This is a genomic window from Rosistilla ulvae (assembly GCF_007741475.1).
Taxonomy (GTDB): domain Bacteria; phylum Planctomycetota; class Planctomycetia; order Pirellulales; family Pirellulaceae; genus Rosistilla; species Rosistilla ulvae.
In genome coordinates this window covers 3,403,141-3,864,513 of sequence record NZ_CP036261.1, presented here as the reverse complement: position 1 = coordinate 3,864,513, position 461,373 = coordinate 3,403,141, and the positions used below count along the sequence as shown (strand labels likewise).

The following is a 461,373-nucleotide window of genomic DNA, read 5'->3' as shown; positions in this document are numbered from 1 at the left end:
CGCCGGTCGCGGCGGCAGGAACTTCAACGAAACCTAACGTCGTCGCTCAACACCCTGGCAGCCGCTGGCCGCTTTCGTAGAAAGGGTTAAAGGAAACGAGGCAGTTGCAGCTGCGACGAATCCAGACGTTAACCAGCGTTCCGTTGGTTTGGGGCACCCGCTGGGCGATGGTCTGCAGCGGGCTGTGCTGGAGAAAGCTATAGAACGCTCCGACCATCAAGCGATGATCGGAGCGATTGGCTGGCGTAGCGAGCCCTGAATCCTCTCAGATTTAAGAACTGTCGTGGGGCTGCAAAAAGAAGCCCCAACGCGCTGCCCAAGCTATTTTTCTTCCGACGTCGAGTCGTCAGCCTTTGAGTCGTCAGCCTTTGAGTCGTCAGCCTTTGAGTCGTCAGCCTTTGAGTCGTCAGCCTTTGAGTCGTCAGCCTTTGAGTCGTCAGCCTTTGAGTCGTCAGCCTTTGAGTCGTCAGCTTTCTTGTCGTCAGCTTTCTTGTCGTCAGCTTTCTTGTCGTCAGCTTTCTTGTCGTCAGCTTTCTTGTCGTCAGCTTTCTTGTCGTCAGCTTTCTTGTTGTCAGCTTTCTTGTCGTCAGCTTTCTTGTCGTCAGCTTTCTTGTCGTCGGCTTTCTTGTCGTCGGCTTTCTTGTCGTCGGCTTTCTTGTCGTCGGCTTTCTTGTCGTCGGCTTTCTTGTCGTCGGCTTTCTTGTCGTCGGCTTTCTTGTCAGCCGACTCCTTCTCCGCCGGAGTCTCTTTCATCTCAGGCTTTTCAGCTGGCGGATCTTTGGGTTCTTCCGCTGCTGGTTTCTCCTTGTCTGCCTCGGCTTGTGTCGCTTTGGCTTTCGCTTCGGCTTGTTTTTCTTTCCAAGCGGCGAAGCGACGGGAGTATTCGTCGGCGTCTTCGTTGTCTTCGTTTTGCATTTCGACAAAGACAGTCAACGGGAAGTCCTCCGGCAGATCCTCTTCGTCGAGCATCCGAGCGTACCGCCGAATCGAACTCATCAGATCCATAGCGCTTTCGTCGCTCACCAGAAGAGGATGGTCTTCGTAGACGCTAGACCAAGCGTCCCAGGCGAGATCGAATTTCTCGATCGCTTTGTCGAGTTCGGCTTCGTCGAGCAATTCGTTTGCCTCCATGACAAAACGCCGCGCATCGATCGTGCGATCGTCCTGTTCAGCGATGCAACGTCCTTCCCAGTAGGGATAGTTCGTTTGCCGTCGATAGGCATCGACCTTTTTGGCATAACGGTCGGCAGTCGCGTATTCTTCAGCCAATCGAAGCCCGGTCAGCTGTTTGCTCTTTTCCAGCTCCAACGCGACTTCTTTCATCGACGCCGCCAGTTTGGCGGTATTCTCAAAGACCATCCGGAATTGTTCGGGAGTCTTTTCTTCATCGGGGGTGTTAAAGGCATCTTGAACCTCTTGGCTCAATTTCCCAAAACGCTGTTTGCGAATCTCCTCGCGGCGGTTGCCGGTCAGTTCATCGAATTGGCGTTCGATATCAGCCACTCGCAACCGGGACGTTTCGACCGATCCGAGTTTGATCGTGAAGCCTTCGGTGGTTTCGATATCGCGTTGGCCAAACGAATCCCAGTCCTTGTTGGCAGCCTGCCACGCGAACTTGGCTGATTCATCCAAGGTTCCTTCGTCTTCGATCGCATCGGCGAAACGGATCCGCCACTTCGGCCCGATGTCGTAGAACGTCAACGGACTCTTGTTGATCAACGGGACGCCGCTGTCGACCAGGTCGTACCCGCGGTACAACCACAGCCGGCCGACGAGCCAGTTGTCCGGTTTGCCATCGGGCCCGCGAGCATCGGGACCATTGATTCCGATTCCATCATTGAGGATCTTCTCGTGGAAGGCTTCATCGTTGCGGAACAGTTCGCGGAACTGGGTCTTCTCGTCGGACATGCCGATCTTCTGACCGTAGAACCAACCGGTGAACCAAACCAGCCGCGGTTCGCGGCGATTCAACTTGACACCCCGCGTCAAGAAATCGGTTCCCTGTTTGACCCATTTGTAACGTTGGCGGTAATCGTCGAATTCGACCGACACGTTGTACGAAAGGTTATGCGCCTGATACTCCCACACCTTTTCAAAGTGTGGTTGCAGCAGCGCGATCTGGTTCAGCGTGGCACTCAAACGGTCCCATTCCTGGTAGCGTTGGTAATCGTGCGACTTCTGCCACAACACGGTCGCGGCAACCCCGCGCATTCCGAGTGTCGCCAGTTTCATCGATTCACTGGCCGGATCGATCTCACCCAAGTCGGCAACGGACAAATTTAATTCGTCCTGCAACCGAGCGAGACTGCCACCACCACCGCCGGTCGTGCTGCCAGTGGCAGGTTGACCCAACAGGTACAGGGGCAGCAGCATCACCACGATGATGCCTAGGTAGATCATTTTCCGACGCCAAGCAGCATTGCGGTTCACGCTGCGATCTCCCGTGTTTTAAGGAAGAAGTATGCAATAATGCAGGTCATAATTAGATAACACAAGGTCGTTGCGACATGCCTGGCCAACAGGCCGCCGAGCACATCAAATCCACTCGCCACAAATTCCGCGGTCTGCATCATTTTGGGCAAGTTGGGGAGTGCCGTGGCGATCAAGTCCAAGCAGTACATGATCACTCCGTCGACACCTTGAATGATCATCTTGGGGGCGGATTCGACGTCCAATTCGGTCGTGAATGCATCTTGTCGCAACAATCGGACGACCGATTCGATCGGACCGCCACCCATGTTCCGTCCCACCACTTGATTATAGCGAGCTTCGTAGATACTTTCCGCTGAGAAGCCGAGAACGACGCAGATGAACGTGGCCAGCATCGCCACCGAACCGTTCAGGAAGGTACTGAACATCACGCCAAAGCTGATGATCAAAACCATCTGCAACCAGATGCTGATAAAGCCTTTGGCGAGGTTCCAAGCGAACGAATTTTCCGCCGGCTTGAGGTACAGATCGCTTTGCGTCATGCCCAAGTACTGGCCTGGATCGATACAGCGGACGACGATCTTGACCTGCCCGTTTTCATCGACCAGATCTTCGTACAGATTCAGGGTACCGGTCTCGGTGACGTTGGTCCCTTCCATTTCCAGCGGGATGAATTGATCGTCGACCTGGAACTCTTTAACTTCAAACCGGAACGGATTGCTCTCGATCGGTTTGGTCGGATGTTGAACTGTCAGCGTTCCTTGAACGCCCGTGATAATATCCCCCTTCAGCGACCGGAAGGCTCGCAGCGTGAACTCGATCGGAATTCCTTCGGGATACTCCGCCGGGGTGACGTTGGAGAACGTGTATTCGGCGCGACTCAACGACGCCCCTTCGACATAACCGTGTTCGATGCGGCGAGCTTGCGTGCCGCCGGTGTTGACCAAGCGAGACAGGCCCGCCGATCCGTAACCACCCTTGCGGTCTTCATATCCAACGTTGATCCCTTTGTCAGCGTGCCGTCCCGAACGGTCGAAGAACTGCATTTCACCATAGACAGGGACACGAGCGCGAAGCATGCCTTGAGCGCTGCCGACCTGAATCGTATCGCCATCGCGGAAGACCGCGTGTTGGTGACCTCGCTGCGTATCGGTCGCACCATAACCATCCGAATCGAGGGTGAAGGAGTGCCGGTGCCCTCGCAGGTCGGTTGTTTGCCCGACGACGGTGTCATCGGAAAGGACCGTTGTCGTCTCGATTTCATGGGTGTGATCGAGGTCGCCGGTGACAAAGAAGTAACTGGCGATCGCCATCGGCACGATCATCAGCGTACCGACGCCGACGAATCCGAAGACGCGCCCCAGGATGATCTCCGTGGTGCGAACCGGTTTGGTGACGATCGTGTAGATCGTTTTATTTTTGATGTCGTTCGGCAAGCTGGCGGTACTGATGAACAGCGCCAACATCAGCAACAGATAATTGGTCGACGTCAGTACAAAACTGATGTACAGCCGCGCCGGATCGTCGCTTTTGGGATCCAGATACCAACCGGCAAACATCAACAGGACGATAAACAATCCGACGACAAACAAGACCTTGCGTCGAATCGCTTCTTTGAAGGCGAGACGGGCGAGTGCATAGATCCGCCGCGGCGAGGTGCCAGGGGCATCTTCGCGAACGAATTCGCGAACGATCCGCGCGACGCTGTAAAAACCTTCGCTTGGTCCATAGCGGGCAGCGGCGATCAAATAACCGACCACCAACCCGGCGATGATCGCCAGCACGATCAGCGCGATCCCTTGCAACAGAGCGCTTTCCAGGAAAGCCCCCGGCCGCAACAACCACTCGGTAAATGACCAGAAGTCTTCCGGCTGAAGCGTCATTATTTGTCTCCCTCCTGCAAATCACGCTCCGAGACGCGTCGCATTCCAGGACGCTCGTCGCTTTCGCGAACGATCTGCAAGAACAGCTCTTCCATCGTGGCGGTCGGATTATCCATGTAATCGGTGGTGCCGCCGTTGCGATCGATCACCGCTTGGATCTCTTGCTTGGCTGCATCGGAGAGCCCGCGGGCATGGATCTCGGTGACGTCTTTAACCTTCAGCAGTTCATCGACGCGGCCCAATTCCTTGAGTTCACCCTGGTGCAGGATCGCCACGCGGTCGCAAACGTCTTGCACGTCGGCCAATTGATGGCTGCACAACAGGATCGTTTTGCCCTCGTCGCGAAGCCGCAGGATCAGGTCCTTCATCTCGCGAGTACCGATCGGATCCAAACCGGTGGTTGGTTCGTCCAACAGGATCAGGTCGGGATCGTTGACCAATGCTTGAGCCAGGCCAACGCGGCGGGTCATACCTTTGGAGTATTCGCGCAGTTGGCGATGGCGAGCTTTATCGAGGCCGACCATCTTGATCAATTCGTCGACTCGGGCCGCTCGCTGGGAGGCGGACAGATCGAACAAACGACCGTAGAAGTCGAGCGTCTCTTCGGCGTTGAGGAACTTGTAAAGATAGGACTCTTCGGGTAGATATCCGATCCGTTCGTTCTTTTTTGTTTCGGTGGCGTCTTGATCGAAGACCAGCACGCGGCCGCTGGTCGGGAACAGCAGTCCCAAGATCAGCTTGATCGTCGTCGACTTGCCGCTACCGTTGGGGCCCAGCAGACCAAAGATCTCGCCTTGCTTGACCTCAATGTCCAATGGCTTGAGCGCTTGGACCTTTTTGCGTCCCCAGAAGTCACGATAGACTTTGCTGAGGCTTCGTGTTTCAATAACAACGCTGGAGGAATCCGATTTTGCATTCGAATCCTCAGTGCCATCGGCGACGGCTGTCGAGTCGATATCCACTTGAGTCTTTCAGATTCTGTATGGGAAAACGAAGTAAAACAGAGCTAAAATGCGTGTTCACGGACCGCATGGACGAGCCGAGAACGGGTTCAATACGTGAAAACAGGACTGGCGGTTCATTCATCGCTAACGAACTTCCAGGATTAGGAACCTTCGCAAGTGACGCAGCACGATACAAACATGCCCGACGACCAACAAGCACTCTCTCAGCCCGGACGGTCGTACGCCCAGTCGTTGGACTATTTATATGGTCGGATCAATTACGAACGGCTCAGCAAACCCTCCCCGCAGCACCCGATGAAGCTGGCGCGGATGCAGGCGTTGTTGGCCGAAATGGGCGATCCGCAAGCGAGTCTGAAGATCGTGCATATCGGGGGTACCAAGGGGAAGGGGAGCACCGCGTCGATGGTCGCCGCGATCGCCACCCAGGCCGGGCTGCGATGTGGCCTCTACACGTCGCCCCATCTGGAGTCGTTGGAGGAGCGATTTCGCGTCGATGGGGAACCGGCGACACAACAGCAGATGGTTTCGTTGATCGATTGCGTCCGTACGGCCGCCGATGCGATCCGGCATCGGGGCGAAGGGGATGCCACATTTTTTGAACTGACCACGGCGGTCGCGATCGAACACTTTCGCCGCTCGGGTTGTGAAGTCGCCGTGTTGGAGGTTGGATTGGGGGGGCGTCTGGACAGCACAAACGTCTGTTCTCCGGAGGTCACTGCGATCACCAGCATCGGATTGGATCATCAAAATCTGTTGGGCGATACGGTCCAACAGATCGCCACGGAAAAAGCGGGGATCATCAAACCGGGCGTCCCCGTGGTCAGCGGTGTGTTGAACCCCGACGCCGCCGAGGTGATACGTCGGATCGCCGCTCAACGGCAGGCTCCCTTGCTGCAGCTCGATCGCGATTTCAGCGTCCGTCGCGATCCGCCATCGGCCAGCGCGGCGTTGGCCTGTTTCGATTTCCAACCGAGTCCAACCGCTCCGCTGCCCCTTCGCCAGCACGCCGCTTGCCCGCTGGCGATGGCTGGTTTGCATCAGGCCCACAATGCGGCCGTGGCGTTAGCGATCGCCGATTGTTGGAATCTGAACGCTCCCGAGTCGCTACAGTTTCCCGAGTCCGCATGTCGCCAAGCGTTGGCCACCGTCAGTGTTCCGGGCAGAATTGAATTCTTCCCCGGCAAGCCGATTGTCATTCTGGATACCGCGCACAACCGCGATTCGGTAGAAGCGCTGGCTGCTGTCTTGGCCGAGCGGTTTGAGTCGCAAAATGTCGTCGCGGTGTTTGGCACCAGCCACGACAAAGACGTTCGCGAGATGTTGCCTATCTTGGCGCGAAACGTCAAACAGATCGTGCTGACTCGGTATCGAACCAACCCACGCTGGTATCCGCCTCAAGATTTGGCGGCGATCGCTTCGGAAGTGGTTGGCCAGAGTTGGGAAGTGGTCGAGAATTCGCACGATGCTTTGCAAGTTGCCCGCCATCGCGCTGGTGATGCGGGCGTCGTCGTGATCTGCGGCTCCTTTTTCCTGGCCGCCGAGTTGCGCCGATCGCTTGTCGACAACGACTGATCCGGCAATCCAACGCAAACGTCTTTTAACCACCAAGCCCTTCGTGCAAAGATAATAAAGATGCCTTTTAAGTTTCAAACCGGGATCGTGCTTGGCGGTGTGACCGTTGCGCTCGCCCTGACGAATCCAACGAAAGAAGATCACGTGCGGAAGCTGGCCGCCGAAACGCTCGCGCCCTATTCCGCGGAAGGAAGCGATAGCTCGCTGGTACGAATCGGTACTGCGTTTGCCGAATCGTTCAGCGATTCGGTCGTCGATTATCACAACTACCTGTTGTTTTCGACGACCACGCGAGCCGGCAGCGACGAACGGTTGACGCTCGGCTTCTTCCGTTTTGTTCACGTTGAAAAGCGTAGCGATTAAGAGGCGACGGTTCGTCGGCGGAACGAGACGTGGAAGGCCGCTGCGCTTGATTCCCGGGAACCGCTGCTGAGCCGGTGGGGAATGCAGTCTGCGATGGGAGATCACATCGTTTGGTTCACGCCCCAGCGGCACCAATGCCTTCTGTCGGTCGATGGCGAGCGAGGGGATCGTGTGGCCGGCTGCGAGCTCAACCCGCTTCGAGCGCCGAGGGGCCCACGTTACGCAACCGCAGTCGTTCCAGTTGGCGCGATGTGGCTCGTAGGACCTTGATTTCCAGCGGCCCCAATTCGATCGCTTCATCTTGTCGAGGCATGTAGCCGGCGTGGTGCAGCACGTAACCGGCGATCGTTTCGTAATCGTCCGATTCGGCTAATTGCCAACCCAGTCGTTCGTTGACCTCGTCGACCATCATCCGGCCCGACATATCGGCCGTCTGTTCGTCGACGATATGGAAATCGGTCTGCTCTTCATCGTCCGATTCGTCGACGATCTCACCGACGATTTCTTCCAAGGAGTCCTCGATCGTGACGACGCCGGAAAACTGATGTCGTTCGTCCAGCACGATCGCCATGTGGCTGCGGCTGTGCAGGAATTCTTGCAACAGTTCGTCGACCCGTTTGGAGGCGGGAACGGTCCACGTTCGCCGCAGCAGTTTTTCCAAGGGGACGTTGGGATCTTTCAGAATGCTCAATTCCGACAACAGGTCTTTGACGTACAACACGCCGACGACGTTGTCCAGGTTCTCGCGATAGACCGGCAGACGGGTCCGTCCGGATTCGACGACGACCTTCAAAATCTCCGGCCATGGCGTATCGATTTCGATCGCATCGACATCGCTGCGCGGGGTCATGATGTGCGACACGCTGTCGTCGTGCATGTCCATCACCCCTTGGATCATCTCGCGAACTCCCGGCCCAAAGTGGCCATCGCGAGTGCCCGCGGTGATGATCGTGCGGATCTCGTCTTCGAGCAGTTCTTCCTCTTCGGATTCATCCTCCTCCTGCCCCGACAACCGCCTGGCGAACCATTCGATCACCGCGCCGGGGATCGAAAGCGGTTGCATCACGTACGCCAAACCGTTCCAGAAAGGCCAGGTTTGGTAAAGGACTGGCGCCGATGCAAAACGGGTCACCGCCGCGGGCAACCACAGATGCGTGAACATCACCAGCACACTGGCAACAACGATCCAAGAGACCAACTTGCCGCCATCGATTCCATCTGCGGAACCGCTGGGCGCGATCACGGCGATCGTTCCACAGGAGAGGAACAGCACGTTGCCGATGATCCGTAGATAGAGAGCGCCACGGGTGGCGTCTTCTTGTCGATCTAGCACGTCGCCGAAACGATTGCGACGGCCCTGCAGTCGGCAATACGCTTCCAGCGATCGGCCGATAAAGCGATTTAGTAATTCGGCGCCTAGACCGCCGGTTGTCCCCATTACAAATCCGATGACCGCGATTGCCACGATCAACTGAAGTTCTAACATTTCTCGCTCGGGTTAGAGTTCGCCGGAAGACCGTGTCGCTGAGCTCCTTCGATGCCCAGTCGAGACAGGATCTCACGCTCTTCGTCACGCATCGCCTGACGACCTTCGTCGGTACTGTCTTCCATCCCCATCAGATGCAGCATCCCATGCACTGCGTAAAGCAACAGTTCCGATTCGGGTTGCCAATCGAATTCCACCGCTTCGCGACTGGCGTAATCGGCGCATAAAATCAACTCGCCACTGATCGCGTCGTCCGATTCCTCGTAGACAAAACTCAAGCAATCGGTCGTGTAATCGTGCTGCAAAAACTTCTGGTTCAATCGCTGCATGTTTTCGTCATCGACGACACCAATGCTGATCTCGCCGCGGACGATTCCATAGGTGTCGGCAACCAAGCGGACAGCGTTTTCCAACGCGGCGCTGTCGATGAACGACGCCGTGTGTTGGATGTTGATTTCGATCTTCAAGTCATCGTCTTGGTCGTTCACTGTTGGCGGCTCCCGCGATCCAGGACATCGTCGACTTCCATGTTCTTCAAGCTCTCTGCGTATTCGGGAATAGGTGTTTGATTCAACGTTTGAACTGTCGCTGCAGTTCCGCACTCGTTCGGCCGCGAGATCACGCCGTCTGTTGGCCTGGGTATTTGACGCGAGCATGATAGATCGCCGTCAGCGATTTGACCAAGCTCTGTTTGACGCGATCGAGTTGTTTCAGCGTCAGCCCCGATTCGTCGAATTGGCCATCGGTCAGTCGCTTCATGGCGATCTGTTCGACCAAGCTCTTGATGCGGGCAGGCGTCGGATCGACAAGCGTCCGGCTGGCGCTCTCCACACCGTCGGACAACATCAAGACCGCCGCTTCCAACGATCGCGGTTTTGGCCCCGGGTAACGGAAGTCCTTGTCGGAAACCTCTTCCTTGTTCGGACTCTCCTCGCTTCGTTCCTTCGCTTCGCGGTAGAAGTACTCGACAAGCGTCGTCCCGTGATGCTGCAGGATGAAATCGATCATCGGTTCGGGCAGATGATGCGAACGGGCCAGGTCGGCACCGTCTTTCACATGCGCGATGATGACCAACGTGCTCATCGCCGGTTGCAGCGAATCGTGTTGGTTGGGGCCGCCCCCTTGATTCTCGATGAAATAATCGGGCTTGAAAATCTTACCGATGTCGTGGAAATAGGCTCCCACGCGAACCAGCAGTCCGTTGCCACCGATCGCGTCGGCAGCCGCTTCGGCGATCGAGGCGACATTGATCGAGTGGTTGTAGGTACCCGGAGCCCGCTGTGCCAGTTGACGCAGCAGCGGATGGCTGGCGTCGCCCAATTCCAGCAGGCTCAAATCGGTCTGGACGCGGAAAATCTTTTCGACAAACGGAAGCAAACCGGTCATCAACATGCTGGCGACCAGCACCAACGTTCCCGACCAAACCGAGCCCTTGGACAATTCGACCATCAACGCCCCTAGCCCCAGCGATTGATAGATCCCTTCGGTCACGTTGGTTGGTTCGCCCGAACCCAATGATTGACCGGCGACGACGCCAACGCCGATCACGGTGGCCGCAGTGACCAACGCCGCGCCGGCGCCAATCGTGATCAATCGCGTTCGCGTGCGGATTCGTCCCAACAAGAGGATGCAGCTGAGCGTGGCGGCCGACAGGACGACCAGATCGGGCAGGTCTTGCCCGATCAGCAGCGTAACCGCCAGTGCGACGGCGGCCATCACCAGCAGCGCCAATTCGCGACCGTAAGCGACCGTGGCCGTGATCGCTCCGATCACCAATGGGATCACTTCGGCCTGCCATTTATCAGCCGATGCATACCAACAGGCGGCGATCACCATAACGACCAAAGAGAGCAGCCGGGTCAGTTTGCCGACATCGGTGATCAACACCGGGTCGTGGACAAAATAGATGTACGATCCGCACAGCAGATAGAGCGCACCGAGCATGCCGGCATAAGCGATTAAACGCATCACGCCATCGGTGAGCGATCGCGAGCCTTGCAATGCATTCCATTCGGATTGCAGAAGATCCAGTTGTTGTTTACCCAGCGGTTTGCCCGCCGGGGCGATCGACGTGCGGCCAGGGTAATAGGTCGTCAAAACATCCGGGACCGCATCGGCCGCCATTTTGCGTGCTTCTTCGCTGCGTGCTTCGTCGTAATCCAAGGTGACGGGCAAGCGATCGGCCAGCCAGTCGCCAACGATCTTGGCCGCTCGCGGCGATTTTTCGAACTCGAACTGCAGCTTGAACTCTTCGATAATTCGCTGCTTCAAATCGAGCGATGCCTGCGCGATCCGGACCCTATCGACCGGGACCAATTGAATGTCCGAAGCTTGGTTCTCGGGATAAACGCGAATCGAACTGGCGTCTCCCTCCTCGTGCTCCAGGCTCCGCAACAGGCCGGTTTCATAAAACGGGAACATCGCCAAGCGAATCGCTTTATCTAACTTCTGAAGTTCTTTGTCTTCGGCAAACGTCGCTTTAATCGCAGCAAATGTCGCCGGGGCGGTTTCATCGGGACCTGCGGTCTCGTCCCCTTTGAAGAATTGCGCCCAGGCTTCGCGGGCCGAATCGCTCAATTGATCGAACGACGGCGCTTCGAGGACCAGAAATAATTGGTCCTTCAGCTTTTCGCGCAGCTGCGTCAACGGCAGGCTGCGGTTGCTGTAAAACGCGATCACGCTGCGACGCTTGAGATCCTTGGCCGATTGCGTTTTTGCCAGATCGGGAACGTCAAATTGGACTCGCGCGTACATGTCGCGTGGCGGGATGTACCCGGTGCGATAGGCAAACGGAACTCGCCAGCATTGGCAAACGGTCAAGATGATCAAAGCGGCGATCAGCGCAAGGGCAAATCGCACCCAAACATGGCTTTGACGCACCAGGGCGATGAATCGTTGGAACTTGCCCGGAGGCAATTGCAACGAGGCGACGCGCTCGCTGCGCGTTCGATTTTGTGTTGCGGAACTCATCGTATTAGCCGACAGGACGCGTGGACCGACCGAATCGACGGTCCACGGGGTTCGTGTTCCAGACGGTTCGGCAGAAATCGAGTCTCAGGTTTCGGCTATCCCTTGTCTTCCTCGTAGGCGTTGACAATTTCCTGCACCAAGCGGTGCCGCACAATATCGCTAACTTCCAACTTTGCTAATCCAATTCCCTTGACGTTGCGGAGTCGGCGGATCGCATCGATTAGACCGCTTTGAACGCCACGCGGCAGGTCGATCTGCGTGGAATCGCCCGAAACGACCATCTTGCTGCGTTCGCCCAACCGGGTCAGGAACATCTTCATCTGCGGGACGGTCGTGTTCTGCGCTTCATCCAGAATGATAAAGGCATCGTTTAACGTCCGACCCCGCATATAAGCCAATGGAATGACTTCGATCACGTCCTGCTCCATCAGCGTTCGGGAGTGGTCGTAATCGACCATCTCGCCCAACGCGTCCAACAGAGGACGTAGGTACGGGTTAAGCTTAGCTCGCAAATCGCCCGGCAGAAAGCCGAGGCTCTCTCCCGCTTCGACCGCTGGCCGGACCAAGACGATCTTTCGCACCTCTTCGGCCTTGAGCGCTTCGACGGCCATTGCCACGGCAAGATAGGTTTTCCCCGTTCCGGCCGGTCCAATGCAGAAGCTGAGATCGTGTTTACGGATCGCCGCGACGTACCGGCCTTGCCCTTCGGTGCGCGGCTTGATGCGTCGACCGGCGTGGCGGATCTGGATTTCACTGCCGCTACGCAATTTGCCCGGTCGGGTCGATCCACCGTCGACATCGGCCAAAACGGCGTCGAGATCGTCTTGGCTCAAAACGCCATTGCGGACCAATAGATCGCGCAGGTGTTCGAGCACCAACGTCGCCCGCCGGACATCGTCCTGCGGACCGGTGACGCGAATCTGCCCATCGCGATGCGTGATCGAAACGTCAAACCGTTCTCGCAGGATACGCACGTTCTGATCGCGCGGACCAAACAACGAAAGGATTTGATTCGGTTGTGAAATCGATAGTGTCGCTTCAGTCATTCATCACCTACTGCCCCCACCCTCACGATCCGAAGCGGTCGCGATTCGTGTGTTGGGGCGTGTCGCTTGAGCAGGTCAAGTATAGATTACTTTTGCCATAAACCAACCGTCCATGGCAGTGCTCTCGCGTTGGAAAAGTTAAAGAGGAAATAGCGTGCCAAATCGCATAATTCTGCGTGACGAGGCCTTCGTTTAATGCCGGCTTGGTGCCGCAATTGCCCGTTTTTACGTAGTTTTCCGCATCGTTGCAGCTTTCGAGAGATTGTGGGAACTGACTCGGCATGCGGGGCATCGCGGCCGTGAGAGAACGGGGTTGGATGGCCCCCCCTGCTTGCATCGACACTTCGTCGGGAATCGGATGCCGTCGCGGCAGTCGATTGCTGGCCCAAGACTTGCTTGCCGCAAATTCAGATCGCGCACATGCGTTTGCACCCGGGAATGAAGAGAACGTAATGGCTTTTAGGTTCAGGGCAAATCGGGGGGCAATTCGATCGATCCGCTGGGATCCCCTTGCGTTTGGTTTCGCTAGAAGCCGCGAGCGATCGCTGCGGCGGCAGTTTCGCCGGACCGCAAAAAACGCTTGCCCCTGTTTTTCGCTTCGCCTGTGCTCCCAAACGAGAAAGCGTAGTGGTTATGCTAGGGGCCGGAAACCCCTTAGTAACGTCGTTGAAGCAGCCCCTAGACCTGCCATACTCCCCCTCGGATCGGTCCCGTCAATCTATGAATATCAACCGCAATTCCATCCCGTTTTTCGTCCAGCCGCTTTTGGCTGCAATCTTGGCAGTCGCTGCCGCCGCCCAGTCGATCGTCCCCGACGGGTGGGATCCTGCCTTAGCGGGCGATGTCGTGATGGAACGCTTGGTAAAAGTTACCGCTCCGCAGGTTCGCGGATCGCACGACGCGGAAATGGTCTTGGTTGGGGATCGAGCCTATATCGTTGCGGAATGCAACGACGACCGCTCGGGGGAGAGTGCGGCTTGGCCGCAGATCTACAGCGCGATGTCGATCGTCGATCTGAAAACCATGGCGGTCGAAATGGTCGTTCCGTTTGCTCGTGGTGAGCAGGTCTTTGCGAACGAGACGTTGCCGGTGGGAGCTTGTTTTGTGCCGCGGATCGTTCAGCGGGATGCCCAGACGCTGCGCTGCTTTTTCGCAAGCGAATCGCCTGGCAAACGACAGTCGCAAACTTGGTACCGCGATTTCGACATCGCGTCGCAAAAATTTGCCGACACGATCCATCGCGTGAAGTTAAAAACGGCCGCGGGGCTCTTCGATATGCAGCCCCAGCATCTGCATGCTTCGGCGGTTGCCAACGGCTTCGAGAAAAGGGCCAAAGATGCGGGACTGTATCTGTTCGATGCGTTCAAGAAATTTGATGGGAAGACCTACGTTGCGATCAACAATTACATGGCCGGTCAGTTGGCGTTAACGACGGTAAACGACGATTTCGATACGTTCGAAATCGTTGGGCACTACCACGAACCCCAGTCGATGCAGTTGAGCGAATCGGCGGTCAATCGGCTTCCCGATGGCAGCTGGATGGCGATCTGTCGGCACGATGGTGGCAATCGCAATTACAAATTCACGACCAGCGTCGATGGCCAGACGTGGACGGTGGCGAAGGAACTGCCGCACGTTTCCAATGGGACCAATTCCAAGCCGACCTTCGATAAATTTGGCGACACCTATTATCTGGGATGGCAGGAAGCGACGCGGATCGGCGGGGCGAATCGCAGCGTTTTTAACATCGACGTTTCGCGGGATGGTAAGACGTGGCGGCGCAAGTACCGCTTTGAGACTCCCAAGTCATTCCAGTACCCCGCGTTTCACGAGCACGATGGAACGATCTGGTTGTGCGTGACACAGGGGGATTCGTCCGCCAGTCGCAAGGAACGGATCATGTTTGGTGCGTTGGAAAAGACGGGGCAGTTCGCTTCGCAAGCGGGCCTGTCGCGGAAGCCGATCGCGATCCCAGCGGAACAGCCGGCCGTGATGAAGGTTGGCGTGAAGCTGTTTACCGATCGGGACTACACATTGATCGAAGCTCCCGAGTTTCTGCTCGGTCGCGACTTCCTGCGGACCAGCATCGAAGGGTATGAAGTCCAATGCAAGGCACCGGGGGAACTGTTCGTGATGACGCTCAGCAAACCGCATGGGGCAAATCGCAGCGACGATTTGAAACGCCAAGGTTTTGAGAAGCTGCCGACGCCGGAGTTTCAGCTGTTTTCGGGCGATCTGAATCGCGTCTTCGCGTGGCGAAAGGAAGTGAATCCAGGAGATCGTGTGAAGCTGAAGAAGCTTGCGTTGATGGTTGTCGGCGAAAAGACCAAGGTCGAACGCGTCAAACCGAAAACGGAAGGGGCTGCCGAGGCGGCGGCTCGGATCAAACGGATGGAAGCGGTCGCCGATCTGGCGCTTGTTCCCCCGACGCTCAACACCTCACCGCTTCCCGAATACGGATACGACCGGCTCGATTATGGGATGACGATTGGAATCGAGCGGACGCCCGGGGGCCGATTGTGGGCATGTTGGGTTGCCGGTGGCGACAGTCCCGAAGCCTATTTCGTTTTGGCATCCAGCGACGACGACGGACAGACATGGTCCGATCCACGGTTTGTCCTCGATTCGCACGATCCCAAACTGCCGATGGATCGCAGTATTCTGGTCGGCAATCTATGGACCGATCCGCTGGGGCGATTGTGGATGATCTTCGATCAATCGATGCATATGTACGACGGCCGGGCGGGTGTCTGGGCGATCGTTTGCGATAACCCCGACGGCGACCAGCCCCAGTGGTCCCAACCGCGACGAATCTGGCACGGCGTCACGTTGAACAAACCGACCGTCTTGTCCGATGGTTCGTGGATGCTGCCAATTTCGTTGGACCAACGCCCCGGGTTTGGGCCCTTCAAAGGATGCTTCGCCGAACTCGAACCGCTCCGCGGCGCGAACGTCTTCGTCTCCCAAGACCAAGGGGCCAGTTGGCAGCGGCGTGGGGCAGCCCGTTTCCCGAACCCCGATTGGCACGAACATATGATTGTCGAGCGGAAAGATGGTTCGCTGTGGATGTTGGCGCGGACAGCCAAGGGAATCATGCAGACGACCTCGACCGATGGCGGACGCACTTGGGCGACGCCATCCAAGCCGCCGGGGATCGCTCAACCCAACGCCCGCTTCCATGTTCGCCGCTTGGCGTCGGGGAAGATCCTGTTGGTAAAACATGGCGACCGGATCGACACGCACAACGGTCGCGTGCAATTGAGCGCCTGGCTTTCCGACGACGAGGGCCTTTCGTGGCAGGGAGGGCTTGTGTTGGATGAGCGAAAAGGAATCTCGTATCCCGATGGTTTTCAAGCTCCCGACGGTACGATCTACATTTCGTACGACCGCAACCGTGCGACCGATGGCGAGATCCTGATGGCTCGATTCACCGAAGCGGATATCTTGGCGAAGAAGTTTGTCGGTCCCAAGTCGCAACCGAAGATGTTGATCAGCCGACCGCTGGGACTGCAGAAAAAGAAGTAGGTGCGGTGCAGCGGCCTGGCGTTGTTTCGCTGGTTCCCACGGCGATTGCCCACGATTGCCGCGCGACCTGAGTCACGCGATCGTGGATCGGTAGGCCGCTTTGCCGACGCTGCGGCCATCTCTCTTATTCGGTCAACAACACGGGGAGATTGTTGGCGATCTCTTCAAAGACATCCTTGAGCGCTGTGCCGTCTTCGGCGTGGTAATGCGATCCACCGCCGATCGCCGCGACTTTCTGCATCCGTGTTTTATCGGCCCCCGAACCAAACGTGACGGTATGAATCGTCAAGTTGTAAGTCGCCACCAGCGAGGTCGCCACGGTGACCGGGTCGATTCCATAGTTGTGCATGCCATCGGTCATCACGACCATCGTCTTGGCCGCATAGGGACGCGCCGATGAATGGGTCAACGTCTGGATCCCCTTTTCCATCCCCTTGCCAATCGCTGTGCTGCCGCTGGGGTACAGATCATCCAACGTATCGCGGACCTCGTCGTAATCACCGTCCAGATAGAGATCCAACGTGGCGTTGCTCGAATAACTGGAGACCGATACATGTTCTTCGGGATGGGTTTCGTCCAAGACGTTTAAGAATCCATCGACTGCAGCGACCAGCGAATTCCATGGTGTCTGAGGATAGGGCCCAAGTTCGTAGTATTCTTCCCAAGCCCATTTCTCGTATTCATCCGAAGAGACACCATAGGAGTAATAGTAGTTTCCGCGGCTTTTATAGAGATAGCCGGCGGTGACGGCCGCCGACATCGTCGACGAGTTGTAGGGTGATTTTCCCGATGGCCAGGTGATCGTCAGGTAGTCCATCGAACCGGATCGATCGAGGACCAAGGAGATGTCCCGGTCGACCTGCATCGCAACCGATGTCTGGGTTGGGTTGAAAGTGTCGGTTGTCAAAAACTTGGGGAACAATGTCTGGATCGATCCACCTAGCGATCCCGAATCGCGGCGCCCCACGACGCGCACTGCGTTGGCACGGGCGCTGCCGCTGGAGACCGATGAGGTCGAGACTTTCTGGAATTCGAAACGGGAGTAGTTCCCGTCGTTGCTGGTCATCCCGAATTCGATTTCGTTGTCTCCATCGCCGGTTCGTAATTGCAATGATTCGCCCGCGACTTGGTTTTTCGCCGCAGTCGCTTTGGCGGCGGCCTTGGCGTCGTCGACGTTTTGCAATTCACTGAACGTTCGCCCCGCCGACCGCGTCGCCGCGTCGGTTGCGATAAACAGTTCGGTTCGGGTCAGTTGCATGTAGGATGCATTGATCGCCAACGCCGCCAGGATGAACAATACCGGAAGCATGATCGCGACTAAGACGACGATAGAACCTTTGCGACGATTCGCAGAAGTTCGTAGGGGCCGATCGATGCGCATGATGGGTGCCTTTTAGAAACGACAGATGAGTAGGAAGGGGATGGTGAGGCGGGGATAGCGGAAAAGTTAGAGCGAAGGTTTGTCGAGGTTGTAGGTTTCAATTTTCTTCTTGAGGACGTCCTGGACCGATCCCTCGGGGATATCGGAAAACTGTTTTAATTCCTCTTCCATCTGCTCCGTCTTCTTGTGCCAGGCCGAGCGGGCGGCTCCCGGTGTGGAGGCCTCTTGATGCTGTGCTTTTTTGCGTTCCAGTTTTTCGATCAGTTCGCGGTCGATCTCGTTGGCGCTCGCGAGCAACGCATCGCGTTCCCGGTCGCTTTTCTTTTTGCTAGGAGAATAGGTAACCGTGGAGGTCGCTGCCGGCGAAAGCGCCGGGTCGGTGTCCGACGTCAATTGCGTGAACTTCTGAGCCACGAATACGGAGTAGCTGACGATGCAGACCACCAAAACAACGCCCAAAATGCGGCGGTTGCGTTTCGCTGCGGCTTGGTTTGGTGGGGATTTCGTCTTCGGTTGTTTCATCATCTCGGTTCGCTTGGCTGAGGGCGGCGCTCTTTGCCGCATCTCGTGTTCGGGGGATTTCAAAGCTTCGCCATTCGAACCATAGCTTTATTTTTGGCTAGAGGCTTTGCGAAATCGTGACGAAGTCGTCCGTCCCAAGGCATGATGAGGGGCTGAAGTTCCGGTTGCGACAGGCACAACGTCGCGCACCCATCGATCAAATGGGGGACCGCGGCGCGCAGCGCCACAAGCCGTTGGACGACCGGCGATCAGAATGGAGCAAGTGGCTCGTTTGCCAGTCTCGTTTGCCGCGGCGAACCGGCCGGAAATTAAGAGGAGGGCTTCGGGCGGGTTTTCGATTTTTCCAAGATCTCCGCGGCGATCTCGTCGAAGGGCCGTTGTTCGTTCAGCTCGATGAACTCGACCTCCGACATCGACCGCAGCCAGGTTTCCTGTCGGCGGGCCAATTGCCGCGTGTGCGCTTTGACTTGTTCGATCGTTTCGCGAAGATCGGTTTTCCCATCCAATAGATCGAAGACCTCTTTGTAGCCAACGGCTTGCATCGCGGTGCGGCTGATCGACGGGAAATCGCGACGGATCGCCGTGACTTCGTCGACCAGACCGTCGGCAAACATTTGGTCGACACGGGTATCGATCCGTTGATGCAACACATTGCGTGGCCAATGCAACGCGTAGACGTTGGCTTGGTCGGCCGAATGCGCCGCTTCGAATTGCACTTGCCGATGGCTGATCGGTTGCCCGGTCAATTTGGCGACTTCCAACGCGCGGATCATCCGCCGGGTATCGTTGGGATGCAATTGATGCGCCGACAGCGGATCGACCTGTTCCAAGCGTTTCCGTAGCGCGTCGACACCATGTTCGTGCAATTCGGCTTCGATCGATTTGCGGAACTCCCAGTCGGCGGGCGGGCCGGCATCAAAACCGCGCAGGCAGGCTTTGAGATAAAGCGGGGTCCCGCCGACAAACAATGGCAGCTTGCCGCGCGCGGCGATTTTGTCGACCGCGGCGTGAGCTGCCTCGAGGTACTGAGCTGCGCTAAACTCGGCATCTGGATCGACTTGGTCCAACAGATGGTGGGGTGTCTGCTGTTGTTGAGCGGCCGATGGTTTGGCGGTCCCCAAATCCATCCGACGGTAGACGGTCATCGAATCGAGCGAGAGGATCTCGAGGTCCATTTGCTGGGCCAGCGAGTCCGCCACTGTCGATTTTCCAGATGCGGTTGGCCCGGTCAGAAACCAGGCGCGTTGGGTCAGTGCGGGGAAGGTGGTCGGTACGCCCATCGGTGGGGTGGTTCGGTTCCATTAAGATTGTGACAAAATATCGCGTCAGCGAATGCGGCCTTGATCGTAAACCGTGCAGCGGCGAGCGACCAGACGGTTCAAAGATCAAAGCCTGCATTTGCGGGGCGGTTCGCGGATCGGAAAACCGCCGGGGGGCTGGTTGGCAGCGTCATGCCCCCTGCCAAAAAACGCCCGAATGGTCGATATTGCTACCTTCGTATCGATTGCTCGCTTATCACCGTGGGCATTCCCCGATCGCCTCCCTCGATACCCGCTGGCAAACCTAAAGATGAGCGAAGCACTGACGATTTTGAGCCGTTTGATGGAAACGATCCAGGATCGGGCCCAAAAACGGCCCGAGGGTTCATATACGACCAAGTTAATCGAGGGTGGAGCAGCGCGGATCGGCAAGAAAGTGATCGAAGAGGCGGCGGAAGTCGTTGAAGCGGCAGCCGAAAGCGGCGAAGAAGGCAAACAGCATTTCACCTACGAAGTCGGCGACTTGCTTTATCATGTGATGGTCATGATGGCCTGGCGGGGCGTGACGTTGGACGATGTCGCGGCCGAATTGGGCCGTCGCGAGGGGATCGGCGGGCTAGTCGAAAAGGCTCAGCGAACGCAGACCAACGACGAGACAACGTAATTAACGGCTCTTGCCGGAAACCGATTAACGGTTCCGCGGAACTCTTGAATTAGAGTGGGACCGACGAACCACTAACTTTATCGCTGCTGTTCGTTTCCCGTTGGCCAACAACGCGGGACCGAATGGACAAAGCGAACCCCCATTTTTTAAGCGACTAGCGACGAGAACGATCCATGGGCACTAACAACAATCTGCGAATCGGGATCCCCAGCAAAGGGCGACTGAGCGATCTGGCGGGCGATCTTTTGAAACAAGCGGGGCTGCGTTTCCGCCGCCAAAACCGCAGCCTGTTCGCGCGGGTCAGCGATCTGCCGGTCGACCTGATCTTTCTGCGAACCGACGATATCCCAACGTTGTGCGCCGAAGGGGCGATCGACATGGGAATCACCGGCAGCGATTTGGTCGACGAAGCGGGGGCGGATGTCTCGGTGCGGATGCCGTTGGGCGTCGGTCGCTGCCGATTGGCGATCTGTGTCCCCGAGGACTCGCCCGCCGAAAGCGGCAAAGATCTCGCCGGGGCGCGCATCGCAACCAGTTTCCCGACGATCTCCGCCAACCACTTGGCAAAGGTTGGCGTCACGCCACATTTGGTCAATCTGTCGGGATCGGTCGAGGTGATGATCTCGCTGGGGATTGCCGATGCGATCGTCGACTTGGTCGAAACCGGCAGCACCCTGGCGGCCAACAAGCTGCGGATTCTCGAAGAGATCGACACCTACGAAACCGTCTTGATTCAGAACGGCAAGTGCCGCGACAGCGTGACGGCGGAACGGATTGTTCGTCGATTGGAAGGGGTTGTCATCGCACGCGATTTCTCGTTGCTGGAATACAATATTCCTCGCTCGGCGCTCGCAGCGGCGGAGAAAATTGCCCCCGGTTTCAATTCGCCGACGATCAACCCCTTGGAAGATCAAGAGTGGTGCGCCGTTCGGGTGATGGTCAAACGCAGCGAAGTGATCGATGCGATGGAACAGCTCGAATCGTTGGGCGCATCGGCGATCATGGAAACCGAAATCACCAATTGCCGGCTGTAACCGATTCGGTGTACACCGTGGCTCACGAACCATAAACCAGCCCGTTTGCAACGGGTTGGAAATCTCGCGCGCTCCCGTTGGCAACCCCTTGCCATCCGGGGGGGCAACAAGCGATCGCAAGCATTGAAGTTTGCGATTTTGCTTGCCTACCCAATGAATATGTTTTAGGAGAATTTCATTTTGGCTAGCCCTTCACGAAGCGGCGTTTTCGATGCGGCGTCGGACTCTCGTTTGGAACAATTTTGCGAAAGTATCAGCTTCGACCGCCGGTTGTACGAAGTCGACATCGAAGGTTCTTCGGCGCACGCAGAGATGCTTGCCATCCAAGGTTTGATCTCGGGCAAAGAATGCGATCAGATCCTCGAAGCTTTGGCGGCGATCCGTGGCGAACTGGATGACAACACGCTGCCGATGCGAACGGAATTGGAAGACGTTCACATGCACGTCGAACAAGCGTTGATCGACCGCTTGGGCGATGTTGGTCGCAAGCTGCACACGGCGCGCAGCCGCAACGATCAAGTTTCGACCGACTTCCGGTTGTGGATTCGCGGCCAATTGGATTTGGTCGACGAATTGCTGGCCGATTTGCAACGCGCCTTCTTGGGACGCTGCGAAGCCGATTTTGATGTGATCATGCCGGCGTACACGCACCTGCAACGAGCCCAGCCGGTTTTGGCGAGCCATTACTGGTTGGCGTACATCGAAAAACTGGCACGCGATCGGCAACGAATCGCCGATTGTCGCAGCCGCGTGAACATCTGCAGCCTGGGAGTCGCAGCCGTCGCCGGGACGTCGATGGATATCGATCGCAAGTTGACAGCCGAAAAATTGGGCTTCGACGATGTCACCCGCAACAGCTTGGACACCTCCAGCGATCGCGACTTTGTCGTCGAAGCGGCGTTTGTGCTGACGATGGTCGCGCAACACTTGAGCGGTTGGTCGGAGGAATGGATCTTGTGGAGCACCGAGGAGTTTGGGTTCCTGAAGATTCCGCACGCCTTCTGCACCGGCAGCAGCATCATGCCGCAGAAGGTCAATCCCGATGTGCTGGAATTAACCCGTGGCAAGACCGCGCGCGTCGTCGGCAATCTGCAGACGCTGTTGGTTTTGATCAAAGGCTTGCCGTTGGCGTACAACCGCGACCTGCAAGAGGACAAACCGCCGTTGTTCGATTCGTTCGACACCGTGATCGCGTGTCTGCAGTTGGCGATTCCGATCGTCTCGGGCAGCACGTTGCAGCGCGATCGGATCGCATCGCGACTTGAGCATGGGTATTTGGACGCCACGACGCTGATGGAATACCTGATGAAGAAGGGCTTGCCACAGCGGACCGCTCATCACTTGGTCGGTTCGTTGGTGGGCGAGGCGATGAAACGCAAGATCCCGCTCTCCGAAATGCCGTTGGATGTGATGCAAGAAGCAGGCGTCTCGGTCGACAATTCCATCTTCGATGTGCTTGGAACCGCCAATGCGGTGCGAGCCTATGTTAGCTTTGGATCGTCGGCGCCCGAACAAGTCCGCCAGCAGATGGCGTACTGGGGCGCGCTGCTTTCCTAGCGGCGGTTGGATCCGATCGGGCAGCCCCTAAACTGGCTTGCCGTGTTCTCTCACTCGTACTCCATTTGGGAGTGCGAGTCGTCCGGTGGCAACGAACGGGCCGATTATTTCGCCACGTTGGGTGGGGGCAAAAAAGAGAGCAAGAATCTGCGAAAAAAGAGACTAGAATACAGGCATATCTTTCCACCCAAGGTCTGCCTTGTCATGAAGCCTCATTGTCTTATCGTCGCGATCGCCTGGATAGCCGCTGCTCCGCTGGCGGTTCGCGCCCAAGATCCCTTCGCTGCGCCAGCGGGCGGAGCCGATCCGTTTGGCGGTGCCGCGGCGATGCCCGCCGGGAACGCTCCGTTTGGTGAGCCCGCAGCGCCAGCGGCCGGTCAGGCTGCGACCGAGGTCGAAGCGTTGCCCGATCCGTTGGTCCTCGAACTGCAGCGTTATTCACGCGGGAACAATGAGAAATTGGCGTTGGCGATTCGTAGCGCCGTCCAAATCGCCGACTGGGATCAGGTCGCTGCGTTTCTAGACCTGTTGTCCGCCAAGAAGCTTTCGGATGCGGAATCGGCAACGATCGCGAGCACGATTCGATCGAACTATCTGCTGAGAATTCAACAGTATCCGGAGTTGAGCGATGCCCAACGCGACGCGATTGGCAAAGTGATCGCCGGGGCGCAGAAATATGCCGAAGATCGGCAGCGGATTCGCCGCGAGATTGCTCGCTTGGACAGCGCCAGCGAAGGGGAGCGTTTGGACGCGATCGCCAATCTGCGTAACGGCGGTTTGGCGTCGGTGGCGGAACTTGCCGCAGCCTATGTCGCCGATAAACCTGTCGCTTCGCGGACGCAATTGCTCGACATGTTGCGCCGCTTTGAAGACCAGGGGGGCGTCGCGATGCGTCAATTTGCTTTGCACGGGAAACCGTCGACGCGAGCTCGCGCGGTGCAGGCTTTGCTTGATTTGGATCTCGCCGGATCGATGCCCGATTTTGTGGCGGCCTATCATGCGACCGAGGCCAGCGGGGAAGAGCGCGATGTAGCCCGCAAGGCCTTCGCCGCCGCTGGACTGCGCGGCATACCGAGCGTGGAGGAAGCGGAGATCTATCTTGGCAGCCGAGTCGATCGGGCAGCGGATTGGGCCAGTCGAGCAGCAAACGACGGCGCGGTGCAACGCGTTTGGAAATTGGAGGACGACCAACAGACGTTGCAATGGTTGGAAGTTCCACGACGCTTGGCGTTGGCCAGCGCAGCGGCTGACGCAGCGACGCGATACCGCCGCGTGCAGGGATCGGCGGCGGAAACTCGCATCACGGGAGAGATTGCCGATCTGACGTATCGCATCATGCAAAACGCCGACTTTGGTTCGGCGGACGACTTTGCCGCTCGGTATGGCGAATCGGGGCCGGACGAAGCGCAAATGACTCTGTTGCAACGTGCTCTTGCAGCGGCAATCGAGCGTCGCAATGAGTACGCGTCGATCGCAGCGATCCGGTTGCTGAAGCAGACTGCAGCGAAGGGCTTGCTGCTCTCAAACGGGGCGACGCCGACTGGGTTGGTCGAAGCGGCGATGCATTCGACGCCGCGAGTTCGCTACGAAGCGGCGATTGCGGCTTCGGAGATCGATTATCGCCAAGGCTATTCGGGCAGCAGCGAACTGTTGCATCGCTGGTTGGAGATGTCGGCGTTGCAGCGACGTCCGACCGCGCTGATCTTGGAGGCGCGGCGACATTTAACCCGCGATAAACTCAGCTGGCTCGAATCGCTTGGCTACGACGTGGAGATTGTTTCATCGGTCGCAAGTTTGTTGCGACGGATCGATGCTGGCGGTGACATTCAGTTGGTGGTCTGCAGCAGCCAGCCGTACGATCGGCCTATCATCGAGACGGTCGATCTGATCCGAAGGCGTCCGTTGGGAGGTGAGGTGCCGATCTTGATCTACTGCCAACTGGGCAAAACGCTCTGGGACGAGGACCTTCGCGAACCAATTTTGGATCGTTCGAAAAAAATTATTGTCGATGTTGCCGGCTCTGAATCGGCGCTCGCTGCGGCGGAGGAACCGAACGAAACGGGGCTCCCTCGCGTCCGTCGAACCGAGATTCGTCTGGACACATCGCGTGGGGAACGGTTTCGCCAAATACGAGCTAAGCATGCGGTTCGGGAGGAGCGAAACCGAGTTGCCCAAAATCTGGGCACTCGCTGGCCCGCTCCAGTAGCAGTAGTGGAGGATATTACCTCGCCGCAGGGATTAGCTCTGATGATTCGCGACTTGACACAAAGTTTACCAATGCCCGCGTTGACCGCAGAGGAACGGCGGCGGTACACCGACGCGGCGATGGTGTCGCTGGCCAAAGTCGCCAGCCCCGACGAACCCCATAATCCGTACGATTTTCGCTCGCATGAGCAAGAACTTACCAGCGCAATCCAGGCAGGGGGCTTCAGTACGGCGGGATTGTCGTTATTGTCAACGCTGGGAACGCCGAGTTCGCAGCTGACGCTGGCGAATCTGGTCGATTCAGTGGCCCTACCTTTGAAGATCCGCCAATCGGCTGCTGAGGCATTCAGGTTGTCGGTCGAAAGGTTTGGCACTCGCATCGATCGGCAATCGGTCGCCCGCCAGTACGAACGCTACAACGCAGCGGCCGACGATTCGGACCGCGCTGCATTAGGAGTCATTTTGGATGCGATGGAACAGCGAGCCAATGCAACATCTCGCTGAGCTTCGCTGTTAACCGATTTCCACTCTAGGCCCACCTGCTGCCCAGGTTGGCACAAAGAATGTCATCTTTTGGAATCTCACTCAGCGGGGAAGATGGATCGCCGCTGCCCGAGCTGATCGGTACATCGCCTGCGATGCAGGAGGTGTATCGGATCACGCGCCGTGTTGCGCAAAGCAAGGCTTCGGTTTTGTTGCTGGGCGAGACTGGGACCGGCAAGGAATTGATCGCTACGGCGATCCATCGCTTGAGCCGACGAGCCAACGGCCCATTTGTCCGCGTCAACTGTGGGGCGCTCAGCGAAAGCCTGTTGGAGAGCGAGCTGTTCGGACACGTTCGCGGATCGTTTACCGGTGCGGTCAACAATCGGACCGGGCGTTTCGAAGCGGCTCACAGCGGCACGATCTTCCTGGACGAGATCAACAGCACGACGCTCGAACTGCAAGTCAAGCTGTTGCGGGTGCTGCAGGAACGCGAATTCGAACGCGTCGGTGATACGCAAACGATCTCGGTCGATACACGCGTGATCGCGGCCAGTAACCGCGAATTGGCCAACGAAGTCAGCGAAGAGCGTTTTCGCGAGGATCTCTACTGGCGGCTGAATGTCGTACCTATCGAGATCCCGCCGCTCCGCGATCGACGCGAAGACATCCCCGCGCTGGTCGCTCACTTCCTGAACATCTACAGCGAAGCAAACGATCGTTATGTGACACACATTCAGCCCGAATCGATCGAAGCGATGCAGAGCTACCATTGGCCCGGAAACGTTCGCGAGTTGCAGAACTACGTCGAGCGCGCCGTCGTGATGGCCGAAGGGGATGAATTGACGGTGGAACTGTTGCCTGCGGAGATTACCGGGCTACGCAACGGCGGACCGCGACGGACATCGTTTGGGCCGGCCGATCTCGATTCGATGACCGTTGATGTCGTCGAACAGGGGCTCAGCGAATTGGCCGACGACAAGACGAACCTGCATTCGAAGATCGTCGATCGCGTCGAACGCGAACTGATCAACCAAGTGCTACAGGCCTGCGGCGGCGTCCAAAAACAAGCGGCTGCCCAATTGGGAATCAATCGCAATACGCTGCACAAGAAGATCAAAGACTATCAACTGACCAAAGACGACGATAGCGATAACAACAGCTGATCGCTGTCGTCTGTCGGATAGTTCGTTGCCGTTGGCATCGGTTCACCGCGGCGCGATCTGCCCCGCGATGCGGCACCTGTTGCATGCCTGGGGTGGTTCAGACAACAACCGCTTGGTCGACATCGTGTTGCTGCGAACTGGACTTGGCATTTCGGTCGCGGATCGACAACCGCATCGTCACGGCCCACCGTCCGTCGTTTTCGCAGTTGATGATCCAGTGAGGCATCACGCAGACGCTTTGATGCACCAACTCAAAGCCCCCTTCGCTTTGGCTGACCGATTCGACGGGGAAGGCCCACAATCCACTGGGGCGATCGATCGAAAGTCCGACATCGACTCCCAGCCATTCGTCGGTCAACTGGATTCCGGAGGCGGAATGCAGGTCGAGTCGCTTTCCCAATTGTCCCAGGCGTTCACCTTGCAGATCGCTGAAATAGCGGTCGTCGGCTCCCGATGGCAGGCCGGCGAAATTGAGTTCGATGGCAAAGTGCAAGGGACGGTCTAGTGGCAGGTCTTCCAACAGGTAAGCGATCTCCAATTCATCGCTTCCGCCGGCCAGCGTGACAGCTTTAGTGATCGACAGCGGAATTCCCCAGGCGTTGCCGTCGCGACGCATTTGAACCTGGATTCGATTGGCCGCGCGGCGGAGTTTCGCTTCGTATGGCAGGTCGACGAAGTCGCCACGTTCGATCGCATCCCCTTTGCTGACCGCGTCGATCGTTGCGTCTTCGTCTAGAAAGTGATCCATCAGCGACTTCCGCGGATAGCGGTCGTACTGCAGCATCTGGTCCAAACCCTCCTGCTTGAAGATCACCCGATCATGGATGCTGGCGACCGCGTCGCCATCGACGCTGGGACCGGCCAGGACCTTGCGGTGATACGATTCGGGCTGACGTTGCATCGTTGCCAACAGATTGTGGGCTGTCGATCGCATGTCCAATTCGTACATCCGCCCGCCGCGGGCTGGCGCCATCCAAGCGACCATCTTGTCGCTGGACAGCCGCACCTCTTGGTCGCCATCAAAATCGTAATCTTCGACGGTTGCTTCGACCCACGCCGCAGATCCGTAACGCTGCTGATTCAAGATGTTGTCGGCGGTGAGCAAATGGTGGTAGACCGCGTTGCGGAGATGCGGGAGGTAGATCCCGCCAAACGCACCATGCCAGTACGAGCAATTGCATTGGCCACGGTAGAGATGGTCTTGAGCCGATCGCCACGCGTCGACGTCGATTTCTCCCTCCGTGTCGGCCAATCGTCGGCTGACCGAAAGCATTCGTGAATACATCTCGTTCGCTTCGGGATACTTCACCTTGAAGTTCCGCCAGAAACCGCCGCGAACAAAGGGTTGAATCGCTTGCCAACGCTCGTGATCGTTCTGCAATGCATGTGTTGCGTCTTCGAATTGCACCTGTTGCGCCACGGGCAGCGACCATTCGGTCATCTCGCGGTAACTGCAATCGGGCAGGTAGATCTTGCCTTTCGACGGCGTGCTATCGATAGCTTGCGCCAGCGTATTGGTCGCCAACCAATCGCGATTGTCGGTCAACGCTTCGAAGAAACGCTGCAGCCAGCCGTCGCCGTAGACGTGCTGTTGCGTGTCGGGCCATGTGCCAAATTTTTCGCCGTCGTCGCCGAAGACGAAGACGCTGCCGGGCTGATGTTGCGAGACGCCGCGGATGTAATCGATCGTCTGGTCGACGGGGGCAAACGGGATCAGATAGCGAAGTTGTTCGCTGCCGGGGAAGACCCGCAACAAACGGCCATCCTCTTCGGTGACAAAATATCCGGTCAATTGTTCCTTGGGGAGTCCGGCGGCGTGGAAGTGGAAATCATCCAGCACGGTGTAGCCGATTCCCGCATCGGCGAGGTCGCTGGCAAAGTGCGATTCCCAAACGCGCTCGGGAGTCCACATGCCGGCAACTTTTGTCCCCAGGTGCTCGTGGATCCATTGCGAGTAGGCGCGGATCTGTCCAATCCGGTCTCGACTGGGCAGCATCGAGAGGATCGGTTCGTATAACGGTCCGCCGATGATTTCGACACGCCCCTGTTGGACGAGTGTCCGCACGCGGTCGAGATACTCCGGATGTCGTTCGGCCAACCACAGCATCAACGGACCGCTGGTGTGCAGCGAGATCCTCAGTTGGTCGAACGGTTCGAAGACCTCGAGGAACGGGAGATAGCTGTCTTGGTAGGCTTGCTCGAAAACACCGTCGAAGTTTCCGATCGGTTGATGGTTGTGAAGGACCAAGCAGAGTTGAGCGGTGGGCGTCATTGGATTCTTACTAACGTTAGAAGTTGAGTGTCGCAGACGTTCCAAGGAATTCGTTATGACAGCTATGCCAAGTTTGTCGAGCGCCTTATCTCTTCGCTTATCGGCAAAGACGACCCGATCCGACAATCTTTCTACTGGCGATTGGACTGTAACCACGAGCGATCGGTGGAATTCACGCCGTGCTGCCTATTCGCCTCTGTTCACTTTTGCCAAAACATAAGAACTAGGCCTGGTGGCGGAATGCGGCCTCTCGCCGAATGCTGGGCAAAACTTTATATTGTCGGTCGAGAAAATGGCAATGCATGCGTCGCGACGGTGTGGGGTTGGGTTGAATTTTACAGTGCTGATCACTGGCGTTTGTGGTTTTGTGGGGGCGTCGGTCGCCCGAACGCTACTGGATATCGAGCCTTCGCTCCAAATCAAGGGGATCGATAACCTTGCGCGAACAGGCAGCGCGCTGAATTGGCAGCCTTTGCAATCGCGTGGCGTCCGGCTATTTCATGGAGACCTACGCGTCGCGAGCGATCTTGCCGCGGTCGGGCCTTGCGACTGGGTGATCGATGCGGCAGCGTTACCTTCGGTCGTTGCCGGTGTCGATGGCCGCAACAGTGGTCGCCAAGTCGTCGAAACCAACCTGATGGGCACGCTAAATTTGCTGGAGCATTGTGCGAGCCATCGCAGCGGGCTGATCCTGCTGAGCACGAGCCGAGTCTATTCGATCGCGGAACTGAAACGCTTGCCATTGGAAATCGACGATAACGCGTTTCACCTGGAACCGAACGTCTCCATCGCTGGGGCGTCCACTGAGGGGATTTCGGAAGCGTTTTCGACGCAGGCACCCATCTCTTTGTACGGCGCCACAAAGCTAGCCTCCGAAACGATGGCTTTGGAATACGGATTGGCCTATCGATTCCCCGTTTGGATCAACCGCTGCGGCGTGCTTGCCGGCGCCGGTCAATTCGGACGAATCGATCAAGGGATTTTTGCATTTTGGATCAACTCGCACCTCCGGCGCAAACCGCTGAAGTACATCGGCTTTGGCGGCCAGGGAACGCAGGTCCGCGACTGCCTTCATCCCCAAGACCTCGCTCGATTGCTTTATCTGCAAATGACCGAAGGTGTGAGGCCGGATCGCTCTCCCGTGATGAATGTCGGTGGCGGAATCGAATCCGCGATCTCGCTTCGCCAGCTAACGCAGTGGTGCGATGATCGATTTGGCCCTCACACGATCGAGGCATCCGACGAGACTCGCCCCTTTGATCTCCCCTGGATCGTGTTGGATTCGAGTCGCGCTAAGGACCAATGGGATTGGCAGCCTCAAGTCTCCGTTTCGCAAATCCTTGATGAAATCGCCGCGCATGCGACCGCCAACTCAAACTGGTTGGAGAGTTCGACTTGAATTCGCTTCGCAACACGTTCGACAAGATCTCCGTCGGATCGGCGAACCAATCGGCTTGCGCGCGACGCCTCTGGTTGATCCCGGTATTATTATTTGTCGCACTCCGCCTGCCTGCGTTGATCCATATGCCCGGTGGACACGATGAACATTGGTTTGCCGCTCCCGGGTATACGGTTTGGCAGGAAGGGATTCCGCGGCTCCCCTATCTTCCAACACGGAACCGCGACACGTTTTTTGAGAATGCCGATCGCTGCCTGTTCACGCTGCCACCGGCATTGTTTTATGTGCAGGCTCCGTTCTTCGCAATCTTTCCCGCGGGGTATCCCACCGCGAGAATTCCGTTGTTTCTCGCCGCTTTGGCAACGATTGCCTTGACGTTTGGTTTGTGCAAGCGATTGGGCACCTCGGATGCCGCTGCATTGTTGGCAGCAACGTTGATGGCGATCGGTCGACCGTTGATGTTTACCGGCTTGGTGGTCCGCCCCGATTTGCTGTGCGCCGTTTGTGGCTGGCTGTGCATCCTGATGTTGATTCGATTCTTCGCCGACGGACGGTTATCGAAACTCTCGATCAGCGGACTGTTCTGCGGCTTGGGCGCGCTGTTTCATCCGTTTGCGTTGGTCTTTGCCATCCAAGCGGGAGTCGCGATTGTGGCGGTGCGAGCGTCGATTTTGGAAAAGGCGAAGCGGGCGATTGTGTTCGGGCTATCGACCTGCGGTGTCCTGATGTTGTGGGCACCGTTGATCGCGATGTACCCCTACGAATTCAAGAGTCAGTTTTTTTCGAATGTCGTCGATCGCGCGGGGCCGGGGCTCGGCAGCCGAATGTTGTTCCCATGGGATTCGCTGCGACATCACGCCGTGTTGCTGTTTGAGTTCGCTGGTTTGTGGCAATGCTTGCTCTTGGCAACAGCGCTGATCGCCGGTTCCGTCGTGATCCTCTACACAAAACCACGTCGCTTTGCCATCGGGTATCTCGCCTTGTGTTGGTCGAGTGTTTATTTGACCGCTGTTGTTGCGGGGATCCATCCGACCAAAGGCTATTGGGTCTATCCCGCTTTTTGGATCATGGGAGCCTTGGCGATTGCTGTCGATTGGTTGGCGGGCAGATCGCCAGTTGGCAGCGATCCCCAGCAGGCAAGCGATCGCGAGGTCGCTGGATGCTCTCGGCGCAAGATCGTCTACTTGGGCAGTGCGCTGTTGATGCTGGGGCTCTCGCTTCCCGGCGCCGGCTTGAGGTCGTCGTATCTCTATTTACGATATTGGGGCGACCCGAAGTATCACGCGCAGACATTTATTGCCCAGGTCTTAGACGATCTGCCAATGGAGGGCGTATATATGGCGGATTTGTCATATGTCTTCGATGTGTATTTGAGTGGCCGTGAAACGCTGCTCTGCCAAGATCGGGAGCTGTTTTGGGGAGACCGAACAATCGACTATTCCGCGATCTTACTCGCATGGGAAGGACTCGATGAGAACTGGAGCGAACAATATGGCGCGGTGCTCGACAAATCGTATGGCACACGTGAAATCCCTCAAAGCTGCTTCTTAGAAGTTTACCGTCCTCGAGTGTTGCTAAATGATTGAGCCACGTCCGCAATTAACGCTTGTGCTGCCAGCGCACAACGAAGCGGCCAATATCGGGCCATGCATCGACGATTTGATGGAATGCCTTGTCGACCGGAACCAGATTCGAACCGAGCTGATCGTCGTCAACGACAACAGCCATGACGCGACGGAGGCGGAAGTGTTGCAACGGGCGGCGCGATGGCCGGGCGTGCGGTTGATTCGCCGCACACCTCCGGCAGGCTTTGGCCGCGCGGTGCGGACCGGATTGAACTATGCCCAGGGCGATGTGGTCATCATCTACATGGCAGACCGATCCGATCATCCCGGAGACGCATTGATGTACTACCAGACCATCCAGTCGGGATACGATTGCGCCTTCGGATCGCGTTTTATTGCCGGTGCCCGCGTCAACCGCTATCCACGCGTGAAACTTGTTGTCAACCGAATCGTAAACAATACGATCCGGTGGATGTTCTGGACCGATTTGAACGACCTGACCAACGCATTCAAAGCCTACCGACGCGACGTCATTGCGACCTGCGGTCCTTACAAATCGTGCCACTTCAATATCACGTTGGAGATGTCGTTGAGTGCGTTGATCGGCGGCTACCGCATCGCCGAAGTGCCGATTCGCTGGGAGGGACGCACGTGGGGCGCGACCAATTTGCGGATGCGACAGATGGGCCGGCGCTACCTTTGCACCCTGTTGATGCTGTTTTTTCAGCGTGTTCTGATGTCCGACGACGTTCGATCCGAACGGACTGGCGAAATCGCTAGCGGAGAAGAAGTCTTCCCCGTCAGCGCCACGCGCTACTGATCGATTGCTGGCGGCGTTTGCACGATCGACGCACATCAATGTTCTACAGCGTCGCGGCTCGACCCGACGCGGTCGTTTGACCAAGAGTGAGGCTGTGGTATTCGACGGCTTAAAATGTCAGAATGCTTACATGAATGAATCCAACTTGATTGAAACAACCGACGAAACGTTTGAACTGGATGTCTTGGAGCGGAGTCGGTCCGTCCCGGTGGTGGTCGATTTCTGGGCCGATTGGTGTCAGCCATGCCGAGCGCTTGCGCCGCTGTTAGAACAGATGGCTGAAGAGTTTGCCGGCCGCGTGATGGTTGCCAAAGCAAATACGGATCAATGCCAGCAGGCGGCCACGGAGTTTGGTGTCTCTGGAATCCCCGCGCTCTTCGGTGTCATCGACGGTGCGATCATCGATGGGTTGCAAGGGGCGGTCAGCGAGACTGTGTTGCGAATGTTCTTTCGCCGGATCGTTGCCGCCGACGAGTTCCAAGCTGCCAAGCGGATGGAGGATTCCGATCCCGCAGCCGCACTGAAGATCTACCAACAAATGCTCGACGACGATCCCGAGGACCTGCCGGCGAAGATCGGCGTTGGTCGCGCATCCCTTGCGTCGGGAGATGTCGCGGCGGCGACGAAAATATTGGAAGAACTGGAGTCACGCGGATTTCTCGACCCCGATGCCGAACAACTGAAGTCGCGGCTGACGTTGGCCGCTGAGGTTCCTGCGGGCGATCTTCAGGAACTGCAGCAACAATTGGTTGCCGACCCTGGCAATGTGTCTTTGAAGATCGAAGTCGCCCGCAAGCAGGCGGCGGCGGGCAATTTTCAAACCGCGTTGGATCTGGCTTTGGAAGTCGTCGAAAGCACCAAGGGGGACGAACGCGATCACGCTCGGCTGCTGATGATCGACATCTTCCGCTCGCTCCCCGACGATTCGCCGCTGACGGGCGAATACCGCCGAAAGCTTGCGTCCGCACTTTATTAGTCGATCGATCGCCCCGAATTCGCAGTGTGCGACACGGTGCGAGCGACTTGCAGCGGCGGATTCAAACGCGAGGAACTTGCCTGGTTGGATTGGCTTTTTGCTCCGCTGCGGGCTAAAATCTTGCGAAACGAAAATCAACCCTTCCCCACCGACCCTTCGGAGTCTTTCAAAATGCGACGTTTTGCTTTCCTCGGAATTTTTACCCTCAGTCAATTGTTGGTTAGTGCGAACAGCTACGCCGAGACTGTCGAAGCGTTTGGCGGCGCGATCAAAATGGAAACCCCTGCAGCTTGGAAGGCGGTTCAACCTCGTTCGCGAATCGTAGAGAGGGAATACTCGATCAGCAAAGAAGGTGTCGAGGCGCCGGCGCGGTTGACAATGATGGCTGCTGGTGGCGATATCACGGCCAATATCGATCGTTGGATCGGGCAGTTCACCGCTCCGGGGGGTGGATCGGCCAAGGCGACTTCCAAGATCGAAAAGCTGGACGTTGAAGGGAACGAAGTTCATTTGGTGGAACTGCAAGGCACGTTCAAAGAATCGATGGGGGGCGGCCCGTTTGCTCCTGGAAAGACAGTCAAACGCGAAGACTACGGAATGCTGGGGGCGATTGTCGTCAACGATGGTCGCAAGTATTTCATTAAACTGACAGGTCCAAAAGCGATCGTCGACGAAAACAAGGATGCCTTCAAGGCGATGCTCAAGGGCATTAAGTAGATATCGCGGGCTGGGTGGCAGACTTTGTTTGCTCGTACCCAACGCCGCTTGGGAACAAGAATCGCAATCGGGGGTCGGCAAAGCGACGATAGATTGCACGACCTCGATAAAACATCGCTCGGCGGGGGCATTTCGCCGAGCGATTTTCATAGGTACGCTGGAGCGGGGTTTAGCGATTGCGACGATTGGGTAGTTCTCGCTCCCTTGAAACCTTCCGATCCGCTGCCGCTTGGCTCGGCGAAATGGTGCAGCCCAAAGTATGCTTCACCAACTTGAAAATATCCTCGCGACCTGCGTCTCACGTCCGATATCGGCGAACCTATGAATATCCATTCCTTTCTTGAACATCACGGTATCAGCCGCAATCCCTTCGCTGAAGAGGATGCACAAACCGATCCGGTTTTCAAAGAGTTTTGCATTTCCAGCGCCTATCATCCTGTCTGGGATAAGGTCTATGGAGATCCATCGGAACCAAGCACGGCGATCGTGTTTGGAGCCAAGGGGGCTGGCAAGACCGCGATCGGATTGCAGATCGATAGGCATCTGGATCGCTACAATCGCCAGCACTTGAACAACCGCACATTTGTCATCCGCTACGACGACTTCAATCCCTTCTTGGACCATTTCCAGGAACGGTTGCCCCGGCGTTTGGCCAAGAAGCCTGAAAAGACCCTCGACGCCTGGCGGTTGTGGGATCATATCGATGCGATCTTGTGCCTTGGCGTCACGCGATTAGTCGACCGCGTGTTGGATCAGAACAACGCCAACGATTCGGTGGCAACCGAAGTCCGCGACGAAGACCTCCGAAAATTGGAACGCCATCAAGCCCGCGACCTGCTGCTGCTGGCCCTTGCCTACGATCAATCGACTGGCGAATCCTTCCCCGAGCGTTGGAATGGGCTGCGGAAGAAGTTGGGTTACCGCAATTGGGCTGTCCGCTGGGATTTCTGGCTGGCGATTGCCGCGTTGGTTGTCGCCGTGGTTCTGAGTGGTTGGTTGGCATATACCGACCGGCTCAGCCCAGCATTTTCGGCTGCGTTGTTTCTGTTGATCAGTTTCGCCGGTGCCGCGCACTACAAGTTGCGTTGGCTGCGGTGCTGGTGGATGGCCCGTGGGATTCGGAAACACATGCGTGTTGGTAAACGCGATACCCATGCACTGCACAAGACATTGCTGTCGATTCCTTTCAGCGAACTTGCCAGTCAACCGCTGCCGCGATTCGATCGCACCGATGACCGTTATGAATTGCTCAGTAAATTCCAGTCGCTGTTGGCTCGACTCGGATTCTCCGGCGTGATCGTGCTGATCGATCGTGTCGACGAACCGCATCTGATGGGCGGCAAGCCGGAATTGATGCGTCGCTTCGTCTGGCCGCTGTTGGACAACAAGCTGCTGAAGCATTCGGGCGTTGGGCTGAAGCTGCTGTTGCCGCAGGAATTACATCGCGACGTCGAACGCGAAACACGAGAGTTCCACGAACGGGCACGGCTGGATAAACAGAACCTGATCCCCAGCTTCCATTGGACCGGCGAAGCGCTCTACGACCTCGCACAGTCGCGCTTGATGGCGTGTGCGGCGGAGGGGCAATCGCCTGAACCACGCAATCTGTTCGACGACAATATCTCGTACGAACGGCTGTTAGCCGCGATGCAATCGTTGCGCGTCCCACGGCATCTGTTCCGCTTCCTCTATCGCGTGTTGGTTGAACACTGCAACAAATACACCGATTCGGATCCACACTACAAAATCGACGCCAACACCTTCGAAACGACGCTCGCGGTCTACATGAAAGACCTCGAGAGCACCGGCGGTTAAGAAGGAACGGCGATAACGGAATCCGCCCGTTGCGGAACTCGTCAAGAGTTTCGAATTCCGTGGATCTAACGTCTCCACGCCCCGGCTACCATCTGCAATCCCTGCGGGATTTGGTGCGCATCTATTCTATCCGCGAAGCCGCTCCAAAAGGTAGCCGGTGGTTTGAGCGCAGCGAATACCACCGGTAACCGATTCGCGATATCGAACGCCGCCCCCGACGGGGACGCATATCGAACTGCGCTCCCTGCGGGAGCGATTGCGCGCGTACGTCGTGTTCCGGAGGTTCGCCGCTGCGCGTCGACCTCCGGCTACCATCTTCGATCCCTTCGAGATCTGGCGTGCGCGTAGGAACCTAAATTCCGGAGGTGCGCCGCTGCGCGGCGACCTCCGGCAACCATCTTCGATCCCTGCGGGATGCGGCGCTATTTGCCGTAGATAACGCCTTGGAACAGGTGGAACGTTCCTTTGCCATCGAGGCCGATGCGGACGTATTTTGCTCGCGTGCCGGCGGGCAGATCGATCGAATACGTTCCGGCTGGTTTCTCCGCGGCCCAGACCTTTTGATAGTCCTTGCCGTCGGTGGAGGTCCAAACGGTCAAGCCTTCGGCTCGCTTGTGGAACTCACTCTCCAAGCGGTTCTTCAATTCGATGTGCCGAACCTCCGATTCCTCGGCCAACCGAATCGTCAGCGCTGGATTATCGGCATCGTGCTGCGAATGAAAACTGAAATCCCAGCTCGCTCGCTTCAAAGGATTGAGGAATAGGTGGACATCGTTGTTCCAATCGCGATTGCCAAACGCGTCGCCCAATTTAACTTCGGCATCGCGCGAGATCTCTTTAAACTCACCGTGAGTTCGCATCGGCGGCGGGTTCTTTTCGGTGCTGCGAATCCACCCATCGTCGCTCTTGGAAAATGCAACCGCTTTCTGATTTTGCAAGTAAGCGATCAGGTCGAGGAATTCGACAGGAGCGATCGTTTTCACTAAGCCCTCCGGCATCGAACTCGCCTTCATCGGCTTGCGGATGTCGATGTCATCCTTCAACACGTCGATCTGCTTGCCATTGGCGATTCCCAACGACAACGTCTCGTCGTCCTCGCTCAGGATGAAGCCGTTGTGCGTTGCACCGTCGATCGTCAGGACCATCACCGTTTCGTATCCCTTGGAGATCTCCTCGTTGGGCATGATGATCGAGCTGATGATCTGTTCTAGGTTGAACCGACGGCCGATGTCACTCAGATCGGGACCAAATTTCTTGCCGACATCGCCAACCATGTGACATGCCGAACAGACGCGTTTGAAGACCTCGACGCCACGGCCGGCATGGCCGCCTTTCAGCTTCGCCAGTTGGCGGATCGCGTTCTTGCGGTCCTTTTCCGAAGCGTCGACATCGTCGGCGACTTCCAACGGCAGAACCGCGGCGCCACCGGGACCGTTGAGTTTACGGAAGCGATCGAAATGCTTGGCAGCGGCTTCGGAGCTGTTTGCCAAAAAGCCTTCGTTCCCTTCACCCGACTTCCATGCAGGTTCCAACGCATGCAGCGTATGTTCCAGCGTGTAATCGAGCCAATAGTCCATCGGTTGGTCGACAGCCTTCAGTGCCAATTCGGTCGCTTCGACGCTGCCCAGGAAGCTCAACCCGCGGACGGCTTCCAAGCGAACACGCGGGTTCGGATCGGTAACGCCCTTGGCTAGATAGTCCTTCGCGTTCGGAATCCGCTCCATCTCGTTGGTGATCGTGTGGATCGCCGCGGCGCGAGCGCGATATTCATCGGTTGCTAGGATCTTGTCCAACAGATCGGTATCGACGTCGCGGAAGCTCTCTTGGATCCACATCGCTTCGCACAACTGTTTGGGATCGTCCACGCCATCGATCCACTTGTCGATCGCCGCGTAGACCTCTTCCTTCTCGTGATCGCGAATTTCGCGACGGACCCGATAGCGAGTTCGCAATTCATACGTCTTCAGTTGTTCCAGCAATTCGTCGATCGATTTGCCAGCTTGCGTGATCGGTTCCAACAGCGGTTTGTTCTCATAAACCAAACGGAAGATGCGGCCGTGTTGGTGATCGCGATTCGGGTCGCGCTGCGAATATTGCATGTGACCGATCAGTGCGTTGCACCAGTCGCCAAACCACAGCGCACCGTCGGGGCCAATCTTCGGATCGACAGGTCGGAAGACCATGTCGGTCGACGACAGAAGGTCTTCGACGCGTTCTCCTTCGAAACCGGCTCCGACCGCTTCGTCGCGAACGTTAAAGCGAGGCATGCCGTGCATGTTGATCACACAGGCATAGATGAACTGGCCTTGAACGTCGTCGGGGAATTGACGCGACCACAGGAATTCGTTGCCGACCGCGGGACGCATCCCTTGGTTGTCGAAGACCGGATTCATCGTCCGGCGCGTGTTGACTTCCAATCCGGAAAGTGGACTCACCCAGTGCTGTTTGGCGTTGGTACCGTCGCCGACGATCCCGTTGCCCCATTCGTCAAAGACGAGACACCATGGGTTGCCGTAACCAGGCGTGCGGTAGTGGCTGAACTTCAGCGAGTGCAGGTCGAAGATGTAGCCACCGCTGGTTCCCTTGTTGCGGAACGGACCCCATGGGGTTTCGAGCGTCGTCGACAGCGCGACGCCTTCGAGCATGTGCAACAAACCGCCGTGAGAGAACTCCCACGCGCCCATTGTATGGTGCGTGTCGTCGGTCGCGATGCCATCGATGATCGGCGTGACTTCGTCGGCACGGTCATCGCCATCGGTATCCTTCAGGAACAAAATCCGCGGTTCGTCGACGACCAACACGCCACCGTTCCAGAATTCGAAGCCGGTTGGGCAGATCAGTTTGTCGTAGAACGGCGTGCACTTATCCGCTTTGCCATCGCCATCGGTATCCTCGAAGATCAGCAAGCGATCGCTGGGCTTCGCCGAACCGGGCTGCCACTGGGGATAGTTGGCCATGCAGGAGACCCACAGTCGTCCGCGGCTATCGAAGGCGATCTGATTCGGGTTGGCCAGTTCGGGGAACTCGCGTTCGGAGGCGAACAGTTCGACCTTAAACCCTTCGGGAACCGTCATCATCTCGATCGATTCTTCGGGCGATGGGTATTTGATTTCCTCGGGTTCACGCATTTTGCGGAAGTTTTCGTCCCGAGTGCCGAACATCGTTTCGGGCGTATAGACTTCGCCGGTTTTCGAATCATCGGGCTGATCGGCAACCGGTCGCCCGGCGGCCAGGTCCCAGACGTATTGGTCGCGGACTGCAACGATGTTGCGGATCTTGCGATATTCGGTCGGGAAGGTTTCGGTATCCCAGGTGCGGCGTCCACCATAGACATACCAGCCGTTGAGCATCCGATAGTCTTGCAAGTGGTACCACGATTTGTCGTTCACCCATTTGCGAACCTCTTGGAACTTGCTGGCGTCGACGCCCAGCGGGTGCTCGCCGTCGAACAGGCTCGCGTCGAGCAATTCGCCCATCAAGCGATCGCCCTGTTCGTTCAGGTGCACGCCGTTGATCGTGAATTGATTGCCCGCAGTCTTGGCAAATTCTTCGCTCGTTTTGGTGTGCAGATCGACGAAGCGGTGTCCGTCGGCGGCAGCCATTTTGGCGATCGCAGCGGTATAAGCCGCCAGATTCTTGTTCTCTTCGACACCATCGGGCTGCAATGGATTTCCGGTCGCTTCGAAGCCAACCGGGCTGACCAATACAAACGTCGGTTGCTTGCCATCTTTGGCAAACTTCGTCTTCATCGTTTCGATGTAATTGCGGTAATCGGCGATGAAACGCTCGATCGCGGCAGGTTCGCGGCCTTGGAAAGACTCGTTGAATCCGAAAAAGCAGAGAAACATGTCGGGGGCAAAAACAACCAACGGGTCGTCGATCGTCGTGTAGCTGCCGGGACGTTGTTGATTGGCGACTTCATCGGCGGGCCAACCGAAGTTGCGGAAGATGAGTTCTTTTTCGGGGAATCGCGTTTGCAGCAGCGCCTCGAAATTGCCGTATTGGTTCATCCCTTCAGCCAGCGCGTTGCCGACCACGGCGATCCGTTGCCCCTTCTTCAGTGGGAGCGATCCGGCATTGTCAGCCGCGGCGGCGACGGGCTTGGTCGGACGGAAATCCCAAGCGGGACTGCCCTTGGGATCGGGCATCGCTGGCGATTTGCCGAGCGCAAAATCACTCGGTTGCAGGTCGGCGTTCTTCCAGTAATCCTTCTCGCGAATGAATCCGTAGAAACTGGGATAGAAAGGATCGACGTACGCCACGTCGGCTTGTTTAGGGACTTCGTTTCCGGTCAGGAAATACGCCGCGTTGACAAGCATCCGGCGGAGATCTTCATCGACCAGATCGACTGCTGCGCCGGCGGTGGTGCAGAACGATTTACCTTCGGTTCCATTAGGACCTTCGTAGGTGTGCAACCAGGCAAACGGTTGCATTGGATCGTTCTTCTCTCCCTCAACATTAGGCGATTTGGGATCGAGCGATTCGGTCACGGCGCCACGCATCAGAATTTGGTCGGCGTCGGTCAGGTGAATGACTCCATAGACATCGCTGGGAGCGAAGATCTCTTCGACCGAATTCAGGATTGGGTGATCGGCGGACGACGCTTCGGGCACGCCGCGGGCGCCTTGCGATTTGTGTTTGCCGTGGTGGCTAACCCACTGTTCGCCAAGGATCTTGCGTCCCCATTCGGCAAAGCTGATCTTGTCGCCGAAGCTCCCTTTGCCGTTGAAGGCATGCGTGGCGGTGCGGATGCCGATCACAGGCTTGCCGGCGTTCATGAACGCGGTCAGGTGGGCGGCTTCTTCCGGACGCGGCGCGCGAAAGCGGGTACCGATAATCATCAGGTCGGCGGTATCGAGTGCCGCCAGTCCGGTTAGGCCAGCAGAATTATTGGGATCGATGTAGCTGCCGTCGTCGGACAACGAGAAGACGACGGTGCACTTGAAGCCATGCTTTTGGCTCAAGATCTTCCCCAACATCGGCATCGATTCTTCGCTGCGATACTCCTCGTCCCCAGCGACCAAAACGATCTCGCCGACCTGTTTGCCGACGGCATCGAAGACCAATGTCGGTTCGTCACCGGAAACCCCCGAGCAGATGCTGGCAACCAGCAGTGCGGGTGCCATAAGCCATGGGAACCGAGGGCTCCATGCGGAGAGTGACTTCATATAGGTAACCTTTGTCGTTGTGGGGGGCTTTGGGGAGAAAGTCCGCCTAGTGTTCAATCTAGGGGTGGTTTGCGCGGCGGACGCGAATCCGAGTCATCTGCGCAGCAGGCGTGCGCAAATCGGAACCGTTTGGATTTTGATTATACATGCCTCCCTGAATGTTTGAAGCAACCGGGGGCTCAAACCTCCTCTTCGGGTGTCAAATATGCGGGCTGTAGGCGTTGCCAGCGTGTGGCATCGGGACAATTTTTTTTGTCGTTGGCCATCCCCTCTGTTGCCGCGCTATATACTGGGCCCCTGGGCTGTACGAAATGGATTGCGAAACACAGCGCTCTTCTCTCCTCCGGCAGCCTCTCCTCTGACGCCTGGTGAAACCCGATATGAATCGCACACGCTGCTGTTTCTCGTTACTCTCGGTTTTTCTGCTCGCCCTGTTGTTCGTGCAACCGGCGGTTTTGAACGCTCAAACTGCCAAACAGCGTGCCAAAGCACTCAACGCGGCTCGTAAGAAAGCTGCCGCGGAGAAAGCCAAACCGCCAAAGATCGTGTTGCCAATCGATAAGGCACCGCGTACCCAGGTGACTGTGGCTCCTGTCGATCCGGCGCGGAAGCATCGGATGAAAACCGTTGCTTTGCAAATCGATCAAATCGTTGTCGAACATCTACGTTCCAAAGGAGCCAGAGCGAATCCGCCGGTCTCCGACGAAGTCTTTCTGCGTCGGATCTATTTGGACATCACCGGCACGATTCCTACGCTGGAACAAGCCGAGGCGTTTTTGAAGTCAACGGCACCCGACAAACGGTCGGCGTTGATCGACGAACTGCTGAACTCACCCGGCTATGCCAGCCATCATTACAACTACTGGGCCGACGTCTTGCGGATCGTCGACAAGCCCGACGGCAATAACTATCTGCGTCCCTACGGGGAGTGGATCAAACAGTCTTTGCGAGACAACACGCACTGGAACGTGATGGTTCGGGAGATGTTAACCGCCGAGGGGAAGGTCTGGGAGAATCCGGCGGCAGGTTACAAGTTGCGCGACGATGGGATGCCGTTGGACAATCTGAACAACACCATTCGCATCTTCTTGGGAACGCGGATCGGATGCGCCCAGTGTCACGATCATCCGTTCGACCGCTGGACGCAGCGAGAGTTCTACGAATTGGCGGCCTTCGAAGGGGGAGTTCGCACGCGAAAATACGATCGCGAATTGACGATGGCTCAAAAACAGGCGACGCAAAGTTCGGATCGCCGATTGATTGGCCAAGTTAATCGGTTGGTGAATCTGAATCGCAAGGAGGTGATCGAGACGGAGGCGAAGTTGCGCTTCCCACACGATTACGCCTACGACGATGCGAAGCCGAAGCAGTTGGTCGAACCGAACGTTATCTTCGGATCGATGCCTCGCATGGACGGTAATTCGACGCGACGCGAGGCTTTCGCCGCGTGGTTGACCGCCAACGATAACCCGCGATTTGCGTTGACGATTGCGAATCGGATGTGGCAGCGCGTGATTGGCGTTGGCTTGATCGATCCTGTCGATGACATCACCGAAGACACTTTCCCATCGATTCCCAAGTTGATGGACCTGTTGGTGTCGGAGATGAAGCGACTCGATTACGACCTCAAAGAGTTTCTTCGCATGCTCTATAACACGCACATCTACCAACGCCAAGCGACGGCGGTCGACCCCGAGGATCCAACCGCTGAGTATTTGGTAACGGGCCCGGTGATGCGACGGATGTCGGCCGAACAGGTGTGGGATTCGATGCTGACGTTGACGTTGGAAGATCCCGATTCATTGATCCGACACAACGATGAAAGCTACTGCGACGCAATTGCATTGCCCCCCGCCGTCACCGCGGCTCAATTGGTTTCGACCTACCCCCGGATGATCGAATACAGCCGCGAGGAACGGGCGACCGATCGGATGATGGAATACAAGCGAATCGTGCTGCGTCGAGCGTCGGAGTTGCCGCAACCGGTTCCCGCCGATCATTTTTTGCGTCAGTTTGGACAGAGCGATCGAAACATCATCGGTAACAATTCGACAGAAGGAACGGTCCCTCAATTGTTGACGATGTTCAATGGTCCAGTGACGCACATGATGTTGGAACCGGGGTCGCTGTTGGTCGACAAGGTGACGAGCCGCGATTCGTTAAACGATCGGATCGAGACAATTTTTCTGAGTATCTTAAGCCGGTATCCGACCGAGGATCAGAGCCGCTTGGCCAAGCAGATCGTTGTCGAATACAAGATTCCCGGGTACGGCGATATCATCTGGTCGCTGCTGAACACGCGCGAGTTCGTTTTCATCCAATAGGCGGTGGTTGGCGTCTGCGTCAGGGATTATCCGCGTTTCCGAGGTGCGTGAAGCCAGCGTTTTTGCAGCTGGCCGCGGCGACGGTTTGCATCCATCGGAGTGGCTGATTTTGTCGTCGGGATAAGTTTTATGGTCCATCGCGGTCCGTCGATCGGTTAGCTCTTGATAAGCCAGACGTATCCAAACTCGATTCCGGTTTCGTTGTTTCTCTCATCCCAACACAGAAAGTCTGCTCATGTTGCTGCGTTCATTGATTGCGTCGCTTTGTGCCACGGTGTGCGTTTCGTTCAGCGGTTCGGTGATGGCGGAAGAGACCGCGACGTTGATCTTCGAAGACGATTTCCAGAGAAACGAGTCGCAGGAACAGACCGATGAGGTTGGCAACGGTTGGAAGACCAACAGCAAAGCGCGAGCCGGTGGCAACAAACAGGTCGATCTTCGCGATGGGGCGATGTATATCTACATCCACGAGACGGCCGACCATGGCGTCTCGGTCGTTCAGCCGGCTGAGTTTCGCGACGGCCGCGTCGAGGTGAAGTTTATGCTCGAGGACGATAAGGATTCGTTGGGGGTAAACTTTGCCGATCTGAAGTTCAAAGAGGTTTGGGCTGGCCACCTTTGCAAAGTCGATATCGGGACGAAAGCGGTAGCGATCACCGATCTAAAAACTGGCCTGATGGATCTGAAGATTCGCACGCAACGCAGATCCGGTACGCTGCCCGCCGATCAGCAGAAGATGCTTAAGTCGAAGACAAAACGGGTCGCCAATGCGCTGGAGACGGGGAAGTGGTATCACGCCGTGGCGACGATCGTTGGCGACACGTTAAGCGTTTCGATCGATGGCAAACAGATCGTTTCGTTTTCATCCGCCGGGATCGCTCACCCGACCAAGAGGATGCTGCGTCTATCGGTGAAGCGAAACGTTGTCGTCGACGACCTTAAAATCTATTCGCTTGCCGACGCAAAGAAGTAAAGGTTGAATGTGATTCTTTGATTCTCTTCGATGCAGTCCGCGGCACACGCTAGCGTCTGATTTTCCCAGCCGCCTCGAGCGAGCGTTCTACCGCTGAATCGAGGCTGGCACGCGTCAACCTTCTCGCTCGCGACGACCATTCCGCTGAACGACGGTGATGCGCTGTCGCGAATCGGCCGCCAAGTTCCCTCCCACCAGACTCTCCTGGGGAAGTTGCTTCCACCGTTGGAATGTTAGCAATACGTTTCAGCGGTACCTTCGTTTTTCGGAGTGGATGGTTCGAACTGCGGCAGAGTCCAAGACGTCGCTGCGTTGGTGGATGCGAAGCTGGGTGTTCTGTCGTCGATCGGGTAAAGCTTTGGTTGGCGTGTTGTGCGTGTGCCTGGAAATTTTTTAATGTGAACAATTGTATCGTTGCGGAGAGGTGGCAACGTTGGCGATGTGGTTTGAAAGCATTGGGCGGCCTTCGGCGAATTCCGCAGCAAGGAGCTCGATCAACGGGCATCGGCCCTCGTGCACTCGGTCTTGGCTATCGAGGATATCGCCCCTGTAGGCATCGATGGGGCGCGGGGAGAGTTGCGACACCACTCGTTTTTTCCAATGGAAGCACGCGGTAATTCGCGTGTTGTGGTGGCAGCATGTTCTTTGATGTATCGACACCAAATCGCTGCACTTCTCTTCTCTCTGTTCACCTTGTCCCGGAGTCCCCTCGTCATGTGTTCGTCCAGATCCTATTGGCGGATCGTCATCCACGTCATCCTGCTTTTGTGCCTCTTGCCCAGCTTGTCCAATGCACAACAAGCTGTTTCTTATGAGCAACTGCTCAACAAAGTCAAAGCGGGCGTGGACGATGCCACGCTGATTCGGCAGATCGAAGAATCGCCGATCGTCTATATCGTCGATCTCCAGCAGATCGAAGAGCTTCGCAAAGCGGGGGCGTCGGATGCTGTGATCGCCGCATTCCAGCAGGATCGTGTTCGATCGAAGGATGTGATCACCGACTTCATTCTGATCTTCGATTGCAGCAACAGCATGAACGAACCGGCCCAGAACGGGCAATCGAAAATGCAAGTCGCGAAGACGACGGTTGCCGAATTGATCGATATGATTCCAATCGGCATGCCGACTTCGATGATCGTCTATGGACACAACGTCGAAGAAAAATGCGAAGCGGTAAAGATCGGCCGTCCTCTGACGCCGTTGAGCGGGCCCGATAAAGCGGAGTTGCGACAGTTTGTGATGGGGCTACAACCCGCCGGTTGGACTCCGATCGCAAAGTCCTTGCGGGTGGCCGGCGAGGTGCTCGACAGCAAAATGGACGCCTACACCGGAATCGTTTTGATCAGCGATGGCAAGGAGACGTGTGGTGGCGATCCTGCATCGGAAGCTCGAATTTTGGCAGCGCGGCACAATATCGAATTTCATGTCGTCGGTTTCGATGTCGATGATGACACACGCCGTCAACTAGAGAACATCGCTCGGTTGGGGGGGGGGAAGTATCAAGGTGCAAGTTCCCCCGAGGATCTCAAAGGGGCGCTGAAATCGGTCACCGATCAGATCAACGAAGCCCAACAACGTCTCAAGGATCTCGCCAAACAAAAGGAAGCGGAGCTTGCAGCCCAGCGGGCCCGCGCGGCCGAGTTGGACAAACAGCTTGCCGATCGCGAGCGTCAACGCCAGGAGGCCCAAGCGTTGGCCGATCGGATGGCAAGCGAAAAGGACCTCGCCAACGAGAAGCTTCAAGATATGGAGCGTTCGCTGGCCGACCGCATGAAGGAGATCGGGGATCTTAACAAGGCAGCGGATGCTGCTGCGGCGGCGCTCAAATCGGCGAAGAAGACGCACGACGATCTGCAAGCTGAGCACGAAAAGGCCCTTGCCGATGCTGGCCAAAAGCAGGACGCGCTCCGTGAAAAGCTCGACGATCGGATGAAAGAAATCGCTGCTTTGAACAAAGCGGCCGATGCCACCGCCGCGGCGCTCGATGCCGCCAAGAAGCAACAGCGGGATCTGCAAGCTGAACACGCCAAGGCGCTAGCCGAAGCGGAAAAGCAGAAGGATGCGCTGCGAGACAAAGCGGCCGATACCGCCAAACAGTTGGCTGAGTCGATGAAAAACGCAAAGGATTTAGCGGACCAGAACGCAAGGCTGGCGGACAAACAACGGGCGGCCGAAGCGGATCGCGATCGGATTGCCGCGTTGCTTGATGCCGAGCGAAAGAAGGGAGTTGCGTTGGCGTCCGATCTCGCCAAATCGGCGCACGATTTGGCTGCGTTGCAGCGTGCGGCGGACCGCGCCGCTCGCCAGGCCGCCGATCAATTGGCCGCTGCAGAGCGAATGAAAAAGTCGTTGACGGATCAGTTGGATCGAGCCAATGAAAACGCCAAAAACGATGCGAAACGCCTCGCGACGATGCGAGATGCGGCGAACGATCGCGCCGACGCACTGGCAGCGGAACTTGCCGAACAGGGGCGGCGGTACGACCGTGAACTGAGCGATGCGGAGGGGCGGCTCAATGAATTGGCTTCGATGAAGGCAGACGTCGAACGCCAATTGGCCGACCTGTTGGCCCAGCAGGAACATGCCAAGAACCGGCCCTACAATTTGGCCTCGATCGATCGTGGTGGTCGTGTCGTCGATGCGCCGAGCCAGTTGGACGATCGGCAACATGGCGTGCAAAATTTGTTGCGAGATGGCGGCATCTACCGAGTTCCCGGACGCAATCCGGTGTCGGTGGTGCTCGCGTTTGAGAACGATCAGATCGCCGACATCAGCCAGCTGAGGATCAATCCCGCCGGCGGTCCCGACTCAAAAAATTGGGTCCGCAACGTTCGCGTTGAGTATTCGACGACCTACAGCTTTACCGATTTTCAGCCGATGTTGTCGGTCGAACTCGCCCCGCAGGACCAGTGGATCGAATTCGATCTTCAGCCTCTGGTCGAAGCACGCTACTTGCGTATTACGCTGCTGGAGAACTTTGGCGGCGATGCGATGGAGTGCGGGCGAATCGAAGTGGTTGGGAAGATCTCCGAAAGCGAACGCGACTATCCGATGGAGCTGACCAATTTTGCCAGCTCGCAAAACGGTGGCTCGGTCTCGACCAAACCGAATGCCCACGATGAATACCATTGGGGCGCGTTGCATTTGATCGATGGCTCGCCGGGGCGCAGCTGGTCCAGCCCGATCGGCACGACGACTGAAAACGCGACGATTCGCTTGGCCGCGTCGACGAAGATCCAGTTCATCACAGTGAATCCGTACTCTCCGAGCGATTCGATCAATTGGGCCACGCGTGCTGCGATCTCCGTCGCCAACAGCGGCGGTTCGTTCTACGACGTCGGAACGATCGACCTGACAGCCGTTGGACAAGAGCATGTGTTGCGGTTGAACGAAGCGGTCGATGCGTCGTTGGTGCGCGTGGAATTGACCAGCTCGCAGGACGCCAGCGCCGTCGAATGTAGCGAAGTGAAAGTCTACGGCCCCACATCGCCGGAAACCGAAGTCCGAATCGATGAAGTGAGTTTGATCGACTGAAACGGATCCGCGATTCTTGACCTCGGGCCGCAGGCGTTGTCTGCTGCCCGTGACCTTCTACCCTTTCGACTCGTTTGTTGCGCGTCGATCGATCGCTCTCCAACTCCTCCGCGTTTTTCGTGCCTTTCGTAGATTCCTCCCAGTGCCGTTTGTAGAGTGCGGCGCTTCCGCAGGCGATTGGATCAACACGAAAAACGCGGGGAGCGTGGAGCCCTGCGTCGATCGCCTCCACCGGACAACCAGCGTTCCTGCAGCAGCATCTGGCGGTGCTGCCTCGTAGCCCTTCTAATGGTCCCGGTTCGTTGCATCGTCGATGGATGCGACACTTCAAATCGCGGTCGTGAAAGGGAAATTATATGCCAGGAATATCGTGGCCTCTCGTTCGGTTGATCACCGTCGGTTTGTTGGGGTTGGTTTGTCGGACGTCCGCGATGGGCGAAGACCGATTGCAGGCCTGGCTTCCGGTTGCGAAGGCGTATGGCGTGGCGGTCGATGGAGAGCCGCTAACATCAGTCCAGTCCCCAGCGTTTCTCGATCCAAGCACAAATGTTTCGCGGGTGTTGTTGATCGCATCTCCCTCGTTGGCCCCTTCCTATTTTGATCAAGCGGATGCTGCCGGATTTGCCGCGGGGCTGCGGCTTCGCGATCGGGCGATCTGGCTCGTGTCCGCGCCCGATGGGATTGCCGATGCAAACGCAGAGGCATTGCAACAGCCCATCGATGGCAAGGCCTACGCTGGCAAGCGCGTTGCGACACAGTATCTCTGGCGATCGATTGGATTAGCCGCTCCGGACGTCGTTGTGGTGGTCAAACCCGGATCGGAGAACCGCTGGGTTTTGCAGCCTCAGACCGGCTCGTTCGCCGATGCCTTGCGACGTTCCTCGGTGGCTGGAATCGGCTCGGTCGCGGCGGTCGAATTCATCGCGACCCCGGAGATTTCGCTGCTCGATGTGATCGATCAGCTGGGAGATCAGACCATCCCCGCGGTCGAGAAGTCGGCTCAGGTGGAGCTGGTGCAGCGACGCGAGCGATCGGCGAAGGGCGTCGCAACGGTTCTAAGCAAACGCTACGGCAACGCGCTCGATTCGGTGAACTATCAGCAGGCGTTGGCTCTGATCGGTCGCTTGCAATTGGGCGATCGGACCGGCGATGCGACACAGTTAGCTGCGGTTCAACGAATCGCGGAACCGTACGCTGCTGGCGCCAAATCGGCACTGGGGGACAAACCGAACGGTGGCGTCTTCGCCGGGCACTTGTTGTTCGCCGAACTGGCGAATCGGACGCAAGACCCGCGTTATGTTGCACTGGTTCGTGCGGCAGCCGAACATGCTTTCACGGCCGACGGTCAGATGCGCGACGCGATGCCAACGCACAGCGAGATGAGCGACGCAGTCTTCATGGGAACGCCGATCCTTGTCGCGGCGGGAAACCTGACGGGCGAGCAACGCTACTTTGATATGGCGATCCGGCATCTGCGGTTCATGCTGGAATTGAATCTCCGCGACGATGGTTTGCATCAACACTCGCCGCTCGATCCCGCGGGGACCGCGTGGGGGCGAGGGAACGGTTTTCCTGCTTTGGGAATGGCGTTGTCGTTGTCCTGGTTGCCCGAAAACAGTCTCTATCGCGAAGAAATGTTGACAGCGTTTCGCTCGCATTTGGCTGCGATGAGAAAGTATCAAGATCGGTCGGGGATGTGGCACCAGGTGGTCGACCGCCCGGAAAGCTATCCCGAATTTACGGTGACTTGCATGACCACGATGGCGATCGCGCGCGGGTTGCGGATGGGCTGGCTCGATCCGGAGATCTACGTTCCCGTCGTGCAGCGGGCTTGGCCGGCGATCCAGTCCCGGATCGCCAGCGACGCCCAATTGATCGATGTCTGCACCGGGACGGGAAAACAAAAAAGCCTTCGCGACTACTTCGACCGGACCGCGATTCGCGGCCACGACACGCGTGGCGGCGCGATGGCGATACTGGTTGCGACCGAGATCGCTCTGGGGCAACGGGAGGGGAAATTGAAGCTCGATTGAGCGTCGCTAAGATCGCGATCGCGTCTCGATGACGCAGCGAACTAACGAGCGACTCCGCGACGCAGCGTGCGAACTTGATCTTGAATCATGATCGGCAGTTTGGCACCGAGCAGATTTTTGCCGCGGAACCAAGCTTTTGGTTCGTAGAAGACCATGTGCGCTTCGAAGAACAGCACGTCGGGCAATTCCACCAACGGCGTCGCTTTGGTGTAGATCCCCATTCCCAGATAAGGTGTCTTATCTTCGGGTTTGTCCAACGGTGCCCAGCTGCTTTGCTGACGGTTTTCTGGATCGGCAGCGACGACGATCGACCCGGCGTAAACCGAGGCGTCGGTTTTCGTATCGTTGCTGCGGAGGACCATCGATAGGCTGATCCGTTTCAACAATTCCGGTTCGTGGGCGTAGCTATATTTGTCATCGCCGACCACTCCGAGATCCTCTCCCTCTCCTTCGCCATTCTTGTTTTCTGCAAACAGCTTGGTGAGAAGGTTTTCATCGTTCAACGTTTCCAGCGACGTGTGAACCGTGAAAAAATAGCTGTACGTACGGAATACGCCGCCATCGACCGATTTCTTGACCGCGCGAGGGATATCGATCGGGGAATTAATTCCCTTTTTGGTGAAGTCTTCAAAGCGACGCCCTAGGCTGGCGATGACCTTTCGCTGTTGTTCCGCGTCCATGCCGTCTTGCATCACCACTTCGGGCCAGGCTTGGGTTTGACCGTCGACATTCGTAATAGGTTGGGCGAGGATCGCCAGCGGAGGTTGGGAGGCTGGCGAGTCCGCAAAGGCGATCGGTGGGACGCATAGTAGGGCGGCAAGGATCGCGCAAGGTGCGGTGAAGCGAATCGAGCTTAGGTTGTTCATCGTTGGGTCGTACCAGAATCGGAGGCAGCGGCCCGGTCGTAATTTGGGCGCATCGAGGTCGAGATTTGATTGAACCATCCGTGCAGCGATTGGGCTTCTGCGGCCGAGAGTGTGGGCCGCGCGAGAACACGCGTAGCATCGGCTGGAATGTTCATCGTAACCTGACCCGGTGGGATGTTGGTAGAACAAAACGCCGTGTCCGATGGGATCCCCAGAAAATTGTATTTGCTGTAATCGACGTGCAGCTGGGGAGCGAAAACGAGCGATTTGGGGAGCCAGTGGATGCTGCCGACCGCCGCGGTGCTGACACCTGTCGCGTCGGCATCCATCAGCCAGCAGAAGGTATCGAGTTGGCCGGTTTGCGGTTGAAGAACCAATGCGTAGCGAAGAGGCAACAATCGGTTTTCGTTTTTCCATCGAAAGGCACCGATCGTGTCGACGACAAAGAAGTGTCGGCTGATTGTTTTGTATTGAACTTGCGTTTGTTTGGCATCGAACTCTTTCAGCACCATCCGCGCGAAAAAGCCGAGATCGGCCCCCAGTTGTTGCTGCGTATCGGAGCTGATAATCATGTCTCGGCCACGAACCGAAGTCCCCGCACCGGTAGCAATTTCGGTCAGTTGCCACGATCCATCGGCGGTCTGTTGTGTCCGCGCGGCCAACGCGGTGAACATGAGGCTGGCTAATTGCGAGTCCCGTTCGGGAATCTTGTCGACATCGCCACTAGCCACCTTTGGGAAGCTCTTGACAATCAGATGCGTCCAACCTTCCGGCGGTCCGTTGTCGACGAGCGTACCGGGGCGCAGCACCGAGATCGGCCGCGCGGCGACGTCGTACGGTTGAGCCAACGCGAGGGCTGGCAGTAAAGTGAGGGTAAAGCTGAGCCAAGTCAGAAATCGCTTATCCATTTGCTTTTGCTCTGATATCCGTAAGTAGGGTGAAACCATCGGCTTTTTGCCAGAGTTGCGCCCGTGCACGCCGACCGAGAAGGCTGTGCGACGCTGGAATTATAGCCGCCTACCCGTCAAAACGACCACAGCGAATTGAGACCTTCATGACCAACACGTTGGGAAATCTTGAACCCGCGGTCCTTTCGGACATCCGCAGCGCTCCCGGCGACCCGTTGATGCGGATCCGCGGCGCGCGGGTCCACAATCTGAAGAACGTCGATATCGATTTGCGACGCGATCAATTGATCGTCCTGACCGGGGTCAGTGGCAGCGGGAAGAGTTCGCTCGCCTTTGATACGATCTATGCCGAGGGGCAGCGTCAATACATCGAGAGTCTTTCGACCTACGCTCGGCAATTCCTCGACCAACTGCCGCGTCCCGATTGCGACCACATCGACGGCTTGGAACCGACGTTGTGTATCGATCAGAAATCGGGAGCTAGCAATCCTCGCAGTACCGTCGCCACCGTCACCGAGGTCTACGATTACCTGCGTCTGTTGATGGCCCGCGTCGGCGCTCCCCACTGCTATCATTGTGGGGCTGCGATTCTTCAGCAGACCAGCGAACAGATCCTCGCTTCGCTGATGAACCTGGCCGAAGAGACGCGTTTGATCGTGTTGGCACCGATGGTTCGCGGCCGCAAAGGGGCGCATGAGGATGTGTTCCAGGAGATCCGCAAAGCCGGATTGGTGCGAGCTCGCGTCGACGGCACGATGTACGACATCGAATCGCTCCCGAAACTTTCGCCGCGGAAGAACCACACGATCGAAGCGGTCGTCGATCGGTTGGTCGTTCGCGAAGGGATCGAGTCGCGGTTGGGAGAGTCGATCAAAACGGCGCTCAAGTTGAGCGACGGGTTGCTGATTGCGTTCTTTGAACTGCCCGATGCCGACGACTGGGACGAACGCCTGCTCAGTTCGCGGTACGCGTGTCCGCAGTGCGATATCAGTTACGAGGAACTGGAGCCGCGAACGTTCAGTTTCAACAGCCCCTACGGTGCCTGTCCCGACTGCGATGGCTTGGGACGTTTGGAAGCTTATGATCCCGATCTGCTAATCCCCGACTGGACGCAGCCTGCCGAAGTCGCGGCGATGCTCCCTTGGAAGGGAACTTCGGCGGCGGTTCGCAAGCGGATTCACGGCACGCTGGAACCGCTGGTTCTCGATGGTGGCGGCCAATGGGACCAACCGCTCGATCAATTGTCGGCCAAGGGGCGGTCGACGCTGACGGCGACGATCGTCGAGATGTTGAACGTCGAATGGGAAAAGAAGCTGACCGAGGCGCGACGCGAACAACTGACCAATTGGATCGGGGCGGTCGAGTGTTCGACGTGTGGCGGATCGCGATTGCGGCGCGAAGCGCTCAGCGTCACCTTAGCCGATCGACATATCGGCCAGATCGTTGCGATGCCTGCGACCGAAGCGACTGTGTTTTTTGCCGCCTTGCAGGCCGAATGCGATCAATCGCTGCAAGATGATTCGGCGTACGACATCGAATCCGAAGCCACTGCCGACGCAAGCGTGGTTCGCGAACGTGCGCCGCGACGTGTCAAAGTCGGCGGAAAATTGTCCCCTTCGCAGCGCGAGATCGCGCGTCCGATCCTTGTCGAGATCAACAAGCGACTCCGTTTTCTGGCTCAGGTTGGCGTCGGATATCTCACCTTGGGCCGCAGCGCCGATACGCTCAGCGGCGGCGAACTGCAACGCGTTCGTTTGGCGACCAGCATCGGTAGCGGACTTGTCGGCGTCTGCTACATCCTCGACGAACCATCGATCGGCTTGCATCAACGCGATAACGATCGCTTGATCGTCGCGCTCCGCGACTTGCAGCGGCAAGGGAACACGGTGCTGGTTGTCGAACACGATGAATCGATGATGCGAGCTGCCGATTGGTTGATCGACATGGGCCCCGGCGCGGGACACCAAGGCGGCGAGATCCTGTTCGCGGGCGAACCTTCATCGATCACGGCGATCACTGAAGACCAGATGGAAACGCCGGACGACGACAGCGATTTGCCATCGCGATCGGTAACCGCCGACTATCTGTCGGGGCGGCGATCGATCCCGGTTCCCGAGTCGCGGCGCAAAGCCGACAAAAATCAGATGCTAACTCTCGCCGGCGCGAACACTCACAACTTGCAGAACGTGACCGCAAGGTTCCCGTTGGGCTGTCTGATCGGAGTGGCAGGAGTCAGCGGCAGCGGGAAGAGTTCGATCGTCAACGATACGCTCTATCCCGCCTTGGCTCGCACCCTCGGTCTTCAATCGCCTAAACCGGGGCCGTTTGAATCGCTGACCGGTGCCGAGGGGATCGACAAATTGATCCGAATCGATCAGGCCCCGATCGGCCGCACACCGCGCAGCTGTCCAGCGACCTATACCGGCGCGTTGGATCTGATTCGCAAAGTGTTTGCCGAAACCCGCGACGCCAAACAACGCGGCTTTGCCGCCAACCGGTTCAGCTTTAATGCCAAGCCGGGGCGCTGCGACCAGTGCATGGGACAGGGACAAGAAAAGATCGAGATGAACTTTTTGGCCGATCTCTACGTTCGCTGCTCCGTCTGTGGCGGAAAGCGGTTTAATCGCCAGACGCTGGCGGTGCGGTTCAAAGGCGCTTCGATCGCCGATGTGTTGGAGATGACGATCGACGACGCGGCGGAATTTTTCAAGAACTTCGTCAAGATCGATCGGATTCTCGAGAGCATGCGGAGCGTTGGCTTGGGCTATCTGCGGCTCGGTCAACCGTCGACAACGCTCAGCGGCGGCGAGGCCCAGCGAATCAAACTGGCGACCGAGTTGGCGCGGCAGGAAACCGGCAACACGTTGTATCTGTTGGACGAACCGACGACGGGGCTGCACTTCGACGACGTCCGTCGCTTGATCGACGTCCTGCAATCGCTGGTCGAAAAGGGGAACACCGTGATCGTGATCGAACACAATCTGGACGTGATCAAGTGTTGCGATTGGATCGTTGAGATGGGCCCCGAGGGGGGCGCTGGCGGCGGCCGCTTGTTGGCCGAAGGAACGCCCGAAAACGTAGTCGCCGGTCCGCAAACGCCAACCAGTGGCTACCTGCAAGAATTGCTCGACGCGGCGGTTTCCTGATCGCTCGCCCCGCGAACGGTTACGCCGTGGTGAGCATACCTTTGCGTTCGTCGTAGATCACCACGCCGTCGCAATAGACGGTAAATCGCACGATCTGCAGCAGGTGATTGAACTTCATCTCGATCCGGCCGGGCTTCGCGGTTCCAGCGACTTCCGCCGGCCAGACGAAATCGATGCGGGGATGGATCCTCAGCCAACTGATCCGGTGCCAGACGCAGATCTGGCCGACGTAGACCCGTTGTCGAAAGTACTTGCCGTCGTAATCGAGTTGAGCCTGAAAGGGTTCGGCGAACGTGATAGTTCGATGCAGCAGGCCGCGAGCGACACGCGTGTCTCGGTGCATCAACAGTCCGGGACTCTCTTCGATCGGCGGCGGTGAAGCGTATGGATTGAGATCGTTCATCCAGTTTCCCAAACGCTTCGAGAATCGGGCCTCTGAAGTGGACTACGCAGGTCGTATTGTATTTTTTCGTTTAACCGCGAGCCCATCGGGCCGCGCGGCCCTGAAAAACGCGGGGCGATGCCCGCGCGGTTAAACTAGAAAACTTCCTGCTTGCTGCTTAGCCTGCGGCGACGGTTGCTTCTTCGCGTGCTTTGAATAACAAGTCGATCCACGGACCGACGTAGAAACCGTTGTCGTGGAAGGTTCGTCCGCTGACCAGGTTGCCATCGATCACGCAGGCCTCGTTGACAAACGTGCCACCGCAGACTTCGAGGTCGAACTTGCACTTCGGCACCGTCGCCATCTTGCGTCCGCGAACGCAATCGGCGTAGGCGGGGATCTCGACCCCATGGCAAACGCTGGCGATCGGTTTGCCCGCTTCGAAAAAGTGCTTTGTGACGCGGATGAGATCTTCATCGTAGCGGATGTATTCGGGAGCCCGGCCGCCGGAGAACATGATCCCCGCGTATTCTTCCTCTTTGATTTCCGAAAACGCGACGTCGGCGTTGATCGTGTAGCCTTCCCATTCCTTGGTGATCGTCCAGCCCGGCTTCACTTCGTGCATCACCATTTGATACAGGCGTTTTTCGGGAGCGGCCACAACGGGTTGAAAGCCAGCCTCCTGAAGTCGGTAGTAGGGGTACATCGTGTCGAGCGTCTCGGATGCGTCGCCGATGATGATCAGAACTTTGGGTTTATCGGAGGGGGCGTTTGTCATCGATTCTTCCTGAACCTGGTGGCTCGGTGCGCTGAAACTCGCCAGCATCCGGCGAGGGTAAGTTTCGGGGCATTGTAGCACACCGCTTGGGACCACTGGAATTGGTGCCCCATATAGAACCGACGTCCGGTTCGATCCATAATCTCAGTCGCGGAAACCGACGCCTCCCCCACCCCCGATGAAATCCCCAAGGAAGAAATTGTCATGGATTATCGATACGAAGAGATCGCGAAGATGCTGGACCATTCGCTGTTGCAGCCCTTCTTGAAGACCGAAACGCTGGAGGCGGGGATTTCGTTGGCGCTGGCGTACGATGTGGCTAGCGTTTGCATCCTGCCGTATTACGTGCGGCGCTGCGCCGACCGGTTGGCAGGGAGCACGGTTCAAACGAGCACGACGATCGGGTTCCCACACGGCGGGCACACGACAGCGATCAAAGCCGCCGAAGCACAACAAGCGATCGACGACGGATGCCAGGAATTGGACATGGTCGTGAACATCTCGAAGGTTCTCAGCGGCGACTGGGACTACGTCACTCGCGATATCAAGGCCGTCATCGATGTGGCTCACGCCGCCGGTCAGAAGGTGAAGGTGATCTTCGAGAACTGCTACCTCGACGAGGATCAGAAGTCGCGGCTGTGCGCGATCTGCAGCGAACTTGGGGCGGATTGGGTCAAGACCTCGACCGGCTACGGGACCGGTGGCGCGACGTTGGAGGACCTGCAATTGATGCGAGAGAAATCGGCCGCTGAGGTGCAAGTCAAAGCAGCTGGCGGAGTCCGCGATCTCGACCGCTTGCTGGAAGTCCGCGACTTGGGAGTCACCCGCGTCGGTGCCAGCGCCACGCAGACGATCCTGGATGAGTGCCGACGACGATTGAAACTGGAGCCCATTGATTTTGATGAGTTGAAGAACACGTCGAGTTATTGATTCGCGACGCTAACCGGTTGGTTGCAGAGCGGTCACACCGAACGCTCGCGGACCAACATCCTTCGTTCTACATCGTCGCTATCGCGACAAGCCAGATGATCGGCGTGGAACCGGGAAGGCTGCGGTCGCTTTCGGCCGCGTCTGTGGAGGCTGTATTGCAACTATATTTTGCGGAAGCTGGTGAACGGCTGTGTATTTTTCAGTATGCCATGGTAAACTACGGTTGCGTGCGGGGGCACGCTGTTGGAATGGCTGGTAGCAGCTAATTCGATAGGCAATCGCGGGAAACGATTGGACCTGCGACGGATTCGGGTGACGTGTCGCCGTCCGTTGATTGCCCTCGCTCGAAACGCTGTCGATTCTCTTTCGATAGCTAATTCGATGGCATGATGTTTGCGGGCAAGGAAGTCGTCTCAGGCTTGGGAGGATTGAAAATGCCAGTTGTTGAACGAAACGCAGTCGATTTTTATGGCGGTCCGATGGATGGTCATTTTTCTGTGTTTCTAGAGTCGCTGAAACCTTTTGTTGTTTTCAAAAGCGGTGGGCACCGCCATGGAATGGGATTGTTGGGGATGTTTCGCCGACTGTTAGGCCGGCAATCCATAGAACAGCCGCCGTTTCTGGCGGTCTACGAATTGCAGATCGACGGTGACAAACGGTGGTACAAGCATGTGCGATCGATAAAAGCGACCGGGATCGATTTCGATCCTTTGCGAATCCACGCAGTGCTTGCGACCGAAGACCGACTGCAACGCCGGTCGGCTCTGATCGACGCCCACTCTTAGACGCGTGCTTTGGGTTGAACGTTTGGCAGCGTGCGCGATGTTTTTCGTGCGCGGCGAATTGGATCGTATCGACCTGTCCCTTGCAACGTTTGTTCGGCGGCAACCGAAGGCGAAGATCGGGATTAAATCACGGATGCATCGAATCCGTGCGGTACGGATCGGTCTGGATGTTCGGAACAGCCGACCTGGGCAATATCAGGGCGCTCCGGTGCCGCAACGGTGGGCGTCTAAAACGCTGGGGGGATGACGATGCGAGGTCGCCGACGGTTAACCCAAGCGCAGGCCGCGTGGCAAGGCTTCGCCAAAGACTTGTTCCTGTTCCTCGTCGCTGAACCGTCCGCCGTCGGAAACGATCGAAACGAGGTGTTCCGACACGCCATCGCTGGCAAGCGCATCGAGGACTTCTTCACGCGTCGTCGGGTCGATTTCGCGATATCGATCGTCGACTCGGCGACTCAATTGCACGAGGGCTAACTGTTCGACCGGGCCGCGGGAGCGAAGGTTCAGCAGCGCTGCGATCCAGGGTTGGATCGCCTCGGCGGAGACAACGGTATTGAGCGGACCGTAAAACGGTTGGCGGGCACCAAGCCGTCCCAGCGCCCAGACCATCGCATCGCGAGGCGCTCGCATGCTGTTGCGGTTCATCAGATCGATGATGATGTTTCCCAGGTCGATCTTGTTTCGCACGCTCAACAATTCCAGCGACCCCAGCAGGCGCCAAACCTCCACCGCTTCCTCGGGTTTTAAGGGAGCGGCATTGCCGATGGGGCGGCCGTTGGATTTTCGATGCATGCCGCGGATCGCAGCGATCCAACCCTCGGCGATCGCCGCCTGTTGGCCACTGCTTAAACCGCCGGCGATGCGACGCCACAAGATGAGACTTTCGGATTGGATGCTGCCGCCACTGTGGGCCAGTTTCCCATGCAGCGTCCTCCAAGTTTGAGCGACGCGCCAATCGTCGACGGCTAAACCGTATCCGGGACGCAGCGAAAAGCCGAGCAAATTCAACCAACGCGCTTCGTGGGCGGGGCTCTTGTGTCGCCCCGATTCGAAATCCATCAACGCTTCCCAGATCCGACGCAGCAGCGACATCGGCCATGCGTTCCGGGAACTTCCCATTATCTCGGCCAAGTGCTTGACGATGCGTGCCGGCTTGGCGGTTCCTGGTTCGCTGAAGACCTCCGCGATCGCGTGCCGACACAGCGACCAAGTCTCTTCGTCGACGAACCCTTCCGATTCCCCGACCGCCAGGTGCTGTTGGGTGTCGGTTTGCGTGGTCGATCGAACATCGAATTGCAGTTTCCAGCTGCGTTGGCTACCGATCTCGTGACACGACAAATCGATCGTGCCGATCTCTGTCAGCCCGATTCGCAGGCGGACCGATACCTCCCCCGTTTCGCTACGGTTTTTCGAACGCAACACGGTTCGAACCGGCGGCAGCGAACTCATTTGTTCGACATCCAATGGCAGCACTTGCCCGAGTTGATCGGCCAAGCGAATGCTCGAAACATAGAGCGGGAATTCGACGGGTTGGGAGATCGTCAGCTGAAACGATTGGTCGAGTTCGAACGTTTCCCCCGGCTGCGCCCCACCGGGAACCAGGCAGACGACTCGGGGTTCTCCGCTGCCAGCGTCGGCATCGACGCCGATGTAATAACTGCGGGCGAGCGACGCGGCTATCTTGACCCCTTCGCCGCGACGAACCATGCCGTAGTACGCCGCTCCGCGCGCGACGGCCAAATCGAGGCGGTCGTTATCGAGGACTGTCGGGGTGTTCTCCAACCAATGTTCCAGCCGTTGTAGCACTTCGCTGCGGAGGACTGGCGACGCGAAGAAGCCGCCGTTGAAGAGGACGACGTCGGGCAGGCCGTCTCCATCGTCGTCGCGGTGCGCCGTCAGGAACGCGCTCAGATAGCGAGAGATCGCGGAGTCGGTGGCGTATGGCAAACCGAACTCTTGGAACCCCGATGCGTGTTGTGTCGGCGCATCGCTTAGTTCGCACTCGGGAAGGAAACCTTCGACCAGCAACGCGCGGACTTCGTCTTGCGTTACATCGGTCTGCAAGCTGCTGGCGATCAGACGCGAACCGCCCGATGGCAGGCTGATCGAGACCTGCTGCGATGCCGCTTCGCCCAACAATTGTTCCTTTGCGGCGCGGCTGGCCGACAGCAGCAGATCCCATTGCCGCGGCGGCAGCCTTTTTCCCGGCGTCAGTTTTTGTTCGAGGTGTTTGGCGAGGGCGAGGTCGAGATTGTCGCCACCCAAAATCAGGTGTTCGCCGACGGCAACGCGATGGAATTGAATCTGATCGGGCTCGGTCCGGCTGGCCCGGACGCGGATCAAGGTAAAGTCGCTGGTGCCGCCACCGATGTCGCAGACCAGAATCGTCTGACCCACATCGACGCGCTGCTGCCAGTCGTCTTGATGTTTGTAGACCCAGGCGTAGAAGGCGGCTTGAGGTTCTTCGATCAAAACGATCCGAGGCAGATTCGCTTGTCGCGCCGCGCGAACCGTCAGCTCGCGGGCGACCTCGTCAAACGAAGCGGGCAAGGTGATCACGATGTCCTGATCGGCGAGCGGTGCATCGGGGAATTGGGCGTCCCACGCATCGCGGATATGAGCCAGATATTGGCTGCTCGCTTCGACTGGCGACATCCGTTGAACATCATCGACGGCATGCCAAGGCAACAGAGGCGCCGTGCGGTCCACTCCGGTGTGACACAGCCATGACTTTGCCGACGCGATGCCACGACCTGCGGTTTGAGCCCCTTCTTCGCGTGCCATCACGCCGACGCAGTGGTCGGGATCGTGGCGATGCCACGGCAGGCGAAGCGTTTCGCCGCTGGCCTGGCCGGCTGCGGGTTGATAGTGGAAGGAAGGAAGCGTATCGCGAGATTCGACTTGCCCCGCAGCGACCAATTGAGGAATCGACAACACTCGGATCTGCCAAGGGGATTCTTCGGTGTCGATATAGGTGACGGCGCAATTGGTCGTCCCCAGATCGATACCAACAACAAACCGACTGGGCAATCGATCGACCAACGGATCGAAACTCGCTTCTGCCTCCGACACGATAGCTATTCACTCTTGGGGATGGGATGCAACAAGGGGCGTTGGGCTCCGGAAATCTTCTGCGACTATTGTACCGTTGTCGCTGAGGATCGCGAAGCTGACGCGAATCGAGTTGGGTAGCATACGAAAACAGCCCATCGATTGGTTCGATGGGCTGTTCGTATTCTTGTTTAATAAGCGGTTGTGACCGCGTCTTCTGATTCGACATCGAGCCTAGATCAGCTGGCGTCGTCGTCGTCATCCAAAGCCAAAGGAATCACGATCGCAGCAGCAATGACGGCGGTCCAAACCAAGGGGCTTTTCAGCAGACGGAGCAACAAGCCTTCCCCACCACCACGTTGACCGCGATAGGTGTTGGTGTCGGTGACGTCGATCACTCCCTTGACGCTATCCTTGGGTGCGTTGTCGGCGTTCCAGACGCGGAACGTTCGCAGGCCGGCGAAGCTGGCGACTTGGTAGACGCCGGGGTTCAATCCTTGGACCGAATATTCGCCGCGTTCGTTGGTCTTTACGGTCGTGACGTGTTCGGTTTGTTGGCCGATGACCACGGTCGCACCTTGGACCGGTTGGCCGGCAACGTCGACGATCGAACCGTTCAAGTTGCCGGCTTGATCCAACGCTAGGTCTTGGATGCCGCGGTAGACTTTGACGCCTTCGACGACGGTGAATTGCGGTTGAGCTGCGAAGACAGCTTGTTGCATGCAAACGGCAGCGCACAACAGGGCGGCAATGGCACGTTTGGCTCGGATGGACTGAAACATCGATCGCTCTCCAATTGGATATCTGGTGGGTCCGTTCCAGCGGGAGAGACTCCCGACTCAGAATGATTGTAACAGTTGTAGTGATCGTCCGAATTGCACCAATGTTTTAGTCCTTTTGGTTTTTTTGTGCGGTTTTTATGGATTGATGGTTTAGTGCATTCGCCAGACAACGCCATTTGCCTGGTCGCATGTCTTTTGGCTCACCGGTCGCTATAATTTCGATTCCAATAAAGCATCGTTTACGATGGACGCCCTCGCCGCTGGCATTCAGCGATCTAGCATCGCGCAGTGGTAAATTCGCGGGCCTGTCTTCTGTTACTCAAATCCCCAAGGATCCCAACACCATGCGCTGCATTTTTGCTGCATCCCTTGCTCTGCTGTTCGCCTCATCGCCTCTGGCCGCCGACCAACCAACGACTCTTCCGGCCGAATCGGGCGAGATGACTTCGATCTTTAACGGCAAAGATCTCACCGGCTGGGATGGCGATCCACGGCTGTGGTCGGTCAAAGATGGCGTGATCCATGGCGAAACGACAGCGGAAAACGTCGCCAAAGGAAATACGTTTTTGATCTGGCAGGACGGAAAAACCAAGGACTTCGAATTGCGTTTGTCCTTCCGTTGCAATGCGACGAACAACTCGGGAGTCCAATATCGCTCGCGTCACATCACCGAGGGCAAACCCCGTAACGCTTGGGTGATGCGTGGATACCAACACGAGATCCGCAACGAAGAGAACCTGCCCAACGTTTCCGGTTTCATCTACGACGAAGGTGGGAAGCGCGGCCGCATCTGCCTGGTCGGCGAAAAGGCGACTTGGGGCAAAGATGGCAAGAAGGTCGAAGGAAAGTTGATCGACGCGGCGGAATACAAAGAGCTGTTCAATGTCGGGGAGTGGAACGAGGTTGCGATCATCGCCAAGGGGAATCACCTGCGTCATTATATGAATGGGCGTCTGGTCCTCGATTTCACCGACGCCACGCCCGAACTGGCTCTGCTGGATGGAATGCTTGCATTGCAGTTGCATGCTGGCAAACCGATGTGGGTCGAGTTCAAAGATATTCGCATTCGCGAACTTAAGTAGTCCCCACCAGCCCCTCGGGGGAGCGACGCGCGTTTTGAATCGCTCGTTCCCCTTTGCTTTCTCGCCACTTTTCCGGTCAGGGACTTGCCCTCGACCGCGTTGCGTGTGACAAATTAGGCCAGTTAGTTGTGTTATGCAGCCTGGGTGAAATGTGGTGGTGAGGACGTATGGGTCGCTCTAAGGATATCGTGTCGAAAATTCGTGGCCTCTCCAACCGTCGGGGCCGCGATAGCAAACGCCGCGAAAAACAAAGCAGCCGCTTTCGGCCGCGTTTCGAACAGCTCGAATCGCGGCGTCTGCTGGCCGTCGCGACCGACTTGGCCAACATCTCGGGGATCGTCTACGACGATGTCGACGGCAACGGGCTGAGTGCTGGCGAGGAGATCGCCGGCGCGACGGTGAACGTTTACCGCGACAACGGCAACGGAATCTTCGAGCCAGGCGCCGGGGACGGTTCGCCCGTGGCGACCGACATCAGCGATGCCAGCGGTCGCTACACGCTGACCGGGCTGACGGCAGGCAGCTATTTTGTGCAACAGCCAGCCCAGACGATCGGCGGCAATTCGCTGAGCCAGCAGGTCAGTCCAGCGCTCACGATCACCGCAGCTCAAGCCGAAGGGGTTTTGGTTCGCACGATCGATTCGTTTGATGGAACGACCGATCTGGTCAGCGACACCGCCAACGACGGCGTCCGCGTCGCGTCCAGTTTGGCTGATGGTGCGGCGTTGGGTGGCGAACGCGATATCTTCGTCAACAAGACCTCGGTCAACGGTTTGGTTCGGATCTCGGTCAACGATCCGTTGCAGCCCGGGATCCTTTCGTTCGACAGCTTTGCTTCGGGCGATGGTCAGTGGAACGTCTCTTGGGATGGAATCGATGGAGACGCGTTGACGCTGGACGACACCGGCCTCGGTGGCGTCGATCTGACTTCAGCCGGTACCGCCGCCGGTTTTCGATTGCAGATTGGTGCCGATAACCTTGGCGGAACGGCGATCGTGCGCGTCTACAGCGACGATGGCAACGGAGCGACGACGTCGCGATCGAGCCAGACGACGCTGGTGATTCCCGACACGGGCGGTTCGGCAACCAGCACCGAATACATCCCATTCAGCGCGTTCATCGGAACCGCGGATTTCACGCAGGTCGGTGCGATCGAACTGGATATCACCGGGGTACCGAACATCAACGGGACGGCGGAACTTGTCGGCGCGATCGGTCCGACGACGATCACGCAGGACTTCGACAATTTCGAACAAGCCGATCTCAGTTTGACGAAGGTCTCCAACACGGCGGCTCCCGTCGTCGGTCAGACCGTTTCGTTTACCGTCTCGGTCACCAACACCGGTCCCAACACGGCGACCGGTGTGGAAGTGCTCGACCAATTGCCGACGGGGATCACGTTTGGCAGCGCCACTCCATCGCAGGGAAGCTACAACAACGCGACGGGGATCTGGACCGTTGGCAGCATCACCAACGGCGCGACCGCGACGCTGCAGATCAGCGGTACGCTGGCAACCGCTGGCGATAAGACCAATACGGCGGAGATCATCGCGGCGGATCAGACCGATCCCGACAGCACTCCGGGGAACGGTCTACCCAGCGAAGACGATCAAGCGAGCGTGACGATCGCCCCGCAATTGATCGATCTGTCGCTGTTGAAAGCTGTCGACAACGCGTCGCCGAACGTTGGCGAAGAGGTCACGTTTACGCTGACGATCAACAACGCCGGCCCCAGTACCGCCACGGGCGTTGCCGTGACCGATGCACTTCCGGGCGGATTGACCTTCGTTTCGGCGAGCCCTTCGCAAGGGAACTTCAGCAGCACCGGCGGTCTATGGACTGTCGGGGATTTGGCCAGCGGCGGAACGGCGACGTTGAACCTGACAGCTCGCGTTATCTCTGCCGGCACGAAGACGAATTCGGCGCAAGTGACTGCGGCCGGGCAAGCTGATATCGACAGCACGCCCAACAACAACGATCCGACCGAAGACGATCAAGCCTCGGTCGCGGTGACTCCGCAAGTTGCCGATCTTTCGTTGACGAAGGTCGCCGATTCGACGTCTCCCAATGTCAGCCAAAACGTCGTCTATACCATCACCCTGAACAACGCTGGCCCGAGCGCCGCGACTGGTGTTCAAGTCACCGATCTGCTCCCCTCGGGAATCGCCTTTGTTTCGGCTCAACCGAGCATCGGTACCTACGACAGCAACAGCGGACTGTGGACCGTTGGTTCGATCGGCAGCAACAACAATCAGACGTTGATCTTGATCGGCCGCGTCGATTCGGTCGGGGCGAAAACAAACGTTGCCGAAGTGATCGCGTCGGACCAGTTCGACAGCGATTCGACTCCCGGTAATGGAGCGACGACCGAAGACGATCGAGCCGAGGTGACGGTGACTCCGCAAACCGCCGACCTCTCGCTCGCGAAGACCGTTAACGATGCGACGCCAAACGTCGGCGAGAACGTGACGTTTACGCTGACCGTTTCCAACAGTGGCCCCAACCAAGCGACCGGCGTTCGCGTTCTGGATGAATTGCCGGCCGGAATGACCTTTGTCTCCTCCTCGGGCAGCCAAGGTGTTTACGACAGCGGGACCGGCGTTTGGAACGTCGGCACGATCTCCAATGGCGGAACGGCAACTCTGCGGATCGTCGCCACGGCAGGCAACGCGGGCTTGAATGCAAACTCCGCAGAGATCATCGCGTCGGATCAATTGGATCCCGACTCGACACCGGGCAATAGCGTCGCTGGCGAGGACGATACCGCGGAGGTGACGTTCACCGCCGAGATCGTCGACCTGTCGCTGGCCAAGACCGTCAACACGGCGCAACCAAACCTTGGCGAAAACGTCACGTTTACGATCACCGTTAACAACGCGGGGCCCGACGCGGCGACCAACGTCGTCGTTGTCGATCGCTTGCCGACGGGGCTGACTTTCGTCTCGGCAACGCCCAGCCAGGGAACGTTTAATACAACGACGCGACAATGGTCGATCCCCACCGTGCCTGCCTTTGGTTCGGTCACGATGACGCTGGTCGCCCGCGTCAACGCTGCGACGACATTGACTAACACGGTTGAGATCCTCGATGCCGACCAACCCGACATCGATTCGACTCCCGGCAACAACGTCCCTAGCGAAGACGATCAAGCTGTCGCGTCGATCACGACCCGGCAAGCGGATCTCTCGCTGACGAAGACCGTCGACAACGCCAATCCGAACGTCGGCGATAACGTCACATTTACGATCGACATCAACAATGACGGGCCCGATGCGGCGACTGGTGTCGCGGTTCTCGATACGCTGCCGACGGGGATGACCTTCGTTTCTGCCAACGCCACCCTGGGTACCTTCGATTCGGCCAGTCGCACCTGGTCGGTTGGGACCGTTCCCAATAACTCGGGCGCCCAATTGGAGATCGTCGCCCGCGTCGATACTCGCGGAATCAAGACCAACACGGCGCAGGTGAGTGCGTCGGAGGTGGCCGATCCCGATTCGACCCCCGGCAATAACTTGACGGCCGAAGACGATCAAGCCAGCGTTTCGCTGACGCCTCAATTGGTCGACCTCGCGTTGACGAAAGGCGTCGACGCGGCACAGCCCAACATCGGCGATAACGTCGTCTACAACTTGGCGATCACCAACACGGGAACCGACACCGCGACGGGCGTTGCGGTGACTGACACGTTGCCGGTCGGAGTGACTTTCATTTCGGCGATCGCCAGTCTTGGGAACTATGACGACGCGACCGGCGTATGGAACGTCGGATCGGTCGCCCGCGGATCGACGCCAACGTTGGAGATTACGGTCCGCGTCGACACGCCCGATACAAAGACCAACGTAGCGGAGATCACCGCGACAGATCAATTGGATGTCGATTCGACGCCTGGCAACGGGATCACGACCGAAGACGATTACGCCACTGTCGACATCACGCCTCTTTCGGCTGACCTTTCGTTGACCAAGACCGTCGACGATCCGAAGCCCAACGTCGGCGAGAACGTGACGTTCACGATCACGGTTACGAACTCGGGACCCGACGCAGCGACAGGGATTTTGGTCGAAGACCAGTTGCCACCGGATGTCGTCTTCGTCTCGGCGACGGCATCGCGCGGCAGCTACAACGAACTGACAGGGATCTGGGATTTGGGGGCGTTGGGAAACACGGGGACTGCGACCTTGCAGATCGTGGCCAACGGAACCAATGTGATCGAGAAGGTCAATCAAGCGGAGATCGTTGCCTCGGACACTCGCGATCCGGATTCGACTCCCGGCAATAATGACAGCAGCGAAGACGATCAGGCTTCGGTTTCGATCGAGCCGCAGGAGATCGATCTGTCGTTGACAAAGACGATCGACAACAATGCACCCAACCGGGGCGAAAACGTTGTCTACACCTTGGTTGTCACCAACGATGGTCCCTCCGACGCGACGGGTATCGAAATCACCGACCGATTGCCGGAAGGGATGACGTTTGTTTCCGCCGCCGTCGCTCAGGGAGCTTTCAACGCTTCGACGGGTGTATGGACGACGGGCAGCCTGGCTCAAGGCGATTCGGCGACGTTGCGGTTGACGGCGACCGTCAATACGACGGGAACGGTTCTCAACACGGCGGAGATCACCGCCGCGGATCAACCCGATACCGACTCGACGCCGGGTAACAATAACATCACCGAAGACGACTTCTCCAGTGCCATCTTCGTCACCCCGGTCGCCGACTTGGGATTAACCAAGATCGTTGCCGATTCGACGCCGCTGGCCAGCGAAGACGTTGTCTTTACGATCACCGTCGTCAATAACGGCCCCGACGATGCGACCGGCGTCGTCGTTCGCGACCTGTTGCCACCGGGATTGCTGTTCCAATCTTCGACCGAAACGCAGGGAACCTACGATTCGAACACGGGGTTGTGGAACGTCGGTGGGATTCCCAATACGGGAACCGCCACGATGACGATTCGGGCTCGGATCAACAGCGCCGATCCAAGCACCAACACGGCGGAGATCGTTGCGGTAGCGCAGTTCGACCCCGATTCGACTCCCGACAACGGGATCGTTGGGGAAGACGATCAAGCGAGCGTGACGGTGACTCCCGAAGTGAGCGACCTCTCGGTTACCGCAGCGGTTGACAACCCGACACCGGAACTGGGGGACAGCGTCGTGACGACGTTCACCGTCAGCAATGCCGGACCCGATGTGGCGACAAACGTCGTCCTTTCACTGCCGATTCCACCAGGTTTCACCTTCGTGAGAGCGGATGTCAGCCAAGGGACCTTCGATGCCGCGACGGGGCTTTGGACACTGGGGACACTGATCGTTGGCGAAACCCGCACGATTCGAATTACCGAACGGGTCGATGCGTTTGGCATTCGACCGCATAACATCGAAGTGCAATCGGTCGACCAAATCGATCCCGACAGCACGCCCGGGAACATGTCGTTGGTCGAAGACGATTATGCCAGCGTGATGATCCAGGCTCCACGCAACCTTTCGAAGCGATTGTTCCTATCGCGCTGAGCGGCGGTGCCGTTGTGCTGACAAATCTTCCGCCTGAATGTGTATTTAGTTGCCGCAGAAAGGGTGTAGTGCTAGGATATGCGACAGTACGCCGGAGTGGCGTCGCGTATTAAATATTGCTGCGACGCCATTTCCGTTCTTTTCTAGCATTTTATTGTGGAAGGAAGACGGCAATGAGATCGAGGCGAATTGGTTTTACGTTGGTCGAGCTGTTGGTCGTGATTGCGATCATCGGGATCTTAGTTGGTTTGTTGTTACCCGCGGTGCAAGCGGCTCGCGAAGCTGCACGACGCATGCAATGCAGCAACAACTTCAAACAGATCGGGTTGGCATTCCATAACTACCACGACACCTTTAAGAGCTTTCCCGCAGCTTGGTACATTCATGGCATGACTCCTCCATTCAACATCCAAGGGGGGAATATGGGGCTGCTGCCGTTTATGGAACAGCAAGCACTGTACGACCGGTACGACAGCCGGGTTTCACCGACGAATGAGGGGGGGACGATCGGACAACAAAACGTTTCGGTAATCGCTACGCCTTTGGCTGGTTTTGTCTGTCCTTCGAGCCCAGGCGGAATTGACCGCGTCTATGACGCCAATATTGACGCCACTACGGCTGCGGCTTTTTTGCCCGGTCTAGGAGCGATCAGTTATCGCGCGGCTCCGTCGGATTATTGTGTGACCGGTGGGGTCAAAGGAATCTTCGCAAAGATAGCCTACAGCAACAACGAAGGTAGCGCGAGGGAAGGGGCATTAATGCAGGTCAATCCATTTGAAACAGCAACGACTCGTTTTTCATCGATCCTCGACGGCACCAGCAACACCTTTTTGATGGGCGAACGGACCGGCGGAAAGGAAATCTATACGGGGCGAAAAATCCTTGCCCTCCCCGCGCCGATAGGAGACACAAATGGTGGTGGTTGGGGCGATCCATTAAACGGCGAAAATTGGTTGGAAGGGTCGGTCCGTGGCGCAACCACTTTTCCGATGCCTCAAGGAGGATGCCCAATCAATTGCACCAATCTTCGCAGCCAAGGGTTTCACGCTTTTCATCCAGGCGGAGCGATGTTCCTGATGGCTGATGGATCGGTCCAGTTCAATTCCGAAACGATCGATGCGTATACCTTCGCCGCTCGAATCACACGCGCGAAAGGAGAGGTGGCGCCGTAACGCCCGATAGCCATGCATTTTCACTTTTTAACACGTTTCGCAGCCGTGATCGTTGTCATCGCGGCTTGCGGTTGTGGCCAACAACCACGTGCCGGTGAAGTGCCGGTATTCCCAATCACGGGGACCGTCACGGTCGATGGCAAGCCGGTGGAGAACATTCAAATCGCGTTGCATTCGAACGGCACCGAGGAATCGGCGAAGCAACTCTATCCGCAAGGCTTCACCGACGCTCAGGGGCAAATCAAAGTCTCGACCTATGCCGCTGGTGACGGTGCCCCGGCGGGAGACTATCGAGTCACGTTCGTGCTGAAGGATTATAACGCATTGGCACGATCGTTTACCGGCCCCAACAAAATCGATGCAAGCTATGCCGCCCCGGAAACCAGTCCGGTGACGATCACGATTGGTCCCGACCAGCCGAACGACCTGGGCCAGTTGGAACTACCATCGAACTGAACTGTCCGAGTCAGCCTCCTCCGTTTCGCGGCGGAACCAAGGACAAACGCCTGGCCGCGCGGCCAGGCTGGCGAATCAATCGAGTTGATTGATATGAAACGGAATTTTTCCTAAGCTTCGATTTTCCGTTTTTCGACAATAGATCCACGTCTTGCCATCGTCGGAGAATTGGATGTCGGTGACTGGGGCCTGCCCGTCGCCGGCGACCACAAATCCCAAGTTCCGCAGGTCTCGCGCATTCCAAATACCGATCGATCCGTCGCTGCCACCCGTCAAAAGATTCCTGCCGTCGGGAGTAATTGCCAGTGCAGTGACTTCAAAATTTTGGGCCGCGGAACCGGCCGGTGAGTTCCACCGCGCACTGGTTTCGATCATGCCCCCATTCGAATCGTGTTTGCGGATTCGATTGTCGAGGGCAGCAGAGTAGATGATCCCCTCTTCGGGCGCGTAACACGCGGTGACAAACTTGGCCATGCCCCTGCCGACCAACGTCGCATCGGATCCTCCAAGAATGAACTCACCGATCGAGTCGCCAAACATCAAACAACGCTGGTCATCCAACAGCGTGATCGCTTGATGGCGCAACGCAACCACTTGCCCCGCCAGGCGTGTCAATTCACCGGTAGCGTGAGGCAACGCATAAAATCCAACATGGTATCCATTGGCCGTCGAGAAGACCAAACGATCCCCGTTTGGCGCAAATCGAATCCCTTTGGCACAGTTATCGCGCTGGTCTTCGTAGTCCGGATTCGTAACGCGATAGCTGGCCGTAGGATCGTGCAAATCGATTACCAACAAATCACCACCCACCGTACCAACACCCAACCACCGCCCATCGTGTGAAACTTGCAGGCAACGCGGTTCCGCATCGAAGGCAAGAGCTGCCGAGGCCTTCGGGACGACGCTGGTCACGGCATGGCTCACCGTATCAATCGCCAAGACGGCCCCGCCGCTGCAGCCCACGAAGGCCGTTTGACCATCGGGAGCCAGCGCCGCGCAACGCGTTTCAAATTGGAGTTCGATCGCGGGTGGGGGAGCGTTTTCAAACGAACTGAGAGCTAGCGATCCGTCTTCGCCACCACTGAAGATCCGTCCCTGGGAATCGATGGCAATTTCGGTGACGTATCCAGCGTGCAGGATCGCGGCATCCCCTGCAGGCCAACGCGACCGCGTCTCTTTCGCATCGCTCCCACCACTCGGCAACTCGCGGAGATCCCATTTTAAGATCGCGCCATTTTGAGTCCCCGCCACCACTCTCTGACCGTCGGGAGAAATCGCGACGCAGGTCGCAATTCCTGAATTGTGCAGTAATTCAATCTCGGAATGCTTGGCATCCGCTAGATCGACGACGGCAACCCCGTGCCAACCCGAAAAGCAAGCCGCCAACTTCGCCCCCGATTCGGCCCACGCCCAGCGATTAACGTAGCGTTTGGTCTTCACTTCGGCGGATTTCTTGTTGTTTTTTAAATCCGTCCACCGAACTTGCGTGCTTTCCTTCAAGACCAGCAGTTCGTGTCCATCGTTGGAAAAAGCAAGTTCGTGGTTGCGGCGGGTCGAACGGACCGATTGCACCAAGTTCCCCGATTCCACGTCGACCACTTGAACCGATTGGTAGCGACATCCCACCGCCAACAGCCTGCCATCGTTTGAAAACGCCAGAGATTCGACGGTTGTTGGTAGATCGGGAATCATGTCCGGAACCGCGCGTTCGCCCAGCGAAATGAATTCGACTTGATTGAGTGCTTTCAACCAATCGCCGTCTTGGGCGATCTGGTTCCCCACGGCGAGCAATTGCCCGTCGGGCGAGATCGCGACGGCAAACCGCCGCGTCCCGTCGCGTTGTGCGATCTCATGTTCGATCTGACCGTCCGATCTGCGGTAGATCCGAATCGGCCCCTCTTCGTCGGCGACCAAAAATCGGAACGAATCGGGGAACATCGCGATTTGCCGGATAGGAGTCGAAGCACTTGGCAACCGGGTCCAGTTCTCGCGCGCTTGGGTTTGCAGGATGTTCAGATCGATCCCCGTGGGGAGAATCCCTGCGGCGTACTTTTCGATCGATTCGGAGATCTCCAACGCGCCAACGAGGTTGTTGTGAGACAATGCGTCGTAGGCATGCCGCAGATCGGAGACATAAGCCGTCTCGACCGCTTGCCGTTCGGTCACTTTTGCCAAATCGCGTTGCTCACGAAATTGCTTTCGCGCCTTTACCGCGCGATGTTCGCTGGCAATGACCTCGCCAAACGCCAGTTCCAGCTGCGATTGGTGTTCGTTTAAACGTCGATTGCTGTGCCCCAAGATCACCGTTCCGGCGACCAACAACAGGATGATGGTCGCCAACAAACCCGATTCCAACGGAGAACGTCGGATCGCGACCCATGTCCTTTCGGCTAACGATCGCGGTCGCGCCTCGACCATTAAGCCCCGTTGGTAACGGTACAGGTCATCGCGCAAATCGCTGGCGGTCGCGTAGCGGTTGGCAGGGTCTTTGGCCAAGCACTTCAGACAGATCGCTTCCAAATCGGGCGAGAGCGATGGGACAAACTTGCGCGGCGGAATCGGAGGTTCAACGCAAATCGAATGGAACAGCTCGATCGCTTTGTCTCCCTGATGCGGCAGCTTCCCTGTCAGCATCCGATACAACACGATCCCAATCGCAAAGATGTCGCACGCTTTGCCATGCCATTGTTCGTTCTGAAGCACCTGTTCGGGCGCCATGAATAACAATGTTCCGACGAGACGGTAGGACTTCACGAGACCGGAGTCGGCAAAAATGTCGCGGACCAATCCAAAGTCGGTCAAGCGAGGAGTCAATTTCAAGCGTCCATCGGTCCCTACCGATTCGGAGATCATGATGTTGCCGGGCTTGATGTCGCGATGGACCAACCCGCAATCGTGAACGTGGATGATCGCTTCGGTCAGCTCAAAACAGGTCCCACATGCCATCTGAGCATCGATCGGACCTGGGTGCGCCGTCAACCACTCGGCCAATGTCGACCCCAGGCAGAGTTCCGAAACTAAGTAGACCGCATCGGCATCCTGGAAGACTTCATATAGTGGGACCAGATTGGGATGACTCAAGCGAGCCGCGGCGCGGGCTTCGTGCATTCGCGAGTCGTCTTCAACGTTCGCTACCTTGACGCGTCGACGAATCGATTTCAGCGCCACATCCCTCAGCAGCACATCATCGTGTGCTTGATAGACTGTCGAGAATCCCCCGACACCGATGATGCCGTCGACCTTAAAGCGTCCGATCCGTTCGGGCGGCTCGAAATCGTCCTGTTCTTCGCCTTCGCCGTTCGAGATGGTCGTAGCGGTGTCCTGCGTTTGCTGGAACAGCGTGAGGACCGATTCCAGTCGCGACCTGTCCAGCTTGACGTCTCGACCAGCAGCTCCGGGCGTGTTATCGGAGAAACGTTGTTGGAACAGCTGGGCTTGGCGCGCAATGTCGTTGGCGAAATCAGCGTCGTTTGTCGCCGAGTTCTTGCCCGCGTCCATCGATATCTCCTCTCCTGTTTGACCAGATCAACCGGGTGAATAAGGGCGAGCCACCACAATGTACCTTAGCCGTTCATGTTAGATGCTATACAGCGGAAACGGAACAGTCATTGGGACGATGGTCCTGAATGACCGATGGATTGGGCCGGAAAATCGTTGGAAATGGCGGATTGAGACACGGTGGTACGCAATGTGCATCGAGAGTACTATCGGCTCGTCCTCCCAGTGCGGGTGTGTCTGGCGTGCCCGTAGTGGTGGGCTGGGTCGTGGCTGACTTTTCGAAACGCACTGGGGCCAGTGGGCATTGGGCGTCCGAATCGGCAAGGTTTAAGGATGGCTGTGAGCCGACGCGGCGCAGGTCGGCGCGGCAACGTCAGGATTGTATGCTGTCATCGAGTGATGGCGCTGGCCTACATACGCGACAGTTTAATTGGTAGGGGCGTTAGGTTACGCGTGTTACAGAAACCGAGGGATCGATTCACGCTTCGAACTCGCCGCGCGAGGGGGCTTGGGAGCGATTCTGTACCGTGTACCGATCGCACAAATACGCAGGGGACCGGACGGCGCCGCATCGAAAACGCGTTGGCATTTGACCGCGGTGCTCGTTCGCAAAGAGGAATCTAAAATGAATGATGAGCAGACATCTTGGTTCGCCGGCGCGCTCAATCGCCTGTCGGGGGACGTCGAGCTTTTGATTTCCATGGCGGAGATTGTATCCGAGGACGCTCCGGAAATCGTTGCAGAGTTGGAGGCCCAGTTGGAAGCTGGCGCGGTCGACCCGATCGTTTCGGCGGCGCACAAACTGAAAGGGATGTGTAGCACGTTCGAAACAGGTCCTCCGGTTTCGCAGTTGGAGGATCTGCTTCACGCCGCGCGGCGCGAGCAGGTCGATGAGGCGCGAGCGATCTATTCTCGCTGTGCCCCCAACCTGCAAGCCCTTCTAATTCGCGTCAAAGAACTGAGTTCGGCGACCTGAAATCGCCGTGATCGCGTCGACGCTTTCCCCATTGGTTCAATGCGTTCCGCATGCGGGGCTATCGGGCTACGGTTTCAACTTCCATCCAACCAACACGCCCAATCCGAAGCACCAGAACGCGGCGATGTCCGGTTTGTCGTGGGCATAGTCTTTAGCGAGACTGAACAAGTCCTTGGCGGGTTGCCCAACGTAGTAGGATGCACACTCCTGCGTCGCGTCGGCTGCCGAATGAGCGACGCGGTTGGCCGTCTGCCGGGCGGCTTCGTTTGTTGTTTGGTTGCGAGTGTTTTGCGATTCTTGTATCGATGGAGACATTCGATTCACCTTTCGTTGTAGAGAGCACTTTGGAATGGATGCGATCCGTTCGCATCGGGGTTGCACGATGGATTGCGATCCGGAAACGACTCGGCCCGCAATTGATTTCTAGGGGATGTTTCGGGACGGATCAGGACGGCTTTGAGCCATTTCAAATTCTCGATGAATTCAGACTTGGTCTCTTGTAGCGCGGCGGTTGCCGTCGCCGTTGCTCGACTCGCAGCCCAAAGCAATCCCGCGACGACGACAAAGCTTGCTGCGGCAACGGATGCCAGGGACGCTCCTGGGGTCCAACCAGCCAGTTCGTGGACCAGGAAGCTGCAGCCGATCATCGATGTTGTCAGCGCCGAACCGCCCAACGCGATACTTATCACGGTCAGCTGCATCGCGCGGGTCGCTTTGCGTCGCGCCTCTTGGCTATCGACCGACAGCAATTGGAACTGCAATTCGCACAGCTCCAACAGATCGCGTGCGACGCGGCTGAAGCCGGAGTGGTTGTTCATCGTCATGGTTCGATTTCGTTTCAACGGTTGTTTGTGATTTGGCCCGATGCACTCCCGCTGGAGCGACGCAACACTTCGCTGGGCCTTCTATTGGACGTCTCTCCGCTTGATCCACCATCCCGTGGCAATCCCAATCGCGGTGGCGGTCGCGATGGCAAGCAATGGGTAGCGTCCGATCGTTTTGTTGATGTGGTTGCCCACGCTTGGCGGTTGATCCGAAAGCAATCCTTCTTCGGCTAACGATTGATGGGCGATATCCCAGGCTTGCTGCCGCGATGGTCGGTCGGAACTGGATTTGAATCGATTGTTGGCTGGCGCGATCATGATGGTACGTTGGGGGTGGAAGGTGAATTTCAGTTTGCCCGTTGAAACGGAGTCGCCGGGGACATGAAGGCCTGCGACAACCGCCGCGTTGCCAGAGTCATTCCCGATCGCAGGGCGAGCGTGAACAACGCACCCGCGACACCTCCCACCAGACTCTTCCGTGGCGGGGCTGGTTGGGCCTGTACGGCGCCCGGATTTGGGTGAGTCACCGTATGCCGTACTCGCTTGGCTGGAACCAACGCGTAGCCGGCGACCGATGCCACTGCCAGGAACGGCCACGGATTCTTCCGCATGTGGTATCGCCAGTCGGTCAGCTCTTGCGCCTGAGCTCGAGCAGCGTCGACGTCGCGCGGCAGCGCATTGCGGATCAGTTGCATCTGATGCCTGATGGCCGCCGATTGTTTCCGGGTTGCGAGTGTGTTTGCCACTGGATTGAGTCCTGATTTCTGCACTAGCTGTCGTGTACGAGGCTCCCGCAGCGGGATCGACCTATCGAACGCCTTACGCTGCGGCGTACGCACCGCAGCGGAATCGATGGGGGGAGCGGGGGGATCTACGGTGCGGGGCGACGTTTAACGACGCCCTTTGATGAAGAAGACCGCACCGGCCGCAATACCCAGCCCAAACGCAATCGCCAGCGATTCCGCGGGTCGGGTGCGAACCGTGTGTGCCAAACGGTCCGTGTAATCGCCTCCCAGATCGGCCGCGCGGCGGTAGTTCTCCTTCACGTACTCTCCCGCTTCGGCTGCATACTGGCCGGCGACATCGGCATATTGTTGAGCTGCGTCGCTCACTTGCTGGCCGATGCGGTTGCTTTCATTGACTGCGTTGGAGAGGAAGTCCTCCACTTCGCGCCGCGTCGCTCCTGTCTTTTGTTGGACGACACCGACTAATTGTTCTGCCGATCCCTGGACACGGCTCAAGTCGTCGTCGGTCAATTGCCCCCAATGTTCTTGCAGGCGACCCTTAACCTCGTTCCATTGTCCTTTCAATTCTTCGCGCGTGATCATTTCTACAACTCCGTTGATGGTTAGGTGTTTGTGTTTCGGGCGGCTGGTTGATTGCCGCTGTTAGGAAGATGAATGCACTTCGTATGCCAATCGTGAAATCGAAGGGAATTTGCCGTCGACAGCGTCTCCGTTGATTGAACATCTACCGGATTGGACGCCTGCCGATCATGTCGATCGGATCGGGGGGGCAAGTTGCGGTCGCCGCAATGCCGGACACCCGGTGGCGCATGAAAACTGTCGCGACCCAAGTTGATGGCTCGCGGCAGTTCGGGTTGTCGATAGCGGGGACGTCGGCATCGCACCGACGCGTGGGTCCCCGTCGGCGCGGTTAACGGTCTCGGTCGCCGCCCACGTTGATGTCGACCCCATTACGATCGACGTTCACGTCGACGCCACCGCGGGATTTTCGATCGCGGCGATTGATCTGATATCGTTTTTCGATATCGCGAATAAAGTTCTTGTCAGCAAAGTTGGGCCAGTGATCTTGGTCGAATCCGACCGCCCCTTCCATCTGCTTTTGGGTGACGTTCAGGACGAAAACGAGGTCGCCCTTATCGTCGGGATCGTCCGGATTTTGTTGAACCTGGAATGCGTCAAATGGGACTGCAAACAATTTGTCGCCGAGGCCAAGAAACCCGCCGTAGGTGACGGCTGCGTATTTGATTTCTCCGGTTGTTGTATCGAGGACGATGTCGTTGATTTCCCCGACATCCTCGCCGCGATCATTCTGGATATCCATGCCGATCAACTGACTAACGCGGATGTTGGCTCCGGTCAGCTTCTCGTCCAGTTGTCCAAGATGTTTTCTTTTGGTCTGCGAATCGTCCGCCGAGGCACTCAGTAGTCCAACAGACGATACGATCGCAATGGCTGCTGCGATGTTGATGAGACGTTTCATTGTGTTCTCCTACGATTGGAATTTGTTGAAAATCGTGACTGCAACGCTTGAGTCTGCACGCACTCAAACGCCTTGTTGATCTAACAGTTACAGGAGCCTTCGAATTCTCGCACCTGCTTCTCCGCTTCTTCTTTCGCGATCCCGTACCGTTCTTGGACGGTGCCAACAAGCTCGTCTCGCTTGCCATGGATTCGATCCAAGTCGTCGTCGGTTAGGTCGCCCCATTTCTGTCGGGCTTGGCCTTTAACTTGTTTCCACTTGCCTTCGATTTGATCCCAGTTCATCGAACGATTCCTTTGTCTGCGTTTTCTGTGAAACAGTTGCGAATTACCGACACAGTTGTTCGCCCCGCTGTTTCGATGTTGCTTTGGTTGCTGTGAGTCGTTTCGCGACCACGGTTGGGACTAACGCACAGAACGTGCCAAATGTTGAGCTCGAACACAACAACTTGATCACCGTCGGCGCCGCAAGTTGGAAAACGGTTGACTGCTTCGATGCTGGGTGACTTCTTGGATCGGCGTGGCGTCGGTCGGCGGGTCGAAAGCGTGGACGGTGTGGTTTGCAAACGCGCATCGCGGTTGATCGATCACCGATCAATACGTCGGTGAAAATTCGATCGCCTTGCAGTCCGTGCAGCGATCAAGCCTTTGGCCCATGGTTTGCGTCGCTACTCGAAGTCGTACGGAAAACGATCCACGAAAGTGGAGCCAACTCCATATTGCGGATGTGGAGATCACTCCCAGCAACGACGCATTCAAGCCCCGAACTTCGAGGACAAATCAATGGCGACAACAACTGAACCAATCGACGTGAGCCCGCAACTGAGCCGAGTCGAAACCGAGGTCCGACAGAGCGAGGATCTGATCGATATCCCAATCGGGCTGCCCCGCGAAGATCGTGAGAAGACCGTCTATCAATTGAATCAACTGTTGGCTGACAGCATCATGTTGAAAGACATGTATAAGAAGCATCACTGGCAGGTGGCGGGCCCAACCTTTTATCAGATCCATCTGCTGTTGGATCGACACTACGGGGAACAGGTGGAGATCGTCGACACGGTTGCCGAACGCATCCAGGTGCTCGGCGGCGCGGCCCGTGGAATGCCAGCTGACGTGGCGGAGAAATCGCAGATCGCCCACCCGCCGCGGGGGCGCGAGGCGTTGACCGATCAACTGACCCGGCTTCTGCAAGCGCATGAGACGATCTGCACCTACTGCCGCTTCATCGCCAAGGCGATTGGCGAGCGAGGTGATCTAGGGACCGAGGACATGGTCGTCGGGGACGTGTTGCGAGTCAACGAGTTTCAAGCTTGGTTCATCGCGGAGCACCTCGCACCGGTTCCGCTGGAAAACAGCTAATCGCATTCCACGCGTCGAAGTATCCCCTTTTTGCAAACTCAGGAGAAGTACGATGAGCAGTTCCACACACGATTCGACCCACCGGTCTAAAACCCCAGCGAAGCAGAAGCCTCACGATCCGCCGTTCGACAAGAAGTCGCCGGGGGCTGTGTTCCTGGTCCCGGCACTCACGTTCATGGTCGTGCTGGTGCTGGGAGTCGCAGTATTCGCGCTGTTCCGCGCATGGTAGTCGTAGTGGGCCGGGGGCCTGCAAGATACCGTTCGTCGGCGAGCGGTATGCCCTGCCTGTATCGAGCACTATTAGGCAAGAGACTACTGCGTCATTCGTCATCTCCATCGCTGCTGCGATGGTTTACAATCCGCCGGGCATTCCCGGGGCGACGCCAAATTGCTTCAGCATGGGCCCCATCTGCAAGACGACTTGGAAGATGACCGCGTCGAATGATTGTTGATCTTGCGCTGCGAGCAATCCGTCGACAACGGTTCCAATTTGGGCCGCCTTGGCGTTCGACTCCTCCCCAAAGAACGATTCGAACTGCTGGCCGGTCGCTTGCAGGTTGTTGGTCCAGTCGTCTGCGACGCTATCGGAGATCCAACGCTGCTCCACTTTCGTCCAGGTGCTGTTGTGGTCAACCGCCGGATCCTTGACGGTTCCGTGAGAGTCGTCGGTCTGTTCGATTTGCATTCGTTCGATGTTGGGTGCGACGGGGGACATACCTCGGGTCGCCTCCAACAGCTTCCGCATCGGGCCGGCCAGTTCGGGCGATAGCTCCGCGATGAGAGTCGCCAATTCGGTCTGGCTGACCTTTTCGTGCGAGAGCTGCCCCTGCTGCATGATGGTCGCCAATTGGTCGACCAATGGTGAGAGACCATCTCGAACGGAGTCCTTCATCGGTGCCGGGAATGAGGCAAGCATCGAACTGCCCATCAGCAGCGATTGCTTTTCTTGAAGGACTCGAGCTACTTTCGCCAGTAGATCGATGCGCGCATCCCACTGCGAGGCCGGGATCTTTCCAGTTAGATCGGTGCGCATCTGATCGATGTCGCGTTGGTAACTGGCTGGTAACGCGTCCCAATAGACGCGAAGATGGCCACTGGACGACTGGTCTAATAGATGCGAGATGGTCGACTTCAGATCCATCGCGTCGGCCATCGGTTGATATTCAACGACCGGCGGCAGCGATGTTGCGGTCCCTTCCGCTGCCGGAACTGCGGCTGCAGCCATCTGCGCTGCATCGGCGGCTTGTTGCAGGTCGGCGACCCGTTGGCTTCGTCGCGCGTCAACCTCTTCGCTCAACTTCTGCAGTCGAATGCGACTTTCAGCATTCATGTTCAACAACGTAATCGCAGCGCGGCGTCCGTCGGCGCGTTCGAAGATCGCCGCCTTGCCCCACATCCCGCGGAACGTGGCTTCAAATTGCTGCCCGTTGAGCGTGGTCCATGTTTCGGCGTGCGCGGTCAACCCGCTGGTGACCAGGATTCCAATCAGTGCACATCGAAGGGTGATCATACTTGGTTCTCGAAAATCGATATTCAGAGGGGGGACTTCCAACAGCGTCGCGCGGCGATATCCGCCGGTCGACGCGTTCTGTTAACGGGCAGATCTTATCCGCCATCGGTCGACCGCTCGCGTCACGGGAACGCACGACGCCAGTACGACTGTCGTTGCAATAAACGCATTGGACGCGAGATGATAATTTTACTTACACTCGCCTCATGCATCACCCGTTCGGATGGCGATTTGATTCGTATTGTAGGATAATGTGCATCGATCGGTGCTGTCGATGTTGCTTTCCCTACGCTGGCAACGGATGGCGCGATCGAGCGCTCGCAGTGGCCTGTAAAGGTGAGGTGTCCACGTGCAGCGTCTAATACAGGCAGTTCAGTGAGGATCCAAGGCGTGAACAAGACCATCGAAGTCCCCCCAACACTGGATGAAATCGAGGAACTCCGGAGTGCGGCGTACAACGCGACGCTGATTCAACGGATCGATATCCACGAAGATCTGGCCCTGTTTCGCGTCAAGCCTGATTCCGAAGTTGTCCCGTTTCAGGCGGGGCAGTACCTGACGCTTGGGTTGGGATATTGGGAGCCACGTGTCGAACCATCGCAAGAGGAACTACTGGCGCCAAAACAATTCCGCAAAGTGGTCAAGCGGGCCTATTCGATATCCTGCCCGATGTTGGATACCTACGAGCAATTGGCACCGTGCAGCCAATTGGAATATTACGAGTTCTATGTCACGCTGGTCCGCCGCGCCGATCATCCCCCCGCGCTCACGCCGCGATTGTTCCAGATGCGCGAAGGGGATCGGATCTTTGCGTCGCCACGCATCGTGGGGACGTACGTGCTGAAAGAGGTCGCCCCCGATGACGACGTTATCTTTTTTGCGACCGGGACGGGAGAAGCTCCCCACAACGCAATGAGTGCCGAATTATTGAGCCGTGGTCATCGCGGACGAATCGTTTCGGCAACCTGCGTTCGGTTGCGTCGCGACCTGGGGTATATCGCCGCGCAAACGCGGTTGTCGGCAAAGTATGCGAACTATCAATACTTGCATTTCACGACGCGTGAAGCGGAAAATATGAATCCCGGGCTTCCCGGATACGTCGGTAAACAACATCTTCAACAGGTTGTCGAATCGGGGATCTTCGAGGCGGCGGCGGGATTGAAGCTGGATCCGCAGCGAACGCATATCTTTTTGTGCGGCAATCCCGCGATGATCGGGTATCAACCCCCCGGGGCTCCGGCATTGTCCTCGCCAGGAATGTTGCAGGTTCTGCAGCAGCGCGGGTTTCGCGAACACGGAAGTGACGGCCCGGGGCAGATTCGATTCGAGAAATATTGGTAGCCGCGATGGAATCCGAACCCGAAAGTCCGAACGAAACACAACGTCACGCGACCCGCCCACCGTTTCAGATCAGCATCCGCACGATGTTGCTGATCACGGTGGTCTTCAGTGTGATGTCGGCGGGGTTGTACCACGCCTCGCGAATCCCGACCGTCGACGCAGAACTGGCGTCGATGTTTCAACGCGCCGGGACCGCGCCAAGTTCCGACCGTTCGTTGCAGATCGTCTTCATCATGTTCACCTATTCAATGCCATTGATGATGGCCGGGCTGTTGGCGAGCATGTCGACGGTCTGGAAGTGGTGGCATCGGAATCGATAGTCGATTCGCTCGGTTCGCGGCGACCTGCCGATGTTAGGACGCTTTCTTTAGCCGAGGCTTGCGTTTGCCAGCCGGTTTCTTTCGCATCCGCGCCGCAGGATCATCGTCGGTCACCTGGTAGAGCGTCCTCAAACGCTGTAGTTCGTTCTGCATTTGCGCTTGCACTTCGGCGTAGTCCGCGTCGCCATAAACGCTGTGCAACTCGCGGGGATCTTTTTCGAGATCGAATAGCTCCCAGTCATCGATCGCTTGGCCTTGATAGGCATAGAAATGGATCAGCTTGTACTTGCCATTGGTGACGCCGTAGTGCCTCGCAACATTGTGGGAACCAGGGTTCTCGTAATATTGATAGTAGAACGACTGGCGCCAGTCATCGGGTGTTTGTCCTTGCAACAGTGGAGTCAGGCTGCGGCCTTGCATGTCGGCGGGAATTTCGACCCCCGCGACGTCGAGAAAGGTCTCGGCAAAATCGAGGTTGGAGACGATATCATCGTTGGTCGTTCCTGCTTTCACCTTTCCAGGCCAGCGGACTAACAGCGGAGTCTTCAGCGACTCCTCGTACATCCAACGCTTGTCGTACCAGCCGTGCTCGCCGAGATACCAACCCTGATCGGAGGAATAGATCACGATCGTGTTGTCGGCCAATCCGGATTCGTCCAAATAATCGAGCACCTCCCCGACGCCATCATCGACGCTTTTCACGCACCGCAGGTAATCCTTGACGTAGCGTTGATATTTCCATCGAATCAGATCTTCGGGACTCATGGCTTGACGAGCTTTTTGAAAAGCTTCGTTTTTGGGACCGTAGGCTGCGTCCCAGACTTTTCGCTGTTCGGCGTTCATCGTTCCGTAGCCCGACAACTTCAAATCGTTGTCGGTCAGATGGTCTTTGATCGTCATGGTCTGGCGGGATGCCGAAGCCGTGCGTCCCGCGTAGTCATCCCATAGCGTTTCGGGTTCGGGGATCGTGACGTCATCCAACCAGTTCAGATATTTTGGCGCGGGCATCCAATTGCGATGCGGCGCCTTGTGTTGGTACATCAACATGAAAGGTTTTTCCGTGTCGCGGGCATCTTTCAACCATGCGAGTGTCTTCTCTGTGATGATCTCGGTGGTGTATCCGGTGTGCCGCCGTGTCACCGGCCGATTGTTTTCACCAGCGGTGATCATCGGTGGATTGTAATATGGCCCCTGCCCTTTCAAGACGTCGTAATAATCGTAGCCTTGCGGTGTCGATTCGAGATGCCATTTACCAACGATCGCCGTTTGGTATCCCGCCTTGCGCAACATCTTGGGGAAGGTCGGTTGGTTTCCATTAAACGCGAACCCGTTTTGCAAGAAGCCGTTGATGTGGCTGTATTTACCCGTTTGAATGACTGCGCGACTGGGACCGCAGATCGAATTGGTGACGTAACAGCGGTTGAACCGCATCCCTTCGTTGGCGATGCGGTCGAGGTTGGGGGTCGTGATCCGCGTCGGATCATAAGCGCTGAGCGCTTGTTCGCAATGATCATCGGTGAAGATGAATAGGATGTTGGGGCGATCGGCGGCGGACAGTCCCGTGCTCAGGAAGAGTGTTGCCAACAGTAGGGTGACGCGTCTCATGGGATTTCCTGTGGATACTAGAGTTCGGTATGGAGTGTGTCTTCGACGATGCAGGCGGCGCCTCAGATCAATGGCGGACCTTCAGCAGGATCGGCCAGGTGGTAGGGTTCCCCTTGACCGTTGCTCGCAGATGAAACAAGCGATCCGTTTCGGGGACCCAGGGAGCGGCGGTGATGAAGAACTCGCGATCGTTCTGCCCGGCCGGAATCATAAGCCCGTTGAGGCCGATGTTATCGACATAGACCCCGTGCGGCAAATTACGCCCCGAGTCGGCTTTGCCAAAATTGATCAACCCGGTGAAGTCGCCCCGTTCGGCTACCAATCTGGCGGTGATTGTCTGGCCAGGTTGGATCACGAGTTCAAACGGTTGCCGGAAGTCGCGTTCGACCGACTTGGAAACGGAGGCGGCGACTGAATCCTTGGCGTCTGGACTTTCGCTACGCTCGTCCACTGCGGCGTCTGGGGTTTGTGAATGCCAAGCGATCGGTGCATTTTGGTCGATGGGCATCAGGTGGATCAGCAACGAATCGTTTTTGTCGATCTCCAATTTCCCCAAGTCGCCAATCGGCTGGCGGATCTCGGTTCCGGAAATCGTGGCCGATGCGACTAACCGAACCGGAGGTTGCTCTTTCGCGGGGGATTGCGCCGTCGACAGCGCGGTGATCGTTCCGATCGCTTCGGATTGACCCGCTTGAATCGACAACGGCATCGAAGCGATAAATCCCGCGGGAAGGTTTTCGATGTCGATCTGGATCGGACCGTCAAAACCATCGTGACGGATTGCACGCACTTTGAATTCGCCGCCGGCACCCGGCCGAATCTTCAAGTCTTTGGAGACAATCGAAACTTCAAACCTGGGATTCGGGCGGCGGATTGTCAATTCGTATCTGTATTCGTCGCCACCGAAGTGTCTCGCATCGCGAACTCGGATCCAATACTCTCCATCGCTGGGGGCGGTGAAATCGAGTCGCGAATCGCTGCCAGCCCGTCGTTGTGGATCGTCGTCGTTTTCGTAATGAAGCGTGAATACGGGCAATCCGTTGGGCAACGGTTCCGCTTCTGGAGGGAGCGGTTTGACGATGTACGCCGGTTCGCCCAAAGCGTGGGAGATGGCGGTGCTGCCGAAGTAGGTGGTCCGGTTTCCGAAGCCAGGATAAACCTCAAACCCCGAGTCTGGACCGCGCGGGTAGAGCCACAAACGGACGACTTCGCCGCCACTGTAAAGGTACTCGTTCAGTTCCATCTCTTGCCAATTGTGCAAGCGAAAGTCGCCGGTCTGCGTGCTGTTTTTTCCGCGGAAGGTGAAGTAGCTGTCGCGGACGGCTTGCAGTTGCACGCGAGGGACCGATTCGCCCTTTGCGTTCAAAATTTCGACGTACGAATCGAGAGCCGAGGGTTTGGGAAGGGCCGAGACTTCGATCTGCAGCATGTCTCCCGCAGCGGCTTGAATTTTGAATAGGTCGGTTTCGCCGCGGCCGTCGGCGGACAATTGGATGACCCCCGATGCGACCGCAGGCCACTGGATCGGTTGCGCTTGTTTCAACGAATCGTTCGGTTCGACTTCGGATAGTTTCGTCGGCGACTTACCCGGGGCTGGCATCGTTGCAGCTGTCGGTTCTTCGGAGTTGGCATCATCGGCCGCGGGGGCCGCTTTGAGATCGGATGGGATTTTGAAGCGATGCAGCTGGCCATCGGGCGTCGATGCCAATACCGTGGTGCCGCCGTCGATGAATCGCAGGCCGGAGGCGGGAGATTCGAGCGATGGGAATTGGTGAAGCAGTCGATATTCGCTGCGGTCCCACAACTTGACCGATCCGTCTTCGGCTGCTGTCGCTAGGTAGTTTGCGGTCGGGCTGATCGCGATCGCAACAATGGGGCGTTCATGAGCAAAGCGAGCGATCGCCAGCGGGCTGATCTTCGTCTCGGTTGGACTGGCGAGATTCCAGACCCGAATGCGGTTGTCGGCGCCCGCACCAACCACCTGTTGGCCATCGGGGGAGAAGAGGACGCAATACTGTTCGGCCAACGGTTGACCCAACGTATCGAGCCGCTTGCCCGTTGCGACGTTCCAAAGCTTAATCGTCTGGTCGCCGCTGGCGGTCGCTAGAACCTTGCCCGAAGGATCGAAGCGAACCGCGTGGATTGGGCCGTTATGACCGGTTAGTGACCGCGTCGGTTGGTCCTTTCCCCGTTGCCAAATCCGGACGACTTGATCGTATCCGCCGGCGACGATCGTTTGGTTGTCGGGCGTGATATCGACGGCATAGATCGTGTCTTTGGGGGTCTCCCAACGGTCGGTGAACTTCGCTTCTTGAAGATCCCACAATCCAACCTGTCCCGAGATGCCGGCTACTCCGCTGGCGACCAGCAAGTGTTTTTCATCGGGCGAGAATCGGACCGCGTTGACTTTCCCAGGCAGGTCTTCGATGCGATGCATCACTTGTTCGGTTTTGGCGTCGACCACATCGACGCGACCGAATTTGGCCAATGCCAACAAGTTTTTTCCCGGGGCGAAATCGATACCGTAGATCCGCTTGTCGCTCCCCGCGACGGCATCCATCTTGGGAACCGTGGTTTCCATCGGCGGATCGGTTGGCGCGGCCGCTCCTTGGTCGATCCAATCCCGAATGATCTCTAGCTCCTGTTCGGTCGGCTGTGGCTCGCTGTTGGGCGGCATCCTGGGTTCCGCGTTGCCAAGCATCAGTGCCAACAATTGGCTGGCCGCGGAATCACCCGCAACGATGAAGGGCGCATCGCCGGCGACCGCGGGGAAAAGATCCCACTGATCGAGTTGGACTTCACCCGAAGCATCGTTTGCGTTGTGGCAGCCGACGCAATAGTCGTTCAGGATCGGTTCGACGTCACGCGTGAACTCGACAGCTTCGGCCGCCATTATCGCGGTGCTTGGTATCGACAAACAGAAGAGAAGCAGGGCAACAACCGGTCTCATCTGGGGAGAACTCCTGGGGGGATGCAATCGGGCGGGATGGGGCGAAGAGCAGACGGTCGTCTACGAACGGGTGGGAACGCTGGGGATCGTTAACGACGCCCAGCGAGGGATGGGGGGCATCCGATGCGGCTACGGCAGCAAGCCCATCGAGACCATCCATTCCTGGCAGCGCTGAGGCCATTGAGAAACGGGGTTCTTCGAGGGTCGCATTCCGTAGCCGTGGCCCCCTTTGTGATACACATGCAATTCGCAGGGAACGTTGTTTTGTTTCATTGCGATCAGCAACAATGCTGCACCGATGGCGCGATCGGCGTCGTCGTACGAGATTGCGGTAAAGGTCGGTGGCGTTTCCGAATCGACAGCGACCAACGGATCGAGTTGCGATTTGTTCTTGGTGTCGACAAGATATGCCGGGTAGATCGGGATCATGAAATCGGGGCGTGGGCTTAACTTGTCCGCTTCATCGATTGGATCATAGGTCGTATCGCGGAAATGGGTCCCGGCCATCACGGTCAAATGTCCGCCGGCAGAAAAGCCCAACATGCCGATTCGATCGGGGTTGATATTCCATTGATCCGCTTTGGAGCGGACCAAGCGGACGGCGCGTTGGGCGTCTTTCAGTGGGATCTCATGCGGTGCGTCGGTGTCGCGACGGGGGACGCGATACTTCAACAGAATCGCGGTCACGCCGATCGAGTTCAACCATTCGCAGATCTCCGTCCCTTCGTGGTTGTAGGCCAAGATGTTGTAGCCGCCGCCGGGACAAACGATCACTGCGGTTCCAGTCGACGCGGGTTCAGGGGCCCGATAGAGGGTTAAAACGGGCGTGGCGATGTCGGTCAGGCGAATGATGGGCCGTTCTTCTTGAGGGCGGTTGGGCAATTGGCGTTCGGGGCCAATATCCTTGGTTTCGCCAGGGGCGTCTTGAGGCCACAATCGAATCGACGGTTCGGGTTCGGAGGCCGACAATATCGAAGCGTTGCAAATCAAGAACCCACACCCTAGCAGCCAAGCCAACAACTTCATTACGGCAATCTCCAAATTGCGTTTGAGAACATCTTCAACACGGGAAAACACTATCGTAACCGTGCCGTGAACCGGTTGACAGCGGATTTCGTTCCAACCGGGTCAATCGTACGAAGAATTGCTTTCCACATGGAGCGTCGGCAGCTTTGCCAACAGTACGTTTAGCGAACTTGTACCTCGTCACACTGGTCCTGACAGGCGTTGTGATTCGCAGCACATTCGACAGAAAAGATCCAATCGGCAGGATTGTTGCAGTCGGCGACGTTGCCGAGCCTGTCTTGGTGTGAAAAGCATGGATTCGGCTGCCAATCACAATTCGTAACCAACAATTGTTGCAGGCAACGATGGATCATGTATCTCCGTATAGTTTGGCATTCATGAGCACGGCAACGATTTCAACACAGCGACCACCCGCAGCGGCCCCCGCGTCCAATCCCGGAAACGGGTCGCGACCGACGGGGAATCCCGGCGCGGGGGGACAGACACGCGCTCCGCGGATCATGATCGTGGATGATGTGGAGGTCAACATCCTCACGGTCCAAGGCTATTTGAAGAAGGTTGGTTACCGAGATTTTGTCACGACCAGCAATCCGCACGACGCGCTGAAATTGATTCATGAAGCCAATCCAGACGTCGTCCTTTTGGATATTCAGATGCCGGAAATTAGCGGCTTGGATATCCTGCGCGTGATGGGGGCCGATCCCGTCTTGCAGCATTTGCCGGTATTGGTGTTAACCGCCGATCAAGATCCGGTCACCAAACAGCGGGCGCTCGATCTGGGGGCGAATGACTTTCTGCAAAAGCCGATCGATCCACACGATCTCGTGCCGCGGGTTCGCAACGCGCTTGTGCTCAAAGCGCACCACGATCAACTGTCGCGGCAAGCAACTTGGTTGGAACAACAGGTCAAGGCGCGGACTGCGGCATTATTGGCATCGCAGCAGCAATTGATTCTCAGTTTGGCTCGCGCGGCAGAGCATCGCGACAACGACACGGCAAATCATGTGATTCGCGTCGGTCGATATGCCGGAGTCATCGCTCGAAAGATGGGCTATATGACCAAGAGGATTCCGATGTTGGAACTGGCCGCCCAATTGCACGACGTCGGCAAGATCGGCATTCCCGATGCGATCTTGTTGAAACCGGGGGCGTTGGAGCCAGACGAATACGAGCTGATGAAAAATCATTGCACGTTTGGTCGCAAGATCATCGCGCCGATTTCCGGCAAAGATCTCGAGGTGCTGCGGACGCATGCCACCCTTGGCAATCAGATCCTCAAAGACCCCTGTTCGCCGCTGTTGAAACTGGCCGCGAAGATCGCCCAATGCCACCACGAACGTTGGGACGGCAAGGGGTATCCGCTAGGACTCGCGGGCAACGATATTCCGGTCGAAGCCCGGATTGTTTCGATCGCCGATGTCTACGACGCACTTTCCAGCAAACGACCCTATAAAGAGCCGTTCCCGCGTGAAAAGTGTTTCGACATCATCCGCGAAGGTCGAGGCACCCAGTTCGATCCGCAATTAGTCGACGCGTTCTTCAGTTGTTCCGAAGAGATCATTCAGATCCAATTGGAACTGATGGACGACTGATTCGACGAACTACTCGTTTCCAGGAACCCACAGCTTGCTTCCGTCGCCCGAAGGTTGCGGAGGCGTGGGGCTGTCGGGAGTCCAGATTCCCGCACCGCCCGCCGCCGCTGGCGGTTCACTGCCGACGTTCATTGGTGCGGCAGGTCCAGGAGCGTTGCGTGGCGAACCATCGGGATTGATGATGCCGAGTTCGACCAGCATCTGTTGTAATTGTCCCATCACTGCGGCGTCGTCGCTGAAGTCGCGGATGATCTCCTGCAGCGTCGCTTGGAAACCGTTGCTGTCGCCGGCTTGAATCCGTCGCAAGCACTCGTTCAGCAGCATCGGAGCATAAGAGACGTTGTTGGCTTTGGCCCAGGTTTTCGCTTCCTCCAACAGCTCCATCGCCTTGGTCTCGTCGCTGGTCACATCGACCAATGACAGATAGGCGTGCGGTTTGATCTGAGCTTCGTCTTCGCCGAGATCGATCGCAAGCAGACGTTGGGCTGTGGCCCGAATCACGGGGGTGCAATGGAAATTGCGTGCCCGATCCAACAGGATGAACAACTGTTGCTTGGATACCGACTCGGCATCGACACGGTACAGGGTGTCGACTGGCAGGGTGTAGAGTTGATCGTCGTTGGTGATTGCGATTGCGGGAAGTTCGGGGACTTTCAACTCCGTGCGAAGCCGTGCCAGAACGCTGGGATCATCGTACATCACATCGTACGATTCGATCACGCGAGCGATCGCGGTTCGTTGCAATGTGAACGCGTCGTCGTCGACGGTTTCGCCGATCGGTTTGTCCGAGAACAACGGCAGTGGGGTTGCCAGAACACGCCCGACAAATTCGCGATTGGCAACTTGAGTTTGCAGTTTGCGAGCTTCCGCCTGAGTGCCCGATACTCGCATGATCGGCATGTTGGCGTTCGCGGCGCTCATCAGCGGAATCGTCTCTTCGGTAGCTTGAGGTTCCCCGGTGACGCCGCCCAAGCTGGTGAAGAATTTGATCGCTTCATCGCGTTCGCTTTGACAAACGGTCAACAGTTCCAGACGCGCGGGGCGATCGGTTTGTTTGCCGAACAGCAGCGCGTTGGTCAAAACCATCGGGGCATCTTCTACCTCGGGCAGTTTGTCGAGGTCGCCCAGTTCGCGATCGAGCAATTGGAAGCCCGAGCGGGGTGGGACGTCGTTGTCGTCGCTGTTTCCGGCCATCCGCAGGACTTCAGCAGGCAATTGAACGACCCGAGCATGGGCGATCAGTTCCTGTTCCAACAGGTCCAGGTCTTCGATTTCCCAGGTGTAGTTTGCACACGGGGTCGAGATTTGGGGTTGATCGGGAGTCAACAAAACCGACAGGGCCAGGTCGCGAGCTCGTTGTTCGATGTCGATCGTTTCGATCTCGCTCAGCTTCCGCAGGATTTGCGATTGGCGCGGGGCATCGCCTCGCCAGATCGCACAAACCAACAGCCCACGCAAGACACCTTCCTCTTGTGGATTGCTGCGTGCGAGCGATTCAAACTTGGATTCGGCCAACAAGATCTGGTTGGCACGCAGCAGAACGGAAGCTTCGTCGTAGCGTTCCCGAACCGCCGGTGTCTTTGGTTTGACCTCCAGCGTCGGGACGTCTTTCAGCATGTTGCTGATTTCACGCGACCGATTGACTTGTTCGATCGCCATCGATGCTAGGCGTTGGTTTTCGTAACCTTGCGCGGTAAGTGCCAAGCCTGCGAAACATCGCGACGACAGCAGATTGCCGGCTTGCGCGAATGACAGCGACAGCACCGAAGCGACGTCCAGAACAAAGGTGTCGACGCCGCTGGACGATTCCGACAGGGCTTGCAACAACGACTCCGCCGCCGCTTGCGTTTCCCCACGCACACCCCGGTAGGCCGCTTGTTGTGTCAACGCCAACGGATTGCTCGGTTGCAGCCGAATGAAACGCTCGGCGTTTTCTGCCAACGCCTCGTCCTCTTTCAGTTCCAACAACAGACGACCGCGGATCGCCAAGCACCACGCCGCGTCGGGATGTTCTTCGAGAACTTGATTCAGACGATCCAATGCGGCGACCATCTGGCCTCCACTCATCATCTTCAGCACCCGCTCCATCTCGTGGATCGAGTCTTTGCATTTGCAAAACTTAATCTTCTTGCCACTGCCACATGGGCAAACGCTGTATTGGTCGACAGACATGGGCGTGGAAGCCTCCGGTGCTGATGAAGCGGACTAGCCGATTTGCCAATCCGATCGGTTTGGGCCAGATCGAGGTCCGGCGAAGTGGGTTTATCGATTGCGATCGACCTCCGCTGGTTCAAACGGAAGTCAGTGGTCGATCGTACGGGCGATATGGTAACAAAGATCGCCGTCGCTGACGACGGGATGGGGGGCGGTGCAAGCCGAAGCTGACGGTAGTAATCCCGACCGCAACAGTCGCCCGCTGCCGGTGGCGATCGATCTTTGGGGGGGCTACGCTCCACGCGGTGTTTTGCAGCTGGCTGGCTGCCTGGCGCCGCTGCGATCGGATATAACATGCGCGTCGCTGATCGGTTTGCTTTTAACTCTTCCGGGAGATTGTCGCGTGTCCAAATTGCTCTATATCGAATCTTCGCCGCGGAAAGCGCGGTCCAAGTCGATCAAGGTTGCCAATGCGTTTGTCGAGAATTACAAGGCGACCCATCCTGGCGACGAAGTGGTGACGATCGATCTGTGGAAAATGACGCTCCCCGAGTTCGATGGGTACACGATCGATGCGAAATACCAGGTGATGCATGGGCAGGGGCACGATGCTGAACAAGCGGCGGCGTGGAAGACGGTCGTCGATGTGATCGAGGAATTCAAGTCGGCCGACAAATACCTCTTTAGCCTGCCGATGTGGAATTTTGGCATTCCCTACAAATTGAAGCACTACATCGACGTGATCGCGCAACCGGGGCAGACCTTCAGCTTTTCGCCCGAAACCGGGTACAGCGGGTTGGTCACCGGAAAACCCGTTGCCGTCGTCTATGCGCGTGGGGGTGCCTACGGCAGCGATCAGACGAAGGGAATGGATTTCCAAATGACGTACATGCAATTGTTGCTGGGGTTCATCGGCTTCACCGAAATCCAGTCGGTGGTTGTGGAACCAACGCTGGCCTCTGCCGAGGACGTTGCCAAAACTGAAGCGGCTGCGGTCGAGCAAGCCGAACAATTGGCTGCGTCGTTCTAACCGGCTTCGCGTCGCGAGCGATCCTTTCGCAAGCTGGGGAGTTTCCCATTTCCAATCGCAACGACATGCCCGCATCCCCGTCGCATCGTTTCCCGCTGCATTCCCTTTCGATTGGGGCTGCGGCGAATCTTGCGTGCACGTTGGAGGCGACCGCGCCGAAGGCGGGTAACGTCTATCCGGGGCAAGAGTTTGCCGATTTAGGATTCGCCGATTTCTTGGCCGCCGCGTCGGTCTGCGGTTCCGTTTTCGAACACGCCGCCGACCGCAGCGTCGGGGAATTGGTCCTGCAGTGCGTTGGTGAAAGCCGTCAAGTGACACGCTCCAACGCGAACCTGGGGATCGTTTTGCTGCTGGCGCCGTTGGCCAAAGCTGCCGCGGCGATGGGGGAATCGGCGAATCGAAGCGCCCTGCGTTTGGAGCTCTCCCGTCAGTTAGCAGGTCTGACGCCGACCGATGGTCGCTTGGTTTTTCAGGCGATCCGAGAATCTCCGGCGGGTGGACTGGGAGACGCGACAACGCACGACGTCCGCGCGACCGAGTCCGACGTCGATCTGTTGGAAGCGATGCGTTTGGGGCAGGATCGCGACAAGATTGCCGAACAGTACAGCACCGATTTTCGCTTTCTGTTCGACGTGGTGGTCCCTTGTTTAGATAGCGCGATCAGCGACCAGGGGGATCTGTTGCGCGGCATCTCCCATGCTCAGATCGCGATGTTGTCCTCGCACGTCGACACGTTGATTCAACGAAAATGTGGCGACGCGATCGCAAAAGAAACGCGTCGACGGGCCCGTGTCGTTGCCGATCTGGGCCGTTGGGATGTGGGATCGGCAGAGTGGATCGAACTGGATCGCTGGCTTCGCGGCGATGCAAACCGCCGCAACCCAGGAACCACCGCCGACTTGATCGCGGCGGGGTTGTTCGTGTTGATCCGCACCGACGCGGCGGGCACTAAGCCTTCCGCGATTGCAGGTCCTTGATCGCTTGTTCGACCGCTGTCCGCTGCTGCTTCAACTCGCCCAAACTCTGCCGCTCTTTTTGCACGACTTCGGCTGGGGCTCGATCGACAAAGCTCTCGTTGGCCAGTTTGTTCTGCTTGCCAGAGATCTGTTTGATCAGATTCTCCAACAGCTTGCCGTTGCGTTCCAGTTCCGCATCGACATCGATGAACTTCTCGAGATCGACATAGACGTCGACATCGATCTGCGGCAGTGCGACGTGAGCCGAAGTGGCGGGGGCCGTTTGGTCGGGGCCCAACCCGGTTGCATCGGCATGCGCCAACGCAGCGAAGTAGGTCGTCATCGGCTGCAACAGTTCGGCGGTTGCGGGCGAGCAGCGAACGGCGAACGGGACGGTGTCGCGGGTGATTCCTTGGCGACTGCGGATCTCGCGGATCGCTCCCAACACGGTTTGGAAGATCGCAAATCGCTCTTCGATCACCGGGTCGATCTGCGAGGTGTCGGCGATGGGCCATTGGGCCAGCATCAACCATTGGGCGGCCGGTTGAGGTTCGCCCAGCCCTCGCGTCGGCGCGATTTGTCCCAGATGTTGCCAGATCGATTCGGTGACGAACGGCATGATCGGATGCAGCAATCGCAACAGCGTATCCAACGTATGCGCGAGAACTTGTTTCGTCGGCCCCGATTGCTCGGGATCGTTCAAACGCGGCTTGGCCATTTCGACGTAGAAGCTGCAGAATTCATCCCAGGCGAAATCGTACAACGCGCGTGCGGCGTCGGCGTAGTGGTAGTGTTCCAACGCATCGGTTACCTGCTTGGTTACCGATGCCAAACGGCTGAGGATCCAACGGTCCTCGGTCTCCAATGTGCTCACGTCCAACGGCGTGGTCGGTGTCGATTCCAGGTTCAACATCGCAAACCGGGCTGCGTTCCACAATTTGTTTGTGAAGTTTCTCGCCTGTTCAAAACGCTCGCTGACGACGGCGGCTTTGGGCAACGCGATGTCCGCTTCCGCTTCGGCCCACTGCGTCGAGAACTCTTTTTTACAGTGCTTGCAGGCAATCCGCGGCAGCTGTCGGTTCTTTTTGGTTTGGTCGTTCAGTTTTTCGCAGTGCGGGCACTCGAACTGGACGGGCATCCGCACGTCTTGGGTTTCAGCAGCGATCCACGCCAAGCCAAAGCGGAGCGAATCGGGGCCAAATTTATCGATCACGTCGTTCGGATCGACACCGTTCCCCTTCGATTTGGACATCGTTTCGCCGTTGCCATCCATGATTTTTGGATGGATGAAAACTTCGCGGAACGGAATCTCTCCGACGTTGTTCAGTCCCATCAAGACCATCCGGGCAACCCACAGCGTGATGATGTCGCGGCTGGTGATCAGCGTACTGGTCGGATAGAAGTATTTCAGTTCCTCGGTTTGTTCTGGCCAACCGAGGGTCGAATGAGGCCATAGGGCGCTGCTGAACCAGGTATCCAAAACGTCGGGGTCCTGGACCAGGCCGATCTCTTCGACTTGTTTTTCGATCGCGGCGTTTTCGGATTTGATGCAGGCATGAACCGAGTGATCTTCGGCGACGTTGTGTACCAATTGCCCATCGTTTGCCGCGGCGATGGCGTCCAGTTTTTCGGACATCGCTGACGCTTCGGCGGCGGTCGAACAGATCGTCGACCAGATCGGAATTCGATGGCCCCACCACAATTGGCGACTGACGGGCCAATCCCGTTTTTCACCCAACCAATCGAGATAACCCTTGCGGTAACGAGGTGGGAAGATCTGCACGCGTTCATCCGAAACGGCATCCATCGCCGATTGGGCCAACGTATCCATCTTCACGAACCATTGATCGGCCAGGTAGGGTTCGATCGCGGTTTTGCTGCGGTCGCTGAGTCCGAGTTCGATCTCACGATCTTCGATCTTGACCATCAGGCCTGCCTCTTCCAGATCGGCAACGACCTTCGTGCGGGCTTGCTTGATCGTCAGTCCTTCGTAGGGACCGGCTTCCGAATTCATCGTGCCATCGGAATTCAGAATGTTGATCATCGGCAGATCTTGCCGCAGACCGACTTCATAATCGTTGGGGTCGTGGGCCGGCGTGATCTTCACGCAACCGCTGCCCAGTTCGGGCTTGGCCCACAGGTCGGCGACCAACGGGATCTCGCGACCTAATAACGGCAGTCGGAGCTTACGGCCGTCCAACGCCATATCTCGCAATTGAATCAACATCGGCAGATGCGATTGGCGACGCTTGGCGATCGCTTTCAACTGGGCTTCGATTTCGGGGCGTTCCTTATCGCTGGCCGCCGCCAATTTCTCTTGCAGTTCCGCTTCGACCTTGTCCAATTGTTGTTCGGGGTCGGGATGGACGGCAACTGCGGTGTCTCCCAGCATCGTCTCGGGCCGCGTCGTGGCGATTGTCACGCTGGTCGGCTCGCCCGGTTTGGGATCGATGACGGGATATTGATAATGCCAGAAATGCCCCTGCTTCGTTTCGTGGAATACTTCGTCATCGCTGACGGCGGTTTGCAGGAAGGTGTCCCAGTTGACGAGCTTCTTGCCCCGGTGGATCAATTGTTTTCCAAACAGATCGAAGAACGTGGCCCGCACTGCCGCGGCGCAGGTGTCGTCCAGTGTGAACCGCGTCCGCCGCCAATCGCAACTGCACCCCATCCGCTTCAGTTGCCCGAGAATGCGAGTCTCGTATTGGTCTTTCCACTTCCAGATTCTCGCGACCAATTCCTCGCGGCCCAGGTCGTGGCGAGTTTTGTTTTCCAGTTCCTTCAAGCGACGCTCGACGACCGCTTGCGTGGCGATACCGGCGTGATCGGTTCCGGGCATCCAGAGCGCTGCATAGCCCTGCATGCGGCGCATCCGAACCAACACGTCTTGCAGCGTGTTGTTGAGCCCGTGCCCCAGGTGCAATGCACCGGTCACGTTGGGTGGCGGAATCACGATCGCAAACGGTTTCTTGTTGGGATCGGGCTCGGCGTCAAAGCAGCCAGCTTGTTGCCACGCGTCGTAAATCGTTTGACAAGCTTCGGTATGGTCGAAACGGTTTGGCAGCTCGTGAGTCATTGTTCGGAAGTGGAGTGAGATGGACTGGGGATTGGAAACGGATCGGAACACACCGGCGTCCGACGATCATTCACGCAGCGGTGTTATTTCGCTGCCTCATCGGCCAGGTGCAGTTTGTATTCAACCGCATCGACCAGTGCTAACCAGCTAGCTTCAATCAGGTTCTCGCTGACACCAATCGTTCCCCAACGGTTCTTGCCGTCGGTGCTTTCGATGTTTACGCGGATGTGCGCGGCGGTTCCTTCGTCGCAATTGACGACGCGAACCTTGTAATCGACAAGATGCATTTCTTCGAGCATCGGGTAATCGATTTGCAATGCCTTGCGCAATGCGGTGTCCATGGCGTTGATCGGGCCATGCCCTTCGGCCGCTTCGAATCGGACGTCGTCACCGACCGAAAGTTTGATGATCGCTTCGGCAAACGCGACATGTGTCAAGGCATCGCGATCGCCGGCAACACAGCGATATTTGATCGGTTGGAAATGCGGATTGTATTGCTCGGCACACCGTTTGACCAATAGGTTGAACGATCCATCGGCGGTCTCAAACTGGTAGCCCAAATTCTCCAAGCGGACGACTTCGGCCAAGATCTTGTCCATCAAAGCGCGATCGGCGTCGATGTTGTGCTTGCTGGTTAACGCGGCGATGTTGCTGCGACCGCTCAGTTCGCTGACAAGAATCCGTCGCTCGTTGCCGACCGATTCGGGATCGATGTGTTCGTAAGTGCTGGTCGCTTTGGCGATCGCATGAACGTGCATTCCGCCTTTGTGAGCAAACGCGCTTTGGCCCACAAAGGGTTGGTTGTTGCGGAGCTGCATGTTGGCCGTTTCGTAGACAAATCGGCTGAGTTCGGTCAGGTGCTGCATCTGGTCTCCGCCGAGCACCTCGTAGCCTCGCTTGAGTTGCAGGTTGGCCATCACCGAGATCAGATCGGCGTTGCCACAGCGCTCGCCGATGCCGTTGATCGTCCCTTGCACTTGGTTAGCGCCGGCGTCGACAGCAACCAAGGTGTTGGCAACGGCCAGTTCGCAGTCGTTGTGGCAGTGGATGCCGACTTGGACGTCGTAGTCTTTGACAGCTTCGATCGCGGCGCGAACGATTTCGCTGACCTCTTCGGGCATGCTGCCGCCATTGGTATCGCACAACACGATCCACCCCGCGCCAGCCGAAGCGGCGGCTTGGATCGTTTGAGCGGCATAAGCAGGATTCGCTTTCCAGCCATCGAAGAAGTGTTCGGCGTCGTAGATCACATCGCCACACTTCTTCAAAAACGCGGCGCTGTCGCCGATCATTTCTAAGTTTTCTTCCAGCGAAACGTTCAGCACCTCGGTGGCGTGAAAGTCGGAGGTTTTCCCGACAAACGTGTAGACCGGCGTTTGGGCTTTTGCCAGCGCGATCATTCCCGGATCGTCAGCCGCCTTGATTCCACGACGGCGTGTCATTCCAAAGGCGCAGACTTTCGACGATCCGAGGTCGAGGTTGCGGACTTGTTGGAAGAATGCGACGTCCTTTTCGTTCGACAGCGGATAACCACCTTCGATGAATTCCACACCCAATTCGGCCAACCGCTGGGCAATCAGCAGTTTGTCCTGTAACGAGAAGCTAACGCCTTCGCCTTGCGTGCCATCACGCAGTGTGGTGTCGTAGGTTTTGATCGATCGCATGGAATTAGGTCAGATGATGGGTTGTCGATAGAATACAAAAAAAACCCCAAAGGCCGGAAGCCTTAGGGGTTTGTTAACGTTTGCTTTCAAAACACAATCCCGCTCGGCTCGGCGTCAGGTCGACGGAGCAATAATAATGACAGCGAAGTCAATAATCGAAACGGTCGGCATTGTGGTGAATTCTATGGAGTTTGTGCTGTGGATCGTGAGGGTAACGTTGATTTCAGCGAGTGTCAATGGGATCCGGGTTCCGCCCTGTGAGGTGCGTAGTCCGCTGCTGCCATCGGGACGCTGCGTCGATATAATAAGGATTGCCAGCTGGGACCGGAGAGCCGCCCAGGGACTGCGTCCGACGAAATCGTGGGTGAGGCCAGCTTGCACCTAGTTCCATTTTACGTCCTCGTCGATCCGTTCGATGGGACCGTCGCCAACCCGTACGTCGGACCTCCTTGTGAATCTACGCTCTGTCGCTCGCTGGTCGGTCTGTTGGGTAGCGGCAGCTGTGCAGATGTCCGTCTTGCCAAATGTGTTGGTGGCCGATGACTTCGGCGATCAACTGAAGTCGGTCTGCCGCGTCGTCGGGACTCAGTTGCCGTTGCGCGTGGTGGCCCAACGGGTTCGCGAAACGCATGGGGTGAATATCTGGCTCGATCGCCGCGTCGATCCGACGACCATCGTCTCGCTGTCGGCCGCGGCCGGTTCGTTGGAAGCGACCCTGCAGGCGATCGGGACGAAATCAGATCTCGAAATCGGATTTTGCGATCCTATCGTGATCGTTGCGCCGCGGGGCAAGGCGATCGATGCGGCAACACGGATCTTGGCGCTGCGGGCTCGATTGCGCAGCGCCAGCGGCGCCGCATCGACGCGGTTGTTGGAAGATCATGACCTCGCTTGGGATCGCTTGACCACGCCGGCGGAGATCGCCCAACAGATCGGCCAGTTATGGCAGACATCCGTGGCGGCCGAATCGCTTCCGCACGATCTCTGGGATCGGAAGCATTTGAATTCGATCGATGTGGTCGATGCCTTGGTGCTACTTGCGGCGGGATTCGATTTGAGTCCAAGCTATGATCCGCAGCAGTCCTTATTTCGGTTTCATCCGATTGAAGAAAGCGTTGCCGCCGCGTTAGATTATCCGGCCGCCAAGGTCTCCGCGACGATGGTGCGCGAACTTCGGAAGATCGACCCCAACGTTAAGTTGGCAAGAAAAGGGGGGCTGGTTCGGGTCACTGGCAATGCGGCAGTCCATCATCGAATCCGTCACCGCGATGGCGCGGGGGCTGCCAAGCCGAACGGTGGCTTGGCGGGAATCGATCCTCGGATGCGACGGTTTACGTTGCGGATCCCCGGTATGAAACCGGCAGCTTCCATTTTGCAGGCGGTTTGCAACGCCAGTGGTTTGGCGCTAGAAACGTCCGACGCCAGTCCCGACGCGTTGCAGACGCCCGTTGGTTTGGAAGTCGAGGACCAATTGGTGACCGAGATCATCGAATCGATCTGCGTTCAGGCTGGACTGGCCGTTCGATTCGATTCGACCACGGCGGTTGTTAGCGATCGCCAGTAAACGAAACTTCATTCACAGCAACCCAAGATCTAGACACATGCTCTCTGTCGAAGCGAAGAAGACTCGAATTGGTTGGATTGGCACCGGCGTGATGGGCCGCAGCATGTGCGGCCATTTGATCGATGCTGGATTTCCGATGACCGTCTATAACCGATCGCCGGAAAAGGCAGAGGCGTTGGTTGCCAAAGGAGCAACGCTGGCCAGCAGTCCCAAAGAGGTTGCTCAGCAGAGCGATCTGATCTTCACGATCGTCGGCTTCCCCAGCGACCTGCGACAAGTCACCTTTGGCTCGGAGGGGACTTTGGAGAACGCCGCGGCTGGAAGCGTTTTAATCGACATGACGACCAGCCAACCGTCGTTGGCCGTCGAAATCTATCGAGAGGCACAGGAACGAGGCGTCCACAGCGTCGATGCGCCGGTCAGCGGTGGCGATATCGGGGCCCTTGAGGCGCGGTTGTCGATTATGATTGGCGGCGACAAAGCGGTTGTCGATGCGCTGGAACCGTGCTGGCAAGCGATGGGGAAGACGATCGTCTACCAAGGGCCTGCCGGATCGGGGCAGCACACCAAGATGGTCAACCAAACGTTGATCGCCACGGGGATGATCGGCGTTTGCGAAGCGCTGTTATATGGCTACAAAGCGGGTTTGGATTTGCCGACGGTTTTGAAATCGGTCGGTTCTGGGGCAGCGGGCAGTTGGTCGTTAACGAATCTTGGGCCCAAGATCATCGACAACGATTTCGACCCAGGTTTTTTCGTCGAACACTTTATCAAAGACATGGGCATCGTACTGGACGAATCGCATCGCATGGGGCTCGCGATGCCTGGCTTGGCGCTGGGGAAACAGATGTACGAGGCGCTCAAGGCACAAGGGCACGGTCGCGATGGGACCCAGGCGTTGATCGCGGCGTTGGCACAACTGTCAGGGATCGATTGGGCGAATCGATAGACATCCGAACCGCCGCTGGCCACCGGTCAGTCGAAGACGAGGGGCGTCTTCGACCGATGCTTGGGTGACTTCGACAGCCGTAGCTTAGCCGATCGTGCGTTTCATGTTGGCCAGGATTTCGGTTAACCGTTCCTTGCCACCGCCGCCAACCTCCGCGGCACACCAACCTTCGTAACCGATTTCGTTCAGCGCGGCTTTGACATCTTTCCAATCGACATCCCCTTCACCAATTTTTGTGAACCGGTTGTCCGCGCGCGAGAAGCCTTTGGAGTCGAGTTTGACGATTCGTTTGCCAAGCGTGCGAATCCAATCGCCGGTGTTTCCGTATTTCCAGTGGTTGCCGATGTCGAATTGCATTCCGACGTGAGGCGAGTTGAATTCGTCGACGTATTTAACAAACTTGTCGGCGGTTTGATTGGAATCGCCGTCGTGATCGTACAGGAATTGATTCCATACGTTTTCGATCGCGATCGTCATGTTCAACTCTTTAGCCAACGGGATGGCTTTGGAAATGTTCTCGATCGAGCGTTCCCAAATCTCGCTCTCGGGCCCATCTTCCCCTTTGCCGACAACCAGCAGCACGGTATCACCGCCAACCGCTTTGGTGTCGCGAAGTGCGATTTGAAGATTTTCCAATGCTTTGGCCCGCGTTGCGGCGTCGGGGCTGGTGTGCCGAATCGACCAGTGTCCGGCGCAAACGGTGCCGTCGACGACCAGGCCTGTCGCCTTGATCGCGGCTTTGGTCTCTTCGACGTCCATTCCGGGAGAGTTCATTTCGATGCCGTCGAAACCAACCTCTTTGACGACTCGGAACCGCTCTTCCAAAGAGGCACCGTCGATCTTGACCATCCCGATCTTCAGCGTGTTGAGGATCTTCGATGTCGATTGCCAGGCAAATGCCGATGGGGCAACCATCGTGGCAGCTGCAACGGGGGGAATGGTACGCAATAGATCGCGGCGAGAAAGGGCTGGAAGTCGACTCATGGTGGGAGATCCTCGGTGGACGTGGATTGATAGGAAGGAGATCGGAAAGGACGCCGTTGCGCCCCGATCGAGCCCTCACATGATACTCATAATTGCGGCCTCCAGACAGCGACAAATCGGTAAGCCGACCATCGACAGGGTGGTTGCGTTTCGGCTGACCGGAACGCTCCAAATCCAACTGTCGCGCGTGCAATTGCAAAGAATCGAAAGGGATCCGACCGCCTGGATGCTTGTGTTCGTTCGTCCAGTGGGCAGAAAGCCCCAGAAAGGGTTGCCTTTTGCGGTTTTCCGATAGTTGGTGCGGAGGAGCGGCCCTAATATGGGTGTAATGGCACACATGTGCCTCTTGTTCTTCTTATTTGTTCCAAATTGGTCGGGAGTTCGTTGGATGAAAACAACAAAACGTGGGTTTACCCTGGTGGAATTGTTGGTGGTTATTGCGATCATCGGAATCTTGGTCGGGCTGCTGTTACCTGCAGTACAAGCGGCGCGGGAAGCGGCGCGGCGGATGCAGTGTTCCAACAATTTGAAACAGACGGCGTTGTCGATGCACAATTATCACGACACGTACAAGACATTTCCTCAGGGAGCGATCGTTAAGTTCGGCGGCGCTTCGCTGTCGAGCAACTTCTATGTCAATGCGTTTGCATCGACGCTACCCTTTATCGAACAGGGAGCTTTGCAAGATCTGTATAACTTTGATGTTCCCTGGGAGCAGCAAACGCCCGCGGTCGCTCGGACTGTCATCTCGACCTATTTCTGTCCTTCGAATGCAGGGGAAGATGTTGTATCCGATACGGCAATTGGCGCCGTTTTGGCCAGTTTTGGCGCGACGGTGGGCGACACGTTTGGGGTCTCGACCTATCGGTTGTCCAAAGGTGCCCACGGCGAATGGTCGAACAAGCCCAATGGATATGGCAGCGCGAAGGGAATGTTTGACCTAGGGCTGAAAACGAGTTTCCGCGACATCATCGATGGAACAAGTAATACGTTCTGCATCGGTGAAGGGGCATCCGGAGGACGACGCGTGCTGTGTGCAGGGGTTGATTGTGATGAGTCAGGGACGGTCGAAACTGTCAGTGCGACTGGATGGATGATTCCGCAACCGATCCCCGATGCGGCCGGTTTGATTCGCAACAGTAACTTTGCTGGCACTGTCGAACCGCTGAACAAAAATCCGACCACGTCGACGAATCTCGCCGAGGCAGACTTTGGTAACGCGGCGCCTGGTGGCGGAGATACCGTTGGCAACTTCGGCAGCTATCATCCCGGTGGTGCCAACTTTGCACTGGCCGATGGCTCGGTTCGGTTCGTCGGTGAAACTGTCGATATGGTGATTTATCGTGCCGTCTCGACCGTTGCCGGTGGCGAAGCCGTTTCCTTGCCATAGGCATTCGATTGAATGAAAAGTAAATCCTCCGGCCAATGGTTTGCACAGTATGAGGTCTGTCATCGCAACCCAATCAACGAACGGATCCATTGGGTTTGTGTTCCGTTGATCGCCGCATCCTTTCTGGGGTTGCTGTGGGATCTTCCCTTCCCACAGTTGCCCTGGAGTTGGATCAACTGGAGCGTCGTCGTCATGCTGGCCTCGCTGGTTTTTTACGTCCGGTTATCGTTCCGGTTAGCTGTCGGGATGGCGATCTGTTTTGTTTTGCTGTGGGCCGCGATGGTTGCCTATCATGCGAACTTCGATACTCCGATTTGGCTGCCTTCGTTGGTGGTCTTTGTTGTCGCTTGGATCGGCCAGTTCATCGGCCATCGTATCGAGGGTAAGAAGCCCGCGTTTTTTGAAGATCTCCAATTTCTCTTGATCGGTCCTGCGTGGGTGCTCAACGCGCTGTATCGACGCTTGGGGCTTTAGCGACCTCACCGGGTAGCACCTTCCACATCCATTTCTCTCTACAGTGCATCTGTATGGCAATTGATTCAGTGTCAAAACGCCAACCACACGATATCGCGGCGCTCGACGCGGCGGTGATCGAACTTCGATCGGGGGCGGAGCGATTAAAAGTGCTTCCGTTGTTGGACTGTTGCGAATTGGTCGATGCATGCGCCGCGGCGGTGGTGCAACATGCCGATGAATGGATTCGCGTCAGTTGTGAAGCGAAGCAAATCGCTGTAGATCGCCCCGTTGCGTCCGAAGAGATCCTCGCCGGACCAGGGACTTTGTTGCGGTACTTGCGATTGGTCGCTGCCGCGTTTCGCGACTTGCATCAGACCGGTACGCGTCGTCTGCCAGGATCGTTGCGGACGAATTCGTTGGGACGATTGTGTGTGCCGATCTTGCCAGTCGGTTCGCTGTACGATCGATTGATATTTCAAGGGCTGCAGGCGGAGACTTGGCTGCAGCCGCACGTCGACGAGGCTTCGATGTTTTGTGACGTTTGGCAAACGCGGCGCGATCGTCCGGCGCGAGTCGCAGGGGTGTTAGGGGCGGGGAACGTCAGCGCGATTCCAGCGACCGATGCCTTGCACAAGATCTTCTACGAATTCGAAGCGGTACTGTTGAAGCTGAATCCGGTCAACGAATATTTGATGCCGGTTTTCATGAAGATTTTCCAACCGTTGATCGACGCGGATCTGTTGCGGATCGTTCGTGGCGATCGCGAGCTGGGGACTGCCATGGTCCAGCATGACGGGATCGATACGCTTCATTTGACCGGTTCTCATTTGACGCATGATGCCATCGTTTGGGGGACCGATCCGCAGCAGAGAGCGCAGCGCCAGCGAGACAACTCGCCGTTGGTGACCAAAACGATCACGAGCGAACTGGGGAACGTGACGCCTTGGGTGATCGTGCCGGGCGAGTATTCGCGGCGTCAGCTGAAATCTCAGGCGGAACACTTGGTCGCTTCGATCGTTGCCAATGCGTCGTACAATTGTGTTGCGACCAAATTGATTGTGACGTCGCGCGGTTGGTCGCAGCGAGAAGAGTTCTTGGACTTGGTCGATTCTCTGTTGGCTGATGTACCCCCTCGCTACGCCTATTACCCAGGTTCCCGAGAGCGATTCGAGCGCGCTGCCGGTTTCATGCCCAGCGGCGATGAGGAAAGTTTGCCGTGGACGTTGATCCGCGATGCGCGCCCCGATCGGACGCCTCATCTGTTTGAGGAGGAGTCGTTTGTGTGCGTCTGCGCCGAGACGCAATTGGATGAAGCCGCACCGGATCGGTTTCTCGAGCAGGCGGTCGATTTTGTCAACGATCGGGTCTTTGGAACGCTGTGCTGCACGCTGACGCTTCCCGATGCGTGGCGGAAGCAGCATCGCACCCAGTTGGAACGTGCTATCGATCGGCTGCGCTACGGTTCGGTTTGTCTAAACCAATGGTCGGGAATCGTCTATGGCTTGATGACGCCTGCATGGGGAGGTCACCACAGCGGAACTCTCGCGGCACCGGCCAGCGGCCTTGGGCACGTTCACAATACGTTTGGGCTGGCCGGAATCGATAAGACGGTGTTGTTTGGTCCGTTGAGCAGTTCGCCCAAACCGGTTTGGTTTCCGAGTCATCGGACCGCGGATCGGTTGGGCCGCAGCTTGATCCGGTTCTACGAAAAAGCAGGCCCGATGCGGCTGCCTGCGATAATCTATCATGCGCTGCGTGGATAACGCGGGCAGGACAACGACATTCGAACTGAAGACTTCCGCATTTCAAAACTCTTAATCTAGTGAGCCGCGACAATGATACGAGTGACTCTGATTCTTTTGTCTCTGGGAACGCTGGCGTCGATCGGTTGTCGCGATCATTCGCCGATGGCCGACAGCGGTGCGGAGGTTTCAACGATCGCGGACGCTGCTGAAAGCGTGTCGCCCGACGCGACCGCAACGATTTCCGAAAGTATTACCAGCGTGATCATGCCGGGGCCCGAGGCGCAGGCTCAAGCCCAGGAGGCGTTGATCACGGCGGAGCCCGGGGACGTGATCGAGTTTGCGGCGGGTACGTTCGAATTTGTCGGTACGCTTTCGCTAGACGGAATCGCGGGAATCACGATCCGCGGCCAGGGGATCGACGACACGATTTTGAACTTTACCGGACAGCGGAAGGGATCGGGGGGCGAAGGGCTGATGGTGAAAGCCGACCGATTTACGATCGAGGACTTGACGATTCAAAACACTCCCGGCGATGCGATTAAAATCAGCGATTCGAACGAGGTCACGATCCGCCGAATCCGAACCTGGTGGAGCGAAGGCCCCAGCGAGCAGAACGGAGCTTACGGGATCTATCCGGTGATGTGTTCGAATGTCTTAATCGAGCACTGTGTTGCCGAATGCGCATCGGATGCTGGAATCTACGTCGGCCAAACCCGGCAGACGATCGTCCGCCACAATCGTGCGATGCGGAACGTGGCCGGAATCGAAATCGAAAACACGATTGGGGCCGACGTTTACGAGAACGAAGCGACCAACAATACCGGCGGGATCTTGGTCTTTTCACTCCCCGGTCTGCAGCTGAAGAATGGCAGCCACACCCGAGTCTTCAAGAACCGACTGTTTGACAATAACCATCCGAACTTCGCTCACGAGGGGGCGATGGTGGCAACGGTTCCCGCCGGGACCGGTTTGATGATCATGGCCAATGATCACGTCGAAGTCTTTGAAAACGACATTCACGGGAACAAAACAGCCAACTGTGCTGTCGTCAGCTTTTTGGCGACGCAGCGGAAGTTCGACGATCCGCAATACGATCCGTATCCCGAAGCGATTCACATCCACGACAATCGGATGTCCGACGGTGGCAAAGACCCACAGGGGGTGTTCGGTGACATTTACAAGCAAGCTGGAAAATTGCCGATGCCCGACATTGTGGTCGATGGGGTTTTGGATCCGGCCAAGTTGGTCGATGGGAAGTTGCCCGATACGCTTGCCTGGGGAATCGTTAACAATGGGGATGCGACCTTCGTGAACCTGGGGCTGGCAGCGATGTTGCAGGGGAAGGGGGCGGAGATCAGCGACGACAGCGGTGACTATGCCGCCGCGCGAGATCCGTTGGCGGCGATCGTGCTTTCTGGAGTCGAATGAAGATGACCGCCACGGCGAAGCAGAATTCTTCTCTTCAAAAACTTGCGTTTACCGCAACGCTTGCTGCAGTGCTGGTCTTCGGTTTGTTGGGCTGTCGCCAGTCGGTGCCGGTTGGGGATGCGACAGGTGATGGTTCTTCAACATCTGAATCGATCGTCGCGGTCGATGCCGATCCCGTTCCAACGAACGAGTCGCGACGGACGCGGCGGGCGAAGTATTTGCCGCGGCTTTCGCAGTACGCATTGTTCGACGGCGCGTTGGCCAATTTGGAACCTGCCGCTGGCGTGCTGCCGTATGATGTCAACACGCCGCTCTTCTCCGACTATGCGGCCAAACATCGCGTGGTCCGTCTGCCGGATGGGGTTACGGTGGCGTATCAACCAACCGACGTGTTCGATTTTCCGGTGGGAACGGTGCTCGCAAAGACGTTCTATTATCCGCATGACATGACGCAACCGGGACAGGGGCGTCGACTGATCGAGACGCGGATCATGTTGCACCAGCCGACCGGTTGGATCGGTTTGCCTTATCTTTGGAACGACGAACAGACCGATGCGATGCTGTCGTTGACCGGCGGGGCGGTCGAAGTCAAATGGAAACATCGCGATGGCCGTGATCGTCGCAACACGCATTTGGTGCCGAATTTCAACGACTGCAAACGTTGCCATGAGAATCAAAAGTTCGAGCCGATCGGTCCCACCGCTGGTAACTTGAATCGCGATTTCGATTACACCGACGGGCGGGAGAACCAATTGCGGCGATGGGCCGAGATTGGTCTGCTGACTGGATTGCCCGACTCCACGCAGGTGCCGCGGTTTGCGGTTTGGAACGACGAAGCAACGGGCGATTTGAATGCCCGCGCCCGGGCATGGTTGGATGTGAATTGTGCGCATTGCCACAGCCCGATCGGGCCGGCTCGCAATTCGGGACTGCACCTGCATGTCGGTGTGGCGGAACCGTATCGCTTGGGCGTCTATAAAACGCCGGTTGCGGCGGGGCGTGGTACGGGGGGACGATTGTACGACATCGTTCCTGGCCACCCGGACGCTTCGATTTTGATGCATCGGTTGGAGACGGATCACGTCGGCGAAATGATGCCAGAAATCGGCCGATCGTTAGTCGATGAAGAGGGGGTAGAATTGATTCGCCAGTGGATCGAAGCGATGGAACCAGCGGCGGTTCCGGCCACGTCGCCGGGGTCGGCAGGGATTTAGATCGACGAGCAGACGCTTGGGGTCAGGCAAACAGTTCGCCGACCGATTTGCCTTTGCCATCTTCAGTGACATAAAACGGACGGCCTTCGACATCGAAACCGGTCTGTGGACTGATTCCCATCGCGGTCATGATCGTGGCGTGCAGGTCTTCGATCGTGACCGGGTTTTCAATCGCCATCAATGGTCGTTCCGGCGCGGTGGCTCCGTACAGGAAACCTTGTTTCATGCCGCCGCCAAACATTAAGACGCTCGAACCGCCCGTGAAGTGTCGGTGCAACCCATAGTGTTTCATCTCGCTGAGCACGTCGACTTTGGCGGTCGCTTGATCGTTGGCGTTGGAACCGGGTTGGCCTTCCATCAATGCATCGCGACTGAATTCGGATGCCAGGATGACAAGCGTGCGGTCCAACAGCCCACGCTGCTGCAGGTCGGTGATCAATTGGGCGACGGGGCGATCGATTTCGCGATGCATTCGTTCGACGGTTGCGTGTCCATCGTTGTGCGTGTCCCAGTGCAAGAAGGGGACGTATTCGGTGGTCACTTCGACGAACCGAGCCCCCGATTCGACCAAGCGTCGCGCCAACAGGCATCCTTGTCCAAAACGGCCGGTGTTGTAGCGGTCGAAACTTTCTTTGGGCTCCAAGGTGATGTCGAATGCTTTACGATCGTCGCTGCTGAGCAAGCGGTAGGCGGAATCGAACGACCGCAACATCGACTGCTGTTGGTAGTCGCTCATCAGTTCGCGATTGGGGTTGCTGTCGACCAAGCGGCGAAACAAGCGGTTGCGATCGGCAAACCGTTGCGAACGCATTCCCTTGGGTGGTCGGACCGAGATCGCGGCCTGGTCTGGGTAGGGGAGGTTCATCGGCCCAAACTCCGAGCCGAAGAAGCCAGCGGTGGTGAAGGCCTTCAGTTCTTCGCTCTCGCCGACCCCTTCGAGACGTTGTCCGATGTTGATAAAGGCCGGCATGACTTCGTTCCGCGGTCCCAACACGCGCGACATCCAGGCACCGATGTGAGGTGCCGCGACGGTTTGCGGCGGGACGTATCCGGTGTGCCAATGGTATTGATGACGCGAATGCAGGATGCTGCCAAGGTCGGGTTGGACGTGTGAACGGATCAACGTTCCCCGGTCGATCACGCCGGCAATGTGTTCCAGCCCCTCGCAGATCTTGATCTGATCGACGGCGGTATCGATCGCTGGAAAGGTGCTAAGCATGTCGGCCACGGCGAGGCCGGGTTCGTACGGAAGGTAACGTTTGGGATCGAAGGTGTCGGGGGCCGCCATGCCACCTCCCATCCAAAGCAAGATGCAGGCATCGGCGGTGGGGCGTGGATGTTCCATGTCGCCGCCGGTTTCAGCGGACAAGGGGCGAGGTGCGGTGGCGGCCAACGCGGCGGTGCTGGCAGCGGACAACTGACGCAAGAAATCACGTCGGGCGATCGATCGAGGAACGGTGGGATCGTCGAAGAGATTCATAATCGGATGCGTTGGCAGGGATGGGATTTCGGATGCGTTGGGGGACGAAGCGGTTCGCCCCAATCAATCTTCGGGCTGTTCGTCGTTGGCGGCCGACGGCGTCTGCGGGCCGACGTAAAATTTGGTTAGATCGAGTCCTTGACGCTGTTCTTCCTCCATGATCTTGAGTCGTGTTTCCAATCGCTCCATCCGCCGCATCAATTGGGGAACGAGGTCGACGTTGGGATCGGCCGCTTTGGCTTTGGGGACTTGGGGGTATCCGAGATGGCGTTGCATCGCGGCGAACAGGAACAGTGGATCTTTGCGGTGGTTGGCCATCGCCATCCGCCCCTCGTGTTCGCCGAATAGCGTGGGGAGTTTTGGTTCGAACTGAGGTCCCTCGATCGCTCGTTTTCGATTGACGTATTCCTCGCTGCGTAGAAAGATCATGTCGGCCAGGTCGACCAAGCCGATCTGATGGCGAACCTCCAACAGCCAATGGCTCCAGTGGGCGTCGTAGATCGGGTCTTCGCTCATCGCCTTGAGCCCTTGATCGTATCGCAGTCGGTTTCGGCAGAGGGTTTCAAATTGGTACAGAAAACAACCCTGACGACTCGGTTCGCGGCTGCGATATTCGGCGTCGTGTTGCAACACTTGGACAGCGATCTGCATCCCAAATCGACCGCTGGCGTATTCGGCTTCGTCGACCAGGAAGGTTTGGAACGGGGTGAAGTAATGTTTCATGCGACGCATCGCCGGCCCCATCGCACCACCATGCAGCAGTTCGGTCAGCAGGAAATCGACTGCCATCGGCAGTTTGGTGCTGGTCAGCAGTTCGTATTTGACTTGCTTCAGCAGGTCTTGCATCGCCAAGCGTTCTCCCATCCGCTCGCTGAGGATGCGGAAGAAGTAAGCTTGTTCGACGAGTTCTTCTTTGGGTAACACAAACGTGTTCCTTTAACGGGGGCGAGCAACGGGTGGGCGACCCAATTCCTATGTTAACCGGTTTAGACGCGCCAACGTAGCCAACCTGTGGATCTTTCGACGCCGGTGGGACCTTTCCCCGTCGTGGTCTGGACGGGGGCTCATGGCGGACCTAAAACTTCGGGTTTGCAGTCTTTTTCAGGTGATCGGACGATTGAGTAGTACTAACCGGCCGAAACGAACGATTGGCATGACGTCGCTGGTCTGCTTGGTGATCGCCAACATGATTGGGGCCGGAGTCTATACGACCAGCGGGTATTCCTTGCAAGCGTTGGGGACCCCGACGCGCGTGCTGGCGATGTGGGCGGTCGCGGCGGTGATCGCGATTGCGGGAGCGATCTGTTACGGCGGCCTGTCGCGACAATTGGTCCGCTCTGGCGGTGAGTATCTGTTCCTGTCGCGGGCGGTCCATCCGTTGGCCGGGTTCATGGCGGGTTGGATTTCGTTGCTGGCAGGGTTTACCGGCGCGATCGCTTTCGCGGCGACAACTTTTGTGAACTACTTGCCCGAACAATTGGGGGCCGACGAGCCGCGCGAGAAGATCATGGCGGCGGTCGGTTTGATCGCCCTCGCGGCACTGCTGCACTTGTTCCAGACCGGCCCGGGGACGATCGGCCAAAACATTTTGGTGGGGATTAAGTTGCTGGCGATCGTGGGCTTCATCGCGATCGGTATCGCGGCGGTCGAATTGCCTGCGGCGGTTGAGGCGACCGATGCCGCAGCGGCGGCGGGGCCCAGTTTCTCCACCTACGCAAACCAATTGATGTGGATCTCTTTCAGTTTCGCCGGCTTCAATGCATCGATCTATGTCGCGGGGGAAGCTCGCTTGGGGAAGCAGACCGTTCGCCGATCGATGTTGTTCGCCGCCGTCGGCGTCTCGGTGATCTATTTGTTGTTGAACACCGTTTTCTTGTTTACCGCCCCGCTGTCGGAAATCGTCGGCCGCGGAGATCTTGCCGCGGTAGTCGGGGACTATCTTGGCGGTGAGACGCTTGGGATGGCGGTTCAGTTATTGGTGGCGCTATCGTTGGCGACCAGCGTCTCGGCGATGTTGCAAGCTGGCCCGCGGGTGTATGTGAAGATGGCCGAAGATGGAATGTTGCCGCGGTGGTTCATTCCCAGCGATGGTGTGCCGCGGACGGCGATCTTATTGCAAGCCTATTTGGCGACCTTGTTGGTCTGCGCGGCGACCGTCCAGGATTTGTTGGACTACACAAGTTTTCTGCTGTCCGTCAGCGCCGCGTCGACCGTATTGTGCCTGTTGTTGCCCAGGTTTCGCGGTCAGCCGGGGCAGCGACCAACGATCATGTGGCCGGTTCTGCCCGCCGTTTTCGGACTCATGACGCTCGGAATCGCGATCGTTGGGTGTCTGTATCGCTACCAACAGAGTCCGACCAGCCTGATGTTGAGTCTTGCGGTGGTCGGATCAGGAATCGGAGTTTACTGGTTTCGCCCGGATCGTGTTGGACCGCGGTAGCCCTGTTTTCTGTTGCGTAATTGAATTAGTTTTACTGATTCGCTCCACTCCGCCGACTCACTCCCACCGGTAGCACTGAATCGATGAGCCCTCTGGAAATTTTCTCGGCTGTCTTTGGCCTGTTTGCGTTGGCAATGGTCTTCGGTAGCTTGTTCACGTGGTCGCTGGGACTGCGTCGGCTGTGGCAGGGGGGCGAGTTCTTGCCGCTGGAACGGCGCACGCCGGTGGGCTGGGGGGTCGATGGCGTGATCGTCTCCTTGGGGCTTGTTGTTCTGTTGGCCAATGCCGCCAGCTTTATCGCCCAACGGGGCGGTTGGTTGGAATTGCCCGAGGATCCGCAGAAGACGCCGATCTCGTTGTCGGATATGTCGACGTTGTTGACCCTTGAAGGAGGTTCGCGAGTCCTTGCTTGTGGTCTGGTGATCTTATGGTTGGTGGCCCTGTATCGGTCGAGCGCCTTGGATCTTGGGTTCGCCCTGCGTTGGTCGCACCTAACCGCGGGCTTGGTCGGAGTGGTCGCGTTGTTGCCCCCGATCTATCTGTTGCAGGCGTTGTTGACGCTGTGGTGGGTCGAATACGAACACCCGGTCTTGGAATTGCTGCAAGAATCGGGAGACCCGATCTATCTGTTGCCGATGGCGATGGTCGCGGTCGTTGTCGCACCCTTGACCGAAGAGTTTTTGTTTCGCGTCGTCCTGCAAGGCTGGTTGGAAAGCAAGGGGATGAAGGATGCATCGCCGGCTGGGGATAGCTCTGGCCATGTTGGAATGGATGCCGGTGCAAGTACTTACGATGGCGGTGCGCCGTCGGGAGAAGGGCTGGCTGGCGATGGGGAGAGATCGACAGCACCCGACCGGACCGTCCCATATTGGCCGATTCTGGTCAGCAGCCTGTTTTTTGCATTGGCCCATCTTGGCCATGGCCCTGCTCCGGTAACGCTTTTCTTCCTCGCTTTGGGGCTCGGATACCTCTATCGCCAGACGCATAGCATTTGGCCATCGTTGATGGTTCATTTTTGTTTGAACGCTATCACGATGATCGTCGCGGCGGTCAGCATGATGCTGGGGGAAGGATTGTAGCGTTGCGGCGTCTGCAGCGGTGCGATCTGAACCCAATGCGACATGTGGGGGGGCTTCGGGCTAATGGCGGCTGGATTTCCTTAATCTGTTTTTCATCATTGTTTTTGAACTCTAAGGGCGATGTCTTCCGTAAGGTGGCTTGTCTACGGCACGGCAGTTGCATTGCCTAAGGCCGGAACGGAAATGGGATTGGCGAGGTTGCCAACCCTGATAGCCACAAGTTCGATTTTGCACGGGAAAACAGAGCAATGAGCAATGCAACGGGACAATGGGACGCGGATTGGAACAACGTCGACATCTTGCAAATGCCAAAAAACTGGGCACGCTGGATCGAAACGTCGCCAACAATCCTAGCACTGTTGGCGATTTGGATCGGGCTGGTATCGGCTTATGACATTTATCTGACAATTAAGTTTGCCGATTCGTTGGCCTACCTGGAACAGAACCCGGTCGCCCGCGGGATCTTGAATCTCGATTCGATCCATGGGATGGGGGTCGAGCACTTGGCTCGGTTCATCGGGATGAAGTGTGGTGGTACGGTGTTGTCGATCGGAGCGCTCTTCATGATCAGTCATTGGAAGCACCATCTCGCCAACCTGGCTGCCGGTGGAGTTGCGTTGGTACAGTTGGGCGTGCTGGCGTTCCTCAGCTTTGCCAACTGATCGTCCACCGAATTGAAAAGAAGACCTACCTAAATCGATCCCACCTTGCGTATCGATCCCGCCTTACGATCCTTTCATGAAGTCCTACGGACATGTCGGCAACCGTTTTCGTTGGAGCTTTCTACGCTTCCGAGGAATCGTTTGCTAGAATGTTTTCACATCACCCGTGAAATACAGACGCATGACATTCGATGGGGTTTCACCTTGCAGACTATCGTTAACTCGCGACGTTTCCTAACACTGTTCTGCCTGTTGGTCGCTTGCCAATTGCCCACATGGGCTCAACCGTCCAGCAAATCGACGGCACCGGCAGCCGGGATGGGGATCATGGTTGGCGAACTGACCAGTACGGCCGCCCATGTTCAAGTTCGGTTGACGGTTGGGGAGAATTTGGTCGAACGCGATTTGCCAGGAGCCGCTGGAACCGTTAGTTTCCGGTTGTTCAAAGAGGGAAATGATCAGGTCGTTGCCAAGCAGATTCTCAAGGCCAGTGAGCACCGCGACTTTATCGCCCGAGCGACCTTCAAATCGTTGCAGCCCGGGACTCGATACCGCTGCGAGACGACAATCACTTCGGGGACGGACGTCGGCAAGCCGGGACCGGTTGCACGGTTCAAGACATTGCCGGCGGTCGACGCGACTGCGGAGGTTCGGTTTGTCGTTGTGACGGGGATGAACTACGCCAAGTTTCATGGCGACCAACGAATCGATTTGAAGCAGCACCGGGTCGAAAACAACACCAATCTTCCGGCCCCCTATGCTGGTGTCGACAAACCGTTGGGCTATCCGGCGTTGGCGTCGATCTTGAAGCTGCGGCCCGACTTTTTTATTGGAACCGGCGATAACGTCTATTACGACACGCCGGACAAGCCCCGCGCCAAAACTGTCACCGAACTGCGGCAGAAGTGGCACGAACAGTTTATCCAGCCACGGTTTCGGGATCTGTTTGGCGAGGTCCCTACTTACTGGATGATCGACGATCACGATTTCCGGAAAGACGATTGTGATAATTCGGGAAACTACAGTCCCACGCCGGTTCTTGGCCGCCGGTTGATGTTGGAACAATTGCCCGTCGCCCAAGCGGACGATTCCGATGCCAAGACGTATCGCACGTTCCGGATCGGAAAGGATCTGCAGATCTGGCTTACGGAAAACCGGATGTATCGCAGCGACAATTCGATGCCCGATGGTCCCGAGAAAACGATCTGGGGTGCGGAGCAAAAAGCTTGGTTGATGAAGTCGTTGGAAGCGAGCGATGCAACGTTTAAGTTGTTGATCTCGCCGACTCCGATGGTCGGCCCCGATGATAAACGCAAGACCGACAATCACGCCAACATCGGTGGCTTTCGGACCGAACGGGACCAGTTTTTTGCCTGGTTGAAGACCAAACGGATCGACAACGGAAACTTCTTTGTCGTTTGCGGCGACCGGCATTGGCAATATCACGCGATCGATCCCTCTGGCATCGAAGAGTTCTCTTGCGGCGCGTTGGTCGATGCCAATTCGCGGCTCGGCCGGAAGGCGGGCGATCCCGCATCGACCGATCCCGAGGGTTTGATCCAACAGCCCTATTTGCAAGATCCGCGATCGGGAGGTTTCTTGGAAGTGACACTTTCGCCGGCCGGCGATTCGCAGCCCGCGACGCTGCGATTTATCTGGCGCGATGAACAGGGCGTCGTCTTGCACGAAACCGATAAACCGGCCAAATGATTTCCAAATTCCGCGACGCGGGGTTCGCGCAGCCGCTGCAACATATCAGCGGACTGCAACTTGCCCGCGCGCCGCGGGGGAGGTTAACGGTTCAGCGAACCTCGGTGCGAAGTTCGCTGGGCGATCGGCCAATCGGTTGGCCGCCGGACTGGCTTAGAAGTCGTCGAGCTCTTCGCTCATCCCTTCCAACTTTGACAGCGCTTGGGTTTGGATCTGTCGGATCCGCTCGCGGGACAGCGACATTGCCGAGCTGACTTGGGTCAGCGTTCGTGGGATGCCATCTTTGATCCCGAACCGCAATTCGACGATCCGCCGTTCACGCGGTTCCAAGCGGCCCAGCATCGACAGCACCATCGGGCGCAGGTTCTCTTGCTCCTGCAGATAGGCGGGATCGGATGTCTCCGAAGCTTCGGGCAGGGTTTCGGCCAACGTCAACCGGTCGTCGTCCAAACGATCGTCGATGGAAACCGTTTCCCGCAGCGCTCCCAACGCCCGCTTGGTCGATTCAAACGACATCCCCGCATCCCGCGCGATCTCGTGTGGGTCGGGATCGCGGCGATGCTGGCGGTAGAATTGCTCTTGGGTTTGACGGACCTGTTTGACTCCCGAGAACGCGGCTTGAGGTACCCGGACCAGCCGGCCTTGGACCGCCACCGCACGGCTGATCGCTTGCCGAATCCACCATGTCGCGTAGGTGCTGAAGCGGAAGCCGCGATCGGGATCAAATTTGTCGATAGCCTTCATCAACACCGCGTTCCCTTCTTGAACCAAGTCGAGAAAGCCGAGTCCGCGGCCGCGGTATTGTTTGGCGATCGGGATCACCAGGCGTAGATGGTGACTGACGAAGTCCTGCTTCAACGCAGTCAGGTGACCGCGTAGATCGTCGGCCCGGTTGGAAATTCGATCCAGTTGACGCGATGTGGACTGACAGTCGGTCGCATCGAACACCGCTTCCAAGATGTGGACGCGGACCGGCAGGTCGTTCAATAGGTTGCGGACCGAATGTCGGCGTCGGCGGAGCCGTGCGAGGGCCGATTGTCGTCTGGCCTGACTGCAGCGGCGGGCGGCGACCAGTTTCCGATCGACGGTATCTTCATGGTCGATCCGCAGCAACGATTCGATGACATGCGGGATCGCTTTGCGCAAAAACTTGATCCTGGGCAGATCGTTTGGGGCAACCTCGATCACGGTGTCGATCCGCACGTCGCGGGCGTCAACGGTTGTCAAAGCGTCGATGATTCCAGGCAATATCCGACGGTGCATCAACAAGCAGTGGCGGTAGACGGTGCCGGTCTTTTTGATCCGCTTTGTCGCGGCGATTTCTTCGGCTGAGGTCAATAGACGGGTTTTCGAGACGTCGGCGAAATATTCTTCGAGGCCTTCGTTGTCGTTGCTCGAAGTGGATCGACTTAGTGTGCGGGACTGGCTGCCCCAGCGATGAGACGACGATTGATTGGCAAAGCGGACCATGGGGCTCTTCTCCGGGTTGGTTGGTGCATTCAAGCGGTGATGCGGTGATTAGTCGTTTGGCAAATCGTCGCAACGGCGGTTGGCTGGGTGAACCATTGCCGTTGCGACGTGCCTCAAAAGAGCGCTCGAAAGTCGAGCGCGAGGGGGTGGGCGACGGGGACGATTACGTTCCCGACTTCAAGATCAGGTAACGCGAACCTTTGTCCGATTTGACCAACAGCAGCAAGGCGTCGGACAGATCGTGGTCCTCGGTCAATGCTTTGAACTGTTCGACCGAATCGACGGGTTTGCGTTCGACTTGCGTAATCACGTTTCCTGGTTCGAGTCCGGCGCGGTCCGCAACGCTCCCTTCCACAACGTTAGTAACGACGACGCCTTGGTGGACATCCTTGAGTCCCAGTTTGCGGGCCAGGTCTGCGTTCAGGTCGCTGACTTCCATCCCCAGCGATTCGACTTTCGAAGCCGCGGCGGAGTCACCGTTGCTGGCCAACTTGGCATCGGGTTGGACTTCGCATACCGCTTCGATCGTCATCTTCTTGCCGTCACGCATGATCTCGATCGCTTGCTTCGCACCGGGATCACTTTGTTCGACCACGTTTTGTAAACCGCGTGGGTCGTGCACTTCGCGGCCGCTGAAGCTGAGGATCACATCGCCTTGCTTGAGTCCCGCCTTTTCGGCCGGTGAAGCGGTGACGACATCGGTAACCAACACGCCGTGATTGGATTGGACGCCAAACGAGGCGGCCAATTCGTGGCTTACTTTTTGGATGGCAACACCCAACATCGCTCGGCGAACGACGCCGTCTTTGATTAATTGATCGCTGACCCATTTGGCTTCATCGATGGGGATTGCAAAGCCAACGCCGTTGTTGCCACCGCTGCGCGAGGAGATCGCGGTGTTGATTCCGATCACTTCGCCGGCCAGATTGACCAACGGTCCACCGCTGTTTCCAGGGTTGATCGCCGCATCGGTTTGCAGGAAGTTTTCACGCGCTGTGATTCCAATCCCACGGCTTTTGGCGCTGATGATACCCGCGGTCACGGTCCCTTCGAGACCAAACGGTTGACCTAAGGCCAGCACCCAGTCGCCGATCTCCATCCGATCGCTAACTCCCAATCGAGCGGCAACCAGTCCGGTAGCACCATCGATTTTCAGGACGGCAAGATCGGTCTTCGGATCGGTTTTCACTTCCGACGCCTTGAATTCTCGCCCGTCGGCCAATTTGACCATCACGTTGGTGGCATCGGCGACGACGTGGTTGTTCGTCAGGATCAAGCCCGACGAATCGATGACCACACCCGATCCGATCCCGGTCCGCGTGGATGAGTCCGCCGAAGGTTTGTGATGCGGTTTCATTTGAGGTTGGCCGCGGAACATCTCGCCGAAGGGAGATCCTTCGCCGAAGAAACGCTTCATCATCTCATCGTCCATCGGCCGGCCTTGCTGCGGCGATGAATTGGCGACCTCGGTTTCCGAGGTGATCGTGACGACTGCCGGAGCGACGACACGAGCTGTCTCGCGGAACGCTTCGCTCAATGAATTCGCGTTGGCGACCGCTGCTGTCACCCGCGGCTGGTTGGATTCGGCTTGTAAGTGCACTGCCGCTGTCGATCCAATCATCGCGGTGATCGCGAGCCCTACGATCCATGGGGCCCGTCGTTTATCAAATTTTGTCAGACTCATTTAGGTGCTCCTAAAGTTCGCCACCGGGAAGGCGGCCTAAAAAATCAAAGTATCCACGCTGCCGTGGTGCGGCTCGATATCACCACTCCCTGAGTGATGCGATCCGTTGGTGTGTCCTAAACGCACGGTTTGTGCCAAACGGGATGAACGGCCCTCTTCACCTGGCTCAAGAAGCGTCGATGCGATCGGAATGTCAACGATTTGCAGTGCGAAAAGAAAATTGCAAGATGCGCCCGAGGGAGGCAAAGCGGCTCTCCGAGGCGTTGATGGGACGGGGCATGACGCAGCGCTGGGGCATCTTGCCCCAATCGGTTTGGGCGGACCGGGGGGCGTCTTTGGCGGTGAAGGCTCGTTTACCAAGGGGCCTTAAAATGGTGATCGGAGGACTTGAAAAGCGGGGGGAGGTTGACTCTACTATTGGGATTGAGTCTCAGTTGCAGCTACCAAGCAAGCCCGGGGCGACGAGCTACGGCCGTTGTTTTCCCTTCGCCAGCCAGGAACGCGTCAACGTCTCGCACGACTGACACACCGAACTGAAAAGGGAATCTTCCGATGCGCACGCGGTCTATCCGTCCCGCCTTTACGCTTGTTGAATTGCTTGTTGTCATCGCCATCATCGGCATTTTGGTCGGTCTTTTGCTGCCGGCGGTTCAGGCGGCTCGCGAAGCGGCTCGCAGGATGCAGTGCACCAACAACGTCCGCCAAATCGGTTTGGCTTGCCACAACTATCATTCCACGATACGGCGGATGCCTCCGGGGCGATTGGTCTACGCCGGGACCAATTCGGCTGGTGCTCCCACGACGGTCGTGACGGGGTTTTTGGCGATGCTGCTGCCCTATATGGAAGGATCGAATCTCCACGACATCTACGATCAAAACTACGGCTTTGACGATGTGGTGAATCAAACGGCGGTCAATATGGAAGTACCGGCGTTCACATGCCCGTCGACTCCCGGCGATCGAACGATGCCGATCTACGCGGGATGGAACATGGGGTGGACGACCGATCCCGCAGCGCTCGATCCGAACTTGACAGCGTTTGAAACGTCCTATCAGGGAGTCCGTGGGATCCATCGTTTGCAGGGGGATCCACTGGTCTCCGCCTTCGATTCGGCGGCGGGAATCTTGAATGAGACGGGCAGTCGGTTTGCGGACATCACCGACGGAACCAGCAATACCATGCTGTTGTTTGAAATGACTGGCAAACCAACCCATTGGTTGCTTGGAAAACAACAGCCTTCGGTAACCAATGCCCAGTTCTACGCTTATGGACCTTGGGCTGGAAACAACGGCATCGGAATCTACAACTGGAGCGACGACGGATTGAGCAAAGGTTGCGATACCTGCACCAAATACATCAACGTCGACAATACGTCTTCCCCTTATGGATTCCATCCCGGTGTGATCGTGATCGTTTTGGCGGATGGTTCGACCCGAACGCTTGCCGAAACTGTCGATTCGGAGATCTTCGTCGACCTGTGTCGCAAGCAGGATGGCAACGTTCTGGGCGATTATTGATCACCGTTCGACAGACGATTCAGCAGGCTCGACTTGACGTTAAAACAATAGTTGTCTTGACAACTGTTGTTGAGCGGTTCATGATGCGTCGATGGCATCTCCCGCAAAATCTCCGACGGCGCAACAAGCTCGCTTCGATTCGCCCGAGCAGGAAGTGTTTCTGCATCTTTGGCGAACCTACGACTGCTTAAAAGCTGTCGAGGAACAATTGTTTGCTCAGCACGATCTTTCGGCTCAGCAATACAACGCGCTCCGTTTGCTGCAACAAGTGGCGCCGGACGGGATGCAGACGATGGAACTGGGGCGGCGTTTGATTTCGCGTGCTCCCGATACCACGCGGATGCTCGACCGATTGCAGAAGCGCGGTCTGATTCAACGGACGCGGCGGGTGGAGAATCGCCGGGTCGTCGAGATCGGGTTGACCGAACAGGGGCATGCACTTTTGGCGTCGATGGCCGATGCGGTTCTTGAAATGCATCGGCAACAATTGGGGCACCTCGATTCGGCACAGCGACACCAGTTGATCGATCTGCTTAAATCGGCCCGACGTCCGCATGAAGATGCTAGTTGTGACTGGTTGGAAGACGGTTCCTGAATCGCGGCAGGGGCGTGTTTCACGCTTCTGACGCCTTGCAAAGGGTGAGCTGATGTCGCGTCGATCGCTTTCGAAAATGTGGCCCTTCGGTTTGTGGCTGCTTGTCTTCTACTGCATTTGGTTGGGGCTGGTCGTCTGGGGCGACGAATGGGAATCGATTCGAGCGCACTGGGGGATTGCTTTGGCGATGGCATTGGGATCGTACGTCGCTGGTTCGACTCCCATGGGAGGCGGGACGGTAGGGTTTCCAGTGCTGGTGTTGTTGTTCGACATGCCTGGTTCGCTGGGGCGGAATTTTGGCCTCGCAGTGCAATCGATTGGCATGGTCTCGGCCGGCGTCTACATTCTCGCCGCGCGGCGGCCGATCGATTGGGGGTTGTTAAAGCCGGCAATGCTCGGATCTTTGATTGGGATGCCGTTGGGGGCGACGGTGATCGCTCCGTATGTTCCCGATCTGTGGGTTAAGTTAACCTTTGCCGTCGTTTGGTGCAGCTTTGGGATCATGCATCTGATCAAGCTTCGCGAGTTGGTCGAGACTGAAGGCGTCAGCGATCTTTGGCGCGATTGGGATCGCTGGATCGGTTTGGCGGTAGGACTGACCGGCGGAATCGTCGCCTCTTTAACCGGCGTGGGGATCGACATGTTGATCTACGCAACGCTGGTGTTGCTGTACCGGGCCGACCTGAAGATTGCGATTCCGACCTCGGTTGTGATCATGGCCTTCACATCGGTTGTGGGGATCGGCTGGAATGTCTTCCTGTCGCGTTTGAATCCCAGTTTTTACTACATGGATCCCGAGGTCTACGCGAACTGGCTGGCGGCAGCTCCCGTGGTCGCGTTGGGAGCCCCGTTTGGCGCGTTGATCGTTAATCTGATCTCGCGGACTCCTACCTTGCTGGCCGTCTCGATGCTCTGCATTCTGCAATTCGTCTGGACGATCGTCCAAGAGGGAGTGACCGGGATGGCACTAGCCGCTTCGATCGCGGCGGTGTTGGCAGTCAACGGTCTGTTCCATTTGCTGTATCAATGTGGCAACGACCGTCCGATTCTCGAAGACCTTCATCTCGAAGTGCCAACGGCCGAGGTGCCGATGGAATGGGCCGATGCCGAAGATTAGGTAGCGCTTCAAGATTCCAAAAGCGACGTGCAATGCGAGATGGGCTCGCATTGCGGTTAGAGTGCCAGACGACAAAGTTGCCGAAAGGCCGATCTAACGCGTCGGCATCAGCAACCACCGGGTTGCCGCCTCGCCCTGTTCGCCCATCGAAACCGACTTCATCGGCGTGGTGTCAAACGACCGCCGGTTCTTCCACTTCTGGGGAGCCAGCTGCGTATCCCGCGTCAGGTAACCGTTGTTGCTGCCCCAGGCATTTTGCAACGTCACGCTTCCGTCGGGCTGGAGTGCGACGAACCACATCTGGCTGAGCCAGTCGGGCTGGAAGTTCGCCAGATAGACCGCCGGTCCTGGTTGCCACTGTTGACCGTCGAAGCTGCCAGCACGCGACAGATATCCCGTTTCGCTATTCCACATGCATCGGACCCGTACCAGGCCCGATGCGACAGGTTCCAGAGACCATTTAGCGCTAGAGTAAGCGAGCGAGTTGTCGTCGTCATCGATCAGTTCGACTTGGTCGGTTGCCGAGACACCTCCTTGTCCATCGCTTCGGGCGGCTCGCGAAAGAAGTCCCGAGCCGGGCTCCAGCAGACTGTTGATGCGGTAGGTGCCTACAAATTCGGTGAGCGCCTCCTGAACGCCGTAGTAGGCGGCTTTGGCGACGATCGGGTTCTCGCGTCCACCGGAAAACATCGTCGGAAACGTGAACTGGCCCTGCGAGATGAATTCGATGTCGATCATGGATGGATGTAGCCAAGATCGCTCGTCGGCAAAGTCCCAGAAAAATAGGGCCTCACAAGCCGGTTGTTCCAATGCGACGCGTGTGATCTGTTTGAAGGCGTTCCGTTGACGCTGCACCTCGCCTTCGTTGGGCTGGTCGGAAGCGTTGTTGCGACGTGTTGCCGGGAGATCGAATTCGGTGATGAAGATCCGAAATCCGGCATCTGCAAAACGTTGGAAGTTGGTTTCAATCGCGGCGATGTCTGGAGTCGATGTCGTGTCCAAAAAGTGCAGCTGAAGTCCGACGCCGTCGATCGGCACGCCTCGGTCGCGGAGTTTGATCATATAGGCGAGCAAGCGATCGGCTTTGTCGCGTCCATCGACGATCGAGTAGTCGTTGATAATCCGTAGTGCGTTGGGATCGGCAGCGGCTGCCCAGTGGAACGCTTTGTCAACGTATTCGGGACCGATCGCCTGGTATTCGCGGAGGTCGGTTCGCAGGCCGTCGGCATCCATCGGTCCGCCGTCATCGGCCATGACTTCGTTGACGACATCCCATACCCAAACGTGCCCCGCGCGGCTGGCGGCCATCGCGGTGACGAACTGTTCTAGCGTCGGTTCCAATTGATCGTCGGGAAGGGCAACGTACCAGGCTAGATTCTGGTTGGCCAACGGATAGACCAACGCATGTCCATGCACCGGAAGGTTGTTGACGGTCGCCCAATCGACGGCTTGGGTCCACGGTTGCAAAGCTGGCCCCCCCGCGGGGTCGGGCCAAGCGCCGTAGGCCATGTAGGTTGTCAACGTCGTCGCGTTGAATTCGCGGATCGCGGTGTCGACGTACGTGGGGGCAAAGCTGTCGTCGTCGTATGCGTGCAAGACGCCGCCGATCGCAAATCCGGGGGGCGTCCGATCTTTCAAACGATCGCCATCGGGGACTGTTTGCGCAACACCGCCCGACGCAATCGAGAGGAACTGAAACACGAGGAGCACGCGGGCGAGCCAATCGATCTTTTTCATCGTCCATCACCTGCTGTTCGATTGCCGATGTGACAAGAGACACCGGTTCAATCTATTGTTGGAACATCAGGTGGGCAATGGTTGCAACGCGGTTGTCGACAGTTTCGACTGAAATCGATCCTCTGTCAGGTGGTGTCGCTGTCCCGCGTTGTGAATAACCCTTCTTTGTTGGCTAGTTTTCCTCTTCACCATTCGCGTTTCTTTCCGGTGGGAGATCGACGTTCTCCGTTTCGGGACGCTCGGGGGGCGTTGGGAGAACTTTGACGGTCGGCCGTCGCTTCCGCCGTGTCCGTTCGGGAATCATGCTCCGCATGTGATCGAGTTTTCCAAAGCACAACAAGCGGTCGTTCGGTTCCAGCGAACGCTTCAGCCTCGGGTTGGGGATCACGGTGGTTCCGCGATAGAGGGTGAGGACATTGATGTCGATCTCGGGAAGTCCCGATTCATCGATCGTCTTGCCGACGTATTCGGATCCCTCGGGAATGAAGATCTCTGTGACGCCGTAGCCGCGGCTGACGGTTAGGCGTTGGCGGAGGTCGATCTCTGGGAAATCGACTTGAGCGGCCATGTAGTCGATGATTGCGCCGGCGACATCCAATTGGGTGCAGGATTCGATTCCTTCGAGTCCTGGCGAGGAATTGACCTCCATCACCTGCGGTCCATCGTTCCCTTCGAGCATATCGACTCCCGCGACGCGGAGGCCCATGATTTGGGCGGCCCGTATGGCAACTTGGCAATAGGTCTCATCGAGTTCGACCGGTTCGGTTCGGCCACCACGGTGGACGTTGCTGCGGAATTCGGAACCTTGGGCAACGCGTCGCATCGCCGCAACGACCTGGTCGCCGACGACAAACGCGCGGATATCGCGTCCCTTGCTCTCGGCGACGAATTTTTGGACCAAGACGTTTTGGCGGGTGCTGTGCAGCGTTTCGATGATCGCTTCGGCAACTTTCACGTTGTCGGCCAAGATCACACCGACGCCTTGCGTTCCCTCCAACAATTTGATGATCACCGGGGCGCCGCCGATGCGTTCGATCGCGGGTAAGACATCCTTGCGATCGCGGACGAAGGTCGTTTGGGGGATCCCGATCTGATGGCGGCTGAGGATCTGCAAGCTGCGCAGTTTATCGCGTGAGTTGGAGATGCCGTTGGATGTATTGGCACAAAAGACATCCATCTGTTCGAACTGGCGAACGACAGCGGTACCGAAATAGGTGATCGACGATCCGATCCGCGGTAGGACGGCATCGTAGTGGCTCAACCGCTTGCTGCGGAAATAGAGTTCGGGGACGCCTTGTTCGACGTCGATGGCGAACTTCAGCGTATTGAGCACTTTGACCGAATGGCCACGCGCGACAGCCGATTCTCGCAGACGACGAGTGCTGTAGCAGCCGAGGCTGCACGAAAGGATGGCAAGTTTCATGAGGAACCTAATGCGTTTTGGGCGAAGAGTAAAGTTTTGTGTACGCGCGGTCAGGGACGAAGGCTAATTGGATGGGCGACGACGTTTGGGTTTGCCGCCGTAATAAGACTTTCCCGCATCGACCAACATCCGGCCGCGAAACGCTTCGCGTCCCAACAACATCCGAAATCCCATCGAGGTGCGGTTGGCGAGGGTCAGTTCGATCGGCCAGGATTGGCCAAGAATAGCAACGTTGGTCAGGATCACCGGGCGCGACGAAGCTTTGCCGCTGCTGCTGCGGACATGGCGATATTCCAACAATTGGGCGGCGACTTCGACAAACCGTTCCTTGCGTTGGGCTGGCAAGACTTTGAATTGCAGGAAGGTCACGCCGTCGCGTTCTTCTTCGACGATATCGATCGCATGCAAGCTGCTGGATCGGGCACCGGTATCGACCTTTGCTTTGATTCGGCCGATCCCCAGTTCGGGAAGCCCCACCCATTCACGCCATCCAATCACGGGGTGTTGCAGCGTTTCATCTGTCATATGCATCCTGCCTGGTTAAGATCCGCTCAATGGTTTCGCACAGTCGAACGCTGTCATTGGCGATCGACTGTCCCAAGTTATCAAATCAGAAACCGCATCTGGTCAAAACGCAACCGCCAAGGTACGGTAAGCCGAGCAAATTCGATACATTTTTTTGGACCTTCACCGAGCGTTGTTTGTATGCGAGTGTTATCCGGAATCCAACCGACTGGCCGCTTCCATTGGGGCAACTTTTTTGGCGCGATTCGTCAATACATCGATCTGCAGCACTCGCACGAAGGGTTCTACTTTATCGCCGACCTGCACGCGCTGACCACGGTACGCGACCCGCAGGTGCTGCGGCAGAACGTGCGCGACGCGGCGTTGGATCTGTTGGCGCTGGGACTCGATCCGGCGAAAGCGACGCTGTTTGTTCAGTCGCATGTTCCCGAGGTCTCCGAGCTGTCGTGGTTGCTGATGACCGGAACGCCGATGGGGCTGTTGGAACGCTGCCACGCCTACAAGGAAAAGAAGGAGCGGGGAATCAAGTCCGATGCCGGACTGTTTACCTATCCGGTCCTGATGGCGGCCGACATTTTGGCCTACGACGCTGATCTGGTTCCCGTTGGTGCCGATCAAATCCAGCATGTCGAGGTCTGTCGCGATCTGGCTGGCAGCTTTAATCATGCCTTCGGCGAGACGTTTGTACTTCCCAAAGCCAAAGTGTTGGAGGAAGCGGCGAAGGTTCCCGGCACCGATGGGCAGAAAATGAGCAAGAGCTACGATAACACGTTGCCATTGTTCGGTGATACCAAAGCGATCCGCAAGCAGATCATGCGGATCACCACCGACAGTCGCCCGATGGAGGAGCCTAAAGACCCCGAGGGGGATCATCTGTTCGACCTGCTGCGTTTGGTCGGCAGCCAATCCGATATCGATGCGATGGCGGAAACCTATCGCCGCGGTGGCTTTGGTTATGGCGAAGTCAAGAAAGCGGTTGCTGCGGCCAGCGAGGAGTTCTTCGCGGCCGCTCGCCAACGACGTGCCGAACTGGAACACGACGTCGACTATGTCGACCAAGTGCTTCGTCAGGGCGCGGAAAAGGCACGTGCCAAAGCGGCCGACGTGTTGGCCCGCACTCAGCGCGCCTGTGGCTTGCGTTAACCTTCCTCGACTTCAGAACCAATCTGAGCCCCATCCATGAATGTCATCGGCATCGGTACCGATATCGTCGAATGCTTGCGAATCGAGAAGATGATCGAAAAGCATGGCGAGTTGTTTCTGACGCGTGTCTACACGCCCGGCGAGATCGAATACTGCAGCGTCCGTAAAGCCGCGACGGAGCATTACGCCGGCCGTTGGGCGGCGAAGGAAGCCGTGCTGAAGGCGCTTGGCACGGGATGGTCGCGTGGAATCCATTGGACCGATATCGAGGTCCGCAACGAAGAGGGGGGCAAGCCCCGGATCGCGTTGGCTGGTGAAGCCCGTAATTTGTGCGAGGAGTTACGGTTGCACGAAATCCAAATCTCCATCTCTCATTGTCGTTCTCACGCGACAGCGTTCGCGATCGCTGTCGGCGTCTAATCTCTCCGCTGCGGTGAAGCTTGCCGAAGCGTGGCGGCCGCCGAATCTTGAAACGCCAAGCTGCGGCCCGGACGCCGCAGAAGCCCACCCGCGAAAATGGCTACCAAAAGATAGCCTGAATCGCCGCGCCCTTGTTATTCGATGCGTCCTGGCACCGCAAACGGTCGATCCTGCGCGGCCGTTTTGCCGCGATTAATGCCCCCGACGCACCACAAAAAAACCCCATTTGGGTAGATAAACTCAGTGTATTGGGTCGCTTAATCGGAAAAGTTTACCGAAAGTGGCGGTTGGAGCGCGTTCGAATATCGCAATTCCTCTGGTGGGCCTGATTGGTGGGATTATGCCGGTCGATACAGATTTACAACAAAGCAGCTGCCGATCGAAACAATCGGCCGCAGCCTAAACAATGCAATGAACCGGTTTTGGGTGGCGGTCCAAGGCTGATCTGGCCAAAGTCTACTGGAGACGAATCAATGTTACGAATTATTGTTCCCCTGGCGTTGGCATCGTTATTGCCAAACGCAATCCTTCACGCTCAGACCCCGTTCCAATCCATCGCACAAGTTGGCTACGCGGCCAAGTGTGATTGTGGCGAAGCGGTCTGCGGATGCGAAGATTCTTGTAGCGAAGCGGCCTGTGGTATCTCCGATCCGGCGGCCGATTGCGATTCAATGTGCGACGACGGATGTGACAGCATGGGGGGCGGCCTGGGCTGTTTTGACACGAGCAAAAAGGGCTGCGGTTTGTTCTCGAACTGTGGCGACGATCCGCTATCGTTGTTTGGTTGCACCCCGTGCGGGCTGACCGTTTCGGGATGGGCACAAATTGGTTACCACAGCAAAGGGAGCGACTTCCGCTTCAACAGCTTTCCCAACAACGTGCAATTGCAACAGGCATGGCTCTCGATCGACAAAGCGATCGACACTTCCGAAGGCTTCGATGTCGGCGGTCACATCGATTACATCTACGGTACCGACGGACCCGACACGCAAGCGTTTGGAACCGACAACGGGCACTGGGATCAATCGTTCGATAACGGCGGAAACTACGGGTCGGCGATTCCGCAAGCTTATGTTGAAATGGGCTACGGAGACCTCTCCGTCAAGGTCGGTCACTTCTACACGATCATCGGTTGGGAAGTCGTAACCGCGCCTGACAACTTCTTCTACAGTCACGCGTACACGATGTACAACAGCGAACCGTTTACCCACACCGGAGCGTTGGCGACCTTGGCTGTTGGTGACAACGCTTCGGTCTTCGGCGGCTACACCCTCGGATGGGACAGCGGATACGAAGATAACGGCGACAACTTCATTGGCGGTATCAGTTCGGCATTGTGCGACGATATCACAGCTACTTACGCAACCGTCTTTGGTCGTTTCGTCGAAAGAACGCAGGAACGCGGTTACATGCACAGCCTTGTTTTCGACGTCACGGTGACAGAAAACTTGCAGTACATTCTTCAATCGGACGTGTTGGCCACCGAAAACGCCAGCGGCGCTGCCGAACGCGAATCGATCGGGGTCAACCAATACTGGATCTACTCCATCAACGATTGCTTGTCGGCGGGGGCTCGTTTCGAATGGTGGAACAACCTGGACAGCGCAACCGGCAACCGGGCCGATGTATATGACCTGACCTTGGGTTGCAATGTCACACCACATTCGAACGTGATCGTTCGTCCTGAAATCCGTTGGGACTGGGATCCCGATCAATTGGGCGTCAATCAAAACGATGACAAAAATCAAACCACCTTTGGTATCGATACGATCGTCTTGTTCTAAGACAATCGACTTCGGCGAGGTCTGATCGATTTAACGTGGAACCCAGAGTGCGAACATCGCACTTTGGGTTCTTGCTGTTACTGGCCGCAGCGTCCTACAGAGTCCACAGGCATCGTTCATCAAAACTTAGTCTGCAGCGAACAGAACTTCGACTCCCGCGCTCTCAAACGCTTCCAGTGCTTCAGCTGTGTCGGGGTGGCGATTGGTAACGATCACATCGATCTCATTCAATCGGGCGATGTGACACATCGAATGCTTACCGATCTTCGTGTGATCGGCCAATACGATCACTCGATCCGCGTTGGCGATCATCAATCGCTCGCTTTCGACGACATGTTCGTTGTCGTTGTACAAGCCGGAAAGGTTGATCCCGCTGACCGAAAGGATCGTCCACTGGGCGTAGTACTGCGCAATCGACGCCTGCGCACTGGGACCGACCAACAGCCCCGTGCCGGGAAATAAGAACCCGCCTGTTAAAAACAGTTCATGCATCGATCGACTGGCCGAATTGGACTCCATCGCCGCGGCTAACCGAAGCGAATTGGTGATCACGCGCAGAGGGATCGCTGGTAGGCAGGTCCCCAGTTGCAGCGTCGTCGTGCCGCCATCGACAAACACCACGCTGCCAGGGGCAAGCATCGTCACCGCTTCGCGGGCGATCGCCAGCTTGGCATCGCGCTGTCGGACCTCGCGAATCGCTAACGGCATCGTTTGGTCGCTCTGGAGAACCTGGACGCCGCCACGGACGCGACGGACCAAGTTGGCTTCTGCCATCTCGGCAAAATCGCGGCGCACCGTGGCGACGCTCGCGCCAAATCGTGCCACCGCTTCCTCGACCGTTAATGTTCCCGTCTCGGACAACACCTTCATGATTTCTTCGTGTCGATTCGTTTTCACAGGAGGCCCTTTCAGATCGGAAATGAACCGTTGTGATCACTATGGGCTCGCTGCGTGATTGCGATGAGCTTTTGTCGTGATTGCAATTCGATTGATGGTGAGCGTTGATTGATCACTATTGATCGGTTTGATAGGCTTTGTCAAGCATCCGCCCACGGATTCAAGCTTGCCTTGGGGATCGACTGTTCGAACCCGCGTGGATTCTACGAATGGAAACGGTGCGGTAATTAGAACCTACGCTGCCTGGAGACTCACCGAAGATGGCTGTTGAATTGCGGTTGGGCGTTAAGTCCGACATGATCGAATATCGTTACTCACACCAGTGGCTGTTTCGCCTGCTGGCCGAGGAAGGCGTTCGCTACGTTCAGTTGGGATCCCAGTTTGAAACCTATCAACTGCCCGATGAATATTTTCACGACCTTCGTAAACAGGCCGACGATGCGGGAGTGGTGATCGATAGTACGTTCACAACTCACCGCGAACTGGGAGGCTTTTTGCGCAGCGAACCAGGTTTTGAACAGGTTGCTCGAAAAAGCTACGAACGCTACATCGAGGTCGGCGGGATCTTGGGGGCGACCAGCGTTGGCAGTAATCCCGGTGCGGTGCTACGAGATCAGATGGGTACCAAGCAGGCGGGGGTGAAGCGTTACATTCGCCACATGAAGGAATTGATGCATCATGCGCATGAGCACGGCCTGAAGTGGTTGACGGTCGAACCGATGAGCTGTCTGGCGGAACCACCGACGCTGCCCGAAGAGATCGCTGCGATGGGACAGGAGTTGACCGAATACCACAACGCCAATCCAGACAACACCGTACAGGTGGGCTATTGCACGGACATCGCCCATGGTTATGCCGATCGCAATGGCAAGACGATCTTCGATCAGTACGATCTGTTCGAAGCGTGCGTGCCGTGGATGTATGAGGTGCATCTGAAAAATACCGACAGCATGTTCAATTCGACGTTCGGGTTTACACAGGCCGATCGGGACAAGGGGATCATCGATGTTCCTCGTTTCCGGCAACTGTTGGTGGACGCTTCGGATCGCTTGCCCGTAGCGACTTTAGCCGGCTATTTGGAGATCGGTGGCCCCAAGTTGGGACGCGATTACAGCGATCACCAATTGGAGGCCTCGCTGCGGGAATCGCTGCAATATTTGCAAACTGCGTTCATGCAACAGACGGCCACCGGACCTGCACCGCCCCGCGCGATCGCGACGGATAAATCACCGGTGATGATTTCGCCATCGATGATGTGCGTCGATCCTTTGAACTTTGAATCGGCATTGCGGCGGGTCGAAGCGCTGGGCGTCGATATGCTGCACATCGATATCATGGATGGACACTTTGTTCCCAACGCACCGATGGGGCTGGGGATTCTGGAGGCGTTGGGGCCGAAGACGGCGCTGCCGATCGACGTCCATCTGATGGTCGCAAACAACGACTTCTTTGTCGAGTTGTTGGCACCGATGCGAGTCGACCAGGTTTCGGTTCATGTCGAATCGTGCACGCATTTGGACCGGACGCTGGCCCGGATTCGGGAGATTGGTGCGAAAGTGGGTGTTGCGATCAATCCCGCGACTCCCTTGTCGGCGATCGAGTACGTTTTGGAACGGATCGATTATGTGTTGGTGATGACGGTCAATCCGGGCTACGCAGGGCAGAAGATGACGCCGGCATCGATTCGCAAGATCGCCGATTGTCGCAAGATGTTGGACGATCGTGGGTATGGCGAGATTCCGATCCAGGTCGATGGGAACGTTAGTTTCGAGAACATCCCCGCGATGGTTCGCGCCGGCGGTGTGAATCTGGTTGCGGGGACCAGCAGCATCTTCCACCGCGACGCGCCGTGGAGCGAAAACGTGGAGAAAATGAAACAGACGATCGCCGCGGGTTTGGCAGCCGATTGCCAGTAGTCGCGTAAACCATCCAGATGGAGACAAGCTAGATGACAAAAGATTTAATGGACGCGATCGTACTGCATGGTGTTTCGGACTTGCGGTTCGAACAGGTCCCGGTTCCCGAGGTCCCGGCGGGCAAGCTGCGGGTGCGGATCGGTTTCTGCGGTGTTTGTGGCAGCGACATACCTCGCTGCTTCAGCAAAGGGACCTACAACTTTCCAACGATCTGCGGTCACGAGTTCGCTGGCACCGTGGAAGCTTGCGGCGAGGGCGTCTCCGAATTTTCCGTTGGCGATCGCGTCGCCGTCTTTCCGCTGATTTGGAACGACGACCACCCGGCCTGCGAAGTCGGTAAATACGCTCAAAGCGACGGATACGATTATTTGGGCAGTCGCAGCGACGGCGCGTTCAGTGAATATGTGATCGCTCCGCAACGGAACCTGATCAAAGTGCCCGACAACGTGTCGTTGGAAGAAGCCGCCATGACCGAACCGGCGGCGGTGGCATTGCACGCAGTTCGTCGGGCTCAGCTGCGTTTGGGGGACAGCGTGGCGATCTTCGGTTTGGGACCGATCGGATTGATGGTCGCTCAATGGGCGCGGGGAATGGGGGCGTCGCAGATCGCTTTGTTCGACATCCTGCCCGAAAAATTGGAGCTTGCTCGGCGACTTGGGTTCGAGCATGTGTTCGACAGCCGCGACGAATCGCCCGCCCTGGTTGCCGAACGTTTGACGGGAGGCCGCGGTGTGCACGTTGCGATCGAAAGTGCGGGAGTCCCGCCGACGATGACCGCTGCGATGCAAGCGACGCGGCGTTCCGGACGCTGCGTTTTATTGGGCAATCCGGCGGCCGATGTCACGCTTCCGGCCGCCTTGATTTCGCAATGCATGCGAAGAGAGATCGACATCTTGGGGACATGGAACAGCGATTTCAGCGTCTTTGGCGACGACGATGATTGGCGTACGGTGCTCGATGCGATGAGCAGCGGCGTGTTGAACCTGAAACCATTGATCACCCATCGCGTGCCGTTGTCGCAAGGCATCGCGGCGTTGGAAATGATTCGGGATCAGAGTGAATTTTACGCCAAGGTGCTACTTCATCCGTCGCAGGGACCCGACGCGGCGGACAAATAAGACTCACGATCCTTCTACAACAAAGAATGTCGCAACGATGCAAAACTCGATTTACTATCTCGACAAACCCGGTGGCACGTTTTCGCTCGCTCAAGAAACGATTGGCGAACCTGGACCCGGCGAAGTTCGGCTCCGCACCAGCAAGACGTCGGTCTGCCAGTCGGATGTGGTGATCTACAACGTCGGGTTGCCGCGGATCTTGTCTTGGCCCGCGATTCTGCTGCACGAAGTCGCCTGTATCGTCGACGCGGTGGGGCCGGGAGTCGACAAGTTTGCCCCCGGCGATCTGGTCGGACTCGGATGTGATATTCCGTGTGGCGATACCGATTGCATTTACTGCGGTAAGGCTGGGACGGGGGATTGGACCAGTTGTCCCAATACGCAGGCAACAGGACACGAGTTCCCTGGGTTTGCGCGATCCCACGCGATTCTACCGAAGTGGTTTGTCGACGACGGACCGATCGTCAAGTTTCCGGCCGGGTTCAACCCGAATCATGCGTGCCAATTGGAACCACTGGCCTGTTGTCTCGAAGGGATGACCCGGGTCAACAACTGCATTGAGAATCGGATTGTTGTGTTGATTGGTGCCGGGTCGCAAAGCACTTACGCGTTGCAGTGTGCCCAGGCGATGAACGCCAAGAAGATCATTTTGATCAATCGTGGCAAAGAGCGGTTGGAACGCGTGTTGGCCGATTTCGGCGACGATCGGGTCGTGGGAGTTCGCTGGGACGAAAACGTCGTACAGACGACGTTGGCGCATTGTAAACCGTACAACGAACCTCACTTTGTGATGGTTAATGCGCCGGTACGCGAAGCGTATGATTTGGCGCCGAAGTTGATGGGATACGGAACCGTTTTGGACGGACACGCCGGGGTGAAAGGGGCGGATGGCAAACCGCGGATCGCTCATGAGGTCGATCTCAATAATGACATCCATTACCGGTTGCAGTGCTACCAAGCGACACATGGCAGCAGCATGCACGGGATTCGTCTGGCCCATAAATTCCTTTCCGAAGGCTTGCTGCCAAAGATCGATCTCATGACCAACGCGACCGAAGTCTTTGGACAGGACCAGATCCCCGCCGCCATCTCCCGAGCGGCAGACAAAGATAGCCTGAAGGTGATCATCGATTGGGATCGTTGATCGCGGGCTCGAATTCGGTCCGGGGATTTTTGACCGCAGACGATATGGCTGCGGTTGTCGCCGGTTTGGAGGGGCCGGCGGTCAGCTTGGGGACTGCCAGCGAAGGCTGTTTTGGTTACACTGCCGGGATGAACAAACGACTTACCAAAATCTGTAAATATCTGAGCTTCATTCTGAGACATCATCCCGAAGCGATCGGCGTTCAGTTGGAGGCTTACGGTTGGCTCGAGATCGACACGTTGCTGAAGAATGCTAATGCCGCCGGGAAATCGATCACGCGCGAGCAAGTGCTGCAAGTGGTGGAATTGGATGAAGAACAGGCTTTCGCAATCAGCGAAGATGGCTCGCGAATCCGCGCCGTCCGTGGACATTCGAATTAGACTGGCTTGAGGTACGCTTCATCCATTAGGAATTCAATTCTCGTGTTCACCGTTTCCCTTTTTCGTCGTCCTCTGCCTCTGGCGAGCTTGTGTCTGATTTGTGCTGCCACGACGGTGTTGGCAGAGGAAGCCATCTTTCTCGGCCAACCAAAATTGCTTCAGGAGCATGGTGCCGGAGAGGGGCCGGTCTGGCATCCCCAGTTGGGCCTACTGACCAGTGGCGAAGGAAACATCAATCGCCGTGATCTATCGGGTTTGACGTCGGTCTATCGCCGCGATGCGGGGTCCAACGGTTTGCTGTTCGATCGCCAAGGGCGGTTGATCGTGTGCGAAAACCGTCGGCGTCGCGTGATCCGGATCGAGCCCGATGGCAGCGTGACGGTGCTGGCCGATTCGTACGATGGACAAAAATTCAATCAGCCCAACGATCTGACGATCGATTCCAAGAATCGGATCTATTTTTCGGACCCTCAATACGGCGACCGCAGCGGTATGCAAATGCGGGATCCCGAGGGGCGTGAGATCGAAGGGATCTACCGCATCGATCCGGACGGACAGGTCGATCGGATCATCGCGCATGAGGTCGATCGACCCAACGGGCTGATTGTGACGGCGGACGACAGGTTTCTGTTTGTCGCCGACAACAACAATGCACTCGGTGGAGCGAGGAAGCTGTGGCGGTTTGAGCTTCGCAGCGACGGAACGCCTGACCTTGCCAGCCAGACATTGATTCATGATTGGAAGACGACGCGCGGTCCCGATGGCATGAAGCTGGATCAGAGTGGTCGGTTGTACGTTGCCGCAGGGCTGAATCAACCTCATCTGCCACAGGAGACCGCTGATCCGCCGACGGCCGGTATCTATGTCTTTTCGGCGACTGGCACGCAGATCGGTTTTGTCGCGATTCCACGCGATGAAACGACCAATTGCGCCTTTGGTGGCGAGGATGCCAAGACCTTGTTTGTCACCGCCGGTGGCACGCTGTGGAGCATCCCGACGGCCGTGCCGGGCTACCGAATCCGCTAGTCCGTGGTGACCTGGGGTTTGCAGCAATCGCTCCAAGGACAACACTAAGAACGACAGAATCGTCCCTAGGCCGTCGTCTCTGTGCCCGGTCCGATCGTTATCGTTTTCATTCCTTCGTTTCCACGACCCCTCGAATAATCTTATGCCTATCCAGTGGTTCCCCGGGCACATGCATCAAGCGCGGCAGGAAATGCAGGCGATCCTTCCCAAGGTCGACTTGGTGATAGAGGTCCTCGATGCGCGGATTCCGTATTCCAGCGAAAATCCGTTGTTGGCGGAACTGCGTGGCCAAAAGCCGTGTTTGAAAGTGTTGGCGAAGAGCGATCTCGCTGACGAATCGATGACCAACGATTGGCTGAATTATTTCGAACAGACGGCGGAAGTTCGAGCCCATTCGGTCACCACCGAAGATGTGCCGACGATTCGCAAGCTGAAACAGATTGCAACCCGGATGTTGCCGCATCGCCGAGGAAACAAGATCAACGCCATGATCGTCGGGATTCCGAATGTTGGTAAATCGACGATCATCAATGTTTTGGCGGGGCGGAAAATTGCCAAAACGGGAAATACACCCGCGGTGACCAAGCAGCAACAACGGGTCACCATCGGAGATGGGTTCGCCCTCTTGGATACTCCCGGGATGTTGTGGCCCAACGTCCATAATGTGAACAGCGGATATCGGTTGGCGCTGTTGGGATCGGTCAAAGAGACCGCGATGGACTACGGCGAAGTTGGCTTCTTCGCGGCGAAGTTCATGAGTGCACAATATCCCGACCGGTTGGCGGACCGCTACAACTTGGAATCGATACCCGAGACGGAACTGGCAATCATCGAAGCGATCGGTCGCAAGCGAGGTTGTCTTGGCAAGATGAATCTCGTCGATCTCGATCGAGCATCGCGGATCTTGGTGACCGAGGTTCGCTCGGGCGGCCTGGGGCTGCTGACCCTCGAAACGCCTGAGATGATGGAAGTTGAAAAAGAGCAAACTGCCGCAGCGATCTTGGCCAAAGCGGAAGCGACCAAAGCGAAAGACGCGCTTCGTAAGAAGCGGTTTCGCGACAAACAGCGAGCTCAACGCAAGTCGCGCGAAATGGATTGAATCGGTCGGTAGCGAATTTGGGAATCGCCGGGCGTCGTCCTGGGCGTGGCTGCAGATCGTTCAAGAATTGATCGGTTGCCGGCCGATTGTTGCCCAGCAAGCTGGCCGAAACGTCAATTTGCCGCGTAAAAGCATGCGTTATCTGGTGTTGGCATGGGATGTGCGAATAGTGACGGGCGCGTCACATTTCACATTCGTCTCCGCAAATGGAAGTCGACACCATGCAAGTTCTCAGCGCCCCAACTGCAACACGTCGTCCAATCTCGAGCTTGATCGAAGCGTCCCGTCGCGAGATCGCCACGGGTTGGAGTTCGGAAGAACGCGCCCAGCGGAAAGCAGAAGCCGAGCAGAAGTTCGCTCGGTTGAGCGAACTTCTTTTCGCAGCGAAGAAGGTGCTTTGATCCGTGCTCTCGCTATCTGCAGCGATTGCTGATCCCGCGAACCACTGGCAGCCCAATCGATAGGTTGGGTACGAAATGACTGACGATGGCATCGATAGGGATTCTATCGACAGCCGCCGGTTCGGCCACCGCGCCCTGTTCACCCAAGCGGGTGAAATCGACAGCCCGATTCGACGCGGAGATCTTCACCGTGGGCTTCACTAGGAAGCATTAGAGGCTTGACCAGGCTTTGCGTCGCGGTAACGTTGGATCAAGGTGTTGGTGGAACTGTCGTGCTGCAACGGTTGTGAACTGCCGCTGGCCAATTCGGGCACGATCTTTTTCGCCAGCACCTTGCCCAGTTCCACGCCCCATTGGTCGAAGGAGTTGATGTTCCAGATCGTACCTTGCACAAACACCTTGTGCTCGTACAACGCGATCAACTTGCCAAACGATTCGGGGGTCAAGCGGTCGATCAGGATCGTGTTAGTCGGGTGGTTACCGGCAAAAATTCGGTGGGGCACCTGGTGATCGTCGACCCCATCGGCGCGAACTTCGGCTTCGGTCTTCCCCATCGCCAACGCTTCGGTTTGCGCGAAGAAGTTCGCCATCAAGAGATCGTGATGGTTGCCCAGCGGATTGAGTGTTTCGCAGAACCCGATGAAGTCGCAGGGAATCAATTTGGTCCCCTGGTGGATCAATTGGTAAAAGGCGTGTTGGCCGTTGGTTCCCGGAGCGCCCCAAATGATCGGACCGGTTTGGCAATCGACCGGGTTGCCATCGAGGTCGGTCTGTTTGCCGTTGCTCTCCATATCAAGCTGCTGCAGGTAGGCGGTCAGTTTGCCGAGATAGTGATCGTATGGCAGGATCGCAACCGATTGAGCGTCGAAGAAGTTGTTGTACCAGATCCCCAACAACGCCAGCAGGACGGGCAGGTTCTGTTCGAAAGGTGCGGTTTGGAAATGGCGGTCCATGGCATGCATGCCCGCCAACATCTCGCGAAACTGATCGGGGCCAATCGACAGCATCAGCGAAAGCCCGATCGCCGAATCAAACGAATAACGGCCACCGACCCAATCCCAAAAACCAAACATGTTGGCGGTATCGATGCCAAACGCTGCCACTTGTTCCGCGTTGGTCGAAACCGCGACAAAGTGTTTGGCGATCGCCGCTTCATCGACCAAGCCAGCCAGGCACCAGTCTCGCGCGGAGTGTGCGTTGGTCAAGGTTTCTTGCGTCGTAAAGGTTTTCGAAGCGACGATGAACAGGGTTTCGGCGGGATCGAGATCCTGGATCGCTTCGGATAAATCGGTGCCGTCGATATTCGATACGAAACGGAATTGTAGATCTCGTTGGCTGTAGTGCCGCAATGCTTCGTAGGCCATCACCGGGCCGAGATCCGATCCGCCGATGCCGATGTTCACGATCGTGCGAATCGATTTGCCGGTATGTCCCTTCCATTGGCCACTGCGAACGCGATCGCAGTACGCCGCCATCTTATCGAGCACGGCGTGGACTTCGGGAACGACGTCCTCACCATCGACGACGATCGATTGATCCTTGGCCGCTCGCAGCGCAACATGCAGCACCGCGCGCTGTTCGGTGGCGTTGATTTTATCGCCTCGGAACATCGCGTCGATTCGATCCCGCAGCCCCGATTGTTCGGCCAGGTCCAACAACAGCTTCAGCGTTTGGTCGGTGATCCGGTTTTTCGAATAATCGAGATAGATGCCAAGCGCTTCGGCGGTCAATCGTTGGCCGCGATCGCCGTCGGCTTGGAACAGCGAACGCATGTGTGTATCACGAATTTCCGCGTGGTGCGTCTGCAGTGCGTTCCAGGCAGGACTGGCGGTCAATGTTGGATTCGGGCTTGTCATGCTACCGTTCTTATTTTTCTTGGGGGTGAAAACGCTTCGTCAGCCACGCAGCAAGTGGTCGTTGTTCCTAGGAATCCGCGCCGCCATGATAGCGGGGCGACGATCGAGGCGTCCCTGCCACGCGATCTCCGCGGCGGAATCTCGAACGATCATTCTACCGCCTGTTTTCGATCCGCCAAACCGCCCCAAAGGGGACCATTCTTGCGATTCTGATTTTCTATTTTGTATTAGTCGCCGACATCGTGAATCGACTCACTCTCCGTTGTCTGCGTCGTTCCACAATCGGATCACCGGATCGGTTCGGTCGTGGTGATAGCCAAGGATGCTGAGCGTCGCGGGATCGAGATAAAACCGGCCGGCAAAGCGTGGATCCAAGCCGATCCAGCAAGTGGCCAGGATGTTCAGAAAATGGCCGTGAGAAAAGAGCAGCACGTTGCCATCGATCGCGCGGATCCGTTGAATCACGCGGTGGGCGCGATCGGCCACTTCGGCCAAGGTCTCGCCGGCGGGACAACCGTCGTCAAAAAGATTCCAATCGGGGCGTTGCTGACGAATCTCGCGGGTTGTCTTCCCTTCGTACGCGCCGTAGTTCCATTCGACAAGATCGGGGTCGTCGACAGCAAGATCCGCGTATCCGGCGATCCGACATGTCGCCGTTGCGCGGCGCAGTGGGCTGGTGAAGACCGCGTCGGGGGCGAGATCCTCGATTTGTTGACCGAGTCGCCGCGCATCGCGGACGCCACGCTCGGTGAGCTCGATATCGGTCCGTCCTGTGTGCTGGCCGCTTCGTGACCACTCCGTTTCGCCGTGACGCGCAACAAATATTTGGGGAAGCGGATGAGAGGCGAAACGTCGCATGTGTAGCCTTTGGTTGCTTGGGAATTGAGGCGGGGGGGCAGCTTCAAGGCCCTTATTCAGCCGTTGTGCCCAACTTCTTGGACAACGCAAGATCCCAGATAACCTCGGGCGTTTCAATCGAAAGGAATGCCGAGTATCCGCACTGGTGGGAACAAGTTACAAATTTTTCTTGTCCCTCCCTGTCCACCCCCAACGCTTAGATAGATGACATAAAAAGTGGCGGTTTGCGTTTGCAACAGCAACTCTGTCGGTGAGGTTCTTGAGCGAACGCGTGATTCGTTCGGTTGGGACCGACTGACAACCTTTTCAGCAAAGCTGCCACGACATACCCGTTCGACGTGATTGCCGTTGCGAAATAGAGCATCGGTGGCAGGCGAAATCGCCGAGCATGGGTGTGCGGCCCCTTATACACAGACCGGAACCGATGATCACACTTCGTAAGTCGAATGAACGTGGCCACGCCGATTTAGGCCGACTGAAATCGTATCACACGTTTTCCTTTGCATCCTACCACGACCAGAACCACATGGGATTTCGGGCGTTGCGTGTGATGAACGAAGACCGCGTTGCCGCCGGTCAAGGATTTGGCCGTCATGCGCACGCCAATATGGAAATTTTGTCCTACGTTCTCGACGGGACACTGGAATTGAAGGACTGGATGGACAGTGGGGATGTGTTGCAAACGGGGGAACTGCAACGCATCAGCGCTGGAACGGGCATCACGCACAGCGAAATCAATCCATCGCCCTACGAACCGGCTCATTTTTATCAGTTTTGGTTGCTGCCCAAATGCCGCGACGTCCGGCCCAGCAGCGAACGAAGGCGGTTCGAAGAGAACGAACTGCGAAATTCGTTTCGGTTGGTTGCATCCCCCGATGGTCAAAATGGTTCGATCTCGATCCAACAAGACGCACGCATCTATCTATCGAAGATGGAGGAAGGTTCTTCGATAAGTTTTGAACTGTGTCGCGGTCGGTACGCATGGCTGCAGGTGTTGCGTGGTTCGGTGACGCTCAACGCAACAGCGTTGGATACGGGGACGGGGGCCGCGATTCAGGACGAAGTCAACCTGCAGATCGATGCTACCGAAAACGCAGAAATCATGTTGTTCGATCTTGCCTAAGAGGCAATCCTGAATGGTGCTGAAGGAACCCGATGACGGACCAATCCCACATCAAGAAACTGTTGGAAGAGATTTTGGAATCGAATCGGGATCCGGTCGTTGTGTGTGCCGGTCGTCCCGATTTGTTGCCGGAGTTGCATCGCCGTTTGCAAGAGGTGCGTCGCACCGAACGTCAGGTGGAGCGGTTGTTTCCGGAGTGGAATCGAAGGCCTATGAATCGCAACAATTTTCCAACAGCTTTTGCACGCGTGGGCGAAGTGGATCGTTTTGGGGCAACAGCTGAAGGCAGTTGAGCAACGCGCGTTCCCCTTGTTCGTTGTGCTGCATTTCTAGCAGTGTTTCGCCAAGCGCCCCGTATGCCGCGCCGTAACGCGGATCGATCTGAATCGCTTGTCGAAACGATTCCACCGCTCGCTGCAGCTCTCCAGTTCCTCGAAGCGCCAATCCGAGTTGGTAGCGTCCAAACGCATCGTTGGCATCGACTTCAATCGCCTCTTGAAATTGGTCGATCGCTTCTCGAGGTTTACCTGTGGTCGCGAGAGTTTGCCCGAGGTTGTAGTGCGCCAGGACAAATTTTGGATTGATCTGTAACGCAGATTGGAAGAATTCGACCGCCTCGTCGGTGCGCCCGAGTTTTGCGAGCGCCATACCCAGGTTGTTGTGAGCGGGGGAGGCATGCGGTCGAACCGCCAACGCCGCTTGGTAATAGCGTATCGCTTCGGACGGTTCGCGTTCGGACAGTTCGTCGGCGAGAGCAAAGTTGGCTAGGAAGTCGTTGGTGTGCGCCCGTTGCACTTGTTTGCGGAAGGCGACCGCATCGAGCCCCGCTTCGTCGCAACGGTCTCCCAAAACGCACAGCAATTGGACCGACAAATTCGCTTCAAGGGCCTGTTGGGACAGATCCGAAAGCACCGCCGCATCCAACCATTTCTCCGGATCGCGAATTCGGTTGCGCAAGCCTGTCGAATCGGGATCGGCGGCCCGAGCGACGGCCAAGACCCAATTGCGACGATCGCCGGCGTTCGCGCAAACGGCCCAATCGTCGAGGGCTGCGATCAGCGGAAGCTTTGCCTCGGATCCCTTCACGCGGTTGGCAACGCCGGTTGGATCGTCATGCACACTGCCCATGCCCAATTCTTCAAAGATCGCTTCGTAGCGTTGATCGGCAACCGCTTGGTTGTGTGCCCGGTCGTATCGGCCATCGATAACAGCGAACCGATTCAGTGACAATGAAGCCAGTTCTTCGATAAAATCGAGATTGGTAATCGCTTGGTCGATCCGCTGCCGCAAATCGACGTGCCCTCCGTCCCCCAGTTTTCCTAACAGTGCGAGACTTTCGGCATACCTACCTTGGCGTCCCAGTTCGAGTCCCGATTCCAATCGAGCGGTCAGCCGCGCCTTCTCGGCTCGGCTGCCGGATGCCAACGCGAGTTCTCGCGTTCCGTATGCGGCCAGCAGGCCAAACAGGGCGACGGCGGTGACGATCAAAGCGGCGGTCGATGGACTCCGCCGAACCCAACGCCACCCCCGAGCGGTGCGGCTGATCGGCCGCGCTGCGATCGGTTCATATCGCAAGAAACGCTGCAGGTCGTCGGCCAGATCGGCGGCCGATAGATAGCGTTGGTGCGGTTCCTTCTCCAGGCACTTCAGGCAGATGGTTTCCAGGTCGCGAGGAACATTGTGGTTGGAGTTCGATGGGGGGATCGGATCTTCGGAGATCAGCCGGCGTTCGGTTTCGATGATCGATTCATCGCGAAACGGTGGCTGGCCGGTTAACATCTCATACAACAGTGTCCCCAAGGCATAGATGTCGACAGCGGGGCCAACGAACTCGCCCGTCGCCTGTTCGGGAGCCATGTAGCTGGGGGTCCCCATGCGGGCACCGGTGAGAGTCAGATCCGCTTCGCCATCGAAGCGTCTCGCCAAACCAAAATCGCTGATCTTGGGCGTTTGGTCGTCTGTCAACAAGATGTTGGCGGGCTTGAGATCGCGGTGCACGATGCCCCCCTCATGCGCCGCTTGTACAGCGCGCGATAACACCGCTGCCGTTTCAGCCGCCTCGCGTACCGACACCGGGTTGGCCGCCAGTTTTTGAGACAGCGTCCCCCCTTCGACCAATTCCATCGTGTAAAACGGCCGGCCTGCGACCTCCCCCACGTCGTAGATTTGGACGATATGAGGGTGCCGCAAACCTGCGATCGCTTCCGCTTCACGGGCAAACCGCAACCGTTCCACATCGGTCGCATAAGACCCGGCCAGCAGCGTTTTGATCGCCACGGTGCGATTCAGTTGAAGATGCCGCGCATGGTAGACGACTCCCATTCCGCCGTGCCCAAGCACCGAATCGACATCGTAGCCGGGGATCTCCGGTAAAGCGGCGTTCTGCACAGCCGTGCGCGCATCGACCAAATGAGCCGGCGTTACCGACGGGGGAAACAATTGATCGATTTGAGATTCGACGCTGCGGATTTTTTGAAACCGGCTGCGAACTTCGCGAATCAATTCGGGATGGTCCGCACAGACCTCTTCGACCGAACGGTGGGATTCGAGCAGTTCTTCCAGCAGTTCGTCGATGGGAGATTCGTTACTCATGGCTTCAGCTTTCGCGTCGCAACGCGGAATGATCGGCGCAAAACGGGAAACGTTCGCGGCACCGATCAACCTTCGTTGGGGGAGGAGGCCGTTGGATTCAAATCGCCCAAAGATTCGGTCAGCAAGATCACGCCGCGGTTCAACCGTCGTTGGATCGTCTTGGGGGAAACGTCCAACAGGTCGGCCGCTTCGGTATGCGACATCCCTTGGATACGTACCAGTCCAAACACCTCCCGTTCGGGATCTGGCAAATTTTCGATCGCCGCCAACATCCGCACCGCATTGGGACTCAACTGAGATCCGCTCGGTTCGGGCGCGGGGACCACGGCACCGTCCAACGCTTGGTTTTTAGGATGATTATCCAACCGTCGCGCTAGGTCGTTCAATTCCCAACGCATGTGTTGGTTCGCGAGCCCAAAAAATTGCCGCACGTTGGTGGGGCGTATCTCCTGCATCGCTTTGATCAACCGATCGACCACCGCGCTGAGCATCTCTTCGGACTGCAGGTTCAATGGCGGCTGCATCAACCGCGGATAACTGCGGACCAGCAATGTTTCGCACAGCAGGTGCAAGCGACCGACCGAACGCGCGATCAACGCTCGGATGATCGGTTCGGCGGGAGTGTCACCGTCCAGATTTGCCAACTCGCCGAGATACCGCTGAACATCGAGAGTGGTTGGGTCGTTATCCATGGCGGCTTCACTTCTTACAGGAGCCCTGTGACGCGGTGTTCTTAAGGTTGCTCGGTTGGCTGTTGGCCCCGCACTTGTAGTGCTTATTCTGCCTCACGTTTGTTGCCTTGACTAGTCAGGCAACAGGGAAGTCAGGGCAAATCACTGTTTGACTTTAGGCATGATTGGTAACCCGTCGCTGAAGCGAGGCACTGCGTGAGTTATTCGCTTAAGCGTCGGGTTACCATTTTCTCTGCCGTTCCAGTTTAAAAAAACAAGTTGCCCCTTACCGGGAAGTGTTTCCGAAGACGCATTTCTGCGCCGCCCTGACAGAGTGGAAACAACGTGACATGGCACCGTATGCTTCGGCCGAACGATGGGCCGGCGTTCTCGGGGGGCGAGGTACTCGGTGCGGGCGCCGCGTCCCCGTGGCGGAGACGCGAGGCAACGATCGACAAGCAAAACCGGGGCGTCCAACGCATGACACTTCGCGATCGACTTTGCCGATCGGATTATGGCGTCGGTTTGGCGTTTGGGGAACTACCGTTGCCACAGTATCAAATTCAGCTCCAACGGAATCGCAACTCCTTCGTGAACCGGCAAGACCCGTGCGGTGTAGTCGTTTGCGTCGTCGCTTGACGGAACGCCGCCGCGATAGATCGCCCAACGCGTACCATCATCGTCGTCCCGCGTTGCTTGCGGCTGCATTGCGACGCGGCGAGGTTCGGGGCCATCGGTCGGTTCGGCGTACAGTTCCACCTGCACGAAACTTGGATCGAGTCCATCGAGATAGACCTCGACTTCGAATTGGTGTTCGCTGTTATCGGATCGGCAATCGACGCGACCGAAACGCAACGAGCTCCACTTTTCTTTCACGGATGTTTCCCAGTTGACGATGCTGGTTGCGAGTTGACCGTTATACGCGACGCGTTCGCGATACACCTGGGCCGCCGGTAGATAATGTTGTTGGGTGTACTGACGAACGGTGCGGATCGCAGAATATTCGGGCGTCAACGTCGCCATGCTATTCCGCATCCGCTGAAGCCAGGCCGTTGGAATCCCTTGTTCGTCGCGGGCATAGAATTCGGGGATGACTTCGTTTTCAAGCAGCTCGTACAATTGTTCGGCTTCGGCAGCATCCCATGCGGGATCGTCACCATGTTCGCGCCCGTCCCCCAACGCCCAGCCCAATTCCGGCTTGTAGGCTTCCACCCACCAACCATCGAGTTCCGAAAGATTGATGCCTCCGTTGACCAACACCTTCATCCCGCTGGTGCCGCTGGCTTCCCAAGGACGCCGCGGAGTATTGATCCAAACATCGACACCTTGAACCAAGCGTTCGGTCATCAACATGTCGTAATCGCATAAGAAGATGACGTGCTTCCGCGCCGTCGGATGACGAATGAATTGAACCCATTGGCGAAGCAACTCCTGCCCCGCGGTGTCCGCCGGGTGCGCTTTTCCAGCCAGGATCAGCTGCACCGGTCGTTCGGGATCACTCAACAGACGCAGCAATCGATCGGGATCGTGCAGCAACAGATTGGGGCGTTTGTAGGTTGCAAACCGGCGTGCGAAACCGAGTGTTAACGCGTGCGGATCGAACAAATGTTTCGCTGCTTCGACGTCGGAAGCATCGGCCCGTGCGACCGCGAGATCGCGAGAAAGTCGCTGTCTCGCAAATTCGACCAGCGACTTGCTCGATTCAATTCGGAATTGCCACAGCGTTGGATCGCTGACTTTTCGAATCTCTTCCGACAGCGAATCGCACGGCTTTCGCCAACGATCCTTGCCACAGATCTCGGTCCACAATCGATCCGCAGCGGCCGAGTCCCAGCTGGGCATGTGGACTCCGTTGGTTACATGCCCGACGGGAATTTCAGCTTCGGGCCACTGTGGGAACAACGGTTCGAAGATCCGTCGGCTGACGGTGCCATGCAGGCGACTGACGCCATTGATCGCACCGCTACCACGGATCGCCAAGTAGGCCATGTTAAACATCTCGTCGTCGCCCGTTCCCTGACGTCCCAGTGCCAGCAAATCATCGACCTCGATCCCCAACATTTTCGTTGCGTAAGGACCTAAGTACTGTCGGATCAATTCGGGGGAGAAGCGATCGAACCCAGCGGTTACCGCTGTGTGCGTTGTGAACAGATTGCCAGCGCGCGTCGCGGCGAGGGCGACTTCGAACGAATGCCCGGTCGCTTTCATAAAACTGCGGGCGCGCTCCAAGACTGCAAACGCAGCGTGTCCTTCGTTCAAGTGGCAGACTTCCGGAGCGATGTCGAGCGCTTCGAGCAATCGCCATCCGCCGATTCCGAGGACCAGTTCCTGTTTAAGACGCAGTTCGGCATCGCCGCCATAAAGTTCGCTGGTAATGCTGCGATGTGCCGGATAGTTTGCCGCGTCGTTGCTGTCCAGCAAATACAATTTCACGCCGCCGACCTGAGCTTGCCAGGCGCGTAGCCAAACCGAATATCCAGGCAATGCGATTTCCAACCGCAACCATTCTCCATCGGCGCGTCGCAGCGGAGTGATCGGTAATTGGCCCGGATCGTTGTACGGGAACAACGCCTGTTGCATCCCATCGCCATCGATGGTTTGACGGAAGTAGCCCTGTTGATACAGCAGCCCCACACCGACGACCGGAACTCCCAGATCGCTGACCGCCTTCAATTGATCCCCCGCGACATTCCCAAGCCCGCCGGAGTAGATCGGCAGGGCTTCGCTGAGCATGAACTCCATGCTGAAATAGGCCGCGCGGGTGAGTGGCGAGTCGGGATGCTCCTGTTGGAACCAAGTCGATTCTTCTTGAGCTTGTCGCCGCGCTTCGATCAATGCGTCCAAGGTCTCGCGGAAAGCGGGCCGGTTTAACTGCTCTTCGATGCGTCGCCGCGAAACCGTTTGCAAAACAACCCACGGATTGTGCGTTGATTCCCACAGCTCGCGATCCAGATCTCGCCAGATGGTATCGGTTGCGTGGTTCCATGTCGAACGCAGGTCCAGCGCCAGATCGGTTAACGCATCCCACCCGTCGATGTCAGTGGGCTGGGGATTGCAATTTGGATGGCCGCTTTGAAAGGATGGGTTCATGCTGATAGGTCCTGGTGACGCGATTGTCGAAAGCAAAGTTTGTCGCAACGTTTCGCCCCGAGTTCTCGCGTGTCATTGCTGACGCCGGGGGGGATTTCGCTGTCCGCTCGGTTACCGGAAATCATAGCGACAGGTCGGTTGTGCAACATCGGTACGCCGCCCGATTGCGTCGGGAATGTCGTCCATCGGAAAGGAGACGCGTCAGCTTCCTTGAGGAGCGACTATTCTTTGCGTCAGACATTTGTGCGACACGGGGAGTAGCAGAAGACCGCCGCCGCATGTCGGACTACGGGCGCGGCGGCGATCTACAACTGCGGTGAGTTCCGGTCGATCCTTTCGATACTAAAATCGATTCCTTCGGTGATTTGCGTTGGCAACGGATGCGTTGCCGGATGCAGAGCGTGCGCTAGGATTTCGAGGCTGTCGATTAAACGAGGCCCGGGGCGACTGAAGTAGGCTGATCCGTCGACGATATAGACGCGGTCGTTCCGCACACAACGCAGGCGGTCCCAGCCACGATACGATTTCAGGATCGGTAGATCTTGCTTTGCGCGTTCCACGTCGAAACCGCAACATGCCACGATCATGACCTCGGGATCCGCGTCGACAATCGTTTCCCACGGCGTTGTCACCGATCGCGCTGCCGGGACGCCGATCGCTTCGTCGCCCCCAGCGATCGCTACCAATTCGGGATTCCAGTGTCCGGCGCTGAAGGGTGGATCGATCCATTCCAGCAGCATCACGCTGGGGCGACGGCCGATCGATCGTGACCGCTGGGCGACGGTGTCGATACGCCGCTGCAGCGATTCCCGAGAACGCTCGCCTTGCGACACACATCCCGCTGCTTCGGCGACTTGCCCGATACTGTCCAAGACATCGGACAGGCAGGTTGGTTCCAGATTCAGCACTCGCGGCGCGTATGGCAGCGAACAGGCCGCCGCGCTGACTTCGCGTTGGGAGACAGCGCAAACATCGCACAGCGTTTGGGTCACGATCAGATCGGGAGCCAACGATTCCAGAACTGGCATGTTCAGTGAATAGAGGGCGTGCTCGGTCTTCAATCGCTCGCGAACCAACGCGTCGATCTCGCGACTGCTGGCCTCCTCGGGGATCAGCGTGTGGGTGACTTTCGGCAGCCCGGTCACCATCGCCGGGGAATCGCACTCATGCGTGACGCCGACTAATTGGTCGCCAAGTCCCAGACCACAGATGATCTCGGTCGCGCTGGGAAGCAGGGAAACGATGCGCATTGCAGATTTCTGAAGCGGAGTGAAGGGATGATACGGCCGCCGGATCGAGGGGGGCGGTCTCTGGCAGACGCTGTCCGTCGATTGGGCAGCATACCGTAGAACACCGGTTGCCGCTGCCACCGCGTCACAACACCCTAGACGCTGGCGGTTGGGTGAATTGTGCAGTATTTGGAAACTTCTATAATTTTCTGCGTGACAAATGCCTTCGCATCCAGCCAGGGGAATCTAGGGAGAGAGCCGATGGCGAATCAAATCGAGTCCGATGCAACGATCGACCTGTTTCGCTGCGCGGTCGACGGCGATCGCGCGAGCCTTGATCGGCTGCTCGCTAGCTATTCGGGCTATCTGAATGTGCTCTCACGGATGCACTTGGATCGCCGGATTCAGCACCGGGTTAGCCCGTCGGATGTGGTTCAGGAGACCCTGCTGGAGGTGCATCGGGATTTTCCCAATTTCCGTGGGGAACGGATCGAAGAATTCACCGGTTGGTTGCGTCGCGTGCTGGTCCATAACATCGCCGCCGCCGTCGAGACCCATCTGGTCGCGGCGAAGCGAAGCGTTCGAGCCGAACAGGTGCTCGAAAGCTTATCCGCTTCGGTCGATCAATCGCATCAACGCTTGGCGTCGTTGGCTGCCGATCAACAGCGGTCCCCAGCATCGGAAGCGGACCATCAAGAATCGCTCTCCGAATTGGCGGCAGCCTTGGAGCGGTTGCCGCCGGACTATCGGACCGTGATCGTTTTGCGACACATCGATGGTCTCCCATTTAGCGACGTGGCCGATCGAATGCAGCGGTCGGCCGGCGCGGTTCGGATGTTGTGGCTGCGGGCGATCGAGCATCTTCGCATAGCAATGGATCAGCAAGTATGAAGACTCAGGAACGGATCGACGACCAACAACTGCAAATTGCGGAGCTGTTGGACGACTACGCCTGCCGTTTGGAACGCGGAGATGAAACCGGGGCCGAACAGCTGTTGGAAGCCCATCCGGAACTGAACGGTTCTTGGGGGATGCATTTGGATAGCTTGCGGGCGTTGTGCCGGGCGACCCGCGATCCCGAGCCCGCCACGCAAGATCGGCTCGACGAGGTGGCTGTCGATGGGGCGACGCTGGGGGATTACCGCCTGGGACGCGAAATCGGTCGGGGTGGGATGGGAGTCGTCTATGAAGCGACTCAGTTGTCGTTGCGCCGCAATGTGGCGTTGAAAGTTCTTCCCTTTGCCGCGGTGTTGGACAGCCAACAGGTGGCGCGGTTTCGAAACGAAGCCCAAGCGGCGGCATCGCTGCACCATCCCCATATCGTTCCCGTTTTTGCTGTCGGCTGCGAGCGCGGCGTCCATTATTACAGCATGCAATTGATCGACGGCCAGTCGCTGGAACAGGTGTTCGAGGAATCGAGGGCGTCTCAGCCAGCACATTCCAGCGGTGGCGGTGCCCCATGTCGAGTCGACAGTCCCCAAAACCAAACGACGCTCGACGCGCCGTTGCCCGCGAGCATTCCACGTCGGCTTGCGGCATCGGTACGCTCGAAGCCGCCGGTTCCTTTTGCGGATCGGTCGACCCAGGCGGCAGCTGGCGATCGGACGCAGGAAGGTACGACGGGGTGCGATCCCGACGAGATCCAACGGACCGTCGAGCTGATGATCTGCGTTGCCGACGCGCTCGATTTCGCGCATCGCGAGGGAGTCGTTCACCGAGATGTGAAGCCTTCGAATCTATTGATCGATTCGGCGGGAAAGGTTTGGGTGGCTGATTTTGGGTTGGCCCGAGTCCGCGGTCTGGGCAACTTGACCGCCGAGGGAAAGGTGATGGGGACGGCACGGTATATGAGTCCCGAGCAGATCGCTGGGCGGCAACAGGAGATCGATCACCGGACCGACATCTATTCGCTTGGGATCACTTTGTATGAATTGTTGATCAAACGGCCCGCCTTTGAATCCCAAGACCGTGAAACTTTGTTTCATGCGATTCAGCATTCCGGCCCCGCGCCGCTTCGGCGGATGAATCCCGCCGTCGCGCTCGATTTGGAGACGATCGTGCTCAAAGCGATCGCCAAACGAAAGGACGATCGATATGCGACGGCCGGTGAGATGGGAGAAGATTTGCGTCGCTTCTTGGAGGGGAAACCGACTTTGGCGCGACGTCCGACGCGCGTCGAGTTGGCGTTTCGCTGGGCCGTCCGCCGGCAACGGCTCGTCGCTGCGATCTTTTGTGTTTTGATGCTCTCTATCGCCGGGCTGACAACGGCGACGCTGCTGATCTCCCAACAGAGTCGCTTGAAAGATCAAGCCACGGCCCGCGCCCATCTGCATTTGGATCAAGCCCATGCGTTGGTCGATCGCTTCGGCGGAATGATGTCGCAGCGCTTGGCTGATTTGCCCGGTGGAGAATCGCTTCGCATCGACGTGCTGCACGAAGCCGAACGCTATTACTTGGATTTTCTTCAGTACGCCGATCACGATCCCTCGCTTCACTCCGAACTGGCGAAAGTTCGGTTTCGCCTGGCCGCGACGTATCGACAGTTAGGGGATGTTCAAGCGGCCGAAACAAAATACCAGGAATCGATCGCGGCCTACGAGTCACTTTGCGAGCATTGGCAAGGGAGCGACGAGGACCAAGCCGATATGGCGCTCGGGTTTCACAATCTGGCGGCGTTACAGAAGCATCAGGGACGCTTCCGCGATGCGTTGGCCAACTATCGAACGGCCAGCGAATTGCAAGAGCCATTGGTTCACCAGCCCGCGGCTCCGTCGCGGTATTTGGTCGAATGGTCGATGACGCAGAACAATCTCGCTCTGTTGTTATGGCAATCGGGTGACGACTCGCCGGTGGCGCCGCGACTTCAGCGGGTGCAGCGTCTGCTGAACAAGGCGTTGGAGACCGACCCCGACGATGTGTCGCTGCGACAGCAGATTGTCGAGTGTCGCAATTCTTTGGTGGCGACTACGATGGAAACGGATCTCTCCCAGGCGGAGTCGCTGTTGCGGGCGAACCTCGCCGATCTGCAATCACTCGCCGCCTTGGTTGCTGCTGACGATAGCAAACGGGTGGAGGTCAAGGGCTGCTTTGCCGGGCAATCGATCTCTTGTCAGATAGCCGTTTCGGAAAACAATTTGGCGACGGTGTTGGGGCGTCAGGGAAGCCGTGGCGAAGCCTTGGAAGTGATCCGCGAACTGATCCACAGATTGACATCCGAGATCGAAAACGATCCGATGGATCGGGCCTGCGAAGAACAACTGGCGATTGCGGAGAACAATCTCGGCCAATTGATTTGGAGCGGTGCCAGGAGGGGCGATGAGGTGAGCGAGAGAGATGCTAGCGGTGAGGCAGCGGCGATCGTAGCGTTCAAGGCGGCGGAAGAACACCTGCGGTCTCAAACCAACCGATGCCGGAAGACTCCTGAGCCCTTGAGCCGGTTAGCTGCAGTGCTGCATAATCTGGGAACGGTCGACCAATCTCGCGGTCGAACCGCAGCGGCGATCGACTATTTGACCGAAGCGTTGGAGTTGCAAGCACAGGCGGTTAAACAGGCCCCGTTTCACCAGGGATATCGAAAACACTTAGAACAACACCGCGAACTGCTCGATCGAATTCTGAGTCAGTTGAAGGAATCGCGATCCCCCGAAGGTCGATCGCTCGCCGACGCGAGCGATGGTCGTTTGGGCGGCGGAAACTAGCAAGGAGTAGGCTGGATGTCCTATTGGAGAACGACAAAGATTAAGCGTCCCCCGAATCAGCGTGTGCGCCCGCTCAGAGGTATCGAGCGACTGGAATCGCGGAACTTGCTGGCTGGGATGATCAATGTTTGCGAGACGTTGCTGGAAGCACCGCCACAGAAACGAGCGGTTGTCGAGGTCGACGTGCAGCGGTCTGTTGCGCCGCGAAGTGCGCGACAGCTTGCCGAAATCGAATTGGCGACGGAAGAGCTTGCAGACGCGGGAAGGGCTGATTCCCGTGATACCGACCATGCGATTTGGGGCTGCGGGTGCGATTGGATCGATGAGGCGAAAGTCGAGCCGCCAAAGGTTGGTCAGCAGCCATGTTGTTGCGACGATGATGAACCTCTCGATGAAGGTTCCGACGAATTGGACGTTGCCAATCCGATGCACCCCGAATCGAATTCTTTCTCTCCGGCGGACGATCAGCACCCAAGCCTCGACTTGCCGCGAATCGTTTCAACAAACGAACGCGGGCTCTTTTCAATCTTCGCCATTCCCACCTCGGTTCCGGAGCTGGAGGCTCCGATTGCGTTAACGCCCGGCTCGACACCCGTCGCACGAAGTGCTGTCGCGTATCGGTATTTCAGCGATTCGACGAAATCGTCGGCAACGTCGGGGGGGACGCTGAAATCGGAGGCGTTGGCCAACTACGCGACGCAGGAGTCGTTTGTAGCGTTCACGCTTTTGGATCTTGACGACGTCCATCCGCCTGCTCCGGTACGAAACCTCGCAGCCGAATCGGCTGAAGAGTCCGCTACCAAACTTGTCGTCGCACCTGCGTCAACCGCTGTGACGCGCGACAGCACTGCGGGCAAACTCGACTGCGATGCGGTCCTGGCAGCCCAACGCGCGATCGACTTGGCGAACGCCACTCTTCGCGACGCCGATGTGGCGGTCGGCGCTTCGGATGCGTGTGGTTGTGTCAGTGCCAACGACGCGGGGAATCAGGCATCGTCGGAGACCGTTGGGACGATCTGCGCATCGCAGGATGCGACGCCAGGTTCGGATCGCAATTCGATGGACGCCTTCTGCGGTAAGTTGAAACTGGGCGTGGTCAGTGTCGTTTCGATCTTGTTTTCGATTCGCTCGATTTCCAGCGATGGCGATCGCAAGGGGAACGTTGGGGATGCGGTTCGCAGTCGTTCGTCGGGCCAAGGTCTAAGAACGCCGAAAGCTCGCCGCGCCGATCGGATCGCCGATTGTCAAATTTTCGGTCGGGAATGACTTACGCACGGCGGCGTTTGGGGTGAACCGATTCGTTGCGGCTGCAACGTCATGCGGTTGAAGCTCGATTCGAAGCGGCCATGCTTGCTCCTGCAATCACAGACGTTCGAACACTTTTCTCCAGTCTCCTTCATTTGCGGTGGCGATTCGTTCAAGCGGGTGGGGTGGTGGCTTGAGTTGGATCGTTGCGCTGTCTAAGCTATTCAAGTCGTATGACTCTTGTTGCCAATGGGCAGTTGGGGCGCCGCGCAAATTTCGGCTCGCGGAATGCCAAATTTTTGATGACGGTTCATCGAACCGGCGTTGGCGGTAACAAGGTTTGGAGTTGTGAGAATGATATCAACGCCGTTGTCCGCGCTGGATTGCTGTGCCTGTTGAACTCGGTCGCCCCGTCGGTGGAACTTTCCGTTCATGAATGATCGCTCCGATTCGCTCGATGGAGAGGCGTTGCGCAACTCGCCCAGTCGGGTCGAAGCCTTTTGTCAAGAACTCCGGCAAAACGCGTCGCATTCCATCGCAACCAACATGTCGTGTGACGGTTCTCACCTGGCCGCGGTGGTTCGGTTGTTCGATCGGACGCTCGACGCGTCGTCGACGAAGACGATCAATTCGACCGATATCGACTTCGAACTGGATCCCCCCGAGCGTATCGGACGGTTCACGATTCATGGAATCATTGGGGCGGGTGGTTTCGGAACGGTCTACAAGGCCCAGGATGATCTGTTGCACCGCGATGTTGCAATCAAATCGATTCGCCGTCGCAAATCGAAAGCCAATGCCAGCGAGGACGAACGATTATTGGAAGCGCGGGCCGCAGCGAGGTTGAGTCATCCGTTCTTGGTGCCGTTGTACGAGGTGTTTCAAGACGAGGATTCGGTCTATCTGGTCTCGGAATTTTGTCAGGGTCCGACGCTGGCAAAATGGTTGACTGAACATCCCGGTCCCGTGCCGCCCCAGACCGCGTTTGAATTGTTGGTGCGGTTGACCGATGCGATCCTGCATGTCCATGAACGTGGATTGGTCCATCGCGACATAAAGCCGAGCAACATCTTGTTGGAAGAAGCGGCATCGACATCGGGATCGGCTACGTGGACTCCTCGATTGACCGACTTTGGTTTGGTCCGCGATCTGTTCGACGAATCCGAGTTCGACTCCCAAGTGCGTCTGATCGGGACTTTGTTATACATGTCCCCCGAACAATTGCTCGACACCGAACTTGCCCACGGCGAACCGTGTGACATCTTCGCGATAGGGGTCGTGATGTATCGCGTTTTGACCGGGGAATTGCCTCATCAAGGATCCGATGGGCTGCAATTGATCACGTCGATCTGTGTGAAGCAGCCCCGACGGCCGCGTGAACTGGTCCGTTCAATTCCTCGCGATTTAGATGCGATCTGTATGCGCTGCCTGGCCAAAGAGCCGGCCCAACGTTACGCGTCGGCAGCGGATTTGAAAGACGACCTGATCCGCTGGGAACAGGGACGAATGGTGAAAGCGCGGCCTCAATCACGGGCCGAACGGACGTGGCATGCGGTGAAGCGTTCGCCGATCGAATCGGGGCTGTTGGCTGTGATCGCGTTGCTTGTCGTCGCAAGCCTGCTCGCCTTGGCTCACAGCAATCGCAAGTTGGCCGCCGAACGCAGTTCGTTGCAGGTGGCGTTGACCGATGTTCAATTGAGCGAACGTCGAGCGGTCGCCGCGGAACAGGATGCTAGTGCGCACCAGGCGGAAGCTGAAGCGAGTCGGACGGCCGCCGTGAAAACGGCGTATTTATCCGATCTTCGCCAAGCCTATACCGCGTGGGCAAAAAACGACCGCGCCAAAGCGTTAAATATCGCAGGCCGAGTGGAAGATTACGCAACGGGAGTGGTGCCGATCGGGTTCGATCTAAAACTGTTGAAGTCCAGAGCTCTTCACGGATGGCATCAGTGTGCCGCGTATTCGTCGATGATTAGTGAGGTTGTTCTGCTTCCCAGCCAAGATGCCGCAGCGGTTGCTGATATCGACGGGACGATTCGCATTCTGGATTTGGAATCTGGAGAGGTTCTGCGCGAGTTCGCCCCCGTTGTAGGGACACGCATGTTTGCCTTGGCCGTTTCCCCCGATGGAAACACGCTCGCCGTGGGACGCCAGGTAGCGACCGACTCAAATTGGCTTGATAATTTGAACGAGGTTCACTTTATTGCCCTAGGGGACCATGCCACACCAGAAACTATCAAGGACCTACCCACGACGGTCGAATCGCTCGCGTTTTCCCCCGACGGCAAATGGTTGGCGGTTGGTTGTCGGTATGAACCGATCCCGATCTATGATCTCGCAACCGGCGAGGTCATCGAAACGGTCGAAGCACCGCGTCGCAACGAATTTATCACATTTTTTCCCGATGCCACGCGGTTGTTGACGCTCAAGGATCAGTTCACGCCGGTCGTTGCCAGTCTGCTTCCTCAGACGCCTGATCTCGTCGTGCCGACAGATTTTCTTATCGAAACCATGTCTCTTTCCGCTGATGGTCGATGGTTGGTCTGCGCGTTCGCTCACGAGACGTTTCTGCGGCGATTTGATCTTGAATCGGAGGATCTGAGTGCGGTTGAACTACGGCAATCGTATGGTCACGCAGAGGCTGTTGCTGTTTCCCCCGATGGTCAACGCATTGTTGCCGGGATGCGGAATGGCGGTATCGTCGGCTGGGACTTGTCGGATCCTGCCAAAGCCGGCCGAGGTGCCGATGAGGAGACAGAGCTTCCGTTTTGGAATTATTCCCATTTGCAAATCCTTCTCAATGGAGAGGTCTCCCAACTCGCGCTCGATGCCGAGGGACGCATCATCAGCGGTGGTGAGGACGGTTCGGTAGCGATCAGTTCGCTCGATCCCGTGCCCGATTCACCGCAAATCGTGAAAGGGAAAACACCGAATGCCGTGCTTGCTGTGGATGGGCGTCAGGCATTCATCGCGAATGCGTCCATTGGAAGAGTACAACGTATCGATACCAGCTCGTTCAACGTGATAGAGGCAGTTGCGGATATCCCTGATTTCAGCGTTCAAACCATGGAAATCTCTCCCGATGGCAGGTGGTTGGCGTACGGTGATCTCCATGGCAACACCTATCTGAACGCACGTGATTCATCCATCTTAAATATGACGCATGTGGCGCCTCCTCATGAGGGGTTCACGCCGCCCGTCGTCAGCGTGGGCTTCAACGCCAGCGGTGATCAGTTCTTTTCACTAACGCGCGGGGGAAATTGGCTGATCCTATTTGATATGGTCTCAACCACTGGATTGAATGGCAGCGCGTACGGGGTTGAGGTTGATCGGCAAGAGTTCCCGGTGGCCAACCGGTTCGCCACGCTGCTTGGTGACAATAAGATTTTGTTGTTTGGAGAGTTTGTCAGTACCTTTGACTTCGTCACGCGCGAGACGAAGGTTATCGATCGAGTGAACACCAGCGCAGCAGGCGGGATGTGCAACGATTTTTTGCGAAAGATAGTCTACATCGCGTCGCAAGATAGTCGGATTCGCAGCTACGATTGGGAGGGCCGGATGGTCGCCGCCAGCGACCGTTGGGATTCGCAACAACCAAGTGTTTCCGGTTTAGAGCCGAGTTGTATCACCCTGACTCCCGATCGCAGGAGTTTGTTGACTGGCGGCATCGATGGCTCGATAGCGATCTGGAATGTCGAGGACTTGCAGTTTGTTGGGACCGTTCGCGCTGCCGATGAGCAAGGGGCCATTTCCCATATCGGAGTCTCGGAGGACGGCAAGGTTTGGAGCTACCATCAGCGCGATACAGATGGCAAATTTCCGCAGCGTGGGTTACAGATCATGCGAATCCAGTAGAATACGCAATCGCCTTGAGTCTGCAGCCGTTTGCAATTTAGGGCTGTCGATGGGTGATCACAAAAAGGCACGGCTTTTATGTTTGCCAAACCACAACAAGAACATCTTTGGCTCGATCGATTGGTCGGCAATTGGGCTTTCGAACACCATTGCGAAATGCCCGATGGAACCAAGTCGGCGACCGAGGGGAAGATGGTCTGCCGGTCGCTCAGCGGCATGTGGTTGATTTGTGAAAGCAGCGGGATCTCCGACGACGGCCAGCCTTGGTCGTCGATCATGACGCTTGGGTTTGATGTCAAACAAAACCGCTACGTCGGTAGCTTTATCGGGTCGATGATGTCCAACCTCTGGCTCTATCAAGGCGACCTCGACGACGCGGGGAAACGTCTGCCTCTGCAAAGCATCGGACCCACATTTGCCGGAACGGGAACTTGCAAGTATCGCGATACGATCGAGATCATCGACGCCGATAATTGGCTGTTTACAAGCGAGTTGCAGAACGAAGCCGGGGAGTGGGTAAAGTTCATGGATGGACCCCACCGCCGCGCTTGAGATCCGTGTTTGGTAATCCGCGATTGGCAGACGCCTGCGCGGATCAATTAGCTCCTCTTTAAGCTCGCTACGCCCTGATCGCGATCCCCGCCGGCGCTATCTGCGTTGCGGATCAACGCCCCCGACAGCCGTTCGGCGACTCGACGTAGAAACAAAAAGAGCCATCGTCGCAATGATGGGGCGATGGCTCGGTCAATTCGTTTTCAACGGATCAATATTCAGCGCTGCAAAGTGGCTGAAACAGATCTCGCCTATTTTTTGGCGGCTTCAAAACGGTAGATGCATTCGCCGCGAGCGCTTTGGGTCAGGTAGTAGACTTCGCCGTTGGCATCTTCGCCAAAGGCCAACACGGGGACATCGCCGCCAAAGATCTGCAAGTTCTTGCGAACGCGGCCGGCTTGTTGATCGTAGTCCAAGGCCCAGACACACCCGGTGACGTAGTCGGCGTACAGATACTTGCCTTCCAATTCGGGCAATCGATCGCTGCGGTAGACGCGGCCGCCGGTGATCGAACGACCGACGCGGTGGTCGTATTCCCAGATCGGACCGATCGGTGGATTCGGCGATTCAACAGCGGTGTTGCCAAACGGGTAGGAACCTTCACGCATGCTCCAGCCGTAATTGCCACCCTTGGTGATCAGATCGACCTCTTCCCACAATTCCTGGCCGACGTCGCCGCACCACAGGTCGCCGGTCTTCGAATCGAAAGCGATTCGCCACGGGTTCCGCAATCCGTAAGCGTAGATCTCGCCGTGGGCACCCTTGTGTTGAACAAATGGGTTGTCGGCGGGAATGCCATACTTGCGATCGCCATCGGTCTTGTCGACGTCGATCCGCAAGATCTTGCCTAGGATTTTGCTTAGGTCCTGCCCTGCGGCGTACGGGTCGTTGCGGTAACCGCCGTCCCCTAATCCGATGTAGAGATACCCGTCGGGGCCAAATTCCATGCTGCCACCGTTGTGGTTCTGGAACGGTTGATCGATCTCCATGATCACCGTCTCGGAGTCGGCTGCGGCTCGGTTGGGATCGTCCTCCGAAACCGTGATCCGCGAGATCACCGACTTCTTTTCGGTTGGATGGGTGTAATAGATGTAGACGTGACCGTTGTTCTTGAAATCGGGATGCGGGGCGAGTCCCAGCAGTCCCTCTTCGTTGGCTCCTGGACTCTTCCAATCCTTGACCTTGCCGCGGCGATCGTAGAACAGCTTCGCTTCTTTAACGTCCGCGCGATTTTCGAAGATCCAGATCCCACCCTGTTGCGAAATCGCAAACAAGCGACCGCTTCCATCACCGGCGTCGGCGAGTTCGATGATCCGCATGGGACGCAGATTGCCCGCTTCATCGACAGCTTCCCAGTCTTCCCACTTCAGTTCCGGGAAGGCCAATGCCGATTCGAGGGCCAATGTTCCGTCGATCGGTTGGGGAACCGCCCCGCTGTCGCTCAGTTCACGAATTTTGACGTTTCGATAGGAGACCAAATTCCCGTGATCTTGCAGGCAGATGTGCCCCGATCCGGCGCTGCCAAACGTCTCGTAGGGAGCGAACTTGCTGGCCGCGACCCGCTTGTTCCAGTCGGCGCTGCCGAGTTTGAAGGTGTAATACCGGACGCCATTCATGACGACTTCGCAATTGTCCTCTGCGATCCGAATGTACAATTGATTCCATTGGCCAGCCGGACGGGTGGAGTCGATTTTTTCGGTTTGGTCCTTTGCCCAGCTCGGAGGTGTTGGCTTGTAAAGCTGATACAACCAACCAGCTTTTTGCGGATCGTGGCCATCGACGTTGTCCTGAACTTGAATCTCGGGACCACTCTTCCACGGCGTGTTGTTATCTTCGGTGACGTGGAACATCACACCGCTGTTTCCGCCTGGGCTGATGTTGTATTCCAGCGACAGCTCAAACGCTTTGTATTTCTTGTCGGTGATGATGTCGCCGGCCCCTTTGCCTTCGCGGACCATCGCGCCGTCGACAATCTTCCAACCGTCGGAGAGACCATCCTTTTTGAAGTTGCGCCAGCCATCGAACGATTTGCCGTCGAACAGCAGCTTCCATCCGCTGCGGCTCTCCGAATCGGTCAATTGATTTAAAGGAACTTCGGCCTGGGCAATTCCGGAAATCAGAAACAGCACCGCCAGCAAGTTGCGAACGTTTGTCACAGTCATGGGCTTCTTGTATTAAGAGTTAAGCGTGAATCGAGACGGGACGGAGTGACCGGAGGATTCAAATCGGTATCGCATGAAGCCTCCGGAATAGCCGCGATTATGATGGATCGGGTCGTTTGAAGCTACCGTCGCACGCGACAAAGCCGGGCTCCGGCGGCGCGTTCCGCAGGCCGGCTGGGTTGGACACGATCGTTCCTCGGGCGATCCGCCTGACGTGATGAGGCATACCAGCCGCTCGGTGGCTCGATTCGACGGAATCGTCGATACGCGCGAGGTTGTTTGTCAGGGCAAATCACTGTTTCAAATCGATGTATCAGCCGGCACACGCTTGCAGCTTGTCGGTTTAGTCACAACGAGCTTCGTTACATTAGCCGTTTGGGCGTTAGCCTCGGTTTAGTGGCAGCGGAACCGAGGCTAACGCCCAATCGGCTGATTGAGCCGACGTTCCGCTAGCGTCTGGCTCCCTTGGACAACGCCTCGCTAATGCGTGCCGGCTAATTTGCCTATATGCACAAACAGTGACTAGCCCCGAAGTTGTTTCCTGGATCGTTCGCAACACACCGCCGAAGTCGCTATATTGGCTGCCGCTCACCTTCCCATTCGCGGGCAGGCCTCGAGGCATGGGCTTCGCATCACACCAACGCCCGCAGCTCTCAATCATGCATAGGAACAACGACAACATGACGATCTATCGCAACCGGTTTTTTGTTCTCGCCACCGCGATGACGCTTGCCTGCTTGGCGACCACGCTACAGGCCGAAGTGAAGCTCGCGTCGATCTTCAGCGATTCGATGGTCTTGCAACGCGATCTCCCCGCGCCGGTATGGGGCTGGGCCGATCCGGGGGAACAGGTCACCGTCACGCTGGGCGGTCAGACTCAAAAGACGAAAGCGGATGCCGATGGGCGTTGGCAAGTGAGTCTGTTGGACCTGAAGGCCAGTGCGGAAGGACAAACGCTTGTCGTCGAGGGGACCAACACGATTAAGCTTGACGATGTGCTGATTGGCGAGGTCTGGATCTGCTCGGGCCAATCGAACATGGAATGGCCACTCAGCAGAGCGACCAATGGAGCTGAAGAAGTGGCGGCAGCCGACCACCCGCAAATTCGATTGTTCAACGTTCCCGGTCACACCACGTCGCCGGTTGGGAAAGATTCCTGTCCCGGCCAATGGAAGGTTTGCCACCCCGGTTCGGCCGGTGGTTTTTCAGCGGTGGGGTATTTCTTTGGCCGCCGTCTGCAAAACGAATTGAACGTTCCGGTCGGCTTGGTGGGAACCAATTGGGGCGGAACGCGAATCGAGCCATGGGTTTCCCCGGAAGGTTTCCATAAGGTTCCCGAATTGAAGTCGATCGCCGATCAAGTCGACGCGTATACGGCGGAGACCAAAGTGGGCGCCAGTTCCCCGTCGGCAATCTACAACGCGATGGTCCATCCGTTGGTTCCGTTTTCGATGCGTGGTGCGATTTGGTACCAAGGTGAATCGAACGGTGGCGAAGGTGAATCGTATTATCATAAGACGCGAGCACTGGTTTCCAGTTGGCGTGAGCTGTTCAACCCAAACCTTGGGTTCTACTGGGTCCAGTTGGCGAACTTCAAGCAACCGACAGAGGATCCTGCGGGAGGAGACGGTTGGGCGAAGCTGCGCGAAGCGCAAACCAAGGCGCTCGACATCGACCACACCGGGATGGCTGTGATCACGGACATCGGTGAAGCAAACGACATTCACCCGAAGAACAAGCAGGACGTCGGCGATCGTCTGGCCCAATGGGCGCTGCACCAAACCTACGACAAGCAGCAGATCGTACCGGCGGGCCCGTTGTTCAAGAGCCAGAAAATCGAAGGGGATTCGATCCGCTTGAGCTTTAATCACGTTGGCGGTGGTTTGATCGTCGGTCAAAAGAACGGTCTCGATCCGACTCAGGAGGTTAAAGAGGGCAAACTGGAGCGTTTTGCGATTGCTGGCGCCGACAAAAAATGGCACTGGGCGGATGCGACGATCGATGGCGACACCGTGGTGGTAAAGTCACCGGATGTTGCCAATCCCGTCGCCGTCCGATACGCCTATACGATGAACCCCGTGGGGGCGAACCTTTATAACAAAGAAGGGATCCCAGCATCCCCATTCCGCACCGACACTTGGTAGTTGCGGCAGGGGGGCCGATCGCATTTCGGACCGCCGTCGGAAGCTTGGTATCGCGGCTTTCGGTGGCTCCTGAACGGCGCCCGGTTTCGGGAATGGTCGCCGGGGGTATATACTCACGGCAACGAGCGTCTGCGGCAACTCGGGGGTCCAGCTTATGCGTTGGTCCTCGGGAGAAGTGAGCACATGCGATCGTCGGCGTCTTTGCCGACACATGTGACGCGGGCCACCCAACGGGAGATCGAGCATCGCCAAAAACCAAAACACCTTCGCCAAGCGTCAACGTGAGATGGACAAAAAGATGAAGGCCGAGGCCAAACGGGCTCGCCGAATCGCCGCCAAGGATGCTCCTCCGGTGGTCTACGACACGGATCCTGAAGACGAAGATGCGTCGGTGTCGGATGACGATGCTGCGAACGAAGACCCTATCGATGCCGTTGAAAGTTAATCCGCTGGCTTTCGCAAACGCTCTGGTGCATGTCATACCCCAACTCAGAATTTGACGACAAAGCGTTTGCTGATTCTTCGACCAACGGCTTCGGTCGATTGGTCGACCACGCATGGATTGTCGCCGCGGTCATTCTTCTGATCACTGGTTTTGCAACCATTGGTTACGTCGACCCGACGCTTCTGGTTCCGCCAGCCGAAGAGACGTCGGTCGATCACTCGACCACATCCGAAGCGGCTGGTCGCAAGCAACGGGCGACGCCCAACGTCCGAATCGCCCAACTGGCGGGATTCGATTTGGTCCTGTTGGTCCATTCCGGCGACCTGTTTACCCCCTCATCCGCCGCGGCGCTGCGGCATGTCGTGTCGCGGCTCGAAGCTTTGCCTCAAGTCGATAGCGTTCATTGGATGGATCGCGCTCCGCCGTTGAACATCTTTGGGTTGCGAGAACCGGTCTTCCCCAAAGCGACAGCTTCGGAATCTCGATTCGACGCGGCCAAAGCCAAGGCCTTGGGCAATCCGATGATCGGTGGGTTCTTGCTTTCCGGCGACGCCAAGTCGACGTTGGTCAATGTAAACATCGATTGGTTGTTTGTTCGCAACGATGAGGACTGCACGACGGCGATCCGCGAGGCAGCTGAACAAGCCGCTAGCGAGATCCAGGGGAACGATTTGACGTTTCAAATGACAGGTCGTGTGCCGTTGGAGCTGTCGCTACGAAAACGAAATCGATCCGACGAACGGACCTACCAGATCATCGCCAATGTATTCACGATGATCATGGCGATCATCCTGTTTCGCGGCGTGATCGCTGTCCTGATCGTCGCCCTCGCACCAGGGCTGGGCGTCTATTGGACGCTTGGCCTGCTGAACTACTTCGACCTGCAAGACAATCCTTTTAACCATGTCGTTCTGCCGATCTTGATCAGCCTTGTCGGCTTCACCGACGGCGTTCACATGATGGTCCAGATCCGCGCCAACCGCGCGGCGGGGATGCCGCCGCGAGCGGCAACGCGGCGGGCGCTTTCCGAAGTTGGACTGGCCTGCGGATTGACCTCACTGACCACTGCGATCGGCTTTGGTTCGCTCAGCCTGGCACATCATCGCATCGTCCAGGAGTTTGGATGGTGCTGCGTGTTGGGAGTGGTCGTCACGTTCATCGCCGTGGTCACGGTGATCCCGTTGTTGTGTATGACACCACTGGGGCTGCGCGTTCAATCGGGGCACAGCCGCGGTTGGGTCGATCGCAACTTTGGCCGCGCTCAATGGATCGTCGATTCCGTGATCCGCAACCATCGCCGGTTTGCGATCGGCGGCATGTTGGGGCTGGCGGTGATGGTTGGGATCAGCAGTCTGTTGCGCCCCGATGAACGTCGCAACAGCGCTTTGCCAAGCACCGGTGAAGAGCTGGAAGCCTTGCGGGCGATGGATCAGAATTTTGGAGGCCTGGAAACGGCGAAGGTGGAGGTCGAATGGACCGACGCGATCGGTTCCGACTCTCCCGAGGTGTTGCAGGTGATGCAGCAGGTCGACGCGGCGTTGCAAGCCGAACCCCAGCTTGGGTTTCCGATTTCGATTGCGACATTGGTCGCAGCGATGCCTGGTGAAGGGGATGCCGCCGATCGTGCCAGCTTGATCGAATTGCTGCCGCCGCCATTGAAGCGAGCCTTTTTTACTCCGGAACAGGGCACGGCGATGGCGATGTTTCGCGTCCAGGATTTGGGGATTGCTAAATACGGACCGGTCTTCGAACGCGTGGATGAGAAGCTTCAACAGATTGCGGCACAGCACCCCTATTTCACAATCAAATTGGCGGGGGATGCGGTTTGGCGCTGGCAGAATCTCTATCAAATTGTCGTCGATCTGGCGCTCAGTTTGGGAACGGCGATCGTGATCATCTTCATCGTCCTTTCGATCGTCTATCGTTCGATACGGATCGGATTGATTTCGATTGTTCCCAACGTCTTTCCGTTGGCCGCGACCGGAACTCTGCTGGTCTTCGCCGGGCAATCTTTGGAGATCGTCAGCGTTTGCGCCTTCACCGTTTGTCTGGGGATCGCCGTCGACGACACGATCCATTTCCTGACCCGGTATAACGAGGAACGGAAAAAGACGGACGACAAAGCCGAAGCGATTCGGCGATCGTTTGTCGCCGTTGGAACTGCGTTGATCATCACGACGATCGTCTTGGTCGCGGGGTTTGTCACCGCGCTATCGAGCGATACCCGCGACCATCAGATCTTTGCCACGATGGGGATTCTGACGATCACATCCGCCCTGTTCGCCGACCTGATCTTCCTGCCGGCGCTGCTGACGATGTTCCCGGGACGCAAACGCTAGCGCTTCGCGAAGTCGAATCGCCGTCGGTTGATGTCTGCGAGCCTCGGCGCCGGTCGGGTGGTCGGTGTGACGCACAAGTCCCCGTGCGGTTCGATTTGAAGTTGGTTAAGTTGCGGATTCATCGGCAGCGATCGCGCGGCCGACGCGGTACAATCGATTGGCGAATTCGCTGTTACCTCTTTGAAACACTATTGGATCTCGATGAATAATGAGCGTTCTGCAAATTCGCTGTCCTGGATGCCAGGCTGTGTTGCGAATTCCAGCAACTGCCGCGGGCTCCAAAGTTCGCTGCAGCCAATGCAAAAAGATACTTGCGATCCCGGCCCGCTCCCCTGCTTCGGAGAGCAAAAAGAGCAGCGGGCAGAATCCTGCCGCGTCGGCCGCGCCTGCGCCCCACGTCGGCGATGACCCCTTTGGCGGATTGGATGATTTCAACGCGGGAGCTCCATTTTCTGCTGCGGCCCCCTACTCTCCTCCGCCAACGAACAATCCATCCGCCCCCTCGTTTCAACCCACGCAAACAAAGCAGGCCGGCGGCGATGCATCTGCCGCGATTGCCACGAAACCCAAGTGGTTAATTCCCGGGCTCGTCTGCGGCGCGTTGGTCCTTGTCGGAATGGTCGGCGCAACCGTCTTGGGCTACTTCGCCTTTACTCGTTCTGTCGATGTGGCAGTGGCCGAGCAACGGGCTGCTCAGTCGTCGGCGAAAGCTGCAGCGGCAGCATCGTTGAAGGGGCAGATGGAAGCGATGGCGCTCGACAATCCATTGCCCAGTACGTGGACGCCGCAGGGAGCTACCGGCGCAACGGTGAACATGCCCGCCGATGCGATCGTTCGCGAAGTCGCTTCGCCGGTTCAGGGCCAGCTGGTCTTTCGGGTCGCTGGAACCGACCCCGACAGCGGTGCAACGTTCTGGTTGACGGAAATGCCGATCGCGCCCGGCAGCGAAATTCGCCGCGACATGTGGCTCCGCAATCTCTACCGTTACTCCGGTGGACAAGCGGAGGAGCTTGCCGAGATTACGCGGTCGGGCGTCGCGGGAAAGCGGATCGTCTTAGCCCGCGATGGTGAACAAAAGGACCCGTTGTTGGAAGTTTTCATGATGCCCGATCGCATGGTCGTCACCTCGGTCCAACCGGGTAAGGCAAAGCTTGGCGAAGCCTTTTTTGCTTCGCTGACGCTCTCCGATTCAGGCGATTCGGGAGGCGAAAGCACCCCTGGTTCCGCCGCGGTCGCGTCGACGGACCAGCCATCCGCGTCGATGCCAAAAACGACGCGGCCGACCGGCGATGAAGCGCGTCGCCAAAAGATTTACCTCGAATATCGCCGTTATGCGGGGGCAAACACGACGCGTTCGCCGCTGCCTGGGATCAATGCACGCGATGCGGTTGATCGGTTGTTGGGACAGGTCAACGAGAGTCAAACGCAGGCGTTTTTAGTCCTCCATAACCTGACCGAACAGCAGCTCGGGGAGATCATCACCGAGGGGAACAATAAGAACTGGGGGGCGCGGTAAAGCGGGGTTTAGGGCTGAATGCAAAGTATTCAAGCCCGATCGCTTCGGATATACTGTCGGCGCTGGCTCCCTCGTAAGTTGGCCCCTCCCAAGCGGGCAGATCCGCCCCGGTTCCCGTAGTTTTCACCGAAACGTACCTGGATGTTCTCACAAGCATGGCTTCGCTGTTCGTAATTCGTGGTCGAGACCAAGGTAAGCACTATGCACTGGACAATGCTCGGTACACCATTGGCCGGGATGTCAGCAACGATATCCAGCTGATCGATTCGGAGGTTTCGCGGCAGCACGCCCAGGTTTTCACCGAGGGTGAATTCTTCGAGGTGATGGATTTGGGCAGCAGCAATGGGACTGCGGTCAATGGCAGCCCGATCAACCGCTGCATTCTCAAAAGCGGAGACCGCTTGCAGGTTGGCGCGACGATGATGATCTTCACCGGCAACGGTGAACCGACGACGATGGAGGGACAGCACGGCGTCGACATCATCCAACAATCGCGGCAGATGGAAGGATCGCAGATCGTTTCCTCGCTCTCTCGCGTCGTCGAAAACGATGCCGAGATGGAGTCGTCGCAGGTCAAGATCGATGCTCGCGTGGAGGTGATGTACCACACGGCGCTTGCCGTCGGCCGGACGCTGGAGATTCCACAACTGTTGGATCGGATCTTACGTCTGGTATTCGACTGGGTCGCCGCCGATCGCGGTTGCATCATGCTCTCGGATCCCGAAACAAAGGAACTTCGCCCCGCCGCGCGGTGCGATCGCAGCGAGGGGCCGATCAAAGATCGGATCGCGATCAGCCGCACGATTCTCGATTATGTGATCGAGAAAAACGAAGGGGTTCGAACCCGCGACGCCAAAGACGATGGACGTTGGGACAGCGGCCAATCGATCGTCCGAATGGGCATCCGCGAAGCGATCTGCGTTCCGTTGCAAGGACGTTACGACGTCGTCGGTGCGATGTATGTCGATACCTTTACACCGCCGGGGCGCTTCGTCGACGCCGGGGAACAGGGCCGTTTTGTCGACGAACATTTGAAGCTGATGACGGCCATCGGCCATCAGGCGGCGCTAGCGATTGAAGACACGTTTTATTATTCGTCGCTGTTGCAGAGCGAACGTTTGGCTGCGATGGGGCAGACGATCGCCACGCTGTCGCATCACATCAAGAACATTCTGCAAGGCATTCGCGGCGGCAGCTATCTGATCGAGACCGGTTTGGACCGCAACGACAATGATGCGGTTCGCAAAGGCTGGGCGATGGTCGACAAGAACCAAGACAAGATCTCGAACCTCGTGCTGGACATGCTGACATTCAGCAAAGAGCGCGAGCCGGAACTGGTCGAAGGGGATCTCAACGCGACAGTTGCCGACGTCGTCGAGTTGATGCAGGTTCGCGCCGATGAAGCCGATTGTCACCTGGAAGTCCAGCTGGACAAATCGCTGCCGACAGCTTGCTTTGATGCCGACGCAATGCATCGCGCGGTACTGAACATCATGACCAATGCGATCGATGCCGTCGAAAGTGGAGATCGCGACGAGGGCGTGCAACAACCGTGTGTCCGTATCTCGACCAGCTTCGTCGCAGGGGAAGGGTTTTATATCGATATCGCCGACAATGGGCCGGGGATCGATCCGGCCGATATCGAAAAAATCTTCTCGCTGTTTGAGTCGAAAAAGGGAGCTCGTGGGACGGGGCTCGGTTTGCCGGTCAGTCAAAAGATCATGCAGGAACATGGCGGCGAGATCCTTCTGGAAAGCCAGCGCGGCACCGGCACCAAGTTCCGGTTGCATCTGCCCGCGGTCGATTCGGCTCCCGAAACGATGATCTAGTTCGGAACCGCCGGTGCGGGGCAACTTTCCGTCGATCTGGAGCGGTCGGCGATCGGCGAAACGGCTATAATAGTGGCCTGCGTTTTTCTTCCTTTCTCTCTCCATCGAGACACGTCATGCCTGTCCAGATGCAACTGGCTCGGATCATCATCAGCGAGATCAGCGATAACCAAGTGATCTACCTTCAAGAGGTCGACGGGGATCGTCAGTTTCCGATTTTGATCGGGATCTTCGAAGCGACAAACATCGACCGACGGGTGAAGGAAGACTACAAACCACCGCGCCCCTTGACTCATGACTTGGTCGTCAACGTTGCCGAAGCACTCGGCGCCGAAGTCGACAGCGTCGTGATCAGCGGATTGCAAGAACATACCTATTTTGCCCATCTGCGATTAAAGAAAGATGGAGAGATCATCGAGATCGATTCGCGTCCCTCCGATGCGATCGCGGTCGCTGTGACCTTCAGCCCGCCGCTGCCGATCTACGTCGCCGAAGAAGTGCTCGACGACGCGATCAAATCGTAAGTCGCTCGCCAGCGTTCGCTTCCCCGCCTCCTTAGCTCTGTTGTTCGTAACCGCTTAACGCGTCGCGGCGCGTTCCCGACGGGATCGGTCCAATCCGCGAACCGCTCGATCCCCACCTACCAAGAATCACCCTACCTTTACTTCTGGAGACCTCAGCTGATGCACAGTGTTTTCCGACTTCTGACCCTTGCTTTGATAATTGGATTGCCATCGATGGGAACCGCCGAGACGCTGGATGTTTGGTTCGGTACGACGACCCCGAAAGACGGTTTGAGCAAAGGCATCTACCACGCCTCGTTTAACACCGAGACGGGGAAACTGACGACGCCCGAGTTGGCCTTTGGAATTGGGAGCCCCGGTTTCCTGGCGCTCCATCCCAACGGCAAGGTGCTGTATTGCACTGGCACGATCGACGGCGAACCGCTGTTGACGGCGCTGTCGATCGAATCGGGAGCGGATGGCGAGAAGTTGAAGTTGATCAACGCTGCGGCGATCGGTGACGGCGGCGCGGCGCATCTGTCGGTCGATCAAACCGGCAAGGCGCTCTTTTCAGCCCAATACGGCGGCGGATCGACAGCGATGTTCGAACTCGCTGAAGATGGCGAGATCCTGCAACGCAGCGATCTGAAAAAGCACTCCGGTGGTTCGGGAGTCGTCGGCAAACGCCAAGACAAACCGCACGCGCACTGGGTTGGCACATCGCCCGACAACCGATTTGTGATGGTTCCAGATCTCGGGCTCGACAAGGTTGTGATCTATGAACTCGACTTGGACGAACTGAAGCTGAACGACCACGGTTTTGGCAGCGTTCCTGCCGGTGGCGGCCCACGCCACATGAAGTTCCATCCCGATGGAAAACACGTCTACGTCCTGAATGAACTGGCTCTGTCGGTTACTGTCTTCGATTACGATCCCGAAGCGGGAACGATGACGGCGATTCAAACGATTCCAACCGTCACCGAGGAATCGAAGGCAAAAGAGAATCACAGCAGCGGATCGGAGATTCGCGTGCACCCAACGGGCAAGTTTGTTTACTCCGCCAATCGCGGGCACGACACGATCACTGCCTATTCGGTCGACCCGGAAGATGGCAAGTTGACGTTGATCGAAGAGGAACCGATCCGCGGCAGCTGGCCTCGCAACTTCAATCTCGATCCGACCGGCAAGTGGTTGATCGCCGCCGGCCGCGACAGCAACACCGCCGCTGTCTTTTCGATCGATCAGGAGACCGGGGAACTGACCTTCACGCAGCACAGCGCGATGGTTCCGACTCCGATCTGCGTGCTGTTCAGCAAGCCGTAATGTCTCGCGGGCATTGATTTGCCAGCGACAGGGAGAATGAAGACGTGTTCCGTATCAAGATTTGTGGCGTCCGCGCGGCCGAAGACGTTCGCGCGGCGGAAGCCGCCGGCGCCGATTGCATCGGACTGAACTTCTATCCTCCCAGCGTTCGCTATCTTCAGCCGGAAGCCGCGGCGCTGCTGGTTGAGGCTACGCCGACGTTGAAAAGCGCCGGCGTGTTCGTCAACGAACCAGTCGATCGGGTCCGAGAGATCGCCGAAACGGTAAAGCTCGATTGGGTGCAGCTGCACGGCGATGAGACGCTTCAAACCGGCAGAGATCTGATCGCTGCCGGACTTTCCGTGATCCGAGCGGTTCGATTGCCGACGACAGAACTGACGGCCGCGACGATCGACGCGATCGTATTGCCGTGGGCGGAGATCGGAGCCCGGATCCTGTTGGATGCCGATGGCGGTCCACAATTTGGTGGCTCCGGCCAACGGCTAGACTGGGACGGCATCGGACGCTGGGCTGCACAGGCGTCTCTTAACGACTGGATCCTGGCCGGCGGACTGAATCCCGTTAACGTCGGTGATGCGATTGTCCGCAGCCGCGCCGCGGCAGTCGATGTCGCCAGCGGAACCGAGAGTGCTCCGGGCCAGAAAGACCCGGCAAAAATCGCGGCGTTTGTCGACAATGCAAAAGCAGTTTGGGCTTAAGGACTAAACAAAAACGGGCGGATGTTGCCATCCGCCCGTTTTTCGTTTCTACGTTCTTACATTTTGTGTTCTAGCAACGCAGCGCGGCACGTTTGCCGCGTCGCTTGTTCGAACAAAGGCTTTATTTGCCGTGGCGTTTCATCGCTTCGACAACTGCCGCACCCATGTCGGCTGGCGAAGCAGCGACAACGATTCCGGCGTCTTCCAACGCGGCAACCTTCTCGGTCGCGGTTCCCTTGCCACCGGTGATGATCGCACCGGCGTGACCCATCCGTTTTCCGGGAGGTGCGGTGCGACCGGCGATGAAGGCGGCAACTGGTTTGGTGACGTTCTCTTTGACAAACGCCGCGGCTTCTTCTTCCGCCGAACCACCGATTTCGCCCATCATCAAGATCGCTTCGGTCTTCGGATCTTCTTGGAAGCGAGCCAGCAAATCGATGAACGATGTGCCGACGATCGGATCGCCACCCAGACCGACGCAGGTGCTTTGGCCGAGACCCAAGTTGGTCGTTTGCCAAACCGCTTCGTAGGTCAACGTGCCGCTGCGGCTCATGATGCCGATGTTGCCTGGTTGATGAATGTAGCCGGGCATGATCCCGATCTTGCACTCACCGGGAGTGATCAGGCCGGGGCAGTTGGGGCCGATCAGGACCGAACCACTCGCCTTGGCCGCCTTGAAGACGCGGACCATGTCGAGGACTGGAATGCCCTCGGTGATCGCCGCGATAACTTCGATTCCGGCGTCGATCGCTTCGAGGATCGCGTCGGCCGCAAACGGCGGCGGAACGAAGATCATCGTCGCGTTGGCACCTGTTTTTTCAACAGCTTCACCGACCGTGTCGAAAACGGGTACGCCGTCGACGTCTTGGCCCGCTTTGCCCGGCGTTACACCGCCGACCATCTGGGTGCCGTATTCTTTGCAACCTTTGGTGTGGAAGGTTCCCGCGCCGCCAGTGATGCCTTGGCAAATGACGCGCGTGTTTTTGTCAATCAAAATGGACATTGTTATTCCGAATTCCGTAAATCGTGTAGGTCAACGATTTGTTGTGAGTTGTAAACGATTCAAAACAAAACAGTCGTCAACTTTAGACGCCTGCCGCTTCGACAACCTTCTTTGCAGCATCGGTCAGGCCGACGGCATTGATGATTTCGACATCGCTTTCTTCGAGCATCCGTCGACCTTCTTCGACTTCGGTTCCTTCCAATCGAACGACCAAAGGAACGTTAAATCCGACCTCTTTGCTGGCCGCGATCACCGCATCGGCAATCGTCGTGCAACGCGCGATGCCGCCGAAGATGTTCACAAGAACCGCTTTGACGTGCGGATCGGCCAACAGAATTCGGAACGCTTCGGTAACTTGGTCTTTGTTCGCTCCGCCACCAACGTCCAAGAAGTTTGCGGGTTCGCCACCGTGATGCTTGATGATGTCCATCGTCGACATCGCCAGTCCAGCTCCGTTGACCAAGCAAGCGATGTTGCCGTCCAACTTGACAAAGCTCAGCCCGGACGCGGCAGCTCGCAATTCGCTTGGTTCCTCTTCGGCATCGTCGCGCAGCTCGGCGATGTCTTTGTGGCGGAACATCGCGTTGTCGTCGAAGGTGACCTTCGCATCCAAAGCGATCATCTCGTCGTCGCCGGTGATCACCAACGGGTTGACTTCCAGCAGGGCACAATCGAGATCGACGTACAACTGGCAGATCTTTTTCATGAACAGGTCGGCCGAACGGGCGGCTTTACCGCTGATGTCCATCGCCTTGCACAACTTGCGGACCTGGTAGCTCTCCAATCCAACGTGCGGATCAAAGTGTTCCTTCAAAATCTTTTCGGGCGTCTCTTCGGCGACCTTTTCGATCTCCATACCACCTTCGGTACTGACCATCAAAACGGGCAGCGAGGCGGCGCGGTCCAGGACGATGCCGAGGTACAATTCGCGAGCGATGTTGCAACCCGATTCGACGAAGACTTGATTGACGCGTTGGCCTTCGGGACCGGTTTGGATCGTGACCAGGTGGTTGCCCAACAGGTTCTCGGCAACGCGAGCCGCGTCGTCGGCCGATTTGACCAGTTCGACGCCGTGTTGTTCCGGCTTTTCAGTCACCGTACCCTTGCCGCGACCGCCGGCATGGATCTGAGCTTTGACAACCGCAATCGCGCCGCCCAGCTTGTTGTATGCGTCTTTGGCTTCGTCCGCATTGCGGGCGACCATGCCTTGCAGCACGGGGACGCCAGCGGCTCGAAACAGTTCTTTCGCTTGATATTCGTGGATTTTCATTAGATGGAGGCCTTACAGGAAACAGGACGACCGCACGCTGGGAGGGATTATAGAACCCGATGCTATCCCCTTAAAGGCGTCGTGACAGGGCGGGTTCTGATTTCTTGAGGTTCGAGGGGGACAATCCGCTCTGCGGTCGCGTTGACGATTATTCGTCCCGGCGACCGCAGCGAGTCATTTCGCATCACACAGGTTGTCAGTGTCGCGCAGACTCGCAACATTGGACTGAAATGGTCGCGCTGGCGACTGCCCAGCATGCCCTATGGAAACTAAAATCAAAGATGATCCCCGCAAGCTACTTCCACGAAGGTCTTACCTACGACGACTTTCTCGCCAAACACGGTTCGGACCTCGATCGACGGAAGTGGGCGGCGGTCTATGATGCTTGCGAGTTGTCCGACGCGCAAACCGCGTTGATCGCCGGGTTCGTTCGCGAGATGCGAGTCCTCTGTTTCGCAGGGGCTTGGTGCGGCGATTGCGTGCAACAGTGCCCGATCCTGCGGCGGATCGAACAGTCCAGCGATAAGATCACCGTTCGCTATATCGATCGCGATGCCAGCGAAGAACTGAAAGGAATCATGTCGATCTGCGGAGCAGCTCGCGTCCCGCAGATCGCGATCTTCAGCGAAGAGGACTTTTTTGTCGGTCATTACGGCGACCGCACGCTGGCGAGATACCGTCAGATGGCCGACCAATTGGCTGGTGCGGCGTGTGGATCGGGGATCGTTACCGCTGGCGATCCGGTTCAGGCGGCGGTGATCCAAGAATGGCTAAATGAATTTGAACGCGCTCAGCTGATGTTGCGAACGTCAGCCCGACTGCGCGAGAAGCATGGAGATTGAACCCGATGCAAACGATTACACCCGACGAACTGCGGGAAGAATTTCAAGAGATCAACGACTATGACGAGCGGCTCGAATACATCATCGAGTTCGCCGATGGGCTGCCGCAGATGTCGGCCGAACATCGGGTCGAAGCGAATCGAGTGCAAGGTTGCGTCAGCAACGTTTGGTTAGTCGCCAGTCAACGCGAGGGCGAATCGGCTGACGATTCCCCGATCCTCGACTTCGAAGCCGATAGCGACGCGGTGATCACCCGCGGTCTGATCGCGATCATCGTGGCGTTGTTGAGCGGCAAGCCGGCCAAGGAGATCCTGGCGATCGACATCGATGGCCTGTTCACCGAATTGGATCTGCAGGGACATCTGACTCGATCTCGCAGCAACGGCTTGCGATCGATGGTTCGCCGCGTTCGCGCACTGGCCGAAGCTGCGTTGTAGTTTTCCCTACTGGCAAGGGCGCTCTCACGATGAGTAACGAATCGTCGACCGAACACGCGAAGATTGTGATCGCCCACCGTGGCGCATCGGGGTATCTTCCCGAGCACACGCTGCCGGCCAAGGCGTTCGCCTACGCTGTCGGTAGCGACTTCTTGGAACAAGACGTGGTGCTCAGCAAAGACGACGTGCCGCTGGTTTTGCACGACGTCCACCTGGATACCGTCACCGACGTGCGGCAGCGGTTTCCCGACCGTGCTCGCGACGATGGCCGATATTATGCGATCGATCTGACGCTGGACGAATTGAAGTCGCTGTCGGTTTGTGAGCGATTTGATCCGGCGACCGGACAGGCTGTCTTTCCGACTCGGTTCCCGATGGGACTGTCGCAGTTTCGGATCGCAACGCTGGCCGAAGAGCTGGAGCTGATCCAGGGGCTCAACGACAGCACCGGTCGCGACGTAGGGATCTATACGGAGATCAAACGGCCGGCTTGGCATCGCCAGCAGGGCAAAGACATCTGCCGGATCACGTTGGCGGTGCTGAACCAATACGGCTACAGCAGTCGATCGGACAATGTCTACGTCCAATGTTTTGATGCGGCGGAAAATCGGCGACTCCGCGACGAACTCGGCTGTCAAATGCGGTTGGTGCAGTTGCTGGAAGACGAGGACTGGGGGCGAACCTCGGCGGAATACGATCTGGCCGCGGCGGAGTCCGATCTGCAAACGATCGCTCAATATGCCGATGCGATCGGGCCTTCGATGAATGTTGTTGTCGTTCCCCACGCGAATCGCCAAGGCTATCTGTGCACGCCGCTTGTGGAACTGGCACATCGATGTAGCTTGAAGGTCCATCCGTGGACATTGCGAGCCGACTCGCTGCCCGTATACGTCGACAGCTTCGATCGGTTGATCGAGCTCGCGTTGTTCGAAGCGGATGCCGACGGGGTGTTCAGCGATTTCCCAGACCTCACCGTCGCGACGCGGGATCGGTTATTCCAGGCATCGTAGGCCATGGCGGCCCTGGATCGCTGGCATATTGATGAAAATCGGGTCGTCGGCTATCATTCGCTCGCGTATAGCAAGCGTATTAATATGTTTGAGTGCCTGCTGGGGGGCCTCGGGCTGCTTCAATAAATAATCCATTGGGATGCACAAAAAATGAGTGGTGATTGCGATTTCGGGCTGATCGGCCTAGCTGTAATGGGTGAAAACCTGGCCCTGAATGTAGAGAGCCGCGGTTACAAGGTTGCCGTCTACAACCGCACGACCGACAAGGTCGATGCCCTGATCGAAGGCCGCGCCGCTGGCAAGAACTTCGTCGGTTGCCACTCGATCGAAGAATTTGTGAAGTCGTGTGCCCGTCCGCGCAAGTTGATGATGTTGGTCAAAGCGGGCCCCGCTGTCGACGCGATCATCGAACAATTGACGCCGTTCCTGGAACCAGGCGACATCATCATCGACGGTGGAAACACTCACTACGCCGATACCGAACGCCGCACAAAAGAAGTCGAGGCCAAGGGCTTCCACTTCATCGGCACCGGTGTTTCCGGTGGTGAAGAAGGCGCTCTGAAGGGGCCAAGCCTGATGCCAGGCGGATCGAAAGATGCTTGGCCGATGGTCAAGGAGATGTTCCAAGCGATCTCGGCGAAGGTTGGACCCAACAACGATATCCCTTGCTGCGATTGGGTTGGCCCACGCGGTGCCGGCCACTACGTGAAGATGGTTCACAACGGCATCGAATACGGCGACATGCAGTTGATCTGCGAAGCGTATCAATTGCTGAAAGACGTCGGCGGCCTGACCAACGACGAGCTTTACGACGTCTTCGACGAATGGAACAAGGGCGAACTGCAAAGCTACTTGATCGAGATCACTCGCGACATCTTCAGCGTCAAAGATGGCGACACCAACGACCACTTGGTCGATCGCATCTTGGACGTCGCTGGCGCCAAGGGCACCGGCAAATGGATGAGCCAATTGGCGTTGGATCTGGGCGTGCCAAGCACCCTGGTCACCTCGGCTGTATTCGCTCGCGGCATCTCGGCTCAAAAGGAAGCTCGCGTTCGCGCTAGCAGCATCCTTCCCGGACCGGCTGAAGGCGATAACCCGAAGCTGGCCGCAGCGGTTGCCGAATTGGCGGGCGACCGAGCGACCTTCATCGAGATGGTTCGCCAAGGTCTGTACGCGTCGAAGATCGTCAGCTACGCACAAGGCTTCGTCCAACTGCAAGCTGCATCGCAAGAGCACGACTGGGATCTCGATTACGGCCAATGCGCCCTGCTGTGGCGTGGCGGTTGCATCATCCGCGCCCAGTTCCTCGATCGCATCAAGGAAGCGTTCGATGATCAACCGAACCTGGAAAACCTGATGCTGTATCCTTATTTCAAGGATGCGATGGCAACCGCTCAGCCTCATTTCCGTGCCGTCGTTATGGCAGCAACCCAGTTGGGCGTTCCGGTTCCCGCGTTCAGCACCGCGTTGGCATACTACGACAGCTACCGTCGCGATCGCTTGCCAGCGAACCTGCTGCAAGCTCAACGCGATTACTTCGGTGCTCACACCTACAAGCGAACCGACAAAGACGGCGTCTACCACACCGAGTGGTTGGATCTTCGCAAGCAACCGACCAGCTAGTTCTGGCGTTACAAAAAAAGCGACGGCGCCAACACGCCGTCGCTTCAAAATTCATTGGGTGCCGCGACTCGGCGCCTGATTGTTGCCAAGCGACCGGTTTATCGACCGGTCGTTTTTTTATAGGGCGTGCTGCTTGTGAGCCTTCGGCGGCTTACGAGCTTGCGTTGCCGCGGCTGGCTTTCGCTTTCCAAAACATGCCGGGCGAATTCCTAACGCCATCGCCATAGCGAATGCACTTACCGGAGCCAGGAAGCTCATCAACGCTCCCATCTTGACCGAGTCTTGAATCGGTCCGGGCATCGGGAAGGCTGCTGTCGAAACAAACAACGCGACGGTGAAGCCGAGGCTGGCGATGCAGCCCAGCACGACGACGTGTCGCATGTTCATTCCTTCCGGCATCTCCAGCTTGAACGATCGAACGGCCAGCAGAGTCATCAGGCTGATACCAAGCGGCTTGCCGACAAATAGTCCCAGCAGGACCAGTCCTGTGCCGGCTCCGACGCTGCTGAAGACGACGCCCGCATTGACCAAGGCAAACATGCCCAGGATCAATTCGACCGGATGCTTCCACCAGTGCTCAAAAGCGTTCAATGTATCGGTTCGCGCGTCTTCGGCTTTGGCAAAGAATCCAAGGTCGGTCTTCGCATGCGGAAGGGTCGGGATGATCGGAACCAGGCCCAACGCGGCGTGGATGCCAGCCATGTAGAACGAGACCCAGCTGAGGACGCCGGGGATCGCCAAGTACCACCAGAAATTGCGAACTCCAGCTCGGTTCATCGCCATGCCCGAAGCGACTGCGGCAACGGTGAATCCAAGCCAGGCAAAATTTGTTTCTGCCGAAGGATAGAAGACAGCCAGGATCATCAGCCCAATCGCGTCGTCGGCGATCGCCAACAACAACAGGAACGAGATCGCCGCGTGGCCGCCACCGAAGATCATTCGGGCGACCAGTAGACTGAACGCGATGTCGGTTGCACAAGGAACCGCCCAGCCGGCACCAAGCGTGTCGTTGCGGCCCAGCAAAGTTGTACCGGCGAGATAGACTATCGCGGGTCCAGCGACGCCACCGAGGGTTGCCAGCAACGGCGTGGCGGCTTTGCGAAGGTTTGAAAGTGGTCCGCCCGGAAGCAACGCTTCCCAAACTTCTTTCGCTGCGATGGCAAAAAACAAAGCCATCAAAATGTCATTGACTAGGAAATGGATCGTGAATCCGTGGTGTCCGCCCGCTTCGGCTGCGTGAGCATGTCCGTGGCTCAGGCCCAGGAATTGAGCGATGTCCCAGTGTACAAATGCGTTGTAGGCGTCGGAGCCTTGGCTGTTAGCGACATTGGCCCAAATCAGAGCGATCGCCGCACCGAGGACGAGAAACAGCGAGTTTTCAAAGAAGAACCGAAGATCGATTCGTCTGGCGCTGTCGGATTGGTTCGTTTCCATCGGGTTGCCCTAACCGTGTGGAGAGATTAGTGAATGTTAGGCGACTGCCTGTGGGAAGCATAGGTCGCGAAACGACGAACACAAATTCAACCGCCTGTGTTGGAGGATAAGGTCTGTGATCTCAGCTTGACCAAAGTTGCGGTCTAGCAAGTGGCTCGGCTGGTCGGAGCGTTGAATTCGTCCTGTGAGCAAGGCCATTTAGTGTTTCACTATAAGTATCAGCAGATACTTGCTAGCGTCAGGTTCCCTTGGACAACGCCACGCTAGTTCGCCTAAACTCAAACGCTTGTTAGCCCTGGCCTGTTGAGCGATTCGATACCTCGTCGCACCAAGTCATCATATAATGGCTGCTAGAGCTGGTCACGTTTGGCGGCGGCGGATAACTCTTCGTTGCGGCGTGTTTGGCGTAGTGCAATCTCGTTTTTGAACCGAAGGAGATGGTCCAGTGCGTGTTCCACAACGACGTCAATTCTTGCAAACGGTTGGTGCCGCTGGTTCGGTGCTGGCGCTTCGTGAGCTCGATTTCCTGGGCCGTTTGCCTCGGGTTTCCGCAGGTGAAGCGGAGCTTCCCGGCACGGCGGTTCGATTCTCGTCCGATATCGAACCGTTGGTTCGGTTGTTGGAACAGACGCCGCGGGAGCAGGTGATCGAACGCTTTGCAGCGAAGATTCAATCGGGAACCAGTTACCAAGAAGTGCTTGCGGCACTGTTGTTGGCTGGGGTGCGGAACATCCAACCGCGACCAAGCGTTGGTTTTAAGTTTCACGCCGTTTTGGTTGTCAATTCCGCACACCTCGCCAGCGTCGCCGCACCCGATACCGACCGTTGGCTGCCGATCTTTTGGGCGTTGGACTATTTTAAGTCGGCTCAGGCACGCGATGTCCGCGAGGGGGATTGGACGATGGCGGCGGTCGATGAGGCGAAGCTGCCACCGTCGCATCGTGCGAACCAAGCGTTCCGCGAGGCGATGGACGCTTGGGATGTCGAAGCGGCCGATGTCGCGATCGCCGCGCTCTGCCGATCGGCTAGCGCTGCGGAAGTCTTCGACCTGTTGGCTCACTACGGTTGCCGCGACTATCGCAGCATTGGTCACAAGGCGATCTATGTCGCAAACGCCTACCGGACGCTGCAATGTATCGGATGGCGATACGCCGAACCGGTTCTCCGTTCACTCGCCTACGCCCTGCTGAATCACAACGGTGAACCGAATCCATCCGAGCATGACCTTGGCCCCGACGCCGCCTGGCGGGTGACGCAGCAAAAGCTCTCCACTCTCGACGAAAGCTGGAATCATGGAAGGATCGATTCCGCCGCAACGTTGTCTTTGTTAGACACGTTGCGCAGCGCGTCGCCCGATGAAGCTGTCGACGCCAGCGTGCAGATGCTTGCCGACGGGATCGCTCCGCAATCGATCGCCGATGCGATTTTCTTGTCCGCTGGTGAGATGATCGGCCAACAACCGGGAATCATCGCGCTGCATTCGGCGACTGCAACCAACGCGATGCAGTACGCCTATCGGACGGCGTTCCGCGATCAAACGCGTCGCGAGCTGCTGCTGCAAAATGCAGCCTTTATTCCCTACTTCCGCGAATCGATGCGGTCGCGAGGAAAGATCGCCGATCTGCGGATCGATGCCACACCAGCGGAGGCCGGTGGGAAGACCGAAGCCGATCTTGAGACGATCTTTCGCACGGTCTCGAGCGATCGCGAGCAAGCGGCGACGCAGATGCTCGGTTTTTTAAACGGAGGCGGTCCGCCCGAATCGGTGATCAATGCCGCGCGGCGGTTGGTCTTCTTAAAGGGAAACGATTCGCACGACTACAAATTTAGTTCTGCGGTGCTGGAAGATTTTTATGCGGTCTCCCCCGCCTTTCGCAACGCTTTCCTCGCCAACGCGGCGTTTCTGTTACCGGGTAGCGATGATCGCGACAACGGGCTCGTGACGAAGGTCCACGCCGCGTTGGGATGATCCGTTCGATGCACCAAATCAATTGGTAGCCGTCGCATTTCGTCGAGGCTCAGTTCGCCGGAGCGTTCGTCGGGACGAACGTGCCCGTGGTGGACTGGTTGTTTTTGACAACGGGCACGTCGCTGGATGCCCCGGTGGGAAACCAGCGTTTCAGTTGTAGACAATGGCGTTCCAACACGTTCCAACTGAGCACTGCCGCCGCATAGGTCAGGACGAACATCACGCCGATGTACATCACGTTTGCAAGCAGCGGCCTACCGACCAGCGTTTCAAACGCGGCAACCGAAACGACAGCGGAGGTGAGCGGGATCAACGGATTTTGGAAGACGTACATGGCGTAGCTGTATTTGCCAAGCGTCCGCAAGAATTTGAGGTTGAAGAAGCGAGCCAGTGGCGTGGATCGATTGGCTGTAAGCAACCAAATCAGGATCCCACCCCAAACGATCGGCCAGATCGTCAGCGGGATCGTGAAGAACCGCTTCTCCGTGATTCCACAAGCTAGCACGAACAGCCCGCCAATTATAGTCGTCACCGGCAGCCAGCGCCGGAGCGGTTCGAGTCCTTGTGGTTGGCGGGCGATCAACGCGATCGCCGCTCCGATCAACAACGCATCGCAGCGGAACAACGTCAGGACATCGGGGGCCACACCGTTGTCGCTCAGTAGCACAAACGCGATCCGCGATGTAGCACTGACGATCGCCAAACCGACCGCCGTGCGAAGGGCGACTTTGTTGGAGATCAGGTACAGGACAAACGGCCAGACGAGGTAAAAATGCTCTTCGACCGCCAGCGACCAGAAATGGTCCAGGTAGCCAAAACACCACTGATCGGCGAAGCTCATCTTCACGTTGACCAGATAGGTCCAAAGGTAGAATTGATTGTCGATCGCATCGTGAAACATCGTTCGCATCGCGGGAACGAAATGGGCGGCGACGACCAACGCGATCAACGTTGCGAAGTAGAGCGGGAAGATCCGCAGGCTGCGTCGTGCAATGAAGTTCCGGAAGTAGTGAGGCTGGTCCTTTGCGTCGATCAAGATCCCCGTGATCAGGAATCCCGATAGGACAAAAAACAGCTCGACGCCACGACTGCCGAAACTCGCCCCGAGGTGCATCAGATGCCCGAGCGACGAATCAGTCGGTATCTCTTTGGAGAATCGATACAGCGTCACGATCAAAATCGCGAAGCCCCGCAAACCATCCAGCTCCGCCACATGCTTGCCAACTCGCCAGACGCGGTCCAGCCTTACGGTGGGGCGGCTGTCGGTTTGTGTTGCGAGGGAAGCCATGTTGGATCGCTGGCGGGAACGGTGTTGCGAGGGAACGACGCCGAACGGTACCTAGCGAAAGAGAGCATGGCAACCAAATTTGGGGGAGTTGCGAAAGTCCCCCCGACGCGTCTTCGTTACAACACAAACGTTCGGTATATCCCGCTGCTCGCTGCCGGTTGTGCAGATCTTTGCACGTTTGGGGCGCGAAGGCGGATGGATTTCAATTGCGACTTGGTTTGCGATTCCCGCTGCGTTGCGGTTGCTGTTGAAAACAGAAGCCGACACGGTGAATGACGCGTGACTTGCAATTTCGCACTCCGTATAATCGGATCGACTATCGATGGGAACACTTCGGTTCTCAGTCGAGAGTGAACTTGTCGATCAATGTGGTTCGGCGTCGCGGCCGCAGCCTTAAAAGCACGCCTCGGAATGCCGCGCCGCAGCCCGTCAACAAGTTGTGAACTGCGAATTTCCTCGGTGTTCGATCCATGGAGTGTTTGCGAGTGGTATCTACTGGTGCTACGCGTTTCGCGTTGATGCTTGCAACACTTTCGTTGTCGTCGGCGGCTTCGTCAGACGACGCGGCCAGCTTCTTTCGTGGGCTGAATCTCAATGGCCCGGCCGTACTGATCGATGGGAATCGTTGGGAAGGGAAGGAGTCGGGCAATTACGAGTGCAAGGACAAGGCCTTTGAACAACAAGGCGTCGCATTTGTCCCCGCGACCGACCCGCAGCGGGCGCTGATGATCCGCAGCAGTCGTTGGAACGGGAATCGAGTGCTGCTGAAGAATCTGCCAAACGAGACGTTTACGGTCTTTCTATACGTTTGGGAGGACAACCGAAGCGAAACGTTTGAAGTTCGTGTCGATGGCAAAACGGTGGCCTCTCAGTTTTCCAGCGGTGCCGCCGGGCATTGGGAACGTCTTGGGCCGTGGTACGTCGACGTCACCAAGGGGAACATCGAACTGACAAGCCGCGGTGGCGCAGCGAACTTCTCAGGCGTCGAACTTTGGCGCGGCAAACACGACGGTTCGCACGAGGCTCCGATTTCGGAAGATCAGCTTGCGTTCTTCGAGACTCGGATCCGACCGCTGTTAGTAAAGCACTGTTACGAGTGCCATAGCAGCGAGAGCGACGAACTGCAGGGCGGTTTGTTAGTCGATTCGCGGCCGACGCTGCGACGCGGGGGAACCAATGGACCGGCGGTGGTTCCCGGCGACGTCGATCACAGTCTCCTGATCCAAGCGGTACGGTACGCCGATGGGATGGAGATGCCGCCGGAAGAAAAACTATCAGCCGCGGAAGTCGCCGATTTGGAACGCTGGGTTGCGATGGGCGCTCCCGACCCGCGAGCGACCGCGACGCGATTCGTTCGTAAAAAGATCGATGTCGAAAAGGCGAGACAGTTCTGGTCGCTTCGACCGTTGTCCGATCCGGCGGTTCCAACGCCGTCGTCCGATTGGCCGGTAACCGAAATCGATCGGTTCATTGCGGCGAAGCTCGACAACCGCGGCCTGGTTCCAACTGGCGATGCGGACAAACGGACGCTGATCCGCCGGGCCACGTTCGATCTGACCGGTTTGCCCCCTTCGCCGCAAGAGATCGAAGCCTTCGTGGCGGATGATTCGGCGGACGCTTTTGCTAAGGTAGTCGAACGCCTGCTGGAGTCGCCTCGTTATGGCGAACGATGGGGGCGGCATTGGATGGATCTTGTTCGATACGCCGACACCGCTGGCGACAACTCCGACTTCCCCATCCCCGAAGCCTACCTGTACCGCAACTACATCATCGATTCGTTCAACGCCGACAAACCGTATGATCGATTTATACAAGAGCAGATCGCCGGGGATCTGATGCCCGCCGATGGCGATGTGCAGAAGAACGAGCAGACGGTTGCCACCGGCTACCTAGCGAGTTCGCGCCGATTTGGATCGGTGATTAAGAACTACCCGCAGCATTTGACGATCGAGGATACGATCGACAACCTAGGCCGGACGGTGCTCGGGATGACGGTCGCCTGCGCTCGCTGCCACGACCACAAGTTCGATCCGATCTCGCAGGACGACTATTACGGTTTGTATGGCATCTTCGCAAGCACGCGGTATCCGTTTCCCGGAATCGAACTCGATCAAAAGCCTCGCGACTTTGTCGCTCTCGTCGACGGCGGCAAACCGGGAAAAGAGTTGGCTTATGCGATGGCCGATGGGAACCCGCGTGACGTTCCATTGCAACAGCGGGGCGAACCCGATCAACCTGGCGATCTGATCCCTCGCAAGTTCTTAGAGGTCCTCGGTGGGCAGATGCTTCCCGAACAGGCGACTCAGTCGAGTGGGCGGTTGCAGTTGGCGCAGTGGATGACTGCCGCCGACAATCCGCTGACCGCAAGAGTGATGGCGAACCGCATCTGGCAATATCATTTCGGCAGCGGACTTGTGAAGACGCCCAGCGACTTCGGGATCCGTGGCGTGGCTCCCAGCCATCCGCAGCTGCTCGATTGGTTGGCGTCGCGTTTGATCGAAGACGGTTGGTCGATCAAGTCGCTTCACCGCCGGATCATGCTCAGTCGCACCTATCAATTGAGTTCGCAAGCCGATGGCAACACGAAAGCTCTGGCTGTCGATCCGAACAACGATCTGCTTTGGCGTTTCAATCGCCAGCGGATGGATGCGGAGACGCTGCGCGATACGATGCTGTTGTTAAGCGGCGAATTGGATTTGCAGATGCCGCGCGATCCGCATCCGTTTCCAACGGCGGAGAAGTGGAAGTACACGCAACACCACCCGTTCCGCGACAGCTACGACTCGCAAAAGCGGAGCGTCTATCTGATGATGGCGCGGCTGAACGCGCGTCCTTTCTTCACGACGTTTGACGGCCCCGATCAGAACGCCAGCACCGCCTCGCGCGACAGCAGCGTGACGACGGTCCAGTCGTTGTATCTGATCAACGATCCGTTTGTCCATGAACGGGCGCAAGAGTTCGCCCTGCGGTTGATTGCGGAAAGGAAAAACGTGGCGGAACGGCTGACTTATGCCTTTGAGTTGGCTTTTGGACGTCCGCCATCGCAGTCCGAACGCGAGGGCGTGGCGGAGTGGTTGCGTTCGCTGAACGATCAATTGGATGATTCGATCGGTGATGCCGCGCAGCGTGAGCAGGCTGCTTGGACCGCGCTGGCCCGATCGCTGTTCCGCACGAACGAATTTTTGTATGTCGATTGAGCCATGGTAGTCAAAGGTTGGATGTGATGAATTTTATCGAACCGACGCGTCGGCAATGCCTTCGTTCGCTGATCGGCAGCTCGATCCTGTTCCCTGCCGTTCTGTCGGACCTGGCGGCGGCGGAGGCTCCCGCCGTGGGACCGCTGACACCCAAGTCACCTCATTTTCCCGCCAAAGCAAAGCGGGTGATCATGGTCTTCGCCACCGGGGGCGTGTCACACATCGACAGCTTCGATCCGAAGTCCGCGAAAAAGGGACGCGATGGCAGCGGCAAAGACAAGTTGATGGGATGTGTCTTCCCGACAAACGCCGACAAGAAAACGGGGACCGTGGTCAGCGATCTGTTCCCGCACCTGCGCGATTCGATGGAGGATATCTGTTTGATTCGATCGATGAAGTCGGCTCACTTCGACCATACCGAAGCGGCGGTCGGGATGCATACAGGTTCGCCGACGTTCGCCCGACCAAGCATGGGATCGTGGCTCAGTTACGGCTTAGGGACGGTCAACCAGAACCTGCCTTCCTTCATCGTGATCGCCCCCCATCTTCCTTACGGAGGCACGCAGGTTTACGCCAGCGACTTCTTGCCCGCTTACCATCAAGGAACGCGTGTCATCCCCGGGATCGAACCGATTGCGAACCTGGCGCCGCGAACGACCCGGGAAAAGATCCAACAGATGGAACTGTCGCTCGTCGATTCGCTGAACCAACAGCATTTGGAGAGCCGCCGCGACGATTCGCAACTTGCCGCGAGGATCAAGAGCTACGAAACAGCTTTTCAAATGCAAACCGCAGGGCCGGAGGCGTTTGATTTATGCAACGAAGACGAGCCAACGCTGTCGATGTATGGGCTGAAGCCAGGAGAAACCAAAAGCTTCGCGTGGCAATGCATCATCGCGCGGCGACTTGCCGAACGGGGCGTGCGATTCATCGAACTTGTCGACAGCGGATCGCGCCCGAACTGGGACTCGCACGGCAATATGAAAGAGCACGAACCGTTGGCGAAAGCCGCAGATCAACCGCTGGCCGCGCTGATCCAAGATCTCAAGCAGCGTGGGATGTTGGATGAGACGTTGATCGTTTGGGCTACAGAGTTCGGTCGCACACCGACCAAAGAAGGCAAGTTTGGCCGCGGACATCACGGCGATTGCTTTTCGATCTGGTTGGCCGGCGGAGGCGTAAAAGCTGGCTTTGTGCTCGGCGAAACCGATGAACTGGGCAAAGCAATCGTCCGCGATAAGATCGACGTCCACGACTTACACGCCACGATCCTGCATCAAATGGGGATCGATCACAAACGGCTGACCTACCGGCACGCCGGCCGGGATTTTCGACTGACCGATGTGCATGGCCGGGTCGTGAAAGAAATCTTGGCGTAACCGCGAAAGCGTTTGCGACGCAATCGCGGTAACAATCTCGCGATTGACTATTTCGGCAAGATCGCGTTGTGGTAGACGTCTTGCACATCGTCGCAATCGTTCAACATGTTCATGAACTTTTCGAACATCGGCAGGTCGTCGGGGCTGATGTCGGTGTTGGTTTGAGCGACGAAAGTGATCTCGTCGACATCGAACTCCAACTCCGGCTTCGCTTCGAGCATCGCCTGCTTGGCGTTGTTGAACTCGGTCGCGGGAGCAAACACCGTGATCTGTCCATCTTCGCATTCGACGTCGACGACATCGACGTCTGCACCCAGCAAGATCTCCAACACCTGGTCGGCGCTATCCCCTGGAAACCGCAGCACGGCCAAGTGGTCGAAAGAGTGGGCGACCGAACCGGGAGCACCCAGCTTGGAACTCGTCTTCGTAAAGCAATTGCGAACGTCGGTGATCGTGCGGTTGTTGTTATCGGTCAAGCAATCGACGATGACCGCGCAGCCACCGGGACCATAACCTTCGTAGCGTGCTAGTGAAAAGTCTTCGCCGCCGCCACCGGACGCTTTTTCGAGCGCCTTCTCGATCACATGCGCCGGCACTTGCTCACGTTTCGCTTTGTCGATCAGGCTGCGCAATGAGGGATTCGCCGCCGGATCGGGTCCGCTGTTTTTCGCAAGAACGTACAACTGCTTGCCATATTTGGAATACAGCTTGGACTTTTGTCCCGCTGTTTTGGCCATCGACACTTTGCGAACTTCAAAGCTTCTTCCCATGTGCTTGGATCTCTCTTCACCGATTGCTTGATTGAATAGCGATAACTTGACAGGCTGCGCGAACGGTCACGCTTTGTCACACGCTTGGATTCCCAGAGAGCTCGGTGGCGATCGAGCTCCGGCGTTGACAAGCGATCCGTCCGCGGAGACGCGGTATCTGTCAACGACCGACAACGCGAAACCTGCCACATCGGTTGGAGTGCCGCTGCGGGGATGTCCCGTCCAGCGGCCGCATCCAGTGCGGGCTGAGCTAATTTTCGAAGTTCGGTCGACGATAGAAACCGCGATCGATCTGAGATTCTAACGCAATCCACCGCCGCTGTAATGAGCGCTTCCCGCGCAGAAAGTACATGACGAGCCAGCGGCGCCCGAATCTTTGGCACCGAGCGTCCGATAACGCACAGCCGATCTGCGCGCCATCGCTATCGATCGGGCCTCCCCAAATACGGTTGGCTCCGATCCACTGGACGCACGCCGCACTCTTACGCAACGTCAGCACCCCCGGTTAGCGATATTCCCTCCAAGTTGTTTGACGGTCGACCGTCGACCGTATACAGTACGGCGATGGAAACTACATACCCCAAACGGACCATGTCTGCGGCATCGCTGCGGAAGGTTCAAAAGCAGTCGGTCAGCGATGATGTGGAAACTCAATTGCGAGGCGCGATCCTTTCGGGGGCGATCGCCGAGGGGGAGACGCTTGCCGAAGCCCAGTTGGCCGGTCAGTTGGGGGTCAGTCGCGCTTCGGTTCGGCAGGCGAAGTTCCAACTGGCGCAGGAAGGGCTGCTGGAGTTCGACAGTCGCGGAACGGCCCGCGTCCGCACGCTGACCGAGCAGGATGTTCGCGAGATCGTTGAATTCCGCGAGGTCCTGGATGTCGCGGCGGTTCAATTGGCGACCACGCGGATCACGCCTCAACAGATCGCGAAACTGGAATCGCTGATCGATCAAATTCAACGCGAGCCCGATCTGTTGCAGGTCACGATGCTCGATATCGCGTTTCACGATCAGATCCTTCACGCAGCGGCGAACTCGCGTTTGCTGGCGGCGTGGCAACTGCTTCGTCCCCAGTTGCAGCTGTGGTTAGCCGGAATGCATCGCTTGCATAACCTCGTGGTCGCCGACACCCAAGACGAAACCGCTCGTTCGCATCAACAGCTTTTGGAAGCGATCCAATCGGGCGATCGTGATCTCTGCGAACAGCTCGCCCGTAGTCATGCAAACGGTCTACGGTCGCGATTGCTGAACGATCATGGAAACGGAGGCTCCGATGAATAGTCCATCTCATGTTCGCATGGTTTGCCCGATCGCTCGGTTTCGACGCGCGGCAACGCATGCGTTTCGCGGTGGTTTTGGAATCGTCGCAAATTGCCTGCAGGGCATGATGTTGCATCGATTGGGATTCGACATTCAACGGTTGACCGCTCGATTCGCTGGTCGCGTCTTTCGCTTGACCGATCTGCACGGGGAAGTTGTCCGGGAGATCATCGCGTGATATCGCAAACGATCGGCAACCGCATCCCGCTTGCGTCGGCTGGGGCGTTGGAGTTCCAGACCGTCGGCGGCCGCTGGTTCTGCCGGCATCTCGGGAGGATCCTGCCGCTGAGCCTTGTGGCGAAGATCCTACTGTGTGTCGGCGGCATTGCGATTTCGCTGATGTGCAATTTCGAACCGGTTCGAGCGGATGATATCCGTCCGGTCGCCAACGACCTCTTTGAGAATACGATTCGCCCGTTGTTCGTTGCGCACTGCATCGAATGCCATGGTCCTCGGAAGACGGAATCGGGGTTGCGGTTCGACACGCGTGACACGCTGCTGCAAGGTGGTGACAGTGGACCGGCAATCTCGCTGGAGATGCCTCGCGAAAGCCTGATGCTACTCGCTTTGCGGCATCAAGACGGACTGGAAATGCCGCCCGATAAACCGTTGTCCGAAGCAGAGATCGCGGCTGTCGAGGCGTGGATTCGCGCGGGCGCCCCTTGGCCCGAAGGTGTCGTGTTGGGAGGGACCGGGCCGTCGCTGCGTGGAGGAGAGATCACCGATCAGGAGCGGGCGTTTTGGTCGTTTCAACCGATCCGCGATCCACAGCCTCCCACGGTCGTCGATCCGCCGGGGTTATCCGAAATCGATCGGTTTGTGATGCGGAAGTTGAAGGAGATGGACATACAACCAAGTCCGCCGGCATCGCGACGCGATTGGATCCGTCGCGCCACATTGGATCTGACCGGATTGCCACCGACGCCCGAACAAGTGCAATCGTTTTTGGACGATCGATCGGAGACGGTCGAAGCGGATCGAATTGAACAGTTGTTGGCGTCGTCCGCTTATGGCGAACGCTGGGGCCGCCATTGGTTGGACGTTGTGCGTTACGCCGACACCGCTGGCGAGACGGCCGACTACCCAACGCCACTCAGCTACAAGTATCGCAATTGGGTGATCGACGCGCTCAACGCAGACCTTCCCTATGATCAATTTGTGATGCAGCAGATCGCTGGCGATGTGATGGCCAACGCGATGCTCGTCGGCTCCGACGCCGATTCGCTTGACGCCGATCAACTGCGTCGGTACAGCGAGCTGTTAACCGCTACTGGGTTTATCGCGATTTCACGCCGCTTCGGCTTCGATGTTGAAAACTATCATCATTTGACGATTCAAGACACAATCGATGTCCTGGGGCAAGCGACGTTGGGACTGACGCTCGGTTGTGCCCGTTGCCACGATCACAAATTTGATCCCGTCAACATCGAAGACTACTACGCGTGGTATGGCATCTTCGCCAGCACAAAGTATTCGTTTCCTGGATCCGAAGAAAAGCGTCGCCCGTACGATCTTGTGCCCGATGTGCCCCCGGCGGTGTTGGCTCAGCGACAACGAGAGATCGATCTTCAAATGGCATCGATCGAATCGCAACAGCAACCGGTCGCCGAACAACTGACGCAACTCAACGCTCAGATTCAGCAAGCTTCCGGCACGTCGCAGTTTTTCGGTTTTGAAGAGTTTGAACTGGGCAAGCCACCGTCGCAGCCCTATCTGGCACTGGGAACCGCGACGATCACCGCCGCATCGCAAAGTCCCTTCGCCAACGTTTTCCGTTACGGCGATCGCGGGATCGCGTTTCCCAGCGACACGCAAAACAATGCCTTTGGTATGACGTTGGCCGACGCTTTGAATGCCGAATCCTCGCCCCGGATCGAATACAGCGTCGATTTCCGCAACACCTCAATTGCCAACCAAGGACAAGGAGCGTATCGCTTCTACGTCGGTCACGGCCCGGGCACGTCCGCTGCGATGGAATTAGCAGCCAACGCGACGACGTTTTTTGTCAAGGACGGCGCTCAGTACCAACCGGTCGCGGATCTGAAGATGGGGCAATGGTACAACGTGCACGTTGTCATGGATCTGCGCAGCCAACGTTTCGAAGGGACACTGACGTCGGGATCGGAGACGACAACGTTTTCCGTTCAATCATTTACCAGCAATTGGGATGGAATCGTCGACTACACGTTTGTCGATCGCTACGGCCCCGGCAGCGGTGAAACTCCCGCACATGAGATCGATAATCTGATCGTCTCGTCGACGCCACTTGTGTCCAACAGTCCGCTGGCGGAAGAGAAAGCCTTGCCAGCGGATGCGGCAATCGATCTGCCACGCATGTTCCAACAGCGACGGGAACTGAAAGCGATCGCCGATGCGTTGAACGAACAACGCGATCGACTGGCCGTCGGTCCGGTCGCTGCGGAAGAGCAAATCTATGGAGCGTTTGAGGCACCGACGGCGGTTAACTGCCGCGTTCAATTGCGCGGCGAACCGACACGGTTGGGTGACAAGGTGCCGCGTCGGAATTTGGAGATCCTAGGGGGCGAAGCGGTTCCTTCGGATGCGGGGAGCGGGCGTCTGCAGCTGGCGCGGTGGATCGTCAGCGACGAAAATCCGTTGTTCGCGCGGGTGATGGTCAATCGTATCTGGCAACAGCATTTCGGACGTGGTCTGGTCGGAACCGAAAACGATTTTGGAACGCGTGGCGAACTGCCATCGCATCCGGAACTGCTCGATTGGTTGGCGAGTCGCTTTCGCGAGTCGGGGTATTCGATCAAAGCGATGCACCGATTGATCATGACGAGTGCTGCCTATCGTCGATCCAGCGGGTTTGATTCCGATGCCGCGAAGGTCGATCCAGAATCGCGGCTGTTATGGCGATTCAACCGCCGACAATTGACCGCCGAGGAGATTCGCGATGCGATGTTGCAGGCCAGCGGAAGTTTGGATCCAAGCCGAGGGATGGCGCATCCGTTTCCCGCGGTCGAAAGCTGGGGCTTCTCGCAACACAATCCGTTCTACGCTGTCTACGAATCGAATCGGCGAAGCGTCTATCTGATGCAACAGCGGCTGAAACGCCATCCGTTTCTTGGGCTGTTCGATGGCGCCGACACCAACGTTAGTACGGCGCGACGCGGGATGACGACGGTCCCGACTCAGGCGTTGTATTTGATGAACAGCAAATTTGTTCACGAGCAATCCGCGGCGTTTGCAGATCGTGTTCTCGGCGAGTTCGACAATGATGCGGCGCGGATCGACCGCGCGCATTGGATTGCACTCTGCCGCCCCGCGACAGCGTCCGAACAGGACGAAGCGGTTCGCTTTTTGAACGCCTATCGCGTGGCGGTCTCCACTTCATCGATGCCATCGGACGCGGCCGATCACACCGCGTGGCAGGCCTATTTGCGGACTCTGATTTCGCGGAATGAATTTCTTTATGTGGACTAACGGATCGATTGGAGAATCCCCCATGAAGCCAATGTTTGGACGGCGTGAACTGTTGCGCAGAAGTGCCGGCGGGCTGGGCTCGATCGCTCTGGCGGCGATGCTCGCCGAAGAAGGGGCCGCGGCCACTCACGCCGCCGCCAATGATCCGTTGGCGGCCAAGGTGCCTCACTTCCCAGCCAAAGCGAAACGCGTGATCCTGTTGTACATGACGGGAGGCGTTTCGCATGTCGATTCCTTCGACCCGAAACCGGAATTGTATGCGGGGCATGGAAAGAAGATCACCGTCGACAATTGGCAGGGCAAGATCGGCGAATTTCCGCGATTCTTGAAACGGCCGGACTGGCAGTTTCGTCCCGGTGGTGAGAGCGGGACGGAGGTCAGCGATCTGTTTCCAATGACTCGCGAGATCGTGGATGAATTGTGCGTGATTCGGTCGATGTCGACCGATCACACCAACCACTACGAAAGCACGTTGGGAATGCACTGCGGTTCGTGGACCTTCGCGCGACCCAGCTTGGGCGCGTGGATCAGTTACGGTTTGGGGACGGTCAACCGCAACCTGCCGTCATTTGTTGTCGTCGCCCCGCAAGCGCCGTATGCCGGGGCTCAGACCTGGGGGAGCGATTTTTTGCCGGGAAGCCACCAGGGAACGCAGTTCATTCCTGGGGATACGCCCGTTCCGAACATTCAACCGCGAGTCGGATCGGAAAGCCTGCAGCAGATGGAGTTGGCGTTGCTGGCACAGGCGAACCGCCGACATGCGGAAGCGCGTCCCGACGAGGCGGTGCTTGATGCTCGCATCCGTTCGTTTGAAACCGCATTCGGGATGCAGCAAGAAGCTCCCGAAGCGTTGGATCTGTCGAGCGAATCGGCAGCGACGCTGCAAGCTTATGGATTACAGCCGGGGGAAAAAAGCGGGTTCGGTTGGCAATGTTTGGTCGCGCGTCGTTTGGCTGAACGGGGCGTGCGATTTATCGAATTGATCGATGTCGGGTCGTCCAACAATTGGGACGCGCATGGCGATATGCAAACGCATCTGCCGCTGGCGAAAAATGTCGACGGACCGATCGCCGCGTTGATCACGGATCTGAAGCAGCGGGGGATGTTGGACGACACGTTGGTGGTTTGGACGACCGAGTTTGGACGTACGCCGTACCACGAAACGGCCGACCACGCCGGCCGCGAGCACCATCACCAAGTCTTCTCTTCGTGGCTCGCCGGCGGTGGCGTTAAGGGGGGCATCGTTCACGGGGCGAGCGATGATTTGGGGATCGCTGTCGACAGCGACCGGGTCCACGTCCACGATTTCCACGCCACGATCCTGCACTTGTTGGGGCTCGACCACGAACAGTTGACGTTTCGTCACGCCGGCCGCGACTACCGCTTGACCGATGTGCATGGGAACGTGGTGCGCGAGATTTTGAGTTAAAACGAGTCGGACGGTGGAAGGGGCTGCCGCAGGAAGGAGCGTTGTGGTTCGGTCTGTCTCGAACCCGCAGTTCGAAGTTTGTTTTGCGGCTTGGCCGGTTGGTACGAGCATTCGGATACCGCAACGGTGCTGGCCAGCCGCGACGGCTTCGGCGACAATGGCCGCATGAACAAGATCAAACGCGGCGTGACGCCCGGACCCTTTATCGAATCGGTCATTCTCGACCGGTCGCGGATCTACGATCCAGAGCATTATGCGTTTAAGCTGCCTGCGATGCGCGGGTTTTCGTCGCTGGACCTGCATCCGCAAGTGACCTTCCTGGTCGGTGAAAACGGTTCGGGCAAATCGACGATGCTCGAAGCGATGGCGATCGCCAACGGGTTGAACGCCGAAGGTGGCAGCCGCAATATGTTGTTCGCGACGCGCGAGAGTCATTCGGAATTGCATAAAGCTCTTCGTTTGCGACGGTATCACGCGCTGATCCCCGACGCCTGGTTCTTGCGAGCCGAGAGTCTGTTTAACGTGGCGACGGAGATCGAAAACCTGGGTGTCGGCGGCAATTACGGAGCGCGGTCGCTGCATGAACAATCACATGGAGAAGCGTTCATGAGTTTGATCGAGAGCCGATTTGGGCAGGGTTTGTATTTCTTGGATGAGCCCGAGGCGGCGCTTTCGCCTCAGCGACAGCTAGAGTTTTTGGTGCTGCTGCACCAATTGGTGGGGCTCGATTCCCAGTTTGTGATCGCCACTCACTCGCCGATTATCATGAGCTATCCGCAGGCGAAGATCTACGCGTTTGGAGAGCGGGGAATCGAACCGATCGCGTATGAAGAGACCGAACACTATCGGGTGACGAAGTCGTTTTTAGACGCGCCGCAACGGATGCTGCGACATCTCTTGGATAGCGACGACTAGACCGGCATACACTCTTCTTCGATGGCAACTTGATCGCGTCCGCTCCCTTTGGCGCGATACAGCATCGCATCGGCCCGCGTGTACCAAGTTTGGGAGTCGTCCTTGGCGGTTAATTTGGCAAGGCCCATCGAGATTCGGAGCGATCCCATCGGGGTACGCGAGGGCATGATGTTTAGCTTTTGAGTAGCGAAATGTCCGCGTAGCTTGTCGGCAAATTGGACCGCTTCCCATGCGGAATTCGATTGCAGAATGACGGCAAATTCATCTCCCCCTAGTCGCGATAACGAAACGTTGGGGTGCCGGCGCGATATCTCTGTGGCGATGAAACGAATCACTTGATCCCCGGCATCGTGGCCATAAGAATCGTTGATCGTTTTAAAGTGGTCGACGTCCATCAAAATCAGGTAGACGCATCCGCTGCAGTATTCAAGGCTTTGGATCGTCTGTCGGACCTGTGCATCGAAGTACCGCCGATTTCCGATACCGGTCAGATGGTCGGTCATCATCCCGCGTTTGGATTGTGCCAACTCCGTTTGCAGTTTTGCGATTTGGTTCTTTGCCGCAACGAGTTTTTCCGACGCGTCGTTCAATTGTTGTTTCATCAACGTCGCTCCCGCGTTGATCACGGCGATACAATCGGCGGAGTTCTTGTCGGAGGGAGCTGTGTTTAACAGTTTGCTGGCTGTATTGATCGTCCCTTCGAACTCTGTTCCGGCGGCCTGTTGTTGGGAGAGCAAGCTTTGGAAGCGATTCAGTTCCGCGACGAGCGCTTCGCCCACGTCGGCGTTGGTTTCATCGGCGGGATCGCAAGTTTGAGAGTGAATCGATTCGAGTAGGCCAACGCTGATCGATCTTGCTTCGGTGACTGCTGGGGCGAGTTGTTCGACCAGTTCTTGGTCCATTCCTTCGACATATCGATACCAAACACGGTAGACGTTGGGGGTCGGCGGTGTCTTGAATTGTCCGATCAACCGGAGCGCATCTTTGGCGATCGCAAAGGCGTCATGTTCTTGATTTGGGCGATTTTCGGTCATGTGACGTGGTCGCAATGCGTGGACTTAGATTCTGATGCCGCCAACGGTTCGATTTAAGACTTGCATACAAGTCACCTCGTTCGGACAACTTTCTGGCCAAAAAACTGCAATGGGGGATCCAAGCAAATAGGGTGTTATCGAATTTGCGTACAGCCATGGATTATCTAGGCTTCATGCGTGATTGATGGGGAAGTATAGGTCGCGCAATTGTACTGCGGTCCCAGACGAGTGCCGTTTGCGGTTTCCCAACGCGATGAATGAGTGGTTCAAACAGGAGTCAAAGCCGTTGGTGTGTCCGGATCAGTGTGAACCGCTGCGATCGTTTCTCACCGTCTTATGCAGTGAAAAGGCGAGTTCGATTTATGAAAGTGTACGAATGTGGGCACCAGGAAATAGTTGGCAAAATGGCTGCCGGAAGATTGTCAAACGTACAGGTTGTAACTTTAATAGGCACTGTAACATTTAGCGATTGTATCGATTTTGCAGATGCGGCTCGCCGGCGCAACAGTTCAAATCTTTTCGGCAGAGTCGAAGAATGGCACCAAGTTTTATTATCCCTGGAGAGCAACGTGAGCATTCGCAAGCTATTGGGCACAGCGGTCCGAAAACAAAACGCACGTAAGAGATCCGCGGAAATCCGCCGCGGGGTGATGAAGCGATTGCTGAGACATGAGTCGTTGGAGATGCGACAGCTGTTGGCGGCCGATCTGATCCTCGATTTCGATGGCGGGATCGTGAGTGCAGGACAGGGGTATGACCTGCCTTCGGCGAACTACGACGGATTTGACTTCGATTCGTTTGCCGGATTTGATACCAGCGGAGGTGCTGCTGGGAATGTTCATGAACAGGTCTTGCAGACTCTCGCTGGTGTACGCGAAGACTTTGCGCCGTTTGATGTGAATGTGTTTTGGGATAATCAAGGCGTCCTGTCGGCGTTGTTCGATGCGGAGGATACCGTTGTGATGACGGTAGCCCAGGACCACGATGAGATTCCTGGAGAGATCGGTACGCCGTTTGGCGTCGCTTCAAACGTCGACCTCGATCAATCGATTCGAGATACCGCCTACGCATTCTTCCCGCCGCATCGAGACGACGCGTTCAACGAAGACGCACAATTTCAGTTGCGTGAGCTGATCGATACGATCAGCCATGAAGCGGGTCACACTTTTGGGGTTTCGCATTCGACCGAAAGCGATGCTACGCAACAGCAGATCGTGACGACGGCGGCGCAGAACCAGCAGCTCGATAGTCGTTTCTCAAGTGAAGACTTGGTGCACGACAGTCCCGAGGTGGGTGCGGAGTACAGTGAGACGGCACGATTGATCTTGAACGTTGGCGCCGCGGCGGTTGTTCCCAACGACCTGCATAGTTCGCAGACGCTTCCGATGGAGACGACGCTCACTGCGAATGTTTCCGCGAGTTCCACGACCTACATCAACGGCGGCGCGATCGACTTTGCGGGGGACCGAGACGCGTTCCGGTTTACCGCGGCTGATAGTGGCGAGTATGTAGTACGCCAGTTGCCAACCGCTGGTTCCACCTTGACCTCTTACGTAACGATCTGGGATGGCGATGGCGACTTTCTCGCCGGCGGTCCGACGATGACCAGCTTCACGGCTACCGCGGGGGCGACCTATTATGCAGTCGCTGGCAGCACGTTTGATCGTCTGGCGGGGGCGAACACTCCCACGGCGAGCGACACCGGCGCATACGCTTTGGTTTTAGGATCTAGCGTGACTGTCGACGGGGCGGGGAATCTGATCTACGACGATGCCGATGGCAGCCGCAACGATGATCTGACGATCGTCGTCGATGGCAGCAACTATCGAATCAGCGACCCGACAAACGCATTACTCGCGGGACCGGGTACGACGCAGGACGGTGCGGACATCTTGGTCCCGATCGCCGACGTGACAGGAGAAATCCGTTTCAACACCCGTGGCGGTAACGATTCGCTCAGCGTGAATTTCAACGGCGGTAACATCGTCCGCCCGATCGTCTTCAATGGCGGCACGCAGACCTCGGCGACGGGCGATGTGTTGTCGATCATTAACAATACGTCCCCTGCGACGAACCAAACGCTTACCTATACAACTGCCGATGCCGACGGGAACAACGGCAATATCGATCTCGATGGAACGCTGATCACCTATACCGGCTTGGAACCGATCAATGCGGGAGACGCCGCAAACACGATCCTGAACCTGCCCGTTGGTAGCGTCAACAATGCAACGCTGCAAAACAGTGCCAACGCCGGTGAGATCGAGATCATCGACAACGGGGCGACTTTCGAAGATACCGTCATACCCAACCCAACGGTTTCGCTGACGGTAAACCTTGGCCAACTGGGCGATCAGTTGCAGGTGGAGACTCTCGATGCAGATTATTCCGCATCGCTGATCATCAACGGAAACGTAGCCAATAACGACGTCGTTCAATTGACCAACGTGGTTCTGGACACGGGGAACGCGGGGCGTGGTTTGTGGGTTACCGAGACCGAGACTCTGGAAATTACAGGGGGCAACATTTCGAATAACACCGACGCGATCGGCGGTGGAATTCTGATCGACAACTCGACCAGCGGTACGCCGACAACGGCAACCATCAGCGGCACGATTATTTCGAACAACACAGCGACCGGCGGCGCGTCGCCTGTCGATGGTGGTGGCGGAATCTTTAACCGTGCCGGTGGGACGCTAAATATCGTCGCTGGGGCGATGATCACTGGCAATATGGCGATCAATGGAGGGGCCAGCGGCGGCGGAATCTATAACTTTGGTACCCTGAACGTTTCGGATTCGACGATCAGTGGGAATGTTGCCAATCGAGCGGGGGGCGGTATTGAAGCGACCGCTGGATCGATGACGACGTTGACAAACGTCACGCTCGAAAACAACAACGCGGGGGGCGCACCGGCGACTCCCAACCCTGGAAACGGCGGCGGCCTGAACATCACCGGCAACGGGAACGCCACGATTATCGGCGGCAGCGTCAGTGGAAACTACGCAGCCCAGGAGGGAGGCGGACTGTGGAACGGCAGTGGAACGATGACCGTCACCGGTGGCACCTTGATCTCGGGCAACGTCGCTGACGGGAACGGGTTCGATCAGGCCGGGGGAGGCATCTTCAACAATGGCGGTACGTTAAACGTCAATGGCGGCGTGACGATCGACAACAACACAGCAAACAACGCCCCCGGCGGCGGCGGTGGAATCTTGAGCGTTGGCGGGCTGGCGAACGTGACCGGCACTACGATCACCAACAACGACAACTACGGCATTCGGATCGTCAACGGTTCGGGGAGCATCACCACAAATACCTTTGGCGGAAACACAACCGCCGACCTGGTCGTCGATGGAACCAACGGGGCCGATCTATTCGACATCGATGACGCACGTGTCGCCTTTGGCGCCAATCTCGTCGTTTACGATGGATCGGTTCCGGACCTCGATGTGCGCGGGCTCGATGGTAACGACATTTTTAACGTCTCTCCGAGTGTCGACACGCAGATCTTTGTCGACGGCGGGAATCCGATCAGCCCCGCGTTGCCCGGCGATACGCTGAACCTGAACCTTCCCAACGAAGCGAATGTGTTCAGCGACAAAGCGACGCCGCCCAACATTTCGATTACATCGACGATCGCCGGCAATCCGACCCAACCGGTGACTTTCGCTTCGATCGAAACGATGCTCGCCACGCCGAGCCCCGCAAGCCAAACTGTCAATTTCTTTGGCGATAATAACAACGGAACCGCTCAAAGCGACAACCTTGTCATCGTGGGACGCGACGTCGATTCTACGGCTGCCCCGATTCCTGGCGCTCAACCCGAGTTCCAGCCCGATTCCGATGGCGACAACGAATTCCAATGGACGTTTAACAACAGCGAAGTCTATGGATTCCGCAATGTTTCGTTTCTGAACTACGACAGCGGCGATGAGGTCGACACGCTTGAGATCTCGCCTTACGCCGACGATCGTCCGCAAGGCTGGGATATCGACGTCTTCTACAATGAAGGCCTACCGGCTGGGATCGATGGCGATCAGGTCGACCTACTGATCTACAACACCTCGCTGTTTGGTGGCGCGGTCAGCGAAAACATCGTCGTGAAACCGAGCGGCCCGGATAATGGCGAGTTGATCGTCACCAACGCCAGCTTTGGGACACCGATCGTCGACATCGACTATGTGGCGAACACCGACATCATCATCAATGATGACGACGGATTCGCCAACGACACCGATACCTTGACGCTGCTGGGAACCGACGGGACGACGCCACAGACCAGCGGCGACGAAACCGTCGTCGTCAACTTCACGCTCGACGGGACGGTCGGCAACAACATCGTCAACGTTTCCGATACGGCAAGCGGCACGCTGTTGTACGGGATCCGCGACATCAACAATATCGACGTCGTCAACTTTGACCTGGGCGACGGCAATGATCAGATCACGATTCTGGGCCGAGAAGGAGGCGGTGTTGGTGCCGATATCAGCATCGACACGGTCAACGTGTATGGCGGTGCTGGCAATGACACGTTAATCCTCGACAATACCGATGGGCTCAGCAACATGCCCGTCGGGATCAGCTATCACGGCGGTTCGGGCCAAGATCAGTTGATGCTGACGGGTCCCAACGCTGTCGATTCGTCGACTTACCAAGTTGGCCCCACCGTCGACGCGGGAACGGTGACGCATGTTCGGGACGGCGAAACACAAGTGATTCACTTCACCGGTCTCGAACCGGTGATCGACCTAGTCCCCGCCGCGACCTTGACGATCGTCGCCGACAACGCAGCCAATGCGATCACCTACAGCCAGAGCGAATTGAATCCGGCATGGGGCAAGGTCGCCGTCGATGGCTTTGAACCGATTCACTTTGCCAACAAGACAACGCTGATCATTCAGGCGGCTGGCGGCAGCGACGAGATCAGTCTCAACAATCCGGCCACGCCGAACAGCTTGACCGGAATCACCGTGATCGGCGGCGACCCGACCTCCGGAAGCGACGTCGCGATTGTCAGTGGCACCGTCGGAAATGACACGATCGATTTTGCTCCGACCTCCGATAACGACGCGATCATCACGGGAGCCGGCTTGGTTCCGATCACGCTGGTGATGGTTGAACGGACAGCAATCGACGGGCAGGGTGGTGTGGACGCACTGACGTACACAACCCCAGCTGGGAGCGACATTCTCGAATTCACTCCCGGACCTGGCAGCGACGGTTCGTCCGGTGCGATCGAAGCGGTTCGCAACGTCGGTGGACAATTGATGCCTTTGACGTTCAGCGATGTTTATGCTGGCGCCCCACCAGCACTTACTTTCGCCGATGCCTCCGGCAATCCGACCGATGTGCTTTCGATTCGGGGCACCGATGTCAGCAACAGGTTCGCATTGACATCGACCGGCAACGTCACGGCAGCCGATGCGCTCGGCTTTTTGGTCGCCCCACGGATGGCAACTGCTGGCGTTCGATCGCTGACGCTGCAGGGGCTCGACGGCGATGACACGTTCATCATCCCGGGCGATCATCCGTTTGCAACTCTGGTTGTCGAAGGAGGGAATCCCGACGGAGGCAGCGATACCGTTGAGTTCACCGCATCGGCGACGCTCGCAAATTTAGTCACCGTCGATCTCGGCTCCAATACGATCGGCGAAGCGACCTTCGCGGCTGTCAGTTTAGTTGGCATCGAGGTAGTGAATACCGACGCCGCGGGACACAACTTGGACGTCGATACGGGACTCGGAAACGATCACACTGTGGTCACGCTCACGGGTGCCAATGCGGGAACTCTGGTCAATAACGCCGCGGCACCGGCGGTGAACTTCAGCAACACGGCGACGCTTGCGATCGATCAGCAAACCGGCGACGACGTTCTGCAAGTTCGTTACACCAGCGGTGCCGACACGATCGATGTCGATCTGCCCGCCGGGATGATCTCCGATGGCGTGTTGGAGACAGTCAACTTTGTTAATGCCAACACCGAAGCGGTCGAGGTTTGGGGCGGTGCTGCAGACGATACGTTTAACGTAACTTCCGATCCGAACATTCCGGTATTCATCGATGGCGGCGATCCGATTGGTAGTTCCGCTGGCGACACGCTGAACCTGTTGGCTGGCGGTGGAGCGGTGATCTCCGAAGCCGGCCCAGAGACCGACGAGGGGAGCCTGTTTGTCGCAGGCAACCAGCGCGTCAGCTTTGACCACATCGAAGCTTTGGGCGTGATCGGCGCGATCAAAGCCTATCTCTCCGGGACAACCGACGACGATGAAATCACCGTGGTCGCGCGGGATGGTTTGTCGGGGCCTGTGCAATTTGTCAACGCGACGCCCGGCGTGCAAGACTTTACCACCAGCGTCAACGATGGCTTGCAGATCCTCTGGCAAGACACGCCGCAATTGGTGATCGATGCCAAAGCCGGGGACGACGATATCGTGATCCGGGCCCCGGCGAACAACAACGCCAACTGGAACATGATCGTCGATGTCTTGGGAGGCACACCGGCGGCGGGGCCTTTCCCCAAGGGAGATCGCTTGGAATTCGAAACTCCGTCGACCGGCACCGATGCCATCATCTATACGCCGACCGCCGTCGATGGCGGGACGCTGGTGTTGGACGAAAATGGTACCGGCGGCTACGTTCCTGGCGATGACACGATCATCAATATCGGTATCATTCCAGCACCGATGGTTGGCGTACCGATTCCGGAATCTGGCGGTGTCGAAACGCTGGTCTATGACGGCGAAGCGGGCGATGATCAATTGACTGTCGTTGCGCCGGCTGGCGACGACTTCATTACCCACACGCCCGGCAGCGATCCCGATGGCGGGACCGTGTCGGTCAACAGTCTGTTAGCCCTGCAGTATTCCGACATCGGGCTCGGTGGTGGCGTAGCGGTGGATGGCCAAGCGGGCAACGACACGTTGACGGTTCGCGGAACCGAGTTTGTCGACGCGATCAGCGTTGCCGGGACAACAGGCAGCGTAAGCCACACGCTCTCCAGCGGTCAGTCGCGAGTTGTTATCAATCAGCAGAACGTCGAAGGTTTAGTCGTCGACGCGTGGACTGGCGACGATACGATTATCGTCGCCGGAAACCATCCCTTCACATCGGGCGTCGCGATCAACGGTGGCAGCCCCGACAACGGCAGCGATGTTCTCGATTTCGTTGGCTCGGGCAACGCGATCACCGCCGACCTTGCTGCGCGTTCCGTCACCGAGTTTGGGTTTGGACCGGTTGCAATCACCGGTATCGAGACGGTCAACATCGCCGCTGACGGGGCGCCGTTGACGGCTAGTCTGACGAACAACGACGACTCGCTGACCTATCGCCCCAGCGGCGTGGAAGCCGGTACGTTCCGGAACGAAGCCGACAACACAACGTTTAACTTCAGCGAAGTGACCGGCGCGTTTACCGTTAGCGCGTTGGGGAGCGTTGCCGACCAGGTGATCGTCGAAGGAACGAACAGCCATGATCGGATCGTTATCGATTCGCCGAACCGGACCGCGACGGTGACCAATGCCGCCGGAATCGGATGGAAGCCCGTCGTTTTGGCGGCCGATGTCGAGCAAGTGACCGCGACGGGACGACTTGGCAACGACACCTTCCTCGTTGTCCCCGCCCCAACGGTTGGCGGTATCGCCAACGGAAACCTGCAGATCCATGTCGATGGTGGCCAGCCGGGGGCAAGCGATGCGTTGGTGATCGCAACAGCTGCCGGTGGCACGTTGCCGGCCAGCGATTTCGCAATCAACGCGGTTGGGCTGAATCCCGGTGAGGGACGGGTACGTGTCTTCCGCAACGCGATCGCGATGCCCGACATCAGCTACATCGATGTCGAAATCGTCTCGCCCAATGTCGTCGTCACTGGCGGCGTTCCGCAGCTGTTGGTTCTGGGCCCGGATGCTTATGAACCGAATGAGTTCCGCACGACGGCCACGTTCCTGGGCAATGGCGATTCGTTGAACGTCGACAATCTGGCGATCTTCCCGAACTTCGGCGAGCACGTTGGAGTTCCCGCCGACGTCGACTACTTCCAGATCGTCGCTCAGGAGACGGGGACCCTGGATGTCACCGCCTACTTTGAAGTCTACAGCCCCGCGTTGCTGCCCGAAGGCGGGCAGCTCGGCTTGAACGTGCTCGATTCGGCTGGCAATGTGATCGGCGGTGCGGGAGCGTTCGGAAACCCTGATGGCACAGCGAACGCGCGAGTCCGAATCCCCGTGGTAGCAGGGCAAACCTACTTCGCCACGGTCTTCGGGGCCGCGGCAAACGGAACCGCGAATGCTGCTGTCGTCAACGGATATGAACTGAGTATCACGAACGAAGCGCCGCCGGTTCCGTACGACTTGGAACTCAACGACATCTTGCAAGTTGGAACCGTTGCAGCGCTCCCCGCGCCAACAACGACCAGCTTCACCGCCGTGATCGCGCCGGCCAACGGTGTGCTTCCGCCGACCAATTTCGACTACATCGGCAAGACCGTCGAATTCACAAGCGGCCCCAACATCGGACGGACCGCGGTGATCACTTCGTTTAACAGTGGAACGAGTTTATTCGGCGTCGCTGCGGGATTAATCGCCGCGCCGACCACGGCCGATACGTTTGTCATCGAAACAACCGATACCGGACGTTCGCAACTGGACAATGTGACGCGGGACAACACTCCGATCATCACTTTCCGGTTGGACGACGACATCCTGCTCCGCGATTTGCCCGGCGATTCGGTGGCCGGCAATCCAGCTGACGAGATCATCGCGATTCCGTTTAACGGCTCGCAAACTGCAGGCGTGGGAGCGGCCGCGGTCGCAAACGCTGGCTTCCGAGTCGCCGTCTTTATCGAAGGCAGTCCGCAACAACCGGGGACCGCACCGCAAACTCCAATCGGTTACGCGAGGCAATTGCCCGGTACGCCCGGCGTTTACATCTTCGATTTCGGTCGCGACGTGATACCTGGCGGCGCCGCGTTGGCGCTGACCGATGGCAGCCACTTCATCAACGCAAAAGTCGAGATGATCGATCCGTCGATCGACGCGTTTGCTAATGACACTGCGTTTGGCGGCCGCAGCGCTTCGTTGGAGATTGTCGTCGATACCAACGGTCCGACGTTCTTCTTTGGCGACCCGGCTATCACAGGCGATGGGCTGCATCCCGACAGCGATTCGGGAGATCCGGGGCTGCCCGCGACATTCAACGATGGGATCACCAACGACCTGACGCCGACTTTCTGGGGACATGCCGAAGCCGATGCGATCGTCAAAGCGTACGTCGACGTCGACTTCAGCGGCACGCTGACCCCCGCGGATGTTCTGATCGGGCAAACCGTTGCCAGTCCGTTGGACGGAACGAATCAGGAACCGTTTGGTCGCTGGCAGCTAACGTCGACCGTCAACATGAACGATCCAACGCGGTTGGGTGCGTTGCCAGTCGACGGTCTGCGAACGATCTTGATCACCGCCGAAGACCCCGCCGGAAATCAGAACCCCGGCGGCGCGGTGGTTCAGACGCTCGATATCTTTATCGATACCGCGGGCCCGCAAGTGACAAACGTCTTCATCACCGGTTCGCCCGATTACAACCTGTTCACGTTGAAGCCGAACAATGTCAATCAGGGGCCGACGCCGGCGGTCAATGGACTGACGATCGACCTGCAAGATTTCCCAGCTCGTACCGCAGCCTTCCTGTACGCGGCGGTATCAAACGTTCCGCCGCTGGCACCGATCGTGTTGACAGGCGATCACTCGGGAATCATCCCGATCACCAACGTCTCCTTTACGTCGGATCCGTTGGTTCCGGGCAGCATCGCCACTGGATTCATCAGCCTGACGTTTGCCGAACCGTTGCCCGACGATCGCTTTACGCTGACGCTGAAGGACAACATCATCGATCCGGCGGGGAACGCGTTGGATGGTGAAAACAACGCAGCCGAACCGGTTGGCACTCCCTTCTTCCCGACGGGCGATTTGATTCCTGGCGGCGACTTTATCGCTCGCTTTACCGTCGACAGCCGCCCCGAAGTCGCGACCTGGTCGCAGGGCTTGGTCTACGCCGATATCAACGGCAACTTCGTCTGGGATCCCGAGGGGCAGGACAACGACGCCACCAACCGCGATTTTGTCTACAACTTCGGCAACATCACCGACGCCTACTTCGTCGGCAATTTTGCTGGCGTCGGCGCCCCGTCGGCGAGTGGTTTCGATAAAGTTGGTTCCTACGGAGCCTGGAACGGCGTCTACCAATTCTTCTTGGATACCGACGACGATGGCGTGCAGGATTTCGTCAGCAACATGCCCGCCGCCTATCAAGTGAACGGAATTCCGGTTGCCGGCGACTTTAATGCAGCCCATCCCGGCGACGAGATCGGCCTATTCGACGGGCAAAACTGGTACCTCGATGTCAACGGCAACAACCGCATCGACGTGGGTGAAAAGTTTGCGACCACCCTGCGAGGTCTTCCCGTTGTCGGCGACTTCAACGGCGACGGCGCCGACGAACTCGCAACCTACAACAACGACACCGGCCTCTTCCAGTTCGACTTGAATCGCGATCACACGACGATCAACGACACGTTGACCTACGGCTTCAGTGGCTTCAACGAGCGTCCGGTGTCTGGTGACTTTAATCTCGACGGTGCCGATGACATCGCGATGTGGGTGCCAGGTCGCGAGGGTCAGCTGCCAAAAGAAGCGGGCGAGTTCCACTTCCTGATCTCCGACAATCTCCCCGCGGTGCCGTTGGTGACAACGCTACCGAGCACGGTCTTCGATCCGTTCAGCCCTGCCCCGCTGGGGAACGACCGGATCGCGCAGTTTGGCGACGACTTCGCCTTGCCGCTCCTGGGCAACTTCGATCCGCCCGTCTCGGTTGACGGCGGCGGACCGACAGCCCTGGGGTCGTTGACGAACGAATTGAATCCGTACGACACGAACGCCGATGGATTTGTGACTCCTTTGGACGTGTTGCATGTGATCAACGCACTCAATCGTGGCAAGACGAGTCAGGTGAGCCAACCGCTTCGCGCGTTCGCGTCGCTAGGTGGCTATTATTTGGACGTATCACGAGACGGAAACATCACTCCGTTGGACGCGTTGCAAATCATCAACGCCCTGTCGAAATTCGGTAATGGAGCTGGTGAAGCGCCGCTCGACGACGACTGGTCGGCAGCGGTGGACGGCGTCTTCACGGATCAGGAAGAGGACGACGAGGATGACGACCTGTTGGATCTCTTGTCACTCGAGCGTGCGTTGGACCGATAGCCGCCGAGTAGCATCGACACGCTTCGTCCAACGGTAGTCCAAACGAAACAACCCGCTTTGATAGCGGGTTGTCTTTGTTTGGGGCGGTGCGTCTGTTCCTGGAGCACTCTCCGTTAGTTCAGCGATCCTGGGGGGAGTGGGTTTGCGGGGGTGTGTTTTCCGGCTCTAGCGAACGTAGTGGTGACAGCAGGTGTAGGAATCCGATGGAAGGTAAGGGCAGGCAAGCGGGTTCGAAGCATGGAAATTTACTAGAGCATATCGCCCGCGTTTGCGAAATTTTCAAGACCTACAAGGAATGACGCGATGGGGACTCGAAGTCTGTTTTTGGCAACGGTCGTGGGGGTAAGCAGCTTCTGGACATACTCGGGGGCCGATCTCTTCGCACAGCAGGCGATCGATCTGGTCTTCGCCGTCGAGGAGGCTGTTTCGACGCTTGCCAGCGATCGACGATACCAAATCGATAACGGTGGGTTGCTCTACAGCGATGCCGAAACGTTTCGTTCCGAATTTCCATGCGATGCGGGCAGCTGCGATGGCTACAGCTCGGGGAGCTGCGATGGCGGTTGGGTGCGGAACGATTGCGAAATCCCGTGGTGGGTTCATCGATCGGGGATATTCGGTGAATTTCTTTACCTTCGCCCAGGCGACACCGACATCGTCTATGCCATCGAACAGAACGACACTACGACAAACGCTTTTCCGACCGGACCTGTTGGGATTGCCGCGATCGATATGGCGCCGGGCTATCGAGTGGGGTTCGCGTTGGCCTGTTCGTTAACAAGCAGTTTGGTGGCTCGTTACACGCACTGGGATGGAGACACCCAAGACCGGATCATCCGCAATAACGCCAACGTTTTGAATTCACAGATCATCCATCCCAGCACCTTCACCACCGGGGGAAACAGTTTGCAGTCGAGTGCTACGACTGGGATTGAGTTCGATCTGATCGACGCCCAATACCGCCACAAATTGTTTTGCTCCGACACCACGATCTTCAACGTCTCGGGTGGTTTTCGGTATGGAAAGATGGAACAAACAATGTTGGCACAGCAGGAAGTCTCGGTCGCCACGGGACTAGTCAGCGTCGAAACCGATGTCGACTTCCATGGTTTTGGCTTTTTGTTGGGGCTCGACGCCGAGCGACGCAGCGCTAAGACCGGAATGTTGTGCTACAGCAAGGGAGAAGCGTCGTTTCTGGGGGGCGAATGGACCGGCGATTACCGGCAAACGCATCAATTTGCCGGCGGGAGCGTCACCAACGAATACGAAGACTTTCGGATCAGTCCGGTTCTAGAAACCGAACTCGGCATCGGCTGGCAAAACAAATCGGGATGCATCCGCGCGACAGCCGGCTACATGGCCTCGTGGTGGTGTAATGGACTCTCGACCCGCAAGTATGTCGACGGCGTTCGCAGCGCCAGTGCATTGAATCTCGACGAAACGATCGCTTTCATCGGACTCTCGACACGATTAGAGATTCGTTACTAACACCGCGTAGGGCTTCACTGTATAAAGCCCAACCACAAACCACCACGTTACCGCTCGCGAGCATTTCGTCGCCCACGCTTCAGTGGCGGAATCTCCTAGCGGTTTTCGTAACCCGCCGACGGTCGCGCGCGAGCGGCCGTCGGCTACTTTTAATATGCGTCCCAGCATCCAAAGCGATCCGAGCAAGCGGTCGCTTTGCGAGAGACCGGCACCTCGGATCGTCTCACCGCCGCCAACACGTCGCCGTGACGCAGTGCCGCATGGACACAAAAAAAACGCAGCCGAAGCTGCGTTTTCTGATGGTGAAGTTGACGTTCGCGTGAACAATTAGTGAATCGAGTTGACAACCTTTTCGGCTAACTCATCGATCGGTTGTAAGTCCGTCGTCAGCACCGGATGGTTTGCGTTCCCAGCTGATCCCGACGCGGCTACAACCAAAGACGGGATACCGATGAAGATTCCCCATCGGGTTGGCTTACCGATCGCGTTTTCATGTTGCCCAATCCGTCGTACTTGCGGCAGATGTGACCAAGCAACCAAGCAACCAAGCAGCACTCACTAATTTGTATTGTTCATCTTGTTTTCATAGGCTGCATCCATTTCAGGTTCTGGCTGATTGACGGGATCATTTTCGTCACCAACCTGACCCGAAGGGGCTCCGCCACATCCCACCGAGAACACGAAAAGGCTCAGTACAAACATCAGTAGAGTAATCTTCATCTTTGCTATCCCAAACTTCCAAGTCGCAATAAGTACGTTACGTTAGTTGGTGGTCTCGCCACCGCGAATCGATCCCAGGGCAATCCAAAGCGATTGGTCAATCGTCTCGGCTTCAAAGGAAACCGAACCGTCCGCTCGAAGCATCATGACGCCACCGGGATGGTATCCGGTTGGGTCTTTGACAGTAGCAACGGTCACCGACGTATCGTTATCGCAAGCCGGACCTTTGTTAGGCCCAACCAAAGTTGTAATCGTTGGTCCCTGAGCCGTTCGTCCAACCGCCCAGTATTGGTTGTTGCGATTCGCTTCGTTGTAGCCACCACCAGTTCCGGCTTGATAGGCCGCAACGCAGCTGTCGTAGTAGGTGTTGATTTCGGTGACGTAGGCCGCCGTGTTGCGGAAGACGTTCGCGTTGCCGCCAAGCGAATGGGTTAGATTGCTTCCCAATCGCACTGTCCATCCGTAACTCTCACGCTCTGGAGTGGTAGGATCCCAAGTGGTTCCCTGGTTGCGGCCGATCACGGTCTCACCCGCGGCAATGGTGTTGGACGAACCATCGGTGATATCAGCGAACGACATCCAGGCCTCGCCATCGGTGAAACCGCCTTCGGAGCCCGAGGTTACGTTCCAGGTGGTTTGTGGTCCACGCGACAGGCCGTAAGAACTCGGAGCAAGATCGGTCGACCATTCTGCTGCTGCGCCTGGATCGCTGGGGCACAAGAACGCGTCCAATCGAGTTCGCCGAGCTTCGACGTTGCCGGTTCCCGCATTCCAGGTGTGCCGGAAATCGATCTTGTCGTACAGAGGTTGTTGTTCAACGTAGGGCAGAATACTCGCGAGACCGCTCCAAGCAAGCCAGCCTTCCTTGCTTCCATCTAGCTTGGTCACTCCAAACGAACCTGGCGATGCCGGAAATGCCTTGTAGGTGTCGTGGTAGTTGTGAAGCGCCAAACCGAGTTGCTTCATGTTGTTCGAACAGGACATCCGACGCGCGGCTTCTCGGGCTGCCTGAACCGCTGGCAATAAAAGCCCAACCAAAATACCGATGATGGCAATCACCACCAACAATTCAACCAATGTGAAGCCCTTCGGGCCTCGTTTAGGGATACGGACCATATCAAATCCTCCAACAGAAAAGAAAAGTAGATTCCACAAATCACGAACGAATTGTGTGTTGTTGTCAGTCGCAAATGAATATTCTGCGAATAATTGAAAAGGTTGGGAGTAGAACTACTCCGAGTGAACTATGGCAAGATGTCGAGTTCTAAACAGGACTTAAGCGAAGGTTACTCGCCATAAAGTGCGGAAACGGTTCTTTTGACTTTTGGGTTGCACGCCAGAAGCGGGGTGCGGCGCAGTCACAACGAGGGGTTGCGCAGCAATCAATTTGAGTGGGTGGTGTTGCGCCGGTCGATCCATCGTGACTGAACGCTACTAAGTGTCCACTGCGCACACTGCGTCGGTATGGAAGCGATGTCGAACGAAATGTCCAGGCGCGGCTAGCGTGAGACACGTATATTGCGGGCGGCCGGCTATGCCACGGGCGCCAAGTGCTTCGCAACGCCGCGAGAATTGGAAACGTTGTTGGCGCAAGAGAAAAACACGCAGCGTTGCTGCGTGTTTGGAGACGTTGGCCGAGGGGGGCCAGCATGTTGTCGGGAAGTTGGGGGATTGTCGCCGACAGTGTTAGCGCTCAACGAAATCTGCGGTGCGCGGCGACCTTAAGGAAGCGAAACGACTTCGCCAAAGTTGCGACTGCCTGCTGCAATCCAAGTTGCTTGATCGGTCGTTTCGCCGACGAATGAAACCGACGCGTCGGCACGCAACGCCATCACGCCGCCAGGATGATAACTGCTGGGCTCCTTGATCGACATGTCGGTGACCGATGCATCGTTGTCACAACTGGGTCCGGAGTTCGGCCCTTTCAGCGTTGTGATAAACGGACCGCGGAACGCTCCGCCCCATCCCCAGTGCCGGCCTTGTTCATCGCTTTGCGTATCCCAACCGGTCCCTGCGTCATACATGCCTAAGCAGGTGTCATAGTAGGTATTGATCGCAGCGATGTGCGCCGCGGTGTTGTAGAAGACGTTATTCTTGCCACCCAGTGCGTGGGTCAACGTCGATCCGACGACCACACGATAGCTCTCATTACGATTGTTCGAACCGGTGTTCCATTGTCCCTGGTCCATCCCGATTTTGGCTTCCGACATGGCGAGAGTATTGGATGTCCCATCGGTGATGTCACGGAACTTGCAGAAGAAACCTTTATCGAAGACGCCCGGTTCACTGCCGGCACCAAGGTCTCGCGCCGCAGCGGGACCATGCGAGAAGCAATAGCTGGTTGGCGCCATGTCGGCGTTATAAGCGACCGACGAACCGGGGTCGCTGGGGCAGACAAAAGCGTCGATGCGAACGCGTCGGACGACGCTACTGTGTTCGGCAACGCCAGCGATATTGGCGTCGAAGTTGTATCTGAAATCGATTTGGTCATACAACGGGCCCTGTTCGATGAAGGGCAGGATGCTGGCCAATCCGCTCCACGATGCCCACGATTCGTTTTGAATGCTAGGTGAACGCGGCAGGGTGACTCCCGCGTTGGCGGGGAAGCACTGATAGGTGTCGTGGTAGTTATGCAGTGCCAGGCCCAGTTGTTTCATGTTGTTGGAACATTGCATTCGACGGGCCGCTTCCCGCGCCGCTTGAACGGCTGGCAACAACAGCCCAACTAAAATACCGATGATCGCGATCACGACCAACAATTCGACAAGGGTAAAGCCGACACGGCGTTGACGAACAGTCCTCAACATTTAGAGACTCCAGGTTAGGAAACAAAATTTTTAAAAATGGCGATACTGTGGACGTAGGACGCCCATGGGGACGTATTCTGTGCACCTAGAAACACTGACTCGACCGCATGTGTTTGACATGCGTTTTCGTTTTTAATGCATAAGGTGGGACGCTGCACTTGCTTGCGGATCCATGACTCACACCAATTGCAAACACCTGGCCGAGTGGGTGAGTACGGCGGCTGGCTTCAGTTTTTGAAGATCTTTATCCGGTGCACTCTTTATGGGAGCCCAGGTGTACGTGGGTGAGTGTACTAATTGGGAAATAGCCGGAGCCCGCCGACGCAGCGACGGGGCGGGTGTCCAGCCGAGCGGTAAGTTGACGTGCAACGATCGATATTCCTGGACTCGTTTCGCACTGACGTTGAAAACGAAAGCGCACAGCGAGATCCTGGCTAGACACCGGTGCATTGAACGGCGGCCGTTCCCCGCTCGGCTGCCGGTCGATCACTTTTGACTGGCGGCCTGTTCGGCAGCTCCGTCGACTGGCGGCATCGGTTCATTGAACTTGGGATCATCGGGGCTCACCGAATTCGGATTGCCACAGCCGAGCAGCGGCGTGGTGAGACATACCAAAACAACGATCCATTGAGCGACTTTCATCTACCTCTGTTCTCCAAGTTCAAAACGGTTTTCGAGCGCGGGTGGGATGCGCGACATGCGCCCCACAAAACATCACGCCCAGGTAATCCAACACGCCCACCGCGCACCGGTGTGGCAAGAAAGCAACAAACGTTTGACGCCCGGCATTTCAAGTCAGGCGACCAAAAGATGGTGTCGCCGGCGATGATGTCGGAGGTTGGGAGCGAGAATCTCTCCGACTTAGGCTGAATAGTCAAGCCTTGAGGGGGCGTTAGTTGGTGATCTGGCCACAGAATGCGGCGGAAAGGTCCTTGTGGGGATGGCTCGTGTCCCAGGAGAGGTGGGCTCTTAGCTGTTCTAGAGCAGCGTCAAAATCCCCGAGTTCGATACTGCAGGTCCCTACGTAAAAGTGAATTTCTGCGAAGTCATCGGAATCGCGAATTCCCGGCTGATTAATCGCTTGCAGCGCCGCTCGAATATTCCGTGTTGGTTGCAGCGGCATCGTGGCTGTGACCTCAAGAAGATCGCGCAGTGCCCCATGGTTCAGCTTTGGCAGTAGTACCGTAGCTTCTGTAAACTCACCTTCCAACAGTCGGTCGCGAATCGTGTTCTCTAAGTCCTGTTGTTCACGATTTCGACGGATGCTTGAGGCGTCAACCGAGCCGATGCGTTGCTGTTGCTTCAGCGTTTCGATCGCAGTTTCAATTTGTTGTCGCTGCGGCGGCTGCAGATCGCTGCGGGCGAACAGCTTTTGGCTGTGCGCCAGGGCGCGGGTTTGGTCGATCAACGACGGGACGCCGGTGTAGCGGAGCGTTCGGTGGGCGCTTTCCAACAATGCCATCGTGCGCGCGTATTCCGTTTCGGTTTGGTCATCGTCGGGGAGGACGCGGAGGGCGGCGAACGGAAAGCGTAGGGCCGACAACACCAAGGAGACCTTCCGCGAATCGGACGGGCCGCCGAAAGCGATCGCCCGTTCGAAGTGGACTTCGGGGGCGGGGCGAGGAATTTCTAAGATCGACAACAAACGGGCCGCTTCACGCAGCGGGGCGCTGGCCTGGCGATCGTCGGTTTGCGCAAAGATCACCCGATCGCTGTCGATTCCCAGCGTCTTCCATGGTGAATCGAGCGAGTGATGCCGGATCGTGCTGAGATCGTTTGCATCGACGACGATCAGCTTGGGGTTCCATTCGTCGAACCACTTGCGAAAACCTCCCCATTGGCCATCGCTGCGGACATAGCGATGCTCCCGCCAATTGCTCCAGTCGTTCACGATCGCAGCGTATTGTGGATAGAAATCGCCGTAGATATCCCAACGGTCGTTGACCACCAAAGGGAGTGTCTGACGAGCGTCTTGCAATTCCCAGGCGTTCGCTAAGTCGAGGTTCTGCACAACGACCGGGCCGGCCAGATTCCACTGCCCCGTGTCGACAGTGCGAGCCGACGATAACGATCCCAATATTTCGTGGCGCTGCAGTCCCAGGTGGGCTGCCAGCAATGCCATCGCCATGCCGATGGCGGCCCAACGCCAGCGGCGGTTGCTGGTTTGTTCTGCGGTTTGCAACAACACAAATCGATCCGACGACGCAGTGCAGGCGATCGCCAGCGATGCGAGCCAAAAGTAGCGTCCCGAACCAACCGCTAACGCCGTGAAGAGGGCCAGCAACAGGCCATCGCTCAAACGCGTCGACCGCGCCATGAACCAACGACGCCAACAGTCGATGATGAAGAGTAAGACGACGACATGGGGCCATCCGAAGTCAGGTGTTTTCCAGACGACCTGCATCGATGGCATTAGCGACTCGGGAGGTCGATCGATGATCGCCGTCAACGGACGCATCATTGCCGCCAGCAATCCCGGCTGCAGGGCAAATAACCCAATCAGCAACAAGAGCCATCCGGCGGTGAGTCCTAAGATCAATCCCACTCGCAGGCGATTGGCAATCGCCTGTTGGCAGACCGACACGACGGTTAGGGCCAAGATCGCCAATGGGATCGCCATTTCCAGTGTCGTTGCCAATGCGGCACCACTGATCAAGCCAACCAACGCAAATGTCCGAAGGCTTTTGTCGCGCGATGGTTCATCGTGGGCCAGGACGCGGTCGCGCAATCGTATCGCTGCGTAGGTTAGGCAAGCCGCCAAAAATCCGCCGTGCGGATCGATTTGACAAAGGCCAACGACCATCGCGATCACGCAGCCCGCCGCCGTGCATCGCAGCGTCCGTTGGGCCACCGCAGCGATCAGAACGGCGATTGCGGCGATCGCCAACCAGGTTGGCCAAACAAACAGAGGCATGAGCGAAGGGAATCGGGAGAGCCACGGATTCCAAGCCTCCCCGCCAGCCAAGAGGCTGTTGTCGATGGGCGGAATCAAGGCGACTGGTTCGCCGAATCGCGTGACGCTTGCTGCGACTAAGATGATTGCACAAGCAGCCCACCAAGATCCCCACGCACCGAACTGCGACGGCAGCCGCGAAAGAAGATGTTTGCGATCCGGAGGCGTCGTGGTGGCGGAGGGACCGGCCGAAGGCTTGGGGCCCTTGGCCGGATGGCGTCGATGTCGCGAAGGTTCTTTGCTCACTTGGTCTCCTGGATGTCATCCCGCACGCGGATCCAGTGGTCGGTAAAACGAATGTTAGGATTCATCGGGACAGCCGGCATATGGCAGCGCAAACAATCGTCGCGGTTCCCCGCCCCGCAGGTCGTATGCTGTGGCTGCTGGGGATCGTGGCATTGGACGCATTGCCAAATGCCCTTGGAATCTTGGGCGGCCAGCGATTTGTGGGGATCGTGGCATGTCGTGCAGCTCATTTCCGATTCGATGAAGCAGGGTGACTGCAGCAGACCGACCGGTTGGAAGCGAACGATGTCGAGGTTGTCTGTGCGGATCTCATCGGGCTCCTGTTCATCGGCGTTGCGGTGACACTGACCGCATCGGTGGACCGCATCGATTCGATCGGTTGCCATCCAATCGTCGATGACCCCTTCTCCACCGGCAGCGACATGCGCTTGTTGGGGTCCATGGCAACGTTGGCAATTGATGCTCGAAACCATCCCGTGGAAATCGATCGATGAATTTTCGGCCGGCAGATAACTGCTATGGCAGGAGAAACAGCTGACCGATTTGGCCCCGTCGAAGAACAGGCCAAACGCTCCGTAGTGCGTATCGCCCACGTGTTCGGGTTGTCCCGGAGTGCGGGCGAATCGATCGGTGTGATGAAACCACGTCCAACGAAATTCGACCTCGTCGGTGTTCCCCAACAGATCGTCCATTGTCGAAGTCCACGTATGGGCGTGAGCTCCCGAACCAAAACACCAATCGATCCGAATTCGCCGCGTGATCCCTTCGCGCTCGGTGATCGCGTGGACTTCCGAATTGGAATCGATCTCGATTTCAAACGCTTCCTCATTGGGCAACGCTTGTTTCGTCAAACCAGTCAACGTTTGGATCGACTTGGCGTCCGACGCCAGCCGCAGCGTCTGCGCGTGCCCCGTTTCGGGATAGGTATCCGCTTCGACATGGCATTCGCTGCAGGTCGATTCATCCGCCCAGCCGGCCGTCGTCAACACCGCATCGACGGGAAACGGATCGCGCGACGCCGTCACGCTGGCTGCGATCAACAGCAGCGCCGCGATGGCGACGGAAAAACGGACCGCCAGCTTGGTGCGCCGGTCTGCGGGTTCGAGTTTTTCGCTCATTCGATAATCCAAAAGTCGGGGGGCCGTTGCACGAATCGTAACATGCCAACGGGCGATCTGGCCATTACGATGCAGCGAGCGCGCCGCAATAAAAATGCGTTCGCGATCTTACTGCCAATCGGCTAGAATCGGCCATCACCCCCCACGCGGAACGAACGGGGACGCCCGCCTGACCTTCCCTTGCGTCCCCCGCTAGGAGGCACGTGTCGCCATAGTGGCGTCCTCTTCCCGATCCGCTGCGTCCTTCCCAACTTGCAACCGCACTCACAGGCAATCTGCATGAACCGACTTCGATCGATCGCCCTGAGTCTGCTGATCCTGGCGGCTGGAACCTCTGCGTCAGCAGCCGACGCGTTCGCCCCCGAGGACGTTGAATTCTTTGAAGCAAAGATCCGCCCGGTTTTGGTGGAGCATTGTTACGAATGCCACAACAGCGAATCGACGGCCGAAGCGGAGCTGGCGTTGGATTGGCGGACGCCGCTACGAAAGGGAGGCCATTCGGGGCCTTCGTTAGGCGAGCCAACGAACGACAGTTTTTTGTTGAAGGTGATGCGGCACGAGATCGAAGGGCTTGAGATGCCCGAGGGAGGCGAGAAGCTGAGCGATGCGATTCTTGCCGATTTCGAAACCTGGATTGCTCGAGGCGCCCCCGATCCTCGCGACGCTCCGCCGTCGGCCGAGGAGCTGGCCCAATCGACTTCGTGGGAAGCGATTCGGGACAAGCGAGCGAAGTGGTGGAGCTTCCAACCGATCGCAAAAGCTTCCCCGCCCGATGGCGACAATGGTTGGTCGGCCGATCCGATCGATCGGTTCATGTATGAAAAAATGCAAGCGGCGGGATTGCAGCCCGCCGCAGCGGCCGATCGTTTGACGCTGGTTCGGCGGCTCTATTTTGCATTGACCGGTCTGCCGCCAACGCCCCAGCAAATCGATGCGTTTGTCGACGATCCCGCCGCCGACGCCTATGAAAATCTTGTCGACGAATTGTTGCAGTCGCCGCATTTCGGCGAGCGTTGGGCGAGGCATTGGATGGATTGGTTTCGATATGCCCAGTCGCACGGTAGCGAAGGGGATCCGCGAATTGCAGGGGCTACGCTTTACCGCGACTACCTGATCCGGGCTCTCAATCGAGACGTGCCCTACGATCAATTGGTCCGCGAGCATATCGCCGGGGATCGGTTGCCCGAACCTCGGATCGATGAATCGCTTGGCATCAACGAATCTTTGATCGGCACGGCGCACTGGCGGATGGTCTTTCATGGCTTTGCCCCGACCGACGCTTTGGATGAACGCGTTCGATTTACAGACGATGCGATCGATGTCGTCAGTAAAGCGTTTTTGGGACTGACCGTTTCCTGTGCTCGATGCCACAACCATAAGTTCGACGCGATCAGCCAAGCCGACTACTACGCCTTTGCGGGAATTGTCGGATCGACCCGTCCGGGGCGGGCGGCGATCGATCTCCCCAGTCGATTGAATCGACATCGGGAGACCTTAACGGAAATGAAACCGAAGATCCGCGATGCGATAGTCGCCGATTGGCAGCCCGTCGTCGATGGGCTGGCCGAGCGTTTGACCTCGTCGTCGGCAAGCGAATCGGATGCGAAGGATCTGCATGCGGTGCTGCGGCCCTGGGCCGCGACGCAGCGGGCGGTTGCTGCCGGAGAAACTTTTTCCGCCGCGTGGCAGCGGCAGATCGACGAATTTGAAACGCTGCAAAATCAACGCGCTGCGTTCGAGAAAGCGTCTCATCCGTACGATTGGCAACTCGGAGAACCGAACACCGAAACAGAATGGTTTGCTTACGGCAACGGATTGGTGCCCGAGTCCGGTCGGGAATCGAAGCGGCAACCGCAACCGACGTCGGCGGGCGAATTCGCCATCGCCGAATCGGGGCCAGTGCTACGAGGAATCTATCCGGCGGGCTTGGTGGCGAATTTGGTCAGCAACAAGCAAGCGGCGGTGCTGACGTCGGAGGACTTTCGCGTCGCCGACGATCAACGCTTGTGGGTCCAGATCGCTGGCGACGGGGCGTCGTCGAGTCGGTTTGTGGTGCAGAACTATCCTCGAAATGGAACCGTCTATCCTGTCACAAAACTATCGGGGGCGAAGGCCTCGCGTTGGCATTGGCAGCAGTACGATTTGAGCTACTGGAGTGGAGACGACCTGCACATCGAATTGGCCACCGCGCGGGACGCGCCGCTGTTGGTCAAGGATAGCGATCGCTCCTGGTTTGGGATTCGACGCGCCGTGGTCACCGAACCCGGTCAGCAGCCGCCAGCCGACTGGCGAGAACCGCTTGGGCCGTTGTTCGCAACCGCGTTGGAACAGCCCCCGGCTTCCTTGGACGCTTTGGCCGCGATCTATGCGACGGCGATTGGCGACGCGATTCAGGCGTGGCAAGCGGGGATGATGACCGATCCGCAAGCGTTGTTGCTGGACGCGTCTGTTCAACAAAATCTATTGCCCAACGGGTTGGATCAATTGCCGGCCGCGAAGCCGTTGATCGAAGGATACCGCCGTTTGGAAGCGGAAATCCCGGTGCCTCGCCGCGTGCCGACGCTGGCCGAATGGCAAGGGCACGATCACCCGTTGTACATTCGCGGCGATCACAAACAGCCCGACCAACCGATCCCGCGGCGTTTTTTGGAAGCGTTTGATGCGGAACCCTATCAGACCGACCTGAGTGGTCGAGATCAACTGGCTGAGGATCTGGTCGGCGGCGACAATCCGTTGACCGCGCGGGTGATCGTTAACCGAATTTGGCATCACTTGTTTGGACGCGGGATCGTCGCGACGACCGACAATTTTGGCCGACTGGGCGTTCCGCCGACCCATCCGGAATTGTTGGACTACCTGGCCAACAACTTCCGCGACAACGGCTGGTCGATCAAACAACTGATCCGCCAGATCGTGACCAGCGAAACGTGGCGCCAGCAATCGACGCCCTCTGCCAAGGCACTCGATGTCGATCCCGACAACTTATGGCTCTCGTATCGAACGACATCGCGATTGGAAGCCGAAGCGATTCGCGATTCCCTGCTGTTGGTTTCGGGGCGTTTGCAGACGACGCCGCCCGAGGGAGCGGTCCGCGGCGACAGCGATCGCCGGTCGGTCTATGTCAACGTGATTCGCAACTCCTTGGATCCGTTCTTGAGCAGCTTCGACGCACCGGTTCCATTCAGCTGCAAAGGCCGCCGCGACGTCACCAACGTCCCCGCCCAAGCTTTGATGATGCTGAATAATAATTTTGTGCTCAGAGCCGCTCAACGTTTGTCGCAAGACATCTTGACCGACGAATCGTTACTCGATCCTGCGCAGCGGGTCGGTGCCATTTGGCGCCGCTGTTTCGGACGCCCTCCTAGCGAATCAGAGCTGCGAGCGGCAACCGGTTTTCTGCAGCAAAGCCAATCTGCAAACGAAGCGATTCGCCAGCGGATCGCCCAGCGGGACCAACAGATCGCGCAGCAGCGAGAACAAATCGATCAGATCACCATCCCGACCCACAAGCGTCTGTTGTCCGCCCTGAACCGGCCGACGCAGGGGGGAACTGCGGCCGACGACTCGCTCCCCACGCCGTTGCGGCACTGGGATTTCGGACGGCTGGCAACCGACGCGACAGCGAAAGAGCAATTGACCCTTCACGGCACCGCGCGCTTAAGCGACGGGGCTCTCATCGTTGACGGCGGCGGTTGGGCCGCGTCCGCTGCGTTGCCTGAATCGATTGCGGCGAAGTCGCTCGAGGTTGTCGTGCAGTTGGACGATTTACAGCAGCACGGCGGTGCCGCACTGTCGATCCAGACGACCGATGGTGTGCTGTTCGATGCGATCGTGTTTGCCGAGCGCGAACCGCGTCGCTGGATGAGCGGCAGCGACCATGGGCGTCGAACTCAAAACTTGCAAGCCGGTGTAGAAGACCAGGCGGATCAGCAGCCCATCCATCTCGTGATCACCTATGGCAAGGATGGCACGATCACTTGTTATCGCAACGGACAGGTCTACGGAACGCCTTACAACACGGGCGTGCAAACGTTTCCCCCCGATCGGACTCAGGTCATCTTCGGAATGCGTCACGGCACGCGAGCGACTGGGGGACGGATGCTGAAAGGGCGGATCTACGACGCGCGACTGTACGACGTGGCGCTGTCGGAAACGGAGGTGCAGGCGTTGGCATCCCAAGCCGTCAACGTGATCACTCGTGAACAGATCATCGCCGCGTTGGAACCCGTCCAGCGGGAACAACTGTTGGTATTGGAAACGCAACTGGCTACGCTGCAGCGTCAACGCGACGAGACTGCTTCGGCGCCGGGACCGCAACAACATTGGATCGACTTTGCCCATTCGCTGCTCAATATGAAGGAGTTCCTCTATGTTCGCTGATACTTCGCACCGCGACGTCGCTTCGCGGAGACGCTGGTTGCAAACATGTAGCAGCGGATTTGGGATGCTTGCTTTATCGAGCCTGCAGCAGCAAGCAACGGCCGCGCCGACGGTACCGTTGGTCAATCCGAAAGCCAAGAGCGTGATCTTGTGCTACATGTCCGGGGGCGTTTCGCACGTCGATTCGTTCGATCCGAAACCGCAACTGGTCAAAGACCATGGCAAATCGATGCCGGTCAAGGTCGAACGAACCCAGTTCAACAACAACGGCAAGATCTTCGGTAGTCCGTTCGCCTTCAAGCCTTACGGCGAAAGCGGGTTGGAGATCAGCGAGATCTTTCCCGAACTCGGCAGTTGTGCCGATCATTTGGCGATCGTCCGTTCGGCGACGACCAACGTCAACGAACACGCTCAAGGTAACTTCGCGATCCACACTGGCTTCCCTTTTTTGGGGCATCCCAGTGCCGGTGCGTGGATCAGTTATGGGTTAGGGGCGGCGAACGAGAACCTGCCCAGCTACGTCGTGTTGCAGAGCGGCGGCGCGGTGCCACCTCATGGCGGCGTCGGGTTGTTCAGCAGCGGTTACCTTCCGGCTCAACATCAGGCTTCGATTCTGCAAGCCGACAAACTCGATGCGGTTCCGAACATCCGGCCCGCGCAATCGCTGACGTTGCAGCGACAACGGCTCGACTTCGTCCGCCAGATCGATTCGGAGTTTGCCGATTTGGCGCGGAACCGTCAGGTCGACGCAGCGATCGAAAATTTTGAAACAGCGTTTCGGATGCAATCGGCGGTGCCGGAGATCTGTGACATCTCCGACGAAACCGATGCGACGATGAGTCTGTACGGGATCGACGATCCCGATCCATCACGGTCCGCGTATGGCCGCCAAGCGTTGTTGGCACGGAAATTGGTCGAACAGGGCGTCCGTTTTGTCGAACTCTCTTGTCTCACGCGAGGGATCGGGGCCGGCGGCGCAGCGAACCCTTGGGATCAACATGGCGACTTGGAGAAAGGGCATCGCGCGATGGCAGGGCAAGTCGACCGGCCGATCGCGGCGCTGATCAAAGATCTCGAAGCCCGTGGACTGTTGGATGAGACGTTGATCGTCTTCACTGGTGAGTTCGGTCGAACGCCTTTCTCGCAAGGTTCCAACGGTCGCGATCACAATCCGTTCGGTTTCAGTTTATGGTTGGCTGGCGGCGGAATCCGCGGCGGAACGACTTACGGAGCGACCGACGAGCTGGGCTACCGTGCGGTGGAAAAGCCCTGCACGATTTACGACGTCTGGGCGACGGTGCTGCATCAATTAGGCATCGACCACGAAAAGTTGACTTTCCGTTCCGGCGGCCGCGACTTTCGGCTGACTGATGTGCACGGCAATGTGTTGAACGAGATCATCGCCTGATCGACGGCAGCTGGCGGGACTATTTACCCCAGTCGTATTGAAGGGCTTGGGAGATCGCGACGCGTTGCGGCTGACGATCGATGAAGTAGAGGACTTCGTCGTACCCGGCTTGCTGCAACAGCGCAAGTGCTTCGGGATAACCTTCCCCGACGCGGTCGGGGACATGCGCGTCGGCGCCGATCACGACGGGGATCTCGCGTTCGTGCATCATCTGCAACATCTGAGGGAAGGGATTCATCTCGGTGATCTTTTTGTAGCGTCCGCTGGTGTTCAGCTCCATCGCCGTGTTGGAAGCTGCGATCCGGTCCAACACACGGGCGATCGTGTCGAGCAAGCGTTCGGTCTGCCAGTCGTCGGGCGTTTCGTTTTTGATCAGGTCGGGATGGGAGATGCAATCAAACAGCCCGGTCTCCGCAGCATCGGCAAGCATGTTGAAGTAGGTGATCTGATCGCGCAACGGATCGTCGGTGCGGAAGTCACGGCGATATTCGGGGGTCTGCGGATGAACCGATCCGATCACGTAGCTGAGTGGATTTTCGGCGATCTGTTTGCGGACAAAATCGACGTGCCCTGGATAGTAGTCGGCTTCCAAGCCCAGACGGACATCGACCTTGCCACGCCATTCTTCAGCCGCTTGGGCAACGATTCGGATGTATTCATCCCATTGTTCGGGATCCATGCGAACGTGTACCGAGAACCGGTCGGGCATCGGGTTGTGGCATGTGATCGTGATCCCTGGCATGCCGGCGCGGTGGGCTGCTGCCGCGTATTCGGTGGGTGTTCCCTGGGCGTGTTTACAAAGTGGTGTGTGGGAATGGGATTCGTAAATCATTCGATTGTTGTGTGCGGTGTGGAAAGCGGTGTGCGATGATGTGTTAATGCTGCAGGTCACGGTGGGGCGAGACGGCGGCACGGGTTGATCCTAAACTTTTTGGTAGTTGAGGACAAACCGAAGATCGGGCAACTTCCGCCCAAGGTTGCGAAGAGTCAATGCTTAGAGCCGGACAGAAAACCGAGTTAAAAAGTTCGGTGCCAATCCAGCCAGAGGTTTTCTGTCCGCTTCAAAGCAAATGACTTCTCTGCGCTCTCTGCGGCTCTGCGTTAAAATCCCCTTTTGCGATAAGCCGCGATCCTATCGGGGCGAGCGAGAGCATGGGGTGATTGAAACGCAGAGTCGCCGAGGTTTTGCAATGGGAGCGTGGTCAGGCTTTATAGCTTGCTCGCTTCTAAGGATTTGACTTCTCTGCGCTCTCTGCGGCTCTGCGTTTAAATTCCCCTTTTGCGATAAGCAGCGATCCTATCGGGGCGAGCGAGAGCACGGGGTGATTGAAACGCAGAGTCGCCGAGGTCGCAGAGGTTTTGCAATGGGAGCGTGGGCAGGCGTCATCGCTTTGTCCGCTTCTTAAGCAAATTTGCTGTCACGCCTTAGCGCGGCGTTGTGCATGGGGACCGGACGCTCGCGTGTACCGGCTGGTACGTCAAATTGGAACCGTGCTAGCCCTGAACTTCCGCGACCAATCTCGCTTGAAGTGTGCGATTTCGTTACAAAGTTGCCCTATCCGGAAATTTACTTGATCGCTTCCCGCAACCAGTTCCCAGGGGCGTGCTACGTTTGGAGTGTTGCAGTGCGGGCGGATCCCGATCTCTAGTCGTTGCGCAGCCCTACGGCTGCTGCAATGCGGGGAAACTGTCCGGTGCTTCCCACGGCTGCAAACTGACGGGGCCGATTGCTAGTCGACGTTTCCAGTCGCGGCGGCAATGGCAACCAGTGCTTCCAAAGGAAGGGTGGCTGCGAATCGGGACAACGATCTCGAGAAACGATTCATTGAAAATTACAACGACGGTCGATGTTGATCATGCTTCTCCGAACACCCTTATTAAAACTTACGCTCGCGTTAACGATTGCCTGCTGGACCCCCTTCGCGATGGCGCGGGAACTGGTGATCGACAATGTCAGTGGCAGTGATTATCAGAACGATCGCGGATTGGTCGCCGGAGCGGCTAGCTTTGGACCGTATCGCACGATCATGCGGGCGCTGCTGGTCGCACAGGCTGGCGATTCGATCGTGCTGACAAAGACTGGCGTTCCGTATCGCGAGTGCATTTCCCTGAATGGAACAAAACACAGCGGCACGCCGATGTTTCCGTTTCGGATCGTCGGCAACGGTGCGGTGTTGGATGGATCGACGACACCGCGTCGCGATGGATGGGAAGTGGTTAGCGGCGATCTGTACCGCTACGTCCCGCCGCGGCCGGGATACGGTCAGATGATGCTCGGTGGCCGAGCGTTGCCCCGGTTTATCACGCGTGACGGCAACTTTGTCTCGATGCCTGAGGGGCATTGGGCGCATTGGAACGGGCGGATGTTCTATCGTCCGCCGGCTGGCAAGAGTCCATTGGACGAAGCGTTGGAGATCACGAGCGAAGCGGTTGGAATCACGATGTACGATGTCGAAAACGTGATCATCACCGACCTGACCATCCGCGGCTACCGACTCGACGGGATCAACGCGCACGACAAAGCGAACGATGTTCAATTGATTGGGATTGCGTCGCGGCATAATGGCCGCAGCGGAATCAGCGTTGGGGGAAGCAGCAGTGTCACGATCGGCGCCTCGTTGTGCGAACTCAACGGCGTCGCTCAATTGCGAACCGAGGGGCAATCGCAGACTTATCTGGCGAACGTCGATCTCGCCGAAGGTGTTGGGACGCCGTTGGTCAACGAAGGGGGCAGCGTGTTGCGATTGCCAAAGGAATGATTGTGTGCGACAAAAGGAGCTTAAATTTGGGCACCTTTTGATTCCTCGAGGTCCGTGCGGTCATGTTCCGAATGCTATCGGGCATCTTTTCGTCGATGAGCCTGGAGCGGAAATGTCTGCTGTTCTTCGGCGCAGCGCTTCTGCTGCTGATGTTCTTTGCGTTTTCGATTGTTGAAGTCATCGCACAGCGATTGGTTTCGCAAAAGATTCAACAGAGCGCCAAGGACTACGCCAACACCATCCTCGCGCGCGAGCACTGGCGGGTGATGATGACCGATGCGGTCAAGAAGCAACGTCAACAGATCATCGGCAAGGAGAAGGTCGATGACGAATCGTTGGACAAACTGTTGGCACGCGATTGGGAAACGCTGGACAAATTGGATGTCTATCTGCTGAAAAAGAAGAAACACGCGGCCGAAGTGATCGCGTTGGACGAAGGGCCGACGCTGCAGGATCTTCGCGAACCGATCGTGTCGACCGATCCCGAAGAACGGGCGAAATTGAAGGATCTAGAGGTTCGCTACCGCGAATATCTGACGCGGCACTACACCGAAAACCGGCCCAATTTCCTGCAAGCAAGCGAACTGGACGACAACGACAACTTCATGCATCTGACCCTGCAACCGCTGTTCGAAGAGCGCGGTCCGGTCGGCGATCGGTACATCTTCTACGATCCGATCTTCTTCAAGCCGATCTGCATGACATGCCACACCAGCCCGAACTTCAATTTCTTCAGCGATCTGCCGAACGAAGAGTTCGCTGAACAATTGGTCGCCGCTACGCCGTTTCGGGCTGTACGCGTCAGCATGCCCTATAAAGAGACCGAAGCGTCGGCCACTTGGATCCGCGCCGTCGTGATGGCTTTGGCAATGTTGATCATCGCAATCACGTTGGCGGTGTTGCACATGATCCTGCGTTATTTGGTTCTGCATCCGCTGCAGCACTTGCGTGACGTCAGCGATTCGATCTCGCGAGGTAACACCGAATTGCGGGCCGAGATCGATACCGAGGACGAATTCAACGAACTGGCCGACGCGTTCAATCGCATGCTTCGCCACCTGACCGAAACCCAGGATCAATTGCGGGAAGTCAACCGCGAACTGGATCAACGCGTAGACCAATTGGCTCAATTGAACCTGCAGTTATATGAAGCGAACCGTCTGAAGAGCGATTTCCTGGCCAATATGAGCCATGAATTGCGAACGCCGTTGAACAGCATCATCGGTTTTTCAGATGTTCTAAAGGGGCTGCAGACGTTGACCGACAAGCAACGCAATTACGCGTCGAACATCGAAAAGAGTGGTCGCGTGCTGTTGGAGATGATCAACGATATCCTCGACTTGGCAAAGGTCGAGGCGGGGAAAATGGAGGTGCGCCCGTCGCGGTTCGATATCGTTTCGGTCGTCAGTTCCCAGTGTGACATGGTCCGAAGTCTTTCGAACGAAAAAAACATCGACCTGTCGATCGATGCCGACGACGATTTGCCACGCGTCCTGCAGGATCAGAATAAAATCGGTCAGATCCTGACAAATTTGCTGGGCAATGCGATCAAGTTCACGCCCGAAGGGGGCCTGATCACCGCCAAGATCGAACTCGCCGATAACGATCGATTCCGGCTGATGGTGACCGATACCGGAATTGGGATTCCGGAAGATGACCAGAAGGTGATCTTCGAAAAGTTTCGGCAGAGCAAGGTTGTGCTCGACAACGACGGACTGACTCGCGAGTTCTCCGGCACCGGATTGGGGTTGTCGATCGTGAAAGAACTGTGCAAGTTGCTCGGGGGAGAAGTCACGTTCACCAGTGAGTTGGGCCGCGGTAGTACCTTTATTGTCACCTTGCCGTTGGAATTGCGGAACGACAATGCCGCGGAGACTTCCGACCCGATGCTCGATTCCATCAAGGCGGCCGTCCGCTAACGCGAGGCCCTGGCGGTTGGGAATCACCGCCGCGAGAAAAGGGCTTGGGCCGCATCAAGAAACGATGGGCAACGAACGCGTCGGCCGCGTGCGAGCGTGGCCTGCGATTGTCGGCCAAGAGTGAGGCCGACGCTATTGAAGAGAAGAACGTCGGACAACGTCCGTTTGGTTCATCGGTTGGCTATCGCATGGCCCAGATGGCCATGCGATGCAACGATTCGATTCGCGTTGCCCAACGCCGCCAACTGGTCGACTAAACCAAGTTCTTGCGGACCGCCCAGACAGCCGCTTGAGTACGGTCGGTGACGCCCACCTTGCGGAGGATGTGTTGGACATGCTCTTTGACCGTCTCGTAACTGATATCGAGCGCTTTGGCGATCTCTTTGTTGGTCAATCCCAACGCCATCTGTCGCAGGACTTCGCTTTCACGCTGGGTCAGTGGAACATCGATGTCCGATGCGATTCGTGGCGTCGCCAATGCACCGGTAACACGACGCAGTTCGTCTCGTGTCCAGGCCGACCCGCCGCCGGCGCACAATCGGATCGCTTCGACCAATTTGCTCCGTTCGCAATCCTTCAACAGATAGCCTGCGGCCCCTAAAGCGACGGCGCGGGCTACGTAGGTTGGATTGTCGTAGGCCGACAGCAACAGAACGGGAAGGTCGGGATAATCCAATTTGATCCGTCCCAACGCCGCCAGGCCGTCTCCGCCAGGCATCCGGATGTCCAAGAGAACGATGTCGGGGGTTTGCTTCGTCAGGAATTCCAAAGCTTCGGCGGAAGTGACCGCTTCGCCCACAATTTCCACCTCGACGTCGGTCAGAAGGTTGCGCAACCCCAATCGAACAACTTCGTGGTCATCAACGATAAGCAATCGGATATTCATTCTTGGCTCCTGCGAACGCTTTGGATGAGTCGCGTTCGGCTGTGTTTCCGGTCTCGGAAAGTCGGTTATGCGATCGCAGTATTAATCAGCCAAGACAAGCAGGCACTGATTTGCGTCGCGGGAAAAATTTGAATCGTCGTGGTGTGGAATCGCGTGTTGCGGACCCATTTTGCAAAATACCGCCGCTGGTTGTACTTGCAGTACCAATGTGGACGGTCTCGCACTATTGGACGCGAAAAATACCACCCGAATCCGCTGGGTAACTCCTCTTGCGCGTGCAACAAGTAAGACACAATGGCGTCGACACATGTACATACTACCCCTCTGCAGACGGGGCGTGCAAGGGAGGATAGCATATTTTTTGCAATTTCCTGAGTCCTCCCCCCGCACAGGGGACGCTTTTTTGCCGGCTATCGTTGACCTACAATTGGGACGAAGCCGTTTTCCACGCCAGCCAAACGTCGACTGTTCTGAAGCAGTCGCCGTCGACACTCCCATTATTGGGGAGCGTCAAGTACCACTTCCTTTTTTGTCGCTAAATTGCCTCCTTTCCCCCGTTGATGAGAACCACCGATGTCCTTGGATCGCCGAAAGTTCATTGCTTCTGCCGCAACCGCCGGGGCACTCTGTTCCGCTCCGGCGATCCATGGTGCCGGCAAGGCGCCGATGTATCGAACCGCTCTGATCGGCTCGGGCTGGTGGGGGACTAATATTCTGCGAGAAGCGATCGCTTCGCAGCAGGTGAAAGTCGTGGCGATCTGCGATGTCGATCAAGACAAACGAGAACTTGCGGCCGAAGAGATCGAAGACTTGTGTGGCGACCAGGCCAAGGTGTATGGCGATTTCCGCGAGATGTTGGATCGCGAAGAAATCGATATCGTGGTCATCGCGACTCCCGATCATTGGCATGCGCTCAACGCGATCGCCGCGTTGGAAAAGGGTTGCCACGTCTTCGTCGAAAAACCGACGGGGCATACGATCGGTGAAAGCCGCGCGATGGTCGATGTGGCGGATGCGACCGATCGGATCGTCCAAGTGGGGCTGCACCGGCGTATCGGCCCCCATCACGTATCGGCCAACCAATTTTTAAAAGAGGGTAACGCGGGAACGATTGGATCGGTGCGCATGTTCGTCCACAGCAAAGGGGGCGTGGAGAAGCCCTCACGCAATTCGGAGCCACCCGAGACGCTCGACTGGGACATGTATTGTGGACCGGCACCGCTGCGTCCCTTCAATCGAAAAATTCACCCAGGCGGGTTCCGGCATTTCTTGGACTTTGCCAACGGAACGCTCGGCGACTGGGGCGTTCATTGGTTGGATCAAATGTTGTGGTGGTCGGAAGAACCCTATCCTAAGAGCGTCTATTCGACTGGTGGCCGCCCAGTACGTGGCGCTGCGGTGCTGAACGCAACCGAACAAACGACCGATGCTCCCGACAGCCAGATCGCGGTCTACCAATTCGATTCGTTTTCTGCGACTTGGGAACATCGCAAGTTTGCCGGCAATGGCCCCGAACGACACAGCGTCGGTTGCTATTTTTACGGCGACCGAGGAACGTTGCACGTCGGCTGGCGCGACGGTTGGACGTTCTATCCGTCGGATGCGAAGAAGCCGATCCAACATCAAGACGCTCAACTTCAAGAACCCGATGGCCATAACATGAAATTGTTATGGGCCGACTTTCTAAAGTCGATCGAGTCGGGAAAACAACCGGCTTGCAATGCCTTAATCGGGCACCAAGCAACCAATCTTGCGTTGTTGGGAATGTTGTCGATGAAGCTGGGACGCAGTATCGCTTGGGACGGTAAAACCGAAACGATCCCTGGGGACGAGCAAGCGAATCAATTGTTGCGCCGCGAATATCGTGGCCCTTGGCAATACCCAGGGTGAATTCATCTATCGGCTTCGCGTCGCCGAATCGCGGCCGCACCGAACGCCCGCTGCACTCGCAAGCGGGCGCTGCCAGATCGTGTGCCAGGCGTTAGAATTGCCCACCGATGCTCCCCCACACGTGCCGCCCCCAGTCTGCTTATGTTCCTGCAAATCATGCATTGGATGCTTTTATTGGTAGGCCACTTTGGGCTGCATCTGACGTTTTACAATCGGATCAACGCGACCGGGCTGGCTCGTTGGCAGATCAAATTGATCGAGCGGTCGGTTGCCGTCGAGTGCTTTCTGTTTCCACTGTTGGTCTTCATCTACCCTGCACCCGAAGCGATGCCCGTGCCGCTGCGGATCTACGGCTGGATCTGCATCGCGGCGATCGTTGTGCTAGGAATTCCGTGGTTGATCTATCGCCCGATCTTTGGAATCGGTTGGTTGAAGATCCAGCGTCAGGTGACCCACGTTGCGGTCGGCGAACAGCTTGCCAGTCCGCCGTTTGGAACGATGCGGTGTCGAATAAACGCTGCGATACCGTTGAATCAGATCAGCGATTTAGCGATCGAGCGAAAAGAGTTTCCCGTGGCCGGTCTGCCTTCGTCGCTGGAAGGTCTGCGGCTGGCACATCTTTCGGATGTTCATTTGACGGGGGACATGTTGCCGTCGTATTACAAATTCGTCGCTGACCAACTGATGCAGTGGCAACCGGAGATTGTTTGTTTGACGGGCGATATCGTCGACAAACCGCACTGTATCGACTGGCTGGCCGACTGTTTTGGCAGCATCGTTGCGCCGGGCGGTTGCTATTTCATCCTCGGTAATCACGACACGCGGATCGCCGACCCACGCCAGGTGCGTCGAGGGATGGAAGCGTTGGGGTGGATCGATCTTGGAAGTCTCACCAAGCAGATAATGCTGCGTGACACCGAGATCACGATCGGCGGAAATGAGCTGCCTTGGTTTGGCCCTGCTCCAAAGTTCGATTCGCTGGCTGAAGATTGTTTTCGACTGGTGCTCAGCCATTCTCCCGATCAGATCGCGTGGGCCCGACGCAATGGCGTTCATCTGTTGCTGGCTGGTCACACGCATGGCGGTCATGGCCGGTTACCGCTTATCGGCCCGCTGTTGTCGCCCAGTCGATACGGCAGTCGCTTCGCATCGGGCGAGTTCGATCTGCCACCGACGACGATGCACGTCACACGTGGTCTGTTCGGCACCCACATGCAACGGTTCCGCTGTCCTCCGGAACTGTCGTTGCTGACGCTGCATCAGCGCTGCCGCACCAATTCGTGAACCGCCAGTTCTTGCTTGGCAACTGCGTCGCCGATTTCGTTGACAAAACGCCGCGCATCGCCGGGGTATCCCGCCGTGGGACGCAACCCGGGAACCTGGGCTTGCCAATAGGCGTTAAAGACGTCCATTAATCGTTCGCGAGTATATTTGGCGACCATCGATGCCAACGCGACCGGTGCAAACGAATCTCCTTTGGCGGTGAAGTGCCAACGGATCGTACGCTCGCCCAGCTGGATCCGATATCGACTCGCCAGTCGTCCTTCGACCTCGACCGTGACCTGAGCGTCGGGGAAGAAGTGTTGCAGTAGCCCGCCGTAATAGGCGCGGCCTCCGTGTTTGTCGCTAAAGACCTCGATCGCGTTGGCGTCGGTCTCCATGATTTGAGGCAACACCAAAGCCACGGTTTGTTCAGACAATAACGTCGCTTTGTTGCCCGCCGCATCACACATCGCGTTAAACTCTGCCGCTGGCAGGATTGTGGCGCTGGCAGATCGGAACTGAAGGCCCTCGGTCTGCCAGTGCTGGGCGACTTCGGCACGCAACGATTTCCAATCCTCTGGCGAACCGAGATCGATTGGAAACGCCTCGCTTAGATCGGCAAACCACCGCGATTTGGCGAGAGTCTTTGTCGCGTTGGGGGAAAGCAGACGCAACCACTGCGACAGATTGTGAGGCGGCCGTGGCGAAGCGATCGCGGCGATACTGAGCATGGCGGCTTCAAGCGTCTTCAGCCTTTTCACCTTCCCAGGAGCGAATAATTTTTTGGAGTCGCCGATCCGAATCCGACCGAGCGACGGCAGCTCAAAACCTTGCTCGAGACGATCAAATAACGCCGCTGGATCTTCGGTATCCAAAACATCCCAGGCAGTCGCTGCGATCACCAAGGGGCCCAGTTGTGGCCCGTAGCCCGCTTCGTCAGTCGCGATCAATCGCGTATTCAATAGAACTCAAGATCTTCCGGGGCAATGAATGGGAAACAAAAGATCGATCGTGCACTTGCCCGCCACGGCGTCGATCGCTCCTATTTGATCAGCTCCCCGTTTGGAGAATCAAACAACGCGATAAGTATAGCGTTTTTACCTCCGCGTTGGGCCCGCAACGAGCGGTATGACCCAAGACAAGTCGAGTTTTGGGAGCTGGCGAAGCGATTGGCGGTTATGCGCGAACTCGACTCCATAGGGTGGTTTGTTTAGCGGGCGTTGGTGGGCAGAGAGTCTGCTGATCCAGCGCACGCACAAAACGAAGGAAACCCAGTCCCGTCGGAATTGGCCAAACGCGAAGAGATGTGGACGGCGGGGGCTCGAACGCCGCAGTGCGATAGACCAGGCGGCAAGGGGCCATGTCGGTCTGTAGAAGTTGGGGAAGTCCGATGCGCCGGTAGGGTGCCGCGATAAGTCCAAGCGAGTTCGCTTGGTTGAGAACGACGACGAACGCCCCAAAGCAAACGCTTGTGACAAAATGGCGCAGAAGATCGCCGAAGCAAGCCGACGCACCAATCGCGGCGACGAGCGGTAGCTCGGTAGGTAGCAGAGCTAAATCGGTGTTTCGGGGCGTCGTGATTGCGGTCGCTCGTTCAGCGACGCGGTATCCAAAGCACCGCGAAGCAACTAGCGAAGAAGCACGGTCTCGTCTAGAAGCTTGGATTGGCGATTTTGAGCAGCCGGCTTCGTGAGGAGTGACTTGATCAAACGAACTCGTTCCACGCAGTCGATGGTCGCACCAAAGCGTTTGCCTGACTGTTCGTTAACCCGCTTAACCTGGTTGCAAAGTGTGGCGAGTGGCCCCGCGGAAAGCAATTGTTGTCAGGGACCGGGATTGGCCAACCATCCGTACGATGATCCTCAACGCAAGTCTTTGGCATTTTTAACCAAGTTGGCGCATAAAACGTTAGCTAATCGTTTAGGTCGCAGGGCAATCGAGTATCGCACCGATCTGCCCGTTTACCATTAAAGAATCCCGTCACCATGCTTTCACTCCGCGGCTTCGAGTCTCTCGGTAACAAAGTGACATTCAAACAATGCAACCGCCCGACCGAGCATCATCGCGAGCGATAGTAACGATTCGGTTGCTGCGATGAACGGTTCTGTTGCCCAGAGTACGTTGGCTGGTTGGAATAGCTTCGTTGGCCCGAGTAGTTTTGCTGATTGGAGTAATTCGGACGTTGCACCTGATATCGCTGCGTTGATTGCCCATTGTGACTCATCTGGCCTTGATTCTGACGCTGTGAGTATCCCTGCCTTTGCACCTGCCCGTATCCGTTGGAGCCGTTGGTGAATCCTTGTTGCTGCTGCTGAGGACGTTGTTGTCCCCACGGCTGTTGCCTTTGTTGTTGTTGCATGGACGCCTGGCGTTGCTGTTCGGCACGCGCGAAACCGCCGATGAGTCCGCCGATAGCACCGGCGATCGCTTCGGCATCGCTTGGTTGTCGGGCTTGGGGTTGGTTCTGCGCCTTAGGCTGCGTTAGTGTTGCAGCATAACTGGACTTTCGCTTGACATGCTCGCCAGCAGTAATCGTGTTCGAATTACCTCTCTTTACCGTTCTACTGTTGTCATATTGAAGGCCTTGGCTTTTCTTTTGCTGGCTGGAGCGACTGTCCGGTACCAATCCTCCCGGGCCACCCAATTTGGAATACGATTCGCGAGGCAGTGGTGCGTACCTTTGCTTGGCGTAATTGGACACATTGCCACCTGTACGCTTGAGTTGCTGGGTCGATCCCGAAATGGCATTTTTAAACATCTGCGCTTGAACCAGAGACGCGGACATGCCCACGATCAAGACGGTAGCGAGTGACAGGGAGGTGCGTGGCATTGTTAACTCTTTTGCGGAATCATGATGTTGTGTCGGGGATGCCCATAGCGGCACACCCTGCGATGGGTGGAGTCTATCTCCGTGGGATTGGTGGGTCAAGCGTTTGGGTGACTAATCTGTGCAGCGCGTCGGTAAAGGCAAATTCGATTTTTCGTCGAGGATGATTACCAAGATTCAAGCCTGACGTGGAAGTGCCTGGCCAGCGAATTGCTGCGTTTGCTAGTGGCGCAGATCGGGCGGCTCGCTGACAAAACCGACGCTCGTAGGCAGAAGGGACGAAACCATGAACTTGTAATCAATCTTAGTTCGTTTTCCAAACCCGGAAGCCAAAGCGGGAAAGCAGGAACCAACCGGCAAGGAAGACTGGCAGACCGATGATGAGCGCAGCAGTTCTGGGGGAAGAAAATGGCGCCGCGTATTCAGCAGGTGTTCCAATCGCAACACCTGCCATTACGTTGAACGTGACTGCCACCAAACAGCAACCGGCAGGTGTGAGGTTTCGAATGCCAGAGCTCTGTTGATCGGCCTGAGCATCCAAGACATAAAGACCGGAATACGTGGCTGCAGCTGCTAGGTTGCCGAAAAGAACTATCGTCACGGTGCTGGCGAGCGTGTTAACCACAGGCCCGGCCATCAGAATTCCGACCATTGGAAATAGGAATCCGAAAGCCAACGCAAACAGCGCGAAACCTAGCACCAGACTTGTCAGCCGCCGTCGTGTCAAGGGAATCTCAGGGCAAAGCAGTGTTTCATTTTGAGGTATCAGCCCGGACGCGTTAGCGTCCGGGTACCTTGGGCAACGCCGGGCTAAAGCGTGCCGGCTAATTTGCCCAAGCACAAACTACTAACAACCCTGGTGGGAATTTGCTAGTGGTAGGCCGGATGAGTTTAGGGGGGAGAGATGCGCAAAGGTTTCTGAGGCTGGACGTCCGCGACGACACAGTGGCGTCCACTGACGCGAGTAACACTTTGTTCGGCGAACGACCAACGCAACCCCGGCGGCGACGCTGCGCGTTGATTTCAATTGCTGCCTGATTCATCGCGTCGGTTGCCCGTTTTGTTGTTATTCATTTCTGCGGTGGCGTGACATTGCCCTATGTTGCTGGCTAACGACCTGGCTGTTTACCTCGCGGCCGTCTCATCGATCAACTGGACAAGAAAACGACGGCAGTCGGTACGATGAGAATACCGGGAAAGGAAAGCACCTGCCAATTGACGACCGCAGCGATCAGCGATCAGCGATCAGCGATCAGCAGTCAGCAGTCAGCAGTCAGCAATCAGCAATCAGCAATCAGCAGAGCGTCGTTATCGTTCCAATGAGTTCCCGTCGTCAGGCGGCGGAAAGGACCGCGAGTCCAATGACCATCGTTGCGAACAGAATATAGGCATTCGCGATGAGCGGCCTAGACTCGCCACCATCGTCGCCAAAGGCATGCACGGCAATAAAGCCCCGCCCAGAACAGTAGGGGGAAGGCGCTGAGTACATGAGCCCTCCACCGAGGCGCCGTCAGCTTTGAGTTCGTGGAATGGGGGATTCGATGGCTTTGCAAGATATCTGATGTGGACAGTAAACTGCTAGATACAAATCCATTGTCGGTTTTGTGCAAGTAGAGACGACGACCTTCCCTTTTTACATCGAACCCCATCTCGCACTGACTTCGTGCAGCCAACTGCGAGCGATTAGTTCGTGCCCTTGCGGCAGCGGATGAACACCGTCCCAAATCCAGTTGTCAGGTGATCCTGCTTGGGCAGCAGCGTCGAAAACTTCCTGGGTCTTGACGTGTACGGTATCGAATTCCTTAGAAAGCCGACCGACAATAGGGATCAGTCGTTCGACCTGATCACGCCATTTCTTGAAAGAATCTTTGTTAGATAGCCGACCGGAAGGCAAGACAAAAGGATCGAGCAAGACCAACTTCAAATCTGGATTCGCTTCCCGGCTGGCGCTAAGAATGAAGCGATAGTCAGCTTCCCAGCGTTCGACGTCGACCCCATCGAGATTTTTTCCAACATCATTGACGCCAATAAGGATGCTGAGTAGATCGGGCTTCATGTCGATCGCGTCCTTCTTCCAACGCCCACGCAAATCAGCGACCTTGTGACCACTCATTCCACGATTGTAGATGTCAAGTTGGGCGTTCGGCATGTCAACGCCAAGTCGAGCGGCAATTAGAAAGACGTAGCTGTGGCCAAGATAGTGATTACGATCTTTTTCGTTGCGTCCCCATTTCATGTCGGTAATGGAATCACCCTGGAAAAGTAAACGGCAACCTTGTTTAAGCTTAGGCAATCGATAGCTATACCCGTCGACATCGGAGGGTTTTGCGGACGACTCCTGTTCGTGACCGCTTGCACAGGTAGACAAGGTTGCAACGCTCGCCGCAGCGAAACTGTTTCTGAGGAAGTCACGTCGATCATTCATCATGTTTTGAACTACGGTACGCATCAGCGGGTGGCGGGAGTTGAGCCACCATTTGTAAAACACTTCCACCGCCGCTCCGTTGCATACGATGGTTACCCGTTGTTTGGTGCAGGATTTCGGTCGGCGACCAGAACTTACGGAACTGATAGTATGATGACGGCCAGCGGGCCGAGCAACAGCCCATGACATGCGAAACAGTGAGCGCCGTAAACACACGAAGTCATTTGTAGCTCAACACTACTTTCGTGATCGCGAACACAATGGCGATCACCACGGGTATTGGCCGAGCGAGAACCGATTTGCAGAGGCGAGGGAAACAAAAGTCAACGTCAACACAGCAATGAATATCCATCGCAACATTCGGTCAATGTCGGACGCCAATACCTACAGCGGTAGGAAAACGGGAAGGGCAAAGGCCACCGCCAGGATGACCGAGAGCATCTCTGCCGGCGTCGCAGGCATGACGCCAAGAATCACGGCAGGCAACCAGCCCCAAATGTAGACCAACCGTTTGGTTCGAGTGGTCGGCTCCGTGACAACATCAGAGAGTGGTGACGCCCACGGGTTTGTCGATCTAGCTTAATTTCCTCAGTCGGGTAGCGGTTGTCGTAACCGGGCACGAACGGAAGACTCCGATCTCACACCCCGCGTCATCGACGGCGCCGGGCGAGCGCTTTGTAATGACTACTTGGCATCGCCGCGTGACGTGGAACTCTCCTGAGGTGGCGGCGCAATGCTGACCGCCACATAGCGGAGCCCTTCTTCGATCCTAATCCGATTTCATTCTTTGCCAGTATGCAACCGCACAGTGCAACCTGCTCGACTACCTGGTTCATCTCGCAGCCTGATTTGCGCCTCGCCACCGGCTGGCGTAAACCCACCTACGCTAACCGACAAGCGACAATTTTCCCGTTCAGGAACATCTCTGCCGCCGAGGCAGTAGAGTATTTTCCGTTAAGACGAACGCGATTGTCTACGATATCGTCCGCAAGCAGCCCAGCACAAACAGGCACTCAGGCTGTGACAGCAAAGTATTCGGACTCCCCAAGTTGTTTGATCCGCTCGGCAACCCAAGACTCAACGAAGGGTCCGTCCCGGCAAGGAGTGTGAGAGGGGAATGGGCACGATGACTTTGACGAACACTTGATTGAACCGTTCACGCGCGATCGCCTCCAGCGCGGGGGATTGAGCGGGCAACTCGGTAGCAATGTCCGCGACGATGTCGAAGACCAGTAAACATACGAAGCTTGGACGCATGGTTTTGGACCTCAATAAGTGTCAGTAGTAGGCTGGATGGTACGGATCCCCCGGTCGCCGCGAGTGGTTCCCAATTGTCAAAACGCTCGACTCGGCGCCTCGGGGGCATCCGATGCGGTTTCTATGCAGAATGCTGTGATTTTGTCTGCCAGCCAGCGACGAAATTCAGGAGTTGTTGGCGGGCAATGGTTGCTCGCCGGAATGACCTGTTGATTACCCACAAGTCGCCGCAAAAATAGCTCGTTTTGGCACGGTATTTGCGCTTGTAGTATTTCATTTTGCACAATGAAATCTCAAGGTGAAAGCATGCAACCGACCAGTATCGCATACGAATTTCAAGATATTCAACTTGGAGACAAACGTCTCAACGATCGAGCCGAAGCGTTGCTCGCCTCGCTGGCGGCCAACCCTTCGGCCAGTATCAACGAAGCTTGCAGTGGCTGGGACGAAACCAAAGCCGCCTACCGTCTATTGGATAACCCCAACGTCGATCCCGAAGCCATTCTCGGGGCTCACGCTGAAAAGACACTCCAACGAATCAAAGCCCAAGACACCGTTTGCATCGCACAAGATACCACCGAACTGGACTACACCGCGCATCCGCCCGAAGGCGTCCGCAATCTCGATCGCTTAGGCCGCCGTGGACTTTACGATCATTCCCACATCGCCTTCACGCCGGAGAAACTTTGTCTCGGGGTGGTCGGTGTTAAGTTCTACGATCGCGACAAAGAAGCGCTCGGCACCAGCAAGAAGCGAGAAGGCCAACCCCTACACACCGGCGAAGGGCAACGATGGCTCGATGGTTACCGCAAGGCCTGCGAGATCGCCGGAAAATGTCCTGAAACTCAGATCGTTTCGCTGGCCGATCGCGAAGGAGACATCTACGACATTTTCGTCGAAGCCGATCAGCATGAAACACCGGCTCAGTTCGTCATTCGCTCGCAGCGAAAACGCTCGTTGCCGGAGAAAGACCCCGATGGCGGGCCTGCGGCTTATAAGAAAATGCGTGCCGAAATCGCATCCGCCCAGCCGGTCGCTTACCGCGAAGTCCAGCTTCCCCAAACGCCCGAGCGAACCAAAGGATCAGGAAACAAACAACACCCCGGCCGTGAAGCACGCACTGCGAAGTTAGAAATTCGAGCGAAGCGGATGACTCTTCGTGCGCCACACAACAAGCAGTCTTCGATGCCGCCGGTCGAGATCAGTGTCGTTTGGGTGAGCGAGATCGATGGCCCAGGCGACGGAACCGAAGTCGACTGGCTGTTACTGAGTTCTCTGCCGGTCGACACGATTTCCCAGACGCTGCGGATTGTGGATTTGTATGTGGCTCGTTGGCCAATCGAAGTATTCTTTCGAGTTTTCAAAACTGGCTGCCGGGTCGAAGAGATTCAACTCGAAGCGAGAGACCGACTGATCCGCGCGTTGATGTTTTACAAAGTGATCGCATGGCGGATCATGTTTGTGACCTTCTTAGGCCGCGAGTGTCCAGAGCTTCCCTGTGATGTCGTCTTCAGCGAAGCGGAATGGAAGTCGGTCTGGAAAGTGGTGAAAAAGACGGCTCCCCCAAAGCAAGCTCCTGAGCTGTCACAATTCATCCCGGTCCTTGCGACCCTTGGCGGCTACAATCACCGCGAAGGCGACGGTCCGCCGGGAGCCGAAGTGATCTGGCGAGGCACGCGGCGAATGCTCGACTTCGCCCTCTGCTGGCAAGCCTTCGGACCAGACCAATGACTTGTGGGTAATCGACAGGGAATGACTTCCCCTCGGCAATGTGGGGCTTGGTCACAGATTCGGTTCACAAGCTGCTTACCAGGAAAGCAAATGTCGTTTTCCGCACCGAGGGCGAGAACCGGCATGGTAAGTTTTTGCAAGTCTTGATCAGATGCCAGTGGGGGAATTCTAAGATCGAAAGGCATGTCTCGCACGGCATCTCTAGTAAAACCCGCCCAATGATCATCCCAAGTCGTAAACAGCGAGGAAAGCCATCGTTTCAAATTTGGCTCGGATCGGCGTACGCTGTAGCGGAGCATTGGGTAAGCCATCTTTATTAGCCCGGTCACATGAGAACCCCGGACAATCCCGGCGGGAACTAAAAGGGCCAGGCTGTCGACCCGGTCCGGAGCTAATGTAGCGGATTGACGAGCTACGAATCCGCCCCAACTCACACCAAACAGCGAAACCGTTTCGAGCCCGAGACCATCTAGCACATCGAACAGCCAGCGAGCATAGGAGTCGTCGTTAAGGGAAAGTCGTACTTGCGGACCGCGGACAGACTGCCCTGGCAAGTCCGGAGCAATCACGCGAAACCGTTCCAGCAGAGGGTTTAATTCCGAAACAAGAAACGCTGATCCAGTTCGCATCGCGTGCAGGCAGACCAGAGGCGGCCCATCCACCGTCCCGGTGATCAGAGCATGGCTATCGCCATAACGCGATGGCACGTTACGATTCTCGACAGGCATGCAGATACGCTCTTGGAACCGATTGAACCAATCATCCATACGGAAGCGTGCCGCGTCATCTCGCCAAACGGTTCTATTCATAAACATAATCCAAGCGACCAACGTTACCGATCATCGGACGGCGACGAACGACATGCAATCAGAGAAAAAGGGCAACCACGGCCGCTCCGGTGCATCGGATGGTTATCCGCCGTCAGGACGAGGCACAAGTCGAAGCGGTTTAGAACGACGATCGACCCTGGAGACGGTAACGGTGTCCGGGTTGAGCGCTAAAGCGAGTTGCGGATAAATTGTAGCACCGTCCGGCAGCATAAGCGCGAGCGGATTAGATTTGAAGCGAGCCTGGACATTCGCAACCGTAAGTTTGTTACCAGAGGTCGTTGCAAAACTCCGTTGTTCAACATCCAATCGGACGATTTCGGATTGCAGAAGCGTCACAATTTGTTTTCGGTTTGCGAGGTGTCGTTGTTCGCGTTGAGATTCAACATGGTAGGTTGATTCCACTGTTTCGTAGTGGAGGTAGGCACCCGTGAAGATCAGGTTATCGCTATTTGGGTGCTTGTCGATCGTCGCGTTCACGATCGTTCGTGATGATGTCTCGGTATCGTCAGGGCCCCCCGCGGAAGTGACAAGAATCGCAAACACAACGGTCAAGGTGCGACACATCATAGCTGACTCGTTTCAGTCGGATAACGAAAGGGTTGCGCGGACGGCGGCGATTGATGTGCAAGCGGACAAAAACAGCTACCACCGCCGCTTCGTCAACAAGCCTTGGTTATCCGTTCCGATGAACGAATGCAGGGTCATCCCGTCCACCCGCAATCGACGCAACGATTAGGATCTCTTTTCCATCGACGTCAAAATGAATGACGTACGAAAAGCGTTTAAGCCGACAAGGACGCAGTCCATTTGCAGCGATCGCAAACAGAAGTGGGGTGTCACAAATTCGTCGAACGTCCGCTAAGTATTCGATCGGGAAATAGTCGCCCAACCCAATTTGCTTGTCGTCATACCATGTGACGGCGGCAACCACGTCGTTTTCAATCTCGGGGCGGTACGACAAATGCCACATCAGCGACCGTCCTCGTGCCGACGCATTAGTTCGTTACGGGAAATCGCAGTGGACGGATCCGAACGATGAGCCGCTAGTCGGCGGTCTAATTCAGCTTGTTGCTCGGAGGGGAGCGGAAGATCAACATCATCGGGAAGTGTGTCCCAGATTGCATGCACAACCCGGAGTCGATCGCCGTGTTAGACGGCTATCGCGAAAGCGAGCAGAGCTGGTGCGAGTTGCTCGTCGATTTGAAGCGACGGGGGCTGAACTTGGCCCCCAATATTGCCGTTGGCGACGGTGCTCTTGGTTACTGGGCGGCGATCCGAAAGGTATTCCCAGAGACGCGTGAGCAACGCTGCTGGGTTCACAAAACAGCCAACGTTCTGAACAAGATGCCCAAAAGCGTACAGCCCAAAGCGAAGGGTGACCTACACGAAATCTGGCAAGCGGAAACGAAGGCCGACGCTAACACAGCGTTCGATGGATTCATTGAAAAGTACGGAGCGAAATATGCGGCGGCTTGTGACTGCTTGCAGAAAGACCGCGACGTGTTGTTGACGTTCTACGACTTCCCGGCAGAGCACTGGAGCCATTTACGGACGACCAACCCAATCGAATCGAATTTCGCTACGATCCGCCTTCGCCATCGAAAGACCAAAGGCAGCGGCACACGGCGCGCGAGTCGGGCGATGATGTTCAAGCTTGCTCAATCGGCCAGCAAGCAATGGAGACGCCTGGACAGCCACGAGAAGATCACTCACGTCATCGAAGGACGTTCCTTCAAAGACGGAATCTTGCAGGATGAAATCGCAGCCTAATTCAAAAACTCAAAACACGACAATTGACAATATCTCTGCTTCATGATCGGATAACGATACGCGTAACCGGGCACGCGCGAAAGATTTTCAATTGCCAAAAACGCTAGCTCGCGTGCTCCGGTTCACGTGATGGTTATCCGCCGTCCTCAGGTCCGGGACTGAAGCCGTCAACCACGGCCTGGAATGCAGCTGCATCACCGCCAATGTAGACGATATCGTCCCACTCGAACATAAAAGAATCGTCGCCGATGAATTGAACGCGGACCCAAGTATGGTCCATGCCGGCCTGGTAGGCCAGCGTGTAGCAGTCACCGATGAGTGGGTTGCTGCTTACCCGTGTGATAGGATGCAGGGCAGCAATTAGTCGCTGCATCTCGTCTTGGGAAACGGATACGGGTGATTGACCATCCGTTCCGGGTAGTTGCACGGTTGTGTAGTGCATTGCAGACCGCGACCGAAGCGAAAGTTGGTCGTTCGTGATCGGCTTGGTCGGGGCATGCCGATTGCAACCGAACGGCAGGAGTAAAAGCATGGCGAAGGTCAGCAGTCGCATAGCATCAGTCGGATAACGTTACGCATCACCGGGGGGGGACGTTTGATTCTCCACTTTCGAAGACGTGCAAGCCTCGCTCCGGTGCATGCGTTGGTTATCCGTCGGATTTCGTGGAGTTCGACGAATATAGGTTCGCCCAGAGTCAGATTGGCGTTGGCGCAACCGTGCAAAGATTCGATCAAGATCGAAGTCGTCGTCAGCACCAAGTTGATGTCGAATGCGTTTGATTTCGGCAGTAGGATCAGGAATCATCGAAGGCCTCCAGCATTTGCTCAGGGGTGCAGATAGTCGCGGGCTCATAGCCAGCATCGCGACAAATGCCGTCGATCAAGTGTTGAGTCGATGGATTAAGTATATGCTTGAAATTCCACGTAGCCAAAAAATCAATGCCGTTGACAGCAGCAATCGCGATGTGGGTGGCATCCCGAGGCTCGCTCTGCGGCACTGCATGCCCCGCCAATAGTGCAGCGGCAAGCGATTTAGCTGTGTCTGGCGACTCCAGAAGCGGCAATCCGTCCATAACGGCCAATCGCTCTTTGGCAGCAGTTGGGTCGCCTGCAGAACACTCGTCGAATACGAGATCAGAGACGAACAGCTCGTAGCGGCTTGATGCCGTACCCCACCATCGGCGGGTAAAGGTTTGGCGTGCAGCGATCAACGGAGCCGGGTGTAGCCGACCCGCAATGTTGCCAATTACGGTTGTTTCGAGGTAGACACTTTGCATGTCTTCATTGTAGCGAATTTCGCAAGGCGAGCCACGCGAGTGATTTCATTCGGATAACGGTACGGTTCAGCGAGCAGGGACCGTTGACATTCCACTTCGCAGAATCACGCAAGCCCAGCTTCGTTGCAACCCATGGTTCGCCGTGGTTTGCTTACCATTGAATTAGTCCCACAGCTTCCATCGTAGTAGACGCGAGCAGTGGCATGCAACCAAATACTGAAACCAAGTGAGTCCACGCAGACCGCTCTGATGGTCGTCGAAGCATTCCGAACGCGATGACGGCCAGCGTCACTGGCAGAAGAACAAAACGGCATAGTGCGTAGCCAACGTCACCCATGGCAACGATTTGAGGCATCCAAAAGTCTCGCCCAAAAGCAGATTGCCAAATGACGTGTCAACGTGAGGTAACCGGAGTTTTTCAAGGTAGCGGCGATGGTTCGTCCTACGTTCCAATTCGGTTCAGAAGCATTGGATCGTTCGTATCGTAGATCTCATCTGACTCTCCATGCAAAAGAAAGAATGCGTCAATTTGAGTCGGTTTTGATACAATCCTTACTTTCGTCGTTTTGACGTTGTACTTCTCAGAAGTGGTGGTTTCGATCTTCGTTCCAGGCAGGGCCTTTGGGTTCTCTTTAAAAAAAGATTCGCCGACCATCTCAATCGCCACCTGAGTGCGTGTCACGTTGTACCGGAAAACGAGATGTTCTTTCGAGACATTTTCTATTGCCTTCACAAAGATCAAACGTGTGTTGCCAATCTTATACGTTTGGAAGAGGAATGTGACTGGTTCCTTGTCTATAGTGAACGTCGCGGCAAACGGATAGTCTCGATCGTCTGAACGTGCAATCGTCGCATCTCGGCGAACCCCTTTCGAATCCTGAGTGTAGTATTCGCCAATCAGGCTTGAGTCGGACGTTGCGTTGTTTGCACTGGGCTTGTTGTCCCACTCAAGGACACACCCAGGCATAGTGCAGAGAAGGATTGTCGCTAACAAGACTGGTGTCTTCATTGTCGTCAATGGTGTTGGAGGTGTGTTGTGTTGTTGTAAATCGTGAGCGAACTTAAGTCGGATAACGATTGCGATAACCGGGTGGCCGCGGTTGATCTTCCATTTGTAAACGCGCTGTCGGCCACTCCGCGTTCATCGCTTGGTTATCCCAATTTCACGCGATCAACGGCTCCGGGACGCCGGGAAGATTGACGACCGCCGTCCATTCCTGATAGCGAACTAAGAAATTGTCGTGCCATTTCGCATCGCCGTAGAAACCCCGACCACACGACACGATTGTATCAATTGATTCAATTCGCTGACATAGATTTGTCGCGAGAATCTCCGGGGTAGTCACCGATAGCCATCGCGCAACAAGATTTGGATCAGGATGCTTTTCTAACCATTTGCGTATCCCCGATCGAATAGCGGATTCCCAGTCGGGAGTCTCTTCGGTGTGCAACTCACCAAAACTGTGGCCGGCAAAACGCTTGTTCATCGCGTGTTCAAAGTCAACAGCCCCCGGTGCAATTTCCAGGTTTAGGTCACCCTCGTCGCCAAAGCGCAGGTCGAAGTTTAAATCCAAATCAGCAGCAAGACGTTTCGCTCCAAGTTTTAGCGTGCCAATGTCAAACGGATTGCACCGAAGACTCATGCAGCCATCGTAGAACGAGAAACCAGTCGTGAATCCCTCTAGACGTGATTCGGAGCCTTGGATCGGAAGTGAAACGTGCAGAGTCTTGTCAAGCACGTGTTCCGAGGACTTGAGGAGAATTGGCGGGCAGCCCATTTCCTGCAATCGCTCGATGTTTGCTTCTACGTGCTTGCGTCCGATTTCCCACGAAAGTTCAGAACTCGGTCTTCGTTGACGCAACAACAGTTCGACCTTGTCTGGCGGAATCCAGTCATCGGCTTCCGTCTTGACGTAGAACTCAGCGGTCAAGATCAATTCTGGATTCAGCATTGATAGATGGGATAACGTTACCGATCACCGGGTCGGGAGTGTTGATGTTCCATTTGAAAACGGCCGCAAGCCCGACTCCGGTGCATCGGATGGTTATCCGCTCGGGTTCTCGCGGTTTCGGTCAGCAAGTGCCAAGCACTTGGGGCAGGTGTCCAGGCGAATCTCGTGAGTTTCGGAGGAGTGCGGAACCGCGAATGGATGGCGGAATCCATAGGGTGTGTTTGGATCGGAGGAGCCGACGGTCGTGACAATCAAATCAGCGGGGATGTGAACCGCCATTTCCGTGAGAGGATTCTGGTGTAACGGACAGAAGTAGAAGTGGTCAAGTATGTCATCCACTGGCATGCCAGTAAATCCGGGCACCTCGTCAACAAAGTTGGACCAAAGCAGCTCCTGCCAGTGTCGCAGACGTCCACGGCCGGAACGGGAGCGAATGCAAGCATGGACAAAGCGTTCGTATTTCGCGTCGTCATCGACGAAGCTGCGAAACTGTACGTGCAATGGGAGGCTTGTCATCGGATGGCACGGTACTTCAGTCGGATAACGGCCGCATCAGCGGGCCGGGACAGTAGACGTTCCATTGGTGAAAGTTCGCAAGCCCGGCGCCGTTGAATGCGTTGGTTATCCGCGAACATACAAACACACGATCATGTTTTACTGAATTCCATCTCTAAAAACGTAAATTCAATTTGGTTCGGAATTGTCGACATGTACCGTCTTGGTCTGCGGGGCTTGAGAACGCTCTTGAACTGCCCAAACAGGTGTGGTCGATTTTCCGGAAGCTTCAATGTCGACTTGTATTACCGCTTCAAATATCTTCGATTCGTTCACTTCAAGCCTCTTGATCTTCCATACATAATGGTTTGTATCTAATTTGATTGCGCCATCTGTCGCCTTTATGATTAGACTGTTGCTGGGTGTAAATGAAACCAATATGTCCTTGCAAGCCGTCGCAGTACGATTGGTTACCGTGGCCTTGATGGTGCCGTTTCGGCCATCGGTTGGTGTTCGCCTCGTTTCAACTTTAAGTGTTAGCTGTGACTCGCGCGCATCGTCGTATAGGGCAGATGCTGGCGGCAGTGAAGAGACATCTCCTCTTTGAATTGGTTGCCAATGCAATACGGGATCTTCATCGAGTACCCAGGACTCGCCGGAATTGTTATCAATCAGAATAGTACGCGACGCTGCTTGCACGATCGAAAATCGGTGCGATTGCAGCGGTTCGACTGCTGCTGTCGGAGGACAAACTATCCCGAGAATAACTATGCACGAAGCTAAGGCTTTCATACTCTTCCTCTTTTATTCGGATAACGGCGGTCGTAACCGGGCGACCGCCCAAGATTTTTCATTTGTAAACGCGTTGCCGGTCGCTCCGGTTCACGACTTGGTTACCCGCCGCCTTGGATACGTTCCGTGGAGCGAGCGTCGACATCACGAAAAGTTGCATGTCGGCGAATCTTTGAGTCAGCAGGAAGCGCGTTTAGCAGCGATCGAACGCATTCAACACAGCGATGGCCAAATACCCCGCGATCAATCAACAGCATAGCAGTTTCGGCAAGCTCAAGAGCGTCGCGATCGGACCGTGCGTTTTGATTAAGAAGCGTTTCGTATATCTCGCGCAGTCGTTTCGTGTCGCGTTCGGCCACGCGACATTCGATGCAGCGTACGCAATCAGCGCCCAAGTAGAAATGTAAAGTTTCGTACCAGTGGCGTTGTTCGTCGGCAAAGAAAATAAAGTTGCGACCGCAGTCACGGCATTGACGTCGCAGATCGAAGTAGTGAGTGACCGGGATTGTGGCATCGGGCTGGCGGTCGGTATTAGCGACGATCGCAGTTTCGGATATGCGTTCGTGAGCGTGGGAATGCCAGCCAAGGTAGATGCCGCGAGAGAAGTCATCGATAGGATTGAGCCCTGTGAACCGCGGGCTTCGCCCATATCGTGGATGGTCGACAAAATCGGCGTAAGTGTCGGTGCGGCGGTTCATCAAATTTCAGTCGGGTAACGTTTGTGATCACCGGGTCGGGAGAGTCAATCTTACCACCGCCGAAACGCCCGCAAGCCCGACTCCGCGTGCATCACGTGGTTATCCGTCATTGTTTGTCCGGAGTGGCTTTGCGATCAAAATCGACAGAAAGATATTGCAATGAACCACGTCCGAGAAAGTGGATTTTCGATTCAAAGATGCGATTCTTTGACATTTGGACGCGAATCGTGTGTTGCCCAGCGGCAAACCGTAGGGTTGGTGTGTGCCCATGGAGGTTTACGATGGCGTCGCCGACATACGTGTCATCGACATAAATTGCCGCAACGTCTGGCACGAACTCGGATTTGGGTCGTCCGTCTTGCAGGCTCGTCACGGCCGGTGGAAAGTAAAGACGAAGCGTTGAGTCAACGTTGTCACAAAAAACTGTTGTTGCAGTTTTGGGCTCCTCCGCAAACGAACATGCGGAAGCTAGCGCAAGAAGCAAAGTCGTTAAGGTTACAGTTCGAAGCACGATTAACTTTTTGAAGTGAGGACAGAGTATCAACAGAATAGCAGCGTTAATCAGTCGGATAACGATACGCGTAACCGGGCACGCGCGAAAGATTTTCAATTGCCAAAAACGCTAGCTCGCGTGCTCCGGTTCACGTGATGGTTATCCGCCGTCCTCAGGTCCGGGACTGAAGCCGTCAACCACGGCCTGGAATGCAGCTGCATCACCGCCAATGTAGACGATATCGTCCCACTCGAACATAAAAGAATCGTCGCCGATGAATTGAACGCGGATCCAAGTATGGTCCATGCCGGCCTGGTAGGCCAGCGTGTAGCAGTCACCGATGAGTGGGTTGCTGCTTACCCGTGTGATAGGATGCAGGCCAGCAATTAGTCGCTGCATCTCGTCTTGGGAAACGGATACGGGTGATTGACCATCCGTTCCGGGTAGTTGCACGGTTGTGTAGTGCATTGCAGACCGCGACCGAAGCGAAAGTTGGTCGTTCGTGATCGGCTTGGTCGGGTCATGCCGATTGCAACCGAACGGCAGGAGTAAAAGCATGGCGAAGGTCAGCAGTCGCATAGCATCAGTCGGATAACGATTGCCATCACCGGGCTCGGAGCGTGATGTATCCATTTGTGAAAACTTGCAAGCCGTGCTCCGTGTGAATGGCTTGGTTATCCGCCGCTTGGCTGCGAGGGTTAGAACCAAGCTACGAATCCAATGGCCGACAAAAGAGAATCACCCCGTCAACGCCAACGATTTTATGGAGTTCAGTGTAGCGAATGTATCGACGGCCTTGGTGCTGCTGCTTCGGGTGTTTTTTTGGAATCAAGGCGTCAAACCCGCCAATGCCGTCTGGATCATCAAGCGGGGGCGTCAAGCCAATGCCATCGCCGCGCAACAGAAGTTCGGAACCTCCATCGCAGTAGAATACGTGAAACGATTCGGGCCAATCAATCGCAAACAGGTCTTCGGTTAGGTCCATCGCGTTGCGTCAACCCGTGCGAGATTTCAGTCGGATAACGGCTAAAATCACCCGGTCGCGACGAGAGATTGTCCATTGTCAAAACGCCCGACTTCGCGACTCGGGTGCATTTTTTTGTTATCGGGCTTTTCCTGTCAGTCAAACACAGCCTTGTCAAAATCATCCTGCGTGAGCGGATGTCCCCTTTCGATTGCCAAAATCAATAAATCAGCCAATAAACGAAATGAACCGTTTACGGCCTCTGCCATTTTGGCGTCGGACAGCTTCGAGCCGTGAACGGCCTTACTTCTCAGGCCATACAATTTTTTTATCTCTTGGAACTTCTCTCTGCGCTGCGTACCTCTTGGTGCCAACAGCGACGCTGCTAGTAAAGATATACGGTAGACCAATTCGGAGCTGATGCCAAATATTGCTTCGATACCACTCCAAAGTCGCGCAATTGCAGACCGGCCATCCTTTGTGAATCGCCAGTCGATGCTTGATTCAAGGGCAAAGCGGAATGAGTCACTATTCGCCGCCATCTTGTTAAACGTATCGAACCGGTCTGATATCCATTGGATGTCGTCGGGTGAAATAGAGTCCACACGAGCATCGCTATTCACGACGATGTTTAGATGAAAGTCTAATACGTTGCCTACGAACTTGGGGAGATTGCCATCGGCAGTGCCTGCGGTTCTTTGTTGATGGCCAGCAATCTGATTCCACGAATAGCTGGAGCATGCGAGAGACAAGTGCTTTGTAAACCCTCGAAGTACGAGAAGTGACGAGGCAAGCCATCCGCGATTAAGCGTGTTGTAGCCGGCACTGGGCGCTGCGGTTGGAGCAATTGCAAGTTCGCAAGTACAGGCAGATGCAAGCGGTTCGAGTAACGCCCAACTGCGGAAGCCGGCGGCACCAGCCGCAGCGAGGTCAAAAACAGAAAGCGGTTGGTTTAGTGGCTGCAATGTGATGCCAGATGCCAATGTCAACTCGTTCGATACTCTGGGCAACCCTGCAATCAAGATGTGCCAAGGTGTGTTGCTTTCATCAAGATCAGGGTTCATTGCCAAGCCAATGTGTTATTGCCCGATAACGGTCGCGATCACCCGGCACGAACGAACGAGCAACCACGAAGTAAACGGATGTTTGAGTGCTCGGTGTGAATCGCATGGTTCGCGTCAACTTGTGCAACCGAGAACGCCGACGACCACAGCCACGCCACTATCGTATCCATCGTCTGAGCGCGCCGCAAATCGACAATCGTAAACCCCGGAATCCGCACCATGCACCGGCCAACGTACCACGCGACAGAACCGCCGCTTTAGTCGGTAGTGCAGTCCGCGCACCATGCCCAACAGACCGCGCAACTGAACCCGCGTACCAAGCGTCAACAGCGCACCGAGAACCCGGCAACAGACCGCGCACCGAGAACCCGCTAACTGACCGCGCAACTGAACCCGCGATTCAATCATCTTTGACCGCGAACTATGTTTCTCACCGGGACGTCCCGGGGGGAATTGCGTGTTTGAACTTATTCTCTGCCCGTTGCAGGTGAGAACAAGTGGTGCGTGTGGCGCATATTCTCAATGTTACTAGCTAAGTCTGCATCCCGCTGTAGGAGTACAAGCTGTCGGTCGGGACAGACTTCCTTCCCGTCGGTGACTTGTTCTCACCTAGGGCGGCTGCGCCCAAGTGTCTGCACCATGGCTGTGGGTGATTCTCGCGAATTGAAGCACCCTGTGCAAGCAAATTTGCTTCGGCGAAAGAAAATTCGTTGAGCCCACGCATGGGAATGGGGCTACGGTCGGGATAGATTTCTAAATGAGAGTTAAGCCATTCAGGTTGCGAGGTTTGGGTAGATTTATCGAGCCGCTTAGATATCAAATCGGGGCGTGATTTGACCATGGGAGTGGAGCGATGGAAACGTATCGCAAGCCGGCGTATGAAGAGCAGGCATTGCATTGGTCGTCGATTTGGTTCAAACAATTGGCCGAGTTCCATCGACGCAGGCCAGAGGATTGCGATTGGCGGTTTACCACTGAAGAGGTGATTGCATTCTTGCGGTCCAAACGCGATGGTGGGGTCCCAGCATGGAAGCGGATGAAGATCATTGAAGGTTTGCTCGTTTACCGCTCGTCGGTCCAACGTCAATCGGTGCAAGATCTGTTGCCGCTGAAGTATAAGATGTTAGAGATTATTGCGTTCGAGCGGACGCAACGCGAAGGATACGGTTCCATCGAAGATGTTGTGGGGAAGATCAATACTCGTGAAGCCGACGCGATTCAGGAGTTTCGCCGGGCGATGCGACGAGACGGTATGGCGTACGCCACCGAAAGGTCGTACGTCGGCAAACTGAAAGCGTTTATGGCCGATCGCGCTTTGGCTTGTCTTGCGGATTTTGATTCGATTGGTGCAAGTGACGTGGGGGCGCATCTGACCGATCTGGCCGTCGACGGCAATGTCGCCCCATCCACTCAAAACGCCGCGTTTCATGCGTTGCTGAAGTTCTTCACGTTAGTGTTGAAAAGGGACATGGGACCGATCGAGGCGATCCGAGCGAGCAAGGGGAAGCAGATTCCCACGGTGTTGCACCCCGAAGAGGTGCGGCGGGTTCTCAATGGTTTGAAGGGCGTGCATTTGGTGATCGCCCAACTGTTGTATGGTTGTGGCATGCGGATCAGCGAAGCGATGCGGTTGCGAATTAAGGACCTTGATTTCGCAAATCGGTAAATCGAAATCCATCAGTCGAAGGGAGGCAAGAGTCGCTTGGTTCCGATGCCCGATCATCTGGTCAGCTCGTTGAAACGTTGGGTCGCGAGTCGCGCGACGTTACATGCGTGCGATCTGGACGACGGCGTTGCTTCGGTGTGGTTGCCGTATGCGTTGTCAAAGAAATATCCGGCGGCTCATCGCGACTTTTCTTGGCAATTTCTTTTTGCTTCGCCACGTCTGGCGAAGGATCCAAGAACGGGGATGCTGCATCGGCATCATCTAGCATTCGACACATTCCAAGTCCATTTGCGGCGGGCTGTCACTGCCGCTGGGCTGTTGAAACATGTCACCAGCCATACCTTCCGCCATTGCTTCGCGACCCATTTGCTGTGGGCCGGGACAGATATTCGTAGCATTCAGCAGTTGTTGGGGCACAACGACGTCAGAACGACAGAAATCTATACCCACGTGCGAAATCCAAACGAAAAACGCGTGGAAAGCCCATTAGATCGACTTCAATTTCGCAGCGCCGAATCCGCACTTTCCAGGAGACAACGGCATCTCGCAACGACAGATTAGATGGCAATCGGATTAGCGTTGGTCCGAAGTTAAGGCCGGATTGTTTTGTTGATGTGCCGTTCGAATTGTTGGGTAAGTAGCGAGCAAACAATGAAGCCTACCGATGCGTCTATTGCAATGGCTATGCGTTCTCGGCGTTTCTGCGCCTCAATCATCCAGTCCCCCATATTCCTCTCGCCGGGGCGACGCGTGTCGGAAACAGGGGAAATCTATTGCTGAGTTGCAGAGAGCGCAGAGAAGTCACTGACTAATTAATAGGCACCCGATAAAGCCTTCCGACGCTCCCGTACAACAACTCTTCGACCTCTGCGTCTCTTCGTTGCAATCATCCAGTCCCCTCGTTCCTCTCGCCGGGGCGACGCTTGTCGGAGACAGGGGAAATTTAACGCAGAGTCGCAGAGAACGCAGAGAAGTCACTGACTAATTATGAGACAACCGATAAGGCTGCCCGACGCTCCAGTACAAATACTCTGCGACCCCGGCGTCTCCGCGTTGCAATCATCCAGCCCGTCTCGTTTATCTCGCCGGGGCGATGCGTGTTGGAGACAGGGAAAATTTTGCGCTGAGTCGCAGAGAGCGCAGAGAAGACACTGACCAATTAGTAGGCACCCGATAACGCCGACCGACGCTCCCGTGCAAAAACTCTGCGACCTCGGCGCCTCTGCGTTGCAATCATCCAGCCTCCCTCGTTCATCTCGCCGGGGCGACGCGTGTTGGAAACAGGGGGAATTTAACGCAGAGTCGCAGAGAGCGCAAAGAAGACAATGACTAATTAGTAGGCACCCGATAAAGCCGACCGACGCTCCCGTGCAAAAACTCTGCGCTCTCGGCGTCTCAGCGTTTCAATCACCCATGCCTTTGTTCTCCTCGCCAGAATCGATGCGTGTCGTGAAATGGCAATGTTATCGCAAAGCTGCTGAGAGCGCCGGAAAGTCATTTCTTCAGACGCGGACAGAAAACATCTGGTTGAATTGGCACTGCATCATAAACACTCGGTTTTCTGTCTCGCTCGAAGGACGGTGGACCATCCGCCTGAACCTCTGTCGTTCAAAAATGCATGGACGCCATTGATTCGTCGTCTGGGAATACAGGTGCTATCGCGTGGCGCGATCTATGTGCGGTATGCGGCTTTGCCACCGTTGTTGAAATCGGTTGAACGCTCGAATTCGGGGTAAGCTGCATCGAGTGCGCGACACATGATTCGCATCGCTTCTATCACTCTTTTGATTGGTGAGAGAAACGTTGTTGCCTGCCCCGACCGATCAAAATCCGGGGGCTTGATCGTCTTTGCGATTTTACAGCATGTGGAGCGAGATGCGGATTAACGATGGCGCAACGTGCAGGCTAACGAGCCAAGTTGCCGGGGTAATTCGTCCCGTCTGGAACGCACCCCAAGCTCACTGGGTGATCGATGTAACATGAGCATGGCATGGGGGCGTTTCCGAATCTCTGAAAAATGGAAACCAGTTGCTACTCGGCCGAAGGTGCAACGGCGACGACGTCGATTTCGAATTTCAGCAGCGTTCCCAGGCACCCCATCAATGTCGTTCGAGCGGGATAGGGTTGGTTGAAGTACTCGCTATAGATCTGGTTGAACTCGGCCAAATCTTCTTGCGATCCAACGTAGTTTCGCGTTTGTGCGATGTCGTCGAACGATAGACCGTCAGCGGCGAGGATTTTGCGAACGTTCTCCATGCTGCGTCGCATCTCGCCAGCGAAGGTATCAGGGACAAGTTTTCCCGTTTCGTCGACCGATGCTTGGCCTGAAACGAAAACCAGTTGGCCGACCTTCACGGCGGGACTGAAGGGGAGATGGCTGACCGGGACATCGGCGTCATGGATGGGCTGGAACGGTTTCACGAAAAATCCTTGTTCGTTTGTGGATTGGATCTGGCAAGCGGAACAATAAAGGCAGGGTGATGGCGTGGCCACCGCCCTTCACGAGACGCAACTGCGTTCTCGCTTTGGGATGACATTGCTATTGAATCGCAAAGAATCGTTGATCCGTCTAGCGGTTAACGATCGCAGGTTTGGGAATACGATTCAAAGGAAGGTTGTAAGGGGAAAATCGCACGGTGTACTATTGGGCGGGGCTAGCGTCGAGCAGAAGAAGCGATTGAGCGGCGCGAATCCGCACGTCGAGAACTTCGTCCTTCAGCAGGTCTGTCAAGGTTTCTCTAGCGGCGGTGAGTTTGGCGTGACCACAGAATTCGGCGGCAAAGACGCGAATCGCCGGATCGTCGCTGCGGAGTGCCGTTTGTAGTTTGGCTCCAGCCGCTTTGTCTCCCAGAGTCGCCATCGTTGCGAGAAAAAAGATCTGGTGATCGGGGGCGTCGATCGTAGGCAATCTTTTTCGCAGCACCGGCAGATCGCTGGGATCGCCGTCGATCGACAATATCCAGGCGGCGATCCGGGCGACGTTGTCGTCGTCGTTTTGGATCTGACTTCGCAACAACGTCAACGCCTCGGCATCGCCGGATCGCGCGAGAGCAGCTGCGGCCAATAGCTGTTTGATCGGTTGGTCCGTCGCCTGCATGTGCGTTTGCAACAACTTGCCGTCGCCGACCTGAGCAATCTTGAACAGCGACTCGCATGCGTGGCCGTGCCCGTGGGGATCTTCGTCAGCCAAAATCTCCAACAGCACGTCGACGGCGGATTTGTCGCCGGCGCGGAACAGCTCGCGAGCGACGCCACAACGGTGCTGTGCGTCTTCGGTGGTCGACAATCGTGGCGTGAGCGCCGCGCGGACCTCGTCCCCTTTGCCCGCCAACGTCAATGCTTCGGCGGCGTGCATCGAGGGCCAAAACTGATCGCTGACGAGTCCCGTTTGCAAGACTTGAATGATCCGGTCGCGCGTCGCTGCGGATAGATCGGGCGGTGCGGCTTCGGCAACCGTCGCGAAGCGGACGGCAAAAGCAAGGCAAATCAGCAAGGCGTTGCGGGTCGTCATGAGAAGAAATCCTGTGAATGGCGGGGAGGAAGCGAGGTGGGAAATGATTTTGTACTCGATCACCGAGCCTCACGCTGAAATTCGTCCAACGAAACCGTGGGGCAGGCGTTGTCGCCCAGCATCGCGTCGACCGAATCGAGATCTTTGAATCCACTTCCTGTGACCAGACAGACGACTGTCTGATCGGGCTGAATGATCCCCTTGGCGACGGCGTCTTTTAGTCCGGTCAACGGAACCGCTCCCGCCGGTTCGCTGAAGATTCCTTCCAGCTGAGCCAAGTCGCGTTGCGATCGATAGATCTCGGCGTCCTCGACTAACCATCCCGTTCCCCAGCTGTCACGGCAAGCGGCGATCACCGCATCGCCATCGATCACGGTGGGAACTTGCAAGCCGCTGATCTTTGTCGTGCATTCGACTGACTGGGCGTTTTCACTTCCATCGCGCAGCGGACCCGCGATTGTGTTGTTGCCGGCCGGTTGAACACAGTGGACTCGCGTCGCGGTGCCGCTTTCGCTTTTCTCGCTTGCATCGCGGACGCCACGTGCGACCGCAAGCGTTAGTCCGCCACCGCCGGCGCAGGAGAAGACGTGATCGGCGTGGTGGTCCAACGCAGTGAGTTCATCGACGATCTCACGGCCGATTGCTTCGACAGCGCTCATACCGATCGGACTGTAGTGGTAGGCGCTGATCTGCAGTTGAGCATCGGGATGGTCTCCCATCCTTTGCAAGACTTCAAACGTAGCTCGCGTGATATCGGCATCGATGCCAAAGCCGCGGACTTTGGCAATGTCGGCGCCGTACGCCATCATCTGTCGCAGCTTCCCCGCCGGTGCGCCGTCGACGATCGCGATCTTGCAGCCCAGCCCGGCCGCGGCGCAATACGCTGCCAATGCCGATCCGGTATTGCCGCTGGAAGTAGCGATCACACGCCGCTTCCCCTGTCGCACCATCTCCGAAATCGCAGCCGCTGCAAACCGATCTTTATACGATCCGGAAGGATTGACGGTCTCCAGTTTAAAAAACAGGTTCGACAGTCCCAACTCCGGGCCGATGCGATGGGAACGAACCAGAGGCGTATTGCCTTCGCCAAGTGAGATGTCGTGCATGAGGTGTCGTTTTTGAATCGCGTGGAGAATGTTCGGACGCGCGGCCCGTTGGGCACGCGGTTAAACGATGGTTGGTGTGTCAGTGTTGTGTTTCTCAAGCGTCGTTTAACCGCGTGGGCAACGCCCCGCGCGCTGTCGGCTGTAGCCTCGACTCCAGCGCCGTGGATTGGTTGGGGACGCGCGGCCCGTTGGGCGCGCGGTTAAACGACGCGTGGGTAACTAGCAGTGGTTGTGTGGGTTAGGACGAGGGGAACTCTTTTGGGAACTGTTTGTTTTTCAGCGGATAGGGGCTCGATTGGTGTGTCCAGCCACCGTCGATTTCCAGGCAGGCACCGGTCATGTAACTGGCGTCGTCGCTGGCTAACATAGCGATCGATCGAGCGATTTCGTCGGCCCGACCGAAACGTCGCAGTGGGATCATCCCCTCTGCGAACTGACGAATCGCGTCGCTCACGTTCTCCCCATCCTCGCTGACGTAGTCGGCACTCATCTCGGTATCGATCGCGCCGAGGTTCAGACTCAGCACGCGAACACCCGAAGGTCCGTACAGCGTCGCCAACTCATAGGTCAGCGAATCGAGGCCGCCTTTAGCTGCGATATAGGCGGGGCTGATGCCAGAAGCGAGCTTCGCTTGAATGCTTGAGATGTTCAGAATCACGCCTCGCTTCGCGGGCTCCATCTCGGCGGCGCACCATTTCGCGAGGAACGCGGGAACTGTCAAACAGACTCGCAGCGTCTGATCCCATTCGTCGGCTTGCATTGCCCGCATCGTGCCGATCTTCCGCCAAGCAGCGTTGTTGACCAGGACGTCGATGCGGCCAAGTTCCTGCACGCAGCGAGTGACGGCTGATTCCGCGAACGCGAGATCCGACAGATCGCCGACGCACTGGATCGCACGACGGCCCAGCTTTTCGATATCCGCAGCGACGGCTTTCATCGCCGTGCCGTTGCGATCGATCAGCACACACTCGTAGCCGCGGTTTGCAAATTCCAGAGCGGTAGCGGCACCAAGGCCTTGAGCTGCTCCGGTGACAATGACAACGGGTCGACTATTCATTGTTGGCTCCTGTTTCGGCGGGATCTTCCAAAATCACAGCCAGACAATCCCCCGCTTCGACCGGAGGCAAGACGCGACGCGTGATCAGGCGTCCCGTCTGTGTCGAACGAATCGATGTCGCTTGGGATGTAAACGGATCGAAGAGTCGGCCCAATTCGTCGCCGGGGCGAACGTCGGTGTCTAACGCGAGTGTCGGTTCATAGAAGCCGCCGTGTGGTGCGGGGTAGTTGAGCTGCAGATGACCGCTGGTATCGCGATCGTCTTCGATAACGCAGCGGTCTGCCGGCGCCGCCGCAGTGGGCGCAGAAGTCATCTTGCAGTCGGCCATGACTTGCAAACATCCTGTCGTATAAGCGGCAACTCCATCGGCTTGGCAACCTCCGCCACCGCCCCACTCCGCATAGATTGTCGGAACGTTGGCGTCGCGGGCAGCCGACAGCGAGCGTCCTTCCAGTTTTGCGGATGTACCCCAGACGATCGGTAAACCGAAGGCGGTCGCCATCTGCCGCTGCTTCTGCAACGTTGCCGGATCGGAGACCAACATGTAGCCAACCAAAGGAGAGATCTCCATCGCGAGCCCTCCGGTGTGCAGGTCGATCATCAAGTCGGATTGCTGGATGAGTTTGGTGATCGCGTGGGCTATCTGTTCGGTCGGTGTACCATTGGGCGAACCGGGAAACGTGCGTGCCAGATCCAGTTTGTCAGCTCCGATTCGGCTGTGACGACGGTACGCCGGCTGGTTGGCGATCGGAACCAACGTCACGCTGCCGTTCAAATCTTCACGATCGATCTGGTCCGCCAAGCGTCGGACCGCCGCGATCGGTTCGTATTCGTCGCCGTGTACGCCGGCCAGAATCAGCAGCCGCGGGCCTGGATGTCGACCAACGATTTCGATCTGTTTCAAATCCATATTGGCACTACGAAGCGTTGGAGGTGACGGAAGTGCACGCAGCTTCGGTATCGATTAGACGCCGGATCGTCGGTTCGCTCAAGAACGCCTCTCGTTCTTCCTGCGACAATTGGTAATACGGCTCCGGCGCCATCAGCCCGTCGCATCCGAGCGTGTTGAGTGTCGCAGTTACTGCGCCGAACAAGCTGATTTCGCGAGCGATCGTTAGGTAACTGGAGAGGTCGGCTTGCAACCGCGCCGCTTCTTCCCATTGCCCGGCATCGGCGGCGTCGGCCAACGCGCGACTCAGTTTCGGGAAGATAGCAAACAGGCCATCCAAGTTATCGGGAACCTGCATCCGAACCAGATCGGCGACCCGTTCGGGCTGAGCTGGCACGACGCGCGTTCGACTGCCGAAACGATTCCACAACTCGGTCGTCCATTCCCAATCGCGAGTGCATTTCAGACCATGGATATTCGGGTGGGCTGTCACCTGTTCGACCAACTCCATCGACAACGCGGTTCCCGTCAGAACGGGCAGGTCGTACAGGAAGAGTGGTTTGGTCGACGCATCGGCCAGTTTCAGATAGTAATGAATCAGTTCCTGCTCGTTGAACTTCATCAAATAGGGCGTCAGCACGACTAGGCCATCAACAGCATGCTGTTCCGCGACCCGAATCCGCTCGAGCGTTCGCTGGTAGCTGAGATCGCCAACACCGATCCAAATTTCCGAACGCCCCGCGTTGACGCGAACACTCTCTTCGATCAACCGCTGATAAGTCGCATCGGTTTGCAACTGCATCAGTCCCATCGTTCCGGCGACCAACAATCCGTTGATTCCAGCGTCCAGTTGGGCTTCGATGTGAGCCGCAAGTCCAGGCTCGTGAAGGCTGCCGTCGGATTGCAGCGGAGTACAGATGGCGGAAATCAGTCGCGTGGACATATCGGAATAGCTTTTGGTTAACGATTTAGGATGCGAAATGGATGTAGTCTAAAACGGCAAGTCGCCGTTACTATTGAGCGTCTTCGGGAGATGAAAGGGCCAGGCGAAGCAGTGCAAATTCGCGTTGGCGATAGGCGTGATATGCTCGCGTATATGTCAGAATCATTTCCTTGGTTTCGCGGTCCTCCATCAGGTGGACGTGTGATAGATCCAGCCGCCCGCGGTTGGCATCTTCCGGATTCTTCTGGTCGACGACGACCACGCTGGATCGGATCAACTGTAGCGATTGCGGATCGACTTCGCCAATCACCAACGGGAATCGCGGCAAGTTGCCCTTGGGATTTTCGGGCGTGATGTTTCCGCCCCAGAAGACCCGCCCGCTGCTGTGACGCATCAGCACCGACATGCTGCTGGGCGAATAGAAGGAGGTGCCGTCGTCGTAAGCCCAACGCTTTGGCTCGCTCCACGTTTCTCCCTCGTCGTTGGAAACTGCAAACCATTTGCTCGATGCGACCGTGGAGTCGTGCGAATTGCTGCCCCGCATCACCATCAAGATCCGTCCATCGGGTGCCTCGGCGATCGTCGGTTCGATCAAACCGCGAACGGTTTTCTCCGGATCGCCTTTCACTCGCGTCGGCATTCGCCAGGTGATCCGATTTTTGTCAGTCCACGTACCGACCAACGCAACGGCTTCGGTATACGTGTGCGCCCGCGGTGGTTGGTAGAGTTCGCCAGCATCGTCGAGAACCGTCATCTGCACCGGCAACAAGACGCGTCCGCTGTCGGTGACGATCGGCGCACAACCGTTATCGCCGACATAGATCGCGTTTTTTCCGATCCACAGATCATCGAACGGATGTTTTGCGTCGTAGTCTCCCACACCAACGATCGGATCGTCGCACAACCAACTGGCACCGCCGTCGGTCGAAACGCGATAGCGCAAATAGTAAGTCTTCTGCGCGATCGGCGGCTCATTGATTTTGGGATCCAAGTTCGGCGTGTCCAACGCGTTGACGATCGCCAACACGCAGTTGCGATTTGGGTCGAGCGTCGACGTGGTTGGATTGCGGCGGAAGCCGGGCGTCAAGCCTCTGGCAAGCGCGTGATGCGACCGGATCGGACTCCAGTTCTTGCCGTTGTCATCCGACTGCCAGCTGGAGCTAACCAAGCGATCTTTCGCAACGTCGCCATAGATCGCTCGATAGTACGGCGAGACAGCGTCGGTGAGTTCCCGTTTGACGATGGTGACGCAGGGGGGCTGAGCGTCGGCAGCGGGTAGCTTTTCCGTGGACGACAGGACGACGCTAATGGCCGCAAAGATCAGGGTAAAACGTTTGGGGGGCTGAGATCGCATCAGGCAGGGCTTCTTAGGAACGTGGTGAGGAGAGATGGAATCGGCGGAGGTGCGGTTGGGAAAAGTTGCCGGTGGAGGAATTCAGCTGCTGAGTGAAGCGGACATGTGTTTTTCGAGCAGACTGATCGCCGCATCGGTTTCGCCGGCCATGATCATCCGACACAGTTCGCGATGATCGCCGAGGGTTTGCAGCCGTTTTTGCCGTACGGTTTCCAAACTTTCGACCGGCGAGAGACTGAAGATCAGCTGAGCCGAGTGCGAGTACATCTTCATCAGCCGCGTGTTACCCGACAGAGCGACCAACGTCTGATGAAACAGGTAGTCGGCCTCGCAGAATCCGAGTTCCATGTCGGCATCGTGCAATGTCTGCATCGTTTCGCAGAGATCCAACAGCGGCTGAAAGGCTTCTTCTTTCAGTCGCCGTTGAGCCGCCATTTTGATCGCGCCCGATTCGAGCACACAGCGGGCGTGCATCAGTTCTTCGAATTCGAAATCGCCGAGCATGGGAGCAAAGAAGCCTCCCTTTTTTCCAAGCGTCAGCAGACCGTCGTGTTCCAACAGCACCATCGCCTCGCGAAGCGCACCGCGATGCACTTCCAGCCGTTCGGACCATTCGACTTCTGGCAGTCGCGACCCCGGCGTGATTTGGCCGCAGATTAGCAGGCGTCGCAACGCGTCGTAACACTTTTGCCTCGCGGTATTTCGCACGTCGTTCGACTTCGTTTCCGTGGTCATTGCGAAACTCCCGCATCATTTTGATAGAACCAGTCGACGGGAACGCTGACGATCTTGGTGCCGATCTTCAACGGACGCTTCAGTTGTTCAGTCAACCAATAGGCCAGCAGGACGCGATCGTCGACAAAGTGGATCGCGGTATAGCAGAACCATCCCTTGGGATCGGTTTCAATCGCGGCGTTGTGTGTCCAGGTTGCGCCGTCGTCCGAAGAGATGGCCGCGTTCAGTGGCGTCCGACGACCAGTTCCCTCGTTCCAAACAAGCAGCAGGTCGCCGGTCGAAGGAATCCGCTTAATCGACGCCGGCGAGACGGGGCTGCTGAAGTTCCAAGCCTTCATCGGCGAAAAGGTCTCTCCGCCATCTTCGGAATAGGCGTAAGCTTGCGTGCCGATGTTCGCTCGGCACCACAGCAAGATCCGGCCATCTTTGAGTTCGACGACGCCCGGTTCCTGCGTCAGGTAACGGGTGCCGGCCTCGTTGATTCCGTGAAACGTCTGTTTGCCGCGTCGCCACGTCTTGCCTGAATCGTCCGACAGGTAGCAAGCGATGTCGGATTCTCGGGTCCACTTGCCGTCGCGAACATGGACGGCGGCCGGAGCGATCAGCCGCCCCGATTGCGTTTGAATGACGCGGTCATTGTTGACGACAAAATAGTTCGTTTCGTCGGGCATGCAATCGACAGGATCGCTCCACGTTTTCGCTTCGTCGCTGCTGGTCCGCATCCGCAGGCGGCAGTCCATGATCGAGTGCTTTACGAGATAGAACAACGCAATCCGGCCATCGGCTAGCCGCAACAGCGACGCCGACATATCGTTCTCTTTCCCTTCGCGTGGAAAGATCGGTTCATCGTGGTTCGTCCAAGTCTTCCCACCGTCGTCCGAAGTGCAGGCTGTCAGATAGCCGTGGGCGTTGTCCCCGCCACTCTCGCCCAAAAAACGCGAATAGATATACAAAATTCGCCCGTCCTTCAACGTGACGAAGCCCCCTTCGGTGTTGCGTGGATTGTCCGGTCCCGTCGGCAGCGTCATCACGGTTTGTGGCGATTGCGCTAGCAAGTGCGTGCCAAACGAACTGCAAGCAAGCAGCAGAAACAACAGAGTGCGCACATTCATGAGGGGATCTCCATGTGGGGGCGGGGGATGTTCGCAGCGAAATCGAGCAGATCGAAAGGGCTGCGTTCTGTCGCCAATATGAGCCTTTGTTTGGCGACAATCAAGCGATTTTTGAAATAAAGCACTGGCATTGTGTTTCAGTTGGTCGCCTTTCGCTCCGCGAAAGTGCGCCGCGCGAACGCACTTTCGCGGAGCGAAAGGCGACCAACTGGCTCCCTCACATCAATGTTAACCCCGCATATCAGCGATCCCTTAGCTGACGAAAACGCGCTGTGGAGTCTCCATCGAGAAATTGGCGAACCGGCTCCGTGAGCCAACGCCATCTACTATACTTTTTCCTTGGAAGACGATATCTCCCATCGCTCCCCCGTTAATGCGGTGCGTTGAACCGACACGCTTTTTTCTTGCGGGACATTGCTCCCGTCGGGCTACGGTTGACCAACCGCCCTGCCGCCGTTCCACTGTCTGCCCTCTGTGTTGGCTCGACGTGGAAACCACAACTAGCCATCCCACGGTGCCCCATGTTCACTGACTTGCGAATCTCCCGAGCCCTCATCCTTGGAAGCCTGTTCCTGATGCTAACCTCGCCTGCCGCCAAAGCTGGCCAGCCGCTTGTTTATATCTCCGCCTTCACCTCGGGCGAACAAGGTGCGATCCACGCCTTTGAACTCGATACGGAAGCTGGCCAACTGAAGCCGCTGCATCGTGACGACACGCTCGAAAATCCGTTTTTCATCGCCGTCACGCCCGACCACCAATACCTCTATTCGATCTTCGCGCCGACGTTTGGAGGCAAGGAGCCCGAACAAGTCGCCGCCTTCAAAATCGATCAGACGACGGGCAAACTGAGTCCATTGGGCCGCCAGTCGTCCAAGGGAACAGCATCCTGTTTCCTGGAAGTCGATCCGACGGGGAAGAGCGTCGTGTTGGCGAATTACTCCAGCGGCAACGTCGCTTCCTACGCGGTGCAGAAGGACGGTTCGCTTTCCGAACCGGTTTCATTTGTGCAGCACGAAGGTTCCAGCGTCAACACGAAACGGCAAGGCGAACCGCACGCGCACGGGTTTGCGATCGCACCAAACAACCGCTTCGCCTACGCCGCCGATCTGGGAATCGACAAGGTGCTGTGCTATGCCTTCGATCCAGAGACGGCGGAACTGACGCCCAACAGCCAACCGTTTGTCCGCACGCCGCCCGGAGCTGGCCCGCGGCACCTGATGTTCCATCCCAACGGGAAGCACTTGTACGTGATCAATGAATTGTTGAACACGATCACGTCGTACGATTTCATTGCCGATTCGGGCATCCTTGTCGAACGCCAGACGATCGCCACGCTCCCCGAAAACTTCAGCGGCGTCAGCAACACCGCCGACGTTAAGATCACGCCCGACGGACGTTATCTTTACGGTACCAATCGTGGGCACGACAGCATCGCCGCATATCGGATCGCCGAAGATGGCCAGTTAAGTCTGATCGAGATCGCCCCCAGCCTTGGCAAGGGGCCCCAAAATCTGGCGATCACCGGCGATGGCAGCCTGCTGATCTGTGCAAACATGCCGGGCGATAACGTCGTGGTATTTCGGATCGATCCGGCGACAGGCAAACTGACCGCCGCATCGGATCCGATCGAAATGCCCCGTCCTTCATGTGTTCGGATCATCGAACGCTAACGGTTCGCGACCTCGCATGCGATCATGCGTTTACGTCGACGACAACACGTCCCTTGACCTGGCCTTTGAGAATATCGGACGCCAGTTGCGGGACATCGGCCAATTTCGCGGGTTGGATCATGGCGTCCAGCTTGTCCAGCGGCAGGTCGGTCGCCAGACGTTGCCAGCCGATCAACCGCTTTTCATAAGGCTGCATCACGCTGTCGATGCCTAACAGGTTGACGCCGCGCAATAGAAACGGAATCACCGAGGCTGGCATCGCGGCTCCACCGGCAAGGCCCACCGCAGCGACCGACGCACCGTATTTCAGCTGTCCCAAAACGCGAGCCAACATCTCGCCACCGACCGCGTCGACGCAACCGGCCCACGTTTCGGACTCCAACGGCTTTTTCGAGACCGTGTCGATTTCGCCGCGAGGAATGATCCGTGCCGCCCCAAGAGACTTCAGGTAGTCGGCGGTCTCGGGCCGCCCGGTGACTGCCGCAACTTGATAGCCCAGCTTGCCGAGAACGGCTGTCGCGATCGAACCAACTCCACCCGCAGCCCCGGTCACGAGGACTTCGCCTTGGTCGGGCGTCAGTCCATGATCCTCCAACGTCAGCACCGCCAGGATCGCCGCAAAGCCGGCGGTTCCGATCGCCATCGCTTGTCGTGTCGTCAGTCCGTCGGGCAACGGGACCAACCAGTCGGCGTTGACGCGTGCTTTCTGCGAATATCCACCCCAGTGCGATTCACCGACACGCCAGCCGGTCAGAACCACTTTATCGCCGGCGTTGTAACGCGAGTCGTCGGAAGATTCCACCGTACCCGCGAAGTCGATGCCGGGAATAAGCGGGTAATTGCGGACGAATCCATTGTTGGGCTGCATGCACAACCCGTCCTTGTAATTGACCGTTGTGTACTGGATGGCCACGGTCACATTCCCCGCGGGCAATTGATCGATGGTCAAAGACTGCATGGCGACCGAGACGTTCGAATCGTCGGTATTCTCGACCATCAGGGCGTTAAATGGCATGGGATTTCTCCGAGGTGACGAGGTGAAAAGCGGGGCGTTGCTTGAACGCGGGCTATGCGATCTGCGTCATTTCATGCAGCGTGAACGATTCCACAGCCCCTTCGGATGCGGCGCGATAGGCCTGCACATGCTGGCTATTGCTGTGATCCTGCCACAGTTCGCGGGATTCCCAGTTTTCGAAGAACATGAAATGCGTCGGGTGATCGTTGTCTAGGTGCAAGTCGTATTGCACACAGCCTTTTTCCGCACGTGTGGGAGCGACCATCTTTTCTAGTTCCGACTTCACGAAATCAATCTGGTCGGCTTTGGCGTGGATGTGTGCGACGATAGTGAGGTTTGCCATGTTTAAGAGTTCCGAGTGGGTTGAGGTTTTTAGGTGGTTGGATCGACGACACAGTGAAGCGTCGATCTGTTTGTTGAGAAGACGATAGCGACTATTGGAACCCATCGAGTACGTTTTTGCCGATCGCTCGGCCGCTCTCTTGGTCCGCGTGGGCTTGTTTCAGTGTTTCAACGCTGATCTTGCCCAAGTTGTTGTTGACGGTAGAAATCAACGTTCCGTCGTCGATCATCTGCGAGACGCGATTTAGTAGCTGATGTTGGACTTCCATGTCGTCGGTTTGAAACATCGATCGGGCGAACATGAACTCCCAACTGAAGTTCAACGCCTTCGGTTTGCCCGCGTTTATGTCGAGCGTCTGTGGATCGTCGATGAACGCGACATGACCGCGAGGCTGAATCAGTTCGATGATTGCGGGAAAGTGTCCGTCGGTGCCGGTCAGCGAAGCGACATAACGGGGTTGCAGCGAGAGCGTCTTCAATTGCTCGCCGAGCGATTCGCGATGGTTGATCACATGATCCGCTCCCATTTTCTCAACCCATTGAATCGTTTCCGGACGCGACGCAGTGGCGATGACCGTTAACCCGGTAAGCTTCTTTGCAAGTTGGATCAGAATCGACCCGACGCCGCCAGCGCCGCCGATCACCAAAAGACTCTCGCCTTCACCTGCACCTTCTTCTACGGCCAACGAATCGAACAGTAGTTCCCAAGCGGTGATCGATGTCAGCGGAAAACCGGAGGCTTCGGCGAAACCAAGCGACGATGGCTTGATGCCAACGATTCGTGCATCGACGGCATGGAACTCCGCATTGGTCCCCGGACGCGTGATGTCGCCGGCGTAAAAGACTTCGTCACCCACCTTGAAACGACTGACCTCGCTACCGATCTGGCGGACAACGCCAGCCGCGTCGTAGCCGATGATCTTGGTGCCGCTGTCCGGTGTTTGACTGGCACGCACTTTTACGTCGACTGGATTAACCGAGATACCGCGAACCTCGACCAATAGATCGTGAGGCTGCAATTCTGGCGATGCGGCTTCAAATTCGATCAGTGCGTCTGGGGCGGTAATGGGGCCGGCAGTTTTGTATCCGATCGCTTTCATTGTTCGTTCCCTAGAGGATGCGGGCTCGGAGCCCATGATGTGAGGCTGGTCGGTAGTATGAGTCTGCCGCCTATAGCCCCATCTGACTGGTCGTCGATAAGCGGATTAGGTCCACCGGAATGTGGTCTCTCGATTTTTGTAGCCGTGCGTCGCAAGTCATCTCGCCGCGCGAGCGTATTGAATCGGCAGAATCTGTTCAGCGTCGGCGAGGCCCAGTTGCTTCGCAGCGTGGAAAGGCCAATAGGGATCGCGGAGCATCTCACGAGCCAACGAGACGACATCCACTTGACCATCGTCGACGGCCGCTGCGGCCTGTTCCGGTTCGGTGATCAACCAGCTTGCCGTCGTAGGGATGCCGACCTCTTCACGGATACGACCGGCGATCGGCAACATCATTCCGGGGCCCCAAGGGATCTTCGAAATGTCGGGAGTGACAAAGCCGTGGCTGACGTCCAATAGATCCAATCCGCTCGCTTTCAACTGCCGCGTCAATTCGATCGATTCCTCAACGGTGACGCCGCCGTCGATCCAATCGGTGACCGACAGCCTCACCATCAATGGCAGCCGCTCGGGCCAGACTTCGCGAACCGCTTCAAAGGTTTCCAGCATAAAGCGGATCCGATTCTCAAAACTGCCGCCGTACTGGTCGGTCCGCTTGTTCGATAGCGGCGAGTAGAACTCGTGAGCAAGGTAGCCGTGTGCAAAGTGAACTTGTAGGCATTCGAAGCCGGCTTCGAGGGCGCGAACCGCGGCCTGGACAAAGTTCATTTTGACGCGTGCGATGTCATCGAGGCTCATCGCTTTGGGAACCTTGGGCAGGCTGCCGCCAAACGCTTCAGCCGAAGGAGCGATCGTATCCCAGCCTCCTTGGTCCGGGCCGATGTGTTCGTCGCCTTCCCACGGTCGGCTGGCACTCGCCTTGCGACCGGCGTGTGCGATCTGAATCCCCGGAACCGCGCCCTGTTGTTTCATGAACCGGTTGATCTTCGCATACGGTTCGACTTGATCGTCGCTGTAAATGCCGGCGTCTCCTGGGCTGATACGCCCCTCGGGCGAGACCGCCGCAGCTTCGACGATCACCATTCCCGCACCGCCAACGGCCCGCGATCCCAAATGGACAAGATGCCAATCGTTGGGAGCCCCGTCGACCGACGAATATTGACACATCGGCGAGACCACAATGCGATTCCGCATCGTGACATCTTTTAAGGAGTACTTCTCAAACAGTTTCATTTTGGTTCGCTTTGGTTTGGATAGGGTTCGTCTCGGGGATTCACTCCCAACGGTTCAGACTTCGGTAAGGATTTCCGAATACGGCAGTCGGGACTTCGTCAGTTTGGCGTTGTAGTCGGCTTCGGGATCGTGATAACCGAGCGTCACGACAACCAGACTGCTGTAGCCACGTTCGCGCAGTCCAAACTCGTCGTCCAGCACCTTGACTTCGATGCCTTCCATCGGCGTCGCATCGATCCCTATCGCCGCAACGCCAAGAAGGAAGGAACCGATGTTGAGATAGACCTGTTTGTCCATCCAATGTTGAACGTCTTTCATGTCCTGTTTGTGGATGTTGATAAACATGTTGCGGCCGGCGTGCATTCGATCCTTCATCGCCGGATCGGCAGCGAAGCGACCGTCCTTCTCCTCCTGCTGCAACACCCGTTGCAGGTAATCTTCTTCGATGTCCAACTTGCTGCAGAAGACGACAACGTGCGATGCTTTGCGAATCGAGTTGCTGTTGAACGGATAGATTCTGTCGGTCGATTTGGCGATCTTCTCTTTCGCTTCGTCGGACGACGTGAGGATGAAATGCCACGGTTGAGAATTGACGCTCGACGCACTGTAGCGGAGCAGCTCCTTGATCTTCTCCACATCCTGATCGGAGATCTTGCGGCTGGGATCGTAAGCTTTGGCGGAATAGCGATTCTTGGCAAAGTGAACGATGTCGTATCCGGCGGCGTTTCCGTTGGTCGATTCTGTCTGAAGCATCTTTTGCGTCCGGTCTGTTTTCATAGAACAAGGAAAGGGTTGAGACGATCCGCCGTCTGAACCCTAATGTTGCGTGCATCGCAAGATGCGTGCCGTTTATGGTCGTTGTCAGCAGAAAGCAATATTTCAGCGAAATCGCTCGGTGAATGAATCCACCCAATCGCAAGTCGTCCCACGATGTGCCCACATGTGCGCACTCGTTTCGACTTGCTGTCACTGCGTGGACAGTTTTTACAGTCGACCTGCCTGCGTAGGACGTTGCCGTGGCTAAACCTCGATTCCGTGTTGCTTCATCATCCGGTAGAGCTTGCGGCGTTCGACACCCAGGATCCGGGCGGCTGCCGATTTGTTGCCATTTTCTCGAGCGAGCACCTCCGCGATATGTTCCCGCTGCAGCGTCATCAGCGAGCCTTCGTTGGCGGGCGTTTCCGCCGAACCAACCGAACCGAGCGATTGGAATTCGTCGGGCAGGTCTTCGATAGTGATCAGATCGTCGGCGAGGATCTTCGCCCGTTCGATGGTGTTGACCAATTGCCGGATGTTGCCGGGCCAGTCGTATGCCAGCAGCGCCGTCCGCGCTTCGGCTTCCAATTCGGGGCCGTTTCCCAAAAGGTGATCGATCAAAACGCTGACGTCATCACCGCGATCGCGCAGCGGCGGAAGGTGGACTGTCAGCAGATTGATTCGGTAATAGAGGTCTTCGCGAAAACGTCCTTCGGCCACCTCTTCCTTCAGGCTGCGATTAGTCGCCGCAACGATCCGGACATCGACCCGGCGTTCCTTCTCCGAACCGATCCGCCGCATCGACCCATCTTCCAGCACCCGCAGCAACTTCGGCTGCAATGCCAACGGCAACTCGCCAACCTCGTCGATAAACAACGTGCTCCCGTCGGCGACTTCGAACAGGCCCGGCTTTGCCGCAGTCGCGCCGGTGAACGAACCCTGTTCATGACCGAACAACTCGCTCTCTACCAACTGTTCCGGCAACGCGGCACAGTTCACTGTGACCATCGGGCGGTTGCCGCGGGGGCTGCCCTGATGGATCGCTTGGGCGACTAGTTCCTTGCCGGTCCCGCTTTCGCCTTCGATCAGCACCGGCTTGTCAGTCGGAGCGATACGGTCGATCAATCTGAAGACTTTTTGTATCGGTTCGGACTGGCCGATCATCGTCGTTGCCGGACGCTTCGTGCGGTCGATGACTTCGCGCAGCTGCGTATTTTCCTTCCGCAACTTCCGACGTTCCAATGCTCCCAGACAACGACGTTCCAGTTCCGCCATCGGGAACGGTTTGGAGAGAAAGTCGAAGACGCCGCGACGCATCGATTCGACAGCGTTCTCGATCGTCCCTTCGCCTGTCAGGATAATGATCTCCGTTTCGGCGGCGGCGTCGCGGATCCGCTGCACCAGTTCCAGCCCGCTGAGACCGGGCAAATTCCAATCGAGGACGGCGATGTCGAAATCAAGCTTCTCGCACTGGGCGACGCCATCCTGTCCGCGAGTCGTGTGCGTGACGCGGTGCCCGTTCTTCTGGAACCAGCGAATACAACCCGCCGCGAAATCGGAATCGTCGTCGACGAACAATATGTCCAACGCAGTTTTTGCCATGGCCGTCATTGTAAGTCACAACGCGATGTCGAACAGGGCGGCCGGTGCTACGAAGATCCGCCGGAGCCCCTAGAATAGACCGGCCGACGGCATAGTAATTTGGGAATGGACGATGATGAACGAACGAGATCTATTGGAAAGCGATTTACGTGGGCAAACGCGGGTGTTGAAGCGTTTGGCCCAAGGGGCATCGCTGGACGAAGTGCTGCACACGCTTGTTGAAGTCGCCGAGGAATCGCGTCCCGACATGATCGGTTCGGTCATGTTGATGGAAGCGGAATCGGGGACGTTGCGGTTGGCAGCGTCCCGGCGTTTGCCCGATTTCTATCGCACCTCGGTCGACCGCAGAATCCCTGGTCCCCGCTGTGGATCTTGCGGAACCGCAGCCTTCACCGGCAAACGGGTCGTCGTAGAAGATATCGCGACCGATCCGTTGTGGCATGGATTTCGCGATATCCCGGAACAAGCCTCGTTGCGTGCCTGTTGGTCCGAACCGATCATCGCATCGACCGGCGAAGTCCTGGGGACATTTGCAATGTATTACTCTGTTCCAAGGTCGCCTTGCGCGAGCGAACTGGAGTTTGTCTCCAGCATCGCCAGCCTGGCGGCGTTGGCGATCGAGCGGGTTCGATATCAGAGCGAAGTTGAACGCGAGCGGGCGGTGCTGAAGACGATCGTCAACGGAATCCCCGACGCTCTCTTGATGACCGGGTTGGACCGAAACATCACCCACTTCAGCCGCGGGGCGTGCCGTATGTTCCAGTACGATGCGGATGAAGTGTTGGGCAAATCGACTTCGATACTATACGCCGATCGATCCGACTTCGAACGGATGGCCGAGGAACGTTTTCATATCGCGGCCGATGAAAAATTCGAAGCTACCGAGGTCCAATGGCGACGAAAATCGGGCGCGACCTTTGTCGGCGAGATGGTCGGGAAAGTGATCCGCGACGAACGGGACCATCCGTTGGGATTCCTCGCCTTGATTCGCGACATCACCGACCGCAAACGGGCCGAAGCCTGTCTGGCGGAGAGCCGCGATAAACTGGTCCAGGCGGAACGCTTGGCTGCGATGGGGAAGATGGTTTCGGCGATCGCTCATGAGAGTCGCAACGCGTTGCAACGGATTCAAGTTGGCATCGATGTCCTGGAGTACGACATCGAACCCGATTCGGAAGCTCGCGAAGATCTGAACCGGATCCGCCGGGCGAAAAGCGATTTGCAACATATGCACGATGAACTTCGCAGTTTTGCCGGACCGATTCAGTTGGATAGCTCAACGGCCAATCTCGCGGAGGTCTGGCGGCAGGCGTGGACGAACCTGCACGTCCTGCATCAAGGACGGGACGTTCAGTTGATCGAAGCGATCGATGACGTCGATCTCGTCTGCGAATTGGACGTCTTCCGAATCGAACAGGTGTTCCGCAATCTGTTCGAAAACTCGTTAGCCGCCTGCGCCGATCCTGTCCGTATCACCGTCGCCTGCAGCAATCGCAACGACGGCGAACAACGGATGCTTTGCGTTTCGGTCCGCGACAATGGACCTGGGCTGCCGGAAGAGCTGCGGTCTCGTGTTTTCGAAGCCTTTTACACGACCAAGGCGAAGGGAACGGGTTTAGGCATGGCGATTGCAGAGAGGTTTATCACCGCGCATCGAGGGACGATCGAAATCAGCGATCACCCCGACGGTGCCGAATTCCTGATGACTCTCCCCCAATGAACCCTGAACATGAAACGCAGCCTGAGAATTGTGATCGCCGACGACGAAGCCGATATTCGTCAGGGATTTCGCCGGTTGCTGTGCAAGCTGGGCTGCGAAGTGGTCGGCGAAGCGGAGAACGGCCGCGATTTGATCGCGTTGTGCGCGGCGGAGCGGCCGGATCTCGTGATCACCGACGTTCGGATGCCTGAGATGTCGGGAATTGAAGCTGCCAAAGTGCTCGCCAAAGCAAGCGCGATCCCCGTGATTGTCGTCTCTTCTTACGAACGCCCCGACGACGAAGACTGCGCGTTCATCGCCGATTTCTTGCTCAAGCCGACCTGCATCACCGAACTGCGAGCCGCGATCAACAAGGCCTGCGACGGCGCGTTCTAGAGCCCGATCCCACTGTGCGTATTTGGGCACCCCAGCGCGATAACTGTCCATCAACGGGCAATCGATGCGAGTAACTCACCTCCCCGAACCTCGCTTCGCTGGTTCGCCCCTCCCCTGCAAACTTCGTTTGCCGGAGGGTCGATATTGACTATTGTTCCCGTGAGCCAGTATCGGGCGGGCAAATTGAGTATCCATTGGTGAACCGCGCAAGCCAGACTCCCTGTGCACGCGATGGTGCGCCGCCTATTTCCCAATCAGCATCCGATAAAAAACTATCTTTTTGTCACCGCAATCCGGGCAGAAATACGCCTATGATCATGTCGAGTCAAAACTACGTCTAGAGATTCGATATACGCAACGCCAAATACGGAGGTCGAATAGTGGACATCAAAGAAACCGAAGAATTGGAACGGCTGGCGTCGATTCCAGGCTGGATCAGAAACTCGCAAGATGCGCTGGATGCAATCGTCAATGAATTTGGGGGGGAACGCAATAGATTGAAAACCCATCAACTGGCACTGAAGTTGGTGAAAAGCATCAAATTCGATGACCGCGATGGAACTACGCAGTCCGGTGTTGGTCTCCTCTGTATTGATCCGGACGCCTACGAGTTGAGCGAAACGTCGTACCGGCGTGGATACCTTGGTGGTTTCACCCACGCGCTCGATGAGATTTGCGATGGAAAAACGATTGAAGATTGCAATTGCTACGCCAATGAAGAGCTGATCGCATGGCGCTCAGGCGATTGTACCAAACAAGTGCTGCCACCGACAAAAGACTCGTAGTCGGCGGACGAAGCACTTCACCCGCCCGGCGAAGCCAGGGAGGGGCGAAACACGAGCGTCTAGCAAGCGTTTCGGGGAGGGCCCGCCGCTGTATCGATAGCCTGCGATTTACTTCGGACTCCCATCCTCGAACCACGCTTCGCTGGTTCGATCCTCCCTCAATTTTCGTTTGAGGGAGGATCGAAGCCCTGAGTCCACGTTTTTTGCGTCGTACTCTACGGAAGTCCCACTACGCCGATTTCAACCGAGTTGCCGCTATAATGCTGCAGCATTGGGAAAACGCGCGCGTGACGAAACCTAAAGATCTGTAGAAGAGGCTTGGATGGGCAACCAATCGATTGTTTTACGAATGTGCCTCGCTGTTCTGTCGACTGCGGTTTGCACATGGCAGGTTCGGGCGACAGACACGCAGGGTCGCGACCGGCCAAATGTGTTGTTCATCGCAGTCGATGACTTGGCTTGCACGCTGGGTTGCTACGGCGATCTGGTCGCCAAGACGCCCAACATCGATCGGCTGGCAGCGGAAGGGACATGTTTTCAGCGAGCTTACAATCAGTTGCCGCTGTGCAACCCGACGCGTGCTTCGGTGATGACCGGACTGCGGCCCGATCAGATCAAAGTCTACGACCTCGATCGCCATTTTCGCGACCAGCTGCCCGATGTCATCACGCTGCCTCAGGCGTTCCAAGCCGCAGGCTACTTCGCGGCACGTGTCGGTAAGATTTATCACTACAACGTTCCCGCGTCGATCGGAACCGATGGCTTTGACGATCCGCCCTCTTGGAATCGAACTGTCAATCCCAAGGGACGCGATAAGGCCGACGAAGCACTCGTCTTTAATGCCGAACCGCATCGGCAGATCAGCGGCGCGCTCAGCTGGCTGGCCGCAGACGGACGCGACGAAGAGCAGACCGACGGGATGATCGCCAGCGAAGCGATCAAGATCATGCGAGAGAAGAAGGACCAGCCGTTCTTTCTGGGCGTCGGCTTCTTCCGCCCGCACACGCCGTACGTCGCGCCGAAGAAGTACTTTGAAATGTATCCCCTCGATTCGCTGCGGTTGCCATACGCTCCCCCCGGCGATCGCGACGACATCCCAACCGCCGCATTCGCTCACAATTGTCCCGTTCCCAATTACGGGCTCGATCACAAAACGTTACTGCAAGCAACGCAGGCCTACTACGCTTGCGTGTCGTTTGTCGACGCCCAAGTCGGCCGGTTGTTGGACGCAGTGGAAGAGCTTGGTTTATCCGAAGAGACGATCGTCGTCTTCTGGAGCGATCACGGATATCATCTGGGCGAACACGATGGCGTCTGGCAAAAGCGAACCCTATTCGAGCAAGGAGCTCGCGCGCCGTTGATCGTCCGCGTGCCGGGACAGAAGTCGCGAGGTGACTGCCGGCAAATCGTTGAGTTTGTCGACATCTACCCGACGCTGACCGATCTGGCAGCGATCCCGTCACCGCCCGGTCTGGCGGGGCGCAGTTTACGGCCATTGATCGATAATCGGCAGGCTGACTGGGATGGCTTCGCCGTCACGCAAGTGCTCCGTCCCGCGGACGCTCGGTTGTCCGAACCGGTGATGGGCTGCAGCATTCGTACCCACCGATACCGCTTCACCGAGTGGGGTGAGGGAAAACATGGCGTCGAGCTGTACGATCACCAATCCGATCCGAACGAGTTCCACAATCTCGCGGTCGATCCCGACGCGGCCACAACGGCGGTGATCGATCGACTGCGTCCGCTGCTGCGTTCTAAAGCCTCGGGCAAAACACCAACCGTCCCCGTCAATCCAGCTCGGCTGTGATTGTAACGGTCTCTCAAGCGAACCAAATCGCTTTGGAATCGAAACTCGCACTTCGTTCGAATCCGTCGCGCCGCGCAACAACAAGTTCTCATCACAATCAAAAGCTGCCATTCGATGAACTCTTCGCCATCAAGCACATGTCAAATTATGTTGGTCGCGTTTTGCGCCGCGGCGTTGACCGGCTTCTGTCACGGCGACGCGCGTGCGGAACGTTCAAACATACTGTGGATCTATGTCGATGACATGAGCGATTGGATGGGATGTTATGGCGATCCAATCGCGGCGACTCCCAACATCAATCGGCTTGCCGAAGGGGGCGTTCTGTTTCAGCACGCCTACATGCCAGCTCCCGTCTGTTCGACGACGCGGTCGGCTTTGATCACCGGCACGATGCAGACGACGCACGGCTTGCATCAACATCGAACGATGATCAAGAAGCCGTTGCCCGATGACCTGACGACGATCCCCGAGTTGTTTCGCCAGGCCGGGTATTTGACGTTTAACGAGGCGAAAGACGATTACAATTTCGTGCGAGATCGCGAGACAATGTATTCGCCGGAGTTCCAACGTCCGTCGCGGAAACAGGTGAACTCGCACATGTTGGGTCGCGACGCATCGTGGCTTAAACCGCTGAAAGGACGACGGTTCTTCGGCCAGATTCAACTGAACGGGGGCAAGTTCGGTGGCGAGACGGGAGCGAAGTTTCCGACCGAAAGCCGCTTCGATACCGATAGGGTTTCGGTGCCGCCACAATATCCCGACCATCCCGTCTTCCGCGACGCGATCGCAAGGCATTACGAACAGATCGCCGAAACCGACGCGCAGGTCGGTGCCATTTTGGAGGCGTTAAAGGCGTACGACCTGTGGGACAATACTGCGGTCTTCTTCTTTACCGATCATGGCAGTCCGCTTCCCAGAGCGAAGCAGTTTCTATACGAGGATGGGCTGAAGGTGCCCCTGATCGTTCATTGGCCCACAGGCAACGACGTAATCACTCGGCGAGGTAACGTGCGAGCGGATCTTGTCAGCGGCATCGATATCACCGCCAGTACTCTTGGTCTAGCGGGAATCGCGGTCCCCGAGTTCATGGAGGGAGTCGATCTGTTCGCCGAAGACTACGCTCCCCAGCAATACGTGATCTCGGCGAGAGACCGGATGGGGAACGCTATCGATCGGATTCGAACGGTTCGTTCACAGCGGTTTCGCTATATCCGAAACTACGAACTGGATAGAGCCTTGTTCCAGCCACAATACCGCGACAAGTACGCAACGTTTATGACGCTGCAGAAACTGTTGCGTTTGGGAAAACTGAGTCCGATCCAGGCTTCGTATTTCGACGCAGAACACCGCCCGGCGGAAGAGCTTTACGATCTCGTGAACGATCCTCACCAGATCAATAACCTGGCGGAGAATCCCGAATTTAGAGCGGTCCTGGAAAGTCATCGTCGACATCTTGCCGATTGGGAAGAGGCAACCGACGACAAGGGACGTTACCCCGAGAGTCGCGAATCGCTGAAGCGTGTCTTCGAATCATCGGCCGGCAAATGTGTCTCGCCCGAATACGACTTCCTAAAGTGACTCGACGACGTTTTTAATTTTTGCGGCCCGGATGCAATCACAGATTCTGAATCGGCAGCGACGTTCGCTCTGCAACCCGTTTGGCGATCCGCGAGCGGTGGCAGCAGACCGGATCGGCTTCTAAGCAGATGAGTACCGACGGCAGTTGCAGCATCAGTTCAGCAACACGATCGATCGCCGCTGTATTCTCTTCGAGCGTGCTCGTTTCGTAGCGGTCGAACAATGCCTTGCGGTCGTCGATCGTGTCGAGATGTTGCCGCTGATCGGCTTTGATTCCGAGTTCGGGAAGGTGGAGGTATTCGATCTCCAGTCGCCCGGTCAACCGCTGCAGCGTGCTGCGATGAAAGCCGTAACGCCGGGCATTGGGATTGTTACGAACATCGATCACGCGACGGATTCCATTTTCCACTAGGTGGTTCAAAAACGCATCGATCGAGAGCCCTTCATAACCCGCCGTGTAGACCGCAGGATCCGCAGTCGGTCGTTGAGCAAGCTGACGCCGCTTGCTGTTGACCGTATAAGCGGGGAACGCATTGTCGACGTAATCGAGAAGCTTTTCGGTGTCCCCGTCACCAAAGCGTTCCACCAGGCGCGAGAGATCTTTCTGAACCAAATCGTCCGGCGACTGGAATTCTGCGCCGGCGGCGACTGTGAAACTTGCCTCCTCGTCTCGAACCAGAAAGCCCTGGTCGGTCAGCTTGCCCAGTTCCTGATCCAACGCAAATGAAGCTGCCCCGTTTGTGTAAGGGACAAAGTCATAGAACGCGCTGCCGCCGGACGACGGAAATTCGTGGCGCAGCAGGCAGGCCCATGCGGTCAATTCCGCCGGGGAAACCAGTCGGCCAACGGATTGCAATAGTTGGAGAATGGCTTTTTGACGATGGAGCATTGATTGATTTCCCGACAACCTCGTTTCGTGATCATCTGTCCGGTTCATCCTGTTCACTGGTTGCTGCGTACTGGGACAGGGCAGTTGTACTATAAATCGCGAAAACCGCCTTCCACACAAGCGCTAACGCGAATCAATTGCAGCAAAAAAACAACAACGCGACAACGCAATTTGATCGGCTGCGCGGTCAGGACGCCGACGGTACAGACTCACGAAATACATCGTAATTTCAAAAAGTCTAAATATTGTCGTTATCTTGAGAGGTCTTCGGATAAGTCTTCAGAACAACAAATTTTCCATTTGATCGATGATGATCGCAGGCGGAGAAGGGAATGAATTTGGACGTGACATCTCCTTGCGACGAACAGGAAGCCTCGCGTGATGAACGATTTGTCGCGTTGGTCGCTAGTAGCCAAGTACCTCTGCGGGCGTTTCTAAGGACGCTGCTGCGATGCGATGCCGATTTGGATGACGTGCTGCAGGAAACAAATATGGTGCTGTGGCGGAAACGTGGGGATTACGATCCCACCCGCACATTTATGTCTTGGGCGTGCAAGATCGCCCATCTTCAAACCTTGGCATACTGGAAGAAGCATGGACGCCAGTGCCATCAGTCGCTCAGCGAGCCGTTGGTTGCGGAAATCGCCGCAATCTCGGCTCAACAAGCCGAAGAGACCAACGAGAAGCTGGCCCTGTTGCGTTCGTGTGTCCAGCAACTAAACGAAACCCGACGTCGTTTGCTGCAATCGCGTTATCAAAAGCAGGTGTCCGTCAAGCAGTTGGCGGAAGTGCAAGGCCGAACGGCTGAATCGTTGGCGATGGAGTTGTTCCGAATTCGCATCCAGTTGAGAAGTTGTGTCGAGCGGAAGTTGGATGCTGAGGTGGCGTCATGACAGCCGAAACGAACCGTTTCGAAACATTGCTTGCCAAACTGTTAGCGGAGCCGCTTTCGGATCGGGAAAGCAAGGAACTGGACGAACTGATGCTGGGCAATCCGCAGCGATGTAAGGTCTATGCCCAACAGATCTGGTTCGACACGTTGCTGCAGGCGAATTATCAGGCGGAGGTCTCGCCAGCGGATCCCGATTGGCAGATCACGCTCGAGCAAACCAGTCCGGTCCCTGCGGTGGTAACGTCAACGCGTGCCCTGGCTTTTGTTGGAGGTTGGCGAATCCTTTGTGCATTGGCCGCTTCGATCCTGTTGCTCGGCGCGGTCTTCTATCCAAGGATGCAAACCGAACGAATTGTCATCGAGGGAAAGGGGAGTGGCACGCAGACGCCATCGTTGGTTCCAACACAACCGACTGCCGTCGTCGCCGTCCTGTTGGACAGTGAAGATGCGGTCTGGGCCCAAGAACCAATCGAATATGGTGAGTCATTAAGAGCGGGGGATTTCGTCGACATCGATGCTGGATTGGTGCGATTGATCTTTAATTGTGGTGCTGGAGTTGTGGTGGAAGGCCCAGCCCGACTGGAACTGCGCTCGGAATGGGAAGCCTGTTTGCAACGAGGCAAACTTGCTGCCGTTGTTCCCGAAGGCGCCAAAGGGTTTACCGTCTTAACACCCAATATGCGGATCATCGATCTGGGGACAAAGTTTGCAGCGGCGGTCGACGAATCGGGGCACGCCGATATTCAAGTCTATGAGGGGGAGGTTGAGGTCCATTCCCGCACCCCGGCACGAGGCGACAAGCCGTTGCGTTTAGAGGCTTACGCGAAGTCTCGCTTCTCACAAAGTTCGTCGGTCCAGCCGGAGATCAAGGTGGCTGGGGTCGATTCGATGAAACCGGTGTCGGTTCCTTCGCTTGAACAATTGTTGGCTGCCCGAAGCGGTGAATACCCGCCTCGGCAACGTTCCGAAATGCTTGCGATCGCGTCAGCGGTGTCGCCGCCTGCGGGGGCCATTCGAAGCGATAGTTCGATTCCTGCAGGGACGCTGTTGGGGGAGGACTTCTTTCCTGAACCAGCGCCAGCGGAAGGGCAACATTCGACACACCGCTGGATTCTCGATGCACGATTCGCTCGCGTTGTCTATATGGATGAACCACTACGCTGGCAATCGGTGGACGGCGGGGCGTACGCGATCGAAATCGATGGACGCGATAGTGCCTTTCCATCCATCGCAAATCGTCTGCAAACCGAATTGGCAGAACCACTGACCGAAGACTTCTATTTCAGTTTCTTGGGACGCTACGATGGGTTGGACGATGACGACTTCTTTTCATTGTGGTTCGACGACACCGTCGGCAATTCGGTGAGCCACGGTGGACGGCCCAACGTTGGCATCCGGTTTGGCGAGTATTTTGGGCGGATCACCGCGCGCCACGCCGGTTACTACAGCCAGCCGCAAAATGACGCGACGTTCTTTATGGTCGGACACCTGCAGAAGGACGCCCAAGGCCATTTCAGTTCCATTCGATTGTGGGTCAATCCCGCTTCGCCAAAGCTTGGCGCGCCCGACGCATCGGCGCGGTTCGACGAAGGGAATCGATTGAGGTCGATTCCGTATCTTGGAATTCGCATGGGGCTGGATACTGAGCTTCAAGACAAATTTTTGCTGGATCGATTGGTCTGCGGGGAAACGCTCGCAGAGGTGTTTCCCACCGAAACGGTGAACACGCCAACGCGATCAGAACCCGCCGAAGAATCTCGATAATGCACTTCCTTCCTCTACACTCCCGCCTCCGATTTATGAACTGCATCCCTCGAACACTATTGCCGCTGATCCGCGTCATCCTTTTTGGGATGGTTGCTGGAGTCTCGAACCCATCGGTAGCGGAAGATCGGTTGGCTGCCGATCGCTTCGTGCCGGAACACGACTTTGGTAAGCAGTCTGCCGACGACATGCAGGTCGGTTTTGCGAAGCCCTGGCAGTTGTCGCAAATTCGTCCCGCAAGATTTGACGACAACGCGGAGCCTTCTTCGGCCGAGGGTTTCGTGCCTCCAGTCGTGATCTCAGGGACCAATCAGCGAAACAATCCACTGCGTCGCGAGCTGAGACGAAACTACGCGGAGGATGATCTGTTTGTTGGGTTTCGGTTCCTTTATGAACCGTCGAAGATCGAACAGGGAATCGATCCCGAGTTCTTTGTGCTCTGGTTGGATCGCACGCAAGGGAGTGACCAGGCGGTCCATAGCGTCGGCGTGCCGAACATTGGGATCCACATGGCGGATCGAGGGCCGAGTCGCGGGAAGAATGTGTTTATGGTGCGGTTTGGAGCACAACAAACCGCGTGGAGCCGGACGGAGATGGAGCCGGGGAAGACGTATCATGTGATCGCAAGGCTCGCCAAACAGACACCCGGCACACGCAACGGTTACAGCCAGATTCAATTGTGGGTCGACCCGCAAGCCGATGAGGCCGATCAACCGATCCTTTCGTTGAACGACCAGGATGGAATCCATCAAATTCGTTGGGTGGGGTTCGCGACCGGTGGCAAGACCGAACGCCAGGATCGAATTCGTGTCGGTGATTTGGTCTTATCCCGTTCTTGGCAGGATGCGTATACCTTTTTGAGTGAGTCAGAAGGGGCGGAATCGGAACGTATCGCTGCGTCGCGTCCTGCCGTTACGTGGGATCAGCCGATCGATTTCACACACGATATCTACCCGATCTTGCGCGATCGTTGCTTCGATTGCCACTCCGGCGACTATCCCGATTCGGGCTATCGTTTGGACGTCCGAAACGAACTGCTCGGCTTTAGTACCGGGCATGTCTTTGCAGTTCCAGGTCAGAGCCGCAAAAGTCATCTGGTGGAAGTGCTGACGACCAAATCCGACTCGCAGCGGATGCCGCCCGAGGAGGAACCGCTTTCAGAAATCGAAGTCGCGAAAATCCGAGCGTGGATCGATCAGGGGCTGAAATGGGACGACGAACTGCTTCCGACGCCAAAGGTTGAATCGGATCACTGGGCGTTTTCCCAGATCACTCGCCCAGATGTTCCCACACCCGCTGCGAAGTCCGATGCCGACGCAGTGAATTCGGGTCATCCAATCGACGCCTTTATCGCTGCCCGTCAGAAAGCGATCGGCGTCACGCCCACCGCCCCGGCGGATCGCCGGACGCTGGTTCGTCGGCTGTATTTGGACCTGTTGGGCTTGCCCTCGACGGTCGCTCAAGCCGACGCGTTTGTCAACGACAGATCCGCCGATGCGTACGAAAAGTTGGTCGACAAGCTGTTGTTGTCGCCGCACTATGGGGAACGGATGGCCCGATACTGGCTCGACCTCGCTCGTTGGGGCGAAAGCCAAGGATACCAGCACGACATCCCACGTCCGTTTGCATGGCGATACCGCGACTATGTAATCAACGCATTTAATCAAGACAAATCGTACGCCCAGTTTCTCCGCGAACAGATTGCTGGTGACGAATTGCAGCCGTATTCGGACGACGCGATGATCGCGACCGGGTTCCTGGGGGCTGCTCGCATCAGTGGCAACCAGTTGGACAAACTGCAACAACGGACCGACGTGATGATGGACATCGTCGACAACACGACTAGCGCGCTGTTGGGGCTGACGATGGAGTGTGCTCAATGCCACAACCATAAGTTCGAACCGTTGATGCAACGCGACTACTACGCGTTGATGGCGTTTTTCGCCAACGGACAACTGGGGAATTACCAACTGCGCAATACGGCGGATTTGCCAGCGGAGGAGATTCGAAACTGGTTCACCGACGATTCGTATCGCTTCTATCTATCGGAGGCCAAGAAACGCAAGGTCGCCCCCAGCGACTACCCCGCGCACACCTGGGGCTTCTATTCTCCGTTGACAGGCGACAAAGATGTCGAGCGTTTGCCCGTGGTGAATCGATCGCCATTGCCCTATTCGCCCGACTTCCTTTCCGAGAAGGCGACACATGTGTTGATTCGTGGCGATGCCCACAGTCCCGGCTTGCGTGTCGAACCTGCTTGGCCGGCAGTGCTTGGCGAGACGCCGTCGCAGCTATCTCCAACGCCTCGCCAAGCCCTAGCGGATTGGCTGGGGAGTCCCAAGAATCCACTGGTTGCTCGCGTTTGGGTAAATCGTTTGTGGCAATCGCATTTTGGCCGCGGCCTCGTTGAGACGCCTAGCGATTTCGGCACCCACGGCGCGCCCCCGACGCACCCGTTGCTGTTGGATTGGTTGGCATCGGAGTTGATCGACAACGATTGGAGTACCAAACACATCCATCGCCTGATCGTAACTTCAGCAACGTATCGACAGTCGAGCGTTTTGGTAGCGGCAAATCTCGAACTCGATTTGGATAACAAGACCTTGTGGCGTTGGCCGCAACGGCGGATGGAAGCGGAGGTGATTCGCGATTCAATCTTGGTCGCTACCGGCGAAATCAATCGGTTGGTTGGCGGCCCGAGCGTCGCACCGGAGCGTGATGAAAAGGCATTGCGGCGAACGATCTATCTGTCGCAGCGGCGCAGCCAATTGCCCGACGTGATGACGATGTTCGACGCCCCCGATGGTGTTCGCAGTTGTTCGCGGCGCGAGGTGTCGACCGTCGCGTTGCAACCGCTGTATCTGTTGAACAGTCCATTTGTCGTTAAACGTGCCGAACAGTTAGCGCGGATCGTGAAAGCGGAGGCGGGAGACGACACCGAAACGCAAATCCGCGCGGTCTTCCAACATACGCTCGGCCGAGCTCCTTTGGTCGAAGAAGTTCGCCTTGCCAAGACGTTGTTGAAGCGAAGCGAGTCGGACAACGATGGGGATTCTACGGCCGACAAGATCTCTCCGGAACTGATTCGTCTATGCCATTCCATGTTGAACCTAAACGAATTCGTTTACATCCCCTAATCGAAATTCGACTGACTCCAACCTAGCCCTTCAACCCACCGGACGACCGTGAATCCTATGAATCTAGCGCGACGAGAGTTCTTCGAAACTGCGGGCATCGGTCTAGGATCGCTCGCTTTGAACGCCATGTTAGGCGACGAAGTATCGGCGAGCGGTACCGGCTCATCTTTTTCGCAGCAACCTCATTTCCCACCCACTGTCAAAAGCGTGATCTTCCTGTTCATGTCGGGCGGACCGGGGCACATGGATACCTTTGATCCTAAGCCGCTGTTGTCGAAGATGGATGGTGAGTACGTTCCCGACAGCATCGCCGCGACGGTCCCAAACATTCCGCGGGCGGGTGTCGGTTCAAAATTGATGGCTTCGCCGTTTGGGTTCAAGAAGTATGGGGAATCGGGGATCGAGGTCTCCGAACTACTGCCACACACCGCCCAGCATGTCGACGATCTGTGCGTGATCCGTTCGTTGAACCACCGCATTCCCGTTCATGGTCCTGGAGAAAACTTCACCTTGACAGGATCTTCACTCGGTGAACGCCCGAGTCTAGGTGGATGGGTGACTTACGGGTTGGGCAGCGAAGCCCGCGACCTGCCCGGATTTATTGTGTTGTCATCCAATTCGTCGGGCCCCGCACCCCAGCGGCCAGGCTGGGGAAGCGGTTTCCTGCCCGCTCGGTTTCAGGGGACGCAGATCGACAACCAACGGGGCGTACCCTATTCCGAACTCCCCGACCTCTACTCCGTTGACGATCGTCGGGATCAGCTCGATTTCATCCGCAGCATGAATCAACAGCATCTTCGCCGGCAGGATCTCAACACCGAACTCGAGGCCCGGATCGAATCGTACGAATTGGGCTTTCGGATGCAGTTGAACGCACCGGAAATTCTCGACCTGTCGGGCGAAACCGAAGCAACACAGCGGATGTATGGAATCGATCAGAAAGCGAGCAAGCAGTTCGGCAGTCATTGTCTGTTGGCCCGCCGATTAGTGGAACAAGGTGTCCGCTTTATCCAGCTTCGCAACGGCGGTTGGGACGCGCACGGAGCATTAAAAGGGAACCATATCAATCGCTGCCGGGCGACCGACATGCCCGTTGCCGGTCTGCTGCAAGATCTAAAGCAACGCGATCTGTTGGATCAAACGTTGGTTGTTTGGGGCGGCGAGTTTGGGCGAACGCCGACCACCGAAGGAAACCGAACCGGTGACAGTCGCGGCCGAGATCATTCGCCCGCTGGATACACGATGTGGATGGCCGGTGGCGGAATCAAAGGCGGGCAAGTGATCGGTGCGACCGACGAATTGGGATATGTCCCGATCGAGCGCCCGCTCTCCCCACACGATCTGCACGCCACCATGCTTCACGGCCTGGGGCTGGACCAACACAAACTGATCTATCGGCACAACAATCGCGAAGAAATTCCGACCGTCCTCGGCGGCGAAGTGATTCACGAAGCATTTGCAACTTGAAGTTTCATGCAACCAATCCATCGATTCTGTTCTGTTTTGTTCTGACCGTATTTTGAAGGGTTTCAAATGTGTAGCAATGTTTCCACTTTGCGGGACCGCCGATCGGGCGGTTTTACGTTGGTCGAATTGTTGGTCGTGATCGCGATCATTGGCATCCTGGTTGGCCTGCTGCTGCCAGCGGTTCAAGCGGCACGGGAAGCAGCGCGGCGCATGTCCTGTCAGAACAATTTGAAGAATATTGGGCTGGCTTTACACAACTATCACGACACCTATCGCACGCTGCCGCCTGGCGGATTCAGCCACCGTCATGCGAATAGTTCCAGTACCAATGAGTACACCGCCTTTGGTGCCGTCAGCCATAGTTATTTGGTTTCGATCCTCTCGTTTGCCGAAGAAGGGAACTTGTATGATCGATTTAACACGATCCAGGGATGGCGTGGTAAGCCGAATCGCCAAGTGGTGACATCGGTACCGAGTGTCTACCAATGTCCTAGTTCCGCCAATGAACGTTCGGATCATGTCAGCGAGACGATACTCGACGCCTCCGGAACTCAAGTCATAGGGCAGATGTTTGCCGGGCATTACGTTGGCAACATGGGACCGATCGGCGCAGGATATCAATTGCAGTGCGATGCTGACGGCAGCACGCCTGCCCCGTCTTGCAAGTCGAGCAATCAAGTCTCCGCGCAAGGGGTGCTCGGGGCGCAAAAGTGCGTTCGTTTCGCGGCGGTGACCGATGGTACCTCCAACACGATCATGGTCGGCGAGCTGTCGGCGATGAAGATACCCGCGGGGGCGGTTGCACCGAGAGCATGGTCACGTGGCTGCGCAGATCACTCGTGCGGAATGAGCAAGAACGTGAAGTTTGGCATCAATGTCTTGGGGTTCATCTCGGGTGAATTCAACAGCATGAGTTTCAGTAGCCAACATCCAGGTGGCGCTTTGATGGCGATCGTCGATGGAAGTGTCAAATTCACGGCGGAAACCATCGATATGGAACTGTATCTAGCGACTGCGAGCCGAGACGGAGGCGAAGCTCAAACGATTGGATTCTAGTTCGACTTCACCATTCACTTCCAACCCTCGCTACACGGACTCATGCTCGATGTATTTCTCAATTCCCAAAAATTTGGTTTGCCCCGGCTTGGTTCTCGTCACGGCGTTCTTCGTCGGTTGTGACCAGGGTGGAATCCAACGATATCGCGTTTCGGGAGCGGTTACGGTCCAGGGGGAACCCGCACCGGCGGGTTCGATTATTTTTACTCCGGATATCTCTAAAGGAAACTCCGGACCACAGGGGACCGCCAACATCGTCGATGGGAGATACGATACGGGGGCCAATGGTTTGGGCGTCGTTGGTGGGCCGCATCGCGTTTTAGTGATCGCTACACAAGCGGGGCTAACCGCCGATGAGGCGGAACAGGCTGCACCGTTGGCGAACTACGAATTTGATATCGACCTGCCAGCCGAAGCTTCGACGCACGATGTCGAAATACCGGGCGGGGAATAGCCGCGGGCATTCTTGAAAAAGGGCGTTAACGTCTCACCTGTCGTTGCCGCCGCAATGCGTATTGCGGTCCAAGCCCGTTTGCAAACGTTGGGTTTGGATAGGCGATTGACGCCCTTCCAATTCGGTCGGGGCCATGGTCGATCGCCGTTGGATTGGAAGCTCGCCAGTCCCGAAATTTCGGAATTGCCTGACTGTGGACCTTCGGGGAAAACAGATGATCCAGGTCTTGTGACCGAAACTGTAGCAGGAAGACCGATGCGGAACTGGTGGCAACGACGCTATCGCTACGCAGCCATCGCGGAACAACTCTTTTCACACTTGCGGCAACAAGCGACGCACGCCTCTAGCTCGGTAACCTGTTCACAGCTGTCGGCGCAGGCCTTGCATACTTCAGCACACGCCTTGCAGTACAACGCGTGGTATTCACTGTTGCGGCTCATGAAGTCGATGCAAGCTTTGCACGCAGCGATACAATCGAGCATCCGCTGGACGTGCTCTTGCTGCACATGTTCCCCCCCCCCCTCAACGAGGCAGTGACTGCTCAATTGATCGGCGCAGGTCGTTTGGCATTCTTGGCAGTTCTTGATGCATTCCTGTTTGCTGGCGGTTGCCGCACTCATTTGGGTCGCTCCTTTGGAAAAGTTGTGTAGCGACGCCCATCGTCGCTGGCAACCCGGAATGCAAGTTGCATACCACGTAGCGGTATAATGCACAGATGCCAGTGCGACAGCGAAGGATGAAACGATGACAACGAAAAGCAGCACCGCCATCGACCCCGTCTGCGGTATGACCGTCGAGACCGGCGACTCGCGGCACAGTCAATACAACGGCGAGGAATACTTCTTCTGCAGCGAGGGTTGCCAACACAAGTTTGACAACGATCCGGCAGGAGTCCTCGCGGCGCAGAAGCAAAAAGCACAAGGACTAAGCGTCATCGGCGCCGCTGGTCCCCATTCCTGTTGCGGTGGGAATGGTGGATCATCGACCAAGTCGGCCGATACCGTGTCAGACCCCGATGCGATCTACACCTGCCCGATGCATCCGGAAATCGAACAGGTGGGGCCGGGCGATTGCCCGATCTGTGGAATGGATCTGGAACCGAAAGTCGTCGAGCGGGAGAACCGGGCAGAAGAAGCACAATACGCTGACATGCGTCGTCGATTCTGGATCGGCGTCGCGCTGTCGTTGCCACTGCTGATCGTTGCGATGGGACCGATGATCGGCATCGATGTCAGCAGTTGGATGAACCAAACAACGTTTGGTTGGGTGCAGTTCGCATTGGCAACGCCGGTCGTTTGGTGGTGCGGTTGGCCACTGTTGGTCCGTGGGGCGAAGTCGTTTCGCACTCTCAACCTGAACATGTTCGCGTTGATCGCCGTCGGCAGCTTGGCCGCCTACTTCTTTAGTCTTGTGGTCGTCTTGTTGCCAGGCGTGATCCCCAAGGCGTTCTATGAAAACGGCGTACCACCTCTCTATTTCGAAGCGGCTGCGGTGATCATCACCTTGGTTTTGCTCGGCCAGGTTCTTGAACTGCGCGCCCGTCGCCAGACCGGCAGTGCGATTCGAGAGCTGATGGAATTGGCTCCCGAAACGGCGACGCGGATCAGCGAGGGTGGCGATGAGGAAGTGGCGCTGGATGCCGTTCGTAAAGGCGATCGATTGCGGGTGCGACCAGGTGAGAAGGTGCCGGTCGACGGCCGCGTTGTCAGCGGGGCGAGCCGAGTCGACGAATCGATGTTAACAGGCGAGCCGGTTCCCGTTTCGAAGACCGAAGGGGACGAGATCACTGGCGGTACGTTGAACCAGACCGGCGCACTAGTGATGGAAGCTGTCGGCGTTGGCGGCGACACGGTTCTCAATCGTATTGTTCAAATGGTAGCCGACGCCCAACGCAGCCGTGCGCCGATCCAACAGCTGGTCGATGTCGTCGCCCGCTATTTCGTCCCGGCAGTGATCGCATCGGCGATCGTCGCCTTTGTCGGTTGGGCTGTCTGGGGCCCTGAACCACGGTTGGCGCATGCCTTTGTCGCAGCGGTTGCGGTCCTGATCATCGCCTGTCCCTGTGCGTTGGGACTGGCGACACCGATGTCGGTAATGGTCGGCGTCGGACGCGGTGCGAAGGACGGTGTGCTAATCAAAAACGCGGAGGTGTTGGAAGTGATGGAAAAGGTCGACACGATCGTTGTCGACAAGACCGGCACGCTGACTCAGGGGCGCCCGGAAGTCACACACATCGAAACCTATGGCGATTGGAACACCTCCGAGGTGCTGACACTTGCCGCCGCCGTGGAAGCTCAAAGCGAACACCCGTTGGCCCAAGCTGTTCTTCGGCGGGCGAAGGCCGATGGGTTGCAGGTGCCCGAAGCGACGGAGTTCGATAGCATCACAGGTGGAGGCGTTTCAGGACGCGTTGACCAATCGAAAGTGTTGATTGGCAAAGCCGACCTGTTGTCCGAACAGGGAATCGCAGACATCGACTTGGCACGGGAGAACGCGCGTTCACACCAAGCCGAAGGAGCGACGGTCGTCTTCGTCGCGATCGACGGCAAGCTGGCCGCAACGTTAGCAATCGCCGATCCGATCAAGGAGAGCACTCCCGCGGCGCTGCAGACGTTGCACGAACTGGGCTTGAAGGTCGTGATGTTGACGGGCGATGCGGAAGCGACAGCCGAAGCGGTCGCAAAGAAGCTGGGAATCGACGAATTTCACGCGGGTGTTTCGCCGGCCGACAAACACGAATTCATCCGACAACTCAAACGCGATGGAAAGATCGTGGCGATGTGTGGCGATGGGATCAACGACGCGCCGGCACTTGCCGAGGCGAACGTCGGGATCGCGATGGGAACCGGTACCGGCGTGGCGATCGAATCCGCAGGCGTGACGTTGGTCGGCGGCGATCTACGCGGCGTGGCGTCGGCGGGGTCGCTGAGTCGCAAGACGATGAGCAATATTCGCCAGAACCTGTTCTTCGCCTTCATCTACAACGCGTTGGGGATTCCGGTCGCAGCAGGCTTGCTGTATCCGGTCTTCGGGATGTTGTTGAGCCCGATGATCGCGGCGGCAGCGATGAGTCTGAGCAGCGTCTCGGTGATCGCCAACGCATTGCGGTTGCGCGCCGCGAAACTTACCTAGCCGTCAGACGCGAGGCTGGCGGTTGACGCGGAACTACCCGATCAAATTGGTTTCGCCTTCGATCGTCTCGTCTCCGTCGGTCGCCTTCAACACGTCGGTCCGTTCCGTTTTCAGATCGTCCTCGCTATGGTTGATCGCCGCTTCGCTGGTCTGCGGCTTCGGCTTCGGCGGCGGAACCATCGGTGGCTTCGCGACACCAGCGATGGGCAATTCGCTAATCTGAACCGGCACGCCGTGGGGAAAGACCAGCTCGCGCGCCTCATCGGGCATCGTGATCCCTGCTGCGGTCAGCGACTGTTTGACTTGGCGGATGATCGAACTGCCGACCTTAAGCCCCGAGTTCTTCGTCAAGTCAAACCAATAGAAGACCTTCAAGTTGACGGTCGCCGACCCGAGCGATTCGACAAGGACCATCGGTGGCGGTTCACTCACGACAGCTTCGTGTTGCGTTAACACTCGCATGATCAGATCTTGCGCTTCGCCGATCGAATCCTCAAACCCCACGCCGACGGAGAAATCGAGCCGACTCAGTGGCGTCGCGGTGTAGTTCGTCACCATCCCTTTGTAGACGGTGCTGTTGGGCAACTGAATTTGATTCCCTTCCAGCGTGCTTAGGATCGTGCCTCGCATCGTCACGCGGCGAACATAGCCCATCGCCCCTTTACCACCCACGTCGCCGACTTCGATCAAGTCGCCCACGCGGAACGGATGATTCAGCGAGATCAGGATGCTGGCGAGATAATTCTCCGCGATATCGCGGAACGCAAACCCAATCGCCAGCCCGACCAAACCGGTACCGCCCAACAGCGTGACGGCAAGACGTGTGAGTCCGGAGACCCGCAGCGCGATGTAAAACGCGACGATGAAAATCAAGACGCCCACCACGTTGCCAGCAACTTGTTGGAGCAACTGGCTGTCGATGCTGCGGCCGGTCAGTTTGCGGGTCACCAACGCGGTGAGCCTTGCGAGATAATAGCCCACGATCACGACGATCGCCGCGACTAGAACCAGCGGCAACAGGCTGGTCGCCTCGAGCGCCAGATCTTTCATCGATTGCAGCGCTGGAGCGAAGTTCCAGAACGGACGATCGGCGACCCGCATCCGATTGACGACTGCCACGACATCCGATGTCTTCATCGCGGTCGCTTCAGCCCATTGCTGATGTTTTTCCGTATCTGCAACCCCAGAGAGAAACGCGACGCCGCGATCGACTCGCACCTCACTGTCAGTAAACCATCCAGTCGCTTCCAAGATCTCCTGCAAGCGATTTTCGATCCTCTCGTCGCTATTGATCGGGTCGACCTGCACCTTGTCAGCGACCGTGGCGGGGCCCGCTTTATCATCGATCGGCTGCTTGGTCACCTCCGCTGCCACATCGTCCGCCGTCGGCGTAACCTCTTGCGCGACCGCCACAGCAGAGGCGCAAAGCAACGCGATCACTAGTCCAAGAATTGTGTTGTATCGTCTAACCGGTCGCTCGCTGCTCATCGACGTTCCTTCACGCGCGTTAGCTCCCCATCGCCTGGCAGCTGAAACTTGTTGCATTACATTCGGCGCCGCGTTACACCGCGGCTCAGGTCAACGACGTTGAAAGACCGCGGTGGTGAAGACGCTAAACAGCTACACCGCAAACGGTGTTCCAGAACTTCCGTGTTAGGAAGAGTTTTGCCGAACGAAGATTGTGCTGGAGTGGAGCCCTCAGGCGAACGCACTAACACATCAATCGGCTGAAGCCTCGACTCCAGAGACTATGCCTACGATGTGGCGGCTAAAGAGCCGAGCATGTTTTACACGAACCGGTGCCCAAACCAAGAACAATCAATCCTGCCACGTTTCGTCTTCTATGAGCATCGACAAACCGTTGGCGAACCAGAGCCGACATTCGAAAACCGTTCGGCATCGCCAAGGCAGTTCGTGTCCCACCTGTTGTTATACAAAGCAGCACGCCACAGCATGACAAACTGGACCGCTAACCTGTGGCGCGACAATGAACTTGCAACCGCCACTCTGAAGATGGCGTTACGACATGGCCGGAAAACCGCGAAAAAATGCTTCAACGCAGACCTCGCCGATTTCAGCGAATTGCGTTGCGAACCGGGTTGAATTCGATAGACAGCGCGGGTAGGGTGAACCGCTGAGTTTTACGACAGCGGAACTCGGCAGGCTTTACCTCTATGCCGTGCTTTTCGCTGTTCCCGCCACCCCCAGATTGAGTTCGCGTTGATTGACAACAGAATTGATTTCAGTCTGCTCAATCAACCACTCCGATGCCGTATTGATTAGGTCACATGCCATCGGATCGGATCCGCTGGCATTCTTGGCGATTTGCATGTTGATGGTCCATTGTGACTGATGATGACGCACGCACAGCACGACACGCTCTGGCCCATGCGCACCACAATGGCCATGTCAGATGGGTGACATGGCCGCTTGTGAACCGCGGTTAAGCATCTCAAATTGCATCGGCTGACCGATTCAATCGATGGCACGCAAATTGCTAAACAGACTCCCTTTGCTAAACCGCCGGTTACGCCGGCAGATGAGAAAACTCGACAAGGTGTTGGATGTCTAAATCACGGACATGTTGTTCTTCGTTTAAGGTTCGTTCGGGAACGTAAATGCTTCTGTGGTTATTGGTTATCCTGCTTGCGGCGTTTCTGGCTGGTGGAGTGAATCGCTTCGTTGGTTCACGCGGCGGTTGGGGGCTCGCTCTATTTCCCGCCGGAGTATTTGCGTGCTTGTTGGACCAGTGGCCGTTGGTCCTGAACCAGCAGAATCTGTCGTTGTATTTTGAATGGGTTCCGGCACTCAATCTGGCGTTATCGCTACGGCTGGATGGACTGAGTTTAATATTCGGGCTGCTGATAACCGGCATCGGAGCGTTAGTTCTGGTGTATGCCGGGGGCTACTTAAAAGGCGACGATCGGCTCGGTCGGTTGTGGATGTTCTTGCTGCTGTTCATGGCAGCCATGCTGGGACTTGTGTTGGCTGATAACCTGCTGACGCTGTTCGTCTTTTGGGAATTAACCAGCATCACGTCGTACCTTTTGATCGGTTTTAACAGCGACCGTACCGAATCGCGTGCTTCCGCGTTGCAGGCGTTGCTTGTGACGGGCGGTGGCGGATTGGTGCTGTTGCCGGGGCTGATACTACTGGGAGGCGTGGGAGACTCGTTCGAGATTTCCACGCTGCTTGAGAACAGCGAACAAATCCGTCAGCACGCTTTTTATGTTCCGATCCTGATCATGATTCTGGTCGGAGCGTTCACCAAGTCGGCGCAATTTCCGTTTCACTTCTGGCTGCCAAACGCAATGGCAGCTCCCACGCCGATCAGCGCGTATTTGCATTCCGCCACGATGGTCAAAGCGGGCATTTATCTCGTCGCACGGCTGCACCCAATTTTGGGAGGAACAGCGGAGTGGTTCTGGATGATCGCTCCAGTTGGCACGATCACAATGATCCTTGGCGCGGTGCTGGCGTTGCGGGCGACGGATCTCAAACAGATTCTGGCCTACGCCACGATCAGTGTGTTGGGAACGCTGACGATGCTGCTGGGCATTGGAACCGAAGCCACGTTGACCGCCGCCTTGGTGGTATTGGTCGCTCATGCTTTCTATAAAGGCGGATTGTTTATGGTGGCCGGAGCTATCGACCACGCAATTCATCAGCGCGATGTCCGTGAGCTTGGCGGATTGCGGCTAGCAATGCCGGCCACGTTTGCTGCGGCGTTGCTTGGCGGTATTTCGATGGCAGGAGTCTTGCCGACGTTTGGATTCATCGCAAAGGAGACATGGTACGAAGCGGTCGGAGGAGATGTGGCCAGCATCGGTTTCCTGGCTGCGTCGGTCCTCTCCAACATTGGATTGGTGGCGGCCGTGGGACTGGTTTGCATCAAGCCGTTTTTCGGCACTCGAACCGCCGCGACGCAAGCAGCGCACGAAGGAAGTCTGGCGATGTGGGGGCCGCCTGTTGCACTGGGCACGACGGGATTGTTATTTGGATTGATGTCGACGCAGTTCAGCGGATTGCTGACCGCCGGAAGTAGTGCAATTGCGGGAAGCGTTGTGCCGGTGAAATTGGCGTTGTGGCACGGTGTCAACGTGACCTTGCTGTTGTCGCTTCTGACCTTAGCGGGTGGGTTGACGTTATTTACCCAACGGCATCGGCTGGGGGGCGTCTTCAAATCGGCCGATCGCTTCATCCAATATGGACCGTCGTGGGTGTACGGCTGGCTGCTGAAATCGATCAACCTGTTAGCGCGCGGGCAGACTGCGATTCTGCAAAACGGTTACTTGCGATTCTATTTGCTCACGATGGTCGGAGTCACGGTATTGAGCGTGTGGATGGCGTTGGAAGGCGAAGTGCGATCGCACCTGAAGCCGATGCCACTGGACTTTCGAATCCACGAGCTACTGTTGGCGGGTTTGATTCTGTTGGCCGCCGTCGTGGCGGTTCGCGCGAAAACATGGTTGCTGGCGGTGGGATCACTTGGAGTTGTCGGATACTCGGTCGCAGGCATCTTCGTCTTGTTTGGGGCGCCGGACCTGGCGATGACGCAGTTTGTCATCGAAACCCTGACGGTCATCCTGTTCGTGATGGCGTTTTCTCGACTGCCAGACTTTCGTCGTTTGACGTCCGCAGGCACGCGTGCCCGCGACGCCGTGATAGCCGTTGTTGCGGGGGCGACGATCACCGTGTTATTGCTGTTCGCGATGACAGTTCGCACCGACCATCCGATATCCGACTACTACACGACGAACAGCGTTAGCGAAGCCCATGGCCGCAACGTAGTCAACGTAATCCTTGTCGACTTCCGAGCCTTGGACACGTTGGGGGAGATCACGGTTCTCTCGATCGCGGCGATTGGCGTCTATTCGTTGTTGATGCTGCGACCAGCAAAACGAATTGCCCCCGGCGGCGACACCAACAATGCGGCGAACGGTTCCTGTCTGACTTCAACACAGTCGGAGGATTGAAGCATGGATTCGGTGATTCTGAAAACGGCAATTCGATTCCTGATGCCACTGATTCTGCTGTCGTCGGTGTTTCTGTTCTTGCGCGGACACAACGAACCGGGAGGCGGTTTTGTGGGGGGCCTGATGGCCAGCGGAGCGATCGTGTTGTACGCGATCACTCACAGTGCCGCCGCCGCTCGACAAGTGGTGCGCGTCCCGCACCGCGTATTGATCGGTTCGGGATTGTTGATGTCGCTCAGTAGTGGATTGCTGCCACTGTTTTTGGGCCGTCCTTTTCTCACCGGTATGTGGACCACGATCACAACGACGGGATTCGGGAAAATCCATCTCGGTACGCCGCTGCTGTTCGACCTCGGTGTCTTCTGCGTAGTCACCGGTGTCACCCTCGTTTTCGTTTTTTCACTCCTCGAAGAATAGGCCTCATGGATATTGTCTTGGCGATCACCGTCGGTGGTTTGTATGCCGCAGGGATCTATATGATGATGCGTCGCAGCGTCGTAAAGCTGGTGATTGGGCTTGGCTTGCTGAGCCACGCGGCCAACCTGCTGATATTCACTGCGGGTGGTGTCGTGCGTGGCCGCGCTCCGGTGGTTCCTGCTGGAGAAATGCAACCGCTGTCGGAGGTCGCCGACCCACTGCCTCAAGCGTTGATCCTGACGGCCATCGTGATCAGTTTCGCAGTGCTGGCGTTCACGTTGGTTCTCGTTTATCGAACCTATCAAACGTTAGAAACCGATGATCTAGACCAACTCAAGGCGACCGACACATGAATGCTCAGGTTGCCGTAATCGCACCGATCGCTCTACCACTCGCCACGATGGCGGTACTGTTGTTTGCGTGGAAGTCGATCGCTACTCAGAGAGTCATCGGTTTGATCGGTTCTGCGTTGTTAACCGTCGCCGCCGCTGTCCTGTTGTGGTTTGTTGACCGCAATGAATTCATCGTATTGCAAGTCGGAAATTGGCCCGCGCCTTTCGGCATCACGCTGGTCGCGGATCGTTTGAGTTCGATCATGGTGATGCTGGCGGGGCTGATGGGGGTTGCGGTGTCGGTCTATTCGCTGGTGTCGATCGATGAGAGTCGCGTGAGTTATGGATTCTATCCGCTGATGCAATTATTGCTGATGGGTGTATGCGGAGCGTTCCTGACTGGCGATCTGTTTAATCTATATGTGTGGTTTGAAGTCATGCTGATCGCGTCGTTTGTGCTGCTTACACTCGGTGGGGAACGAGGGCAACTCGAAGGTGCAATCAAGTATGTGACGTTGAATCTGATCTCTTCTGCGGTGTTTCTAGCGGCAATTGGAGTGATCTACGCAGCGACCGGAACGCTGAACATGGCCGACCTCGCACTGAAACTACGCAGCTTTCCTGATGAAGGGATTGTGTCCGTGTTGGCGATGCTGTTTCTGATCGCGTTTGGAACCAAAGCCGCCGTCTTCCCACTCTTCTTTTGGCTGCCCGCCTCGTACCACACTCCGCCGGTCGCCGTCTCCGCTATCTTCGCGGGGCTACTGACGAAGGTCGGCGTCTATTCGCTGATTCGCGCGTTTACGCTGTTGTTCGTCACCGATCTGGAATTCACTCACGACCTGCTGTTGCTGATCGCCGGCCTGACGATGGTGACGGGTGTGCTGGGAGCGATGGCGCAGAGCGAGATTCGCCGCATCCTATCGTTTCATATCGTGAGTCAGATCGGGTACATGTTGATGGGGCTGGCGTTGTTCACGCCGCTGGCGCTAGCCGGTTCCATTTTCTATATCATCCATCACATCGTCGTGAAAACAAATTTGTTTCTGATCGGCGGTATCGTCGAACGGCGGTTCGGGAGCGGGCAACTGAAAGATGTCGGCGGCCTGTATCGTTCCGCGCCGATACTGGCGACATTGTTCTTTCTGTCAGCCATGTCGCTGGCGGGAGTGCCGCCGCTTTCAGGCTTCTTCGCGAAACTAACATTAATTCAAGGCGGACTTGAAGCGAAAGGATACGCCATCGTTGCGGTGGCACTTGTGGTGAGTCTACTGACCCTGTTCTCGATGACGAAAATCTGGGCCGAAGTCTTTTGGAAACCGGCCCCCGACGATCAACCGACCACCGCGCACGGCGTCTCTTACACAACATCTGAGCGTTTAAGCTTGTTCGGTCCGATAGTCCTGCTCGCAACGATCACCATCGTAATCGGTGTACTTGCCGGACCGGTGATGGATGTTTCCATCGCCACCGCCAAACAACTGCTGGACCAAGATGCCTACATCGAAGCCGTGTTGCCCGACCATCGTCTGACCGATAGCCAACCGAGCCCGATTGTCCCGGTTGCAGAGGCCGCAAACGCCGCTGAGCAGAGCCTTGAGCCGCATGAACTTCGACCACGCCCTCGCGGAGTGACATCGCAATGATCTACTTCTTTTCCAACATCTTCCTGGCACTGGTCTGGGCACTGGCGGGCGGACAAATTTCTTTGTCAAACCTCGGGATCGGCTTTCTCCTCGGGTACGCGGTCCTCTGGTTTTCAAAACCGTTGCTGGGACCGACGGGCTATTTCCGACGATTGCCAGTCGCTTTACGGTTTGTCGTTTTCTTCTTCTGGCAACTGGTGCTGTCCAATCTGCGTGTCGCCTACGATGTCATCACACCACCGCTTTACATGCGACCGGGAATCGTGGCTGTTCCATTGGACGCAAAGACCGATCAGGAAATTACTCTGCTGGCAAATTTGATTACGCTGACGCCGGGCACGTTGAGTCTCAATTTGTCCGAAGACCGAAGCACACTGTATGTGCATGCGATGTTCGTCGACAGCCCCGACAGCGTCCGCGACAGCATCAAGAACGGCTTTGAGCGACGACTACTGGAGTTGATGCGATGATGCTCGACTGTCTTGTGAACTTCGCAACCGCCACCACCCCAGTGTTGGCAGCGACAGCTTGGGTCGATTTAACCGCTCAGGTTTCGATGGTGGTGCTGGTAATCGCTCTGTTCCTTGCGTTCCTGCGGCTGATCCTGGGCCCGTCCCTGCCCGATCGCGTCGTCGCAATCGATCTAGTCGCGGTACTGCTGGTCGGACTCATCGCCGTCAGTGCAGTGGAAACCGGGGAAGTGATTTTCCTGCGAGTCGCCATGGTTGTAGCGCTGTTCAACTTCATCGGGACGATCGGGTTCTGCTGGTACTTGCAACGAGGGCCTCGCCAATGAATGACATTTTGACGATCTTTCTGCTCATCACCGGCACCGGATTCGCGCTGTTGGCTTCGATTGCGATCGTGCGAATGCCCGATCTCTACACGCGAATGCACGGTGCCACGAAGTGTGCGACCCTAGGTGTTGGTTGCACCATTCTCGCCGCCGCCGTGCGATTCGCGAACATGGAGACGGCTACCGTCGCGGTCTTAATCATCGGGTTCCTGTTTCTGACCGCACCGGTGGCTGCTCACATGATTGGGCAGGCCGCTCATCGTCAGCAGGTCCCAAAATGGAGCGGCACGGTGGTCGATGAATCACCGGCCGCGGATGCCAGAGAGGAGACACGGAGCAGTTAGCACGAAATCAATCCGCTAGCCGATCTTCGTTTTTTGCGGTCCCGCGAGACCGACGCGCGGGGCGATGCCCACGCGGTTGAACGCAATGCCGTTCAACGAAGGAGCCTCGCACCGTCGCAAGAATTAGCGGCGTGGTGTAGTGGACGAGGTTACGAGCTGTTGATTACCCACAAGTCGCCGCAAAAATAGCTCGTTTTGGCACGGTATTTGCGCTTGTAGTATTTCATTTTGCACAATGAAATCTCAAGGTGAAAGCATGCAACCGACCAGTATCGCATACGAATTTCAAGATATTCAACTTGGAGACAAACGTCTCAACGATCGAGCCGAAGCGTTGCTCGCCTCGCTGGCGGCCAACCCTTCGGCCAGTATCAACGAAGCTTGCAGTGGCTGGGACGAAACCAAAGCCGCCTACCGTCTATTGGATAACCCCAACGTCGATCCCGAAGCCATTCTCGGGGCTCACGCTGAAAAGACACTCCAACGAATCAAAGCCCAAGACACCGTTTGCATCGCACAAGATACCACCGAACTGGACTACACCGCGCATCCGCCCGAAGGCGTCCGCAATCTCGATCGCTTAGGCCGCCGTGGACTTTACGATCATTCCCACATCGCCTTCACGCCGGAGAAACTTTGTCTCGGGGTGGTCGGTGTTAAGTTCTACGATCGCGACAAAGAAGCGCTCGGCACCAGCAAGAAGCGAGAAGGCCAACCCCTACACACCGGCGAAGGGCAACGATGGCTCGATGGTTACCGCAAGGCCTGCGAGATCGCCGGAAAATGTCCTGAAACTCAGATCGTTTCGCTGGCCGATCGCGAAGGAGACATCTACGACATTTTCGTCGAAGCCGATCAGCATGAAACACCGGCTCAGTTCGTCATTCGCTCGCAGCGAAAACGCTCGTTGCCGGAGAAAGACCCCGATGGCGGGCCTGCGGCTTATAAGAAAATGCGTGCCGAAATCGCATCCGCCCAGCCGGTCGCTTACCGCGAAGTCCAGCTTCCCCAAACGCCCGAGCGAACCAAAGGATCAGGAAACAAACAACACCCCGGCCGTGAAGCACGCACTGCGAAGTTAGAAATTCGAGCGAAGCGGATGACTCTTCGTGCGCCACACAACAAGCAGTCTTCGATGCCGCCGGTCGAGATCAGTGTCGTTTGGGTGAGCGAGATCGATGGCCCAGGCGACGGAACCGAAGTCGACTGGCTGTTACTGAGTTCTCTGCCGGTCGACACGATTTCCCAGACGCTGCGGATTGTGGATTTGTATGTGGCTCGTTGGCCAATCGAAGTATTCTTTCGAGTTTTCAAAACTGGCTGCCGGGTCGAAGAGATTCAACTCGAAGCGAGAGACCGACTGATCCGCGCGTTGATGTTTTACAAAGTGATCGCATGGCGGATCATGTTTGTGACCTTCTTAGGCCGCGAGTGTCCAGAGCTTCCCTGTGATGTCGTCTTCAGCGAAGCGGAATGGAAGTCGGTCTGGAAAGTGGTGAAAAAGACGGCTCCCCCAAAGCAAGCTCCTGAGCTGTCACAATTCATCCCGGTCCTTGCGACCCTTGGCGGCTACAATCACCGCGAAGGCGACGGTCCGCCGGGAGCCGAAGTGATCTGGCGAGGCACGCGGCGAATGCTCGACTTCGCCCTCTGCTGGCAAGCCTTCGGACCAGACCAATGACTTGTGGGTAATCGACAGGAGGTTACGAGTCCCAGCGATTTGGTCTGATGCATGCAAGAGGACTCGTAGCCTCGTCCACAACGTTTCGTTGAACTGTATTGCGGTTAAACGAGTGTCACATCGAACTGGCTACTCTTTGCCGCTACCGTCGGATGCCTTTCTTATGTAAACGTAAAAGGCTCCGTTGAGAACCTTGTCGTCGCCGTCCAACAGCGCGGTCGTCAGCGTAGTCGCTTCTCCGGCTGGGACCTCCATCTCGAAGACAACAGCATCATCTTGCGGCTTGATTGCTTTGGTCGCTTCGCCAACACCTGCGAGTGCGACGCGAGCCTTTGTTGCCGCAATCACCTTTCCTGCCCCGGTGGAGCTTTTACCGGCGATCGCACCGCCGTCTTCGCGGGGCCAGCGGCGAAGCTCAATTTGGTAGCGACCGGCGGAATCAAAACGGATCGAATGAGTGCCTGTTCCGACGACACCTTGCAGGATGTGACTCTGGTTCCACGGCGTCATCGACTTGCCGATCCAACTGTGCGCATACAGCGTCAATTCCGGTTCCCTACGATCGTCGACGACAAACGGCGGGAACGCTTCCCACCCTGCGGAAATGTCATCCCACCAAGCGTCGTAGCTTTCCACCAATGAAGCGACAGTGGAATCGTGACCCGCGATGATGTTGTCGTTGGTGTCGCGGTCGACAAGGAAGTCGTACAGCTCCTGTTTCGAAGTCGGTTTGCTTTGGATGAGCCGCCACTTGTGCGTGATCTTGCCGTCCTGAACTTCATCGCGCAAAACGCACGCCCGCCGCCACTTCATCAGGTCGGCTTCACGCTGCGTGTCGATGATCAGCGTCCGTTGTTGCGGCATGTAGTCGTCGCCGAGCAGCATCTCCTTGAGGCTGATGCCGTGCAGAGGCAGCCCACCGTCGGGACGCTTCAATCCCCATAGATCCATGAAGGTTGGCAACAGATCCATTCCGGCGGTCAACGACGCCACATCGTGAGCCGCTTCGGGCGAACCGCCGATGCCGCCGTTCTTCCACCGCCAAAAGCACGGCACGTTATGCCCTCCGTCGTAGTGGCTCCCCTTGCGGTCGCGCAGGCCGCCCAGTCGCCGCCCCGTGGTTCCGTTGTCGGTACTGAAGATCACCAGCACGTCGTCCTGGATCCCTTCGGCGGCGAGGAACTCGTCCAGTTGGCCCATATTTTCGTCGACGTTTTCGATCAGGCCATCGAATCCTTTCTTGAAGCCATGAGGGGCGTTGAAAGGTCCGTGGGCCGCGTTGGTCGGCAGGTAGCAGAAGAACGGCTTGCCGTCAGCAACCGACTGTTTGATGAATTCCTTTGAGCGATCGAACCAAAGGTCGGTGCAAAATTTGTCGGCTTCAAACGTCTGACCGTTCTCCCAATAGACGTCGGCCGCGGTTGGATTGCCATCGAAGTCGACGTCGCTGTAGTAGTCGTTCATCCAATAGTCGGGCCCCTGGCCGACGCCGCCACCACCATGGACCACCGCGAGGTCAAACCCGCGGAACCGCGGCGAATAGGGATAGCCGTCGCCGAGATGCCACTTTCCGAAGATCGCCGTCGCCCAGCCGTTGGCTCGAAAGACCTCGGCCATCGTCTGTTCGTTCTCGCGCAGCAGTTCGCGTCCGGCGATCGTATGCCAGACACCACCGGCATTGATCGCGCGGCCGGTCATGATCGAAGCACGTGACGGGGCGCAGGTGCTGCCGACATGAAAATCGGTCAGCCGAAGACTCTCCTTGTACAGTGAGTCGATGTTCGGCGTCTCGAGATCGCTTGGATACAGCACGTCGATATCGCCGTACCCGATGTCATCGACCAGCACAAAGACGATCCCTTTGGGTGTCGGGACCACTTCTGCGTGAACCGGCGACACCGCTAGCGTCAACGCGATCGTGGCACAACAAGTCAGTAGATAGTTCATTGGGGTGACTCCAGAATGCTGCGGCACCGTCGCGGTCGGCAACGGTGCGGTGAATCTCGTATTTGGGGCACGACATCGTACCACGGATGCTGTCAGAACGAGGCGAACAACCGTCGGCCGGCCGCTGCGAACGCCTTCGAGTCTGTACACTTTTTGTAACCCGACGGGTGAGCGAGTGAGAGTGCCGATCGCTTGCTGACACGTCGCGTTTCGATTTCCAAGGACGATCCAGTTTGAACACAAAATAGCCCTGCACTGTGCCGATCGTGGGCGTGCACAGAAAGCCTGGACGCTGTAGACTACGGTGCCCTAGTCCACGTTAGGACCTCTTTGTTGCCACTTATCTTCCCGCCCAGCGGGTCTGCACGCAAGGATTTTTCTGATGCGCATCGTTCTGATTCTGGCTGCTCTTTTGTTTTCAACGCTCGCGAGCACGGTGGCAACCGCAGCGGACTCCGCCTCACCGCCCAACGTGTTGTTCATATCGATCGATGATTTGAACGATTGGACCGGAGCGATGGGAGGCAACGTGCAAGCGAAGACGCCCAACCTGGACAAGTTATGCGAGCAGGGGATCCTGTTCACCAATGCGCATTGTTCCCAGCCCGTCTGTACAGCTTCACGAAATTCGGTTTTGAGTGGTCTGCACCCCAGTACAACCGGTTGGTATAGCTCCACAGCGGCCATGCGTCGGACTTACGACCAGGTGATGGGGCAACACAAGATGCTACCGCAGCATTTTAAGGACAACGGCTATGAGACGCTTGCGGTCGGCAAGGTGTTTCATCAAGGCGTCTCGGATTACCGCGAGCGGACCGATGACTTTTGGAACGTCACCGGCCCAAACTACAAGATCTCCAAGAAATTGCGAGCTCGCGGCGAGGGGTACGGCGGAACGAAGTTTTATCCCTTTCCAAAAAACGGCAGCCAGATCATCGATCGTTACGGCAAGAAGTATGCCGACGGTAACTCCCTTTGCTACGGAGCCTTGGATCGCGATGACATGCCCGGTGGGAAGATGTACGACGAACTGATCGCCGAGTGGGCCGTCGACCAATTGCAGCAAAAGCACGACAAGCCCTTCTTCATGGCGGTTGGGTTTGTTCGCCCCCACGTTCCCTACACGGCTCCCAAAGAGTTCTTCGATCTGTACGATCTCGACGAGATCGTCGTCCCGGACGTTCCCGACGATGAGATGGCGGACATCCCGATGATGGGCAAATCGATCGCCTTCGGGACGCTGCGTTCGGGAGATCACCACGCGGTTGTGAACCTAAGCGACACCTATTGGCGCGAATTGGTTTACGGATATTTAGCCTGCGTGTCGTTTGTCGACGCCCAAGCGGGCAAGGTGTTGGATGCGTTGGCGAATAGCCCGTATGCCGACAACACGATCGTTGTGTTGTGGTCCGACCACGGCCAACATCTCGGCGAAAAGAAACACTGGCGAAAGCAAGCTCTATGGGAAGAGGCGACTCGTGTGCCGCTGGCCTTCAAAGTTCCCGGCGTCTCGAAACCTGCGACACAATCCGCCGAAGCGGTCAGTCTGTTGGATCTCTACCCGACGCTTGTCGACGTCTGTGGACTGCCCGCTGCGACGGCGTTGGACGGAGAGAGCCTGCTGCCGTTGATTCGCGATCCGAGTCAAACGCGAGAGAACCCCGTTCTCATCAATTGGTATTACGGGAACTACGCGGTTCGCAGCGACGACTGGCGGTACATCCGTTATCGTGACGGCAGCGAAGAACTTTACGATCATCTCAGCGATGCCGCCGAACGGACGAACCTGATCGGAAAAGAAGGCTTCGCGGAGATCATCGACCAGCACCGCCGCTGGATTCCCAAGGAAGACAAACTCCCCGCCGGCAGCGACACCTGGAAAGGGGACGCTTTGGATCGGCGGATCGAAAAATGGCGAGCCGATGATTCCGTCCCCGACTGGCTGAAATAGCGAATCAATTGTTGCCGCTGCCTCCATGCTGTGGGGGCAGCATCAGCTACGGCTGCCTCGGCCCGCCCACGCTGGCAGGACATGCGGTACGACTTGCACAATGCTTGGTACCGTCGGCGGAATCGCGTCGTTCCAGCCCCTGCCAACGTATGGCGATCTTTTGCGATCGGTTACGATGGAGGAATGAACAGCGACGTCACGAACATTCTCGAAGCGATCGACAACGGGGATCAGCAGGCTGCGGAGCAGTTGTTGCCGATCGTCTATCAGGAACTGCGTCGCTTGGCTGCCAGCCGGATGACTCGCGAGAAGGCGGGGCACACGCTGCAACCGACAGCCCTGGTCCACGAAGCGTTCATGCGGCTAGTCGGCGGAACCGACCGGCAGAAATGGAATGGCCGGGAACACTTCTTTGCCGCCGCTGCAGAATCGATGCGGCGGATCCTTATCGAAAGCGCTCGCCGACGGAACGCGGAGAAACGTGGTGGCGGGATGGTGCGGGCGGACCTTGGCGAGAACGACGCCGCGGTTTGCCCTCAGGACGACGAGACGCTGCTGGCTCTCAACGAAGCATTGATCAAGCTGCAGGATCACGATGCTCGGTTGGCCAAGTTGGTCGAGCTGCGTTATTTCACGGGGATGACGATCGACGAAACCGCCGTCGTGCTAGGCGTTTCGTCGCGGACCGTCAAGCGAAACTGGACCTACGCCCGAGCTTGGCTTCGCAATCAAATGGACGGCGAATAACAACGCGAAGATTTGCGGGGATTTTCTGTCCCTTTGCGATCGGGTTTGACGCAATACAAGTTATGCCCAATCCCAGTCAACAAACGATCTTCCTGGAAGCGCTCGATCGCGAGGAACCCGATCAGCGAGCCGCCTACCTGCGCGACGCGTGCGGCGACGATGCGCAGCTGCGGTCCGAGGTCGAAGCGTTGCTGGCGGCGCATGATCGTCCCGGCAACGCCTTGGATCGTCCGCCTCTTTCGCCTGTGCAGATGGACGAAACACTCGACGCCCCCGCCGTTCAAAGCTCCAGCCACATCGGGGCGACGATCGGTCCCTACCGCTTGATGGAACAGATCGGCGAAGGAGGATTTGGCCTCGTCTTTGTCGCTCAGCAAGAAAAGCCGGTCCGCCGCAAGGTCGCCCTGAAGATCATCAAACCGGGGATGGCGTCCCAGCAGATCCTGGCTCGGTTCGACGCCGAACGGCAAGCCGTAGCGATCATGGACCATCCCAATATCGCAAGGGTCTTCGACGCGGGAGTGACCGACGACGCCCGTCCCTACTTTGTGATGGAACTTGTCAAAGGGCTGCCGATCACGAAGTTCTGCGACCAACATGCGATGCCGCTGCGGCAGCGATTGGAACTGTTTCGCGACGTCTGTGCCGCCACCCAGCACGCGCACCAAAAGGGAGTCATCCACCGCGACATAAAGCCGTCCAACGTGATGGTCACGATGCACGACGACAAGCCGGTGGTGAAGGTGATCGATTTCGGCGTCGCCAAAGCGATCGGCCAAAACCTGACCGACCAGACGATCTATACGCAGTTCTACGCGATGATCGGTACGCCGCTGTACATGAGCCCCGAACAGGCGGCGATGAGCGGTTTGGACGTCGATACACGCAGCGACATCTATTCGCTGGGTGTGCTGTTGTATGAACTTCTGACGGGGACGACGCCATTCGATCGGAACCGCCTGGAAACGGCGGGATACGATGAGATGCGGCGAATCATTCGCGAAGAACAGCCGCCGCGGCCGAGCATCCGACTGACAACGATTAAAGCGGCCGACACCAACACCACCGTCCAACCTCGAACGCACGTCGAACTGACGGTGGCGAAACAGCGTGAAGCGATCCCAACCGACTTGGACTGGATCGTAATGAAAGCTGTCGAGAAGGATCGCACTCGCCGCTACGAATCTTCGTCGGCGATGAGCGATGACTTACGGCGGTTTCTCGAATCGGTGCCGATCGAAGCTCGGCCGCCGTCGAAAGCGTATCGGCTGCGCAAGTTCGCCGCGCGGAATCGGGCCGCCTTGCTGACCGCTACCCTCGTCGCCACCGCCCTGTTGTTGGGGACGGCGGGCAGTTTGTACCAAGCGTCACGAGCCGTTGCCGAACGGGACGAAAAGGAATCGGCACTTCGCGACGCCATCGAAGCACGCAAAGAAGTCGAACAGTTCGCCGACAATCTGAAGAACGCCAATCAGTTGGTCAGCGAGGCGATTGCCAACGAAAACGCGGAAGAGTTTGCGGCCGCGAACGCGAAGTTCAACGAAGCGGTCGACCTGATTCCGAACTACTATCTGGTTTGGTTCCAACGCGCGATGATGCGAGCTCGGTTGAGTTTATGGGACGAAGCAGCCGAAGATTTCTCCAAAGCGATGCGGTTGGAAGCTCCTCTTGCCAGCCGGCAGTGGGAAGGGGCCGCCGCACTCTTTTATGTGACCGGCCGCTCGGATGACTACCGTGAAATCTATTCGCGATTGATGAAGCAGGCGGCAGACGATACGCGACCGCTGACGTTTAATACGCTGCGATCGTGCTTGATCGATCCGCTTAATGCAACCGATGCGAAGCGTTTGGCTGACGATAGCGAAACGCTACTGGACGAATCGGAAGCGAACGGTTTTGGCGGCCCCGGCTTCGGTCCTCCGGAACCTGGCGGCCGACGCCCCGATGGTCCCCAGCGCGACGGCCCGCGACCTGGCGGGCCTCGCGGTCCCGATGACGGTCCAGGGAGGCCGATGTTTGCTCCGCGTAGCGTCCTTCAATACATCGCGGGTTGGGCAAGATTGCGCGCCGGCCAGCCAAGGCAGGCGTTGCGTTGGTTGGAGCTGGCGTCGCATTCGCGGGGCCCCAGCGGCACGATGGTCCATTCGCTGCGCGCGATGGCGTATCACCAGTTGGGTGACGACGCACAAGCCGAAACCGAACTCGCGTTGGCCGACGATGCGTTGCGAACGATGACCGGCAACGTGGTCGATCGATCGGGCAACACCGGTCCGTGGATCGACTTCGTCGAAATGGTGATCCTGCATCGCGAGGCGACGGAAATGCTGACCGGTGCAACGCCCGAGATCGATCCTCAATTCGAGGCGTTTCAGCAACGCGGCCGCAGATCGCTTGGGCTCGCCGACTAATTCAATCGATTTCTTCGATTCCTTGGCCCACTGCCGCAATTCGATACGCACTACATGTTGAAAGGGTGATCCGTCACCGCCGCTTCAACCGCGTTCGTCATTGCGAGTCATTCGTTTGAAATACAGCCCCCGTTCGGAATACACGTTTCTCTTGACCGATGCCGTGGTCGAAGCCGTACTGACAGCGGTTCGCCGCGACGGCGGTCCGCTTTCGACAGTCGATTGCCTCGAGGATCGCTATTACGTCGGCAAGCCTTCGAAGAGACCATCATCTAAATCGCGACAGTACCGCATCCGACGTTTTGGCTGTTGCGGAGCAGTCGCATTGGAGTGCAAGCGTTGGAAGGATGATCTCGCCTCGCTTCGCCAAACGCACGTCGATGCCAACGACTTGCCGCGGCTCGATTCGGTGAACGTCGACAAAAAGTGGCCCGGCAAATGGTTCCACAAAGAAATTGTCAAAAAGCAATTGAGTGCGTGCTTGAACGTTGGCTTCGAGCGTACCGTCTTGTTCCCTGAAGCATCCGACAACTGCCGATTGACTTTGGATCGAAACATCCGTCTTAAAACGCCAACATCCTACGACACGCTCGCCAACAGCGACCAAGACGCCGGCTTTGTTTCGCTTCAATCAAACTTCTTGCGGATGAAATTCGCCGACGCGCTGCCGCTGCGTTTTAAGCGACTGCTTTATAAATTCCAGTTGTTGCCGGTTCAACCGACGACCTTGATGACGCTGGCCCAACAGCGGCTCGCGTCAACCGAAGCGAATTCCGTTGCATCCCCAAACCAAGTCGGCACACTCAACAAGGAAACCATCCAATGCCAACTTGGCTAACCCTATCGGTCGATCCCTCCCAATTGCTTGGCACGCCAAACGATAGCAGTGCATTGCAGATGGCGTTGCGTCTGGGGACCGCCTTCCTGTGCGGATGCGCGATCGCCGCGATCTACTGGGCCGTCCGGCCGCGAGAAAAGTTCCTGCCGACCTTCCCGCCGACTTTGGTGCTGCTATCGATCCTGTGTGCGATGCTGCCACTGGTGATCGGGCAGAACGTCGCGTGGGCCTTCGGACTGGTTGGGGCTCTGTCGATCGTCCGCTTCCGCACCGTCGTCGACGATACGTACGACATCACGTTTGTGATCTTTGCAGTCCTGGTAGGGATGGCTGTCGGCGCCGATCAGATCACTGTCGCGTTAGTAGGTATCAGCGTGATGGGATTGGCCGCAGCTTTGGTCCGCCCCCGCGGTGGCAATAGCGGTCCAGTCACGCCCCAGGACACCAGGCTCGAGATTCGGTTGGCGGTCGGACGCGATCCACAACTGTTGTTCCACGAGGTCTTTGACGCCCTGATGAGCAAGGTCGAGTTCACCTCCGGATCGACAAGCAAACAGGGAGCGTCGCTCGATCTGCAGTACCGAGTTCGCCTCCGTCCCGACATCGATCCGGTCGAAGTCCTCAACCGCCTGAACCTTCTCGAAGGAGTCCAGAGTGTCGATCTTCGCCCGGCTCGCTAATTAGCTTCCCATCACTCTTCAACCAATGAACACCACAGGTGCCAACATGAAAAAAAACGTTCGTTCGCTACTGTTTCTGGTCCCGTTGGGAGCGATTGCCGCCGGCATCGTCTACGCCCAACGCCCCGGCATGTTTGGCTTTGGACCAGGCGGTCCCGGCGGGCCTGGAGGCCCCAACCGCGAAGAGCGAAAGATTGTGAAGCAATACGATGTCGACGGCAACGGATGGCTTAACGCCGATGAACGCCAAGTCGCTCGCAAAGCGATTGCGTCGGATGCCGCGACGGAAGGCGAGCGACGAGGCCGTGGTGGTCCTGGAGGCCCGGGGGGCAGAGGTCGCGGTCCCGGTGGGCAATCCGAACCGGGAACCCCAGGTACGAAGGTGGAGGTTGCCGATGTCGCCGTCTATCCCGACAAGCCGCTCTACGATCCCAGCGTCCTGCGAACGGTCTTCCTGGAATTTGAAAACGACGAGTGGGAAACGGAGCTAGAAGAATTCCACGGCACCGATGTCGACGTTCCTGCGACGATGATCGTCGACGGGAAGACATACGAAGGTGTCGGCGTACACTTTCGAGGTGCCTCTTCGTTCGGGCATGTTCCGCGTGGATCCAAGCGTTCGTTCAACGTTTCATTGGATACGATCGACGAGGACCAGCGAATCGGCGGCTACAAGACGTTGAATTTGCTCAACTGTCACGGCGATCCTTCGATGATGAGTAGCGTTGTCTACTCGCAGATAGTTCGCAAATACATTCCGGCGCCCAAAGCGAACTTTGTCCACGTGGTCGTTAATGGGGAGAGCTGGGGGCTGTACAACAGCGTGCAACAGTTCGACAAGACGTTTCTGAAGGAGAACTACGACGGGTCGAAGGGAACCCGCTGGAAGGTTCCCGGCAACCCAGGCGCCGATGGCGGGTTGCGTTACCTGGGAGACGACTTGGCCGAGTACAAGGCGCGGTTCGAGATGAAGTCCAACGATGGCGAGAAGGAATGGCAGGCGCTGATCGAATTGTGCAAGACGCTGAACGAAACGCCGCCGGAACAATTGGTCGCCGCACTGGAACCGATCCTCGACATCGATGAGACGCTAAAATTCCTGGCTCTGGACGTCGTGCTCCTCAACGGCGACGGATACTGGACGCGCGCCAGCGATTACAACCTGTTCCGCGGCAAGGATGGGAAATTCCACATCATCCCGCACGACATGAACGAAGGGTTCGGATTGGCGGGGCACGGCGGTCCACGACCGGGACGTGACGGTCGCGACGGCCCCGGACGCGGACCAGGACGCGGCGAGCAGTTCGGCCGCGGTGGACCTCCAGAATTTGGTCCCGGTCGCGAATTTGAGCCCGGCCGCCGCGGAGGCCCCGAGGGGCGTGGTGGATTTGGAGGGCCCGACGGTTTTGCAGGCCCCGGCGGACCTGAAGGTTTTGGTGGCCCCGGCGGTCCCGGTGGCTTTGGCGGGCCCGGTGGAGGTATGGGACGTGGACCTGGAGGACGTGGACCGCGCGGCGGTGGTGTCGACACCAATCCCTTGATCGGACTCGACAGCGATCGGATGCCACTGCGCAGCCGACTGCTAGCGGTCCCCGAACTGCGAACGCGTTACATGCAATACGTGCGTGAGATCGCCGCAGATTCGGTCGCTTGGGATCAACTGGGGCCGATGGTTGAAGAGTATCGAAATCTCATCGATCCGTTGGTCAAAGCCGACACGCGGAAGCTCTCACCCTACGAAGCGTTCCAGAACGCAACAACCAGCGACGCCCCCAAAGCGGACCAACCGATGTCGCTGCGCAAGTTCGCCGAGGAGCGGTCGAAGTTCTTGCTTTCGTACGAACGTTGATTCTGCAGAACCGATCGTGAAGTCGCTCCGAATCGAGAGCGACTTCACCATTCCTCAACCGCAGCGTAGCGAACAATGCCGTTACCAATTACTCGTAGCGATTGCTGCCTTCAGCGTCAGGAGCGACAAAATCATGCCACTCCATTCGATCGAGCAGCGACGGCGAGGGAGCGAATTCCAGATGCAAAATCCGCCGATGGCGCCGTGTGCCGGGTGTGGAGGCACCGCTGCTGTGACAGATCAACGGCCGCATCGCCAAGACATCGCCGGCCGCAGCGTGGATGTCGACCGCGGTTTCGATCGATTCGCCGTTTGTGTCGCTCGACCGGTGCGAGCCGGGGATGACGCGCAGCGGTCCATTTTCGGCGGTTACTTCGTCCAGATGAATCCGAAGCGTCAACAGCTGTTTCAGAACGTCATCGCAAGCGATCACATGAGGCACACCCGCCTTGACTGTCGGCCGCGAGAAGGATGCCGAAGTGATCGTGTTCTCTTTGACAGCGATCGACATATCTTTATGCCACGCCAGTCCCCAAGTTCGATCGGGCGGTTTGTCGAAGAACAACGCCCGGACGAGACCGAATTCAGCTCCCAGTTGCTGGCGTAGAAACGACAGCAACACTTCGCATTGCCAAACGGTTGTCACCTCGGGGATCGAGTCGATCAGGTTCCGCGCCGCGTAGACATGGCCACGACTGGAGCGGGCTCGCACACTCTTCGTTTCGTCCTCAAACGCTGTCCCGCAGACGGTCAGCAAGCGTGCGATCGACGCCTGGCAAACCGCCTGACGCAACATGCAAAATCCGTCCCGCCGGAGATCCCATTCATCCATCGCTATTTCCTCGCGACACCATCGCACATCCGACAAAACAAAGCACCGCCGCGATGGCTTCCATAACGGCAAACCCCGCGTGCAAGCCGAAGAATCCGTCTGCCATCATGCCAATGCAACGCCCGGTTGCCGATCCGGCAAGCGGCAAGCCACCGATCAACAGCGCAGCAAACAAATCGCCGCGGCGCCACAGCAAAAACATTACCGCGCCGATGCCAAACTCGATCCCGCCGTAGAAAGCTCGTATTTCGGTCGCCATCTGCGGCGTTCGCTCTGTGATTCCAAAGCCTTCTAGCAACGCGTTGGGCATCACGGTCAACCAAATCGCGAAGCCCACGAAGGCAGCGGCTGTGATCAGAATCACGACGGTCGGAAAGCGATTGGACATTGGCTGCGGTCCGTGAGGCATTGTTAGAGAATCAATTGAATAATCATCGCTTCGTCCGCCGATCGCGGACTCACCCGGTCCATGATAAGACAAACGCTTCTTGGCTGGCATTTTCAGGAGCTTTCCAGCTTGCCCGCTGGACGTCGGCTTGTCGAAGTTGGGTCAACAATTCGAGAACGTGCTCAGGCGCCGCAAGGCCATGACGCAGAAGCTAACAACAGACAGTCGTTCCGGTCCGTCCCATCCCTCCGAAACAATGAACGTAGACGGGACGATCGGCAGCGAGCGACAGGTCGATCGCATCGAGGATCGAACGCATGCGGTCGACCGAAGTGGTGCCACCGTCGGGAATCGGGAACCGCAGATGAGCAAATTGATCGCCGACGAGTTCTCGCAACCCATCGTCGTAGCGAACAAATGGTTTGCCGGCATTGTTCGTTTCCCCTTCCTCCTGCAGATTGATGAAGGTACGCATCCCTGCACCGAACAGAGACTGAAGCCGCTGTTGGTGTTGGCTGGCTTCGGGACGCCCTGGATAGGCGCCGGCCAAAAATAGACCATCTAAAACCCAATACGTCCGCTGACATGGAGTGGGCTGGATCGGACGCGCGAGTATCGATGGGATATTCATCTGGCAAGCTTTTGATCACGAGTTCGAATGGCAAGTCTCAAGAATCCAAAGTATATGGCATCCGATGAGCGGAGATGCATCCCGCTCGGTTTGCCATTCCCGTAACTGCTAGCATTTCTGCCGCTGCAAATGGACCGTGGGGAAATTGCGAACCCCTAATGACTTTGGAATGCCAGGCTCCCTGCGTTCGCATGTCGTGGGGCGTTATTGCTGATTGTAGATGACGGGCATCTCCCCTTTCCATCGATTCCATGTCGCTTGATCCGATATCAGTTCCGCCATAAAGTGAGCCACATTGATGCGGCTGGTTTTACCGGCGTTGAAGATGGCGCTACGCGTTGGCGAAACGTGCGGTTGGTATTCGGAAACCTCGGCTTCGTTGATGAGCGTATCGGGGCGAACGACCGACCATTGCAGCGATGCGTTGTTTTGACCGATCGCCGTGCGGAGATGCTCGGCGGCCAATTCGTTGTCGCGATGGGGAGGCACAGCCCGTCGCAGCAGCGCCATCACGCACTGCTCAGCAAATGAAATGGATTCGTTAAGATCGCGGTTGCAATTGCCCGCGGTGTTCATAAGAACAAATTTGACCGGTTTGTCGGACCCGTTTTTGCTGGCGGCGTGACACAATCGCTGCACCGCTTGAGTTACCAGACGCCGCGGGTGGCCAAAGACGCCCTTGAGTGTCAGATTGTGTCCGAGGCAGGAGGCGATTGCGTCGCAACCGTCGACGTACTGGGCAATTTCGCCGTCCGTTGCATCGGCGATACTTGCTTCGACTACCGACAGCAGTGGATGCTCTAAGAGCGTCGCTGGGATTTTGTCGCACGACCGCACGACTGCTCGTACGCGCTCCCCTCGATGCAACAATTGTTCGACGAGAAGTTTACCGGTTGCTCCGCTTGCTCCAACCACAAGAGTCGTCATCGATGGTTCTTCCAATAGACTGAGTTAACGTATTCGGGGCTGCAAGCCAGGAAATCAATTCTTAAGTCGCATTGCGCGGCGATTGTTGTTTTTGCCAACTCTCTTCCGTCGCTGAGCGTCACTCGGGAGCGCGCGCATGCGTTTGTTTCCCGAGAACAAAGCAAACCCGAAACATGATGCCAATCTGCAGCCTCAGAAACGATGCCTGTACCAAATTGACCTCCCGATCTGCGGTAACAGCGGCGGATCTACTGCGCGATAGTTTCCAGGACCGGCATCTTAACGCATACGCTTTAAACGTCGAGGTGATAGTTTTTCTCGAGGATAAACCAATCTTTAGAACGGGCTCAACCAGCCATTAACGCGCGGTGCGATACTCCTTGCATAGGTTTTGATGCTTTTCAACTTTGCTGGAGAAAGATGATGGACAGTCTTGTTACGATCGTACATATTTCCGCTGTGGTGACTGCTACGATAATACTGGGAGCGTGTTTGGTCGGATGGACTCGCACGCAATTGGAGATCCGATGCGAGCGTCGTCGTCCGGAGGCCAGGCGAAACCTTCAGGCAACGATGAGCGGAAATTGATTGCTCCCGGGGTTCGTTCGGAACGGAAACAACGTCTCCATCCAAGTCGCTCAACATAAAGAATTTTTTATCGACGGCTCATTGGCGGTTCACTCGGGCTAGCCATAATGCAGGTGCCGCCCGCTTCCAATCGTTAGCCGCCTCCGCCGAGAATCGTTTGAATGAGTGTTCGTATCCTAGTCGTTGAAGATGATCCCGGGATATCGGATTTCCTGGTCCGCGGTCTGAATGAAGAGGGGTATACGGCGGAGTTGGCTCAAGAGGGACGGCACGCTTGGCTGCGATTGCAGTCGGAAACTTGGGATCTTGTCATCCTCGATTGGTGGTTGCCTGGTGAAGACGGCATTCAAATCCTCCAGCGTTTCCGCCAGAAGAACCGGACAACACCCGTACTGTTTTTGACAGCTCGCGATGGGGTAAACGAGCGAGTTACGGGGTTGGACGCCGGGGCGGATGATTACCTGACGAAACCGTTTGCGTTTGAGGAACTTCTGGCGCGCGTTAGAGCATTGTTGCGAAGGCCCAGCCAATCCGACAGCGTCTATCTCGAGTACCGCGACATTCGCATCGATCTAGCTCAGCAACGCGCCACGCGCGCCGAGGTGCCGCTCGATCTGACCGCCAAAGAGTTTTCGTTGCTGTCGATGTTCTTGCGACATCCAGGACGGGTACTTTCGCGCACGCGGATTTACGAAACGGTTTGGGACGAAAACTTTGACGGTCTTTCGAACACCCTCGAGGTCCATATCAAAGACCTACGACGCAAACTGGAAACGCTGGGCCCACGCGTCATCCAAACACGCCGTGGCCAAGGCTATATCCTGGAATCGCAAGACGCGGGTCACGGATGAAGCTGACGACACGCGTTTCCGCCTATTTTCTCGTGACGCTTGCGATTGCTTTGGCGATCTATTCGCTGGTCTTTTATTCCGTATCGCGGCGGCAAATCGAGTCGCAATTCGAAGGCGAACTGCAAGGGGTACTCAACTCATTTGTCGCCGTCGCGGAGATCGAGGATACGGAGGTCAAATGGCAACCTTTGGAACATTCGGTCTCCTTCGGTTCGCTCGACGAATTTGGCGAAGTCCACTGGATCGTCATCGGTGACAAGAATCGCGTTGTCGAAAAGTCTCGCAATGCGGATCGCGCGATGACATCGCTGGCGCTACAGTTGGCCGCTGGCAATGCATCCAACGGCGCGATGCTGGCCCAGATCGAACCAAAACGCCAACAGCGGGTTCTGTATCATCGCTTGACCGCCCCTCATCCTCTTGCCCTGAACCGAGAACTGGATGAGTTTGACGAGTTGATGGTAGTGGTCGGTCGTTCGACAGGCAAACGCGATGCCATCGTTTCGCGGTTGACGCTGCTGGTAACACTGCTGCCACTGGCCGCTTGGTGCGTCGCCGCGGGACTGGGGCGTTGGATCGTCCGACATGCACTCCGCCCCGTTTCCGCGATGGCGGATCAAGCTCAGTCGATCGCGGGCTCCGATTTCCAGACGCGTCTGATCGTGCAAGATACTGGGGACGAGCTCTCGGAGCTGGGGACGACCTTCAACCATTTGCTCGACCGCCAGCAGGCAGCCTTTGAGCAGCAAAGTCGCTTTGCGGGAGATGCCGCTCACGAACTACGGTCTCCCATCACCGTCTTGCTTGGACAGATCGACGTCACGCTGCGGCGCCCCCGATCGGTCGACGAATATAAGTCGACACTCGAACTGCTGCGCACCAAGACGCTTTCGCTTCAGGAAATCGTTGAAGCCTTGTTGTATCTCGCTCGCAGTGACGGGGACACCAACTCGCCAACGATGCAGCCGATCGAGTTTACGACCTGGTTGAACGAGTATGCCTCAAGCTGGAGCAGCTTGCCGCGCGCTGCGGATCTACGCCTGGAGAATCGCGTAGAACAGTCGGTCTCGGTGAGAGCGACGTCGACGCTGTTGGCGCGGATCGTCGAGAACCTCGTATCCAACGCGATAAAGTACAGCTCGCCCGGAAGCCCGATCGAAGTGCAGGCAAGTAACGACGCAAATCATGTGGTCCTTCGTGTCACCGACGCTGGTTGTGGGATCTCCGAATCGGATCAGCAACATCTGTTTGATCCCTTCTTTCGCTCCAGCGACGCGCGAAGCAAAGGGATCTCTGGTAACGGTCTCGGATTGGCGATTGCCAGCCGTATCGCCACGACACTTGGCGGTACGTTGCAGGTGGAGAGTACACTTGGCCATGGCAGCTGCTTTACGGTGCGTCTACCGATCGATTTGAATCGCGAGTCGTCGACTCATCCGGTTTAGGCACCGATTGAGCACACGCCCAACCGGTATTTGCTGCCCCCGCCACGATCTCCTCGGTTGCAAAACAAAAGTTGCGCCCACCTAAACTCGAATTCATATTCAGTTCATCGTCGTCTTAGGCCGCCTGGCGATACTTCCTTCAGACATCGACATGTTGCCGATGCCGCGAACTGACGCACGACCTCAGTTCGAATCTGGTTCGCTCCCGAAGGAAAAAATCATGCGACGTCTCCTGAATTCGTTTTTGCAATCCCTGTGTGCTGCACCACGCGATCCTCGCACGATGGATCCATTGGCGATGACACTTCACGATGTCGTACGCCTGGTGGATCAAGAGCGTCGCGAGGCAAAGCTGCAGCCAGCTCCCATCCCCCGCGCCCAGCGAGTGCTGCCAAAGAGCCAGGTTTTGAACGTCGCGAAAGCCGGTGTCCTAAGTCCACTGCGGCATCTCGCCCCCAAGGCAACCGCGTGATGAAGGGAACTTTAGGTTCAATTCACGGTGCACTTATCTACCGCGACTAATATTCGCAACATGGTCATCGACCTGTCCAGCGATTCCGCGATTCGGTTCCCTGCGACTTAAAGCAACCTCATCCACTGAAGTAGAAAGCAATGAAAGCGTTGATTCTGTTTGCGATCCCCGGCATCTTGGCACTGATTCCAATTCAATTTACCGACGCCCAGTCGAACGGCGGTAGCCGGATGCCTCTGATTGAGATCGTTCGACAATTGGAAGCGGACGGGTACAAGCCTTTCAGCGAGATCTCGATGGATGATGGTAACTGGGAAGTCGAAGTCCGCCAGAACGATGTTGCTTATGAGCTGATAGTCGACAGCTTCACCGGAAAAATTCTATCCCAACACCGCGACGATCCCGACGACCACCCCGCCAAAGATGCGCTGCCGCTGTCGGAAGTCTTGAAATCGCTCGCCGAAAATGACGGCTACAGCGGCATCGATGAGGTCTCTTTCGAACGGCGTTATTGGGAAGTCGAAGCATTCAAGAACCGCCAAAAGCGAGAGCTGCACGTCGATCCCAGGACCGCAAAAATCATCGCCGATCGAATCGACGATTGATTCAAACAGCGGTCGACGTGTGGCAAGTAGGGCGTAGGCGTTTCGGGGACGATAGCAAGTAATTGCCTTCAATACGTCTCAGTAGCTGTCTCGCCCTCAGCACTCCGAAGGGCTAACAACCCGCCGAGCTAATTATCAAATTGCCAGGCCTTCAGCCCGACGATCCCGGAAGGGTTGCAAGATGGTAGCCGGAGGCCATCGCGCAGCAGCGCACCTCCGGAATTCGGCGTCCCAAACTCGCGCGATGATCCCGAAGGGATCGCAGATCGATGTGCGTCCCCGTTGGCGGCGGTGCTTTGCTGGCGGTTTGGCTCCGGTGGTATTTGCTGCGACAAACCACCGGCTACTGTCACCTCCGCTCGCGGTACCTGCTCAATAGCACATCCCCCATCTCGCCCATTTTTTCCTCTCGACGTGCTTCATTCCACGGCAAAAGGCAACCGAGGTCGAAACCTGATTGGACAGGGCGCGTGGGCTGAAAATTGTCGACTTTTACCCCAATATCAAGGTAATAGCCGACGCCCCCCAAACACCTACGATAGTGGAGACTGCTCGGTTCATATTGATCAGGTGGAGTTCAGTGGTTTAAGAACCCAGAACACTGATCTGCACAAATCGTCGCTAATCGGAGCCGAGCAGACGATGTGCGAGGGCACAAGCAGTCGAAATGTTTGAGCGAGTACCGTTTTGAATTAGCGTCGATCAGCGAAGATCAGCGGTTTAAGAAACCAGAACACTGATCTGCTCTAATCGTCGCTAATCGGAGCCGAGCAGACGATGTGCGAGGGCACAAGCAGTCGAAATGTTTGAGCGAGTACCGTTTGAATTAGCGTCGATCAGTGAAGATCAGCGTTTCAAAAAACAGAACACTGATCCGCTCTAATCGTCGCTAATCGGGTTCGAGCAGACAATGTGCGAAGGAATAAGGAGTCGGAAAGGTTGGGCGAGTACCGTTTGAATTAGCGTCGATCAGCGAAGATCAGTGGTTTAAGAAACCAGAAAACTGATCCGCTCTAATCGTCGCTAATTGGAGCCGAGCAGACGGTGTGCGAAGGAATAAGGAGTCGAAGGGTTTGAGCGAGTACCGTTTTGAATTAGCGTCGATCAGCGAAGATCAGCGGTTCAAAAACGAGAACACTGATCTGCTCTAATCGTCGTTAATCGGAGCCGAGCAGTCGATGTGCGGGGGCACAAGCAGTCGAAGGGTTTGGGCGAGTACCGTTTGTGGCGATTGGGGACACGCTTAAAAATGACGGGACGGCGATTGGGGACAGGCATCAAATGCTCGAGACACTGCATGTCGGAACTTGCCTGCCCTTTTGGGCTCGTGAATCACGCGGTAGGCCGGCGGCCCTGCGATTTTGGCGTCGGATTGCGGCGTCCTCAGCCAGAGTATGCTGATTGCTTGGCCTTGGGGCTGACGATCCCGATCCGATGGAAGAGACGCAATGCAGTTGCTTCAGGATGCGACTTGCCAATGACGCCCGCTTCTGCGCATTAAAAAACCAGCGTTTCGAGGCTTCGATAGCCGGAAAACGCTGGTGAAGATAGGCAAAATGCCCCCACTAGGACTCGAACCTAGGACCCTACGATTAAAAGTCGTATGCTCTGCCGACTGAGCTATAGGGGCTGCCAGAAGCTGTCATTGAGGCGACGTTTAAGACGCGACAGCTTCGGGAACGGTATCTTCTACAAATTGTCGATTTTGTTAAAGGGGGTGGGCGGTTTTTCCGGCAGATGATTTCAAATTGATCGGCTGGAAACCGTTATCACCCGAACAGACGGGGTGATTTGCCAACTTGCCCCCATGAAGGAGAGCGGACGACGCGATTGGTGATCAAAAAAAACACGGCGGAACGCAACTTTTGCGTTCCGCCGTGGCGTTTAATCACCCAAGGATGGAACATCGACGGGCCCCACACCCGAATCCGTTCCAGTTTCCGCGTCAGAAAGGCATCCTACCTTTCGTCCGGCTTGTGAGATATCGGCGCGCCAACTTCCGTTGTGCAAACTTTAAATGGGCATTCTTTACGAAGCCCCGAAATAGATGCCGTGTTGCACGCGTTGATAGCGATTCAACGGTTGTACCGCTTAAAACCACCCGATTCGGTGACGCGGCAACAACCGCTTCGCCGCTCGTCATCGCAAACCGAAAAACTCGATCATCTCGATTCAGCCTGCTCGAACCAGCTGGCCTACAATCGCTTGGGCCCGATCGCCGTCAGCCGGTTCTCCGACCGCAACAACAGATAGCCTTGCGTGTAAGCTGGCGTCGCTTGCACGTTGCCATGCAGGTCAGCCGTGCCAAGCTTCTCAAAATTCTTGCCCGCTCGCAAAACCGTCGCTTTGCCGTCCATATCGATCGTCAACAGTTTGTCGCCGACCACGATCGGAGAGGACGAGATCGTCCCGCCGATGCGACGCGTCCAATGCGGTTCGCCACTGTTCACATCGATGCACGTTGCTACGCCGTTGTCACCACAAAGAAACGCCATGTCGCCAACGACCACCGAAGTGGGAACATACGGAGCGCCCCGCTCCACCCGATAGGCTTCGGTCGGTTCTTCGCCAGGTCGCACGGCGACCAGGTGATTGCCGCCGCCACCGCTGCCAGCGCTGCCAAGCACAAGATCTCCCGCTACCACCGGACTGCTGCAGCAACGCGAGCGGAAGACTTTCATATTCCAGAGCATTTTGCCCGTCTTCGGATCAAGTCCGAACAAGCCGTTGCCGGTGTTGGCGTCGACCAATTGAGCCGCCCCGCCCGCAGGTTGATAGACACACGGAGTGCCATAGCAGACGTTCGTCGTCTCCAGCGGCGTCTCCCAAACCATCTGGCCCGTCTGCCGGTTCAGAGCGACCATCTTGCTCTCCCCCGCCGTCTCCCCGGGCTTCAGTTGTCTGGCTTGCTGCGAATCGAAGACGATAACAAAGTCTTCGTACAGCATCGGCGAGGTCGCAAACCCATGCTGACTCTGCCAACGCCCCAGGTCTCGCTGCCAAACCAACTCTCCTTCGTGCGTTAGACAACTGACCGTCGTATGCTGCGGCTCGGACCAGGCAACGTAGACAAACTTTTCATCGCAGCAGGGCGTGCTGGCCGCAAACCGATTCCGCTTGTGCAAATGATGCGGCACCGAATCGAAAGTGTTGTCCCACAGCTGCTTTCCGCTGCTCAGCTGATATGCCAGCACATGCCGAACCGCCGTCTTGGGATCGGCGGCCAGCAGAAAGACCTTGTCGCCCCAAGCGACAGGCGAACTGATCCCGCCGCCGGGCAGCTCCGCCGACCAAGCCTCGTCATCGGCAGTCCAGGAATCGGGGATCTTGCCATCGGCGATGTAGCCGGAACCGTTGGGGCCGTGAAATCGCGTCCAGTCCTGGGCGTTGGAATCGGAGCTGGCCCAGAATGCGAAGACCAAACTGGAAACAATGAGACAAAGACGTGAGGACGAACGGATCATCAGAACCTCGGCGGCAGCAGCGGCGGAAAGCGTGTAGGTAGGCAATTTGGAGGGATAGAACAACGGGGGCGTATTGTATCGCAATTCACCCCAAACGTGGCGTCAAATTCTGGCGGCCGTCAATTTCTCGAAGATCCCGTTTCCAATCCCCACCACAGCCCGTCTGCCGACAGTTTGCGGGCGATTAAGCCGTCGCGATTCCGTAGGGAAACGGATCGCCCGGCTGAGCGATAAACCGCGTCTCGCCGTAGACATAAGCTTCGCCAACGATCCGCGGAACGATGCGGTTGTCGTCGGCGGAGCGGTACGATGCGGTGAAGCGGCTGCCGATGATGCTCTCCTGAATCCACGGCACCTCGGGAGCCAGTTTCCCATCGGCCGCCAAGCAGGCGAGTTTCGCACTCGTTCCCGTTCCGCAAGGCGATCGATCGTAGGCACCGCCGGGGCATAAGACAAAGTTGCGGCTGTGGGCGTCCGAAACCGACGGCGGCCCGAACAGTTCGATGTGGTCGATCTCCGCTCCGTCAGCTCCGGTAATATTCGCCGCCACCAAGGCCTTGCGAATCCGTAGCGCGATGTCCGACAAGCGATCGATGTTTTCAGCCACCACCGGTAGCGGCGACGATTCGACAAGATAGAACCAGTTGCCGCCCCAGGCGATGTCGCCGCGGACGGTTCCGATCCCCGGGACTTCGACCGAGACCGATTTGCGCAAACGGTAGCTGGGAACGTTTTCGATCGCGACGCGGTTGGGACTGATCAATTCGACGGCGACGATTCCGACTGGCGTCTCTAACAAATGCCGCCCCGGCGCGATCCGGCCCATGAACGCCAGCGTCGCCACGACACCGATCGCCCCGTGGCCACACATCCCCAGATAGCCGCGGTTGTTGAAGAAGATCACGGCCGCAGCACAACCGGGATCGCTCGGTTCGCACAACAACGCTCCGACCATCGCGTCGAAGCCACGCGGTTCGGCCAACATCATCGTCCGAAAATGATCGGCTTCGCGACGAAAGCGTTCCACTCGCTGCGGCAACGGCCCGCCGCCAAGATCAGGTCCTCCCTCGACGACCAAACGCGTCGGTTCGCCACCGGTATGCGAGTCGATCACTCGGATCGCAGCAGCGTCAACGTTCATTGTTTCGCGCCGGGCCAGTTGTTCCACCAGCTCTTAAACAGCGTCCACTGTTCATGGATCAACGCGCGTTGGCTGTCGCTGAGCGCGTCGTGCGAATTGAAATGATGTTCGTATTCCGAATCACCTTCCAGCACCATCAGATATTTGTAGTACAGAACCAGATCGGGGCCTTCGTCGAACTTCGACAGCACCGCCATCGCGCCGTCCAGTTCCAGTGCCAATCGCCGCGCGTCGACATCTCCCGCCGCGGCAGCGCGGCAGAGTTCGATCAATCGCAGCACCTGTTTCGGCAGCGCGTTGCCGACGCCGGTGATCGCCCCGACGGCACCGCAGCGAACAAATCCGTGGAAGACCTGCGTGTCGACGCCGACCATCAAGGCCAGTTCGGGATTGCCGCTGGTGATATGCTCGGCGGCGTAGCTGAGCGATTCGGCGCCACCAAACTCCTTGAACCCGACGAGGTTAGGGTGCTCGCGACGGAGTTCGAAAAACAAATCGGCTCGCGTCTGGAACCCGTAATACGGACTGTTATAGATCACCGCAGGCAACCGATCGGCCGCGCGAAGGATGTCGGTAAAGTGATGCCTCTGAGCCGCCGCGGAATTGCCTCGCGATAAGACGCGTGGGATCAGCATCAATCCAGCCGCACCAACCTCTTGGGCATGGGCGGCGTGCGCGGCGGCGAGCTTGGGATTTTGAGCACCGGTGCCGACGACGACGGGAACGCCCGCTTCGGTCAGCCGACGGACGCCTTCCTGACGCTGCTGATCGGTCAGCAGAGGCCAATCGCCCATCGATCCGCAGTAGACGACCGCACACATTCCCGCGTCGATCAATTGCTGCCCCTTGCGGACCAAGGCGTCAAAGTCGGGATTGCCCACGGAATCGCAGGTCGTCATCAGGGCGGGCATGCAGCCACAAAATAGATCTCGACCAGGCTTCACTGTCATCTCTCCCAAAGGGCTCTTTCTCTTCGTGCCGAGCGCCGCGACGCTCGAGCTAATGAAGCCGATGATTGTAACCCGAGCGATCCGCGTCGACCGTAAGACACGCCGCTGATCCCAACAAAGTTTTCAGCGATTCCTCGCTACGGCGTTGGAGCTGTTTTCGCCAACGCTTCGGGCTGCGTCAACTGAAAATAGTGTCCGTGGTCGGAGGTTAAGAACAGAGCGGTGTCTTCCCATCCGCCGTTCTCTTCGATCCACTTGACCACGCCTTCGAAGGCATCGTCGCCGCTGTGGACCGCGCCGATCGCGTTGTCGATGTTGTTGGAGTGGCTGGCCCAGTCGACGTCTCCCGATTCAACCATCAACCACCAGCGGTCGCTGCGCGAATCGAGCACTTCCATCGCGGCAACGGCCATCTGCCGCAGGTTGATGTTTTCGCTCACGTCCGCTTCGCTGTAGGCCTCCGCTTTTTGGACCTTGCTGCCACCGATGCTGGCGACCGGATCGTACTTTCCATCGGCGGTCTGATACGGAAGATGGCCTCCGCCGACGCCGAAATAGCCGAACAGTCGGTTCTTATCGGCGATCGCGTTTGCAACGGCAGCCGACAAAACCTCGGTCCCCTCGGAGCCCGGGGTTCGCTGAGCGATCACGTATTTACCGCCGTTGGCAACATCGATCGCCTTCAGGTCCTCTTCGGTCAGGTATTTGTTCCCCGGGACGAAGTTCTTTCCCTGGCCACCATCTTTCTCGGTGTCGATCCCCCAACCGCATCCAATCAAAACGTCCAGCCCTGGAAGGCCGCCGGGATGATAGATCGATGGACGGCCGATCTGATCGCGGGTGATGTCTTGGTAGTCGTTGCGATGGACGTTGTTAGCGTAAGCACATGCGGGTGTCGCATGGCTGATCGGAACGCTGGTCACGACGCCAACGGCAAAGCCATCCTCTTGCAAGGTTCGCGCGATCGGCAGGACTTCGCGCCCCATCGCATCGACATTCACCGAATTGTTGTAGGTCTTGATGCCGGCGGTCAGCGAAGTCGCCGAAGAAGCCGAATCGGTGTAGGCGTGCGGTTGCTCTTTGCTCTTGCCGATCGGATATTCGGCATCGGTGATCGGTTTCCAAGGTGCATCGCCGCAGCGTTGGAAGTCGTAACCGCCTCGCAGTTTCCCACCGGGATTGGTCACCCGCTGCTTGTCGACGCTCACCGAAGTGCCGTCGTTGTGCGGGCTGGTTACGAAATAGCCGTAATCGGTTTTCGCACCGCGGTAGTCGAGAAACGCCAGCCCCTCGCCTCGCCCCTCGCTGTAGGCAACTTTGCCAAGCTTTGCGATCGCGGCGGCGCGCGTCGTGTGCCAATCCATCCCATCGAAGACGAACAAGATCACCCGTTTCTTCCCGGCGTCGACAGCCGCTTGCTGCAATCGGTAGACGTCGGTTTGGTCGAAGTATTCCGCCTCGGGATTCAGCGTCCCTTCGGGAACCTGTCCATACAATCGCTCGATCGCCGCTTCGTCGCGGTAGACGCTCTTCGCTCCCGAGACCGACTTCATATCCATGCCAAACGAATAGACCGGGATCAGCCGGTTGCTGTGACTCCGCCAGCTGGAATAGCTGTCCGGATCGGGGCCCCAATGTCCCCAATCGGCAGCCCGTGCTTCAACCGCTGCCGCTTGCAAGGCAGCGATCGGATCGGGCGTTTGAGCGGTCGCCGACCGCACTGCCAGCGGAAGAGCCAGGAGACAAGCGAGTTCTAGAAACAAAATGCGATGGAATCGGTTGGGCATGGTGGGATCGTCGGCGGTGGGGAAGTGGAGGGAGATTGTTCGTGGCGGGGGCTATTTCATTGCAGCGGTCAATGGTTTGCCGTCGCTGTACGGGTAATCCAACTCCAACAGTTTAGCGACAGTGGGGGCGATGTCGATATTTTCGATCGTCGGCAGCTCGATACCGCTGCGGATTCCTGCTCCCGAAAGTAGACAAAGCGCTTTCATCTTCGGCAGCGTCGAGACGAACCCGTGCGAACCGATCGCTGTTTTCGCTTCGGTATTGCTGGCGACAAGCGTTTCGCCGTCGACCGAGCCCGAAACCGAATAGCCATCGGCGGCAACGAGAACCGCGTCGGGAGACTGGTTGTATTCGCGAGGATGCAGCAGACCGATCTCAGCAAAGCCGTCGGGCAGCACGACGTCGGCGACGCCTTCGAGACCGACGAACATCTTCTTGAACGCGTCGGCTTGCTGCGCCGCTTCGCCGGGGTTGGTGCAATAGACCAGGCCAATGCCTCCCTCGGGAACGACATGCACCTGCGCCTCGCGAATCTTCCCCGCCTCCGCCTTCAATAGCCCCGCCTGACGCAGCAAGACGTTGGGCCGGACCGCTTTGGGAGTCCTCGTGAATCCGTGATCCGAAAGGACGATCAACGTGGTTTGATCGCGGATTCCCGCCTCGTCGATCGCCGCAACGATTCTAGCAAGGCACATGTCGGCATAAGCGTTGGCGGTGTACCCCTCAGGCGTTTGAGGGCCCCGGTTATGATGGACGCTGTCGACGTTTAACAGATGGATCAACGTCAGGTTCGGCTTCCGCGTGCGGATCAGATGGCAAGCGGCTTCGGTCCAGACGTAATCGCGGCCGACGGTGCTAAGCTTGCGGAACGAGGCATCGGTCTCGTCGACCAACAGCCCCAGTTCGACGAGTTCTTTGCGTAGCCGCGGCGTGCTGTGCTGCAGCGCGTCGGGGACATCGGGGAATTGATCGTCGAACGATTTCGAACCACGCGTGCAGGGCCAATTGATCTCAGCGGTCGAAAGCCCCGCGGCGTGCGCGGCGTCGACGATTGTCGGAATTCGGACGAGATCGCTTTGGTCGCGACGCGAATCGATCGTGGTCGGCACACCGATCGGCCCTCGCACCAAGACTCCATTGGCTAACACGCCATGCTTCTCGGGACGGGCACCGGTGACGAGCGTTGTGTGATTAGGCCAGGTGACCGACGGGTTCGAAGGGATCATGCCGCCGGCGACGATGCTTCCTTCGCGAGCTAGCCGCCGGATCGTGGGCAGGGGCACTTTGGGGTCGTCGACGAGATAGGCGGCGAGCCCATCGAGGCTGACCACAACAACATGTTTAGTGGGCCCGGCAGCGTGGGCCGATAGAGCAGAGAAACAGCAGGCCGCAGCGGCGACCGCTGCGACACAAAGCAAGCGTGGGAAGATTTGCATGGATCGATTTCCGTTGGTGACGGTGCGCGGCAACGTCAGCTGGTGCCGACAGTCGCCGCGATGCACCGCTTGGGAGAGAGTGCATGCAAATCATAGTTGCCCCGTTGGTGGCGATCAACGATGCGGGTCTTAGCCACTGCGGGGTCAGGAAGCGTTCCGCACAGCCGCCGTTCGCGGCTGCCCCCCGCGACTCGACTCCGCCGCCGTCCCGAACTGGCTACTAGCGATCGAAGCAGGCGATTGAGCTTCTTCGCTTTCTTGCGGGACAACTACGGTGAAGATCAGGCCATGGTTGGTTTGGACCAGAATCTCGCGCGGTTTCATTTGAGTCGACACGTCTAATTTTCCTTCAGGTAAAGGGAGCATTCTCGGCAATCAGCACGGCATTTATGGTGATGCAAACGCCGTTCCAACAGTCGCTATTCCTCGCGACAAATTTCCGGACCGCAGATTCGAGTGAAACGCGCGCCAACCCCTGAGAAACCCGCACTCAGCCGTCCCGATCCGCTTCGCCGCAACCCGCCAATCGTCAACCACCGTTTACGCGATGTCCCCCGCAGTTGACGAATCGATGGCTCAGTCAACGACTTTCGAGAAAGACGCCAACAGATTGCATGATTGGCATACCAATTGCCTGTGCCGCTCCGTCACACGATATCAATAGAGCCGTTCCCGAAAGACACAGGTTACGATGGACGAAAAATTAGAATCGGTATTTTGGAATGTTCAGCAACGCAACCAGGGTGAAGCCGAATTCATCCAAGCGGTGAAAGAAGTTCTGTCGTCGATGGGGCCGGTCCTGGCCAAATACCCCACGTTTGCCGAACAGAAGATCATCGAACGGATCTGCGAACCCGAGCGGCAGATCATCTTCCGCGTTCCATGGCAGGACGACCGTGGCGAAGTCCACATCAACCGCGGCTTTCGGGTTCAATTCAACAGTGCGCTCGGACCTTATAAAGGCGGCTTGCGGTTCCATCCGTCGGTCAACCTTTCGATCATCAAGTTCCTTGGCTTCGAACAGATCTTCAAGAACGCGTTGACGGGGATGCCGATCGGCGGAGCCAAGGGAGGCAGCGACTTTGATCCTAAGGGCCGCAGCGATTCGGAGGTGATGCGTTTTTGCCAGAGCTTCATGACCGAACTGTATCGACACATCGGCGAATACACCGACGTTCCCGCCGGCGACATCGGCGTCGGCAAGCGGGAGGTCGGTTACCTGTTTGGACAATATAAGAGGATCTGCAATCGCTACGAATCGGGAGTCTTGACCGGCAAGGGGCTTCACTACGGCGGCGCGTTGGTGCGGACCGAAGCGACAGGTTATGGGCTGGTCTACTTTGTCCAAGAGATGCTGGCCGCCCGATCCGATTCGTTGCAGGGCAAGACCTGTGTCGTCTCGGGAGCGGGAAATGTTGCGATCTACGCGATCGAAAAGGTGACCGAACTCGGCGGCCGCGTCGTCGCTTGTTCCGATTCCACCGGCGTGATCTACGACCAGGAAGGGATCGACCTGCCGACGCTCAAGAAGATCAAAGAAGTCGATCGACTGCCGATCGAGAAGTATTGCGAAACGCGAAAACACGCGAAGTATCAACGCAAGGGAAACATTTGGCAGATCGAATGCGACGTTGCACTTCCCTGTGCCACGCAAAACGAACTGACCGGCAAAGATGCGGCATCGTTGATCCAGAACGGTTGTATCGTGGTCGCTGAAGGAGCAAACATGCCGACGACGCCCCAAGGGACCGAATTGTTGTTGGGATCGAAGGTCGGCTACGCTCCTGGCAAAGCTGCCAATGCCGGCGGTGTCGCGACGAGCGCGCTGGAGATGCAGCAAAACGCGTCACGCGACGCGTGGTCGTTCGAATACACCGACCGCAAGTTGGCGCTGATCATGAAAGATATTCACGATCGTTGTTTGGAAACCGCCGACGAATTCGGAGCCCCCGGCAACTACGCCTTGGGAGCAAACATCGCAGGATTCATGGGCGTTGCCGATGCGATTCAGTCGATGGGGCTGATCTAGCCGCGAGGCAAGCGATCGAATTCGATAGCCGGTCTCGAACCCGCGTCCGGTTCGCGTTGGAACGTTTGGTCCAACGCGACGCGCGGCGAAAAGAAGCCGCAGTGCTTCATAAAGAAGTGCTTACCGACAGCTCCGCAGGCGTAATCGAGCCGATGTCCGCCGCGAGCTGTGTTGTCGCCGGTTAACCGAGCACGGGGGATCTCGTGCCAGTTGCCGTCGACGTCGCAAACCCATTGGTTGCCGTAGTTGGCTGTTCGCGGAAGGGCTCCAAAATCGGGGATGAAGTTCTCCAGAAAGCTGTGGAAGCCGGTCAGGTGACGGTCGGTCTTGGGCCTGCGAAAACTAGCGATCAACCGCCAAGTTCCCTTCGCTTTGTCGCCAAACCAGGACGTATAGATCGTGTTCCCCTCGCCGTCCGGTTTAACTTCGGTCAGGAAACGATAGGTCGTCCCCGCAGTCCATGGATAGACAAGATAACTCTGCCCGCCCGAGCCTTCATTGCCAAAGTCCTTGGCCGTGACGCCCTCCCCTTTCGCCAGCGTCGCGACACGTTGATCTTCGGGAATCTCTTTGGGATTGTCGGTCCGAAAGGGACTCCACACCGAAAACAGCACGCGCCGCTCGCCGGGGCTGTTCACCTGGATCCCAAAATAACCTTCGCCAAAACCATTGGCCATGTAATAGGCCCCCAACGCGTCCTGCCCTTCGGGGACTGTGAGCTCGCTGTAGGCATAGGTCAGATCGATCTTCGCGGGAGTTTCATATTGAAGATGGACCGATGGACCGCGGCGGCCCCAGTAGTACATGTCCCCTTCGTTGTTCTTGACGTAGTCGAGTGTCATCCCGTCGACGTCCGACTGGACGACCAATTGGGAGACCTCCGCTTTTCCACCACTCGCCTGTAGATCGACGCGCACGTACCCGGCGGCGGCAACCGAGACCTCGCCCAGCGGATATGCGTTCTCCTCCGCGCCGCGTACCGACGTTGTCAGTCGATGATCGCCAACGCGAGCTTCGATCGCTGCGTCACCATCGACGGCGCGAGCTCGCAGGGCAAGCGAGATCACTCCCGGTCGGTCGACATGAAAATAGACCGAATCGGTTGCGTCCCCATCGCTGACACGAAGTGCTCCGTCGGGCGAAAAGAGCCGCCCACCGCGATCGACCGGTGCGCGATACGCGTTCCCGGCCAACGGCACCGTCCAATCGGCCCCCACCGCAGCCGTGGCGATCGAGATCGCAACGCCAGCAAAGGCCAAACGAGCAGCCAAGCCGAGCGGACGAAACAACGAAGCAAAGTCGTTGGTCATGGGGATCCCGTAGTTCCGATTTCCTGTGAGGTTCGACACAAGTTGCCAAGTTGTCCCGCGACTCCGTTCGCATGGGCTGAGTCTTCTTGTAGTAGCTAGAGGATCACGCGAACGGAGTCACAGCACCAGGTCGCATCAAACCACATCGGTTGCAACCAAACAATCCGGTACTGCGATGCAACAACTGCATCCATGTTGTCGATCCAAGCATTTCTCTGTTTCGATTCGGTAGGTCCCTTTCTTGCGTCGGAAACGTATTAATGACGTTACGTCGCCAACACGTGCTGTCTCGTTCAATCGATCCGACGCGCGTTTCATCAACGACCCGCAAACGTAATAAGTCAAACCGGCAAAAAGAACAACTCCCCATCGGCACCCCATGCGGCAATCGGTGACGAGATCTGGCGTCTAGGCTTCAGCCGAACCGCGCATCGGCAAACTAGAACGCAAACAAGCGAAACCTTAGCCACCGAGGTCACCAAGTCCACAGAGGGAATTCATCAACCACGACAACCCTCAGTGTCCTCGGTGAACTCGGTGGCAAAAAAACAACTCCCCACCGGCACCCCATGCGGCAATCGGTGACGTGAACCGGCGTCTAGGCTTCAGCTGAACCGCGACTCGGATAACTAAAACGCAAACAAGCGAAACCATAGCCACCGAGGTCACTGAGTCCACAGAGGAAATCCTGCAACCACCAAACCCTTCTGTGTTCTCGGTGAACTCGGTGGCAAAAAGAACAACTGCCCCCGGCACCCCATGCGGCAATCGGTGACGTGAACCGGCGTCTAGGCTTCAGCCGATCCGCGCCTCGGCAAACTAGAACGTAAACAAGCGAACCTTAGCCACCGAGGTCACTGAGTCCACAGAGGAAATCCATCAACCGCGACAAACCTCTGTGTCCTCGGTGAACTCGGTGGCAAAAAAACAACTCCCCATCGGCACCCCATGCAGCAATCGGTGACGAGAGCTGGCGTCTAGGCTTCAGCCAACCCACGCCTCGGAAAACTAGATCGCAATCAAGCGAAACCTTAGCCACCGAGGTCACTGAGTCCACAGAGGGAATTCATCAACCACAACAACCCTCTGTGTCCTCGGTGAACTCGGTGGCAAAAAAAGCAACTGCCCCCGCACCACCTCATGCGGCAATCGGGGACGTGAGCTGGCGTCTAGGCTTCAGCCGAACCGCACATCGGCGGGAAATGGAAGCGGTAGGGACATCCCCCATGTTTCGTCTTTTCCTCCCTCCAGTATTTCTCTACTCTGCATCGTCCACGGATCTCGCTGCGTTATTCGGCGCCCGATTGGTCTGGCGATCGTTGGATCGATTGCAATGAAAAAGAATATCGAGCAAGGAAGACATGGCCGGCGATTCCCAAAACGATCTCAACAAGATTAAAAACCGAGGTCGATGCGTCCCTGCGCCTGTTTCTGCTTGGGCGATAGCTCTGTTGCTGCTGCTCGGTTGCCGGTCTTCCTGGCTTCCCGAGCGATCATTGGAAGACGTGGCATCCAGCTCCGAGGCTGTCGCTCTAGCCGATCTCTCCAGTGACGAACTCGGCTCGCGTGATCCGATCGAGGTGAGCCGAACCGCGTGCTCCCGCGCGGAGAAACTGCGAGCGGATCTGGACCCTCGTTGCACCGCCCATTATCTCGCCGCCAATCGCCTGGCGTGGAAAACGGTAAACCACGCTTCCCTTGCCGATGACGCGCAACGCAACCTCGCCGCGGAGCTGTATCACGAAAGTCTGCGTGGATTGATCGAGTCGGCGCAACAATTTGGGCAGATCGATCCGATCCATGGCATTCGCTTGACCACCGACGACGGCGAGGTGACTATCCCGATCGTTTACGACGGTTTCGCCTGGAAACCGGAGGATTTCAATTGCTGGATTCCGGTCGATGAGTATCAGGATGAGCATTTGCCCCACCAACACCGACGCTCGGGTTGGGGTGTTCCGCTGGTGGTGCTGCGACAACGGGATCAGCAAGAACGATTCATGATCCCGCAATTGCCCTTCGCGGCGACTGCGATGCTTCGAAACCTGCCGGTCGACGGCGATCGCGAATCCGATGAAGCCACGCCGAATCAAGTGCTGGAGGTTTTCAATCCGCTTGTTCACTCCGAGCTGGCGAAAGACGACGGAGGTGAAACTCCATTGGCGGCTGACCTATCGGCGCCAATTGCTTGGTTAAACAACAACACGCCCCATCTCAATTACGAAGGCTTCATGCATCCCGATCGACTGCACCGAAGTGGTCAGTTGATCATGCTTGAGCCCTACCAGCCGGGCAAGATCCCGTTGGTTTTTGTCCATGGATTGGCTTCCGATCCACTCACTTGGATCGGATTGATCAACGAACTCCGCACGGCCGACGGGGTCAATTCGCGTTACCAGATCTGGTTGTTCGGCTATCCAACCGGTCGTCCGTTCCTCCGTTCCGCTGCCGATTTGCGACGCGAGTGCAGCGAGGCGATCGCGTCATTTACGAAAACGACCGCCGACCCCGCACTCCATCGCAGTGTCATCATCGGCCACAGCATGGGAGGTTTGCTAACGAAACTGCAAGTCGCCCCGAGTGGAACATCGCTTTGGAAGTCGTTTGCCAAGCGGCCGATCGAGTCGTTGCAGGCGGACCCGCAGATGCACGAGTACCTCTCGGAGCTGTTCTTCTTTGAGCCTTCGCCGTTTGTGGAGCGAGCCATTTTCATCGGCACGCCGCATGGAGGTTCGCCCATCGCGGATGAATGGATCGGTCAATTCGCCTCACTTCTCGTCTCACGTTCCCACGATTTCTCCGACGAGTACGATGCGTTTCTGGCTCGCAATCGCGAGGCGATCACTCCTTTCTATTCAAAACATATTCCAACAAGTGTTCACATGCTGGAACCGGAGGATCCAACCCTCCAGGCGATGAGACAATTACCACTTGCCCCGCACATCCGTCTGCATTCGGTGATCGGAAACGGCCACAAAATGCTTATCGGTGGGCCCGCCGATGGCGTCGTGCCGGTCGTGAGTGCTCGCCATCACGGTGCGGATAGCGAGCGAATCGTGGCGACAACCCATCGGCGTTTGCAAAGCCATCCCGATACGGTTGAGGAAGTGCTTCGCATCCTGCAACTGCATTTGGACGAACCAGCTGAAAACTCGGCAACCCAACCGCAGCTAGCCGAAGGTCTCACTCAGTCGGCGATTCGGTAGCTGATCGCACTGCAACCAATCGCGTGCGAACCGTGCTGACACAGTCGGTGTCGCAGCCCACGCACTCACCTGGCTTGGCAATTCCCGTAGTCCGTTGGCGACGCAAAACGTAGCGGATGTCGTCACGACTTTCGTTTTCGTCTGCAGACTAATTGCACCAGTCCCGGCAGGGACCACAGCAGGTAGCCCATGGCGTGAGCCACAGGACCATCCACGCCGCAAGCCCATCAAAAGCCCCGGCGGGGCGGCAGCAAGGTACCTCAAACGTCCTGGCCGCGAATCACGCAAACGCTACCATCCACTCGCAAGCTGCGTTATAAAAGCCAGCAAAACGAGTCCGCTTACCTGGCTGGGTTGCTCGCGTGAACGAGCCATTGACTGACAAGGAGCTCAAGGCAGTGCGGTGGTCCGTGCGTCGCGGCAGCCCCTTCGGAGAAGAGACATGGGTTGAATCGCTTGCCCGGCGGCTCGACCTCGAATCGACTTTACGTCCTCGAGGACGCCCACGGAAGCTGCCTTCGAACCCCGACAAAATCGAATAAGAGTCCTGACCCCTTTTCTGTAAAATGTGCAACGGTGAATCATCGAACCAAGAGAAGAATTGTCACGCTACCGAAGCGTTGGGGCATCATTTGGATCTTGGTCGCCATAGCGCTGTCCTTATTCGGATTTCCGTTCCTCATCTATGGTGATCCCCAGGGGCCTGATGCGACAGTCTTCATGCTGTCATTGACCTATGTGCCGGGCTTCTTCCTCTTGGTAGCCGCAGTCGCCTTGTTTCGTTTGCGAGTCGAGTTTGAGGGTCGACGGAATTCAGGGTCCATTCGGCTGCAGCTTCCCAAACTTGGCAAGCTGCCATGGGCTCCGTGGATGGTTCATGTGCGGCAGATCCCCGTAATGGAGATCTCCCGTGTCGACGAAGTGCTCGAGTCGCATCCGACAGAGCCCAATCGAATCTCACGGCGCTACATACTCCGCACCAAACAAGGTGATTATTATTTCAGCTCGATCTGGTTTTCAAACCTCGAAATGTTTCGACAGTGGTGCAAGCAAAACAAAATTCAAATCGGAGAAGTGACAGCATCTCGGATTGGCGACACAGAAAGGAGCGACGCGACAGCCCCATTTGCGGGCGAGCGGTTCGATCCACCGGACAGATTTTGAACGAGCATGATTTCGCTGTTTTTGTCGACGTAGCGGGGCGTCGGATCGCAGTTCAAGCGTTTGCATCTGCCGGCGCAGTCCTAGCCATTGCGATTCACTTAACTAAAATACCGGCGGCTGAAATAGCAGTAAATCGCAGTCGCATGCGGCAGCAGAAAGGACTGCTGCCCAGTGGTATCGTTACCAAAAGTGATTGTTAACGCGAAAAAGAAGAGGGGTCAGAAAAGAAAAGAGGTCGCGTGATATCTCGCTGACGCTTGGATCCCTTACTCCTGGCTATTCTCTTTAACTGCTTCGCAGTCAGGAGGCGGCTCTCCTATTCCCGCGCCACAGCGCGGCGGGCGTTCATCGCATCGAGTTGTTGTTGCAGGGTTTCTCGCAACTGGGCAGCGATTGCCGCGTGCGACTGGCTGAGGTCGTTTGCTTCGGAGATATCCGCTGCGACGTCGTACAGTTCCACGCGATCGTCTTCAGCGAAGTGAATTAGCTTGTAGTTACCTTTGCGCAGCGCGGACTGAGGTCGCGTCTTGCTGGTGGCGAAATCATCGACGCCAATCTTGTCGATGGCCTTCGAAAACGTTCTTTCAGGATGATAATAGGGAAAGTGCCACAGCAAATGTCGGTTCGGCTTCCAACTTGGCTCCCTCAACACTCGCTGCATATCGATACCGTCGACGCCTTTTGCATCGCCGCCTGCGAGGCTGACAAATGTCGGCGACAGGTCGTATCCAATCACAGGCGTATCACTGATAACGCCTGCGTCAATCTTTCCCGGCCACCTGGCGATCATGGGAATACGTATGCCGCCTTCATACAGGTTCCATTTCGATCCACGCAGCGGCGCGTTGGCACAATACTCGGGGTGGCCACCGTTGTCGGACATAAAGAACACCAACGTGTTTTCTCGCTGTCCCGACTGATCGATGGCATCCAGGATCGTTCCCACGTGGTGATCAAGCGTCTCGACAAACGCCGCGTATTCCAGCCGTTGTCTGCGATGCTTGGCGTCGGGGGGCAGGTGACGTTCGTATTTTTCGACCAGCCAACGGCAGCGAGTCTTCACGGGAGTATGCACATAAAAGGATGAGGCCATCAAGAAGTAGGGCTTGGTGGCGTCGGCTTGCCTTCGGATAAAGTCGGCCGTCCGCTGGATCATCGAATCCCGAGGGAACACGCCATCGGGGGCGGGTGAGGGAGGATGTTTTTTGTTCCACGCATAAGGGTGATCGCCAAAGTCTTCGCCGGCGACAGCAAATCCCTGTTGTTGCGGACCGAAATCGGGGTGCCAGGCGAGGTAGCGTCGCTGGTAATGCTGACTGACGTGCCACTTGCCAAAGAAGGCTGTTTGATAACCAACCGCCGCCAGTCGCTCGGCGATCGTGACTTCCGCGGTCGGCAGGTTCAGCGTCAGTTCGGGCGTCAAAAGCGGCACATCGATATCGAGCGACTGCCGCCCCGGAGTGTTTTTGGTGACAAACTCAAAGCCCAAACGAGCCACCGTCTTTCCCGTCAGAATGCTGGCTCGTGCGGCCGAACAGATCGGGGCAGGGGAGTAGCCAGCGGTAAACCGCAGCCCCTCAGCAGCCAGACGATCAAGGTGCGGAGTGTGGTGATAACGGTGCCCGTAGCAATGCAGGTCGGACCACCCCAGATCATCCACAAGGATGAAAACGATGTTCGGTTGGTGAGCCTCCGCGGCCTGTGCAGGCGAACTGAAAAAGAACAACAGCATCGACAGCAGAAACGGTGAGGTAGCTTTCATGGTGATAGTTCGGTTGTCGATTGAATCGTTTAACCCGTAGCCGCAGGCGTCGGCGAACACGCTCATCGCGGTTCCTGCGAGGCGACGTTTTACAAGTGGATTATGGTATCACAAACCGTTAAAGAACGGCGAGTTATGCAACGGCAGATATTCAATATCGACTCCCGTAGTTCGGCTGGATATCTAGCTGCGGAGCGGCGGTCGCATCAAGCCTGGATCGCGGTTTGACTATTCCACAGACAGGAGCGGTGACCCTTCTCGCAAGTGGGAATAGAAAGCTCCGGCGTTGGCCACCGGAGCGAGGCGGGGTGACCGAAATTGGCCCAAACGCCAGCGTCTAGGATCAGGCTCTCCGCTCCCACAAACTTGTTTCGGGGGAGCACGGATGGGCGTGAGGGAGCCTATCTCTATTCAGAAACAATTGCTTCGGGTGGTAATGCTTGCAATCGCTGTCCACGCGAAGATAGCTCGGAGTTCCATGCCGCCGGGGCAAGGATTGAGGTGTGATGAGACCAACCATTCCTAACCGGTAAACTGCTTTTTGCGGACGAAATGTATTAGGAATTATCGCGAAAAAGCTAAAGAAAACGCCTCGCTGATAGCATTGTTTGATTGCGGCCCCACAACGTTCTCTACCGATACCTCAAAGGTAGTCATCGTTGCTTAAAGGAGACGTTTAATGTACTGCAGTGAGTGCGGATGCGAAGTGAATGGGAAGTTCTGCTCGAACTGTGGCACTCGCGTGCAACTCGGTGAGGTGCCCGAGGTGTTTGACTGGCGTCAGTCTTATGACTTTGAGCGGATCAGCCAAAGCGCCGAAGTCAATCAACGCGTGACGCAGGCGAAAGCGGGCGCGGGCAGGGACACTAGTTCACTCCTACTCGACTTGATCGATGCTGTGGCCTCGCCGATGATGGGGGGAATCTCAAGCCTTGCGATCGCCAAAGCCTCGCAACCTCTCACAGCGAAACTTGGCTTCAAGACGGGGAAAGAACGCCGGGAGTTCGTGACGCTACCGCCTGGAGAAGTGCTAGCGAATCTCGCAGTGACGCTGGCGTCGATCGAGCACTCGATCACATGCGTCACGTTTGGCGATAACCACTGCCACATTCGGGCAACGCTTCCTCCGGACCTCCGCGCGATGGAAGTGCGTCTTGCGGTAAACATTGATGGTGCCGAGCAGGGCATGTGGATCACCGCAACCGCCGAAGCGGAAGGCCAATGGTATGATTGGGGGAAATGCCAATCACAGCTGGATCGATTGTTCACCGGCTTGCGAGCCGCCTAGCTTCGTTCCTGGCGAGCCGCGCACAGTAGTGCCAGTCGAAAAAAAAGGGTCAGGACTCTTTTCGGCGCCAGACTGTCGGAGAAAAGGGGTCAGGACTCTTTTCGGCGCCACACTGGCCTTCTATCCATAAATGACACCAAGCCCCAACCACGATGACGAGGCAAACGCGATCGACCACGCATTGAACCGTGGTAATTCGCGAACCAACGCAAAAGAGTCCTGACCCCTTTTTTGATCCAGGATGGGGATGCCGAGGCGATTCGTCGAGCCAATCATTTTTCGCGAGTCCACAGTGGTCTGCCTCGGTATCGTTTTCCGATTGGGTATCGCTCGCTGGGCGTCACAGCGCCGTCCATCATGGCTTCGATCCGCCGCACAATTTCGGGATGGTTTGCAGCGATGTTGTGGGATTCAGAGACATCGCTCGCGAGATCGTAGAGCTGGAGATCGCTACCCGCTCCCTGCCGAATTCCCTTCCAATCTTTCCAGCGAACCGCTTGATCGTAACGGGCTCGGCAGTGCCCGTAATCCCAATAGAGAAACTCACGCGTCGAATCGAGTTTTTTGCCCTGCATGGCATCCACGACAGAAATCCCATCAATGCCCTGGGGAGGACTTACGTCGGCCAATTCCGCGAAGGTCGGCAACATGTCTTGAAACGCAATCACGTCCCGATTGGTTTGGTTGGCGGAAATGGTTCCGGTCCAGCGAGCGATAAAGGGAACGCGAATGCCACCTTCGGTCAGGTCCCGTTTGTAACCACGAAGCGCCCCATTTGTTTTGAGTGGTTTGGGCACAGACCAATGGCCACCATGGTCGCTGGTGAAGATGACCAAGGTGTTCTCTTCGAGTTCCAGTTCACTAAGCAGGTCCAGGATTCGACCCACATCGCTGTCCAGCATGTTTATCATCGCGGCATACTTCTTGGAACGCTCATCCCAGTCTCGATCGGAGTAGGGGGCTGTCGAGGGAACGGTAAGGCCGTCGGGGTCTTCATCTTTGGCAGCGAAATGTGGCAACGTCCACGCGACATACAGGAAAAACGGACTGGCTTGAGATTCCCGGATGAACTGGAGAGCGCGATCGGTCAGCAGGTCATGGCTGTAGTGTTCTCTCGAAGCTGCGTTACCGGCCAGCTCAAGTCTGCCGTCGTCATCGTCGAGGTATTCTGGGTAGTAATAGTGAGCGTGGTCCTGATTGAGATAACCGAACCAGGAATCAAACCCTTGATGAGTCGCTCTGCCAACGGACCCGGTATCTCCCAGCGACCATTTGCCCACTCCGCCGCAGCGATAGCCGGCAGGCTGGAGGACTTCTGCAATCGTGACGTCATCCTCCTGAAAGTAGGTGCTGTAGTGTGGCACGTTATCCCGAGCAGGAGTGTGCCCGTTGTGCAGTCCTGTCATCAGGACGCTTCGAGACGCGGTGCAAACCGGCGCCCCCGCATAGGCTTGAGTAAACCGCATTCCGCTGGCGGCCAGTTGATCAATTCGCGGCGTCGACATCAATTTCTGACCATAACACCCAAGATCGCCGTAGCCGAGATCATCTGCCATGATTAGCACAATGTTCGGCTTCTGCGACGTCAAGCTTAAGCCACCGTCGCCTTTCACATGCGTATTTTGAGACGCTACAGGCGAATCAGCTGCAACAGTAATTTGGGGACTCGGCGGTTCAGCCCACACGTCCAGACCATTGGTTGCAAAAAGCAAGCAGCAGACGATACTCGTGAAAACGTGCTTCATGGTTTTCCAGAATCCTGAAGAGCGAAACTGATGACGGATTTTGCCGCGAAAATGCGGAGCGTCCATTGATCCGACAATCCATCGTAGAAGAACAATTCGCATGATTGCATTTTCTTGAAGGGATGAGCGGATGGGGGACAGTGATTGTGTGTATTGACGAACTAAATTGCAAGTAACAACTATCGGTGGACAAGAAAAGGGGCACGACTCTTTGCGGAGTCCCCCTGGCCTTCTATCCCTAAAAGACACCAAGCCCCAAACACAATAACGAGGCAAACGCGATCGACCACGCATTGAACCGTGGCAATTCGCGAACCATCGCAAAAGAGTCGTGCCCCCTTAGATCTCGTCGAGCGCACCAGTTCCGGCAGGAACGACAGCAGGTAGCCCATGGCGTGAGCCATGGGACCACCGCGCCCAAGCCAATCAAAAGCCCCAGCGGGGCGGCGGCAATGCACATCAGACATCCTGCGCGCGAATCACGCCAGTCACGCAAATACCATCATCCACCCGCAAGCTGCGCTATACAAACCAACCAACGAATCGAGTTCCGCCCCGATCTTGCGAGCGCACCAGTTCCGGCAGGAACGACAGCAGGTAGCCCATGGCGTGAGCCATGGGACCACCGCGCCCAAGTCAATCAAAAGCCCCAGCGGGGCGGCAGCAACGTACCTCAACCGTCCCGCCCGCGAATCGCGCGAATGCCACCATCCACTCGCGTGCTGCGTTACAAAAACCAGCGAAACGAGTCGGCAACCCTTTTCCGAGTCGACTCTCGCTCCGCATCGCGCCGGAGCACAACACTACGCTGTACCGTCAATGAGTCCTGCCCCCTTAGATCTGGTAACGCATTGAACCGTGGTAGTGCGCGAAGCAACGCAAAAGAGTCCTGACCACTTAGACCTGGTCAATAGAAAAAGGGCACGAACCGTCGAAACGGAACGTGCCACCGAGCGGAAAGTGTGTGTGCTCCGTTAAAAGAGCGGGGTTCGGCACTTGCGGTGTTTTCCCCCGTCGCTACAAAAAAAGCGAACATAATACTATGTGCGCCTTAGCTGAGAAGCCGCATGCAAAGTTGCAATTTGCGTAACTTTGCTATAGGAGTTCCTGCCTCGGATGTTTAAGCATAGCCAATCGGAGTCTGTTTTTCAAGGAGGTATGTCAGTGTCGACGTGCTACTATCCCAGTCGAAAAACATCGATGAACCGCTGACTGCGTTGAATACTTGGTTGCGATTTAGCTTCGTCCCGGAAAATCGGCTGACGATATCGATCATGCTCTTTCGTTCCTCCACAGAAAGAAATGGACAGCACGCCAGGTCCGAAGCAAGCATCAATGCATCAGCCCGCTTGCAGTTGTCCGGCATGTGATCAAAAAAAACTTTGATTTTCGACATAATTGCCGTCCTGATCGCGCTGTGTTGAACACGGTTTGCGGCAACGAAAAGCAGCCCAAGAACGGTGAAGTAGTCGATTTCATCATCCCGCATGCTTTTTGTAGCCGATAGCCATATCAAACGCACTAGATCCGAATGCACTTCGTGCAACAAGTCAAGGGAAGCAAGTGGTATAAGCACGACTAGCAGCGGCAGGACGGGCACCAGTTCACGTGAAATCGCGTTAGCACTAATTTTAGTGATTTGATTGACCATCTCCTCGTCAAGTCGCTGAACCCGCGACATTCCGTCGTCAACGCGACTTAACTTCTCTCGCCCAATCTCATAAAAGAGCGAGTATCGCACAGCTGTCTGGTATCTAAAGTCAAGTTCAAGAAGTCGGCTCGCAAAGAAGACGATCCCACTTTCCACGTAGAGCTGCGATAGATTCGCCCCCGATCGCTCAAACTTCTTCTGCAAAATTGTCAATGCGTAGCTAACGCAACTTTCGTATGTGCAATTTGATTCCGAAACAATACGTTTGAACTCTTTGAGCATTCGTAGCCCGATACCGCTAGGCGGATGCACGTTCCGCTCTTTGTACGACCTGATTTTACTCTCATAACGATCCATCGAATCGCTAATTTTGTGCTTAAGAGCGCTAGAGTCCGACATGAATGGTGATTCTATCTGCGTAGTCTTTGACTCGTTGATCAAAAGCTTTACAAGTCGGAGTTCTTCTCGGATTGTCGCCTCGACCTGATCGGCAACGACTTCGTCATTGAAGAAAATGAAGATATCGTCAACATATCGACGCACCTCATAGTGCGTTCCATGCACAAAAGTTTCAAGCAACCTTGCTTCGGCTGCTGAATCCACTGTTTGCAGCAGCAGTTCTGCAAATACTCTCGAAAGCTCCGGTCCTACGAGTATGCCGTGAGTCTCTCCATGATTCATGCTTCTCATCAGGCTGTCGAACTGAGCGTCAAGAGTATGCCATGCGTTTCGACTATCTTGTCTCTTAGCGTGTGATTTTCCACGAATCGCCCAGGAGATCGCGTGCGTGTAGATGTTGTCGAAGCACGCCTGGACATCAAGCATGCGTTGGAAACGAAATCGAGACTCAAGCGATCCAAAGTCCTCAGAATCATAAAACGAATAGAGTAATCGAAACGGGCGATACGCAAAGTAGCGAGTTGGGTTGACAGCTTGGTCTTGCTCGCTATCGCTTCCCGCTCTAAGTGGAGTGTTTATCCTGAATCGTTTCGCGATGGCATATGGTGCACGCAGTGACCAACGACTCTTACGACAGTTTACAATTACTTGAGTTGAAAACGTCTCGAGAAACTTAGCCACGGTCCGATAGTGAAACGGATGCATCACATGGATTTGGCGAGGCTTTTTTCTATCGCGCACTAATTTGTAAACATATGGAATCGTTTCGAGAGGTTTGTTGGGAGGTCCTGGACAAATAGCCTTGTCTAATTCGTGCTCCGTCTTGTCGCGGATGCGTTCGTAGATGGTGCGCAACGAGAATCGCGGTGGCACTTCATGCGGCAATATCTCGCTCAATAGCACTCTGTAGTGGTCATCCGAGTTGATTCTCAAATAGTTTCGCATGCCTAAAACACATCCCGTACCAGCCAAAGCCGTTTCCCGCTAAACCGGTGTCGAATGTTTAGTTTATAGCTCGCCGAAAAAGAAAGCCGTTGGAGCCCCCGCATCTGTTCGGTCGAAAGTAAGGGATCGGTACCATCCGAGCTTGCCGCCCGAATCCTTTGATGTAGGTAACCATCCAAGCTGAAAAGTCGCTTTAAGTTCGTCAATTCAGGATGTGACGATCGTAGGCCAATTTGAACGCGACGATGTGTGAAGTTGCTATGAGTCGTAGTCCCGCCGGTAAGGTAACGAAGACGATCACGAAGCAGTAGGAAATCTTTATCTTTTTGGAACGCTAGAAACACACGGCCCAAGCGTTGGCGGATTTGAAGTTCTTTTCGCTCTGACAATCCGATTTCAATAGATGTCCGTGTTTTGGATTTAACTTTTTTCGTCAGCATAAACGAATATCCCAAGTATTCAAACTCTGTTCTGTTCGAAATTCCGTCGTTCCAGTGGCATTGCGACGTTTTTTCTCGGTTCAAAGACAGGCCCGCAGGTAGCGCGCAAGCCACTTTTTCAAATACACGTTCGGCTGATCGCGCAGCTGTGACGATGAGGATGTCATCAACAAATCGACTATAGTAAATAACTCCGGTATGACAGATAACTTGGCGATCAAACTCTGCAAGGAAATGTTCAGCTAAGTCACTGCTTATGGCTAAACCATAATGTAAGGGTTGCAATGGATTTTCGTTACACCTCAATAGTGTCTTGCACCAATTGAATTCTACAGATTTCAGTTTTTCCCTGACTGACGGCAAATTAAGCGATTGTTCAGCAGGCACAGAACCAAAACACTTAGCAATATCCGTCCGGATGATAAAGTGAGGAACATCAGATTCGAGCACCGATTTTAACTGCCGACAGATCACTTGCCGAGATGGCGGGTGATGTATATTGCCGCTTCTTAGCACACGGCAACAGTGGCGCAAGAAAAGTGCGTCTGCGTACGACGTTACGCGAAGTGTTGATTTACCTCGATTGATAGTCGTCTCGACTGGTTGTGGCACATACGTGCGATCCGCAAACCTTGAGGCGATCTGGATTGCAGCCTGTTTAGGTCCAGAATGTCTCGCATCGCGAAAGCGGAGGCAGTCATCTGCGCGAACTAAGGTTGCTATGTACTTAGGATCGCTTAGTCGTGTCATTGAAAGCAGATCGTTTTCGGAAATTCGGTAATTCGTGTCTTATAAGTGCAACTGAGACTATCTATGGATTGCACATCCTCAATAGCCAATCGCTCGTGATTTTTCAGCAGGCCTCATTCGGCGACAGTGAATGTTTTACAAGAAGATGAGCACTCAGTCGAGCTACCGTGCTATTTGTTGGTAGGTCGATGGCTTAGTGATGGCTCGCAGGGAGCGTCCAAATGAAAGATAATTCTGGTCAGGACTTCTTTTCGAGGGTTTTGGCTTGCGATGGGTGTTTTCGTGAGCGCGAAATTTGATTCGCGCATTGCCACTGTATTATGGGTGGTGGTTCGCGTTTGCTTCGTCAGAGCGTTTGGGGCGTGGCATTTTTTAGGATTACTAGAGAAATATGAGTGAAGGAAAGGTTCCAGGGCTCAATCGTCCATGTCGGGATAGCCTGGCGGTGGTGTGGTGGCCGGCGCTGTATGCAGCGGTTTCATCAGTCGTGGCTTGGCCATATCGGCTTGCTAAGGTCTAGTGGCCTAAACGGTCACGGCTCACACTCGCTTGATACTGGGATGATGAGTTCGCTCTTCGTTGTGGGCCATGTGTTCCAACTTTGGGACGTTGGCCACTTCATCGCGTATCAATAAGTTTTTATCTGCAGCCTGCAATTGAGCTTCGGTTGAGACAAGACGACGGGAAACCATTTCCAGTCCCTACGAATTCGCTCCCAACACCATCTCGCTTGTTCCCTTGGGCAGGTCGAAGCAGGCGACTAGGTTTTGCTCGTCGGCGATCCATGTTCCTGCGTCCAATGTCGATCGACGGGACGCCTGGCGCAGTTGCGTGCGTTTGCTTCCTTGCTGGATGCTCACAGGTCCCGCGGCGGCGTCGATTTGTAGCGTGTAGCGCTGCGTGGCGAAGGGGGCTGTGAGCGTTAGGCGGTTTCCCTCGCGGCGGATCTCGGTCAGTTGTTTCGCGGCCCAGTAGCGAGCGATCTCGCTGACCTTCATCCAGATCGTGTCGTCGCCGAATCGCGACGCCAACGACTGGACGACTCGTTGGAAGCTGCGGAAACCTTCTTCGCTGCCATTGCTGTACATCCCCGGCCAATGACAGATCATTACCGCCGGTTGTCGCCGCTGGATCAGTTCGACCATTCGGCCGCTGGTCGCCGCGGCGTTGCAATAGCGGTCGGGGTCGGAGAGCGAATCGCCTTGCCAACCGCCAAACCAATCGCCCGTTCCCGCCGGAACGTTGACGGTTAACCGGACGTTGTCGGTCCCCACGCCTCGCAAATGTTCAAGCTTCGGCTCGGTACTCCGGTCGCCCGAGATGACGTATTTGAAATAGTGCGGCAGATCGATGCCGTAGACGTCGCGAACGGCCTGGTCGACAGCGATCGGCAGTTCGGATTTCATCGAATTGCCAAAGCCACCCGGTGTGGTGATTCCCTCGCAGGGGAGATCACAGTTCTTCACAATGCGAAGTGCATAGGCGAGATAGGCGGCCAATTCGTCGACGCTCTTCTTTTCCTGAGGATACGAATTCTCCATCGTCGCCGGGCTGATCTTCTGCATCGGTCGGCCGGTCTTCAGATCGATCACGCGAGTGTGCGTGATCATCTCGGGATGAATGTCCCAGTTGGGGAGCATCAATTCGCGGACAAGTTTTAAGCTGGCCTGCAAATCGGCCCGCGACCAACCGGGCAATTCCCGGTCGAGCCAGCCGACGCAGGCGGGATTGGGGACGATGCTGTATTTGCCTTTGACGCCCTGGTCGGCGCACCACTGACCAAACTTGCGGACAAAGCTGTCGGGGATCTCGCGCGGCCACGATCGCCACGGCTTTTGATACTCGGCGCGGTTTGGCATCGCGGTGGCGAACTGCGGAGTGCAAAAGTGTCCCATGTTCACCAAGCAGGTCGAATCATCGATGATGAACGACAGCGGCACTCGATCTCGCGGCATCAACACCTCGACGCCTGCAGGCCGAGTCGGAAGCGCTGCGGGCGCGGTGAGCTCCGGCGCTTCGGCCGAAACGAAACGGGAGCTCCCCATCGCGGCCACTGCCGTCGCGGCGCCCCAGGCTGAACCGCGAAGAAACGCTCGTCGGTCCTGAATCCTCAATGCACGGTGCTGGTTCACTTCGGACACTCCCGGTTGCCGTTTGCTTGCTCGCGGCGGGCACAACACGGCTCGCCGAACGGCCTTATTCTATCGTGCTCCGAAGGACGCATGGAAACAACAAGGCCTTCCGTCCTAGGGCAGGCAACTATTTGAGCTTAGAGCCGGATAGAGAAGCGAGTTCCAAAATCTGGTGCCGATCAAACCCGAGGTTTCCTGTCCGCTTATCAGGCCGGAGGCCGAAACACGAACTGCCGGATGCGTAAGCCTCCGGTCCCGAGAAGCACTACCCCGAGAGGCCGGGAGGCCGGCACATGCGGGCGACGAATGTGTGTCGGCCTCCCGGCCTCTTCGTTTGTTCGCACACAGGCAACCGGCGGCTTACGCGGCCGGCAGTTCGTGTGTCGGCCTCCGGCCTGTAGTGCGGAGACAGCGACAGCAGCACTTTGACGAAGCAGCCATTTCTTAGAGCCGGACAAAAAAGCGAGTTTTAAAATCTGGTGCCGATCCAACCCGAGGTTTCCCGTCCGCGTCTAAGGCCGGAGGCCGACACACGAATTGCCGGAGGCGTAAGCCTCCGGTCCCGATAAGCACTAACCCGATAGGCCGGAGGCCGGCACATGGGGGCGATGAATGTGTGTCGGCCTCCCGGCCTCTTCGATTGTTCGCACACAAGCAACCGGCGGCTTACGCGGCCGGCATTCGATGTGTCGGCCTCCGGCCTGTGGTGCTGGCGATTCGCTTCGGTATGAGCAGGTGAGACATGGAGCCCATAAGCGTTCCGTTAGACAAGAGAATGGAGAGCAGTGCCTTTCACTGGACCACGCTACCGCATCGTCATCGGCCCCATTTTCACGACTTCGAAGTCGCTCCCTTTGACTTGACGGATCGGAGTCAGTTCATCATGCATCCAGCGATCGTCGGGAGCGCCACTGATGAACCAGTCGCTACCGTTGTCGGCCAGGATCATGCCGTACGTTTTCAGTCCTTCGAGAAGCACTCGCGCCGGGCCGCTGAATTTGGAAGTGTCAAAATCAGCTTTCAGTCGCACTCTCATGCCCATGGGGGGCAGATCGGGATCGTTGTCTTTGCTCGCGAAATGTGAAGCCGGGGAAACGTAGGCGCGGCGAGACTTTTTTACAGTGAATCGCAACGCGTGCGTCAACTGCTTTGTCACACAAAGTTCATCGTAGCGAGCCAGGCCAGGCAGGATCGGCAATCCGGCAGCATCGGCGCTAGTCCAGCCTGCGGGACGCGGCTTCAGATCTTTCAGATCAAAAATCGCACCACTGCTAGCTCGCCAAGACTTGCCGCCGTCGATCGGGAACGCGTGAAACATCTCGTACAGACGCCAGTTATCCTTGTCCAGGACAATCACATGACGGTCGCCATTGCCTTGCGGCCCGCCCTCGATAGGAACATCCGGCGGAATGGGATAGGGTCCTGGATCGCTTTCGTCCGCATAGCGAAACGCTACGGGCACCTTGGGCTGGTCGCCGCTGACCACGTAATACGGGATGCCGCCGGGCGCACCCTTCCAGGTCAGACCGAAGTCTTCATGCAGTCGCGTCTGAGCACCGATCCGGGCAATGATGGCGTCGCTTCGTGGATCGACCGGGTCTTTTGACACATCGCGATTCCATTGGTCGCCAGCTGGCATAAGTAGAACGCCACCGAGGTCCGCGTTCGGGCCGACCGGCAGCTGCGGATGCTGTGCCAACGCAGCCGTGGCGATCAGTAGGAGAGGAACAAGTAAGGCGGCTGTTGGTTGCATGGTGCGTTTCTCTGTGCTTGAGCGGTTGGTGTGAGGCAATGCAATGAAACCGATCCTACAGAAAACGGTTTCGGATTCTCCGATGGGTGCCAGCGGTGAAGAACAACCAAAGGGCACGGGGCGACTTCGATGGCAGAATGGAACCAACGATGCCCACGTCCGCCTTGTTTGCCGAAACCTATTTGAGAAGACTGAAAACGAGCGTGCCGACGGTGATCAAGCCCAGGACGACGACGAGCAGGTTGGGCATGACCTTGAACTTCTTCCGCAACGAGGGGCCAAACTGGCCGATCAACAGCAGCGAAACAACGATCCCCAAAATTGCCCCGGCGGAGATGCCTCGGGCAATCAGAAACGCCGAGAGCAGCAGGAGTCCGCCCGTGATGCTGCCTGCGATTAAAGAAGCCTTGCTTTGAGCTTTGACATAGCCCATGACTCCTCCAAAGACGACAAAAGCTCCAAATATTGCTGTTACGATTACCGGAAAGTCCACACAAGTCTCTTTTTAATTTCAATTGCCAAAGGTTCCGGCAGAAATGACTCAGCGGGTTCGCACACCGATCCAACCACGCAAGCTGCCTTTGACCGAATTGTACTCGCTCGCCCCCAAGCTGCTAAGCCGCTGGTGGAGAGGCCATTCTTTTTGTTTAACCGCGCGGGCGTCGCCCCGCGTCTTTGAAGGGTGCGCGGCCCGATGAGCAAATCGGGGTTTGAGTCAGGGTGATCATATACACTGACGCCAATAGCGCTGGCGCGCGGCCCGCTGGGCACGCGGTTAAACGCAATACCGTCCACGACATCCCGCCGCCAATTCTTTCGACGGTCCAAGGCTCCTTCGTTGAACGGTATTGCGGTTAAACGAAAAAAGACAACCACTGCGTCTTTCCGCCTCGATGAGAAAACACTCGCTCGCGTTCCTGTCGCACGATGTACAACACATCGCCAACTGGACACGCCGGTCCTCGAGGAGCATTTTCTAGAAGCCGTCCGTTACAACCGGAAACGGATCGGCAGGACTTCTTCGCTGGCGATCGGGCGGCCGTAGCGTTTTGCTGGCTGGCCGGTCCACTTCTTAACAGCTTCCATCGCCGCGTCATCGAGTGCTACGTGACCGCTCGACTCGACGATCTCCACATCTTCCACGCGACCTGTCGAATCGACGAACAGCCGCAGCATGACCGTTCCCTGCAGCCGATCCCGGACCGCTTGGATCGGGTACTGCGGCGGTTGGTTCGCGGCAAAACTGGCCGGTTCTTTTTCCGACAATCCGGTTTGCTGTTGGATCGGAATGATCGTGACCGCAGGGGGAAGCATGCGACTGGCGACAGCGCGGCGCAGTACCGGCATCGTTTGCGGAGTCACTTCGGGTGGGGGGGGAGGAGCCAGTGCGGGACGCGATAACGTGGAGTTCGGAACGGGCCGGAATTCGACTGGATTTTCTCGTGGCAACGGCGGCGTCGGCTCGATCGTCATCGCCACCGACTCGACAGCTGAGGGCTGAGCGATGCTCAATTGAATCGAGATCACATTCCGCTGCCCCGACGACGTGAACCGCTCGCTGACCGCCAACGGCACAGCGCACATCGCCACAAGCGCCGACGCATGGAGCGCGAAGGCAAAGCTGGTCGAGCGGAAATAGAGGTTCAAAATCGGTTCACGCTGCAGGGGAAAGCTCGTTTCATTTGGTCAAGTATAACTTGTCGGCTGAAGTTACCCGAAGCCGGTAGACAGCATCCCCATGTTGGATCCAGATCTCACGCCGTCCACACATCAACTCGCTCGATGAAACCAGCCGCGGTCGGTCATCGGCATCGAAAACGGGTTTCTCGGCGGGGACCGCTGGCGGAACATGTTCATTGTCGTCGGGCATTCGTTGCGATGCGGGTAGAAGGCAAAGGGAGAGTGGAGGGTTGCTGGGACCTGTGAAGCGGCCAATCCTTGTTAAGCACACGCTGTGCCAGGCGTCTCAGTGGGCCAGAATTGGTCGCAGAGGCCCGAAAACGCTGAAGGAATCGCGTCATCACCCTGCGGGGCCCCGCCGATTCGATGATTCTACATGGCGGATTCGCCACCCTACGCGGTGGATTTCCCGTCGCCCTTTCCCCGCAACGGCAGTCTCTTGCTCCTATTGGGTTGAGTTTGACGGTTCGGTTTTGAAGATCGAATCGATCGGGGGAGGGGGACCGATAGTCCAAGATGTAGCACTCGGAACGATTATGCAGGTCTAGCTCGGTCGCCACGGCACGCCAAACGTTCCGGTTTGAAGGACAAGTCGATGAGAAAACTATTAGCATTCGCCCTCGCAGCCGCCCCAACAGTGGGACTGCAACTGGACGCCGATCAGCCGGTTCTACCGGTCGTTCGATTAGCTGCACTGATACAAGAGGATGGCCAGCCGACGTTGCCGGGGATCGAGATTCGACCTCCTGTGGTGGAAGCTCCCGAACCGGCAGTGGGCACGCCCGAAGCGTCTTCATCAGGTTCAAGTCTTCTCGATCCGCCAGCGGTCGATTTTGACATTCCGCCCGTAGAAGACGCACCGCTGGGTGATTTGACAGCGAACTTTCCCTCGGAACCGACTCCGTCGAGCAACCCCGCGAACCAGCCCTCTAACACGACGACCAACCCGTGGACCAGCGGTGGCTTTCCATCGTTGAGCCAACAGTCGTTTGGCGGGACCGTCAGCGACCCGACGGGACTCAATAGCGTCCTGCGAAGCGAGTCGAGCATCTGGGACGCGCCGCAACTAGGCACGATCGTCGACCGCCAAGATCTCGAGCGACGGCAGGCATCGTCGATGTACCGCGCATTGCAAAACGAAGTCGGCGTGTTGCTGCAGCAAACCGGCAATGGCCAGGTCTCTCCCTTCATTCGCGGACTCACCGGCCAGCAGATCTTGGTTATGATCGACGGCATCCGGATGAACACAAGCATCCTGCGTCCAGGCCCGAATCAATACACTGGCACGATCGATCCGGGCACGATCGAGCGGATTGAAATCATCCGTGGTGCGGAAGCGGCGATCTGGGGAAGCGACGCGATCGGCGGCGTGATCAACGTCGTCACGCGGTCTGCCGATCCGATGCGCGGCGACTACCTGAGTCCTCAGTTCACTCAGTTCTACAGCACCGCCGAAGCCTCTTCGTACACGCGAACCGCGTTCAGTGGATGGTATGGCGCGACCGGCGTCACCGGCGGCGTCTCCTATTACGACGTCGGCAATCTCGACATCGGTGGCGACATGGGCCGCCAAGCCGCCACCGACTACACGCAATACGCTGGCGATATCAAGCTGCAACGGATGATCCATCGCGATCACATGTTGACCGTCGCATTACAACACTTCGAACAGAACGACCTCAAACGCAGCGACCGCTTTCTGCCGTTTGTGCTCGGTCCACCCTCCAACGGAAACATCCCCACTCAGCGACCCACCGTCTTCGATCCCCAGCAACGCGATCTGATCTACGCTCGCCTGGAAGGTATCGTCGAAGACGACCTGTTCTTCGCCGACGCCTACTCCTTCACGATGTCCGGTTCGCGAACCAAAGAGGCGACAGTTGTCGATCGCTATGACGACAACGATCCGACATCGGTCCCAACGCGTCGCGAGATCGGCGAGTTCGACGACCTCGGCTGGGGCAGCGTGTTGTCGATCGTCAAAGACATCGGCGACTTCGGCAAGCTGACCTACGGAGCCGACTACTACGACGAATCGATCGACGCCCAGCGCGTGCGGATCGACAATCCGACCACCGGCGGATCGACGCCGACGCCAATCGATCCGCAATACCCCGACGATTCCAAAGCCGACCGCGTGGGCGTTTATCTGTCGTGGCACGTTCCGTTGACCGAACGGCTCGATGCGACCTCGAGCGTCCGCTACGAAAACATCAACGTTTCGGGAACGCCCAACTTCACCACGCTCGGGCCGACCTACTTTGAACGCTCCTATCAAGACTGGATTGGCAGCGTCGGACTCAGCTATCGCCTGACCGACGAATGGCGTTTGATCGGGGGAGTCTATGAAGGCTTCCGCGCTCCGACGATCGATGACCTCACCGCCAACAAAGATTCGCTGCAGAACAACGTCTCGGTGCCGCTGGTGGGCAACCTATCCGCAGAACCCGAGCACAGCCTGACCTACGAGGTTGGGTTGAAGTTCAATTACGATCGGTTGCGGATGCAGGTTGTCGAGTTCTGGACCGACTTCGACAGCTTCTTGTCACGGGAGACGATCGGCGGTGTCGACTTTCTTACCAACCAAACCGCGTACCTCAACGGTACCGAGCTGACGGGCGAATACATGTTGCACCGCAACCTGGCACTCTACGGCAACTTCGCCTACACCTACGGCCAGCTGACCAGCAGCGACGAACCGATCTCGCGGATCCCGCCGATTCAGGGGATCGTGGGACTGCGATTCGACGAGCCGAAACAAGGTTGCTATTTCGACATCTACACTTGGATGGTCGATCGAGCCGATCGCTATAACGACACAAACCTCGGCGATGTCCGGTTCATCCCCGGCGGCACGCCAGGTTATGCGACGTTAAACATCCGCACCGGACAGCGTTTCGGCGACAAGAACCAGCACTTGGTTTCGTTGGGTCTGGAAAACATCACCAACAAGTACTATCGCGTGCTTGGAAGCGGCGTCGATGGTGCTGGATTCAACGCCATCTTCGGATACCAATACGAACTGTAGACGCCCGACAAACATCGTCTATGCGAACCGCAAGCCGCGTTGGAAACGGAGTCCTCCGATTTCTAACGCGGCTTTTTCGTGCCTTCATCAGACCGCTACATTCGCGGAACGACATCGATACCCAGCAACTGCAGCCCTTGGCGAAGGATCCGCGCTGTGGCGCTGACGATCGCCAATCGGCTGTTCAGCGTCGCGGTGTCGTCTGCTTTCAGAACGGGGCATTGTTCATAGAAGCTGGAATAGGCTTTGGCAACATCGTACAGATAATCGACGATCACGTTGGGGCGATAATCCTCCAGCGACTGGTCGATCGCTTCGCCGAATTGCAGCAACCGGATCACCAACGCTCGTTCGGCGGGAGCACCGATCAGGATCGCCGCGTCGCCATCGATTACCTGCTGTTCGCTCGATTCGGCGCGACTGAGGATACTCTGCATCCGGGCGTAGGAGTATTGAATGTAGGCCGACGTGTTACCGTCCAAGGAGACCATCTTTTCGAGGCTGAACTTGTAGTCGCTGGTTCGGTTGTGAGCGAGATCGGCGTATTTGATCGCTCCGTGCCCCACAACCCGCGAGATCGTTTGCTTCTCATCGTCCGACAGTGGCGGATCGATCTTCGCCACGCGATCTGGATCGCAGACCGCGGCAAAGGCAGCGTCGACGGCGTCGTCCAAAAGAGCTTCCAGCCCAACGGTCGATCCCGATCGGGTCTTGAACGGCTTGCCAGATTCATCCAACACGGTGCCGAAGGGGAGATGCTTCAGTTGCACGTCGCCACAGCCGAGCTTGCGTCCGACGATGAAGACCTTTTCAAAGTGCTCCGCCTGGCGATGGTCGGTGACGATCAAGATCTCGTCGGGAGACCACTCGCGCATCCGGTACTCAAGCGTCGCCAGATCGGTCGTCGCGTACAAATAAGCGCCATCCTTTTTGCGAACGATCATCGGCGCTTCGAACTCAGGCAGGAAGACGCACAGCGCCCCATCGCTCGGCTGAGCCAATCCCGCAGCTTCCAATTGCTCGATCACGCCGCCGAGCATCTCATGGTAGAAGCTCTCGCCATGCTGATGGTCGAACGCGATATCCAACCGGTTGTAGATCTTGTCGATCTCGTCGCGGCAAAATGGCAGTACTTCATGCCACAGCGTCAGGTTCTCCTTGTCCCCTTCGTGCAGCTTGGCCGTCTCTTGCAGCACGGTCGCGGCGATCTCCGGATGCGCAAGCGCCAGATCGTGCAGGGATTTGTCGGCTTCGACCGCCGCGATTTTCTGACGCGTCGATTCCAGGTCGTCGCGCGTGCTCTGCAGCTTCCGCTCCGCAGCGGCTACGTTTTTCAGAGCCTTCTTTTTTGCTTTCTTCTCGGTCTCGGCAGCTTCCGCGGCAACGGCTGTCGCCAGATCGGCTGTCGCTTTTTCTATCGCCGCCGCGCGGTTTGGCAAGGAAGCGACGCTGTTGTGATAATCGATAAGGTTGTTGACAAGCCGATATAGACGCAGCAGTTCGGCGACCGGTTGCGACTGGAACGCCTCGCGGTCGAGGAAGTGCTTGTAGCCGTAGATCACCATACCAAATTGAGTACCCCAGTCGCCGACGTGGTTGTCGGTGATCACGGTATGGCCAGCGAACCGCAGCAGTTCGGCGATCGCGCTGCCGATCACCGTCGATCGGATGTGCCCGACGTGCATCGGTTTGGCGACGTTGGGGCCCGAATAATCGAGGACCACGGTCCGCGGATTGGCAGCGGCGGGGACGCCCAGACGCGGGTCGCGCAACATCGCGGTCGCCTGCTGAGCCAACCAGTCATTCTTCAAACGCAGATTGATAAATCCGGGACCGGCGATTTCGGGCGGATCGCACAGATCGTCGACCTGCAGCGCCGCGACGATCGATTCTGCGATCTCGCGCGGCGGCTTGCCCAATTCATTCTTCAGCGGCATCGCGCAATTGGACTGATAATCGCCGAACTTGGGATCTTGCGTCGGACGCAGCAATTGGGCGGCTTCGTCGGGCGAAGAGGTCAGACCGGCCAGTGCGGCGGAAAAGCGGTGTTTCAGTTCTTGCTGGATTTGCATGGGTCGATGAGGCAATTGAAGGGTTGTCGCCGGGCCTATTTCCAAACCGGAAGGCTATCAGATCTAGAATTCGCGTCGAGGGGCAGACTGGATGCCACAAGCCCCGAACCGCCGCAAACGGCGGCCCGAAATCACGACCCGAAGTGCAACGTTGGCAGCCTGTGAGATTGAACCGGCATCGATCGGGCGAACGGACATAGCTTGCCGATTACCAACGGCTGTATCGATGCTAATGCGGAACTCGGAACCAACGAGCTCGACGCGCTGACCAGATGCTAGCGGCTTGTCGGTTTAGTCACAACGAGCTTACTTGCATTCGCCGTTTGGGCGTTAGTCCCGGTTTAGTGGCAGCGGAACCGGCGCTAACGCCCAATCGGCTGATTAAACCGACAAGCTGCTAGAGCTCGATGGCATTCCCTTCTTCATCGTAGCGAACATAGGCAAAGTAGAAGAAAACGCCGACGCAGATCGGCAAATTAATCAACCAGATATAGAACATAATCCAATCGATCCAAGGCAAGACAAGCCCAACCGCAAGCAAGATGGCCCACAAGATTCGGGTCGCACGCCACATCGATTTGATTCGTTTCATTGTTGTTGATTCATCCTAGACCAGATCCAGCTCGAATATCCAAAGCGTTTGTCGATCGCAATATTAGCTTAGCTTCTGTCGGCGATTGTTCCAAGATGGCGATCGCCCGGGCGCAGGGCAAATCGGTGTGTCGGGGGCGGGACATCCTGGCAACCCGACGCGTAAGCGATGAATTTGCACTCTGTCTCGCTTATACGTCGAGTTCCACTCGGCGCTTACGCGTCGGGTTACCATTTTCTGTCGCGTTTCAGTTTGATTCGGTTCATCGCGCTGCGCCGGACCGTTGGCGGGGGGCTGCGTGGCGGTCGTGGCGCGACGTGTGGGGTGGTCGAGACCGAATTGACCAGACTTGTCCGCCAACTGTGGCACGATAGACTTCACCACCCTTGAACCACTCTATTTACCGATCCGAACCGGAGACTGTCTGTGGTATCGCGTCCGAATTTGAAGCCCCTTTTCCTCAACTGGCAGCGGCCGTTACTACCGTCGGCCGCCGAATGGCTGTGGCAGCGGTATCCCGCAAAAGGCCAATGGGACCTCAGCGCGGTAACGATCGTGTTGCCGGGGCGTCGCGCGACGCGTCAATTTGCCGCGATTCTGGAACGTTATGCTACCGAGCGCAACACGCCCCTCGAATCTCCGAAGATCATCACCACCGGTCGTTTGCCCGAGCGGTTGTACGAACCGACCGATCCGATCGCCAGCGAACTGGAACAGACGCTGGCTTGGTGCCAGGTGTTGCGAGCGGCATCGTCGGAGGCGTTGGTCCCGTTGGTCGCCAGTCCGCCCCCTCGTTCGCCGATCGCGCCCTGGTTGGAATTGGCCGGTGCGGTTCGCCGTTTGCATGAGGAACTGGCCAGCGAGCATTTCAGTTTTGGCGACGTGGCGAAGGAGCTTTTGAAGGAGACGCCGCAAGAGGCACCGCGTTGGCAGTTGCTCGATGCGTTGGCCGAATCGTACGGGGAGACTTTACGTTCGGTCGGTCGATCCGATCCCTATGCCCAGCGTCGTCGCGCGGCGGAGTTAGGGATCTGCCAAGCTCCCGGCGACGTGATCGTGATCGGCGCGGTCGACCTGAATCAAAGTATCCGAGCGATGATCGATACGGTCGCGCCGCAGGTGACGATCTTGGTCGGCGCTCCCGAATCCGAATCGGAGGCGTTCGATTCCCACGGCTGCGTGATTCCATCGCAGTGGATGGACCGAGACCTGCAGATACGCGAGGATCAATTGGTTCCCGCAACCGATGCCGAGGATCAGGCGGCGGCGACCAGCCAGTTCGTGTCGGGCTGGCGCGGCGAATTTGAGATCGATCAAATCACGATTGGGATCACCGACGAAGCGATGATCGCCCCGGTCAGTCAACAATTGGCGATCGACGGGATCGACGTCCACGCCGAACTGGGCGAGCCGCTGATTCGATCGGCCCCCGCGCGACTGCTCTCGTTGATCGTCGACTACATCCAAAGCCGCAGCTTTCGCGCGTTGGCCAGCTTGGTCCGGCACGCCGACCTTTACGCGGTGTTGACCGCCGAACTGAACGATTCCCAGCGATCGGGCGAATCGACCGCGGGAAATTGGTTGATCGCCCTGGACCGGTTGCGCAGCGAACACTATCCGCTGCGGACGACCGATCCGTTGCCCGAAGCGGCGGAAGACCGCCCGCAGATCGAACGCTTGATCCAATGGATCGACCGATGGTTGGAACCGTTGTTGGCCAACGACGGATCGACCGAGATCCATTTGGCCGACTGGTGCGCCGCGGTTCGAACGATGTTGGCAACGATCTATGATGCCCGCCGGCAATCGCTGCGACCGCAATGGCAACAGCGGATGGGTCAGGCGTTGGCTGCGATCGATTCGGCAATCGACCGTCTGGGGAGCGTTCCGCAAGCGTTAGAGGTCGCGTTGCCGACCGGAACGATCGCAGAAATGTTGGTCGCTCAAATCGCGGAGGTCCGACTGCATCAACCCGCAGCCCCGGAGAAGATCGAATTGGTCGGTTGGTTGGACCTGGCATTGGACACCAGCGAAGCGCTTTGTATCGTCGGGTTGAACGACCCGTTTGTTCCCGAGAGTGTGGTGGCCGACCCGTTCCTGCCCGGTGGTCTGCGGCGTCGATTCAAGATCGCCGACAACGACCATCGGTATGCCCGCGATGCCTACGCGCTGAGCCTGATGCTGAACAGTCGTCCCGCGGCGCAGTTGATCGTCGGTCGGTCGAGTGCCGACGGTTCGCCAACGCCGCCAAGCCGTTTGTTGGCTGCATGTTCCCCCGCGACCGCCGCGACAAGAACTCTCCGATTGTTGGAAGAACTGCCACCACGGCCGATCGTCGAATCGATTTGGTCGACCGACCAGCCCGCGTCGGACCTGCCGATCCCGGTCCCCAGCGGCTACGATCCGCCCACGATCCTGTCGGTTACCGCGTTTGGCGACTACCTGCGTTGCCCCTATCGTTTCTTCTTGCGACACATCGCGAAACTGCGTCCGCTGGACGACACCGTCGTCGAATTGGCTGCGAATCAATTCGGCAATTTGATCCACGATGCGTTGGAGGAATTCGGGAAGACGGGGCCCAAACATTCGACCAACCTGACCGATGTCGAAGCCTGTTTGTTGGACACCGCATCGGATCTGGGGCGACAACGCTACGGCGACCATCCCTCGGCGCCGGTCCGTTTGCAGATCACCAGCGCCCTGGACCGCTTAAAGATCGTCGCCAAACGCCAAGTCGAACGGACGCATCAAGGCTGGTTGTTGTGGGCCGCCGAACGGCAAATCGATGTGGAGGATAACGCGGTCGTGATGGTCGACGGGATGCCGTTTGGGCTGAAAGGACGGATCGACCGGATCGACTACCATCCCGACGACGATCGCTGGGCCGTTATCGATTACAAAACCCATGCCCACAATCCGTTCAAGAAACACTACAAGAAATCGACCGACGAATGGATCGATTTGCAATTGCCGCTGTATCGGCACATGTTGGCGGCGCTCGGTATCGAGGCGGACCGCGATCTGGTTCAGTTGGGCTACTTCAACATCGGTGAAAGGGAGGCGGATGTGCGCGTGAACATCGCCGATTTCACTCCCGCCCTCTACGCGTCGGCCGACCTGGCCGCCGCCGACGTGGTGCGTGGCGTCCGCGAAGGCCGCTTCGTCGCCAATCCCGACGCCGCCACCAATTACGACGACTACGCTGTCATCTGCCAAACGGGCAGCATCGAACATCTGTTTGCCGATCAGGAAGAGGACGCGTTGGAGGAGACGCAAGCATGAGTCGATCACAATCCAACCCCAACGCCAATGTCCCGACCGAGATCGCCCAGGCGGAGACCGATCCGCTGCGACCGTTGATGATCCGCGCATCGGCTGGTACGGGCAAGACATATCAATTGACCGGGCGGTTGCTGCAGATCCTGTTGCGCGGCGCCGCTCCCGAAACGATCCTGGCGACCACTTTCACACGCAAAGCGGCCGGCGAGATTTTGAACCGGCTGTTGCTGTCGTTGGCTCGTGCGGCGACCGATCCCAAAGCGCTGAAGGATCTGGCCGGTCAGGTTGGCGATCCCAACTTGAGTCCCGACGCTCCGGCCCCGCTGCTGCATCAAATTTTGAAAGAGATCCATCGTTTGCGGATCTGTACGCTCGATAGCTTGTTCTCTCAACTGGCGCGTTCGTTTTCGTTCGAATTGCGACTGCCACCCGGCTGGCAATTGACCGACGAGATCGAAGAGAGTTGGTTTGTCGATCAAGCGCTGGCGCGGATGTTGGAACAATTCGATGAGGGGGAGGTCGAATCGTTGTTCCACATGCTCAGCAAGGGGCAAGCGGAACGAAACGTCGCCCAGCGGTTGCAACAGGTCGTGCAGAACAACTATTCGGGGTTTCGCCGCAGCCACCGCGATGCCTGGTCGACCCTGGCGCTGGCCCAAGCTCCGCCGCCGCAAGAGATCACCGCCGCGGTCGGTGTTCTGGAAGGATCGGCCACCGGGGACAAACGGATCGATGGGGCGATGCGGAAGTACAGCGAATTGACGCTGACCGAACAATGGGATTCAATCGTCGAAGCCAAATTGATCGTCGCCGCGGCACAATCGCAGCACGATGGCCAGCAGGTGACTTATTACAAGAAGCCCGTACCGGACGACTTGGTCGCCGCGATGCGAGTGATCTACGCCAAGGCACGCCATGAATACGTTCTGCGTTTAAAAATGCAGACCGAAGCGACCGGGAATTTGTTGGAAGCGTACGACCGCAACATCGGATCGTTGAAACAAAATGCTCGGCGGTTCAGTTTTGACGACGTCTCGTATCAATTGGCGGCTTGGGTCGATCGGTTGCTGGAAAACCAACAGCCCGACGATCTCAGCCGGTTGGCGATGCGGATGGACGCTTCGTTGGATCATGTGTTGTTGGATGAGTTCCAGGACACCGCACCGGTTCAATGGGATGTCCTGCGTCCGTTCGCGCGACGCGCCAGCGTCGGGACGCCACTGCGAACATTCTTTTGCGTGGGAGATACCAAGCAAGCGATCTACGGTTGGCGTGGCGGCGAGGCGAAGATCTTCGACGCCGTTCAAGGAGAACTGCCGAACGTCGATTCCCAGCCGCAGGACACCAGCTTTCGCAGCAGCCCGGTGATCACCGACAACGTGACCAAAATTTTCAAGCACCTGCATCGCCATCCGCGGTTCAGCGAACGGGAAGAGTTTCCCGTTGGAGATCAGGAGTGGAAGTGCCACGCGGTCTACGAATTCGAAGATGCGTTTCACGATCACCACGCGCACTTCAGCGAACGTCCGGGCTACGTCCAATTTTCCACGGGGCCGCAGGGAGAAGGATCGGCCAGCGAAAAGCGAGCGTTGCACCAACGCTACGTCGCGGCTCAGGTTCAAGAGCTGGCGACCAAGATCCCTGGGAAATCGATCGGGATCCTGACGCGAACCAACCAAACCGTCGGCCGCATGATCTACCTGTTGCGCGAACTTGGCCTGGATGTCAGTCAGGAAGGTGGCAACCCGTTGATCGATTCGGCCGCCGTGGAAATGATCCTTTCGACCATCCGAATCGTCGAACATCCCGGCGACCTGCGGTGGCGTTTCCATTTGGCGAACTCTCCATTGGCCGATTCGCTGAAGCTCACGCCGGCGATCGATCGCAAGACGGCCTATCGCGAAAGCCTTCGATTGGCGGACGATCTGCGCGAGCGGTTCGAACACGAAGGGCTCGTGACCACGCTGACTCAGCTGGCTCATGAACTGTTGCCCAGCTGCGGCGAAGCCGACCGTTTGCGGTTGCGTCAGTTGATTGGTTTGGCCAACCAGTACGCGCGTGCTCCGCAACCGCGTCTGTCCGCGTTTGTCGAACTGGTGACCAAACGCCGCGTTCAACGGCCACGCGAAGCCCAGATCCGCGTGATGACGATTCACCAGGCGAAGGGACTGGAATTCGACGCGGTCATCCTGCCCGAAATGGACGGCAATCTCTCCAAACCGCCGCAGAAGTGTGTCACGATCTCGCCGACACCGACGGCCCGTGCGACCGGAGCGCTTCGCTATGTGAAGCATCAAGCGTGGAGTCTGTTGGAAGATCAGTGGCAGCAGGCGTTTGGACGCAGTATCGCCGCCGCGATGACCGAATCGCTGTGCACGTTGTATGTCGCCGTTACCCGACCGGTCCATGCGCTCTACATCTACGTGATGCCGACCGCGAAAGGGAACTTCAGTTCGCAAACCTCCGCCGCGCTGCTGTACCACGCTCTCGGCATCACCGCGGCTGCGGAACCCGAAACCGATCTCTACATCGATGGCGACCGAGAGTGGTTCCATTCGCTGCCCTCCGCGGAAACATCCGCTCCGCCGGCCGAAACGCCTCGCAAAGCCGCGGTTGCGAAAAATAAAGCCGCTCCCGCCGTTGCCACCAAGTCGGTTAAACCCTCGGCCGGGGATGATCAAAACCCAGGGGGCGAAGCGCAACAAATGGACCTGTTCTAAACGGTCGATCGGGCCGAAGGTAACGCGTCTTGCGTTTGGTATTTTCCCGCCGGGCCAGGGAGTCCATTTCCGTGGCGGCGGCTTCTCGGCCGCCACGCGAACTCCTAATGCCTGTCGATCGGTCCGATCGACAGGGAATCCAATGTCGCCGTTTAGTGAACCATGTCAAAATTCTTCATGAAGAAGACATAGTTCTCCCAGCTCTTAATCCGCAGGATCACTTTGCGGACGATCGCCAGGGCGTGGAAATTATGCGTATAGACAGCGATGCTGACATGTGCCCCCGTCGGCAAATTGAGTTCTTCCACCTCTTCACCGAAGACAAACTTCACGGGGATGTCGTCACCCACACTCGCATCGGGGCCACCTTGCAGACCTCCCGTTCCAACAAACTGTCCCTCGGGAATGATGTCGAAAACAAATTCAACCTTCGCCGGAAAGATGCGGCCTGGATAGGCTTGAAACGCAAGCTCGGCGTCCATCCCTGGTTCGATTCCCGCGATCGCATTTTGTGGGTAACGAGCGACCAACATCTGTTTTTCGTTCGGGATGAAGAGCATCGACGAAGCGCGTGAAAAAGGAGTCGCCATCTGCCCTGCACGCAGCGTGACCTGCGTGACGTAGCCGTCCGATGGTGCGCGGACAACCGTTTGTTCCAGCTCCCAACGCTTGAGTTCCAACGCTGCCATCGCTTGTCGAACGTCGGGGTTCACGCCATCGCTTTCGGCTTCCAACGCGACGCGTGCCTCCTGTTCCTGCGCTTCGGCACGCTTCAGTTCATCGCGAGCGGCCTTCAAACGATTGCTGCCGGAGTTTAGAGTTTCCTGTGCCTTCTGTTCAGCGCTTTTCGCCTGCAGAAGTTCCGCCTCCAACGCGTCGACGCGCGCCTGGTCGGAGTCCAATTCTCGCTGCGACGCAGCGCCCGATTCCGCCAATTCCTGGCTCCGTTGGAGATTCGCTTTCGCCAGTTCCAAACGGGTTTGGGTTTGTTCGATCTGCGTTTGCGAGATGTCCAACGAGATCCGAGCCTGGCGATCGTAATCGGATTCCGAAACCAAGAGATTCGAACGAGCGACCTCGGTCGCTGCTTCGGCTGATGCGAGCCGCGCGTCCAATTGTGAAACCTTAGCGTTCATTCCAGCCAGCAACGCTTCCAGGCGGTCGACTTCCAATTGGTAGGGCTTGGGGTCGATGCGAAACAGCACGTCACCCGCCTTCAGCGGCGCGTTGGTCTTCACGGGAACCGAGATCACTTTGCCGCGAACCTGCGGCACGATCTGCGTCACGGTCGAATAGAACCGTCCGTCGTGGCTAACCGGATGGCATACCGACAGAAGAATCAGCAAGCCGATCAACATAACCATTCCACCCAGCACCGCAGTGCAGACGGTGTAGGTTGTGATCGGTACCAGCTTGAATTTCTTAAAGATCAACCAACAGGCGGCACCATAGGTCCCCAGAATTAATTCAATCATTTCCCACGCGCCCCTTTCGCTGGTTTTCCCGATGCTTCTTGTTCCATTTCCTTGATCCGACTCTCCAGTTGCGCCAGACGAGTCAATAGATCGGAATGATTCGCCGTCCCTGATTCGGTCTCGGCGGTGGCCGAATCGTCTTTATGCGACAGCGCCCATAAAAAGACCAACGGCCAGATCGCGTGCAGCGTGAACAGGCTTAACCAACAGGCAACGTAGATCGCATCCTGTTGAGGATGATTCCGGTGCTTTGCCGATTCGTACGGCAATTCGTGGATGTAGATGAATGTGTAGAAAAGAATGACCAGAACGATCAAAATCATACACAGGGCAAGATAGTTGAGAAACACCGGCTCCCTTTCCTAGTTCAGCCTCATAGCGCTCGTAAGAAGAGCCCATTGATACCTCAATGGGGGCGAATGGAAAAGAGAAGGAGGCCTAAGATTTCGCGCCATCACGCAACATTTTTGCCGCCGCCAGAATGTACTCCCATCCAGAATAGAGCGTCAGCGCAACAGCGGCCCAAAGACTGATCGTGGCAGCTTGCCAAGCCCATGCGGGCGTGTCACGCATGCCCAAGCAAATCAAGACGATGATAATTGCCGCACACTGCAGCACCATCTTCCACTTTCCCGACCACCGCGCCGAGAAATCGCCCCCCGCCCCTTCGATCATGCCACGCAGCGACGTCACCAATAGCTCGCGAGCGACGATCACGATCGCTATCCACGGCGCGACGCTCGATCCATCGATGGCAACCAGTGCGATGAAGGTGCCGCAGATGATGATCTTGTCGACAAAGGGATCGAAGATCCGGCCGAGTTTCGTGACTTGGCCATACTTGCGTGCCCAATAGCCATCCATCCAATCGGTCCCCGCCGCGACCGAAAATGCGATCAATGCCGGCCAATATTCCTCGAACGCGAGCAGCGCGATCACTCCGATCGCCAAGAAGAAACGGATCGTCGTCAATAGGTTGGGAACGTTGTAGATCGTCGGCGGTGTGGCTGTCGTCGTGGGGGCAGTCGTCATCGTTCCATCTCCAGATTCTACGTTTCGCTTCGTATCGGGCATGATCCAATCACTATCGATTTAGCGGGGCGATTCGGTCGGCACCGCCACCAGGTCGTAACCCTGTGACGCAACGATCTCCGATCGCACGATCACACCTTGATCCAATGGCGAATCCTGTTCCGACACAAAGACCAAACCGTCGATGTCGGGGGCGTCGGCGGTCGTCCGACCGATCCATACCCCCGGTTGATCGGGCATCGGACGGTCGATCAAGACGTCGGCCTGCGTTCCCACACGCTGCTGGTTCCAATCAAAAGCCATTTCCTGCTGCAATTGCATCAAACGCGCTCGCCGCGCTTCGGCGACGTCGGCGGGAACATGGTTCGGCAATTTGGCGGCCGGCGTATCGGGTTCCAACGAATAGGTGAAGATCCCCAACCGCTCGAACTGATGCGTCTCGATGAACTCATAAAGCTGGTCGACATCCTGTTCGGTTTCGCCAGGGAATCCAGTGATGAACGTGGTCCGCATCACCAGATTGTCGATCCGCGATCGCATCTTTTTCAGCAGCGTTTCGGTATCGCCTCGATTCACACGGCGCGACATCCGCCGCAACATCGGATCGCTGGCGTGTTGCAATGGCATGTCGATGTAGGGGACGATCCGTTTCGCCGAAGCGATCGTGTCCAACAAAGCGTCGTCGATGTACATCGGATAGAAATACATCAGCCGGATCCAATCGAGTCCGTCGATCGCGTCGAGCTGTTGCAACAGTTCGGTTAAACGCGTCTCGCCGTAGAGATCCAATCCGTAATAGGTCGTGTCTTGCGCGACGACGTTCAATTCGCGAACGCCGCTCTCGGCCATCCGTCGCGCTTCAGCAACCACTTGTTCGATCGGCTTGCTGGCGTGCTTGCCTCGCATCTTGGGGATCGCACAGAACGTACACAGTCGATCGCAACCTTCGGAAATCTTCAGATAGGAGAAGTGTTGCGGGGTGATCCCCAATCGTCGATTGTCGGGCAAAGCTTGGATCGGCGCGGGGCGGAAGATCGTCCGTTGTTCGGCGATCCCATCGACAAATCGATTGGCCACGTCGACGATATCGTCGCGGCCAAAGACACCCAGCATGCCATCGATCTCGGGGCGGGCGGCCATCAATTGGTCTCGTTGCCGTTCCGCCAGACAGCCCGTCACGATTACGCCTCGCAGCTTCCCCTGCTGCTTCAGATCCAACATCTCATCGATCGCCCCCATCGATTCCTGACGCGCCGAATCGATGAAGCCGCAGGTGTTGACGACCACAAAGTCGGCCCCATCGGGATCGTCGACTAATCGGTAACCGAATTCATGCAACTGGCCCAACATCTGTTCGGTGTCGACCGTGTTCTTCGGGCACCCAAGACTGATGACCGCATAGCTGCCTCGCGCGTCGCCGGTTGGCTCCGTGGCGGCCTGCGGTTCTGCGTTGTTCGTTGCGGAAATGATCGGCAGTTGCATAGATGGGTCGTCGTGGTTCAGACGCAGTGGTGGAGATTGGATCGCAAACAACCCAAAGCGTACCCGAGAATCTCGATTTAGGCTACGGTCTTTATAGACGGAGCCCGTGGCGGAGTTGAAGATTCCCTCGGTTTCAAGCTTTCTGAACTTTTTTTCACCCGCTGGCTTCGCAACGAAGCGGGCGACGCCCCCGTTTTCTCAGGGCTGCAGCAGCCGCGCCGCTTCGTCCAGCACGAACTGCGGATCCATAAACGGCTCAAATCCGGTGTCTTGCCAACGGATAAGCCCCTGGCTGTCGATCAAGAAGGTGCCGTGAAGCGGTTGGTCCTCGAAGTCGTCAAAGACGCGATAGGCCTTGAACGTTTCCAAGTTGGGATCGGAGATCAACGGAAAGGGGAGCGGTTTGCCATCGTAAAGATCGATCGATTTCTGCAGGTCCGATTTCCCGTCGCTGCTGATCGCCACGATCTCGATCCCCGCTTTGGCAAACGCTTCGGCCTGCGGTGCAAACGCTTGCAATTGCTCGGCACAATGCAAACATCCCCATCCCAAATAGAAGATCGCCACGACAGGCCGGCCGTTGTAGTCGGCCAACGAACGGGTTTTCCCTTCCGAATCGGTCAAACTCCACGACGGCGCCGGTGAGGGATGCCATCGGAATGGCCCCAGCGAATCGAGGTCGGGACGCTCGCCAAGATCATCTTTCGGCTCGGCCGCCAGCCGCCAATCCGGCTCCAATTCCAATTCGGCGGCGATCGGCGCCAGCCGCGCGAAGGGGGCGGCATCGAGATCGAGATCCGACGACAACGCTCGCAAGCTTTCGAACGTCTCCTTCGCCAGCATCCAGTCCCCCGCTTCGGCATAGATGTCCGCAAGCCACGCCAGCGGCAGCACCTCGTTTTTGTTCTTGTCCGCTTCCTTTTTAGCCGTCGCAATGGCCGTTTTGGGATCTCCGCTTCGCAGCTGACAGACCGCCAACAGATAGGGGCTGACATCTTTGCCTCCCTTCTTCAGCAACGCCAACGCGGCGGGATAGTCCTGGGCGGCATATTCGCGAAAGCCTTCGACCTCGGCGATCGCTTTGACAAGATCGTTGATCGGAGTCGCAAATGGTTTCCGCGCCGCGGTTCGCGCTTTGTCGATCGTCTTGCTTTCCTTGTCGATCTGCTGCTTGCGAACCTCCGCTTCAGCCGCCGCCACACGCTCGGAAATTTGTTTCGCCACGTCCGGATCGTCGTCGGCCGGTTTGTCCTCCGCACCCTTTTCGTCAGCGGCAACCACTTCGTCGGTCGTCGGCTTGTCGTCGCTGGCTGCCGGCGAAGTTTCGGCGGGAGCATCCTTCGCCCCCTTGGTCAGTTCGGCTTCCGCCGCTTGGCGAGCCGCCTGGCCCGCCTTCTTCACCGCCGCGGCATCGATCGCTTTTTCGGTTGCTTCGGCAGCGGCCTTTTCCCCCGCCTCTTTTTGTTCGTTCCGTTGCTTCTCCAGACGGGCGTTCAGATCGGCCAAAACCTCTTCGCCAGCGGCCGGTCGGTCGGTCATAAAGCTGGCCGCCCCCAACAACCGCAATCGGACAAGCTGTTCCTTGTCGTCGTCGGTCGGTTCCAGCAACGGCCCTTGGCAGAGTTCGAACGCTTGTTGCCAACGTTCGTACTGCGTCAACGTCTCGACCAGACGCAATCGGCCGTACGTCGTGCTCCCCTTTTTCTTCAGCGTGTTGTATTTCGGGTGCCGCGGCAGTTGGATCATGTTGATTGCCAGATCGACAGCGTCATCGGCACGACCGATGTGGTTGAGGTTCCGGATCAACCATTCGTTATTGTGGGCGAAGTTATGGATTTGATCGGGCAACAGGCCGTCGCGAATCATCTGGGCATGGTCGACACGCGCCGACGCTTCCTGTTGCCAGACGGCATCGCGATACCGCTTCAAGCCCGAATAGATATGGCCAGGCATGTGCCACATGTGCGCGATCGATGGTGCCGCGGGGCCGCACAATGCCGCCGATTCCAAAGCCATTTCACGCTTCTTGTAATCCCACAGATGGATCCGGAAGTGATGGGCCGAATGCATCGGCTGGACCGCAAAAACCTTGTCCATCAAACCATCGACAGCAAGCACACTCGGATTGGCTAGTTCCCCTTTGTTGTCGTAAAGCTGCAGCGCGAGCAACGCTTTGGCTTCGACGTCGTCCGGATACGCCAACGCGATCGCTTCCAAGGCTTCGGTGTATTCCTTGGCACGTTTCTCCTTGCGCTCCTTTTCCAACTTCTTTTCCGCATCCTTATCGACGGGCTTCTTTTCGGAATCCTTGTCGTCGGACTTCTTGTCCGCGTCCTTGTCGTCCGGCTTCTTGTCCGATTTGCCAGCTTCCTCTTCGGAGTCCTTCTCCTTCTTCTGTTCCTTCTCTTTCAAACGTTCATCGAAGTTCAGATAGGCGTCGTACGCTTCGATATACATCCGCTCCCGCTTGCTGACATCCCCCTTCCGTTTGACCGCTTCGGCGATGAAGCCTCTGGCTCGTTTTTGGACCTTGTGCGTCGCCAATGCCGCTCCCCAATAAGCCATCGCGCAATCGGGATCCAGCTTCGCCGCTTGACGAAACGACCGCTCCGCCTCCAGATACCAGAACCCATAGAACTGACCGAGCCCCTGGTCGAAGAAGGCTTGCGCTTCGGGGTTGGATGTCGTCACGGGGAAGTCGACGGCACCGGTCCCCCCCAACAAATAGGCGGCCTGCCGAGGCCCTTCGTTCAGAAATTCGCCGTGGTACGAATGTCCGGCAAGCGTTTCCGCGGCGGCCGCTTCGTCCGCGGTTGGTTCGACCTTCGATTGGCTGTCGGCAGCGTAGGCGCCTGCACCGACCGAGATGATGATCGCAAGCGATACCGAATAACGCAGGGTGCGAATTCTCATAGAACTTGATTTCCTGGCGGCTGGAAAAGCGTCCGCGGGGGAGGGATTCGAAGGAGGGTTTGGCATCCAGCCTAGATTTCGATCCTGTAAATTGCAAGCGATTGCCAAGGCCGAACGAACGTCAGCCCCACACCATGCCCCTCGCCAATCGCAAAGCATGCAAAATCGATCGCCTCGCAGTTTCTCGCTGCAATCGGGCGAAGCGTTCTAGTCTTCCACGCTTCGCCAGCACCGCCGTGCCAAGTTTTTCTGGGGGCGGCTGCATTTGCTAGCAGATAAACACACCTAGGGAACCAATGCCCGCAGGGGTGTCGATCCCAAGCGACTTCACGTCGAAGCACAAACACTCCCAAACTCCCATACCGGAGCCCAAACCATGGTAAACGCTGTTTCTTTTCGTCGGTTGATCTACACGACGCTGGTCTTTTCCACTTGCTTTGCACTGTCGCTGCCAGCGGACGCCGATTGGGAAGCTGGAAAGTATTGGATGTCGCACTCCGATACCTTCTCTTCGCCTTCGATCTCCGAAGCTGCCCTGCCACCGCGGTATCTGGGGGACGCGGTTGCGGCAAATTCTGGCGAGTCCCTGTCTACGCCGCCGGACGCCCCCGCGCCAGCGACCGACAAAACTCTGCCTCCCCCCGCCTCTTTCGACCCCGCGACCATTCCACGCCTGAGCGAATTGGAAGCGAAGGTGCTGGAAACTCAGGTCCTGACCGAAGCGCAGATCCAAGCGTTGCTGGCTCCCACCCGCAATCAATACCTTTCGCCCAGCTCCTCGGCGCAAGGGAATTCCTGCGAAGTGAATGGTACTTGCCCGCCGTCGGAGACGACCACGCCAGTCGGCAGTTCGACGCAATCTGGAACATGCAACACGGCCGATTCGTGTCCACCACCCCGGTCGCGTCTGCTGCCTCGGCTTCCATCCATCCAAATTACCAAAGCTCCGTCCGCCACGAATTGTCCTCCCATCGCCGCTCCCTGCAATCCACGTTGCTGGGCGCACGCGGAGGTTCTGTCCTGGCGTTTGCAAGGGGATCGTCTGCCGATCCTGGTGACGACCAGCCCCCTTGGTACGGCGCAGGCCGACGCCGGAATATTGGGCCTGCCGACCACCGTCCCGATATTCGGTGGCGATCGATTCGATACGGATTCCCGATTGGGCGGCCGGTTGAACGTCGGCCGCTGGTTGCGTCGGGCCGAAGGGATTGCGGTGGAAGCCGATTTCAGTTTCCTGCCGAAGGAAGACGAGACGCACACTTTCGTCTCGGCCGGCGCTACGACCTTGGCCCGTCCATTCTATGACGTCAATCCGGCCGTCGATGCCGAAGCGGCCGACCTGATCGCGTTTGACGGCGTCGTCGGAGGGCGACTGACGATCGAGATGGAAAGCGAACTGTACACCGGCAGCTTGGGGATGCGCGCTGTCTCGCTGCGGTTCAGCAACGCCAAAACCGGTCGCCGCGTCGATTGGCTCTCCGGGTTCCGGTACTTTCGGCTCGCCGAATCGTTGCAGATCGACGACCTGCGAACCGCTGTCGCAACGCACGCCAGCCCCTACGGGACGCTCGACGTCGGCACGACGTTTGCCAGTCACGATCACTTCAAAACGGAAAACGATTTCTACGGTTACGACTTGGGCGTCAGCATTCAAAAGGAGCGTGGGCGCTGGTTGCTGCGTTCCCAAGCGAAGGTCGCTTTGGGCGTGAACCATCAAGTGGTCGAAAACGACGGTCAACGGACGATCACCCCCACGGTTGGCGCGGCGGTGACTGAACGGGGCGGATTGTTGACAGGTCAGGGGAACGATGGCCAGGTTTCGCAGCAACGATTTGCCGTCCTCCCCGAGGCGCGGATCGAGTTGGGTTATCAAGTGACCAAGCACTTGCGAGCGACCGCGGGCTACCAATTCCTGTATCTCACCGAAGCGGTCCGGCCTGGCAGCCAGGTCGATCGCGCCGCCAACAGCAGCTTGTTGGATGCGGCCGTCGCCGATGCGGGCCCCGTCCGCCCCGGACCGCTGTTTGAATCGGACAACGTCTACGTCCATGGCGGAACGTTTGGATTGCAGTTTTCCTACTGACAACGAACCCAAACGATTGGGGCGGAACGTTGCCGACGCTTCGCCGCCCCCAGTCGCTGCGCTACCACGTAGACCGCCGCCACAGCAGCCTAACGCGAGCCGTCGGCTCTTAATCAAAGAGTCGACGGTCGCGTTTTGTCCGTTTGCCACCGATCCTCTTTTGGGGAAACACCGATGCTCAACATGTACTGACCCTGGAAAAGCTTGACTGGCGCGGTAGCGACCGGTAGGCTTCGGCATTCCGAACCAACCTAATCTTCAGTTCAATGGACGTTTGCAATGACGATACTTCAATCTGTTCGATGGCCGTTCGCGGCGGCCGGGCTGCTCTTCTGTCTCTCCCTGACCATGGTCCCGGCAACGTCGATCGCCGCCAGTCCGGACAGTTTGACCCAGCGGTTGGATCCGTTGTTCGCAATCCTTTCCGGACGCGAGACGCAGTTTTCCGTTTCGGTCGAAGGGCAGATTCCGATCGATGGTAAAACGCAGTCGATCCAATTGCAGTTGACCCGCTACAACGATCAATCGTTTGATCTAACGGCCCATCATCCCGAGTATGCCGTTTCCATCCGCCGCCGCCCCGATGCGACGGCGTTGGCGTTGCCAAAGCATGGAGTCGTTTATATCGGGCGTGGAGAGGTCGACGCGGACGATCATCTGGTGCCGAAAGCGATCGTGTCGCGACTGGTTGGTTCGGGCTGCAAAATCGCTCCCTATCTGGCCGTGGTTTCCAACAGCGACGCGAAATCAACCCTCTCGCTGCTTTCGAACTTCATCGAAATCAAGCAGACCGACAATTCGTGGACGATCGGAGACGATGTCCGCATCGACCCGATCGATAACGACCTCACGGCGCTGCGAATCACCGCGGGAGAGAATCAAGCGATGATTCGCGTCGAAGAACCGGCGGAGATGTTGTCGGTCGACGCGTGGCCCGAGATGCGTGCCGAAACGATCGATCGCAAGCAATTGGAACTGCACTTGGCCCGCGGTGGGCGACGGGCAATGGAGGTGCTGTTGCCGTCGCGCGAATTGACATCGCCCGCAGAACATCCACAAAACGTCGACCATGGCCAACTGCGGTACGTCGACGGACAACGCTTGGTCGTTTTGTCGGGCACTCCCGAACAGATCGGACGCGCCCACGGACAATTGTTGCGAGACGAATCGCAGCGTTGCATCGATTCGGTTCTCTACGCGTTTGGAACCGTCCAAACCGTCTTGACCGGACGCTGGTTCCGCGACGATTTGGAAAAAGCTTACGTTCGGCTGAAACCACACATCCCCGCGGACCATCTGACCGAAACGCGTGCGTTGGCGCAAAGCTTGGGACAAGATCCCGAAGTTCTTGAGGCGTTGAACGTCTTCCCGGAACTGTTCCATTGTTCGGGGTTTGCCCTTTTTGATTCGGCGACCACCGACGGGAAACTTTATCACGGCCGCGTCCTTGATTACATGACAACGATCGGTCTGCAGGATTGTGCGACAACTTTTGTCGTCTCGGTCGACGGCAAGATTCCATTTGCGAACGTTGGTTATGCGGCGTTCACCGGCAGCGTCAGCGGGATGAACAATCAATCGATTTCGCTGGGCGAAATGGGTGGCAAAGGGGAAGGTCAATGGGATGGAGCACCGATGGCGACGCTGATGCGTCGAGCGTTGGAAGAGTGTTCCACGCTGCAGCAGGTCGAAAAACTGTGGACCGATAGCCCGCGGACTTGCGAGTACTATTATGTCTTCGCCGATGGCAAGACAAACGAAGCGGTTGGCGTCGCCGCGACTCCCGAATCGATCGAGTTCATTCGTCCCGGTGAAGGGCATCCGTTGCTGGGTGAAGGGATCGCCGATTCGTTGCTGCTGTCGGCCGGCGGTCGTTTGGATACGCTTCGCTCCCGCGTCCAACAGAACCACGGCCAGTTCGATGCCGAAAAGTCGATGTGGCTGATGAGTCGTCCGGTCGCTATGTCGTCGAATCTGCACAACGTCTTGTTTGTTCCGGCCGATGGCATCTTCTACGTTGCCAACGCCGATCACAAACATCCCGCCGCCGAGCGACCTTACGTGCGATTCAATTTGAACGAATTGCTAACTCCCGCTGCGGCAAACCAACCGAGCACCGTGGCGGCTCCCTGATCCGTCGCTGATCCCAACGACGATCGCGTCAGCGGAAATCGCTGACGCGTTTTGCGGTATCACGCGGCACACGTTAGCGTCCGGTTCTCCATGCAAGCCAACCTGACGCTAAGGGGTGCGAACGAATTCGTCTAAACTCTAATGCGCGATCCCCCAGCGGGGCCTCTCTGCCGCGCAATCTTCGCGACGCCCACCACCGGTTTCATGGAATGATGTCACTCAATTTTTCGATGCCCGACTGGGCGGTCCAACAGATTGCTGCCGAACCGTCCCACTTTCCCGATCTCTCGTCGCGGATGGAATTGGTGATCGGTTATGCCCGGCGAAACTTTCGCCATGCGACCGGCGGCCCGTTTGCCGCGGGGGTCTTCGAAAAGGAATCGGGGCGATTGGTTGCGATCGGTTTGAACCGCGTCGTCCCCTGTCATGCCTCGATCGCCCACGCGGAGATGATCGCGATCAGTCTGGCTCAACAAACGCTGGGGACCTATGACCTCGGCGGGGCCGACCTGCCCGAGCATCAATTGGTCGTCAACGGGCGTCCCTGTGCGATGTGTTTTGGGGCGATCCCCTGGTCGGGGATTCGATCGGTCGCGATCGCCGCCTCGGGCGAACAGATCGAATCGATCACCGGGTTCGACGAAGGGCCGATCCATCCCCACTGGCAACACGAACTGCGTCGCCGCGGGATCGAAGTGATCGAAGAGGTGATGGCTGACAAGGCCTGCCAGATGTTTCGTGACTTTGTCGCCGCAGGAGGCGAGATCTACAACGGCCGCCGAGACGCTCCGGCGACCTGAACGTTGGCGAGTGGGCGACCGATTTGATTGAAACGCAGAGGCGCTGAGTTCGCAGAGGTTTTGTCGTGGGAACGTCGGCCGGCTGCATTGCTTGTTCGCTTATAAATGGCTAACGCCTTCTCTGCGGCTCTGCGTTAATATTCCCTTTTGCGGCGCGCGGCGATTCTTTGGGGGCCTCCCAGGGCCGTTGCATCAAAGCGAGATCGCGTTCATATTTTTCATTCCCCCAATCTATACCCAACGACGACGGACAGAACCGCTATGCAAACAACTCCCGTAACCTACGAAAACCTTCGCGATTCGATCATCGCTGTTCCACCGTTGTGCCGCGACGCGGACTATCGGATCTGCAAAACCGAAAACCAAAAAGTCGTTCGCCACATCGAAGCGGGAGGTGTCAGTTCGTTGCTGTACGGTGGGAACGCCAATTTGTATCACGTTCGGGTCAGCGAATTTGCCGACCTTTTGAACACGTTGTCGGAGATCGCCGCCGATAACACGCTGGTCGTTCCGTCGGTCGGACCGGCGTATGGAATGATGATGGATCAAGCCGACATCATCCGCGATACCAAATTCCCGACCGTGATGGTCTTGCCCGCCGAAGGGGTGATGACCGAACAGGGATTGTTGCGCGGGTTCCGCCATTTTGTCGAAGCGATCGGTCGCCCCGCGGTCCTCTATATCAAACGCGAAGGCTACATCTCGCCCCAAGGGGCGGCCAAATTGGTCGACGACGGATTGGTCTCGTTCATTAAATACGCGATCGTTCGCGACGATCCCTCGGTCGATCCGTTCCTGACCGAGCTTGTCGATTGCGTCGATCGCAAGCTGATCGTCAGTGGGATCGGGGAACAACCGGCGATCGTCCACTTGAAGCAGTTCGGAATCACCGGCTTCACTTCCGGCTGCGTCTGTGTCGCCCCCGGCCTTTCGCAGCAGATGTTGCAGGCACTGTATGCGGATGACCTGGACAAAGCCGAATCGATTCGCCAAACGTTCCTGCCGTTGGAGGATTTGCGAAACGAGATCAATCCGATCCGCGTCCTTCACCAAGCTGTCGCATCGGCCGGGATCGCCCAAACCGGACCTCAGATCCCGTTACTCGACGAGATCGATCCGGCCCGCGTCGATGAAATTCGCGATGCAGCGTCGGCGTTGATGGCTGCCGGGAAATAGTCCCTGCGGCATGGCGGCCTCCCCCACGGCAACGACGGTCCGATTCCCACATTGGCTGGCCATCGGTATTCCACGGGGTATACTCGGTGTAAACAATTCTGGCGGCGGACCGGAACGCGACCTTGTTTCGCGTCGGGTTCTCCCCGCGATTCCAATGGCAGTGAGTTTGCTCCGATGAAAACAATCGTCCCTACATTGATCGCCGCGGTTCTTGTCCTGTCGAGTTCGGCAATCGTCGGTGCACAGACCGCAAAAAAGGCAACCGATGAAGAACTGGCGGCCCTGTTGATCGGCAAGTGGCAGGTGGAGTTCGAGGACAAGGAAACCAAACGCAAATCGATCGGCTGGACCGTCTATGCCAAGAACGGCTTGGCCGCGTCGCGATCGATCACCAAGGTGGGCGACAAAGAGGTCAATTTGGTTCTGCAAGCGAAGTGGTCGATCGATAAGGGAGTGCTGACGACAACGATCACCAAATCGTCCGACCCCAAGTTGGTCAAAGTCGCATCGGTTACAAAAGATCGCATCGTTTCGATGTCCAAGAAGCAGTTCCGATACATCGATCGGGAAGGGAAGACGATTACGGAAATTCGTGTTCCGAACGACAAGCCTTAGCGCGCTGCGGGTTGGAGCTGCTAGAATGTGGACGATTGTTGCATTCGTCTCCCACCTCGAATCCGCCAAGCCCACCCTATGTCCCACCTGCTTAAGTTTTCGCCGCTCGCTGTTGCGCTTTTGTTATCTGGAACCTGCACCGCCCAACAGGAGAGTGTCCGCGGTAACGAACCGATGACACCTCAAGAATCTGCCGCCCAGTTCCAGATCCACCCCGATGTTCAAATCGAATTGGTCGCTTGCGAACCGCAAGTTGTCGATCCCGTCGCGACGGCATTCGACGATCAAGGCCGGTTGTGGGTCGTCGAAATGCGAGACTATCCGTTGGGCCCCGCCGACGGACAACCGCCGCAATCGCGGATCCAATTGCTGCGTGATCGCGACGGCGATGGCTTCTACGAACACGCGACCACCTTCGCCAACGAATTGATTTTTCCGACCGGGATTCAACCTTGGCGTGGTGGCGTGATCGTCACCTTGGCGGGCAAGGTGATGTTCATGGCGGACACCGATGGCGACGATGTTTGCGACCATCGGGAGACGTGGTTCGAAGGCTTCATGCAAGAGAACACGCAACTGCGTGCAAACCATCCCGCCTTAATGCTCAACAACCAAATCCATGTCTCCAACGGACTGCGTGGTGGTACGGTCAAAAGCACGGACAAACGATGGGGACCGGCCCCCGGCCAACCCGACCCGCTGCCGTTGCAAGGCAAGGACTTCGCCTTCGATGCGTTGGGGGGAACGTTCACCGGGATGCCTGGAAATGGCCAGTTTGGTTTTTCGGAAGATGATTTCGGCAACATCTTCCTGTGTACCAATCGCAATCCCTGCATCCACGTCGTTCTCAATGGCGACATCATCGCGTCGGATCCGTGGTTGACCCCACGCGACGCGGTTCATGATGCAGTGATCGCCGGCGAAGCATCACGCGTCTATTCGTTGGCTCAGGCCTGGACGACGTCCAACCTGCACGCCGGGCAATTCACCGCCGCGTGTGGCGTCCACGTCTTTGGCGGCACCGCGTTGCCGGGTGAGATGCTGAACAACTCGTTCACCTGCGAACCGACCGGATACTTGGTACAACGCCAAGTGATGCGTCCCGATGGACTCACCTTCGCCGCAAAACGTGGGCGTGAAGGGGTCGAATTTTTGGCCAGCCACGACGCTTGGTTCCGCCCCGTCAATCTGAACTCCGGTCCCGACGGCGCGCTCTACGTCGTCGACATGTATCGCGCGGTGATCGAACATCCGCAATTTGTTCCTGTCGAATTGAAGAATCGTCCCGACCAGCAATGGGGGAACGATCTCGGTCGCATTTGGCGAATCACTTCCAAATCGAAACCGACGGCCGATTCCAACGCGGCGTCAATGGATTGGCAAACCGCCGATGCCGCTGCTTTAGTCGCTGCCTTGGATCACTCGAATCGATGGCACCGCACGACCGCTCAACGTTTGATCCTGGAACGTTTGTCGACCGATGCGGCAGCCTTTACCACCGACCTTCGCGAGACAGCCAAATCAGCCCAAACGCCTGCGGGCCGAGTGCGTGCGTTGTGGTTGCTCGACGCGACAGCCAAATTGTCCAAGTCCGACGCGTCCGTTGCCGCCGCTTTCCAAGAGCTGCTGGCCGATGTAGCGCAACACGATTCCGATTTCCGCGTCCGCCGTCAGGCGATCGAGTTGTTGGACCAAGAGAATCCAAAATTCGCCACCGCGATGGAAGCGGCGCTCGCCACATCCGATCCGGTTCTGCAGGCGGTCGCGTGGCGACGTCTGGTGCTGTCGACCGGAAAACCGGTCGCCGTTCCAGCCGAACTGTTGGCATCGGCTTGCACCGACTCGCGGTTGCGAGCCCATCTGATGGTCCCCGCCGTCGACGGGCAGTGCCTGCAAACGCCAGTCCTGTTGAGTCTGTTGCAGCAGCGTGAATCGATGGGGGATCGAAAGATCGAACCCCTGTCGATGGAACTAGCCCGACGGGTTGGATACTACGCGCCGCCCGCTGAAATCGCCAAGGTATTGGATGCGACCGGTGCCGATCGATTGGGAATGCAGATCGTCCGCGGGCTGCACGAAGGTGTCGGTCGTGCGCGAAAGAACTGGTCGAAAAGTATCGCCATCGATGGCCAAGTCCATCCAGGTTTCGCCCGAATCCAAGCGTTTGCGAAATCGATCGCCAGCGATGAGAACGCTGCTGCGAGTTCCCGAACCGACGCGTTGAACATCGTCCGATTGGACCGATCCGACGAGACGACCGAGATGCTGGTAGCGCTCTTCGAATCGAGTGCGCCGACCTCTGTTCGCAGTTCGGCGATCGAGGGACTGGCCGCCGTTGGCGATCCCGAATTCGCCTCGCGGATTCTTAGCGATCCAGGCCGATTGCCGCCGGCGCTATTGCGGACCTGTGTCGCGTCGCTGCTGCGTCGCCCCGAATGGACCGCCAAGATGCTCGACGCATTGGAAGCTGGCACGCTGGCTCCCGCCGCGATGGACCTCTCGCAGACCAACCGGTTGCGGAACCACAGCGACAAGAAACTTGCAGCCCGCGCCCGCAAGCTGATGGCTTCGTTGTCGGCCGATCGCCAAGCGGTGATCGATCGCTACAGCAAAGCGATCGCGGGGGAAGGGGATTCGCATGCGGGGAAACTGATTTTCGCCCAACAGTGCGCCGCCTGCCACGTGATGCAAGGGAAGGGGCACGTCGTCGGTCCGGACATCTCCGACAGCCGCACCAAGACGCCCGAACAATTGCTCGTTTCGATCTTGAATCCTGGTGCGGCGATCGACGCCAACTACTTCCGTTACACCGTCGTCACCATCGACGGACAGGTTCAGGACGGATTGCTTGTCGAAGAGACAGCCGATGCGATCACGCTGAAGCAAGCCGAAGGAAAACTGACAACGATCGATCGCGAGGATATCGACCAAGCGCGGACGACCAGCGTATCGTTGATGCCAGAAGGGTTTGAACAACAGATCAACCCGAAACAGATGCGCGACCTGATCGCCTACATCAAAAACTGGCGTTACCTCTCCGGTGCAATCCCCGGTGTCGCCACCGGCGAATAAAACGTCGCCGAGACGTTAGAGACGCAGACCGAGCAAGTGAAACAAGCTCGCCCCGATTGTGGGTACGCCAAAATCGGGCTCGGTCTGCATGTATGCCACCGAACTCGCTTCGTCCCCATCCCACCTCTCGGTCGCGTCAATTGACGCGACTGGAAACCGAACTCGGCCTCTGCGTTGCTCGCATTCACAATCGTGGATGATCTAACGCCGTGCAATCGATAGAGGTCTGATGGATTCCGTTGCTTCTACCATGGAGCGGAAAGATATGGCCAACGGTTAATGATTTGGTGGGGGCACGTCGCGTACTCGGTAAAACGCAATGCCGTCCACTACGTCCCTCCGCTAATTCTTGCGACGGTCCGAGGCTCCTTCGTTGAACGGTATTGCGGTTAAACGAGTGGCGAGGTTTCGCTGCCGGAAGTCGTTTCACAGCGTCCCGATCGGGCGCAGTCGTTTAACCGCGTGCCCATCGGGCCGCGCATCCAACCGAAACGACAACTCAGAAACGCGCGGGGTGATGCCCATGCGGTTAAACGCAATACCGTTCAACGAAGCGTAGTGGACGAGGCTACGAGTCCTTTTGCATCAGACCAAATCGCTGGGACTCGTAACCTCGTCCACTACGTCCCGCCGCCAATTCTTTCCACGGTCCGAGGCTCCTTCGTTGAACGGTATTGCGGTTAAACGCGCGGCTAGGTGGGCTCGCGGTCCAACGATTTTTGCGAGATGGGCGATCGGGTCAATTGAAATTCGCGGGTGCGCCGCCGCTGCCGCCGAGTGCTTGGTAGGCAGAGATCGTCGCCGACAACTGTTGCTGCTTGATGTCGATGATCAGCATCTTGGCTTCCATCATCTCGCGTTGAGCCAACAGGACTTCGACATATTCCGCTCGAGCGTTTTGGAACAACTTGGTGGCGCTGTCGACCGAAGCTTCCAACGACGCCAATTGCTGCTTCTTGATCTCAATACTCTTGCCGTAGTTGGATACCTTGGTCAGTTGGTTGATGACTTCGGTGTAGGCGTGCAGAACGGTTTGTTGGTAGTTGTAGACCGCCTGCAGTTGCTTGGCGTTTGCAGTTCGATACGCCGCCTGGATCGCTCGCTTGTTGATCAACGGCGCGACCAGATCGCCGCCGATACTGTAGATCAACGATTCGGGCGTACGGAACAGATACCCGGCAGCGAAGGCTTGATAGCCTACGCCGGCGTTGAGATTCAACGATGGATAGAAGCGGGCTTTGGCGACTTTGATGTCCAGGCCGGCAGCTTGCAGTTCGCGTTCGGCTGCGCGAATGTCGGGGCGATTTTGCAACAGTTGAGCCGGGACGCCGGCGCTGATCGATTGAAGCGTCAGGTCGATGTATTCGACTGACATCCGTTGAACGTGCTGCGGGTAGCGACCGACGAGGAAGTTGATGCGGTTTTCGACCTCGACGATCTCTTGCTCGATGATCAACTTTTCGCTCTGGTTCTTTCGCACCTCCGCTTGGAACCGTTGGACCGCTAGCTCGGTACCACGTCCAGCTTCCTTCATCGCATCGGCGGTCTTGAGACTGTTCTGCTGGATCTCGATCGTCTTGTGGAGCGTCATTAAGCGGTTGTCGAGCGCCAACAGTTCGTAGTAGTTCTCGGCGATCTCAGCGACCAAGCCGGTAACGACATAGTTACGTCCCTCTTGAGTGCTCAGGTACCGCATCGCCGCGGCGCTTTGTGCGTTCCGCAGCTTCTTCCAGATGTCCAACTGCCAAGAGACGTTGGCACCGACCAGGAAGTCGGGCAGGGGATCGGGGAAGCCGCGTCCGGGGGCGACTTCCAGTTGATCTTCGACTGCACCGGCACGCGTGTGCTCGCCCGATTTCTCCAATCCAACTCCGGCACCTACATCGACAAACGGACGGTATTCACCGCTGCGGGCATAGGTCTCGTTGCAGGCGATCTGAATCTCTTCGGCGAGGATCCGAAGTTCCTGGTTGCCGACGAGCGCTTGATCGATCAGGCCCGCCAGGAAGGGATCGTCGAAGAACTGATGCCAGTCGAATTGGCCGGAGTTCTCGCCGGTGTTAGCGAGATCAAAACTGTCGACCGCGGGCATCGCAGCGGGAGCGAACAGGCTGATCGGATCGTCGGCGGCTTGGGATACTACCGATTGATCTTCCGAAGGCTTTCCATGTTCATCTTGGTTCTCGGTCTTATCTTTGTCGTCCGACTTGTCTGGTTCGATTTTAGTCGCTTGGCGAAGGAATCCAGCCAGCCGAATCAAGCCGCCTTCGGAGGGCTTCGACTCTTCGGTCGCGTCGACCGTTGGGGGCTCGGTCGGGATCGCGGTTGCGACATCCCAGTTGACACTTTCGCTGCTCGTCGAAGCGGGGCGAGTGTAGGTTTGGGGCATCGCTTGTCCCGGCTTTGCACCACGGAGCTGAGGGATCCCACAGCCCGGTTGCACCATCACGGCGCCAGTGATAATTGCAGCGATGAGAGCACGCTGTTTGAGCCGTGATTTGGAGCGTTTATCAGATCGGTTCATCGGTCTTTTCCTTGACATCCTGATCCAGGATTTTTAGCCCCCGGTTGCTAACCACTTCCTTGTGGCTCAAACATGTAGTCGTCGCACTTCCGAACGTCAGCAATACTTTTGCCGCGTCGGATTGTCCAATCGTCGCCGGTCGCGGCGTCTGCAAAATCATGCAGATCCGAACGACCCGCATTACTTCTATTTTCGACAGTCGTTCGGCGCCACCTTTACCAGTTGCAAGGGGAAGGCATGCGAGCCGGAAAAACGGCACAAAGTACCATCGGTATTTCCTCAAGTTGTTCGATTCGTCGGCGCAGCCGCCACCGCCGGCCGGGGACCTGCGTCCATGGCGGCGCTAATTTGATACGTTCCACACGGCTATTACCTAGTCCGCGCCGGCTTGCGTTTCCGCAGCGTCCTCGTCGTCTATCCCATTACGTCGACCTAGGCATTGGGCTCCGGATGGTTCAGCGAACCGTGTTCAATCCGCTCACTCAGCGGCTGATCCGATTCGTCTTTCAACAATTTTTTGCCATCAGCCAGCTTGGCAAAGATGTAATAGAGTCCTGGTATCACCAGCACGCCGGCCAGCGTCCCCATCAGCATTCCACCGGCGGCTGTCGTACCGATCGTGCGGTTTCCGATCGCTCCGGCACCGCTGGCGCGGACCAACGGAACCATGCCGACGATGAATGCAAATGAGGTCATCAAGATCGGGCGGAAACGCAAGCGTCCACCCTCGATACCCGCCTCGGCAATCGAAAGTCCATCGTGGCGGCGTTGGACCGCAAATTCGATGATTAGAATCGCATTCTTTCCCAACAGGCCGACTAACATCACCAGACCGATTTGGCAGTAGACATCGTTGGACAATCCCATCGCCTTCAGCAATGCGAAAGCGCCGAAGATGCCGACCGGCAACGACGTGATCACGGCCAGCGGCAGAAGAAAACTTTCGTATTGCCCGACGAGAACCATATAGACGAAGACGACGACGATCAAAAAGATATAGACCGCCGTGTTCCCCGCGTTGGCTTCGTCGTAAGCAAGCCCCTGCCAGTCGATGCCAAAGCCTTTGGGGAGCGTTTCGGCGGCAACCTCTTTGATCGCCGCGATCGCTTCACCACTGCTGTAACCCTCCGCCGGTGCACCTTGAATCGGAGCGGTTGGATATAAGTTGTAGCGGCTGATCTCGTTCAGCCCCTGCTTCTTCTTGATCTTCATGAACGCGGAATAGGGGACCATCTCATCGCGATCGTTTTTCACGAACATGTTGTCGAGGTCTTCGGGATATCTGCGGAACTCCGGCGCCGCTTGCACATAGACTTTGTAGAACTGGCCGAAGCGGACAAACCCCTGTTCCCATGTGCTGCCGACGACGATCGATAGATTGTCCATCGCATCGCGAATCGAAACACCCTTCTGCATCGCCACGTCGTTGTCGATGACGATCTCGTACTGCGGGTAATTGGAGGCGAAGAAGGTGAATAGACCTTTGAGTTCCTTGCGTTTCCCCAACGCTTCCATGAACTTGTCCGTCTCTTCGCCAAGCGTCTGGTAATCGCCGCTGTTTGTCTTATCGAGCAGGTTTACCGAGAAACCGCCGGCGGCACCAAAACCTGGTACGGCGGGAGGCTCAAAAAACTCAAGCTTCACGTTGGCGATGTCCGCTCCTCTTTTCTCCAGTTCCTCGATCACTTGCCGGGACGTGAGTTCGCGATCGGCCCAAGGGTTTAAGTTGATAATACAGGTTCCCGCGTTGGAGCCCCGCCCTTCGGTCAGCACCTCGTAACCGGCGATTGAAGAGACGGAAGTGATCTCGTCCATCTGGTTGCATATTTTCTGTAGCTCATGACATTTGGCGTTGGTGTATTCGAGCGTCGAACCGGGGGGCGTCTGCACGATGCCATAGATCATCCCCTGGTCCTCCAGCGGAATAAATCCAGTCGGCAAGACCTGCGTCACGGTGAGAATCCCATAGACAAATCCGCCCACGACGCCCATCGTCAAGATCCGACGCGGGATGATCCGCCGCAGGATCGCGGCATAGCCACCCGTCACATGTTCCACGCCACGGTCGAACAGATGCAAAAAGATCCCCAACGGTCCCCGCTTCTTCTCGCTGCCGTCGCTTCCCGAAAACATCGCACGGAACGAAAAGATCGATAACAAGGCGACGCCGCCAACGAGGATCCAGGTGCGAATCGGCGTCAGTTCGATCTGCTCGGAGATCAGTTCGTGGACGAAGTGATTGTGAAGCAGCGCGTACAGCCCCGTCCCAACGCACAGGCCAAGTAGCGTGCAGAGAAAACCGCGGATGAGAAAGGCGTAGCATCCTGCGACTTTTGATAGGCCACGATTGATCAGTCCGATCAGCCCACGTTGTTGTTCGTGATCGGCGTGTGGTTTCAGGATCATCGCGCACAGCACGGGGGTGAGCGTCAGCGCGACGACACCGGAGATCACGATCGACATCGCCATCGTCAACGCAAACTGGCGATAGAAGACGCCAACCGGTCCGGTCATGAAAGTCACCGGGATGAAGACCGCGGTCATCACCAACGTGATCGCGATGATCGCTCCGCTGATCTCATGCATCACCTCCTGCGTCGCTTGATAGGGGCCGAGGTGTTTGGTGTGCATCTTTTCGTGTACCGCTTCAACGACCACGATCGCATCGTCGACCACCACGCCGATCGCAAGGACCAACGCAAAAAGCGTGATCAGGTTGATCGACATGCCAAACATCAGCATGAAAAAGAACGTACCGATCAACGATACCGGAACGGCCAGCGTGGGAATCAACGTGCTGCGGACATCGCCGAGGAACAGGAAGACGACAAGCGAAACGAGGATGAACGCTTCGAACAGCGTGTGCAGTACCTTTTCGATCGATGCGTCGAGAAAGTTGGAGACGTCGTAAGTGACGGCATAGTCCATCCCCGGCGGGAACGATTCCTGCTTGATCTCTTCCACCTTCTCCTTCACCTTCTCGATCACCTCCGCCGCGTTGGAGCCCGGGGTTTGCTTGAGCACGATCGCAGCGGATGGCAAGCCGTCGATATCCGAATAGAGGTCGTAGAAGGAGGATCCGAGCGAGACTTTTGCCACATCCTTGATCCGCAGGATCTCTCCTGCGGAATTGGCTTTGAGAATAATGTCTCCGTACTGTTCCGGTGTGTCGTAACGCCCGATCCAGGTCAACACATACTCTAGCGTTTGTGAAGTTTGCCCCGTCGCTTGTCCCAGCCTCCCCGGCGATCCGATCAAACTCTGATCGGCGAGCGCTTCCATGACGTCTTCCGCGTCGACCTTATAAGCACGCATCCGGTCGAGATCCAATTCGACTCGCATGGCGTAGGCGCGGTTGCCAAGAATCGTCGCGCTGCCGATGCCGGGAATCCGTTTGATCTCGTTGAGTACGTTGACGGTGGCGTAGTTGTAGAGAAAGTTTTGGTCGACGTTTGGATCTTTGCTGAAGACATTCACATACATCAACATGCTGGTCATGTTCTGCATCACGATGATCCCTTCCCGCTCCACGATCGGGGGCAGGTTGTTCTTGACCATCTGGACCCGATTGTTGACGTTCATCACCGCCACGTTCGGATCGGTCCCCGGTTCAAAGATGACTTGGATCGTTCCCTCGCCGGCACTCGTCGCATCTCCCAGCATGTATCGCATGTTGGGAACACCGTTGATCGCCTGTTCGAGAATCACCATCGTCGAATCGATCAGGATCTTGGCACTCGCTCCAGGATAGGAGACCGAAACGCGGACGCTCGGCGGCGCGACCGAGGGGAATTGTGAGATCGGCAACGTGACGATCGCCAGTCCGCCCATCAGCAAGATCAGCAGCGAGACGACGATGGCCAAGGCTGGCCGATGCAAAATTTTCGCGAACATAATCGGAGGTTTTCTTTTCCGGCGATCCAGCGAAGCCGATCGCGAGGGGCCTGGGTTCAGCACAACGCGATGCTGTGCGTTGGCGAACCGCGTTGGATGTTTAAACGGGGATGAACGGCGCGAGGTGGCGGCCGTTATTCGGCGTGGTGTTTCAGATTCCGAAGGACATCTTCGGGGTCTTGGAATTCGTATTCCACGCGATCGCCGTCGCGGACTTGGCGGATCCCTTCGAGCACGATCTTGTCGGTCGCCGAAAGCCCCTCTTTGATCAAGAAGATGTCGTCTTGTTCGCTCTGGATCGTGATCTCGCGTTGGTGAACCACGTTGTCGTCATCCACAACAAACGCATATTTCTTGGCGAGGATTTCGTAGGTCGCACGCTGAGGAATCACGACAGCTCCGTTGACCACGCGGCTCAGCAGTACCGTGCCGGTCTGACCGTGCCGCAACAGATGGCTGGGGTTGGGGAAGTCGCCGCGGAAGGCGATGTTGCCGGTTTCGTTGTTGAAGTCGGCTTCGATCGCTCCGATGCGGCCGACCTGCGAAAACTTGTTGCCGTCGGCGAGAAGCAGTTCGACTTTGACATCGTCTTTGTTCGAATCGGCTTGGTAGGCGAGGTATCTCGCTTCGGGGACGTTGAAGTAGGCCCACATCACGCTGTTATCCGACAGCGTTGTCAGCATCGCCCCCTCCTCGATCAGACTGCCCAGTTGTTCGTATTGTTTGTCGACGATGCCGTCGAACGGGGCTTTGACGTTTGCAAAGTCCAGCTCCGCCAACGCGAGATTGACTTTCGCTTGCGCCTTCGCCAACTTGGCTCGAGCCAACGCAACCTCCGGCATCGCGACGATGTTCTGGTGATACAGCCGTTCGGTGTTTTGTAACTCGATCTGAGCCAATTGAGCCTCGGCCTGATCCGATTCCAATCTCGCTTGGTAGAGCGTCGGCAGGATTTTGAACAACAGATCCCCCTGCTTCACGGCTTGCCCTTCGTTGACCGCGATCCGCTCCAGATAGCCCCCTTCGAGCGCTTTGACCTCGATGTGACGCCAGGAGTGAATCTGGCAGACGTATTGCTGAGTGCTGACAACATCCTTGGCGATCGGACTGGTGACGACGATCTTGTGCACCACGTGATGCCCGCCTTCGGCATGCGCTTCGGTGGCGTGTTCCGACGCCTGGTGCGAGCCTTCGGCGTGTGCCGTTGGATGACTCGCCGCACCGTGGGGATGCGCGGAGGCTGGAACTTCGGCCAGCGGAGCTCCGCCGTGCAGCACCGTATCGCGAACCGCCACGACGTTGTCACAAGCGGGGACGCAAAGGATCAGCGGCACGATCCAAATGATGGCGGGAACATTAAACGTTTGCATTGTCTCGGCTGCGCTTTGTGTTGTTCGGAGAGTGGAAGCGTTTTTGCATACGCAATCACAATCGAGGACTTTGCGATCGCTTCGGCTTCCCCAGATAAGGAAAAACTTATGCGTTAGTTGTGGAATCGACGGCGCATAACAGGTAGCGAAATCGCGTCTTCCGCCGATCGCCACTCCGCGGGGAGAGTAGCGATTTGAGGGCTGGGATGAACTCGCACGGCCTTAACGCACATAGCGTGCCAAAGCGGGGTAGCGGCAGTTTGGAGCGAGCGTTTCTCGCCGCGATCCGCTAGCGAATCTGCAACGCTTTGCAGCGTGCAGGGGCGGATCGATTTGCACAGCGTGCAAATCGTTGCACCGCCGTCACTTCCGCATCGGAAAGCAGCATGACGGCGAGCAGCATCGCGTTCTTGGAACCGCTGGGACAAACGCGTCATACGGCACAATGGCGAACGATAGAAAACGGCCCACACGATCCGAGAAGCGACCATCCCCCGGCCCCCCCTTCCACAGCAAACGGCAACTCGCCGCGCATTCATAATCCGCAGCGCCAATTTTTTGACCGGTGTAGCGATCGAGTTATCTCGTTTGCAGGGCAAACGACAACCTTCATTCCTTTGGCAAAACCGCCAGCGATGCCGTGAGTCTCGGAGGGGCAACTGGCAGGATCGCGATTGACAACGCTCGGCGTTTGGTGGAATCGGATAGGAAAACGAAGCGTTGTAGCGTCCTCAGGGGAAGAGAACACAATGGGCCGCGAACGCGAGTGGAACGCATGAATTGAAGCAAAGGAAAAGGAACGCCAGCGCAGCGGCGGTTACGAGCGGTGTGAGCGCCTTGTTTCAATCCACGCGGTGACAAAAAGCGATTCGGTCCGTTCTCGGTTTCAATCCACGCGTCCCGTGCGGGACGCGACCAGGGGATGCCGCTGGCTCTTCAACGTCTTGCGTGTTTCAATCCACGCGTCCCGTGCGGGACGCGACCCTATTCGCTCGGGTGACTGGTGCGGTAAAGCGGTTTCAATCCACGCGTCCCGTGCGGGACGCGACGGGGGGCTCTACCCGTATCGCGTTTATCTGATTGTTTCAATCCACGCGTCCCGTGCGGGACGCGACGTCGATCCACGCGGCGGAATCCTCGTGTCGCTTCTGGTTTCAATCCACGCGTCCCGTGCGGGACGCGACGCACGCACCCCGAACGCCAACTTCCCGTCGTGCTGGTTTCAATCCACGCGTCCCGTGCGGGACGCGACTTCACCCTCAATTTCGCCTTCGCCGCACTCGATAGTTTCAATCCACGCGTCCCGTGCGGGACGCGACGCTGTTTCTCCGTTGCGAAGGGTAAACGCAACCTGTTTCAATCCACGCGTCCCGTGCGGGACGCGACATTCCGTCTTGGCCTTGTTTATCATGGGTCAGCGGTTTCAATCCACGCGTCCCGTGCGGGACGCGACGCACACGAGACACAGGGGTCGGCACCCTCGCCAGTGTTTCAATCCACGCGTCCCGTGCGGGACGCGACCGGTGCGCGACGTGATTATCGGAGGATTGAGGTATGTTTCAATCCACGCGTCCCGTGCGGGACGCGACACTGACCAGGCTTTCGCTGTCCCGTTCCAGGCGATGGTTTCAATCCACGCGTCCCGTGCGGGACGCGACTCGTCCACCCGCGATTTGTTGCCCCAAATGCGGGCGTTTCAATCCACACGCGTCCCGTGCGGGACGCGACGGCAGACTGACGTACATCGCCGGAACCGACGTCGTTTCAATCCACGCGTCCCGTGCGGGACGCGACGTCCATCGCTTCCCGCAATCCCTTCACGTCGAGGGTTTCAATCCACGCGTCCCGTGCGGGACGCGACCAGGGCGATTGCGATCATGGCGACCGCGGTAGGGGTTTCAATCCACGCGTCCCGTGCGGGACGCGACGCCAAACGGGCCCGTCACGGATCGCGTCACAGCGGTTTCAATCCACGCGTCCCGTGCGGGACGCGACGTCGGTGGTGGTCAGTTGGTTTTCGTCTGTCACGAGTTTCAATCCACGCGTCCCGTGCGGGACGCGACAAGGGTTTTACGTTTCCGATTTCCGTTGACTTCGACGTTTCAATCCACGCGTCCCGTGCGGGACGCGACATTTCCACGGTAAGCTTTCCGGCAGTCGGGGTATCAGTTTCAATCCACGCGTCCCGTGCGGGACGCGACCAGACGTTACAAAAATCGTGCAGAAGCTTTTCAAAGTTTCAATCCACGCGTCCCGTGCGGGACGCGACATCCTTCGTGTGTGGGTTCGAGTCGTATCCCAGAGTGTTTCAATCCACGCGTCCCGTGCGGGACGCGACGCTCTACGGTTTCGAGATCGTCATTGAAGACACGGTGTTTCAATCCACGCGTCCCGTGCGGGACGCGACGTAATCCTCGCATCCTGGGCAATCAAAAACGACGTTTCAATCCACGCGTCCCGTGCGGGACGCGACAGTTCATCGCCGACTGGTTTGGAGCCAACGACGGGTTTCAATCCACGCGTCCCGTGCGGGACGCGACCATCGACCTAGTGCGAGACCTTGCGACAGACCGGGTTTCAATCCACGCGTCCCGTGCGGGACGCGACGCAGATTCAGCCGTCCTCTACGGGATCGACATCGGTTTCAATCCACGCGTCCCGTGCGGGACGCGACCCAAAGCGATCGCGCTGGCGTTGTATTGGGTTGCGGTTTCAATCCACGCGTCCCGTGCGGGACGCGACTATCGTCCGCAGTGAGTGTGACACGGTTGGTCATTCTGTTTCAATCCACGCGTCCCGTGCGGGACGCGACACTTTCTGCGGTTGCATCCACCCGCGGAGATATTGTTTCAATCCACGCGTCCCGTGCGGGACGCGACGCAGGGGCAGGCGTTGGTCCTGATGGCAGCCAGCGAGTTTCAATCCACGCGTCCCGTGCGGGACGCGACCCCGTTTCGGACGAAGACAGCGATTCCGGGGACTACGTTTCAATCCACGCGTCCCGTGCGGGACGCGACGGCGACGACGACGAGGAAGGGGCGGATGAGTTACGGTTTCAATCCACGCGTCCCGTGCGGGACGCGACCGCAGCAAGCTCCGCTTCGTGGTCAGTGTCGTCGTTTCAATCCACGCGTCCCGTGCGGGACGCGACTCCGGGAGTGTAACCTGTTTTGTCCCTTGGTGTTAAGATGCCGGTTTCGCGAACCTACGTCGGCTTTGCCCGAGAAACGAACACAGAGAGTTGTCCCATCGCTGTAGGACAATGTTTTGCAGTGATTGCTAAATCGCGAACCTCTCCCGTTTTTCTCCAGCACTTGCGGTTCGCACACCATTAAGCTGGAACCAACCGCTACGCAAACAACGGTCCTTCGAGATCGATCGCCGGCTTGGCTCCCACATGTTCGACGCGGTTTTTCCAATTGTTCCCGAGATAATAAAATCGCAGACTGTCGGTCTGCGGTTCAATCGTGTCGCAGAGTTCCGCTTTGCACTGAGCCCATTGCGCTGGATCGATCAATAATTCAAAAACCGAGTTTTGCACGCGTTGCCCGTAATTGAGGCAGATCTTTGCCGTGTTCCGCAATCGCTTGCGTCCCTCAGCAGTTGTCGTACTGACGTCATAGGTTACCAAGACATACACGGCGGATTATCTCCAGAGAAATGGCGGGTAGGCATCCAGATCGCCGCGCAGATGGCGGGCCAAGAGACGAGCTTGCAGATGGATCAACAATCCAATCGTCGTCTTTTCATCCAGGAACGGGTGCGTGATCGTAGCTTGCTTCCGTTTTTGGTACGCAGCCAAAACTGTCTTGCGCGGTTTATCTTTCAGCAGCACCGCGCCGGACTGCGTGATCTCGAAATCACTGCTTTGGATCTGCCGACGATTGATCAACGAGAGGGTCAGTCGGTCGACGAGAAACGCGCGGAACTCTTCGATCAAATCGAGTGCCAGTCCCGGTCGTCCGGGGCGGTCGCGATGCAGGAACCCAACGGCTGCGTCCAGGCCTGCCGCTTCACAGGCGCTTCGCGCGTCGTGAGTGAGCATCGAATACAAAAAGGAAAGCAACGCGTTTAACGGATCCAAAGGTGGCCGCCGCGATCGCGTTGTAAAGGCAAAGCCGGTTGCTTGCGGGGATATCATGGAAGAAAATACTTGAAAGTAGGTCGCCGCACTTTCTCCTTCACGGCCGCGCAGCGCATCGAGCGAGGTTTCATTTCGGGCCATCGTCACGTCGTTGGCCATGCGTCGCGCGGCGCGCTGCAGTTGTTCCTGTGCATCGGGAGCAGAGATATCGCGTGCTGCCCGCAGCAGCACGCTGCGGCTGTTGGCGATCTTTCCAGCGACAATCTCTTTGGCAATCGCAAGTGTCGAATCGGCTGCATCGGCAGCGCGATACTGCTGGCGACGCAGCAGCACGTTGCCGGGCGAAAAACCGGTGACCGCAGCGAGGAACCCGCCGTAAGGATTCAGAAACGAGATCGAGACGTTCCCTTTGGCGCAACTGGCCATCAGCGCGGGACTGCAGCCGACGCGGCCAAAGCAAACGATGCCATCGAGATTGTGCAGCGGGACGCGGAGCCGGGTTTGTTTTTCAACGCGGACGACGACGGCTTGTCCCTCCTTCCGCAGATAAGCCCCTTCGGTTGTCACGAACAGCGTATTTAGATGCTTTTTCATTTTCTCAGTTAGCCTCAGCAGACAGAAAGTCGTAGCTGTCGGTCAGCGGAGCGTCATCCCCTGCGGCGACCGCAAATTGCCGCTGGTTCCAGGCGGCGACGCCGTTACGAAAGCGTTGCCCATCGGGTAAGCAGAGATCGATCAATGAACAGTTTTCGCACTTGGGCTGGCGAGTTGCCGTGGGCGTTTGTTGTCGATCGATCATGTTTCGTAAGCGAGCGATCACGGCGCCGGTTTGGTCGCGGAGGCTGGCGTCGATGGCGACGGCGGTCCGACGTTTACGTTTCCCATAAAAGAGAAAGCCGCGATCGATCGAAGTCTCCAATTGTTCCTCCAGGCAGAGTGCTTGGGCGCACAGTTGGATCTCATCGCTTCGATCGCGTTTGGGTTTACCACGTTTGTATTCCACCGGAACGACGCTGCCATCGCGGTGCAGTTCCACGATATCGGCTTGGCCGACAAGCCCAAGCCGACGCGAGACGAGCCACAAGCTGCGGGCGACTCGCACGCCATCGATCAATTCGTGCGAATTATCGTGCGCCTTTTTATGCAGCAGATGTCCATCGACGGTCAGGGCATTGTCGGCCCACAACCGTTCGATATGAATCAGCGCACACTGGCGTTCGCAGAACACCAAGTGTTGCAAAGCGGAAATCGGCAGCAGTTCGTCGTCGGTGTAGGACATGGAAATCATTCGCTCTACAGCTTCTCAAGGTCGGCAACGGACCTGATCTGGATGAGCTCGACACCTGTCGGAATCTTCGACTCGTCAGCGGCGACTGAATAGTGGGACCACTTTCGCGGAACATTCACACCGTCTTTTGACATGCCTTCAGCGTTCTGTTCGATGTCCACGACCTCTTCAAACAATGTCTGAGCGGGACAGCATCCCATCTTAGCTTGCCGTTTGCGCTGTTGGTCGTCGCTCCCTGTACCGACGTGCTTGAAAACAAAGATGGGAGCGCGGACGGTCATCACACCTTTACTGGATGACCGATCATGCTCGAACATGTTTAGCACTGCCTCAAATAGCAGTTTCAAATCCTCTTTTGAAAACCCTGTTTTTTCAGCCAAGTTTGCGGAGATAAAGCCCTTGCCGACATAAAGCCCGTAGGGAATGATCGACTTGCGTCCCATCGTCCGCAGTTTGTCCTCATCCTGCGATTCGGTCCACTGCGCGTATTCTTCAGCCGTAGCACTCGCTTTCGTTGGACCGCCAGCGACCGCCATTCGAGTAATTGCCACATCCATTGTCACGATTGGATCAACCGATCGCGAGAATGCTATCTGAACAGGCCCTCGAACCTGCCCCGCGTTGGGGCCCGTGCTCATTACTGCCCCAAATGTTCTGACATCATAAAAATTGCCGCACATCCATTTTGACCGAGCACCAACAATTCGCTTGTTCGCATCGGACGACTTTTCCTTGCTGTCCTTTTTCTGAGCATTCTTGACTTCTTGAGTCGCTTCGGCGCTGCGTGCGATCGCTTCGTTTAAGTTCGAAGCGTGTTCAATGAAGATCGCATTGGGCATGGCATTGCCAGCGGCGGATTGAACGTAGTTGCGAATCCGCCGCTTGACCATCACGTCGGAGACTAAGCCGTGCATATCTTGGTAGTCGATGCGTGGCGCATTTCCTGCGTCGGGGTCGCCATTCGGATTGCCATTTTCGCAGTCGAACAAGTAGAGGAATTCATATCGATTTTCAATTGGCTGGTTCATGCTTCAAGTCCTGTAATCTATGGAGGTTCGGTGATTTGTTTAGAGGTTGGTCACGGCAACAAGCAACCGCTCATTTAGGGAATCAAAATTGGGGCCATCCGTTTCGTCGGTGGAAACCAAGAAGCCGGTTGCTTGCTCTAATTGTTGACTGTCGATGTCTTTGGATTGAACATGAACCAATCCTGCGTCTGCATACGCCTTGATTTTGCGTTCCATCCTCAGGGAGTAGTTAGGGCGATCTCGCATTCCGAAGTGCTCCAGAACTATTTTCCGGTCGCTCTTGTTGGTCTGGATGACCCAGTCTGGTCTGATTGGTGATTCGTTCCTGCCACCGCGGCGAATGCGCTCACCTCGGACTTCAACATGCGACGGTTCATATGCGATGTTGATCCCCAAGTCGCTATGTGCGTCAGCGAAAGCGTGAAGCAGATTGTCAATAGTGGCTTCCGATTTTGACCGCACTAGGTACCCCTTTTTCGTTGGTACGCGGCGGATGAGGTGGAACTTTGTTGGAAGTTCAGGTTGTTGCTGAAAGAAGCCCAGTTGGAACTGGAATTGGTCCGCTAAATCCAATGGTTTGCAAACGTCGATTTCTCTTGGGATTTGGCTATGGATATCCGATAGCAAGTCCGTAAGCTCTTCTCGAAGTGTGCGCGGTTGAATCCGCTTCAAATGGTTTAATGCGATTCTCCAAATCCGGGGCAACACTTGGTAAGGTGTGGTGCTAGCGGCCGAGTAATATCGATCCAAAAAACTGGCATTCGGTTCGCCAGTACTCAGGGTCTGCACGTGTTGGAATACGGCCAACATGCGTCCGGCGTGGTAGGCGCTCGAATTAGACTCCTCGTTCAAAGCCACTTCCATCGTCTGATCCTCTCTACGCGTTAGATAAAGTTTGAGTAAAGCAATTCGGGCATAGTAGGCCGATCGCCGCAGTTTCATCGTTTTGCTTTTGTCGTCGAGTGCATCGGCGACTTCTCCGTTTAGCATCGCTAATCGCAATCGCTGGTAGGCCTGGACCGCAATCGTTTCGCTAATGTTTTGGCGAGAAGTCGACATCGCCGCGTTCCAAAGCGAGGTGTAGGCAGGGGATGCAGGCGCTATCCATTTGTCGAAGTCTTCACCCCGTTGTCGCTCACGTAGCGTGCAGTTCACCAACCGATTCAGGCTGGGCATTGCAAGCGGAGCTCCATTGAGTTTGCAGATCCGGAGGTCGTTGGCCCATTGCTCCGTCGATTCACACAGTTGTTCGAACCTTCCCACGCGTACATCTCGAATGACGACACGCGGCTTATTGGCAGAAATCGACAAGGCGACGTACCGACCCGAATTCAGATACTGGCCATCGCCACCAACCCTGATCCGTTCCAAGACACTTTTTGCAGACGCCTCCGCCTGTCTTCTCTGCCCTTGGCTTGGCTCGGCCAATTCTTCTGAGGCTTCACCTTCGTTTTGATCGCGTTCCTCGTTGGACGTTTGCCCCGTGAACAGATAGGCGAGCGGATCGACATCGGGCATCATTTCTGAGTGCTCGTCTTGGTACCAATACACGATCTTGCGATCTGCAATCTTGACTGCGCTGGTCAGCAGCCGATCTAGTGTGGTCGTGTACAGCGACACCGCTTCGGGACTCATCGCAGAATTCGCTGCCTTTTTAAGGCCAAAGTGCTGAAAGGACTGCTGTTTGAAGGATGCGAGAATATCGCCCTTCGTGTCCCCTCCAACGTCGGCCAGCCCCGTGATTTTGTCGTGAGTTGGAGCCGGTAGCACGAGATCGCCGGTCAGCAAGCAACGCATTTTCACGGGACCATCAGCTGCCCCCTTACTGCCTTTTGCCATACGTGTGGCGGTAATCGCTGCGCGCAGATCGCGATACCAGGAATGCCAAGACGGATCTTGAACAAGCCACTTGGTGTTGTTACCGTCCTCTATTGCAAATGTCGCCTTATCGGTCGGCTTGGCGCGAAGCGTCCGCAGTTCCGCCTGAATTTCGGTTAAGGATCCAGCAAGAGCTGAGACGACTAGCGCAATGGAAGGATTCGTCTGTCCGGCATCGCGCAGCAAATTGATAAACCCGTCATGCTTGGCCCTCTGCTTGCCGTCAGGCTGCTCCCCTTCCTTATTGGTCAACAACGCTATGACATCGAGCGAGTCGACCAGGAAGTGTCGCGCTCCGGATCCCATTGCTTTCAATTCCGGCAGATTGAATTGGGGACAACCAGGCACCCGTTGGCCACGTGATCCTTCGCCTAACCGACTGATGGATGCAAAGGAACCCCGCGAAGTAATGACGACCAGGAAGTGCAAATTGACGGCCGAAAACCCGGGTCGCGCATCAATATCATGCCTCTCGGCGTACTCCTTGATGAGGTGAAACATCAGCTCGCCTCCGTCGATCGATGAGGTCTCAAGACAGCTTCCGAGTCGTAAGCGGGATAGTCGAGAACTCCATCAACCAACTCCGCTCGAAACAGAGAGATCGAGGGCCTGCTCTCATTTGATCCTGGTCGACTCTGGTCAAATGTGTCATAGACCATCAAGCCCAGCTCCTGATTCATAGGAAAGGGCTTCTTATCGGTTGGCTGACAAAAGTAGGCGACAAACTCTCGTTGCCCGAAATAGGGCTGTTGAAAACACTGCCCGCTCTTCAATCGTCGTTGAAAAATGTCGTTGTACTTCTTCTGAATCTTGCGATACTCGGGCCAAGGCTCAATGCTGGCGTGTAAACGGTACCGAGGGTTCCGCAATGCCATCGTCTGTCGCTGGGTACGCCCCTTTTCATCGGACCCTGTCGACGCTTTGTCCCCATCGGCCAGGATCGGTTCAACGCCTTCCCCGTCGATGAATCGCCCGACGGCGTTTAGGTTTATCTTCTCCTTGACTTCGTTGCGTCGCAACGCAACCCACTGAGGCTCCATCAGAAGTTCGGCCTTGTGGACGACCCAACGGAACTGCGGGTGAAAGTAGATTGAATCCATCAGATTTCTCGCAGCGCTGTGAGGTGGTACGGCATACGAAAATCGTTCGACCGAGGCCTCCGGTCTGCTGAAGCAGCCAAAGTCTCCATAGAATTCCACAACATGGATTTGTGGCATCATGACGCCCCCTGGGATTGGTTTAAGAAACAGCTCATCGAGTGGTGTCGATCGTAGCGAGCGAATTGACACGTTAGGTCACAGCGACAAAAAAATTGGCCGCTGTGACACACAAATTTGCCTCAAGACTTCAGGCTCTACCGGCAATTACACCTAGGCAAGCAGTCAAGATTGTTCGTCGTTGTCCCGTCTCGGTAGCGTCGTGATCGATGCGTGGATTGAAACTCAGTTATCACGCAGCTTCACTTTTTGATGCACCGCACGGCGCTTCGGCGCCGTGCACTTTTCACACTTCCAGCAGTCCATCTTCCTGTGGGACCTCTAGCCCGACGTTGGGGTCGTAGTAGCCTGCGTCTTCTGGAAGAGCCCACCACCTGCACTCCTCCGGGACCAGATGTTCCTCGGCGCCAAACGGGATCGGAAACAGACACCCTGCAGCAGCGAGTTTCTCGAATTCAAACTCATAGACGGTCACGGTGTACGGCCGGGCTGCTCGCATCCAGTCCCGCGTCCAACCTCGCTGCTGGTTCGGCCGCGCGTGCCAATCAAGCAGGTGCCGCTGCGACGCTTTGTTGTACGCCACTAAGATGTTGCGCTGTTCGCAACCGATAAGCCGGTATTCACTGCGAACACCCTCGAAGTCGAGCCCTTCCACTGCGGCCAAAAGCTTGTCTGTCATCGCCGCCTCATCGGTCAGCCCATAAAGGATCGCATAGTATCGTTGCATTAGCTCCGGCGAAGAGATGAGCTCGGTTTCGTCGGGATGGATGCCTTCCTCCCTGAGGCTAGTCAGAAGCGTCTGCAGCGCAGCAATGCCAGCTCCATATCCGGGTGGATAGTGGGCGCCCTCCACACTCGGCCGAAACACGTTCAACACGGAGGCCGCTGCGTATTCAAACGACCTATTGATCCTTCCTGCCGCTTGAGCAATCGACGGAAGTGGGGCCATGCTGCGCCACCCGCCCTCGAACGAACGCTTCGGGAAATCAACGCCAGCCTCGATGCATTGCGTACTGACCAACTTCACGGGCCTCTCTTCAGCCAACCGGTTTCTCACCACTTCAAGCGTTTGATCTCGATGCTCGGCACACATCGAAGTCGACAAATGATAGACCTCGCAACGATGTTCCCCGATCTCGTGGAATAGCTGCGTGGCATGGCGCTTTAGGTTTACGATCGCCAGGCTCGACCGATCTGACTTAGCAATCTGCGATGCGACTTCGCCCAGTGGCAACTCTTCATCCAGCCACCACTTCACCTTCACTCGCCCAGCCGTAGCTTGGAACAGCCTGTCATGTTCAGGAAGAATTTCCGTGGGTGCCCACGGATTGCCACTTAGCTGGCTGGGCGAACGCAGATTAGGTAGCGGAGGACGATCCTCCGATTCGAGCATCTCAAATGCGGGCTGCGTCGCGGTCGCAAACAGCACGGTGGATCCAAAACGCTGCGACAAGTGTGTTAAGGTCGCCAGCGTGAGAGACGCCAGCTTAGGTGGAAGCGTTTGCACTTCGTCAAAAATCAAAACGCTCTTGGCAAGCCTGTGCAATTTTCGACAGACGGAAGGGCGGTTCGCATGCAATGACTCCAAGCACTTAACCGACGAAGTCAGTATGATAGGTGCGTCCCAATTGTCGGCTTCGAGTCGTTGCTCTCGAACGAGTTCCATCTCCTCAGGATTCTCTGAATCAGCTGAACCATCGACATTGCGGCCAGCGAGACTGTGATCCTCCAACACCCAAGACGGATCAAAACCGGGGAGCGAGGAAAGAGCGGAATGAATGACTTGAGCCGTTTGGCTGACGATAGTGAGAAACGGCATCACGAACACAATGCGACGGTGCCCATGCTTTTGGGCATGCCGAAATGCGAACAGAAGCATGGCCAGTGTTTTTCCTGAACCGGTCGGCGCCGTCAGCGTAAATAGGCCCGGCGCGTCCAACGCTCGCTCTCGGCACTGAACGCCCACATGATCACGCACCCATTGCATCTCGGGTTGCGACTGCGGCAGGCTCGACATGATGGATTCAAGGTGATCCGCAGCTGCACCGAAATCAAACTCTGGAGCAAGGCTACGAGGTTGATATGGAATGGCGACGTCACCGCTGAAGTGTCCTTCAGTCGCAAGGAAATCCGCATCAACCAAACAGGAGTACAGCAACCGCGACTCCAGCATCGCGGCCGCGTCAGCCGACGCAAGCCTTTCATCTCCGAGGCCCGGCAACTGAAACCCATCTTTGCGCCAACGATCCATCAAGATTGCGAACTCATCGCATTTCAGCCGCGATTTACTTGCAAAATATTCGTCCAACCTGCGTGCAGATTCGCGTGGGTACGAGAGCGTCGAAAGCTGACTGTGATGCGACTCGATGGCCAAGCGAATCGCGTCCAACAGATGAAGACGCTGCTCATTGTGTCCCCCTAACGCAGAGATTACGAGCCTCGCTCCCGCTGACCAGTGATCTGGCGAGGAACAGCCCGACCGGCCCTGCACATAGTTGTTGAACCGATCGGAGTACTTGCCAAGATCATGCATCAACGCCGAAATACTAGCAGCCGCTGACAGATCCAACGGCTCGGAAAACTTCCTGGCGAAGTCATCGACGCGGCGAATATGATCCGCCAACGCTTCTGGCACACCATGGCCACGACCATTGCGACTGTGCCCCCAAAACATTCCTGCTACTCCTGAGACGCCTGAAAACAACGCGCACTACACGTTGTTCGTGTTCAGCCAGCGGTTCCCAGTTTTCCTTGTCGGTATTGCCTGGAAGCGTATGCGCGTAATGTTTCATCAAATTCTGTCGCCCAGCGGTTCCCTCGCGTTTGTTGAACTCGCCAGGATACCCGACAGAGTGACACCTTTGGTCAAAACCAAGTGCCGAAATGACCGTTTTCCGGATGTTGCGCTTAGGGCTAATCTACTGCTTAAACGGTGTCTACAACTTGTCGCGAAGATGCGCCACTTTGTCGCCACAAGCGGGATGTTGCAGCGATTGTCCATCGTCGGACTCTGCTTTTTAAACGGGACTTTAATTCGTCGAAGGTGGATGCCGTCGCGGTTGGATTGAAGCAGAGCAGCGTCGGCGGGTTAGCGGGCTTGGGGTGGGGCGGAGGCGAGCTTTGCGGAGAGCGTGGCGAGCCGATTGTAGAGCTGTTGAGCTTCGATCGGTTTCGATAGATAGTCGTCCATGCCGGCGTCGAGGCAGCGCTGGCGATCTCCTTTCATCGCCGATGCTGTCATCGCGATGATCGGGATCCGCGCCGGAGGTTGTTCGGCGGCGCGGATCGCCGCTGTCGCTTCCAAGCCATCCATGGTCGGCATCTGGACATCTAGCAAGATCAAATCAAACGGCTCGTGCGGAAACGCCGGGTGCGCTTCGCGTTGACGTTGGCTTCATGCCAACGCGACTTGGTCGTTGGTGAAGGCAACCGTCGTCGTCAGTTCGATGCGATTGGGGCTAGTAGGCGTGTTGTCGGATCCTCGGCCCTACAGTCACAACCGGCGGACGCTGATTCCGCGATGTGTAATCTCAAGATTTCCAGCAGGGCTTGTTGCGCGTCGTTGGAGCGGAGAATCGATGTATGGGTTGCGTCGATATACGCTGTCGATACTGCTTCTTTTCGATAGGCGCTGGAAACGGGGACCACGGTGTCCGATGGTCCCGATCGTGGCAGCGGAAAACAATCTCCGATAATCGAGTGGACATCGATGCGCGGTGATGATGGCGTCGCGGCGAGGGCTTGCAACAATCGACTGCTCGGCCGCAGCAGATCGACACTCGATGGCAATGAATCGGTGAACGCTCCGGAGAAGAGACCTGGATTGGCGGCGACGAGGTTCTGAAATTTCCGCTTGTCATCGGAACGGAACCCGGCCAAAGAGGATCCGATCCGACCGATACACCTGGCTGCCCACGGAGAGCCGCGATGTGGCGTGGCGATGTAGACGACGCGTCCGATATTTGGGCTGGCCTTGAAAAAGAAGGAGCGCCTGAAGCCAGCGATTTCTTGGGGCGACGCTCGCATCTGTTCCAATGGCCCGTTGGCGATCGAACGCCACAACCGATCGCCACTGTCGGTGACCTGCAGTTTCGCCACCAACCCGCCTAGACTGTGCCCCACGATCACGGCGCGGTGTCGCGGATTTTGTTGATTGGGCCCGTCGGGGTGGCATGCAAACGCGGCAGCAAGTTGTTCCCGCAAGATGGCGGTCGATTCAAAAAAGTCATCCCCGGTGGGATAGCGAAAGACCCAGATTTGATACCGTCTGCTGAGCACCGGATCGGCGCGCACGGCGTCGGCGACTTCCAAGAACGTGGCGGGATTCGAGAGCAGCCCGTGCACCAGCAGCAATGGAATCTTGTCGGGTTGGTACGGTTCGAGGAACTTCAGTTCGGGCCGATCGACACCGTTGTCGCCTCCCATAAAGGCGACGACCGGGCTGTACTGACTGTTCTGACGCGCGTAGTAGAGCGGCATCGCGGGACTCTTGGCAATTCCATCGCAGGGCTCCGGAAGGTCGCCCCCCAATGGATTGACCAACCGCATCGTTGCGGCCCTGAATCGATCGGTTTCCAGGCCGGCTCTCGTCGCTGCGCCTTGAAATAGCGAAACCGGCAGATCCAACAGCGCCGTTGCGGCAAACGGCAACCGCGAATCCAAGAATCTTTGGCAGCGGTTGTTCGTTGCCGGATCGACGGTGCAACACGCATCGCAGGCCTCACCGCAGCCATTCGTTGCTTGCTGGCCCGTTGTTTTCGAGGTGAAGACGATCAAGGGGACGCCGCGTCCGCAGACGTTGCCGAGCGCAGAGGCGGGCGACTCAAAGACCATCAGGCGTTGAAAGTCGCTCTGCCGCCAAGGGAAACCATGGTGAACGATGGGAACCTGAATCGGCCCCGCGTTGGTGTGTATCGTCAGGTGCGATGCGGGGTCCAGGCGGCCGTACTTCTGGCCACAGGAAAGGATCCGAATCAGTGCACTGTGTCGGACGCGAGCGATTCGATCGCTGGTCTCCTTCCCGCCGCGGAGCCCACAACGCCGCTGGCCATCATCGAGCCAGGCGATCGTCTGCGCCCAGTAGTCGACGGCGCGGTGGTCGCACCGGCCATGCAGTCGTTCCGCAACAGCATACGCTCTTTCGCCCAACGCGGTCGACGACTCTGCCGTTGGATGCAGCGAAGCCTGTAAGCGGTAACGCTCAAAGTCGTCGATGTTTCCCTGGCCCGCGATCAGCGATCCCAGACCAAGCCATCCGTCGTGCCAACACCCAGCCAAAGATGGCTTAACGAGCGTCGGCGATTGCAACCGGTCGGAGCGCATGCATCCACAGCCGGTGATCGCGACCAGCAGAACGGCATGGCATAACAGGTTTGGAATCAGACGCTTGCGCACAACCGACTTTATATATGGAGAATCGCGATAACCGAAACCTCCATGTTCGATTGCGGGACCTCAAGCAAACGGAGCAGCCGACGCAAAAACCTGCGTCCAACGGGGGCTACGTTTACGAACAGTCACACGGAATATCAGATCGGTTGGCAAGGGACGCAAAATGGAATGGTCCCCCAAAGTTTTCCGGTTGTGAGAGTCCGGACGAACCGCCTGGGCAACACTCCGTACGGTTTACCCAGTCGGACCAGTCCCGACACTGATGCCAATCGTGCGGGATCTAACGGTGGATGCCGATGGATAGTATTGTCCCGTATCGACCACTTCTGACTCTGGATCCGGATGTGCGCTTCCTTACCGCAATCGCAATCAATGTCGCGCTGATCGTTTCGCTGGGGAGCGTTCCCGCGTTCGCTCAGGAATCGATGATCGCTAGCAACGCGGTAGCCCCCGCCAGCTACGACGCGGCTGCCGATCGGTCGAGCCCCGCGGCGGATCAGGTCTGCGACATCGGCGACCCGCGTTCGCCCTGGACGCCCGGAGACGGCGCCGTCGCGTCGGCCGAATTGCGTCGCTTTTCGGACACCATCCGCGTCGGTTACGACGATGGATTTGTGCTCGCCAGCCTACGAGAACGCAATCTGGAGACCGATGCGTTTCCGTTTCGATTGAAGGTCAACGGATGGGGCCAGCTGCGTCATACCGCGTCGGACGTCGCTCTCCCCAATACCGATCTGAATCAGTTCCAAATGAAGCGGGCGCGGCTGATACTGTCGGGCAACGCGTTCCTCCCCGACCTGAACTATTTCACGCAGTTCGACGGCCGCAGCAGCAGTGGCGACAACATGCGTCTGCTCGACTTCTACCTCAACTACGACATCGGGCATGCGCAGTTTGGATTCGAGAAGGGGACGTTTGGTTTCCGTGCTGGCAAATACAAGATGCCATTCACCATGGCACGCTGGCTGTCGGGTAAAGAGTTTGAGTTTAGCGATCGGTCGGTCGCAAGCACTTATTTCGACGTCAACCGCAGTCTCGCCATCGGGCTGTTTGGACAATCGAAGCACACTGCGATTCCGATCGAATGGGAAACGGCGATCTTCAACGGGTTTGTCACCGGCGGTGCGGAGACGGGCAGCAGCGGCAACCTGGACGACAACTTCGCCTACTCGATTCGGCTGCAAGGCTATCCGATCGGCGACTGGGGCAGTTCCCAACTGGCCGATTTCGAATCGCACGATCGACTGGCGATGCGGGTCGGATGCGCCTTTGCTGGCACGACGATCAGCCGCAACGGATCGACGGAATTCAACACGCCGCGCGTCGTCGATTCGGGACAGACCTTCGCCTCGATCCTTCCAGTCGCGGTCGACAGCTATCACGTTGCACAGTTCGCCGTCGATACCTCGTTCAAATGGCGCGGTTGGTCGACAACGATGGAATACTACTTTCGCAACCTGAGCGATTTCGAGGGGGCGGCGCTCCCAAGCTTGCTAGACCATGGATTTTGGTTTCAAGTGGGATATTTTGTCGTCCCAGAGAAGCTGCAGGTGCTGACCCGTTGGTCCCGAGTCGACGGCGACTCGGGGACGCTTGGGGCAAGCGACCAGAGTACCGACGAGGTCGGGGCAGGATTGGCGTGGTATCTGCGCGGCAATCGAGCCAAGTTGGTCACCGACGTCACCCGGCTCGATGGCGCTCCGATCAGTTCGTCGGCGCTGGACGTCAATCCCGGCGATCGCGGTTGGCTGTTTCGCACCCAGATGCAATTCAGCTTCTGAGTCTCCGGTTCGCGGCCAGGTCTTCACCGTTGTCCTTCGCCGACGGTGCCGCTCTCCATTTGCGTCAAATCTGACGCTTCGCGATGGGACACCATTTGTTGGCGAACCGGACGTTTAGAGACAGTCAAAACTTGCGCCCCCAGACTGCACTCTACCGACGCTTCGACACTCAGGATCAAAGGCGTCTCAATAGTCGCGTACAATGTATTGATCCATCCTTCGCCTACTTTATTCAAAGAAGTCCGAGTCTCTATCGGGTTCTCGTTTTGTGATTCTTGTGGATCTTTGTGGCTGACCGTTTCGCCACGAAGATCCACAAAAGACACAAAGCATGAGGGAGGGCTGCTGGTATGCGACCGCCCAACGTGTGAAACGTGGAGTCGTCGGCGGAGCGGCCACGACCTGCCCAGCATGACGCAACGCGACTGGCTACAATGCGGGGACGTCAGCGGTGGGTTTCGGAGGTGATTATGTCTCGTAGATGGTCTCTTCCGATCCGAACTTGATGGCGAATCTAGATTCACCAATAGATGGAGGCTTGGGATGCTGCGATTGTTAGCTGTAGGCTTGGCGTTAATGGTTGTGGAAGTTGGCGCTGCGGAACGACCAAACGTGCTGTTCATCGCCGTCGACGATCTGCGGCCGGAACTCGCATGTTACGGAAAACAACATATTCATTCTCCGAACATCGATCGCCTGGCGGCATCGGGAGTTTTGTTTGAACGGGCGTATTGTATGGTTCCGACGTGTGGTGCATCGCGGGCCAGCATGATGAGCGGCATCCGCCCGTCCCGCAATCGCTTCGTAAACTATCTCGCCTGGGCGGAGAAAGATGCCCCCGGTATCAAGACGCTGAACACCCATTTCCGGGAAAACGGCTACCACACAGTTTCGTTGGGCAAAATCTTCCATCATCCACAGGACAATGCCGTTGGTTGGTCGGAACCCGCATGGCGGCCGACGGGAATCCCCTGGTATCGCCGCCCGGAGAACCACAGTTTGCATGAACAGCGACAGAGAAAAGGTAGCCGCACGCGAGGGCCGGCGTGGGAGGCGGCCGACGTCGCCGACGATGCTTATGCCGATGGCAAATTAGCCGAGCGTGCGATCGCCGATTTGAGGAGGTTGAAGAAACAGGACTCACCCTTTTTCCTGGCTGTCGGTTTCTTCAAACCACATCTCCCATTCATCGCACCGCAGAAGTATTGGGATCTGTATGACCGCGATGCTATTCAGTTGCCCCCAAATTACGCCACGCCGCAAGACGCCCCGCCTCAATCGCTTCACAGTTCGGGCGAATTGCGAGCTTACGCCGGCATACCATCGAAAGGGCCGGTATCCGACGCAACGGCGAAGCATCTAATTCATGGCTACTACGCTTGCGTGAGCTATGTCGACGCGCTGATCGGCACCGTGTTGGATGAACTCGACGCCCTCGGCCTGGCCGACAACACCGTTGTTGTGCTGTGGGGAGATCATGGTTGGAACCTGGGCGAACATACGCTGTGGTGCAAGCACTCATGTTATGAAACATCGATGCAGATCCCCTTGATCATTCGAGCGCCGGGAGTCAACGGTGGAGAGCGGCGATCGGGCCTTGTCGAATCGATCGACATCTATCCCACCCTCTGTGAACTCACCCAGTTGCCGTTGCCGACGCACTTGCAGGGAAAGAGTCTCGTCGCGTTGATGGGTGATACCAACGCCCCGTGGAAGACCGCGGCGGTCGGGCGGTACCAAGCGGGCGATACGATTCGGACCGATCGATTTCGTTTTTCCGAGTATCGCGATAAATCGGGACGGACGATGGCGTCGATGCTGTATGACCACAGCGTCGACGAAAATGAGACGACCAACATCGCCAAGAACCGCGGCGATTTGACGAGCCAGTTGAGCGAAGCCCTTCACGATCAGATGGGCCGCAACGGAGTGTTGGGGGCCGCCCCCGGTCAACCGAAAGCAAGCGAGCGATAAACTGCGATCGAACGCCAACGACAATTGCGTTATACTCAGCGGCTTCTTTTTTGGACCGCCAACAATATCGAGGGATGATATGAAGCTTACCGATTTCTACAACGAAGTCTGCACGCGAGTCGACACCGACAAGACGGCGATCAACGCCGCTGTCACAAAACGAGTTCTTAGCGAAGCGTTTTTGGTTCTGGCAGCGATGGACGCTGCCGAGCTGGCCGACACGATGTCCAAGGGCCTAACAAACGCTCGCAAGAAGATGGGCTAGTCCCATTGCGCTTCGCCAGGTAAACGCGCCGGTCCAGCTGCCGCCACGACGGCAGCTGGATTTCTCGGACGCGGATGGCAGGTCGGGCTAACGCTTCTTCTTGGCGACCTTCTTGCTTAACTGCTTCCAAACGTTTCGGGCGCATTTGCGGTCCAGTCGGACTAATTGTTGTCGGCGAGTGTCGATCGTCACGACCGCCGCTCGGTCGTTCTTGGCATAAACAAACGGCAGGCAGACACCGATCACTTTCAGCGGATGTCCAGCTTCTTGCGGCATATAGCGAATGCGAACCAGTTCGTCCGGCGGCAGCGAGGTTGCCGAACAAGACCACAGATAGGATGGCAGTTCCAGTTGTTCATTCAAAACGGTCACGTAATCGCCACAGCAAATATCCTCGCCAGCGATCCGAGCCGCGACGGTTGTCCGCTGCCACGATGGGGATGCAACTTTCATTTTGGATTCGTCAAATCATTAGGAATGAAGCGGGTCGACGCTTTGGTGTCACCAATGCATCGCCCCTGAACAAAGTTCGCGAATCGGATTATCACGAAAGACGCATCGATCGGGTTCCCTATCTTAAGAAGACGCTGGGGCTGAATTGGCATGGAAAGCTCAATGCCTCACAACAGGAGCGTTCAACCGCAGACCGGGTTCACGTGATTCCGATCGATAACTTGCAATCACCGCTGCGTCGCATCTTTGTGCGACTCAGCCGCCGGCTCAGCCGGTGTTGCTTCAGCGCCGCTTTCCAGGAGAGATTGAGGCGGTCGCGTTGCGTTGGAAGCGTCCGGGCGTAGAAGCGGTGGGGTGGCAGAGCTGGAATGCCTTTCCTGGTGGCTACCGCGTCGCCGTTAGAACGACGAGATGATCACGAACGCAAAGAATGCCAGCCAGCGAGTGCCCCGTGCGGGATGTTGAGTCGGCCGCATGTTTGCCGAGACGGCGACACGAAGTCCATTGGCACTTGGGAGGCGAACGCCATTTAAAGACTATACCGTTCAACGAAGCGTAGTGGACAAGGCCACGATTCCTTTTGCATGCATCAGACCAAATCGCTGGGATTCGTAACCTCGTCCACTACATCACGCCGCTAATTCTTGCGACGGTCCGAGGCTCCTTCGTTGAACGGTATTGCGTTTGAAGATTCCCCGTCGTCGGTAGGCGTTATTGGAATCGGACCGACTCCATTAACGCCTCACGAATCGCGTTGCATCAATCGCTTATTGTCCGCCCAGCGAGGCTCCCCGGATCCCGTCACCATCGGTGTAGTCCTGCGGTGCATCCAAGCCACCGGCCAACAGCAAACCATCGACCTTGGCGTTGGCTTGGGCCAATTGCCCTTTGGCTTCGATGAATCGGATCATCGAGTCGTAGAAACTGCGTCGCACGATCAGGACCTGCAAGAATTCCAGTTCGCCCGCTTTGTAGCCCTCCTCGGACAACTCCAAGCTTTTGGTCGCTTGTGGAATGATCTCTTCCTCGTACTTTTTGACGGTCGCGATCGTGGAATCGAAATCTTGCGCCGTTCGGGCCAACCGAGACTTAATCGACTGCTCGATCCGCTTGACGTTCTCGACGGCGCGGCGATAGTCGGCGTAGGCGGCGGAGATGTTGCCCGAGTTCTTGTTCCAAACCGGAATCGGCGCGGAGAACTGGACATTCAACATGCCCGAATCGGTTCCGTTATCAAAACCCGCCCCCAGTTGGCCCGTGATGTTGGGAAGCATTTGAACCTGTTGTCGCTTCAGGAACGCCGCTTTCTCGCAAACCAAAGCGTTGGCAACGGACATCTCTGGACTTTGCGTGACGATTTCCTGGAAAGCGTTCTCCCAATTGGGAGCGGCGGCGGGGGGATTCAATTCCGCGACTAAACGGGCCGGCGACGCGGCGGACAATCCAGCGATGGCGGCGAGATCTTGCCACGCCCCGCGATACGCTAGCTCCGAACGCTCGGCTGCCAAAGTGATTTCGCTGAGCATCGTCTGCGCCTGCAGCACTTCGATCAACGTTCCCTCTTCCGCTTCCTGTCGCTGCCTTGCGACCTCGACGCCTCGTTTGGCAACCGTTTCAAATTCGCGAGTCGCATCGAGTTGTTGCTGCGAAGCGAGTGCTTCATAGAAGCGAACGCGAACATCGGTCAACACACGATATCGTTGTGTCTCGATTTCCCAACGTTGGGCCGACGCGGTATGCGAAAGGACGGCCCGATTGAGCCCAAGCTTGTTGCCCGTGACGAACTCCTGTTCCAGGAACAGCAGGTGTTGATCGGTCCCTTCATCGGCCAGTTGCTGCCCGGAATATCCGAGCGTCGGATTCGGCCGAATCCCGACCTGATGTCGCAATCCGGCCGCTTTGCTGCGAGCGGCGTTGGCTTCGGCGATAGCGGGATTGTTCTGCAGGGCCATCTGTTCGATGTCGACCAGCGTGTAAGCCGTCGCGGGCTGCATCGTATCGACAACCGAATAGACGACCGATCCATCGCCGGCCGGTGAGAAATCGTTCTCGGGGATGAAGGCGGGGGCGAGCGTCAAACCAGTCGCTGAACCTTGGGTGGATTCTTGAACAGGCGTGGTTTGGTCGACAGCCGGTCCCTGTTGGTCCGCTGTCGCTTCGCCCTCCACGCGATAGGCGACCGTCGCAATCACGGGCTTTCTGTCGGCCGGTGCGGCGGGCGTGGGTTGCGACGCGATCGGCGCCGAATCCGAAGCGGACGAACTATCGGCAACGCGTCCCTTTCCGGTGGTGGCACACCCGGTCAATGTCGTCGCGAAGATAAGGGTCAAACTGGTCGTGACACGTCTCATAGCATCCTAGCCTAACGTTGATTCGGAAAGAGTCGACGATCCTGGTGAGGCCCGAACGCCCCGGCCATCGTCATGTTCGTTGCGAATGCCTTGTTGGGGGTTATCGGTTCGATCGCTGCAAACCTGAGGGGCAGCACAACCCGATGCGGGAAACGTCAGACGACCGGGTCGGCGAACCCAAACGACCGGCACAGTTTCTCATCGCACAAGGCGATAGCGTGCGAAGATGTCGCAATGAAGGGGCGCGAAAGTGCCGGTTCAGATGGTCGAACGTGCAGCATTTTGCAGGCTTTTCCGATTTGGCACCGCGCATAAAAAAACCTCAGCCGAAGAGGCTGAGGTTTCATCGATCGATCTAATCAACAAGCGTGTCGATTAATACATGTCGTGATCGCCACCGTGGCCGCCTGCTTTGCCTTCCTTAGGCTTTTCAGCGATCAAGGCGTCGCTGGTCAGCAACAAAACGGCGACGCTAGCAGCGTTGCCCAGTGCGGTGCGAGTAACCTTGGTCGGGTCGATGACACCGGCCGAAACCAGATCTTCGTAGGTGTCGGTCAGGGCGTTGTAACCGTAGTTGCCCTTGGATCCGAGAACCTTTTCGCAAACGACTCCACCGTCTTGTCCGGCGTTTTCGGAGATCATCGTCAAAGGAGCGCGGCAAGCACGCACGACAATGTTGTAACCGACGAGTTCGTCGTCGGAGATTTCGCCTGGCTTAACCTTGCTGCTGGCACGCAACAGAGCGACGCCACCACCTGGCAGGATGCCTTCTTCAACGGCAGCACGAGTTGCGTGCAACGCATCTTCGACGCGAGCCTTCTTCTCTTTCATTTCGCTTTCGGTCGCAGCACCGACGTTGACCTTGGCGACACCGCCAGCCAACTTGGCCAAACGCTCTTCCAGCTTTTCCTTGTCGTAATCGCTGCTCGAGTTTTCGATCTCGCGACGGATCTGTTCGATGCGTCCCTTGATCTCACTGCTCTTGCCAGCGCCTTCGATCACGGTGGTGTTGTCCTTGTCGACGATGATCTTCTTGGCGCGGCCAAGTTGAGCGATGCCGACGTTTTCCAACTTGGTGCCCAAAGCTTCGAAGATCGCTTCGCCACCGGTCAGGATCGCGATATCTTCCATCATCGCCTTGCGACGGTCGCCGTAACCAGGTGCCTTCACGGCAACGCAGTTGAACGTGCCACGCAGGCGGTTGATGACCAAGGTCGCCAACGCTTCGCCGTCGACGTCTTCGGCGACGATCAACAGAGGCTTGCTTTGTTGAACGACTTGTTCCAGGACAGGAACCAGGTCCTTGATGTTCGAGATCTTCTTTTCGAAGACCAAGATGTAAGCGTCTTCGAGGACAGCTTGCATGGTGGTCGAATCGGTGACGAAGTATGGCGACAGGTAGCCGCGGTCGAACTGCATACCTTCGACCCATTCCTGCTCGGTGTGCAGGCTCTTGCCTTCGTCGACGGTGATCACGCCGTCTTTACCAACCTTCTCCATCGCGTCGGCCAACAGGCCACCGATTTCACGGTCGTTGTTCGAAGCGACGGTGGCGACATTGGCCATGTCTTCCTTCGTCTTGACCTTGATCGCCATCTTGGTCAATTGTCCGGTGATGTCGGCAACCGCTTGCTCGATACCACGCTTCATTTGGATCGGATTGACACCCGCGACGACTGCCTTGAGGCCTTCGTTGAAGATCGCTTCGGCCATCACGGTCGCGGTGGTGGTACCATCGCCAGCGACGTCGCTGGTCTTGCTGGCAACTTCGCGAACCATGCGAGCGCCCATGTTCTCATAGACGTCTTCCAGATCGATTTCCTTGGCGACCGAGACGCCGTCCTTGGTGACGGTTGGGCTGCCGAAGCTCTTCTGGATGATGACGTTGCGGCCTTTAGGACCCAAAGTCACTTTGACGGCTCGCGCCAACTTGCCAACGCCGCGACGGATCGCTTCGCGTGCTTCTTGCTCAAATGCGATGATTTTTGCCATCGGTATCTAATCGCTCCAAATAGATGGTGTTTAGGTTGTTCGTTGATAACAGGAAAGGGCCCGATGCGGTTGTCGCATCACCCTGACTTTGTTGACGGATCGCCAATGGCGTCCATCGTTGTGTCGAGGATGGGGTGGGACCCTAGCCTTCGATGACAGCCAAGATGTCGTCTTCACGCATCAGCAGGTATTCTTGGTCTTGTGTTTCGACAGTTTCGCCAGCGTAGCTGCTGAAGATCACCCGATCGCCCACGGCGACTTGGTGAGCAGCACGAGAGCCGTCGTCCAACAGCTTGCCATCGCCCAAAGCGACAACAGTACCGCGAGCGGGCTTTTCTTGTGCCGAACCTGGCAACACGATTCCACCCGCGGTGGTCTCTTCGGATTCCTCACGTTGGACGACCAAGCGATCGCCGAGCGGTTGCAGTCCAATCTTTGTCTTCGATTTTGTTGCTACTGCCATTTCCGTCACACCTCCAGAACGGTTGAGTCAAATTTCATTATCAGTCAATGGCCCGACTATCCCTCCCTCGCCGATGCGAGTTCTCGATAGACCGGTACCAGTTGGCACTCGAAATGCGTTTGCTGCCACCATAAGCAATCGCTGTGCCAAACGTCTCCCGCCCGCATCAGAAACCGTCTGACGGCCAAAATGCTTGGATTTTCCCGAACTTGTCGCCGATGGAAAGTTTTTGATTTGTCAGCCGGCGGCCTTTCCGTGGCGGTTGCTGTCAACTTGGCAGCGTATCGAAGCCGCTGAATCGGCAGTCCCGGTTCGGGCCGCCACATTCCCCCACGCATTGCTGCGTCGACGTACTAGCCGACCGGCGAATGTGGGGCGGGGATAGCGGGGGTGCCCGTTCATCGGTGGCAATGAACATCGTGCGGCGGTGCAGCGGAGTGCCTCGGCGGGGCAATCCCATTTTCAAGCTGGAACGCCAGGGGAAATCGTACCCCGACGCGTAAGAGAGGAATCCACGCGGTGAGTCGCTTACGCGTCGGGTTACTAAATACTGCCTAAACTCCGACAGTGATATGCCCAGGGGGGGCGTCGGTGTTGCGGAGGTGTTGGCGGCTCTTTAGGCTGATTAAATGAACACTATCCAAATTGTCGCCGGCCTACCACTGATTCTTCTCATCGCGATCCAAGGCGTTTCGGCCGACGAAACGCAACCGAGTCGACAGGCGGGCTATTCGGTTCGCTTGGATGTGCCCTATCAAACGACCAGCGAAGGCCCGTTGATGGCCGACATCTACCAACCTGCAGAAGTCGATGGAACCTGTCCCATCGTGTTGGTCGTTCACGGCGGGGCGTGGATGAGTGGCGACAAGGCGTTGCCGGGGACTTACGCGCGTATGTTTGCCGAGCACGGGATCGCTGCCGTCTCGATCAACTATCGCCTCGCGCCAAGCTTCAAATTCCCCGCTCAACTGGATGACGTGCGCGGCGCGTTGGCTTGGATCCACGACCACGCCGCGGAAAACCACTGGGATCTGCAGCGGTTGGGAATGTTTGGTTACAGCGCCGGGGCGCATCTGTGCAGCATGATCGCAATGCTGGGTGACGAATCGCCCGAAACGATCGGCAAGACGACGCTGCTGCCGGCGGAGGATCCCTGCTGGGGCAAGCTCCATCGCCCGATCGCGGTTGTCGCCGGTGGGACGCCGGCCGATTTTCGCGATCTCCCGTTGGATAATTCGCTGTTGGCCTACTTCTTCGGCGGCACACGCCGCGAGCGCCCCGAAGCCTACGAATTTGGCTCGCCAGCGGTGTTGGCCAGCGCCGGCGATCCGCCGACGCTGTTCTACCATGGCACTGGCGACCTGTTGGTCCCGATCGGGAGCGCCGAAGCCCTCTACCGCCGCCAGGTCGAGATGAAGATCGACAGCGAATTTGTCCGTGTCGAAGGGCTGGGACATCTATTGGCGTTCATGGATGAGGGGGCTCGCGCGAACGTTTTGAGATTCATGCAAGCCCGACTGCAGCCCGCCGCCGATTGACCGGCGGCATGCGGCAGCGCCGAGGCCAATCCTATTGGCCCGAAACCGTCTGTACTTCGCCACCGCCGCGAGTCCAACTGGCGTGCCAAGCGTTGAGATCGATCGTGTCGCTGACGTTGCGGACGCTTCCATCGACAAGACAAACGACGGCGATTCCAGGGTGGTAGCTGCGAGCGGCTGTCATCTTCGACGAACCGACCACCATGTCGGGGACCTCGCTGTTGGGCGTCAGGCTGCCGTTCATCACCGGGCCGCTGGGGACACTGCCGCGCAGCCAGTAGTGGTTGCGATCCCCACGCCACGACGTGATGCTCCCTTGCACCCCGCTGAGGCCACTCGAATTGGCAGTGTTGACGGTCGCGACGTCGACGGTCGATGTATTGGCGCGATATTGGCGGACGTCTTGAATCGGCGTTGGCGAGGCGATGTCGGTGCCGCCCCCGATCGTCGTCTCGGCGAACGCGATGGTATTGCTGGTCCCATCGATCACGTCGCGGAACTTGATCTTCGATCCGATCCAGCACAATCCGTTGGATGGCGTTCCGTTGCCCGGATGAAACGCGCCGTCCATCCCGCTCCCTTGGTTCATCGCATAACTGGTTCCCGCGACGGCGATCGCCGTCCCCGAGGGAAGGGTCATCGAGTGCAGATCGGCCCCGACATCGCTGGGGCATTCGAACGTAGGGACGCGTGTTGCCGCAGCCACCCGCAATTCGACTGGCAGGTCGGCGACGGCGGGATGTCCCATGTAGATGTTGAAATCGATAAGGTCCTGCAGATTCTCCTGTTCCACGTAAGCCAGCAGCTTTGCAAACGGAGAGAAATCGGCGGGGTAACCACCGGTATAGGACCAGCCGTTGTTCGGGAAGGCTTCGTTATAGGTCGAGGCGTAGTTGTGAAGGGCCAAGCCGAGCTGCTTCATATTATTGCCGCACTGCATCCGGCGGGCGGCTTCGCGAGCCACTTGAACGGCCGGCAGCAACAGGCCGACCAGGATCCCGATGATCGCAATCACGACCAGCAGTTCGACCAGGGTAAAGCCAGCGTTTTTACGGTTCTTGGCGAGGGAAGGGTTCGTCGAACGTTCGACGTCAAGGAAATCAAGTGCCATCACAGCAGCTCCATGCAAAGGTTGCAAAACGGGTTGGATCGCTAACGGTTTCACGGAACCGAAGCGATGGAATCCGAGCGTGGCTGGCTGAGGACAGGCTGCTCCCTGGCAAACTGCGTCGTTGCCATTCGTCCTGATACTGCGAATCAGTCTCAACAGAGTGTTATCATAGGAGGGGGAAGCACAAGTGGTTGTGCCCCATTTCCCGCAGATCCTCCGTCTTGGCTGGGCCGCTCGAGCGATCGTTCCCCGCGACACTTTGACGTTGCGTTTCCGCTTACCAAGCACCCATCCAGCTGATAGATTGCAGGAGAGTGGGCAGTGCATGGGTGCAGGAACGCTTGCTAACCCGACGCGTAAGCGAGGAAACCGCACCGCGCCTCGCTTACGCCGCGGGTTATCAATTCCTGAAACGCACCAGCTTGAAAAAGGGATTTGCCCTGGTCGCTTTGGCATTCTGGATCGCCCGATCCAAATACCTCGGCTATACTTCAAACAGGGTGGAAACCGATTTCCCCGCCTATTAATGGTCCCGATGCTGCCCTTTGAAAGCTGCGTGTGGTATGCTTGGGATCGGTTGAAGATACACGGAAGTAAACGCAGCTCCCTACCTAGCGACGAACCCTCCCTTGGAGCCAGAAGCTCCACGAGAAGGAACGATCGACACGATGTTGATGCTTGCTTCCGACAAACCCACCTCCGGTTGCACCGAACCACACATTCTAAAATCACGGGGCGATGCACTCTCCCGCGATGCTAACTTTGGTAATGCTTTGACGCCTAAAAAATCAAATACGCTCCCGTTGCCTGGCAACATGCGATCGCTGGGGCTTTGCTTGTTGATGCTCCTGCACGTCGGCTGCGGTTCGAGCGACCAGATCACCACGTACACGATCCCGACCGAGGTCCCCGAATCGTTGATTCAACAGGACCGAATGCTCGGCGGAATCGTACCGGCCACGCAGAAGGTTTGGTTTTATAAGTTGGTGGCCGATGTCGATTCGGTCGCGGAGATCGAATCGGACTTTAAGAAGTGGGTTCAACAGCTGAAATACGAAGACGGCGTTCCCCAGTTGGACGTTCCCGACGATTGGAAACGGATCTCGCCAGGCATGATGCAACATGCGAAGTTCCAGATTCCGGCCGGTGAACGCGTGATCGAAATGAGCGTGGCCGAACTGGGCAACAACGGCGACTGGGATGAACAGGTGCTCGCCAACGTCAATCGGTGGCGTGGCCAGATGGCATTGCCGCCGGAGACCGGGCAATATGCCGGTGGCGAAGCGTTGACGGTCGAGAATCCGCCGTCGGAATCCCAGCCGATCTGGGTCAGTATCGATGGCGTCTTTAAGTCGGGACCTTCGATGGGAGGTCGTCCGCCGATGATGGGTGGTGGCGGTGGTGCAATGCCTCCCCATGCAACTCCCCCCGTGGCGGCAGAGTCCGACTCGCCCCGCAAATACGATTACGAACTTCCCGAGGGCTGGACCGAGGGGCGGTCGGGTGGCATGCGATTGGCTGCCTTTGACGTCGCGACCGACGACGGTGCGGCGGAGGTGACGTTGATCGAAGCCGGGGGTGACATGCAAGCGAATATCGGGATGTGGATGAGCCAAGTGAACCCGAAGAGCAAGCCGGACGATGCGGCGGGGGTTCTCGAATCGGGCGAAGAGATCACGGTGATGGGAATCACCGGCACCCGCTTCCGGTTGTATGGAGACGAGGGGGGCGAGAAGGCGATCGATGTGACGATGGTTCCGCTGGAGGGCGGATCGAGCCTGTTTATCAAGATGACCGGCGTTCCCGCCGCGGTGAAAGCGGCCGACCAGCCGCTGACAGAGTTCCTAGGTACAATCAAACCAGCGGCGAAGGGCTAACAAAAGCCTTCGTTCCCACGACCGCAATACATAGAGAAGGGCTCTCCCATGGCAACGGTAACTGCAGATCGCAAGCGCGATTCCGAACTTGGAATCAACGCAATGGCGATGTCGGTGCTTTCATTTTTAGGTTCGCTGAAGTGGACCGTGGCGTTGTTTGCGCTTTCGATCGTGATCATCCTGGCCGGCACGCTGGCTCAAGATGAAATGAACATGCAACAGGTGAAAGACGCTTATTTCACCAGCTGGGTCAGCCGTGTTTACATCGACGATTTTGTGCCGCAACCGTTCTACTTTCACCAACATCGGATCGGTGCCAACACGCTGATGCCCGATGGTGCCTGGTTCCCATTTCCCGGCGGAAAATTGATCGGGTTGGCGCTACTGATCAACTTGATCGCCGCCAAGATCACGCGGTTTCATATTCGTGCGACCGGCACGCGGTTGATCGCTGGTACCGCGGTCTGCGCCGTCGGCCTGGGCGTTCTGTTGGCGATCGTATTTGGCGCTTCCAACGCGGAAGGTTTGCAGGGACAACCCCCGTCGTATCCGATGGTTTGGTATGGGTTATGCGCGATGGTCTTCATGGCGTTGGCCGGATCGATCGCCGGCATCGTATCGGCGCCGCGTCGTGGTTGGAAATACGCCTTTGGAACCTTGGCCGTGCTGTTTGGTGCCGGTGCGATCGCGATCCTTGCCGGCTTTACGATCGGCGAACCGGGACTGCGGATCGTTTGGCAGATGGCGAAAGGCTTGGGCGTGGCCAGCATCCTGTTGGTTGGCTGCCTGTTGTTGTTTGGACAACAGGGTGGCAATCTGCTGCTGCACTTTGGCGTCGCCCTTCTGATGATCGGGCAATTTGCCTTTGGTGATCGCCAATTGGAGCAACGGTTGATCCTATCGCAACGCGAATCGTCCAACACTTTGATCAACATGGACCAAGTCGAACTGGCGTTCATGGACAAATCGAAAGAAGGGGAGACGCAGGTGATTGCGATCCCCGATTCGATGCTGGCGGCGTACGAAGGGAGCGATTCGCGGATCAGCGATCCACGCCTGCCCTTCGAGATCGAAGTCGTCGATTACATGCCCAACTCCCAAGTCGCCGACGAGGGGGAAAACCCGGCCGACACCGGCCTCGGTCAACGCCTGGCTGTCAAAGAGGCAGCCCCGGTCGGCGGTGCCAGCGAGGGGACTAACATCGTATCGGCATACGTTCGGTTTTATGCCAAAGGGGAGACCGAACCGCTGGGAACGTTTTTGGTTTCGCAGTATCTGAACGATGCGGAGAAGTTGTTCAGTGGCAGTTCGTTCAAAGACAGCTTTGACATTCTCGAAGCGAACGACAAAGAGTTTGCCGTTGGATTGCGATACGCTCGCGTGCCGAAACCGTATTGGATTCAATTGTCCGAAGTCCGCCGGGTGAACTACAGCGGCACCGAGACGCCTCGCGATTACAGTTCCTTCATTCGGATCGTCGATACCGAGACGGGGGAAGACCGCAAGGAACGGATTTGGATGAACAATCCGTTGCGCTATCGCGGCGAGACGTTTTATCAGTCGCAATATTTGGAATCGCCCGGTGGGACCAAAGCGACGGTTCTGCAAGTCGTCCGCAACGAGGGATGGTTGATACCGTATGTCGCTTGTGGCATCGTCGGTCTGGGAATGATGGTCCACTTCATCGGGACGTTGGACCGTTTTGTTGGCCGCCGCGAGCGGGAGGAGAAGAAGCTTCCCAAACCGGAGAAGACGGGCAGCCGATGGCCGATCGTGGCGACGGTGGCGGTGGTCGCGTTCTATCAGATCAGCATGTTGATCCCGCCGACGTTCTGGAAAGATATGAGCAGCAGCGAGCAGCGAGCCAAGGAAATGGACCTCTACCGGGCCGGCGAGATCCCGGTGATGTCGGGCGGCCGTGTATTGCCGCTGGACCAATTCGCTCGCGAGGCGATGAAAGTCGTCAGCAACAAAGACTCGCTGCCGACATCCAAGGCACCGCAAGCGCTCATCGATCGCGTGGGCAAGAAACTGACGGCGATGGAGTGGTTCTTTGAATCGATCGGTGATGGCGATGACATCATGGATTTCCCGATGGTTCGGATCGACGCCACCGAAGTCCTCAGCGAGGTTGGGTTGTCCGAACGGACCGAAAAACGGTACAGCTTCCGCGAGCTGCAGCCTTCGTTTGCCAAGATCGAAAAGATCGCCAAGGCGACTCGCGAGAAAGAAGCTCAAGAATTGAGTTTCAAAGAAAATGCGATCATGCAATTGTATCGCCGCCTGAATCACTTCTTGATGATCAAACAGGTATTCCGCGAACCGTTGCGGGTCGACGATCTCAGCGAGAGCGAGATTCCGGAGGGGATGTCGTTGCGCGATCTTCGCGAAGCGGTCTTGCGGGTCAATACGATGCAGGTCCGAGAAGTGTTGCAGGTCGGTGGCCCCGCGATCTTCCCACCTCAAGAAGACACCGAGACACAAATCGAAGGAACGCAACCGGAATGGAAGATGTACGCCCCGGCGGCATTGGAAGCGTATGCGGCGGAATTGGACGGAGCCGATGCGGAAATTCCGGGGCTGGCAGGATTCAACGCGATGCGTGCTGGTTACGGCGCCGAGGATCCGACTGCGTTTAACGACGGTTTAGATAGTGTTCTCTCGGCCGTCGCTGCGGCGAACCCAAGCAACATGCAACCTTGGCGGGTTCAACTGGAACGCTGGCTGGTCGGCACCCACTCAAGCGTCGCGGCGTTCACCGTGTATGTATTGGCACTGCTGATTTCGTTGTACTGTCTGATGATTAAATCGCCCCGAGCGCAGAAGACCGCATTTTATCTGATCGGTTGCTCGCTGGCCCTGCACACTTTGATCCTCGTGGTGCGGATGATGATTACCGGTCGCGCACCGGTGATCAATCTCTATTCGTCGGCGGTCTTCATCTCTTGGGCTGGCGTGCTGTTTGGGATGGGGTTGGAACGGATCTACCGACACGGCATCGGCAACGTCGTCGCTGCAATGTGTGGTGTTTTTGGATTGTTGGTCGCTTACAGCTTGAATTCGGGCGATACGATGCCGGTGTTGCAAGCGGTACTCGACACCCAGTTCTGGTTGGCGACGCACGTGGTCACGATCACTCTCGGTTACACCGCCACGTTCCTGGCGGGGATCATGGGGATCTTGTATCTATTTTTCTCCAAACGGATCAGCCCCAAATTGTTCTCCTATCGTCGCGATCTGTACCGGATGATCTACGGTGTCTGCTGTTTCGGAATCCTATTCAGCTTCATCGGTACCGTGTTGGGCGGATTGTGGGCCGACGACAGCTGGGGCCGCTTCTGGGGCTGGGATCCTAAGGAAAACGGCGCCCTGTTGATCGTGATTTGGAACGCCCTGATGTTGCATGCCCGCTGGGATGGCATGGTTGGCGAACGAGGTTTTGCGACGTTGGCCGTCGCTGGGAATATCATCACCGCTTGGAGCTGGTTTGGGACGAATCAACTCGGATTCGGCCTGCACTCTTATGGCGGTCAAGACAGCGTCAAAATGGCCCTGCTGGCGTTTGTCGTCAGCCAATTCGCAATCATCGGTATCGGTATCGCTGGATCATTGTATAGCGGTAGAGATTCCAAGGGGGCAGTGTAACCCCCAACGCATCCGTTGCAGGACGAAGGATGGCGGACCGCCCAATCGACGGGAAAAACGGTGCCAGTATTTGCCCGCGCTACGGGCGTTTTTGGTGTATCCTTCGAATATGAAACTGCATTGCCTTGGAACCGCCGGCTACCATCCCAGCGAAACGCGTCAGACGTCGTGTTATTTTTTACCCGAGTCGGGGATCGTCCTCGACGCCGGGGCTGGTTTGTTTCGTCTACCGTCGTTGATCGAAACCGATCACTTGGACATCCTGCTCTCGCACAGTCATTTGGATCATATCTGCGGCCTCACGTTTTTATTGAGCGTCGTCTTCCAACGGCCGGTTAGCGAGGTTCGCGTGTGGGGTGAACCGGAGAAATTGGCAGCGATCCAAAGCCACTTGTTCAGCGAAGCGATCTTTCCGGTGGAATTGGATGTCCAATGGAAGCCCGTCGTCGCCGGGCACGCCTTCCCACTGGCTGGCGATTCGATGGTGCTGCCGTTTGCCCTGGAACATCCGGGCGGATCGGTCGGTTATCGAATCGATTGGCCCGACCGTAGCATGGCGTATGTAACCGACACGACGGCCGATCCCACCGCCGAATACGTTCCGGTGGTTCGGGGTGTCGACTTGTTGTTGCACGAATGCAATTTCCGCGCCAGCCAGGACGAATGGGCGATCAAGACCGGGCACAGCTCGACCGACCGTGTCGGCAGAACCGCCGCCGCGATCGCTGCCCGACAAACCTGGTTGGTCCATCTGAATCCGCTGGAAACGTCGGATGATCCCGTCGGGATCGCCGACGCAGAATCGAATTGTCCCGGCATCGGCGTTGCCGAAGACCTGCAAGTCATCGATTTCTGATCGCTGTACCGCTTTTTCGCAGCGGATAATCGGTGCAGGCGGCAGAAGCCCGTTATCTGCGCTGGTTGGTTTCTCGCGGCGGCGCCGCTTTCTTCTCGCGTCCCCTTCGTCTGACGTAGTCTTTCTATGGTCGAGCGATTCCGCAAGTGGTTTGGCTTGTCCTCCATGAGAGCTATTGACAACAGGCGACAGGACACGAGACTCAGCATGACATTCGGATTCGGAACTCTGATCGATCGGGCATGGTTGCTGGTGGACGAAGGGGCGACCCGTGTTGGCAGTGCGCTATCGAGTCCCGTTCGTACCGCAGGCCAGACGCCGACATTGGATGTCTTGGAAGATCGCGTCCTATTTAGCGCCACGCCGATGGGGGCGGTTGCCGATTTGGTCGACGTCGATGGCACCGGCGTGCAATCTTCTCAGGTCGCCCATCTGTTGGAATCCGAAGCGGCCGAAGTGTCCGACGGCGCCGCGGCTAGCGATGCGACGCGGGCATCCAACGCCAACCAGATCGTATTCATCGACTCCGCGGTGGCCGATCTCGATGCGCTAACGGCCGATCTGAACCGCGACGACAGCCGCTTTGCTGTCTTCATTTTGGACGCCCAACGCGATGGCGTCGATCAGATCAGCGAGATCCTGGCAGGCCAACAGGATGTTCAAGGCATCCACATCGTCTCTCACGGGGAAGAGGGGCAGATCAAGTTGGGCAACACCTGGCTCGGCATCGACGAGATGGATGGCTACGCCGGACAAATCGCGAACTGGGGCGGCAGCCTTGCCGACGGCGCCGATCTGCTGATCTACGGCTGCGACATCGCGTCGACCAGCGACGGTCGTGCGATGATCGATGCGTTGGGGGCACTATGCGCTTGCGACGTGGCGGCTAGCGATGACGACACGGGAAACGGGGCGTATGACGCCGACTGGCTGCTGGAGTACACGACCGGATCGGTCCAAACGGAGGTTGCGTTCAGCGAATCGCTGCAGTCCGATTGGATGGGGAAATTGGCGGTGATCACCGTCGATACCACCGCGGACGTGGTCGATGCGGGGGATGGATTGACCTCGCTGCGGGAAGCGATCATCGCGACCAACGGCGGCAGCGGTGGCGACACAATTCAGTTAGGCGCAGGGACCTATACGCTAACGCTCGCCGGCAACGACAACAACGCGCTTCGCGGCGACTTGGATATCACCCAATCGGTCACCATCCTCGGTGCGGCAGCTGACCAGACGATCATCGACGGCGGCGGGATCGACCGCGTGTTTCACACCCGCGGCAATACCACGGTCGCGACGATCTCAGGCGTCACGATCCAAGGGGGCGCCAACGACAATTACGGTGGCGGAATCTTTGTCGACCAAGAGAGCACGTTGAATCTGATCGATTCCGTCGTGCAAGGAAATGACGGCGGCAATGATCGCGGCGGCGGCGTTCACGTGCACGGAACGCTGAATGCCACCGGCGTCCTGTTTACGAACAACACAGCTGAGGATGGCGGCGCGATCTACTATCACGGTGCCAATGGGGGGACGCTTACGAATGTCACCATCAGCGGAAACATCGCATTGCACGAGGGTGGAGGGATTTGGACCGATACGGACATCACGATCATCAGTTCCACGATCACCTTAAACGATGCCAACGACGGTGGCGGAGTGTATTCGGACGGTGATGAGGTAACGCTTTCGAATACGATTATCGCCGGAAACAAATCGTTTACCGGACTTAAAGATGTCGCCGGCGACTTCAACAGCGATGGTTCCAACATGATTCAGGTCGTCGGATCGGCGACTGGATTAGGCGGCGATTTGACGGGGGTCGATCCGCAATTGGCGGGTCTTGCCGACAACGGCGGCGCGACGCTATCGCATATGCCCGTCGCTGGCAGCGCTGCGATCAACGCCGGGACCGCGACCGGACCGTCAACGGTCGATCAACGAGGCATCGCGCGCGATGCCTCGCCCGATATCGGCGCAATCGAACGGGTGACACCATCGATCGCCGCGACCGCCACATCGCGAGTCAACACGACCACAAGCAACACCCAGGAGACAGCGGGACACGATCGCGGAAGCCTGAATTCGATTGCGATCGCCGACAACGGCAACTATGTCGTCGTTTGGTCGAGCGATAATCAAGATGGTTCGGGATGGGGAGTCTACGGTGCCATCTACGCAGCCGATGGAACCGTGTTGAAGAATGAGTTTCAACTGAACAACCAGACCGCCAACGATCAAATTGCCGTTTCGGTTGCAAGCGATTCGGCAGGGAACTTCGTCGCGACATGGACCAGCACGAACCAAGACGGCGATGACAACGGCGTCTACGCTCAACGCTTCGATGCAGCGGGGAACAAGTTGGGGGGCGAGATTCAAGTCAACGCCACGACCGTCGGGCCGCAACAATCGGCCGTCGTTGCCGTCGATCGCGCGACGGGAGACTTTGCGATCGTATGGGAACAGAACAACTTATTCTCGCGTTCGGTCTTCGCGCAAACCTTTGACGCCGACGGCACCAAAACGGGGCCTACGGAAAACAACATCGCCACCATCAACGATATCCTTGTGTTTCACACGGGCCCAACGAATCCGCATATCAGTATGCTCAACGGTGGCGGATATGTCGTCGGATGGCAGGCTTTTAGCGATATTCGAGTACAGAAATTCGACGCGTTCGGGAACACTGTCGGCTCCGAACTGAAGCCCGAAGACTCCGCCTTGACGATGGCGGGAGAATCCGATCTGGCGGTTCATCACGATGGCAGCATGGTCGTCGTCTGGACCGAATCGGGTACGACGATCAAGATGCTGCGTTACGATAGCGCCGGCAATGTGATCGGGGCGGCAACAACAGTCAACACGACACAAGCCGGCGAGCAATCCTCCCCCGTTGTCGACATGGCCGACGACGGCAGCTACATCGTCGCTTGGCAGGGGAATGGGGATCGGACGGGAGCAATCGACAACAGCGGCGTCTTTGCACAAAAGTACAACGCGGACGGAACCACCAACGGCGACGAATTCCGCATCAATACATCGACCGCCGGCGACCAGAACCAAGTCTCTCTAGCAGTTGTCGGTCCCGACCAATTTGTTGCCGTCTGGAGCGGTGCGGGACCGGGGGACACCACCGGGGTGTTTGTTCGGCAATTCAACCCCTTCCACAACACCGCTCCCATCGCGGTAACCGGCGGGCCTTACACGATCAATGAAGGCGACGCATTAACCATCGATGGGACCGGATCGACCGACGCCGATACCGATCCATTGCAGTTCGAATGGGATCTCGATAACGACGGTTCGTTTGGTGAAACGGCGGTCCTTCGCACTTCGACGGCGACACTTCCCTGGTCCGTGTTGCAAGGTGTCGGGATCGACAACGATGGCGTCTATACCATCGGATTGCGAGTTTCCGATGGCAAAGGAGGCGTCGACACGTCAACCACAACATTGACGGTGTTGAACGTCGCCCCTTCGGTCACGTCGAACGCAATCGTGACGATCGACGAAAACAGCACGATCGCACAGACGGTGACAGCAACCGATCCTGCCGACACGATCGTCTACAGCATTATCGGCGGCCCCGATGAAAGCCGCTTTACAATCGATGCGAACACCGGGGTACTCTCGTTCGTCGCCGCACCCGATTTTGAAAACCCGACCGATAGCGATGGCGACAACGGCTATTCGGTTCAAGTGGCGGCGACCGACACCGGCGGCGCGTCGGATGTGATCGCGATCCTTGTCACCGTCGCCGACACCAACGACAACGCGCCGGTGATCGCAAGCGTTCCGTTGGCAACGGTTTCGGAATCGAGCGGCGTCGGTACCCTGGTCGCCAACCTCTCCGCATCCGATGCCGACACGGCCGCGACCTTCGGCAATTGGACGATCACCGACGGAAACCTCGATGGCATCTTTGCGATCGATGCGGCCAGTGGCCAGATCACCATTGCCGATGCGACCAACCTCGACTTTGAAGCCACCACCGGTTATGCACTCAGCGTGACGGTCAGCGATGGCGTCAACACATCGGTGGTGCAGTCGGTCAGTATTGCGATCGCCGACGAAAACGACAACGCCCCGGTGATAGCTGCCGGGGCCGAATTCACGTTATCCGAGATCGAACCCAGCGGCACCTTGCTGGGGACGCTCAACGCTAGCGATGTGGATGCTTCCCCCAGCGTGTTGCAGAACTGGACGATTGTCGGTGGCAACACGTTGGATGCTTTTCAATTGGATGCAACGACAGGTGAACTGAGTCTTCGCGACCAGACGGTCCTCGATGCGACCACCACCCCTCTCTACACGCTGCAGATTACGGTCTCCGACGACGTGAACGTCTCTGCCATCGAAACCGTCACCGTCAACGTGACCCCAACGTTGGCACCGGTCGCCGGCGACGACAACTTTACCGTCGCCGAAGGGGGAACGATCAACGTCAGCGTCGATTCGGATTGGCACAACGCAAGTTGGCATCAGCGCCAGTTGTTGACGTTGGACAATTCGGCCAGCGGCAGCGCTCTGACCGACTTTGCGGTGTTGGTCAAGTTGCATGGGACGGCGACCGACGCGATCACGATCGACTATTCCAGGACGCAGGATCAAGGTCAGGACCTGCGATTCATCGACAGCGACGGCACTCTTTTAACACACGAGATCCAATCGTGGGACGAATCGGGATATTCGTATGTATGGGTTCGAGTGCCAACGATCGATGCAGCCAGCAACAGCGATTCGATCTGGATGTATTACGATAACCCCGGCGCGATGCCGCTGAGTGCCCCCAGTGCCACATGGACCACCGACAATGTGGCCGTGCTGCATTTGGATGGCGACCTACAGGATTCCAGCACCGCCGATAACGATGGGGCCGGAACCGCCGGATCATCGACCGCGGGACAGGTCGGTTCGGCGGCTTCGTTTAATGGAACCAACAGCACCGTGTCATTGGGATCGGATACCTCTCTCGATAACATTTTTGAAAACGGTGGTTCGATCAGCGGTTGGATCAACGCAGAGGATTGGGGCGGCGGCAACTTTGGCCGGATCGTCGATAAGGCATCGAGTCTCTTCAACGGTGGCTCAACCGGCGGCGCGGGCTGGGCTCTCGAGGTCGGCAACCAAGGCACCGCTGATGGCTTCTTGTTGTTCAACGTTGGTTTTAGTGGCGGCGAGGCGGACTGGCGAACACCCGTCGGGTCGATCCAATTGAACACATGGCACCACGTCGCCTTGGTCTATGACTCCAACTTCAGTTCGAACGACCCGCAGATCTACGTCGATGGCGTCCTGCAAACGGTGACCGAAATGCGAACGCCTTCGGGTTCGGTCCTTTCCGATGCAGCGATCGACATGACGGTTGGAAATTTTGCCCAGGCGACGTCGCGCGCCTTCGATGGCTTGATCGATGAACTGCGGATCACCGATACCGCGCGAACGGCCGCCCAAATCAATGCCGAACGTCTGCAGGGACTGGGGCTGTTTGTCAGTGGTGGGCCAGTGGAGAGCGGCCCGGGTGGAGTTCTTCAAAACGATTACGATCCCGAGGGGCAGACGCTGCAAGTCGCACTGCTGGACGCCCCGCTGCATGCCGCCACGTTCCATCTGGCCGCCGACGGATCGTTCACCTACGTTCACGGTGGCGGCGAAGTGGCAAGCGATTCGTTTACCTACACCCTCACCGATCTAAGCGGCGTCTCGTCGGTGGGGACTGTCCATCTGACGGTCACCCCAGTCAACGATGCACCGACTGCTCATGCGGGCGGAACCTACACGATCGAAGAAGGGTCGTCGCTGTCGCTGGACGGTTCGCTGTCGTCCGATGTCGATAACGCGATCGTCTCCTATCGCTGGGATCTCGATGGAGATGGAATCTTTGGCGAACCGGGCGAATCGCTGGGGGAACTGGCAATCGCCGATTGGGCGACCTTGAACACCCACGGAATCACCGGCGATGGCAGCTACACGATTGGATTACAAGTAACCGACGCCCTCGGGCTGACTGCCACATCCACTGCGACGCTGATCGTCACCAACGTCGCACCGACGGCATTCCCCGACGGAGGATTTGGGTTCATCACCGATGAAGGAACGTCGTTCATCACCGGCAACGTCTTCGACAATGACATCGACCCCAACGAATTCGATACGCTTTCGTTCGTCTCGGTCGATGCGACTGGAATTTTGGGGACGCTCGTCAATCTTGGCGACGGCACCTTCTCCTATGATCCCAACGGCCAATTCGAATCGTTGGCGCTGGGGGAACAAGCGGTTGAAACCTTCACGTATACAATCAGCGATGGCAGCGATGGACTCTCTACAGCCGTCGTTTCAATCGTCGTGCGCGGCACCAACGACGCGCCGACGATTCAGATCGGGACCGAGACGCTTAGCTACATCGAAAACCAAGGTCCCGTCGCACCGCTCGCCAACATCACGCTGCACGACGTGGACGGCAGCACCCTGCAATCGGCACGGATCTGGTTTGGCAGCGGATATGCCGCCAACCAAGACAACCTCGAATTCACCAACGTCGGAAACATTCACGGGCATTGGGACAAGGCGTCGGCAACACTGACGTTGATTGGCACCGACACTCGGGCGAACTACGAAGCCGCGATCCGGTCGGTAATGTACCGGAATCCAAGCGAAACGCCGTCCGAAACGCCGCGAGTGTTGCAGGTTGAAATCAACGATGGAAACCTGCTAAGCGCGACTGTCGCCAGAAGCGTCCGCGTCACTTCGGTTAACGACAATCCGGTCGCGGGCGGCGATTCGTTTGATGTTGTTGGTGGCGAGACACTGACCGGCAGCGGGCTATTGCAAAACGATACCGACGTCGATGGCGATCCGCTGACGGCGCAATTGGTCTCCGGCCCCAGCAACGGCACGTTGACTCTGTCCCCCGACGGTTCTTTCGTCTACCACCCCGACGTCGAATTCGCCGGCATCGATCGATTTACCTACGTCGCCTTTGACGGCCAAGCGGCATCGGAACCCCAAGAGGTCGTGATCGTGATTGCGGCGGCGAATCTGTCCGGCGGAACGGGATCCGTTGGGGACAGCGGGTCATCGTCCAACGATAGTTCGAGCAGCAATTCGCTGACCGACAACCTGGACGATTCAAAGCTGACCATCGTGGAATCAGCGATCGCCGCTGGCAGCGCCAACACCAATTCAGCCAACGAGAGTGTCACGCCACGTCGGGTCGAGACTGCAGCGATCGAAATTCTGGAAGACCTTGCCAAAACCGACGAAGACGATGCGGCGATCTTAGGAGTCATGTTGGGCGACGATGAACAGTTCAACTGGGCACCGCAACTTCAACGCCAAGCGATAACCTTGGAACGCGACGTCGAAAAAACGGCCGCGAACGATTCCCAAGCGACCCGCAACGACGACGGAAACATCATCGCGCAATACGACTTCATCGCCCAACCCGGTATGGCTTGGGAAGAGATGGATGCATTTCGCAGCCAGATCGATGGGCAATTGTTTGGCAATGCGATTACCTTCACCACGGTCGGAATCACCAGCTCCAGCTTTGCCTTAGGATACATCACCTGGGTGATGCGAAGCGGATTTGTTTTAACCGGCCTTTTGGCCAACATGCCGGTCTGGAGATCGTTTGACCCATTGGTCGTGATCTCAGGCATGAGCCACGAGGGGAACGCCGAGACGCTGCAAGAAATCATCAGTCGTGAGAAACAGAACCTCGACCAATCCACAAAAAACTAACCGCCCCCAGCCACAACATCGTGTTCCCGATCGACGGATTCCATTTGGCATGCGAGAGCGGGATGCTGATGCAACCATCTTTGTCAAAGCGTCGTCGAATCGACGCCTACTGGTTCGTTACGACTTTGCACGAAGCAGCCGTGTTGTCGGCTACCGAAGATCCACCGTCACCGCCACTTGCCGCCGCGGCCGCTGCAGCTGCCAGTGCTCCCAGTCCTGCACCGCCACCGCCACCGCCACCGCCACCGCCACCGCCGCCGCCAGATCCTGGGCTACCGGCTGGCGAACCGGCCGCCGCTGCCGGTGACGCCATGGGGTTAGTCGTTTCGCCGCGTTGATCCATCTCCGATTCGACAGCTTCTTGGAGAAACGGTCGCATCGGACCGGGGATCAGCAGGATTTCCAGCGTTGGACTCGCACCCTGCCGATTGTTGTTGGCCGTCCGGAATGCCGTCTTGCGGAACTTGACGGCCGCCGCGGCAGGTGCTGCCGGAAGCAGTTGAAACGAGAAAGCGGCATAGCCCAGCCAGCCGGTCGAGACGACGTCGTAGACGCCCGGCTGCAAACCGGCAACGCGAAACCAACCCGAAGCGTCAGAAACCACGGTCTGCAACTTGCGTCCGCGTTGGTAGATGTTGATCTCGGTGGTCCGGTTGAGTTCGCGCGACTGATTTGAAACAGCATAGACGCGCCCCGTCATTACGCCGTCGGTTTGCAATTGGGCGCTGTAATAGCTTTTCGCGCGCGTTGCCGCCGGGGCAAAATCCAGCCGGTCGTCGTATTTGAACTGTGGCTTGGCATAGGCCAGGTAGTTCGTGTAGTTTCGAATTTCGAGATCGCTCGATACCGTGATCGTGGGTATATACAAGGGCTCGACAATGCCGGTTTGCGAATCGCGATTGCGAACGTAGATCGCGATCGCCGCAAACTTTCCCGGCCCCGAAAATAGAATGCTGTGCGCTCCCGGTTGAACCCCGCTGAACTCGACAGCGCCGCTGGGCGAAACCGCAGCCGTCATCGACATCCCATCAAACGCGATCAACTTGGCGTTGAGCCCCTCGACCGAGACCTGACCGGTGTTTTGCAGATCGACGATTTGAAGCCTCAAGACGCCAGCATCCGCATACCCGAAAAAGTCGTACGGGACAACTCCCTCGGCATACGCCTCGGCAACGACAGGGACTGGATCGGGCAACAGCGATTCTTGCGCGTTGACCGATCGACCAATGGCGGGAATGCTGAACGCTGCGAAACTTGCCGCAAGCAGAATTTTGTGCGTGATCATAACGTAGTCCTGAAAATAGCAAGTGGGAGATCGAGATCCAGCAAGAGGACAGCGCCAACGCGGCAATCGGAGTCTCTAGGGGCCATTGGACTTGGGGATTTCGCGTCAGACCGCGAAGCACCCGCCCTGAAATCCTCGACAAACTCCGACACAACCGCACGCCGCCATTACCTAGGCGTGCAATGCATAGAGCGTCGGCTTTGTCAAGACTCAAATTTCCTGCCGCCCTGAGTATAGTAGAAATGGAGGTGTAGGGGGACTGGGAGTGTGGTCGGAATTGCAAGGAATTTGACGCGGCCGACCGGCTACCGGTCAACGCGTCTGATTCAGCCGCTCCATCGCGCCACCTATCCCAAGGCGTCGGATCGATTCTCCTGTGCCGTCACCAGAAACAATCCAGACAACATCAGTCCCGCCAGAACGCCCAGGCCGCCGCCACCGGCAAGATGCATGCCGAGCTTCGGGGCGATTTGCATTCCACGATCGGGCGACTGCACAACGGTGACCACTTTTACCTGCCGGGAAACAAGTTTCGGTACGGCAGCGAGCGTGCGGGTGATCTGATCAGCAGCGAGATATTGCTGACTCAATGCCTGACGCAAGCGCTGCTCCTCCTGCAATACCTGCTGTTGGCCGGCGACGACCGTCGCCGCATCATCGAGCTCGGTTTCAATCGTACTGTACCGAGCGTCGAGGCGTTGGATCTCGACTCGTAGGGCTGCCAACCGGGATGTGATCTTCTGACGCAGCAAATCTCTCTCCTGTATCGCTTCGGCAGGATCGTTCGACGGGGCGTCTCTTTGATCGAAAGGATTGGGTACGGGATCCAGTGATGCGGGAACGACCGGCAATCTCGCAAGTTTTGCCCGCACCGCGGCGATTTGTTTTCGCAACCCTTTCGCCTTGGGATGTTCGGTTCCAACATTCAACAACAGAAGATCCAATTCCTGCTGCAGCGGCACCAATTCGCGTTGCACCTGTTCGGTCAACGCGATGCGTTGCTGACGGACCTGTTCAATCTCCGCTGCACGCTGCTGCGCCTCGGTTTGCTTGGCATCACGTCGATCCATCGCTGAATGTTGGGGCTGGGGCGCAGGGGGGGCCGTGATTTGAAGTACCGCCAAGAGTTCTTGATACGCCGGATCGGGATCTCCGGCGGCCAACAGCAATTCCACCTTCTGCAATTTGGTCACCGCCAACGACCTCTGGCTTGCCACATGTTCCATATCGGCCTGCAGCGACTCGGCTTCCGACGCCGCTCGCGAGATCACGCTTCCGTTGAGAATTGAGGCCTCCGCAGGCAAGGCCAACTTTTCGAGTTGCTGCTCCAATTCCTCGATCCGCTGATTGACGGCCGCGTGGGTTTCAGTGAATTGGGCAAGCGTCTGTTGCCACAATTCCGATCCATCCTCTTTGGAGACGTAGCCGACATACGCCGCGACAACCGACCCGACAATTTCCGCCGCCGCAGAAGGCGTTTCCGCACGCCCCTTGATCGCAAACATCGCTCCTTCGTGGGCGGAACTGTCGATGTAGTCGACCTGCAAATCATGCCGCCGCAGAAAACCAGCGACATCCCCATCCCGCGGATCGATCGCCAGCTTGAGCACAGGTTCGCTCAGGATCACAAGTTGCTCCGCCGCGATTCCAACAACGCTCGACGAACCTGGTGGTTCGGTGGCGGAGGGTCCCGCCTGGGATTCCTCCGTCGCGGGATTGGCAGCTCCGATTCCACGGATCGCAACAACCGCCGTCGATTCAAAGACGGGGAGTTCTCGCACGTAGACAAAATAGGCGGCGCCTAGTCCAAGCGTCGCACCCAGCAAGCTCCAAGCCCCAACGGTCAAGACCTTCGGTGTCGCAGCGGTGTTACTCATAGATCGTTCCTCAAGCTGTCCCATTTACAAATGAAGCGTGATCGTTCTGACCAATTTAAACGCGACCGCCAGCGGAGCACGCGTCTAAAAATCGGATGTATTCGAGAATCGTCATCGCCAGCGTCCGCTCATTCGATGCCGGTGTCCGACGCACCATGGGGAGGCACGACACGAACGGTTTCAAGTCGGTCGACGTGTTGCAGCACACTCGGTGTCCGGCTCCGTAGCATCCGAACCTGTTGGATCAATACCGGCGTGGTCTGCTGGGGATCGACGCTCAACATGTCCAGTTCGATCAAAAGTAGCCGCGGACGGTCGTCCAGAGGACAAAGCGACAGCGCGGCGATCGCGTGCTGTCGGGCCAGTTCCCACTGCGACAACGCTTGAGTTGGCATTAATAAATCGTGCAAGGAGTTTGCCGGATCCGATGCCCGCGTGTAGAACGCTCGCCGCACGGTTCGTGGCGAGACCCAGCGGTTCACCTTGTCCGCCCCCACCACGTTGTTGTCGACTAGATATCTTGCGCCAAGTTGTCGCTGTTGATCGATCAGCAATCGGGCCAACAACAGATGGGCTTCGGAATGATCGGGGGCTTCCATCGAGACGCGTTCGACAGCAGCGATCTTCGCCGCAAGCTGTGGAAAATCCAGCGGGGAATGATTCCGATAAGCGTTGCGCTGCAGGTGGATCTGTTGCACCACGCTTCCGCGCGACAACGCGCCGTTCGCAAACCACAGCCCAACCAATAGAGCCATCAATGCGAGCGGTTCAAGCAACGACGTCCCACCGCGAATCAACGGGATGGTAGCCTTCACGAAGCCCGTTTCTGATTGTCGACGGCCGGTGTCAATTGATTCGGATATTGTCCCAGGACAATCCGCAGTAGTCGCCAGATCGGGCGGACAATGCGTCTCCGCGACACGATTCCCCATCCCAATCAGAGCCCCACTGATACACGCAACACTAAGAAGCAACGATGGCAGCAAGATTCCATAATCAAAGCACTGGCTGACAAACATCGCCGGAAAGACGAACCGTGCAGCAGTCAATAACGCATCGGCAAAGTTCGTCTCGTCCGATTCGATCTCTTCGATTTGGGCCCGTAATTGCCAGCATCTATTCAACAACCACAACAGACACCCGACGATGATCGGCAACAACCAAATCCCACCTTCCAGCAACCATTCGATCGGCATCCCGTCGGCATTGACGAACCATCTCGGGCCGCCCGATTGTTGAAATGGAAGGTACGCAAAGCGATAGGTTCCCAACCCCGCACCGAGAGGAAAGAAGAACCCGATCGCGCTGAACGCGTCGCTCCAGTGATCCATCCGTGGGTCTTCCCAAGCCGTTCCTTGGTACAGCGTTTCCAGGCGAGCGGCGAACATCGCTCGCAGCCCCAAAACTTCAAGCAACCCCAGCGAAGCCGCCAGTACAACGGCGACAAGCAACATCGTGCGCCCTCGCGATGTCCATCGCGGGCGTGATGCAAACACCGCAACCCCACCGGCCAGCACCCCCAGGAAACCACCGCGCGATGCGCTGCCCATCACACCGGCGATGTTTAACAGCAGAATGATCGCCAACAGGAGAAAGACAAAACGTCGGTCGTCCCGTGCCCCGGATCGATCGACGACAGCCTGCCGATCTGGCGGCGCCGCCGCATGGGACGCGGAAGCATGCGGCCGCAAACGCCGGCGGTTCAGCGCCAGCAAGCCGATGGTGCAGCCGATCGCGATGTTTGAATATCCAGCGGCATTGTTGTTGTTGACGAACGGACCAAACGGATCGTCGGCACCAACCGGTGAAATGATCAAACGTTGACGAAGTTCGACAGCTTCGTCGCGCCCCAATCGAATCGCATCCGCCAATCCAAAGAACGAAAACGCACCTCCCGCGATCGCGATCACCGCTAGAAAGACTTTCCCCCAACGCCGGTCGGAAAAGACAAGCGATGCCAACCAACATGCGATGCCAAACGTCGCGGGAACCGCCAAGGCAGTTTTTGTGTAAGTGGATGCAACGCTGACTGTGGACTGGCTTTTGACAATGCCAGCCTCAGCAACAATAGCCTCCGGCAACCACACGCGACCGACTTCAGCCGCCGCTGGCGCCACCCAAACGATGAACGATTGTGGCAACGGAATCGTTTGCGCTAAACCGACAATCCAAACAAAGGCTGCGGCAACGACTATCCAGTTTGTTCGTTTGCGCTCACGCCGGCCGATCGACAAGAAGATGCCCAACGGCGCGAGCGCTAAGATCGCGATGCCGACATGAAACTGCGTACTCAGATAACCACCACCGTGCGCCCAAGCCGAACCGACGATGGTCCCCACAAGGCCCAATGCCACCACCCCCCGGACGGCTTCTCTCCAATCGATGTTTCCCATGGCTCGGCCCACCTTAACTCCCACCGGCTCGATCGACTACCGATCGATTGGTTACCCGTTCACCGATTGCAGCGCAGTGCGATCGGTGGGGTTCCGGTGTGGCTGTCTCGATAGTCCAATCCACGCAATTCATCGGCGGGCATTCTCTTTCAATGGGTTCGCGACCGCGAGGGTTGTTCGACGTAGCGTCCGAAAAATTTCGCTCCAACGGCCCGCTGGGCTAGCAGCCGTAATCCCGTGAAGTCCCATCCACCGTCAACCGGGATGGTTCGGTTGTCCAATCCAAATCGACGCAATCGCGGGATGGTTGGCAGTTCTAAATGAAATGGGGATCGGCCCTGTGGACCGACGTCAGCAACCCAACAACTGCACTCCGAACCGGCCATGCGAGCACGAAAACTTTGCGGGAAACAAAGCCCCCCTAAGCAGATTGCATTGCCGGTCGTATGGAGGTTGTGGAATAAAGGTTGAATTCCGACTTCCAGTTCGTTGACGCCCCCACAGGTACTGTCTAGCATACCTACTCGGGCAGAGCACGACATCCCCCGGACGTCGGGCCACTGCTGGGGCACCTTCCTGGGGTGGATTCGCAGACGATGGCGAATCACGATCTCCCGCAGACTCCCGCCAGCCGTTCGTTCATGTGTTGAACGCAAGGCTGCCGCGGTTGAAATCCAAGCTAAGTGACCGGACAAAGCCGGTCACCCACGAGCACGAAGTCTGCGCCGACAGCCAACGCATCGGATCGCGTAAACTACTTCTACCAAACGCCTTACAGCACTTGGACGTTTTTTTGGGCAGAAATAAACGCCGCGCCGTCACGAGGATCGACAGATCAACCCTGTCGCGCAACCACCCGCAATCCAAGTCGCCCCAACCATCGGGCACAACCCCCGCAGCCAAAGGGAAACGCCACTCCGTCAAGCAGGGTTCCGGTCGCAGGCAACGAGTCAAAGGAGATGCGGCGACACAAATCACCACGCCCCCCACATGGAATTCCCGTGTGTTGTGGGCTTGGACACTGGCCCTGATCGCGGGACTCGGATTTGCCTATTACCCAACGTTCCTATGGCTGGAACAGACATGGCGTAATGAGGCAGATTATTCCCATGGTTACCTAGGTGTTCCGCTCGCAATCGTGTTGTTGTGGCTTCGTTGGGAAAGCTTCCCCGGGATCCGCCGCGGGGTCGATTGGCGCGGTCTGTGGCTGCTGGGGATCGCGATCGCAATGCGTGTCGCCGGGCGATTGGCCTATATGGACTTCATGGATGGTTGGTCGCTTGTCCCGATGGTGGCCGGCGTCGTTTGGTTGCTGTTCGGATGGCAGGCGACGCGTTGGGCCGCTCCCGCAATCCTGTTCCTTGTCGTTTTGGTACCGCTTCCCTACCGAGCCGAAACGATGCTCAGTTGGAAGCTGCAGGGGATGGCAACCCTATTGAGTACGACAATGTTGCGGATCCTTGGACAGCCGGCGATCGCCGAAGGACATACGCTTTGGATCGGCGAATCGCATTTTATGATTGAACAAGCTTGCTCGGGACTACGAATTTTTGTCGGCGTCTTTGCGATCGCGTACTTCTGGGCCGTAACCGCCAACCGCAGCTGGATCGATCGTGTTGTCCTGATGTTGGCCGCCGCCCCGATGGCGATCTTGGTGAACGCGTTGCGGATCACGATCACTTGTATTCTCTACCAGTGGTTTGAATCCCCCGCGGCGCACAAAACGATCCACGATTCGATGGGCTACCTGATGATCCCGGCCGCCGCACTTTTGATGTGGCTGGTCAACGTCTACTGGCAGCGGTTGTATCGTCCCGTCGAGGTCTACAATCCATCCGAACGTCTGCAGAAAACGGTTCAGAGTGTCTAGAGCGATGCGCACCACGCATTCCACCGCACAAGACTACCAATCCGCTCGAGCTCACTTGGCTGCAGCGTTCCGCATCACCACCTTCCATCAAAGATCGACGCCGTTGCTCGCTGGCCCGCAAACTCCGGTTTCGGCATGGCGAGCGTTCGCAGCGACGACCGGCAGTGCTCGATTGTCGCGTGCGGCATCGATCGAACATCTTCTCTTCCAAATCTGGCTTTCGTAGCGTTTCGTCGTAGGAAATTGACAATGCAAAAAACGCCCACTTCATCGCCTCAGGCGGCTTCGCAATTCCGTAACCATGCTCGGCCGCCGGTCCGCGCAGCTCACGGTGCACCGAGCGGATCGACCGATCTCGATCCCAAGTTGCTGTGGGTCACCATCCGGCATTGTTGGATCTGGGCCACCCCGATCGGACTCGCGCTTGCCGCCGCGGCGGCGTTTGCTGTCTTCAGCGGATTTGTGCCGGTCTACAAAGCGTCGCATCTACTGGAAGTCAATCAAGATTTTGTTGTGTTTAAAGGCATCATGCCAACGCCGCGAAACCTTGTCGCCAGCGAACGTCCGTTGGTGCTCAACGCACTGGTGCTCGAAGAAGTCAAAAACGACCCCGAGGTTCAAGCATTTTATGGATCGGAGACACCGTTGAACGTCGGGCAACTGCGCAGTAGCGTCGGCTTGTCGAATGCTGGCTCTTCCACGTTGTTGTCGATTCAATTCGAACATGAAGATCCCGTCGCCGCCGCGACGATCTGCAACAAAATCACCCACTCCTTCCTTTCGATTCGCGACCGCTTGGACAACGATCGCGTTTCGAATTTGGAGAGTTGGCTGACGCCGTCGATCGATCAATGGAAAAACGAAGTCCATGTACATGGTGAACGAGTGCGAGATCTAAGCAAGGTGGTGATCGGATACGATCCCACCCATCGCGTGGAAGGACTCGAAAACGATCTCTCGGTCCTCGCGGGGCTTCGAACCGACCTTTCAAACATGATCGTCGAAGAATCGATTCTCGAAGCAAAAGTCGCGATGAACGCGGCGATGGGGGAAGAATCGGCAAACACCGATCTGGATCGGTCGAAGGTTCGGACGCCCTATCCCGAAGAGATCGACCAGTATGTAGAGGCCGATCCAAGCGTCGTCACGAACCGAAAGTTGCTCGCCGAACGGGAATCACGGGTCCGGAACCTCGAGGATCGCGGCCTGGCACCGCTGCGACAGGAGTATCACAAAGAGCTGAAAGAGAAAGCGGCGGAACAACAACGCGAACTCGACAACGCCGTGGCTGCGGCGCGCCAGCGCGCCCCCGAAGCGATCACCGAACGATTGCGCCGGACCGCCGAGCGAACCTATAAGGAAAGCCTTGCCGAGAGAAAAGCGGCCTCGTTTGCACAACGCGAATCGATCAATCAACAGCTCGTCGATCTGAAAGCGCGACGCGCGATCATTCAACAGGAATACGATATCGAGAAATCGCGTCTGGAACAGCGTGGCGGCAAAGCAGCGGACCTGCGATTCGCGACCGAAGATCGTGAGATCGCCGCGGGGATCCTGGGCCAACTGAATCAAAGATTGGCGGCAATTCGCACCGAACGTCGTCGCGGCAGCGGATTGCACACCCTTGCCGAGGCCACTCCGCCGCTAGCCCCCGTCGAACCGATGCCGACGAAAAAGATGATCGTCGCTGCCGGGGGAGCCTTCGCGATTCCGTTTTTCCTTGGCCTGTTGTGGGAACTTCGATCGCAGAAGATCTGCGATTCGGCCAAACTGGAATCCAAGCTGATGGCACCGATCATGGGCGAGGTGGCTAAGCTGCCGCCGAAGTTCGGTTCTCGCAAAGGACGACGCGTCTTCGAGGAAAGCATCGATACCCTGCGCGCCAATCTGTTGCTGTCGAAAGAGACGAGCGGCGTACGCACGTTGACGATCGCCAGCAGCATGTCGGGTGAAGGCAAAAGTAGCGTCGCATCCCAGTTGGCGATCTCTGTCGCCAAAGCCTCGGGGAAGACCGTTTTGCTGATCGATGGCGATCTTCGCAGCCCCGACCAACACGCGATTTTTGGCCTCGATCTCGGCCCCGGTTTGTCGAAGGTCCTCTCGGGCGATATCGAATTGAAAGACGCAGTCGACACAAGTCTCGGCGAACTGGTGCATGTGCTACCCGCCGGGAAGATGCATCAGAGTCCGCATCGTTTGGTTAGCGCATCGTCGATCCGCGATCTCTTGGATCAAGCACTCGAAAAGTACAGCTTTGTCATCTTCGACACCGCCCCCGTCTTGGCGGCCGGGGAGACGTTGGCGATCGCCTCGGAAACCGATGCGACGTTGGTATGCGTGATGCGTGACGTCAGCCGCACCGATTCGGTGGTCCGGAGTAGCCGTCGCTTGGAAGCCTCAGGGGCCAACGTCGCCGGAACCGTCTTCAGCGGAGTGCCCAGCAGCCAGTATGCCTATCGGTATGGCGATTACCGCTACTTCACTGCTCGCCCTGAACCGCAGACGATCGAAAACGCCTAACCAATCGCGTTGTTGTTATCCCCAGCGTTGCTCGCTCGTCCATCACTAAATATGAACTCCGCAACCATCGAATCGACTCAAAAACGAAACGAACGAAGTGTTCGTTGGGAAGTAGATCTGCGATTTCTGGCAAAGACCCTGGTCGTCGCTGCGGTTGCCGCGGCGATCTGCGGCGGGATCTATTGGGTGAGATCGAGCAAGCTGTCCGAATCGATTCAAGCGAAAGCGGATACGGCAGCCGAATCGCAGGATTGGGACCAACAAATCCGTTGGCTCGAACAGTTGCGGATCCTTCAACCGTCCGACACGCAGCTTGCGATCCAGCTGGCACGCGCTGCCGACAAATCAGCCGATTCGAACGATCTGGAACCCGTCGAACGCCGTTCTCGCAACGATCGCGCCATCCGCCATCTGCGAAGCGCTGTCATCGCATTGGACGAATCGCCGGGAGAAGAGCGGACCGTTTTGGAACGGAAGTTGATCGCTCGCCTGTTGCAATATGGCCCGCGTTATGTCAACGAGACGCAAAATCGGATCATCGAACTATCCGCGCCGCAGGATGATCCGGAGATGCTTCTCGGGCTGGCGCAAACCCGGTTGATGCTGTCCCAAGGACAAGCCGGCAAGGTGAAACTGGATCCGGATAAATTCAATCGCGAAACCGGATTCTGGCAATGGCTCGCGCAACAACCTTTGGGTTCGGTCGTCTATACGGCTTGGACAGCGAACCGCGACGAGATCTCGCTCGCTGCGGCTCTCCTGGAACTATGCACCACCAAACCCGAAGGTGCGTTTGCGGAAGCCGACGGAAGCGAAAAGCCGAAGCAGATCGGCGACGAAGTCCTCGCCAATTTGAGCCAAAAGCGAGACGATGGACACGCGATCTGGACCGTCTACAGCCATCTGCAATCGACGCAGCCCGACCAGGCAGCGAAACTGTTGGCCGAAGCGGACGATGCTGCGTTGCAACGCCTGAAGTCGCTCGCGGCAGAAAACGAGAATGAACCGACGCAATCCGACCTTTCCCGCAATCCGTTTTGGGACTTCCAAATCGTCTATCAAGCGGCAGCCGCCAAACTGCGAGACGATCCAACCCCAGAAACGCGATCGGGCGCCGCAGAAACTCTGGACGCTCTGATTGCATTGGAATCGTTGCCCGTCGCACCTCAAGCGATCGAAGCTGTCTATTTGACGCGAGGCCAATTGTTCTGGGATGCCCAGCAGCGTGAGAAGGCGTGGGAATTGTGGAGCGCTGGAATCGAGCGACTGGAAGACGCATCTTTGGACCTCCATGTCGCCCAGGCGAGAACCAGCGTCGCCGCCGGCACCGTCGCCGACGCACAGCAAGCCGTTGACAAATTGGCCGCAATCACCAACCGGCTCACCCTAGCGTTATCGGGATCAACTGGCACCACACTCTCGGCCGGGCAACGCAAAGACCGCGAGAACGCCCTCGATGCAGCTCGTTGGGTCGCGATCTATCTCAACGGCCAATTGGCGTTGCGACAAAAACAGACAGTCAATGCGATCGCGTACCTGAAGAAGGCTGTCGATTCCCAAGCCCCCGCAGCGGCCAACGATCGCGTTGGCGCATTAGCTCTGCTCGGTTCGGCATACGAACAGGCCAAATCGTGGGATCTCGCCGCCGCCGCATTTGAACAGGCGAGCAATCAGATGCCCGCCGTGATGCAGTACCGAGTCGCCGCAGCCCGAGCGTGGGGCAAGGCAGGCAACAGCGATCGATCGATCGATCAATGGCGCGGCACCAATGTCAATTCGGCTGCGATCTTGCTGGAACAGGCCCAGGCGATGATTCGCCAACAAACAAAACGAACCGCCAGCGAACGCGACTACGGTGCCTCGATGAAAACGCTGGAAAAGGCGAAACTTGCCATCAACAAGATGGATGACGATCAGCCCGAAGAACGACGTAGGTTGACGGTCCAGATGGAAATTCTGGCACTGGCAATGCCGGCCGCAGAGGATGGATCGCACAAGCTGGAGCCGCAGGAGCGGTTGGAGCAATTGCTGAAACAATATCCTGACAGCCCCGAACTGCAATCGGTAGCGGTGATCAGTCTCGCGTCATCCAACAATCTGCAGCAATCGCGGCAGCATCTCGACGATCTGGGCCGATTGGCAGGCGAAGACTCACTCCTCTTCTGCCAAACCAAAGCCTCCGTCTTGGCGATGCAAGGGAAAGCGGAACTCGCGATCGAAACCTTGACTCAGCACGCATCCAAAACGCCAACTGACGCGGTGACATGCCTGACCCAAGGAGCGGATATCGCGTTGTCAAATTCGCTGCAGCAACGCGGGTTCGATCTACTGCGTCGCGTCGTTGCGATTGCACCCACCCCCGACCTAATCTATCGCTTGCACAGCCTCGCGCTCTCCCAACCGCCATCGGATACGGCCGATGCGACAACCGAAACGCCGTCGGACGACGCACAGCGATCGGCCGAGCACTGGGAAAACATGCTCCGCGACGATGAAGGGAGTTCCGGGGCTTGGTGGCGACTTGCCGTTGCATCGCGCCTGTTGCACGAATATGATCGCGCAAAACCGAATGATCCGCAGCGCGACGCGCTGTTGAAGCAAGCGAATCAATTGCAACGGGAAATCGCGGTGCTGCGTCCTCGCTGGGCACTGGGAATTAGTCTCGAAGGGTTGATCGCCGCCCGAAATGGCGAAACGATTCGAGCGATCGACGCCTTGCGTCGCGGCATTGATGGCGGAGACCAACGCGTTTCGAGCCTGCTGCTGTTGGTATCGCAATTGACGACAGCGAATCGAATCGACGAAGCGGAAGCTGCGTTTCAAGGTTTTGAACGGTTGAAGAAAGCGAATTCGACCGTCGCCCAACTCGCGATTGCAATCGCCGAGATGAAGGGAGACTTTCGGCAGGGACTCGACCTCGCCCGCGCCAGCGCCGAACGGAACCCTCGCGAAACGAAGACCTGGCTGTTGTTGGCCCAAACCGCGTCGGCCGCGGCCAAATCGACAGACGAACCGCAAGCCCGCAAAGCGTTGATCGCCGAAGCGAGCGAAGCCTTGGATCGCGCACTGGTTGAATCGGGGGACAGCAGCCTCGCGGTCTATCAATTGCGTGTTCAATTCCAGAACGCCTTTTTTGGTACTCCGGAAGTGACCCGCGAACTCCAACAAGCTGCCAACAGTAAGATCACCGAACCAACGCGGTCGCTGTTCGTCGGACTCACCTATCTAAAATTGAACGATCTACCAGCGGCGTTTGCGGCGCTGACCAAAGCGTACCGGATCAAACCGGAAAGCCCCGAATGTCTGATCGCGTTGTCAGATTACTACAAGGCGGCGAAGAACGACGCCAAATCGATCGAGATGCTGGAAACCGCCCTTCAATTTCGCCCCGACCACGTCGAGGTCCGCAACCGCTTGGCGCTTGCGATCGCGTTGCGGGATGGCGGCGAGGTCCCTTGGAAACGGCTCGACGCTTTGTTGGGATCCGAGCAAACGCTATCGGCCAAAAACAAACTGTTGCACGCGTTGATCTTGATCAACCGCGGCGACGAACAACGCCAACAGCAGGCGGACAAGATCTTGCGAGATGTCATTCGCAACGACAAAGATAATCACGACGACGCCGTCCGCATGCTCGCCGCGTTGGAACGCCGGCGTTGGGCGATCGCGACCGAATCGGGCGACACGCGGCAAGCGTCCCGTCCCTTTGCCGAATCGCGGCGTCTGTACACGATCCTCGTTCGGCGAACCGACCCGTTGCCGTTGGACATCTATCGCTTTGCCGACCTTTTGCTCGCCGCCGAACAGACATCCGAAATCGATGCGTTGGCCGATCAATTGGACAAGATGGCCGATGGCGGGGCGATGGCGCTCGACATCCGTTTGCGTTTGGCTCGGCATCAGGGAGACGAGAAAAAGGCCGCCCAACTGGCAGCCTCTTGGACACAGCAGATGATCGGATCCGAAGGGACGCCGCAAGCGAGCGCCTGGGAAACCGCCGGCCGCACGCTGTCGCGACTCGGCTTCCACGAACAAGCCCTCGACTGGCTGCAACAAGCGTTTGAGGAAGATCCCAAATACCTCCGCCCCTACGTGATCGCGTTGGCCCGGGGACGCAAGTTCGATATCGCCTTGGACGTCTGCCAAACGGAATTCGAAAAGACGATGCGTGGCGAAACGTTGGCCTTGATCGCCGATCTGATCGTTCTCAGCGGCAACACGGTCACCGTGCCGATCGAGATCGAAGGCTATCTGGACGATGCGATCCATCGCTACAAATCGGTCGCCCCGGTGATGGAATCGGTCGCCACGTTGCGTCTGTCGCAACAGCGTTATGCCGAAGCCGTCGCCCTGTACGAACGCGCTGAAAAATTGGCGCCTCAAAATGTACGCATCCTGAACAACTTGGCGATGGCGTTGTCGGAGGTGCAAGGCCGCTTTGGCGACGCCCTGCCCCGAATTCGCAAAGCGATCGATCTCTACGGACGATCCCCCGAACTGCTCGATACGCTCGGACTCGTCCTGCTGCGAAACGATCAAATCGACGAGGCGGTTGTTACGCTTCGCGAAGCGACGGGGTCGTCGCCGGAACCACACTACCGGTTTCACCTTGTGATGGCGTTGTTGCGTTCGGGAGACCGCGTCGCTGCGCGAGCGCAATGGGCCCAGTTGGATATTCGCGCGATCAAATCGGCGGTGCTGACGCCCGCCGAAACGCGCGATTTGGAAGCGATTCAAGAGGAGTTTGGGCGACGGAAAGCTTCCTGATCGCCAACGCCAATGGACGCCCCGATCTCGCGCTGAGATGCGGACCACGTCTTTAGACACCTTGTTTCGCCCCAATCCCCAGGGCGATTCGAGCCCCGCCGCGATGGAGCTCTTGGAATTTCCTTGCCCCAAACGATCCCAGTGCTTCATCCACATTTGAATTCAGGGTAGTGGACGAGGTCACGAGTCCTTTTCGCGCCAGAGACTACCGGGCCTCGTGACCTCCTGTTGATTACCCACAAGTATCCCCAAAAGGCTGTGATTTAATGGGTTGCCGCACTCGAACTTCGTGAGCGGCAAGGCGCTAGCCGCCGGTTTTTCCCTCATGAATGCATTGGGTTCTGAACCGGCGGCTAGCGCCTCGCCGCTCATTTGAAAATTCCGTACCGGCGGCTAGCGCCTCGCCGCTCATTTGAAAAGAACCACAGCCTCGAAGGGATTGGGGCAATTAGCCGAAGGTAAGCGCAAACGCCACCTACGGTTCCTAAATCGATCGCCTCGCTGACCGCGAAGGCGGGCACAGAATCCTATGCAGGTCCGCTGCGACCGCCTGCGGGGTCGAAACGTCGCGTCTCGCTACATCCCGGTGGTATCGCGTACGCTCAGCCACCGGCTATTGGCTGCCGGCGTCTGAAACGTAGTTGCGACTTTCGGTTAATCAACAGCTCGTGACCTCGTCCACTAACATCCGTCCTAACATCAAAGTTTGACAAACCACTAGTCTGCATGATGTCGAACCCCATAAATCAAACCACCGATCGGGCGCCGATTGCCGCCAGCGATGACAGTCCCAGCGGGCAAAAGGCCCAATCCCAACCGATGCGGTCCCGAACCGTTGCGTTGGTCGCCTGCCTGTCGCTGATTCTCCTGTCCGGTTTCTTCCACGGCGTCTTGGACGGCCGTTGGCAACCACAAACCGACCTGCAAAAGATCGGGGATCAATTGCAGGATCTACCGACAACCTGCGGCCAATGGGACCGGATCTCCGAGTCGCAGCTCGATCCACAAGCTCAACAGATCTTGCAGTGCTACGGATCGTTGGTTCACGAGTATCGCAATCGGTCGACCGATCAACGCGTCACGGTTGCCGTCATGTTTGGGCCTCGTGGACCGATCGCCGTCCACACCCCTGAGGTCTGCTACAGCAGCCAGGGGACCGAACCGGCGGGGGAACGCGTCGCGGAGATTGTCGACAACGACCGCCCTAACGATCGACTGTGGCGGGTCCAGTTCCGCCAAACCACCGAGGAACAACCGCACCTGGAGGTGTGGTACGGATGGAGCGATGGAACGCAGTGGTACGCCGCCGAGTACCCGCGTGTCTGGATGACCGACCGATTGTACAAGATCCAGGTCGCCGGACCGCCCCCGGAAATGGGACAAGAACCCGGCGTACAAGACTTCCTCCGCAGCTTCCTTCCGGAGCTCGATGCGCACGCCTTGGCATCGTCGGAAAGCCAATGATCGACTACCTTTGTTTGACCTACCTCTTTGATACAGGCGATTGGCATGCTGACAATTGAAGATCTGTTGCCAGAAGCGGCGTATGCAAATCAAGAAGATAGCAGCCCGCCGCTGGCGCTGCCGCGGCGTCATCGCCGCTATCGCTACTTCGTCCGCAAAAACCGCTTGGAGCGAATTGTGGGAACCGGATTGTTGGTGATAACAGCTCCGGTGATTGGCATCTGTTGGGCGATCGTCCGGCTGACCTCCAAGGGCCCCGGCATCTTCCGGCAGAAACGCGTCGGGCGCGGCGGCGATCTCTTTTGGGTCTACAAGCTGCGGACGATGCGGATCGACGCCGAAGCCAATGGCCCCCAATGGTCTTCCGGGCGCGACCCGCGGATCACATCGGTCGGCCATGTGTTGCGAAAACTGCATTTGGACGAATTGCCGCAATTGGTCAACGTGATGCGCGGCGAGATGGCTTTGGTGGGTCCCCGCCCCGAACGCCCCGAATTTGTCGATTTCCTGCGTGAAGAGATCGCTGGATACGAACGACGGCTTATCGTCCGCCCCGGTATTACGGGATTGGCCCAGATCAATCTTCCTCCCGACAGCGATCTGCGCAGCGTCGAACGCAAGCAAACGCTCGATTTGGAGCACATCGATCACGCAAACGCCTGGCTCGACCTGAGGATGATCCTATTGACGGCGCTGCGTGTCTGCTTTCTCCGCGGTCAATGGTTGACCTATTGCATGGGGCTCGACCGCTCCGATCGGTTGAAACACCTGCCCGCAACAAACGCCAACAGCCCCACCGTTTCGTTGCAAGAACTATTGGAAACGTCGCAGCGACGCAAAGAATGGGCCGCTACCAGCGCCGACGTCGCTTGGGAACAGTCGGTCGCGCGGATCGATCCCGCGTCGCCGATCGCGGTTCGCCCTCGTTAACAACCGGATTGCACGTTGCCGTTTGATTCGGCGGCATCCTCCCTTGCACGTCATCATGCGGCTTAATCCAATCGCTCTTCCCGAACGCGGAAAGGGCACATTCCCGAAAATGAATCGCCCCCTGCGAACACCTTCTGCTTCGGCAGCTGCATCCAACGCCGCATTTCCATCTTGAATCCAAACATTCTGACAGTTGACGTCGAAGACTATTTTCAAGTCTCGGGGTTCGAACATCGCATCAAGCGGAGCGAATGGGAAGCGTTGCCCAGTCGCGTCGAAGCGAATACCGATCGGCTGCTGCAGCTGTTCGATGACTGCAACGTGCGGGGAACCTTCTTCGTTCTCGGTTGGGTCGCCCATCGCCATCCCGAACTCCTCCGTCGAATTGCCGCGGCGGGACATGAACTCGCCTCCCACGGCTACTGGCATCAATTGGTCTACAACCTCACGCCGCAACAGTTTCGCGACGACATTCGCGACAGCCGATCGGCGATCTCCGACGCCACGGGGAAGCGGGTCGACGCCTACCGCGCCCCCAGTTTTTCGATAACATCCAAATCGATGTGGGCCTTTGAGATCTTGGTCGAAGAGGGTTTTACTGTCGACAGCAGCGTCTTCCCCATCCGCCACGATCGCTACGGTGTTCCCGATGCCCAACACGAGATCCACCACCGCGAGACAGCCGCTGGGACGATCGTCGAGATCCCACCGTCGGTCGCGCTGCTGGGGCCGCTAAAGATCCCCGTCGGCGGCGGATATTTTCGCATGTTCCCGGTTGCCATGACGATGTACGCCATGCGCTCGATCCACAGCGGTCAGAACCCTTCGATGCTGTATCTGCATCCGTGGGAGGTCGATCCGGAACAACCGCGAATCGCGGGTGTTGGACTGCGCAGCCGATTCCGCCACTACGTCGGTCTCCGCCGCACCGAGCGACGACTGAAACAGGTCTTAAACGAATTCCGCTTCGCCCCGGTCTGCGACGTCCTGCAGCGTTGGAACGATAACGCACTCGCATAAGTTGTTCGCATGATGAATTGTCAAAACGCCCTAAAACGATGAACGCGCTCGGATTCGAAAACAGACCGGCCTCCGATTCCGACATGGAGATCCCGACAGCACAGACGCCGCGTCGCCGGATCTTGATGTTAACCCATCGAGTGCCCTTTCCGCCCGATCGCGGCGATCGAATTCGATCGTGGAATATTCTGCAGCATCTATCGAAACAGTACGACGTCTCGTTGGCCTGCGTCTCCGACGAACCGATCTGCCCCACCGCCCGCCTGCGTCTCGAATCGGTCTGCGAGCGGATTGCGATCGCGCCGTTGGGGAAACGGACCCAGTGGTTGCGAGCTGGTGCGTCGGCCGTCCGCGGCGACGCCCTCACCGAAGGGCTCTTCTGGTCGGCGGCGTTGGCGAAAACCGTCGATCGTTGGGCCGACAGCGATCCGTTTGATTCCGTTTTTGTTTACTGCAGCGGCATGCTTCGGTACGCCCGATCCCGTCCGCTGTGCAAGCTGCCCAAAGTTGTCGATTTGGTCGATGTCGACAGCCAGAAATTCCACGCCTACGCCGACAGAGCCAACTTTTGGAAACGTGTGATCTACCGGACCGAAGCTCGACGTGTCGGGCGGCTGGAACGGGAAGCTGTCCGCACGGCGCAAGCGGTCACGCTGGTCAGCGATGCCGAAGCGGAGCTGTTGCGAACCAGCCTCGGTGCCGGTGCGCACGCGATCCACGGCGTTCCCAACGGAGTCGACACCGCGTACTTCAACCCGCAGCCCTCCGACGCCGCTGCGGTCGATCCCGATCGGAGTGGCGACGAGCGTCCAAAGCTCGCTTTTGTCGGCGTGATGAACTATCCGCCCAACGTCGCGGCTGTCGAATGGTTTCTGGAAAATGTGTGGAGCGGTTTGCGACGCGAGATCCTGGAAATCAGCTTCGATATCATCGGCAAACATCCTAGCCCCGCCGTCCGAAAGCTCGCCCAATTGCCTGGGGTTCAAGTGACCGGGGCGGTCCCCGACGTTCGACCCTACCTGCGCTCGTCCGATATCGTGATCGCTCCGTTGTTAATAGCCCGCGGAATCCAAAACAAGGTTCTCGAAGCGATGGCGATGGGCAAACCGGTTGTCGCGTCCGCTCAAGCAGCGACCGGAATCGACGCCGTCGATGGACAGCACCTGCGGATCGCCGAGTCGGCCGACCAGTGGGTTCAACACATTGTCGACCTTTGTCGCGATCAACCGCAGCGCCAGCGAATTGCCCACGACGCCCGGCAACTCGTCTGCCAACGCTACACATGGCCCGCCACACTGACTGGATTCGATAGCTTATTGCTGTCGCGCCGGTCAGTGACAAACGTATCATGACACGGTCCCAACAAAACGCTATGGCGGACCATGACAGTAGCGGCCGTTCGCTAGCGTTGGTTAGTTGCTTGATCGATGGAATCGATCACCACCTGTTGCCGTTTGGTATTTACTTGATCGATGGAATCGATAGCCACCTGCCAGCTCCTCGCAGAGGATCGGGCATCCAACCTCAGCGTTCCGCTTGGAACGCCACGCCGCTCTTCATCCCACCGCGCCTGATCTAGGCAATCCAACCCCCGAAAGAAACGACGCTCGCGTCCCTGCGTCCAAATGTCCCTCGCCACCTCCCGTTCAACAACTTCCACCCAACAAACGACGGCCGTCGATCGTCCGCCAGAGGCGCCGCTCCGCGTCGGTTTTGTGATGCATGTGATGCAGGTGGCGGGTGCGGAGGTGTTGGTGAAACAAATCATCGAGCGTCTGGCAGACAAGATCGAACCGACAGTCTTTTGTCTCGACGCGTTGGGAGAACTGGGGCAACAGCTGCGCGATGCGGGCGTCCCCGTCGTCGTCTTGGATCGCCAACCGGGGCTCGATCGCAACGTTCCCCGACGACTGGCTGCGGAAGTTCGCAGCCGCGGCATCGAGCTCCTGCACGCCCATCAATACACCCCATTTTTCTACTCCGCCCTGGCCCGACTGCTGCACCGCGCGCCGGTCAAGATCCTGTTCACCGAACATGGGCGGCACTACCCCGATATCGTCTCGCCCAAGCGGCGTTGGGCGAACCGGTTGCTGTTGCAACGCTACGCCGATCGAACGACAGCCTGTTGTGAATTCAGCACCCGCGCGCTGCAACAGATCGAAGGGTTTCCAGCCGCCTTCACGTTGGCCAATGGAGTAGACCTCGAACAGCTGCCGCCGCGTGGCGACGCTGCAACACAAGCCGACCTGCGGCGTCGATTGGGGCTCGACCTCGATCGCCCCTACGCCGCCTGTATCGCCAGGTTTCATCCCGTCAAAGATCACGCCACCCTGATTCGCGGCTGGTATCAACTGCATCAACAACTGCCCGATGCTCGGTTGCTGTTGGTCGGCGACGGTCCCCAGCGCGAAGCAATCGAATCGCTCGTCGATCAACTCGCCCAATCTAACTCCCCTTCGCCAACCTTCCCCGATTCGATCGAATTTTGGGGGATTCGCTCCGATGTGGCCGACATTCTTCGCGCCGTCGATTTGTTTACGCTGACAAGTGTCAGCGAAGCGGCCTCGTTGACGCTGTTGGAAGCGATGGCCAGCCAGTGCCCCGCGGTCGTGACCGATGTCGGTGGCAATGGCGAACATGTAGGGGACGGCGTGGAGGGATTCCTCGTCCCGCGAGGCGATCACGAAGCGTTGGCCGGCCGCTTCCAGAACCTGCTCAGCGACCCGGTCAAGTCGCAAGCGATGGGGGAGATGGCGAGAGCCCGCGTTGTGAAGAAATTCGACCTGCAGCAGACGATCGCCGCCTACTACCGGCACTACCAAGCGCTCGCCCCCGTCGAAGTCGCCCAACGCTAGCGAAACCACTCGTATTGCACCACCTTGACGCATTGAAACCAGCAATCAAAGCAACGTGCCGCGGACTCGCAACCCTGATCATCCTGCCCCTTGGGCTCACGCACGGGATCTTGGGACGGATTGCCGGCCGCGATGGATCGTTGGAGACGCACACCCAGTTGTTGGCGTGGCTTCCGGGGACGCTGGGCAGTTATCTGCGCGTCGCTTTTTGCCGGATGGCCTTGGAACATTGCGCCCCCACAGCAACTATAGGTTTTGGCACCCTGCTATCGAAAGTCGGGGCGCGGATCGAAGCGAACGTCTACATCGGCCCGCGATGCATGCTCGGCTTGGTGACGCTGCAGCAGGACGTGCTGTTGGGCCCCGCAGTGCAAATCCCCAGCGGACCGCAGACCCATGGAACGACAAGACTCGACATCCCGATCCGCTTGCAACCGGGCAAACAAGCGCGAGTAACAGTCGGCCGCGACAGCTGGATCGGCGCCGGAGCGATCGTCCTGGCCGACATCGGCGAACAGACGATCGTTGGAGCCGGCAGCATCGTCACCAAACCGACAGCATCACGAGTGATTGTTGTAGGAAACGCAGCGAACCCACTATCCGGCCGCTAATCCGCAACTAATCTAACCCCTGGACCTGCAACCAACTTGCAAACACTTGCCTAGGTAGACTCACCGTCACCCACAGGAACGAAGTCCGCGCGAATCTTGGCAACCGCTTGATCCATTTACAATGCGCATTCTACAACGTTTTTTCAGTCACCGTTCAAGTCGATGGCCCACGACTCAGGGCAAATCAGTGTTTGAGTCTGGGGATTGTTGGGAACCCGACGCGTAAGCGAGGAAGCATGCAAATTCCTCGCTTACGCGTCGGGTTTCCATTTCCACGGACGCTTCAGTTTGAAACACTTAATAACCCTGGCCCACGACTAACACATCATGCACATCGCACTCATTGGAGCGACCGGATACGTCGGCGGAGAATTTGCCCGCCAAATCGAAACCCGTGGTTACCGCCTGACGACAATCGGTAGATCCAACTGCGACATCTATTCGGTCGACTCGCTATCCAAACGACTCACGGACGTAGCACCCGACGCAGTCATCAACTGCGCCGGCTACACAGGGAAACCGAATGTGGATGCCTGTGAACTCGACAAGATGAATTGTCTATCGGGCAACGCCGTGCTTCCGGGTGTGATTCGAGAAGCGTGTGAGTCGTTGGGGATCCCTTGGGGACACGTCTCATCGGGATGCATCTTTACTGGGACACGAGATGATGGAGCTGGATTTACCGAATCGGATACTCCCAATTTTTCGTATCGTCAGAACAATTGCAGCTGGTATTCGGGTATCAAGGCGTTGGGCGTGGAAATCCTGACGGAGGCCCAGAAGTGCTGCATCTGGCGATTGCGAATTCCGTTTTCGAATTTCGATTCGCCGCGCAACTATCTGTCCAAGGTGCAACGTTACGAAAACCTGTTGGAATCTGAAAACAGCCGATACCTCGGTCGAATTGAAAACGCTCCAGAGAACGATTGACTCTAGCGGTCCACCGGGCCCCTAGCAAACCATCGCTCGACCCCAATTCGATGCACTTAATGTAGAAAAAGCAGCATGTTGCTGACAAAACAATTCCCATGACCCAACCCTCTCTCAAATCGATCCGCGATGTCGATCACATGGTCGAACCTGAAGCGACAGTGTCGGATGCGATGGACGCGGAATCCTGCGATGCGCCCATCACCGTGATCGAGCGATCCAAGCCCTGGCAATTCGTCAACCTGGGGGAATTGTACGCTTACCGCGACATGCTGCGGTTTTTGACCTGGCGGAGCATCAAAGCGAGGTACGCGCAATCGGCGATCGGGGTAGGTTGGGCGGTCATCCAGCCGGCCTTTCAGGTGTTGTTATTCACGTTGGTCTTTGGCCGTTTGGCCAACATCGATTCGGACGGCGTGCCCTATGCGTTTTTCAGTCTGGTGGGGTTGATTCCCTGGACGTATTTTTCAAACGCCTTGTCGGGAGGTTCGAACAGCCTGGTCGGCAACGCCAGCATGATCTCCAAAGTATATTTCCCCCGATTGATTTTGCCATTGTCCGACGTGGTGGCAAAACTGTTCGACTTCTTCATCGCGTTTACCCTTTCGATGGGCGTGCTACTCTTCTTCGGTCGCCTGCCCAACTCGGGCATTTTGATGCTTCCCTATTTGATCTTATTGATGATGGTGTCGGCTTTGGGGTTGAGTTTATGGCTGACGGCGCTGGCGATCCAGTTCCGCGACATCGCTCACGCGCTGACCTTTATTGTGCAATTGCTGATGTACGCCAGTCCGGTGATTTATCCGACCAGCAGCGTACCGGAAACGTACACGCTCCCCGGCGGCTGGGTGATATGGCCGCAGTCGTTGTATGCGATAAATCCGATGGTGGGCGTGGTGGAAGGGTTTCGGGCTGCCCTGTTGGGCAGCGGTCCGATGCCCTACGGCTGGATCGCGATTGGAACGGTCACCGCGACGGTCACATTGTTGAGCGGAATGATGTTCTTCCGCAGCCGAGAAAAAGTCTTCGCGGATGTGGCTTGATTGTGCAGGCGAGCGTCGCTTTGGTTCACGGTATGCATAGTTCAATAATAGAGGAAGTAATAGCTTGACGACTGCTATCACTGTCGAAAATCTTTCTAAGGCCTACCGCATTGGTTTAACGGAAGAAATTCCCGATACACTGTTGTCCGCGGCGACCGGATTGCTCAAGGCACCGCTGCGAAAGTTCAAAGAACTGCGGCATTTAGATACGTCGATGCATTCGCACCACTCCGAAAGCATCCACTGGGCATTAAGGGATGTCTCCTTCGAAGTGCGTGAAGGCGAGGTGTTGGGCGTCATCGGCCGCAATGGGGCGGGTAAGAGCACGCTGCTGAAGATCCTCAGCCGGATCACCGAGCCGACCAGCGGACGTGCCACGATTCGCGGCCGCGTGTCGAGTTTGTTGGAAGTTGGCACCGGCTTTCATCCCGAGCTATCGGGCCGTGAAAACGTCTATCTAAACGGCACCATCTTAGGAATGACCAAAAAAGAGATCGACCGAAAGTTTGACGAAATCGTCGAGTTCTCAGGAGTTGAAAAGTATCTGGACACTCCTATTAAGCGCTACAGCAGCGGGATGAAGGTCCGGTTGGCGTTTGCGGTAGCAGCTCATCTGGAACCAGAAATACTGATCATCGACGAAGTGTTGGCGGTGGGGGATGCAGAGTTTCAGAAAAAGTGCATGGGGAAGATGCAGGATGTTGCAGGCGAGGGTAGGACGGTATTGTTTGTAAGTCACAACATTCCGGCAGTCAGCAACCTATGTCGCACAGGATGTGTTATCGAAGCCGGATCGATGATTGCTAGTGGCGACATCGATGATTGTGTAACCATTTACCTAAAATCACAAATAGAAGTCAGCGCTGACTCAAAACTATCATCTTCGGATCTAAATCGAACAAGAGTATCGGAAGTAGCGATTCAGTCGCAGGACACTGAGTCCGCGCTGATCTACGTAACGGATACGATTGAATTCCGAGTGGCTATCATTGCTCACAGACTAATCGAGAATGCGCGGCTCGCTATCCGGGTATTCGATTCATTAGGCAATCGCGTTGTAACGCTTCACACGGACTACCAACACCCTGAAACAATTCACATAGACGCTAACACCGAAGTTGAACTTTTTTGCGCATTACGCAACTGTCGCCTTGCGCCAGGAACTTATACAGTTGACATCCAATTCGACGAGGGCCGAAACACCATCGAACTACTTACGGCCTGTCGATCCTTTGACATACAACACGAAGATTTATACGGAACAGGAAAAAGTTTCCCGGCGAGAACTACTATCGTGTATGGAGACACGCAGTGGTCGATCAATCCCATATCAATGCAAGCGGCAAGATCGCTCCGATCTTAGCATTGACAGCCACGACTATGTTGGAATGAGCTGATTTCCGTGAACTTCAAAAACATCGCGAACCCAGTAAAAGGATCGGCGCGCAGCGTTCGGCAGATTGTCCGAACTGGGATCTCATCCATAAAGCCATTAAGGTTGACCATTTCCCGTCGCATCGACGCCACTTTCTTGCGACTTGCAGCCAAATATCGATCCATTGCACCTTGGTATTATTGCCTATGGAATTCCTCATTCGCTCGGGAACAACAGGCATTAGCGGCTGCAAAGCTTGAATATGCTGAAGGCAGAATGAACGCCAACGCTGTGTCCTCGTCGGCCCTATTGACGAGAAATATACATAGGCTTGAAAAAGCCCTGTTGATGAAACCAAGGCGGGAAATATTCGCGAACGCCTACATAACAGAGACTGTGGCTGTCTTCACGCTGTATTCGAACGCCATCGCACGTGATGCACTTAAAGCTCCGCCAATACTGACTTGGGCCGATACGATATTAAACGAGTACTTTTCGGCTGTTGCAGATACAGACCATTTGATCAACGCTGCCCGCCAAAAATATACAAACGCATCACTAGTGAACACCAGCGATCTCAGCCCACAGCGTCCGTACCTGCGCAATCTAACAAACCCTCCCACGGTATCGTACGATGACCTGCACGCTCTAGCAATTCGCAGACGTTCCGTCCGCTGGTTTCTAGAACGCAAGGTCGACCGGAATCTGTTAGACAAAGCAATCTTGCTTGCTTCCCAATCGCCAAGCGCATGTAATCGACAGCCATTTAGATTCATCATTGTCGACGAACAACCTCTGTTGTCAAATCTTGTTGATCTGCCAATGGGAACGGCAGGTTATGCCCAGAACATTCCAGTTTTCGTGGTGATTGTTGGTTCGCAGACAAACTACTTCCACGAACGCGATCGACATCTGATTTACATCGATGCATCCCTCGCAGCAATGAGCTTTATACTTGCTTCCGAAACCCTCGGGCTAAGTTCATGCTGCATAAACTGGCCAGACATTGAGGAAAGAGAAACGGCAATAGCAGATGCTTTAACACTTGAAATCCATGAACGACCGGTGATGTGTATTGCCGTTGGTTACGCCGACCCCCAAGAGAAGGTTGCATTTTCTCAAAAGAAGTCACTTGAAGAACTCAGAAGCTATAACAACATGAGGGTTAACCGTTGACATGCCATATCGAAATTACGGGGACTGGACGCCACAACGCAGGAGCTCAACTGATGGCGCACGCAATTGGCCGATGGGCAGGAACAACACACAACGACGTCTGTTGTGCCGTCCAACCTGCCTGTGACAACTTTCGCGGGCGTGGTCGCGCGGGACTGTCTGCATTAATCCAAGGTGACAAATTCAGTAAGACTTGGTTTTTCAGCAAATACGCTCCGGAGTATTTTCTGCAACAGTATGGCATCGTTGCGGATCAGTCAGTTGATGCGACACTAGACGCCTCGGGGTTTGCGTACGGTGACCAGTGGGGGCGAGCGAAAACGGAAGAACTGTTAACGAACGCTAGAAAATGGAAAAAGCAAGGCAGGAAAATCATCCTTCTACCGCAAAGCGTCGGGACCTTCAACGATCAGGCAATTGCCGATAACTTCAAAAAGGCCTGCGACAATATTGATTACATTTTCCCACGGGATAAAATTTCTGTAGAAAGCATGAAGCATCTTGACGTGCAGGTGCCATTTGAACGCAGCCCAGACTTTACAATTCTTGCGCCTGCCCTGACATGTTATCAATACCGGGAATATCACGGCGCAACTTGGCTCATCCCCAACGTAATGATTCTAGAAAAAGGCAGTGACTTACACAGGGCGAACTACTTGGAATTTTTTCGGATCGTGATTGCAAATCTTTTGGCGCGTGGGGAACGACCGGTTGTTCTCGCCCATTCGCAAGGCGATAGGGAACTTTCACGAACAATTGCTGGAAACAAAGTACCTCTGGTAACCGAAAAAGACCCGCTCATGATCAAGGGGCTCATTAGCAACGGACGGTTAGTCGTTGGTTCCCGCTACCATGCAATCGTGAGTGCATTGTGCAGCCTGGTCCCCGCTGTTGGCGTAGGCTGGAGCCACAAATACAGTTGCCTGTTTTCCGACTTTGGAATCACGGACCTTCTATTACAACCGATCCTCAGCAACCAAAAGATCGACGAGGCAATAACAAAGGCCTTGGAGTGCCCGACCACCGCAAAATCGCTTGAGCGTGGAAGGGATGAATATGGCCAAAAGACAACCGCGATGTGGAATTGTGTTGAGCAAGTTCTGTTTTAGGCTTCGAACCACGTCCGATCGTTTTGATCACGACTGACCCTCTCCGATCCGAACAGACGTATTCCTCTTCAATTGGATCAAAGTGCGATCCAAAAGAGTACAAGCAGGCCACGAAACCTTGGGCTTTCCAGACGCCACACAGTGCTTTAACGGAGTTTGCGCTTGCAGCACTTAGCGCTTTGCAAGCGAGGTGTTTAATAAACGAACCAACAATGAACGACTCCACAATTTCTGTTGTCATCCCGTGCTACAACGGTGCGTCGTATTTGGATGAAACCCTTCGATCGGCATTGGCACAAACGCACCGGCCACTGGAGATCTTGCTCGTAGACGATGGCTCGACGGACAACTCTGTCGAAATCGCCGAGTCTTTTGCGCCGCATGTAACCGTATACCGGCAACCCAACTCCGGAGAGTCGGTGGCGAGAAATCGAGGTATCGAGCTAGCAAAAGGTGATTTTGTTGCGTTCTTAGATGCTGACGACCTATGGGAGCCAAATAAGCTCGAGGCTCAGATATCTCAGTTCAACCGGGTTCCGGAATTGTCATGTGTCTATACGGACTTTTGCCTATTGGTAAACGGCGTCCCTGTTGAGGCTCCTGCACGGCCGGAGAGTCACTCAGCCCCTGGCTTTCAGACGAAGATGCTTTTGGAGTGGTGTGTCCTCCCTTCGACCGCTTTGGTGCGAAGGGAGCTTGCTGCACGGGTTCGATTTCCCGAGCACGTGCGTGACAGTGAAGATATTATTTTCTTCTTGGAACTGCGAAACCTCGGCCCGTTCTCGAGAATTGCGGATCCCCTAACATTCTATCGGCGTACTGCGTCCCAACAGACAGAACAGCCGGATCACCTGTTCCGCTCTACACAGGCCTTGTTTGGGTGGTTTAATGAGCATGAAGCTGAGTTCACTCGGAGCGAATCGCTGGTGGTCCGGAAAAATCTAATTGAGCGGTTGGTGTACCCACATCAGATGTTGTTTTGGAAGCGAGATCTGGACGGTGTTTTTCGTTATCGGAAGCTGCTCGGCGAAATGGCTTCGCCGGATATCGAATTGCCATCAGAGCTTACGAAAAAGCTCTATCCGCGTTGGCTTTATTGTTTGAAAGACGCAATTGAAAGTTTTGCGTCGCGTTGAGCTATTTCTCGATTGGGCTGCTAGGTGTGTGTGGAGCGTTGTTGTACTTGAAGGCTGGCGGCGACATGGTCTTGATTCACCGCTGATCCGAGATGCCTCCGTTTCCCAAGTCATCGCATTTCGATTTCTATGACACCTACAGTCTCAGTCGTCGTTCCCGTTTATAACCAGCAACCGTTTGTCGCTGAGGCAATCAATAGCTTGCTGCGGCAGACATTGAGTGACTTTGAAATCGTCGCTTTAGATGATGGTTCATGTGATCGCTCCGGCGCAATACTCGATGCCTTGGCTGCTCAGGATCATCGAATTCGTGTTGTTCATCAGTTGAATATGGGACGCGCCGTTACTCGCCAGCGAGGCATTGACATCTCGCGCGGTAAATACATTGCGATGATGGATCCGGATGACATCGCGTTCCCCTGGCGGTTGGAAAGACACTTTCGTTTTTTGGAGGATCATCCTGATGTTGTTTGCGTGGGAGCAGAGCACATCAAGATCTGCCCCTATGGTATGGAAATTGCAGGATCGGTGCACTTACATGATCATCAAGGGATTGTGGACCGCCTGCGGACGGGCGATGGGGATGCGCTTACGCAGGGCGCCAGCATGTTTCACAGATCCGCGGTAGACTCTGTTGGCGGATATAACCTTACACTGAAGTACGGCGAGGATATTGAGTTTTTTTTAAGGCTTAGTAGCATTGGCCTTTTGGCAAATGTTTCGTGGCCAGCGATCCAGTACCGACAACATCCCGCGAGTGCAAATCAAAGCTGTACCGAGGACGAGCTGATCGCTTTGCAGCAATCCCTTGCTGTACTGGGGGTCGAGTGGTCGCCTAGCCAATTGCTAGGTCCCCCCCGGACCTTGCGGGAGCGACGGAGCATGTTTCACCTTCGTTGTGCCAGAATCGCGATGCATCAGGGAGCGGTGCATTATTGTGGCAAGCATCTCCGAGACGCGATTGTGGGTGGAGTTTGGGCTTCTACGACCTTCCGTGAGGCCTTGTCGATCGCGAAGGACTGTGTCCAAGTCAAGTGGCGCCAGAATTCCGTTGCGAAATCGAGCAGCCACAGTCTTTGCGAGTGAGCGTACAACATTCATCGTCGACCGGGGCGGCGGGCGCAGGGCTAGGACAATCCGATTCGGGGGCTCCCTTAGTATCGGTGACCATCCCACTTTCAATCCCGAGCGTTGCTTGCTCAGGTTGATAGCGTCGGTGCAGAACCAGACTTTTCAAGATTGGGAAATGCTGGTTGTAGAAAATGGCAGTACGGATGGGAGTTTGGGGCTACGATACGAATTGGCTGAAAAAGACTAACGCATTCGACCGCTTCGTAGTCAACGTTGCAAAGGCGTTGCCGGAACGCGCAATGCGGGAAGCGATGCCGCGCGAGGTGAGTTTGAAGCGTTTCTCTATAGCGACGATGAATGGATGCCGCTCCATTTTTCCGCGTCAAAGGGCTTTTTGTTGAAGGGCGATAGCGGGTGCGTTGCGACTTGCGCCGTTGTGGAGCGACGCCGTAGCTCTGACGGCTCTCTGTTCGTAAAGGGGCAATTGTGCGAAGAGTGCTTCACTGTCGCTTCACACCTGTAAGGGGCAGCAACCAAAGCCAAGCGAAAGCGTTGCTTGCTCTTGGGGTGGGTAACTCGAATAGAAATAGTATTATGGGGCAGTACTGCCTCGCCAAGAATAAGGTTGCAGCTGCATTCCCGAAAGCACCATGATGAACAACGTCGCCAAACAATTTGCGTCAAAGTTACTCGAATACTGCGGGTTGTCCAAAACAATAGACGCCACGCAGAAATTTGTCCTTCATGGGAGCGAAATTCTTGTTCCATCAGAGTTAGCTTCTGGACTTAGAAATGCGGTGGAGAGAGAAAATTGGTTGACCCCGATTTTGAAAGTCTTGGTCGAAAGTAAAACGGGAGCCTTTATTGATGTGGGAGTCAACGTTGGCCAGACGCTCGTCAAATGGATGAGCCTCAATTCAAGTAGTGGGTATTACGGATTTGAGCCGAATCCGGCTGCGGCAACATACGCCAATAAGATAATTGCCTTAAATGGTCTTGCAAATGCAAATGTTGTATCTGTCGGAATGGCGGAGAACTCCGCTCTCGTTGAGTTGTTCCTGCAGCATGATCTCGATTCGTCGGCGAGTGCCATCCGCGGGTTTCGGGACGAGAGCTTTTATTCAATGAGCAAGTACGTTCCGGTGATGAGAGGTGATGATTTGCTGGCGGAGATAGGCATTGACGGTATCGCGGTTGTTAAAATTGACGTGGAAGGTGGAGAGTTAGGCGTGTTGAAAGGCCTTGGGAGTACAATTGCTCGGACCCGCCCTTTTATCTGTTGTGAAGTGCTACCCGTGTACGAGGATTTGTCTGATCGAGGACGAGAACGACGGCGCAGAACAGACGAATTGCAGTCAGTATTGGAACGCCATAGTTATTGTATTTACCGTGCCTTCGACGATGGGACTGTTGCCAGCTTGCAAAATGGAATCGAAACTCACGGTGAATTATCCTTGAGTAACTATCTGTTTATTCCGTGTGAGGATGAGGCAATTGCTCGTCGATTGCCTGGCCTGCATGGTAATTGCTAACCCTCGTTGGAACTGACTGGTTTGACTTTGTGCGGGGTAAGAGTCACGAAGTGGTCTGGCTGTCGAGTGCCGAACGGCCGTCAGTAAGTAGGTGTTCGTGTGGTTCATCCAGTTTTGTGCTGCCGGGGGCTAGGCTTTGTATAAAAGCCCAAAACAAAGGTTGCGAAGTGATTTCTCTATTTCCTCCCCTCCCCTTGTGACGCAGTTCCGGCTCAATTCGAGCAATAACGATGGCTGAAAATCGCGATCCTGTTAAGCTGGCACCTCGGATCACCGTGATCATCCCAACGTTCAATCGCGAGCGGTGGTTGCCGCGGTCGATCGCGTCGGTGCAAAACCAGACCTTTCAAGACTGGGAATTGCTCGTGGTGGATGATGGCAGCACGGATCAATCGATGGCGTTGCTGGAATCCTTCGCGGCAGAGGATGCCCGCATCCAAGTGCTCCGCAATTGCCGCGGAAAAGGGGTCTCCGGCGCCCGCAACACGGGGATTGATGCCGCGCGAGGAGATTATGTTGCGTTTCTGGACAGTGACGACGAATGGATGCCATCGCACCTCGAAAAATCGTTGGTTGCGCTCGATCAGTACGACGGGGCCGTCCAGGCCTGTTCCGCATCCGCAGAAAGGCGTCTGGAAGCGACCGGCGAGACGTTTGGAGCGAGTCTTGGGGTTGGCGGTGAACTGAATCCCGATGGTGTTGGCGAGCAGGTTGTTTTGCAGGCGGCGGAAGTGCTTGAGTCCTACATTCAAGGCAAAGGGCCATTGGAAATCCAAACGTTTGTGATTCGCCGCGAAGCCTTGGGGGACACTCGATTTCCCGAGGATTTGCGGATCGGTGAAGATGGTTTCTTTTTTGCTTCATTGGCCGATCGTGGCCTCGGGGTGCTTCGGCTGTTCGATCCGCACGCGATCATGTGGGCTCATGATGCAAACACAACCTCGGCAGGCGGTAGACAACTTTCTGCCCACGAACTGATCCGACTCTATGAGGACCTTGAAGGTTTGGGCGAGAAAACGCTGGCGTCGTTTGAGCTAACGGTAGATCAGCGGCGAAGAATCCGTCACATGATGGCGGCGGGGCGATTCTGGCAGATTGGGTATCATGGACATTTGCAACAGAAGCATTATGCAGAAGCTCGTTCGTGCTTTCGACGAGCCATGAGGTGGGAGCCAAGAAATCTGCGTTTTTGGAAGACCTATTTGTTGAGCTATCTGCGGCAAGGGTGGCTGCGGTGATGCCGTTGCAGCATTCAGGAAATGCAGTTGATTGCGGCGTTTCCCCCAAGGCAATCGCTGAGATGTCCGGACGGTCTGTTTGCGTGTTGCTGTTCTTTGACGGCTACAAAGGAGGAGCCGAGTTGCATTCGATTCAATTGGTCGAATGCCTCCGGCAACGTTGCGAACGGGTGGCCCTCGTTGTCAAGGCAGGTCAGCGAAGTGCTCTGTTAAATTTCTTACGCTTACACGGCGTCGACGCGTCCGAGGTTCCGATCGATGAGTTTCCGCTCGCAGAGGATATGTCTTGGGCGGCATGTCGGCGACTGTTCAGGAACTACGCGGCCGACATATATGTATGCCCGAAGGGCGGCTTGGGATCCGGTTCCGGCAAGCTTGAATCATATGCCAGGCTGTACGGGCGCCGGATCGTAACCATTGAACATACGGCTCCAAGACAACCTGTCTACGCGGACCGACGATTTTTTCCCCGATTGGGGTATTGGCAATTTACGTATCGCTTGCGTCGATGGCGCAGGTCGATTGGACCGGCTAGAATTGTAGCGGTCAGCTGTACGGCGCGAAATCGATTGGTCAGTCTGTTTGGTTATCCGGTCAGGCGGACGGTAGCGGTCCCGAATGGAGTCGCCACAGATCGGTTTCGGCCGGTTGCGAGCAGACGCGATCAGATCCGGCAAGAGCAACAGATTCCCGAGCAAGCGCTTGTGTGCGGAATGGTTTGTCGGTTTGTCGATGCGAAGGCCATCGATGTTGCTATTCGCGCGTTCGAATCGGTTGCATTGGCCTCGATCGAAACCTCACCCTACTTGTTGATCTACGGCGACGGGCCATTGAAGTCAACGTTGATCGAGCAATCGCAAGCGACTGCAATTTCAGACAAGATTCGCTGGATGGGGGCGACGTCCGAGCCATGGAATGTGTATCCAGCATTTGATTTATTTTTGCTTTCCAGCCGTCAGGAAGGACTGCCACTGGGGCTTCTAGAGGCCATGGCATGTGGCTGTGCTCCGGTTGCCACACCGGTCGGCGGTGTGCCGGATGTAATCCGACATCAAGAAAATGGCTTTCTCGCTCACTCCATCGAGCCTGCCGACTATGATGCGACACTCACCAGAGCGATGCGCACGCCTCGACCGGATTTGCAGGAAATTTCTAGGCGAGCGATGGAAACCATTTGTAAATCGTATGAGCTTTCGATCCAAATGAACCGTTTGTGCGACGAGATTTTCGAGGCCTGCGGATGAGCCGTCAGCCGTTAGTCAGTATTATCCTGCCTACGTTCAATCGGGCTTCCTTTCTGCCTAAGGCGATTGCTGCGATCCGCGAGCAGCAGTTGACGGATTGGGAATTGATTGTGATCGACGACGGCAGTACCGATCAAACCGCTCCCCTGCTGCGCAAGCTGGTTAACGGAATGCCTCAAGCGTATCGATACCTACGCCAGGAGAACCAAGGGGCATACGCCGCCAGAAACACCGGGCTCGACTACGTTCGTGGTAAGTACGTCGCGTTCTATGACAGTGATGACTTGTGGTTGCCGCACCACCTGCAGAAATGTGTCACCGCTCTAGAGTTGAATCAGGATGTCGACTGGGTCTATTCCGCTAGTCGCATCGTCGACTTCGCGTCGGAGCGGGTTTTGAATGAGAATTGTTTTCAGGAGGGAGGAAGAGCACGGAAATTTCGAAATCTGCCTGTCGAACGCCGGGACGATTTGTATGTCTTGAAGCAGGCCGGTTTGATGGAAGCAGTGCTGGATGGCGCCGGGCTCTACTCGGGATTACAGAATTCTGTAATTCGGTCTCGCTTTTTTCAAGGACGCCGCTTTGCGACGGAGTTTTACAACGAAGCGGAAGACCAGGTAATCGTAATTCGGGCTCTGGCGGCGAATATTCGTTTTGCGTATTTCGATAGCGTTCATGTGGAGTACTGTGTGCACGATAATAATTCATCGGGCGCCGCGCTCAATTTACCACGGCACAAGCAGCTCCGACTTTCGGAGGGGCTAATTCGTGGATACGAACAACTGTCGGAACAGGTTGCGCTATCGGGCGCGTCAAAGTTAGCCCTGCGTAGAAAGCTAGCCAAATTATACATGTGGCACCTTGGGTATCACTCCCATTGGCGTTTCGGTGACAAACAGGCTGCCATAGCAGCCTATCGAAAAAGTATTCAGCTTGATCCGTGGAATTGGAGATACCGAAAGACCTATCTGCTCGCGTTAGCAAGGCCAGTGTGCACCACCGATGCCCAACAGTCTGCAGAGACGAAGGTTGAGAAGGGATGATGAAGGTGCTCAAGCAATACGGATTAGGCTGTTATGCGGCGTTGGTTCGTGCGAACGTCCACTTTCCCGGGAAATGGCGTCTGCGGCGGCACACGCTTGCTGCCTTGCGCCGTCCTAGTGGTCCACGCGGACGCAAAACAGTTCGCACAACAGACGGGTTTTTAATGGAACTGGATCTGTCGGACTATGTGGATCAACATATTTACGCGACAGGTACCTACGAAACGATGGTACGAGAGATCCTTAAACGCACTCTGCAGCGTGACGGCTTTTTCATCGACATTGACGCAAATATCGGCTATTTCACTTTGCTTGGGGCGCAATGTGAGGGCAAAAATGGGCGGGTGCTAGCGTTCGAGCCTGTCACATCAACTCGAAGCCGTTTGGTCCGCAATTGTGACTTAAATGGCTGCGTGAATATTTCTGTCAGACGGCAAGCTGCCTCCGATGTGACTGGCGACGCGAGTATCAATATCGGTCCTCGAGAGCATTCAGGAATATCCAGTTTACGTCCATTAGAAACATGCGGAACGACCGAGGAGATCGAAACGATAAGACTCGACGAATTATTGTCTGTCGACGATCCCCCGTCAATTATAAAGATCGATGTCGAAGGGGCCGAGATGTGCGTGTTGCGAGGGCTTAGCGCTCTTCTTGGACAGTGGGGGGAATCTGCTCCGTGTCTTGTTCTAGAACTATCTCCAGCTTTCTTAAAGGTGTTTGGAGACAATGCCGCTGATTTAGTCAGCCAACTTCAGCAGCTCGGTTACAGCTGCTACCGGATTGAATGGGACCGAATCAAATTGCTCGCAAACGTAGACGCCCACGGGAACGCACAGTTTAATATCGTTGCTTTTCCTGGATCGCCACCCGCCACGCTTAGCGATCTTGTGGATGTTAACGGTGCTTCTGTATGAATATCCTGTTCCTTACCAACAATCCAAATCTAGGGAGTACGGCGCGCGCGCTATTGACTTGGGCGGAGGAAATTCAGCGAGAAGGGCATGAGGTGCGCGTGGTCTGTCCGACGGGAAGATTGTCCCAGACTCTTACGGCTAAAGGCATTGCGACACTAAATTCCAGTTTGCCTTGGTTCGACCGACGTCGGCCTTGGGCCGCCGCAGGCGCCCAGGCACGTGTCGCAGTATGGGGAAAGAACGCTGATATCATCCATTGCAACGAGCACAACGTGTATCCGTTTGGGGCCCTCTTAGGGCGTCTGATACGAAAACCGGTTGTTTGTCATGTTCGTTTTGATATTGATCGAAAGTTGGCGGATTGGATGTTCGGTTCCTACGGTGCTCCCGCGGCGTTGTTGTGGACAAGCTTGAACCAGCAAAAGCGTTGTGCGCCAATCGTCAAGGGAGTGGTTCCTTCTGATCGACAGCGCGTAGTAAGGTTAGGCCTTGACTTGCGGGACTTTGGCCGCCGCGCCTCCGAGCGTGAATTGCTCCGATCCCAACATGACATTGGTAGTGAAACTCTTGTGGTTGGCACTGCGAGTGCTTTTCGGCCGGTAAAGCGGTTGGAGGACTTCGTGGAAATTATCCGTCAGTTGCGATGCAGATATCCTCATGTGGTCGGGATGATCGCGGGCGGTGCCGTTCCTGGCCTGGAAGACTATTGGAAGCAAATCAATGCAATGATCACATCTCTTAATGCCGACGCTTGGATTCTCCGAACCGGACACGTCGATGATATCGAACCCGTTCTGCAGTCAATGGATATTTTTGTCAGTACCAGTGAACTGGAGACCTTTGGCAACAGCGTATGCGAGGCGATGGCGTGTGGTAAGCCAGTGGTAGGATATGAAGGTGGGTCAGTAGCCGAGGTCGTTGGGGATCCACGCCAGGTTGTTGCCAATGGCGATATCGATGAATTGACTGAGAGGTTAGCTAGGATGCTCGAAGACCGTCTAGCACTAGAGGAAGTGGGGAGGAGAGGTCGTGAACGTGTCGCGACAAAGTTTAATTCTGTCGCAAGAGTTCCTGAGCTTTTAAGTCTTTACCGTACCCTACTTCGTCAGGATTGTAGAGGTAGCAACAACTCGTCCTGTTCGGATCCAGAAGCGTGACCCGGTTCAACGCTTGCGATGCCCCCGTGGCATGAGTGGTGGTTGATGTCCCCGACATTTTATGGAACAGCCAACTAACAAAGTCAAAGGACAATCTGCAGCAAGGCTAATGCAGCTTGACGCGTTACGCGGTCTTGCAGCGGTTGCAGTCGTGGTGTACCACTACACGGTTTTTGCACCTATGTCCGGTGTCCAGGCTGCAGGTTTTCATGATGGAAAATACGGAGTCCATCTGTTCTTTATGATCAGTGGCTTTGTAATCTTGATGTCCGCCTCGCGTCAGTCCAGTTCTACACGCTTCCTGTGGGGAAGATTTGCTCGTCTCTATCCTGCCTATTGGGTAGCATTGTTGTTGTCTGTCGCTGCGGTCCTCGTCTCCGGTTTGGTCCCCGAAAGGCCACTTTCTCTTGGTGTTGTGATTGCGAATGTCACGATGCTGCAGACCGCATGGGACGTTCCAAACGTCAATAGTTCGTTTTGGACGTTGTATATTGAGTTGTTGTTCTACCTTTGCGTCGCGCTTACGCTCGCGATCCGTCGGATTCAATGGTTGCCTTGGGCGATGGCGGCTGTCGTGCTGTTCGATACTTTGGCTGTATTTCCTCAGGCTTGGGACCGGGTGCCCGGATGGTGGAAGTTGCCGCTTTATTTCCCCCTGCTTCGCCATCTGTACCTGTTCACCTTCGGTGTTTGGGTTTACCAAGCCCGTACGCGTTGGTCTGCGATGTTACCAGTCGTTGCAATGCTTTGCTTGTTAAACGCGTACGGACGTGGAGTCGAGTTGTATCCGCTAGCGATCATTGCCTCTCTGGGCTTAGTGCTCTATGCGGCCTCGTCGGGGTGGTTGGTCTGGCTAGAGAATCGTTGGCTGATTTGGTTGGGCACGATTTCCTATTCGCTGTATCTAGTGCATGAAAACGTCGGCTATGCGATTGTTCGCACCGCCACCAAGCACGGTTGGCCACTATGGAGTGGGCAATGGCTGGCGGCATTAGTTTCCGTGCTGGTTGCTGTCGTGGTGACATACAGTGTGGAAAAGCCGGCGCATCGAATACTCCGGCGTTGGGGGGCAAGCCACAACCATTCGGATGAAGTTTTTACGTCCATGGTTGAGCAACGCAATGCCAAGCGAGTTGTCTTATGAGTACCCTGCGTATCTGTCTTGCCGCCCGTTCGCCTTTTTTGGGCGGCGCGGAAGTCGCCTGTGAACGATTGGCTGTTGGACTTGTCGAGGCGGGGCATGAAGTGGTGGTGCTCACAGGCTTTGAAAACGAAGTGGCTGAGCGCTTTCGCTTGGCGGGTTTAGACTGTCGTGTCTATGACTTACCCATGCGAGACAAGTGGAAGCTCCCGCGTTATTTAAATTCACGCCATCGGTTGCGGAAATTCTTCCGTGCCTTCCAACCCGATATCATTCACAGCAATGACTTGCCTACCCATCAGATCGTCTCCTCGGCAGCGGTGAATTTGAACATCCCCCGCGTCTGCCATCACCGGTTCGTTTACGATAAGAACGCAATTGACTGGATGAATCGCGCCGGGGCCGAACAGCATGTTTTTGTCTCGAGATATCTGATGGAAACGCTGCAGCAAGCATCGCCAAGATTAGCCAGGCAAACGGGATGTGTGCTGTACGACGGCTTGCCTCTCACAACGGTGCCTTCTGCAGATGCTCGACTTCGAATGCGGCAGCAGTTGGGATTGCCTGCCGATAAAGTCATCGTGCTGTATGCGGGGCAGATCGTGGAACGCAAAGG

The 461,373-nt window shown here is 57.1% G+C and carries 321 protein-coding genes, 1 tRNA gene, 4 pseudogenes and 2 CRISPR repeat arrays (2 of these 328 cut by a window edge); of the genes and pseudogenes, 177 read left to right on the top strand and 149 right to left on the bottom strand.

Translation table 11 applies throughout. The features are described 5' to 3' along the window. Window positions 1-80, top strand: the 3' portion of a protein-coding gene (locus EC9_RS13700) for a zf-HC2 domain-containing protein (RefSeq protein WP_145346060.1). Its footprint begins 361 nt before the window's first position; the window shows 80 of its 441 coding nt (coding positions 362-441); the start codon falls outside the window, past its left edge; its stop codon occupies window positions 78-80. Window positions 81-197: 117 nt separating this feature from the next. Here the strand turns inward: EC9_RS13700 and EC9_RS27305 are convergent, their stop codons facing one another. The 3 genes from EC9_RS27305 to EC9_RS13685 all read right to left on the bottom strand — a co-directional run bounded on the left by EC9_RS27305 (window position 198) and on the right by EC9_RS13685 (window position 5,275). Next, entirely contained in the window at window positions 198-722 is a 525-nt protein-coding gene (locus EC9_RS27305) for a histone H1-like repetitive region-containing protein (protein WP_145349145.1), read from the bottom strand. A gap of 1,704 nt (window positions 723-2,426) precedes the next feature. Further along, complete coding sequence (locus EC9_RS13690; protein WP_145346058.1) at window positions 2,427-4,313, bottom strand: ABC transporter permease; 1,887 nt, start codon at window positions 4,311-4,313, stop codon at window positions 2,427-2,429. Continuing rightward, window positions 4,313-5,275 carry an ABC transporter ATP-binding protein gene (locus EC9_RS13685; protein WP_145346056.1) on the bottom strand — a complete coding sequence of 321 codons (963 nt, stop codon included), beginning with the start codon at window positions 5,273-5,275 and terminating at the stop codon, window positions 4,313-4,315. The genes EC9_RS13690 and EC9_RS13685 overlap by 1 nt, the downstream gene beginning before the upstream one ends. Before the next feature lie 159 nt (window positions 5,276-5,434). Here EC9_RS13685 and EC9_RS13680 point away from each other — a divergent pair, with 159 nt between their 5' ends. After that, on the top strand, window positions 5,435-6,850 hold the full coding sequence (locus EC9_RS13680; protein WP_145346054.1) for a bifunctional folylpolyglutamate synthase/dihydrofolate synthase: 1,416 nt from the start codon (window positions 5,435-5,437) through the stop codon (window positions 6,848-6,850). A 60-nt stretch (window positions 6,851-6,910) separates the two neighbouring features. Then, entirely contained in the window at window positions 6,911-7,213 is a 303-nt protein-coding gene (locus EC9_RS13675) for a hypothetical protein (RefSeq protein WP_145346052.1), read from the top strand. A 187-nt stretch (window positions 7,214-7,400) separates the two neighbouring features. Here the strand turns inward: EC9_RS13675 and EC9_RS13670 are convergent, their stop codons facing one another. The 4 genes from EC9_RS13670 to EC9_RS13655 form a co-directional block, all read right to left on the bottom strand. Then, the gene (locus EC9_RS13670) at window positions 7,401-8,699 is read right to left on the bottom strand and encodes a hemolysin family protein (RefSeq protein WP_145346050.1); all 1,299 of its coding nucleotides are present in this window, start codon (window positions 8,697-8,699) and stop codon (window positions 7,401-7,403) included. Next, window positions 8,693-9,187 carry an rRNA maturation RNase YbeY gene (gene ybeY, locus EC9_RS13665; protein ID WP_218934118.1) on the bottom strand — a complete coding sequence of 165 codons (495 nt, stop codon included), beginning with the start codon at window positions 9,185-9,187 and terminating at the stop codon, window positions 8,693-8,695. Before ybeY ends, EC9_RS13670 begins: the two co-directional genes overlap by 7 nt. Before the next feature lie 130 nt (window positions 9,188-9,317). After that, window positions 9,318-11,669 (bottom strand): HD family phosphohydrolase, encoded by a 2,352-nt coding sequence (locus EC9_RS13660; protein WP_145346046.1) that lies wholly within the window; start codon window positions 11,667-11,669, stop codon window positions 9,318-9,320. A 95-nt stretch (window positions 11,670-11,764) separates the two neighbouring features. Next, window positions 11,765-12,715: a PhoH family protein gene (locus EC9_RS13655; protein WP_145346044.1), complete on the bottom strand. Its 951-nt coding sequence runs from the start codon at window positions 12,713-12,715 to the stop codon at window positions 11,765-11,767. A gap of 720 nt (window positions 12,716-13,435) precedes the next feature. Here EC9_RS13655 and EC9_RS26970 point away from each other — a divergent pair. Continuing rightward, the gene (locus tag EC9_RS26970; protein ID WP_246105666.1) at window positions 13,436-16,240 is read left to right on the top strand and encodes a sialidase family protein; all 2,805 of its coding nucleotides are present in this window, start codon (window positions 13,436-13,438) and stop codon (window positions 16,238-16,240) included. Window positions 16,241-16,364: 124 nt separating this feature from the next. Here the strand turns inward: EC9_RS26970 and EC9_RS13640 are convergent, their stop codons facing one another. The 3 genes from EC9_RS13640 to miaA all read right to left on the bottom strand — a co-directional run bounded on the left by EC9_RS13640 (window position 16,365) and on the right by miaA (window position 19,423). Further along, window positions 16,365-17,621 (bottom strand): VWA domain-containing protein, encoded by a 1,257-nt coding sequence (locus tag EC9_RS13640; RefSeq protein ID WP_145346042.1) that lies wholly within the window; start codon window positions 17,619-17,621, stop codon window positions 16,365-16,367. A 66-nt stretch (window positions 17,622-17,687) separates the two neighbouring features. Next, window positions 17,688-18,146: a hypothetical protein gene (locus EC9_RS13635; RefSeq protein WP_145346040.1), complete on the bottom strand. Its 459-nt coding sequence runs from the start codon at window positions 18,144-18,146 to the stop codon at window positions 17,688-17,690. A 305-nt stretch (window positions 18,147-18,451) separates the two neighbouring features. After that, on the bottom strand, window positions 18,452-19,423 hold the full coding sequence (gene miaA / locus EC9_RS13630; protein ID WP_145346038.1) for a tRNA (adenosine(37)-N6)-dimethylallyltransferase MiaA: 972 nt from the start codon (window positions 19,421-19,423) through the stop codon (window positions 18,452-18,454). Between the two features lie 289 nt (window positions 19,424-19,712). On the opposite strand from miaA, the gene EC9_RS13625 reads away from it, so the two are divergent. From EC9_RS13625 to EC9_RS13605, 5 genes are all read left to right on the top strand, one after another. Then, complete coding sequence (locus EC9_RS13625) at window positions 19,713-20,066, top strand: phosphoribosyl-ATP diphosphatase (protein ID WP_145346036.1); 354 nt, start codon at window positions 19,713-19,715, stop codon at window positions 20,064-20,066. Window positions 20,067-20,239: 173 nt separating this feature from the next. Then, window positions 20,240-21,100, top strand: coding sequence for an ATP phosphoribosyltransferase (gene hisG / locus EC9_RS13620; protein WP_145346034.1), 861 nt, complete (start codon window positions 20,240-20,242; stop codon window positions 21,098-21,100). 180 nt (window positions 21,101-21,280) lie between these two features. Beyond that, window positions 21,281-22,657 (top strand): argininosuccinate lyase, encoded by a 1,377-nt coding sequence (gene argH, locus EC9_RS13615; protein WP_145346032.1) that lies wholly within the window; start codon window positions 21,281-21,283, stop codon window positions 22,655-22,657. A gap of 204 nt (window positions 22,658-22,861) precedes the next feature. Then, window positions 22,862-25,366 carry a hypothetical protein gene (locus tag EC9_RS13610; protein WP_145346031.1) on the top strand — a complete coding sequence of 835 codons (2,505 nt, stop codon included), beginning with the start codon at window positions 22,862-22,864 and terminating at the stop codon, window positions 25,364-25,366. A gap of 134 nt (window positions 25,367-25,500) precedes the next feature. Then, window positions 25,501-26,511: a sigma-54 interaction domain-containing protein gene (locus tag EC9_RS13605; RefSeq protein ID WP_246106139.1), complete on the top strand. Its 1,011-nt coding sequence runs from the start codon at window positions 25,501-25,503 to the stop codon at window positions 26,509-26,511. A gap of 97 nt (window positions 26,512-26,608) precedes the next feature. On the opposite strand, the gene EC9_RS13600 is transcribed toward EC9_RS13605, so the two are convergent. Then, a complete protein-coding gene (locus tag EC9_RS13600; RefSeq protein WP_145346027.1) occupies window positions 26,609-28,783 on the bottom strand; it encodes an alpha-amylase/4-alpha-glucanotransferase domain-containing protein in 2,175 nt (724 codons plus the stop codon). Between the two features lie 328 nt (window positions 28,784-29,111). On the opposite strand from EC9_RS13600, the gene EC9_RS13595 reads away from it, so the two are divergent. The 6 genes and pseudogenes from EC9_RS13595 (at window position 29,112) to EC9_RS13570 (ending at window position 36,075) form a co-directional block, all read left to right on the top strand. Continuing rightward, window positions 29,112-30,182: an NAD-dependent epimerase/dehydratase family protein gene (locus EC9_RS13595; protein ID WP_246105665.1), complete on the top strand. Its 1,071-nt coding sequence runs from the start codon at window positions 29,112-29,114 to the stop codon at window positions 30,180-30,182. Between the two features lie 125 nt (window positions 30,183-30,307). Beyond that, window positions 30,308-30,877 (top strand): annotated as a pseudogene (locus tag EC9_RS27300) (glycosyltransferase family 39 protein); the annotation flags it as partial. 883 nt (window positions 30,878-31,760) lie between these two features. Then, window positions 31,761-32,567: a glycosyltransferase family 2 protein gene (locus EC9_RS13585; RefSeq protein WP_246105664.1), complete on the top strand. Its 807-nt coding sequence runs from the start codon at window positions 31,761-31,763 to the stop codon at window positions 32,565-32,567. Window positions 32,568-32,697: 130 nt separating this feature from the next. Continuing rightward, the gene (locus tag EC9_RS13580; protein WP_145346021.1) at window positions 32,698-33,543 is read left to right on the top strand and encodes a tetratricopeptide repeat protein; all 846 of its coding nucleotides are present in this window, start codon (window positions 32,698-32,700) and stop codon (window positions 33,541-33,543) included. A 171-nt stretch (window positions 33,544-33,714) separates the two neighbouring features. Further along, window positions 33,715-34,260, top strand: a complete 546-nt coding sequence (locus tag EC9_RS13575) for a hypothetical protein (protein ID WP_145346019.1) — start codon at window positions 33,715-33,717, stop codon at window positions 34,258-34,260. Between the two features lie 321 nt (window positions 34,261-34,581). Beyond that, window positions 34,582-36,075 carry a hypothetical protein gene (locus EC9_RS13570; protein ID WP_145346017.1) on the top strand — a complete coding sequence of 498 codons (1,494 nt, stop codon included), beginning with the start codon at window positions 34,582-34,584 and terminating at the stop codon, window positions 36,073-36,075. A 422-nt stretch (window positions 36,076-36,497) separates the two neighbouring features. On the opposite strand, the gene EC9_RS13565 is transcribed toward EC9_RS13570, so the two are convergent. Further along, window positions 36,498-41,243 (bottom strand): PVC-type heme-binding CxxCH protein, encoded by a 4,746-nt coding sequence (locus EC9_RS13565; protein ID WP_145346015.1) that lies wholly within the window; start codon window positions 41,241-41,243, stop codon window positions 36,498-36,500. Window positions 41,244-41,623: 380 nt separating this feature from the next. Between EC9_RS13565 and EC9_RS13560 the strand changes: the two genes are divergently transcribed. The 4 genes from EC9_RS13560 (at window position 41,624) to EC9_RS13545 (ending at window position 50,107) form a co-directional block, all read left to right on the top strand. Next, a complete protein-coding gene (locus tag EC9_RS13560; RefSeq protein ID WP_145346013.1) occupies window positions 41,624-43,567 on the top strand; it encodes a DUF1549 and DUF1553 domain-containing protein in 1,944 nt (647 codons plus the stop codon). Between the two features lie 301 nt (window positions 43,568-43,868). Next, window positions 43,869-44,540: a LamG domain-containing protein gene (locus EC9_RS13555; protein ID WP_145349142.1), complete on the top strand. Its 672-nt coding sequence runs from the start codon at window positions 43,869-43,871 to the stop codon at window positions 44,538-44,540. Between the two features lie 714 nt (window positions 44,541-45,254). Continuing rightward, window positions 45,255-48,074, top strand: coding sequence for a discoidin domain-containing protein (locus EC9_RS13550; RefSeq protein WP_218934117.1), 2,820 nt, complete (start codon window positions 45,255-45,257; stop codon window positions 48,072-48,074). A gap of 356 nt (window positions 48,075-48,430) precedes the next feature. Beyond that, on the top strand, window positions 48,431-50,107 hold the full coding sequence (locus EC9_RS13545; RefSeq protein ID WP_145346009.1) for a glycoside hydrolase family 88 protein: 1,677 nt from the start codon (window positions 48,431-48,433) through the stop codon (window positions 50,105-50,107). A gap of 41 nt (window positions 50,108-50,148) precedes the next feature. On the opposite strand, the gene EC9_RS13540 is transcribed toward EC9_RS13545, so the two are convergent. Both EC9_RS13540 and EC9_RS13535 read right to left on the bottom strand, forming a co-directional pair. Then, a complete protein-coding gene (locus EC9_RS13540; protein ID WP_145346007.1) occupies window positions 50,149-50,973 on the bottom strand; it encodes a hypothetical protein in 825 nt (274 codons plus the stop codon). Next, window positions 50,970-51,881 carry a hypothetical protein gene (locus tag EC9_RS13535; protein ID WP_145346005.1) on the bottom strand — a complete coding sequence of 304 codons (912 nt, stop codon included), beginning with the start codon at window positions 51,879-51,881 and terminating at the stop codon, window positions 50,970-50,972. Before EC9_RS13535 ends, EC9_RS13540 begins: the two co-directional genes overlap by 4 nt. Window positions 51,882-52,027: 146 nt before the next feature. Between EC9_RS13535 and uvrA the strand changes: the two genes are divergently transcribed. Then, window positions 52,028-55,027, top strand: a complete 3,000-nt coding sequence (gene uvrA, locus EC9_RS13530) for an excinuclease ABC subunit UvrA (protein ID WP_218934116.1) — start codon at window positions 52,028-52,030, stop codon at window positions 55,025-55,027. Between the two features lie 19 nt (window positions 55,028-55,046). Here the strand turns inward: uvrA and EC9_RS13525 are convergent, their stop codons facing one another. Next, window positions 55,047-55,430, bottom strand: a complete 384-nt coding sequence (locus EC9_RS13525; RefSeq protein WP_145346003.1) for a hypothetical protein — start codon at window positions 55,428-55,430, stop codon at window positions 55,047-55,049. A gap of 157 nt (window positions 55,431-55,587) precedes the next feature. After that, the gene (locus EC9_RS13520; protein WP_145346001.1) at window positions 55,588-56,187 is read right to left on the bottom strand and encodes a DJ-1/PfpI family protein; all 600 of its coding nucleotides are present in this window, start codon (window positions 56,185-56,187) and stop codon (window positions 55,588-55,590) included. 204 nt (window positions 56,188-56,391) lie between these two features. On the opposite strand from EC9_RS13520, the gene deoC reads away from it, so the two are divergent. Beyond that, window positions 56,392-57,117, top strand: coding sequence for a deoxyribose-phosphate aldolase (gene deoC / locus EC9_RS13515; protein WP_145345999.1), 726 nt, complete (start codon window positions 56,392-56,394; stop codon window positions 57,115-57,117). Between the two features lie 434 nt (window positions 57,118-57,551). Then, a complete protein-coding gene (locus EC9_RS13510; protein WP_145345997.1) occupies window positions 57,552-57,902 on the top strand; it encodes a hypothetical protein in 351 nt (116 codons plus the stop codon). A 267-nt stretch (window positions 57,903-58,169) separates the two neighbouring features. On the opposite strand, the gene EC9_RS13505 is transcribed toward EC9_RS13510, so the two are convergent. Further along, window positions 58,170-60,974: a hsp70 family protein gene (locus EC9_RS13505; RefSeq protein WP_145345995.1), complete on the bottom strand. Its 2,805-nt coding sequence runs from the start codon at window positions 60,972-60,974 to the stop codon at window positions 58,170-58,172. Window positions 60,975-61,192: 218 nt separating this feature from the next. Further along, window positions 61,193-61,735, bottom strand: a complete 543-nt coding sequence (locus tag EC9_RS13500; RefSeq protein ID WP_145345993.1) for a carboxypeptidase-like regulatory domain-containing protein — start codon at window positions 61,733-61,735, stop codon at window positions 61,193-61,195. A gap of 344 nt (window positions 61,736-62,079) precedes the next feature. Here EC9_RS13500 and EC9_RS13495 point away from each other — a divergent pair, with 344 nt between their 5' ends. The 4 genes from EC9_RS13495 to EC9_RS13480 all read left to right on the top strand — a co-directional run bounded on the left by EC9_RS13495 (window position 62,080) and on the right by EC9_RS13480 (window position 69,958). After that, window positions 62,080-62,817: a 3-keto-disaccharide hydrolase gene (locus EC9_RS13495; RefSeq protein WP_145345991.1), complete on the top strand. Its 738-nt coding sequence runs from the start codon at window positions 62,080-62,082 to the stop codon at window positions 62,815-62,817. A 188-nt stretch (window positions 62,818-63,005) separates the two neighbouring features. Beyond that, window positions 63,006-68,330, top strand: coding sequence for a DUF7507 domain-containing protein (locus tag EC9_RS13490; protein WP_218934115.1), 5,325 nt, complete (start codon window positions 63,006-63,008; stop codon window positions 68,328-68,330). A 173-nt stretch (window positions 68,331-68,503) separates the two neighbouring features. After that, window positions 68,504-69,502, top strand: a complete 999-nt coding sequence (locus EC9_RS13485; RefSeq protein ID WP_145345986.1) for a DUF1559 domain-containing protein — start codon at window positions 68,504-68,506, stop codon at window positions 69,500-69,502. A gap of 12 nt (window positions 69,503-69,514) precedes the next feature. Next, entirely contained in the window at window positions 69,515-69,958 is a 444-nt protein-coding gene (locus EC9_RS13480) for a hydroxyisourate hydrolase (RefSeq protein WP_145345984.1), read from the top strand. A 75-nt stretch (window positions 69,959-70,033) separates the two neighbouring features. Here EC9_RS13480 and EC9_RS13475 read toward each other — a convergent pair whose 3' ends face one another. Further along, window positions 70,034-73,456, bottom strand: coding sequence for a WD40 repeat domain-containing serine/threonine protein kinase (locus tag EC9_RS13475; protein ID WP_145345983.1), 3,423 nt, complete (start codon window positions 73,454-73,456; stop codon window positions 70,034-70,036). A gap of 625 nt (window positions 73,457-74,081) precedes the next feature. Between EC9_RS13475 and EC9_RS13470 the strand changes: the two genes are divergently transcribed. Next, window positions 74,082-74,432 (top strand): Hpt domain-containing protein, encoded by a 351-nt coding sequence (locus EC9_RS13470; RefSeq protein ID WP_145345981.1) that lies wholly within the window; start codon window positions 74,082-74,084, stop codon window positions 74,430-74,432. Window positions 74,433-74,498: 66 nt separating this feature from the next. Here the strand turns inward: EC9_RS13470 and EC9_RS13465 are convergent, their stop codons facing one another. From EC9_RS13465 to EC9_RS13435, 7 genes are all read right to left on the bottom strand, one after another. Continuing rightward, the gene (locus EC9_RS13465; RefSeq protein ID WP_145345979.1) at window positions 74,499-74,747 is read right to left on the bottom strand and encodes a hypothetical protein; all 249 of its coding nucleotides are present in this window, start codon (window positions 74,745-74,747) and stop codon (window positions 74,499-74,501) included. Window positions 74,748-74,752: 5 nt separating this feature from the next. Beyond that, complete coding sequence (locus EC9_RS13460; RefSeq protein ID WP_246105662.1) at window positions 74,753-75,250, bottom strand: phage holin family protein; 498 nt, start codon at window positions 75,248-75,250, stop codon at window positions 74,753-74,755. 87 nt (window positions 75,251-75,337) lie between these two features. Next, complete coding sequence (locus EC9_RS13455; protein ID WP_145345975.1) at window positions 75,338-75,574, bottom strand: hypothetical protein; 237 nt, start codon at window positions 75,572-75,574, stop codon at window positions 75,338-75,340. A 29-nt stretch (window positions 75,575-75,603) separates the two neighbouring features. Next, window positions 75,604-76,002: a hypothetical protein gene (locus EC9_RS13450; protein WP_145345973.1), complete on the bottom strand. Its 399-nt coding sequence runs from the start codon at window positions 76,000-76,002 to the stop codon at window positions 75,604-75,606. 144 nt (window positions 76,003-76,146) lie between these two features. Next, window positions 76,147-76,584, bottom strand: coding sequence for a CsbD family protein (locus tag EC9_RS13445; protein WP_145345971.1), 438 nt, complete (start codon window positions 76,582-76,584; stop codon window positions 76,147-76,149). Window positions 76,585-76,912: 328 nt separating this feature from the next. Beyond that, on the bottom strand, window positions 76,913-77,482 hold the full coding sequence (locus tag EC9_RS13440) for a PRC-barrel domain-containing protein (protein ID WP_145345969.1): 570 nt from the start codon (window positions 77,480-77,482) through the stop codon (window positions 76,913-76,915). A gap of 80 nt (window positions 77,483-77,562) precedes the next feature. Next, a complete protein-coding gene (locus EC9_RS13435) occupies window positions 77,563-77,766 on the bottom strand; it encodes a CsbD family protein (RefSeq protein WP_145345967.1) in 204 nt (67 codons plus the stop codon). A 498-nt stretch (window positions 77,767-78,264) separates the two neighbouring features. On the opposite strand from EC9_RS13435, the gene EC9_RS13430 reads away from it, so the two are divergent. Both EC9_RS13430 and EC9_RS26535 read left to right on the top strand, forming a co-directional pair. Then, on the top strand, window positions 78,265-78,840 hold the full coding sequence (locus EC9_RS13430) for a Dps family protein (RefSeq protein WP_145345965.1): 576 nt from the start codon (window positions 78,265-78,267) through the stop codon (window positions 78,838-78,840). A gap of 52 nt (window positions 78,841-78,892) precedes the next feature. Then, window positions 78,893-79,069 carry a hypothetical protein gene (locus tag EC9_RS26535; protein WP_218934114.1) on the top strand — a complete coding sequence of 59 codons (177 nt, stop codon included), beginning with the start codon at window positions 78,893-78,895 and terminating at the stop codon, window positions 79,067-79,069. 123 nt (window positions 79,070-79,192) lie between these two features. Here the strand turns inward: EC9_RS26535 and EC9_RS13425 are convergent, their stop codons facing one another. Next, window positions 79,193-80,350: a hypothetical protein gene (locus tag EC9_RS13425; protein ID WP_145345963.1), complete on the bottom strand. Its 1,158-nt coding sequence runs from the start codon at window positions 80,348-80,350 to the stop codon at window positions 79,193-79,195. 390 nt (window positions 80,351-80,740) lie between these two features. On the opposite strand from EC9_RS13425, the gene EC9_RS13420 reads away from it, so the two are divergent. Continuing rightward, entirely contained in the window at window positions 80,741-81,691 is a 951-nt protein-coding gene (locus tag EC9_RS13420) for a ferredoxin--NADP reductase (RefSeq protein WP_246105661.1), read from the top strand. 5 nt (window positions 81,692-81,696) lie between these two features. Then, entirely contained in the window at window positions 81,697-82,011 is a 315-nt protein-coding gene (locus EC9_RS13415) for a hypothetical protein (RefSeq protein WP_145345961.1), read from the top strand. Between the two features lie 33 nt (window positions 82,012-82,044). Here the strand turns inward: EC9_RS13415 and EC9_RS13410 are convergent, their stop codons facing one another. From EC9_RS13410 to EC9_RS13400, 3 genes are all read right to left on the bottom strand, one after another. Continuing rightward, on the bottom strand, window positions 82,045-83,616 hold the full coding sequence (locus EC9_RS13410) for a sulfatase family protein (protein ID WP_145345959.1): 1,572 nt from the start codon (window positions 83,614-83,616) through the stop codon (window positions 82,045-82,047). Window positions 83,617-83,683: 67 nt separating this feature from the next. Further along, complete coding sequence (locus EC9_RS13405) at window positions 83,684-86,566, bottom strand: c-type cytochrome domain-containing protein (RefSeq protein ID WP_145345957.1); 2,883 nt, start codon at window positions 86,564-86,566, stop codon at window positions 83,684-83,686. A gap of 129 nt (window positions 86,567-86,695) precedes the next feature. After that, window positions 86,696-87,592 (bottom strand): alpha/beta hydrolase, encoded by an 897-nt coding sequence (locus EC9_RS13400; RefSeq protein WP_145345955.1) that lies wholly within the window; start codon window positions 87,590-87,592, stop codon window positions 86,696-86,698. A gap of 344 nt (window positions 87,593-87,936) precedes the next feature. Between EC9_RS13400 and EC9_RS13395 the strand changes: the two genes are divergently transcribed. Further along, on the top strand, window positions 87,937-89,184 hold the full coding sequence (locus EC9_RS13395) for an HD domain-containing phosphohydrolase (protein WP_145345953.1): 1,248 nt from the start codon (window positions 87,937-87,939) through the stop codon (window positions 89,182-89,184). A gap of 9 nt (window positions 89,185-89,193) precedes the next feature. Here the strand turns inward: EC9_RS13395 and EC9_RS13390 are convergent, their stop codons facing one another. Then, window positions 89,194-91,356: a tetratricopeptide repeat protein gene (locus EC9_RS13390; protein ID WP_145345951.1), complete on the bottom strand. Its 2,163-nt coding sequence runs from the start codon at window positions 91,354-91,356 to the stop codon at window positions 89,194-89,196. Between the two features lie 196 nt (window positions 91,357-91,552). Here EC9_RS13390 and EC9_RS13385 point away from each other — a divergent pair, with 196 nt between their 5' ends. Continuing rightward, window positions 91,553-92,368, top strand: a complete 816-nt coding sequence (locus EC9_RS13385; protein WP_246105660.1) for an FMN-dependent NADH-azoreductase — start codon at window positions 91,553-91,555, stop codon at window positions 92,366-92,368. A gap of 65 nt (window positions 92,369-92,433) precedes the next feature. Further along, a complete protein-coding gene (locus tag EC9_RS13380; protein ID WP_145345949.1) occupies window positions 92,434-93,345 on the top strand; it encodes a triphosphoribosyl-dephospho-CoA synthase in 912 nt (303 codons plus the stop codon). On the opposite strand, the gene EC9_RS13375 is transcribed toward EC9_RS13380, so the two are convergent. Continuing rightward, entirely contained in the window at window positions 93,317-96,400 is a 3,084-nt protein-coding gene (locus EC9_RS13375; RefSeq protein ID WP_145345948.1) for a valine--tRNA ligase, read from the bottom strand. The genes EC9_RS13380 and EC9_RS13375 overlap by 29 nt on opposite strands. A gap of 83 nt (window positions 96,401-96,483) precedes the next feature. Continuing rightward, on the bottom strand, window positions 96,484-98,064 hold the full coding sequence (cimA, locus tag EC9_RS13370; RefSeq protein WP_145345946.1) for a citramalate synthase: 1,581 nt from the start codon (window positions 98,062-98,064) through the stop codon (window positions 96,484-96,486). Window positions 98,065-98,515: 451 nt separating this feature from the next. On the opposite strand from cimA, the gene EC9_RS13365 reads away from it, so the two are divergent. Next, entirely contained in the window at window positions 98,516-99,628 is a 1,113-nt protein-coding gene (locus EC9_RS13365) for a hypothetical protein (RefSeq protein ID WP_145345944.1), read from the top strand. Window positions 99,629-99,665: 37 nt separating this feature from the next. Beyond that, window positions 99,666-100,577 carry an NAD(P)-dependent oxidoreductase gene (locus tag EC9_RS13360; RefSeq protein ID WP_145345942.1) on the top strand — a complete coding sequence of 304 codons (912 nt, stop codon included), beginning with the start codon at window positions 99,666-99,668 and terminating at the stop codon, window positions 100,575-100,577. 84 nt (window positions 100,578-100,661) lie between these two features. Here the strand turns inward: EC9_RS13360 and EC9_RS13355 are convergent, their stop codons facing one another. Further along, window positions 100,662-101,561, bottom strand: a complete 900-nt coding sequence (locus EC9_RS13355; protein WP_145345940.1) for a sugar phosphate isomerase/epimerase family protein — start codon at window positions 101,559-101,561, stop codon at window positions 100,662-100,664. A gap of 388 nt (window positions 101,562-101,949) precedes the next feature. Here EC9_RS13355 and EC9_RS13350 point away from each other — a divergent pair, with 388 nt between their 5' ends. From EC9_RS13350 to EC9_RS13330, 5 genes are all read left to right on the top strand, one after another. Further along, on the top strand, window positions 101,950-102,951 hold the full coding sequence (locus EC9_RS13350; RefSeq protein WP_218934818.1) for a DUF1559 domain-containing protein: 1,002 nt from the start codon (window positions 101,950-101,952) through the stop codon (window positions 102,949-102,951). Between the two features lie 12 nt (window positions 102,952-102,963). After that, the gene (locus EC9_RS13345; protein ID WP_145345936.1) at window positions 102,964-103,425 is read left to right on the top strand and encodes an Mpo1 family 2-hydroxy fatty acid dioxygenase; all 462 of its coding nucleotides are present in this window, start codon (window positions 102,964-102,966) and stop codon (window positions 103,423-103,425) included. A 68-nt stretch (window positions 103,426-103,493) separates the two neighbouring features. Then, entirely contained in the window at window positions 103,494-105,170 is a 1,677-nt protein-coding gene (locus tag EC9_RS13340; protein ID WP_218934113.1) for an aldehyde dehydrogenase family protein, read from the top strand. 81 nt (window positions 105,171-105,251) lie between these two features. After that, window positions 105,252-106,580, top strand: a complete 1,329-nt coding sequence (locus tag EC9_RS13335; protein WP_218934112.1) for a parallel beta-helix domain-containing protein — start codon at window positions 105,252-105,254, stop codon at window positions 106,578-106,580. Then, on the top strand, window positions 106,577-107,794 hold the full coding sequence (locus tag EC9_RS13330; protein ID WP_145345930.1) for an SO2930 family diheme c-type cytochrome: 1,218 nt from the start codon (window positions 106,577-106,579) through the stop codon (window positions 107,792-107,794). Before EC9_RS13335 ends, EC9_RS13330 begins: the two co-directional genes overlap by 4 nt. A 22-nt stretch (window positions 107,795-107,816) precedes the next feature. On the opposite strand, the gene EC9_RS13325 is transcribed toward EC9_RS13330, so the two are convergent. Both EC9_RS13325 and EC9_RS13320 read right to left on the bottom strand, forming a co-directional pair. Beyond that, window positions 107,817-109,274, bottom strand: a complete 1,458-nt coding sequence (locus EC9_RS13325) for a DUF1501 domain-containing protein (RefSeq protein ID WP_145345928.1) — start codon at window positions 109,272-109,274, stop codon at window positions 107,817-107,819. Window positions 109,275-109,337: 63 nt separating this feature from the next. Further along, entirely contained in the window at window positions 109,338-110,198 is an 861-nt protein-coding gene (locus EC9_RS13320; protein WP_145345926.1) for a hypothetical protein, read from the bottom strand. A 229-nt stretch (window positions 110,199-110,427) separates the two neighbouring features. Between EC9_RS13320 and EC9_RS13315 the strand changes: the two genes are divergently transcribed. The 4 genes from EC9_RS13315 (at window position 110,428) to EC9_RS13300 (ending at window position 115,165) form a co-directional block, all read left to right on the top strand. Further along, the gene (locus EC9_RS13315; RefSeq protein WP_218934111.1) at window positions 110,428-111,714 is read left to right on the top strand and encodes an APC family permease; all 1,287 of its coding nucleotides are present in this window, start codon (window positions 110,428-110,430) and stop codon (window positions 111,712-111,714) included. 83 nt (window positions 111,715-111,797) lie between these two features. Then, window positions 111,798-112,793: a CPBP family intramembrane glutamic endopeptidase gene (locus EC9_RS13310; RefSeq protein ID WP_145345922.1), complete on the top strand. Its 996-nt coding sequence runs from the start codon at window positions 111,798-111,800 to the stop codon at window positions 112,791-112,793. Window positions 112,794-113,041: 248 nt separating this feature from the next. Then, window positions 113,042-113,455 (top strand): hypothetical protein, encoded by a 414-nt coding sequence (locus EC9_RS13305; RefSeq protein WP_145345920.1) that lies wholly within the window; start codon window positions 113,042-113,044, stop codon window positions 113,453-113,455. A gap of 204 nt (window positions 113,456-113,659) precedes the next feature. After that, the gene (locus EC9_RS13300; protein ID WP_246105659.1) at window positions 113,660-115,165 is read left to right on the top strand and encodes an alkaline phosphatase D family protein; all 1,506 of its coding nucleotides are present in this window, start codon (window positions 113,660-113,662) and stop codon (window positions 115,163-115,165) included. A gap of 153 nt (window positions 115,166-115,318) precedes the next feature. On the opposite strand, the gene EC9_RS13295 is transcribed toward EC9_RS13300, so the two are convergent. Beyond that, window positions 115,319-116,635, bottom strand: a complete 1,317-nt coding sequence (locus EC9_RS13295; RefSeq protein WP_145345918.1) for a sigma-70 family RNA polymerase sigma factor — start codon at window positions 116,633-116,635, stop codon at window positions 115,319-115,321. Between the two features lie 163 nt (window positions 116,636-116,798). Then, entirely contained in the window at window positions 116,799-118,319 is a 1,521-nt protein-coding gene (locus tag EC9_RS13290; RefSeq protein WP_145345916.1) for a Do family serine endopeptidase, read from the bottom strand. Window positions 118,320-118,871: 552 nt separating this feature from the next. On the opposite strand from EC9_RS13290, the gene EC9_RS13285 reads away from it, so the two are divergent. From EC9_RS13285 to EC9_RS13275, 3 genes are all read left to right on the top strand, one after another. Beyond that, entirely contained in the window at window positions 118,872-119,837 is a 966-nt protein-coding gene (locus EC9_RS13285) for a DUF1559 domain-containing protein (RefSeq protein WP_145345914.1), read from the top strand. A 91-nt stretch (window positions 119,838-119,928) separates the two neighbouring features. Beyond that, the gene (locus EC9_RS13280) at window positions 119,929-120,432 is read left to right on the top strand and encodes a MarR family winged helix-turn-helix transcriptional regulator (protein WP_145345912.1); all 504 of its coding nucleotides are present in this window, start codon (window positions 119,929-119,931) and stop codon (window positions 120,430-120,432) included. Between the two features lie 52 nt (window positions 120,433-120,484). Further along, on the top strand, window positions 120,485-121,549 hold the full coding sequence (locus EC9_RS13275; RefSeq protein WP_145345910.1) for a sulfite exporter TauE/SafE family protein: 1,065 nt from the start codon (window positions 120,485-120,487) through the stop codon (window positions 121,547-121,549). A 93-nt stretch (window positions 121,550-121,642) separates the two neighbouring features. On the opposite strand, the gene EC9_RS13270 is transcribed toward EC9_RS13275, so the two are convergent. The 3 genes from EC9_RS13270 to EC9_RS13260 form a co-directional block, all read right to left on the bottom strand. Further along, window positions 121,643-123,286, bottom strand: a complete 1,644-nt coding sequence (locus tag EC9_RS13270) for an endo-1,4-beta-xylanase (RefSeq protein WP_145345908.1) — start codon at window positions 123,284-123,286, stop codon at window positions 121,643-121,645. A 172-nt stretch (window positions 123,287-123,458) separates the two neighbouring features. Next, window positions 123,459-124,709 (bottom strand): RimK family alpha-L-glutamate ligase, encoded by a 1,251-nt coding sequence (locus EC9_RS13265; RefSeq protein WP_145345906.1) that lies wholly within the window; start codon window positions 124,707-124,709, stop codon window positions 123,459-123,461. A gap of 63 nt (window positions 124,710-124,772) precedes the next feature. After that, on the bottom strand, window positions 124,773-125,234 hold the full coding sequence (locus tag EC9_RS13260) for an ATP-dependent zinc protease family protein (RefSeq protein WP_145345904.1): 462 nt from the start codon (window positions 125,232-125,234) through the stop codon (window positions 124,773-124,775). A 180-nt stretch (window positions 125,235-125,414) separates the two neighbouring features. Between EC9_RS13260 and trpS the strand changes: the two genes are divergently transcribed. From trpS to EC9_RS13245, 3 genes are all read left to right on the top strand, one after another. Continuing rightward, window positions 125,415-126,377: a tryptophan--tRNA ligase gene (trpS, locus tag EC9_RS13255; RefSeq protein ID WP_145345902.1), complete on the top strand. Its 963-nt coding sequence runs from the start codon at window positions 125,415-125,417 to the stop codon at window positions 126,375-126,377. A gap of 36 nt (window positions 126,378-126,413) precedes the next feature. Next, window positions 126,414-126,797, top strand: coding sequence for a holo-ACP synthase (gene acpS, locus EC9_RS13250; protein WP_145345900.1), 384 nt, complete (start codon window positions 126,414-126,416; stop codon window positions 126,795-126,797). Window positions 126,798-127,270: 473 nt separating this feature from the next. After that, window positions 127,271-128,581, top strand: a complete 1,311-nt coding sequence (locus EC9_RS13245; RefSeq protein ID WP_145345898.1) for a porin — start codon at window positions 127,271-127,273, stop codon at window positions 128,579-128,581. A gap of 126 nt (window positions 128,582-128,707) precedes the next feature. Here EC9_RS13245 and EC9_RS13240 read toward each other — a convergent pair whose 3' ends face one another. After that, on the bottom strand, window positions 128,708-129,478 hold the full coding sequence (locus EC9_RS13240) for a DeoR/GlpR family DNA-binding transcription regulator (protein WP_145345896.1): 771 nt from the start codon (window positions 129,476-129,478) through the stop codon (window positions 128,708-128,710). Window positions 129,479-129,738: 260 nt separating this feature from the next. Between EC9_RS13240 and rpe the strand changes: the two genes are divergently transcribed. The 6 genes from rpe (at window position 129,739) to ylqF (ending at window position 136,161) form a co-directional block, all read left to right on the top strand. Continuing rightward, window positions 129,739-131,394 (top strand): ribulose-phosphate 3-epimerase, encoded by a 1,656-nt coding sequence (gene rpe, locus EC9_RS13235; protein WP_145345894.1) that lies wholly within the window; start codon window positions 129,739-129,741, stop codon window positions 131,392-131,394. Between the two features lie 32 nt (window positions 131,395-131,426). Then, window positions 131,427-132,512 carry a galactitol-1-phosphate 5-dehydrogenase gene (locus tag EC9_RS13230; protein WP_145345892.1) on the top strand — a complete coding sequence of 362 codons (1,086 nt, stop codon included), beginning with the start codon at window positions 131,427-131,429 and terminating at the stop codon, window positions 132,510-132,512. A gap of 37 nt (window positions 132,513-132,549) precedes the next feature. Further along, complete coding sequence (locus tag EC9_RS13225) at window positions 132,550-133,656, top strand: alcohol dehydrogenase catalytic domain-containing protein (RefSeq protein ID WP_145345890.1); 1,107 nt, start codon at window positions 132,550-132,552, stop codon at window positions 133,654-133,656. Next, window positions 133,644-134,036: an RNA 2'-phosphotransferase gene (locus EC9_RS26965; RefSeq protein WP_246106107.1), complete on the top strand. Its 393-nt coding sequence runs from the start codon at window positions 133,644-133,646 to the stop codon at window positions 134,034-134,036. The genes EC9_RS13225 and EC9_RS26965 overlap by 13 nt, the downstream gene beginning before the upstream one ends. An 87-nt stretch (window positions 134,037-134,123) precedes the next feature. Further along, a complete protein-coding gene (locus EC9_RS13215) occupies window positions 134,124-135,062 on the top strand; it encodes an SMP-30/gluconolactonase/LRE family protein (RefSeq protein WP_246106106.1) in 939 nt (312 codons plus the stop codon). Window positions 135,063-135,204: 142 nt separating this feature from the next. Continuing rightward, complete coding sequence (gene ylqF / locus EC9_RS13210) at window positions 135,205-136,161, top strand: ribosome biogenesis GTPase YlqF (RefSeq protein ID WP_145345888.1); 957 nt, start codon at window positions 135,205-135,207, stop codon at window positions 136,159-136,161. Window positions 136,162-136,574: 413 nt separating this feature from the next. Here ylqF and EC9_RS13205 read toward each other — a convergent pair whose 3' ends face one another. The 3 genes from EC9_RS13205 to EC9_RS13195 all read right to left on the bottom strand — a co-directional run bounded on the left by EC9_RS13205 (window position 136,575) and on the right by EC9_RS13195 (window position 139,276). Further along, complete coding sequence (locus EC9_RS13205) at window positions 136,575-136,751, bottom strand: beta/alpha barrel domain-containing protein (protein WP_218934785.1); 177 nt, start codon at window positions 136,749-136,751, stop codon at window positions 136,575-136,577. 11 nt (window positions 136,752-136,762) lie between these two features. Then, window positions 136,763-138,418: a glucose-6-phosphate isomerase gene (pgi, locus tag EC9_RS13200; protein WP_145345884.1), complete on the bottom strand. Its 1,656-nt coding sequence runs from the start codon at window positions 138,416-138,418 to the stop codon at window positions 136,763-136,765. A 252-nt stretch (window positions 138,419-138,670) separates the two neighbouring features. After that, window positions 138,671-139,276, bottom strand: a complete 606-nt coding sequence (locus EC9_RS13195) for a histidine phosphatase family protein (protein ID WP_145345882.1) — start codon at window positions 139,274-139,276, stop codon at window positions 138,671-138,673. Window positions 139,277-139,700: 424 nt separating this feature from the next. Here EC9_RS13195 and EC9_RS13190 point away from each other — a divergent pair, with 424 nt between their 5' ends. Next, entirely contained in the window at window positions 139,701-140,399 is a 699-nt protein-coding gene (locus tag EC9_RS13190; protein WP_145345880.1) for a pirin family protein, read from the top strand. A gap of 210 nt (window positions 140,400-140,609) precedes the next feature. Here EC9_RS13190 and EC9_RS13185 read toward each other — a convergent pair whose 3' ends face one another. From EC9_RS13185 to EC9_RS13170, 4 genes are all read right to left on the bottom strand, one after another. After that, window positions 140,610-142,991: a protein kinase domain-containing protein gene (locus tag EC9_RS13185; protein ID WP_145345878.1), complete on the bottom strand. Its 2,382-nt coding sequence runs from the start codon at window positions 142,989-142,991 to the stop codon at window positions 140,610-140,612. 65 nt (window positions 142,992-143,056) lie between these two features. Continuing rightward, window positions 143,057-143,683, bottom strand: a complete 627-nt coding sequence (locus tag EC9_RS13180; protein WP_145345876.1) for a sigma-70 family RNA polymerase sigma factor — start codon at window positions 143,681-143,683, stop codon at window positions 143,057-143,059. 519 nt (window positions 143,684-144,202) lie between these two features. Beyond that, complete coding sequence (glgP, locus tag EC9_RS13175; RefSeq protein ID WP_145345874.1) at window positions 144,203-146,752, bottom strand: alpha-glucan family phosphorylase; 2,550 nt, start codon at window positions 146,750-146,752, stop codon at window positions 144,203-144,205. A gap of 305 nt (window positions 146,753-147,057) precedes the next feature. Then, window positions 147,058-148,002, bottom strand: coding sequence for a cobalamin-binding protein (locus tag EC9_RS13170; protein WP_145345872.1), 945 nt, complete (start codon window positions 148,000-148,002; stop codon window positions 147,058-147,060). Between the two features lie 240 nt (window positions 148,003-148,242). Here EC9_RS13170 and EC9_RS13165 point away from each other — a divergent pair, with 240 nt between their 5' ends. From EC9_RS13165 to EC9_RS13145, 6 genes are all read left to right on the top strand, one after another. Further along, window positions 148,243-148,872 (top strand): sigma-70 family RNA polymerase sigma factor, encoded by a 630-nt coding sequence (locus tag EC9_RS13165; protein ID WP_145345870.1) that lies wholly within the window; start codon window positions 148,243-148,245, stop codon window positions 148,870-148,872. Beyond that, the gene (locus EC9_RS13160; RefSeq protein WP_145345868.1) at window positions 148,869-151,679 is read left to right on the top strand and encodes a serine/threonine protein kinase; all 2,811 of its coding nucleotides are present in this window, start codon (window positions 148,869-148,871) and stop codon (window positions 151,677-151,679) included. Before EC9_RS13165 ends, EC9_RS13160 begins: the two co-directional genes overlap by 4 nt. A 117-nt stretch (window positions 151,680-151,796) precedes the next feature. After that, window positions 151,797-152,945 (top strand): hypothetical protein, encoded by a 1,149-nt coding sequence (locus tag EC9_RS13155; RefSeq protein ID WP_145345866.1) that lies wholly within the window; start codon window positions 151,797-151,799, stop codon window positions 152,943-152,945. Between the two features lie 281 nt (window positions 152,946-153,226). Beyond that, window positions 153,227-153,364 carry a hypothetical protein gene (locus EC9_RS26530; protein WP_218934784.1) on the top strand — a complete coding sequence of 46 codons (138 nt, stop codon included), beginning with the start codon at window positions 153,227-153,229 and terminating at the stop codon, window positions 153,362-153,364. Further along, entirely contained in the window at window positions 153,357-156,779 is a 3,423-nt protein-coding gene (locus tag EC9_RS13150) for a WD40 repeat domain-containing serine/threonine protein kinase (protein ID WP_145345864.1), read from the top strand. The genes EC9_RS26530 and EC9_RS13150 overlap by 8 nt, the downstream gene beginning before the upstream one ends. Before the next feature lie 78 nt (window positions 156,780-156,857). Further along, the gene (locus EC9_RS13145; RefSeq protein WP_145345862.1) at window positions 156,858-157,331 is read left to right on the top strand and encodes a DUF1579 domain-containing protein; all 474 of its coding nucleotides are present in this window, start codon (window positions 156,858-156,860) and stop codon (window positions 157,329-157,331) included. A gap of 251 nt (window positions 157,332-157,582) precedes the next feature. On the opposite strand, the gene EC9_RS13140 is transcribed toward EC9_RS13145, so the two are convergent. Beyond that, window positions 157,583-159,493 carry a family 16 glycoside hydrolase gene (locus EC9_RS13140; RefSeq protein ID WP_145345860.1) on the bottom strand — a complete coding sequence of 637 codons (1,911 nt, stop codon included), beginning with the start codon at window positions 159,491-159,493 and terminating at the stop codon, window positions 157,583-157,585. Between the two features lie 659 nt (window positions 159,494-160,152). Here EC9_RS13140 and EC9_RS13135 point away from each other — a divergent pair. From EC9_RS13135 to EC9_RS13105, 8 genes are all read left to right on the top strand, one after another. After that, entirely contained in the window at window positions 160,153-161,637 is a 1,485-nt protein-coding gene (locus tag EC9_RS13135; RefSeq protein ID WP_218934783.1) for a sialate O-acetylesterase, read from the top strand. 298 nt (window positions 161,638-161,935) lie between these two features. Continuing rightward, window positions 161,936-162,082 (top strand): hypothetical protein, encoded by a 147-nt coding sequence (locus EC9_RS26525; RefSeq protein ID WP_218934782.1) that lies wholly within the window; start codon window positions 161,936-161,938, stop codon window positions 162,080-162,082. Window positions 162,083-162,111: 29 nt separating this feature from the next. Then, window positions 162,112-164,421 (top strand): efflux RND transporter permease subunit, encoded by a 2,310-nt coding sequence (locus tag EC9_RS13130; protein WP_145345857.1) that lies wholly within the window; start codon window positions 162,112-162,114, stop codon window positions 164,419-164,421. Window positions 164,422-164,629: 208 nt separating this feature from the next. Next, on the top strand, window positions 164,630-165,937 hold the full coding sequence (locus EC9_RS13125; RefSeq protein WP_145345855.1) for a zinc ribbon domain-containing protein: 1,308 nt from the start codon (window positions 164,630-164,632) through the stop codon (window positions 165,935-165,937). Window positions 165,938-166,092: 155 nt separating this feature from the next. Beyond that, entirely contained in the window at window positions 166,093-167,766 is a 1,674-nt protein-coding gene (locus EC9_RS13120; RefSeq protein ID WP_145345852.1) for an ATP-binding protein, read from the top strand. Between the two features lie 116 nt (window positions 167,767-167,882). Then, window positions 167,883-168,290 (top strand): bifunctional nuclease family protein, encoded by a 408-nt coding sequence (locus tag EC9_RS13115; RefSeq protein ID WP_145345850.1) that lies wholly within the window; start codon window positions 167,883-167,885, stop codon window positions 168,288-168,290. Between the two features lie 213 nt (window positions 168,291-168,503). Next, a complete protein-coding gene (locus EC9_RS13110; protein WP_145121415.1) occupies window positions 168,504-169,592 on the top strand; it encodes a lactonase family protein in 1,089 nt (362 codons plus the stop codon). Window positions 169,593-169,636: 44 nt separating this feature from the next. Continuing rightward, window positions 169,637-170,290: a phosphoribosylanthranilate isomerase gene (locus tag EC9_RS13105; RefSeq protein WP_145345848.1), complete on the top strand. Its 654-nt coding sequence runs from the start codon at window positions 169,637-169,639 to the stop codon at window positions 170,288-170,290. Between the two features lie 121 nt (window positions 170,291-170,411). Here EC9_RS13105 and sucD read toward each other — a convergent pair whose 3' ends face one another. Further along, window positions 170,412-171,293, bottom strand: coding sequence for a succinate--CoA ligase subunit alpha (gene sucD, locus EC9_RS13100; protein WP_145345846.1), 882 nt, complete (start codon window positions 171,291-171,293; stop codon window positions 170,412-170,414). 82 nt (window positions 171,294-171,375) lie between these two features. Next, complete coding sequence (sucC, locus tag EC9_RS13095) at window positions 171,376-172,563, bottom strand: ADP-forming succinate--CoA ligase subunit beta (RefSeq protein ID WP_145345844.1); 1,188 nt, start codon at window positions 172,561-172,563, stop codon at window positions 171,376-171,378. A 281-nt stretch (window positions 172,564-172,844) separates the two neighbouring features. Here sucC and EC9_RS13090 point away from each other — a divergent pair, with 281 nt between their 5' ends. From EC9_RS13090 to gnd, 4 genes are all read left to right on the top strand, one after another. Continuing rightward, complete coding sequence (locus EC9_RS13090) at window positions 172,845-173,405, top strand: thioredoxin family protein (protein WP_145345842.1); 561 nt, start codon at window positions 172,845-172,847, stop codon at window positions 173,403-173,405. A 5-nt stretch (window positions 173,406-173,410) separates the two neighbouring features. After that, window positions 173,411-173,842 carry a SufE family protein gene (locus EC9_RS13085; RefSeq protein ID WP_145345841.1) on the top strand — a complete coding sequence of 144 codons (432 nt, stop codon included), beginning with the start codon at window positions 173,411-173,413 and terminating at the stop codon, window positions 173,840-173,842. 29 nt (window positions 173,843-173,871) lie between these two features. Further along, window positions 173,872-174,852 (top strand): glycerophosphodiester phosphodiesterase, encoded by a 981-nt coding sequence (gene glpQ / locus EC9_RS13080; protein WP_145345839.1) that lies wholly within the window; start codon window positions 173,872-173,874, stop codon window positions 174,850-174,852. 150 nt (window positions 174,853-175,002) lie between these two features. Beyond that, window positions 175,003-176,478, top strand: a complete 1,476-nt coding sequence (gnd, locus tag EC9_RS13075) for a decarboxylating NADP(+)-dependent phosphogluconate dehydrogenase (protein ID WP_145289780.1) — start codon at window positions 175,003-175,005, stop codon at window positions 176,476-176,478. A 117-nt stretch (window positions 176,479-176,595) separates the two neighbouring features. Here gnd and EC9_RS13070 read toward each other — a convergent pair whose 3' ends face one another. Then, window positions 176,596-177,912 (bottom strand): Na+/H+ antiporter NhaA, encoded by a 1,317-nt coding sequence (locus tag EC9_RS13070; RefSeq protein WP_145345837.1) that lies wholly within the window; start codon window positions 177,910-177,912, stop codon window positions 176,596-176,598. 445 nt (window positions 177,913-178,357) lie between these two features. Between EC9_RS13070 and EC9_RS13065 the strand changes: the two genes are divergently transcribed. Beyond that, window positions 178,358-179,881 carry a hypothetical protein gene (locus EC9_RS13065; RefSeq protein ID WP_145345835.1) on the top strand — a complete coding sequence of 508 codons (1,524 nt, stop codon included), beginning with the start codon at window positions 178,358-178,360 and terminating at the stop codon, window positions 179,879-179,881. A 49-nt stretch (window positions 179,882-179,930) separates the two neighbouring features. Here EC9_RS13065 and EC9_RS13060 read toward each other — a convergent pair whose 3' ends face one another. After that, complete coding sequence (locus EC9_RS13060; protein ID WP_145345833.1) at window positions 179,931-181,169, bottom strand: acyltransferase family protein; 1,239 nt, start codon at window positions 181,167-181,169, stop codon at window positions 179,931-179,933. A 518-nt stretch (window positions 181,170-181,687) separates the two neighbouring features. Between EC9_RS13060 and EC9_RS13055 the strand changes: the two genes are divergently transcribed. Then, a complete protein-coding gene (locus EC9_RS13055) occupies window positions 181,688-184,366 on the top strand; it encodes a PSD1 and planctomycete cytochrome C domain-containing protein (RefSeq protein ID WP_145345831.1) in 2,679 nt (892 codons plus the stop codon). A gap of 26 nt (window positions 184,367-184,392) precedes the next feature. Then, window positions 184,393-185,745, top strand: a complete 1,353-nt coding sequence (locus EC9_RS13050; RefSeq protein ID WP_145345829.1) for a DUF1501 domain-containing protein — start codon at window positions 184,393-184,395, stop codon at window positions 185,743-185,745. A 47-nt stretch (window positions 185,746-185,792) separates the two neighbouring features. Here the strand turns inward: EC9_RS13050 and EC9_RS13045 are convergent, their stop codons facing one another. Next, window positions 185,793-186,515 (bottom strand): YebC/PmpR family DNA-binding transcriptional regulator, encoded by a 723-nt coding sequence (locus tag EC9_RS13045; RefSeq protein WP_145345827.1) that lies wholly within the window; start codon window positions 186,513-186,515, stop codon window positions 185,793-185,795. Between the two features lie 564 nt (window positions 186,516-187,079). Here EC9_RS13045 and EC9_RS13040 point away from each other — a divergent pair. From EC9_RS13040 to EC9_RS13020, 5 genes are all read left to right on the top strand, one after another. Continuing rightward, entirely contained in the window at window positions 187,080-187,793 is a 714-nt protein-coding gene (locus tag EC9_RS13040) for a GntR family transcriptional regulator (RefSeq protein WP_145345825.1), read from the top strand. After that, entirely contained in the window at window positions 187,786-188,010 is a 225-nt protein-coding gene (locus EC9_RS13035) for a DUF1501 domain-containing protein (protein WP_246106105.1), read from the top strand. The genes EC9_RS13040 and EC9_RS13035 overlap by 8 nt, the downstream gene beginning before the upstream one ends. Beyond that, window positions 188,007-191,279 (top strand): PSD1 and planctomycete cytochrome C domain-containing protein, encoded by a 3,273-nt coding sequence (locus EC9_RS13030; protein WP_145345821.1) that lies wholly within the window; start codon window positions 188,007-188,009, stop codon window positions 191,277-191,279. Before EC9_RS13035 ends, EC9_RS13030 begins: the two co-directional genes overlap by 4 nt. A 22-nt stretch (window positions 191,280-191,301) precedes the next feature. Then, complete coding sequence (locus tag EC9_RS13025; RefSeq protein WP_145345818.1) at window positions 191,302-192,708, top strand: DUF1501 domain-containing protein; 1,407 nt, start codon at window positions 191,302-191,304, stop codon at window positions 192,706-192,708. Between the two features lie 78 nt (window positions 192,709-192,786). Beyond that, window positions 192,787-193,623, top strand: a complete 837-nt coding sequence (locus tag EC9_RS13020) for an AAA family ATPase (RefSeq protein WP_218934781.1) — start codon at window positions 192,787-192,789, stop codon at window positions 193,621-193,623. Here the strand turns inward: EC9_RS13020 and EC9_RS13015 are convergent. Further along, complete coding sequence (locus EC9_RS13015; protein WP_145345816.1) at window positions 193,620-194,657, bottom strand: GGDEF domain-containing protein; 1,038 nt, start codon at window positions 194,655-194,657, stop codon at window positions 193,620-193,622. The two genes, EC9_RS13020 and EC9_RS13015, sit on opposite strands and share 4 nt — an antisense overlap. 569 nt (window positions 194,658-195,226) lie before the next feature. Here EC9_RS13015 and EC9_RS13010 point away from each other — a divergent pair. Together EC9_RS13010 and EC9_RS13005 are read left to right on the top strand one after the other, a co-directional pair. Beyond that, window positions 195,227-205,912 (top strand): dockerin type I domain-containing protein, encoded by a 10,686-nt coding sequence (locus EC9_RS13010; protein WP_145345814.1) that lies wholly within the window; start codon window positions 195,227-195,229, stop codon window positions 205,910-205,912. 303 nt (window positions 205,913-206,215) lie between these two features. Further along, entirely contained in the window at window positions 206,216-207,400 is a 1,185-nt protein-coding gene (locus EC9_RS13005; RefSeq protein WP_145345812.1) for an Lpg1974 family pore-forming outer membrane protein, read from the top strand. A gap of 558 nt (window positions 207,401-207,958) precedes the next feature. Here EC9_RS13005 and EC9_RS26520 read toward each other — a convergent pair. From EC9_RS26520 to EC9_RS12985, 6 genes are all read right to left on the bottom strand, one after another. Further along, the gene (locus EC9_RS26520) at window positions 207,959-208,120 is read right to left on the bottom strand and encodes a hypothetical protein (RefSeq protein WP_218934780.1); all 162 of its coding nucleotides are present in this window, start codon (window positions 208,118-208,120) and stop codon (window positions 207,959-207,961) included. 42 nt (window positions 208,121-208,162) lie between these two features. Continuing rightward, the gene (locus EC9_RS13000) at window positions 208,163-209,236 is read right to left on the bottom strand and encodes a DUF1559 domain-containing protein (protein WP_145349134.1); all 1,074 of its coding nucleotides are present in this window, start codon (window positions 209,234-209,236) and stop codon (window positions 208,163-208,165) included. A gap of 605 nt (window positions 209,237-209,841) precedes the next feature. Then, window positions 209,842-210,927 carry a DUF1559 domain-containing protein gene (locus tag EC9_RS12995; RefSeq protein ID WP_145349133.1) on the bottom strand — a complete coding sequence of 362 codons (1,086 nt, stop codon included), beginning with the start codon at window positions 210,925-210,927 and terminating at the stop codon, window positions 209,842-209,844. 486 nt (window positions 210,928-211,413) lie between these two features. After that, window positions 211,414-211,569: a hypothetical protein gene (locus EC9_RS26515; RefSeq protein WP_218934779.1), complete on the bottom strand. Its 156-nt coding sequence runs from the start codon at window positions 211,567-211,569 to the stop codon at window positions 211,414-211,416. Window positions 211,570-211,819: 250 nt separating this feature from the next. Next, on the bottom strand, window positions 211,820-214,126 hold the full coding sequence (locus tag EC9_RS12990) for a hypothetical protein (RefSeq protein ID WP_145345810.1): 2,307 nt from the start codon (window positions 214,124-214,126) through the stop codon (window positions 211,820-211,822). Next, a complete protein-coding gene (locus EC9_RS12985) occupies window positions 214,123-215,244 on the bottom strand; it encodes a hypothetical protein (RefSeq protein WP_145345808.1) in 1,122 nt (373 codons plus the stop codon). The genes EC9_RS12990 and EC9_RS12985 overlap by 4 nt, the downstream gene beginning before the upstream one ends. 279 nt (window positions 215,245-215,523) lie before the next feature. Here EC9_RS12985 and EC9_RS12980 point away from each other — a divergent pair, with 279 nt between their 5' ends. Together EC9_RS12980 and EC9_RS12975 are read left to right on the top strand one after the other, a co-directional pair. Next, the gene (locus EC9_RS12980) at window positions 215,524-219,624 is read left to right on the top strand and encodes a DUF1553 domain-containing protein (RefSeq protein ID WP_145345806.1); all 4,101 of its coding nucleotides are present in this window, start codon (window positions 215,524-215,526) and stop codon (window positions 219,622-219,624) included. Beyond that, window positions 219,614-221,032 (top strand): DUF1501 domain-containing protein, encoded by a 1,419-nt coding sequence (locus EC9_RS12975; RefSeq protein WP_218934778.1) that lies wholly within the window; start codon window positions 219,614-219,616, stop codon window positions 221,030-221,032. Before EC9_RS12980 ends, EC9_RS12975 begins: the two co-directional genes overlap by 11 nt. A gap of 19 nt (window positions 221,033-221,051) precedes the next feature. Here the strand turns inward: EC9_RS12975 and EC9_RS12970 are convergent, their stop codons facing one another. Continuing rightward, on the bottom strand, window positions 221,052-221,864 hold the full coding sequence (locus tag EC9_RS12970) for a histidinol-phosphatase HisJ family protein (protein ID WP_145345804.1): 813 nt from the start codon (window positions 221,862-221,864) through the stop codon (window positions 221,052-221,054). Between the two features lie 1,024 nt (window positions 221,865-222,888). Here EC9_RS12970 and EC9_RS12965 point away from each other — a divergent pair. From EC9_RS12965 to EC9_RS12955, 3 genes are all read left to right on the top strand, one after another. Continuing rightward, window positions 222,889-223,791: a hypothetical protein gene (locus EC9_RS12965; RefSeq protein ID WP_145345802.1), complete on the top strand. Its 903-nt coding sequence runs from the start codon at window positions 222,889-222,891 to the stop codon at window positions 223,789-223,791. 62 nt (window positions 223,792-223,853) lie between these two features. Next, window positions 223,854-225,710 carry a sensor histidine kinase gene (locus EC9_RS12960; protein WP_145345800.1) on the top strand — a complete coding sequence of 619 codons (1,857 nt, stop codon included), beginning with the start codon at window positions 223,854-223,856 and terminating at the stop codon, window positions 225,708-225,710. 44 nt (window positions 225,711-225,754) lie between these two features. Then, on the top strand, window positions 225,755-225,967 hold the full coding sequence (locus EC9_RS12955; protein WP_145345798.1) for a hypothetical protein: 213 nt from the start codon (window positions 225,755-225,757) through the stop codon (window positions 225,965-225,967). On the opposite strand, the gene EC9_RS12950 is transcribed toward EC9_RS12955, so the two are convergent. Beyond that, complete coding sequence (locus EC9_RS12950) at window positions 225,964-226,596, bottom strand: response regulator (RefSeq protein WP_145345796.1); 633 nt, start codon at window positions 226,594-226,596, stop codon at window positions 225,964-225,966. The genes EC9_RS12955 and EC9_RS12950 overlap by 4 nt on opposite strands. 573 nt (window positions 226,597-227,169) lie before the next feature. Here EC9_RS12950 and EC9_RS12945 point away from each other — a divergent pair. Further along, window positions 227,170-228,486 (top strand): Gfo/Idh/MocA family protein, encoded by a 1,317-nt coding sequence (locus EC9_RS12945; protein WP_246106104.1) that lies wholly within the window; start codon window positions 227,170-227,172, stop codon window positions 228,484-228,486. A 165-nt stretch (window positions 228,487-228,651) separates the two neighbouring features. Beyond that, complete coding sequence (locus EC9_RS12940; RefSeq protein ID WP_246106103.1) at window positions 228,652-229,770, top strand: metallophosphoesterase; 1,119 nt, start codon at window positions 228,652-228,654, stop codon at window positions 229,768-229,770. On the opposite strand, the gene EC9_RS12935 is transcribed toward EC9_RS12940, so the two are convergent. The 5 genes from EC9_RS12935 to EC9_RS12915 form a co-directional block, all read right to left on the bottom strand. Beyond that, window positions 229,746-230,711: a ribonuclease H family protein gene (locus EC9_RS12935; RefSeq protein ID WP_145345792.1), complete on the bottom strand. Its 966-nt coding sequence runs from the start codon at window positions 230,709-230,711 to the stop codon at window positions 229,746-229,748. The two genes, EC9_RS12940 and EC9_RS12935, sit on opposite strands and share 25 nt — an antisense overlap. 1,097 nt (window positions 230,712-231,808) lie before the next feature. Continuing rightward, the gene (locus tag EC9_RS12930; protein WP_145345790.1) at window positions 231,809-232,579 is read right to left on the bottom strand and encodes a hypothetical protein; all 771 of its coding nucleotides are present in this window, start codon (window positions 232,577-232,579) and stop codon (window positions 231,809-231,811) included. A gap of 301 nt (window positions 232,580-232,880) precedes the next feature. Further along, the gene (locus tag EC9_RS12925; RefSeq protein ID WP_145345788.1) at window positions 232,881-233,228 is read right to left on the bottom strand and encodes a hypothetical protein; all 348 of its coding nucleotides are present in this window, start codon (window positions 233,226-233,228) and stop codon (window positions 232,881-232,883) included. A gap of 981 nt (window positions 233,229-234,209) precedes the next feature. After that, window positions 234,210-235,070, bottom strand: a complete 861-nt coding sequence (locus tag EC9_RS12920; protein WP_218934777.1) for an SGNH/GDSL hydrolase family protein — start codon at window positions 235,068-235,070, stop codon at window positions 234,210-234,212. Between the two features lie 1,008 nt (window positions 235,071-236,078). Next, window positions 236,079-236,258, bottom strand: a complete 180-nt coding sequence (locus tag EC9_RS12915) for a hypothetical protein (RefSeq protein WP_145345784.1) — start codon at window positions 236,256-236,258, stop codon at window positions 236,079-236,081. 285 nt (window positions 236,259-236,543) lie between these two features. On the opposite strand from EC9_RS12915, the gene EC9_RS12910 reads away from it, so the two are divergent. After that, on the top strand, window positions 236,544-237,989 hold the full coding sequence (locus EC9_RS12910) for an IS4 family transposase (protein WP_145345683.1): 1,446 nt from the start codon (window positions 236,544-236,546) through the stop codon (window positions 237,987-237,989). Here the strand turns inward: EC9_RS12910 and EC9_RS27295 are convergent. The 3 genes from EC9_RS27295 to EC9_RS12895 all read right to left on the bottom strand — a co-directional run bounded on the left by EC9_RS27295 (window position 237,884) and on the right by EC9_RS12895 (window position 239,947). Then, window positions 237,884-238,717, bottom strand: a complete 834-nt coding sequence (locus EC9_RS27295) for an alpha/beta fold hydrolase (protein WP_391556724.1) — start codon at window positions 238,715-238,717, stop codon at window positions 237,884-237,886. The two genes, EC9_RS12910 and EC9_RS27295, sit on opposite strands and share 106 nt — an antisense overlap. A 183-nt stretch (window positions 238,718-238,900) precedes the next feature. After that, window positions 238,901-239,296: a hypothetical protein gene (locus EC9_RS12900; protein WP_145345780.1), complete on the bottom strand. Its 396-nt coding sequence runs from the start codon at window positions 239,294-239,296 to the stop codon at window positions 238,901-238,903. Window positions 239,297-239,788: 492 nt separating this feature from the next. Beyond that, entirely contained in the window at window positions 239,789-239,947 is a 159-nt protein-coding gene (locus tag EC9_RS12895; protein ID WP_145345778.1) for an addiction module protein, read from the bottom strand. A gap of 6 nt (window positions 239,948-239,953) precedes the next feature. Between EC9_RS12895 and EC9_RS12890 the strand changes: the two are divergent. Further along, window positions 239,954-240,589: pseudogene (locus EC9_RS12890) on the top strand (IS256 family transposase); the annotation flags it as partial. Window positions 240,590-240,722: 133 nt separating this feature from the next. On the opposite strand, the gene EC9_RS12885 reads toward EC9_RS12890, so the two are convergent. From EC9_RS12885 to EC9_RS12855, 8 genes are all read right to left on the bottom strand, one after another. Further along, window positions 240,723-241,142 (bottom strand): hypothetical protein, encoded by a 420-nt coding sequence (locus EC9_RS12885; protein ID WP_145345776.1) that lies wholly within the window; start codon window positions 241,140-241,142, stop codon window positions 240,723-240,725. A 241-nt stretch (window positions 241,143-241,383) separates the two neighbouring features. After that, window positions 241,384-241,866 carry a type II toxin-antitoxin system VapC family toxin gene (locus tag EC9_RS12880; RefSeq protein ID WP_145345774.1) on the bottom strand — a complete coding sequence of 161 codons (483 nt, stop codon included), beginning with the start codon at window positions 241,864-241,866 and terminating at the stop codon, window positions 241,384-241,386. Between the two features lie 442 nt (window positions 241,867-242,308). Continuing rightward, the gene (locus EC9_RS12875) at window positions 242,309-242,875 is read right to left on the bottom strand and encodes a hypothetical protein (protein WP_145345772.1); all 567 of its coding nucleotides are present in this window, start codon (window positions 242,873-242,875) and stop codon (window positions 242,309-242,311) included. 154 nt (window positions 242,876-243,029) lie between these two features. Next, window positions 243,030-243,818 (bottom strand): hypothetical protein, encoded by a 789-nt coding sequence (locus EC9_RS12870; protein WP_145345770.1) that lies wholly within the window; start codon window positions 243,816-243,818, stop codon window positions 243,030-243,032. Window positions 243,819-243,911: 93 nt separating this feature from the next. Then, on the bottom strand, window positions 243,912-244,334 hold the full coding sequence (locus EC9_RS26510) for a hypothetical protein (RefSeq protein ID WP_218934775.1): 423 nt from the start codon (window positions 244,332-244,334) through the stop codon (window positions 243,912-243,914). A gap of 168 nt (window positions 244,335-244,502) precedes the next feature. Further along, window positions 244,503-245,105 carry a hypothetical protein gene (locus tag EC9_RS12865; protein ID WP_145345768.1) on the bottom strand — a complete coding sequence of 201 codons (603 nt, stop codon included), beginning with the start codon at window positions 245,103-245,105 and terminating at the stop codon, window positions 244,503-244,505. Window positions 245,106-245,206: 101 nt separating this feature from the next. Further along, entirely contained in the window at window positions 245,207-245,803 is a 597-nt protein-coding gene (locus tag EC9_RS12860; RefSeq protein ID WP_145345766.1) for a zinc-ribbon domain containing protein, read from the bottom strand. 652 nt (window positions 245,804-246,455) lie between these two features. Next, a complete protein-coding gene (locus EC9_RS12855; protein ID WP_145345764.1) occupies window positions 246,456-246,929 on the bottom strand; it encodes a hypothetical protein in 474 nt (157 codons plus the stop codon). A gap of 10 nt (window positions 246,930-246,939) precedes the next feature. Here EC9_RS12855 and EC9_RS12850 point away from each other — a divergent pair, with 10 nt between their 5' ends. Then, window positions 246,940-247,275: a hypothetical protein gene (locus tag EC9_RS12850; protein ID WP_145345763.1), complete on the top strand. Its 336-nt coding sequence runs from the start codon at window positions 246,940-246,942 to the stop codon at window positions 247,273-247,275. Between the two features lie 140 nt (window positions 247,276-247,415). On the opposite strand, the gene EC9_RS12845 is transcribed toward EC9_RS12850, so the two are convergent. Then, window positions 247,416-248,324, bottom strand: coding sequence for a HEPN domain-containing protein (locus EC9_RS12845; protein ID WP_145345761.1), 909 nt, complete (start codon window positions 248,322-248,324; stop codon window positions 247,416-247,418). An 853-nt stretch (window positions 248,325-249,177) separates the two neighbouring features. Here EC9_RS12845 and EC9_RS12840 point away from each other — a divergent pair. Then, window positions 249,178-250,551 (top strand): annotated as a pseudogene (locus EC9_RS12840) (integron integrase). A gap of 1,470 nt (window positions 250,552-252,021) precedes the next feature. Here the strand turns inward: EC9_RS12840 and EC9_RS12835 are convergent. From EC9_RS12835 to EC9_RS12795, 9 genes are all read right to left on the bottom strand, one after another. Continuing rightward, on the bottom strand, window positions 252,022-252,411 hold the full coding sequence (locus EC9_RS12835; RefSeq protein ID WP_145345758.1) for a RidA family protein: 390 nt from the start codon (window positions 252,409-252,411) through the stop codon (window positions 252,022-252,024). Window positions 252,412-252,631: 220 nt separating this feature from the next. Further along, the gene (locus EC9_RS12830) at window positions 252,632-253,501 is read right to left on the bottom strand and encodes a HEAT repeat domain-containing protein (RefSeq protein WP_145345756.1); all 870 of its coding nucleotides are present in this window, start codon (window positions 253,499-253,501) and stop codon (window positions 252,632-252,634) included. A gap of 59 nt (window positions 253,502-253,560) precedes the next feature. Further along, window positions 253,561-254,607 (bottom strand): pyridoxal-phosphate dependent enzyme, encoded by a 1,047-nt coding sequence (locus EC9_RS12825; protein WP_145345754.1) that lies wholly within the window; start codon window positions 254,605-254,607, stop codon window positions 253,561-253,563. Between the two features lie 238 nt (window positions 254,608-254,845). Then, window positions 254,846-255,664: an SDR family NAD(P)-dependent oxidoreductase gene (locus EC9_RS12820; protein WP_145345752.1), complete on the bottom strand. Its 819-nt coding sequence runs from the start codon at window positions 255,662-255,664 to the stop codon at window positions 254,846-254,848. Then, window positions 255,657-256,574: a succinylglutamate desuccinylase/aspartoacylase family protein gene (locus EC9_RS12815; RefSeq protein WP_145345750.1), complete on the bottom strand. Its 918-nt coding sequence runs from the start codon at window positions 256,572-256,574 to the stop codon at window positions 255,657-255,659. The genes EC9_RS12820 and EC9_RS12815 overlap by 8 nt, the downstream gene beginning before the upstream one ends. A gap of 7 nt (window positions 256,575-256,581) precedes the next feature. Further along, entirely contained in the window at window positions 256,582-257,496 is a 915-nt protein-coding gene (locus EC9_RS12810) for a dihydrodipicolinate synthase family protein (RefSeq protein WP_145345748.1), read from the bottom strand. 70 nt (window positions 257,497-257,566) lie between these two features. Further along, window positions 257,567-258,850 carry a sialidase family protein gene (locus EC9_RS12805; protein ID WP_145345746.1) on the bottom strand — a complete coding sequence of 428 codons (1,284 nt, stop codon included), beginning with the start codon at window positions 258,848-258,850 and terminating at the stop codon, window positions 257,567-257,569. Window positions 258,851-258,931: 81 nt separating this feature from the next. Next, complete coding sequence (locus EC9_RS12800) at window positions 258,932-259,585, bottom strand: GntR family transcriptional regulator (RefSeq protein WP_145345744.1); 654 nt, start codon at window positions 259,583-259,585, stop codon at window positions 258,932-258,934. Beyond that, window positions 259,582-260,697, bottom strand: a complete 1,116-nt coding sequence (locus EC9_RS12795; RefSeq protein ID WP_145345741.1) for a sialidase family protein — start codon at window positions 260,695-260,697, stop codon at window positions 259,582-259,584. Before EC9_RS12795 ends, EC9_RS12800 begins: the two co-directional genes overlap by 4 nt. Window positions 260,698-261,272: 575 nt before the next feature. On the opposite strand from EC9_RS12795, the gene EC9_RS12790 reads away from it, so the two are divergent. Beyond that, entirely contained in the window at window positions 261,273-262,367 is a 1,095-nt protein-coding gene (locus EC9_RS12790; protein ID WP_246106102.1) for a lactonase family protein, read from the top strand. Between the two features lie 22 nt (window positions 262,368-262,389). Here EC9_RS12790 and EC9_RS12785 read toward each other — a convergent pair whose 3' ends face one another. From EC9_RS12785 to EC9_RS12760, 6 genes are all read right to left on the bottom strand, one after another. Continuing rightward, a complete protein-coding gene (locus EC9_RS12785; RefSeq protein WP_145345738.1) occupies window positions 262,390-263,382 on the bottom strand; it encodes an oxidoreductase in 993 nt (330 codons plus the stop codon). A gap of 52 nt (window positions 263,383-263,434) precedes the next feature. After that, window positions 263,435-263,725, bottom strand: coding sequence for a putative quinol monooxygenase (locus EC9_RS12780; protein WP_145345736.1), 291 nt, complete (start codon window positions 263,723-263,725; stop codon window positions 263,435-263,437). Between the two features lie 91 nt (window positions 263,726-263,816). Further along, a complete protein-coding gene (locus EC9_RS12775; protein WP_145345733.1) occupies window positions 263,817-264,824 on the bottom strand; it encodes a zinc-binding alcohol dehydrogenase family protein in 1,008 nt (335 codons plus the stop codon). A gap of 156 nt (window positions 264,825-264,980) precedes the next feature. Further along, window positions 264,981-266,057, bottom strand: coding sequence for an NADH:flavin oxidoreductase/NADH oxidase (locus EC9_RS12770; protein ID WP_145345731.1), 1,077 nt, complete (start codon window positions 266,055-266,057; stop codon window positions 264,981-264,983). Window positions 266,058-266,111: 54 nt separating this feature from the next. Beyond that, entirely contained in the window at window positions 266,112-266,810 is a 699-nt protein-coding gene (gene nfsB, locus EC9_RS12765) for an oxygen-insensitive NAD(P)H nitroreductase (protein WP_145345729.1), read from the bottom strand. A 267-nt stretch (window positions 266,811-267,077) separates the two neighbouring features. Beyond that, complete coding sequence (locus tag EC9_RS12760) at window positions 267,078-268,415, bottom strand: sigma-54-dependent transcriptional regulator (protein WP_145345727.1); 1,338 nt, start codon at window positions 268,413-268,415, stop codon at window positions 267,078-267,080. Window positions 268,416-268,527: 112 nt separating this feature from the next. On the opposite strand from EC9_RS12760, the gene EC9_RS12755 reads away from it, so the two are divergent. The 5 genes from EC9_RS12755 (at window position 268,528) to EC9_RS12735 (ending at window position 274,680) form a co-directional block, all read left to right on the top strand. Then, window positions 268,528-270,135, top strand: coding sequence for a GAF domain-containing protein (locus EC9_RS12755; RefSeq protein WP_145345725.1), 1,608 nt, complete (start codon window positions 268,528-268,530; stop codon window positions 270,133-270,135). Between the two features lie 9 nt (window positions 270,136-270,144). Continuing rightward, on the top strand, window positions 270,145-270,510 hold the full coding sequence (locus EC9_RS12750; RefSeq protein ID WP_145345723.1) for a response regulator: 366 nt from the start codon (window positions 270,145-270,147) through the stop codon (window positions 270,508-270,510). Between the two features lie 380 nt (window positions 270,511-270,890). Further along, window positions 270,891-271,295 carry a hypothetical protein gene (locus tag EC9_RS12745; RefSeq protein WP_145345721.1) on the top strand — a complete coding sequence of 135 codons (405 nt, stop codon included), beginning with the start codon at window positions 270,891-270,893 and terminating at the stop codon, window positions 271,293-271,295. A gap of 349 nt (window positions 271,296-271,644) precedes the next feature. Continuing rightward, a complete protein-coding gene (locus tag EC9_RS12740) occupies window positions 271,645-273,102 on the top strand; it encodes a sulfatase (protein WP_145345719.1) in 1,458 nt (485 codons plus the stop codon). Window positions 273,103-273,216: 114 nt separating this feature from the next. Next, on the top strand, window positions 273,217-274,680 hold the full coding sequence (locus EC9_RS12735; protein WP_145345716.1) for a sulfatase family protein: 1,464 nt from the start codon (window positions 273,217-273,219) through the stop codon (window positions 274,678-274,680). Window positions 274,681-274,717: 37 nt separating this feature from the next. Here EC9_RS12735 and EC9_RS12730 read toward each other — a convergent pair whose 3' ends face one another. After that, the gene (locus tag EC9_RS12730) at window positions 274,718-275,569 is read right to left on the bottom strand and encodes a DUF488 domain-containing protein (protein WP_218934774.1); all 852 of its coding nucleotides are present in this window, start codon (window positions 275,567-275,569) and stop codon (window positions 274,718-274,720) included. Window positions 275,570-275,913: 344 nt separating this feature from the next. Between EC9_RS12730 and EC9_RS12725 the strand changes: the two genes are divergently transcribed. From EC9_RS12725 to EC9_RS12700, 6 genes are all read left to right on the top strand, one after another. Beyond that, a complete protein-coding gene (locus tag EC9_RS12725) occupies window positions 275,914-276,462 on the top strand; it encodes a sigma-70 family RNA polymerase sigma factor (protein WP_246106101.1) in 549 nt (182 codons plus the stop codon). Next, window positions 276,459-278,225, top strand: coding sequence for a FecR domain-containing protein (locus EC9_RS12720; RefSeq protein WP_145345710.1), 1,767 nt, complete (start codon window positions 276,459-276,461; stop codon window positions 278,223-278,225). Before EC9_RS12725 ends, EC9_RS12720 begins: the two co-directional genes overlap by 4 nt. Window positions 278,226-278,260: 35 nt before the next feature. Continuing rightward, the gene (locus tag EC9_RS12715; protein ID WP_145345708.1) at window positions 278,261-281,362 is read left to right on the top strand and encodes a PSD1 and planctomycete cytochrome C domain-containing protein; all 3,102 of its coding nucleotides are present in this window, start codon (window positions 278,261-278,263) and stop codon (window positions 281,360-281,362) included. Between the two features lie 57 nt (window positions 281,363-281,419). Further along, entirely contained in the window at window positions 281,420-282,829 is a 1,410-nt protein-coding gene (locus EC9_RS12710) for a DUF1501 domain-containing protein (RefSeq protein WP_145345706.1), read from the top strand. A 66-nt stretch (window positions 282,830-282,895) separates the two neighbouring features. Beyond that, window positions 282,896-283,885 carry a DUF1559 domain-containing protein gene (locus EC9_RS12705; RefSeq protein WP_145345704.1) on the top strand — a complete coding sequence of 330 codons (990 nt, stop codon included), beginning with the start codon at window positions 282,896-282,898 and terminating at the stop codon, window positions 283,883-283,885. A 49-nt stretch (window positions 283,886-283,934) separates the two neighbouring features. Continuing rightward, window positions 283,935-284,339 (top strand): hypothetical protein, encoded by a 405-nt coding sequence (locus EC9_RS12700; protein ID WP_145345702.1) that lies wholly within the window; start codon window positions 283,935-283,937, stop codon window positions 284,337-284,339. Window positions 284,340-284,623: 284 nt separating this feature from the next. On the opposite strand, the gene EC9_RS12695 is transcribed toward EC9_RS12700, so the two are convergent. Beyond that, window positions 284,624-284,959, bottom strand: a complete 336-nt coding sequence (locus EC9_RS12695) for a four-helix bundle copper-binding protein (RefSeq protein WP_145345700.1) — start codon at window positions 284,957-284,959, stop codon at window positions 284,624-284,626. A gap of 124 nt (window positions 284,960-285,083) precedes the next feature. Between EC9_RS12695 and EC9_RS12690 the strand changes: the two genes are divergently transcribed. Next, window positions 285,084-287,471: a heavy metal translocating P-type ATPase gene (locus EC9_RS12690; RefSeq protein ID WP_145345698.1), complete on the top strand. Its 2,388-nt coding sequence runs from the start codon at window positions 285,084-285,086 to the stop codon at window positions 287,469-287,471. A 33-nt stretch (window positions 287,472-287,504) separates the two neighbouring features. On the opposite strand, the gene EC9_RS12685 is transcribed toward EC9_RS12690, so the two are convergent. After that, window positions 287,505-288,959: a mechanosensitive ion channel domain-containing protein gene (locus EC9_RS12685; RefSeq protein WP_145345696.1), complete on the bottom strand. Its 1,455-nt coding sequence runs from the start codon at window positions 288,957-288,959 to the stop codon at window positions 287,505-287,507. 294 nt (window positions 288,960-289,253) lie between these two features. Here EC9_RS12685 and EC9_RS12680 point away from each other — a divergent pair, with 294 nt between their 5' ends. Continuing rightward, the gene (locus EC9_RS12680) at window positions 289,254-289,574 is read left to right on the top strand and encodes a hypothetical protein (RefSeq protein WP_145345694.1); all 321 of its coding nucleotides are present in this window, start codon (window positions 289,254-289,256) and stop codon (window positions 289,572-289,574) included. Window positions 289,575-289,643: 69 nt separating this feature from the next. Here EC9_RS12680 and EC9_RS26505 read toward each other — a convergent pair whose 3' ends face one another. Further along, window positions 289,644-289,802 (bottom strand): hypothetical protein, encoded by a 159-nt coding sequence (locus tag EC9_RS26505; RefSeq protein WP_218934773.1) that lies wholly within the window; start codon window positions 289,800-289,802, stop codon window positions 289,644-289,646. Window positions 289,803-290,089: 287 nt separating this feature from the next. Between EC9_RS26505 and EC9_RS12675 the strand changes: the two genes are divergently transcribed. The 8 genes from EC9_RS12675 to EC9_RS12640 all read left to right on the top strand — a co-directional run bounded on the left by EC9_RS12675 (window position 290,090) and on the right by EC9_RS12640 (window position 297,663). Further along, entirely contained in the window at window positions 290,090-292,447 is a 2,358-nt protein-coding gene (locus EC9_RS12675; protein WP_145345692.1) for a putative monovalent cation/H+ antiporter subunit A, read from the top strand. A 3-nt stretch (window positions 292,448-292,450) separates the two neighbouring features. After that, window positions 292,451-292,864 carry a Na+/H+ antiporter subunit B gene (locus EC9_RS12670; RefSeq protein ID WP_145345690.1) on the top strand — a complete coding sequence of 138 codons (414 nt, stop codon included), beginning with the start codon at window positions 292,451-292,453 and terminating at the stop codon, window positions 292,862-292,864. A gap of 5 nt (window positions 292,865-292,869) precedes the next feature. Beyond that, window positions 292,870-293,217, top strand: a complete 348-nt coding sequence (locus EC9_RS12665; protein WP_145121364.1) for a Na+/H+ antiporter subunit C — start codon at window positions 292,870-292,872, stop codon at window positions 293,215-293,217. Beyond that, window positions 293,214-294,842 carry a Na+/H+ antiporter subunit D gene (locus EC9_RS12660; protein ID WP_145345688.1) on the top strand — a complete coding sequence of 543 codons (1,629 nt, stop codon included), beginning with the start codon at window positions 293,214-293,216 and terminating at the stop codon, window positions 294,840-294,842. The genes EC9_RS12665 and EC9_RS12660 overlap by 4 nt, the downstream gene beginning before the upstream one ends. Then, entirely contained in the window at window positions 294,839-295,312 is a 474-nt protein-coding gene (locus tag EC9_RS12655; RefSeq protein ID WP_145345686.1) for a Na+/H+ antiporter subunit E, read from the top strand. Before EC9_RS12660 ends, EC9_RS12655 begins: the two co-directional genes overlap by 4 nt. Next, on the top strand, window positions 295,309-295,638 hold the full coding sequence (locus tag EC9_RS12650) for a monovalent cation/H+ antiporter complex subunit F (RefSeq protein WP_218934772.1): 330 nt from the start codon (window positions 295,309-295,311) through the stop codon (window positions 295,636-295,638). Before EC9_RS12655 ends, EC9_RS12650 begins: the two co-directional genes overlap by 4 nt. Continuing rightward, a complete protein-coding gene (gene mnhG / locus EC9_RS12645; RefSeq protein WP_145345684.1) occupies window positions 295,635-295,982 on the top strand; it encodes a monovalent cation/H(+) antiporter subunit G in 348 nt (115 codons plus the stop codon). The genes EC9_RS12650 and mnhG overlap by 4 nt, the downstream gene beginning before the upstream one ends. Window positions 295,983-296,217: 235 nt before the next feature. Further along, entirely contained in the window at window positions 296,218-297,663 is a 1,446-nt protein-coding gene (locus EC9_RS12640; RefSeq protein ID WP_145345683.1) for an IS4 family transposase, read from the top strand. A 129-nt stretch (window positions 297,664-297,792) separates the two neighbouring features. Here EC9_RS12640 and EC9_RS12635 read toward each other — a convergent pair whose 3' ends face one another. Further along, on the bottom strand, window positions 297,793-299,610 hold the full coding sequence (locus EC9_RS12635; protein WP_145345681.1) for a sulfatase-like hydrolase/transferase: 1,818 nt from the start codon (window positions 299,608-299,610) through the stop codon (window positions 297,793-297,795). Between the two features lie 382 nt (window positions 299,611-299,992). Here EC9_RS12635 and EC9_RS12630 point away from each other — a divergent pair, with 382 nt between their 5' ends. From EC9_RS12630 to EC9_RS12605, 6 genes are all read left to right on the top strand, one after another. Then, entirely contained in the window at window positions 299,993-301,561 is a 1,569-nt protein-coding gene (locus EC9_RS12630) for a sulfatase (protein WP_145345679.1), read from the top strand. Window positions 301,562-301,744: 183 nt separating this feature from the next. Then, window positions 301,745-302,308: an ECF-type sigma factor gene (locus tag EC9_RS12625; RefSeq protein WP_145345677.1), complete on the top strand. Its 564-nt coding sequence runs from the start codon at window positions 301,745-301,747 to the stop codon at window positions 302,306-302,308. 62 nt (window positions 302,309-302,370) lie between these two features. Continuing rightward, window positions 302,371-304,716, top strand: coding sequence for a serine/threonine-protein kinase (locus EC9_RS12620; protein ID WP_145345675.1), 2,346 nt, complete (start codon window positions 302,371-302,373; stop codon window positions 304,714-304,716). 115 nt (window positions 304,717-304,831) lie between these two features. Continuing rightward, complete coding sequence (locus EC9_RS12615) at window positions 304,832-305,554, top strand: CYTH domain-containing protein (RefSeq protein WP_145345673.1); 723 nt, start codon at window positions 304,832-304,834, stop codon at window positions 305,552-305,554. Next, on the top strand, window positions 305,539-306,234 hold the full coding sequence (locus EC9_RS12610) for a DUF4956 domain-containing protein (RefSeq protein ID WP_145345672.1): 696 nt from the start codon (window positions 305,539-305,541) through the stop codon (window positions 306,232-306,234). Before EC9_RS12615 ends, EC9_RS12610 begins: the two co-directional genes overlap by 16 nt. A 46-nt stretch (window positions 306,235-306,280) precedes the next feature. Further along, window positions 306,281-308,083, top strand: a complete 1,803-nt coding sequence (locus EC9_RS12605; RefSeq protein WP_145345670.1) for a CotH kinase family protein — start codon at window positions 306,281-306,283, stop codon at window positions 308,081-308,083. Window positions 308,084-308,171: 88 nt separating this feature from the next. Here EC9_RS12605 and EC9_RS12600 read toward each other — a convergent pair whose 3' ends face one another. The 4 genes from EC9_RS12600 to EC9_RS12585 form a co-directional block, all read right to left on the bottom strand. After that, entirely contained in the window at window positions 308,172-308,915 is a 744-nt protein-coding gene (locus EC9_RS12600) for a phytanoyl-CoA dioxygenase family protein (protein WP_145345668.1), read from the bottom strand. After that, complete coding sequence (locus EC9_RS12595; RefSeq protein WP_218934771.1) at window positions 308,908-309,303, bottom strand: DUF4345 family protein; 396 nt, start codon at window positions 309,301-309,303, stop codon at window positions 308,908-308,910. The genes EC9_RS12600 and EC9_RS12595 overlap by 8 nt, the downstream gene beginning before the upstream one ends. A gap of 211 nt (window positions 309,304-309,514) precedes the next feature. Beyond that, a complete protein-coding gene (locus EC9_RS12590; protein ID WP_246106100.1) occupies window positions 309,515-309,934 on the bottom strand; it encodes a protein-tyrosine phosphatase family protein in 420 nt (139 codons plus the stop codon). A gap of 204 nt (window positions 309,935-310,138) precedes the next feature. Beyond that, window positions 310,139-310,861 carry an NAD(P)-dependent oxidoreductase gene (locus tag EC9_RS12585; RefSeq protein WP_145345664.1) on the bottom strand — a complete coding sequence of 241 codons (723 nt, stop codon included), beginning with the start codon at window positions 310,859-310,861 and terminating at the stop codon, window positions 310,139-310,141. 749 nt (window positions 310,862-311,610) lie between these two features. Here EC9_RS12585 and EC9_RS12580 point away from each other — a divergent pair. From EC9_RS12580 to EC9_RS12565, 4 genes are all read left to right on the top strand, one after another. Further along, window positions 311,611-312,300 carry a response regulator transcription factor gene (locus EC9_RS12580; protein WP_145345662.1) on the top strand — a complete coding sequence of 230 codons (690 nt, stop codon included), beginning with the start codon at window positions 311,611-311,613 and terminating at the stop codon, window positions 312,298-312,300. Beyond that, window positions 312,297-313,745 carry a sensor histidine kinase gene (locus EC9_RS12575; RefSeq protein ID WP_145345660.1) on the top strand — a complete coding sequence of 483 codons (1,449 nt, stop codon included), beginning with the start codon at window positions 312,297-312,299 and terminating at the stop codon, window positions 313,743-313,745. Before EC9_RS12580 ends, EC9_RS12575 begins: the two co-directional genes overlap by 4 nt. 220 nt (window positions 313,746-313,965) lie before the next feature. Next, window positions 313,966-314,217 (top strand): hypothetical protein, encoded by a 252-nt coding sequence (locus tag EC9_RS12570; protein ID WP_145345658.1) that lies wholly within the window; start codon window positions 313,966-313,968, stop codon window positions 314,215-314,217. 140 nt (window positions 314,218-314,357) lie between these two features. Continuing rightward, window positions 314,358-314,822, top strand: coding sequence for a PepSY domain-containing protein (locus EC9_RS12565; protein ID WP_145345656.1), 465 nt, complete (start codon window positions 314,358-314,360; stop codon window positions 314,820-314,822). A 1,557-nt stretch (window positions 314,823-316,379) separates the two neighbouring features. Here EC9_RS12565 and EC9_RS12560 read toward each other — a convergent pair. From EC9_RS12560 to EC9_RS12530, 7 genes are all read right to left on the bottom strand, one after another. Then, window positions 316,380-316,452: transfer RNA gene (locus EC9_RS12560), tRNA-Lys, on the bottom strand. 565 nt (window positions 316,453-317,017) lie between these two features. Next, on the bottom strand, window positions 317,018-318,349 hold the full coding sequence (locus EC9_RS12555; protein ID WP_145345654.1) for an outer membrane protein assembly factor BamB family protein: 1,332 nt from the start codon (window positions 318,347-318,349) through the stop codon (window positions 317,018-317,020). Between the two features lie 121 nt (window positions 318,350-318,470). Then, the gene (locus EC9_RS12550) at window positions 318,471-319,427 is read right to left on the bottom strand and encodes a proline racemase family protein (protein ID WP_145345652.1); all 957 of its coding nucleotides are present in this window, start codon (window positions 319,425-319,427) and stop codon (window positions 318,471-318,473) included. Beyond that, window positions 319,424-320,377, bottom strand: a complete 954-nt coding sequence (locus tag EC9_RS12545; RefSeq protein WP_145345650.1) for a dihydrodipicolinate synthase family protein — start codon at window positions 320,375-320,377, stop codon at window positions 319,424-319,426. The genes EC9_RS12550 and EC9_RS12545 overlap by 4 nt, the downstream gene beginning before the upstream one ends. A 137-nt stretch (window positions 320,378-320,514) precedes the next feature. Then, window positions 320,515-322,164, bottom strand: a complete 1,650-nt coding sequence (locus EC9_RS12540) for an alkaline phosphatase (RefSeq protein WP_145345648.1) — start codon at window positions 322,162-322,164, stop codon at window positions 320,515-320,517. 51 nt (window positions 322,165-322,215) lie between these two features. Further along, on the bottom strand, window positions 322,216-323,601 hold the full coding sequence (locus EC9_RS12535) for an alkaline phosphatase family protein (protein ID WP_145345647.1): 1,386 nt from the start codon (window positions 323,599-323,601) through the stop codon (window positions 322,216-322,218). Between the two features lie 144 nt (window positions 323,602-323,745). Further along, on the bottom strand, window positions 323,746-323,937 hold the full coding sequence (locus tag EC9_RS12530) for a hypothetical protein (protein WP_145289098.1): 192 nt from the start codon (window positions 323,935-323,937) through the stop codon (window positions 323,746-323,748). A gap of 355 nt (window positions 323,938-324,292) precedes the next feature. On the opposite strand from EC9_RS12530, the gene gdhA reads away from it, so the two are divergent. Next, window positions 324,293-325,630 carry an NADP-specific glutamate dehydrogenase gene (gene gdhA, locus EC9_RS12525; protein WP_145345645.1) on the top strand — a complete coding sequence of 446 codons (1,338 nt, stop codon included), beginning with the start codon at window positions 324,293-324,295 and terminating at the stop codon, window positions 325,628-325,630. On the opposite strand, the gene EC9_RS12520 is transcribed toward gdhA, so the two are convergent. Then, on the bottom strand, window positions 325,627-326,940 hold the full coding sequence (locus tag EC9_RS12520) for a DUF3472 domain-containing protein (RefSeq protein ID WP_218934770.1): 1,314 nt from the start codon (window positions 326,938-326,940) through the stop codon (window positions 325,627-325,629). The two genes, gdhA and EC9_RS12520, sit on opposite strands and share 4 nt — an antisense overlap. A 1,505-nt stretch (window positions 326,941-328,445) precedes the next feature. On the opposite strand from EC9_RS12520, the gene EC9_RS12515 reads away from it, so the two are divergent. Together EC9_RS12515 and EC9_RS12505 are read left to right on the top strand one after the other, a co-directional pair. After that, entirely contained in the window at window positions 328,446-330,146 is a 1,701-nt protein-coding gene (locus tag EC9_RS12515) for an esterase/lipase family protein (RefSeq protein WP_218934769.1), read from the top strand. A 576-nt stretch (window positions 330,147-330,722) separates the two neighbouring features. Beyond that, window positions 330,723-331,310 carry a hypothetical protein gene (locus EC9_RS12505; RefSeq protein WP_145345641.1) on the top strand — a complete coding sequence of 196 codons (588 nt, stop codon included), beginning with the start codon at window positions 330,723-330,725 and terminating at the stop codon, window positions 331,308-331,310. 316 nt (window positions 331,311-331,626) lie between these two features. Here EC9_RS12505 and EC9_RS12500 read toward each other — a convergent pair whose 3' ends face one another. Continuing rightward, the gene (locus EC9_RS12500) at window positions 331,627-333,072 is read right to left on the bottom strand and encodes a sulfatase (protein WP_145345639.1); all 1,446 of its coding nucleotides are present in this window, start codon (window positions 333,070-333,072) and stop codon (window positions 331,627-331,629) included. A 679-nt stretch (window positions 333,073-333,751) separates the two neighbouring features. Here EC9_RS12500 and EC9_RS12495 point away from each other — a divergent pair. After that, window positions 333,752-334,360 carry a zinc ribbon domain-containing protein gene (locus EC9_RS12495; RefSeq protein ID WP_145345637.1) on the top strand — a complete coding sequence of 203 codons (609 nt, stop codon included), beginning with the start codon at window positions 333,752-333,754 and terminating at the stop codon, window positions 334,358-334,360. A 272-nt stretch (window positions 334,361-334,632) separates the two neighbouring features. On the opposite strand, the gene EC9_RS12490 is transcribed toward EC9_RS12495, so the two are convergent. The 8 genes from EC9_RS12490 to hemP form a co-directional block, all read right to left on the bottom strand. Then, a complete protein-coding gene (locus EC9_RS12490; RefSeq protein ID WP_246106098.1) occupies window positions 334,633-336,171 on the bottom strand; it encodes an arylsulfatase in 1,539 nt (512 codons plus the stop codon). 1,054 nt (window positions 336,172-337,225) lie between these two features. Then, window positions 337,226-339,052, bottom strand: a complete 1,827-nt coding sequence (gene drt3b, locus EC9_RS12485) for an antiviral reverse transcriptase Drt3b (protein ID WP_145345635.1) — start codon at window positions 339,050-339,052, stop codon at window positions 337,226-337,228. 50 nt (window positions 339,053-339,102) lie between these two features. After that, window positions 339,103-340,290 carry an antiviral reverse transcriptase Drt3a gene (gene drt3a, locus EC9_RS12480; protein ID WP_145345633.1) on the bottom strand — a complete coding sequence of 396 codons (1,188 nt, stop codon included), beginning with the start codon at window positions 340,288-340,290 and terminating at the stop codon, window positions 339,103-339,105. Between the two features lie 701 nt (window positions 340,291-340,991). Beyond that, window positions 340,992-342,335 carry a hypothetical protein gene (locus EC9_RS12475; RefSeq protein WP_391556723.1) on the bottom strand — a complete coding sequence of 448 codons (1,344 nt, stop codon included), beginning with the start codon at window positions 342,333-342,335 and terminating at the stop codon, window positions 340,992-340,994. Between the two features lie 892 nt (window positions 342,336-343,227). Further along, entirely contained in the window at window positions 343,228-344,175 is a 948-nt protein-coding gene (locus tag EC9_RS12470; RefSeq protein ID WP_145345631.1) for a hypothetical protein, read from the bottom strand. 178 nt (window positions 344,176-344,353) lie between these two features. Continuing rightward, entirely contained in the window at window positions 344,354-344,668 is a 315-nt protein-coding gene (locus EC9_RS12465; protein WP_145345629.1) for a TMEM14 family protein, read from the bottom strand. 497 nt (window positions 344,669-345,165) lie between these two features. Then, complete coding sequence (locus tag EC9_RS12460; RefSeq protein WP_145345627.1) at window positions 345,166-345,822, bottom strand: energy transducer TonB; 657 nt, start codon at window positions 345,820-345,822, stop codon at window positions 345,166-345,168. Window positions 345,823-345,853: 31 nt separating this feature from the next. Beyond that, window positions 345,854-346,045: a hemin uptake protein HemP gene (gene hemP / locus EC9_RS27290; protein ID WP_145345625.1), complete on the bottom strand. Its 192-nt coding sequence runs from the start codon at window positions 346,043-346,045 to the stop codon at window positions 345,854-345,856. Between the two features lie 405 nt (window positions 346,046-346,450). Between hemP and EC9_RS12450 the strand changes: the two genes are divergently transcribed. Beyond that, a complete protein-coding gene (locus EC9_RS12450) occupies window positions 346,451-348,883 on the top strand; it encodes a TonB-dependent receptor (RefSeq protein ID WP_145345623.1) in 2,433 nt (810 codons plus the stop codon). A gap of 95 nt (window positions 348,884-348,978) precedes the next feature. Here the strand turns inward: EC9_RS12450 and argS are convergent, their stop codons facing one another. Next, entirely contained in the window at window positions 348,979-350,955 is a 1,977-nt protein-coding gene (argS, locus tag EC9_RS12445; protein WP_145345621.1) for an arginine--tRNA ligase, read from the bottom strand. Between the two features lie 397 nt (window positions 350,956-351,352). Next, the gene (locus EC9_RS12440; protein ID WP_145345619.1) at window positions 351,353-351,547 is read right to left on the bottom strand and encodes a hypothetical protein; all 195 of its coding nucleotides are present in this window, start codon (window positions 351,545-351,547) and stop codon (window positions 351,353-351,355) included. Between the two features lie 444 nt (window positions 351,548-351,991). Between EC9_RS12440 and EC9_RS12435 the strand changes: the two genes are divergently transcribed. Beyond that, complete coding sequence (locus EC9_RS12435; RefSeq protein ID WP_145345617.1) at window positions 351,992-354,829, top strand: PD-(D/E)XK nuclease family protein; 2,838 nt, start codon at window positions 351,992-351,994, stop codon at window positions 354,827-354,829. Further along, the gene (locus EC9_RS12430; protein ID WP_145345615.1) at window positions 354,826-357,546 is read left to right on the top strand and encodes a UvrD-helicase domain-containing protein; all 2,721 of its coding nucleotides are present in this window, start codon (window positions 354,826-354,828) and stop codon (window positions 357,544-357,546) included. The genes EC9_RS12435 and EC9_RS12430 overlap by 4 nt, the downstream gene beginning before the upstream one ends. 152 nt (window positions 357,547-357,698) lie before the next feature. Here the strand turns inward: EC9_RS12430 and EC9_RS12425 are convergent, their stop codons facing one another. The 5 genes from EC9_RS12425 to EC9_RS12405 form a co-directional block, all read right to left on the bottom strand. Then, on the bottom strand, window positions 357,699-359,021 hold the full coding sequence (locus EC9_RS12425) for an HlyD family secretion protein (protein WP_145345613.1): 1,323 nt from the start codon (window positions 359,019-359,021) through the stop codon (window positions 357,699-357,701). Next, window positions 359,018-359,371, bottom strand: coding sequence for a DUF3302 domain-containing protein (locus EC9_RS12420; RefSeq protein WP_145345611.1), 354 nt, complete (start codon window positions 359,369-359,371; stop codon window positions 359,018-359,020). The genes EC9_RS12425 and EC9_RS12420 overlap by 4 nt, the downstream gene beginning before the upstream one ends. An 88-nt stretch (window positions 359,372-359,459) precedes the next feature. Next, entirely contained in the window at window positions 359,460-360,053 is a 594-nt protein-coding gene (gene pgsA, locus EC9_RS12415) for a CDP-diacylglycerol--glycerol-3-phosphate 3-phosphatidyltransferase (RefSeq protein ID WP_145345609.1), read from the bottom strand. Window positions 360,054-360,113: 60 nt separating this feature from the next. Further along, the gene (gene rimO, locus EC9_RS12410; protein ID WP_145345607.1) at window positions 360,114-361,535 is read right to left on the bottom strand and encodes a 30S ribosomal protein S12 methylthiotransferase RimO; all 1,422 of its coding nucleotides are present in this window, start codon (window positions 361,533-361,535) and stop codon (window positions 360,114-360,116) included. Window positions 361,536-361,733: 198 nt separating this feature from the next. Then, a complete protein-coding gene (locus EC9_RS12405) occupies window positions 361,734-364,448 on the bottom strand; it encodes a peroxiredoxin family protein (RefSeq protein WP_145345605.1) in 2,715 nt (904 codons plus the stop codon). A 376-nt stretch (window positions 364,449-364,824) separates the two neighbouring features. Between EC9_RS12405 and EC9_RS12400 the strand changes: the two genes are divergently transcribed. The 6 genes from EC9_RS12400 (at window position 364,825) to EC9_RS12375 (ending at window position 374,327) form a co-directional block, all read left to right on the top strand. Beyond that, on the top strand, window positions 364,825-366,531 hold the full coding sequence (locus EC9_RS12400; protein WP_145345603.1) for a BBP7 family outer membrane beta-barrel protein: 1,707 nt from the start codon (window positions 364,825-364,827) through the stop codon (window positions 366,529-366,531). 348 nt (window positions 366,532-366,879) lie between these two features. Continuing rightward, window positions 366,880-368,664, top strand: a complete 1,785-nt coding sequence (locus tag EC9_RS12395) for a C45 family autoproteolytic acyltransferase/hydolase (protein ID WP_218934768.1) — start codon at window positions 366,880-366,882, stop codon at window positions 368,662-368,664. Between the two features lie 209 nt (window positions 368,665-368,873). Then, the gene (locus EC9_RS12390; protein WP_218934767.1) at window positions 368,874-369,464 is read left to right on the top strand and encodes a nucleoside deaminase; all 591 of its coding nucleotides are present in this window, start codon (window positions 368,874-368,876) and stop codon (window positions 369,462-369,464) included. 261 nt (window positions 369,465-369,725) lie between these two features. Continuing rightward, window positions 369,726-370,640, top strand: a complete 915-nt coding sequence (locus EC9_RS12385) for a dihydrodipicolinate synthase family protein (RefSeq protein ID WP_145345599.1) — start codon at window positions 369,726-369,728, stop codon at window positions 370,638-370,640. A 174-nt stretch (window positions 370,641-370,814) separates the two neighbouring features. Beyond that, window positions 370,815-371,255: a hypothetical protein gene (locus EC9_RS12380; RefSeq protein WP_145345597.1), complete on the top strand. Its 441-nt coding sequence runs from the start codon at window positions 370,815-370,817 to the stop codon at window positions 371,253-371,255. 174 nt (window positions 371,256-371,429) lie between these two features. Continuing rightward, on the top strand, window positions 371,430-374,327 hold the full coding sequence (locus tag EC9_RS12375) for a PVC-type heme-binding CxxCH protein (RefSeq protein WP_218934766.1): 2,898 nt from the start codon (window positions 371,430-371,432) through the stop codon (window positions 374,325-374,327). 739 nt (window positions 374,328-375,066) lie between these two features. Here EC9_RS12375 and EC9_RS12370 read toward each other — a convergent pair. The 12 genes and pseudogenes from EC9_RS12370 to EC9_RS12315 form a co-directional block, all read right to left on the bottom strand. Further along, complete coding sequence (locus EC9_RS12370) at window positions 375,067-376,851, bottom strand: TolC family protein (protein ID WP_246106096.1); 1,785 nt, start codon at window positions 376,849-376,851, stop codon at window positions 375,067-375,069. Between the two features lie 432 nt (window positions 376,852-377,283). Next, window positions 377,284-380,745 (bottom strand): efflux RND transporter permease subunit, encoded by a 3,462-nt coding sequence (locus EC9_RS12365; RefSeq protein ID WP_145345593.1) that lies wholly within the window; start codon window positions 380,743-380,745, stop codon window positions 377,284-377,286. A gap of 134 nt (window positions 380,746-380,879) precedes the next feature. Next, window positions 380,880-382,115, bottom strand: a complete 1,236-nt coding sequence (locus tag EC9_RS12360; protein WP_145345591.1) for an efflux RND transporter periplasmic adaptor subunit — start codon at window positions 382,113-382,115, stop codon at window positions 380,880-380,882. A gap of 883 nt (window positions 382,116-382,998) precedes the next feature. Continuing rightward, window positions 382,999-383,773: direct repeats of the CRISPR family, unit length 33 nt; unit sequence GTTTCAATCCACGCGTCCCGTGCGGGACGCGAC. A gap of 102 nt (window positions 383,774-383,875) precedes the next feature. Beyond that, window positions 383,876-385,266: a CRISPR direct-repeat array (repeat unit 33 nt; unit sequence GTTTCAATCCACGCGTCCCGTGCGGGACGCGAC). A 198-nt stretch (window positions 385,267-385,464) separates the two neighbouring features. Then, a complete protein-coding gene (gene cas2 / locus EC9_RS12355) occupies window positions 385,465-385,755 on the bottom strand; it encodes a CRISPR-associated endonuclease Cas2 (protein WP_145345589.1) in 291 nt (96 codons plus the stop codon). Window positions 385,756-385,761: 6 nt separating this feature from the next. After that, window positions 385,762-386,793 carry a type I-C CRISPR-associated endonuclease Cas1c gene (gene cas1c, locus EC9_RS12350; protein ID WP_145345587.1) on the bottom strand — a complete coding sequence of 344 codons (1,032 nt, stop codon included), beginning with the start codon at window positions 386,791-386,793 and terminating at the stop codon, window positions 385,762-385,764. Window positions 386,794-386,797: 4 nt separating this feature from the next. Beyond that, on the bottom strand, window positions 386,798-387,487 hold the full coding sequence (cas4, locus tag EC9_RS12345) for a CRISPR-associated protein Cas4 (protein WP_218934765.1): 690 nt from the start codon (window positions 387,485-387,487) through the stop codon (window positions 386,798-386,800). 5 nt (window positions 387,488-387,492) lie between these two features. Next, window positions 387,493-388,515: a type I-C CRISPR-associated protein Cas7/Csd2 gene (cas7c, locus tag EC9_RS12340; protein WP_145345585.1), complete on the bottom strand. Its 1,023-nt coding sequence runs from the start codon at window positions 388,513-388,515 to the stop codon at window positions 387,493-387,495. 39 nt (window positions 388,516-388,554) lie between these two features. Further along, window positions 388,555-390,894 (bottom strand): type I-C CRISPR-associated protein Cas8c/Csd1, encoded by a 2,340-nt coding sequence (locus EC9_RS12335; protein ID WP_145345583.1) that lies wholly within the window; start codon window positions 390,892-390,894, stop codon window positions 388,555-388,557. Further along, on the bottom strand, window positions 390,894-391,610 hold the full coding sequence (gene cas5c, locus EC9_RS12330; RefSeq protein ID WP_246106138.1) for a type I-C CRISPR-associated protein Cas5c: 717 nt from the start codon (window positions 391,608-391,610) through the stop codon (window positions 390,894-390,896). The genes EC9_RS12335 and cas5c overlap by 1 nt, the downstream gene beginning before the upstream one ends. A gap of 286 nt (window positions 391,611-391,896) precedes the next feature. After that, window positions 391,897-394,233 carry a CRISPR-associated endonuclease Cas3'' gene (locus tag EC9_RS12325; RefSeq protein ID WP_218934764.1) on the bottom strand — a complete coding sequence of 779 codons (2,337 nt, stop codon included), beginning with the start codon at window positions 394,231-394,233 and terminating at the stop codon, window positions 391,897-391,899. Window positions 394,234-394,698: 465 nt separating this feature from the next. Beyond that, window positions 394,699-394,977, bottom strand: a pseudogene (locus EC9_RS12320) (response regulator); the annotation flags it as partial. A 71-nt stretch (window positions 394,978-395,048) separates the two neighbouring features. Then, a complete protein-coding gene (locus tag EC9_RS12315) occupies window positions 395,049-397,004 on the bottom strand; it encodes an esterase/lipase family protein (RefSeq protein ID WP_145345575.1) in 1,956 nt (651 codons plus the stop codon). A gap of 293 nt (window positions 397,005-397,297) precedes the next feature. Here EC9_RS12315 and EC9_RS12310 point away from each other — a divergent pair, with 293 nt between their 5' ends. The 3 genes from EC9_RS12310 (at window position 397,298) to EC9_RS12300 (ending at window position 401,021) form a co-directional block, all read left to right on the top strand. Then, complete coding sequence (locus EC9_RS12310; protein WP_218934763.1) at window positions 397,298-398,782, top strand: porin; 1,485 nt, start codon at window positions 397,298-397,300, stop codon at window positions 398,780-398,782. A gap of 543 nt (window positions 398,783-399,325) precedes the next feature. Continuing rightward, complete coding sequence (locus EC9_RS12305; RefSeq protein ID WP_145345571.1) at window positions 399,326-400,756, top strand: sulfatase; 1,431 nt, start codon at window positions 399,326-399,328, stop codon at window positions 400,754-400,756. A gap of 79 nt (window positions 400,757-400,835) precedes the next feature. Then, the gene (locus tag EC9_RS12300; protein ID WP_145345569.1) at window positions 400,836-401,021 is read left to right on the top strand and encodes a hypothetical protein; all 186 of its coding nucleotides are present in this window, start codon (window positions 400,836-400,838) and stop codon (window positions 401,019-401,021) included. A gap of 87 nt (window positions 401,022-401,108) precedes the next feature. Here EC9_RS12300 and EC9_RS12295 read toward each other — a convergent pair whose 3' ends face one another. The 4 genes from EC9_RS12295 to EC9_RS12280 form a co-directional block, all read right to left on the bottom strand. Next, window positions 401,109-401,474: a hypothetical protein gene (locus EC9_RS12295; protein ID WP_145345567.1), complete on the bottom strand. Its 366-nt coding sequence runs from the start codon at window positions 401,472-401,474 to the stop codon at window positions 401,109-401,111. A 767-nt stretch (window positions 401,475-402,241) separates the two neighbouring features. Then, window positions 402,242-403,825 carry a TolC family protein gene (locus EC9_RS12290; protein WP_145345565.1) on the bottom strand — a complete coding sequence of 528 codons (1,584 nt, stop codon included), beginning with the start codon at window positions 403,823-403,825 and terminating at the stop codon, window positions 402,242-402,244. A 375-nt stretch (window positions 403,826-404,200) separates the two neighbouring features. Beyond that, window positions 404,201-405,817 carry a chaperonin GroEL gene (gene groL, locus EC9_RS12285; RefSeq protein ID WP_145345563.1) on the bottom strand — a complete coding sequence of 539 codons (1,617 nt, stop codon included), beginning with the start codon at window positions 405,815-405,817 and terminating at the stop codon, window positions 404,201-404,203. A gap of 142 nt (window positions 405,818-405,959) precedes the next feature. After that, window positions 405,960-406,280, bottom strand: a complete 321-nt coding sequence (locus tag EC9_RS12280) for a co-chaperone GroES (protein ID WP_145345561.1) — start codon at window positions 406,278-406,280, stop codon at window positions 405,960-405,962. Window positions 406,281-406,909: 629 nt separating this feature from the next. On the opposite strand from EC9_RS12280, the gene EC9_RS12275 reads away from it, so the two are divergent. Continuing rightward, on the top strand, window positions 406,910-407,818 hold the full coding sequence (locus EC9_RS12275) for an alpha/beta hydrolase (protein ID WP_145345559.1): 909 nt from the start codon (window positions 406,910-406,912) through the stop codon (window positions 407,816-407,818). 31 nt (window positions 407,819-407,849) lie between these two features. Here the strand turns inward: EC9_RS12275 and EC9_RS12270 are convergent, their stop codons facing one another. Then, complete coding sequence (locus tag EC9_RS12270; RefSeq protein WP_145345557.1) at window positions 407,850-408,929, bottom strand: DUF1559 domain-containing protein; 1,080 nt, start codon at window positions 408,927-408,929, stop codon at window positions 407,850-407,852. A gap of 314 nt (window positions 408,930-409,243) precedes the next feature. Between EC9_RS12270 and EC9_RS26500 the strand changes: the two genes are divergently transcribed. The 5 genes from EC9_RS26500 to EC9_RS12250 all read left to right on the top strand — a co-directional run bounded on the left by EC9_RS26500 (window position 409,244) and on the right by EC9_RS12250 (window position 423,053). After that, entirely contained in the window at window positions 409,244-409,456 is a 213-nt protein-coding gene (locus EC9_RS26500) for a hypothetical protein (RefSeq protein ID WP_218934762.1), read from the top strand. 141 nt (window positions 409,457-409,597) lie between these two features. Next, window positions 409,598-410,806 (top strand): hypothetical protein, encoded by a 1,209-nt coding sequence (locus EC9_RS12265; RefSeq protein ID WP_145345555.1) that lies wholly within the window; start codon window positions 409,598-409,600, stop codon window positions 410,804-410,806. 48 nt (window positions 410,807-410,854) lie between these two features. After that, the gene (gene ccsA, locus EC9_RS12260) at window positions 410,855-414,451 is read left to right on the top strand and encodes a cytochrome c biogenesis protein (RefSeq protein WP_145345553.1); all 3,597 of its coding nucleotides are present in this window, start codon (window positions 410,855-410,857) and stop codon (window positions 414,449-414,451) included. A 109-nt stretch (window positions 414,452-414,560) separates the two neighbouring features. After that, window positions 414,561-415,307, top strand: a complete 747-nt coding sequence (locus EC9_RS12255) for an MBL fold metallo-hydrolase (protein WP_145345551.1) — start codon at window positions 414,561-414,563, stop codon at window positions 415,305-415,307. A gap of 207 nt (window positions 415,308-415,514) precedes the next feature. Further along, window positions 415,515-423,053 carry a DUF2341 domain-containing protein gene (locus EC9_RS12250; protein ID WP_218934761.1) on the top strand — a complete coding sequence of 2,513 codons (7,539 nt, stop codon included), beginning with the start codon at window positions 415,515-415,517 and terminating at the stop codon, window positions 423,051-423,053. Between the two features lie 106 nt (window positions 423,054-423,159). On the opposite strand, the gene EC9_RS26495 is transcribed toward EC9_RS12250, so the two are convergent. The 3 genes from EC9_RS26495 to EC9_RS12235 form a co-directional block, all read right to left on the bottom strand. After that, on the bottom strand, window positions 423,160-424,338 hold the full coding sequence (locus EC9_RS26495) for a hypothetical protein (protein ID WP_218934760.1): 1,179 nt from the start codon (window positions 424,336-424,338) through the stop codon (window positions 423,160-423,162). A gap of 347 nt (window positions 424,339-424,685) precedes the next feature. Beyond that, a complete protein-coding gene (locus EC9_RS12240) occupies window positions 424,686-426,215 on the bottom strand; it encodes a GumC domain-containing protein (RefSeq protein ID WP_145345545.1) in 1,530 nt (509 codons plus the stop codon). 128 nt (window positions 426,216-426,343) lie between these two features. Further along, on the bottom strand, window positions 426,344-428,608 hold the full coding sequence (locus EC9_RS12235) for an O-antigen ligase family protein (protein ID WP_145345543.1): 2,265 nt from the start codon (window positions 428,606-428,608) through the stop codon (window positions 426,344-426,346). A gap of 1,003 nt (window positions 428,609-429,611) precedes the next feature. Between EC9_RS12235 and EC9_RS12230 the strand changes: the two genes are divergently transcribed. From EC9_RS12230 to EC9_RS12105, 26 genes are all read left to right on the top strand, one after another. Beyond that, window positions 429,612-430,478, top strand: coding sequence for an exosortase/archaeosortase family protein (locus EC9_RS12230; protein WP_246106094.1), 867 nt, complete (start codon window positions 429,612-429,614; stop codon window positions 430,476-430,478). Window positions 430,479-430,727: 249 nt separating this feature from the next. Further along, window positions 430,728-432,998 (top strand): polysaccharide biosynthesis tyrosine autokinase, encoded by a 2,271-nt coding sequence (locus EC9_RS12225; protein ID WP_218934759.1) that lies wholly within the window; start codon window positions 430,728-430,730, stop codon window positions 432,996-432,998. A 51-nt stretch (window positions 432,999-433,049) separates the two neighbouring features. Then, window positions 433,050-437,765 carry a tetratricopeptide repeat protein gene (locus EC9_RS12220; protein ID WP_145345540.1) on the top strand — a complete coding sequence of 1,572 codons (4,716 nt, stop codon included), beginning with the start codon at window positions 433,050-433,052 and terminating at the stop codon, window positions 437,763-437,765. A 729-nt stretch (window positions 437,766-438,494) separates the two neighbouring features. Beyond that, on the top strand, window positions 438,495-439,229 hold the full coding sequence (locus tag EC9_RS12215; protein ID WP_218934758.1) for an exosortase-associated EpsI family protein: 735 nt from the start codon (window positions 438,495-438,497) through the stop codon (window positions 439,227-439,229). Between the two features lie 45 nt (window positions 439,230-439,274). Then, entirely contained in the window at window positions 439,275-440,159 is an 885-nt protein-coding gene (locus EC9_RS12210; protein WP_145345536.1) for a sugar transferase, read from the top strand. Window positions 440,160-440,330: 171 nt separating this feature from the next. Beyond that, window positions 440,331-441,179 carry an XrtA system polysaccharide deacetylase gene (locus EC9_RS12205; RefSeq protein WP_246106093.1) on the top strand — a complete coding sequence of 283 codons (849 nt, stop codon included), beginning with the start codon at window positions 440,331-440,333 and terminating at the stop codon, window positions 441,177-441,179. A gap of 38 nt (window positions 441,180-441,217) precedes the next feature. Next, the gene (locus tag EC9_RS12200; RefSeq protein WP_145345532.1) at window positions 441,218-442,531 is read left to right on the top strand and encodes a TIGR03087 family PEP-CTERM/XrtA system glycosyltransferase; all 1,314 of its coding nucleotides are present in this window, start codon (window positions 441,218-441,220) and stop codon (window positions 442,529-442,531) included. 20 nt (window positions 442,532-442,551) lie between these two features. Then, window positions 442,552-442,758 carry a hypothetical protein gene (locus EC9_RS12195; protein WP_145345530.1) on the top strand — a complete coding sequence of 69 codons (207 nt, stop codon included), beginning with the start codon at window positions 442,552-442,554 and terminating at the stop codon, window positions 442,756-442,758. A gap of 46 nt (window positions 442,759-442,804) precedes the next feature. Further along, window positions 442,805-444,034 (top strand): glycosyltransferase, encoded by a 1,230-nt coding sequence (locus tag EC9_RS12190; RefSeq protein WP_145345528.1) that lies wholly within the window; start codon window positions 442,805-442,807, stop codon window positions 444,032-444,034. 32 nt (window positions 444,035-444,066) lie between these two features. Then, the gene (locus tag EC9_RS12185; protein ID WP_145345526.1) at window positions 444,067-444,645 is read left to right on the top strand and encodes an acyltransferase; all 579 of its coding nucleotides are present in this window, start codon (window positions 444,067-444,069) and stop codon (window positions 444,643-444,645) included. A gap of 327 nt (window positions 444,646-444,972) precedes the next feature. Continuing rightward, complete coding sequence (locus EC9_RS12180; RefSeq protein ID WP_145345524.1) at window positions 444,973-445,575, top strand: sugar nucleotide-binding protein; 603 nt, start codon at window positions 444,973-444,975, stop codon at window positions 445,573-445,575. Window positions 445,576-445,673: 98 nt separating this feature from the next. After that, window positions 445,674-446,618 (top strand): ABC transporter permease, encoded by a 945-nt coding sequence (locus EC9_RS12175; RefSeq protein ID WP_218934757.1) that lies wholly within the window; start codon window positions 445,674-445,676, stop codon window positions 446,616-446,618. Window positions 446,619-446,682: 64 nt separating this feature from the next. Next, on the top strand, window positions 446,683-447,981 hold the full coding sequence (locus EC9_RS12170) for an ABC transporter ATP-binding protein (protein WP_145345522.1): 1,299 nt from the start codon (window positions 446,683-446,685) through the stop codon (window positions 447,979-447,981). Between the two features lie 39 nt (window positions 447,982-448,020). Then, entirely contained in the window at window positions 448,021-449,169 is a 1,149-nt protein-coding gene (locus tag EC9_RS12165) for a nitroreductase family protein (protein WP_145345521.1), read from the top strand. 53 nt (window positions 449,170-449,222) lie between these two features. Continuing rightward, window positions 449,223-450,278 (top strand): polysaccharide pyruvyl transferase family protein, encoded by a 1,056-nt coding sequence (locus tag EC9_RS12160; protein ID WP_145345519.1) that lies wholly within the window; start codon window positions 449,223-449,225, stop codon window positions 450,276-450,278. Between the two features lie 212 nt (window positions 450,279-450,490). Further along, window positions 450,491-451,414, top strand: a complete 924-nt coding sequence (locus tag EC9_RS12155; RefSeq protein WP_145345517.1) for a glycosyltransferase family 2 protein — start codon at window positions 450,491-450,493, stop codon at window positions 451,412-451,414. A gap of 129 nt (window positions 451,415-451,543) precedes the next feature. Continuing rightward, on the top strand, window positions 451,544-452,500 hold the full coding sequence (locus EC9_RS12150; RefSeq protein ID WP_145345515.1) for a glycosyltransferase family 2 protein: 957 nt from the start codon (window positions 451,544-451,546) through the stop codon (window positions 452,498-452,500). Next, entirely contained in the window at window positions 452,382-452,732 is a 351-nt protein-coding gene (locus tag EC9_RS27285) for a glycosyltransferase (protein ID WP_391556714.1), read from the top strand. The genes EC9_RS12150 and EC9_RS27285 overlap by 119 nt, the downstream gene beginning before the upstream one ends. A gap of 403 nt (window positions 452,733-453,135) precedes the next feature. Further along, window positions 453,136-454,017, top strand: a complete 882-nt coding sequence (locus EC9_RS12140; protein ID WP_145345511.1) for an FkbM family methyltransferase — start codon at window positions 453,136-453,138, stop codon at window positions 454,015-454,017. A 230-nt stretch (window positions 454,018-454,247) separates the two neighbouring features. Further along, window positions 454,248-455,255, top strand: coding sequence for a glycosyltransferase family 2 protein (locus tag EC9_RS12135; protein WP_145345510.1), 1,008 nt, complete (start codon window positions 454,248-454,250; stop codon window positions 455,253-455,255). Beyond that, window positions 455,207-456,499 (top strand): glycosyltransferase, encoded by a 1,293-nt coding sequence (locus tag EC9_RS12130; RefSeq protein ID WP_145345508.1) that lies wholly within the window; start codon window positions 455,207-455,209, stop codon window positions 456,497-456,499. The genes EC9_RS12135 and EC9_RS12130 overlap by 49 nt, the downstream gene beginning before the upstream one ends. Next, a complete protein-coding gene (locus EC9_RS12125; RefSeq protein ID WP_145345506.1) occupies window positions 456,496-457,542 on the top strand; it encodes a glycosyltransferase family 2 protein in 1,047 nt (348 codons plus the stop codon). Before EC9_RS12130 ends, EC9_RS12125 begins: the two co-directional genes overlap by 4 nt. Continuing rightward, window positions 457,539-458,459 (top strand): FkbM family methyltransferase, encoded by a 921-nt coding sequence (locus EC9_RS12120; RefSeq protein WP_145345504.1) that lies wholly within the window; start codon window positions 457,539-457,541, stop codon window positions 458,457-458,459. Before EC9_RS12125 ends, EC9_RS12120 begins: the two co-directional genes overlap by 4 nt. Beyond that, window positions 458,456-459,616 (top strand): glycosyltransferase family 4 protein, encoded by a 1,161-nt coding sequence (locus tag EC9_RS12115; protein WP_145345502.1) that lies wholly within the window; start codon window positions 458,456-458,458, stop codon window positions 459,614-459,616. The genes EC9_RS12120 and EC9_RS12115 overlap by 4 nt, the downstream gene beginning before the upstream one ends. Window positions 459,617-459,677: 61 nt before the next feature. Further along, a complete protein-coding gene (locus tag EC9_RS12110) occupies window positions 459,678-460,760 on the top strand; it encodes an acyltransferase family protein (RefSeq protein ID WP_145345500.1) in 1,083 nt (360 codons plus the stop codon). Further along, window positions 460,757-461,373, top strand: partial view of a glycosyltransferase family 4 protein gene (locus tag EC9_RS12105; RefSeq protein ID WP_145345498.1) — the 5' portion only. It continues 514 nt past the right edge of the window; only the first 617 of its 1,131 coding nucleotides appear in the window; its start codon is at window positions 460,757-460,759; the stop codon falls past the right edge of the window. Before EC9_RS12110 ends, EC9_RS12105 begins: the two co-directional genes overlap by 4 nt.

What these genes read in the sequence shown, in the direction of transcription:
- EC9_RS13690 (WP_145346058.1), bottom strand. Translation starts at nt 4,313, where the DNA reads ATGACGCTTCAGCCGGAAGACTTCTGGTCATTTACCGAGTGGTTGTTG.
- EC9_RS13675 (WP_145346052.1), top strand. Translation starts at nt 6,911, where the DNA reads ATGCCTTTTAAGTTTCAAACCGGGATCGTGCTTGGCGGTGTGACCGTT.
- EC9_RS13670 (WP_145346050.1), bottom strand. Translation starts at nt 8,699, where the DNA reads ATGTTAGAACTTCAGTTGATCGTGGCAATCGCGGTCATCGGATTTGTA.
- EC9_RS13660 (WP_145346046.1), bottom strand. Translation starts at nt 11,669, where the DNA reads ATGAGTTCCGCAACACAAAATCGAACGCGCAGCGAGCGCGTCGCCTCG.
- EC9_RS13655 (WP_145346044.1), bottom strand. Translation starts at nt 12,715, where the DNA reads ATGACTGAAGCGACACTATCGATTTCACAACCGAATCAAATCCTTTCG.
- EC9_RS26970 (WP_246105666.1), top strand. Translation starts at nt 13,436, where the DNA reads ATGAATATCAACCGCAATTCCATCCCGTTTTTCGTCCAGCCGCTTTTG.
- EC9_RS13640 (WP_145346042.1), bottom strand. Translation starts at nt 17,621, where the DNA reads ATGCGCATCGATCGGCCCCTACGAACTTCTGCGAATCGTCGCAAAGGT.
- EC9_RS13635 (WP_145346040.1), bottom strand. Translation starts at nt 18,146, where the DNA reads ATGATGAAACAACCGAAGACGAAATCCCCACCAAACCAAGCCGCAGCG.
- miaA (WP_145346038.1), bottom strand. Translation starts at nt 19,423, where the DNA reads ATGGGCGTACCGACCACCTTCCCCGCACTGACCCAACGCGCCTGGTTT.
- EC9_RS13625 (WP_145346036.1), top strand. Translation starts at nt 19,713, where the DNA reads ATGAGCGAAGCACTGACGATTTTGAGCCGTTTGATGGAAACGATCCAG.
- hisG (WP_145346034.1), top strand. Translation starts at nt 20,240, where the DNA reads ATGGGCACTAACAACAATCTGCGAATCGGGATCCCCAGCAAAGGGCGA.
- EC9_RS13610 (WP_145346031.1), top strand. Translation starts at nt 22,862, where the DNA reads ATGAAGCCTCATTGTCTTATCGTCGCGATCGCCTGGATAGCCGCTGCT.
- EC9_RS13605 (WP_246106139.1), top strand. Translation starts at nt 25,501, where the DNA reads ATGCAGGAGGTGTATCGGATCACGCGCCGTGTTGCGCAAAGCAAGGCT.
- EC9_RS13600 (WP_145346027.1), bottom strand. Translation starts at nt 28,783, where the DNA reads ATGACGCCCACCGCTCAACTCTGCTTGGTCCTTCACAACCATCAACCG.
- EC9_RS13585 (WP_246105664.1), top strand. Translation starts at nt 31,761, where the DNA reads ATGATTGAGCCACGTCCGCAATTAACGCTTGTGCTGCCAGCGCACAAC.
- EC9_RS13580 (WP_145346021.1), top strand. Translation starts at nt 32,698, where the DNA reads ATGAATGAATCCAACTTGATTGAAACAACCGACGAAACGTTTGAACTG.
- EC9_RS13575 (WP_145346019.1), top strand. Translation starts at nt 33,715, where the DNA reads ATGCGACGTTTTGCTTTCCTCGGAATTTTTACCCTCAGTCAATTGTTG.
- EC9_RS13570 (WP_145346017.1), top strand. Translation starts at nt 34,582, where the DNA reads ATGAATATCCATTCCTTTCTTGAACATCACGGTATCAGCCGCAATCCC.
- EC9_RS13565 (WP_145346015.1), bottom strand. Translation starts at nt 41,243, where the DNA reads ATGAAGTCACTCTCCGCATGGAGCCCTCGGTTCCCATGGCTTATGGCA.
- EC9_RS13560 (WP_145346013.1), top strand. Translation starts at nt 41,624, where the DNA reads ATGAATCGCACACGCTGCTGTTTCTCGTTACTCTCGGTTTTTCTGCTC.
- EC9_RS13555 (WP_145349142.1), top strand. Translation starts at nt 43,869, where the DNA reads ATGGCGGAAGAGACCGCGACGTTGATCTTCGAAGACGATTTCCAGAGA.
- EC9_RS13550 (WP_218934117.1), top strand. Translation starts at nt 45,255, where the DNA reads ATGTGTTCGTCCAGATCCTATTGGCGGATCGTCATCCACGTCATCCTG.
- EC9_RS13545 (WP_145346009.1), top strand. Translation starts at nt 48,431, where the DNA reads ATGCCAGGAATATCGTGGCCTCTCGTTCGGTTGATCACCGTCGGTTTG.
- EC9_RS13540 (WP_145346007.1), bottom strand. Translation starts at nt 50,973, where the DNA reads ATGAACAACCTAAGCTCGATTCGCTTCACCGCACCTTGCGCGATCCTT.
- EC9_RS13535 (WP_145346005.1), bottom strand. Translation starts at nt 51,881, where the DNA reads ATGGATAAGCGATTTCTGACTTGGCTCAGCTTTACCCTCACTTTACTG.
- uvrA (WP_218934116.1), top strand. Translation starts at nt 52,028, where the DNA reads ATGACCAACACGTTGGGAAATCTTGAACCCGCGGTCCTTTCGGACATC.
- EC9_RS13525 (WP_145346003.1), bottom strand. Translation starts at nt 55,430, where the DNA reads ATGAACGATCTCAATCCATACGCTTCACCGCCGCCGATCGAAGAGAGT.
- EC9_RS13520 (WP_145346001.1), bottom strand. Translation starts at nt 56,187, where the DNA reads ATGACAAACGCCCCCTCCGATAAACCCAAAGTTCTGATCATCATCGGC.
- deoC (WP_145345999.1), top strand. Translation starts at nt 56,392, where the DNA reads ATGGATTATCGATACGAAGAGATCGCGAAGATGCTGGACCATTCGCTG.
- EC9_RS13510 (WP_145345997.1), top strand. Translation starts at nt 57,552, where the DNA reads ATGCCAGTTGTTGAACGAAACGCAGTCGATTTTTATGGCGGTCCGATG.
- EC9_RS13500 (WP_145345993.1), bottom strand. Translation starts at nt 61,735, where the DNA reads ATGTTTCAGTCCATCCGAGCCAAACGTGCCATTGCCGCCCTGTTGTGC.
- EC9_RS13495 (WP_145345991.1), top strand. Translation starts at nt 62,080, where the DNA reads ATGCGCTGCATTTTTGCTGCATCCCTTGCTCTGCTGTTCGCCTCATCG.
- EC9_RS13485 (WP_145345986.1), top strand. Translation starts at nt 68,504, where the DNA reads ATGAGATCGAGGCGAATTGGTTTTACGTTGGTCGAGCTGTTGGTCGTG.
- EC9_RS13480 (WP_145345984.1), top strand. Translation starts at nt 69,515, where the DNA reads ATGCATTTTCACTTTTTAACACGTTTCGCAGCCGTGATCGTTGTCATC.
- EC9_RS13475 (WP_145345983.1), bottom strand. Translation starts at nt 73,456, where the DNA reads ATGGACGCGGGCAAGAACTCGGCGACAAACGACGCTGATTTCGCCAAC.
- EC9_RS13470 (WP_145345981.1), top strand. Translation starts at nt 74,082, where the DNA reads ATGAATGATGAGCAGACATCTTGGTTCGCCGGCGCGCTCAATCGCCTG.
- EC9_RS13465 (WP_145345979.1), bottom strand. Translation starts at nt 74,747, where the DNA reads ATGTCTCCATCGATACAAGAATCGCAAAACACTCGCAACCAAACAACA.
- EC9_RS13460 (WP_246105662.1), bottom strand. Translation starts at nt 75,250, where the DNA reads ATGAACAACCACTCCGGCTTCAGCCGCGTCGCACGCGATCTGTTGGAG.
- EC9_RS13455 (WP_145345975.1), bottom strand. Translation starts at nt 75,574, where the DNA reads ATGATCGCGCCAGCCAACAATCGATTCAAATCCAGTTCCGACCGACCA.
- EC9_RS13445 (WP_145345971.1), bottom strand. Translation starts at nt 76,584, where the DNA reads ATGATCACGCGCGAAGAATTGAAAGGACAATGGAACGAGGTTAAGGGT.
- EC9_RS13440 (WP_145345969.1), bottom strand. Translation starts at nt 77,482, where the DNA reads ATGAAACGTCTCATCAACATCGCAGCAGCCATTGCGATCGTATCGTCT.
- EC9_RS13435 (WP_145345967.1), bottom strand. Translation starts at nt 77,766, where the DNA reads ATGAACTGGGATCAAATCGAAGGCAAGTGGAAACAAGTTAAAGGCCAA.
- EC9_RS13430 (WP_145345965.1), top strand. Translation starts at nt 78,265, where the DNA reads ATGGCGACAACAACTGAACCAATCGACGTGAGCCCGCAACTGAGCCGA.
- EC9_RS26535 (WP_218934114.1), top strand. Translation starts at nt 78,893, where the DNA reads ATGAGCAGTTCCACACACGATTCGACCCACCGGTCTAAAACCCCAGCG.
- EC9_RS13425 (WP_145345963.1), bottom strand. Translation starts at nt 80,350, where the DNA reads ATGATCACCCTTCGATGTGCACTGATTGGAATCCTGGTCACCAGCGGG.
- EC9_RS13415 (WP_145345961.1), top strand. Translation starts at nt 81,697, where the DNA reads ATGGAATCCGAACCCGAAAGTCCGAACGAAACACAACGTCACGCGACC.
- EC9_RS13410 (WP_145345959.1), bottom strand. Translation starts at nt 83,616, where the DNA reads ATGAGACGCGTCACCCTACTGTTGGCAACACTCTTCCTGAGCACGGGA.
- EC9_RS13405 (WP_145345957.1), bottom strand. Translation starts at nt 86,566, where the DNA reads ATGAGACCGGTTGTTGCCCTGCTTCTCTTCTGTTTGTCGATACCAAGC.
- EC9_RS13400 (WP_145345955.1), bottom strand. Translation starts at nt 87,592, where the DNA reads ATGAAGTTGTTGGCTTGGCTGCTAGGGTGTGGGTTCTTGATTTGCAAC.
- EC9_RS13395 (WP_145345953.1), top strand. Translation starts at nt 87,937, where the DNA reads ATGGATCATGTATCTCCGTATAGTTTGGCATTCATGAGCACGGCAACG.
- EC9_RS13390 (WP_145345951.1), bottom strand. Translation starts at nt 91,356, where the DNA reads ATGTCTGTCGACCAATACAGCGTTTGCCCATGTGGCAGTGGCAAGAAG.
- EC9_RS13380 (WP_145345949.1), top strand. Translation starts at nt 92,434, where the DNA reads ATGCCCGCATCCCCGTCGCATCGTTTCCCGCTGCATTCCCTTTCGATT.
- EC9_RS13375 (WP_145345948.1), bottom strand. Translation starts at nt 96,400, where the DNA reads ATGACTCACGAGCTGCCAAACCGTTTCGACCATACCGAAGCTTGTCAA.
- cimA (WP_145345946.1), bottom strand. Translation starts at nt 98,064, where the DNA reads ATGCGATCGATCAAAACCTACGACACCACACTGCGTGATGGCACGCAA.
- EC9_RS13360 (WP_145345942.1), top strand. Translation starts at nt 99,666, where the DNA reads ATGCTCTCTGTCGAAGCGAAGAAGACTCGAATTGGTTGGATTGGCACC.
- EC9_RS13355 (WP_145345940.1), bottom strand. Translation starts at nt 101,561, where the DNA reads ATGAGTCGACTTCCAGCCCTTTCTCGCCGCGATCTATTGCGTACCATT.
- EC9_RS13350 (WP_218934818.1), top strand. Translation starts at nt 101,950, where the DNA reads ATGAAAACAACAAAACGTGGGTTTACCCTGGTGGAATTGTTGGTGGTT.
- EC9_RS13345 (WP_145345936.1), top strand. Translation starts at nt 102,964, where the DNA reads ATGAAAAGTAAATCCTCCGGCCAATGGTTTGCACAGTATGAGGTCTGT.
- EC9_RS13330 (WP_145345930.1), top strand. Translation starts at nt 106,577, where the DNA reads ATGAAGATGACCGCCACGGCGAAGCAGAATTCTTCTCTTCAAAAACTT.
- EC9_RS13325 (WP_145345928.1), bottom strand. Translation starts at nt 109,274, where the DNA reads ATGAATCTCTTCGACGATCCCACCGTTCCTCGATCGATCGCCCGACGT.
- EC9_RS13315 (WP_218934111.1), top strand. Translation starts at nt 110,428, where the DNA reads ATGACGTCGCTGGTCTGCTTGGTGATCGCCAACATGATTGGGGCCGGA.
- EC9_RS13310 (WP_145345922.1), top strand. Translation starts at nt 111,798, where the DNA reads ATGAGCCCTCTGGAAATTTTCTCGGCTGTCTTTGGCCTGTTTGCGTTG.
- EC9_RS13305 (WP_145345920.1), top strand. Translation starts at nt 113,042, where the DNA reads ATGAGCAATGCAACGGGACAATGGGACGCGGATTGGAACAACGTCGAC.
- EC9_RS13295 (WP_145345918.1), bottom strand. Translation starts at nt 116,635, where the DNA reads ATGGTCCGCTTTGCCAATCAATCGTCGTCTCATCGCTGGGGCAGCCAG.
- EC9_RS13290 (WP_145345916.1), bottom strand. Translation starts at nt 118,319, where the DNA reads ATGAGTCTGACAAAATTTGATAAACGACGGGCCCCATGGATCGTAGGG.
- EC9_RS13285 (WP_145345914.1), top strand. Translation starts at nt 118,872, where the DNA reads ATGCGCACGCGGTCTATCCGTCCCGCCTTTACGCTTGTTGAATTGCTT.
- EC9_RS13280 (WP_145345912.1), top strand. Translation starts at nt 119,929, where the DNA reads ATGGCATCTCCCGCAAAATCTCCGACGGCGCAACAAGCTCGCTTCGAT.
- EC9_RS13275 (WP_145345910.1), top strand. Translation starts at nt 120,485, where the DNA reads ATGTCGCGTCGATCGCTTTCGAAAATGTGGCCCTTCGGTTTGTGGCTG.
- EC9_RS13270 (WP_145345908.1), bottom strand. Translation starts at nt 123,286, where the DNA reads ATGAAAAAGATCGATTGGCTCGCCCGCGTGCTCCTCGTGTTTCAGTTC.
- EC9_RS13265 (WP_145345906.1), bottom strand. Translation starts at nt 124,709, where the DNA reads ATGAAACTTGCCATCCTTTCGTGCAGCCTCGGCTGCTACAGCACTCGT.
- EC9_RS13260 (WP_145345904.1), bottom strand. Translation starts at nt 125,234, where the DNA reads ATGACAGATGAAACGCTGCAACACCCCGTGATTGGATGGCGTGAATGG.
- trpS (WP_145345902.1), top strand. Translation starts at nt 125,415, where the DNA reads ATGCGAGTGTTATCCGGAATCCAACCGACTGGCCGCTTCCATTGGGGC.
- acpS (WP_145345900.1), top strand. Translation starts at nt 126,414, where the DNA reads ATGAATGTCATCGGCATCGGTACCGATATCGTCGAATGCTTGCGAATC.
- EC9_RS13245 (WP_145345898.1), top strand. Translation starts at nt 127,271, where the DNA reads ATGTTACGAATTATTGTTCCCCTGGCGTTGGCATCGTTATTGCCAAAC.
- rpe (WP_145345894.1), top strand. Translation starts at nt 129,739, where the DNA reads ATGGCTGTTGAATTGCGGTTGGGCGTTAAGTCCGACATGATCGAATAT.
- EC9_RS13230 (WP_145345892.1), top strand. Translation starts at nt 131,427, where the DNA reads ATGACAAAAGATTTAATGGACGCGATCGTACTGCATGGTGTTTCGGAC.
- EC9_RS13225 (WP_145345890.1), top strand. Translation starts at nt 132,550, where the DNA reads ATGCAAAACTCGATTTACTATCTCGACAAACCCGGTGGCACGTTTTCG.
- ylqF (WP_145345888.1), top strand. Translation starts at nt 135,205, where the DNA reads ATGCCTATCCAGTGGTTCCCCGGGCACATGCATCAAGCGCGGCAGGAA.
- pgi (WP_145345884.1), bottom strand. Translation starts at nt 138,418, where the DNA reads ATGACAAGCCCGAATCCAACATTGACCGCCAGTCCTGCCTGGAACGCA.
- EC9_RS13195 (WP_145345882.1), bottom strand. Translation starts at nt 139,276, where the DNA reads ATGCGACGTTTCGCCTCTCATCCGCTTCCCCAAATATTTGTTGCGCGT.
- EC9_RS13190 (WP_145345880.1), top strand. Translation starts at nt 139,701, where the DNA reads ATGATCACACTTCGTAAGTCGAATGAACGTGGCCACGCCGATTTAGGC.
- EC9_RS13185 (WP_145345878.1), bottom strand. Translation starts at nt 142,991, where the DNA reads ATGAGTAACGAATCTCCCATCGACGAACTGCTGGAAGAACTGCTCGAA.
- EC9_RS13180 (WP_145345876.1), bottom strand. Translation starts at nt 143,683, where the DNA reads ATGGATAACGACCCAACCACTCTCGATGTTCAGCGGTATCTCGGCGAG.
- glgP (WP_145345874.1), bottom strand. Translation starts at nt 146,752, where the DNA reads ATGAACCCATCCTTTCAAAGCGGCCATCCAAATTGCAATCCCCAGCCC.
- EC9_RS13170 (WP_145345872.1), bottom strand. Translation starts at nt 148,002, where the DNA reads ATGCGCATCGTTTCCCTGCTTCCCAGCGCGACCGAGATCATCTGTGGT.
- EC9_RS13165 (WP_145345870.1), top strand. Translation starts at nt 148,243, where the DNA reads ATGGCGAATCAAATCGAGTCCGATGCAACGATCGACCTGTTTCGCTGC.
- EC9_RS13160 (WP_145345868.1), top strand. Translation starts at nt 148,869, where the DNA reads ATGAAGACTCAGGAACGGATCGACGACCAACAACTGCAAATTGCGGAG.
- EC9_RS13155 (WP_145345866.1), top strand. Translation starts at nt 151,797, where the DNA reads ATGATCAATGTTTGCGAGACGTTGCTGGAAGCACCGCCACAGAAACGA.
- EC9_RS26530 (WP_218934784.1), top strand. Translation starts at nt 153,227, where the DNA reads ATGACGGTTCATCGAACCGGCGTTGGCGGTAACAAGGTTTGGAGTTGT.
- EC9_RS13150 (WP_145345864.1), top strand. Translation starts at nt 153,357, where the DNA reads ATGAATGATCGCTCCGATTCGCTCGATGGAGAGGCGTTGCGCAACTCG.
- EC9_RS13145 (WP_145345862.1), top strand. Translation starts at nt 156,858, where the DNA reads ATGTTTGCCAAACCACAACAAGAACATCTTTGGCTCGATCGATTGGTC.
- EC9_RS13140 (WP_145345860.1), bottom strand. Translation starts at nt 159,493, where the DNA reads ATGACTGTGACAAACGTTCGCAACTTGCTGGCGGTGCTGTTTCTGATT.
- EC9_RS13135 (WP_218934783.1), top strand. Translation starts at nt 160,153, where the DNA reads ATGCATAGGAACAACGACAACATGACGATCTATCGCAACCGGTTTTTT.
- EC9_RS26525 (WP_218934782.1), top strand. Translation starts at nt 161,936, where the DNA reads ATGAAGGCCGAGGCCAAACGGGCTCGCCGAATCGCCGCCAAGGATGCT.
- EC9_RS13130 (WP_145345857.1), top strand. Translation starts at nt 162,112, where the DNA reads ATGTCATACCCCAACTCAGAATTTGACGACAAAGCGTTTGCTGATTCT.
- EC9_RS13125 (WP_145345855.1), top strand. Translation starts at nt 164,630, where the DNA reads ATGAGCGTTCTGCAAATTCGCTGTCCTGGATGCCAGGCTGTGTTGCGA.
- EC9_RS13120 (WP_145345852.1), top strand. Translation starts at nt 166,093, where the DNA reads ATGGCTTCGCTGTTCGTAATTCGTGGTCGAGACCAAGGTAAGCACTAT.
- EC9_RS13115 (WP_145345850.1), top strand. Translation starts at nt 167,883, where the DNA reads ATGCCTGTCCAGATGCAACTGGCTCGGATCATCATCAGCGAGATCAGC.
- EC9_RS13110 (WP_145121415.1), top strand. Translation starts at nt 168,504, where the DNA reads ATGGGAACCGCCGAGACGCTGGATGTTTGGTTCGGTACGACGACCCCG.
- sucD (WP_145345846.1), bottom strand. Translation starts at nt 171,293, where the DNA reads ATGTCCATTTTGATTGACAAAAACACGCGCGTCATTTGCCAAGGCATC.
- sucC (WP_145345844.1), bottom strand. Translation starts at nt 172,563, where the DNA reads ATGAAAATCCACGAATATCAAGCGAAAGAACTGTTTCGAGCCGCTGGC.
- EC9_RS13090 (WP_145345842.1), top strand. Translation starts at nt 172,845, where the DNA reads ATGATCCCCGCAAGCTACTTCCACGAAGGTCTTACCTACGACGACTTT.
- EC9_RS13085 (WP_145345841.1), top strand. Translation starts at nt 173,411, where the DNA reads ATGCAAACGATTACACCCGACGAACTGCGGGAAGAATTTCAAGAGATC.
- glpQ (WP_145345839.1), top strand. Translation starts at nt 173,872, where the DNA reads ATGAGTAACGAATCGTCGACCGAACACGCGAAGATTGTGATCGCCCAC.
- gnd (WP_145289780.1), top strand. Translation starts at nt 175,003, where the DNA reads ATGAGTGGTGATTGCGATTTCGGGCTGATCGGCCTAGCTGTAATGGGT.
- EC9_RS13070 (WP_145345837.1), bottom strand. Translation starts at nt 177,912, where the DNA reads ATGGAAACGAACCAATCCGACAGCGCCAGACGAATCGATCTTCGGTTC.
- EC9_RS13060 (WP_145345833.1), bottom strand. Translation starts at nt 181,169, where the DNA reads ATGGCTTCCCTCGCAACACAAACCGACAGCCGCCCCACCGTAAGGCTG.
- EC9_RS13055 (WP_145345831.1), top strand. Translation starts at nt 181,688, where the DNA reads ATGCTTGCAACACTTTCGTTGTCGTCGGCGGCTTCGTCAGACGACGCG.
- EC9_RS13050 (WP_145345829.1), top strand. Translation starts at nt 184,393, where the DNA reads ATGAATTTTATCGAACCGACGCGTCGGCAATGCCTTCGTTCGCTGATC.
- EC9_RS13045 (WP_145345827.1), bottom strand. Translation starts at nt 186,515, where the DNA reads ATGGGAAGAAGCTTTGAAGTTCGCAAAGTGTCGATGGCCAAAACAGCG.
- EC9_RS13040 (WP_145345825.1), top strand. Translation starts at nt 187,080, where the DNA reads ATGGAAACTACATACCCCAAACGGACCATGTCTGCGGCATCGCTGCGG.
- EC9_RS13035 (WP_246106105.1), top strand. Translation starts at nt 187,786, where the DNA reads ATGAATAGTCCATCTCATGTTCGCATGGTTTGCCCGATCGCTCGGTTT.
- EC9_RS13025 (WP_145345818.1), top strand. Translation starts at nt 191,302, where the DNA reads ATGAAGCCAATGTTTGGACGGCGTGAACTGTTGCGCAGAAGTGCCGGC.
- EC9_RS13015 (WP_145345816.1), bottom strand. Translation starts at nt 194,657, where the DNA reads ATGACCGAAAATCGCCCAAATCAAGAACATGACGCCTTTGCGATCGCC.
- EC9_RS13005 (WP_145345812.1), top strand. Translation starts at nt 206,216, where the DNA reads ATGGGGACTCGAAGTCTGTTTTTGGCAACGGTCGTGGGGGTAAGCAGC.
- EC9_RS26520 (WP_218934780.1), bottom strand. Translation starts at nt 208,120, where the DNA reads ATGAAGATTACTCTACTGATGTTTGTACTGAGCCTTTTCGTGTTCTCG.
- EC9_RS13000 (WP_145349134.1), bottom strand. Translation starts at nt 209,236, where the DNA reads ATGGTCCGTATCCCTAAACGAGGCCCGAAGGGCTTCACATTGGTTGAA.
- EC9_RS12995 (WP_145349133.1), bottom strand. Translation starts at nt 210,927, where the DNA reads ATGTTGAGGACTGTTCGTCAACGCCGTGTCGGCTTTACCCTTGTCGAA.
- EC9_RS26515 (WP_218934779.1), bottom strand. Translation starts at nt 211,569, where the DNA reads ATGAAAGTCGCTCAATGGATCGTTGTTTTGGTATGTCTCACCACGCCG.
- EC9_RS12985 (WP_145345808.1), bottom strand. Translation starts at nt 215,244, where the DNA reads ATGAGCGAAAAACTCGAACCCGCAGACCGGCGCACCAAGCTGGCGGTC.
- EC9_RS12980 (WP_145345806.1), top strand. Translation starts at nt 215,524, where the DNA reads ATGAACCGACTTCGATCGATCGCCCTGAGTCTGCTGATCCTGGCGGCT.
- EC9_RS12975 (WP_218934778.1), top strand. Translation starts at nt 219,614, where the DNA reads ATGTTCGCTGATACTTCGCACCGCGACGTCGCTTCGCGGAGACGCTGG.
- EC9_RS12970 (WP_145345804.1), bottom strand. Translation starts at nt 221,864, where the DNA reads ATGATTTACGAATCCCATTCCCACACACCACTTTGTAAACACGCCCAG.
- EC9_RS12965 (WP_145345802.1), top strand. Translation starts at nt 222,889, where the DNA reads ATGCTTCTCCGAACACCCTTATTAAAACTTACGCTCGCGTTAACGATT.
- EC9_RS12960 (WP_145345800.1), top strand. Translation starts at nt 223,854, where the DNA reads ATGTTCCGAATGCTATCGGGCATCTTTTCGTCGATGAGCCTGGAGCGG.
- EC9_RS12950 (WP_145345796.1), bottom strand. Translation starts at nt 226,596, where the DNA reads ATGAATATCCGATTGCTTATCGTTGATGACCACGAAGTTGTTCGATTG.
- EC9_RS12945 (WP_246106104.1), top strand. Translation starts at nt 227,170, where the DNA reads ATGTCCTTGGATCGCCGAAAGTTCATTGCTTCTGCCGCAACCGCCGGG.
- EC9_RS12940 (WP_246106103.1), top strand. Translation starts at nt 228,652, where the DNA reads ATGCTTTTATTGGTAGGCCACTTTGGGCTGCATCTGACGTTTTACAAT.
- EC9_RS12930 (WP_145345790.1), bottom strand. Translation starts at nt 232,579, where the DNA reads ATGCCACGCACCTCCCTGTCACTCGCTACCGTCTTGATCGTGGGCATG.
- EC9_RS12925 (WP_145345788.1), bottom strand. Translation starts at nt 233,228, where the DNA reads ATGGTCGGAATTCTGATGGCCGGGCCTGTGGTTAACACGCTCGCCAGC.
- EC9_RS12915 (WP_145345784.1), bottom strand. Translation starts at nt 236,258, where the DNA reads ATGCGTCCAAGCTTCGTATGTTTACTGGTCTTCGACATCGTCGCGGAC.
- EC9_RS12910 (WP_145345683.1), top strand. Translation starts at nt 236,544, where the DNA reads ATGAAATCTCAAGGTGAAAGCATGCAACCGACCAGTATCGCATACGAA.
- EC9_RS27295 (WP_391556724.1), bottom strand. Translation starts at nt 238,717, where the DNA reads ATGCCTGTCGAGAATCGTAACGTGCCATCGCGTTATGGCGATAGCCAT.
- EC9_RS12885 (WP_145345776.1), bottom strand. Translation starts at nt 241,142, where the DNA reads ATGCGACTGCTGACCTTCGCCATGCTTTTACTCCTGCCGTTCGGTTGC.
- EC9_RS12880 (WP_145345774.1), bottom strand. Translation starts at nt 241,866, where the DNA reads ATGCAAAGTGTCTACCTCGAAACAACCGTAATTGGCAACATTGCGGGT.
- EC9_RS12875 (WP_145345772.1), bottom strand. Translation starts at nt 242,875, where the DNA reads ATGAAGACACCAGTCTTGTTAGCGACAATCCTTCTCTGCACTATGCCT.
- EC9_RS12870 (WP_145345770.1), bottom strand. Translation starts at nt 243,818, where the DNA reads ATGCTGAATCCAGAATTGATCTTGACCGCTGAGTTCTACGTCAAGACG.
- EC9_RS26510 (WP_218934775.1), bottom strand. Translation starts at nt 244,334, where the DNA reads ATGACAAGCCTCCCATTGCACGTACAGTTTCGCAGCTTCGTCGATGAC.
- EC9_RS12865 (WP_145345768.1), bottom strand. Translation starts at nt 245,105, where the DNA reads ATGAAAGCCTTAGCTTCGTGCATAGTTATTCTCGGGATAGTTTGTCCT.
- EC9_RS12860 (WP_145345766.1), bottom strand. Translation starts at nt 245,803, where the DNA reads ATGAACCGCCGCACCGACACTTACGCCGATTTTGTCGACCATCCACGA.
- EC9_RS12855 (WP_145345764.1), bottom strand. Translation starts at nt 246,929, where the DNA reads ATGGATACATCACGCTCCGAGCCCGGTGATGGCAATCGTTATCCGACT.
- EC9_RS12845 (WP_145345761.1), bottom strand. Translation starts at nt 248,324, where the DNA reads ATGAACCCTGATCTTGATGAAAGCAACACACCTTGGCACATCTTGATT.
- EC9_RS12830 (WP_145345756.1), bottom strand. Translation starts at nt 253,501, where the DNA reads ATGACGACCCGCAACGCCTTGCTGATTTGCCTTGCTTTTGCCGTCCGC.
- EC9_RS12825 (WP_145345754.1), bottom strand. Translation starts at nt 254,607, where the DNA reads ATGCACGACATCTCACTTGGCGAAGGCAATACGCCTCTGGTTCGTTCC.
- EC9_RS12820 (WP_145345752.1), bottom strand. Translation starts at nt 255,664, where the DNA reads ATGAATAGTCGACCCGTTGTCATTGTCACCGGAGCAGCTCAAGGCCTT.
- EC9_RS12815 (WP_145345750.1), bottom strand. Translation starts at nt 256,574, where the DNA reads ATGGATTTGAAACAGATCGAAATCGTTGGTCGACATCCAGGCCCGCGG.
- EC9_RS12810 (WP_145345748.1), bottom strand. Translation starts at nt 257,496, where the DNA reads ATGTCCACGCGACTGATTTCCGCCATCTGTACTCCGCTGCAATCCGAC.
- EC9_RS12805 (WP_145345746.1), bottom strand. Translation starts at nt 258,850, where the DNA reads ATGCGATCTCAGCCCCCCAAACGTTTTACCCTGATCTTTGCGGCCATT.
- EC9_RS12800 (WP_145345744.1), bottom strand. Translation starts at nt 259,585, where the DNA reads ATGACCACGGAAACGAAGTCGAACGACGTGCGAAATACCGCGAGGCAA.
- EC9_RS12795 (WP_145345741.1), bottom strand. Translation starts at nt 260,697, where the DNA reads ATGAATGTGCGCACTCTGTTGTTTCTGCTGCTTGCTTGCAGTTCGTTT.
- EC9_RS12790 (WP_246106102.1), top strand. Translation starts at nt 261,273, where the DNA reads ATGCTAACCTCGCCTGCCGCCAAAGCTGGCCAGCCGCTTGTTTATATC.
- EC9_RS12785 (WP_145345738.1), bottom strand. Translation starts at nt 263,382, where the DNA reads ATGCCATTTAACGCCCTGATGGTCGAGAATACCGACGATTCGAACGTC.
- EC9_RS12780 (WP_145345736.1), bottom strand. Translation starts at nt 263,725, where the DNA reads ATGGCAAACCTCACTATCGTCGCACACATCCACGCCAAAGCCGACCAG.
- EC9_RS12775 (WP_145345733.1), bottom strand. Translation starts at nt 264,824, where the DNA reads ATGAAAGCGATCGGATACAAAACTGCCGGCCCCATTACCGCCCCAGAC.
- EC9_RS12770 (WP_145345731.1), bottom strand. Translation starts at nt 266,057, where the DNA reads ATGAAACTGTTTGAGAAGTACTCCTTAAAAGATGTCACGATGCGGAAT.
- nfsB (WP_145345729.1), bottom strand. Translation starts at nt 266,810, where the DNA reads ATGCTTCAGACAGAATCGACCAACGGAAACGCCGCCGGATACGACATC.
- EC9_RS12760 (WP_145345727.1), bottom strand. Translation starts at nt 268,415, where the DNA reads ATGGCAAAAACTGCGTTGGACATATTGTTCGTCGACGACGATTCCGAT.
- EC9_RS12755 (WP_145345725.1), top strand. Translation starts at nt 268,528, where the DNA reads ATGATGAACGAACGAGATCTATTGGAAAGCGATTTACGTGGGCAAACG.
- EC9_RS12750 (WP_145345723.1), top strand. Translation starts at nt 270,145, where the DNA reads ATGAAACGCAGCCTGAGAATTGTGATCGCCGACGACGAAGCCGATATT.
- EC9_RS12740 (WP_145345719.1), top strand. Translation starts at nt 271,645, where the DNA reads ATGTGCCTCGCTGTTCTGTCGACTGCGGTTTGCACATGGCAGGTTCGG.
- EC9_RS12735 (WP_145345716.1), top strand. Translation starts at nt 273,217, where the DNA reads ATGAACTCTTCGCCATCAAGCACATGTCAAATTATGTTGGTCGCGTTT.
- EC9_RS12730 (WP_218934774.1), bottom strand. Translation starts at nt 275,569, where the DNA reads ATGCTCCATCGTCAAAAAGCCATTCTCCAACTATTGCAATCCGTTGGC.
- EC9_RS12720 (WP_145345710.1), top strand. Translation starts at nt 276,459, where the DNA reads ATGACAGCCGAAACGAACCGTTTCGAAACATTGCTTGCCAAACTGTTA.
- EC9_RS12715 (WP_145345708.1), top strand. Translation starts at nt 278,261, where the DNA reads ATGAACTGCATCCCTCGAACACTATTGCCGCTGATCCGCGTCATCCTT.
- EC9_RS12710 (WP_145345706.1), top strand. Translation starts at nt 281,420, where the DNA reads ATGAATCTAGCGCGACGAGAGTTCTTCGAAACTGCGGGCATCGGTCTA.
- EC9_RS12705 (WP_145345704.1), top strand. Translation starts at nt 282,896, where the DNA reads ATGTGTAGCAATGTTTCCACTTTGCGGGACCGCCGATCGGGCGGTTTT.
- EC9_RS12700 (WP_145345702.1), top strand. Translation starts at nt 283,935, where the DNA reads ATGTATTTCTCAATTCCCAAAAATTTGGTTTGCCCCGGCTTGGTTCTC.
- EC9_RS12695 (WP_145345700.1), bottom strand. Translation starts at nt 284,959, where the DNA reads ATGAGTGCGGCAACCGCCAGCAAACAGGAATGCATCAAGAACTGCCAA.
- EC9_RS12690 (WP_145345698.1), top strand. Translation starts at nt 285,084, where the DNA reads ATGACAACGAAAAGCAGCACCGCCATCGACCCCGTCTGCGGTATGACC.
- EC9_RS12685 (WP_145345696.1), bottom strand. Translation starts at nt 288,959, where the DNA reads ATGAGCAGCGAGCGACCGGTTAGACGATACAACACAATTCTTGGACTA.
- EC9_RS12680 (WP_145345694.1), top strand. Translation starts at nt 289,254, where the DNA reads ATGTTTTACACGAACCGGTGCCCAAACCAAGAACAATCAATCCTGCCA.
- EC9_RS26505 (WP_218934773.1), bottom strand. Translation starts at nt 289,802, where the DNA reads ATGCAAATCGCCAAGAATGCCAGCGGATCCGATCCGATGGCATGTGAC.
- EC9_RS12675 (WP_145345692.1), top strand. Translation starts at nt 290,090, where the DNA reads ATGCTTCTGTGGTTATTGGTTATCCTGCTTGCGGCGTTTCTGGCTGGT.
- EC9_RS12670 (WP_145345690.1), top strand. Translation starts at nt 292,451, where the DNA reads ATGGATTCGGTGATTCTGAAAACGGCAATTCGATTCCTGATGCCACTG.
- EC9_RS12665 (WP_145121364.1), top strand. Translation starts at nt 292,870, where the DNA reads ATGGATATTGTCTTGGCGATCACCGTCGGTGGTTTGTATGCCGCAGGG.
- EC9_RS12660 (WP_145345688.1), top strand. Translation starts at nt 293,214, where the DNA reads ATGAATGCTCAGGTTGCCGTAATCGCACCGATCGCTCTACCACTCGCC.
- EC9_RS12655 (WP_145345686.1), top strand. Translation starts at nt 294,839, where the DNA reads ATGATCTACTTCTTTTCCAACATCTTCCTGGCACTGGTCTGGGCACTG.
- EC9_RS12650 (WP_218934772.1), top strand. Translation starts at nt 295,309, where the DNA reads ATGATGCTCGACTGTCTTGTGAACTTCGCAACCGCCACCACCCCAGTG.
- mnhG (WP_145345684.1), top strand. Translation starts at nt 295,635, where the DNA reads ATGAATGACATTTTGACGATCTTTCTGCTCATCACCGGCACCGGATTC.
- EC9_RS12640 (WP_145345683.1), top strand. Translation starts at nt 296,218, where the DNA reads ATGAAATCTCAAGGTGAAAGCATGCAACCGACCAGTATCGCATACGAA.
- EC9_RS12635 (WP_145345681.1), bottom strand. Translation starts at nt 299,610, where the DNA reads ATGAACTATCTACTGACTTGTTGTGCCACGATCGCGTTGACGCTAGCG.
- EC9_RS12630 (WP_145345679.1), top strand. Translation starts at nt 299,993, where the DNA reads ATGCGCATCGTTCTGATTCTGGCTGCTCTTTTGTTTTCAACGCTCGCG.
- EC9_RS12625 (WP_145345677.1), top strand. Translation starts at nt 301,745, where the DNA reads ATGAACAGCGACGTCACGAACATTCTCGAAGCGATCGACAACGGGGAT.
- EC9_RS12620 (WP_145345675.1), top strand. Translation starts at nt 302,371, where the DNA reads ATGCCCAATCCCAGTCAACAAACGATCTTCCTGGAAGCGCTCGATCGC.
- EC9_RS12610 (WP_145345672.1), top strand. Translation starts at nt 305,539, where the DNA reads ATGCCAACTTGGCTAACCCTATCGGTCGATCCCTCCCAATTGCTTGGC.
- EC9_RS12605 (WP_145345670.1), top strand. Translation starts at nt 306,281, where the DNA reads ATGAAAAAAAACGTTCGTTCGCTACTGTTTCTGGTCCCGTTGGGAGCG.
- EC9_RS12600 (WP_145345668.1), bottom strand. Translation starts at nt 308,915, where the DNA reads ATGGATGAATGGGATCTCCGGCGGGACGGATTTTGCATGTTGCGTCAG.
- EC9_RS12595 (WP_218934771.1), bottom strand. Translation starts at nt 309,303, where the DNA reads ATGTCCAATCGCTTTCCGACCGTCGTGATTCTGATCACAGCCGCTGCC.
- EC9_RS12590 (WP_246106100.1), bottom strand. Translation starts at nt 309,934, where the DNA reads ATGAATATCCCATCGATACTCGCGCGTCCGATCCAGCCCACTCCATGT.
- EC9_RS12585 (WP_145345664.1), bottom strand. Translation starts at nt 310,861, where the DNA reads ATGACGACTCTTGTGGTTGGAGCAAGCGGAGCAACCGGTAAACTTCTC.
- EC9_RS12580 (WP_145345662.1), top strand. Translation starts at nt 311,611, where the DNA reads ATGAGTGTTCGTATCCTAGTCGTTGAAGATGATCCCGGGATATCGGAT.
- EC9_RS12575 (WP_145345660.1), top strand. Translation starts at nt 312,297, where the DNA reads ATGAAGCTGACGACACGCGTTTCCGCCTATTTTCTCGTGACGCTTGCG.
- EC9_RS12570 (WP_145345658.1), top strand. Translation starts at nt 313,966, where the DNA reads ATGCGACGTCTCCTGAATTCGTTTTTGCAATCCCTGTGTGCTGCACCA.
- EC9_RS12565 (WP_145345656.1), top strand. Translation starts at nt 314,358, where the DNA reads ATGAAAGCGTTGATTCTGTTTGCGATCCCCGGCATCTTGGCACTGATT.
- EC9_RS12550 (WP_145345652.1), bottom strand. Translation starts at nt 319,427, where the DNA reads ATGAACGTTGACGCTGCTGCGATCCGAGTGATCGACTCGCATACCGGT.
- EC9_RS12545 (WP_145345650.1), bottom strand. Translation starts at nt 320,377, where the DNA reads ATGACAGTGAAGCCTGGTCGAGATCTATTTTGTGGCTGCATGCCCGCC.
- EC9_RS12540 (WP_145345648.1), bottom strand. Translation starts at nt 322,164, where the DNA reads ATGCCCAACCGATTCCATCGCATTTTGTTTCTAGAACTCGCTTGTCTC.
- EC9_RS12535 (WP_145345647.1), bottom strand. Translation starts at nt 323,601, where the DNA reads ATGCAAATCTTCCCACGCTTGCTTTGTGTCGCAGCGGTCGCCGCTGCG.
- gdhA (WP_145345645.1), top strand. Translation starts at nt 324,293, where the DNA reads ATGGACGAAAAATTAGAATCGGTATTTTGGAATGTTCAGCAACGCAAC.
- EC9_RS12520 (WP_218934770.1), bottom strand. Translation starts at nt 326,940, where the DNA reads ATGACCAACGACTTTGCTTCGTTGTTTCGTCCGCTCGGCTTGGCTGCT.
- EC9_RS12500 (WP_145345639.1), bottom strand. Translation starts at nt 333,072, where the DNA reads ATGAAAGCTACCTCACCGTTTCTGCTGTCGATGCTGTTGTTCTTTTTC.
- EC9_RS12495 (WP_145345637.1), top strand. Translation starts at nt 333,752, where the DNA reads ATGTACTGCAGTGAGTGCGGATGCGAAGTGAATGGGAAGTTCTGCTCG.
- EC9_RS12490 (WP_246106098.1), bottom strand. Translation starts at nt 336,171, where the DNA reads ATGGACGCTCCGCATTTTCGCGGCAAAATCCGTCATCAGTTTCGCTCT.
- drt3a (WP_145345633.1), bottom strand. Translation starts at nt 340,290, where the DNA reads ATGACACGACTAAGCGATCCTAAGTACATAGCAACCTTAGTTCGCGCA.
- EC9_RS12475 (WP_391556723.1), bottom strand. Translation starts at nt 342,335, where the DNA reads ATGGGGAGCTCCCGTTTCGTTTCGGCCGAAGCGCCGGAGCTCACCGCG.
- EC9_RS12470 (WP_145345631.1), bottom strand. Translation starts at nt 344,175, where the DNA reads ATGCAACCAACAGCCGCCTTACTTGTTCCTCTCCTACTGATCGCCACG.
- hemP (WP_145345625.1), bottom strand. Translation starts at nt 346,045, where the DNA reads ATGCCCGACGACAATGAACATGTTCCGCCAGCGGTCCCCGCCGAGAAA.
- EC9_RS12450 (WP_145345623.1), top strand. Translation starts at nt 346,451, where the DNA reads ATGAGAAAACTATTAGCATTCGCCCTCGCAGCCGCCCCAACAGTGGGA.
- argS (WP_145345621.1), bottom strand. Translation starts at nt 350,955, where the DNA reads ATGCAAATCCAGCAAGAACTGAAACACCGCTTTTCCGCCGCACTGGCC.
- EC9_RS12440 (WP_145345619.1), bottom strand. Translation starts at nt 351,547, where the DNA reads ATGAAACGAATCAAATCGATGTGGCGTGCGACCCGAATCTTGTGGGCC.
- EC9_RS12430 (WP_145345615.1), top strand. Translation starts at nt 354,826, where the DNA reads ATGAGTCGATCACAATCCAACCCCAACGCCAATGTCCCGACCGAGATC.
- EC9_RS12425 (WP_145345613.1), bottom strand. Translation starts at nt 359,021, where the DNA reads ATGATTGAATTAATTCTGGGGACCTATGGTGCCGCCTGTTGGTTGATC.
- pgsA (WP_145345609.1), bottom strand. Translation starts at nt 360,053, where the DNA reads ATGACGACTGCCCCCACGACGACAGCCACACCGCCGACGATCTACAAC.
- rimO (WP_145345607.1), bottom strand. Translation starts at nt 361,535, where the DNA reads ATGCAACTGCCGATCATTTCCGCAACGAACAACGCAGAACCGCAGGCC.
- EC9_RS12405 (WP_145345605.1), bottom strand. Translation starts at nt 364,448, where the DNA reads ATGAGAATTCGCACCCTGCGTTATTCGGTATCGCTTGCGATCATCATC.
- EC9_RS12400 (WP_145345603.1), top strand. Translation starts at nt 364,825, where the DNA reads ATGGTAAACGCTGTTTCTTTTCGTCGGTTGATCTACACGACGCTGGTC.
- EC9_RS12395 (WP_218934768.1), top strand. Translation starts at nt 366,880, where the DNA reads ATGGTCCCGGCAACGTCGATCGCCGCCAGTCCGGACAGTTTGACCCAG.
- EC9_RS12390 (WP_218934767.1), top strand. Translation starts at nt 368,874, where the DNA reads ATGATGTCACTCAATTTTTCGATGCCCGACTGGGCGGTCCAACAGATT.
- EC9_RS12385 (WP_145345599.1), top strand. Translation starts at nt 369,726, where the DNA reads ATGCAAACAACTCCCGTAACCTACGAAAACCTTCGCGATTCGATCATC.
- EC9_RS12380 (WP_145345597.1), top strand. Translation starts at nt 370,815, where the DNA reads ATGAAAACAATCGTCCCTACATTGATCGCCGCGGTTCTTGTCCTGTCG.
- EC9_RS12375 (WP_218934766.1), top strand. Translation starts at nt 371,430, where the DNA reads ATGACACCTCAAGAATCTGCCGCCCAGTTCCAGATCCACCCCGATGTT.
- EC9_RS12370 (WP_246106096.1), bottom strand. Translation starts at nt 376,851, where the DNA reads ATGAACCGATCTGATAAACGCTCCAAATCACGGCTCAAACAGCGTGCT.
- EC9_RS12365 (WP_145345593.1), bottom strand. Translation starts at nt 380,745, where the DNA reads ATGTTCGCGAAAATTTTGCATCGGCCAGCCTTGGCCATCGTCGTCTCG.
- EC9_RS12360 (WP_145345591.1), bottom strand. Translation starts at nt 382,115, where the DNA reads ATGCAAACGTTTAATGTTCCCGCCATCATTTGGATCGTGCCGCTGATC.
- cas1c (WP_145345587.1), bottom strand. Translation starts at nt 386,793, where the DNA reads ATGAAAAAGCATCTAAATACGCTGTTCGTGACAACCGAAGGGGCTTAT.
- cas4 (WP_218934765.1), bottom strand. Translation starts at nt 387,487, where the DNA reads ATGATTTCCATGTCCTACACCGACGACGAACTGCTGCCGATTTCCGCT.
- cas7c (WP_145345585.1), bottom strand. Translation starts at nt 388,515, where the DNA reads ATGAACCAGCCAATTGAAAATCGATATGAATTCCTCTACTTGTTCGAC.
- EC9_RS12335 (WP_145345583.1), bottom strand. Translation starts at nt 390,894, where the DNA reads ATGTTTCACCTCATCAAGGAGTACGCCGAGAGGCATGATATTGATGCG.
- cas5c (WP_246106138.1), bottom strand. Translation starts at nt 391,610, where the DNA reads ATGCCACAAATCCATGTTGTGGAATTCTATGGAGACTTTGGCTGCTTC.
- EC9_RS12310 (WP_218934763.1), top strand. Translation starts at nt 397,298, where the DNA reads ATGGATAGTATTGTCCCGTATCGACCACTTCTGACTCTGGATCCGGAT.
- EC9_RS12305 (WP_145345571.1), top strand. Translation starts at nt 399,326, where the DNA reads ATGCTGCGATTGTTAGCTGTAGGCTTGGCGTTAATGGTTGTGGAAGTT.
- EC9_RS12300 (WP_145345569.1), top strand. Translation starts at nt 400,836, where the DNA reads ATGAAGCTTACCGATTTCTACAACGAAGTCTGCACGCGAGTCGACACC.
- EC9_RS12295 (WP_145345567.1), bottom strand. Translation starts at nt 401,474, where the DNA reads ATGAAAGTTGCATCCCCATCGTGGCAGCGGACAACCGTCGCGGCTCGG.
- EC9_RS12290 (WP_145345565.1), bottom strand. Translation starts at nt 403,825, where the DNA reads ATGAGACGTGTCACGACCAGTTTGACCCTTATCTTCGCGACGACATTG.
- groL (WP_145345563.1), bottom strand. Translation starts at nt 405,817, where the DNA reads ATGGCAAAAATCATCGCATTTGAGCAAGAAGCACGCGAAGCGATCCGT.
- EC9_RS12280 (WP_145345561.1), bottom strand. Translation starts at nt 406,280, where the DNA reads ATGGCAGTAGCAACAAAATCGAAGACAAAGATTGGACTGCAACCGCTC.
- EC9_RS12275 (WP_145345559.1), top strand. Translation starts at nt 406,910, where the DNA reads ATGAACACTATCCAAATTGTCGCCGGCCTACCACTGATTCTTCTCATC.
- EC9_RS12270 (WP_145345557.1), bottom strand. Translation starts at nt 408,929, where the DNA reads ATGGCACTTGATTTCCTTGACGTCGAACGTTCGACGAACCCTTCCCTC.
- EC9_RS12265 (WP_145345555.1), top strand. Translation starts at nt 409,598, where the DNA reads ATGTTGATGCTTGCTTCCGACAAACCCACCTCCGGTTGCACCGAACCA.
- ccsA (WP_145345553.1), top strand. Translation starts at nt 410,855, where the DNA reads ATGGCAACGGTAACTGCAGATCGCAAGCGCGATTCCGAACTTGGAATC.
- EC9_RS12255 (WP_145345551.1), top strand. Translation starts at nt 414,561, where the DNA reads ATGAAACTGCATTGCCTTGGAACCGCCGGCTACCATCCCAGCGAAACG.
- EC9_RS12250 (WP_218934761.1), top strand. Translation starts at nt 415,515, where the DNA reads ATGACATTCGGATTCGGAACTCTGATCGATCGGGCATGGTTGCTGGTG.
- EC9_RS26495 (WP_218934760.1), bottom strand. Translation starts at nt 424,338, where the DNA reads ATGATCACGCACAAAATTCTGCTTGCGGCAAGTTTCGCAGCGTTCAGC.
- EC9_RS12240 (WP_145345545.1), bottom strand. Translation starts at nt 426,215, where the DNA reads ATGAGTAACACCGCTGCGACACCGAAGGTCTTGACCGTTGGGGCTTGG.
- EC9_RS12235 (WP_145345543.1), bottom strand. Translation starts at nt 428,608, where the DNA reads ATGGGAAACATCGATTGGAGAGAAGCCGTCCGGGGGGTGGTGGCATTG.
- EC9_RS12225 (WP_218934759.1), top strand. Translation starts at nt 430,728, where the DNA reads ATGCAAAAAACGCCCACTTCATCGCCTCAGGCGGCTTCGCAATTCCGT.
- EC9_RS12220 (WP_145345540.1), top strand. Translation starts at nt 433,050, where the DNA reads ATGAACTCCGCAACCATCGAATCGACTCAAAAACGAAACGAACGAAGT.
- EC9_RS12215 (WP_218934758.1), top strand. Translation starts at nt 438,495, where the DNA reads ATGTCGAACCCCATAAATCAAACCACCGATCGGGCGCCGATTGCCGCC.
- EC9_RS12210 (WP_145345536.1), top strand. Translation starts at nt 439,275, where the DNA reads ATGCTGACAATTGAAGATCTGTTGCCAGAAGCGGCGTATGCAAATCAA.
- EC9_RS12200 (WP_145345532.1), top strand. Translation starts at nt 441,218, where the DNA reads ATGAACGCGCTCGGATTCGAAAACAGACCGGCCTCCGATTCCGACATG.
- EC9_RS12195 (WP_145345530.1), top strand. Translation starts at nt 442,552, where the DNA reads ATGGCGGACCATGACAGTAGCGGCCGTTCGCTAGCGTTGGTTAGTTGC.
- EC9_RS12190 (WP_145345528.1), top strand. Translation starts at nt 442,805, where the DNA reads ATGTCCCTCGCCACCTCCCGTTCAACAACTTCCACCCAACAAACGACG.
- EC9_RS12180 (WP_145345524.1), top strand. Translation starts at nt 444,973, where the DNA reads ATGCACATCGCACTCATTGGAGCGACCGGATACGTCGGCGGAGAATTT.
- EC9_RS12175 (WP_218934757.1), top strand. Translation starts at nt 445,674, where the DNA reads ATGACCCAACCCTCTCTCAAATCGATCCGCGATGTCGATCACATGGTC.
- EC9_RS12160 (WP_145345519.1), top strand. Translation starts at nt 449,223, where the DNA reads ATGGCGCACGCAATTGGCCGATGGGCAGGAACAACACACAACGACGTC.
- EC9_RS12155 (WP_145345517.1), top strand. Translation starts at nt 450,491, where the DNA reads ATGAACGACTCCACAATTTCTGTTGTCATCCCGTGCTACAACGGTGCG.
- EC9_RS12150 (WP_145345515.1), top strand. Translation starts at nt 451,544, where the DNA reads ATGACACCTACAGTCTCAGTCGTCGTTCCCGTTTATAACCAGCAACCG.
- EC9_RS12140 (WP_145345511.1), top strand. Translation starts at nt 453,136, where the DNA reads ATGATGAACAACGTCGCCAAACAATTTGCGTCAAAGTTACTCGAATAC.
- EC9_RS12135 (WP_145345510.1), top strand. Translation starts at nt 454,248, where the DNA reads ATGGCTGAAAATCGCGATCCTGTTAAGCTGGCACCTCGGATCACCGTG.
- EC9_RS12125 (WP_145345506.1), top strand. Translation starts at nt 456,496, where the DNA reads ATGAGCCGTCAGCCGTTAGTCAGTATTATCCTGCCTACGTTCAATCGG.
- EC9_RS12120 (WP_145345504.1), top strand. Translation starts at nt 457,539, where the DNA reads ATGATGAAGGTGCTCAAGCAATACGGATTAGGCTGTTATGCGGCGTTG.
- EC9_RS12115 (WP_145345502.1), top strand. Translation starts at nt 458,456, where the DNA reads ATGAATATCCTGTTCCTTACCAACAATCCAAATCTAGGGAGTACGGCG.
- EC9_RS12110 (WP_145345500.1), top strand. Translation starts at nt 459,678, where the DNA reads ATGGAACAGCCAACTAACAAAGTCAAAGGACAATCTGCAGCAAGGCTA.